Genomic DNA, 461,373 nt, shown 5'->3' on the forward strand with positions numbered 1-461,373 from the left:
TTTCGCAACACTAAGGTAAGTGAAAATTCTGACATGGCAAAATCCTGGGCAACTTTTTGTTGCTCAGGCACTTATAAATAATGTTAAACTATAGTGTTGCGGAATTAAGGGTATAAAGCAAGGGACATTGCAATTTTTATATGTAGCACAAGACAAAGGCAACAATGTCTCAAAATCTTTTGAGAATCTTACAAAATTATTAATTTGAAAGTTCATCATTTGTGGATAAAACATCATTGTCTTTTCACATTTTGTAGTCACATCCAACATCAGCATAAAACCATCCTTAGACAGTCTTTTACTTAAAAAACTTACCAAGTATTCATAACTTTGTTCATTAATCCCATGCGATATAAATTCACAACAGACCTTGTCACACAATTCTATGTCAAAAGAACAAGACGGAATATCTAATTTTTCAACATCATCCCATTTTTTTATTTCTTTGTGAATAGACAAGAAGCTATATTTATGCTTGGATAGAATAGCAGCCTTATTTATTATCTTATGTAGATAATCTAATGCTTTCTCATTTCCATCACAAACAACTATATTTATTATTTTTTCATCGTGGAAAAACTTATCAAGAACTATCATTAATCCAATGAGTTCCCCACCTGTTCCACAACAAAAATCAAAAATATTTATCTCCTTTTTGTTTTTATAGGCTTGACAAATAGAATTATTTTGAAACATATTGTCAAAAATACAAAAAACCTCAGCATAGCTACGTGGAAAATATGTTCCCAAGTAAACCTTTAACTCGTTTTCGTCCAAGTCAAGATTATATTCATATCTTGTATGTTCTGGAGCATAGTTGGCCCCCAGTTCTTCAAACAAGAATTTATCCAACCACAATGGTAATACTGTTTTCGACTTACGAAAAGCAACTTTTTTATTAGATTCACCACTATCAATATCCTTGGATATTTGATCGTTTACTCCTTCTGAAGAAGCTGCATTAACGTATTTTCCTTCAGCCAAGCAAATCAAATTTTGATTGACTACAAAAACTCTCTTGTTTATGAATTTCTCGACTTTAACAACCTGTTCGAGCACATTTTTTGCTTCAATCAGCACATATAGTTGGTATGGTTCCAAAGCTTTAACACTTTCTTTCAACTCTACAGCTTCTTGTTCATCAGCAGAAATCACTCTAATCTTATACTCATAACCTTTTAAACACACACTCATCACTTGTTTGACAAATAAAGTCAAACTTCTTTTTTCATCAGTTAAAGTTTCTTCTGACAGAATTCTTTCTGAATGTTCTATACTACAATGTGAATGAGGTGATAGTACCATCTTTAAAACATTAAAAGCTGGCTACTACGGCTTATAGATTATTGTTGCAGTTGATACATAAGAAAAAGCGTAGAGCCATTCTGACACTCGTTCTACAATCGATAGTTCTTCGCTTTGCCCTGTAGTAGAAACGAGCAATGCTAAAGCCCCACGCCAGTGTTATTATATAATTCCACCCTTACTTTAATAACGAACGTATAACACATCCGAAGGCTATGAGATTTATATATCATACACCTTATGGGGCGCTCTGCATTATTTTGTTTTTGACTTACAGTTGAATTTTGCGAAGTTCATCAATCGCCAAAACCAAAGCGTACAAAAAACGCCTTATACCATATGTATGTCTGCCCAACCTCTGCCCATCGGGGGGCTGGTATTGGGATAGACGTTACAAAGATAACACTTTTACGCACAAAACTGCTTTATTTGGCTGACAAAACTTGATTTTGTGGTACAATTTAACTTTATTAAATACAAATATGTCAAAGGAATCCACTTTTTCGTTATTTTTAGCAGAAAAATAGTTTTTCCATTCTTCAAGAGACTGGTTCTTTTTAAATAAGATTTCACCAGCAACAACAGCATTTATATCTGCTATATCTGCGCTCCCTCTTTGCCGATGTCAGCAAGAACCTGAGAGTAACATTGCTTGGTTCTGAAAAAGTCATTAAGAATCGCAGCAAGATAGGCTTTTGTATTTGGAATGTTGCGCATTAGCAAACATTGTAACTTAGACAGAACATAATAAGACTTTTCTTCCTCATACAGAATATACAAAACCGTATTATGCACTAAATGATTAGTACGATTAACTGCCTTTTTCATATTCTCTACATCTTGGATATTCTCCGAATCCACCATATCCCAATGAAGATCCCAAATTGTAATAAAGGCTGAGTCGTTTGAAGCCTCTATCATAAACTTCTCATTTTGATACGTGAAGTAAATGTCATCATGCTCTATACGAACTTCACAATTAAGCTGCCTGAGCAACTCAAGACACAAGTCTCTAGTACCAATATTCTCATTGCTATCATTAGATGGCGAGATAGAACTAACGATCTCATCCATCTCTTTTTCTGCTCTTTTCTGGCGGATGTAATACATCAAACTTATGCCAATCAATACTGAAATAATTGGTAACATCATAGTTATAACCTTTTTAAATTAATACTTTATGAGATGGCAAAGTTAGTTCTTTTTTTGTAAACAGATGTACAAACTCGGGAAAAACTTACCTCCACAAGCCTTGTGGAGCCTAAACATTTGCAGCATCTACCACCATTTATTATTTTTGCAGCCAAAATAACAATAAAAATAATAGGAATATGGAAAGACTCTTTTTTTTCGTGATTGCCGTTGCGTTAGCATTCGGCGTTGGTTGCCTGGGAAGAAACAGAAAGATTGGTTTCGGATGGGCTTTTGCTATCTCACTTATCAATGTAGTAATTGGTCTCATTGTCGTATTGTGCTCTAAGAAGAAAACGCCAAATGAGCTTGAAAAGAAGAACTAAGTTGAAGATTTGGGGATGGGCATGTATTCTGATTGGAGTAATTGGCTTTATCAGTATTATTATGCGTGGCAACCCAAACCTCGGACCGAGCGTTTGGGTTGCCATAGGAGTTTATTTGTTATACAGGAAGAATACCTAAGGAAATTCACTTCCACTCCACAAGCTTTCTATCCAATGGTATCTTTTTAGGTTCACCACGATTGCCATCAATGAAATAACTCCCGGCTAGACTTTCATCAAACTGGAGAGTGAAGGCTTGGCGGATACGGGCACATTTCTCATTGATAGAATTAGACAATGGATTCGTCAGGGCTTCAATGCTCTGGCGAATCTTCTCTTCTGAAAGATGAGCCCCGTTGTTGTTCGATTTCTTGCGAATATCCACATAGATAGCATATAGCTCTTCCCTATAATCCGACAGACATTTGAAAAGGATTCCCTCCTCATGACGCAAAAAGAGAATATACACCGCCTTTACCAATGGCTCCATCTTGATAGTCATATCATGATAGTCGGGCAATATGATATCGTAATTCTCCGTGATGGCCATTCTACTCAGATTCTTGGGTGGAAAGAGATACTGCTTCAGCACCCAATCGCTTACTCCGCCAAGGCGTAAGTCCTGCACCTGCCGGTACACCTCCTTCATCTTCTGCCTGATATCATAGCTGAATGTTTCATCTGCCGGAATCGGTGTCGGATCAAATATACTGTATGGGAAATCATCGACAGAGCTGAACATCACTTTGCAATCCGGCAACTTATCATACGCAGCCTGCATCAATGGCATAAAATCCTCATCTTCCTCTATAGACAAAGAATAGGAATTGACATAATATATGCCATCCTCCTCATGGTCTAGCTGTAAGATGCTAGGATGTAATTTCTCCTTATTCTTTTCTTCTACCAATTGCGACAACAGCAAATCGGAAGGAACAGAGATGTTCAAATCCTCTTTATTCATCGCAGGATAGCTGTAGAGAGCTGTCTTCCTGATATGAGGACCCAGAAATGGGAAATAATTAAAATGAATAGACTTGCTGATAAACAAGTTGTTGATATCCACGAGATGGTTGATGATGGAAAGGTTCAACTTTTCATCATACCCATTCTCTACAAAGAATACCTCGCCATGTAGGCGTGTTGGGAAGTCGCGAAACTTCAATACCTTTTTTCTTCCAATCTTTCCGGTCATTGCTTATCACTTGTTATATGGTTGATTACAGTATTGTACATGTCAGAGCTATCTTATGTATTTATCGAATAGTTAAACTCTGATCACTTCATTAACCGCTCTATCCATTCATTGAACAAAGGGCATTTCTCCCGAATCTTCTCTAAGCCAATGTCCATAGCAACACAAATGCCAACAACTACCTTATTATAATCAGGAATAGCAGCTATCAATCGTTTGGACGGAGCTGTCTCAGGACTATTGTTGATAAGCTCTGGTGATTGGAAAGCCTCTGCCGTGGCCTGCAACTCTGCATAATCAAACTCACTCTCCTCAAAACTGTTCAAGAATGCACTCACATCACTAAACAGCAATCCCTCAAACTCATGAAGTTGTATGTATGGAATGAAGCGGAAGCGATATTGCTCAGGAATATCATTCGCCATTCTATCTATCAAGAAATGAATACGCTCCGTCTTATCCACTATTTCCTTAGATTCTTCCCATCCAGGAAACCCGAACTGGTCTTTGATGCCATAGTAATCCACTAACATACTGACATAGACATCGCCTTCTTGGAGATGATTCAAGATTTGCTTTTTGATGGTAGCCCAAGGCACTATACCACCATGCGAGTGCTTGATGACAGGAGCTTCCACATAAATATCATGCTTAGCAAACTCCACTCCAAGCACTTCTGTACAAAACTCTTGTTCCGTAGGACCTTCACACACTATGATTAGTCGTTTCATCGTGGCTGACCTCCTTTCATAATATTTTGTTTCCACAAATCACCAAGTGTATAATCCTCAAGCCAATGTGCCAATTCTTCGCTATTCAGCCGATTGATAGTTGTACCATCTTCGTTCTGATTAACAGTCAAGACATCCTCTGGTTCAAAGTTACTGATTAGTTCAGCACTCTGAGTTGCAACGATAACTTGCGTGCCCTTTTGTGCCGCCATCTTAATCAAACCCGAAAGTTTTTCGATAGCCACAGGATGCAAACCAAGCTCTGGCTCATCAATGATGATAACTCGTGGTAACCATGGCTGCATAAAGAGCACGGTCAAGGCAATAAAGCGAATGGTTCCATCCGACAAGTCGGTCGGTCCGTAAATCATAGAGCTATACTTATCCTGCCATTGCAAGCGCACCATATCGGCTTCGGTTGGTTGGAAATAGAAATCCGAGAAATAGGGAGCCACACTCTGAATGACGCGGATAATGCGACGATAAGCCATCGGCTTCTCTCGCTGAATACGATAGAGGATAGCCGCCAGATTTTCACCATGCTCATACATACGATAAGCATCGTTCACGATATGGCTATCTGCCGTAAATGGAGAACGGCGACCAGTATCGTGGAAGTGAAACTTGCGGATTTGGGAGATATAGTTAGATAAATCTTCCTCTTTATGGTCTTTTAAACTCGACTCGCTTTGATACTCCGTTATAACATTTTTCCTCACTAAATCTAAAGGACAAACATCATCATAACAACCAACAACTTCTCTTTCTACGATGAGTTTACCATCAGATTCCAATAACACCAAGTCATATTCACTCTTAGCTATTAGCAAGTTTACAGCTATACGATCGGTAACTTTTCTGCCTTGATAAAGAAATTTATCTACTCCACCAACTTGAGCGACATACGCCCCTAATCTCTTCTCATAGATGTTGCCTAACATCTCGAAAAGAGACAAAAAGTTACTCTTACCAGCTCCATTGGCGCCAATCAAGATATTGATAGGATGCAGTTGAACTGATAACTTTTTAAAAGACTTATATCCAAATATTCTTATCGAGTCCATATTGTAGTTTCATTCAAATATAAAAGCAAAGGTACACTTTTTAAGTATATCTACCAAATTATTTATTCAAAACTTTTGTTTTACTCACAAAATTAAGCAATATTTTCTATTATAAATTAAAAAAGTAACTACTCTGTCATCTTCATGATACCGTAGCCCTAGATGCACCTTCAGATACAGTAAAAGATAAGATATCATTTATCCTATCACCCAATCCTCTATGCTGATCTGACTAAACTTGGATCAGTAAGGATTCGCTACGCGCATACGTATGAATATTTTTCTCGAAAAAAGTATCAAAGTCTCATTATTTATATAAAACCTAATGTTATATATCTAACATTCAGATGGTTTTTACAGAATGAGACTTCTCTAAAAATGAAGAGAGAAGTATCATAAATTAGCGAGAAGTATCATGATTTCTTGCTTGCATCGAAAAAAATGCTTTATGAAGTGATAATAATAGCATTTGCAAGGCAATAAACAGGATGCTTTTTCGTTTAGTAAAACAGAATGTTTTATTCTTAATGCTTAAGAAACATGGATGAAAAGGAATTACTGAAAAAGGCTTTCGAATACGGAAACGTTCCTAGCCTCATCACCTATTGTTTCACCGAACCATGTCCGATGAAAGACAAATGTATTCACTATCTATCCGGTCTCTACAAAAACGAGAAGACTGATAGAGGGGATGCCATTTTCCCAAATGCCCTGAAAAACAGAGAATGCAAGTACTTCGCTCCGCTGCGTGTCGTGAAAATGGCATGGGGATTCGACAAACTCTTTGCCGAAATGAAAGTGAAAGACGCTCCTGCACTGCGCGCCGAAATGAGAGACTACCTCGGCAGCAAAGGACAATACTACCGTTAGAAACTGGGACAACTGAAACTCCTGCCGGAACAACAGGTATATATCAAACAGCTCTTCGCCAGATACGGATATAAGGATGTTGAGTTCGAGCACTTCTCTGATGAGATTGACTTCACTAAAATCTAACCTTTCTAGAAGTGTCTAGTATTTCAGTTCTATAAAATGGAGAGTGTCTACTTTTCCAGTTTATAAAGTATGTCAATACAAACTAGGAATAAGGTAAAAAACTGACAAGTAGGACTAGGAATAATGACCATAAGGAGTTCTGTCACAGCCCGTTAAGCGGTCTATATTTAGTTGACTACATAGACTACATAGAGAAAGAGGGTGAATACCTGACTGCTGCCGAGATTTTCAACTATCTGAAAAAGCAGATAGGTTCATCGCTCAAGGTGAACAGTTTGATGGGATTCGGCAGAAAACTGGCGAATATGAGTGAGTTAAAACATAAGAGATTTGCAGATGGTATGAAGTATCTTGTAAAGAAAAAAGTGAAACAATGAGACTTCTATGAGACTTTAATGAGACTTCCCGGCACCAAAACCGAGAAGTCTCATTTTCTTCATCTTATTATCTATCAAGTCTTTAAGCCGGTATTTTCAATAGAAAATGAGACTTTGAGACTTTTTCTCAAAAAAAACTTTTTCACGTAAAAGAGAAAGCCTACCTTATAAGCAAGTTCAGAAGTTAAAGGAGTTAAAGAAGTTATCACTCCCTACGGTCGTTCGGGAAGTTAAGAGACAATAGTCTTCTAGCGTAAAACTTAGAACATTTGTCCCTCTAACTTCTCCCTAACTTCCTAACTTCCCTTAACTTCCCCATATACGAAAGTTCTGTCCTTTAGATAGCATAAAGGAAGGTGCGGATGAACCAGTAGCAAACGATACCTGCGATGTAACCTACGAAAGCAATCCAGGAGATGTGCTTCATATACCAGCCGAAGGTTATCTTCTCCAAGCCCATTACTACCACACCAGCGGCACTACCGATAATCAGCATTGAGCCTCCTACACCGGCACAGTAGGCCAGCAACTGCCAGAAGACGCCATCCACAGCCATATCACCAGCGGCTGCCACAGGATACATTCCCATACATCCGGCTACCAGAGGCACATTGTCAACAATACTTGAAAGCACACCGATGATACCAGTTACGAGGTAATGGTTGCCATCGAATACAACGTTCAAGCCCTGACCCAAAGCAGTCAACACACCAATCTCAGCCAGGCAGGATACTGCCATCAGGATACCGAGGAAGAAGAGGATGGTACTCATATCAACACGAGAAAGCAACTTGGTTACTCGCTTCTGAGTGCCCTCGGCATCAGCTCCACGATGCAAACCGCGATAGAAAACTTCGGTAGCTGTCCAGAGAACGCCCAATACCAGGAGGATTCCTACGAATGGAGGCAAGTGGGTGATACTCTTGAAGATAGGAACGAAGATCAAGCCGCCTACTCCCAACCAGAACACTGCCTTGCGCTGACCTTCGGTGAAATCGCTGACCGATGCATTCTGCTGGTCAGAAACCTCAGGCATCATGAGTTCGCCCTTCAACATGGTTTGAAGGATGAGGGCAGGAATCACCATGGAAACCACAGACGGGATGAAGATTTCGGCGATAACGCCGGCTGCAGTAATCAATCCCTTGTTCCAGAGCATGATGGTGGTAACGTCGCCGATTGGTGAGAAGGCACCACCCGAATTGGCTGCGATGATGACTAGGGATGCATAAACCATGCGGTCCTTGTGGTCGGTGACGAGCTTTCGGAGAATCATGATCATCACGATACTGGTGGTCAGATTGTCGAGGATAGCCGAGAGGATGAAGGTAAGGACAGCGATACGCCAGAGGAGCGCATGCTTCGACTTGGTCTTCATCACCTTGCGAACCCAGTTGAATCCGCCGTTCTGGTCAACTATTTCCACGATGGTCATTGCACCCATCAGGAAGAAGAGTGTTGTGGCAGTATCGCCCAGATGTTCCTGGATGATTCCGGTCACTTTCTCCACCATTCCAGCAGCGCCGCCTGTATAATCAGGGTGCATCAACTGGAGATACTGCATTGGATCCACCATGTAGAGGGTCCAACAACCTACCAACATCAACAGGGCAATTGCTGCCTTGTTTACCTTAGTCAAGCTTTCGGTAGCTATGAGTGCATAGCCGAGCACGAAAACGACAATAATAGAAATTGTAAGTGTAGTCATTACTTTTTATTTATTATTAGATATTCTTTCCTTTATGTATGATTTGGTACCCACAATTGCCAAACGGTTGCAAAGATACAAAAAGAAAAGCAATAACCACACGATTCCTTATTATAATTGTATGAAATCGCTTACTTACTTACAGTTTTAACCTAAATAATAACAGATTTCGCCCAATATGGTTGAGGCATTTCGTCGTTTAGCACATGCTTGTTGAATTTTGGGAATCCGAAAATGACATCAGTATAAGCAGTAAAAAGTTAATTTGTAATAAAGTTCCTACTAATATATCTCTTACCTAAAAGATTTTTACTACCTTTGCATTACATAAAACATGTAACACAAAACATGGAATAGATATAAAACATTATGGAACAGCTGAATAATCCATTTGTTATCTACGGATATAAGGGAGCAGAATACTTCTGCGACCGCAAGAAAGAGACGGAAGTCATCATGAAGGCTTTGCAGAATGAGCGCAACATCGTCCTCATCTCTCCTCGACGCATTGGAAAGACGGGACTCATACACCATGTCTTTGAGAACATCAGCAAGCAGGAGCCTGAGACGCATTGTTTCTATCTCGACATCAATGCCACAAGAAATCTGAGCCAATTCATCCAATTATTGGCAAAGACGGTTATCGGGAAGGTTGATACTTTCTCGCAAACTGCCATGCGCAAGATTACCACTTTCTTTGCCGGCTACAAACCTACGATGTCGTTTGATGAGATGACGGGAATCCCTACGTTCTCGATTACGGTTTCACCAAGCCAGAGCGAGGATTCTCTCAAACATATCTTCGAGTATCTGAAACAATCGGAGAAACGAATCTATATTGCCATCGATGAGTTCCAGCAGATAGCCGAATATCCCGAAGATGGCACAGAGGCCCTGCTACGCTCCTATATCCAGTTTTTGCCGAATGTATATTTCATCTTTGCAGGCAGCAAGCAGCACATGATGACCGATATGTTCCTGTCGGCAAAGCGACCATTCTATCAGAGTTCGCAAATTCTCAATCTTCCCCTCATCAACCAGGATGAGTATCATCGTTTTGCCAACAGATGGATGGGAACCCGGAATCTGACCATGGATCATGATACCTTTGCCTATCTATATAATAAGGTGGATGGTCAAACCTGGTATATTCAGGATATTCTGAACCGACTCTATCAGAACGGAAAGGAAATTACGACAGCGGAAATTGATGATGTAACCCTGGAATTAGTGAACGAGCAGGAAGTGGCATTCGTGAATTACTACGATTCCCTTACAGACAATCAGGCTGCCCTTCTATCTGCCATTGCCCAGGATAAGGCTGTCACCTCCATTCTTTCGCAGGATTTCATCAGCCGCCACAACTTGCCTGCTGCCAGCAGCGTGAGTCTTGCTCTCAAGACGCTGATCAATAGAGAATTCATCTACAAGTACAATGGCAGCTATATCATCTACGACCGCTTCTTCGGGATGTGGTTGAGGAAGAACTGCGTTGGAAATTAATCATTGCAAAAAATCCGAAACAGATAACTGCCAATGCTTCTGTTTCGGATTATCTTTTCGTTTTCTTTTCTTATTCTTCCTTAAAATAGATGGTTGGCTTCCATCCATTTCTGGAAGACCACATTTCCCCAATGGTCAGGCAGAGATTCACCTGCACAACATTATCTTTCATGTCTTACCCTTTCCTTCTTTTCATTCATTTTCTTCACTTGGCTAGGCAGCATTGGCAGCGGCGGCAAGAGTTTTTCAGCTTCCTGCAGGAATCCAATGCTCCTCAACAGAGAAAGAATAGTGCCAAAGCCTATGTTCTTAGCTTCGCCTTTTTCAAACTGGCTAATGGTGAAAATGCTCACACCAGCCTTTACAGCCACCTCTTTCTGAGTGAGATTGCTGAACAGACGATATTGCTTGAATCGTCCTCCCAATTCTGATATAATCTTAGAATTAGACTTTGCCTCTATACCATATTCCGTAATCATGTTGCAAATATAGTAATTTCTATATTTATCTCAAAACATCAGGTTAAATGTTTAAACTTTTTTAGTTGTTGCAACCGTAACACCATTGTCACAGCTTCGTCAATGCCTTTCAACTTCATTGCAATCGCGATGTAATAATACCGCCGTACCTTTGCAACCGAAATCAAACGATATAGGTTATGAATGCTAAAAGGGGAATTATTGTATTAGGATTGCTCTCGGCGGCTAGCATGCCAACGTGGGCGCAACAGATTAAGGGTGTGGTTATCGACCAGAAATCGAAAGAGACACTCATCGGTGCAGTCGTCACTGTGGATGGAACCAACGTGAAGGCTATCACCAACATCGACGGAAACTTCCAGATCGATGGATTGAATAAAGACAAGAAATATACACTATATATCAACTATGTAGGATATAAGACTCAAAAAATTGACGGGGTTCAGGCGAAGGACGCAGACCAGGTAATCGCGCTGCAACCTGATGAACAGCAGCTGAAAGAGGTGACCGTTACCGCAGTGGAAAGGCGTAATACGGATGCGGCAATGATACAGGTGGCCAAAAACAGTCCCGTCATCGTGAGCAATGTTTCGGCACAGGAAATATCCAGAACTCAAGATACGAATGCGGGTGAGGTGATACGCCGAGTGCCAGGCGTGAGCCTCATCGACGATAAATTCGTGATGGTTCGTGGCTTGTCGCAGCGTTATAACAATGTATGGGTGAACGGAGGAGCAGTGCCTAGCTCTGAGGCTGATTCCAGGGCATTCTCCTTCGATATCATCCCAAGTTCGCAGATTGACAACCTTACCATCGTGAAGTCGCCAACGGCTGAATATCCCGCAGATTACTCAGGCGGTTTCATCATCGTCAACACCAAGGAGATTCCGGCAGAAAACAGTTTCAACATCGCCGTAGGCGGAAACTGGAATACATCTTCTGCCTTCAAGGACTTTTCTTACTCAAAAGGTTCCGGAACCGATTTCCTAGGGTTCGACAATGGACTGAGAAACCTGAATGGGGGCATCCATGCTGACTTGAATCCACAGCTCGATGCCAACGGAAAACCGGTGGGCGATTATGCTACTTCGCTCCTGGGCAACGGATTCAACAATGATTGGCTCATCAAGAACAAGAAGCCTTTGGGCGACTTGAAACTGGCAGCTAGCCTGAACCAGCGCTGGATGCTGGGCGGAAGAACACTCGGCATGCTCGCCGCCCTGAACTATACCAACGAATACCGCACCTACGAGAACATGGAGAACAACCTCTATGGCATCTATGATGCGGCTAACGACAAGCCGAACTATCTTCGTCACTCTGTTGACGACCAGTATAATAATAATGTGAGACTCGGAGCGATGCTCAACTTCACCTTCCTTTCCAAGGACGGCAATCACAAGTATCAGCTCAAGAACATCTTCAACCAGTTGGCTACCAGCCGATATACCTGGCGTGATGGCGTGAGCGCCCAGTCGAACCTGGAGCGAAGCGCAGAGTATTACTACCGCAGTCGAACTACATATAACGGTCAGCTTACCGGCAAGCACACCTTCACTAGCGATGCCCTTGACTGGAGCATCGGGTATGCGTATGCCAACCGCCATTTGCCTGACCGTCGTAGATACCTCATCGACGATGCTCTTGAATCGGGCGTTTATGCCCTGAGCACCGGCAACGACATATCCCGCGAGTGGACTCAACTCGACGAACACATTCTCTCTCTTGGGGTAAATGACAAGCACCACTTCAAGTTTGGCAACTTTGAGCCAAACTTACAGGTGGGTGCCTATGGGGAGTATCGCAGCCGAGAATACCAGACCCGCAACTTCATCTACAACTGGAATGTTTCAGCTAACAACATGCCATCCGACTTCCGCCACAGCGACATCCCAACCCTGCTCTCCAGCGAGGCAAACATGGGTTACGACAAGCTGTATCTTCTGGAGGAAAAGCAGATGCGCAATAACTACCGCGGACACAACACCTTAGGCGCCGGGTACCTGGCGATGTCTCTCCCCTTTGGCAAACTCGGCATCCACGCCGGTGTCCGCTTCGAGCATAATGATATGGAACTCATCTCCAATTCCCGTGACTACGAGAAGAGTGAATCGAGCCGTCATTACAAGACCGATGATGTTTTTTCATCTCTCAATACAACATATAAGATCAGCGACCAGCACCAGGTGCGACTGTCGTATGGCCGCAGTATTAACCGCCCAGAATTCCGTGAAGTATCGTCGTCGGTGTATTACGACTTCGACCTTGCCAGCAATGTGCAGGGAAACACTGAGTTGAAGAACTGTTATGTCGATAACCTCGACCTGCGATATGAGTGGTATCCATCCCGTGGAGAGCTCATTTCTCTGGCAGTCTTCTACAAGCACTTCGATTCTCCTATCGAGTGGACCTATACGGTGGCTGGTGGCACTGACTTGATTTACTCTTACAAGAATGCAAAGAGTGCCAACAACTATGGTGTGGAGCTGGATATCAGAAAGAATCTCGGATTCATAGGATTGAAGGATTTCAGCTGGTCGTTTAACGGTGCCTTGATTAAGAGCAAGGTGCAGTTTGAGAAGGGTTCGAAAGAGGAAGACAGACCGATGCAGGGTCAGTCGCCATACCTTATCAACACCGGCATCTTCTATAAGAATGAGCCATTAAAGATGGATATCGCCCTGCTCTACAACCGCATAGGCAAGCGAATCATCGGTGTGGGCAGAAGCGAGGGGAGCACAGGCGATGACTCCAATTCCCGAGTGCCTCACAGCTACGAGATGCCCCGCAACACCATCGATTTCTCGCTGGCTAAGAAATTCGGCGAGCATCTGGAACTGAAGCTCAACGTAAGAGATCTTCTTGCTGAAAAGATATATTACAAGCAGTTTGCTGATGTAACGTATAGCGACGGAAGCAAGAAGGAAGTAGAAGAAATAGCAAGATGCTACAAGCCGGGTAGAAACATCGGTTTGCAGGCAATCTATAAATTTTAGAGACTATCCGTAGAATTTCAAGAAAGATAATAATAGATGTTTGTTTAATAAAACAGGAAACAATGATGAACAAGATGTATTTTTTAGGATGCATGGGCATCCTCGCAGCATCTGCCATGTTGAGCAGCTGCAGCAGTGACAATGACGATCCAACTCCTTCTCCAAATCCTGGATCAGAAGTAGTTTACAAGTGGACAACCAATGGCGGCTTGAAGGCTTGCGACCACATCCTCTTCGGAACAGATGACAAGGAAAACGCCAACGGAACACAGATTGGCAACGGCGACCAGGAATTCGTCTTCACAGGCAAGCAGACTTTGAAGAAAGGCACTTATCTCCTCAAGGGATGGGTATATATTGCAGATGGTGCAGAGCTTACCATCGAACCGGGAACGATTATCAAGGGCGACAAGCAAACCAAGGCGGCACTCATCGCAGAGCGTGGCGGCAAGCTCATCGCCAAGGGTACAGCCACAGAGCCTATCGTCTTTACATCTGAAGAGGCTGCCGGCAGCAGAAAGCCTGGCGACTGGGGTGGCATCATTCTCTGCGGCAAGGCTAAGAACAACCAGACAGAACAGCAGATAGAGGGTGGTCCTCGTACCAAGCATGGTGGTGCAGATGATGCTGACAACTCAGGAGCCTTGAGTTATGTACGCATCGAGTTTGCCGGTTATCCATTCCAGAAGGATAAGGAGATTAATGGTTTGACTCTCGGTTCCGTAGGTTCAGGCACAGAGATTGACCACGTTCAGGTATCTTATTCCAATGATGATTCCTTCGAATGGTTTGGCGGTACAGTAAACTGCAAGTATCTCGTAGCCTACAAGGGCTGGGATGATGATTTCGATACAGATAACGGTTTCTCAGGAAAGGTGCAGTATGGTCTTTCTCTGCGCGACAGCAAGATAGCCGACACCTCTCAGAGCAACGGTTTCGAGAGCGACAACTGCGCCGATGGTGCTACCGTGGATCCTCGTACCAAGGCAACCTTCTCTAACATCACCTTTGTAGGTCCTAAGGTATTGGATGATAAGTTCCAGAACACCACAGATTATATCAATGCCGGTGCCTACAATCCGAACAATGGTTCAGCCCTTGGCAAGTTCCAGTCAGCCATGCAGATTCGTCGTTCTTCTAACCTCAACTGCATCAACTCAGTAGCCTTAGGCTGGCCTATCGGTTTGATTGTTGATGGTGAGAAGGGTGAAACCGTGAAGGATGCCAAGGATGGCAAGTTCAAGCTTCAGAATGTATTTTTCGCTGGTATGGATGCCGTTGGCACAGATGCCAACAAGCAGTATGAGGATTACCTCTACGATGCTGCCCAGAAGAAGGACATCGACAAGAATCAGAAGTCATACAGCAACACCTTCTTCTTTGCAGAGCAGAGCAACAAGTATTTTGATTCATGGACCTCATTGGTTGGTGCAGATGGCTATACTCCTATTGCAGGAAGCCCATTGCTCGGTGCCGCAAGTTTCGCCGGCTGGACAGGTTTCGACACCGTAACCTACATCGGAGCCTTCGATGGCAGCAACAACTGGATGAGCGGTTGGACCAACTTTGATCCTCAGAATGCAAAGTACTAGAAAAGATTAGTACCGGAAAAGAATTAGAATAGCTAATTTCTATTTTGACTATAAGGGTTTCTTTTATTGGGGCATGGCGCAGTGATTTGCGCCATGCTTTTTTTGTTGTTAGATTATGGAGGAAAATGAGGTTATTGCATTTTTTGCAACAACCACAAAACGCAACTGGTGCATATTTTGTAACAGTTCAGATGCCTGTCAATACCCATGTACGGCGTTTCACCGTATCAAGTCTGCCTAAGACAGCATATTTTGCCCATTTACAATGTTATTTTTAGTAATTTCACCTTATAAAACAAAAAGAAAGCCGTTTGCTTAAAAATAAAGATGCATTTATTCCACCTTTTCATTTTTTTATTGTACCTTTGCACTGGAATTTCGCCTTTCACGGCATTTTTCCAAGACATTGTGGGTAAAAATTACGCATTCGCTATTATTTCGCGTTTAGCCAAGAGCCTCGGAAACTCTAATTGGAATAAAAAGCACGAAAATAATATGTGACAGGTGGCTCGTATTGTAGCTTCTGGAATACCAACAGCGATGCACACGCCATAGGCGTGATGCATTCTTATTAGGTATTCCGGGGCTCCATTCCGAGGCCGCCCCGTACTAAACGCGATAAGAGGCATCACGCCTTTCTTATACCCTATTGCGTTTTGCGGATTGATAGTTGGGTGCAATTAGCAAACTATCAATCAAAGATACTGTATGCGCTACATAGGAAGTAAGATCTTGATGTTGTCCAACATCAAAAATGTCATCGACCAAAACACCGAGAATGTTCAGACCATTGCTGATGTATTTTCGGGGACAGGAGTCGTGTCACAATTCTTTAAGCAAAACGGATACTCCGTTTACTCTAACGACAGTTTATATATGTCGTACGTATTGAGCAAAGGAATGTTGGAAATGGACAATCCTATAAGTCCAAAGTTGAAAGAAACTATCAATCACCTCAACACTCTAACCATCGAAAATGCCAAATGGTTCGACATCAATACAGCTTTTATCTACCAGAACTATTCTCCAAACGAGAATAGTAAAAGGATGTATTTCCAAAATAAAAATGCCATAAAGATAGACTTGATAAGGCAAGAGATAGAACGATTGAAACCACAAATTACTGAAAGTGAATATTTTTATCTTTTAGCTTTGCTTATCAATGCCGTACCATATGTGTCCAACATAACTGGCACTTATGGAGCATACTTGAAATTCTGGGACAAAAGGACTTACAATTCTTTAGTTCTCCAAGAAATAGAAATTTTGCACAGTAACGTTGATTGCAAATGCTACAATATGAACGCCACTGATTTTGCTCAGCAAGTAGTAAGCGATTTGGCCTATCTCGACCCTCCCTATAATGGCAGGCAATATATGCCAAACTATCATATACTCGAAACTATTGCAAGATACGATTACCCACAGATAAAAGGTATAACTGGCATGCGTATCGATCCCGAAAAGATGTCGGATTTCTGCAAGAAGAGCAAAGCAGAACAAGCGTTTCGGGAATTACTGACAAATCTCAACTGTAGATACATCTTATTATCATACAACAACGAAAGTTTGCTGTCCACAGACGTGATGTCTCAAATCATTCAAGAAGCAGGAATCAGACAAACATTCAGATTGTTCGAATATGACTACAGAAGATATAAAAACAAAATTCCAAACAATGCCGCAGGCTTAAAGGAACAACTTTATTTTATCGAAAAAAAACTATGATGAAGTCTCCTCTCAATTACATCGGCGGGAAGTACAGGCTATTGCCCCAAATACTTCCTTTGTTTCCAAAACAGATAAATACCTTTGTCGATTTATTTGCTGGAGGACTTGACGTGTCTATCAATGTAGATGCCCAACGCATAATCTGTAACGACATCAACAATTACGTCATCAGTCTTTTTAAATATTTCAAAGAAACCAGCATAGATGATTTAACAAAGCAAATTCAACTGGTTATCGAAGAATATCAACTAAGCAAACAAAACAGAGACGGATATAATTCTCTACGCAAAGAATACAATCGGACACACCAACCGCTTCACCTATTCATGCTTGTTTGCTACGGCTTCAACCACCAGTTCAGATTCAACAATAAAGGAGAGTTCAACAATCCATTCGGCATAAACAGGAGCTCATACAATGCCAACATCGAGCACAATCTCAAACAAATGCATAACATCCTAAAAAACATAGAATTTCATGTTTGCAATTTCAGAGAGTTCGACCTTACGTTTATGAGAACAGGAGACTTTCTATATGCAGACCCACCTTATTTAATATCCTGTGGTTCGTATAATGATGGCAAAAGAGGATTTGCAGGTTGGAGCGAACAAGACGACCTGCTTCTCTTCAAAAAACTGGATGACCTCAACGAGCGTGGAATCAGCTTTGCTTTGTCGAATGTTATCGAGCACAAAGGTATGAACAACGAGACCTTGGCAAGATGGGCCAACAGATATAACATCCATTATCTGAAAGCTGATTATTCCAACTCCAACTATCAGGCTGCGGTTAGCAACACAAAAGAAGTATTAATTACAAACTATTGAGAATATGGCAACAAGAACTTTCGGTTGGATTCAAAATCCTTCATCCACGGACACTCTAAAAGACATTCTCGGGCTTTTTGTCCAAGGCTCGAAATTCCATACCTATATGACAGAAGAAAGATTGCCTCTGTTGGCTAGCGCAGGACTATTCCAAACACCCAATCTTTACTTGGAGTTTCAAAAAATTCTCAGAGCGAACAAACCTATTGCATATAATGTCCTTAAAGGAAAAGGAGCTGGAGGTGGAAGCAGAAAAAACGCCAAATGCTCTGGACTTGCCCAAGCTGCGGTAACAGGACAACAATGCCAAACATATACCATTGACAACAAAATTGTAAAAATAAAGAAACCATATACTGACGACTGGACAGCAGATGGTTTTATAAGATGGGCAGTATCTCTCGGCTTTCTCAACTACAACTATTCAGATGATACTTGCAGTATAACACCATTAGGCATAGACTTTGTCAATGCAGAAAACACAAAAGAGAAGAACGACATATTAGGCCGAGCTTTTTTGTCGTATCCACCTGTATGCAGAGTCATGGGATTATTATGCAAATACCAACACATGACCAAGTTTGAAATTGGAGCGAAACTTGGATTCACCGACGAAGCTGGTTTCACCTCTTTTCCACAGAACATTTGGGTTCAGGCCTACGAGGAAGCTACAGATGCTAACGAAAAGAAGAAACTACGCTCTGACACCGAAGGCTCTTCAGATAAGTATGCCCGCATGATTTGCAACTGGCTTGAATCCATCGGTTGGGTAAGCAAGAAACCGAAAACCGTAAAGGAAACTTTTGGCTCGAAAACATACGAATGCGAGATTACATCTGCATTTGAAATAACCGCAATGGGCATCATCAATTACAGGAAAGCCATAGGTATGTCGAAAAGTCCAAGAATCCCGAAAATTGTGTATAGAGAGATGTTGGCAAGCAGAGCATCTGATGCCAATTATCTGCGAATGCGCAGAACTTTAATCATAGAATTTCTAAGTAAGCACAAAGCCAAAACTATAGAAGAGATTGTATCCTTCCTTGCCACCAAGGGCATTCTAGAAAAAGCCACGACCATCAGAGACGACATGACGGGGCTCATTAATATCGGCTTGGACATTGAGAACGAAGGCGATACCTTCAAACTCAGAGACATCATTACGAAACTAAGGTTCTACGAGGAAAATATAACGAAAGAAACAACAGATGCCGTTGTCGTAAAAGACAGAGCAAGAGTTAGATTGCATAATATCAATCACAAATATCTCACGCTCATTGATTACGCATTTTCGGGCAAGAACAATTGCACTGAATTTGAAATTTACACCATAGACTTGCTTGTCAACGAACTTGCATTCAATGGAATTCATCTTGGGGGTACAAGAAAACCTGATGGTATTTTCGATTATAATCAACAAGGCATTATCATTGACAATAAAGCATACTCTAAAGGATTTACCATAACCAGAAGTATGGCTGACGAAATGGTAAGATACGTACAAGAGAACAACGACAGAAACCCAGAACGAAACAAAACCCAATGGTGGTTAAACTTTGGCGACAATGTCAATCACTTTAATTTCGTCTTCATCTCTTCAATGTTCAAAGGCGAGGTAAGACACATGCTCAACAACATCAAACAGAGTACAGGAGTTGACGGTTGCGTACTTACAGCAGAAAACTTATTGTATTTTGCCGATGCCATCAAAGGTGGTACCGTAAAACGAACGGACTTCATAAACTTGTTTGGAAAGAATGACGAACTGGTATATCCATACAATTAAAAAAAAGAAAATGGAAGAATTTATATTAAGAAAAGGAGATTGTATGCAAGAGCTATCTCTTATAGACCAAACAATAGACATGGTATTCGCTGACCCTCCCTATTTTTTATCTACAGGAAATGGGACTGTAAAAATTGGCAATAGATATGTCAGCTTCGACAAGGGAGAGTGGGACCACATTCGCTCCAAGGAAGAGATATATCAATTCAATTACAAATGGCTTTCACTTTGCAGAAAAGTACTGAAAGATTCTGGAACAATCTGGGTTTGTGGTACTTACCACAATATTTACGAAGTAGCAAACTGCATGAAAGACTTAGGATTCAAGATTCTAAATATGATAGTATGGCAAAAGGCTGACCCTCCCAAAACGCTCACAGAACAGCGCTTTAATTTCTCAGCCGAATACATTATTTGGGCAAGAAAATGCGAGAAAGTTCCTCACTATTTCAATTACCAACTGATGGAAGCCATGAATAATGGTGTCCATATGCCAGATGTGTGGAAACTGCCCGCACCAGGAACATGGGAAAAGGTTTATGGCAAACATCCAACCCAAAAGCCTTTACGACTCCTGTACCGTATCATTTTGGCTTCAACACGAACTGGAGAAACCATCTTAGACCCATTCGCCGGGAGCTGTACGACAGGCATAGCTGCAAACTTACTGGGCAGAAACTTTATTGGCATTGAACAAGAAGAGAAATACATAAGATTAGGACTAAAGCGAAAAGCAGAAATCGAGGAGAAAGCAAAAGCCGAGCAAATCTTCAAGCATATGTCTGAGAATCCAAATGAAGTACAAGTTCTTGTAAATCATGTCAGAGCCAGCCTCTTACCAACAATGATAGAAAAAGGAATTACCTATATGCGAGCAGGAGACTCCAAAGGCTCAATATTGGTTACCCCAGGATTTGAGCGGATGGGGTATATATTGTTACATACAGGTGGAGAAAATTGTCATTTATTCAAACTAAGGCAGCAAGGCTGTTTTCAAATTTGGACAAAAGAAACTTTGGAGGCACAAGGATTTCATCCCGAACATGCTTCTTATTATATGGTTCTTCATTTTGACAACCATAAAGAAATTCCTTTTTCTACTTTGCCCAAGCTTAGACAAGGAATCAACACATATCGTTCTAAGATAAGACCACTAAGTGATTTTATTGGAACAAAATAATAATACATAACAAAACAATTCATCACATGTATAAAAAACAGACTTTACCTTTTCCTTCAGCCGGAGATTATTGGTTCTGGACAAGAGGTAATCTTGTTATCGCACTTTTTCTGGCAACAACCACGAAACGTAACCGTTGCATATTTTGCAACGGTTCAAAAAGCACATAATCCGCTCTCGTTGACAAAGATCAACTTATACCAGTGCTTTGCTGCTATTCCATCCTTCCTTATACCAGTCACTACCCATACGTCGTGTTTCACGACACAAGGGTAGTAACAGGCAAGAATAAGGATGGAACTGCAGCATAACGTTTCCAACAGATGCTGTTTATCCTCTTCTCGCTCTTGACAACTTATGTGGTAGATGTAGAAGTGCACAGTTCGAAACATCTTAGTATAGTCTTCAAAAGAGCTAATTGAAGTTGTCAGAAGAGTTACAATCTGTTTTTAGAAGATATAGCTCCTAAGACCGCACATCAGCTGTTGTGCGGTTGCACATCAACTGTTGTGCACATGTCGCCCAGCTGTTATGCATGCGTGTTTCAGCTGATGTGCGTTCTCTTTTTACAAGAGGCTAACTAACCATATCATTTCTCTTCAATTATCCAATCCTCAATATTTCCCTGGGTAGAATCAAAGTTGATGCCCACTTTCACAATTGGTTTGCCACAAAGCGCAAAGCGCTGGGCATAGTTCTTGAGGTTGATTTGCTGCAAAGCCGTCTGGGCTTCCCTGTTCAGCTTCAGCTCTATGATATAGAGACGGATGTCGGTCAACAGCACGATATCTACCCTTCCATTAGGAGTGTGCACTTCTACATCTACCACATAGCCAGTCAAAAGCGAGAAGATGATAAACAGCATCTGCTGGTAATGACCTTCATGGTTGGTGACATTGCAATATGGCACAGTTCCCAGAAAGGTCTGGAGCAGCTGTAATGCTCCGTCCATATCATTCTGACGGATAAGCACAGACATCTGAGCGATGGTGACATCTCCATTCTGGGCAAACATTCCTTCCAGATAGTTAGGAAGAAGACTCTCGAACAATCCAACTTTGATTTCCTTGTTCGGCAAATCAAGAGTATAGAGCTTGCTGGTCTTGTCATAATCTTTGATGGTAAGATAGCCACTTTGGTATAGCAAAGGGGTTATGGCCGTCATGTTCTCTGTCGGGGCATCAAAGGCTGATGATTTGGCATACATTTTTCCAAGAGTTGCCGGCAAGACATGAAACTTCCGCATCATGTTAATCAGGTAGGTTGGAGTGCCGGAAGCGAACCAGTATGAACCGAAATCCTGATTGGCAAAGCAGTTGAGCAGACTGAACGGATTGAATATATCTGACGATTGGGCAGAGAAACGATAACCATCATAGTTCATTTTCAGTTCTTCGATGGCAGTTTCTCTTGTGGAGCCTAGCGATTTTGCCAATTCATCAATGTCGTCCGACATCTGGGTGAGCAGCTCCTCCTTGGTGATTCCACATATTCCCGCATATTCCCTGTTCATCGAAATATTGGTGATATTATTCAGTTCGCTGAAGATGCTGAGTTGCGAAAACCTGGTGATACCGGTGAGGAAGACAAAGCGGAGATATGGGTCGCAATCCTTCAATGGACTATAGAAATTACGCATGATATTGCGAAGATCCTTGAGATTGTCATCCTCGTGTGCCACATCAAGAAGAGGAGCATCGTATTCATCGATGAGCACGACCACCTTCTTTCCCGTTCGTCTGTACACATTCATAATCAGGTTTGCCAATCTCACATTCGGATCAACAGCATCATTTTCTATACCAAACTTCTTTTCATTCAAGCCGATGATATAGAGCAGGTATCTTTCCAGTTGCTCCTTCTCCATGTGTTTGCCCATAGCCATACTGAAATGGAGTACAGGATATTCTGTCCATTCCTGCTCCAGCTTTTCAATGGCAAGTCCCTTAAAGAGTTCTTTCTTTCCTTCGAAATAACTCTGTAACGTAGATACAAGCAAAGACTTTCCGAAACGGCGGGGGCGTCCCAGAAATATATAGTTGCTGTCAGAATGTGTCATGCGGTAAACATATTCTGTCTTGTCGATATAGAGCCGGTCTTCCGTGCGAATCTTATCGAAGGTTTGTATTCCTATAGGATATCTTTTTCTTGCCATAATTCTACGCTTGATGATATTACAACTGCTTATCTTGCATAAAGCCACTGCAAAGATACGAAGTTTTTTTGGAAACTCTATTAAAAAAGAAGAAATATTGGGTTATCATTTTCAACAATAACTCTCGGGAAGATATTTATCTCATTTTTCCCAAAACAAAAAAGGACTTGAAGAAGATGTTTCATATTTTGACTATAAGGTTTTCTTTTATTGGGACATGGCGCAGTGATTTGCGCCATGCTTTTTTGTTGGGTTATGGAAGAGAATGCGGTATACCCCATTCAATAGGGTTCAACATACCTAAAATGTACAAACGGCAGTCTGCTAACAAAGTTCCTCTGTCAAATAACGAGAGGCCAAAGCTTCTATGTCTATCTTGTCTGATTTTTGAATTTCTTCAATGACAGCGTCTGTGCAATCATCATTCATTACCACACCTACAGCTTCGCTTGGAGTAAGGTTACATTCTTTTGCTATATAACAAGCAATTTCACCTAATACATTTTCATAATTATACTTATTTCCCATATTCTCAATCTTTAATGAGTTCATTAATAGCCTTTTGTGTACAAAAGCAATATTGTATATAGCTAAGTCCAAATTGGGATATTCTGGAAACCAGAATACTCAAGTTACTTTCATCAAGATAAGCTTCCCCACATTGGCGTATATAGTTTTTTATTTCTTGATCAATGAAGGCATCTGCTACGGGCCAATAACAATATCGTAGTCATGCTTGAATCCGCTTTCTTCCCTGTTCTGGAGAATGAACTTTGCCCATTCTGTTGTAAATCCTTCAAAGATTTTAATTTGAAGTCCTTTTTTCTCACCTATATTAGGATAAAACAGAAACGCATTGACTGTAATTTTTCCTCCATGAAGAAAAGTGCTGCGTTTGCCCATTTGCCAAGCTCTTTTCCAATTTGGAGTGAGATAGAATCCTTTGCCAAAATCGTTTTTCCCTTTGCATTTTGGTGAGATTAGGAGTAAGAATCTCTGTATAACTTCCATGCAGCAATCTCATGACGCCATTACCCTCCTTTCCTTTTTCTTAGCTTTTGCAATATGGTTATTGCAGATACGAGTCAAATCCTCAATGATCTGTTCCCTTGGCTGAGTCTGCTCTATTTCCCAATTCTCCTCCAAAAATCTGATGCCTTGATTTTTTTGGAGGAAGTTGAAAGCTTTCTGCTTGGTAATTTTCTTATCTTCTGCAAACCAGCAAGCTGCAACTGTGACAAAGATTGTTACCTTCATCATGGTCTCTGCTGACGGATACTGACTGTCTATATACACACTCAGTTTCTCGCCCATAGCTTCCAGGAGGACAGAAGCATCATCTATAGAGATATTGGTCTTGCCACTCTCAATTTTACTGATGCTGCTTTTGCCCAATCCCACATATTTTCCAAGAGCCTCTTGCGATAGCCCTTTTTCCTGACGAACTTTTTTCACTATGCCTCCCAGGATATTATCCGTATTATCGAATTTCTTTTTCATATCTGTTCTTTTTGGAGCAAAAATAGCCAAAGTTTCCCAAACGAGCAACTTTTTTAACTTAAAGTTGTATAAAAAAGACTTGAAGAAGATATTTCATATTTTGCCTACATGTTTCAAAAAGATATATGTCTATCTTCAGACGCTGATGTCCTGAAACAGGATATAAATCGCATTGCACAATATGCCATGCATGCATATTGCATTTTCGCATTGTTTTCGCTGGCATTTTCTGTTTGCGGACAAGCGGGCTTATCCTTCAGAACAACGGACAGATTACCCAAATGGCTTCCATACTCACCTGGACAGAAAGCACGATGGGCCTGATTTCCTTCATCGCCTCCCTGGTAGCCGGCTGTCATCTGTGCAGCAAACACAGGGACAACATGCGCAAACTGGGCATAGCCCTTGTCCTGGTTTTCATCGCATGGCTGCTATGCTCGAATCTCCTCCCTGCGGCAGTGTTTTATCTGGCAGACAACACCCGGCAGACAGCCTTCATCAGCGTGAACATCATCAGTATGATAACAACGACATCGGCTTATATATACGCATACTATAGGATGTTTCGGGCGATAAAAACGATAGGATGTTTCGGGCAATAAAACTAAATAAATACAAATTCTCGGATATACAGATTATAGAAAGGTTATCAGTTCTACAGAAAGAAATTTGCAATGCACTGCAAATTTCACCAAGAAACACAAGAAATTTGCAATACACTGCAAATTTCCCGAAAAAGTTTCGTATATTTGCAGCGCATTTCATTTTTAGCAATCAAGATAGAATGCAAAAGGAATAGCAAAGTGAATAAATAGAACATAAAGAGAATATGATAGAGCGTAAAGAATACATGAATCTCCTGGAGAAATGGAGAGACAAGAAGGCCATCAAGGTAGTAACAGGCATACGACGCTGTGGCAAGTCATCGCTGCTGAGGATGTTTAGGGAGAAACTTCTCTCGGACGGAGTATCCGAAGAACAAGTACAGAACCTCAACTTCGAGGATCTCGACAACGAACCGTTCCTCGACTATAAATTTTTGTACGCGCACGTAAAGCAGAACCTGTGCCCAGACAAGATGAACTATCTTTTCTTTGACGAGATACAGATGGTGGAAAATTTCCAGAAAGTGATAGACAGCCTGTTCCTGCTAGACAACGTAGACATTTACGTTACTGGCAGCAATGCCTACCTGCTCTCTGGCGAAATAGCCACCCTGCTCACCGGAAGATACATCGAAATCAAACTCTTCCCTTTCTCCTTCCGAGAATTCATGCAGACGCAGCCTGCCCATACTTCCCGAGAGCTTGCCTATCGCCAATACATCGAACTGGGTTCCTTCCCATACATTCCCCAAATCAGCCAAGACCGAGAGATGGTGCGTGAATACCTGTCAGGTCTCTACAACACCATCGTACTGAAAGATGTGGTGAGCCGCAAAAAGATAACCGATGTGATGATGTTGCAAAGTGTGGTAAGATTCCTTGCTGACAATATAGGCAACATATCCGTAATCAAGCGCATCAGCGATACCATGACCTCGCTGGGCAGAAAGACTACATCTCATACGATAGAAAACTACGTCTCTGCCCTCACCGACAGCTATATCTTCTACCCAGTGCAGAGATATGATGCCAAGGGTAAGCAGCTATTGAAGACTGGACAGAAACTTTATCTTGCCGACGTAGGTCTGCGCCAAGTCATCAATGGCACCAAAGGTGGCGACTTGGGGCACGTACTGGAGAACATCGTGTATCTGGAACTAGCACGACGAGGCGGAGAAATCTATGTAGGCAAAGCCGGTGATGCAGAGATAGACTTCGTGGTAATCATTGGTGAGCACAAGGAATACTATCAGGTATCGCTCAGCGTAAGGGATGAGACCACGATGCAGAGAGAATTGGCACCCCTAAAGTCCATCTCCGACAATTTTCCAAAACATCTGCTCACCCTGGACAACGACCCCGTCCTGTTTCATGATGGAATCAAGCAAGAATATGTGCTCGACTGGCTTATGGAATGCTATGATTCGCCTAAAAAATAAGACTCACATAGAAAAGCAATGATGGAAAAGAATCAGATTTTTGAAAATATTATGAGCCGTACATCGGTGAGAAGTTATACAGACATGCCACCACTCGCCATCGTGGTTTGCGGATGCCTTGACAAGACGCTGGAAGGCACAGAGCAGGAGTTCTGGATTCAAGACTGTTCGGCAGCCACGGAGAACATCCTGCTGATGGCTCACGGCCTGGGACTTGGCGGAGTATGGACAGCCCTCTACCCCCTAAAAGAACGATACAAGGGAATGCAGCAACTACTGCATCTGCCCAAGACGATGATTCCGCTCAACACCCTCATCATCGGATATCCGAAGAATCAGGTAGCAGCAAAGGATAAGTGGAAAGAGGAGAATATTTCCTATAATTATTATCAGAAATAATCTCCATCAGGAATCATATCCCTATCATCTTATATACCCCTCCTGCTCATATCCCCTGCGATAATGATGAATCATATTGACCAGCGGCTGAAGGCGGACATCCGTTACTGCCATATTCCTGAATCTGGCATATTGCTGATTGTAAAGCGCGGCATTGCCTTCGGCCAATCTTTCCTCGATATCAGATGGCACCAGGAAGGAAGACCGATTACCCAGATAGGCATAAAACTCTGAAAGATAGATATGAACTCCTGCCAAATCAAAATCGCCGAAATGAATGTAATGATTGGGAATACGGAGAAGCCATGACCTGAGATGCTCCAGGTTTTTCTGTGGATAACGGCAGACAAACAGGAGTTGCCTACCAGGAAACAGGGCATCGAAAAGCCAATGCTGCAACCGAATCTGCATGAAATTCTCAGCATTCTCCATACCCACAACTATCACGTCTTCCGGTATCTCGAAACGATCCGGCTGATTGATGAAAACGGAACTGCCCTCCATCGGATGAAGTATGAATGGCTTTCCATCAAGCATAGCATCTATCTGAACATAGCAATCTACCAGAAAGCCACGAAATGTATTCACCTTCTTAGCCTTTGAATCACCTACCATCCTAACCATATCTGCCCTCGTCTGCATAGAGGAAGAAGCAGAAATCCATTCTTCTAAAGAACATTTCAAGCCAAACTCCTGCGATAACAGGGTACGGCAACTCTCTCGCATGGCCTCGACAATACGATATTTACATCTACTCCCATTGCTCTTTAACATCAACAATCCTTCCTGCATCAGCAAAGCCGTCATACGAGGAGACAGCTTCGACGAAGCAATCTCCTCACCCTTCAACATCGCTAATATCTGTCGGGCATCGCCCAATCCTAACTTTTCCATATCATCAAGTATTTCATATCATCAAATGTTTCATATCATCCGATATTTCTACACGCAAGAGGTTTTATAATCTCTTAATCAATTGAGTCACCTTAGTATAAGCCCTATTGTCTTTACTGAGCAGATAGGTATATTTATAATCCTCCACATTATAGGTAGTTGGCGAACTGTTCACCAGCAGGATGTTGCGGCGATTGGCAAAGTCGAGGATTCCCTTCACGTTGTTAGGATGCAACTTGCCTATCTCGTCCATCATGCAATGAATCTTGAAATCGCCCGATTTCTTCGATGCTTTCTCCTTAAACACATTGATGAGCATGATATTAACCATCGCCTTCACCAAAATGTCGGTGCCATCAGAACCCACATTCGCTATCTTCTCTACCCATCCCGTATCATTGTCATTTTCTTTGATGCGGAACTCCAACTTGAAGGTGTCAGCCACCTGCAACTGCTTGCGGTTAGGCTCATCCAGAAGTCCCTTCATAAAGGCAAGCAGATATTTCACCGCCTTGGCATTCACATCCTGTCGTGACTCAGTGGCAAAGAGATCCATCTCTCCCATATTGAATTGATTTTCTTCTGCAAAGTCTCTGATACGCAAGAGGAGAAGCATCAACTGGTCGTTGGTCTTCAACGGGCGCAAGGCGATTTCCCTGATAACACCTGCGAAATTCCGCTCCTCGAAATCGTGGTTGATATCGTTGATGGTCTTGCCGATATCGCCTTCCCGACGGGTCAGATCGCCCACTTCCTTGGAGATTCGGAAGATGATATCGGTATATCTTCCACTGATGCGCTTCTGATACTCCGAGATTTTATCATTCTCCACAAACTCGCAGAGATTGGATGCGAAAGCGATGAACTCCTCTTCCGTTACCGGACTTACATTGAAATGGAAGGTGTTGTGAGCAGAGAACATACCTAAGAATTGCTGAGATTGCTTCTTGAAGTTGTCGAGCGAACGACCATCCTCATAGATTTGGCGCTTCAATTCTTCCACGATAGTCAGACAATCCTTGGTAGTGATTTTCTCCTCTATTTCATTACTTTCCAATGGGCACAAGGTTTCGTCACGTCTAAAACTCCTCACTGCATTCAATCCTGCATCCAGCTTTTTCAAAGCAGTCTGCTGCTTAGTCAGTTGACTCTGTGCCTCAGATAATTGCAATTGAAGGCGTCCACTGCGCTGCCTGAATTTATCCTCGAGCATAGTCTTAGCCTCAGCCTTGTTTTTTCGATTCTTTCTTACGGCAGGTTCTTGGTCAAAAAGTTCTATCTTTTCATTCCTGTAAACCGCCACCACATCACGATTCTTTCTGATATATGTCAACTCAGCATCCAGTTCTGCTATGCGCTTGTTGTAAGCATCCAAAGTCTGGGTATCCATACCCTTACCATGCAGTTCATCGCGCTGGGCTTTCAGGAGTTCCTGCTTGCGAGCATCCACCTGGTTCTGCTTCTCTTCTATCTGCGCCTGAATATCGTTGGCAAAGACTTCAAAAGTCTGTGTTTCCTGCTTAACCTGTCTGTTGTATTCCGCTTGGAGAGCTTTTAGCTTGCGCTGCAAATCCGTCTCCAGTTGGTGTTTATTCTCTTCCTTCTTCACCTTATCGGCAACCAGTGCATTCTGCTTATCTTCCAATTCAGCCAGCTGTTGGCTGCGCCATTTTTCCAAACGTTTTTCCAACTCCAGCGCTTGCATTTTGAGTTTTTTTTCCGTCTGAGGCAGCAGTTGCATTTCTGCCTTTTTAGCATGAAGCGATTCATTCAGCTTTCTTATCTGAAGCAGATATTTTCCCTTCAAGGTTTTATGATTCTCCTCATGCTGGTTCAGCAAATCATTCAGCTGCTTGATAATGTCAGCACGAAGCTGTTCCTTTTCAGCGAGTTGCTCCTTCAATTCCTTGGGAGTTCTGAATTTTCGCTCTACGGCAGTCAGATTGATATTTACGCCATAGAGAGAAGCCGCTGATGAAGATGATGACAATGCAGATGAATCAGCAACCAATTGCGGATTCAATACATCATTATATAGTATCGTTTCTTCATCCACCACTTTTCCGATATTCTCCTGCCATCCCTTCCTGTTTTGATCGAGCCATTCAGAAAACGAACCTTTGCTCTTGTCCAGAAGATTCTGAATTTTCCGGATTTCATCCTCCACATCAGTTTTCTGCTTTTTGGGAGCATCGAGCGATGCCTGATATTTCAGTTCAGCTATTTCCAATTCCTTCTCGGCTTCCTGACGCAAGGTTTCAATGCGCAGTTCCACTTCCCTTTTCTCGGTTTCTACCTGAATTTGTCTGGCTGTAAATTCAGCAAACTCCTTTTCGTTCGTCTCCATCTCCTGGGCAAAAGGATTCTCGTGAGCCACCTTCGCCTTCTGTATCTTCAAAGCAGTTTCATCATGCACCAGTTGCGCAATCATCTCATCCACAGACGAAGTTTTTTCCCTGAACACCTCACGGGTTTCCATTTCTGCCTTTCTCAATTCTTGCAACAGCGTTTCCTTCTGGGTCACCAAGGCAGCCTGATGCTCATTGAGCAAAGTGGCCTTGTTGTTTCTGAAGGCACGCAAATCCATATCAAGCTGTTCGAGCAGAGCCCTATACTTATCCACCACATTCTGATAAGATTTCTCCAGTTCCGCCTTCATTGCAACCTGCCGCTTGCGCTCTTCTTCGATGATGGTTTCCTGCTCTACTCGCTGCAAGATATCTTCTATATGAATTTCCTCATAATACTTGCGTTTGGCGGCGGTTGTCTTCAGTTTATCATCAAGCACTCCCAATTCACGAGAGAGTTTATCACGCTCCTTTCCATATTTTTCCTGTTCCTCACTTATCAGGCGATTAACCCGATTACACTCCGCTTCACTTTCTTGAATATCAAGACGATATTGTGGCAGGAGTTCCTGTGCCACACGCTCTGCATAATTGAGTTCCTTACGTCCCTCACTAATCCTTCGCCGATTATTCAGTAAGGTGCGATAAGCATCTATTACCTTATCAGCCATCCTGCGAACCTGCACCTCGCCATTCTTCTCCTTCTTTGTCCAAAGGCTTACGTCCTTATATTCCTGTTCAAACTCCTTGATCTGTTCACGATAAAAGTTGAGATCAATGCAGTTATCCTCATCACTCATCGAGCGGATAATGGTATTCTTGATGAAATCGGCATCCAATTTGGTATTGAGGAAGACATTCTGGATAGTGCGAGGGATATTCTGATACTTGGCACTCTCGACAATGGCATACTTGCGAAAAGGCTGAAGTTCCAGGCGACGATTGTTGCCGAAGATGATGTCACGATACATCTCATAACTGCTTACGAGCGAAGATATATCATGTTTCTTATTACCCACCTGCTCACGTATCTGGTTCCACTCGCCATACACCTGTTTATGCTCATCGATAAACCATTTGCTATCAAACGGGGCATCGATGAAACGGAACATCACTCGTCCCTGATTCTTCAAGGCAAGAACACAATAAGCCCCATTCTCACGCATCACCTCATAGACAATGTATGAATTGGGATTAGGAAAATAAAAGGCATCAAACGATTTCTTCTCCTTCGGGATACCCAAGTGCAACCTATCAGCATTATAGAAAAACAGCAGCGCACGGAGCAAGGTACTCTTGCCCACACCCTGAGTACCGATGAAATGGACATTTCCATCGAGTTTCACCTCAGCGTATGGGATATGGGCACTATTCAGAAAAATGATTTTATTCAGATATCTCATGGCTGTTCCTCCTCTTCTTTTTCTTCAGTATCATCGGTAATAGATATGCAATCTATCAACTCCTCGATATAATGGAATGAAGCCAATACCTTCCAGGTTTTCTCCACTTCATCCTGCTGCTCAACGAATCCCATTCTCTCCAATTCGCTAATCAGTTTTTCCACTATCTCATCATATGATTTTTTCTCGCTGAAGAGTTTTCCTGCCAATTCCTTCAGTTCCATATCGCAATTGATTCTCACCACGATATCTGCCGCAGAGAATACCAAACCTGATCCGAAGGCAGAATTATAAGTCTTCAGAAAGGTGAGATAATCTATCCACTTGCTCACCGCTTCCAACTTGCGCTGCAAATCCACTTTCGTTTCCTTGCGAGTGAAAAAGAAATAACCATCACCCGCTTCCAGATGAAAACCGATACCATTGAAATATTCATCATATTCAGTCTGTTGCTCATCTATGGCATCATAATATCGCTTAATTTTCGTCTGAACACTATTGTTGGAAATAAATCCGCCTCTGCTCAGAATATTAAAGATTTCTTCTGTATAGTTCAATTTATTCATTGTTCTGTCTTCTTTTATCGTAGAAAGAATCGTATTTTTATCTCGGAAGTATCACAGGATATTCCACTCCGTCAGCCTCTGCATAATTGCCTGTAAATTTCAACTTATCCACATATTGCGAAGCTATCTGGCAAAAATACACGAGCTTATCTTCCCGGCTTTGTTTTTTATCATATTGATAATTCAGCACGAAGGCGAAGAGATGGGTACTCGATGCCGAAAAGGCATTATAGATTTCCTGCAGATTCACAGCCTCCAACTTCTGTTTGTTACCTTTAAGATAATCATCTGGGATAGGTTCTGCAAGATGATCCAGCCGTCGTCCCTTTCTCTTTTTTAGCTTTTCAGAAAGAATATTGATACATTGCAAAGCCTCATCGGATGTACGAAGATTATCTATCGACAACTTGATGTAATACTTAGGTTGCGGTTCCATCCAGACAGCATTTCGACCAGCAACGACCTGTCTTACATCCGTGGCTTCCTCCCACCTAAACTGATCTTTCAGATATTTCAGTTTCTTCACCTTTTCGAAGATGCGATTCTGATAATCTATCCTATTGAGGTACTGGATAATCTGGCGTTCTATCTCCAGCAGATTATGATAAGACTCGTTGAGCTGCAGGCGCACATCATTCACCACGTTTTTCATCCGCACATCCATCGCTATGGAGAAGAAGACGGGCTGATCGGTATCTATCACCCGTTCGCTCTCGGTGATGAGCTGAGATATGTTCTTCAACTTCTCGCTCAGTCGCTGGAGTTTCGTTTTCTTGATTTCGTAATTAGGCTCATTCTTATAAGTATTATCCATATTACGCTTCAAATCCAACACATTTCGAACGGTGGCAAGGGCTATGGTCTTCAGGCACCGGCGCACCTCCTTGAGATACTTATATTTTCGGGATTCGTTATTTTCCTTGAGATAATAGTCGATATTCTCATTCAACACAGAGATGTAATCACGCACTGAAGAAACGTTGATTTCCTCGTTTACTTCCAGCACATCCTCGAAGAATTTCTGATACACATCCTCCATCTCAAGGCAGTCGCCCGTATCACGAATCACTCCATTTTCTATCAAATATCGGATACGCTCCTCCTTATATTCGGTCATTTCCAAAGCATAGTCATAACGAAACTGAAGGGAATGTCGCTTGGCAAACATCTCCTTCAGCAAAACCTTTTCCCGGTCAAGAGTTTTTAGCAATTCATCTATAGAATGGAAAGTACCCATTGGCTTGTCATTTAAATAGCTATTTTTTATTTCGGTGCTAAATTACTTATTTTTTATAGAACAGCCAAATTTTCATAGCTCTTTTTACTGCCAAGGGGTCATAAAAGCAAGATTCCTATCACGAATATAAGTATAAAAGACTTAAAATGAGAGAATTTATTTTGGAAATCTAGTTTTTATCCCTAATTTTGCACATCAAAAAAAGAAAAAGTATGAGTATCAAGGAGAATTATCAACAATATGTAAGCCGATATGCTTCTGAGGTGGCAGCCTTGAAGCGTAAGAATACGGGATTTATAACGGGCGAACTGCTGGCTTTTGGCGGCATCATCGCCTTCCTGATCTGCTATTTCGCATTGGATGGAGATACGCAGAACTATCTGTTGGGGGCGGCGCTGTGCCTGATTGCATATCTGGGAATCAGACGACTTGACGACAAAAATAAGGAGAAGATAGAACATCTTTCGGCTTTGCTCAAGGTTTATCAGGATGAAATCAAGGCTTTGGAGGGCGATTTCTCGCCTTTCGAAACGGGCGATTGCTATCAGAATCCGCAGCATCCTTATTCCTTCGACCTCGATGTCTTCGGCAAGAGTTCGCTGTTCAACCGCATCTGCCGAACCATCACATCGGGCGGTTCGGAGGCACTCGCCAGGAATCTTACCCGGGAAACGCCTTTGAATATGGAAGATATCAAAAGAAGAAGGGATTTGCAGAAGGAACTGGCTGGAGAAGGCGAAAACTGGCGAATGGAATTCCTGGCACTTGGCGAAAAGAACAGAAGCCAAACTTCGGATGGCAAAATGGTGAATGGCAAGATGAAGAAGATTGATTCTGCTGCGGTGGTGGATGCGATGCAGAAGGTTTCGAAGATGGAGGTGCCGGCATGGTTTGGATCTCCGATTTCGCTCGTTATCGGATGGATGATGATTATCGGAGTCATCGGTTCCGTGATTTTATCGATATGCGATATGGTTTCGGTGGATTTCACCCTGTGGTGGGTGTTGGTTCAATACATGGTGGTATTCTTCGTCTGCAAGCAGACACTTGACAAGATAGACAGCAATGGCGGCAAGCTTCGCCATCAGCTCATCGCCTATGCTCAGATACTTCAGCTTATCAACAGGCGCAATTTCCATAGCGAATCAGGCAAGGAGATGCAGGATTCCCTAGCAGATGCCCTGCCTTCCTTTGCCCAACTGGAAAAGATATTGAAGGGGTATGACAGAAGAGGCAACAAACTCGCTAATTTCTTCACCGATGCCTTCATGCTGAGCGATTTCTTCCTGGTTCGCAGTTTCCTGAAATGGAAGAATACCTATATGGTGAAGATGGAGGAATGGATGCATATCATCAGCGAGATGGATGCAATGGTTTCGATGGCGGATTTCAGATATAATCATCCGGAGGCTGAAGAGGCGGAATTTGTTTCGGGAAGTCCGGAAGCAGATACTGAAAGCGATGTTTCTGAAAATGCAGGAATCGGAAGTCCGGAAATCGTGTTCGAGGGTAAGAATCTCTATCATCCTTTCCTGGGTGCCAAGGCGGTGAAGAACGATTTCACCATCAAGGACGACAACTATTATATCATCACCGGAGCCAACATGGCGGGAAAGAGTACCTTCCTGCGTTCGCTGGGCGTGAACTATATCCTGGCAATGGCGGGTATGCCGGTGTTTGCGGATCAGCTGAAGATTTCCCGTTTCAGATTGTTCTCGAGCATGAGAACCACCGATGATTTGACGCATGGCATCTCTTACTTTAATGCTGAGCTGATAAGACTGGAGGAGCTGCTGAAGTTCTGCAGGGAAAGTGCAGAGGGAAAGTGCTGCAAGGAAAGTGGAGAAGACAATAAGGAGCCACTCCGAACGCTGATTATTCTGGATGAGATTCTGAAGGGAACGAATTCATTGGATAAGCTGAATGGTTCGAGAAAGTTCCTCGAAGCCATCGCCAAGCAGCCGGTGAGCGGTATCATCGCTACCCACGATTTGGAACTCTCCAAGATGGAGAATGATGCATCAGGGAAATTCCACAACTATTGTTTCGAGATAGATTTGGGCACGGATGTTACCTATACTTATAAGATACAGAAGGGCGTAGCAAGAAACCAGAATGCCACCTTCTTACTGAATAAGATTCTGGAGAAATATTAGAATAAAAAGAGAAGAGGGTGTGTCATAAAGCCTGCCCTCTGCTGTTTTTAGGCACGGATTACACGGATTACACGGATTTTTCATGAGGCTATAATCGTATTATTTACATTAGCGGCATAAATCCGTGTAATCCGTGCCTTATCTATACCCTAGGCAAGATACTTATGACACACCCTCTTTCCTTTTAAATAATACATGATAGCTCTACACTATCCAGTTATAACTCAACGCTATCCAGGCGGAATTTCAGCAAGCCGGCTGGCACCTTTACCATTACCTCATCACCTGCCTTCTTACCCAGAAGGGCCTTGGCGATAGGCGACTTGATAGAGATTTTTCCACTATGCAAATCAGCCTCGTGAGGATTTACGATAACATAACTCATGCTGCACTTGTTGGCGAGATTGGTAATCTTAATCTTGCTCAGCAAGCCAACGGTATCACTCTTCAACCGAGACTTGTCAATGACACGGGCATTCTCCAAAACCTTCTGTTTGAAGCTGATACGGCTCAACAGTTTGCCCTGCTCACGTTTGGCAGCATGATACTCGAAATTCTCGCTGAGGTCACCCTTATCACGAGCCTCAGCAATCGCATCACGAACGGCTGGCAACTCTACGTTAACCATGTGTTGAAGTTCGGCCACGAGCTCATCGTAGCCTTCTTGAGACATATATTCCATTTTTCCTTGTTTTCTAGTTTCTTTTTGTTCTTGATGAATGATGATTTTTAATTTCGGGGTGCAAAGTTACTAGTAAATCACGAAATCACCAAACTTTTTTAGTGAAAAAGTGATGAAACTAAAGATTAGAAAAAAACAGAGGCATCCTAAATCATTATTTTTGGGTATTGCAGAATTCCATAAATCTTCTTACCTTTGCACTCCAATTATAGAATTACAAAAATGAGAGATAAAAAGAAGAAACATTTTACTTGGAAGAAATACCATCGTTGGTTCGGACTTGTACTGTCAGTATTCATGTTGGTATTCTGCGTATCAGGCATTATTCTGAATCATCGCCAGCTTTTCGCCGGTTGTGAGGTAAGCAGAAGTCTAATGCCATCGGCTTATCATATCAAGAATTTCAACAACGGCATCATCAAGGGTTCTATCAAGACATCTGATGATTCCATTCTGGCGTATGGTTATGGTGGCGTATGGCTTACCGATGCAGAGATGAAAACCTGGAAAGACTTTAATAAGGGATTACCCAAGAACGTGGATGGCAGGAATATCCGCAACATGGTACAGACGAAAAACGGAGAAATCTGGTGTGCAGCCATGATGGATGTATATCGCTTTGATGGAAAAGAATGGAAGATGTTTCCGCTCGCAGATAATGAAGAGCGAATCGCTGACATTACATTGACCAAAGACAGCACAAGCATCATCGCCATAACCCGTTCTGCCGTTTATGAAATATCTGGTAAGAAGACGGATGCAACCAACGAAAAGAGGGATGCGATCAGCAAAAAGACGAATATTACCCGCAAAATCATCGGTCAACCGGAAGGTTTTGTTCCGGAAGTTACCCTTTTCAAGACCGTTTGGAACCTGCATAGCGGTGCTTTCTTCGGATTAGCCGGAAGATTGGTGGTGGATGCCATCGCCATCGTACTTATCATCCTTTCGATAACGGGCATCATCCTTTTCATTCTTCCTTACCGTATCCGCCGACAGAAGAGATTACAGGCAAGAGAAAAGATGCAGAAGCTTGGCAAACAGATGGTTTTCCATGCCAAATGGCATAATAAAGTAGGATACACGACTATCATCCTTACGCTTTGGCTGTCAATAACAGGTATGTGTCTCCGTCCACCATTGATGATACCTCTGGCGATGAACAAAACCACAGAAAAGGTGAAGGATGGAAATGTCTGGCACGATAAACTTCGCGCTATCCGATGGGATGCAGCAGAAGACAACTGGCTTGTTTCTACCTCAGAAGGATTTCTGAGAGTGGATGAGCATTTCCAGCATAAACCTATCTTATTAAATAAGGAGAAGGCACCAAAGGTAAGTCCGATGGGAGTAAATGTTTTCGAGAGTGACGGCAAGGGTGGCTGGCTGATAGGATCATTCAGCGGCATGTTCCGTTGGAATCCGGAAAAGAATCTGATAGTAGATTATTTTACGGGGAAAGCAAACCAAGGAAAATCGATGATTCCGATTTCCAGTTCTTTGGTCAGCGGTTATTCCAAGGACTTCTTTGGAGGAAAAGAAGTGATTTTCGATTATAGCAAAGGGGCGAGCTTAGGTGAAACAGCATCTACCCCAGAGTTGCTTTCTGCCACCCCCATGTCGCTTTGGAATGTGGCTTTAGAACTCCATGTGGGTAGATGCTATTCTCCATTCTTAGGGCCTCTTTCCGACCTTTTCGTCTTCATCTCCGGCTTGCTGATTACGCTGGTTTTGCTTTCCGGCTATATCTTATTAAAAAGGAGGAAGAAGAAAGGGCAAAAGCATTTATAATTCATTGGTATATAAAGCTTTTGCCCTTACTGGGCGACATTCTTGCTTATGCGTAACCCAGGGCGCTGCCCTGGGCTAGGAGCTTCTGCCCTTTACCTTTCCTTTCGGCCGGTGACCGTTGGTTCAGGGCGTGTAGGGCTAACTTACAAAAGCTCAGGGTGTGTAGAGTTTTAATAATACCTTTTATTCTCCCCAAACTTCCTCAGAAATCTCTCTAACCAGATCTATTTTTGCCCATTGCTCAGCATCGGTCAGTTTATTGCCAATCTCACAAGAGGCAAAACCGCATTGAGGACTGAGGCTTAAGCGATTGAGAGAAATATACTTGGCAGCTTCGTGGATTCTGGCGATGACCGTAGCCTTATCCTCCAACACAGGAGATTTAGAGGTTACCAAACCCAGAACCACCTTCTTGCCATCTGCCACATATTTCAATGGTTCGAAACCGCCCGAACGCTCATCGTCATACTCCAGATAGAAGGTATCTACATCTTCATGAGCGAAGAGATAAGGAGCCACGGCATCATAGGCACCCTTGGTGGCATAGCAGGAATGATAATTGCCACGGCATACGTGGGTGTTGATAGTCAATCCTTCCGGTTTGCCCTCGATGGCAAGGTTGTTCACCTTCAGATATTGCAGGGCTTCCTGTTCAAGGGTGAAGCCGTTGCTAACCTTTGCTTTCCAGTAATCGCTATCCACAATCATTCCCCAGGTGCAATCATCCAGCTGGATGGTGCGGCAACCGGCTGCATAGATTTCCTGGAAGAAGGTGCGATAAGCCTGGGCAATATCCTCAATCAGCTGGGTGGTATTAGGATAGAACTTGCGGGTATTCTCGGCATTCTTGCCACGAAACAGTTCCGCAAGAAACTGTGCAGGAGCCGGAACCGTCTGCTTTGCCTCGAAGATATACTCACCCTCGGCATCCAACTCCTCAAACTGCTTCACAAACAGAAAATCCTTGATAAAAGGATGATTCTCGCCGGTAATCTTGCCGGTCAGCTGAATAGACCCCTTGGTTGTCTCCTCGCCATGAAACTGATAGCCATGCTCCAGTTCGATATGTTCCACACCATTGAATCCCCACATAAAGTCGAGATGCCAATAGCTGCGGCGGAACTCGCCATCGGTGATATAAGGCAGATGATGCGCCTTCTGCTGCTTGACGACCTCTGTTATCAGACGGTCTTCGATGCTGCGAAGGTCGGTGGCAGAAATCTTGCCATCAGCAAACTTGGCTCTTGCTTCCTTCAACTCTGCAGGGCGCAAATAGCTGCCCACTGCCTCAAAATGTATATTTCTTGCGTTGCTCATTATTTTATCTCCTATATTTTTTAATGATGAATGACTCTTAATTTGCCATTATGAACGATTCTTAATTAGTCATTATCGGATGATGAACGGCTCTTTGCATCCGGAATTGCGAGTGCAAAGGTAAGAAGAAGAATTTTATCTGCCAAATATTCTCCGTAATTCAGAAAAATATACTATCTTTGCAGCGAATTAAGTAAATCAGCAGAATATTATTCTGCAAAAATGAATAAAATCAGTAATAAAGAAACAATGGCTACAGAAGAAAATCTCGACGAAATCGACATTAAAATACTGAAGTTATTGCAGCAGAACTCCCGACTCACCGTCAAGGAACTTGCCGCAAGAGTACACCTCTCCCCTTCTCCCACCTTCGAACGACAGAAGCGATTGGAGCGTGAGGGATACATCCAGCGATATGGAGCGATAGTAGATCATCACAAGATGGGACACAACGTGATTGTGCTCTGTAATATCCGATTGAAACAACACACCCATGATTTGATTCAGCAATTCATGGATACCGTGCAAACCATCGACCAGATTACGGAATGCTACAACACCACCGGTGATTACGATTTCCAGATCAAGGTGTATGCCCGCGACATGAAAGCCTATCAGGACTTCATGCTCAACACCCTGGGAAATATCGACTGCATCGGAAGTCTCCATAGCATCATCGTGATTGGAGAAATCAAGGATTCGCATTATATTCCCGTAGCAAAATAAGGAGAAACGTTATGACTGCAAAAAGGATTTTAATAATATGCCTGTTTATTTCCATGCTTTTCTGCCTTCCATCCAAGGCACAGAAACCAGGAGATATCGTCAGCGAACAAACCATCAGAAAACTGGGAGAGAAGCATTTCTTCTCCATTTCCCCTATTCCTGATGAAATTTTCTACCTGATGCAAGGGAAGACATACAAGAAGAACTGTACCATGGCAAGAAGTGAACTGAGATACCTGCGATGCCTCCACGTGGATAAAGACGGCAGGAAGATAGTGGGCGAAATGGTGGTGAACAAGGCGATAGCGACAGATGTGCTCGCTATTCTCAAAAGACTCTACGAGGCTCAATATCCGATAGAGCGGATGAGACTCATCGACTATTGGGATGCAGACGACGAAAGGGCGATGAGAGCCAACAACTCCTCCAGTTTCAACTTCCGTTTCATCTCGCATACCCATACCGTATCGAAGCATGGAAAAGGACTTGCCATCGACATCAACACTCTCTATAACCCCTACCACAAACGACTGAAAAACGGCAAGGATGTGGTGGAGCCAGCCACTGGCCGTCCCTATCTGGACCGCAGCAAGCATCATGTTTATATGATCAAGAAAGGCGACCTCTGCTACCGCCTCTTCAAGGCGAAAGGATTCCGATGGGGAGGTGATTGGAAACATAGCAAGGATTACCAGCACTTCGAGAAATAAGAATTCCCAATAAGATTTTGAGAAAAGACATAAAGAAGATACTAAAAAGAAGACATAAAAAAGGCTATGCCCACGTTGTATCCCCTAAATAACAACTATTGGCATAGCCTTTAATTATCCTTCATTATCTTTTTTATTTTTATAATGAAATACAATTCAATCTTTTCTAACCTAATATAGAGAATTTTTTAGTTATACCAAATTGAATTATAATCTCTACGTTCATCTTCCTCATTATAGAGGTTTTCGTACTCAAGGTTTTTTGCCTCAAAGGCTTCACGTGTTTGTTTCATAATAATACCTCCTATCTTCTTATTTATAAACTCATTATAGTTTTCATTAGCAAAAATAGTAAAAAAACAAATAGGTCATGTCAATATTTCAGAAAACTTTTGTAATTTTGCACAGTGGGAGCAAAAAGTGCAAAACTCTCGCTCCATCATACCATATTTTACATCTTTAAAAAGAAGCGTCATGAAGATATTGCCTGTCTTACGGATTCATAAAATCAAGTGGCGACATTGGTTACTTTTAGCATTGTTCCTCCTCGTCACCCTTACCAAGATGATTCCTCTTTGGGGATTCCTCTATACCACTCGCATCTATCCGGTTATCGGAAAGCTACTCTCTCCCGTTTCCGGAATCTTTCCTTTTGCTGTAGGCGATATTTTCATCGCTCTCAGTATCGCATGGGTTATTCTCTATCCGATATACGAGATAGGATGGAGAAAGAAAAAGGGTGTTTTCGGAAAAGTGATAGAGTATCTGCTTTGGGTATACGTATGGTTTTATATGGCTTGGGGATTGAACTATTCTCAGCCGAACATCTATAATAGAATAGGTATGAAGCCCGTAGAAGTAAGCGAAACCAAATTCAAGGCATTTGCCTACCAATATGCTGATACGCTCAACCGGTTAAGTGAAGAACGAAGAGTGAAGAGTGAAAAAATCAATAGTATTGTGGATAATGATTTGAAGAATCGGGTGAAAGATGCGATACTGACAGAATATAATAAAATAGGATATCAGGAAGGTATCAACCCACCTTTTAACCAGAACCCGCATGTGAAGACGATGGTATTCACCCCACTCAGTTCTATGGCAGGCGTCACCGGAAGCATGGGTCCTTTCTTCTGCGAATTTACGCTGAACGGAGATATTCGCTCTCATGACTATCCAGCCACATACGCTCACGAATTTGCCCATTTCCTGGGAGTGGCAAACGAAGGAGAGGCGAATTTCTACAGTTATATCGTATGCACCGCATCAGAAGATAAAGCGGTGAGATTCAGCGGATACTACCACATTTTCTTCCATGTATTAAATAATGTATTCAATATTCTTGGTGAAAAGGAGGGCGAAAAATTCCTAAAGCACATCCGACCGGAGATTATCCAATTGGCAAGAAGCGACCGCCAGTATTGGATCAGCAAGCGATGCAAGGCGTTGGATTCCGCTCAGGATTTCATCTTCGACCTCTACCTCAAGGGCAATCATGTGACAGAAGGCAGAAAGAGCTATTCGGGGGTCATCGGATTGATTCTTGCCTGGGAAGAAAAGAAAGCAATTCTGAATTATCAACAAGATAAAAAATAGGAAAAAGACGGTTGATGCATATTCCTGCACCAACCGCCATTCGCATATACCTGAATAGAAAGTAATTTCTTTTAAAAATTTCTTCTAGGTCTTGGCTTGCCGTCCTTTCCCATTCCTTTGCGAAGACCTTTCTGAGCAAAGCGTTTCATCATCTGGCGCTCTATCTCATAAACCCGCTGAATCTGCTGCTGGGTCAGGAACTGGGAATACTTCTTGTAATACTTCTGACGGATGTTGAGAATCTTCTCGCTCATCTCGAAGCGCTGTTTAATCTCCTGTTCTGTCTGAGCATCTGTCTTTACTTCGCCTTTCTTATGATGAAGGCGAGGTCCTAAAGCCCAAACTTCTTTCTGACACTCGGCATAGGTGTCAATAAACTTAGAACTGGTCTTGTCATCAAGCCCCAAATCGTGAGCAATATATCGTGCCTGCTTTTCAGCCAACTGTTCACGAGAAAGGCGCTGCTTCTGATTAGGCGCCTGTGCACATACATTTGTTGTAACAGTCATCATAGCGATGACCATCATCAAAATACCTAAAATCTTTTTCATAATTCACCTTTTTATATATTATAGAATCTATTTATTATATATTACTGAGTCCGTTTATTCATCAAGAAAGACATCCTCCTGATAAACATTGAGCAAATAAGCCTGATCAGCAGAAGATAACTGAGCGAAAGCCTGATCAACCGCCTGCATCTCATTATCTGCCTGAGATGGCAGAGAAGAATGAGGCGCCATGAAATCGATGTTGAGTACCAGGAGTACTGCCACCGATGCTGCCACAGCCATTGCAGCCGTCCATATCACCTTCATCAGAGGTCGCTTCTTCGGCTGTCTCCTGACAGGTACTTGTTTGTCATCCTTCACCTGTTCCAGGATATTGGCTTCCATCTCCTTGAAGAATCCTTCTGGCGTTGAGTAAGGCATCCGCTTACCCACCTGGTCGAAGTCAAACTTCCCGGTTTTGTTGAAATCAAAATTTGTATCCATATTCTTTTCCATTTTGAATAACCATTTAAAAACTCACAGAACTCTCACTTAATCGTTCGAATTCATGTACTTGATAATTTTCTCCTTGGCAACATGATAGCTTGCCTTGATACTGGTTGGCGTGGAATCCGCAACCTTCGCTATTTCGTCGAACCCGAGTTCATCGTAATATCTCATATTGAATGCCAGCTGCTGCTTAGGCGGAAGCGAGAGAATCGCTTTCTGCAGTTTTACTGCCACCTTATCATCGAAGTCGATATAATTATCGGCTGGGATGAGACTGACGCCCGTTGAATCTGATTCCAGAGAAACTTCTTTCTGTTTCCGTTTGCTGATGAGCCGCAAAGCTTCGTTGGTAGCGATGCGGTAAATCCAACTTCTCAGTGAGCAGTCGCCCCGATATTGATTGAACGAGCGATAGATTCTCACAAAAGTTTCCTGCAATGCATCCTGTGCATCATCATGCGAAACCACCAATCGGCGTATGTGCCAGTAAACCGGTTCCTGATACTTCATCATCAGTATTCTGAATCCGTTCTCCGGGCATTTCTTCAGCGTATCCACTATGCCTTTGTCATTTACACTCATATTCGTTTATTTTCATGAACGTTACGATTATATGACCTGCAGAAAAGGGAAAAGTAAAAAGCGGGATGTATTTTTTCGATACCAGCTTAATTTTTACTTCTCTTTTCTCTTTTAATATCATAGAGAAGAGAAAAAAGGGAGCTATTCTTCCTGTTTCTCAAAGAAAAAGTATATATTTGCAAACGGATTGCGGATATCAAAAAGATATATCGATATGAAGAAAGAAAAGAATTTTTCAGAAACTGATGTTCAGAAGAAGACATTGGAAAGCTTATCGGATGATGAGATTCTGCAGGGCTTCAAGGATGCCGATGCGAGAATCGTAAGGGAGTATTACTACGGATACTGCCGGGTGGCTTATTGCATCTACGATAAGCGATATGACCTGCAGCACAAGCCGGGCATGGACTTCTTCTCGCTGGCCCACGAATATTATCTCTATCTCTGCGAACACGACTTCAAGCCTTTGGAAGACCGGAAGCCGAGCATGTCGCTCAAAACCTGGATGGTGAATGGTTTCCGCTTCCTGCTGCTGGATAAACTGAAGGAAGTGGTAAAGGAGCATCGCTTCGAGAGTTTCGAAGCAAGGCAGGAAAGCCGCAAGATGCAGTTTGACGTGACCGACAACCAGTTTGAGCACGATCTTTATCAGACGATAGAGGACATCGGCAATTTCTATTATGGCAGAGACAGCAAGAACAGCATCATTCTGAAGATGCTCTATATAGAGGGATTCAGGGGCAAGGACGTAGCCGCACAGTTGGGCATTTCCCATTCAGCCGTCACCCAGCGTTGCCAGAAGATGATGCACGATGTGGTGATTCCTTATTTCAAGAGATACTTCGATGCATCGGAATACGGAAGCTATCTGTCGTTCGGCGACGAAGACGCATGTATCGAAAGTGCTCCGAAGATGTCGATGCCGAGAATGATGTCCGAATGCAAGTGCTGCGAGGAATCGGCAGATAATAGCAATAACATATTTAATAATAAGAATAATATGGAAGATATGAAGAAGGGAAGAATCACTCCTAGCTGGATTGATTCATTGAAGGAGAACGAGATTTTTGTGTTTGGCAGCAATCTGGCTGGCATGCATGGTGGTGGTGCAGCCCGTATAGCCCGATTACATTTCGGTGCCGTCATGGGCAAGGGTGTAGGCTTGCAGGGCCAGAGTTATGCCATCCCTACAATGCAGGGCGGCGTGGAAACCATCCGTCCATACGTGGAGGAATTCATTATCTTTGCCCATCAGCATCCCGATCTTCATTTCCTAGTAACCCCAATAGGTTGCGGCATCGCCGGCTTCGAAGCCGAAGACATCGCCCCATTGTTCGAGAAGGCAAAGGAGATGAAGAACATCTGCCTGCCTGAGAGTTTCTGGGAGGTGATAGAGTAAAGTTATAGATAATTAGCAGTTTATGTTAGGAGCAATAATAGGAGATATTGCTGGCTCAAAATATGAGTTCAACAATACGTTTGATTATGATTTCGAGATGTTCGGCGAGGGATGCGACTTCACCGATGATACCATCTGTACGGTAACGGTAGCCGATGCGATACTGAACGGACGAAGCTATCAGGAAAGCCTGCTGGATTGGTGCCGCCGCTATCCTTCTCCAAAAGGAGCGTATGGCGGAAGATTTGCGGGGTGGATTCATTCTCTTGATCCGCAGCCATATAATAGTTTTGGCAATGGTTCGGCAATGCGAGTATCACCGGTAGCTTGGCTATTCGATGACCTGTCGCAGGTTTTGGAAGAGGCAGAGAAAACGGCTCTTCCTACCCATAACCATCCCGAAGGAATCAAGGGAGCCAAAGCCGTGGCTCATGCCATCTGGCATTTCCGCAAGAGCAGATTCTCAGAAGAATCTAAGGAGTGTAAAGATAAGAATTCTAAAGAATCTGATGATAAGGCAATGAAAGCCTTCAAGGATATCGCCCGCAGCTATTACGAGGATTTCGATACCCGAGATTATCCAAAAGGCAAGTTCGATGAAACCTGCATGGATGCCGTACCATTATCTTTCTATCTCCTCTCGCAAGCCTCATCCTTCGAAGATGCTATCCGCCTAGCCATATCTCATGGCGGCGATAGCGATACCATCGGAGCCATCGTTGGCTCCATCGCCGAAGCACGATTCGGTATTCCACAAGAGATTAAGAACAGAGCTATGGAATATCTGCCGGATGAGATGCAAGATGTATTGAAACAATTTGCAGGGAAATGCGAAATAAAGCCCAAATAATTTGGTGTTATCGAAGAAAAGTCTTAACTTTGCCCCATACATATTAAAAAAGTAAGATTATGCAAGAATATCAATTGGATTTCGTAACCTATTGCGTTGGCAACTTAGCCGACCGATTGAACATGAGTGCCAGTAAGGTATATAAGATGTTACGGTCAACAGATATCTTAAATGGCTATATGATACCCTGCTATGATGTACTCCATACTTTCGGCAAGGAGTATATCATGGACGATTTGATTAACTTGTTAAAGAAACGGGGAGCATTGAAATAAGTCAGATGAAATAATATAAGGAGGACTCTTTATGGAAGCAAACAAGACTATACTTCAAATGAAATATGCTCGCATAGTATCTATCTTTGCAGAGCAAACAGGCATTACATTGGAAGATGCCCTAGATTTCTTTTATACTTCTTCTATTTATCAGATGATGAATGAAGGCATTGCAGACATGCATTGCAGAAGCGATGGATATTTGGCAGAATTAATCAAAGAAGAGTGGAAAAAGAAAGACAAGACAGCATCGTTCAATATCTGCTCCGACAATTTCAGCAATTCTACAGAAAGGATCACAAACGTTCTTAAGCCTAAAAATATTTAGCCTTAAGGGAAAATAATCACCATCAACTTTTCACGGAAATTCCTTTCAAACTCCAAGGCTTCGCAGGAATAGGCAGAGGATTCACATGTCACACAAAAAATGTAACATGCAAAATAATGCCACAAAAATTTGGTGTTATCGAAGAAAAACCGTATTTTTGTGGCAATTAAAACAAGCAGATATGACGAATCATGATTTTTGGATGTCCATCAGCGACATAATCAATGAAGGATTTACATCTGAAGGTCTAGCAAAATTAGATGATTATGCAGAACAATTCAGTACTGGAAAGATCTTATATAAACGATTTTCACCGTCAGAACAGTATGGGTGCCGTGAAGGAGGTAGAATCCATGTTATTGCATCCTTACTCGCGGGAGCAGAAGTTGGCACAGATCAACTCTCTGCGCCAGAAGGCAGTTTCAAAAGAGAGCAGCAACTCGGAAAGATCCAAGAGAAGAGAATAGAAGATTGGGCGAAAGCTGCTGGATTTTGGATAAGCAACACAGATGAAACTTATAAACAAACTTTGGGCGAGAGAATTGCTCAAGGGGGAGAAGCCATTGTGTTTGACAATGGCAATAAAGTTCTAAAAACCATTGGATTAGATTATTTCATTCTGCCTATTTTTGCCTTAGATAGAATCTCTTTACACAATGCTTATTTTGAAGAAACGGAAATGAATGTATTGGGATTTGGCAGAAATACCAACAATGATTTTATGGTGATAGTAGAACAACCTTTTATTCACGGCAAGATGATGGCAGATTCAGAGATTGCAACTTTCGTGGAACAAATGGGTTTTAAATCTATCAATCCTAAAAATTGGACCTTTGCAAATAAGGATATTTATCTTAGCGACATGCATGATGAGAATGTTCTTCTTTCTCCTAATGGGCATATTTGTGTAATAGATTGCGATATACGTATTAATATCCCAGAACTCAGGACAGGAGGAACTCGTATTTTAACCAACGAAGTAGAAATTCAATAAGCCTAATTATGAGGGCTTAAATTACGTCATGCCTGATTAAGAACTTACTTGAGAGTAGGCAGAACGTCTTGGAAACTGCATCGGGATGTAGTAGACTGTACGTCGGGACGTATCCATTATTACGCCGGGACGTATCAGATGCTACGTCGGGACGTAATTTCTTCTACGTCGTCAGTCAAAATTGCAAAAAAGCGATTGAAAACGCCCAGCATTGAACCGGGGAAAAGTTTTTTTGTTCAATGCTTTCTTATTTTTAGTCCCAAAATTCCTCTAAAACACCTATATTTCGCTGATTTTATGGCAATATATGGCAGATTATGGCAATTCTTGAAAAAAACAATTATAATACAGCAGATAGAAAAACACTAATCCTTTTCAATATTCCATCTGTTGCAAAAACAAAAAGGGTGCGCCATTGCCTTATAACACACCCCTCATATTATAATTTAGTTTACTCGCTTGCAGGTAATTCTCTGCTTATACTGAGGTCCATCCTTTATTTCTCCTCAAAGTAACTGCCTGCTTCCATCTTGCAATCCATCGCACGGCACTTGTTGTAGCGCTCTCGGGCTCTGTTTTCTCTGGCAAACATCGCCTTGGTGCCAGCCTCATCTTCTGAGAACTGCAAGTGGTTGTCGATGCCCATACCATGAGCAATATTCTCCACATCAAGATCATCGGTGCCGATGAAGGTAAAGGTCCAGTTCTGCTTCTTCAGCTTCTCTATGAGGTTCTTGATCATCTTCAGATCATACTCCTCGCTGCAGTTCTCCTCACCATCCGTAATGATGGTTACCAATACGCTGTCATCCTCGGTGGTCAGGGCGTTGATCTTGGCGATGCCCATGCCGATGGCATCATAAAGAGGGGTGCCGCCACATGGGTTGTAATCCCTTGATTTCAAAGGCTTAGTATGATGAGCAGACACATTATCATAAAACAGATTCTTGTGGGTGCTGTCGAAGGTGATGAGCGTAACCCGCTGCTCCATGTCCTTATGCGTCTTCTGCATTTTCTGAATCGTGGTCAGGGTCTCGTTGATACCCACCAGTGCCTGGCGCTCGATAATACTCATGCTGCCACTCTCATCCACTACCAAAAGATTGAATACTCGTTTCATAACTTGTTTCTCCTATTAATATTAATTGTTCAACATAATCTTATCTGTAAGAAGAGGAATCTTCCCTGCTTCTATTTATCCCTTTAAAGAAAGATTAGAGGGAAAAATTAAGAAAAGGTACATAAAAAATTTGCTTGTATCGTTATTTTTTGTAATTTTGCAGAAAATAAGAAACAAGAGTATGGGCAATATGAAATATCCGATAGGCATACAGAGCTTTGAGAAAATCATCACAGAAGGATATCTTTATATAGATAAGACTCAGATGATTTATGATATGGTAGAAAATGGCAAGATTTACTTTCTGAGTCGTCCCAGACGATTTGGAAAGTCACTTCTCGTTTCTACACTGGAATGCTATTTCCAAGGAAGAAAAGAACTGTTCAAGGGCCTAGCCATTGATCATCTGGAAACCGACTGGAAACAATATGCGGTATTCCACCTTGATTTCAACGGCAAGGATTTCACACAAGCAGGTCAGCTGGAGAAGACGCTGATTGATTTCGTTGAATCGCAGGAAGCCATCTACGGCAAAGCCCCCTTTGCTTCCACCCTCGGCGACAGATTCATTGGCGTACTGAGAAATGCCCACGAAAAAACAGGACTTCGCGCCGTTGTCCTTATTGATGAATACGACAAGCCTCTGCTAGACGTATTGGATTCTACACTGAAAACAACCGATGCAGATGGCAACGAGCGGCTGTTGGAAGATAGGCATCGGGAAATTCTGAAAGGCTTCTACAGTGTATTCAAGGCTGCCGACAAAGACTTGCATTTCGTTCTGCTTACGGGAGTTACCAAGTTTTCGCAAGTAAGCGTATTCAGCGGTTTCAACCAACCCGAAGACATCAGCCTTTCTGCCCACTTCGATACGCTTCTCGGCATCACTGAAGACGAGTTGCAATCAACCTTTGCGCAGCAAATCACAGAAATGGCCGAGGAATATGATGTTTCAAAGGAAGATATGCTGATAAAACTGAAACGCCAGTTTGATGGTTACCATTTCAGCCGCAGGATGCGAGGCGTATATAATCCTTTCAGTATCTTGCGCGCCTTCAAGGAAATGCTCATCGATGACTATTGGTTCAAAACGGGTTCGCCCACCTATCTGGTTCGCCTGCTAGCTCATAGCGATGAAAACATCAACGAACTGGTGGGGAAATATTATCCCACCAAGGATTTCGACGATTACAAGGCCACCGTAGAGCGTCCTTTGCCAATGATATATCAAAACGGATATCTGACTATCAAGGGATGGTCAAGGAATACCAATTCCTATCTGTTGGATTTTCCGAACGATGAAGTAAGAAGGGGATTCATCAGTTTGCTGGCTGCAGATTATCTGAAGCCAAAGGTTTCACCAGATTCCTGGGTTCTACAGGTAATCGAAGCATTGGGAAAGGGAGAATGCAAAAAGCTGCATCAGCTGATGGTTTCTTTCTTTGCCAGCATCCCTTATTCCCAACGAAGAAAAGATGATGAACGTGAGAAGGAGCGTTATTTCCAATATACATTCTATCTGGTATTGAGGATGATCAGCTCCTATACCATCTTCATTGAAAAAGAACAGAGCGAAGGAAGAGTAGATTGCATCATAGAAACTCCTCTATACATTTATATATTTGAGTTTAAGAGGGATGGAAGCGCAAGAGAAGCACTCCAGCAAATCGAAGATATGGGATATGCTCGGGAATATTTATCAGATAAGAGAAAGATATTCAAGATAGGATGCAGTTTCTCATCAAAAACAGGAACAATAGATGATTGGGGAGAGAACTGAATCTCTCTCCGATTGCATTTTATAAATCACCTATTTATTATATAAGGAGATAAGGAGATGAAAGAAGTATTGATAGTAAGCATTGGCAGCTTCTTCGGAGGCGGCATGAGATATTGGGTATCGAAGATGGTGCAATCCTGCACGGTGATTGCCTTTCCGTTCGGAACCATGGCGGTGAATGTGGCAGGATGCCTCATCATCGGGTTTCTCTCAGGATTGAACTGGAGGGAAGGGGGATGGATGTCGCCATCTGCCAAACTGCTGCTCACCACGGGGTTCTGCGGAGGATTCACTACCTTCTCTACCTTTATGAACGAGGGAGCAGGACTGATGAAAGAAGAGAATTATGTCTATATGATGCTCTATCTCTTCGGAAGCCTGGCGCTGGGACTTATCGCCGTTCTCGCCGGACATTATCTGGCGAAGATTATCGCATAAAAGACTTCGGAGAGCAGAAAGAAGAAGAGCCCGGATTGCCGAGAAAGAAGACCGGAGAATAAAAAGAAGAAGAGCCTCGGATTATCACATAAAATACAGAAGATAGTATTCCATCAAATGAAGAAATGATGAAAATACTATCTTTTTTATTATTTTATATTTTCAAAATGCCTTAATTACGAAATTTATTCGTAAATTTGCAGAAATAATCTGCACTCGACAATTTGAAAGCAAGCTTTCATCATGCTCGTTTGCTTAATTTTTGCACCAATGAATACATTAGATACAAACAATATAAAATGGAGCGAGAATGTAATCATAGCTGACGCCGATTATATCGACCGAGTGGCTTTCGACCTGATAGTCAACTTCGAACGAATGATTAACCGTCGCATCCAACCAGCCGATATGGCACAATGGGCAGTATGCATTGCCCTTGATGGAGGTCTGAGAGAGGGCGAGCACGAGACACAGGTTGTGCTTATCCACGACAAGCAGTCGATGGCGATGAAGAACTTCCGCCCTTCCAACTATGAGAAGGATCTGAACGCTCAGGCTTTCAAGGATGATAAGCTCGGAGAATTCATCATCTCTTCTTATCCTACAGAGGAGAAGATGGTAGGCAAGGATGACTTCCTCGTAGATGTGGCACGCACCGTATGCAACGCCAAGGAAGTGAAGCGAGTGATGGTAATCCCAAATTCTGAGGATGGAGATGCTTACGACCGACTCCGCGAGATACTCCGTAAGGTAGATGACGATGACAGGCGCATCACCCTCTTTGCCATGCAGCCCATGCCAGGCGGCAACTTCAGACAGGAGATTCTCGGTTATTCGCTCATGAATGCCCTGGGAATTTCGGCAAATGAGATAAAGTAAACATTAAACACTTAACATTAAAGATAAAAAATGAGTAGAGTACTTATGATTGGCGCAGGTGGCGTGGCTACCGTAGCTGCCTTCAAGATCGTCCAGAACCAGGACGTTTTCACCGAGTTTATGATTGCTAGCCGTCGCAAGGAAAAGTGCGATAAGCTAGTTAAGGATATCCACGCAAAAGGCTACAAGATGGATATTCAGACAGCTGAGGTGGATGCCGACGACGTTGAGCAGTTGAAGGCTCTCTTCAATAGCTACAAGCCTGAACTTGTCATCAACCTCGCTTTGCCTTATCAGGATCTTACTATCATGGATGCCTGTCTGGCTTGCGGTTGCAACTATATGGATACCGCTAACTATGAGCCTAAGGACGAGGCTCACTTCGAGTACTCATGGCAGTGGGCATACAAGGATAAGTTCGAGCAGGCAGGTCTCTGCGCTATCCTCGGCTGCGGTTTCGACCCAGGTGTTTCCGGCATCTTCACCGCATACGCTGCCAAGCATCACTTCGATGAGATTGAGGTGCTCGACATCGTGGATTGCAATGCCGGTAACCATCACAAGGCTTTCGCAACCAACTTCAACCCTGAAATCAATATCCGCGAGATTACCCAGAAGGGACTCTGGTATAAGGATGGCGAATGGATTGAAACCGACCCACTCTCTATCCACAAGCCTCTCACCTACCCTAACATCGGCCCTCGCGAGAGCTATCTGATGCACCACGAAGAGTTGGAGAGCCTGGTAAAGAACTACCCTACCATCAAGGAGGCACGCTTCTGGATGACCTTCGGTCAGCAGTATCTCACCTACCTCGACTGCATCCAGAACCTCGGCATGAGCCGCATCGACGAAATCGAGTACGAGGCTCCATTGGCAGACGGTTCCGGCAAGACAGCCAAGGTGAAGATTGTTCCATTGCAGTTCCTCAAGGCCGTATTGCCTAACCCACAGGATCTCGGCGAGAACTATGATGGCGAAACATCTATCGGTTGCCGCATCCGTGGTAAGAAGGATGGCAAGGAGCGCACCTACTACGTTTATAACAACTGCAAGCACCAGGAAGCTTACAACGAAACCGGTATGCAGGGCGTTAGCTACACCACCGGTGTACCAGCCATGATTGGTGCCATGATGTTCCTCAAGGGCATCTGGAAGAAGCCAGGCGTCTGGAACGTAGAGGAGTTCGACCCAGATCCATTCATGGAACAGTTGAACAAGCAGGGATTACCATGGCACGAAGTGTTTGATGGCGATTTGGAAATTGACTAAACTTTAAACTAAATAAGATATGGCAAAAGAAATGCAAGAGGGAAAATTGAATCCCAATGAAGGCAAGCTGAAAGCCCTTCAGGCAGCCATGGCAAAGATAGAAAAGGACTTCGGTAAGGGCTCTATCATGAAACTCGGCGATGAGCACGTTGAGAATATCGAAGTTATCCCTACAGGTAGTATCGCTCTCGACAATGCACTGGGCGTAGGCGGTTATCCTAAGGGACGTATCATCGAAATTTATGGTCCGGAATCTTCCGGTAAAACAACATTGGCTATCCATGCCATCGCAGAGGCTCAGAAGGCTGGCGGTATCGCTGCTTTCATTGATGCTGAGCACGCTTTCGACCGTTTCTATGCGGCTAAATTGGGCGTTGATGTTGATAACCTGTGGATTTCACAACCAGATAACGGTGAGCAGGCGTTGCAGATTGCCGACCAGCTGATCAGTTCTGCTGCTGTAGACATCGTAGTTGTTGACTCTGTAGCCGCCTTGACTCCTAAGAAGGAAATCGAAGGCGATATGGGTGACAATGTGGTTGGTCTCCAGGCTCGATTGATGAGTCAGGCTCTCCGCAAGCTCACTTCTACCATCAGCAAGACCAACACTACCTGCATCTTCATCAACCAGTTGCGCGAGAAGATTGGTGTTATGTTCGGCAACCCTGAAACAACAACAGGTGGTAACGCTTTGAAATTCTATGCATCTGTTCGCCTGGACATTCGCAAGGCAACAGCTATCAAGGATGGCGATGAGGTAGTAGGTAATCAGGTTCGCGTAAAGGTTGTGAAGAACAAGGTGGCTCCTCCTTTCCGCAAGGCTGAGTTCGACATCATGTTTGGCGAAGGCATCAGCCGTGCCGGTGAGGTATTCGGTCTGGCAGTAGCCAACGACATCATCGAAAAGAGCGGCAGCTGGTATAGCTATGGCGGTTCTAAACTCGGACAGGGTGCCGATGCCTGCAAGGCATTGCTCAAGGATAACCCTGAACTTCTCGATGAACTGGAAGCTAAGGTTCGCGAAGCACTTTCTGCCAAGGAGCAGAAATAAAGTAAGATAAGGTTTTACACCTTATTATATATAGGAGTTTTATCTGAAAAGAAAGATTTCTCAATCATATTACAGGAATCAAGATAGGGAGAATGCGACATTTTATCGCCTCCTATATCTTGATTCCTTTTATTTTGTCAGCATCATCTGACACCTTGTCAGCCACCTTGAACTAAAATTCCCTTGGCACATGCTTTGTTATTAAGGAAAGCGTGAACGCTGAGTTCAGGAGGTTCCCGACAGATGCATATCTTCGGCAGACTTCCCCGAAGGCAGCGATTCATGAGATAAATAACATATTAATAACGAAAAAATAAAAAAAAGATATAATCATGGGAAAAGTAATTGGAATTGACTTGGGTACCACAAACAGTTGTGTTGCCGTTTTCGAAGGTAGCGAACCAGTTGTAATCGCTAACAGTGAAGGTAAGCGTACTACTCCATCAGTAGTAGGTTTCGTTAAGGATGGTGACCGCAAGGTAGGTGATCCTGCTAAGCGTCAGGCCATCACAAACCCTAAGAACACAGTATATTCTATCAAGCGTTTCATGGGTGAGACATACGCTCAGAGCCAGAAAGAGGCTGAGGCAATGCCTTATACAGTAGTAAACGAGGGTGGTTATCCACGTGTTGAAATCGAGGGTCGCAAGTATACTCCACAGGAGATTTCTGCAATGGTTCTCCAGAAGATGAAGAAGACTGCAGAGGATTATCTCGGACAGGAGGTTACAGATGCTGTTATCACAGTTCCTGCTTACTTCTCTGACTCACAGCGTCAGGCTACTAAGGAGGCAGGTCAGATTGCAGGTTTGAACGTTCAGCGTATCGTAAATGAGCCTACAGCCGCAGCTTTGGCTTACGGTGTTGACAAGGCCAACAAGGATATGAAGATTGCCGTATTCGACTTGGGTGGTGGTACATTCGATATCTCTATCCTGGAGTTCGGTGGCGGCGTATTCGAGGTACTGTCTACCAATGGTGATACTCACCTGGGTGGTGATGACTTCGACCAGGTAATCATCAACTGGTTGGCTGATGGCTTCAAGGCTGAGGAAGGCGTAGATCTCCGCAAGGACCCTATGGCTATGCAGCGCTTGAAGGAGGCAGCTGAGAAGGCTAAGATTGAGTTGTCTAGCTCTACATCTACAGAAATCAACTTGCCATACATCACAGCCGTTGACGGTATGCCAAAGCACTTGGTTAAGACTTTGACCCGTGCACAGTTCGAGCAGTTGGCTCACAACCTGATTCAGGCTTGCTTGGTACCTTGCCAGAATGCCGTTCGTGACGCTAAGCTCTCTACATCAGATATCGACGAGGTTATCCTGGTGGGTGGTTCAAGCCGTATCCCAGCCGTTCAGACACTCGTTAAGAACTACTTCGGCAAGGAGCCTTCTAAGGGCGTTAACCCAGATGAGGTTGTTGCAGTAGGTGCAGCTATCCAGGGTGCCATCCTGAACAAGGAAGAGGGTGTTGGTGACATCGTATTGCTCGACGTTACTCCATTGACTCTCGGTATCGAGACCATGGGTGGTGTAATGACCAAGCTCATCGATGCTAACTCTACCATCCCTTGCAAGAAGAGCGAGGTATTCTCTACAGCAGCTGATAACCAGACAGAGGTTACCATCCACGTATTGCAGGGTGAGCGTCCAATGGCAGCTCAGAACAAGAGCATCGGCCAGTTCAACCTGACAGGTATTGCTCCAGCTCGTCGTGGTGTTCCTCAGATTGAGGTTACCTTCGATATCGATGCCAACGGTATCTTGAACGTATCAGCTAAGGATAAGGCTACAGGCAAGGAGCAGAGCATCCGCATCGAGGCTTCATCTGGCTTGAGCGAGGACGAGATCAACCGCATGAAGGCTGAGGCAGAGCAGAACGCTGCTGCTGATAAGGCTGAGCGCGAGAAGATTGACAAGATGAACCAGGCTGACAGCATGATCTTCACCACCGAGAACTTCCTGAAGGATAACGGTGATAAGATTCCTGCAGACAAGAAGCCAGGCATCGAGCAGGCATTGCAGCAGTTGAAGGATGCTCACAAGGCAGGTGATGTTGCAGCCATCGATTCAGCTATCAACAACTTGAACACCGTCATGCAGGCTGCTTCTCAGCAGATGTATCAGGGCGGTCAGCAGGCAGGTCCTCAGGGTGCTCAGGGCGGTCAGCAGGCACAAGGCGGCAACAATGGCGCCCAGGATGTTCAGGACGCTGACTTCGAGGAGGTTAAGTAAAGTCAATAAAATGACATAGAAACAAAATAAATATTATCGGGAAAGCCGTGTAACTCAATGAGTTGCACGGCTTTTTCTGTTTCTTAACAATTCTAAAGTTTTTTGGTTGTCTCAGAAAAATTACCAATAGTTGCCACTATGCGAAGTTCATAAAAAAATACATGATTCAAAAATAAGAAAGTTAGTATTATGGCAACAGTAAAAGTAAAATTCAGAGCATCCTCGGTGCCAGGAAAGGAAGGCACATTGTATTATCACCTCATCCAGTCACAGATAGATTGGAAGATGAAGCAGATGCAGTGCATTGGTACCAGAAATAACTACACCAATGCCGCCAAACGAGCCATTACTGTAAAGGATATTCGCAAGATAGAAAAGTTGGACTTGCCAAGAGGATCATCCCTTGACAAGGCACGAGACCTGTTCCTGCTCAGCTTCTATCTCCGAGGCATGGCATTCGTGGATATGGCATTCCTGAAGAAGACAGACCTGAAATGTGGTTTGGTGAGTTATAACCGCCGCAAGACCCACCAGAATATCAATATCGAGTGGATGAAACCGATGCAAGCCATCATCGACAAATCGGAAAGATGATAGGCTTGAAGATACCATTGAAGTGTATACCTTTGTAAAGGAACTATCATAAATTCACCCGCAAAACCACTTTGTGGAAATGTTTAGCAAACTTCGCCCTTCTTATTAGGAATGAGCAAAGCATTCGGAAACAAACGAAAATCCGCAATTTAGAGGAAGCATATAATGCCGATTAGCTAAACATTTGTAGTATATTTTGGGAGTTATATACAAAAAAATAATTAAATTTGACAGATAATTCAGGGGAAATTAGTATTTTTGCATTTAGTTATATCATTCCTAATAAGAATGAGCAACGAATGTAAAAAAATAAGCATGTGCAAGATTATATCGGCTAATGCTCATAAGATATTAAGATTATGCATAATAATATAAAAGAAGCCAGGCTTCCTCAATCATCATGTATGGTTGTAGCCAAGAACATAAAGTAGAACGAGAATATGACGCAGGATTGCTTGAATTCACCTTCTACAGCCGACGTAAGCAAGCGCTTACCAAAGGGCATCAACATTACTGGGGCTGATAAAAAATCGGATCCAGGTATAGAAGGAATGCCTTGGGGTTATCTGTTTATCCATAACAAGACAGCCCAGGTTTTTGAAAAAGAAATGGAAACCTATAATAAGAAAAATCCCAATTCTTCCCATGCTTGTTTTATCCATCGTTCTTACACATACAGACAAAAGAACGAGAACGGAGGAGTAAAGAAAGAATTGAAGCCAACCATTAGCGGACTTGTCTTCTTACAGGGCGAAACTGGCGACCTGCAAGATTTTCTAAGAGCATATTACCCACAATACCATTTAGTAAATGACAGATGCAAGGGTGAGCCTGCATCTATTAGCAATCAGGTGATGCAACCTTTCATGACTGTCTTGAAAGACAATCCTGAGAGAGTGACCTTTCTTAGAGACCCATTCGAGAAATTTGCCAAAGACCATGTAAAACTACGTGTGAAAACAGGCATTTTCAAAGGATGCGAGGGATACATCGTCCGTATCGACCGTGACCGTCAGCTCGTCTTTGACTTCGGAGGCTACGCTGTAGCCATTCGTGGATTATACAAAGAGGACTTTGCAGTGGTGGAAGAATAAGGCATGGACTTGATGATAACGTATATCACCAAGTCCACGAACACTAATCACAACTCTTCTATCCACCCGAATACGGCATGGGTATCAAGACAAGGACATTCCTTAGGTGTAGCACCCGGCAAGTCACGATGCCCCACAATCTTCGCTTTTGGGAAAAGCTGATGGAGATTGATGAGCAAATCAGCGATTCGCTCCTCCTGCTCTTTGGTGAGCGTATTGGCAGGTTTGCCATGCTCGTCCAGTCCACCCTCATAGCAGATGCCGATACTGCATCTATTATAAGGTACACAATGAGCACCCACTTCCAGCAACATTCTGTGCTGCGTCTTCTTACCATCCTTTCGGATATAGAAGTGATAGCCAATGCCACGGAAGTGGCGAGCCAGATGGTCACGGAGCAACATTTCCTCCGTATAGTCTCGGTCACATCTCGTAGCCGAGCAGTGAATAACGAGGTATTTCACCTCCTCTTCCGTCATCATTTGAAGTCTTCTCATGATATTTATACATTATAAATTATACATTGTACATTATAAATTATCCATTATAAAATGTTTGCGCACGAGCTTACTCCAAGTGCCGTCAAGGCAGCGATGATAGCTTGAACGACAGCATTCACGATTTGAATCCAAGAAATCTTCTTGATTCCCGAATTTTGATTTTCATTGAGATTGATCATAATAGTAAATGAAATTAAAGATGAAACATCAGTTAGATAGCAAAGAGGTGGCTGCACCCAGCCCTAAGCTGGGCACAGCCGATGGATTACTCCTACATTCCTACATCCTCTCCGTCAGGGTTGCTGCCGCCACCAGAAGTGTTGCCGCCACCAGAAGTGTTGTCGCCACCAGGGTTTGGTGTATCACCACCATCACCAGATGGCTTGTTGCCACCGTCACCCTCGTCCTTGGTAGGCTTCTTCTTCGCAGCCTCCAGGTCAACGGTACTCTCGTTCGCCTTTTCAGCCTTAAGCAAGGCAGCTTGACCAGCACGGCTTGCCACGAGTTTGAACTCAGCTTTATCAACAAGGTTCTCAAAGTCCACACCAGGGTTGAACTTGATGTTCACCGACTTGATGTTTTCCTCGGTAAACTTCTCCAGCGACTCCGCACCCTCACAGTTGATGGAGATGCTAAAGACACCAAACTCACCGAGTTTAATCTTGTTGCCGTTGAGCAGTTGCTCTACAATGCAGTCGCACATGTCCGACAGGATAGCTTTCACCATACCTCGGCTGTAGCCAGCGTTGTGTGAAGCAATGTGCTTGCAAAACTTGTTCAAGTCCCAGATCTCACGAACTTGGTTCTTGGCATAAGCCTTTTGAGGCTCCTCTGGTTTGATAGGATTACCCATCATGTAAATAGAATACTCAATCATAATCGATTCCTTTCTTTTAAATTGTTAATACTAAGTGAAGATAGACTTTGCGCATCATCTATGTGTATCAAGGGATTTGTAATCCCGTCTGATTTACGGTTGCAAAGATACAACATCCGCAGTCCGAAAACAATTCCGTTGAAAGGCATTGAAAAACGTTGAATATCTATTGAAAAAGGTTAAGAAAATCATTAAGAAATCATAGCCAGCAAGTCATTTTTTACCCTTTTACCTTTTTACCTTTTTACCTTTATCCGATGTCAGATGTAACTTTCAACATATACGGAGGCAATAACCAAATCCTCCCCAACGCTACAAAGGCAGAGCAAAACTTCTATGGCGACCAGTTCGCAGAGAAGACGCTTGCCAAGGATGGCGAAGCACCTCAACCTCTCACCGAGGAAGAACAGGCTTTGTCTATATATATAAATAAGGTGGAATCCTTGCGAGGCTACATCACCCTCCTTCGTTCCTGTAAGACAGCGAGAGACCTGGGCGAGGTGGTGGCAACCATGCGACAGCAAGAGCCATCCCTCACCGATGAGCTGATAGTGAAGCAGAGTTTCATTTCCCTTCTCCTTCCCTTCGTTCCGAAATGGGAGAAAGGACAGACCATCGACAACATCCGGGTGGCAATCAATACAGCCTGGACGGCGCGCAAAAAGACTATCCGTCAAGCAGGTCGCTAAAACACCCCCAAAAAAGTATCTTAAGATACATGGGCAAGTATCCTAAGATACTTCGCCAAGTATCCTAAGATACTTTGGAAAGTATCCTAACCCTCTTTCTAACATTCAAATTTTGAAAATGGCAGATACATCATTTGATATCAACAACGGAGCCAATCAAATTGCTCCCAAGGCAAAGACTCAGAACCAATATTTCTTTGGTGAGGAATTCGCTCGCAAAATATTGGGAAGCAAGGATAAGCCACTTAGTCTGGTAGTGCTCGGTGCAGGAGTGGATGCCACAATTGGCTTGCCGACATCAGCCGACCTTATACCTCGCATTGTCGATTTCTTGGAAACCGATGAAGGCAAGACGCTCGATGCCATTTTGCGCAAGGCAATAGGCAGAGTACATTTCCATTTCGACAAGTTTGTGAGTACAGCCATCGACCGTTTGGCAAAGGACTTGGACAGGGAGATTGTTTCCATTTGCCATAATATCAACGACGAACTTGCCAACAACGCAAGCCTTGATGAGTCACAACGCAAGTTGGGTATGCTTATCGTTCGCCTTTTCAAAAAGGTGTTGGACTTCAAGAAAGGAGCAGAGATTGATGCCGAAACGATGAACTTGATAGAAGAGGTTTTTAATACGGTTGTAAAAGATGACAGCATCATAGATTTAAGCCATCTCAACTATACCGACACATTCAAGAACATCATCGTGGAGATACTTCAGAAGAGCATCCATGAGTCGAACAATCCCATCTTGCGCCATATCTATAAGAATATGCTCGATATAGAGCAATTGCTCGCAGGGTATTTCTATGGATTTTATACGGGGCAAAACAGTTATATCCGCGACTATCTATACATATCCTGGATTCTATGGGCATACTTGGTAAGCGAGGAGCAGCGAAAGGCGCAAGAGAATGTGGCTGTAAAGAACAAAGAAAACCACACTATTTACGACCAATTGGAAGGAAAAGACTGCCAAGTCATCACGTTCAACTATACATCGTATGCTTCCCAAGCCTCTCCGACTGCTCTCTATTTCCATGGCTCACTCAAAGAGTATGTAGATGTAGAGAACAAGAACGATTTTCTGCATGATGATTTAACGACCATTGATTTAGAAGATTTCTTCAAGAATCAACTTGCAGCCGAGATAAGTTTTGATCCAGACCACAAGTCTATACCCATCCCATCATTCTTGCCACCATTAAAGTTGCGCCCTGTCATATCCAAGCATTACATTGATACATGGTATCATGCTTCTCAGATGGTGCTGCGTGCAAGTAAGATCATCATTCTTGGCTATTCATTCTCTTCAGCCGACAACTATTTCTGTGATATGTTGCGAGAGAACCACGATGCACAAATCATCATTATCGACAAGAACATGGAAATAGCAAGTCGCAATGTGTGTCGTTGCCTCCAGTTGGATGCCAATCGCTACACCAAGCAAATAAAGGATGGGCATGAGATACGTAAATACAACAATCGAGTGACGGTTATTGGAGCAGACTTGTCGGATGTGAATTTGGATGATGTGGAACTTTAGAATAACCTCCTCATTCGAGTGACGACTAGTGCAGAGCGATACTGCAATGAGGAACAAAATAAAATTAAACACCATCGTATTCCGCACAACTCAAAAGATCTGCGTCATCAGCGAAATCCGCGTGCCCTTAATCCCCCAGAACGCACAGGTCTAAGAAATCTGTGTAATCTGTGCAATCTGTGGGACATTAGAGCACAAAGCAAAAACTCCCCTAAAAATTTGGTAGTTTCAAAGAAAACCCTTATATTTGCAGGAAAAAAGGAGATACAATAATGAAGACAATAGATCAGATTTTGAAAATAAAGGCAGTAGTGCTTTACATACTGAAAGCATTCCCTGAAGGAGTTGATTATATTCATCTCTTTAAGGTAATGTATTTTGCGCAGCAAGATCTGTTGAAAGAGTATGGATTGCCAATCATTTACGATACCTTTGTAGCAAGAAAGCATGGTCCTGTACCAGCTTTAACCTATAAGGTGTTGCGTGGTATTGAAGGCAAGGCAGACCTTTCTTCGCCAGAATTGAAGGATTTTGCAAATTCATTGAATATAGCTATCTCTCAGGATGGTCATCAGCTTGTTCTTGCTTCCAAAAATGCTGAATGCGATATGGATGAACTATCTGTAGCTGATGTGAAGATGTTGGATAAATGGATAGAAAAGTGCAAGGATGTAGAATCCTTTGACCTATCTGATAAGTCCCATGAAGACAGAGCTTGGAAACGTGCAAAACGTCAGGCGGACAAGACAGGTGAGGACACCAAGATAACCATGTATGATATGGCAGCTGCGGCAGGAGCAAGCAAAGATATGCTATGTGTAATTCGTGACCGCCAATCAGTTCAAAAAGCATTATCATGGATTTAAGGGAGTTGCAGAAATCCTATCTTGATAATCTTCGTAAGGTTACCGAAGATAAATTAGAAATAGGTTCGTTGGTACGAACAGTTATTTCAATAGAAGAAGGCTTGGTCTTCAAGGATGGAAGGAAGCAGAAACCAAAGAAGTTAGTAATTATCGGAGTAGATAAAGTGAAAAAAGTATGTTATGGTTCAGTATTGGTTAATACAAAAATGAGTCCTAAGGCAGCTTATTCCGATTCTTTTCTTTCAGCCCAATATGTTCTTCATCAAACAGATTACCCTGAATTTTTGAAGTATGATAGTTTTGTTGATTGTGGTATGCTCTTTTCTATCCCATTAAAGAAATTGATGGAAGGAGAGTATTTTGGAACTTTGACCTCCCAAGATCTCCAAGGAATCTTTGAAGTTCTTAAAACAACCGAAACTCTTACTAATAAGGAAAAGAAGAGATTTGGAATCATTTGAAGAAGTTAGTTCCATTTTGGAACATACTGCCTCTGATGGGTACCTCCCCAGATGTAATCCTATCAAAAGTAGAATAAAACAATATTCCTCATTCGAGCGACGACCAGTGCAGAGCGATACTGCAATGAGGAACAAAAATAGTAGTCCCACCAAGCAAGCTATAGTAAGGCGGTCCCATCCCGCATAACATGGCGAGGGCTTTGATGCCCCGCCAACCATAAAGCGAAGCGGTTCCGAGCACAGGAGGGCGGTTACATCCCTAATCCCTATGGTAGGGATTTAGGGCTTGGGTATTGGGTAAGGACCCCCTCTTCGCAAGAGGGGGACAGGGGAGTCGAAGCAATACAATAATTAATAAGAAGCTTACGTTATGAACATAGAAGAAAAAAAAGCAGATTTTATGCGTCGCTTCAAGGCTTCTAGAGAGCGGAAGGCAGAATACATAGCACAAATGGAAAAGCGAATGCGTGATGACTATCGCCGCAGAACCGGTAAGGAAGCAGAATCATTTTGTGTATTGTAATGTTTAGCCATAAGCCAAGTATAGGTTAATAAATGCATTTTTTCTCTTAATTCCTTGGTGATTACGAAATTAAATCGTACTTTTGTCGCTATATTAGCAATAAAAATGTATGATTATGGCAAACGACAATAATATACAGCCTATGGCTGATGATTCTCAGATAGTGCTCTATCAACCAGATGAAAGCATTTCTCTTCAAGTAAAAATAGAAGAAGATACGGTATGGCTTACGCAAGCTCAAATGGTTGAACTTTTTGGTTCTAGTAAAGCTAATATTAGTGAGCACATTACTAATATTTATCAGCAAGGAGAATTGGTGCAGTCGGCAACTGTTCGGAAATTCCGAACAGTTAGAAAAGAAGGCAATCGTATGGTTACACGTAATATGGATTACTATAATCTTGATATGATTATATCAGTCGGCTTTCGTGTAAATAGTCATCAAGGTATTCGCTTTCGTCAATGGGCAAATAATGTTTTGAAGGAATATCTTCTTCGTGGATATGCTGTACATCAGCAGATGCTACAAATGGAGCAACGTATTGACAGCAAACTTATGTTGCAGCATGATGAGATGCAACGAATAAAGGATACCCAGGTTAAGCAACAACAGCAGCTTGATTTCTTTATTCGGACTTCGACCCCTCCTGCTGAGATGGTCTTCTTCGAAGGTGATTTCTATACTGCAAGAGTTGCTTTGGAGAACCTTGTTCGTTCTGCCAATCATCGAGTAATCATCATAGATGGCTATGTTTCATCGCTAACTCTTCCCCAACAATCATATAGATATTAGAAAATGGCGTAACGAGTCTCATGACCGCTGGCTTATCATAGATGACAGCCTCTATCATTGTGGTCATTCATTAAACGCCAATGGCGGTCATAAGATTTCCGCCATAACTCTGATGGGCACCTCCCCAGATGTAATCCTATCAAAAGTAGAATAAAACAATATTCCTCATTCGAGCGACGACCAGTGCAGAGCGATACTGCAATGAGGAACAAAATATAAAATCATGAAATCCTTTTTATCAATCAAACCAGGAGCAACCTTTTTCTTAGGTAGCTCCCAGACTCTCGTCTATCATAAAGATAGCATCGAGATTATTTACCGTTACCAGTCTGGTAAGAAAAGCTTCTACACTCATGTTTACATGTACATTGTAGATGATACCAAAGTAACCCTTTATGCCGATTGGGGTGATTACTTCCTCCATTTGGATTCAATAACCCAAATCGACCATTTCGACGGCATCATGAAGCGTCCTTGTCCAACTTTCGTAGAAATCCTGACCAACGATGATTTCGAGAAAGCAGGCATCATGTCGATGAATGGTAAGGAGACAATGGGCTTAGGCATGGATGTAAAGGTAGACTGGAATGGCAAAATCAAGCCAGCCGCTCTCCCATATTATCCATCAGTAGCCGATGGCATTGTCAAGTTAACAGAGAAGAGCCTCAAGCTCTATACCGAGATCTCCAAGAATTGCCCTCTGAAACTCTGGAAAGACCGCCTGGTAGCCGTTTGGGGTGAAGAAACAAAATAAATTATGGCTTCAGAAAAGATGAAATACATTCTTCGTAGAGCTGAGCAATCAGCCTTACGAACCGATATAGAGTTATCTCCTTTGAAAAGAGAGATAGAGTCAATCTTTAATCCTCGTAATATAGACATGGATTGTAATATGATATCCAATCTCCTCTTGCCATACGAGAAAATGATCAAGAAAGATATGTCGAAAGGCAACCATCGTAAAGCCTTCGAGACATTCTTGGAAATCTTAGAATCCCTTTCTTATCACTTCGTGAAAGATGAGCACTTCTGTTATTTCGATGACATGTATTGTCCCGACTATACCTGCTCCGACATCTTGAAGTCCATCATAGTAGAAATCAAGTCAGGCAAAGTTGCTATCGAAGATGTAGCTTACCTCGATGCTGGCATGTCAAAGATATCCCACATGGAGTCCTACGAAGATTACGGCAACCCCTTCTGCGTGATGGATTGGGAAAGATATAAAGGATAGCCAATCCTTCACCCTAAAGATAATGCTAATGAGCGCAATGAAAGCTGCCTCTCCAATTCCGAGTGCAGCTTATCTTCTACAAAACGATACAAAATAACTTTTTTCAAAACAGATTGCTGTACCTGCTTGTAATATTTTGAGGACGCTATATTGGTGATATACAATGTACACACTGATTATGAATCTGTGTTGTTCTCAATTGGAGGCTAAGCAATCGCTTAAAAATTATATTATGTTGAAATTATTTATAAGTTATAGTCATACGGACGAAAGTAAAGTCTGTAACTTTATTACATATATGACACCTCTAACTACAGGAGAAAACAACCTGCTTGACATATGGTATGACAGAAATATCAAAGCAGGTGATGATTTCTGGGATGAGATAGAGTCTCATTTGGCAGATAGAGATATAGTGTGTCTCTTTTTATCTAAGGATTATATTGCTTCTGGTGCCTGCAGGCATGAGATGGAAAAGGCTTTAGAGATGCGCCAACGATATGGTATCATGGTGATTCCTGTGATTCTTTCAAAATGCAGATGGCTGGAAGTTAATCCTAATTTGAAAAAGCTGCTGGCTGCAACTAAAGATGCAAAGGAAATCAATTCTTACCCAACGGAAGACGAGGGATGGGATGATGTTTATGAACATTTAAAAGATGCGGCAGAAAGTTATAGTAGCATCAAGAAACTATCCTTGACAGATGATTTCAAGGATTTTTTGAACGATGCAGCTTTGCTAGCTAAGGCTCATTCCGAGAAAGCTAAATTGACTTTAGATGATATATATGTCAATCAAGAATTGACGATAGTTGATAGTAAACACCAAGAGAAGAAAACAACTGTCGAATCTGTTATCTCTGATTTTGACCAAGGATATAAGGTATCAATAATGGGCGATGACCAATCTGGCAAGTCTTCCATCTTGAAAATGTTCTTTAGGGAATTAAAAAAGCGTCACTTTGTACCTATATATATAAAGGATACCGAGGTCTTGATGCAAGGAAAAATAAAAAACCGCATGGAAGAAGAGTTCAAAAGACAATATATTACCAGTCTAAATCTGAAGGATGTCAATCCCTCTATGGTGGTACCTTTGATAGATGATTTCCATAAAGCTAAAAATAAAGAAAAGATATTACAAGAGCTGCAAGACTATAAAAGTTGTGTGTTGATTGTTGATGATATATTTAGTTTGGATATCACCAATGAACAACTAATCATAGATTTTAAGCGCTATAGAATTCGGGAGTTAAAAGCTTCTTTGCGTAATAAGTTAATAAAGAATTGGCTGACCATTCGTGAAGGAGAAAATTTGCCACCATTCAGCAATGCGGATTTAGCAAGAATCGATGAGATGACCAATATCGTAGAGCAGTCTCTAGGCAAGGCTTTTGGAAAAGGCATCATGCCAGCGCACCCATTTTTTATATTATATGTACTCAGTACATACGATTTCGAAATACAGCCTGGTGGTAACCATAATATCACTTCGCAGGGGCATTGCTATCAAGCATTGATTTATTTTTTCCTAAGATCTCATGGTGTAGATAACGATAATGTAGATGGATATGTGAATTTCTTTACAGAGTTTGCGCAAGCCATTTATTTGAATAAGGGGAATGACTTAAATCCAGAACAATACGACGATTTCTTAAAAACGTATAGCAACGTATATAATTTTATAGAACCTAAGAATGAGTTTCTGAGAAAAGTTTATGCTTCAGGTATTATTGCGGTATCATCATTCAACACTTATTCTTTTGGTTATCCTTATCTCTATTATTTCTTTGCAGGCAAGTTTTTCTCCGAGAATTGGAATGATGTAGATTCCAAGGGGCATGAATGGTGTGTGGAAGAAGTAAAAAACATTATACAAAACTTACATAAGACATCCAATGCTTATATCGCTATTTTCATTGCGCATCATACTAAAAATTTGTCGCTGTTGAAATTGATAGTGAATGTAGCTGATGATATTTTTTCAAAATATCCGCCAGCCACATTTGATAAACATTGTTTGTCTGTCTTTCAAAAACAATCATTTTCTATGCCTCAGCCATCATTACCTTCACGAAATAATGTTGAGGTTAACCGTGCAAATGCCTTGAAAATTCAAGATGAGATAGAGGACATTCCTAATGAAGACAATATTGATGAAGAGGAGGTTGCGGATGAATTGTCAATAGAATTAAGAAGAAGTGCAAAGACAGTTGAAGTAATAGGAGCAATTGTTAAGAACCGTGCAGGTTCGTTAGGAAATGAACTGCTAAAGAACTTGTTCTTAACAGGAGTGAATGTTCATCTTCGCCAGACATCCAGCTTTTTGGCATTAATAGAGAAGATGACCGAAGAAAACAACTATTCAGATTTTCTTGTTGAAAGAATTCGAGATAATTATCCAAATGAAAGTGAGGAAAAATTAAAGCAAATAGCCAACCGATTCTTTTGGAGTGCTAATTTCGGTTTCATTTTCACTAACATACGCAAAATATCAAAATCATTAGGTTCTAATAAGCTCACCAATATTGTGAAAGAAGTTTGCGATAGTATGAATACGCCAGCGTCTTTTATGATTAAGCATACGATATTGATGTGGAGCAATAAAAATCTAAGAATTAAAGAGTTAGTGAAGATGGATAAAATTTTAGATTGCCCTATCTCGAAAAGTGTAATGACGTGGATTATCACAGAATACTGTTCAATGCATAGAATTGATTATAAGGATTCTTCTAAATTAGAGCAATTGGGTATCAAAGCTAAGAATCTTTTATCAAAATCAAAAAACGAATAAAATGTCTCAAATATCAGATAACAACTAGCGAATACGAAGAATATGTTGCTTCTTTATTTTCGAATGCTGTCCTTGATGGTTGTATCGTAGTTTATGATGCGATGTTTATAGCAAGGATGTTGAAATAACAGAGTATATTATGACCGAACAACAATACACCGAATTGTTGAAAGCCTACACAAAGGAGGCTTTGGCAAGCATGATAAAGGCAGATATACGCACCAGGTTCCCTGAGCCTTATGCCAGTATGTATTGCCAGCAGTTTGATAATTTCAAGAATGTTGCAGATTTCTTTGAATTTGCAGCAAAGTTAATGAGAAGATAAAATCATATTTATAACTAGTCTTTGCTTTTTGCTGATTCAAGTAAATAAGTCTTAAGATTATGTATAGAAAGCTTTGCATCAAGGCGGTCCCATCCCGCACAATATGGCGTAGACCTTTGATGGTCCGCCAACCTTATAGCGTAGCGGTTCTGAGCACCGGAGGGCGGTTACATCCTCTCGTTCCTGAGGAAAGAGAGGCTTGGTGAGAAAAGTGGAGCCTTCCTTAACGGTAAGGAAGGACGGGTAGGTTTTCGAAATCTTTATTATTTAAAGAACAAGATTTATGCACAACATACAAATCATAATCATGGCCGGCGGCGTAGGCAGCCGCTTCTGGCCAATATCAACCCCCGATTACCCAAAATCGATTCATAGATGTGATGGGTGTGGGCCGTTCCCTCATTCAATATTTAATTTAAAAAGTAAATAAAACAATAAACATAAAATATCATGTTTAATCTCAGTAAATTCATTGGTCAGTATGTGACCAAGCGTGAAACAAGTATGTTTGCTCAGGATATCGAGGCAAACAAGGAGAAACTTTCTGCTGAAATCAAAGGCAAGAAAGTTTGTGTAATTGGTGGAGCCGGTTCCATCGGTTCTTCATTCATCAAGGCAGTACTTCGCTTTGAACCACAGAGCGTAGTCGTTGTTGACTTGAATGAGAACGGATTGGCAGAATTGGTTCGTGACGTGCGAAGCACAGAAGGACTTTATGTACCTGATGAGTTCCGTTGCTATACCCTCAACTTTGCAGATCCAATCTTCGAACGTATTTTCCGTGAGGAGAAGGGTTTTGACATTGTAGCCAATTTCTCAGCCCATAAGCATGTTCGTTCTGAGAAAGATAAGTATAGTGTTCAGGCACTCATTGAGAATAATGACATCAAGGCAAAGAAACTGATGGATTTGCTTTGCGTGTACCCACCAAAGCATTTCTTCTGCGTTTCTACAGATAAGGCTGCTAACCCAGTTAATATCATGGGTGCCAGCAAGCGTATTATGGAAGACCTGGTGATGGCTTATAATGAGCACTTCAAGGTAACTACAGCTCGTTTTGCCAATGTTGCTTTCTCCAATGGTTCTTTACCTGATGGTTGGATTCATCGTTTGCAGAAGAAGCAGCCATTGGCAGCACCATCTGATGTGAAGCGCTATTTTGTATCTCCAGAGGAGTCTGGCCAGATTTGTATGTTGGCTTGTATCCTTGGTAATGGCGGTGAGGTGTTCTTCCCTAAGTTGGGTGAGGAGCAGATGCTTACCTTCTCATCTATCTGCGATGACTTCGTAAAGGCAGAGGGTTTCAAGAAGGTGGAGTGCAAGAATGATCCAGAGGCAAAGAAGTATGCTGCAGATATGGATTACGAGAGTGATAACTATCCTGTTGTTTACTTCAAGAGTGATACTACTGGCGAGAAAGCTTACGAGGAATTCTATGTTCCTGGTGAGAAAATCAATATGACTCGATTCTCTGCACTTGGTGTAGTTGAGGAGACGAGTCGTCGTCCGATGCCAGAGATTAACCAGTTCTTTGATGAGTTGGAGGGCATCTTTGCAGAGCCTGACTTCACCAAGGCTGAAATCGTGACATCAATCAAGAAGTTTATACCTAACTTCGAGCATGAGGAAAAAGGTAAGAACTTGGATCAAAAAATGTAATTTTCAATAAAATGGCAGATTTTAAGAAAACAATAGACTTTATCAAGTCAGTTTATGGCAACCAGGAGTTTACTCCTCTGGCTGTTCCTGTTTTTGCAGGTAATGAAAAGAAATATCTCAACGAGTGTATTGACACAACCTTCGTTTCATCCGTAGGTAAGTTTGTGGATCGCTTCGAGGAGGATATGGCAAAATACACAGGTGCCAAGAAGGCTGTGGTATGTGTTAGTGGTACCAATGCCCTTCACATGAGCTTGTTGCTCGTTGGTGTAAAGCAAGATGACGAAGTATTGACTCAGGCTCTTACTTTCATTGCAACCTGTAATGCATTGAGCTATATTGGAGCTCATGCGGTATTCATCGATGTGGATCGTTCAACAATGGGGCTTTCTCCAGATTCTTTGAAGGCATGGCTTGAGAAGAATGCAGAGGTTCGCAAGAACGCTCACAAGGGAGAACTTCCAGAAAGCAAGGATTTCGCTTTCGAAGAGGACGACTTGGCTTGCTATAACAAGAATACCGGTCGTCGTGTCAAGGCATGCGTTCCAATGCACTCATTCGGTCATCCTGTCCGCATTGATGAGATTGCTGCTATCTGTAAAGAGTGGCATATCGAACTTGTAGAGGATGCGGCAGAGAGTATTGGTTCTACATTCAAGGGACAGCATACAGGTACATTTGGTAAGATTGGTGCTATTAGCTTCAATGGTAACAAGACTATCACTACTGGTGGTGGTGGTATGATGCTCTTCAATAATGAGGAGTTGGGAGCATACGCAAAGCATATCACCACACAGGCGAAGATTCCACATCGTTGGGAGTTCCGTCACGACCATGTAGGTTACAACTATCGTATGCCAAATATCAATGCAGCTATGGGATGCGCCCAGTTGGAGAACATTGACAAGTATGTTGCAAGCAAGCGTAAGGTTGCTGCTGAATATGAGGAGTACTTCAAGAATGTACCAGATATCGAGTTCTTCGTAGATTCTCCAAATACAGTTTCCAACTATTGGCTCAATGCAGTCATCTTGAAAGATAAGGAGGCACAGATTGACTTCCTTACCCAGACTAATGACAATGGCGTAATGACTCGCCCAATCTGGGAGTTGATGAATCGCCTGCCAATGTTTGAGAATTGTGAGAACGATGGCCTTGCCAATACCATTTGGTTTGCTGATCGTGTAGTAAATATTCCTAGTTCTGTAAGAATTGAAGATCTTTAATGAAAAAATATTATGAGTAATTTTAGTGACGAAATAGTAGATAAGGTTTGGCGCAAAGGTCGTACCTTAGATGGATGGAATTCAGATGAGTATAGATTAGATGCCGCAGGAGCTATTATGGTAAAAAGTCATAGAGGTACTGACGATATCTATGATTGGGAGATAGATCATGTTCTTCCTAAAGCAAAAATGCAAGAGTTTGGTATACCTGAAGAAAAGTGGGATGACATTGAGAATTTGAGACCTTTCAATGCAAAGAATAACAATCGAAAATCAGATGATTATCCTGAGTATACACGTGCATTAGTTTTTGATGAAGCACAAAGAAGAAATGTAGAATCAGAAATTGGCAAAGTTGTGAATGAGGATGTACAACGCCAAATCAATAGTCATTATGGATTGAGGTTGAGGGTTGTTTTAGGAGACCATTCATTAGATTGATATGACAAAGAATCTAATTCTCGTTGGCGGTGGCGGTCATTGCAAGTCTGTGATTGAGGCTGCCGAATCTGCTGGCTACAACATCTTGGGAGTGATCGACACTCCTGAGAATGTCGGCAAGCAGGTGTTGGCATACTCTGTCATAGGAACCGATGATGACATTCCTCAGTATGTTGATAAAGCAGAATTTGTCATTACTGTAGGATTTATCAAGAATCCTGCTATCCGTATTAAACTATATAATAAGGTGAAAGAGGCAGGAGGCAAATTGGCAACTGTTATTGCATCTACTGCTCACGTATCAAAGTATTCTACCATAGGTGAAGGTACAGTAGTCATGCATCAGGCATTCGTCAATGCCGGTGCTCATATTGGAGCTAACTGCATCATCAACACCTTCTGCAATATCGAACATGATGCACAAATAGGTAATCAATGCCACATTTCAACAGGAACTATGGTGAATGGTGAATGTAAGATTGGAGAGAATTGTTTTATCGGCTCTCAATCCGTTTGTGCCAACTGTATCGAAATCGCTTCTGATATTATCGTGGGAGCTGGTTCTGTAGTCCGTAAGTCTATAAGTGTGAAGGGAATTTATGCAGGAAATCCTGCAATCCTTAAAATTAAAGCAAAATAGCATGAGCAACCATACATTAATAATTGCAGAAGCTGGTGTCAATCATAATGGTTCCTTGGATATAGCCAAGCAACTTATAGATGCAGCTGTTGATGCAGGAGTTGATATAATCAAGTTTCAAACCTTCAAGGCAGATAAACTTGTATCAAAAGATGCCAAGAAAGCTGAATATCAGAAGAAGAATATAGGTGATGGTGATGATTCTCAGTATCAGATGCTCAAGAAATTAGAACTGTCTGATGCTGATCATCAAGAACTTGTTGCCTATTGTCATCAGAAAGGTATCCGTTTCTGGTCTACAGCTTTTGATTTGGAAAGTATTGATTGCTTGCATTCTCTTGGTTTGGGACTTTGGAAAATTCCTTCTGGTGAAATTACTAACTATCCATTCATCAAAAAGATTGCTCTTCTTCATGAGCCGGTCATCATGTCCACCGGAATGTGCGATGAAGAAGATATCAGGAATGCGATGGAAGTATTGTTGAAGAATGGTTTGACAAAAGAGCAAATTACAATCTTGCATTGTAATACCCAATATCCTACACCTATGAAGGATGTCAACTTGAAGGCAATGCTAACCATCAAACAGGATTTTGGAACTATTGTTGGTTATTCTGACCATACCCAAGGAATAGAAGTTCCTATTGCTGCAGTAGCTCTTGGCGCACAGGTCATTGAAAAGCATTTCACTCTTGATAGAAATATGGTTGGTCCTGATCACAAAGCCTCTTTGGAGCCACAAGAACTGAAAGCTATGGTTCACGCTATCCGTAATATAGAGCAGGCTCTGGGAACCGGTATAAAACAGGTTTCAGATTCAGAACGTGCCAACATAGCTGTAGCTCGCAAGAGTATTGTGGCAAGTACCTTTATAAAAAAGGGTGAAACATTATCCGATGAAAACTTAGCAGTTAAGCGTCCTGGCACTGGTATTACACCTATGCGTTGGGAAGAAATTGTAGGTACAAAGGCTATTAAAGATTATCAACCAGACGAACAAATACAATTATGAGAAAGATTTGTTTTGTAACTGGCACTCGTGCTGAATATGGCTTGTTGAGTCGATTGATGAGATTAGTCAAAGAGGATAAAGATTTACGACTCCAAGTCATAGTCACCAATATGCACCTGATGCCAGAATATGGAGAAACCTATAAAGAGATAGAGAAAGATGGATTTACTATAGATAAAAAAGTCTATATGCATAAACCATCTGATGATGCCCATGGAATTATTTCATCAATGGCAGAAGAGATGCAAGGTATGAATGATGCCTTGTCAGAGCTGAAACCTGATATTCTCGTACTCTTAGGTGATAGATATGAGATTCTTGTTGCTGCTCAGGTAGCGTTGATTCATCGTATTCCTATTGCTCATATTCATGGTGGAGAAGTTACTGAAGGTGCATTCGATGATGCCATCCGTCATTCAGTGACAAAGATGTCATCTTTACATTTTACTTCTTGTGAAGAATATCGCCATCGAGTTATTCAGATGGGTGAACAACCATCTAGAGTTTTTGATGTAGGTTCTTTAGGGGTAGAAAACATCAAGGCTGTTCCTTTGATGACGAAAGAAGAACTTGAAGCATCCTTGGATTTCAAGATAGATACACAAACAATTCTTGTTACTTATCATCCTGTTACCCTTGGTGGTGATCCTGCTAAAGACATTCGTGAGTTTTTGGATGCTTTAGATCAGTTCAAAGATCTGAAAGTAATCTTCACTATGCCAAACTCTGATACAGGAAGGGATGCTATCGCTTTGGCTGTAGAGAATTATGTGGAGAAGCATTCTAATAGTGCAAAGGCTTATACTTCTTTAGGGTTAAAACGTTATCTTTCAACCCTTCAGTTTGTAAAGGCTGCAGTTGGCAACTCCTCTAGTGGAATCATTGAAGTTCCTTCATTTGGTATTCCAACCCTAAATATTGGAGATAGACAGAAGGGAAGACTTGCCTCTAAGAGTGTTGTTAATTGTGGTACTTCAAAGGATGAGGTAATAGCAGGTCTTAAGCTTTGTTTATCTGAAGAGATGCAAAAGGCAGCAAAGACTTATGAAAATCCGTATGCCAAACCAGATACAGCTAACTTGATATATCAAGAACTCAAAAATGTTGTGTTGGCAGGTTTGAATTTGAAAACTTTTTATGACTTATAATATATGAAGGTAATAGTAATTGGACTTGGGTCAATGGGCAAACGTAGAATTCGTTTGTTGAGTGAGCACAAGGATGTTGAGATTTATGGAATAGATACTCAAGAACAACGTTGCAAGGAAGTTGAAGATAAATTTGGTATCAAATGCTTTGCTAGTATCGATGAAGTTTGTAAGGTAGAACCTGTCGAGGCCGCCATTATCAGTACTTCACCACTTTCACATGCCGCCATTATTAATGACTGTCTGAATCATAATCTTCATGTCTTTACAGAAATCAATTTGGTTCAGGATGGCTATGATGAGAATATAGCTTTGGCAAAGAAGAAAGGTAAGGTTCTTTTTCTCTCTTCCACATTCTTATACAGAAAAGAAACACAGACCATCATAGAGAAAGTACATGAGGCAAAATGTCCTGTTAATTATATCTATCATGTTGGTCAATATCTTCCAGATTGGCATCCTTGGGAGAGCTATAACAACTTTTTTATAGGTAATCCACGTACTAATGGCTGTCGAGAGATTATGGCAATTGATTTGCCTTGGATAGTTACGGCATTTGGTCCTATAAAAAATGTTTGTTCGATGAAGAGTAAAAATACTCAACTCAATATTGATTATGACGATAATTATCTCATCATGTTGGAGCATGAGACTGGCGCAAAGGGTGTCTTTGCTGTTGACGTAGTTTCTCGTAAGCCATATCGCCATATAGATGTTTATGGAGAAGAGCTGCAATTATCTTGGAATGGTACAGCCGATTCTCTGAATGAGTATCATATTGAGACGAAGAAAGAGGAGAATATTACATTTGACGATGCATCAGAGCATGTAGATGGTTATGCTGCATTTATCACAGAAAATCCTTATCGAGAGGAGATTAATGCCTATTTAAAGCAGATTGCAGACTCTAATTATAAACCTGCATGGAACTTTGAGAAAGATAAGGATTTGCTGGATTGGATAGATGTTATAGAAAAATAGCTCACGTCTTTTAAAGCTTTAAAATATGAGACAATATAAAATAGCTTTTATAGGTCTAGGTTCAATTGGTAAGCGACATTTCAATAATGTATACACTTTCCTTGAAGAACGAGGTGATTGCTATGAGATAGATTTGTATCGTAGTAACTTATTACATGAGTTACCACAGGAAATTGTTGAGAAAGCACATCAGCAAATCTTATATGAAGAACCGGTTGCAGAAGGTTTGGTGTATGATGTGGTATTCATTACCAATCCAACTTCCATGCATTATGATACAATCAGAAAGTTTATAGGTCATTCTAAATCGTTCTTTATTGAAAAGCCTATCTTTGATTCTACTGATGTAGATGAAAGCATACTTGATAGCTTGAAGGGTATTCCTGCATATGTAGCTTGCCCATTACGTTATAATCCGGTTCTTCAATATGTGAAGAATCATATTGATTATAGTAAGGCGATTGCTGTAAGAGCTATATCTTCAAGTTATCTTCCTGATTGGAGACCTGGTCAGGATTACAGAAAATGCTATAGTGCTCATCGAGAAATGGGTGGAGGAGTTGGGATAGATCTGATTCATGAATGGGATTATCTTACTCACTTCTTCGGAATGCCTAGCAAAGTATTTTCTATCCAGGCTCAGATTTCTTCATTGGAAATAAATAGCGACGATATAGCTATCTATATAGCAAAGACCAAGACTGCAACCATAGAGCTGCATCTTGATTACTTCGGTAGAAAGACTTTGCGTTCCTTGGATTTATTCCTCCCAGAAGAAACGATTCATTGTGATATTGCAGAAGGTACTATTCATTATCTAAAAGAAGAAAAAGAAATCGTTCTGAATGCTGAAAGAAATTCATTTCAACTGGCAGAGATCAAACATTTCTTTAATATCATTGATGGAAAGATAGAGAATGATAGTGATGTACGTCATGCTTATCAGGTACTGAAATTAACAAGAGGTATTATTTAAAGAAGATATAATATGGATATTTTATTTACACTCTGCGGCAGAGCAGGCTCAAAAGGAGTAAAAGGTAAGAATGCCAGAGACTTTCTTGACATTCCTTTAGTATGGTATTCAATGGCAGGTATTTGCTTGTATATCAAGAAATACATAAAGCCTGAAGATCATGTTGATATTGTTTTAAATACCGACAGCAAGGATTTGATGGCATTGGTAAAGCAAGTCAATGCACTCAACGTTAGTGTGTTTGAACGTGATGAGAGCTTGGCTGGTGACCGTGTTCCTAAGGTTGCTGTTATTTTAGATTGTTTAAAGCGAGCAAAGAATTTATTTCATAAAGAATATGATATTGTTGTAGATTTGGATATAACTTCTCCGCTTCGCACTGTACAAGACATTAAGAATGCTATAGACAAGAAGGCTTCTCGTAATGATGTTGACGTTGTTTATTCTGTAGCTCCATCTCGTCGTAACCCATATTTCAATATGGTGAAAGAAGAGAATGGATTCTTTTGTAAGGCTATAGCTTCTAATTTCACAACTCGTCAGGAAGCTCCTGCATTCTATGATATGAATGCTTCAATTTATGCTTATTCTCCAAATGCACTGGAAACTAAGGAACAGGCGACTTTCTTCAATTCCAATTGTGATGCAGTGGTAATGGCAGATACTGGTATTCTTGATATTGATTCAGAGGAGGATTATGAGTTGATGCAGGTGATAGCCAATTATCTCTTTGAGAAAAAGGAAGAATATAAAGAAGTAATTGAATTAGCCAATAGTTGGAAATAGATTTTGATTCATAAAAACATAAAAATATGGCTTGGAAAACAAAACATATCATCAGTAAACAACAAACGCTATTGTCTGCGCTTAAGGTTTTAAATACATTGATGCCTGACCCTTTGGTTTTATTTATAGTTGATGAAAATAACCAAATGGTAGGAACCTTAACAGATGGGGATTCAAGAAGAGCCTTGGTTGCAGGTTCTTCTATTGAAGTTCCTTTGGAGTCTGTAATGCATAAAGACTTTAAATTCGTAGAATTGGGTAAGAATGATGATGTAAAATCATTACAACGTTATAAGCATAGTGGATTAACACTTTTACCTGTCCTTAATGAAAAACATAACATTGTTGATATCATCAATTTCGAAAGATATAATACAATTCTTCCAATCGATGCAGTCCTCATGGCTGGAGGTAAGGGCGTTCGTCTTCGACCATTGACAGAGACGACTCCAAAACCTCTCCTTCCGGTTGGTGGTAAGTCAATTATCGATTATAATATTGACAGTTTGATGAAGAATGGAATCAAGCATATCTCTGTTACTGTCAACTATCTGCATGAACAGTTGGAGAATCATTTTGCAGAACCGGTAAATGGTGTGAAGATTGATTGCATTAAGGAACCACAATTTCTTGGAACAATGGGAGCAACTCAGTTTGTTACCAAGTTCTATAATGATGTGGTACTTGTTATGAACTCCGATCTCTTTACCAATATAGATTATGAGGATTTCTATCTTCACTTTAAGGAACATGATGCGGACATGTCTGTTGCAGCAGTGCCATATTCTATTTCTGTACCTTATGGTATTTTCGAATTGGAAGGAAGAAATATTAAGGGAGTAAAGGAGAAACCTGTATATAATTACTTCGCAAATGCAGGTATCTATCTTATCAAGCGAGAGCTTTTGGAGAATATGCCAAAGAATACCTTCTATAATGCCACAGACTTGATGAATGATGCAGTAGCAGCAGGTAAGACTGTCATCCGTTATCCGATTACCGGTTATTGGCTTGACATCGGTAGTCATGAGGAATATAAGAAGGCTAATGAGTTAGTAAAACATATTAAGAAATAACAATATATAATCAGCTTATTACATAAAATAATTTTTAGATAATGAAAACGATTTTAATAGCAGGTGCGGGGCAATTAGGTTCTCGTCATTTACAGGGAGTAAAAACCTCCAAAAATGAGTTAGATATTTGGGTGTATGATCTCAGTAGAGAATCTTTAAAAGTGGCAGAGGAGCGCTATAATCAAGTAGAGTCAGAGAATAAAACTGCCCATTTCGTTGATTCGCTCGAAGATGTTCCTAATAATATTGATGTCCTAATAGTAGCTTCTAGTTCTAAACCTCGTGCAATCATTGTTAAGCAGGTTTTAGCTTCCAAAAAAGTTAAATACATGGTGTTAGAGAAATTTCTTTTCACTAGAATGTCTGAATATGAGGAAATTAAGCAACTCATCGATGAGAAAGGAGTAAAAACATGGGTGAATTGTCCTCGCAGAATGTGGGATGGCTATTCTCTTATTTCTCAGAATATAGATTCAAACAAACCTGTTTTCTTTGATTATGAGAATACCGATTGGGGGCTTTGCTGTAATACAGTACATTATATAGACATATTTATGTTGTTGTCTGGAAGTAAGTCTTTTGCGGTTAATCTTGATAGAGTTGAACCTGAAGTTGTTGATAGTAAACGTGTTGGATATGTAGAACTTCATGGAGAAGAGGTGTTTACTACAGATAACGGAAGTGAACTTCGTCTACTATCCACAATGAAAGCCGTTGAAGATGCTAAAGTAGTAATTAAAAATGGTAGCAATACGATATTATATTATGAAGGAACTGGCAAGGTTTTCATTAATGGGGAAGAACATGATGTGAAAGTACATTATCAAAGTGGTCTTTCTGGTATTCTTGTAGATGAATTACTGGAAAAAGGTACTTGTCGATTGGCTACTTATGCCGAATCTTCATATTATCATAAGACATATTTGAGTACTATAGCTCCATTTATAAATAAAATTAAGGGTTGGACATCTGATGCTTGTCCTATAACATAATTATTTAAGAAGTTTTATTATGAAAAAGATTTGGTTAATTGGTGCTGGTGGCATCGCTGAAGAATATGCTAAAGTATTAAAAGCTTTAGGCAAAGATTTTATTGTTATTGGTAGAGGAGAGAAGAGTGCCTCTGTCTTTAAGGAACATGTTGGAGAAACTGTTATTACTGGTGGCTTGACAAAATTTCTAAGTTCGTCGCCTACTGTTGCCGACTATGCGATTATTGCAACTCCTCTTTGTGAGCTGGCCTCAAATACAAAGGAACTTTTGAAATATGGTGTAAAAAACGTATTTTGTGAAAAGCCTGGTTTCTTGTATCCAGGTGAATTGAATGACGTTGTTGTAATGGCTAAGCAAAAGGAAGCAAATGTCTTCTATGCATATAATAGACGTTATTTTGCATCAGTATTGAAAGCACAAGAGATTATAGCAGAAGATGGTGGCGTAAAATCTTTTAATTTTGAGTTTACAGAATGGGGACACGTAATAGAGAAAAGTGGCCATTCGGCTGAAGATCTTTCCAACTGGTTCTATGCAAATTCCTCACATGTTGTAGACTTGGCATTTTTCTTAGGTGGAACCCCTACTCAAATGAATTGTGTAACTGCCGGTGAACTGACCTGGCATAAGCCTGCAGTTTTTGCAGGTTCAGGTATAACTGATAAAGGTGCGTTGTTCAACTATGCTGCTAACTGGGCTGCTCCTGGTCGTTGGGGTGTAGAAGTTCTTACATCAAAACATCGTCTGTATTTGCGCCCTATGGAAAAACTTCAGATTCAAGAAATAGGTAGTGTAGCTATTAATCCTATGGAGATTGATGATCATCTTGATGTAGAGTTTAAGCCTGGTTTTTATCTTGAGACAAAGGCGTTTTTGGAAGGTGATAATTCTCGACTATGTTCTGTTGAAGAGCAGAAAGAGCATGTAGAGAAGGTTTATAAGAAGATAATGGCATAGATATGAAGAAAGTCTTGTGTATAGGAGATTCTTTAGGGTTACCTCGTGATGGAGTCCCCTATGAAGCAACGTGGTTTTATAAATTAAAGAAAGCTTTTCCGGATTTTGATTTTATAGATAAATTTCAGAGAGGACAATTGATAAATATGGCATTACGGAAATTTGATTCAGATTATAAAGTTTATGCCCCTAATATTGTGATTCTCGAAATTGGAATTTGTGATTGTGCGCCACGATATATTAATGATAATGCTATTGGTTGGAAAGTGATTTTAAAGTTGCTCAATAAAATGGGGATTGAATCTTTATTTTGGCTTTTTCTTAAAAAAGCTTTTAAAAGATCAGCTAATACTGTATATACAAAGCCTCATTTTTTTGAGAAAGGTTTATTTTCATTGGTAAATTCTTTTTTTGAAATTGGTGTAGATTATATTTTTATCATACAAATACCACATGTATCTGGTAGAGCTATGGAGAAAAGTCCATTTTTTAATGCTAACATAGAAAAATATAATTCCATTTTTTCAAAGTTACAAATGTCATTTGAAGATAAAATCAAACTGATTGATCCTTTACATGATCCCTTAGATGAGTATTATCTCTCTGATGGTTATCATTGTAAGGAAGAAGGTATGAATAAGGTTTATGCTTCTTTATTTAAGCTTTTTTGTGATGTGGGCGATATGTCATTAAACAATAATACTAATAGTCATGTCTAATTATAAAGCTTTACTAAAGCATTCATTAAACTATTTGTTTGCGCAAGTAGCTACCAAGGCACTGGCATTTATATCTATACCTGTATATACTCGTATATTGAGTGTTGAAGAATTTGGTGTGGTTCAAGTGTTTCTTGCAACAGTTGGTATTGCATCCGTTCTTTTGACACTCAATACAGAAGTTGGTATTAGTCGTTATTATTACGACAGAAAGAGTGATGATGACTTTAAGAAATTTGTAGGTACTACAATTGTTATCATGTCTTCAGTGATGGCGGGTATGTCATTAGTAGGTATACTGTTATTGCCTTGGTTGTCAAAAGAGTTGTCTTTTAGTTATGTGTTGACTCTGGCCCTTCTGCCTGTGGCAATCTATAATGTGAGTAACTCAGTCTTCACCCAAATATATAGTGTTCTGTTGGAAAGCAAGAAAATCGCGATTGTATCATCCGTTCAAACCTACTTGGCTTTTATTCTTTCTGTAGTAGCAATATTGTTACTCCCTAAGGATAAATATTACGGACAAGTAATCGGTACAATTGCAGCAATGGTTGTCTTGTGGCAATATTTGATCAGACAGATAAAACCTTATTGTATCTTTCATGTTAAGAAGGAACATGTTAAATATTTGTTATCATATAGCCTGCCTTACCTCCCATATACATTAAGTGGTATCATTATCGCACAATTGGGGCGAATTGTGATTAGTCAATATGGAGGATTCGGACTGGCTGGTCAATATAGTTTTGCAACAAATATCGCTTTGATTATGTTGGTATTTATAGGTATTGTTCATTCTGCATGGAATCCTTATTACTTTCAATATATGACTGATGGCGATTATAAAAGTGTAGACAACGACTATAAGCTGATATGGGCTGTGACTTTGAGTTTAGGATTAGCTTTGATTTTATTCGGAAAGGAATTAGCCTTCATCTTGGGTAAAGAAGAATATTTCTCTTCGGTTAAATATATTCCTGTATTGGTAATTGGCTATGTCTTTTATCAATGGTCCTATGTCTATATGAGGAATACGGGGTTTGCCAAACGTGTTATATGGAATGCGCTAAGCGTCGTGTCAGGTGGCGTTGCTAATATGGCTATTTGTTATTTAAGCATTTATAAATATGGGGCATGGGGCGTTGTATTTGCTTTTGCCATATCATATTTCGTTATGCTTGTCACGTCCTGGTCAATAAATAGGTGGGTGATCAAAGAGTATGCTCCAAGATGCACTTCTTTCCTTATGCCGTTTATTGTATGGGGAGTGTTTGTTGCAGGATATTTCTTTTTATTTAATGTGTATCAATTCAATTCTATATGGATTATGATACTAAAGTTTGTTATTATGGTTAGTTTCTTATCAGTAGAAATTTATCCTTATCGTTCCACATTTAACAAAATAATTAGACGATGGAAATAAATTATTTCATGGTTAGTAAGCCAATTCGTTATCTAAATATTCGTAATATACCTGGTTTTGATAAAATTCCCAATAAAAGATTAATCGTAGTTGGAAATTTTAATAGATCAGAGAATTTCTGTGAGAATATTAGACGATTTGATAATGTCTGGGATAAAATTTATTATGTAGAAAATGAGCATCAAGCCTATTTTCATTTATTATCTCATAAAGTTAGTACAATTTATACACAGGTAGATTGCTCCTTATTTATGGGATTACTCCATTTTGTTAAACGCATTTCAGTTATTCTTGTTGAAGAAGGTTGTGTGACATATGGCGGTAGTGCAGAAAATAAGCATTCTTTGATAAGAACATTATTAGGTGTTGGGACAACATTGGGAAGTTCGAAGTTTACGAAAAAAATATTTGTATATAGTCCTTATGCCTTTAATAAATTATTGTCTCCTTCTTGCAAAGCTTATCCATTTTTACTTTCTTTACCAGATTTTGTAACTAAAAATAAAAAAACATTTTATAAATTGTTTGATTATCAAAACAATTTAGAGTTTCCTTCAGGGAAGAAAATTTTATTTTATGTTACAGAATGGAGTATTAATAATGATATTATTGCGTATATCAATGAGCATTCGAATAATTATGACTACATTTATATAAAACCTCATCCGCATATAAAAAATATTAGTTATAAATTTCCTGATAATTGGATAATTATTCCGGGGAACATGATGGTTGAATTTATTTTTAGTGAATTGTTAGAACGCTCTAATCACGTAACGGTCATTCATAATGGATCTGCATCTATGTTGTATTTTACTAATTTTATGAATGAAATTTTGTTTGATAGTAAAGAGCTTGATAAACAATGGATAGAGCAGTATAAAGAAATCGTAAGATTAATTAAAAATGAGAAGTAGCTTTATTTATTGGTTTATACTTTTGTATATTCCGTTTGGGTGTATTCTTTATTATTTGGACTTAGGTTTTCTAAGACTTCAATATTATGATGAAATTTGCACTCTGCTGTTATTATTATACACTTTGCTCCAAAGGAGTAATAAATTATGTTTTTCTAAAGAATTTTCTATATTTCTATGTGTAGTTCTTTTTTATTTTTTATATTCAATAATTTGGAGAGGTATAGGACTTAATGTTGTTTTATATGATTTACAGCAACAGGTTAAACCTTATATTATTTTTTATTGTATTTGGAAAATAAAACCATACTTTAGTTTGCGTCAATGTAAGATTCTTAAAAAAGTAGCAATTTTCTCTACTCTATTTTTAGTATTATCATTCTTATTAACAGGCGCAAAGATTGAGTCTACGTATTTATTTGATATGCGGGGACAAGAATTTGCTACTACATCATTAAGTTGCGGGATGTTATTCTATTCTATGTCTCGTAAAAAAAATAATGATAAAGTTATTTTTGCAGTGATGTTAGGTGTTGGTCTTCTTGGTGGAAAAAGTAAAATGTTTGCAGAGGCATTTGTAATCCTACTTATTTTGTTTTTTGTCAAAGAGAAGATGAAGTTGTATTCAATAAAGTCTTTTTTTATTTGTTTGGTATTACTTGTCGGAGCAATATTTGTAGCTTGGGTTAAGTTTGACCAATATTATGTTACTGGTATTAGTGATGAAAGCTTGGCTCGTCCAATGATGTACAAAACTGGATTTCTCATTTTTCTTGATTATTTCCCTTTTGGATCAGGTTTTGGTACATTTGCTACAGAAGCGTCTAGAGTCTATTATTCTTCATTGTATGGGAAATATGGTCTTTGGGGCATTTGGGGATTAGAAGAGGGCGGCGCATCTTTTGTTTCGGATACATTCTATCCTTCTATTGCTCAGTTTGGTATAGTTGGTCTTCTCATATTCATATCATTTTGGCGAAAGAGATTTCTTGAATTTTCTGCTGATTCATTAGAACGATACAAAATAGGTTTATTTGTGGCTATCGTCCTTTTAGGCGATGCTATAGCTGATTCTACTTATGTTTCAAATCGAGGTGTGATGATGTGGATTATTCTAGGTCTATTAATAAGCGGAAGTATAAAAAAGGTGGATGATATTAATAATAAAATACATCTGCTAAAATAAAAGTAACTAATTATAGTGAACTGTATTCGTTAGGAATTACAGACTATGTTCTTTTAATCTGATTATCAGACGGCCTAGACCTGCTTAAATACAGAACATAAGGAATAACACAAGCGAAATAATTGTGTATGAACAAAGACTATGTAATACCCGAAAATAGTTTAGTTTGTTGATGATAATTTAAAGGTATGCAAAAAGTTATTATTACATCACCTTCTCTTAATCCAGAAGAAAATGTGAGTGGTGTTTCAAGTGTTGTTAGGTTTATAATAGATAATAATCCTAATTGTAAATATCTTCATTTCGAATTAGGAAAAAAAGATAAAGAAAAAGGTGGTTGGCATCGAATTACAAAATTAATTGGTTCATTTTTTAAATGGACAAAATTTATTGATACAAATTCTGATGCGCTTATACACTATAATTTTCCACTTGATACAAAATCAATCATACGTGATGTACCATTTATGTATTATGCTTTGCATAAAAAACATAAGATGGTAGTCCATATTCATGGAGGATTGTTCTTGACTTCTCCTAAGATTCCTGCTATTTTAAAGGGTATTTTATCGAAGGTGTTTTCATGGAATATTCCTTTTATTGTCTTGAGTGATAGTGAGGTGAAAATTTTGAAAGAACGTTTTCATACTAAAAATGTTTATAGTCTTCCTAACTGTGTAGACTTAAAAGATGCTGAGCTTTATGCCAAAGAGCAAAACTTAAAATCAGAAAAGGCATTGAACTTAGGTTATCTTGGTCGCATAGAGCCTAATAAGGGAATGACGGAACTGTTGGTTGGTTGCATGAAATTAAAAGAAGCAGGAATCCCGTTTAAGTTAATTCTTGCAGGAAAAGAACAAACAGAAGGAGAGTTTTTGCCTAGATTTAAACAATCTTTAGGTGATAATTTTTCTTATGTAGGTTTAGTTTCCGGAAAAAGTAAGTGCGATTTTTTGCGAAGCCTTGATGTTTTAGTAATGCCTACTTATTTTGAAGGATTACCTATGTCTCTACTTGAATGTATGAGTTATGGCATTGTGCCTGTGATAACACCTGTAGGTTCTATTCCGGAAGTTGTTGTTGATGGTAATAATGGATTATTTATCAAAGTTAAGGACACTGATTGTATTGTAGAGGCTATCAGAAAAATAAATTCAGATAGAAACTTATTAAATAGGCTAAGTGTCAATGCACGGAATACGATCTTTAGTAAGTTCTCCACTCTGCAATATATCAGCCAGTTGAATCATATTTATCAGGAGGGGTAATAATGTTTGCTATTTTTAAAGAAAAGGTGCATATGTCCGTTTAATCCTACCTGAATTTTGCGATATTAAATTATTGTAGAATAAATTTATTCAAAAACTGATACGTTTAACTCACTGATATATAGTGGGGATGTTGTATTGGTTGTTTACCATAGAGATTATGAATATTAACCATGTGGACATCTTTTTAAAAGGGGCAAAAGATAAAGCAACCCCAAAGGAATTCTCGCTTTCTGTGATTCATATCTTCCCAGATTGTTCTCCTAATTTGAAAAAGGGACTGCGTGATGAGTTCTACAAGCTCAATGGGCGCTGCGAGATTTATCGCAACAAGGTTGAGCTCAGAGAGGAAAATCCATTGCTAGGATTCTATGGTAGTCGCATCAATGTAGAGGCTATCGTGGGGGTGAATGGTAGCGGTAAGTCTTCCTTGTTCGAAATCATCTATAGAGTAATCAACAACCTGAGTTGCTTGTTGAATAGGGGAAAACGTCGTAGAACGGCAGATGACCTCTATTATGTCAAGGACTTGTATGCCGAACTCTATTATGTAGTTAACGGACAGCTTGCCAGAATCTCTTGCCTGGGAGATAAGGTTGAATTCCAAATGGGCAAAGAGACTTCTGTTACCTTGACTGCTGTCAAGGACGGGATGGTAAGTTCAGAGAAGGTATTCATGGCTGATTTCGTGAAATGGGCTAAGGAAAACTTCTTCTATACGATAGTTACCAATTATAGTTTGCAGGCTTTTAACGCCAATGATTATAAAAGGGAACGTTGCTTGATTCTGAAAGATGGTCTGGATGATACCATGGCTGAAACTCAGGCAGAAGGTCATGTTTGGATGGATAGCTTGTTTCATAAGAATGATGGATATATGACTCCTATCGTATTGAATCCTTATCGTGACGAAGGTATCTTTGACCTGAACAAGGAGCATCATCTTACTCTTTACAGACTATCTGCCATCTTGATATATGCACAGGTACATGATAGGCCTTTCATGGAGGATTATTCTCTGGATGATATTCTCTATACTTTTGATGCAAGTTCTCTTCAAAAGAAGTACGTGGAGAAATATCAGATGGAGTTTAAAGTGTTTGATGGCTATAAGTTCTCGCCACTTGAACATAACGACATCGGTACAGAGATATTAAAATGTTATGGAGTTATGGATGGCTTGATTTTCGATGATACCCTGCAAAGAACAGCCGCCATGTATCTTATCTACAAGACCTTTGCGATTGCCAACAGTTATCCAGCCTATGAGGAGTTTTCTGGCTTGGGTGAGCTAGATAAATTTACCCAAGAAGTAGAACCAGAAACGATGGAATTGATATACAAGTTGGTGAAGACCATCAAGAGGGACAAGTCGCATATCTCACTTAAGATAAGACAGACCATACATTTCTTGAATGCATTGAAGAAGGGGACTATCGATTCTCAGAAATTCTTGACCCGTAAAATTTCTCACCGAGAATATTTTCTGTGTGTTGATGAGGGTAAAGATTTGAGGAGTATGAGAGATATCCAGGAATATTTGCCTCCTTCGTTCTTCCAAATAGAAATCTTAATGAATAGGTTTGAAAATGGTGAACGAGTGAATGATACTCCTATTCCGATTGAGCAGATGAGTGCTGGTGAGAGGCAATACCTCTATACTTTCAGCACATATATCTATCACGTGTTGAACCTATTGAGCATACAGGAATCGCATCGGGTAAGATATAGAAACATCAACCTGATACTTGATGAGGTGGAGATTTGTTTTCACCCTGAGTTCCAAAGGCGATTTGTTAATGAATTTCTGGGCTATATCAAGCGATTGTTCATGAACAGAAATGCATCCTTCAATATCCTGATAGCTACTCACTCTCCATTCATATTATCTGATATTCCTCAGAGTAATATCCTTTATCTGGAGGATGGAAAGATGGTAATGCCTGAAGGCATCAAGAATCCTTTTGCTGCCAATATCTGCGACATTCTCTATCAGAGTTTCTTTCTCAAACAGGGTTTTGTGGGGGAATATGCCAGAAAGAAAATTAAACACATAATAGAGCGTTTGCTTCCTGGCGGTTATTTTCTGGATGATAGTGAAGCGGAATATCATTTGCTGATGGAATTGATAGGCGATCCTTTCTTGAAGATGCAGCTGCAACAACTATATGAGGATAGGAGGAAGAGAAATGGTAAAGATTGAGATAGATGATGCGGTAAGAGACTATGCTCTTGATTATAGCCATCGAGTTATGGCTACATGTGCTGACGTGGAGGAAAAATTGGCGGAACTTGGGACATTCGTTGCTGATAACAATAATTGGAATGATAAAAGTGCTATAACGGATTACATCGATTTATTGATAGCTGACTATCCTAAGGTCTTGACATTGGAGCCTATAGAATGGAAACAATATATAGATAAGTATAACGAGGTGCTGAAACGTGAGCCTGATATGTTGAAGACCAAGGTGGCATATCGGAAGACGGAGACGAAAGTTTTTACTGGAAAACTTTATGAGCGAATCATCGATTGTCTTCAATATACCAAAGCCAGGGTAATACTGGGAAAGATTCATCAACAGATGGGATTGAAAACATGTGTATATTGTAATGCAATTCCTACGATGTCGAAGAATGGAGAGGTGTTTTATCAGATGGATCATTACCTGCCTCAAAGCTTATACCCATTTCTTGGTACATGCTTTTATAACTTGCAGCCATCGTGTGGCGTATGTAATGATCATAAAAAGACAAAAAACTGTGATTTTGGTCTTTATGTGAATAGTGAACAACATAAGGATTTGAGTCCTTTTCGTTTCGTGCCAAAAGTCAAGAATTTGGATGGTCCTTATCCTGAATGTGAGGATATTCAGTTCAGAGGGAAAGAGGCAAATGTAACCAAGGAGAGTACGGCGCATGAAGAAATGTTCCATATCAATAACTTGTATGCTGGGTATAAAGATGAAGTATCTGCTCTTTATACTGATGCCTATAAAATGAATCCGTCAATTGTAGAAATGAATGCTGCATGCTGGGGAATTCCTGCAACCAAAAAGGATGTGTTGGCTTATATGTCTGGGCATCTGTCCTTAGAAGAGAAGGATGTTCACAAAAAATCTTTAACCAAGTTGAAACAAGATACCATCAGGCAACTGAAAGAGGGTGGAGTTTTGTAACGACTTATTATATTTCTTTATATTATGACTATAGATTATTCTTTGGGATATGACAGCAATAAAGAATCAAATGATTTCTTGAGATGCTTTTGGGCTGCATTGCGTAAGGAGTTTGGTAAAGCGGCATGGAATCTTTTGCCACTACGTATTGAAAATAAGATTTATCTAGGACATTGTGACATAGGCTTGGAACATGTACTTGATATTTCCTTAAGTTACAAAATTAAAGGTTGTTTATCGGCTATTAGTATTTCTGTTGATGATTCGATATCTGATGCGCAATTGCAAAGGAGATTAAAAGGATGTATTACCCATGCTCGCAAAAACATAGATAAATTAGAAGTGTTTTATCTCACTTTGTCATTGGATAGTGCTATTTGCTTTGAGAAGTCAGATGCTAACTATCTTTCACTAGATGACAATCGACTGATGCTTAATGTTTATGGATATGATTTGGTTGATGCCAAGACTCTATCATCTTCATTGTTGAAAAATATCTGTGCTTGGCTGTCATTCGACCAGTTGAAATACATATCTATCGAAGGGTGTGCTTTCCAGGTATATTCTGATAGTGTTCGTTGGCAGTTCGGAAGACAAAGAAAATATAAATTGAAAGTTTCTGATAGTATCCAAAAGTATTTAGATGAATTTATAGGAAAACCTTATTCTTATGAAGATAATTTATCTGATATAGATAAGGCTGTATTCTTGTTTGGGCAAGGCTTGAAATATGATGAGTTATCGAAAATGACGATTTCTTCGTTGGAAGCCTATAATGAACAAGCAATTCTTTGCTATATGTCAGCACTGGAGGTTGTTACCTTAAAAGATATTGAACCGTCTAAATGTGAATGTTGTGGTCAACTAAGGTATTCTATAGCTAAACGAGTGGAAAACTTGGTTTATGAAGTATCACAAAGCAAGGCAATGAGGAAAATGATAACTGATTTTTATAAAAATCGTTCTCAATTTGTTCATTTAGGCACAATGCTTTCTGAGAATAATTATACAGGAATTTCTATACCTTTAATGAATAAAGGGTATGGTGATGGACTGATAATGCAATGTAACTTTAGAAGTGCAGATTTGGCTGATATTGTGAAAGAATGTATTATGTGGAAAATCAAGACGGCAAATGGTTGATATTCATATTTGCATGATGCACAACAGTATCTTCTCCCAAACTTCACTATCTAGCATGAAGTAGGGAATAGCTTTCTTGCTATCCTCTGCAAAATAGAAAAACAGATGTTTGATGCCTGGGGCATCTGAATATTCGTAGGCTTCGATTTTCACAATGTTGATGCTTTGCGACTGAAGAGCCGCAAGGAGTTGCTGACATTGCTTTTTCGTAAGCTGCTTATACTTCGTATATATAGTATTAATATCGTATGTCATAATCATTGTTTCTTGTTCATGAAATGATGGGATTCTGATGGAACCCGCTGTTTATGGCTGCGAAGATAACAAAATAATTTGAAATACAGTTATGTTTCGACTAAAAACATTAACAATTTTGGGTAGTAAGGCGGGATTAGCCTCATTACCAGAGGGCAAATTGCTCATTAACACAATAAATGCGCATTCTTTTAACACCGCAAAGAAGGATCAGCTCTTTGCTGATGCTCTGACAAATGGTGATGTGTTGATTCCGGATGGAGTGAGTATTGTGAAAGCGTGCAAGTGGATTAAGGCTAAGAGTCAGCCTAAAGAAAGAATAGCTGGCTGGGACTTGTTTTTCTTCGAAATGAACAAGCTGGAGAAAAAGGGCGGTACGGTGATGTTCATGGGTAGTTCGCAGAAGGTGCTCGACCTGATTGTGAAGCGTGCTGCCGTGGATTATCCTCACCTGAAGGTGGTGACTTATTCGCCTCCTTTTAAGCCTGAGTTCTCGGATGAGGACAACAAGGCTATCATTGATGCCATTAATGCAGCCAACCCTGATTTGCTTTGGATTGGCATGACGGCGCCTAAGCAGGAGAAATGGACGTACTCTCATTGGGATGAGTTGAACATCCATTGTCACGTAGGTACCATCGGTGCTGTCTTCGACTTCTTCGCTGGTACCGTGGAGCGTGCCCCTATCTGGTGGCAGGAGCATGGCCTGGAATGGCTCTATCGCTTGATCAAGGAGCCTAAGCGTATGTGGAGAAGATATATCATTGGTAATACCTTATTCCTCTGGAACATGGTGAAAGAATAGGGGAACTAAAATCATCCCGTCCTTCTTTACCATTAAAGAAGGCTCCACCTTTCTCACCATGCCTCTCTTCAATAGTCTTTACGACCCCTTCGATTCCCCTTCTAGGGGACAGAAACCCTCAGGGACGAGAGGATGTAACCGCCCTACTGGGTGCTCAAAACCGCTACGCTCTAAGGTTGGCGGACCATCAAAGGTCTTCGCCATGTTATGCGGGTTGGGACCGCATGGGGATGGGCTGGCGCTTTGCGAGTGTTTGTCGGCTGGCGCATTGCGTAATTTGCTGATAATTGCAGATTTTCGGCTTTTTTCTTGGTGGTTTCAATAAAAAAGCGTAACTTTGGCGGCAGTTATATAAACTAAAAATAGGAGACTAGATTATGACAGATACTGAATTTGAACAATTTTTACGCCAAATGAGCAAAGAGGAATTGGACGAATGGCTTAGGATTAAAGGACAGCCTTTTGATTCTTTTGCTAATGCGTTAGCTGGTGAATCAATAGCAAATTTAGCTCCTCCGTTTGATGAGTATGTTAATTATACTGGTAGCTTAATTGATTTCTATAAAGACTTTTTTCAACGATATCTCCAGTGTTTAGAAAATATAGATTCTAATACCTGGGAGTTTGTCAACATTAGTATGAGAGCATACATAAAACATAAAGGTGGGCCATTGGTCGATTTTGATTTGGTTGAAGAATGTAAAATGCTCATGGATTCAATTACAAAATCGCTAAGTGCATATTTTGATGGGTCTCCAAATATGGCTTATAGGATATTGGAGAATACCTTTGTTAGTAAGAATTTTCATTTATTGATGATTCTTCCTCAAATCCAATACCTAGGGCCTCTTTATCGTGTGCGTAGTGAACGAAATCTAAGTGCGCAGAAAGAATTGTTTCATACTCCTTTTGAGTTAAGAAACAGTTGTGGTAGTTATCGGTATAGCATCCTAGGATATCCTTCTTTATATTTGGCTGGTAGTATTGAAACTGCATTGGCGGAGAGCCGAATTGTTGATAAACAATATTCTGTGATGCTTTTCAGAAGCAATGAAATTTTGCAATGTATAGATTTGTCACTACCAAGCAGAGAGTTGCTCTTTTGGGAACGATATAGCCTAGTATTGTTTTATCCATTGATTTTTGCATGTGGTTTGAAAGTAAAAGAAGAAAGTAAACCGTTCAAGCCAGAATATGTCATTCCACAATTGTTTTTCCAAGTTGTCAGTGAGTGCTCAAATTTGATGGGCGTATCATATACCTCTACTCGAATGGAGAATCCTGATTATCGTAATGGTAAGCAACGAAACTTTGTGCTGAAGGTTCCTAAAGCAGATAAAGCTAAAGGCCAATCGCTTGAACTAGCAGGAAAGTTTAAATGTACTATGCCAGTAAGTCCATATGACAATGAAAATGCTCTGTCTGTTGAAAACAGACTAAGAGGAATGGAGTTATTTGAACTAAAATTAAACTAATTTTTTATAGAACATAGGATAAGAATATGAAACAATATGATTATTTAATAGTAGGCTCTGGCTTGTTTGGAGCAACCTTTGCTTATCTTGCTAAAAAACAAGGTAAGAAGTGCTTGGTGATTGACAAGCGTTCTCATTTAGGTGGTAACATCTACTGTGAGAATATCGAGGGAATCAACGTGCATAAGTATGGTGCACATATCTTCCATACCTCTAACAAAAAGGTGTGGGACTTTGTGAATTCTATCGTTGAGTTCAATCATTATACCAATTCACCTGTAGCAAACTATAAGGGTAAGCTTTATAATCGTAAGCAGTCACTTTAGGTCGTCTTGCGTACGTTAATAAAAATATATACCTTTGCCCCGAATTTTAAATTTGGGACTAAATGAATATAAACGAAGTAGGCAAGTACTATGCCTCAATGGTTCGTAAGTTTCGAACCGAGTACAAGAGCAAGAACCTTCATGGGGTCTGTAAAGAACACAAAGTAAACTATACCAAGATGCTTCATTGTTTGCGTAATGATTCTTATCGCAAGCCGAGTGCCACGCCTGTGAGTTTGTGATGTGTTCCGCAGGATCAAGAAAACGGCAAAGGACAAATTGGTAGACTTACTCGCTCATAGATGGCAGCTGGCTACTGTTACTGCTTGGGCATAAAATCAAATGATTTTTTCTTAAAAGATAATAAAAAAGCATTCATTTTATGGCTTAACGTACCTAAAGTGACCGCTTACTAATAGTTAGAATAGAGAGGCATATTCCTAGACATGTATCTGGGAATGTCAAGTTTGCGACTAATAGGTTAAATATTGTAATAAAGTAGCGTACTTTACAAAAAAAATCGTATTTTTGCATTCTTAAAAAATGAGAAGAAATGGCAGTAACGAGATTAAATAACATACGACCAGAAATGCTTGTTTGGGCATTTGAAAGAGCTGGCTTCAATGAAGAGAGGGCTGTGAAAGTTTTCCCTAAGTTGGCGTCTTGGCTCTCTGGAGAGAAACTGCCTACTGTAAACCAACTGCAACAATTTGCCAAGAGATTCTATATTCCTTTTGGATATCTGTTTTTGCAGAATAGACTAGAAGAAACGATTCCTTTCCCGATGTTCCGTGGTGAAGCAGGAAAAATGAATCGCTTTGATCTCAATGTTTACGATACAGTCACAACGATTCGTACTCGACAGGATTGGCTGGCAGATTATCTTGTAGAGAATGACATTGAGATATGCCAATTGGTGAACAGTATTACGCTGCAAACTCCAATAGGTGAAGCTGTCAATCTTCTCAGAAATGAATTGGCCTTGGAACCTCGATGGGCGTTCTGTCTTGCCAAAACAGATGTGGCGGTGGGGCTTCTGACAGAGCGATTGGAGCAGGTTGGCGTGTTCGTTGCCTATAATGGTGTCGTTGGGAATAATACGCAACGTACATTGAAGGTTAGCGAATGTCGTGGCTTTGCATTAGTTGATCGTGTTGCACCGTATGTTTTTGTGAACAGTGCCGACAGCAAGTCTGCCCAATTGTTTACCTTGATTCATGAGGTGGCACATATCATGTTAGGTGTAAGTGCTGGTCATGCTGGTGAGGACTTGGGTGCCCATGATACCTATGAGAGATATTGCGATGCGATGGCAGCAGAATTTCTTGTTCCTGCCCATGTGTTGCGTGAAACCTGGAATCATGACATCAAGAAGCAATCTCGTCAGTTTAAGGTGAGTGAAATAGTTGTAGCTCGTAGAGCCCATGACTTAGGACTATTGAGCGATCAGGCTTTTCGGAATTTCTGGATGGAATACAGCCATCGTCCTATAGCCGAGAAGAAAAAAAGTGGTGGCGGAGATTTCTATCTTACCAGTGTAAAAAGAGTAGGAAAACTATTTGCTATCCATGTGCGCAATGCCGTAAACAGCCGTCAGTTGGAATATACGGAGGCTTATCGTCTAACTGGTCTGTCTGGTAATACCTACCAGCATTTTATGACCCATAATATCTAAGGTCTATGGCATATATTTTTGATACCAACATATTCATTCGTTCAAAGCATGAGATGCCTATGGACTTGTGGCCCACTTTTTGGACTAAGATTGCTGGAATGATAAATTCTGGCAACGTGTTTTCTAACATTCAAGTGAAAGGAGAGATAGATAAAGGTGGTGATGAATTGACCGTCTGGATGAAGGACAATGTTCCTGCTGGATTTTATATCGAGAACAAGCTTGATGTAATGGTCAAGTATGGAGATGTTATGAATTGGGCTCAATCTAATGCAGTTTACAGACCAGAGGCTGTTTCTGAATTTGCAACAGTGGCAGATGCTTATCTTGTGGCTACAGCAGCTGCAAAGGGATATACGCTCGTAACGAATGAAACTGCAGATCCACAATGCAGACGCAGAGTGAAAATTCCAGATGCTTGTAATGCATTGGGGGTGAGATTTTGTGACTTGAATACGGTTTTGCGAGAACTGAATATTACGATTTAAGATACTTAACATAGGTTAGCAAGAATGTTTTTTCTCCTCTTGCTAACCCATCAATATTTTTTTAATTGGATTTTACTTGGACTATGGAGCAAAAGAATTTGTTCCTGTTATTGAAGTCCGCATTATGGAATGATGAGCTGTCGGCTCGTCCTGTTCATGATGTGGATTGGGGTGAATTGTATGGGCTTGCCAAGGAACAGTGCCACCTACTCAGTCTGCGCTTCTCCCTGAGTTTGTAACGAGAATGCGCATGGGTCCTTGAATGTGGGTTAGAGGCGATGGTCGCCTGGTCCTGGTCCGAGCTTGCGGTCTATGGCATCAAGAATTCGCCAAAGAAGGAGCCGGAGATATTGATAAAGATGTTTCATATATAACTTATAGTTCATTGCTTTTTGATAAAACGTAAATGAATGGAAAATTTTGTATAGGCATTCTTTACCTGTTCTTTATCCGCGTTATGCCATCGATTCTCGAAAGTTGCCGAAGGAACTCGGTTGGGAGCCATCTCTCCAGTTTGAGGAGGGTATCGAAGAAACAGTGAAGTGGTATCTCGATAACCAGGAATGGATGGATCATGTTACTCCTGGGGAGTATCAGAAGTATTATGAGGGGATGTATTGTTGATGCCCCACCTGTCCCTCCCCAGCGGGAGGGTCCTTACCCTATACCCAAGCCCTAAATCCCTACCATAGGGATTAGGGATGTAACCGCCCTCCGGTGCTCAGAACCGCTACGCTCTAAGGTTGGCGGACCATCAAAGGTCTACGCCATCTTGTGCGGGATGGGACCGCCTGGAAATAGCAGTTTATAGTTTACAGTTTTTTGTAGTAATTTGCTGATGAGTTGCAGATTTCTTTCGATTTTCTTGGTGGTTTCGAGAAAAAAGAGTAATTTTGGCGGCAAGATATATAAACTAAATAATAGGAGATAAGATTATGGCAATAGATATAAAGGTTATTCCGACTCTTCATGGTGATGAAGCTATTCGCTTTATCAACAATGCTGATGATGTTATGAAAAGTAAAGAACGTGTTGATTTTTCAGAGAAAATAGCTATAGCTCGTGCTATATTAAAAAAAGCAGGAATGTAATTATGGGATTTTTATTAGATAAGTGTAAACTTAAAAAGATGGACGACGAGATTCTTTCGACTTGCCATCCTTTTACTTGTGGAGATGAGGATTTGGATGATTTCTTTCTACATGATGCAATGCGTTATAAAGCAGAATTGCTTGGTAAAACTTATTGCTTTGTGCTGGATGATGATCCTAAAACCATTGTTTGTATGTTTACTTTGTCTAATGATAGTATCAGAGTGGATGTCATACCTAATAGTCGTGGTCGTAAACTTTCTCATGATATTCCTAGAGAGAAACGAATGCGTAGATATCCTGCTGTACTTATAGGAAGGCTTGGAATCAATGTTGACTTTCGTCATCAAGGTATAGGGTCAGAATTATTGGATTTCATAAAATCTTGGTTTATTGATGAAGAAAATAAAACTGGATGTCGTTTTTTGATAGTTGATGCCTATAACTGTATGGTTCCATTGGATTTTTATCAAAAGAATGAATTCTTGTTTTTGTTTTCGACGGAACAGCAAGAAGCAGAGAATCTGGGGTATGACATGACAAAGTCGTTGCATACGCGCCTCATGTATTATGATTTGAAGAAGTTAACTTCAAATTGAAAAACGTATTAATACTATGCGCCATTTGTATTATCACAAGTTTGACAAGAACCTGAGCTTTTTCTGTCTAGAGTTTTAAGGTGTCCTTCCTATTTATGTATTGGAGGGGAAGTGTCATGCCTTGATGACAGAAGCACTTTTAGTTAAAGCTGCTTTAAAAATCGAAAAAGTCTAATTAAGACATCCCAAGCCGTCGCTTGATTGTTAAATTTTAGAAAATCAAAACTTTATTCAAAAATACTGGTACGGCTAACCCGCTAATAAATTGTGGGGACGCTGTATTGGTGGTTTTACCCTAAATAAAGTTTCGTATCTTTGCACCATGATTTTAGTCTAAAAAAGAATAAAGAAAAATATGATGAAGCCATCCTTCTTCAGATACGAAGGGCATAACTATCTGGTGCCCTTCCTCATCATCAGCAGTCTCTTCTTCATGTGGGGCTTTGCCCATGGCATCCTAGAGGTGCTGAATCCGCATTTCCAGGAGTCGTTCCATATCAGCAAGGCGATGTCGGCCTTGACGCAGGCTGCTGTCTATGGTGCCTACTTTCTGATGGCGCTACCTGCCGGATGGATTATCCGGAAGTGGGGCTACAGGAGGGGTGTGATAACCGGACTGGTTCTCTTCGGTATCGGTGCCCTGCTGTTCATACCGGGAAGCAGGATCAACAGTTTTTACTTCTTCGTTCTGTCGCTGTTTGTGATAGGATGCGGACTGACCTGTCTGGAAACGAGTGCGAATCCTTATACTACGGTACTGGGACATCCTGACAAGGCGGAGAGCAGAATCAACCTGTCGCAGTCGCTCAATGGTATCGGATGGATTGTAGGACCGCTGGTTGGCGGACAGCTTCTGTTCTCGGGTGTCAACATCGCCATTCCTTATGCTCTGGTGGGTATCTTCGTGCTTTCTGTGGCGCTGGTCCTGTCAAGGATTAAGTTGCCGGACCCAAGGAGAGCGCATGAGGCGGATACGAATGAGAAGGTTGAGGAGAAGCCGATGCGAGTGATGGCATTCGGTTTCGGTATGCTGACCTTGTTTCTCTATGTGGCTGCCCAGACGGGTGTGAACAGTTTCTTCATCAACTATGCTGAGGAGAGTATTCATATAGAGAAGCAGACTGCCAGTCTGTATCTTGCCTTTGGCGGAATGGGTCTGTTCTTTATCGGCAGGTTGGCTGGTGGTGTCATCATGAATTATATCCAGCCAAGGCTGGTGCTGCTGGTCTGTGCTATCCTCACCTTTGTTGCCACATTGATTGTGGTGGTATGTAGCGGAACCATATCCCTCATAGCGTTCTTCGCCCTGTATCTGGGAGAGAGCATCATGTTTCCGACTATCTTCTCGCTGGCATTGAGGGATGCGGGTACAAAGACCAAGCTTGCCTCTTCCCTACTCATCATGACGATTGTGGGTGGAGCGGTTGCTCCTGTAATCATGGGGCATATTGCGGATACTACGGGCAGTATGGCGATTGCCTTTCTCATACCGCTAGTATGTTATGGGGTGATTGGAACGTATGCGTTATCGAAACCCTCCGTCTCCCTTTAGCCAAAGGGAGCTCCACATCCTAACCAAGCCACAATAGGCTTTACGACCCTTTCGGTTCCCCTCACAGGGGACAGAAACCCTTCTCAGACGGGAAGGATGTAACCGCCCTACAGTGCTATATTTGCCCCACCTGTCTTCAATAGTCTTTACGACCCTTTCGGTTCCCCTTGTAGGGGACAGAAACCCCTGCGGGAGGGTCCTTACCCTATACCCAAGCCCTAAATCCCTACCATAGGGATTAGGGATGTAACCGCCCTCCGGAGCTCGGAACCGCTACGCTCTAAGGTTGGCGGGGCATCAAAGCCCTGCGCCATTTTGTGCGGGATGGGACCGCCGGGGGTGGGAAGTTTATAATTTACAATTTATAATTAATAGTTTACTGTTTAGAGTTAATAGTTTATAGTTAATAGTTTACAACTTATATTCGGGGGATTTTGTTGATTTATTGTGAATTTCTTGGTGTTTTAGAATATGCTTATTGGCATAGCCCAATCAATGGGCTATGCTGATGAGTTTACTAGCTGGAGTTGTTATCATGGCACATTATCAAAGAGAATCCTCGATTCGTTTCATAATTTCCTTTGTCGGAAGGCGATGGTTGGACTCCAGCAAGGCTTTAAGCTTGGTTATATATTCTTCTTTCGATAGAATATCATGGTGAAGAAGTTCGTCTTGGTATCGCTGATTACTATTTCCATTAGGCAAGAACGAAATTATGTAACACTTCCTCTGTCGTTTTGTTGAGTAAGACGGCAGCCTTGGATTCTGTTATCAAGCCACTTGACAGGGCACGATAGATAAGGTTCTCGAATCTGGTGCTGTGCTCGTCATCAATGATGCTCTTCTCTACCTGGGATTTGAAATTGGAATCGAAATTTTTCTTCTTCCAATAAGTTGTATAGCGATTTTCTGATATGACATCTAGATATCTCGCCTTATACATCAAAGCATCAACAGATATTCCAAATTCTGATTGAAGGTTTTTCAACTCAACTAAAGCTATATCGTGGCGTTTTTCGCCAATAGACTGGAGGAAAGTCTGTCTTGGCATCAATACTTCATTGGCAAATATATTGCAGTATTGTTCTTCCATCTTTTCATCCATATCTTCTGAAAAATGAAGCAATGGAAAGCGTCAGAAGCTTCTACTTCTACCACAATGATACCATTGGTCTCTAAGATATTGATGACGTTTGTTATGGCGGCATTGCCAATATTCCAATCGGTGCGGAGTTTGGTTGCTGCGCAGAAAACATCATTTAAAGACTTTACTTGACAAGTAAAGGAGGAAGCATCAAAATGTCTTTCGATGCCACAAATGTCTTCTATTTCATTGATGCGTTCAATGGTATCTTCCACCATGAGATTAATGGATTTCTCTTCCTTAGCACTCAGGCGAGTTAGTTTGCGGTAATGGACATTATTGAGAGCTGAACGATTTTCACGAAACAGATAGTCGGGGGAAATGTTCAGGGCTTTACATAATGCGATGAGAATGGTACTCTCTGGCATACTCTCGCCTCGTTCGTATTTGGACACGGATTGTTTGGTGACAATATCATTCATCATCACACAGAGTTGTTGCATGGACAAGCCTCGCATCAGACGTGCGTTGCGCAGTCGCTTAGAAAATATATCTTTTAGTTCCATAATTAATCATTTTATCTTTTGGTTGACAACGATAATGAATTTATCTGGAGTAGTCAACCAATAAGGCGAAAATATAACAATATTTAATTATAATTTGAAAATATGAATGTAATCAAGCTTTTTGATTACCAAGAGGATATGAAGGAACGGATTGAGAAGGCGTTGCGCCTTCATCGGTCCGTGATGGCACAAATGCCAACGGGTACGGGAAAAACGGTTCTACTCGCTTCGGTCGTAGAATCGTTTTTGAGGGAACATTCCAATTGCAATGTTTGGATTGTTGCCCATAGAAGGGAGTTGGTGTCGCAGATAAAAGACACTTTGAATAAGTTTCTTTTGAATTTCAGTTTTTCGAATCATCCCGTCCCTCTTTCCAAAGAGGGCTCCACCTCCACCCCAAGCCCCTCCTCCTCAGAAGGAGGGAATGTAACCGCCCTCCGGTGCTCAGAACCGCTTCGCTCTAAGGTTGGCGGACCATCAAAGGTCTCGCCAGATTGTGCGGGATGGGACCGCCTGGGGATGAGTGGAGCATCAAAGATCTCGCCAGATTGTTTGTCGGCTAGCGCATTCAATGTTCCTATCAAGGCTGTGTCGATACAATGGTTGGCTAAACACTATGACGAGATAGAGGAAGAACCGGGAATGATCGTGATTGACGAGGCACACCATGCGCTTGCCAAGACCTATAAGGAGATGTGGGAGAGATTCCCGAAGGCTAAGTTCCTGGGACTGACGGCTACTCCTTGCCGATTGAACGGAAAGGGATTCACGGATTTGTTTGATGTCTTGGTGCAGTCATGGGATATTCCCGAGTTTATCAGCAAGGGAAGATTGGCAACATACGATTTCGTGAGCATCAAGTCGGATGGTGTGACGCAACGGCTCATCGACTCCTTGCAGAAGCGAGGAGCAGACGGTGACTACCAGAACAAGGAAATGGATATGCTGCTGAATAAAAAGCCGAGTATCGAAAGGCTCTATCGGAGCTTGGAAGAATTTGGTAAAGACAGAAAGGGCATCGTGTATGCTATCAATATTTCTCATGCCAATGCTATTGCCGAGTTCTATAGAGAACACGGCATAGCAGCTGTTGCCATTGATAGTAAAACGCCAAGTTCTTTACGAAAAGAACTAATTGAAAGGTTTAAATCTTCTAATACTTCTCAAAATTTTTCGAAAATCACCCCGTCTCTCTTTACCCTTAAAGAAGGAGATTTTTCGAATCACCCCGTCCCTCTTTCCAAAGAGGGCTCCACTTTCTCCCCAAGCCCCTCTTCCTCAGGAAGCGGGGATGTAACCGCTCCTCCTCGTCGCTCGGAACCGCTACGCTCTAAGGTTGGCGGACCATCAAAGGTCTCGCCAGATTGTGCGGGATGGGACCGCCTGGGGATGAGTGGAGCATCAAAGGTCTCGCCAGATTGTTTGTCGGCTAGCGCATCAAAGGATGTATCAGGTTATTCGCCAGATTGTTTGTGCGGTGTAAACCGAGTTGCTGATGAACTTGCTCCTATCCAAGTACTCGTGAATGTGGATATATTCTCGGAGGGATTTGACTGTCCGGATGTGGAGTTTGTACAGTTGGCTCGACCTACCTTGTCGCTTGCCAAGTATCTGCAGATGGTGGGACGTGGACTGCGAGTGGCTAAGGGGAAGAAGAACTGCGTGATTATAGATAATGTGGGACTGTATCGGGTGTTTGGATTGCCTTCGCAAGTATGGAACTGGAATGCTATGTTCGAGGGAAAGCTGAAAGTTGGCAAGAAAAAGGAGACTCCGAAAGAAAGAGATTTCTTCTTGATGTACGGAAAGCAAGAAACTATGCCTGTTGGTCAAGACTCTGAAATGATGATGGTGATGAGTCATGAGGAACTGATGCAGTCGCTAAAGTATCGGGAGTTTGTGGATTGCAATGATGATTTTGCCATCGTCAAGTTGAATGATGGAAAGATGACGGTGGTAAACCGGCAAGGCGAACAGGTGATAGAACCAGGCAACTTTTATGACATGAAGTTCTTGCAAGGTAATATCTTATCCTATCGACCTCGCAGAAAGACGGTATGTTACTACGACCTCTTGGCGAGAGTTGTCATAGACGAGGACATTCATGCGAAAGATGCTCCCGAGGTAATCACCATCAATAAATGGGAATTTATCGAATATAATGGTCTCTTCAGATCTCGTACCTACGAGTACTTTGCTTTACCTTTTCGCCCTTCCCAATATGACCTATGGAATTATGGATATTATTTGATATACAACTTTCAACGCTCTACAGCCAGTGGTTGTCAGGAATGGATATATAAAGTGGAGGATGGCGGCTCTATGCGTATGCATAAAGAAAACAGTGAAAAGGCTTGTTTTTTACGTGGCGACCATACTCATGTATATTGGCTGTGCGCCGACCTATACGACAGTGGCATAGTGGTCATGGACAGCCATGAGGATTATTACTTCGTTGACTCCAGCTTGAAAAAGACCTATATAGGTTGCAATCAACCCAAAACAGAAAGCGAGAATTTGATGGTTGCGATGCCTCGGCTTGGCAAACTGGTCTATGAGCGAGAAATGCAGCGCAGGAAAAAGCAAGAGGAACAGGAGTTATTGCTAATGCAAGAGAAGTCGGAGGCAGGGCATGTAGAATTGTATCAAGCAGGAAAGAAATGGGGTGTGAAGGTAGATGGCAAAGTTATCGTGCCACCTCTCTACCACAGTATAGCGCAACCTGTCGGTGCTTATTGCGCCTTTGAACAGATTCCCAGACATTGGGGTGTTATGACATTGAAAGGAAAAGTGATTGTTGATGCCAAATATGAGAAGGTGGAGATTCGAGACAATGGAATCGCCGTGGTAACAGGCATCACGGGAAAAACACAGACAATCAAACTTTTAAAGGTAAAAGAGTAAAAAGGTAAAAGAGTAAAAAGGTAAAAAAGTAAAAGGGTAAAAGGGATTTTTGCTTTTTACTCAATTTGATGGCGAGGACTTGAAAATGACCCAAGAAGGATTTCCTTATACACCACTTGTGATAAAAACGCATAAAAGAAGTAGGTGGTTATGACAAAAACAGACCGATGTGAACGAGAGTTCATGTCGGTCTGTTTTTACGTTATAACTATTTTAAGAAATTGCAAGAGATGTTTGTGATTCAGGAAAATTCTCTGTCAACTGTAGATACATATTGACTTCCTTTTCTGATATACAATCATGGAATGGAAGTTTCTGAATATCACCAAAACTTGATAACTTAACTTTGATATTATGGTTATCCAGTAATGGTTTCAAGAACTTAGTTTCAAACGTGTCTTTGCCAAGTTGTTGGGCTTGAGAAATACGAAGTCTGACACTATCTTCTTGATTTTTATCCTTGCAACACTTACAGGCTGTAATAAAGTGAACTTTTATTTCACTTAAGTTGTAATCCTTGCATAGTGATAGCCAAGCATGCATTTTGATAAACGACATTGTAATCTGATGGAAAGCACCTGTGATTTTTTGAACATCAAAGCCCGATTTTAATTCTGCAAACACAAGGTGTTCCTTCTTAGAATTGTCATTTAGAAAAGCGATACCATCACAATCTTTATCGTCCAATTTAGAAGACATCTTGGAAGTAGTGTCTTTTACTCCTTTAACCAAGCTCTGGTCAAATCCCAAAAACTTACCATCGGCTGTCACTTCCAAATGGGTCATTGTAGCACTTTGTCCATGTTCTTCAACGACCCATTTGTTATTATATTCATGAGCATGCCCATTACTTATGGCTTTATCGAATATTGTTGTAAATGTTTTACTCAGTGACATCTTGTAAATAATCTCCTAAAATATCTTGATAATTCATGTTGTCCAAAATCGCATCTCTAAATGCAGCAAATGGAATACCATTACTTATGTCTTGCTTTACAGCAATTGACGTGTTATCAGCTTGCTTTCGCAACAAATAAGCGCCTATAATAGACTCATCTATTGACATATCCTCAACAATATTCACTTTCTCTGAAAGAGTTCTAAGCTTATCTGGATCATCCGTAGTCTTTTTTGCTTTTGCAAACATTATCAACTCGTTCAATCTCCTTAGGAAATAATCACTATGAGTAGTTATTTGCATTATAGCCCCATTATGACTAAGAGCACCGATAATATCAGCCATCATACGTTGCTTGAGTGGATGAAGATGAGCTTCAGGTTCTTCCACTAAGATTGCACATCTGCTAACATCCTGTTTCTTTGCCAAAATTTGCAGTGGAGCTATTTCACGAATAGAAGCTGCTGCTGCAGACACAGGCATTGAAGCGTCATTTGTAGTATAAATGTAAGTTGTTTCTTCTTTGTCTACTTCTCCTTCCAAAATCGTTCTAAACAACTTCAAGACTATTTCTGATGCTGTATCAGGTCTTGGTTTTATACGATTGAGTCCAGCCATATCGTTAAGGAACTCTGAATACATACCTGTAGTAGGTATGATTTGTTCTGTCAAGATAGGACCACGTGATGGTGGCAAAACGAATGTACTATCCAACATTTGGTAATTGCCAAAGATGTAATCAATCAATACAAAACGCAACAGGAAAGCAAATGGAGACTCATCAAATTGTGTTTTTTCCTGAATTCTGAATCTCAGATTTCCCAGAGACAATATTGTATAAATCTCCTCTTTATCAACTAAACCTGTTAGCTCCTTTTTATAGGTAAAAGCCATTGTATCAGGAACACTTTCAGGAAGTGTTATCTCTATCTGACCAGAAATTCCATCATATCCCAGCATATAGCGGAGATAAAGAATAGCATCCTTTGCCATCCATGCTTCCAAATCCTGTTTTTTTATTTCCAGAGCAGTACCAGCATCTTTAAAATCCTTAGATAGAACATTAAAATCTATATTGTTATCTACAAAGAAATGATTAAGTCTGCTGGTATTAATCAACAATTCGAAAAAGTAATGGCACAATAAAGCCAAGTAACTTTTACCCAACCCTGATTCTCCAGAAAACACCATAAGAGGAGATACCAGGATTTCAGAATCCCGGATTCTTCCCAATTGGTCTATTCTAACCTTAATACATTTCATATTTTCCCATTTTTATAAGCAAAATATTGCTTTGATTAAACTTTTTTGGGCGTAAAATTACAAAAATCGTGGCAAATTTAAGAATTTATATTATTAATAATATATAAACCGACAATATTTACCAATTAAAACGCTATATTTATGCACGTTTATACATAAAATGAGCAACTAGCATACATTTATTCCATGTTTTTCTATTTCATAGAAAGTGCATATTCCCCTATCTTTTCAAGAAGGATTTTGGGGTTCAAATAAGCTTTTTTATACTTAACCGTTAGATGCAGATGCTCGCCTATAGCACGTCCTGTGGAGCCTGAACTACCAATAATGGTACCGGCAAAAACAAGAATTTGCCAGAGCGAGCATCGTAGAGGAATAAGGCGTGCAATGCTCAGAAATGGGTTTTGTACGCCTTTTTTGTTTCATTATGTTTTTTTATATCCCAATAGTTTGCTAATTCGCTGAAAATTATGTATATTTGCAAATTAAGGGAGAAAAACATCCCCCGAAAGAGATAGACAGTTTAGGGTAAATATAAAAGAAAGGAGAACGAGATATGGCAAAGAAGAGACCAAAGGTAGCACTGGTTTATGATTTCGACGGCACACTGTCGCCGGGCAATATGCAGGAGTTTGGATTCATACAGGCTACAGGCAAGACAAAAGACGAGTTCTGGGAGAAAAACAGAAAGTTTGCAGAGGGTAAGGATGCCAATGGCATTTTGACCTATATGTATCTGATGCTCGACGAAGCCAAGAAGAACAAAATCTCGCTCACCCGGGAATCTTTTCAGAAATTCGGCAAGGATGTGGAACTGTTCCGCGGCGTAAAACAATGGTTTTCGCTCGTGAATGAATATGGCAACAGTATCGGACTGGACGTAAAGCACTACATCAACTCCTCGGGACTGAAGGAGATGATAGAGGGCACACCTATCGCCCACGAATTTGAGAACATCTACGCCTGCTCCTTTCTCTACAACAAGGAGGGAATCGCCTACTGGCCAGCCGTAGCCGTAGACTATACTACCAAAACGCAATTCCTCTTCAAAATCAACAAAGGTATCAAACAGGTGAGCGACAACAGAAGAGTGAACCAGTATATCCCCGACGAAAAGCGCCCTATCCCTTTCCCCCGAATGATATACTTCGGAGATGGAGAAACCGATGTGCCTTGCATGAAGATGGTAAAGGAACATGGCGGTCACTCGATTGCTGTATATGATAACGAGGATAAACAGAAAACAGCCTGCCAGCTTGTCAAGGAGGGACGAGTAAACTTCATGTGCTCTGCCAACTACAGCAAAGGAAGCGTGATGAATATCATCGTAAAGAGAATATTGGATAAAATCAAAGCCGATTTTGAATTCGACCGTCTGATAGAGCTGAACCAGAAGAAGGCATGGAAGTGATTTAAAGGTAAAAAAGTAAAAAGGTAAAAAAGTAAAAGGGTAAAAAGGTAAAAGGGTAAAAAGGTAAAAGGGTAAAAAGGTAAAAGGGGAAAAAGGTAAAAGGGGAAAAAAGTAAAAAGGTAAAAGGGTAAAAAAGTAAAAAGGTAAAAGGATAAAGGGACTCTTTTGTGAATTCCTTAAAACTTTTCTTGGTTTTATCGAGGATTATGCTTAATTTTGCACACAGAAATAATAATATCAAATCATATTAATGGGAAGAAATAAATACTCAGCAGGAGAAATCAAAGAAATCGGCAAGTTGCTGCGACTCAAGAACGCAGGCAACCGTTTACAACAGAAAATGATACGCCACGACCTTCGCGTGGATTATGAATTCAATATCTCTGACTTCAATGAGCCTGGCAAGGCTTTCGGCGAGGAGGAACTGCAGGATGCCATCAAGCGTGGAGCTATCCAGATTCTCGACGATGCCACCATCGAGGCTATGAAGGCAAAACGTGCAAGAGACAAGGCTCGCGACGAGGCTGAGAGACAGAAGGAAGCTGTAGCCTGCGGTGAACAGACCGACTGGCAGGAGGCTATGAAGCAGTGGAATGAGTATTATGAAAAGTAAAAAGGTAAAAAAGTAAAAAGGTAAAAAAGTAAAAAGGTAAAAAGAACATACTGATTACGACATATACTGATTACGACATATACCGATTACGACATATACTGATTACGACATATACCGATTACAACATATACCGATTAATAAAATATACTGATTATAAATTATTATGGCTAAAGTATTGATAAAGACATCAGAGGGCGACATCAAGGTTCGCCTCTACGACGAGACACCTCAGCATCGTGACAACTTCATCAAGTTGGCAAAGGAGGGATATTTCGATGGCACACTCTTCCACCGTGTCATCAAGGATTTTATGATCCAGGGCGGTGACCCAGAGAGCAAGGGCGCTCCTAAAGGCAAAATGCTGGGCACGGGAGGACCTGATTACACCATCCCTGCCGAGTTCGTTTATCCACAACTTTTCCACAAGCGTGGTGCCTTGAGCGCTGCACGCCTTGGCGACGAGGTGAACCCTAACCGTGAGAGCAGCGGCAGCCAGTTTTATATTGTATGGGGAAAGACCTACAAGCAGAACGAACTGAAACAGATGGAGAAGCAGATGGGCATGCAGATGGAGCAGAATATCTTCAACCAGCTTGCCAAGGAGCATCATGATGAAATTATGAACTTCCGCCGCAACCGCGACCGCGATGGCTTAATGAAACTACAGGAAAAACTGGTGGATGAAACCAAGAAGCGCTGCAAGGAGCAGGGATACCCAAAGTTTACCGAGGAGCAGCAGAAGGCTTACACTGAAGTAGGCGGAACCCCATTCCTCGATAACCAATATACCGTATTTGGAGAGGTGGAAGAAGGCCTTGATGTCGTGGAGAAAATCCAGAACTGTGAAACTATGCGTGGTGATAGACCTAAGGAGGATATCAGCATGGATATCTCCGTTATAGAAGAATAAAAGGCATTTCTCGCAGTTCTTTCTACAAAACTGCGAGAAATCTTTATTCTGTATCTACAACTATTCATCCGTATTAAACAAAAACAAACAAATCAAAATGAAAAAGATTCATGGAAAAATGATGAAGGGCACCACGGCTAAGAGCCTGATGATGCTCCTGGCTTTAGCAGGTTCTAACTACTGCCATGCTCAGCAAGCCACTATCGTGGTAAGCAATCCTACTTCCGCATCACGCACAGAACTTATCTCCCTCAGCATGAACGAGGTGAAGGCGAAACTGGGCAATGCTGCCCCTAAAAAGGGAGAGGCTTACATCGTGAAGAACAAACGAGGACAGCAGATTGGCTCGCAGATTACCCACGATGGCCTTCTGCTCATAGATGCAAGCATACGCCCTCACGGCTCTGCCACTTACTACGTATCCATCGGCAAGCCTTACCAGCAGAAGGTTTATGCCACCGGCGCTCTCTATAAGATAAGAAAGGATGATATCGCATGGGAGAACGACCGATGCGCCTACCGCGTATATGGCCCTACCCTTCAGAAGACCGGCGAGCGTTCCTTCGGTACCGACATCTGGGTGAAGAATACTCCGGATACCGTGGTTTACGAGCGATACATCAAGGATATGAACGGCAATATCAAGGGCGACAAGATTGATGCCAGGGTAAGAACTATGCAAAAGCAGCAGAAGGCAGAGAAGAACACAGCAAAGGCTGCTGCTCTTGCCAAGCAAATCAAGGCTCTTCAGACAGAATCACGAGAGACGGATATCCTCACCTCCTTCCATCTCGACCATGGCAACGGATTGGATCCTTATCGTGTGGGCGCTACCCTGGGATTGGGTGCACCAAGCCTCATGGTGGGCAAGAACCAGGTTCTGCCTTACTGCTACAAGGATTACAGGATATTGGATAACGGTCCGCTCCGCTTCACCGTAGAACTGACTTACAACCCATCTGCCGTAGGCGATATGAAGAACGTGGTGGAGCACCGCATCATCTCGCTCGACAAGGGCAGCAACTTCAACCGGATGACCGTATGGTACGACGGCTTGACCACTCCTACCGATTTCGCCACCGGTTTCCCTATCCACGAGGAGGATACCGAGAGCAAGACCTTCGCCAAGGATTATGTAAGTTATGCCGATCCTACAGATAATATCGAAGTAAACAACTCACAGGTTTACGTAGGCATTCTCTTCCCTTATGGTGTTGACAATACCTACTACCAGCTCTTCGATAAGAAGCACGATGGTGCTACCGGTCATGCGCTCGGCTTGAAACGCGGCTTGAAGAATGGGGAGAAATACAGCTACTACTTCGGTGCAGCATGGAGCAAATATGATGTAAGAAGCTATGCCGAATGGCAAATCCGCATCAAGGATTATCTGGATGCATTGAAGAATCCGCTCCTTATTGAGGTGAAATAGGAAATATATTAAACCGCAAAAGCGATAAGCCAAGATATAAAAATCGAAACAAAAAGCCGCCCTCATATCATTAGAAGAGGACGGCTTTATTGTTTTTTAAATAAAGATTATATTACTTTGTCATCTCGAAACCTACACGCATACCATCATAATTGTTGGCGATACTGCCTACGGCGCTCAATGTAGAGCTGCCCTTGAAGGCACTGAGGGCCTTGATGAGATTGAGCAGCTTCTTCTGGTCGAAGAGAAGACTGATGCCATTGGTTGTCTTGGTGGCATAACCCGAAGCACTCAGCAGAAGGCCCTTCAGCTGGATGGCATGAGTCTTCTCATCAAAGGTATAGGTGCCATTCCATGCCTTGCCGTCAATCTTGGCAGAGAAAGTACCATCGGTATTAAAGGTGAAGTAGGTATTGGAACTGCTGAATCCAAACTTCTTGTAATAACCTTCCAGCTTATTCTCAACCTTGCTGGCAGCAATCTCGCCACCCGCCTTAGCCAGCAGGTTCTCTGAGGTGAAGGCGCACCCTGGCTTGCTGTATTTCCAGGTATGGCAGAGATCTGCCTGCTTGAATGTACCCGAACCGATTACATTGTTCAGGATTCCGTTGATTATACTTCCTGCATTACTGCTTGAGTTGCTGCCATTACCAGCATTACTACCACCCAGGATAGCGCCCAATACGCCTGCTACGGTTGCTGCAGAATTGACGGTAGCAGAAGTATTATTAGCGGTAGTAGTGGTTGCTGCAGATGCAGCAGAAGAAGAAGTAGTAGTAGGAGCTGCAGATGCTGTAGACGCAGAAGCAGTAGATTTCTTAGCTGTCGTCTTCTTGGAAGAAGTTTTTTTAGTAGTCTTCTTAGTTGACTTCTTAACCGGCATCAACTCAGAATTGGTAGCATTCAGCGCTGCTTCGTTCATAGCGCTAGCATTGCTGCCAGCTGTGCATGCAAGCACAAGGGCAGCGAAAAGAAATACCTTTTTCATTTTTACTTTCTATTTATTTGTTTAAATCTAATTCTCTTATATCATTCGCTTTCTTCACTTTCATATTTCCCATCATAAATGAGGAAAAACTATTATAATAGATGAAAAACAAGAGAAAAGGTTTAATTTGTTGCATAAATGTTTCATAAAACGAATGAAATGTGACGATTTTGTGTCAACGATTGCACATTTTTTTGACATAAATCAAAAAAGAACGAAAAATAGACATATTTTATCAAAAAGTATCCCCGAAAATGAACAGAATATCCTATCTTTGCAACGTTTTAAAAATCACAATAGGTTATGAATGATTTAATTAAGGTAAATTCAGAGAATCAGAATCAGGCAATCGACAGATGCCAGCAGATTCTTAATGAACGCCGCGAGGCGCTTGCCTCTAAGGCAAGAAGAAGAGATTAAGTCTTTTGATTTTTAGCGAACAAGAGACAAGATTCTTCTTAGAAAGAGATTATTTTCAGAATGACATTCGGTTGAGAGATTCTGCTGAATCTATTTTTCCCAACAAGGAGAAAGAATGATTCAGGGAAACGGAACCCCGAAAACTGAAAATGAGAGAGATTTTTCAGAACGACTCTTAAATTTTAAGAGGAACTGAAATTTTTGGGAAAAACAAAAGTTAAAATCCCGTTGTCGTCCATCTTGCATGGTACGTACAACGGGATTTTTTCATTTTCTATCTAATATCCAGATATCCAAATCAGAATTACTTGTTCTTCTCGCCCTTCATGATAACCTCTACATGATTGCCACTCTTCAAGATAACATTCTTGAGGAAGTCGGAAATCTGAGCGCCATCGATTGACTTCACGAGATTCTTATAGTTGCTGTAATTATCAACCTTGTGAAGGTCGAACATACCCAAGGTCTGAATCCAGTAACCGTTGGTCTTCTCATCCACGCCAGCCTGCTTCAAGAGAATCTCCTTTACTTTCTGCAAATCGTCAGCATCAACCTTGGCAATCACCTCGTCCATACCCTTGAAGAAGCATGGGATGGCAACATCTGCCTTCTCTGGATTCAGCTGAGCCATACCATTGATGGTAATCTGCACCTTGTTGTCTGCGTCAAAGAAAACGCCATAGATGGCACCTGCAGAATAAGCAGCACTCAACTCCTCGCGGATGCTGCGCAGATACTTCATCTCCAGGAGGCGTGCTGCCATATCTGCCAGCACACTGCTCTTCTGGGTATAAGGCATCTTGGCAAACCACATCTCGCGAGCCTGGCTCTGAGGATTCTCCATAGCTTTAGTGAATACATTGCTCACCTTGCCTGTAGCACAAGGCATTGGCTGGTTCTTGATCTTGATCTTCATGCCCTGGTTAGGGAGAGAGGCAATATACTGCTCGATGAGTGGGAGGAGCACCTTCTCATCATAGTTGCCTACAAAGTAGAAAGTGAAATCCTTGGCATTACTGTAGAGCTGATGCCACATTTCGAGACAGGCATCATAATCGATGCTCTGGATGTCGGAAGCCTCAGGAATGCGAGCCAGTTTGCTACCCAGGTAAAGGGTGCTCTGTACTGAGTCCTGATATACAAGCCTAGGGTTATTGCTCTTGTTGGCAAGAACTGTAGTATAGGTATTCTTCATGTTGTCGAATGCCTTCTGATCCTTAGTAACATTGGTCATATTGAGATAAACCAGCTGCATCATCGTCTCAAGATCCTTAGGAGTGGTAGTACCGCTCAAACCGTGACGGAAGGTAGAGAAAGAGAAATCTACACCACATTGCTTGCCGGCAAGTGCCTTCTCCAAATCATTGCTAGAGAATTCGCCCAAACCGCTCAATCCCCATACGGCACTGGCATTCTGCGCATTGATAGGGTCATTCTGATAAGCTGCATAACCGATGTTGGCAGAAGCAGCAAACTGAATCTCATCGTCCTTGAAGTCTGTCTTCTTGATAATTACTTTGGCTCCGTTGGAGAGGGTAAGCTTCTTGAAGCCCAACTGCTTGTTCTCCTCAGTCTTCTTGATTTTGCCTGCCTTAGGTGCCTGAGCCATCAGCGGCTCCTGCTTCACATTGTCCACATAAGCCTCAAGCTTCTCGCTGCGCACCTGCTTCACGATGTCGGCTAGTTCCTGTTCGGTAGGATAAACGGCACCCTCTGCCTCGTGCATGAACACCATGCTTACAAGGTTGGTATCGGTAGTACAGATCAACTGCTTCACGGCACTGTTAACCACATCTACAGAAAGGCGTGGCACTACCATCTTATAGATCTGAGTTTCATCCTCTACAGAAGGAATTGGCTCGTTAGAGATGAAATGGTCAACATACTGAGTGGTAAACTGCTCATTCTTCATCTTGGCACGGTTCTCGTAAGTCTTGTCAACATGACTCATGAATTCGTCCTTGGCACGCTGATATTCAGAAGCCGTAAAGCCGAAATCATGCACGCGCTTAGCTTCGCGCATCAAGGCAGCATATGCCTCCTTCACCTTGCCCGGCTTAGCCACGCCTACCACTGAGAAAGCATTCTTTGTACTGGAAACCAGATAGTTGCCAATATCACTACCTCCCTGCAGGAATGGACAATCTGCCTCACGGGCCATCTCAGAAAAACGAGCATTGAGCATAGAGGTTGCCACATTCTTCAAATAACCCTCAAGCAGATATGGCAAAGTACCTTTCAATGAATCAGGAGTTGTCTCGTTCTTCATCATGATGTTGATGATGTCATACTGCTGCTCCTTGTTCTTATCCACTACGTAGATGGCTGTATCGTTATCAGCTACAGGAACAGGAATCACCTTAGCAGCATCCTTAGGCACCTTAATGCCTGAGAAAAGCTCCTTGATCTTGCCCTCAATATGGTTAACGTCTACATCACCAACAACGATAATAGCCTGATTATCCGGGCGATACCACTTACGATAGTAAGCACGGAGAGTTTCAGGCTTACATCCGTCGATAACGCTCATCAAACCGATAGGCAGACGATAGCCATACTTCTCGCCTTGATAGAGTTTAGGGAGAGCACGCTCCAACATGAGCTGCTGACCTACCATACGCATGCGATACTCGTTGTGAACCACATCGCGCTCATCCTCGATGGCCTTGGTGGTAAGCGAGATGCCATTGCTCCAATCCTTCAGGATGAGCATACATGAATCTACGGCAGAAACACGGGCAGTAGGCACATCGGTGAAGTAATAAACAGTCTTGTCAACACTGGTATAAGCATTCAGATTACGACCATACTCCACACCGATGCTCTGCAGATAGTTCTGGAGGGTATTGTCCTTGAAGTGCTCAGTACCATTGAAGGCAAGGTGCTCAAGGAGGTGAGCCAAACCGCGCTGGTCATCGTTCTCATTAATAGAACCTACTTTCTGGGCGATATAGAAGCTGGCTACATGCTCAGGATAACTGTTGTGGCGAATGTAATAGGTCAATCCATTGTCAAGATGACCAATCTTCACATTCTTATCCACTGGGATAGGTGGCATCTGCTGCGCCATCGCTGTTCCCACAGAGAGCAGCAACAGTGCTGCTGCGAAAATTTTTCTTAATCTCATTCTTCTCTGTTTATTAATAAATATGTAATTATTAGCTATTTCTGCTGCAAAATTACATAAAAATTAAAAGATTTGCAAGCATTTGGAAGATTATCTTTCCAAATGCCTGCAATCTTAACATAAAACTAACATTGGAAGCTCTTCATCCATGAGCCACGGAAGAGGCGGATAAGAAAGAGGATGCCACGGAAGGTAAGCTCCGTAGCCATAGCTATCCAAACTCCCTCCAAGCCATAGCTTTTCGAAAGCCCATAAGCCAGGGTAAGGCGCACCAGCCACATCGTGCTCAAGTTGATGGCGGCAGGCTTCATCGTATCGCCCGCACCCACGCAAACGCTATAGGTCACGATACTCGCAGCAAAGAAAGGCTCTGCAAATGCCTCGATTCGGAGGCAGACTGTACCCAGTTCCCGAATACTCTCCACCGGTGACAGCACCCCTATCATCTCCGGCGCAAAGACATACATCACTACGCCCATCAATGCCATCACTCCCATGCCCAATCCTACCGTCATATAAGCAAAATTCTTGCAGAGATCCATGCGTCCGGCACCATGCGTCTGCCCCACAAGCGTAGATGCTGCGTCGCCGATACCGTAACCCGGCATATAACAAAGGCTCTCAGCAGTGATGGCAAACGAATGGGCAGCAATGGCAATATTGCCCAATGGTGCCACAATCATGGTGCTCACTATCTGCGCACCGCTCATCAGGATATTCTGTATGGCTATCGGGATACTTATCTTGCAGGCGTGCCTTACATATTCCTCTACCCATCTGAACGGTACCCTATCCTGACGGAAATTGAGCAGACGGTTTCTGAATGCCGAAAGATAGAGATTGGGCAAAGAGATGCTGATATATGCCAAAGCCGTACCCATCGCTGCTCCCACCACACCCATCTTCATAATATAAATGAAGAGATAATTGAAAGCCACGTCACACAGACATATCAATACAGCCATGATGCTGGGCGTATGCATATTGCCTGCCGACTTGAGCATCATCTCGGAAATATGATACAGGAACACAAACGGCAATACTAGACTGTAAATCAGGAAATAGCGAGAGGAATTGGGAGCGATGTCCTCACCTCCACCCAGCCAATAAGGCAGATGGGAATGAATGCCTACACCGATAAGCGTAACGAAGAGGCTGAAAGCCACTCCACATATCAGGGCATGACGATATACCTGGCGAGCCTTCACCAGGTCGTTGGCACCAATGAAATGAGCTACCTGCACCGAGAAACCGGTGGCTGCTGCACTCAGCAAGCTACCTATCAACCAGGTTGTTGACTCGATAAGTCCTATACTTGCCGAAGCCTCAGCGCCTAGATGCCCCACCATCGAAGCATCAATAAAAAACATCAGCACGGTAGAAATCTGTGCCAGCATGGAGGGTACACTCAAACCAGCGATGAGATTCAGCTTCTCACCGCCTGTCATCGGGCGCCCTAAGCGGATAGACTCCATCAGATAATCTGTCTTATTCTTGAATAGCATTTTTTCTTCTATTTATGAATTTACACAATCTATTTATGAGTAAAACGTAAAATCTATCAATTTATGATTTAAACGTCACCTATTTATAATTTAAACGCAAAAAAAGGCGACTCCAAAAAGGAATCGCCATTTTTATTTTTTTAATACATGTTTCGTACCTTTGTTTTTCCCAAAACTTATCTCCCACCGAAGCGGGACAGTACTGTCATTAACCTAGAATAAACAACCTATTTAACCTAACAAACTAAATACCTGTCGTCCTTGAATAAACAATCTTTCTTTACCTTAACTAACACCTAATATAAAAAAACTAACAACCTTAAACCTAAAAACTAAACCTATAAAATCTATTACCTAACTAAAAACCTAAAACTCATTTTTTCTGATGCAAAGGTACAACTATTTTTTGAAACTGCAATACTTTTTCCCATAAAAATGCATGAATCCAACATTTTTTGACGTAAATCAAAGATTTGTGTGCGAACACGAACACTTGTTAACACATCAGAAAGGTCTCTTAACACAAAAAAGAAACGTTCCTGAGAATGCCATATCATGCAATCTCAGGAACGCTCCTCTTTATTTCCCTATATAAAAAGGTATGAACTCCCATATATAATAGATATGAGCCCTATATATAAATAAGGTGTAATTTATGAAATCCTTACTCAGTAATCCAAGTACCCTGCTTCTTGCCTGCTTCTACTGCTCTCGAACCAGGTACTACCTGACCAATGCGGTAGTAGCTGTCCAATACTATCTCAAAGCGAAGCATTGAATAGGCAGGAATTGTGCTACTCGAACTCTGGGTTGTGCCATAAGCCAACTGATATGGCATGTAAACCATCCAGCGGTCGCCTATATGCATATTGAGCAATGCAGTGGTAAAACCATCCACAAGGCTATTTACCGCATAAGTTGCAACCTGAGCAGTCGTCTTATCGTATGTGCCATCAAAGGTCTTATCAAATACATAACCAGCAGGATAAGTATCTGTACCCAGCATTCTACCACGATAGCTCACCTTCACCGAATCGGTATACATCGGACAACCGCTACCCTTGCCCTTATCCAGAACATGAACAACGATATAATCAACATCCTTGTAAGTAAGAGAAACTGTATTACCGTTGGCATCCTTGTTAGGTGTCTGGTTTTGCAACGACCAGTTGAGTATCACCTTCCATTCATCGCTGCCGTTGGCTATCTGCTGACGGGCATACGCCAAAGTATCGGCAAAAGCCTTCTCGTTACGCTCCTGCCAGTTTGCATACTCATCTACGGTGTTGTCATCCTCGCTACATGATGACAGTGCGAATACTGCCATCATGAGCAAGAAGAGATATTTAGAAATTCTTAATTTCATTACCAAGTTTCTTTAATACGCTAGTAATACTTACGCGTTCCTCGATGATGCTGCGGAGATCAGAAATTGCAACACGCTCCTGCTCCATGGTATCACGATAACGGAGAGTTACCTTATGATCATTTGGAGTCTCGTGGTCAACGGTAATACAGAATGGAGTACCGATGGCATCCTGACGGCGATAACGCTTACCGATGGAATCCTTAGGATCGCCATAGTGAGTGTTGAAGTGGAACTTCAACTCGTCAACAATCTCATGTGCCAACTCTGGCAAACCATACTTCTTATCCAATGGGAACACAGCACACTTAACAGGTGCCAAAGCCTCTGGCAAACGCAAAACAACACGTGTCTCGCCATTCTCCAGTTTCTCCTCGCAGTAAGAGTGGCACATTACGCTGAGGAACATACGGTCTACACCGATAGATGTCTCTACATCGTAAGGCACATAGCTCTCGTTCTTCTCTGGATCGAAGTACTTGATAGAGCGGCCGCTGTACTTCTCGTGCTGAGAAAGGTCGAAATTGGTACGGCTGTGGATACCCTCCACTTCCTTGAAGCCGAATGGCATCTTGAACTCGATGTCGGTAGCAGCATTAGCATAGTGAGCCAGCTTCTCGTGATCATGATAACGGTAGTTCTCGTTACCCATGCCCAGTGCCTCATGCCAAGCCAGACGAACCTTCTTCCAATACTCAAACCACTTCATCTCAGTACCAGGCTGGCAGAAGAACTGCATCTCCATCTGCTCGAACTCACGCATACGGAATACGAACTGACGGGCAACAACCTCGTTACGGAAAGCCTTACCAATCTGGCAGATACCGAATGGCAACTTCATACGACCGGTCTTCTGAACGCTCAAGTAATCTACGAAGATACCCTGAGCTGTCTCAGGACGGAGATATACCTTGCTTGTAGCATCGCTGGCAGCACCCATCTGGGTAGAGAACATCAGGTTGAACTGGCGAACGTCTGTCCAGTTCTTGGTACCGCTGATAGGGCAAACGATACCCTCATCCTCGATAATCTGCTTCAGCATCTCCAGATTAGGCCCCTGCATAGCCTCAGTATAGCGGGCATGGAGATCATCAAACTTCTTCTGGTTCTCCAGAACGCGAGGATTAGTTGCACGGAACTGAGCCTCATCAAAGCTATCGCCGAAACGCTTCTGAGCCTTGGCAATCTCCTTGGCAATCTTCTCCTCATACTTAGCCATGTGATCCTCGATGAGCACATCGGCACGATAACGCTTCTTTGAATCGCGGTTATCAATCAATGGGTCGTTGAAAGCATCTACGTGTCCAGATGCCTTCCATACTGTAGGGTGCATGAAGATAGCTGCATCGAGACCAACAATGTTCTCGTGCAACAACACCATACTCTGCCACCAGTACTGCTTGATATTGTTCTTGAGCTCAACACCATTCTGACCATAGTCATAAACGGCAGCCAAGCCATCATAAATTTCACTACTTGGGAACACGAAGCCATATTCCTTGCAATGGCTTACAATTTTCTTAAAAACATCTTCCTGTGCCATGATTAAATCTTATTTTTTTCAAATTTTCGGCAAAGATACTCTTTTTTCTCGAAAAAATGTTGTATTTTTGCCATAAATTAATAAAATAAGTATTAAAAGCTACATATGAGCGACGAAATTAAAGATAAAAACGAGATAAATGAGGAAAATACGCCTCAAGAACACTCCGATTACAAACCGGTGAACCGTTTTGATGCTTCTGCCGTACATCACCTCAGCGGAATGTATCAGAACTGGTTCCTCGACTATGCATCGTATGTGATCCTGGAGCGAGCCGTACCTCATATCGAAGACGGATTGAAACCCGTACAGCGACGCATCCTCCACTCCATGAAGCGCATGGATGACGGAAGATACAACAAGGTGGCTAACATCGTGGGACATACGATGCAGTTCCACCCTCACGGAGATGCATCTATCGGAGATGCCCTCGTACAAATGGGACAGAAAGACCTGCTCATCGACACACAGGGTAACTGGGGCAATATCCTCACGGGCGACCGTGCAGCCGCTCCCCGATACATCGAGGCACGACTCTCTAAATTCGCCCTGGATGTAGTATTCAACCCTAAAACTACCGATTGGCAACTCTCCTACGACGGAAGAAACAAAGAACCTATCACCCTGCCAGCCAAATTTCCACTGCTTTTGGCACAAGGTGCCGAGGGTATCGCCGTGGGATTGAGCAGCAAGGTATTGCCGCATAACTTCAACGACCTTTGCGATGCAGCCATCCACTATCTCAAGGGAGAACCTTTCAGTATCTACCCCGATTTCCCTACTGGTGGTGCCATCGACGTAAGCAAATACAACGATGGGCAGAGAGGTGGTGTTCTGAAGGTAAGAGCCAAGATTGACAAACTCGACAACAAGACGCTCGTCATCAGCGAGATACCATACAGCAAAACCACGGTAAGCCTCATCGAAAGCATTACCAAGGCAGTAGAAAAGGGAAAAATCAAGGCTCGTAAGATAGAAGACGTCACATCGGCGAATGTAGAAATCCTCGTACATCTTACTCCTGGTACTTCTTCGGATAAGACGATGGATGCACTCTATGCCTTCAGCGATTGCGAAATCAACATTTCACCCAACTGCTGCGTCATTGAGGACAACAAACCAAAGTTCCTCACCGTGAGCGATGTACTCAGACATAGCGTTGACCGCACAATGGGATTGCTCCGCCGCGAATTGATGATACGTAAGGGTGAGCTGGAAGAGCAGCTCTTCTTCTCTTCGCTTGAACGCATCTTCATCGAGGAACGCATCTACAAGGAGCGCAAATTCGAGCAGAGCAAGAGTCAGGATGAGGTAGTGGCATTCATCGATTCAAAACTGGAGCCTTTCAAGGACCAGATCTTCACTGCAGAGGTTGATGGCAAGGGAAATGTGGAATACTCCTTCCACCGTGACATCACAAGGGAAGACATCCTCAAACTCCTGGAAATCAAAATGCAGCGCATCCTGAAATACAACAAGGATAAGGCTGATGAACTCCTGATGAAAATCAAGGCAGAATTGGCAGAAATCGAAAACGACCTCGCCCACATGACCGATGTTACCATCAACTGGTTTGAATATCTCAAGGGCAAGTACGGAAAGATGCATCCAAGAAGAACCGAAATCAGAAACTTCGATACCATAGAGGTAACCAAGGTGGTAGAAGCCAACCAGAAGCTCTACATCAACCGACAGGAAGGCTTCGTTGGTACAGGATTGAAGAAGGATGAATTCGTATGCAACTGCTCTGACCTCGACGACATCATCATCTTCTACAAGGATGGAAAATTCAAGGTAACCAAGGTTGCCGACAAGATATTCGTGGGCAAAAACATCCTCCACGTTCAGGTGTTCAAGAAGAACGACAAGCGAACCATCTACAACTGCGTATATCGTGATGGCAAGCAGGGCGACTACTTCATCAAGCGATTCAACGTAACCGCTATGACGCGCGACAAGCTCTACGACATCACGCAGGGAACTCCGGGAAGCCGCATTATCTACTTCACCGCCAATCCAAATGGCGAAGCAGAAATCATCAAGGTAACGATGGAACCGGATCTGAGCAAGAAACGCCAAAGTATCTTCCTGGAGAAAGATTTCTCTGAAATCCTCATCAAGGGACGTGCTGCCAAGGGCAACCTGCTCACCAAGCGCACCATCCGCCGCATCGGATTGAAGAGCCACGGACACAGCACCCTGGGAGGAAGGAAGGTATGGTTCGACCCTGATGTAAACCGCATCAATTATGATGAGAACGGCAGATTCCTGGGAGAATTCAACGATGATGACTCAATCCTTGTAGCATTAGACAATGGCGAATTCTACATCACCAACTTCGATGTGAACAACCATTACGAGGACAACATCCTGAGATTGGAGAAATGGGATGAGCACAAGATATGGACAGCCATCCTCTATGATGCCGACAATCAGGGTTATCCATACATCAAGCGATTTACGATGGATGCCACCAAGCGCCATCAGAATTTCATGGGTGAGAACCCTAACTGCAAGCTCATCCTCCTCACCGATACCCCATTCCCTCGTATCAAGGTCACCTATGGCGGTGTAGACGCCATTCGTCCTGCCGAGGAAATCGATGCCGAGCAATTCATCGCCCAGAAGAGCTTCAAGGCAAAGGGTAAGCGCCTGACGACATTCAAGCTGGAGAGCATAGAAGAACTGGAGCCGACAAGATTCCCGGAGCCATCACCAGCCGATGATGATTCATCGAATGATGACTCTAATGCATCTTCCTCTTCAGAAGTCTCAGAAGAAAATCTCGACCCTGATGCTGGCAAAAGCGAACAGCAGGTTATTGATGAGTTAACTGGTCAAACCAACCTCTTCTCCGAAAAGGATTTCGAAGAAGAAAAAAAAGACAAAGATTGGTTATCAAAGCAATAGAGACTCAAAAAAATTCCCGTAAAGGATTTCGATGTATAAAAAAAGGGAGCTTAAAGCATCAATTGCCTTAAGTTCCCCTTTTTCTTTATATATGATATATACGCTGCAGCAAAGAAAGCGCCTTTTACTTCTTATATTCCTGCAGCTTCCCCAGGCAATAAGCCTTGAAATCACTCCAGTGATAATAAGGTGCTATATCGCTCTTGATAGGAAGTGTTGCCTCATCCTCGCAAAGCAAAACCTTCACCAGCACATCGTTCGCCTTGTTGCGATAGAACACAAACTGAAGGTTAGTAGCCATCGGAGTAATCTTATAATCAAACCACTGGGTAGCCACCTTCTCCGGATCCTTGATCTCCTCGCCATATCCGTTCAGGTTCAGAAGACAAGTGAGCGGAGTGACCATCGTATCATGACCATATCTCAAGGTTGCACCCGGATGCTGAAGAGCAATACAGCTATCAGCCTTCTCGATGATATCCATGAGAAGATTACGCTGAGAGAATGGCTGAACATTGCCCGTATAAGGCGAATTGCCATAAGATACCTGCCATCCTAAATTGCTCTGCAACCAATTCTGATAAAGCTCCTCCTCTGTAAAGAGATCATAGAGAGATACCTTACCTCTCAACTCTGTACCCTGAATAGAGCTTGCCATCTCATAGAGACGCCAGTTAAGATCACTTTGGTCGATATTCTGCTTCACCCAAACAGGGTCGTTGAAAAGTTCCTGCATCACTCGGCTATAGCAGGCATGCTTTCGGGCAAAATCCTCTCTTACCACTCTTCTTCCCACACTATGCTTCAAGCTATCCAGATAACTATCGCCCTGATTCATGTAATACATGTCGTGATCGCTGGCATCATGGAAGATATGGAGTTTCGGATTCATGCGAAGCATCTGATGTAAACCGTTCTCCATAGAAAGGATGCATCGGATAACCAATGTGCTTCGAGCCTCAATATTCGCATTACCAGCAAAAATCTCAGGGAATCGCTCCATCATTCTTCGGGTAATACCCTGATGCTGCAAAGCACCAAGTGGAGTCAACTCGCCATCGCGTCCCTTCGCCTCTTCACGAATCATCTTCACCTTTGCTAATGTCTCCTCACCTTTGGCGGTCAATTTACCCTCCTGCTTCGCCTTCAACAGAGAGAAATAAGGCACATCATACGCCTTTTTGCCAATCATGAATCGGGAGCCATGACGGCCATAGTGGCTCAGATAGAAAGGTTTGTATCCTTTAGGAGCAGGAGTCAACTGCTTCTGAGGTCCGCGATAAGCCACATAGTTACTACCTGAGAGCGTAATGTCTCTCTTAAAATCCTCCTGAGGAGTCTGGGCCGTCATAGGCATCGCAAAAGCAAGAGATGCCCACAATAATAGATTCTTTGCGTTCATTGTTACTACTTAATTTTATCTGTTATTTTCCTTCTTACCAGTTCATCAAGTTCTTTAGGAATGGCAACAATTCCTTTGCCATCTTTTGATGCTGCAACTTGCTAGGATGCCAGCTGGCACCATATCCCAAGTCGCCTTTCTGAAAAGTGAAGTCAAAGCGATAAATCTCCTTATCCCCCAGCTTCTTCGCCTTCTTTATCTTGCCTTTTTTATCCACTACCGTCTTATTCACCAAAGTGAAACCGCTCTTGTTGGCATCTGCGCAGATTCTGTCAAGGGCAGCTCTCTGCTCGCTACTCTCCTTCTTCCCGAGCATAGGTCCTGTCAGGAGCACAATCTTGGCATCAGGATATTTACCTCTCACGGTAGTAAGGAACATGCGGTAATTCTTCTCATAAAGCTGAATATCATAATTATCCGTAGAAAGGTCATTGGTACCTAGGTTGATGCAAACCAGTTGTGGCTGATACTTGGCAAAATCCCATTTCTCATCATGCTTATTAAATAAGGTATATTCATACTGCCAAGGCATATTCTCTGCAGAACCTGTCTTAGGACCATCATAGTTGCGATATACACCGATACCACTGCGGGAGATCGAAGTATGCTGCGCCTTCAGGCTATCGCTTACGATATTGGCATAAGTCAGCCAATGGTTCTCCGTCTCATCCTCAAAAGGATCGCTCATCTCGATGCTCTCTACACCATATCCGCAAGTGATAGAATTACCGATGAACTCTATCTTTCGCTCAGACAAAGCTGGAGCCTCAACGAGTTTACAACCCTTATCCAACACGAATCCACGGAACTCTGGGTTGCGGAACAATCCCTCTATCACATACATCACCTTCACATGATGCACGCCCTTTGGCAAGGCTGTAGCCAGCGTAACCACCGAATCACGTTCTGCATTGAATCCTACCTTAAAAGGTTCACTGCCATCAACTTGTGCCATGAAATATCCCGTCATCGGACGGCACATCATCTTCAAGGAAGCCCCCTGGAAGTTTGCCTCAATGGTAGTACCTGGGAAATTGAAGCTAGCCACATCCGGATTCTTCCCGAAGCTCACACGTCCCATGTATTGAATCATGGGATGAGATGCCTTCACCACCTCTCCCTCGACAGGAAGCGTGGTAGAAGTCTTTCCATTACCAGCGAAGGCAGCAGCGCTCAGCATTATTGCCATCAATAACAAATTCATTTTTTTCATCATGATTATTTTTAGTTTGCCTGCAAAAGTACCATTATTTCTTGTAAAAAACGAACAAAACCGCTTTTTTCTGCTCATTTCTTCTTTTTATTCATTTTTTTGTTGTACCTTTGCACTCACGAATGCGCTTGTGGCGAAATTGGTAGACGCGCTAGACTTAGGATCTAGTGGTTCAGGCCGTGTAGGTTCGAGTCCTATCAGGCGCACCCAATAAAATGCTAAGTAGTTTATTATCAACTATTTAGCATTTTTCATTTACTAAAAATCCCCGTGAAAATCCCCGTGTTTGCTTTAATAACTCTCATTTCTGCCTCAGCAAAGGAACGAAAAAAGCGACCATCCATCACGGACAATCGCTTTAAATGTTCAATTAAAAAAAATAGCTGATTATAGCCATTCGAGTGCAAAGGTACAAAATAAAATTCATACATAGCACTCTAAACGTAACTTTTAATATAACAAGCCCTCTCTTTTCAAAACTTCTTCTTCTGAGGACGCACACGGAAAACCTGACGGAATCCCACATATCTCTAAATCCTCATTTATACCACTATCAGGCGGCAACAAAGTTTCCTTTATTATCTTCTTCGTTCCATCGGGTGCAACCTCAACATATCGGATATAATGCTTTATTGGCTGAGGCTGCCCACCTTTGGCATATTGCAATATTGCAGATACTTTGTTATTCTCCATCGCCCACCTCCTTTTCTCTTAAAGATTGAATCCGTTCCATTATCTGCTCTATAGCCTCATCAGGTGCAATCTTTAATAATTCCTCCAATTTGTGGTATTCGTAATCTAAAGATTGCTGCACATTTAAGGCTTGTTTCTTCGGGATAACATAACCTATCAATCCAGTTATCGCTTTAACACGTTCTACTGGCTGCAAAGATTCTAAATCTTTTTGCAGTTGCTTAGTGTTCTTATCTAATATTTGCCCGATACGCTTTACCAAATCGCTTGTAGCGTGATTTCTTGCGCCCTTTGGTCTACCATTCGGGTTTCCCGATTTTCCACTCTTAAACGCCATATTTTCTGTATTTTAATTGTTATTTACAACAAACCACTGTTACCCCCTCAAAGATTTACCCGTAAACGGGACAAACTTTGTGATTGCTCTCAGGCGGTCTATAGTTCTATCTCCATACTTTTGTTGCAACTCTGGGATATTTAGATTTGTGGAGATTACAAGCAAACGCCCTTTCTTTTCTGCCTCATCTACCAACTCAGGGAAAACCATTCTTTTGTTGCCATAGTTGTTTGCCATCCCCTCGTTTCCCACATCATCCAAACTTAGCAAATGATAGTTTAACAATTCGTCTGCTTTGTAATTCATATCCTTAGCATCACAGCAGTTTAGTATTTTGTGGTGTACCTGATTGATAAGACACGGCAAAATTCTAATTCCTATTAGCGACTTACCCAAACCACACGAACCTGTCATAAGCAAACCCTTACCCTCGTTATCTGCCATCCAGTCCACAATCGGGCGATAATTGCTTTCACTCCATATCGCTTTTGTGATACGCCCACCTGAGAAACGGGCTACCATAAAATCAAGCCCTCCACGCAAACGCTTTTCTGCATCAGGAATCTTTATTCTCACCATATTAGGCATAGACGGATAATTACCATCTTGCAAATTCTTAATAATCTTGCTTACACTCTCCATATTACCAACCTCCTTTTGAATAATCTTTGTTATTAGAATCTTGGAGCACTACCCCCATATCAGGCGTATTTGTTACCGCCCTATTGCTATTAAGCGGAAATACCCCCGAATAATTATTAGCCATAGATTGCTCTACTATTTTCAAAGCAACTTCGCCATTACCACCCGACAAATTACCTAGCCTTGTAATGAACGCCTTTAAACCAGTTGGCTTGTATGTCTGCCCACGTTCTTTTTTATACGCTAGCCATCTAGTTATTGCCTCATTCATTCGGGCATCATCAGAAAAAGAAATAGTTTTCTCTATTAAAGATTTATCTTTATTATCTTTTCTATTTTCTATTTTCTCTTTTCTATTTAGTGAACGTTCGTTCAACGTTCGTTCAACGTTCGTATTACGTTCGTATACGTTCGTATCTTTTCGTAAACGTTCGTTCTCCTTTCTAGCCTCATCACGTTCTTTTGCGATACGCTTATTTGTTTCGCATCGCTTAGAATACTTTGTATCGAAATACTCCATATCTTCCTGAATTGCCTGAAACAATATTGCAGATACTGGCGGCACATCATCAGGAACATTACCATTACTGGCATATTGCGCCATCATCTTTAAGACTTTTCCAGCCTCAGCATCGGACAATAAGCCAACCTTTTTTAATCGGTCTGTTTGAAAATTCACAAATTTCATACGCTGCCCTCCATTTCCTTTAGTGTAAACAAACTTAATTGCTGAGGCTTGCGCACCCACAAACTCGGATTTGCAGAATAATAATTAGCCTTATATCCAGTTGTTGCATCAGGTCGCTTGCAGATAGCTTGCAGCAATCCCATTGCCTCCAAATCACGCACATACCACGTTATGCTATTTCTCAGCATTCCCAAATCTAAAGCTGCATCCAGTGTGGTTGCAACCTTATATCGAAAATAGGCTAAAACTTTGGTTATGTCCTTAGAATTGCCTACCTTTGCAGTGTTGTTGTTCGGGCGGTCGTTATGGCTGCCCCTTACTTTTTCTTTCATCCTCTACCCTCCAATATTGATTTTACATCAGATAGCTTGTAGCGAGATTTGCGCCCTACCTTGATAGGAATCAGATATTTCTCTTTTTCCCATCGCCACAAAGTATTTTTTGATACGCCAACCATGTCGGCTACATCATCAGGCGTTAAATACTTTTCCTCTTTCTTCTCTGCCTCCTTGGCTGCCATTGCCTCAGCTACCACGTTCAAAGCAAACTCTTTAAGGTCTGCTACAGATACCACTACCGAAATATTAGCATCAGTGTTTATTAGTTCATTGATGTTCATAATCTATTTTTTTTTGTTTTTTGGCTCTCCGTGTCTGTTTGGGGATTCTCCCCCACTTCTGCCATTTTCGCCCACATCATCAAGAAACAGATACTTTGAATCCGTGTTTGAACGCTGCAAAGGTAGTGTGTAAAATAACGTCTTGCCAAGCAGTTGTCCAAATTGTCCTGATTGTTGTCCAAATTGTCCTGATTATCTTCTTATCGATTGCGTATACACACAAAAAAAGGTGGATTTCTCCACCCTTTAAAGTTTAGTTCTAAATGTTTTTACTGATAGTTTTATTATTCCATTTACTTTAAGTTCTTCCGCAAAACGTAACTTTAAGCCATTTTCAGGATTTTCAATTAAAGGTTTTCCCAGTTTATCCTTTTCTTTCGCCCAACCTTTAATCTTTCTTGCAATCTCATCATCCGACAAGCCCACTAATTCTGCTATCAAATACGTATTGTTGTGAAACAAATCCAACAAACCACGCGAATAGGAACGCTCTCCCTTTGCATCAGGTACAACGCTCAAAGATTCCTTATATTCCTCTAGCCATTTCATTTGCTGCCCATTTATGGCATACCTTGGGTATCTCTGCATTACACACAAAAGATTCTCTATATCATCAGCAGACAAAGCCCAACCTTTTAGATATCTAAGGAAATCAGACTTTAAAAGCCCTCTAAGGGTATTTGCATAACCTAACATCTTTCGTACTTCGGGCGGTCTGCTATCAGGGATTCTAACCTTTAGCATTCTCATTCCGTTATTTAATTCTACCCATTCACTCACCATTTTCTCGCCCTCCTATTGGTTTAACAATACATTTTCCCTCCATCGTTCTTTTCTCAGGAATTTCAGGATATAACGGAATCGGCATAGCGTTATCTTTGTAAAACTGGTTATTCTCCATATCGCTAGCCTTTACTATCTCTGTTATAAGCTGCTTTATTTGCCACTTATATTCGTTTATCTCCATCTTTAAGTTGTTAATCTCAATCTGCAATTCATTATTAGAGATACTGGCTTTAAGACTTTCTATTTTAGCGTTTGCCAACTCCTGAAAAACGGCAAAGTCCATTATTACTTTGCCATTCTCCAGTTTCTTACAATTTTCCTTTGTTATCATAACTTAGCCTCCTTATCCAATTTGGTTTATAACATCTAGCAAAGTCGAATCCTCTATTTTACGATAGCGAGAAAACGCCTTTGAACCCTCCACGTGTCCACTCATCTTGCCTATTATATTCGGGTCGCTCACCTTAAAGTAAGCATTGCCCACAAAGGTACGTCTTGCCAAATGGCTACTGGCTATTTCGTTTATCGGTCTTATCTCGTTTTCTCCAGTCTTGGGGTTTCTGATAACTACATTACGATTTATCCCAACTTCTGTAAAAATCTCCTTTATGGCATCATTGTACTTTTGTGGAGATATAAACGGGAACAATCTCCCTTTGGCATCCACGCCCTTGTATTTCTCAACCAGTGCCAACGCTTTAGGGTGCAAAGGTACACGTGCTTGCAAAGTTTGTTCGCCCTCATCCTTTGTTTTGTGTGGAGCATAAACTAGCATTCCGTCTATAATATTTTCACTTGTTAGCTTTACCAAATCGCCAACACGGCAACCAACAAAACATTGAAATACAAAAATATCTCTCTGAGCCTCCAAACGCTTGCTGCCTGATAAGTCGTACTCTGCAATCTCGTTACGTTCTGAGATAGAAATGTAGTAAGGCGTACCAAACTTTTCTGAACCTATCTTAATTCCATCAAAAGGGCGATTCTTAGTTTTATCTGATTCATAAAGCCATACAAAGAACGCTTTCAGTTTTTTTGTTAGCTTTACAATTGTGTTATCGCCACGTGTCACTAACTTTGTTTGCCCTTTCTTTACGCCAATCGGATATTGCCTTAACAACTTCTTAAATATTACGGGATATTCCTCTGATAATTCTTTTTCATTTCTCAGGTAGTCCAAAAAATCCTCTATATCAGAACGTGTTATTTTATCCACATCAAAGGAAAACTTCTTATCCTCTGTAGCCTTTCTGAATCCCTCATATCGTGCCACATCACGAACCAGTACACGAATCGCCTTGGTGTGGTCGTAAGAAAAACCTTTCTTTGTCAAATACTCCTCTGCCAACTCGTAAAAAGTCTTTTTAGCCTCAACCTTTGCAGTATACTTTTCAGGGTGATTATACTTATCTACAACCAACTTAAACCACTTAGTATTGATTACGCTTTTATCAGTTGTTTGTACCAAATTCAGAATATAAGTACAAAGCGCATCCATCTTTTGCGCTTGTTCTTCGTGATACTTTACATCATTGCCCACCTTGCGCCTATTCACCACAATCTCACCATTACGGAAATTATCAGCAGTAACAAAGATACCCGACTTTGCCATCAGGTCGTAATCTTTGCCATTGCGCAAACGAATCAGGATTTCCGCCATTCCCGTTTCTGTGCAAACTCTTTTAGATAATCTTTGATAAATCGTTGCCATAATCTTTATTTTTTAATTGAACGCTGCAAAGATAAGACTATTTTTTCAAACCACCAAATAAAACACGGGGATTTTTTGAATTTCCCCGTCAAATTCCCCGTGTTTATTCAAACTCAATATAATTTCACAAAAACAAACGCAAAAGATATTAATGTTTTAGTACTGAAATACAAGCAGTTACATTTTGCATTGATTTTCTTAGATTTTATTCACATCCCCGTATTGCGTGCCTATCAGGCGCACATAAGAAATTCCTAACTGCTTGATAATAAGCAGTTAGGATTTTCTGTTTCTAGAAATTGCCAACATTTTGCCAACATAATTCCAAACTAAATTGAATCGGTTGGCAAAAGCAAGGCTTCATTTTACATACTTTCACACTATTTCTTGCGATTACACACACCACTTTAGTTTATCCCCATACATAGAGCTTTTCGCCCAAAACTGAAAAAAATCACTAAGAAAATACATTTTCCTCCCAAAGATATGCCCTACTTTCAAAGAAAAATATTATCTTTGTATCAAAATAAACATTTTATTCATAATGGAGTATATTGATTTCAAAAGACTGATAGATGCTCTGACCGCCAAGCCAAAAGAGACGGAGTGGTTAGAGTTCAAACATAATTTTCATTCTAAGGAAGAGATTGGCGAAAGAATCTCTGCCCTGTCAAACAGTGCCTATTTGAGCAATATGCCGTTTGGTTACATAGTATTTGGCATTGATGACGAAAGCCATGACGTAATTGGCACAGACTTATATGGCAAACTGAAAATGGTAGGCAACGAAGAACTGGAATCCTGGTTGTCAACCCGTCTGAATCCTCGTATTGACTTCGAAATAATCGATGATTTTGATTATGAAGCTAACGGGCATGTCTGCATCTTCAAAATTCCAGCTACAACAAACCGACCTGTAAGTTTCCTGCATGAGTCTTATATCAGAGTGGGTACCATTACCCGAAAGTTGAAAGACTTTCCGGCTAAAGAAGCCAAGATATGGAAAGGTGGTCAGAAGCCATTGGAAAAGATAGTCTTGAAAAAGGGCTTGTCAGGACAGGATGTGTTTTCTTTTCTCAGTGCAGAAGTGTACTTTGACATGATGAACTTGCCACTTCCACAAGATATCAATGGTATCTTAGATCGATTCCTGTCAGAGAACCTGATTACCAAAGATGAAATCGGATATGGAATTACCGAACTTGGCGCAATTCTGTTTGCCAAGCGCCTTTCCGACTTCGATGGATTGAAAAGGAAAATGGTTCGAGTCATTGTCTATAAAGGCAAGGGAAAAATTGAAACATTTCGCGAAAAATCATTCGACAAAGGTTATGCCATTAGCTTCGAGGAAATGATTGCCTGGATAAACAGCCAACTTCCTGCCAACGAAGAAATTGGTCAAGCTCTAAGAAAGGATACGCGTATGTACCCAGAGATTGCGATACGTGAGCTAACTGCAAATATGATTATCCACCAGGATTTTGCAGAACAGGGATTTCCTATGATTGAAATATACTCCGACCGCATTGCGTTCTCCAATCCCGGGCAACCGCTTATCAGCGTAGAGCGTTTCATCGATGAGTACCAATCCCGAAACGACTCTCTCGCCGACATCATGCGCCGCATAGGTATCTGTGAAGAGAAGGGAAGCGGTATGGACAAGACTATCTTCTATGTAGAATTATACCAGTTACCTCCTATCCGCATCCAACTTCAAGAAACACGAACGGAAGCTACTGTATTTACCTACCGTAAGTTTGCCGATTTGGATAAGTCTGAAAGAGTAATGGCTTGCTATCAACACGCTTGCCTCAGGTATGTTTCAAACGAGAAGATGAACAACCAATCTCTCCGAGGCCGCTTGGGCATTGAAGACAAGAACTACCCAATGGCTTCCAGAATCATAAAGGATGCCTTGGAAGCAAAGATGATAAAAGAAGAAAACGCTGAGGGTAATAACCGACATAATTATATCCCGTATTGGGCATAACTCATGTAACCGGCATGTAACTGGCATGTAACTGGGCGACTCGAAACAGCCCTAAAACAGAGCAAAAGCCCTTTAAAACAGTGCTTGGCGCATGTAACTGGCATGTAACTGAATAAAAGAAGGCTCGTATGGACAATGCTAGTTTTCAAACAGAGTTTATACATAAAAAATAGATAAAATGAATTTATTAGAAATCTTAAAGAAAATATTTTCTTGTACCATGCCACAAGCTGCTTCAGAAGGAGATATGGATTCTATATCTCCCTCTGATAAAACTAATGATACCGCTTCTGCAGACGATGCAGAAGTAGAAGATATGGATTCTGTATCTCCCTCAGACAAAACTAATGATACTGCTTCTGCAGACGATGCAGAAGTAGAAGATATGGATTCTGTATCTCCCTCAGACAAAACTAATGATACTGCTTCTGCGGACAATGCAGAAGTAGAAGGTATTCAATCTGTTGTCTTAAAAAGAAGTAAAGCAGAAGTAATAGAAGGATATGGCCAAGTTCGGACAATGGCAGATATTCTTATAAGTATGAATGATCAATATCATTTTCATAGCAGTGAAGAAGCTGTTGCCGCTGTTATGAAATTTATTGGATCGCAAAGTCCATGTCATTTTGCAATCTCAGGGAAGGCGTTTCATTTTATAGCTGATGCACTTTATTCTTCTAAAGCATTTGTAGATAGAAGGTTAAATAAAGATGCCTTTTTGGATAACTTCACTATTTCTCAGTTTGAAAAGAACTGGGATAATGCAATGTATCGATACTATTACGCTAAAATATGGAAACTAATTTGCTATTTTGATGAGTTTAGAAGATATACATCTCCTGGGCAGATTTATAGGGATTTGAAAAAAACAATATCTCCGGAGTATTTTGGCTACAGAGGATACCCACAACATTTCTTTAGATGTGCTATAGAAGAGGCGTGGGAGAAAATAGCTCCAAATAATTCAATTGATCCGGTTTTGCTTGACAAGTATATGTTTAGAAATCATGAAGTAGCTATTCAAGCACTAGGCCTGGAAGCTACTATACGCAAAGATTTCGTTCAGGACTATTGTCACACCGATGTGTATTTTCCACAGAAAGTTGGTTCTGCTCCAGTTTATATTGAGAGAATTGTTGGAAATAGAAGAATGTTTTTAAAATCTTGTGGAGAAGGAAAAGGTCCTAACAATAATCCAGAGTTATTGGAATTCAATATTGCATGTAGATTGTTACTGGAGGACTCTAAGTACGATATTTGGGAAGATAAAAACCAATCAATGTTATTCGTCCCTAAAGAGGATATATCTTTACCTGCTTATTATTATTGCAGTTATTATTCCTGTGGAAAAATATTATTCGAGGACAATGACCATAAAAAGGAATTTCTAAAAGAAGGAATCAAAGGCTGGCAATTAATGAATAAGAATGGCAGAAAAGATCTCATAAAACACTTCAGTCATGAAAATATTCAATAGTGATATACTGATAAAAAAGACGAGCTGCAACTGTGCGGATTTGCCAGGGCATCAAATTCCCCCATCTGTCAACCTCTTTGTGAAGGTGACTAAAGGGTGCAATGCCCATTGTGCTTTTTGTAGTAATGCAGGATGCCAAAGTCCAACATCTTTGTTTGATATAGAAAAAATGATTCGCATCATATATGAACTAAAAAGCAAAGGAATCATTGTAAATCGAATGAATATTACCGGAGGGGAACCATCTGTGGTTTCCCCTTTGGTTGTTCGTATTCTTGATGCCATAGACAAAGAGCATTTTGATGATGTACACTTACATCTTAATACCAATGGGGTTACTGTGCAAGCACAAGACTTGATGCAACATCCTCGTTGGGATAGTATTTCCATGTCATTGCATCATTATGACGTCAATCGTTTGTCTGACTTATATGGATGTGAAATACCAGCACATTTGTTACATTTTACAGGTGTAGATAAGCAGAAGATAAACTTTAGCTGCAATCTTATAAAGGGATACATTGATAATAAGGAAGAAGTTCGAAAAATGCTGGATCTAACTTTAGATACAGGTATCCGTCGCATAGGATTTGTTGCCCTTATGCCAGTTAACAGCTTTTGCAAAGAACATTTCATTGATATTGATGATATTCCTTTTGCAGAAATACCGCATGTTTATTTTACCGGGGCAAAAGATAGGGGAGCGGATTGTAAATGCAGCAATTATCTTTACAACAAGAATCTCAGGATATTAGAGATTTATATGCGCAATTATGCAAATCCACAATATTGTGAATCATCTCTTGTCTATGATGGAGCGTATCTTCGCCAAGGTTTTTACAATAACAATATTATTTATTGACAGAATGGCTAATTTCACAGAAATATTTGAAACCAGAAAGAATGACTCTCGCTGGAATACCTCTTATCCACTTTCTCCGGTCGATTGGAATATATATCGGGTACCAGAAGAATTGTCATTTTCTGAAGAAGAAGAGTTGTCTTTCTATATTCATATTCCATTTTGCAAAAAGCTATGCTCTTTTTGTGAATATACAAGAATGCTTTGCCCTAGCGTGAAGCTGCAGGATCAATATGTAGATACATTAAAGCATGATGTTTTTACTTTTATGGAAAAATACCCGTCTATCAAGCTTTGCGGACTTGATGTAGGAGGGGGAACTCCAACTGTTCTGAGCGACAAATCGTTTGAGAATTTGATGAGTTTATGCAGCTCTGCCATGAGCGCTTTAACCATATCAGACAGTTTTACACCTAGTATTGAGGCTACATTTGAAACCTTGACAGCTCAAAAAGTTGATTTGTTGACATCTGCAGGTTTTAAGCGAGTATCACTTGGAATACAATCAACTTCTTCTGAAGTACTGTCATGCAATCATCGTGATTCACCGGATCTTGAATATATGAAAAAGTCAATCTCTATGTTGCATGATAAAGGTGTCTGCATTGTAAATTTAGATATGATGTATGGGTTGAAGGGACAGTCAATAGACAGTTTTCGCAAAGACATGCAAACTTTAAAATATCTACAGCCAGAGCAAGTTACAATTTATGAACTACGCACTAATATGATTAAAGAACAAGTTCACATGTCAAAAGACGAGTTATATGATGCATATTCTTTCTTATATCATAGTTTGCTTGATTTAGGCTATCATGCCCGCTTCGGACAGAATACTTTTTCTAAAAGTTCTAATGATATTGGTGTAAGTTCTTATTTGAGAGAAAGAATGATGAATGCTGGTTCCTATAAGGGATTTGGTATTTCAGCACAAAGCATGAGCCGCAACGGAATATCCTATAATGTTGGCAAACTCAAAACATCATTCAAGGATTTGTTAGAAAGCAAAACTTTTGCAGAAGAATATGTTTATCATCTTCCACCTAAAGAACTTGCGGCAAAATATATTGCTATTGGCGCTTATAATGGTTCTTTCTCTTTAAAAAGACTTAGCGAATTACTGGGGTGCGATGCCAGAACTTATTACTCCGGACAATTAGACTTCTGTCTTTCTCGAGGTTATATAGAGATTTTTGGTAATAGGGTTGCTGTCACTCCATCAGGTTTTAAGTATTACGGAGCTTTGTTCTCCTTATTTTACTCAACATAGCTATCAGGAAAAGAGCCACATTATTGTTTTACAGTTTCTATTTTTCATACACTCCGAATCTAGCTGACTTCAAAATATGTCAGCTAGATTCGGAGAGTATTATATTCATTTTCCTTGTGACTCTTGATATCCTCTCCCCCTCTATGAATAGATATTAGAGATTCGCTTGAGCGTTTATAATATTTGCAACACCAGTGATAACCTGATCAAGTTCCTTTCTATAAATCAAGCCCTCCTTATACTTTTCAGGTATGGCATCATATCCGAATTTAGCTCCCAGGATAGCACAGGCAACAGCTGCATTTGTATCAGCATCACCTCCTGCTCTCACTATAGCAAGCAAACCGTCCTCAAATGATCTTGCATGCCAATATGCCCATAATGCAGCAGACAGGCATCTCAAAGTATAGCCCATAGATTTCTGGTCTTGCAATTCTAAAGTTCTAATATCAGGAGACAAAGACAGGTCTATAAACCCTATGATGCGCTTGTCATATTTCATGGCTATATCAAAGATGTCATGATATGACAAGCCAAAATCTTTGTAGATTAGGCTATGAATCAGCTCTGATACTATCACGCATGAACCTACACAACGAGGATCATAATGAGTCAGCTTACATATATTCACAGCACACTCTTCTACAGCTTTTGGGAAAGTACCCACAATGGAAGTTCTCATGAGTGCTCCATTAGCAGCCCCTTTACGATAACTCATCTCCCATATTAGTTTGGAAACATCAAATGGCTTTTCTACATAATCTGCAAGATTTAAAACCTTGTAGGTCGTCTGACCAATACCCATAGGTTCCCCCATGGCCCAATCTTTAAAATTTTGAGCAATGGTTGTGAGATTGACGCCTTTATCTTTTATGACTGCATTTGCGATACACAGCATCATGTCCGTATCATCAGTCCAGTCACCAATTTTCCATCTTCTTCTATGACGGTCTTGAAATATATCACTATAGTGGGTAATACCATTAGGATATTTCTGGCTTATTTCCTCTTCCGCCATTCCTTCAGTAGCAAGACCAAGGGCATCTCCTATGGCTTGCCCATATATTGTTCCTTTAATTTTATCTATAATATTTGTCATAACTCATTCTTATATAATTGAATCATCTTGTTCATGTCCTTCGTATTCGCTCTTATATGAGTCCCTTTTCTTTTCATAGGCTTTATCTCGCCCCAAGATACTCGAGAAATCCATATTTTGCGAAAAGCCTCCTTTTACGACATTAGTAGATTTGCGTTCCTTGCCATAGAACGTCCATATTGCATCGTACTCTACAGGTAAGACTACCTCACCATTCTCGTCAATAAGTCCCCATTTGCTTTCGTTTATTCCATTTGTTACGCCTCCTGTTTTTACTCTTGCAAGTCCCTTGTCAAATCCATCAATCCAATTGTATTTACCAAATGGAACAACAACAGAACCATCCACACGTAACACCCCGTATTGGGATTCTTTATTCTGTACCGTATATAGCTCCTTATTTCCTATTGCAGGTATCAGATAACGAAAGGATGGTTCTAAAACGACCTCTCCTTTAGAATTTATAAGTCCATACAAGAGACGCCTATAACATGCTACATTACCACCACTTCTGACAAAGCCATAAACATCTTCAACAGCGACTCTGATTTTGTCTTCTTTGCTATAACAGTCACCATAATACATATCATATTGTGGCTCAACGATGATGACACCATTTTTATCAACAAAGCCAATTTTATTACCACTTGTAAATGGTATGAGTAATCTTGGGTCTTCTTCCAATTTATAGGAAGATGCCGGTACAAGTACCTTAGTGTACTGATTCACAGATAATATTGTTTTCTTTTCCATAACTTTTAAACAGATGATAATATAATGAATACATATTAACAGACAAACGATTGTAATCGATGTGGGAAAGATTATTTTGCTCCCTCTTCTTCATCGGTTACCTCCACACTTTCTTTTCTCTGATTAGTTGTACTAACTCTTATAGCCGGGAATTTGTAACGGAAACTTAAAAAGCTCATTACCAAAGTGAGATATTAAATTTTGTTCAAGTCTGTATGGCAAATTACATTTATAAAATGCACCTCTTCTAATGTTAGTCACACTATCAGGAATGACTATATTGGACAGAAAACGACAATTTGAGAATGCACCAATTCCAATACTAGTCACACTATCAGGGATGACAATATCAGACAGAGAACGACAACCACAAAATAAAAAATTTGCAATGTTAGTCACACAACTAGGGATGCCTATATTGGACAGAGAACGACAACCATAAAATGTACCATTTCCTATGCTGGTCACACTATTTGGGATGATGACGTTGGACAGAGAACTACAACTCCTAAATGCACCATTTCCAATGCTAGTCACACTATCAGGAACAACTACGTTGGACAGAGAACAACAACCCCAAAATGCACCACTTCCAATGCTAGTCATACTATCTGGAATGACTATATTGGACAGAGAACTAAACTTAAAAGCACCATCCCCAATACTAACCACACTATTCGAAATTACAATGCTAGTCAAAGAGCTACACTTTGAAAATGCATCATCACATATTATTCTTGTACCCACTTTAACAGAATAGTTCCCTTTTAATCCTTGTGGAGCTTTCAACAATTTTCTTCCATCTTTGCTATATTTCACTCCCCATTCATCTATAAAGGCTTCATTCAACTCATCTTCAGTTACTTCTGTTGATAAGTCTTCAATAGTTTGAGGTAGGAGAGGCTTTTCGCCAATAAACAACCTGAAAGAACATGCAGAAAGCTCCTTTCTTGCCAATGCAAGCACGAAAAGAGAGTAAAGTGTACAGAAATCCTTATCACACATCAATTCCTGCAAGGCAGATATGACCTTGCTATTTGATGGATTGCGATAATCATTTTCCGAGAAGAGAAGCCTGTCTGATGCACCATAGGTATCTAACAAAGTAGAATTCATAGATATTGCTTTCAATGACAAGGCGATGCTTGCCAAAGAAAAATCATCTATTGTTTCATCGAAATCATCCACAGTACGCAATGGATGACAGAAATCCTTGGTACCGATAGTTGGAGATTTGCAGCCTTTCATCGCAGGCACAAACATTCCATCATAATCCACCAATGTAAGAGAACCATCGGGACGAACAATGATATTGTCTGGCTTGACGTCACCATGAGCAAAAGATTGAGTACGGAGCCAAGCTGCCATTTTACCAAAGCGATAACAAAGCATTGACATAGCAGATTGATTGTGATAGTTTGCTGCGATGTAAGCTTCCATCGTTTCACCATCTACCCAATCCATCAACAATACAGGAAATTCATCCTCCTCGCATTGACTGTCCACGAAGAGTTCCTTCTCCATATACTTTCCTGATGTAATGTATGGAGAATCAACCATATCCAATTCATCTGCAATCTGGCGATAGGCTTCAACTCGCCCTTCCTGTTCTGCCGTAAAACATTTGAGGGCATAATATTTCCCGGTACTCTTGTCCTGCATCTTAAACACCACGGCCAAAGCACCACTACTGCGATATGGCTCTCCGTGATCATCCAGTACAGGAGTCAAGTGAGCCAACTCTTCAAGATTATCACCTGCATCTTGAATGGCCTTTACATATTCTGATATCAATGGATACTGCATATTGTATACTATTGTTTAATTCTTTATCTACAACTGTATTTCAGACTATATTGCAAAAATAATCATTTCAACCGAAGATGCCCAAACTTAAAAACATTTTAGCTATATTTGCTCCTAATACTTTAACAGTTCGTTAATAAATCAATAATGATTGGTATCTACCCAGCACCTCTATTGGCACGAATAGTAACCTCCTCTTCTTCATTAGTTATCTCCATACTTATTTTTCTCTGATTAATTGTACTAACTCTTTAAAAAGGCAGGAAAGTGTAATGGTAACTTAAACAGCTCATCACCAAAACGAGAAATTAATTCTTGTTTAAGATCGTATGACAAATTACTACAATTTACAAATGCCCAATCACCAATACGAGTCACACTATCAGGGATGTCCATGTTAACCAAGGAACTACACCCCCAAAATACACTAACACCAATGCTAGTCACACTATTAGGGATGACTATATTGGATAAGGAACGACATTTGCAAAATGCTTCATCACCAACGCAAGTTACACTATTTGGGATGACAACACTAGTTAAAGAGCTACATTGGTAAAATACGTCATCCCCAATGTTAGTCACACTGTCTGGAATAACTATATTAGACAGAGAAGTACAACTAGAAAAAGCACCTTCACCAATGCTAGTAACACTATTTGGAATAACTATGTTGGACAGAGAAGTACAATCAGAAAATGCCCAATCACCAATACTAGTCACACTATCTGGAATAACTATGCTGGACAGAGAAGTACAACTAGAAAATGCACCTTCACCAATGCTAGTAACACTATCTGGAATGACTATGCTGGACAGAGAAGTACAACTAGAAAATACACCATCTCCAATGCTAGTCACACTATCTGGAATGATATATGATTCTATTTTTTGATTTCTAAAAGAAATAATTTCACTTTTATTTATATTGAATAAAACATCATCCTCATAAATGAAGTTGGGTGACAAACATTCTAACTTACCTTTCCAGCCGCTAAACGGGTTTCCGTTTAAGCAAATTACGCTTTTTGGAATGGATATACATTCCAAAAAGCTACAACCATTAAATGCACCTTTTCCAATGCCAGTAACACTATCTGGAATAACTATGTTGGACAGAGAAGTACAATCAGAAAATGCCCAATCACCAATACTAGTCACACTATTAGGAATGACGATATTGGACAAAGAAGTGCAACCTTTAAATGCCCAATTCCCAATACTAGTCACACTACCAGGAATGACGATATTGGACAAAGAACAAGAATACCAAAACACCTCATCACAGATCATTCTTGTCCCCTCCTTGACGGAATAACATCCTTTTAGTTCTTGTGGGGCTTTCAATAATTTTCTTCCATCCTTGCTATATTTCACACCCCATTCATCAGTAAAAGCCTCCTTCAACTCTTCCTCTGTAGCTTTGGTTGATAAGTCTTCAATAATTTGAGGCAGAAGAGGCTTTTCGCCAACAAACAATCTAAAAGAACATGCTGAAAGCTCCTTTCTCGCCAATGCAAGCATGAAAAGAGAGTAAAGTGTACAGAAATCCTTATCACACATCAATTCCTGCAGAGCAGATATTACCTTACTATTTGAAGGATTGCGATAATCATTGTCTGAGAAGAGAAGTCTGTCTGAGGCACCATAGATATCTAACAAAGTAGATTTCATCGAGATAGCCTTTAAAGACAAGGCGATGCTTGCCAATGAAAAATCATCTATCGTTTCATCGAAATCATCCACAGTACGCAATGGATGACAGAAATCCCTGGTACCGATAGTTGGAGATTGGCTGCCCTTCATGGATGGCACAAACATCCCGTCATAATCCACCAATGTAAGAGAACCATCGGGACGGACTATGATATTGTCTGGCTTGACGTCTCCATGAGCAAAAGATTGAGTACGGAGCCAAGCAGCCATCTTTCCAAAACGATAACTCAGCATCAACATGGCTGACTGATTCCGGTAATTTGCCGCAATGTAAGCTTCCATCGTTTCTCCATCCACCCAATCCATCAACAATACAGGGAATTCATCCTCCTCGCATTGACTGTCCACGAAGAGTTCCTTCTCCATATACTTAACTGATGTAATGTATGGAGAATCTAACAAATCCAGTTCGTCTGCAATCTGACGATAGGCTTCGGCTCGCCCTTCCTGTTCTTCCGTAAAACACTTGAGGGCATAATATTTCCCGGTACTCTTGTCCAGCATCTTAAACACCACGGCAAAAGCACCACTACTGCGATATGGCTCTCCGTGATCATCTAATACGGGAGTCAGGTAAGACAATTTATCAAGATTATCGCCAGCATCTTGAATGGCTTTTACATATTCTGATATCAATGGGTACTGCATATTGTGTACTGTTATTTTATCTGCTTCTACAAATTTTAATGACAACAAATAGGGGCATAAAGAAGATTGACGTTAGCCTTTGAAATAAACCAGCGTAAAATCATCCATATCTAAGATTCCTTTCGAATTCAGTTCTTTCAAATATAGTTCAAACCGACTGTTAGATGATGTTGCATCTAACAAAGATTGGAGCACATCCTTCCAAAAATCAAACTTCATGGTCTCTGCTGTTTTCAAAAGTTGTGAATTGCCAGATGCTTTCAGATATTCTTCAGCAAGTTCCGCACCATACTCCTTACTTTTAGACAATTCATACATCATCATGATATAATGCGATAAGGCATCACTGGCAGCAAAGACTACCGAAGATTCATCCAAATCAAAGTCACCACATCTGAAACCTTCCTCTTCCAGGGGATCTTTACAGCTAACCAACCTGGGAGGATTGCTAAAATCAGACAATTTCGTAAAACTGTGTTCCAAGACACCAGTTTCTATGCAATAATGGAAGACTACGCTATCACCGTATGCCATCCATTTACATTTCTTTTCCCCTGTTATCCATGTCGCAGCAATTGTAGCACAAGACCCCTCATTATAATATTTATTCAAAAGAATGCCGTCGCCTTCCTTTGCTCTTTCCTCGTGCTCATTATAAAAGGGCTCCCAAATGCCATCTACCCATTCGTCAAGTTCTTTGAAGGAGACGACGGGTTTATCTTTCGGAAGATGTTTTACAAGATACTCCGACCACTCATTGGCAAACAAGCCACAGCCTCCTGCCCCATCGGATACAGCTATACAGGTATCCGATGAGTAGAAAGCATCTTCGTTTGCAACATGGTCATTGAACTTTGCTATACTTACACCTCTATTCATACCCTAAAAATATTATGGATTCTGATTGGCCAGCATTCTTGATAGCGTACCAATCTTCATCATTTTAACCAATCTCTCCATACCAGTATTTACTCCCATGGCACGATAACGAATATCTGCCTGCTTGTCTCCAAAAATATTGCGAATCTGCTCATTGTAGTTGAGAGGTAAGAGACTTGACATTTCATAGAGTTTTTTACCATATCCATTGCCGTTCAATTCATCAACAGTTGCAGGGAACACTACTGATTCTGCATGTTCTGGTACAACATGAATGTTGAATAACAAGACATTACCATCATTGGTAAACATTGATTTCAATTGATTGGCTATTTGTTGCATCTCATCATACGAAGTTCCATTATACTCACCATCAGTGATATTGATAATCGTTGGTGGATAACAATCCTTGTCATGATGCTCTTTCATCCAATTTTCAAGCAAACCTTCCGCACGTTTGAAAGCCTTATCCATGCGTGTCCAACTACCATCATGACGAGCTACCATCCATTGCTTGTTCTCAACTTCCTTGAAGACTATTCCTTTACGAGTACGCTTCTCTTCCTTCACCATTTTCTTTTGATAAGGATTATTACGAATCTCTTCCGGAGTAACAAAGTCTCGTCCTTCCAGATTGCCATTCCAGGCACTATAAGCCTCTGTGCCATAACCTATCATGGCAATATCAAAGTAATGGCGAGTTTCATTAATCTTCACACATCGCTCCACCAACTCGTTGATTTGGGCATTTACAATACGGGCAACAGCCTCAGATAAAGTCATATCCTCACCATTAAAGGTGGTAATTCTACGCATAGAAACACTTTGGTCCACCAGGAAGATGAATGCTGTAGGATGCTTACGGTCAACACAAGCGGTATATGCATTCTTGCTCTGCAATATCTGTGGCTGACTTGGAATTGGAATACCAAAGTTGCCGATGTTCTTAATATACTTCAGAGGAATACTATTCTTTACCAAAATCTCTGCCTGATAGAAAGGCTGTTCATCTATATCCAGGTCAAAATGTTTGTTTGCCTTGACTGTTTGAAAATGGATTTTCTTGAAATCTTCCAAGTTTCCACCAACGTTTGCGCCACTTCTTGTAGCATTTCTGTCTGAGAACTTTGTCTGTTCATCAAATATTACCTCTGTGTCTATTTCCAGAATGATAGGATTAGATATACGTTGCTCATTCATAGCTACGTACATCATTGGATGCTGTTTGGTAAAACTCACTCGCACATAATGCTCCAATCCATCTCGTTTGTCGAGCGACCAGGAAGTAGAACCTGGTCCACCACCTCCCGGCTTAGGAATAGTAATTCCTCGTTCCTCACAATCCTTCCAAGAAAAGAGGCCACCATTCTTGATGATGTTCTCTAAGTTATCACGATCTGTAAAGTGATATAACTTTGTGATATGATGCTGTTCAAGGATATTCTTAAAATCCTCCCAATTATTTCGTTTACTCATAATTTTTTATTTTTTAAATCAAAAAAGTTCTAACTTCTGTGGCTTGTCAACCTTTGATTTTGCCTCCGTATTCTGTTTATCCCCATAAGGATATATACCTTCTACGTATGCCTTGATCAAAAAGGCATGAGACAAAGGTTTACTTGGGTCATCTACATCACAGTTGATTTCATAATCCAACAAGATAATGGTTTTCGTTTTACTTGCCTCCTTCAATCGTTCAATGATTGTTGGCACTTTATTCTCCAATACCCATTGGTAAGTTGGAATATATATCTGCTTTCTAGCTTCTATGTATCCAAGAAGTTCCTTGCCATATATTCCTTTGCGATGTCCCAAAGGCTTACCATACTTGCGTACAGTTCGCTTGATATTCTTCATCGTATCATTCTGTAGCATCTGTACATCTACATCTGCTCCTTCAAACACCTTCAACCCCTGCCAAATAGCTTCTACACAAGTAGCTGTCACTCCATCGCTGAATGGAACTGGTATTCCACCATGTGGGTAGAATGGACTTAATTTGATTAAGCTATCTTTAGCATGGCTAGTTACATCCGCAATGATTGCATCGGGATGTTTCTTGAGAATATTCTCTAGCTTTTTACGTTTTGAGTCTATTAGTATCATAATTGCTTAAATATTTTATCTCCAAATCGAGAGATTAATTTTTGTCTAAGATCGCATGGGAAATCGCAATCTTCAAAAGCACCTTCTCCAATACTGGACACACTATCAGGAATGACTATATTGGACAGAGAAAAACAACGATTGAATGCATTAATTCCAATGCGAATTACGCCATTAGGAATGTCTATGTTATTCAAGGAAATACAACCAGCAAAAGCACCAATACCTATACTTTTCATACTATTTGGGATAATAATATCAGCCAAAGAGTTACAACAAAGGAATGCACCAAATCTAACATTCATCACACCATTAGGAATGGCATAAGATTTCTGGTTTTGATTTCTAAACGATATGATTTCGCTTTTATCCTTATTGAATAATACACCATGCTCGTAAATAAAGTTGGATGACAAACACTCTAGCTTACCGTTCCAACCATAAAATGGATTTCCATTTAAGTTCGTTACATTTGTGGGAATCACGATATTAATTAATGTTTCGCAATACGAGAATGCCCCATTTCCAATGCTAGTCACACTATCAGGGATAAAAATACTAATCAAAGATGTGCATTTAAAAAAAGCACCACCCCCAATACTTGCCACACTATTCGGAATGACAACTTCTGCCAAAGAACTGCACATTGAAAATGCTTCATCACATATTATCCGTGTACCCTCTTTGATAGAATAACATTCTTTTAGTTCTTGTGGTGCTTTCAACAATTTTCTTCCATCTTTGCTATATTTCACTCCCCATTCATCTATAAAGGCTTCATTCAACTCATCTTCAGTTACTTCTGTTGATAAGTCTTCAATAGTTTGAGGCAGGATAAGCTTTTCGCCAACAAACAATCTAAAAGAACATGCAGAAAGCTCCTTTCTCGCCAATGCTAGCATGAAAAGAGAGTAAAGTGTACAGAAATCCTTATCACACATCAATTCCTGCAGGGCAGATATAACCTTGCTATTTGAAGGATTGTGATAATCATTTTTTGAGAAGAGAAGTCTGTCTGAGGCACCATAGATATCTAACAAAGTAGATTTCATCGAGATAGCCTTCAATGACAAGGCGATGCTTGCCAAAGAAAAATCATCTATCGTTTCATCGAAATCATCCATAGTACGCAATGGGTGACTGAAATCCTTGGTACCGATAGTTGGAGATTTGCACCCTTTCATAGAAGACACAAACATTCCATCATAATCAACCAATGCAAGAGAACCATCGGGACGGACAATGATATTGTCTGGCTTGATATCGCCATGAGCAAAAGATTGAGTACGGAGCCAAGCAGCCATTTTGCCAAAGCGATAACAAAGCATTGACATGACAGATTGATTGTGATAGTTTGCCGCAATGTAAGCTTCCATCGTTTCTCCATCTACCCAATCCATCAACAATACAGGAAATTCATCCTCCTCGCATTGACTGTCCACGAAGAGTTCCTTCTCCATATACTTTACAGAAGTAATATATGGAGAATCAACCATATCCAATTCATCTGCAATCTGACGATAGGCATCAGCTCGCCCCTCCTGTTCTTCAGTAAAACATTTGAGAGCATAATATTTCCCGGTACTCTTGTCCAGCATCTTAAACACCACGGCAAAAGCACCACTACTACGATACGGCTCTCCGTGATTATCTAGTACGGGAGTCAAGTAAGCCAATTTATCAAGATTATCGTCAGCATCTTGAATGGCCTTTACATATTCCGATATCAATGGATACTGCATATTAAGCACTATATTTTTATATGTTCAAGAACAACAAAACGCTGCCCTATTTTTTGCCATATCAGAGATTATATTTGGCTCTGTTTTGATAACTATAAACGGCATGGCAAAATTACAAATAAAAGCTGAGAAACACACTTTTTTTGAAGTTTTTTTTCGAGAACAGAGCAAATTAAAGTTCTTTTGGCTTAAATATCGCTCACCATACAGCAATAAAACTATTTCCTTTCAAAGTCCAATCTTAATTTATACACTGAATTTAAGTCTGCACATTCCCTGTCAAGAGAACATGCAGACTTTTTTATACCCATCCTTTACGATGCAAATACCAAACAAGCCAATAAATTAGTATCTCTGCTCCGAATCCACCTCCAAGGACTATCCATAACACCCCAGAATGGATTTCTGTAATGTTCACAATGACCACTAGTACCAAAATCGAAAATGTAAAAATCAAAGTCAACATACATGCCGCAGCAACATCAAGAGGAAGCGAGATTCTACCTGATGCCTCATTTACATCATCAAGCACCGCTCGCACTTTCTTGCCAAAGGTATCAGCAACATCATCACCCATTTTTACTGCAACCTTCTCTATACTTGACTTAATTCTTTCATCCACTCGAACAGTATTAGCCTCCTTCAACATAGGAAGGAGTTTGCCAATCTTGGCTGTAGAGGCATCTACTTGCTCTGAAATAATCTTGTAATTACGGACACTTTGCTCAACTATACCTGATAATGCACGAAACGCATTGATGTATTGATTGAGCAAATCACGATCCATATCTCTCTGTTGTTCGGGCGAAAAGGTATCCAATTGCGCCCGAAGTTCATCAGTGTCGTTTTTTTCATTCTATTCTGTTTTAATTATTATACTGAGTCCATTTGAAAAAGTCCCGAATCATATATTTTGTCTTTGTAACTTATTGACAATCAATGGCACGTTTTCGTAAAAATGACTTTTTCAAGTGGACTCAGTAACTGGATAAAAAAAAGAGAGTGTGTCATAAGTCCATGACGCACCCTCATCAACTTAAATTAACGAGACTCTGTTTATCCTTCTCCTCAAGCAGAGAGATACCTACATCATCCCTTCCAGTTTTTCCTGCGCCTCGCGCATATCTTTTTCAAAATTCACATGGTCTAGAAGGAATTCCGTTCTGCCTTGAGAAAGAAGAAGATAGAGCTGAGGATTCATGCCCTCCACATATTGGGCGATGGCATACTCTATATCATCCCTCTGGGTAGGATTGGTTGAAAACTCAAAGACTCTAAGCTTCTGATGAATAAAGCAATATGCCGACTCTATGCAATCTCTGGTGATGCTCCCCAATAGGAGAGCATCACCATTATAATCTTGTTTCTGATTCATTCTGAATATTCTTTTTACTTTACTCCCTTCATGGAAAGGGCGATGCGCTTGCGCTTCAAATCTACTTCTGCCACACGCACCATCACATGCTCATGAAGCTTTACCACCTCACTTGGATCATTGATGTAGCGATTAGACATTTGGGAAACATGAACCAGACCGTCGTTGTGGACACCTATATCAACAAAGGCACCAAACTTGGTGATATTGGTGACGATGCCCGGCACAACCATGCCCACCTGCAAATCCTCTATCTCCTTGATGCTGGCATCAAACTCAAACTTCTCCACCTCACCACGAGGATCCAAGCCCGGTTTGTCAAGCTCGGTCATGATATCCATCAAAGTAGGCATACCTACCTCAGCAGTTACATATTTCTTGATATCAATCTTCTTCTGTAGAGATTTATCCTCAACCAATTGCTTCACTGTAACACCTTGATCCTTTGCCATCTGCTCTACCAGCGCATAACGCTCAGGATGCACGGCACTATTATCCAACGGATTCCTGGCACCAGGAATACGGAGGAAACCAGCACACTGCTCGAAGGCAGATGGCCCCAGACGAGGCACCTTCTTCAACTGAGCACGGGAAGCAAAAGCACCATTCTCGCGACGATATTCAACGATATTCTTGGCAAGAGTAGGTCCCAATCCACTCACATAGGTAAGGAGATGCTGGGATGCTGTATTCAGATTTACACCTACCGAATTCACACAACTCATCACCACGGCATCAAGACTCTTCTTAAGCTGTGTCTGATCCACATCATGCTGATACTGACCTACACCGATGCTCTTTGGGTCAATCTTTACCAATTCGGCAAGCGGGTCCATCAGTCGTCGACCGATGCTCACGGCACCACGAACGGTAACATCCTCATCAGGGAACTCATCTCTCGCAATCTTCGAAGCCGAATAGATAGAAGCACCATCCTCGCTCACCACATAGATATCCACAGGGTGTGGATAACTTATTTCGTGCAGCCAATCGCTGGTTTCACGACTTGCCGTACCATTACCCACAGCCATTGCCTCAACCTGATACATCTTCACCATGCGCTGGATGGCAGCGGTAGCCTCATTCTTCTTGTTACGTGGAGGATGAGGAAATACTATTTCGTGATGAATCAGATTACCCTGCGCATCGAGACAACAGGTTTTACAGCCATTGGCGAACCCCGGATCCACAGCCATCACACGCTTCTGTCCTAAAGGAGCAGCGAGCAAAAGCTGTCGCAGGTTTTCTGCGAATACTACAATAGCCTCCTCATCAGCCTTCTGCTTGCTGAGAGCAGCAAACTCAGTTTCAATACTAGGCTTCAGCAGACGCCTGAAAGCATCATCCACAGCCTCACCCACCAAAGTCTGGCATTCACCGAAACCATGTACATAATGACGCTTCAGTTTATCCTGACACTGCTCATCATCAGCTGAAATGCTGATACGGAGGAAACCAGCCGCTTCACCACGACGCATCGCCAGCAAGCGATGAGAAGAACATTTCTTTAAAGGTTCAGAGAAATCAAAGTAATCAGAGAAGCGCTGAGCCTCCTCTTCATCCTTTTTCTTAGCCACTACCTTTGAGGTGATGATGGCACCTCGACGGAACTCGCCGCGAATCTGATTGCGACTCTGCTCATTTTCGCTTACGGTTTCGGCGATGATATCCTTGGCTCCCTGAAGTGCAGCCTCCACATCCTTCACCTTATCACCCACAAACTTCCTGGCAGCCTGTTCCGGATTGCGCTCACGCTGGAAGAGGAGCAGTTGTGCCAGAGGCTCCAAGCCTGCCTCACGTGCTATCTGTGCACGGGTGCGGCGCTTAGGCTTATAAGGAAGATAGATGTCTTCCAGTTCGGTGGCATCCCAGCAGTTTGCGATACGCTCCTTGAGTGCATCGGTCAGCTTTCCCTGTTCTTCTATCGTCTTGAGAATGGTTTCCTTGCGCTTCGCCATCTCCTTCAACTTTTCATTAGCCTGGGCGATGGCTTCAATGTTTACCTCGTCCATATTACCGGTTTTCTCCTTGCGGTATCGCGAGATAAACGGAATGGTGCAGCCCTCTTCGAGCAGCGCCAGAGTATTTTCTACAGCCTGCTCCTTCAGATTGAGCTGGGCTGCTATCAGCTTTGTAAATTGATTCATTTATGATATTTATACAATAAAATTCAAACTGTTTGTTCATGCAAAGATAGAGAAAAAAGTTGGTTTGCCCAAATATTCCCTCATATTATTTGGCGGTTTCACTAAAAAATCGTAGCTTTGCAGCAGAAATAGCTTTAGATACATCCAGCACGCCCGATTTTCTTGATTTACATCAACAACCACGTAAACTTCATCACAAAGGTAGGTTTCCTCGGTTACAGAGGCTATTCTCCTGACCATGGTGACAACTCATCAACATTCGGACTTAACGTAGATGCGAGCAACATTTCATTTGGTGCTATCTACAAGTTCTAATCTTAGGGTGCTCATTTACTCATAAGCAATAATATCAGGGGGCGCAAGCGATTCCTTTCCTGGAAACAGCTTGCGCCCCATTTTTTATCTGCAAGCGAACACACTTTTACTCTTCACTCTTCACCTTTCCTTCGGAACCCCCAGTGTTTATCGGCATTCTGAGGGGGTGAAGAGTTTGCAGCGACTCTTCACCCACTCTTCACCACTCTTCACCGATTCCAAAGACCAACAGGCGTAAATTGCAGCGCAAGACCGCTAGATGTCAAGGAGAGAAGCAAGACCGCCAGGCGTCTCTAAGGAGGGTGTGCCATAAGTCTGAATAATAGTTGGCGCATAACAGTTGACCATCGCATGCACATCACCTGTTGTGCATGCGCATATCAGCTGTTATGCAAGCGCACAACAGCTGTTGTGCGACCGAAGATACTGGCTGTTTCAACAACATATCCTAACTCTTCCAACAACAAGAAGAGGGTGAATCATAAACTTATGACACACCCTCCACCGAACCAGCCAGGGTGAAGAGTGGTGAAGAGTGGGTGAAGAGTCGCTGCAAACTCTTCACCCCTCGAAACGCCCATAAACACTGGGGATTCCGAAGGAAAGGTGAAGAGTGAAGAGTATTTCCTTATCCCTTACTTACAACACTTTTACAGGCATTTACGCTGACTGTTGCAGTAGAACAGCCAGCTGGCGAGCGTACGGCTAGTCAGCTGTCTATCGTTCACCAGTACACTGTTTCCGATTAACAGATAGCCATATTTCTACTTTTTAAGCGTAAATTCAAACTTCAAGCCGCCTTCCTGCTGATTACTTACACGGATGGTTCCGCCATGCAGGAGAACGGCATTCTTGACGATGGCAAGACCCAAACCGGTGCCACCCATCTTGCGGCTGCGTCCCTTATCTACCCGATAGAAACGCTCGAAAAGACGGGAGAGATGATCGGCAGGAACTCCCTGACCATTATCACAGAAGATGAAATGCCACTTATTGCCCTGCTCCTTGGCACTCAACGTTATCTTACGCCCTTCGCCGGCATAAGCTATGGCATTGTCGGTTAGATTGCGGAACACACTATAGAGCAGACTGCGGTTACCCTTCACGATAATATGCTGGTCGGGAAGAAGATTCTCGAAAGTCATCTGGTGCGATTCTCTTTCCAGCGCCGTCTCACGGGCTATTTCACTCACCATCTGCGTAATGTCTACCGCCTCGAAATCTATCATATCCGAACCGTCATCCAACCGGTTCAGGGTAGAGATGTCGCGAAGCAGAGAGGTGAGACGCTCGCTCTGGGCATAACAGCGCAGCAGAAACTGCGACTTCATCTCTTCGTTGATATGCGGATTGTCGAGTATCGTTTCCAGATAACCCTGGATACTTGCTACAGGAGTCTTCAGCTCGTGGGCGATATTCTGGGTAAGCTGGCGCTTCAGTACATCCTGTTCACGTCGGGTGGTCTGTATGCGCTTATACATCTTGATAATTCGCTCGGCAATCTCACCCAACTCATCATTAGGGAATTTAGCCAGATCTTCCACCTCCAGGCTCTCATTATGATCCGCCTTATAAGCAAAGATACGGAGTTTGGATACATTCTTCGCCAATCTGTTTGTAAAACGGTATAGCACCAGGGTAAGTAGGATGATGGCTGCCAAGGCAAACCAGATATAATGCAGATCAGCCTGAAGCGACTTGGTCAAATCATCATTATATGGCAATGCTGTACGAACGATAAGATGACTCTTCGGGAAATAGGACGCTACATAGAAATAATCCTGCTTCAGCGTTTTCGACTGTCGCTCTACGCTCGTACCCATTCCCTCTTTCAATGCCTGTACTATCTCCGCACGCTGGGCATGATTGGCAAAGTGGCGATAATCCTTACTCATATTGTCAAAGATTACGGTTCCATCCTTCTTGACCAAAGTTACACGAAGGTCCTTACTCTCATGCGTCTGCACAAAATCTTCCAACTTTGCCTCTGCCACACGCACGCTATCCACCACTTCCACACTGTCAGAAAGGAGAATGCCACAAGTCTTGGACAATTCCAAATCCTCTGCCAGCAGTTCATTATAGTTGGCAAGTTTCAGAGTCAACGTACTAATCTTATACTGTTTCTCGCGTGTTTGCTGAAATACAATAAAACTGACAGCGAACACAAGGAACACCGCCAGTACGCTAAAATACAACTTCTTACCTACATTATTCAGTTTAAACATGATGATATCTGTTTATGCATCAAAATAATAACCAAATCCCAAACGGGTAACAATACACTTGGAAAATTTACCAATTTTCTTTCGCATACGGGTAATATTCACATCCACAGTACGGTCGAGCACCATCACATCCTTTGGCCATACACGGTCGATGAGTTCCTGACGAGAGAACACCTTCCCACGCTCTTCCAGCAGAAGGCGCAAGAGTTCAAACTCTGTCTTGGTAAATGGCACACACTCTCCATCCACAGTCACCGACTTCTTGTCCAGATTGAGCTGCAAACCCTGATAGTTAATCAGAGAAGGCTCGCTGCTGTTACCTCTCTGCTCCATTGTACGGCGCAGCACAGCACGCACTCGCACCATCACCTCCCGGATAGAGAAAGGCTTGGAGATATAATCATCTGCACCCAGATTGAATCCGGTCACAGTATCATTCTCCGTATCACGGGCTGTCAGGAAGATGATAGGCACATGAGCTGTCATCGGATTCTCCTTCAACTGTCTTGCCAGCTGAAATCCGCTCATTCCTCCCATCATCACATCAAGCAATAAAAGATCATAAGAGGCAATATCCATCGATATAGCTTCCTCACCCGAATTGGCAGTATCTGCCTGATACCCCTCTGTCTCTAAATTGAACTTCAAGATTTCACACAAGTCCTGCTCATCATCAACAACCAGGATTTTCTTCTTATTTGCTTCCATATTCCTATCATTTAAATTCTGCCTGCAAAATTACACTTTTTCTTTTGTAATACGCATTACATTCGATTACAATTCAATTACATTCACCAAATCAGCTTAAAAAAGACTAGTTTTATTACAATTTTAAAGAATTTTATGACACACTTTAACGCAATGTAACCAAATCCGCTACAAGTTTGTTCGCTATTTTAATACTATATTGGTAATTTTGCAACCGGATTTAGACAAGAAAATATAAAATCTTTAATAAGCAAAGAATTATGAACGATAAAGTTAATACTGTGGTCATAGGCAAACTCATCAAGGAAGAACTTCAACGGCAGGGTAAAACATCTGTATGGTTGGCAAACGAGCTTGGTTGCCATCGCACCAATATATATAAGGTATACGATCGCACTACCATAGATACGGGCATGCTGTTCCACATCAGTAAAATCTTGAAAGTTGACTTTTTCAAGTACTACTCAGATGCTCTTTCTTCCAAGCGTAAGAAGTAAAAGTTTCCGCTCTTTATATCAAAAAAGCCTTACCCAGTGTCATCTATTGGCTCCGGTAAGGCTTTTCCTTTGTTTATCTGATTTTTGGCTTATCCCAATCTCTTCTCCAAACGCTCACGAATAGCAGCGATGAAACCTGCAGAGTTCACGGCCTTAGCCTCAACTCCCTCCATCAGGTTGACGAGGTCTTTGGTAGCGATACCGTCATTCAAGGTATCGAAGCAAGCAGCCTCCAACTGGTCGCCAAAGTCCTGCAACTCCTTGATGCCATCCAGCTCACCACGCTTTCTCAATGCACCGCTCCATGCAAAGATGGTTGCCATTGGGTTGGTAGATGTATCCTCACCTTTCAAGTAGCGATAGTAGTGACGTGTTACTGTACCATGTGCTGCCTCATATTCATATTTTCCATCAGGAGAAACCAAGACAGAAGTCATCATTGCCAGAGAACCGAATGCGGTACTGAGCATATCGCTCATCACATCACCATCATAGTTCTTGCAAGCCCAGATGAAACCACCCTTGCTACGAATCACACGAGCCACGGCATCATCAATCAATGTATAGAAGTACTCGATGCCAAGCTCTGCAAACTTCTCCTTGTAGTCGCTCTCGTATACTTCCTCAAAAATCTTACGGAACTGAGCATCGTAAGTCTTGGAGATGGTATCCTTGGTAGCGAACCAGAGGTCCTGCTTGGTATCGATGGCAAACTTGAAGCAGCTGTGAGCAAAGCTGCGGATACTCTTGTCGGTATTGTGCATACCCTGAATAACGCCAGCGCCATCGAAGTTATGGATTTCAACCTCCTGCTTCTTGCCACTCTTACCCTCGAACACGAGTTTAGCTACTCCCGGTTCATCGGCACGAATCTCCACGCTCTTGTATACATCTCCATAAGCATGACGGGCGATAGTGATAGGCTTCTCCCAGTTCTTCACACATGGGTGAATGCTAGGAATGGTAATAGGAGCACGGAACACGGTACCGTCCATGATGCTACGGATTGTTCCGTTAGGACTTTTCCACATTTTGTGGAGCTTATACTCGTCCATACGCTGGGCATTAGGGGTAATGGTAGCACACTTCACGGCTACACCATATTTCTTGGCAGCCTCAGCAGAGTCAATGGTTACCTGGTCATTGGTCTGATCGCGATAAGGCAAACCCAAGTCATAATACTCAGACTTCAAGTCAACGAAAGGAAGAATCAGTTCGTCCTTGATCATCTTCCAAAGGATTCTTGTCATCTCATCACCGTCCATCTCTACCAATGGAGTCGTCATCTTAATCTTTTCCATAACAATTCATGTCTAATTAATAATTTGCCTGCAAAATTACAAAAAAGATTTGATAAAAGAAAGGGAATTAAGATATTTTCTATCAAAATGACAATAAAACACGCTTTTTCTAAGCCATCTTCTATAATTCATGCATATTTATACAAAAAAGGCACCAATGAGCATAAACCCATTGGTGCCTTCTATCATATACATCAGGACGCAATGATGTGCAAGCCCTGATTATTCATTCTTCATAATCTACCAAGATTACTTCTGAGAATCCTCTGGAGCCTTGTCGATCAAGTCCATGAACTGGTCGAGCTTAGGAGTGATGATAATCTGGGTACGACGGTTACGCTGCTTGCCAACCTCTGTATTGTTGGTTGTAACAGGGTTGTACTCACCACGACCACCAGCAGTCATACGCTTAGGATTAACACCGAAGTTGTCCTGGAGATATTGAACAACAGAAGCTGCACGGAGAGCAGAGAGGTCCCAGTTGTTACGGATGTTCTTCATCTTGGCACTTGTTGTGCTTACAGGCACGTTATCAGTGTTACCCTCAATGAGTACATCGTAATCCTTGTAGTCCTGGATAATCTTGGCAATCTTGCTCAAAGTCTCCTTAGCACGGCTGTTCACCTCATAGCTACCGCTCTGATAGAGCATGTTGTCAGCCAAAGAGATGTAAACCACACCCTTCAATACCTGAACGTCAACTTCCTTCATCTCCTCACGGCTGAGTGAGCGGGTCAGGTTATTGGTCAATACCATGTTCAGAGAATCGCTCTTGCTCTTCACCTCAACCAAATGACGGATGTACTGGTTGCTCTCATTGATCTGGTCAACGAGCTTCTCGATGCTAATGTTGTTCTGATTAGCATTTGTCAAACTCTTGTCAAGAGCACTCTGCAACTTAGCGTAGTCGCTCTTTGCAGTAGCAAGCTGCTGCTGAGCTGCAGCGAGACTAGCCTCTGTAGCAGCCAACTTCTCCTTTGTATCTTGGTAATTGGCAGTCAACTCTCTGTTTTCTGTCTGGCAATTCTGAAGATCCTTCTTACTAGCGCAACTTGTTGTCAACAAAGCTGCTGCCATCAAAACCATTGCAAAAATCTTAGTCTGTTTCATATTCCTTTATTTTTATTTTCAGTTATTAAAAACACATTTAAATGTTACACACGCTTTCACGGTGCAAAGTTACTTATTAGACCCGAATAACCATCATTTGTCAAAGCGTTTTAGACATTTTTAACCACAAAATCAATATTTTGTAGTTTTTTACAAGGGGAAAGCATTAACTAACTATAAAAATACGAGCAAAGGCTTTGTATTTCCAAAATTTAGCGCTATCTTTGCAACCGAAAGAAAAATAAATACATTAACATAATAAAAAGAGAAATAGTATGATTCTTTTTTTCAGAACTCCATCTAAGAGTGTGATTGCGACCGAGATTGATCACAAACCATCTCAGGACGAAATCAATGAACTTTGTTGGCTTTATGGTGACGCGACTTTAGAGGACGCCCAGCAGTTGCAGGGCTTCTATGTCGGTCCACGCCGTGAAATGATTACTCCTTGGAGTACGAATGCCGTTGAGATTACTCAGAACATGAGTCTTAACGGCATTTCGCGTATCGAGGAGTACTTCCCTGTGGATAGCGAAGACGCTGAGCACGACCCTATGCTCCAGCGTATGTACAACGGTATCGGTCAGGATGTGTTCACCGTGAACCACCAGCCAGAACCTATCAAGTACGTCGATGACCTCGAGAAGTATAACGAGGAAGAGGGTCTTGCCCTCAGCGAGGACGAAATGGCTTATCTCCACAAGCTGGAGAAAGAGAACGGACGCCCTCTCACCGACAGCGAAATCTTCGGTTTCGCACAGATCAACTCAGAGCACTGCCGCCACAAGATCTTCGGCGGCCAGTTTATCATCGACGGTAAGGAGATGGAGTCTTCTCTCTTCAGCATGATCAAGAAGACCACTCAGGAGAACCCTAACAAGATTCTCTCTGCCTATAAGGATAATGTGGCTTTCTCACAGGGGCCTGTCATCGAGCAGTTTGCTCCAGCCGATCAGACTACCAGCGGTTTCTTCCAGGTGAAGAATATCGAGAGTGTTATCTCTCTGAAGGCTGAGACTCACAACTTCCCTACTACCGTAGAGCCTTTCAATGGTGCTGCTACCGGTACAGGTGGTGAGATCCGCGACCGTATGGGTGGTGGTGTAGGTTCATGGCCTATCGCAGGTACTGCCTGCTACATGACTGCTTATCCTCGCTTGAAGGATGACAACGGCAAGAGCGATGCTGAGCGCGACTGGGAAGACATCATGCCTGTTCGTAAGTGGCTCTATCAGACTCCTGAACAGATTCTGATCAAGGCCTCCAACGGTGCATCAGACTTCGGTAACAAGTTCGGTCAGCCTCTCATCACCGGTTCTGTGCTTACATTCGAGCACGAGGAGAATGGTGAGAAGTATGCATACGATAAGGTAATCATGCTTGCTGGTGGTGTAGGCTACGGCAAGAAGCGTGACTATAAGAAGGGTGAGCCACAGAAGGGCAACAAGGTTGTCGTAGTAGGTGGTGACAACTATCGCATCGGTCTTGGTGGTGGTTCTGTTTCTTCTGTAGATACAGGCCGTTACAGCAACGGTATCGAGTTGAACGCTGTTCAGCGTGCCAACCCTGAGATGCAGAAACGTGCCTACAACCTGGTTCGTGCACTCGTTGAGAACGATGAGAACCCAGTAGTCAGCATCCACGACCACGGTTCAGCCGGTCACTTGAACTGTCTCTCTGAGTTGGTAGAAGAGTGCGGTGGCGAAATCGATATGTCTAAGTTGCCTATCGGCGACAAGACTTTGAGCGCTAAGGAAATCATCGCCAACGAGAGCCAGGAGCGCATGGGCTTGCTCATCGACGAGAAGTATATCAGCGAGGTTCAGAAGATTGCCGACCGTGAGCGTGCTCCAATGTACGTGGTTGGTGAGACTACTGGCGATGCTCACTTCAGCTTCAAGCAGGCAGACGGCGTGAAGCCATTCGACCTCGATGTAGCTCAGATGTTCGGTCATACTCCTAAGACTGTGATGGTGGATGAGACCGTAGAGCGTAAATATGAAGATGTAACTTATTCTGCAGATAACCTCGACGAGTACTTGAAGCGTGTTCTCCAGATGGAAGCTGTGGCTTGTAAGGATTGGTTGACCAATAAGGTGGACCGTTCCGTAACAGGTAAGATTGCCCGTCAGCAGGGTCAGGGTCAGATTCAGTTGCCACTCTCAGACTGTGGTGTCGTAGCACTCGACTACCGTGGCGAGAAGGGTATCGTAACTGCAATGGGTCATGCTCCTCAGGCTGGTCTTGCCGATCCTAAGGCAGGTTCAGTACTCTCTGTAGCAGAGTCATTGACTAATATCGTATGGGCTCCATTGGCAGATGGCATGGACAGCATCAGCCTCTCTGCTAACTGGATGTGGCCTTGCCGTAGCCAGAAGGGTGAGGATGCCCGTCTGTACGAGGGTGTGAAGGCATTGTCAGACTTCTGCTGCGCCATCCACGTGAACGTACCAACAGGTAAGGACTCTCTCTCATTGACCCAGCAGTATCCTAACGGCGAGAAGATTATCGCTCCAGGTACCGTTATCGTAAGTGCTGGTGGTGAGGTTTCAGATGTCAAGAAGGTGGTTAGCCCAGTTCTCGTTAACGACAAGAACTCTAGCCTCTATCATATCGACTTCAGCTTCGACGAGCAGCGCCTCGGTGGTTCAGCCTTCGCACAGAGCCTGGGCAAGGTGGGCAGCGATGTTCCTACCGTCAAGAACCCAGACTACTTCGTTGACTGTTTCAATGCCGTACAGGAACTCATCAACCGTGGTTGGGTAATGGCTGGTCACGATATCAGTGCCGGTGGTTTGATTACAACTCTCCTCGAAATGACATTCGCCAACGTAGAGGGCGGTATGAAGATCAACCTCCACGACATCGCAGATGCCGACATCATCAAGACTCTCTTCGCAGAGAACCCAGGTGTTGTCATCCAGGTAAGCGATGCTCACAAGGACGAGTTGAAGGCATTCTTCGATGAGAACGGTATCGGTTATGCCAAGATTGGTTATCCTGCTCCTGAGCTCCGCAAGATCATCATCAAGAAGGAAGGCTTCGAGCACGAGTTCGATATCGATGCATTGCGTGATGACTGGTATAAGACATCTTACCTCCTCGACCGCAAGCAGAGCATGAACGGTATGGCTAAGAAGCGTTACACCAATTATAAGAAGCAGCCTATCGAGATGAACTTCGGTTATGGCTTCAAGGGAACTCTCGCTAGCTACAGCCTAGACGCTAACCGTCGCAAGCCATCAGGCATCAAGGCAGCTATCATCCGTGAGAAGGGTACCAATGGTGAGCGTGAAATGGCATACTCTATGTATCTCGCCGGCTTCGATGTAAAGGATGTGATGATGACCGACTTGATTTCCGGTCGTGAGACCTTGGAGGATGTAAACTTCATCGTATTCTGCGGTGGTTTCTCTAACTCCGACGTTCTCGGTTCTGCCAAGGGTTGGGCTGGTGCATTCCTCTACAATCCTAAGGCTAAGGAGGCACTTGATAAGTTCTATGCCCGCGAGGACACCCTTTCACTCGGTATCTGTAACGGTTGTCAGCTGATGGTTGAGTTGAACCTCATCAATCCTGAGCACAAGCATCGTTCACACCTCTGCCACAACACATCCAAGAAGTTCGAGAGTACATTCCTCGGTTTGACTATTCCTCAGAACGACAGTGTGATGTTCGGTAGCTTGAGCGGTGATAAGCTCGGTATCTGGGTAGCTCACGGCGAGGGCCGTTTCTACCTGCCTGAGCCAGAGGATCACTACAACATCATAGCGAAGTACAACTACGCTGAGTATCCAGGTAATCCTAACGGCAGTGACTACAATGTAGCAGGTATCTGCTCTGCAGATGGTCGCCACTTGGCAATGATGCCACACTTGGAGCGTGCCATCTTCCCATGGCAGAACGCTTGGTATCCAGCTGGTCGCCGCAACGACGAGGTAACTCCTTGGATTGAGGCATTTGTCAATGCACGTCAGTGGATTGAAGAAAGAGTAAAGTAAATAAATGAAATATACAGATTTATTTAAGACATTCATGAAGATTGGCATAGTCACCTTTGGTGGTGGCTATGCCATGATTCCTATTATAGAATCCGAAGTCGTCGACAAGCATCATTGGATGACGAAGGAGGAATTTCTGGATGCCATCGCTACTACCCAGGTTTGTCCGGGGGCCTTGGCCATCAACATGAGTTCCCTGCTCGGATATAAGTTGGCAAAGACACCGGGAGCCATCGTCTGCACCCTCGGCGCTTCGTTGCCATCCTTCCTTATTATCCTGGCGATAGCCATGTTTTTCCATCAGTTTGAAGACAACAAGGTGATTGCTGCCATGTTTGCAGGCATCCGTCCTGCCGTCGTGGCATTGATCGCCGTACCTACATTCTCGCTTGCCAAGAGTGCCGGAATTTCGCTTGTCAACTGCTGGATTCCTATCCTGTCAGCCCTCCTGATATGGCTTCTGGGCGTCAACCCAATCTGGATTATTATCGCTGCTGCCGTAGGTGGATACATCTATGGACAGTTTATCCAGCCAACGGAGTAAAGTTTAATGTACAATGTATAATTAATAATGTATAGAAGCCTCCGAGGCAAAGGCGTAAGCCTCATTGTTAATTATCAATTATTAATTATTAATTGAAATGATATTTCTTCAGCTTTTCATCGTATTCCTTCAGATAGGCATCTTCGGATTCGGAGGTGGCTATTCCATGATTTCCCTGATCCAGGGACAGGTAGTTACGCAGTATCATTGGATGACGATGCAAGAGTTTACCGATGTGGTTGCCATCTCTCAGATGACACCGGGTCCTATCGGTATCAACGCCGCCACCTATTGTGGCTATACAGCAGTCCATAATGCCGGCATGAGTGGCATGATGGCTGTACTCGGAAGTGCCATGGCAACCTTTGCGTTGGTTCTCCCATCCTTGGTTTTGATGATTCTTATCAGCAAGATGCTGTACAAGTATATGAACACCTCAGCCGTCCAGAGCATCTTCATCGGTCTTCGCCCAGCCATCGTCGGTCTGGTAGGAGCCGCAGCCCTGCTTCTGATGAATGGCGAGAACTTCTCTACGCCAGCCAATCCCTGGCATTTCTACATCTCCATCGCCCTCTTCTTTGCCACCTTTATCGGCGTGAAGGTGATGAAGATCAATCCTATCCGCATGATACTCTACTCGGCTTTTGCCGGACTGGTATTACTATATTAAAACCGATTTTATTGACCAACAATAAACAAAAGGTGGATTTTCTGATGAAAATCCACCTTTTACACTATATTTCGCATTTTGTCCACCTGTTTCTTGTGCATTTTGTGTACTTTTGCAACTGTGTATTAATAGCCGCATGGATTCAGGCTAAGCTTGATTTCATGCCATCAACAAGAAATAAAATAAACAAACCTAAGAATAAAGAATAAACAAATGAATAAGAAAAGACAGATTTTACTTTCGGCTGTGCTCGCCTCAGCTTTGGCTGCCAACGCACAGGTTACCATCAATGTAGATGCCTCAAACCCAGGCATCAAGGTATCTCCTAACCTCTATGGTATCTTCTTCGAGGATATCAACCATGCTGCCGACGGCGGTCTCTATGCCGAACTCATCAGCAATCGCTCCTTCGAGGATGATGACAAGAATATTCCAACCTGGAAGACTGCCGCTCAGGAAGGTGCTAAGATCAATGCACAACTCATCAACAAGGGTTTGCTCAACAATGCACAGGGCAAGGCACTACAGCTTACCATCGCTGCCAAGCCTGCAGCTACAGCCTCTCTCATCAATGAGGGCTTCTGGGGCATCAACGCCTTCCAAGGCAGAACCTACAAACTCTCTTTCTGGGCGAAAGGCAGCTACAAGGGCGGATTGAAGGCTCGCCTCACCAACACCAAGGGCGATAAGGTGTATGCAGAAACATCCCTCAATGCCAAGGTAGGCAAGAAGTGGACCAAATATACAGCTGAACTTACAGCCAATGCCAACGATGCGAAAGCACAGTTTGAACTCGTAGCCGACGGAAAGGGTACCATCGTTCTGGATGTGGTAAGCCTCTTCCCTCCTACTTTCAAGAATCGCGAGAATGGCTTGCGCCCTGACCTGGCTCAGCTTCTTTATAACATCCATCCTAAGTTCGTCCGTTTCCCTGGCGGTTGCTACGTAGAGGGACAGGAGTCTCCTGAGAATGCATTCCACTGGGAGAAGACCATCGGTCCTATAGAGGAGCGTCCGGGACATAAGAACGTAAACTGGCGCTATCGCACCAGCGACGGTATGGGATTCGATGAATATCTGCAGCTTGCCGAAGATTTGAACGCCAAACCTCTCTATGTTGTGAATGTTGGTTTGTGGCACGGCGGTATGACTCCTGTTGATAGCATCCAGCCTTGGATTGATGAGTGCATGAATGCCCTGGAGTATGCCAATGGTCCTGTTACCTCCAAGTATGGTGCGCTGCGTGCCAAGAACGGTCATCCGGAACCATACAACATCGAATATCTGGAGATTGGTAATGAGAACAACCAGCCGGATCCTGCGGCTCAGAGCGACCACTACTACGAGCGCTTCAAGAAGTTCAAGGATGCCGTATTGGCGAAATATCCTAAGATGCACCTCATCGGTAACGTGGTAGCCTGGGGCGATGATAACCCTAAGTGGGAAAGCAACGAGAGCGTGGAATTACTCGATGAGCACTACTACAGAAACCCAGCCTGGTTTGCTGAGAACTTCAACAAGTATGATAACTACGACCGCAAGGGCAGCGAGATTTATGTAGGTGAATATGCCGTAACCCAGGGCTTCGGCAATATGGGTTCGCTCGATGCAGCACTCGGTGAGGCAGTCTATATGATGGGCATCGAAAACAATTCTGATATTGTGACCATGGCATCCTATGCTCCTATCTTCGCCAACCTCAACAACCGCATGTGGGCACCGGATATGATTCAGTATACATCAGATAAGGTATTCGGAACTCCATCCTACTATGTCCAGAACGTGATGGCGAACAACATCGGTACCCGTGTACTGAAGGTGAACCAGGAGAATCCATACAAATATGAGCAGACTCAGGTGAAGCCAGCCATCTGCCGTGTGGGAATGGGAACTTGGGGCACCCAGGTTTCTTTCGAGGACAAGGGCTACAGCGATGAGAACGGCAAGGCGCTGCCGATGACCTTGCAGGAGTTGCCTACCGACATCCGCGGTCAGTGGAAGACAGAAGGCAGCATCATCAAGCAGACCAGCAACGAAGAGAGCTGCATCCACTTGAACCCAGGTGAGATTACCAGCAACGGCTATATATATAAGGTACGCGCGAAGAAGGATGCCGGAAACGAAGGTTTCCTCATCATCTTCAACTACGTGGATAAGAACAACTACTGCTGGTTGAACCTTGGTGGCTGGAACAACACCCAGCACGGTGTGGAGTCTATCGTGAATGGTGCCAAGAGTCAGGTGGCTACCTGCCCAGGCAAGATTGAAACCGGCAAGTGGTACGATATCGAGCTGAAGGTAGTGGGCGACAGCATCTTCGCCAAGTTGGATGGCAAGGAGGTATTCGCTACCAAGTTGAAGGCAAACACCCTTCCTGGCATCTTCTCAACAGCAACGCTTGATGAGAAGACTGGCGAGGTAATCCTGAAGATTGCCAACACCAGCACCGAGCACACCACAGCGAAGATTAATCTTCAGGGCAAGGAGATCAAGAATGGCAAGCTCATCCGCCTTTCTGCCAAGAACGGTCTGGAGGAGAACACCATCGACAATCCTACCAACATCTATCCTGTAGAAAACTATGTAACTACAGAGAAGAATGGTGCTACGGTAGAGATTCCAGCCAGCTCGCTGAATATCATCCGTTTGAAGTAAACAAGCTACGTCTGGGGCGTCAAGCCCTAGACAACTCCATCATATGATCCATTTTGAATAGTTGATAAGATAGTTAGTTAAAAAGAGAAGGCGGCAACCTGCGTGATGCAGTTTGCCGCCTCGTTTTTTATGATTGTCTGATAGTATTGAATGGAAGACATCGTTATTCAAAGCTATTATAGCTGTATGTATCATTTATATCCTCAAATACTTTGAAAAAGTGTTTCTAAGGAAATAAAAACGTTCAAAATACCATAAAAGATACGGAGAATGGCTACACCCGTAGCCATTTTTTCGTACTTTTGCTAGCGTTATCGTTCTTTAGACGCCATTATGACAAATGAGCTATCGGATTATATATTAACATTACAAGACACTAGTGTCCCGTTAAAACGAGACGATCATTAAATAAGTTGTTAATACTCAAAAGTTTACGGACTTTTTAGTGTACTCGATTTGATTTTGTATCTTTGCACGCATATTTAAAATACGTGTGCGATGAACAAAGGCAAAACTATATTTTCTCAGATTATGTCACTTATACCAGAACGTGATTTCAAAAGTTGTGTAGACCGTGATAAGGGAAACTACAGAGCAAGAAACTTCTCTTGTAAAGACCAATTTCCAGTAATGAGCTATGCTCAATTAACAGGTCGTGATAGTCTTCGAGATATAGAAAACTGCCTTACGGCACTCTCCAGCAAACTTTACCATTGTGGTATTAGTTATGCTGTACCACGTAATACTCTAGCAAAAGCTAACGAGAAGCGAGATTGGCATATCTATAAAGATTTTGCAGACGTTCTTTTGAAAAAAGTACGTCCTCTTTATGCCAAAGACAAGTTCAGATTAGACCTTGACAACATGGTATATGCTTTTGATAGCAGTACTATAAGTCTGTGTCTCAAATTATGTCCTTGGGCAAAGTTTCGCAAAAACAAAGGTGGCATCAAGATGCACACATTAGTCGATTTGCGAGGAAATCTTCCAGTCTCAGTTTATTTGACATCAGCATCGGTTAATGATGTAAAAGCTCTTGATAATCTCTACATAGAACCTTCTGCTATCTATTTGATGGACAGAGGATATGTAGATTTTAACAGACTCTTCAAGTTGATAACTAAGAAGAATGCATTCTTTGTTACTAGGGCAAAAGATAACATGCTTTTTGAAGTTGTATCAGAAGCCGAAGTTGACAAGAGCACTGGTATCATTTCTGATGAACGTATCAAATTAACAGGACTACATACTGCCAAATGGTATCCTGAAGAACTTAGAATGGTAACCTATGAGGACTATGCAACCAATAAGGTGTATAGGTTTCTCACAAACAACATGGAATATGAACCGCTTACCATATCTGAATTATATAGGGAAAGATGGAACGTGGAACTTTACTTTAAATGAATTAAGCAACACCTTCACATCAAATCTTTTTACGGAACTTCCGAGAATGCCATATATCTGCAAATCTGGATTGCCATATGCACATACTTGCTTTTAGCTTATGCAAAGAAAGTGATGCACATAGATCAATCGCTACACACTATTTCAAAGAACGTGGGTCTATTCCTTACGGACAAGACTCCTTTAAATGAATTGTTTAACAAAGCTGTTCCAACAGAAGTGACGGCGGATTGGCTATATCCTAGCCTTTTCAGCCCCGACGATTTCTAAACGGGACAGCAGTGCTGTCACATAATATTTCATGAAATCAGCAATCTTTTCTTTAACGTGTTTTGAGAGTTATACAAACAAAGCTTTGTTATTGAACCTCCTATCAGCTAAACAAATCATCCAATGTAAGAGAAGAAGCAAACAAGTCGGAATACTCATTGCTAACTAAATCTGTAGCTCCAATATAAGTCAGATGGAAAGTCAATGCCGGAAACATCTTCTCCAAAGTTTGTAAACGAGTACCCAAAACTTGTGCATACGACTTCGTGATAGTAAATGGAGACTTATAGAACTTCATCTCACAAACATTCACTACATCATCAGCACGTTCTATCAAAAGATCAATTTGCATACCATCATTTTCAGTATCACCCTTCAACACTAAAGAAGACTCCTGCGAAGACACAGCACCAATATGAAGAGCATATTTTATCTGCGAAATATGCTGCAAACAAACCTCCTCGAAAGCAATGCCACGCCATGAGGCAATGTCGCTCTCCTTCAAATGCTGCTGCCAGTAGTCAGTTTGCTTTACTGCCTTCTTCTCCTTAAAATGAAGCCAGAACCAGCAAAAGGAATCGATAAGCTTGTAATACTCCTCTCGCTGACTGAAACCAAATGGAGTATATTTCACCACAAAATCACTGCCCAACAAGGCTTTCAGCATCTTGGTAAAATCACCATTCGGATTCAAACCGGTATGCTCCGCTATTTCCTTACGGGTGAAACCTGCATGCCGGGTTCCCAAAAAGCGCACAATCTTCATACAGTCTTCTGCATGATCAAACACAGAATTGAAGAGCCTGTCAAACTCATCCCCCAGCTTCGCCTGACGGTCAAAGAACAAGGCATCTATGTTCTGAGCCAGACTATAGGTTGGATTAAAGAAATTCATATAGAAAGGAATTCCCCCCATAATCATATAAGCCTGCGTAATATTATAACGGGACATCTTGATGCCACGACTCTGATAGAATTCCTCACATTCTTTCAAAGTAAACGGTGACAGTTTGATTTCTCCTGTCAAACGACCATATAATCCACCTTTATTACTGATTAGATTATCAAGCATCCAGGAGGTGGCAGAACCACAGACTACGAGCAAAAGATTATGGCGCATATTGCCCCAACCATTCCAGAAAGCCTCTAATGCGGTAAGAAAACCGGAACGTGCCGTATCCATCCAAGGCAACTCGTCGATAAATACCACCTGTCGGGAACCATTATCGCAAGTTTCCAAAAAACGTTCCAGCAAAAAGAAAGCCTCCATCCACGACTTAGGTTGCGCAATATCCTCCATGCCATGGCGAAGAAGCGAGAAATAGAAATTCTGCAACTGGTCTTTCAAAGTTATCTTACGACGACGGTCGTAAGGCGACAATCCTGTATGATGAAACACCATATCATCATGAAACACCTCATCAATCAAGAATGTTTTACCGACACGGCGACGACCATACACAGCCACAAACTCTGCCCTACTACTTGCGTAGTAACGCTTCAATTCTGCTATTTCCTTTTTTCTACCTATTATTTCACACATAATCATACTCAATTAGATGCTGCAAATATACGACAAATTTCGAAAATAGCGAAAGAAAATAGCGCTTATTTCGCTACGAAACCGATTTTTTACCGTTCGTAGCGGAATAAACGCTATTTTAACTCTATTTTAACAATAAGCTAATATATCTTATTCCAGCGTCAGCCACCCATCTTCCGTCCAGTTGATTCGCTTCTGGACCAGGATGCTGGCGCCATTCTTGGCGATACTGTAACCATGGCAGAAGAAGAAATCGCCATCAGGGAAGGAGTAGGCTGAACAATGGCCCATCGCCTCATATTCCTTCTTGTCACCTTCCAGCAGCAGGGTGCCACCACCCTCTCGCATATCCTTACCCGTCTTGTCCAGATAAGGACCGGAAACCTTCTTGCTTCTGCCTACGGCAACACGATAGGTACTCTTCATCCCTTGGCAGCAGTAATCCCAACTGACGAAGAGATAGTAATAACCACCATGCTTCATGATGAATGGAGCCTCGATGGCATTGGTGCCGGCATCCTTGGAAGTAGGATTGGTAGGCACATCAATCTGATTGAGTGCATAACGGCGGGCAATGGTCTGAGGCTTGGCGCCCTTCTTCACATGCATCGTCTTCTTGTCCAGCGGAATGAGCTGGATGCCATCCCAGAAAGAACCCCAAGTAAGCCAAGGCTTGCCCTTCTCATCTATCACGAAATTAGGATCGATGGCATTCCAATTCACTTTTCCACCCTTTGAGACAATGAGACAACCCTCGTCTTTCCAACCATCGGTATCGGCTAAAGAAACATTGCTGAGCAATCCGATGGCAGAGGTGTTCTTGCCGAAGGTAGAACAGGAATAAGCCATATACCACTTGTTCTTATACTTGATGACATCAGGTGCCCAGGTATGACTCTCATAACCCGGCACACTATCATGGGTCCAGGCAGGGAAAGCACCACGCGCCTCGTCTTTCAATACACCCTGCGGATTCAAGGTCCAATGCTTGTGGTCGGTAGAAGTCATCTGCGCAATGCCATGACCCGTGCAGTAGAGATAGTACTTGCCGTTTTCATAAGCCATCACGGGGTCGTGAACCATAGGAGTGTCTACCACGACAGGCTCCAGAGGAGCATTCTGTGCCATCATCTGGCAACCGCCTTTTACAGCAGGAGCAGCAATCATCATTGCTGCTCCCAATAGTATTTTAGATAAATTCATCTTCTTTGTATTATACCTTATTATAATATATAAGAGAATTACTTGTTCACAAACTTTCTTCCATTTACAATCACTACACCCTTGTAGCTCTTGTCCACCAGCTGACCTGCAAGATTGTACCACTTGCCGTCATTCTGCTTCTTCTGGATAATGATAGGAGCGATTCCGGTATCTACGAGGCTAGAGCCATCGATATAGGAACCCTCGTTTACGAAGAACAAGGTAATCTGGCTAGGTTTGCTGGCAATGGTGGTAGAGAACGAATAGTTGTATACCTTCTTGCTGGTAGTTGTGATTGTAGCAGTCATCTTGAAGGCTCCATTAGCGGCATACTCCACGTTCATGTCAACCAAAGACCCGTTCATATCATTCTTGAAGGTATCCCAAACGTAATTGCTTACACAGCCAGTGTTAGAAGCAGTAGTGTTGTTCCAATTATCGCAACGGATACCGAAATACTCGGCATAGCCAGTAGCACCATGTGTCACGTTGGCACCATACAAAGCCCAGTTGCACCAGTTGTTAGCAGCATTACTATAGTTATAGAACTTAAACTGAGCCTTCTTACCAGCCTGCAACTTATAATCTGCCGAGAAGTTGGTCCACCAAGCAGAAGTTGTATTCTTCAGTGCAGACACCGGATAATAAACCGGAGTTGTTTCCTCAGCCTCAGCATCGATATTCAGGGAATAATCCTTCACATACTCATACTCATCCTTGCTGATGGTCATGGTCATGGTTACCTTGCCCTTTCCCTTCACCTTGCCTTCATCGGTCAGGATAGAGGTATCGCTTGACTTCCATGAAATATTCGCACCCATCTTGCCCTGAGTAGGCAGAGAAGGAGCCGCATTCAGTGTGGCACCATCTGCAAATGGCAGAGTCAGATTATTGACGGTATACTTGATGGCTGCCTTGGCATCTGCCTTTACAGCCCAAACCTCCTGCTGATAGGTGAAGTTGTTCTGTCCCAGTGCCACGCTACCGCTTGATGAAGAGAGAGCAGAGATGGCGATGGCTGGGATATTGGTATAGTCGATGGTCTGCTTAACCAGTACGCCACGATATACGACATCATTGATAGTCAGGTGGATGTAATCAGTACCAGCCGTACGCTTCCAGGTTCCCTTCTCGGCACCAGTGATGGTTCCATCGGCATTGAGAGTAATGTTCACAGGAGTCTCGAAAGCCTTTGCCTTGGTGTTCTGACCATACTGATGACGCATGAACTGATAGTCGCCTGCAATGTCAGCATCTGCGATAGATGCCTTGGAAGCGATAGCTGCATCGGTGATGGTCTCGCCGTCAAACTCGAATGGAGCTGCCATCAACCACCCCTCGTCATTGAGGAAGAGCTGATGAACACGAACCTGATGACCCTCGCCACCATTGCTGAAACGGGTGTGGTAAACCACGAAAGAACGGTTCTGCTTGTCTACAAACGCAGAGTTGTGACCCTGTGCTATTTCAGCACCGCTCATTGCATCCCACTGGTAACCGCCAAAGAGCAATACGCCACGGTTGTCTTCTGTGGCAGAACTATAGTTCATCTTATAACTCTTGAAGAGTGCCGATGTGCCATAGCAATCCTTGTAAGGTCCATCTGGATTCTCAGAACGGAAGATGCGCATCTGGTAACCGCCATCGCTGGTCAAGCCACCATAGCTCATGAAGAGGAAGTAGTACTTGCCTATCTTCTGAATATAGCTTGCCTCACCCGATACGTAATATCCACCAGCAATCTTCTTGCCGAAGTAAGGATCGCTGGTACAGTTGGCACTGGCAGCACCCGGAGTGGTGACCTTGCCATTCACCTCGTAAGGGAAGGTATAGGTATAGTCGCGGAGACCGTTGGTCTTATCCAACTTAATCATAAAGATACCACCCGACCAGGAGCCGTAGCTCATCCAGAGGTTGTCGTTATCATCATAGAAGACGCATGGGTCGATACAGTTTGGCCAATAGGTTCCCCATTTATCGCCCACCTTATAACGGGAAGGAAGAGCGGTTTCGCCTGTGGCAATGGCAAAGTCGGTATGTTTCCAGTCATCCGCAGCAGCGTATGAATTGTGAGCGTATGTGCCCTGGAAACCGGAGAAAACTACTGGTCCCTGATAAGTCCAAGGTCCTTCGATATTATCTGAAACAAAGCATACGATGGAAGAGCACCAGTGGTCTCCATTCAGACTCATATACATACACCATTTCTTCATGGTCTTGTTGTATACGATGTCTGGTGCCCACTGATTGCCCTGCACATTATAGCCTTTATACTGCCAGCTGTGGGCATTGAAGTTGCCGAACTTCACCTTCTCACCCTTGCTGTTCTTCACTTCGGTGACAACATGCGACTGATAGGCAATGGAATAATTAACCAATGTGCCCTGCTTGTTGGCAAAGAGACTGTTCACATTGCCGGCAGCTTCCTCGCCCGCCTTGAACGGAGTCCATTCCTGGTAGTTGCTTGCCGCAGTGGTCTTGCCCCTACCCAGATGAGAACCATATATATAATAGGTAGGCGAGTTAGGGTTGGTGATGTCATCTACCACGATAGACGGGTCGTGGCAAACCACACGCTTATTATATGCTCTCGACGTATAAGCATTCGTCAGGTCGTTGTCGCTGACCTGTGTCTGGGCAGTAGCACCGATGGCAGCAAGCCCCAACATAGAGAGTAATAATTTCTTCATAACTTGATAGAGTTAAATTATTGATTTGTAAAAAGAAAACCAAGACTTCTGATATGATGCAAAAAGGCAGACCTATGTGGAAATGTGTTTTCACATAGGCCATGCCTTATCATATTATTTCAAAAATCTCTTATCTGCGATGAGCACGTGTATAGTGCTTGCGGGCAGCAAATGATGAATTTGCGAAAGGAAGGTCGAATACGAGATGAGCCTTCTCTATAGTGAGCTTGAATGCCAGATCATTAGCATCGATGTTGTTGATGCCATTATAGGTCTGGGTGTAGGTTACACCATTGTTGCCTATCATGCTAGCCTTGATATTGGCTGTACCATCACCTACATTGGTTACAGAGAGCTGAACCTTGGCACCATCCATGGCTGTAAGCCAAGCACCCCAGTCTTCCCATGAGCAGTCATGAGTACATGCATCATATCCTGTACCCCAACCGTAGTTGTCGGCACGAACTGCAGCATACTCCTTATCGTTTGCCTTGTTGACAAGAACTGCTACGAAGTTATGCCAGTTAGAACCACCAGCTGTGTAGTTGACGAACTGAGTAGAAACTGTCTTGCCTGCAGGAACATCAAACAGATTAGAGAGTGCTCCGAAGAAAGCAGAAGTATTGTCCTCATTACCGATGACGGTATCAAACTCCAGGTGAGCCTTCTCAAGAGAGAGCTTGACGAAGAAGTCGTTAGGATCTACGCCAGAGATTCCAGTGTAGCCCATGTGATACTTATGTCCATTAGCTGCCAGGATATCGTACTTGATATCAACAGTGCCATCACCATTGTTGGTTGTATAGAGGGTAACCTTTGCACCATCCATGTCAGCGAGCCATGTTGCCCAATTTTCAGGAGCACCGAATGGAGTTGCCTTGCCGTCATAAGCAGCACCCCAACCGAAGCAGTCGGCACGGGTAACACCGTATTCTGTTCCAGCACCGTTTACCATTACAACGAGGAAGTTTTCCCAGTTATTACCACCATTGGTATAGTTGGTAAACTGCATCACCTGAGTCTCATGAGGAGCTACCTTTACTGGATCTGACAGAACACCGAAGAATGGAGTTGAGTTGTCGGTAGCACCCAGACTGTTGAACATCTTGTCAACAACGCTGAACTGAGCCTGACCTGTGATAGGAGAACTGCAGTTCTCGTTCTTGAATGTCTTGTTGTAGATAGCAACGAGTGTCTTCACACCTACCTGATCCATGTTAGGAACAGCCACAAATCCGAGTTCAGCAGCAGGAACCTCCTTGGTGATACCAGTCTCGAATGTGATGGTAGCAGAAACGTTGGCCATTGCATCCTCAAGAGATGTACCTACCAAAACCTTCTTAGGAACAGAGTGCAACTCCATAGAAAGAGGCTGCTTATCCTCTGCAGAAGTGAAACCACCGATTGGCTCGAGGTTAGACTGGAGGAAGTTGATGTAAGAACCTTCCGGTACAAGGAATGCACGGATGTTGGTATCGCTTGCATCCGGATTGAGATTTGGGAGAGGAGTAGCCTGCTTGTATGTCTTGGTTACAGTTCCGTTGGTAATCTTTACGCTGAAGGCATTAGGATCAGAACGGTCTACAGTAAGAATCACAGTACCACCAAGCTTCTGTACGCCTTCATCGGTATCAGTATCAAAAGTAAGAGTACTTACTACACCACTTCTGTCGATATAATCACCCCACTCAGAGTTACCGCTTGGCTGATTATCGAAACGGATAGCTCCATACTCCTTATAGTTAGCGCCACCACGATCATCATCACTAGCAAGGATGAGGGCGAAGTTCTTGTAGGTATTAGGAGCCGATGGGTTGATGTTCAGATTGAACACGGCATTCCAGGTCTTGCCATCAGGAATGACATAGTACTTGGAGAAGGCTGTCCACCAACCTGTAGAATAGTCAGTAGCACCGACTGTGTAAACATCCTCTTCACCTTCTGGCAATGCATTGTCATTGCCCTTAGCGGCATTGATGGAGTCTATCTTTTCTGAAATCCAATCAGGAGAGTTAACACTGAACATGTCACTTCCCTCGCATCCAGTCATCGCTGTCAATGCCATTGCAGCTACGCAGAAGACAGATGCTAATTTATTTAGGTGTTTCATATTATATTCTATATTATAAATATGTGAATTGTTTAGTTTTATCTCATGAGGCAGGTAATCCTGCCCCTTGAGATAATGAATATTGTTACTTGCTCAAGTCTACTACAGGATGAACTTTCCAACCTCTGCCGAAGAAATCAGATGAGTTATCCGTATTCGTATTAGCTGAGTTACCTGTCAGGTTAGGGTTATCATTCAACAAGCCCTGATAGATAGGCAGGAACTCATGACCTGGTACGTATGTATCGTAAGAGCTCTTCACCTCTGAATCAACACCTACCAAAGAGTAGCTTACCGGCTCCTTTGCCTTGTATGGAGAGCGACGGAAGGTTCCGTGCTCCTTCAACTGAGCCAAACGACCCTGATCATAGAAGAATCCCCAACGGATCAGGTCGTAACCACGACCGTACTCGCAACCGAACTCCTTAGGACGCTCTACATTGGCAATCTGCTCGAAGAGCTTATCCTTGCTATTGAAGTCTGAAAGCTTCAAGTCCTTCAGGTTGGCACGCTCACGAACCTGGTTAATCCAGTCGATAGCCTGCTGTGTAGGACCGTTCACCTCGTTCTCGCACTCTGCTGCACGGAGCAAAACGTCTGAGTAACGCATCATGCGGAGGTTGATACCGCAATGAAGACCAGTTGTCACCTTATCATAAAGGTTGGTACGGAAATTGGTCCACTTAGCGATAGGAAGACCACCATAGTTGTTGTTGGTTATGATGGTATCAGAAGCTGTCATCTCGGTCTTGTAAGCTACGTTGCCATTCTCAAAACCAACCCAGTCTGTCTCGTATGTACCGATGGTCCAGTAGAGACGTGGATCCAACTTACCTTCCTTGGTACGCTCCTGCTTGAAGAGGTTGTACAACCATGGAGAAGCTGAGAGGTCAGCCCATCCACCGAATCTACCTGGAGCGAAGTTAGACTCAATGGCATGTCCCTGTGTAGCGTTAGGGCTTGTATTGACTGGAGTCCACTCATCATCCACACCCTGTGAACCGTAGTCGAGATACTGAATCTCGAAGAGGCTCTCATCATTGTTCTCATAAGCAGAACCCTCACGGAAGTTGTCGCCATAGTTAGCCACCAGCTTGTAAGAGCCATACTTCTTGTTCATGATGTCCTTGAGTACGGCAAGAGCTTCGCTGTACTTATGACGCTGCATCAGAGTGCGGGCATAGTAACCGGCAGCAGCACCGCAGGTTGCACGACCCTTAGCCCACTGACCACCTGCATCGCGAGATGGGAGGAGAGTCATAGCCTCAGCAAAATCCTGCTCTACCTGATCGAGTACCTCGTCGTAGGTACTGTTCTTGCCATAGAGACCATCCAGAGAAGAATAGTTGGCGTAATCAGTAATCAAAGTAGGATTCTGATAGTATCCTGCCAATGTATAGTAAGAATAACCACGAAGGAAGAGAGCCTGTCCCTTGATCTTCTTCATGGTCTCTGAGAGCGAAGCATCATCGCCTGTGGTACGTGAGAGGATGAAGTTACATACATTAATAGTATAGTAAGCCTCACGCCAAGGCCAGAATGAGATTTCGTCTGTTACTGGGTCGTTCATGTCGTCGAATGGCATATACCATACCTGTGATGAGTTCCAAACCTCATCGCCACGTGTTACATCAAGGGTATAGCCTACACGAGCAGAAGAACCTTCCATACGGATATGGTTGTATGCTGCGATAACGCACTCCTCCAAATCATCTGCATTGAAACCGAAGGTTCCGGTGGTCTGCTGGTTTGGATTTGTTACCTCCAACTTGTCCTCACATGATGTAGTAGCCATTGCACCGAGGCCAAGGAAGAGAGCTAATGATAATTTATATAGTTTCATATCAAATGTTCTTTTAAATAATGATTCTTATACTTGTCTATTCTCATTATTAGAATGTGAAGTGGAGACCACACATGAATGTTCTTGCACTTGGGAAAGAGCAGAAGTTGTAACCTGGGGTAAAGGTACCGCCAGCATAGTCTACATTATATCCATGATAGCCTGTGAAGGTGTAGAGGTTCTGTGCTGATACATAGAGACGTACACCATTTACATATCCACCAAACCACTTGTCTGGGAAGTTGTAGCCCAACTCTACGTTGGCTATCTTCCAGTAAGCAGCATTCTGAATCTTGCGAGAGCTGAAGAGATCGTTCCATGCCAAGGTAGCGTTGTTGGCTGCATAGGTGCGTGGAACACTAGAGAGGTAGGTAGAACCATCCTCTGACCAGCGGTTGGCATCCAGCATTCCTACTTCCTTGTTGCCATAGCCGTAGCAAGAGTTCAAACTGTTATAGATATCATCTGATACGTGATAATTCAATACTCCGTATGTAGAGATGCTGAGGTCGAAACCCTTATACTCCAAGTGAGTGCTCAAACCGAAGTTTACTTTTGGAAGACCACTGCCCAATACGGTCTGGTCGTAAGCGTCGATTACGCCATCAGGAGTTCCGTCAGGACCTGAGATATCCTCATAGAGGCAGTCACCGACATTGGCACCCTGCTGAACAGCATTGTTGTCCAAGTCTTCCTGGGTACGGGCGATTCCCTTATAAACCCAACCATAGAACTTACCAATCTCCTGACCTACGTAAGTAGCGTATGCACCCGCAATGTATGAATCCTTACCGATACCCAGAGAGGTTACCTTGTTCTTCAGGGTACTTACGTTGGCGCTGATATCATACTTGAGGGCATGATCGCGGTTGCGGTAGGTAGCGCTGAACTCGAAGCCACTGTTCTCCATAGAGGCAGCGTTCATGGTTACAGAGGTGTTGGATACACCGGTCTGTGCTGGCACAGGAACTGAGTAAAGCAGGTCTTCTGACTTGTTCTTATACCACTCGGCAGTGAACTCCAAACGGTTGTTGAACATTGCCAGGTCGATACCCACATTGGTGGTCTTCTTCTTCTCCCAGGCGATGTCGTTGTTCACGAAGGTAGAAACGGCAGAACCGGTTACAGGACTGTTGCCGAAGCTGTAAGTCATGTTGTTACGGTTCATGGTAGCCATGTACTGGTACTCACCGATGTTCTCGTTACCGAGCTCACCGTAGCTGGCACGAATCTTGAACATGTTAACGATGTCGCGGCTGATAGGGAAGAACTTCTCCTTATCGAAACGCCAACCCAAAGATACAGATGGGAAGGTTGCCCAACGGATGTTCTTGCTCAAGCGAGAGCTACCATCACGACGTACTACTGCAGAAAGCAGATACTTCTCATCATAATTGTAGTTCAAACGACCTACGTAAGAAGCCAGACTATGCTTGAACTCGTATGACTCTGAGTAAGTGTTCTTGGCATTCTGGAGCTGGAGGAAGTATGGCTCTGTGAAGTTGATACCCCAACCAGTCAGGAGGTTGGTATTCTCTTCCTCGTAAGTCATACCGGCGAGCAGGTTGATGTTGTGCTTGCCGATTGTTCCATTGTAGGTAATGGTATTCTCAACCAAAGCATCGCTGTAGTTGCGTGAACCCTTGGTGAGGCGCTCATTCTCCTTGGCGAGATATACACGGTTGCTCTGAATCCAGGAAGGAATCCAGGTCTTATCCTTAGCCTCTGTCTTGCTGTAAGAGAGGTTTACATTATAGTGAAGACCATGGTTCTTGCTCTTGATGCCTACCATACCCAACAGGTCAACATCAGCAGAAGCCGTACCTACGAAGCGGTCAACCAATGTATTGCGCTGCAACATATTGTTAACCAACAACGGGTTAGAAGCAGAGATATCACCATGTACGCCATCATAGTAAACACCATAACCGTAAGCATCGTAGCGATAACCGTTGGCTGCACCCACCTTGTCATCGAGAACCCATGTAGAGTTATCGTAAGCCTTGATGGTAGGCTGCATCAGAAGTGTACCACGGAGCACGTTGGTTACATCACCGTAAAGACCCTGGACATACTCTGAGGCATTGGAAAGACCCATGTTGTCCTGGTTAGAGTGAGAGTAAACCATGCTGGTACGGAACTTTACGAACTTGGTGTCCATAGTGTTGTTGACACGGGCAGTATAACGCTCGTAGTTAGGGCCTGCACCTTCCAAGGTACCCTTCTGGTTATAGTAGTCGAGAGATACATTATAAGTACTGTGAGAGCTACCACCGCTGAGGGCTACGTTGTGGTTCTGGCGGATACCGGTCTTGAATACCTCGTCAAACCAATCTGTGTTGGTTTCGTCCTGGAAATGATACATTCCATCCTCGCCCATCTTGTAACCGCCAGGCAGAGGAGTGTTGGAATTCTTGCAAGCCTGACCCAGGTAGTTGCTATACTGGTCAGCGTTCATTACATCATATACATCGCCAGAAATCTGGTCAACACCAAAGTAACCAGAGTAGTTCACCTTCAGAGGCTGGTCTTTCTTACCATTCTTGGTAGTGATGATAACGACACCATTGGCAGCACGAGAACCGTAGATGGCACCCGCAGAAGCATCCTTCAGAATCTGGATGGTCTCGATATCATTAGGAGAGAAGTCACGGATAGTGGTACCCATTGGCACACCGTCGATGACATAAAGAGGAGCTGTGCTACCGAAAGAACCGATACCACGAATTCTCACACTAGGATCTGCACCAGGCTGACCGTCTGATGTAATCTGTACACCGGCAACCTTACCCTCAAGCATGGTAGAGATGTTGGAATTAGATACCTTCTTCATCTCCTCAGCATTGACGATAGATACGGAACCGGTAAGGTCTGCCTTCTTCTGGGTACCATAACCTACGACAACAACCTGGTCGAGTACATGGTCATCAGAAGAGAGCTGGATAGCATCAATAATGGCACGACCGCGTACTGCAATCTCACGCTCCTTGTAGCCAAGATAGCTTACAAAAAGAGTGGCGTTCGCCTTCACACGGATTTCAAAATTACCATCCAAGTCGGTAACTGCACCTGTCTTGGCATCCTTAGTCTTGACTGTTGCACCAATCAGAGGTTCACCCTGATCATCTACAACTTGTCCCTTGACTGTGATCACCTGGTCCTGTGCAACAGCAGCCATTGCGGGCATTGGGGCAACAAAAGAAGCGCCACCAACAGCACCAAGGCATAGCATCATAGAGAATAATTGTTTCCTCATTGCTTATCAATTTTTAGGTTTGTATTTTTGTTTATTCTAATTTTCTATAGTTTGTAGTTGCTTTCGTCCGTTTACTCTTTTTATGGGTTGCGGATGGAAGTTAGTAGTGCAGGGCAAAGCCATACACATCACAAATTTTCGGTGGCAAAAGTACAATTAATCAGTATATATAGGGTGGACAAATGAAAATTATAGGTGGACAAAACGCATAAACGGCTTGTTTTTAGTAGTTTTACGTACTTATCCACCCTCTGTGTACCCACACATACAAAAATAGGAATCACTTGACCTATATCAAGCGATTCCTATTTTCTGTGGTTCTATTCTCAAATTTACTGATTTGATTTTTGCTCTCTATCCGGTTTCTCGTCTGCCATCTTCTCCACTTTTTCATCTTCCCGGGCGTCCCTGAAAGATGTAGGTGAAACTCCATACTGCTTGGTAAAACAGCGGGTGAAATACTTCGGATCATTGAAACCTACCCTATAGGCTATCTCGGTAATGTTGCGATTGGCACCATTATCAACTATCATCCTCTTGGCAATATCCAGACGATAGTTACGAATGAACTGAGCCGTTGGCAAGCCCGTTTCTGCAGTCAACTTCTTGCTCAGTACGCTTCGGTTCAAGCCCATAGCATCAGAAAGTTCCTGAACTCCAAACTCGGAATTATCATAATTCTTCTCCATCACCTCCATGACACTTTCCATGAACGGATGCGTATTCTCTACGACCTGCTTCTTATCAGCTTCGATACTCTTCTTCTGACTTTCCTGATAACGCTGCTGATTTCGCAGAATCATCTGGATGCGACTCTGGAGCTTCTCCGGTTCATCACTGTCCTTGAGCGCAGCTTCGATAGGACGATACAGCGCCTCTACCTCTCGTTCACGCATCACATTAAGTCGACGTATATAGATATACTGTACCAAAGCGATGATGCCTATTACTAGAATGGTAATAAACCACCAGCTCTTCCAGAAATAAGGAGTAATCTGAACTTCTACAGAGATCACCTGCTCCTTGTCGGAATTGATAGATGGGATATATTTCACCTCAAACTTATAGTCTCCAGCTGGCAGAGTGGAATAACGCACACTATGCTGACCAGCCTTGAGTTGAACCCACTCATTCTCGTATCCCTTCATGCGATAAAGGTACACGCCCTGTGTCTCGCAGCCATAATTGAGTGCTGAGAAAAAGAGGGTGAACGACTTATCACTCTCATGGATACGCAACTTTCTGGCAATAGAAATGTCTTCTTTCAGATAATCGCTGCCGGCAAAGACAGGCTGGTTATCTACCAGAAGTTCGGTAAAGCACAACTTACCCGTCTGATGCACAGAACGGTTTATGCCCTTTACAGCCATCATACCCGCATCGGTGCCCAGGAATATTTCGCCCTTGGCATTGCGGATGGCACCATTGAAATAGAACTGCGAACTGATCAGACCATCTTCACGGGAGAAACTGCAGAATGCCTCGGTCTTCGGATTGAAGATAGAGAGTCCGTTATCGGTAGCTATCCACAACATACCCTGGTTATCCTCTACAATACCCTTCACGATATTGTTGGCAAGTCCGTTATTGGTGGTATACGACTTCACTTGAGTCTTTCCGTTTTTATCGCTGGTATAGCCATACAGACCGTAGCCGTTACTGCCCATCCATATCTTTCCATCCTTAGCCTGGCAGAAAGACAATATCTTATCGAAGACTCCACTCTTCGGATTGTCGAGTTTATACTGATGATACGTCACAGCGAAATCGCCCTTGCCATGAGGACGCGACTTGAGGTCGACCTCTACCATTCCCCGGACACAACCCATCAGGAGTTTGCCCTTTCGGGTTATCAGAGAACCAATGCAGCCGCGCACATTCTGGCATCCCCTGAAAGGTTCGATGAGTTGGCTGCGCTTCATATCATAGAAGAAGAGACCATCATTGGTTCCGAGCCACATACCATCATTGATAGGATCGTAAGCCAAGGAACCGGCAAAGTTAAGTAAATGCTGATGCTTAGCATCTATCACCAGAGGAATAATCTTGCCCGGCTGACTGAGATTCATCACAGCAAAGCCCCTTCCCCAGGTACCAATCCAGAGCTGATTGCGGTTATCGGCTGCAAGAACCGAGACGGTATTATGCGGCAAACCGGAATTTGCCACCGTATAATGAACAAAGTTCATGCTGCCTGGAGTCAAGGCATTGAGACCTCCCTCTACAGTTCCTACCCACAGGGTTCCGTCGGCTGCCGCATACATGGCATTGACTGCGTTGGGAGAGATGCTGCCTGGGTTGGCGGGGTCGTGACGGTAGAATTCCAAATTCAGCTGACGTGGAGCCAGCTTGATAACACCACCTGTCTCGGAACCTACCCATATCTGTCCGTTCTTAGAGAAAAGACTGTTGATAAAGTTGCTGCTCAGCGGATTCACAGCCGTAGCAGTGTTCCAATGTTCTATCTCTCCGGTATTATCATTGAAGATATCTACGCCACAGAGCGTTCCTACCAGAAGTTTGTCATCTGGAGAAACGGCAAGGCTCGTCACTACTTCGTGCTGGAGCGAATGGTCGGTAGCAGAGCAATGGAATTCCTGCTTTGCACTATTAAACAATCCGCGATTCGTACCCATCCATATCTTGCCATGATATGAGATGATGGCACAGGCATACCAGCCTTCGAGCGGAGGAAACAGGGATGAGATATTCTTTGTTACGAGCTGATTGTTCTTCACAGAAAACTCGCTCACCACTCCTTTGTTGCATAATACAACCGTTCCTCTGCGATAGACATCACAGATTCCGAGGTCGGGAGCATTATAAGGATAGGATGTAGACAAGACGCTGTTCACCTCGCCCTTTTCGTTAAAGCCGAAACAGGTAAGCTGGTTGAAAGAAAGCATCCATATATTGCCCTTTGCATCACAATATGTTCGGGTGCAAAAGTTCTTGAATACTTTGTTGAGTTGTGCCTCGACCAGGCTGTTCTCACAAGGTGGAACAACAGGCTGCATCGTTTTGAGGTCGAGCACCTGCGGACCTTCCTCGAAAGCTATCCAAAGGCGCTTGAAATGATCTTCATAGACATTGCGGCAGCTATTGCTTCGCAGACTGATACCGGATGAGCCCAGATTGAAGTTCATATAATTGAATCCGTCATAACGTACCAGTCCACCACCATGTGTACTGATCCAGACGAAGCCGTATGAATCCTGGAAAATATCATCCGCAAAATTATTAGGCATTCCTGCCGCCATATTGAGGTAGCTTACATTAAAGCGACTAGGAAGGCTGCCTTGCGCAAAACTGCTCAAGGTTATGAAAAAAATGCCTATTATGGAAAGAATGTATCTAATCACCATTTATTGCTCTTGTTGCTGATGCTTATCCTCCCATTTTGAATAGATTAAAGAACCAACAATAATTAAAGCCAGGAATATATACATTCCCAATAATCCGTAATCCATACTTATTTCTCCTGTCTTTTGCTATCAGACATATTAGAATAAATAACTAATCCTGTTGCGAACACAGCAAGGAAAATATACATTGCCAATAATCCATTACTCATTTTACTTCCCTTTCTTATTTTTATCTTTTCCTTTTTTAATTAAATAATATCCCAATGCAAACAATAGAACAGCCAATAAGACAGCACCAATAAATGACCACCAGGAATCATTATCTTTACCAAACATTTGCGATAAGATATAAGCAGTAATTATATACTTGGATATATCTAATAGCCATTTGCCTATTTCTTCATCCATTTTATTAAGTTTTTAACTCTCTGCTTGCAAAAGTACAAAGAATTATCGAAACAAAAGAATAAATACAAGAAAAAAGTGCCTATCAGTGTAAAATCACACCGTTAGGCACTTTCTTGAGTTTTTTCTAGAATTCAAGTATCATAGTCTGGCGAGGACGGAGCTTCACGTTCTTGTTGATGAGAACGGTGCGACCATTCGTTACATCCGTAGCCTTCTCAGCATTGCCGATAATCTCTGCATAGCGGGAAACATTCAGTTCGTTGGCTTCCTTCTTGCCATTGATGATGGTCATCACGCTCTTTCCGTTGTACTGACGGGCGATGACATACACACCCTTCTGAGGACAGAACTGGGTCTGCTTGCCCTTGGTAATGACCTCATTTCCCTGACGCCAATGCAACAGATTGCTGAGCCAGTTGAACATCTGGTTCTCTGCCTGTGTTCTTCCTTCGGCAGTAAAGGCATTGTGCTTGTCACCAGCCCAACCGCCAGGGAAGTCCTTGCGGACATTGCCATCGGTTACGCTCTTGGTACCATTCATCAACACCTCAGTTCCGTAATAGAGCTGCGGGGTGCGGTTTACGGTCAAGAGAAGTGCCAAGGCCTGCTTCAATGCCAGGGTATCCTTGCCTTCACCCAGGAAGCGGTCGGTATCGTGGTTCTCGACGAATGCCATCACGCTCTTTGGATTAGGATAGAGATAGTCGTAGCAGAACACATTGTAGATACGGTTCATACCGTTCCACCAGTCATCGGTCTCCTCGTTCTTCGCACTGTTGATACGGTCGAAGAAGGCGAAATCCATAACGGTTGGCAGATAGCTGTTCTTCTCTGACAACTTGCTGTCTTTCTGCCAAGCAGCGGTATAGGCTGGTTCGGTTACCCAGGTCTCACCCACGGTATTGAAGTGAGGATACTCTTCGCCAAGCACCTTCATCCAGTGTGCCATCGCATCACGGTCGGCGTATGGATAGGTATCCATGCGGATACCGTCGATACCTACAGTCTCTATCCACCACTCGCTGTTCTGAATGAGATATTTGATGACGTGCGGATTGCGCTGGTTCAAATCCGGCATAGATGGAACAAACCATCCATCCACGGTTTCTGTGAGATCAACCTTGCTGGCGTATGGGTCGAGTACAGGAGTCAGCTTATAATTGGTCTGGAGATACTTGTCATTTACCTTGGCAGCACCATCCATGGTTCCGATATTCTTCTGATGCTCTGGAGTCTGGTTTTCAGGAGCAAGCCACTCCGGAGTATTGAACCAATCCTTTGTTGGCATATCGGCTACCCAAGGATGATCGAAACCGCAGTGGTTGAAAATCATATCCATCACAATCTTCAGACCCTTCTTGTGAGCCTCATCAATGAGTTGCTTATACTCTGCATTGGTTCCGAAGCGTGGATCCACACGATAGTAGTTGGTGGTGGCATAACCATGATAGGTACTGTTCTTGCCATCATTAGGACTGTCGTTCTCCAAAACCGGAGTAAACCACAGGGCAGTTACGCCCAACTGGCTGAAATAATCCAGGTGCTGGCGGATTCCCTCCAGGTCGCCACCATGACGAAGACTAGGTGCTGTGCGGTCGCAGGTCTTGTCACGCATGTTCTTGAATGCATCGTTCTTCAGATTTCCTTTGGCAAAACGGTCAGGCATCAGCATGTAGAGCACATCCTCGTTAGAGAAGCCGATGCGCTTGTCTCCCGCCATCTCACGGTTCTTCAACACATACTTCACCTTCTTCGACTGCTTGCCCTGCTTGAAGTTGAGCGTCATCTCTCCTGCCTTGGCACCATCGAGATTGAGATACACCAGCAGGTAGTTAGGAGAATCGAGGCGGGCGATGCTATCCACCTTCACACCCGGATAATCCACCGTAACATCGGCATTCTTGATATCCTTTCCATACACCATCAGCTGGAGCGAGGCATCCTTCATGCCCACATACCAGTCGGTTGGTTCAATGCGGCTTACGTTGACCGCTGCGTTCATACTTATTGCGCTACCCATAAGCAATAATGAAGCTATTATCTTTTTCATAATTTACACCTTATTATATATATAGACTATTTCTGATAAAGAATCAAGGCAGACTGAGGGGCGACCTCTACTTCCTTGCTGGAGATAAAGCCCAGGCCTTCCTCGTTGATGACTCCGTTGCAGCAAGCCACGGTATAGTTGCCTTCAGGAATCTGCATCTTCTTAGTCTGCTTGTTGAAATTATAGATGACTACGATATGCTTCCAGGAATCAATACCTTCCAGGTTCTTGAGCTGGAAACCTACGAGGCAGCTCTGTTCCTTGCCGTTGGCATCCTGATTAGACAAAAACTCCAGATGCTCACGTACCTTATCGCCTGTAGAAAGACGGAAGGCTGGATGGTTCTTGCGGAGCTGGATCAGATTCTTATAGAAGGTGAATGCCTGTGGATACTTCTGCAGATTGGTCCAGGTAAACTGGTTGATGCTGTCTGGTGAATTGAAACTGTTGTGCACACCCTTCTTGTCGCGAAGCATCTCCTCGCCGGCAAGGATAAAAGGTACACCCTGGGAAGTGAAGACGCAGGTCTGTGCAAGCTGGTCGATGCGAAGCAACTCGGCAATACGCATCTCCTCCGGGATATTCTTATCTGTCAGGGATGGGATACTTGCCTTCAATCTATCTACCAGACACATATCGTCGTGGCAGCTTACATAACTGATCTGCTCGGTTGGGTTGTTGGTCCAAGGCTTCTTGTCATAGTTCACCTTGTTCATATCCACCTGCGAATGAGCGATGCCACCCACGATACCGAACTTCAGACTCTCCTCCTGTCCAGGAAGACCAGCCAGGAGCGCACCCTTATGGTCATCAGAGAAAGGACCACGGAGGGCATCACGCATATCATCGCTGAAGGCACCGATACCATTGAGCTGGTGGGTATTCGCCTTCATGGCAAGTTTCTCCGTAGGATAAGCACAGCTGCCTGCGCTCCATCCCTCACCATAGATATAGATGCTAGGATCAATACGGTTCACCATCTCACGGATAGCCTGCATGGTCTCGATATCATGCACACCCATCAGGTCAAAACGGAAACCGTCGATATGATATTCATCTATCCAATACTTCACGCTCTCCAGCATAAACTGGCGCATCAAAGCCTTTTCTGAAGCAGTCTCGTTTCCACAGCCGGAACCGTCAGAGTACTTGCCATCCTTGGTCTTGCGATAATAATAATCAGGATAAGTACGCTGGAAGTTGCTGCCGTTGATATCGAAAGTATGGTTGTATACGGCATCGAAAATCACTCGGATGCCTGCCTTGTGAAGCGCCATCACCATCTCTTTGAACTCCTTGATGCGGGTTCCCGGAGAATATGGGTCGGTACTGTAACTGCCTTCCGGCACATTATAATTCTTTGGATCATAACCCCAGTTGAACTGTGGCTTATTGAGCTGGGTCTCATCTACTGATGCGTAATCAAATACCGGCTGGAAATGGATGGCATTGATGCCGAGGTTCTTGAGATATTCGATGGCACCAGGCTCTGTGAGGGCAAGATACTTGCCCTTATACTTCAAATCAGATGTAGGAGAAATGGAGAAATCACGTACGTGGAGCTCGTAAATGACGAGATCGGCTGGTGATTTCAAGGCAGGACGCACATCCTTATCCCATCCAGACGGATCGGTATCGTACAAATCAACGATGGCGCCACGATTTCCGTTCACGCCTACTGCTTTGGCAAATGTACCCGGAGTTTCCCCCTTACCGATATCAAAGGTATAGAACTTTCCCTTGAGGTCGCCCTTCACGGTAGCCTCCCATCGCTCATCACCCATCTTCTTCATTTTCAACGTCTTATAAGCCTTCCCCTTTTGTCCGTCCTTATAAAGACGGATGGTAACAGAAGACTTTCCGGCTGTAGGGGCATTGAGTACAAACATGGTTTTCTCCTTGGAATACATCATCTCATTAAATGTCTGCTGGGCATTCAATGAAGTTGGTAATATCGATGCTGTCAGTGCTGCAATTATTAGTTTTTGGACTTTCATATTGTTAAGTTGCTATTATACAGGACATTAAAGTGAATAAAACTAGAATAAGTGTCCCAGATTATCTACACTCATTTTTAGCGTATTTCCGTCCAACCCGACAAGTTGGACGGAAATACGGAAATTATAGACTTATTTAGCGAGCAATGAGATGGCGAAACCACCACCACGTGCTTCTTTAATCTTCAAGACATCACCCTTCTTCACAGTCTTGTGAATGATCTGGTAAGATTTAGGATTCTTCTCGTAATCGGCATTCTTGCCGTCCTGATAGATAGCGCAAGCATACTTCTTGCCCTTATCCAGGAAGTCGAGCTTTACTACGGCTGTGCGGGCTGCATCAGTCTTACCACCAACAAACCAGTTGTCGGTTCCCTTTGCCTTGCGGGCTACGGTGATATACTTAGCAGGCTCAGCCTCCAGATACTTAGAGTCATCCCAGTCGCAAGCTACATCACGGATGAACTGGAAAGCATCATCATACTTCTCATAATGCTCTGGAAGATCGGCTGCCATCTGCAACGGACTGTACATCACGAGATAGAGAGAAAGCTGACCACAGAGAGTAGTATGAACATAACTCTTATTGTTGCTCCACTCAGAAAGCTTGGTCTCGAAGATACCAGGAGTGTAATCCATCGGACCACCCTGCAGACGGGTGAATGGCAACATCACGGTATGATAAGATACAGAACCGCCAAATGCTTCGTACTCTGTACCACGTGCACTCTCGTTACCAACCAGGTTAGGCCAGGTGCGGCAGATACCAGTAGGACGGGTTGCCTCATGAGCATTCACCATGATATGATGCTTGGCTGCAGTCTCGATGACACGCTGGTAGTGATTGTTCATCAACTGGCTGTAGTGATACTCACCTCTTGGGATGATATCGCCGACATAACCGGTCTTCACGGCATCATAACCATATTTGTTCATCAGGTTGAAGGCATCCTCCAGATGGCGCTCATAATTGAGTGCAGAAGAAGATGTCTCGTGGTGCATCATCAGCTTCACGCCCTTAGAATGAGCGTATTCATTGAGCATCTTGATATCGAAATCAGGATATGGAGTCACGAAATCGAAGACATCGAGTTTCTGATGACCGAACCAGTCTTCCCAACCTTCGTTCCAGCCTTCTACCAGAACCTCCTGCAAACCGTTCTTGGCTGCAAAGTCGATATAGCGCTTTACTTCCTCGTTGGTTGCACCATGAGTACCGTTAGGCTTGCACTTGCTGTAATCGGTTACACCGAGACGAACAGATGGCAGGTCGTTGGTATAGCTCCAGGTCTTGGTGCCTACAATCATGTTCCACCATACACCGCAGTACTTGGTTGGATGAATCCATGAAGTATCCTCAATCTTGCAAGGCTCGTTGAGGTTCAATGTCAACTTGCATGAAAGCATATCACGGGCATCATCACTAACGAGGACGGTACGCCAAGGTGTATTGAACGGAGTCTGGATGAATCCCTTTCTGCCTACGGCATCAGGAGTCAGCCAAGACTCAAAGGTCAATGTCTTTTCATCCAGGTTGAGGTGCATGGTTGGATAATCCAGGCAGGCAGCCTCGTGGATATTGATATAGAGACCATCCTTGGTCTTCATCTGGAGAGAGGTCTGAACACCGGTATCCGAGAAGACGGTGGTAGAAGAATTGCTCTTGTAAGCTTCGCGGTTCTTCGCAATAATTGGACGAATACCGGTCAATGGAGTAATCTGATATTCATACTCCTGAGTATCGTAATCGCCAGGAATCCAGTAAGCGGTATGATCGCCTGCCATGGCAAACTGGGTATGCTCCTCCTGAATGACGAAATAGTTCAGGCTTTCCTGCTGAGGGAACTCATAGCGCAAACCCATACCATAATCATATACACGGAAGCGGATGGTGATGTTGCGCTTGGATGAAGCCTGGTTCAGGTTTACCTCCATCTCGTTGTAGTTATTACGGATGGTAGCGGTCTCACCCCATACAGGCTTCCAGGTTTCATCGAAGGTCGATGTCTTGCTGCCTGTTTCTGTAAAACCATCCATCAGGCTGGTTTCCTCCATACCCTTAGAGGCATGCTTATCCTTCGCCAACTCCAATCCGAGATGGGATGGCTTACATACAGTCTTTCCCTTATAGCTCATCTCATAGGTAGGCTGTCCCTTTTCTGTCAAAGAGAAAGTTACTGAGACGTTGCCGTTAGGCGACTTAACGGTCTGGGCTGCTGCCAACATCGGGAGCAAGAGACCCATCACTAATAAATTCAGTTTCTTCATATTGTTCAGTTATTGCTTATTCTTGTTTTTTGTTTCCTTGCTAGTTCATCTTAATCATATTCAGTTTATTCTTAAGACAGTGCAAAGATACAAAAAACAAAAATACCCTCCGCAAATTGGGAGGGTATTTTTCTGTATATCAGGGTGCAAACGTTTGCACGCACATGCATTCTCTATTGCTTTTGCACTCACTTTTGCTATTACTTTCGCAAAACCTTAGATTCTTCCACCTTGAGCTATCAGCTCGGTGATGCTCTCCATAAACTCCTTGCTGGCAACCAATTCCTCCAGACTGAGGTGCATGCGATAGCGCCAGTAGTGCTTTGGATTGGCAGGGATGTTGATGCGCTCGGCATCGGCAGACGGCAGACGGAGTCTCTCATCGATGGCAAGCCAGTCCTGGACACTCAATATGCAGAGCATGGATGGAGAGGCCAGGTGACGGGCGATGATATCTCTTGCCAACCAACCTGGGAGCGGATGAGGAGCTGGTCCCTCACGATAGAGCATCGTGTTGTAATACTCCTGAGTACGGGAGATGTTCTCGTCCCACCACATACGCAAGGTTGGCATATCATGGCTGGTGATGGTGCAGACAGAGCGGTATGGGTTGCGGCTCAGATGACCGAACTTAACCGTAGGATCCTTTGGCATGCTCTGGAGCTCCAGGCTCAATATCTTCAACTCGTCCATCACCCATGGCACGCAATCAGGTACCATACCGAGGTCTTCGGCACAAACCAGCATACGGGTAGCCTGAACCAGCTTAGGAAGTTTCTTCATAGCCTCGCCATACCAGAACTGGTTGTGGCGGCGGTAGAAGTAGTCATTGTAAAGACGGTTGAACACAACCTTATCACTATCATAGAGCGACTCGTAGATGAAATCGAGCTGCGCAGAGATACGTGGATGGAAGAGTTCCGGATTCTTGCGGTCACGAACGAAGAGAACATCACTTATCAAGGCATACAAGCCGTCACGCAACCAGATTTCCTTCTCATCTGTTACATCAGCGAAGAGAGCTTCTACCTTGCGCTGGGTATCTACCTCTGGCTTCATCTGATAACGCTCATCGTCGAGACGGTCGAGATATTTCTCCTTCACCTCGTCAGCACGCTCATGGAACATGCGGTCCAAGACCCAGTCGGTGATGAACGGACGGGTAAAGCGATCCTCCTGGAAGTTCAAGCCGTAGCCCTGAATCTCCTCACGGGTCATGCCGAGGGATGGAGCAAACTGTCCGAGCAAACCATGTACGCTATCTACCGGAATTTCCCAGATACGGAAGAAGCCGAGCACGTGGTCGATGCGATAAGCATCAAAGTACTTAGACATATTCAGGAATCTGCGGGTCCACCACTGGCAACCGTCCTTCAACATCTCATCCCAGTTATAAGTAGGGAATCCCCAGTTCTGACCGTTCACAGAGAAGTCATCCGGTGGAGCACCTGCCTGACCGTTCATGTTGAAGTACTTAGGCTCCATCCAGACATCACAACTGTGACGATGCACACCGATAGGAATATCACCCTTCAGGATGACCCCCTTAGCCTTGGCATGCTCGTGTGCCTCCTGCATCTGCTTGTTCAGAATGAACTGCACGAAGTAGAAGAACTCCACGTTCTTGTACGCCTCGGTTTCAGGGTTGGTCAAATCCTTGCGCTCAGCCTCATCCCAGACATTATGGTCTGTCCACTGAGTGAAGTCGGCAGTACCATTCTTGTCGCGCAGGTAAGAATACTGTGCGTAAGGCACGAGCCACTGTTGTGTTTCCAGAATGAAAGCCTTGAAATCGGCTCCCGACATTATCTTTTTGCCTTCCTGTTCGAATATCTGGTGCAAGTAATTGATCTTGAAATCATTTACCTGTTCATAATCTATCTGGGACAAGCTGTTCAGCTGTTCACGTTTCTTCTCTGCCGCAGCACGAGCCTTGGCATCCTTCAACTCTGGAAGTGCATGAAGATCGGCATACATAGGATGGATGGCGAAGACGCTGATGCAGCTATATGGATAACTGTCCGTCCAGGTATGGGTGATGGTAGTATCATTGATTGGCAGAAGTTGAAGAACTTTCTGACCGGTAGATGCCACGAGATCAATCATAGTCTTGAGATCACCGAAATCGCCCACTCCGGCACTCTTCTTGCTGCGCAAGGAGAATACCGGCACCTGCGTTCCGGCAAGCTTGCGGTTGTAAAGGGCGAAGAATGCCTGGTCTAAATCATAGACTACGACTTCTCCTGCCTCCATCTCCGGCAAGTCAATGGTACGGTTCATTCCTGTCTCCCAAAGAACCTGTGACTTCTTCTTATCAACAGCCACAAACTTCAGTTCCAAATGAGAACTCTGCAACTGGGTAGCATCCAAATCTACTGCCCATTCATTATAGATATGCTGAGTCATTGGTACCACGTTCTGAAGATTCCAGTTACCCAATACCTGACCAGCGCCCAACAATCCGAGTCTCTCACCATCACGCAACTGAGGAGCACGAACAATAATACGGACTGTCTTAGCATAGTTACATGGCTTCATCTCCTGAGGAGCCTGGTGGTTGATGCAGTCAGTAAAGGCACTACTATACAAGTAGGAATCCTGAGGTATCACCTTCCAGTGATCGTAGAGCGTATATTCCGCAGCCTTCTTCGCTGTCATATCCAGGCGATGCTTCACCAGAAGCCATTCAGTCTTCAGAACAACGCCCTCACGTACTACACTATAAAAATAGGTGTAAGCCTGCTGAGTAGGTTCTACACACCAATCATACGACCAGCGCTCACCATCGAGCGTGGTCAAAGGAAACTTCACTTCCTCATTATCTTTCTGAATGTTGACGACAATCTGCTCGCCGAACATTGTCTTATACGAAATATGAAAATGTATAATCATAAGACCCAAAAAGGTTATTTTGTTATTATTTACGGTGCGAAATTAAGAAAAATATCCGTTATATTCAACTTTCATTTGCACAAAAGAACAAAAAAACGATGCAAACGTTTGCATTGGTTTCGGTTTCACACCTATTTCTTTAACTCTTTTGCATTCTTTTTCTGATGGTCCTTGATGATACTAACCGATAAAGCTCCACAGATAAGCAAAATACCAGCCACAATCATCATATCGCTCTGATGAGAACCTACCAGACTCAAGACGCCACCACCACAGATGGCTGCTACAATCTGAGGAATACAGATGGTTCCATTGAACAAGCCCAGATAAGCACCCATGTGACCATAGCCCTGCAAGGCATTGGTAACGAAGGTGAAAGGCATTGCCAACATGGCTGCCCAACCGGCACCAATCATCAGGAATGGGATAAACTGCAAGTACTGGTCGTGAAGGAATGGAATGAGAGCAAAGCCCACACCACCGATAATCAAGCTGACTGCGTATGCCATCTTGGTATTCTTGAACTGAGGAAGAACCACAGCCCAAAGCACACTACCTACTGCCTGAACAGCGAAGAGAATACCTACCCAGTTACCTGCCTCCTGGAACTCTGCCGATTTTGGATCGGTAGTATTCCAAACTGTCTCGGCGATGGCACCGGTAGAATAGTTCCAGAGATATAGGAAACCAGCCCAGCAGAAGAACTGAACCAGTCCCACCTTCCAGAAAGTAGAAGGTGCGTTTTTCAAGAGGGTAATCCAGTCTGCCTTGCCCTCTTCTTCCTTTTCTACCTCGCCAGCTACACCATTATAGGCAGCATACTGCTTAGGATTCCACTCTTTCACCTTCATCGTTGTATAGATGACGCAGAGAATGAGGATGGCAGCGCCCACATAGAACGACCAGATAACAGAATCCGGCACTACGCCCTGTTCAGCTACATTCTTGATTCCCAGGAAGGTAAAGAGGAATGGGAAGATATATCCAGCCACAGAGCCGGCATTGCAGAGGAAACTCTGGATAGAGTAAGCCTTTGCCTTCTGCTTCTCGTTCACCATGTCGCCCACCAGCATTTTGAATGGCTGCATTGCCATATTGATGCTCGTATCCAGGAACATCAAGGCAATCAGTCCGAAGAGCATCGCTCCACTCACGGTCAAGCCCAGCGAACCGGCATTCGGCAGCAGGCACATCACGAGGACGGCAATCGTGGCTCCCACGAAGAGATAAGGGATGCGGCGACCGAATCGGCACCAGGTCTTATCGCTCAGTGTTCCTACTATAGGCTGTACCAGGATTCCCATCAATGGAGGGAGAATCCAGAAATAACTCAAGTTGTGTGGGTCAGCACCCAACGTTGCAAAGATTCGGGAGATATTGGCGCTCTGAAGGGCGTAGGCAATCTGTACCCCGAAGAATCCGAAGCTCAAATTCCAGAGCTTCCAGAAACTTAAATCAGGTTTTTGTGTCATATTGTTATACTTTGAATTTTGAACATTGAATTTTGAACTTTATGATTACTCTTACTTTGATTTTGAACATTGAAATTCACAAAGGACATTAGGTTATTAGAGCTATTTATAAAGTTCAATGTTCAAAGCTCAAAGTTCAAAGTTATCTGGTAGTTCCTCTTACCACGAGTCGGGTTCTCACTACTCTTTTCTCTACATCATCTTTCGGGATGGAGCCTTCCACCTGACCGATAAGGATATTTGCCGCTTCCTCTCCTACAGCCACACCTCTCTGTTCCACAGTGGTAAGCATCGGATCGCTAGCCTTGGCACGGTCACCATTGGTAAAGCCACAGATGCTGATATCATCCGGCACACAGAATCCCATACGCTTAGCGGTATAGAGGATGCCGATTGCCGTATCATCGTTGATGGCAAAGAAAGCATCAGGAACATCATCCTGCTCCAGGATTTCAGGTGTGATAGCCTCAGCCTGCGCACGGTTGTCGCAAACCTTCACCCAACTTGGATTTTCCGTCAATCCATGCTTCACGAGGGCATCATGATAACCATTATACCGGTTCTTGGAAATCTCCATATTCATCGGCGAACCATAGAAGGCAATCTTCTTACAGCCCGTATCAATGAGATGAGTCACGGCGGTGAAGGCGCCCATGTAGTCATCCACCACCACTCTGGAGCAGTTGACGCCCGTACATATTCTATCATAGAAGACCAGCGGCACGCCATTGTTCATCAACTTCTCGAAGTGAGCATACTGCTTGGTGTCCTTTGCCTGCGAAACGATGATGCCGCACACCTTATTCTTATAGAAGTCATCGCAGATGGCAACCTCTCGGTCATATCTTTCACTGCTCTGTGCCACCATCACACGATATCCTCTGGCTCTCGCTTCCTCCTCAATACCCGAAAGAACGGACATAAAATAATAATGTACCAACTCCGGAATGATAACTCCTATCACCTTCATCGGCTGCACCTTGCTATGTCGCAAAGCCTCTCCGATGACGTTGGGATAGAAATTATGTTCCCGCGCATACGCCTGTATACGCTCCTTCTGGGCAGCACTGATTCTAGGGCTGTCCTTCAAAGCTCTGCTCACCGTGGCGATACTTACCCCCAGGTCGCGAGCTATATCTTTCATTGTTATAATATTATTTTCGTTCATGATATCTTTCCTCACGCTGCAAAATTAGACAAATATCCGTTAAGTTGCATCATTTCCATTGATTTAAATCAAGCAAAAGGTATGCAAACGATTGCGCATAAGAAATAACGGAATTAACTAAAAAATAGTACATCGTATTGAAAAAGACCTTAATTTTGCACCCAGAAAGAATAAACAGCGCAATTCCTCGACCTATTTTTATATATAAAACAAGGCCAGAGACTAAAAACGTGATATTCATCACAAAACAAGCAGAATATTCATAAAGAATAAACAATAAATATAAACATAAACTTAAAAATCAGACAAAATGATGAAGCAGGTAAAATTTAAATTGCCTCTCAGAGCGTTGACCCTAGCAAGTGGTCTGCTTCTGACAGCAAGTTCCTTTGCGCAGACTAATGCGATTAAGGGACACGTGAAGGATGCTTCCGGTGAGCCAGTCATGGGTGCTACCATTACAGTGAACGGTAAGGCAGTAGGTATTACCGACATGGATGGTAACTTCTCTGTTGACGCAGCTCCAGGTACCGATCTTACATTCACCTATCTGGGATTGACTCCACAGACTATCAAAGCCACATCTAACATGATGATTACCTTGGCAGATGACTCTAAGGCTTTGAACGAAGTCGTTGTCATCGGTTATGGTCGTGCTAAGAAGAACGACTTGACTGGTTCTGTTACAGCTATCAAGCCAGATGAGATGTCAAAGGGTATCACCAACAACGCATCAGATATGTTGGTAGGTAAGATTGCAGGTGTAGATGTACAGACTGCTGGTGGTACTCCTGGTGCAGGTGCCCAGATTCGTATCCGTGGTGGTGCTTCTCTCAGTGCATCCAACGACCCACTCTATGTAGTAGATGGTTTGGTTATCGATAATCAGACAGCTACCGGTATGAGTAATATCCTTGCGATGATTAATCCTACTGATATTGAGACATTCACCGTATTGAAGGATGCTTCTGCCACAGCTATCTATGGTAGCCGTGCTTCTAATGGTGTCATCATCATCACTACCAAGAAAGGTCGCAATGGTCAGAAGCCTTCTATTTCATACACAGGCGATGTAACAATTTCTACTATCCAGAAGAAATATGATGTACTGAACGCAGCTCAGTACAAGGAACTTGTCAGCTCAGTTAATGGTCTTGATGCATCAAAATTAGGCAATGCTGATACCAACTGGCAGGATGAGATTTTCCGCACAGCAGTATCTACCAACCATAACGTAAGCGTACAGGGTGGCTTGAAGAACATGCCATATCGTGCCAGTGTTGGTTTCAACAACTCAAACGGTATCGTGAAGACCAGTTGGATGAATCGTGTCAACGCTTCTCTCAACTTGGCTCCATCATTGCTCGACAAGCACTTGAACTTCAACATCACAAGTAAGTTCATGTATGAGAAAGACCGCTATGCAGATGCAGGCGGTGCTATCGGTGCAGCTTTGTCAATGAATCCAACACAGCCTGTTTTTGGGGAAGGTGACCAGTATGCAGTTACAGGCGGTTACTATCAGAACCTGATCAACAAGTCTGATGCTATAAAAGACCCTAACTGGAAGAATACGACCAACTCTAATGCAGCCCAGAACCCAGTGGCTCTTCTTAACCAGAAAGAGATTATGGCTCACGCCCGTGACTACAGTGGCAACTTCGAGGTAGATTACAAGATTCATGGTTTCGAGGATTTGCATCTGCATGCAAGCTTGGGTGCTCAGTACACTTCTACACAGCAAAGCGATGAGATTTCCAAGTACTCATACTCAAACAACTACTTCGGTTGGGCTGGTATGACTCACTATTGGAAATACAATATGATTGGTAATGCTTATGCACAGTATGCTCATAAGTTTGGTGTTCACGACATCGATGTAATGGCTGGTGCCGAGCAGAGCCATTACCACAGACATGGCTATAACCAGGGCTTTGGTACTGATGATTATCTGAAGGAGAACAATCCTATCCTCAACGAGGAGACAGGTTACTATAACTGGCAGCACAACCCTTCTAAGCGCAGCGAGCAGGAGTGGGCTAACCACAACTCTCTGGTATCATACTTCGGCCGTTTGAACTATAATCTTCTCGACCGCTACCTGATTACCGCCACATTCCGTGCCGATGGTTCTTCTCGTTTCAAAAAGGGACATAAGTGGGGCTACTTCCCATCAGCAGCCTTTGCATGGAAGATAAACCACGAGAGTTTCTTGAAAGACGTAAAGTGGCTCGATGACTTAAAACTTCGCTTAGGTTGGGGTAAGACTGGTCAGCAGAATGGTATTGACGACTTCTACTATACACCTCTCTATGTAGTAAGTAACTCTTATGCTCAGTATCCATTCGGTAACGACTATCACCAGACTGTACGTCCTAGCAAGTATAATGACAAGTTGACTTGGGAAAAGACTACTACTTGGAATGCAGGTATCGACTTCGCTGCTCTCAACAACCGTTTCTCTTTCAACATTGATGGTTACTATCGCAAGACAACCGATTTGTTATCAACCGTTGACGTACCTGCAGGTACAACTTTCGGTGATAACCTGTTGAAGAACGTAGGTTCCCTCAAGAACTATGGTGTTGAGTTGGCTTTCGACGTAAAGCCTATCGTAACCAAGGACTTTACATGGGATATTACCTATAATGTAGGCTGGAACCACAACGAGATTACTTCTCTTGATGCCGGTGCTCAGGACTGGGTATGGACAGGTGACAAGATTTCTCGCGGTAACAACACCAAGATTTTGAAGAACAAGGTGGGTGAAGCAGTCAACTCATTCTTCGTTTACCAGCAGGTATATGATGAAAATGGCAAACCTATCGAAGGTCTGTACGTAGATCGCAATGCCGATGGTCAGATTAACGACGCTGACCGTTACTATTACAAGAACCCAGCTGCAGATGTAATCATGGGTCTCACCACTAAGTTCCTCTATAAGAATTGGGACTTCAGTATGGCATTCCGTGCATCTTTGGGCAACTACGTATATTATGACTTCCTGGCAAACAGAGCATCCATCTCTCCATCAGGTCTTTACTCTAACAGTTCATTCAGCAACACCACTCCAGAGGCCGTTAAGCTCGGTTTCACAGGTTTGACAGTTGCCCAGAACTACTTGAGTGATTACTTTGTACGTAATGCTTCTTACTTGAAGTGTACCAATATTACATTGGGTTACAGCTTCCCTGCATTGATCAAGAATTCTTGCAGCGGACGTATCTACTTCACAGCACAGAACCCATTCATCATTACAAAATATAAGGGTATCGACCCAGAGGTAACCAGTGGTATCGACAGCAATCCATATCCACGTCCAATGAGTTTCCAGATTGGTTTGAACCTCAACTTCTAATATATAAAGGATTATAATTATGAGAAATATATTAATAAAGACTGCAGTTGCCGGTTTCCTCTGCTTGGGATTGGCTTCTTGCGCAGACGATTTGAATATCAGCTCAATTGATCCTCAGTCATCACCTAGTTATGATGCCGACGGTCTTTTGGCTAAACAATATGCCACACTTGGCTTGACCGGTCAGGCTGGTCCTGCCGGAAAAGGTGATATGAGCCAGGATGAGGGTGAAAGCGGTTTCTATCGTGTCATCTTCAATCTTCAGGAACTTTGCACCGATGAGGTTATCTGGGCTTGGCAGACTGATACAGATATCCCTTCCCTCACCAATATTGCATGGAACTCAAGTTCTGTACGTGCCAACTGGGCATACCAGCGCCTGGCATACAACATCACCCTTCACAACCAGTTCATCAGTGAACAGACAGGTAAGATGAGCGATGACGTCATTGCAGAGGTTCGTTTCCTCCGCTGCTTGAACTACTATTATTTCCTTGATCTCTTCCACAAGGCACCTTTCAAGGATACATTTGATAGCGAACTGCCAGTTGAGAAAACCGGTAAGGATCTCTACGACTGGATTGACAAGGAATTGACCGAGATTGAGCCACAACTGAAGGAAGTTGGTGCTTACAATGACGACAAGGGATTTGGTCGTGCCGATTGTGGTGTAGCTTACGCCCTCCATGCTCGTCTGGCTCTGAACTCTGCAGTTTACACAGATGGCCAGGTAAAGGATTTCGCCAAGGCAAAGGACTACTGTGACAAGATTCTCAATAGTGGAGCTTACGCATTGTCAACCGAGACAAAGAATGGATTCTCAGGCTATGAGCAGGTATTCATGGGCGACAACGACCAGAACACCCAGGCTATGAAGGAGATTATCTTCCCTATCCGCCAGGATGGCAAGAAGACTCAGGAATACTCAGGTTCTACATACCTCGTAGCATCTATGCGAACTTCAGGAATGCCAAATTCATTCACCAGCAACTATTGGAGCTGCAACTTCGCCCGCAAGGACTTGGTTGAGAAATTCTTCCCTAATGACAATATCCCTATGGCAGGTGAAAGCGATGCGCTGAAGGATGCCACCGAGGAGCAGGTTATCGCAAAGGATGAAGAATTGCACGTAACCACAAAGGATGTCATCAACAAAGCTGGTGATGACCGTGCCATGTTCTACATGGGTGTAGGTGGCGGCATCCGCACACTCAGCCCTGGCAAGCAGATTACAGGTTTCACAAATGGTGCTTCTATCGTAAAATGGCAGAATCGCCATGCAGACGGTTCCGACATCCACGATGGTACATTCATGGATACAGATATCCCATTGTTCCGCCTGGCAGAGATTTACCTGACACGTGCTGAGGCCAACTATCGTTTGGGAAATACCACTGATGCTCTCGCAGACATCCAGACTATTCAGAAGCGTGCTCATCGCAAGGAGATCTCTGGAGCTGTCGATGAACAGACTTTGATTGATGAGTGGTGCCGTGAGTTCTATGTAGAAGGCCGTCGTCGTTCTGATTTGATCCGCTTTGGTCTCTTCTCTGGTTCCAAGTATCTTTGGGACTTCAAGGGAGGTGTAGCAGGAGGTATCGGTATCGAGTCTAAGTTCAACGTATATCCTATCCCTGTTACCGACATTGCAGGTAATCCTAACATGACTCAGAACCCTAATTACTAATCTTAGTAAATCGGGGATTCTTCGGAATAAAGAACTATAATTGATTAAAGAATACAATTATGAAAAAGATATTTTTAAAATTGATGCTGTTGCCTGCAATGGTTTTGCCTTTGCTCTTCACTTCATGCTCTGACGACAATGACAGCAATCCTACATTGGATTTAAATCATGCTGCAGACGGATTTGTATTGAATACACCAGCATACGCAGAAAACAATACATACGACTTGGCAAGTGCCAACAACTTGACCTTGTCTTGTTCACAGCCAAACTATGGAGGTATTCCATACGTGGTTCGCTACTATGTGCAGGTTGCACTCGATCAGAAGTTCCTGACAGATACAACAGCTACACATAAAGAATTGTCAACCTCTTACACCACAGCCAAGATGGCTGTGGATGCAGCAGAGTTGAACTCTACACTCGTTGATATGTTCCAGGCAGCCAACCCAGACACAAGCGTGCCAGAAACAATGCCTGTATATGTAAGATTGCGTGCTGTCATAGATGGCACAGCCGACCCTTATCTTGGTCAGAGTTATTCCAACATCATAACCCTGCCTTCAGTGAAGGCTACTTACAAGGCTCCAGATGCTAAGTATCCAGAGAACCTGTTCGTAGTTGGTTCTTCTATCCAAGAGGCTTGGAGCAGCTGGAAGCCAGTGGCTCCTGTATATGGTATGGCAGGCAACTATTATACCATGGTTTATGTTCCTGATGGCGGTTCATTCAAGTGGGGTACATACGAGAATGACTGGCGTGGCTTTAGCCGTCTGGCTGCTGTCAACGATAATGCTGGTGCTGAATTCTCAGAGGATGGCGACGGAAACCTGAAGGTTGCTCATGGCGGCTGGTTCGTTCTCCACTTCGTTGGTGAAATGTCAGCAGACAAGAAGAACATCAACTACTCACTGAATGTTTATCCTGGTGCTGCTTACATCATCGGTGCTGCTGCTGGTGGCAATTGGGACGACGCTTCTGCCGCTTGGGCTATGACAGCTCCTGCAGACCAGACTGGCGAATGGGTATCTCCAGCCTTCGGTGGTGATGGCGAGCTCCGCACATATATCAAGATTCCAGGAATCGACTGGTGGCGTACAGAGTACACTATCTTCAAGGGCAACTGCTTCTGGAGAAACATGAACATTGTTAATTCTTGGTCTGAGGCTGGTGAAGGTTACTCTGTAACTTGCACAGCAGGACAGAAGCTCTATGTCAACTTCGACAAGAACACAGCAGAAGTTAAATAATTAAAAACATGAACACAATGAAAAAGACATTATTATATAGCTTAGCAGCAATGGCAAGTCTCGCACTTGCCAGCTGCGCTGGCGACTACGACGACTGGGCTAACCCACAGGCCAACGAGCAGGAAGCATCTGCTGCCAAGTATGGGGTAACCTTTGCCAATGGTTCTGAGGCAGAAGGCAGCATGGCTGATGAAGATGGTATCATCAATCTCGTAACAGTCAATTCTACAGATGCCAATGTCTCTGGTTTCACCCTCCAAGATTTCAAGGTGAACGGAGTAGCTGTCAATGGAACAATGGTTGGCAACAGCGTTCAAGTAAGTGCTTCTGAATTGGAGAAACTCGTTTGCGAGCAGAATAAGTCTCGTGCTTCTGTTGCTCGCGACCTGAAAGTGGAGACACAAGTTTCTATCAATCTCGCTTCTGGTGATGCGGTAAGCATTACTACCAAGGGCGAGACTACAGGTAAGTTTACTCCAACAGCAACACCTCAACTCGATGAGAAGGGCTACTACATGCTCGGTCAGGTAAACGGAAATGAGTGGGATGCAAAATCTCCTGTCTGGATGAACAAGATTAGCGATGGAGTTTATCAGTTGAAGGTTACAACTACTGCAGACAAAAACTGGTTTAAGTTCTATGCTGGAAGCAACTTCGTAAGTGAAGACTGGGATTCCATCAACAAGGGAGCCTTGGGCTGCAAGGAGAACGGTTCAGAAGACACATTCGGATACATTCTCTATGATGGCGATTCATGGGGTGAACTTCAGACTCCAGTAATCCCAGGCGCAGGTACATGGATTGTTACTCTTGATATGAACAACCTTACTTACACTGTAGGCAAGCCAGTACTTTATATGGCAGGTGATGCTAATGGATGGGCAACAAATGACTACCTCGCAGGTGAGGATGGTGTACACTTTACTGGTTTCATGTACTTGAACCAGAATGGTTTCAAGTTCTGTACTCAGCCAGAGTGGAAGGGCACCAACTATGGCGCAGACTTCAATACTGCTGCTGATGCAGCCAACATCACCATGACAGAAGAAGCCGGTTACTACAAAGTAGATGTTGATTTGGAAAGCAAGAGCTATGTTCTGACTCCTATCACAACTATTGGTATCATTGGTAGCGCATCCCCTAATGGTTGGGATTCAGACGTAGATATGACATACGTTCCTTACAATGCAGAAACAAAAGCACTTGGCTACTGGGAGGCAAAGGACATCACATTGGCTTCTGGTGAAATCAAGTTCCGTGCCAACGACGACTGGGCTATCAACTGGGGTGGCGATGTAAATGCTCTTACCCAAGGCGGTGGCAACATCTCTGTAGATGCTGGTACTTACGACATCAAGCTCTATGCATGGGCTAATGGCTATGCAAAGTGTGTAATGACAAAGAAGTAAGCATTTGCTTCATCAAATAAACTAAATATCAATAGGCGGCTCTCAATTCCGGGAGCCGCCTATTTTTTTTCTTTCTCCTCATCCTTTTCAAGTATTTTTTCCCTAAAACCTTGGAAGTTACGAGGAAAAGTCGTATCTTTGCACCGAATAAGTACAACATTTATATTTTTATGATTATGAGAACAGGCGACAAAGTATTAATATCTCCAGACTTGACACATGCCAAAGACTGGACACAGGGCGAAGTGATTGAAGTTGAGAACAATCCTTTCGTAGGAATTGTCATCTCCGCAAAAACCGCAGATGGGAACATATTCTTTGGATATAAGGACTTATTTGAACCAGCAAAGGAGGCAGTATGTACGCACTAGCATTTGATATGGTTATTTCCGATTTACAAAAATACTATGGCGAACCTTACAACAAGGCTTACTACGAAATAAAAGAGCTTCTAAAGAAGAATGGTTTCGAGTGGGTGCAAGGCAGTACATACATGACGATGAATGATGATTTGACTGCACTTGTAAAAACTGTTATGGAGCTTTCTAAAATAGAGTGGTTTAAGAAATCCGTCAGAGATCTAAGAGGATTCAAAGTTGAAAGTTGGTCGAACTTTACTGATTTAGTTAAAAATTCATAGAATAGGCGACTCTCCTCCAATCCGGGAGCCGCCTATTTTCTTTTTTGCGCTAACCCACAACATTTCCCCATAAACATTTGGTGGTTACGAGGAAAAATCGTATCTTTGCGGCAGCATTAAAAATAACATTAAAAGTAAAGCAATATGGATGTAGCTATAAATAATATAACAACAACTATAACTGTTCCGCAAGTTGACTTCAACTTATTAAAGGAACTGGCAAAGAAGTTTGGCTGGGTTATTCAAACCGAAAAGAAAAGTGGCATTGAAGAAGCCCTAGAAGATGTTAAAGCTGGAAGAGTATATCATGCAAAAGATGCTCACGACTTAATCAAACAGTGCTTAGAATGAAATACTCTATTGACTTTACAAACAAATTTAAAAAGTCTCTGCGAAAAGGAGTGAAACGTGGTCTAGATCCAACCCTCATTGAAAAAGCCGTAGAGAAACTAGCCAAAGAGGGGAAACTGCCACCATCATATAAATCGCATAAACTTCATGGAAACCTAGAAGGTATTTGGGAGTGTCACATAACCCCAGATTGGTTGATGCTGTGGGAACAAAACGATGAAAAACTAACCTTGCTGTTTCTCAACAATGGAACCCATAGCGATTTGTTTTAACAAAATAGCTTTACAAGTTAAATATGATGAAAATATCTCTTAAAGGAAAAAATAAATATCCTTAAGGGAAAATTTTCAATCTCTTCTTTCCCCATTTTCCGGAAGTTTCTCCTGGACTGTCTCTTTCTGGAATATTATTTACATACCGTAATCTATATGCCAGCAGAATTATGACTGGACTATAATGTGATTCCCCCTCTCACCAGCCATTTCGCAAAGAAGCGGTCGCTTACTAAATAGCCGTTTGGGGTCTTGCTTACCAGCTGCTTATCCACCAATGCCTTTAATGCCGTCTTCACGCTGCTCGTGGCAGGAAGATGGTGGGTGCTGATAAACTGCTGGCTCAATGGCGAAGATACCAGGCTCTCACTAGCTATAGCCAGCAACAGCTTCTGCTGGTTCTCCGTAAGCCAGGCACAATAATTCTGATAAACCATCGTTCAATGTTGCCATATTATTGCTTTAATCTTATTGTTTTCGTTACACTTGCAACCATTGCGCTTTTTACGCAACGCAAATTACGCAATAAAAAACGAGATAGCCAAATGTTTACTAGTTTTTTTATAATAATTATCTCCTAAAGCCGCCTCAAATGCACAGACAACGGAATAAACAAAAATACTTCACACTACACTACAGCGGAAAGGTTAAGGCAGAAGCTGCTAACCCTGGGCATAAAAAATCTGTGTAAATCTGTGAAATCCGTGGGACATAAAAAAACTCCCACAGATTCCACAGATTCACACAGATTCATTATCTTTAACCCAAGTTTTACATAGCCAAAAAAATATTTTTTTCATCAAATTATTGCCACATCTATCACTCTCACACTTAACTCATTGATTATAAACAAATAACGCGTGGCAATAAGGGGATATTTTATTGCCACCTTATTGCCACGCATTACCACGCTTACGCCCTGAACCAGATACGAAAATTCAGATAAGATACTTTTTTCGAATGAGGCTTACTTAAGGTTGAAGTAAGGCTTACGTAATGTTGGAGTAAAGCTTACGTAACATTTAACTAAGGCTCATTTGAACTTCAAATAAGGCTCACTTGAACTTCAACTGAGGCTTACTTGAACTTCAACTGAGGCTTACTAGATGGGAATCAGGATGCTTCTGAAATTACGTCCCGACGTATCTTGTACTACGTCGGGATGCATCTTTTACTGCGTCGGGACGTATCTGATGCTACGTCGGGATGCATCTTTTACTGCGTCGGGACGTATCCGATGCTACGTCGGGACGCAATTTCTACTGCATCGGGTGAGATTTTACGGAAAAAGAAATGAAATCGATAAATATGCAAACGTTTGCACAGATCATTTGCTTGATTTACATCCAATTTACGCATACATATCAGAATTAGTCGTAACTTTGCAACAAATAAACAAAACATCTTAATCCTTGAATATGAAGAAGATATACTCTACACTCGTTGCCCTACTGGCAACCGCAAATATGTTTGCCCAGGGTTGGCCAGCCAACCATAGCGGCGTGATGCTGCAGGGATTCTACTGGGATTCCTTCAGCGATTCCAAATGGACCAATCTCGAAGCACAGGCTCCTGAGCTGGGACAGTACTTCAATCTCGTATGGATTCCACAGAGTGCCAACTGTGGCGGCAAGTCAATGGGTTACGATGACCTCTACTGGTTTTCCAACTACGAAAGTTCTTTCGGAAGTGAAAGCGAACTCCGCTCTCTCATCAAAACCTTTAAGAATAACGGCATCGGAACCATCGCCGACGTGGTAATCAACCACCGTAAGAACGTATCAACCTGGTTTGACTTCCCGGTAGAAACCTACAAGGGAGTGACTTACGAGATGAAATCAACCGATATCTGTGCCAACGATGATGGCGGCAAAACCAAGAAAGAGGCAGATAAGCAGGGCGTAAAGCTCAGCAGCAACAATGATACCGGTGAAGACTGGGGCGGCATGCGCGACCTGGACCACAACAGCCAGAACGTGCAGACCATCGTGAAGGCTTATCTCGACATGCTCCTCAACGACTTCGGCTATGCCGGATTCCGCTATGATATGGTAAAGGGATACAGCGGCAAGTTTACAGGCATCTACAACGATGCAGCCAAGCCAACTTATTCCGTAGGAGAATACTGGAATGGAAATGTATCCGTAGTCAAGAACTGGCTTGAAGCTACCAAGGTTAATGATAAAATCACAAGTGCAGCCTTCGACTTCCCTATCCGCTACGTGGTGCGAGATGCCATCAAATCCAACTGGTCGACCGTAAAGACAGATGGTCTGGCTAACGACCCGGCTTACAAGCAGTATGCCATCACCTTCGTAGAGAATCACGATACAGAATACCGTTCAGCCGGCAAACAGCAGGACCCTATCCGCAAGGATACCCTGGCAGCCAATGCCTACATTCTGGCATCCTGCGGAACTCCATGCGTATTCTACAAGCACTGGATTGACTGCAAGCAGGATATCAAGGCGATGATCAATGCCCGCCAGCTGGCAGGTATCACCAACACCAGCAATACCACCTTCAATGCCTTCAGGGGAGAAGGATATAACGGCATCAGGACCGTAGGCGACAAGGCAACATTGATTGCCATCGTAGGTCCTAACGCCAAGAAGTATGCAGCACCAAACACATACGCCGAACTGCTGAACGGCTACCACTACCGCTATTTCATGCCTAAGAAGGCAAACGTGGCTTGGGTGGATTTGGCTTCCGGTGATTACGAAGGCACGATGAAAGCAAAGCTCGTGGCTGTAAGCAACGCAGACGATGCACAGTTGGTTTATACAACCGATGGCACAGAGCCAACAGCCAGCAGCAAGAAGGCTAAGAGCGGTGAGGAGCTGGAGATTCCTTTCGGCGAGACAACCCTGAAGGTGGGCTTGCTGATGAATGGTGCTGTCAGCGGTATTCTTACCCGTAACTATAAGGTAGAAAAGCCTACTGCTTTCGACCCATACGATATCACCGTATATGCCAACGCAGACCAGGTAGGATGGAAAGATGGCTTCAACTTCTGGGCATGGTGCGATTCTCCAAAGGAAAACCTGACCGTGAAGGGTGTTTGGCCTGGCGACAAGATGACCCAAAGCAAAGTGATTGAAGGCAAGAAATGGTATTATCAAACTTACAAGATCAAGAGCAAGAACTACATGGTTTCCTTCGTATTCAGCACCGGTACCGGTTCGCCACAGACCGTTGATTTCACGAATATCAACAAGGATACCTATCTGGAGGTTCTGAATGAGAAGAACAATGACGGTCTCTATAAGATCAAGGATGTTACGGCTGATATGCCAACTACAGGCATCACCGCAGCTCCTACCATTGACAATACGGCAAGTAAAGACAACGCATGGTATACCCTGAGTGGCATGAAGATGATGCAAAAGCCTAACCAGCCAGGCATCTATATCCACCAGGGCAAGAAACAGATTATTAAATAAAAGTATCAATCATACGATAAGTAATCAATCGAAAAAAGAGGACCTTAAGAGTCCTCTTTTTTTATTTTGTGATTACTTTATCTTTGTCTCTGGTCAGCACCCCACATCAGCTTCTCTCTCAATGTAGAGAAATATCTCTGGTTCCGCTGCTTTACTATTTTAATGGCATGTGGTGCCTTACGGATAATCAGGCGGGTCTGCTCGGTCATGCGTTCGCTTCGTCCGTCAATAGCCACGAGATAATTATGGCTGCGGCTCTCCACATCCAGCACGATCTCCGCCGTATCATTGATGACAATAGGACGGATATTCAGACTGTGAGGAGCAACGGGAGTCAGACAGAGACTACCACTCTGCGGAATGATGATAGGTCCGCCATTAGAGAGATTATATGCAGTAGAGCCCGTAGGAGTAGTCACGATAAGACCATCCGCCTGATAGGTGACCAGGAACTCCCCATCCACCTGGGTACGGATAGAAATCATCGAAGCATCATCCCTTTTCAATACCGCAATATCGTTCAAGGCGAAAGGATTTCCCGCCAAGACGCCGCCTTCAGCCTCTACCTGAATCACCGCATGGTCCTCTATCAGGCAATCACCAGCATACAGACTGTCCAGCGCCGTTTCTATCTCACTAGGCAACACATCGGCAAGGAAACCCAGACGGCCCATATTCACACCAAGAATAGGAGTTTCCTTTGCTCCCACCCTGCTCGCCGCCTTCAGGAAGGTACCATCACCGCCCATAGAGATGACATAGTCTACATCAAAGTTGTAGTCCTCGAATACGCCGGAAGCCTTTACCTCAAGATGCTCCATCTTGGTAAGAAAATCGTAGAAGAGGCTTTCAAAATAAACTTCAGCTTCCTTCTTTTCCAGATAAGAAAGGATTTTCTCTATCGAAGCACTCTTCTTGGCTTGATATTCATTGCCAAAAATTGCGAATTTCAAATGTTGTTGTCCCATTTATTTTGTTATTTCAATTATTATTCTTACTTTTGCAAAGGTAATAATATAATTCGAATAACAAAACAAAAAACGAATAAATTATGGCAAAGGTATATGAATTTCTTGCCAATGGCTTCGAGGAAATCGAAGGTTTGGCTCCAGTAGACATCCTCCGCAGAGGGGGTGTAGACATCAAGACCGTCAGTATTACAGGTAGTGAATGGGTAGAGACTTCTCATGGAGTCACCATCAAGGCTGACCTGAAGTTCGAGGATATCCAGAGCTTTGAGGATGCCGATATGTTGCTCCTTCCTGGTGGAATGCCGGGCAGCAGCCACCTCAATGAGCATGAAGGCGTTCGCCAGGCGCTCATCGCACAGCAGAAGGCTGGCAAACGGATCGGTGCCATCTGCGCAGCCCCTATGGTTCTGGCAAGCACTGGCATTCTCGAAGGCAAGAAGGCAACCTGCTATCCTGGCTTCGAGCAGTATTTCAGCGAGAATACAGAATATACAGCTACCCTCTTCCAGGAGGATGGCAATGTGATTACGGGCGAAGGTCCTGCCGCCACCCTTCCATACGCCTATAAGATATTGAGCTACTTCGCAGGCAAGGAAACCGTGGCAGCCCTGCAGGATGGCATGATGTACACCCACCTGATGGAGAGCAAATAATAATTATAAATTATTAATTATCAATTATAAATTCCATCATGGATTACGTAATCATAGTAGCCGGAGGCAAGGGCCTCCGCATGGGAAGTGAGATTCCGAAGCAGTTCTTGCCTGTAGCCGGCAAGCCTATCCTGATGAGAACCATTGAGCGTTTTCATGAATACAACCCTGAGCTGAGCATCATCCTGGTTCTCCCGGAGAGCCAGCAGGAATACTGGCATCAGCTCTGCGAAGAATATCATTTCGACATCAAGCACCAGATAGCCAACGGTGGCGACACCCGATTCCAGTCTTCCAAGAATGGACTTTCGCTCATTCCTGACAATGAGGATGGCGTAGTGGGTATTCACGATGGCGTCCGACCATTCGTTTCTACGGATGTGATTGAGGAATGTTTCGAGACGGCTCGCGAGGAATATGCAGCCATCCCGGTATATGCTGTAACCGATACCTTGCGCTACATCGACCAGCACGGCAGTGGCAAGAACGTGCTTCGCAGCGACTACCGTGTGGTGCAGACACCTCAGACCTTCGATATCGGTCTGGCGAAACAGGCTTTCAACCAGGAATACAAGGAGCAGTTTACTGACGATGCATCGGTCATAGAAAGTCTCGGTTGCCAGGTAGCAATGGTAGAAGGTAATCGCGAAAACATCAAGATTACCACCCCGTTTGACATCAAGATAGCAGAAGCTCTCCTGAAATAGATACCAATACTGCCGTTATCGCAAGTGAGGTCCCACACGCCCCAGAAAGTAAGGCCCCACACGCCCTGTTTTAGGGCAAAAGCTTTATTAATCATCTGGTTTGAAGGCTTTTGTCCTTACAGGGCGCAAAGGTGCATTCCGTTAATACTGCCCCTTCCCCTCGCAAACGCCATAGCAGTTTTTGGCAGGTCTAGCAACATCGCATTTTACGATGCCGCTAGACTTAATATGCAGTCTCACAGCGTTATCCGCTCTTTTATATCCCAGCACATCACACTTGACAGGGCGAGCAGCCTTGCTGCCCCCTTCACTTCGACCAGTGACCGTTGGTTCTGGGCGAAGATGGTTACAGTGGTTACGGTTACAGAAGTTACAGTTTTCAGCGGAGGGGGTATAAGGGATTTCGAGAACTTTCATATTGTAAGTAATAATAATAGATAATAATATATATATATTTATATATATATTATTATCTCCTTCTAAAGAAGGGAGAGGGAATTGGCTTAAGAAAAACTGTAACTTCTGTAACCGTAACCACTTTTGGGGGGAAAGCGGGGTAGATAGCGCAAAAGACTAACGTAGAGTTGGGATGCACAAAACATAGAGAAACCATTTACAAAATATAGTTTTCTCATCACAAAAACTATGACTTATTTTTATTAACAATATTCCCCGTAAATATTAAATCCATTTAACAGAACTCTGCAGGGCCGTTTCTTGCCTAACAATGATATTGCCGACAAGGACTCCTTCATGGACTTCTTGAACGAAATTATATAAAGCAGAAAGGAGGTTATTATGAGAACTGCTAATGAAATAGGTTCCAAACTAAAGGAGCATCAGTCTTTTTTGCATAGTTTTTAAGCAGCAAGACATACGTCTTAACTCCTTAACTTCCTTAACTCCTTTAACTTCCTGATATGCGAAAGCTCAGTTGTTTATAAGGTAAAGACGCAGAAATCCTTATTTTGTAACGCAATTATAAAAAAAATAAGTAAAACTTTTGGCAGTCTTGGCATAAAATAGTAATTTTGCAACAATATGAGTAGTATTTTAGATCAAGACATCATGTACCTGCCAGGCGTAGGTCCCAAGAAGAAAGAGATACTGAGCAAGGAACTCGGCATCAACTCTTACGGTGACCTGCTGGAATACTATCCATATAAGTATGTAGACCGCTCCAAGGTCTATCATATCAGCGAACTCACCTCTGAGATGCCTTACGTACAGATAAAAGGAAGGATTCTGAGCTACGAAGAAATAGATACCGGCAAGCGGAACAAGATGCTGGTGGCTCATTTCTCCGACGGCTTCGGCGTGGTAGACCTCACCTGGTTCCGTGGTGCACAATACATCATGAAAACCTATAAGGTGGGCACGGAATACCTCGTCTTCGGAAAGCCTACCGTCTTCAACGGCAGATTCCAGTTTACCCATCCCGACATGGACGATGCCACCCATCTTCAGATATCAGAGATGGGCATGCAGCCCTACTATTCGCTTACCGAAAACCTCAGGAAGCGCGGCTACAGCTCACGTTCCATCGAGAAGATGAGCAAACAGCTGGTCACCATCCTTCCTCCTCTTCCCGAAACACTGCCAAGCCATATCGTAGAGCGCCTGCATCTGGTTTCGCGAGATGCTGCCATCCGCATGATTCACTATCCGCATTCCCATCAGGAGATGCAGAAGGCTCAGGTGCGCCTCAAATTCGAGGAACTCTTCTATGTGCAGCTTAATATATTAAGGTATGCCAGCGACCAGCGACGCAAATACCGGGGCTATGTCTTCAACCGCATCGCCGACATCTTCAACGGCTTCTATGCCGACCATCTGCCCTTCGAACTGACGGGAGCGCAGAAACGGGTGATGCACGAAATCAGGGCCGACATGTGCAGCGGCAGACAGATGAACCGCCTCCTGCAGGGCGATGTAGGCTCGGGCAAGACGCTCGTGGCACTCATGACCATGCTCATCGCCCTGGACAACGGTTATCAGGCATGCATGATGGCACCTACAGAAATCCTTGCCGAGCAGCATCTCCAGACCATCCACTCTTTCCTGAAGGGCATGGACATCCGGGTAGAACTGCTGACGGGCATCGTGAAAGGAAAGAAAAGAGAAAAGATTCTTGCCGACCTCGCCACCGGCGATATCCAGATTCTGGTCGGCACCCATGCCGTACTGGAAGACCCCGTGGTGTTCCAGCGCCTGGGCATTGCCGTCATCGACGAGCAGCACCGCTTTGGTGTGGCACAGAGAGCGAAACTGTGGAGCAAGAGCGAGAATCCACCGCATATCCTCGTGATGACTGCCACCCCTATCCCGCGCACCCTCGCCATGACCATTTATGGCGACCTGGACGTGAGCGTCATCGACGAACTGCCACCGGGCAGAAAACCTATACAGACCCTGCATAAGTTTGATACCCAGCTCACCAGCCTCTACCAGAGCATCCGCCATCAGATTAATCTCGGCAGACAGGTATATATCGTCTTCCCGCTCATCAAGGAGAGCGAGAAGAGCGACCTGAAGAACCTGGAAGAAGGCTACGAGACGCTGAAACAGGCGTTTCCGGAATTCAAGCTGAGCAAGATTCATGGCAAGATGAAATCAGCCGAGAAGGAAGAGGAGATGGAGCTTTTCGTGAAGGGCGAGACGCAGATTCTCGTTGCCACCACCGTCATAGAGGTGGGCGTGAACGTGCCGAATGCCTCGGTGATGGTGATACTGGATGCCCAGCGCTTCGGTCTCTCCCAGCTGCATCAGCTGCGAGGCCGTGTGGGAAGAGGCTGCGACCAGAGTTACTGCATCCTCGTCACCAACTTCAAGCTTTCTGAGGAGACACGCAAGCGCATCGACATCATGTGTGATACCAACGACGGTTTCCGCATCGCCGAAGCCGATTTGAAGCTCCGTGGTCCCGGCGACCTGGAAGGTACGCAGCAGAGCGGCATGGCTTTCGACCTGAAGATAGCGAATATTGCCAGAGACGGCCAGCTGGTTCAGCTGGCACGCAATGAAGCCCAGGAAATCATCGACAACGACCCGCAATGCAATGCCCCTCAGAACGCCCTGCTCTGGAACCGCCTCAAGGAATTGAAGAAAACCCATATCAACTGGGCAGCCATCAGCTAAAGCGGCAATAAAAAAGGCGGTTTCAGCAATCACCCCCCGTTCCTGGCGATTCTATCGCCAGGCAAAAAACATTAAAAAACAAAAGCAATTATGGATAGAAGAAGAAAACCAGCCATCAGAGAACCTCGTCCGAAACTCACCATGGACGAGATGCGCGCTATCTTATCGGAATTGAAAGAAATAGAAAGCGTAACGGGCATCAGATACATTAAATTACATGTAACCGCCAAAATGATTATCGGCATCCGGGAATCATCGGGCAAGGAATTCACCATCAACCTGGATGACCTGTTCCGAGCCTATCAGGAATGCCTCAGATTTACCAGTCCGGAGGTAAAAAAGTATATTTTCATGGGACATTCCCCTGCCGTGGCATTGCTCAGAATCCTGCAAAAGCATGAAAACGAGCAGATTGACAATTAATTGCACCGAACCTTCATAACAAACGTTAAAAACTAGATTATCACGTTAAATATCGGGGAGTTGGCGTTAACAACCATTGTTTTTCGAGATTTTTTTGTTATATTTGCAACGTCTATATAACAAAATCGCAGATTAGGGTACTTGCCCTAGTGGTTTTTGCAGAATTTGGATTATGGATTCTGCGCTTATTGACATGGACCTAAAAAAGAAAATAGAAAAAGTAGTATGAGTTTTAAAAAAAGAATGAAAAAAATTTCGGTCGTTGCCTTGTTGGCGTTAACAGCTGTTCCCGTTTGCGGACAGGATCTGTTAGCAAGACAAGCTCCAGTAGACCACAGAATGAAAGCGCTTGACACGCTTGCTGTCTCGCACTATCGACTAGTGGAAGATAGAGAAAATCCTGCAGCAGAACTGTACGAGGACTTCTCTAACAAGTATGCCCATAAGGCAACAAAATTGCCAGAGCACTTCCGTATCGACCTTCGTCATTTCTGCATGCCAACTCCTAGTCGCGTTGTCACAAGTAACTTCGGTTACCGTGCTAGCTTTGGCCGCCAACATAAAGGTATGGACATCAAGGTTTATATTGGCGACTCAATCCGCTCAGCCTTTTCAGGCAGAGTTCGCATCGTAAGATATGAAGGTGGTGGTTACGGTCAGTACATCGTTATTCGTCACAACAACGGCTTGGAGACCATCTACGGGCACCTCTCAAAGCAGCTCGTTACTGAGGGCGAAGAAGTAAGAGCAGGAGATGTAATCGGCTTGGGTGGTAACACCGGTCGAAGCACAGGTTCTCACCTCCATTTCGAAACCCGTCTCTGTGGCGTGGCTTTGAACCCGGCACTCTTCTTCGATTTCCGCAACCAGGACGTCACTGGCGACTTCTACAATTTCAATCGCGATACCTACGAGAGCGAATATGCAGAGGCTAACGCTGCACGCGGCAAGATTGGAAACGGTGGATATACCAAGGAGCAGGTGAACGGTGGAGAGGTTGGAAGATATACCGCCAGTCCATCAGGAGAAAAGCTCTATCACAAGGTTAAGTATGGTGAAACGCTCATGAGCATCGCTGAGAAACGTGGTGTAAGCGTAGAGCAGATTTGCCGACTCAACGGTTACAAGAAGGATAAGAAGCTGACACCGGGACAGATTATCCGCTACTCATAATTAGGAAACTACAAGACACGAAATACGATAAATAGCAAACAAAATTTAAAATTAACAAAAACCGATTCATATAAAATACCAACAAAAAGGTCGCTACCGTCATGGCAGCGACCTTTATCTTTTCTATATTTTATCCACCTTAATTATATAAGGCATTTACATCAGGTGGAAGAATCTCAACACATCATTCAGGTTGGCTACAACGAGCAGGAGGAGGAGAATAGCGAAACCGACATACTCGGCACGCTCCATGAACTTATCGCCCGGCTTGCGGCCTGTAATGATTTCGTAAAGGAGGAAGAACACATGTCCGCCATCCAATGCCGGAATAGGAAGAATGTTCATGAACGCCAGAATAATGCTCAGGAAAGCGGTCATCATCCAGAAGGCGTGCCAATCCCACATAGAAGGGAACAAGCTGCCCAAGGCTCCGAAACCACCCAGACTCTTGGCACCTTCCTTGGTGAAGACATACTTCATATCGCCTACATAGCCCGACAATACATTCCAACCATACTTGATACCCGCAGGGAAACTCTGGAAGAAGCCGTAGCTGATATGGGTAACCTTGTAATCCAGGAGAACAGGATGATTATAGAAGCCAAACTTCACACCGTTCTCGGTAGACTGCAGCATGACATTGTTCTTCAATGTATCGCCAGACGCCTTGAGATAGGTTACCTGAGCTGTCAATGCCTTCACGCTGTCCTGATGAGAAGAGGTAGAGGCGAGAACATCATTGATGCGTCCCAGCTCCAACTGGAATTCATTGAAAGAATCCACCTTCTTGCCATTCAGAGCGAGAATCTTATCACCCTTTGCCAAACCCAGTTTGCTGGCAGGAGAATCCTTCATCACACTGTCAATCTGCAATGGCAGATAAACCTCTACGAAGCGAGGACTCTCCTTGATCATGCTGAGCATGTCGAGGTCGCCTGGCAGATTGAGACTCATCGGCTTGCCGCCACGGATGATATCTACACGAGTGGCTGTAGAAAGATCGCGATACATGTCGCCATCAAAGGTCTTGAAAGCTCCGAATTCAGTACCCACGAGAATATCATGGTCCTGGAAACCCAAAGCCTTTGCCTCGGTATTGAACTTCATTCCCTGAGTCATGTCCTTGGTAGCTACATAGTCTTCGCCCCAATGGAAAAGAATCATGGAATAGATGAAGAGAGCCAGTACGAAATTGACCAGCACACCGCCAATCATAATCAGCAGGCGCTGCCATGCCGGCTTGCTGCGGAATTCGAAAGGCTGCTCAGGCTGTTTCATCTGTTCAGTATCGAAACTCTCGTCTATCATACCCGAAATCTTACAATATCCTCCGAGAGGCAACCATCCCAAACCGTAAGTGGTATCCGAATTCTTTGGCTTGAACTCGAAGAGATGGAACCAAGGGTCGAAGAACAGATAGAACTTCTCTACTCTTACACCGAAGAGCTTGGAGAAGAAGAAGTGTCCGCCCTCGTGGAGCAACACCAAGATGGAAAGCGACAGCATCAGCTGCAACGCTTTGATCAAAAATACTTCCATTTATTTACTTTGAACTTTGAACTTGGAACTTTGAACTTTATGATGAGTCCTATATCCTGCGTTCATTTTAATTATTAATTATTAATTCTACATTATTAATTATTACTTGAGCATCAGCTCCGTTGCTATGCGGCGAGCCTCAGCATCCGTCTGCAGATAGACATCGAGATCTGGATTGCTGTCGAAGGTGGCCTTAGCCATCGTCTCCTCGATGATGTCTGCCATCTGGAGGAAGCCACATTCGCCTTTGCGGAAACCGGCATTCACAATCTCATTGGCTGCATTCACGATGCACGACATATTGCCACCCTTCCTGATAGCATCAAAGGCAAGCTGCAGGCACTTGAACTTCTTATAGTCAGGCTTGAAGAACTGCAAATCCTGCGTCTTGAAGAGGTCGAGACGCTCCCCATCGAGATGCAGACGCTGAGGGAACGAGAAGGCATACTGGATAGGCAGACGCATATCAGGCACGCCCAACTGAGCCTTCACGGCTCCATCGACAAACTGAACAGCACTATGAACAACACTCTGAGGATGGATGAGAACCTCTATCTTGTCGGCAGGAACGCCAAAAAGCCATTTCGCCTCCGTCACCTCGAAACCCTTGTTCATGAGCGAAGCCGAATCGATGGTAATCTTGGCTCCCATATCCCAGGTAGGATGCTTGAGGGCATCGGCTGCAGTAACCTTCTCCAACTGCTCGTGGGTATAATTACGGAACGGACCGCCCGAACAGGTCAGGAGAATCTTCTCTACCTCGTTGTCGCCCTCGCCCACCAGACTCTGGAAGATGGCGCTGTGTTCACTGTCTACCGGAAGGATAGGCACATGATATTCCTGGGCAAGATTACAAATCAACTCACCTGCCACCACGAGGGTTTCCTTGTTGGCAAGACAAATTTTCTTACGAGCCTTGATGGCATGGATAGTCGGCTCCAAGCCAGAAAAACCAACCATGGAAGCCAGCACCATATCGATAGGCTCTGCCTGTACTATGTCGCAAAGCGCCCGGGCACCTGCATAAACCTTGATATCTGGCTCATCGCTCAGCATATCCTGCAATTCCTCGTAGTGGTTCTCGTTGGCTATCACTACGGCAGCAGGGTGGAACTTATGTGCCTGCTCGGCAAGTTCCTTCACCCGGTTGTTGGCGGTAAGGCAATATACCTCGTAAAGGTCGCTATGCTGCTCGATGACATCGAGTGCCTGCGTGCCGATACTGCCGGTAGAACCGAGAATACATATCTGTTGTTTCTTCATCATTATATCATTTATAAGTCAAGCAATCCTTCCGGAATCGCCATTCTGATTTCCTTCTTTTCAGCATTCACCTCTTCGATGAGGTCGTTGCTGGCAGGGATGAGAATGTCATCACCTTCAGGAGTCGTCACTTCGAAAAGGAGGTTGAGGGTGGAATCATCAACACGATCCAGAGTACCTACCAACTTTCCGCTTACGGCATCTACCAGCTGAAAACCGATGATTTCTGCCCAGGTCATGTTCTCACCATCGCTATCTGAAAGGTGGCGTGGAAAGAAGACCTCGCGACCGGTATAGTTGCGAGCCTGCTCCTGGGTATCGATATCCTCAAATTTCACGAGTACATTCTCATCATTCTTGAAACGATACTCCTCTAAATAGAAAGGTACGAGGATGCCGTCGATGTCGAGCACCAGATACTCGGCATCCACACGGTCGAAAACATCATCGGTAATGGCAAAGGTTATCTCGCCCTTCACCCCATGAGGCTTTCCCAACTTACCTATCTTATATACTTCGTCACGTCTAATCATATTACTTGGAACTTTGAATTTTGAACACCTAGTCGCAGACACGGGTAATCTTGGCACCCAGCGCATTGAGGCGATGCTCGATATCCTCGTAACCACGGTCTATCTGAGCGATATTCTCGATACGGCTGGTACCGTTGGCACTCATGGCAGCAATCAGCAGGGCGATACCGGCACGAATATCCGGACTCGTCATCCTGCCAGCACGCAACTTGATTTTATGGTCATGACCTACCACCACGGCACGATGAGGATCGCAGAGGATAATCTGTGCACCCATATCTATCAGCTTATCTACGAAGAAGAGACGACTCTCGAACATCTTCTGATGGAAAAGCACACTGCCACGAGCCTGAGTAGCCACCACGAGGAGCACCGAAAGAAGGTCTGGCGTAAGTCCAGGCCATGGAGCATCGGCAAGCGTCATGATGGTACCGTCGATAAACGAATCTATCACATAATGCTTCTGCTCCGGAATGACAAGGTCATCGCCCTCTACCTTGATCTTCACACCGAGACGGCGGAAAGAATCAGGAATGATACCGAGATCCTTGACCGAAACGTCCTTGATGCGGATGCCGGCACCACACATGACAGCCATTCCGATAAACGAACCCACCTCGATCATATCGGGCAGGATGCGATGGCTGGCACCATGCAGCTTCTTGACGCCCACGATGGTAATCAGATTGCTGGCAATGCCACTGATCTGTGCTCCCATCGCATTGAGCAGATGGCAGAGCTGTTGGATATAAGGTTCGCAAGCCGCATTGTAAATGGTGGTGGTTCCCTCAGCAAGGACGGAAGCCATGATGATATTGGCTGTACCCGTCACGGAAGCCTCATCAAGCAACATATAGCAGCCCTTGAGCTTCTTTGCCTGAATCTGATACACATTGCGCTCCTCGTCATGGACGAAGGTTGCACCCAGATACTTGAAACCCAGGAAATGGGTATCGAGACGGCGACGACCAATCTTATCGCCACCCGGCTTGGCAATGGTAGCCTTGCCGCATCTTCCGAGCAGCGGACCAAACATGAGCACACTGCCACGAAGGGAAGAACATTTCTTCACAAACTCCAGACTTTCGAGATAGTCCAGATTCAGTTCGTCACTCTGGAAGGTATAGTCGTGACGGTTATGCTGAGTAACCTTTACACCTATTTCCTTGAGCAACTTGATGAGGTTGTTCACATCCAATATGTCCGGCACATTATTAATGCGCACAGGCTCATCGGTAAGGATGGTGGTACAGATTACCTCCAGCGCCTCGTTCTTGGCGCCCTGGGGATAGATGGTACCCTGGAGCGGATGTCCGCCCTCTATAATGAAAGACTCCATAGAATTCTATTTAATAATGTGTTACTTATTTTCTCTTTTTACCGTTATTATTATTGTAAGGCACATCACGGATAGGAGCAAACTTAAAGGTGCCCAGATCCAGCTGTATCTTACCATGAGTATAGCGGGCAAGGTCAGAAGCCACCTTCTCCTCATCAGCCGAGCCATGACTCCACTGCATCAGGTCGCGACGCATCTGATTGGCTGTCAATTCTACAAGCGCATCACGCTCTGCTCCCGGCTCCATATGCTCGAGTTGTTCAAACACACCGAACATCATGGCTCCGTAATGACGCACAGGAATGCGCTTCATCGGATAGTCCATAGGCTCTGGCTTCTTGGCAATCAGAGCAGCATGAGCTATATCGTAAGGATAGTCGATATCCAGCTGGAATCCGCTCATGATGGCAAGATGATCCCAGAACTTACGGTCTTTCTCTGCCTGCGTCATTCCCTCTGGGAACATACGTTTCATGATACTGATGATGGACTCAGCGCAACGCTGGCGCTCATTGCGGTCGGTGAGCGTCAGACAGTGATCCACCATCTTCTGGATTTCGCGGCCATATTCTGGCAGCACGAGTTTCTCCCGCTGTGTATTGTAATCTAATCCTTGTATATTCATATTCTTCTTCATCTAATTATTTTAATATAGTCAATGCGCTCATGGATGAGAGCCGCTTAAATTAATTTCTTCGGCATCTTGGCTACGAAGTCCTTGAGATAGAAAGGCACGAAATAGGCAACATCCTCAAACTTGCCTTCTACAAATCGCTTCTCAGCAAGCGGAGCCATGTTCTTTGCCAATGGTTCAATGCCCTCTACGAGGTGAGCGTTAGGATGATTGATGGTCTCCATACACTTGGCAGCACCATTGCCGAAGAAATACACATGATGCTGATCAAGGTATTCCTTGTAAGTATCAGCATCCACAATATCAGCCTGGATAGGGCGAACCACCTTCAAGGCGCGGTCGAGCACTTCGGCATATACCTCCATGCGACGGGCGTCGAGCATAGGTACGATGAGGGCGTCTTCATCTTCAGGATGTTCGCCTAGCAATACAGGCACAGCCATCAGTTCAAGGGTTGGAACTGCTATCAACTTCACGCCACGGCCATAGCAGATGCCCTTCGCCATACTCACGCCGATACGCAATCCGGTATAGGAGCCTGGACCACAACTTACAGCCACAGCCTCTAATGGAAGACCATGAGAATCGAGGAAATCCAAAGCCTCATCAACATACACACCCAACTTAACTGCATGGTTAGGACCTGAGTGATCTTCCTTGTTGAAAATCACCTGTCCACTATCACTAATTGCCACTGAGCACACGTCCGTACTCGTCTCAATATTCAAAATACACGACATAATTTAAAAATATATTCTTAAATAAGTTGCAAATATACGCATTTTCTCGCTTTTTTTTGTACTTTTGCAGAAATTTAACGCGAAAGATTATATGATACAGTCAATGACAGGCTTCGGAAAAGCTACCGCGGCCTACAAAACAAAGAAGATTAATGTAGAGATAAAGTCATTAAACAGCAAGACGCTTGACCTCTCTACACGTATAGCTCCGCTCTACAGAGAGAAGGAGATGGAAATTCGTCAGTACATCGCTAAGTCATTGGAAAGAGGAAAGATAGACTTCTCTATCTGGATAGAGAAGGATGCTGCCACCGATGCTACACCTATCAACGGTGCGCTTGTACAGAATTATTACCAGCAGATCAAGAAAATATCGGAAGAAACCGGTATTCCTGAGCCAACTGACTGGTACAACTGTCTGTTGCGTCTTCCTGATGTAACAACGAAGACAGAAGTCGAAGAATTGACAGAAGAGGAATGGGAGGTTGCCAAAAATGCAATTTGCGAGGCTGTGACCCATCTTCAGGACTTCCGCAAGCAGGAAGGAGCCGCTCTTCAGAAGAAATTTACCGAGAAAGTGGATAACATCCAGGCTCTCCTGGCTAGCATCGAACCATACGAGAAGGCTCGCGTGGAGAAGATCAGACAGAACATCGTTACCGGCTTGCAGCAGATTCCGAATGTAGATTATGACAAGAACCGACTGGAGCAGGAGCTTATCTACTATATCGAGAAGCTCGACATCAGCGAGGAGAAGCAGCGTCTTGCCAACCACCTGAAGTATTTCCGTGAGACCATGAACGAGGAAGGTCATGGCGTAGGAAAGAAACTCGGTTTCATCGCACAGGAAATGGGACGCGAAATCAACACCACCGGCTCCAAGAGCAACCAGGCAGAAATGCAGAACATCGTGGTGAAGATGAAGGACGAGCTGGAGCAGATCAAGGAACAGGTGCTGAATGCTCTCTAAAGAGAAAAGCTCTCCCCAAAAAGAGCCCCCCAAAAAGAGCCCCCAAAAAGAGCCCCCAAAAAAGAAAAGCTCTCCCCAAAAAGAGCTCCCAAAAAAGAGCCCCCGTTCCAGGCGATTCCATCGCCTGGCAAAAGAATGGCATATAAAAAGAAAAAGGAACAATGAAGAACGGATTATTAATTTTCAGTGCCCCATCGGGCAGTGGTAAGAGCACCATCGTCAACTGGTTGATGAAAGAACACCCAGAGTTGAAGTTGGCTTTCTCCATCAGTTGTACCTCTCGTGCTCCTCGTGGCACAGAGCAGAATGGTGTTGAATATTTCTTCCTCTCTCCTGAGGAGTTTAAGGCTAAGATAGAAGCTGATGAATTCCTGGAATACGAGGAGGTTTACCAGGACAGATTCTATGGCACCTTGAAGTCGCAGGTGGAAAACCAGCTTGCCAAGGGCGAGTCGGTAATCTTCGACGTTGACGTTAAAGGCGGTGTGAACATCAAAAATTTCTATGGCGACCGTGCCCTGAGCATCTTCGTACAGCCACCTTCGGTTGAGGAATTGCGCCGCCGCCTGGTGGGTCGTAATACTGATACCCCAGAGGTTATCGAACAGCGCCTTGCCAAAGCCAGCTATGAGCTGACCTTCGCTCCTCTGTTCGACCACGTCGTTGTCAACGATGACCTGGAGAAGGCTCAGCAAGAAGTTTATCAGCTCGTAAAAGCCTTTTTAGACGCAGAATAGCTAAAGCATAAGCAAAGAATAGCTAAAGCAAAAGCAAAGAATAGCTAAAGCAAAAGCAAAGAATAGCTAAAGCAAAGCCCGCTATCAGAAAGCAAAGCCCCCGTTCCAGGCGATTCCATCGCCTGTCCAAAAGGCAAATACAGCTCGCTTTGCTAATCATAAAGTTCAAAGTTCTATGTTCAAAGTTCAAAGTAAGAAAGTAGGAATCTTTGGCGGTAGCTTCAACCCCATCCATACCGGCCATATCGCATTGGCGAAAAGCCTGTGCGAGAAGGCGGGGCTGGACGAGGTGTGGTTTATGGTATCGCCTATGAACCCCTTTAAAAAGACGGCAACCGACTTGCTCGATGACCATCTGCGACTGGAAATGGTAGAGAAGGCACTGGAGAAGGAGCCTCAGCTCAAGACATGCGACTACGAGTTTCGCCTGCCCAAGCCATCCTATACCTGGCACACGCTTCAAGCCATCAGCCAGGAATTCACAGACATCGAGTTTACGCTGCTGATAGGTGGGGACAACTGGGCTGCCTTCGACAAGTGGTATCATCACGAAGATATCCTTGCCCACTACCCCATCGTTGTCTATCCCCGTCAGGGAAGCAGCGTGGGCGAAGTGCCTGAAGGCGTAACAATAGTAGCAACTCCATTGCTCAACATCAGCAGTACCGAGATACGGCAGCGCATCAAAGAAGGAAAGAGTATCAAGGGAATGGTACCGGAGAGCATCGAAGAACTGGTAAAAAGAAACTATAACACCCGATAAAAAAATAACATCCGGGTGTTTGGAAACTTCTGCCTTTTAAAAGCATATAACGTTTGCTTCAAAAAACTGTTTACAACATTTTAAACAACAATAGAAAGATATGAGTTGGAAAGAAATCATCAAGAAGTGTCTTAGTGTGGCATCTGCTCCTATTCGCAGAAATGCCAACTTCTTCGTGTTCATGTACTTACTGGGCACGATCAGTTCACTGGTGACCATACCGAAATATGGCTCATTGTACGACAATCTGTTTCTGGAACTCTTTGTCGACCTCTACCTCCTGTGTGCCATTCTTGCTATCTTCCCCAAGAAGGTACGCTTCTGTCTACGTATCGTGCTATACATTATATTATATAGCACCGCAGCCGCAGACACCTATTGCTTCGTGAATTTCGGTTCCACACTCAATCCTTCCATGCTGATGCTGGTGGGTGAAACCAACAGTGCAGAGGCGAGCAACTTCCTCTCAGCACTCATCTCTGCCGAAGTTCTCTTCAGCAGCGTAGGCTGGATCCTGCTCCTGGCTCTGATTCAGATACTCATCGCCATCTTCCGCAAGCCACTCATCAAGCTCTATGTCTTCCTCATCACCATACTCGAATTGGCTTCGCTCAAGAAACGGTTGATGGCCATTCCTCGTATGACCGCAGCCATGCCGGCAAGTTTCGGAATCCTCTGTATCGCTGTTTTCATCACCGGCTTGTGCACTTCATGGCACAACAAGACGGCTTTCCACAAGCTGATGTCGGGCAAAACCATCGGAGAGGTGGAGCACACCCTGACAGAGAAAGACCATGCCGTGCTCTATCTGCCTATCTACCGACTCGACTTCAGTATCTATGCCAACCAGCTGGCAGCGCATCAGATAACCCAGCTTATCCGTGCCGCACATACCGTAAAGGTGGACAGCTGCAGCTATCGCTCACCTAATATCGTGCTCATCATCGGCGAAAGCTACGGCAGACATCACTCGCAGCAATACGGCTATTTCATGGAGACGACTCCTAGACAGACAGCCCTGGAAAAGAGCCGGAAACTCACCAAATTCACCGATGTAGTAACCTGCTGGAACCTGACCAGCTTCGTATTCAAGAACATGCTCTCCACCCATGTGATAGGCAAGAAAGGAGAATGGTGCGACTATCCGCTCTTCCCGGAAGTGTTCAGAAAGGCTGGCTACAACGTTACCTTCATCACAAACGAATTCCTGCCGCAGGCTAAAGAAGCCGTCTATGACTTCAGCGGTGGCTTCTTCCTGAACAATCCGGAACTGAGCAAGCTGCAGTTTGACCATCGCAATACCCAGTTGCACGATCTTGACGACGGATTGCTGAAAGACTATGACGACAGTCTGAAGACATTCCAAAAGGAGCACAACCTCACCATCTTCCACCTGATGGGACAGCACGTGAACTACAAGCTGCGCTACCGCAAGGAACAAGCCAAGTTCTGGGCAAGCAGCTACGAGGAAAAGCGACCAGAGCTGACCACGGCACAGCGCAAGATGTTGAGCCATTACGACAATGCTACCCTCTACAACGACTCTATCGTGGCGCAGATCGTGAAACGATTCCAGAAGGAGGATGCCGTTGTCATCTATGTACCAGACCATGGCGAGGAATGCTATGAGGAGGACCGCGGCTTTATCTGCCGTAACCATTCAGCCAACATCGACTGGCCGCTGGCCCACTACGAATTCGAAATTCCTTTCTGGATATACTGTTCACCGAAGTATATCAGGAACCACCGCGACATCTACCGTCAGATACGCAAGGCAAAGGACAAGCGATTCATGACCGATGCCCTGCCTCACCTATTATTATATCTGGCTGGCATCGAGACGCCTACCTACAAGGAGGAATATAATATCCTGAGTCCGAAATACAACGAGATGCGACCACGTATCCTCAAGAATTCAGCCGACTACGACCAGCTGCGCGACGAGCATCTGGAAAAGGTAGAAAAGGAAAAAAGTAAAAAGGAAAAAAGCAAGAAAGGAGATAAGAAATGAAACAGTCGATATTAACAAGAGAAGCCTGCAATGCACTGAGAGGACTTGCCATCATCGGCATCTTCCTGCACAATTACTGTCATTGGCTAGGTCCTATCGTCAAGGAGAACGAATATCAGTATATCCAGCACAACGTAGACTGGCTGGCTCAGGTTATCGTCAATCCCGACTTTAACCTGCCTATCCACCTGCTCTCGTTCTTCGGTCATTACGGAGTGCCGGTATTCCTCTTCCTGAGTGCCTACGGACTGGTGATGAAATATGAGGCAAAACCCCACCTCTCAGCAGAACAGGAAGCACAGATATATCATATCTCTGGTGAGAAATCGGCTTGGCGCATCAACTGGCGCGAGCCGCTGCGCTTCGTGCGCTATCATTATCTGAAACTCTTCAAGATGATGATAACCGGTTTTGCAGCATTCACCATGCTCGACCTCATCACGCCGGGCTCTCATCACTATGCAGCGCTCGACATTGTGGCAATGCTGGGCATGTTCAACAATGTATTGCCAAACCCAGACAACATCATCTGGCCGGGACCATACTGGTTCTTCGGACTGATGCTGCAGCTCTACATCGTATACCGCCTCTTCATCTATCGCCGTCACTGGGGATGGACGGTGGCGCTGATGGCAATCTGCATCGGCATTCAGCTAGCCTTGGGATTCGACAATCCGGAGAGTGAAGCGATGAACCGCTACCGCTACAACTTCATGGGAGGCATGCTGCCATTCGGACTCGGCATCCTCTATGCACGTTATGGCGAGAAGATATTGATGACCTTCCATTCTCCAGTTACCAATTTCTTTGGCATCATCTTCAGCATCTCGCTCATCTACAGTCTGAGCGGAAGCATGCTGGGCTGGACCTTCGTTCCCTTCTTCATCTGTCTGCTGAGCGTACTGCTTGCTGAACTCCTGCAGGACATCAACTGGCTGAAGGGCACTTACAAGGTATTGGCATGGATGGGCAGCATCTCAGGTGCCCTCTTCGTCATTCATCCGGTAGCCCGCAAAATCTTCATCCCTATCAGTCGCCGTGGCGACATCTATGCCGGTCTGCTGCTCTACATCATAGCCAGCGTTTGTCTGGCATGGCTGTTTACCCAACTGATGAAGAAGATTCCAAATCCAAAGTATTGAGAGTGAAGAACGAAGAGTGAAGAGTGAAGAATTCAATAGCTATTGAAACTCACCCTTCGTTTTTCACCTCCATAACAAAAAACAAACAAGAAGACAAGAGAATTCTTCACTCTTCGTTCTTCACTCTTCACTTAGCTTATGAAGATAAAAGATATAGAACTGGCGAATATCAGCAGATTTCGTGGCGAACTGATGGGAGCGGCGATGCTCTTCATCATCCTGTTCCATGTAGCACTACCTAGAGAGGATGCCTTTTTCGGGCTTCGCAGAATGGGTAATGTGGGAGTAGATATGTTCTTATTCCTCAGCGGAATAGGACTGTGGTTCTCGTGGATGAAGACTCCTTCTGCAAGGCATTTCTTCATCCGCCGCTATCTGCGCATCTATCCCACCTGGCTCATCATCGCTTGTCTCTTCTATATTCCTGGCTTTCACGGCGGAAGCACCTGGAATTGGGTCAATCTCTTTGGCGAGATAACCATCAACTGGGGATTCTGGCTGCACGACGAGCTTAACTTCTGGTATATTCCTGCCACGATGATGCTCTATCTCTTTGCCCCAGCCTACATGGAACTCATCAAACGGCATCCTATCTACCGATGGCTGCCGGTGGTGATGATTATGTGGTGCATCCTGGTACAATATGTCACCCCGATACATCAGGCTGTGGGACATCTGGAGATATTCTGGAGCCGCGTGCCTATCTTCTTCATCGGCATCAATATGGGTGAGATGGTAAGACAGAAGCAGACACTCGACGGAGCCTCGATATGGATGATATGGCTGATGTTCCTGATGACGCTGCTGGCAAGTATCTTCCTGGAGCAGGAGAAACATGGCATGTTCCCGCTCTTCCTGGAGCGAATGCTCTATATCCCGCTCACCATCACGAGTATCCTGCTGCTCAACCGCATCTTCCGCCGTACGCCCCACTGGTTCAACCGCGGTTTCATGCTGGTAGGAGCACTGAGCCTGGAATGTTATCTCATCCACATCCACTTCGTACTCAAATATATAGAACCTTATCATCTGGGCTATTGGCCAACCTTCCTTGCCTGCATAGCAATCACCCTGCCTGCAGCATGGATATTGAGCAAGATAGCAGGATGGATTTCTAATGAATTAGCTAAGATTATCAAGTAAAAAGGAGTTTTTATGAACGAGAATAAAATGAAAGACAGCAAAGGAATGGCTGCCTTAATGCGACTGATTCGCCCAAAACAATGGATCAAGAACGGATTCATCTTCGTACCGCTGTTCTTTGGCGGTGCCCTGTTCCATATCGATGCTTTGCTGGCTGGACTGATTACCTTCTTCGCCTACAGCTTTGCTGCATCGAGCATCTACTGCTTCAACGACATCTTTGATGTAGAGGCCGACCGCCGTCACCCCGTGAAGTGCCACCGCCCGATTGCATCAGGAGCGGTAAGCATCAGGCAGGCATACGGTCTGATGTTTCTCATGCTGGCACTCTCCTTGGGTACATGCTGTCTGCTGGAATCATGGGAAATCATGGGCATCATCGCCTTCTATTGGCTCTTAAACCTCTGCTACTGCGCCAAGCTCAAGCAGTATGCCATCATCGATGTCTGTATCGTAGCCTTCGGTTTCGTACTCCGCCTGCTGGCAGGTGGTGTGGCTACCCATATCATGCTGAGTAAGTGGATTGTGCTGATGACCTTCCTCATCACCCTCTTCATGAGTTTTGCCAAGCGCCGCGACGATGTATTGCGCATGGAAAAGACGGGCGAGGCTCCCCGCAAGAACACCAGCCGCTATAACCTCACCTTCATCAACCAGGCAATTACCATTACCGCCTCGGTTACCCTGGTATGCTACATCATGTATACGGTGAGTCCTGAGGTTATCGAGAATTTCCATACTGATTATCTCTATCTTACCAGTGTATTCGTATTGGTGGGTTTGCTGAGATACATCCAGATAGCAGTGGTAGACCAGAAGAGCGGCGACCCTACGAAGATTATCCTGCGCGACAGGATTACCCAGTTTATCGTCCTTGCCTGGCTGCTCTCCTTCCTCATCCTTATCTATATCGTATAAGATTAATCCAAAAGAAGAACAAGAAATGAAGAAGAAAATATACTGTTTCGATTTCGACGGAACACTGACAACAAGCGATACCTTGCTGGAATTCATCAAGTATGCCAAGGGAACCAGCCGTTTCCTGATGGTTTTTCTGATGTACAGCCCGCTCCTGGTGCTGATGAAACTGCATCTCTTTCCCAACTGGAAGGCGAAGCAACTCATCTTTGCTCACCTCTTTGCCGGCATGCGCATCGAGAAGTTTGATGCGCTCTGCTGTGGCTTCGCTGAAGAAAGCCAGCATCTGCTTCGTCCTAAGGGCATCACCCTGGTACATGAAGCATTGGCGGCTGGGGCAAAGGTCTTCATCGTAAGTGCCAGCATCGACAACTGGGTGCGCCCCTTCTTTGAGATTCGGAATCTGAAAGGCGTTCAGGTGCTTGGTACACAGATAGAAGTTGTAGAAGGCAAACTGACGGGCCGCTTCAAGAGCAACAACTGTTATGGAGCAGAAAAAGTATGCCGAATCACGGAAGCCCTTTCTGCATCACAAACAGCAGATACCGGCGACAAGACAATTCTCGACCGTTCTCTCTATGAGATAGAAGCCTTCGGCGACAGCCGTGGCGATAAGGAGATGCTTGCCTTCGCAGACCAGGGGCACTACAAGCCTTTCAGAGAATAAACCATCCAGTGAATAAACCTTTCAGAGAATAATCACTCCCGGAAGAAGTCTTCCAGAAAGATAAGTCACAGATATAGAAACATATAAATCAGAAGGAACCAGATGAAAAGAAATACCGATCTCGATTTCATTCGAGCCATCCTCATTATCCTCATGATATTGATTCATATCGTGAGTTTCGGCAACGCATATCCCCAGCTCAAGGCAGGCATCCTGTCATTCATGATGCCTACCTTCCTCATCATCACGGGCTATCTCGTGAACATCGAGAAGACCGGCAGGCAGATGGGAAACTATCTGAAATGCCTCGCCCTGCCTTATGTCATCATGGTGACAGGATTCTCAGTCCTCTCCTATTATATGCCGGTGAGAGATGGCATCACAGAGCTCTCCCTCTCCCAGATATGCGAGAAAATCTTCGTCACTTCCATCGGTCCCTATTGGTTTATCCAGACCATGATTATCTGCGGAACGCTCTATTATTTCTGCTTCCGTGGAAGGAATTGGAATGATTTACGCAAGAATTATACGAAAAGAGATACCTATGCCAGCCTTTTCGTCTTCGCACTTACGCTGCTCCTGATATCAGAAACTCCAGCCCTATCGGCAAGTGCAGCAGCCTATTATTTCATCGGCGTGATCATCCGACAGAGCAAGACGGAGTGGAACAAGCTGTTCCGCCACGAGTCCTTCGCCATCATCCTGTGGATTTATCTGCTCAACCACGATGACTGGTACGACTGGGGCAACCTGGCCATCGTTTTCTCCTGCTGGTGCTGCATCAGCACCCTGCTGTTCCTGCAACACCTGCTCGATGCTCCCGAACGCTTCAAGGATTTCAGTCCAATGATAGAAAAAGCGGCAAAGGTGACCAACAGAATCAAGAACACCTTATTATATATAGGTCGCAACACGCTGCCTATCTACCTCTTCCACCCCATCTTTACGATGGCTGCGAAGTTCTACCATCCCCTCTTTGCCTGGGATCCGAGCGAGATTTCGTTTGCTCTCTTCACCGTGATACTCGCCATCCTGGGAAGTATCGCCATTGCCAGAATCATGGAAAAGACCAAACTGGCTTACCTCTTCGGAAAGGGAAAGATATTAAGATAAATCAATAAAAGGATAGAACCATGAATATCAAGAAAAAAATAAACGATATGGATGATGCCAAGCGGGAAAAGCTGGGCGAAGTAGTGCGCTTTGGCATTGTGGGCGGACTAGCCACCATACTGCAATACGTCATCTACCTTGCCATGATGCCAGCCCTGGCTCATTTCATTCCGCAGATAGGCGACCATACCCTGGCAACTACCGCCAATACCATCGCCTACCTGGTGAGTTTCATCTTCAACTTCATCGCCAGCACGCGCTATACCTTCAAGGTGAAAGCGAATGCCAAGCGGGGAGCAGGATTCACCTTGTCGCACATCGTCAACTATTCGATGCAGACCCTCTGCCTGAATGTCTTCGTAGGGCTGGGACTCGCCAAACAATGGGCAATGATTCCTACGCTCTGCATCTGCATCCCAGTCAACTTCCTCCTGGTGAGGTTCTTTCTCAAAAAGAAATAGAAATAAAAGATTTATCATAGCAAAACCAATATGAGAAAAGTTTTCGATATATTCAAGATTAGAAAAGAAGAAAGATGGCTGGCACTCGTCATTTTCCTGATGCTTGCCGTCCTCAACAGCTTCGTTATTGCCCGATACGCTGGGGCTTTCACACAGATAACCGATGATTACTACAAGAATTTCATCCGCCACTTCTGCGTATCAGGCTTCGACCCGCTGACTTACTGGGTATTGAGCGACTGGAGTGCGGCATATAATGTATACCGCCATCCATTGCTGGCAGCCTATATGTACGTTCCCTATCTGCTGAATATGGGACTGATGAAGCTGACAGGCTACAACTGTGCCCTCTTCATCGCCATCGCCATTCAGATATTCTGCGGCTTCTATGCCATGATATTCCTCTATCGTAGCTTCCGTGAGGTCGTAGAATTGGGACAGAAAGTTTCCCGGATGCTCACCCTGCTCTTCTTTTCCTTCGGATTCGTCATGGTCACCACCATCGTTCCCGACCACTTTGTCATCTCGATGATGCTGCTAATTCTGGCACTTTATATCTCCGGCAAGAGAATGAAGAGTCATCATCAGTTCAAGATCTGGCAGAGCATCCTCTACTTCCTGCTCACCGCAGGAACCTCGCTCAACAACGGTTTGAAGATTTTCCTCTCTTCCTTCTTCGTTAACGGCAAGGCGTTCTTCCGGCCTAAGCACCTTCTGCTGGCAGTCGTCTTACCCGCAGGACTGCTCTGGGGATTCTGTCAATGGGAATACCGCACACTGGTATGGCCGCAGGAAATGGCGAAGAAAGAGGCGAAAGCCAAGAAGTTGGCGGCAAGAAAGGAAAAACAGCAACGTGCAGCCAAACTGAAGCAGCTGACGGATTCGCTCGTTCAGGATTCCATCCAGCGAGGACTCAAGATTATCACGCCTGAGGAAATCGCACAGAAAGCCAAGAACGACAGCATACAGAAAGCAAAACAGCTGGCAAAGGAAGAGGCTAAGAAGAAAAAAGGACCAAAGAAGGGAGCACCGATGAAGAAGGTGGGATTTCTGAGCTGGACCGATGTCACTACCTCCAGAAGCCAGGCGCTCATCGAAAACTTCTTCGGTGAAAGCATCCAGTTGCACGAAGATTATCTGCTGGAAGATGAATTGAGAAACAACTGTGCCCGTCCGATGTTTGTACCTTATCGCCATTGGTGGAACTATGCAGCAGAAGCCATCCTGCTATTGCTGTTTGCCGGAGGTATCTGGGCTGGCAGAAAGCACAGGTTCCTGTGGCTTGCCCTTTCCTATTTTGCACTCGACCTGTTTCTGCACATCGGATTGGGATTCGGACTGAACGAAGTATATATCATGACGGCACATTGGATCTATGTCTTGCCAATAGCCATGGCATATCTCTGCAAGTCAGCCCAAGGCAGATTCCGCAAGGGCATCATCACCACCATCGGCATCCTGACCGTCTATCTCATCCTATACAATGGTTCTCTGATTTTCAGATATTTCTGTCTGTAAACAAGAAACGCCCTGTAAAGGCAAAAACTTTAAAACTAAACGTTAATGATGCTTTTGCTCTTACAGGGCGTTTTTTTATACTTTCATTTAAACATGCTTTTCCGTTCCCATCCATTTTCCCAACCGTTTCCGGATGGCTTTCAGGATGATGGAGAAATTGCCGTATCGCAGATTCAGGAAGAGTTCTTCCAGCGAACGGCCTATCTTAATCCACGGATGGCCCCAGCAATTAATTTTGTAGAGACGTTCCTTATACTCAACATCTTCCAGGATATAACGGGGATGCTTGAGCGGGAACTCCAATTCATGGCGCTTCATCATGAAAATCCTGCGATAAGCCTTCGGCGTGGTCTTCATGCTACCCGAAAAATGGGTAGACTCATCAGACAAGCCAAGATTATTAATCAGATTCTTTGCCGGCATAATCGCCATACCCGAACTCAGCAGCATGGCAGACCAGAACAGACTTTCGAAATACTGCTTGCCTGAGGCGCGATGGTCCTGCATCATCCGGATTAGATCAGAACGCAGCTTTCTGCTCTTGGCAAACGACTCCAGTTCCCGCATGGTATAAGCATCATCCAGGAAAGCATACTGCTCATCGCGCTTATCGAAAACACGACGCCACGAAGCCCAACCCCAGATGGCAAATACCGAAGTAAAGAAATAACTGTTGGGACAATAAGCGGTAATCTCGTCCTCATTGAATCCTGCAATCATGGAGATACGCTCATCGTGCTCATACCGGTCGAGCATTTCCTTGCAGAAAGGAAAAAACGACTGAGACGGTACACAGTCATCTTCCAGGACGATGCACTTGTCAACCATCGAGAAAGCCCATTTCTGCGAGAGATGTCCCGAAGGGTCACATCCCTGGTTCTTGGTCTGATAAGAACGATGCACCTCACATTCCCAGTCGATATTCTCATCCGACGCAATCTGGCGGCATGCCTCAATGCCAGGCACATCCCGCTCTCCCCTAGCTCCGTCCTGATAGAGGAACAGCTTGGCAGGACGAGCCTTCCTTACCTCGTCGAAAACTTTCTGGAAATGATCCGGGCGATTGAAGAACAGCATCAATACAGCCACATCTATCTTAGCAGGTTGTTTCATATATATTACTTGTTTACAAAATTAGCCAACTCTAGAAACTATATTCTCTGCAAAGATAACGCAAAAAGGAGACAATGCCAAATAAAACTGCCCCAAAAACAAGCCAAGATGCAATATTTCCCATTTTTTCTTCCTACAATCAATTTTTTACACTAACTTTGCAGGCAAATAAGAAAAGAAGAATGAAGAATATTTTTAAAATCAAGAAAGAAGAAAGGATACCGACCCTCGTGGCTTTACTGGTATTCGTACTGCTCAACGGGTTGTTCTTCTACAAATACGGCAACCTTTTCCTCAGAGCGCACCACGTCAGCTTCTGGCAGTTGTTCGCCAAGACCTTCCATGTATCCGGCTTTGATGCATGGTCGTACATCTTTATGTCGAATGGCAAACTCTATTTCGAGATTCCGCGCCATCCGCTCTTTGCTGTCATCCTTTATCCCTTCTATCTCATCAACAAGGAACTGATATCTTCGGGCGATACCAACTATGCGATGATATTCATGGCTATCCTGCTCATTGCAAGCGCCTTCTATTCCTTCATCTTCGTATATCGCATCTTCCGGGAAATCATAGAACTGAAGAAGAAAGACTGCATTCTTTTCTCCACCATGCTCTATTCCTTCGGTATGGTGATGGTTTCCATGCTGGTACCCGACCACTTCTGCTGGTCGCTCCTCATGCTGACCATGACGCTGTATCTGGCAGGCATGGCGATGAAGGAAAGACGCCAACTGTCTGCCTGGACCATCGGCATCCTCAGTTTCCTGACCGGAGGAGTCACCCTCAGCAACATTGCCAAGACCTATCTGGCAGCCTGGTTTACCAACGGCAGGAAGGTCTTCGCCCCTAAGAATCTCGTGGCTATGATTCTGCCAGCCATCCTGCTGGTAACTACAGCCTATCTTATCTATACAGAGGTAAGGGAACCTCAGTTTCATGTAGATAAGCAGATTGAGGTAAAGACACATGCGAAGGATCCGGAACAGCAGCGAAAGGATTCCATCCATCATGCATGGGTTCTGGCTCATACAGGAGAACCGATGAAGAAGGAAGGATTCTGGAAATGGACCGATACGTCAACTTCCAGGACAGATGCCCTGATTCACAACATGATGGGAGAATCCATCCAGCTCCACGACTCTTATCTCCTGGACGATATGTGCGTAAACCGACCTACCATCGTGAAGTATAACTACACATTCAATTATGTCATCGAAGCCATCATCTCGCTGCTGTTCCTCATCAGCATCGTGGTTGGCATCCGACATAAGTTCTTCCTCATGGTACTGAGTTGGCTGGGATTAGACATCGTCATCCACTTCGTTATGGGATTCGGACTAAACGAGATGTATATCATGGCTTGCCACTGGATATTCATCATTCCTATTGCCATCGCCTATCTGATGAAGTCACTCACACCGGGCAAACAGATTATCCTGAGATATTTCTGCTGGTTACTCACCCTGTATCTCTGGGCATGGAATGGCTACTGGCTGATCTCTTACATGTCAGACCAGGCAACCCAGATCATGAAATAAGCGGCTCTAAAAAGCCACATTCTTTATAATAACTCTCTAAAAAAGGAATCTTATGAACATAGCAGTCATCTTTGCAGGAGGCTCAGGCCTCAGAATGCACACCAAGTCAAGACCTAAGCAGTTCCTGGAACTGAACGGCAAACCTATCATCATCTATACTTTGGAATTGTTTGACAATCATCCGGAGATAGACGGAATCGTCGTAGCCTGCATCGAATCATGGATTCCTTTCCTGGAGAAGATGATACGCAAGTTCGAAATCAGCAAGGTAGTGAAGATTGTTCCTGGCGGCAACAGCGGACAGGACTCCATCTATCACGGACTCTGTGCTGCCGAGGAGTTTGCCGACGGCAAGGATGCCAACGTGCTCATTCATGACGGCGTACGCCCACTCATCACCGAGGAAACCATTACAGACAATATCCGAAAGGTGGAAGAATGCGGCTCCTGCATCACCTGTATACCAGCCACAGAGACTTTCATCGTAAAACAGGAAGACAACTCGCTGGAAATTCCGGAACGAGACAATTCTCTGATTGCCAGAGCACCACAGAGTTTCCGACTGAAAGATATCCTCTCTTCACACCGCAAGGCGATTGAAGAAGGCAGGCACAACTTTATTGATTCCTGTACGATGATGAGCCATTACGGCTATAAACTCGGTACCATCATCGGTCCGATGGAGAACATTAAGATTACAACGCCAACCGATTTCTTCGTGTTCCGTGCCATGGTAACAGTACACGAGAACCAGCAGATTTTCGGTTTCTGATAAAGATAGAGAAGAAATGAAACATAACGAAATAGAACTGGAAGACTGGAAAGACTTTGCCAAAAGCTTTCCGCTTTACGAACAACTGAGAAACAAGACCATCGGCATTACGGGAGCTACGGGCTTGCTGGGCTCCTGCATGGTTCATTGTCTGGAAGAACTAGACAGACAGCACGGACTAAACCTGACCATCGTCTGCTTCGTAAGAAACGAAGAAAAGGCGCAGCAGGTACTGGGTCATCCTCAGGAAGAAGCCCATTCAGGAGAAGCTCTGGGCAAGAGCATCATTATCCAGAAGCATGATTTCAGCAAGGCAGAGGAGATGCCACAGGAGATTCACATCGATTATCTGGTGCATTTTGCCAGTCCTACGGCTTCACAATACTTTGTCAGCAAACCGGTAGAAACCATGATGACCGATTTCGACGGCACGGCCCAGCTCCTGCGTTTCGCCCTCCGCCAGAACACCGGCTCTATCGTCAATGTTTCATCCCTGGAGGTATATGGAAGCATCTATGATGATTCCCATCCGCTCAGCGAGGAAGAGCAGGGATACATCCATCTTTCAGATACCCGCAGCAGCTATCCCGTAGCCAAGAGAGCAGCCGAATGTCTATGCCATGCCTATGCCCGCGAATATGGGGTGCACGTCAAGACAGCCCGCCTCGCCCAGACCTTCGGAGCAGGCGTTACGGCAGATGACAACCGCGTCTTCGCACAGTTTGCCCGCAACATCATTGCCGGAGAAGACATCGTTCTCCATACCACCGGTGAACTGAGCCGCTGCTATTGCTATACGATTGATGCTATCGAGGCGATCCTTTTCATCCTGCTGAAGGGTGAAGACGGTGAGGCCTACAATGTTGCCAACGAGTCAACCTACATTTCCATCATCGATATGGCGAAGTTCCTCTGCAAGACTTTCAATCCCGACATACAGCCGGTCATCCAGCTGAAGGAAGGCATGGGCTATTCTCCGATGACCCGGCTTCGTCTGTCCTGCAGCAAGGTGCATCAACTCGGCTGGACGCCAAGATACGACATGGAAACCATGTTCCAGCGTCTCATCAATTCCCTGAAAGCATCAGCAGCAGCTTCTCATTAAAACATCAAAAGCATCCATCAGAATCATGACATCCATTCTAAAGAGAATATACAAGAGTACATTGGGAATATACGAACGCAAGGACCTGTCGTCCTGGAGCCATACTCCTGCCTGTTCTACTCCCATCTACGGCATCTACCATATCTTCTGCGACGCCAACTGGAAAGAAATGGTAAGGGAACAGATGCAGCATCTTGCCGACAGCGGACTGCTCGAGGCAAGCAACCGCCTCTATATCAGCTGCATCGCCAGAAACGACGAAGACATCATGGAATTGGAAGATATCCTGGGACAATACTCTAAAGATAAGATAGAATTTGTTTCCAAGACCACCAATCCGCAGCGATTCGAGTTTCCGGCACTCGACTATATGTATGAGAAATCGCAGCACGAAGACTTCCTCTTCTACTATTTCCATACCAAGGGAATCACCTATCAGACTCCCCTGAATCAGGAAGACAAGGAATTCAGGGGGTTCGTGGAGAAGATTGTGGCATGGAGAAGAATGATGGAATATTTCCTGATGAACCAGTGGAAAGTGGCTGTCAACACCCTGGAAGCGGGATATGATACCTACGGAAGCTATCTCTTCCCCCCTTTCAAGAACAAGATGTATGCCGGCAACTTCTGGTGGGCAAAGGCTTCTTATTTCAGAACGCTCCCTGCCCTAGACGAAGATACCAAGCTGCACAACCGTTTCATGGCTGAGGAATGGCTGCTGAGTCTGCCGGGAGTAAAGGCTTTCTCGGCTTTCGATACGGTGGCAGACCTGTATTTTGTCAGGATTCCGCCAACCATCTATGAGGTGGGCAGACATTCCCTTTGGGATTCCCTCAAATACTGCACCATCTATACCTATAGAAAATATCAGCGCAAATGGTTCGGTTACAGCTATAAGCAGCACTGCCAACAAAAATTCCAGCAACTCAAGCAATCGCTTTAGTTGCTGGAATTTTCCATTTATAACTGGTTCATGATTTGAACTCCAACTTGCCGACATGCAGATTAACCTTGTCCAGATCCGGCAACTGCATATAGTTGCCATATTGATCTGTCAGCACCTTGTCGTAGTTTCCCGGTACAGGCAGCTGATGCCCCTCAAACTCCAGGGTGGTCAGCGGGAAGATGTCTTCCAGATGGCGCTCTACGACAAAAGGCACGCCGAAAGCATCCAGATAGGCGCCACCGGTCAGTTTGGCGATGCCCCTCATCACCGGATAAATCAGCCGTTCATTCAGATGCACCCAGCGCATCACCTTGCCCACGAGCACTTCATCCTGCAGATCCTTCCGCTTCAATATCTTGTAGGTGTGCCCGATGGTCTGTATCGATAGCCGCTGCAGCCATTTGGGATGCTTGTCGATAGGAAAGATATCTATATAGATGCCACGCTCCTTGAAAATCCTGTCATAGCCATTGTTCTCATCCAGCACAGAACGGCGGTCTCTCAGCTTGGCATACTGGAAGAAATAGTTTTCGTCCGTCTGCCTGCATTGCAGCGCCATCGTTTCATCCAGTTCGCGTGGCAGAATCTCAATCATCTTCAGATAATCCTCCCGAAGCATCTGCACATCCATATCATCATCCCAGGGAATAAAACCCTGATGGCGGGCTGCACCAATCAGTGTGCCGCCTATCAGCCAGTAACGGATGTGATGGCGCTTGCAGATGGCATCAAAAGCCAGCAGCAGCTCTACCATCCTTTGCTGATGCTTCCACAGCTGGGAACCTTCGGGATTGAACCGGGCTCTCAACTCCTCATTACTATATTGTCTTGTCTGATTTTCCATCATATTCATCTATTTTTTCTTTAATACAAAACGGATACACTCATCCAATATGGCAACCCGAGCCACTTTCATGACCACGAAATATAATACGGCTGCCATCACAACCCTAGCCAGAAGCAGACATGCCAGATTGGTAATGCTCATCGTTGCCAGATAGGTGAGGATCATCACGCCCAGAGCCGCCAGCAGGAACGGACAGGTATCTTTCAGAAAGTCCAGCGGACGGTAACTGATATAGCGGTAAGCCAGCGCATACCATACAAACATCCAGCCGATGGTCAATGCCACATAGACCGATACCATCAGATGGATGCCATAAGGCCAGAGAAACAGCATCAGCACGATCTGGGTAACGCTCAGCGATACCGTACACCAGAAATAGGCACCGGATTTACCCTTGCTGATCACCACATTGGAAAACAGCGTATAGAGTGGCATCACAGAACCGCCCACGCACAACATACGCAGCAGTTCTGCACTCGACTGCCATTTCTCGGTCAGCGTGATGATGATGAACTCATTGGAAACGAGTCCCAGTCCGAACAGCAGAGGGAAAGAAAGGAAGCAGATAAACCTGACCATCTTTCTGAAAGCCATCAGCTGGCGCTCCCTGTCGTCAGAGAGATTCACCAAGGTAGGCTGAATCACCGGATTCAGCATTCCCTGCAGCAGGAGATAACACTTCGAGTTCCACTGATAAGCCTGGTTGTAGCTACCCGTAATGGCATTGGTATAGAAACGGCCCAGCAGGATATTCATCACATTGTCGTTGATTTTGGTGGCGATGGTTGTGGCTGCTATCTTGAAACTGAACGGAAACATTGTCTTCACGGGCGTGAAATCTATCTTCAGCGAAGGTCGCCAGGTGGAATAATGCCATACCAGCAGGGTATTTAACCCCACATAAACCACTCCCTGGGCAGCCAATGACCAATAGGCAAAGCCATTCCATGCCATCAGAACGCCCACGCTACTCGACAGCAGCACTGCCGTGATACTCGCCTTTGCCTGCTGCTTCACCATCATGTTCTTGAAAAGGAATGCCGCCTGAGCCGTACCCAGGCTGGAAAAGAGAATGTTGATGAAAGCCAGTCTGCACAATGCAACCAGCCGTTCATCATGATAGAAATCGGCTATGAAAGGGGCACAGAAGAAAAGAATGGCATAAAGAGAACCACCCACAAGGATGTTAAACCAGAATACGGAGTTGTAATCATTGGCTGTAGGATTCTTCAGATTGCCGATGGCTGAAGCGAATCCACTGTTCTGAAGAGCAATCGCTATGAGCGGGAACACATTGATCATCGCCATCATTCCATAGTCTTCCTTCGACAACAGTCTGCCCAGGATGATGCCGAATACCAGTCCGATAACCTGCATCGCCCCATTGTTCATGGCTCCCCAGAAGAGCCCCTTCGCTGTTTTTTCCTTTAATGTTTCTGCCATTGATTTCTTAAATTTGCTGCAAAGATACAATAAAAACTGCAAACAGGCATGCATTTTCATAAAAAAAGAAAGCGCTAGTCATCACGACTGGCGCTTTCTTTCTTAAAATATGTAATCAGGTAATTTCTCACCTGATATATTTTAAATACCTGTTGAACCATAAATAAACCGAATTATACGGCTAAAATACCAAATTAAATATCAATTCTAGATAACACTAAACTTAAATTTCTTATGAAAAAATATCTTGAGTGTAAATGACATGTTTACGTGCCACCACACTGATCTGTCTTTATTTCGATTGCAAAGATAGTGGATTTTTGAATACGCAGGGTATAATAATTGTTTTTTAGGGTGTAAATTCTATTTTTATAGTGTAAATAAAACAACCTCAAATACTTCTTTTCTATTTTTTACCCCTATTCAAATTCCTTCTTTTTTATCGTTTCAGTACACCTCTTACCGCAAACCAGGCATGGACACAGAGGGTTGTAAGTAGACCATAATGGGTTTTCATCACCTGGAAACGCTCCTTCAGCGATGCCTTGTGATACTGACTGGTCATTCCGCCATCCAGGAAATTCGTCAGCACCGTATGCACATTGCGCAGCGGTAATCCTCTGCGAGCCGACTCCTTCATGATTCTGATGCACCAGTCTACATCTGCCGAATAACGGTAATGCAGGTCGTAATGAATCTGCTTGGCGATATCAGTACGGGCATAGAAAGACTGATGGCACACCAGCATGCCCCATTTAAAGGAACGCCAGGTCAGCTTCTTCGGTGGAGTCAACCGGCGATGGCGCAGGAATCGTCCTTCCATATTCACGATATCCGTATCGCCGTAGAGCACGCCCGGCAGGTCTTCACCTTCACCCACACATCCTTCTACCAGCTCCAGGGTATCATCCGACGGGAACACATCTCCGGCATTCATAAACACCAGGTAATCGCCTGTTGCCCGGTCGATACTCTTGTTCATCGCATCATAGAGTCCCTTGTCGGGTTCTGAAACCACCACTATCTGATGAGCATTCTCACCTGCTTCGGTCTTGTGCTCATAGGTCTTCACCATTGAGAGGGTCTTGTCCTTCGAACCGCCATCCATGATGATGTGTTCTATATTGCAATACGTCTGGCGCTGGATACTGTCCAGTGTACGCTGCAATACGGATGCCGCATTGTAGGTACAGGTAACAACTGTGAATTTGATCATATACGATAGTGTTTGAAAGCCATCGCCTGGTTATATACCTCAATATATTGCAAAGCAACAGCATGTTGTGAATAATTGTGCATCACCTTCTGGAGGCATGCGGTCTTGATATTCTCCTGGTCTGCCTCGAAGAGTACCCAGTGGATGCCGGCAGCCAGATTCTTGGCATCCCGGTAGTTGGCTACATAGCCATTCCTGCGGTGGTCTATCATCTCCGGAATGCCTCCCACCTTGAATCCTACGCTAGGCACTCCACATGCCATGGCTTCCATGATGGTATTCGGAAGATTCTCCGACAGGGAAGGCAGGACGAATACGTCTGCCGCATTATAAATGTCAACAATGCTCTTATCCTCGCTTACATAGCCCAGGGATATGGTCGGGAAAGGCAGTTTGCCTTCGAAATCCTCACCATGACCGCCAAGGATTGCCACGCAGGTATTGTCCCGCATCTCCGGATAGGTTTCGCTCATCAGCAGGCAGGCTTCTATCAGATAATCCATTCCCTTGTAAGGATTGGTCGCCTTTTGGGCAATGAACAATATGATGTGCTTGTCCGCTGGCAGATGAGTTCGCAGGCGCGCCTCCTTCTTGTCTTCCGGACGATAGAGATGCGTATCTATAGGATTCGGGATGGTTTCTATCCGCTGACCGGCAAGAAGTCCGCTGAGCTTTGCCTCGGAAGCCAGCCAGCGGCTGCAGGTTACGAACGAAATGCTTCCAGCGCTGTACACTTTCTGTTTTTTCTTCCAGATACGGGCCGATAAGTCGTTCTTGCCTCCTCCCTGAGGCAGATACTTACAGTTGCCGCATCCGTTATTATAGTGATGACATCCCAGGGTGAGGTGGCAGATGGAAGAAGCAGGCCAGATGTCGTGCATGGTCCAGACTACCGGCTTGCCGCTATTCAAGATTTTCCTGATACCTTTCAGCGACAGCATTCCCTGATTCACCCAATGCAGATGAATCACGTCAGCCTCCTTGAATTCGGGCAGGGAAGTGATATCGTTTCCGGCATTGGCTATATCTAGGGCAAAGAGATTCTTTTTGGAAAAATGCAAATGCCAGAAAATGCACCAGCGCTCCCAAAGGAAACTCCACTGTGACTTGAGCGAACGGGGCAGTCCCACAACCGTAATATCCTCGCTCACCTTATCGCGCACCAACATCTTGGCCTTAACACCATTGTTGTTAAGGGCGTCCATCAGGCGATTGGCTGCAACAGCAGCTCCTCCCGCCTTCTCACTTGTATTTACTATGAGTACTCGCATTGCTAATATATTTTACGATTGCAAAGGTAAGGAAAAAAATGTGCAAACAAAAGAAAAACAAGAAAAAACTCATGCAGATTGCGCAAATTACGCTGTTCCATACCTTTTTGACCCCTTGAACATGAGCACGGAAAACTATCCCCCAACCTACTTTCTCAAGCGGGTTGGGGAGTTTTGTTTCAGTATAGACAGATGACCGCACAACGGCCGAGCTACGGCTGCACAACACGTGGTGGACATGTGCACAACAGCTGATATGCGAGCGCACAACAGCTGTTGTGCGGCCAAGATACCTATATCTTACGGAAATATATCCTTATTCTTCCGACGACTTATAGTACTCTTTTAAGAGAGCTGTCAGACAACCATATCACCAAAAAGCACTAGGAAATGTCCTGAGGGAATTGGGAAAGAAGAAAAAGATTGCAAGAAACGCAAACTAAACGATTTCAGAAAGAAGAAATAAAAACAGAGGAATGCATAAAAAACATGCCACAACTCTCAACGAGCTGTGGCATGCAATATGTTTAACTTAAAAATTCTAATCAAAGATAGTCTCACGACCTTCATCAATTTTCTGTTAAACAATCTACCTTAAAACCTAATAACTAAAAACCTAAATCTATTACTACTAACCTAAACAATCTATTAACCTTTTGACGCTGCAAAGATACAATGATTTTTTCTATCCACCAAATGTTTTATCAAAAAAACACTCCTTTTATGAATATTTTTTTGATTTACATCAATCGAATTGCAATAATTCAATAGTTCTTAACAGCTATTAAGTGTAATTATGCCCTTTTTATCAACACTGTAGCATAAGCCGAGATACCCTCCATTCTTCCCGTAAAGCCAAGCTTTTCGGTGGTTGTAGCCTTGATGGAAATCTGGTCTTCGTCTACTCCCATCACTTCAGCCAGGCACGCCTTCATGGCAGGGACATGCGGATTGAGCTTAGGTCGCTCAGCACAGACGGTAGCATCAATATTGCCCAGGGAATAGCCCTTGGTAGCAATCAGGTCCATCGTCTTGCGGAGCAATATCTTGGAATCCACATTGAGCGTCTCGGCAGCCGTATCCGGGAAGTGATAACCAATATCACGCATATTGGCAGCCCCCAGCAAAGCATCGCAAATGGCATGTATCAATACATCGGCATCACTATGACCCAGCAATCCCAGTTCATAATCTATCTTGATGCCACCCAGCCACAAGTCTCGGTCTGCCACCAGCTTGTGGACATCATATCCAAATCCTACACGAATATTCATCATTATAAATTATACATTATAAATTATACATTATCTCTTAAAGAGGTCCTTGAGACCGTCCATATCAAAGGAGAGGGTGAAGCGGAGCGTCTGGTCGAGCGGATTACTCTTGGCTGTAGCCACCACATAGGCAGCATCCAGGGAGAACACGTTCATCTTGAAACCAGCACCCACGGTGAAATACTTGCGGTTGCCCTTGCTCTGACTCTCGTGATGATAACCGGCACGCAACGCAAACTTATCATTGTAAACATATTCGGCACCCAAGCCATAGTTGATTTCCTCCATCTCTTCCTTGAAGCCGCCCGGCGCATCGCTGAAACTCTTGAAAATACCGCTGATGGCAGAAACATCATTATATTCCCTGAGCACACGATCCTTATATTCAGCCGCATCCTCACCCTCTTCCTGCTGTGGAACCGTAGGAACGAGGAACTTGTTGGCATCGGCAGCCAGGGTAATACGGTTGTACTCATCGATAGGAATCATCAGGGAAGCTCCCAGACGGAGATTGGCAGGCAGGAACTCGCTATACTCCTCACCGCTGAAAGTAATCTTGCTACCGATATTGGAAATATTCAAACCCACACCCAGCTGGCATTCACGCTGACCGATAACCACATAGTTCTGATAATAGGCGGCAATATCGGCAGCAAAGGCAGAAGCCGGAGAACTGTCCTCCTTGTAATCGAAACGCATATCAGAATAAATCCAGCGGATGGCTGCTGCAAGCGAAAACTTCTCACTGAGCATCAGAGAATAAGCCACATCGAATGACATTTCGTATGGATTGATGGTCATGGCATTCGGATTGGCATTCGGATTGACACCCGGATCTTCGGTATATACCTCGCCCATATTAAAATAGCGCAAGGAGGCAGAGACGGCACTATAATCGCCAATGCGGTAATAACCAGACAGATAGGCAAGGTTCATGTCATTGACCAATGAACGCAGCCAAGGGGTGAAGTTCAGGGAGACACCTGCACGCGAAATATTGAACGGATACTTTGCCGGGTTCCAATACTGGGAGTTGACATCCGGGTCGGTAGCCGCACCCACATCACCCAAACCGCCACCACGGGCATCAGGCGCAATGGTCTGCGATATGACAGCGTAATTGACAGGATTGAACAACTTTTCCTTTGTATCATCATCATCTGCCGCCTTCACTCCCAAGGACAGACAGGAGAGGACTCCTACTATGATTATTCTGAAAGTCTGATTCATATTATGTTTATTTTTTATATTATCTATTTGATTACTATCAGTTTTTGGGTTTTCGATGCATAACTGCTACCCCCGGCAGCAATCCTTACCCGATAGAGGTAGAGACCTGTAGACAAAGGTCGCCCGCCATCAACCGTCAAGTCCCATTTCACGGTATAGGTCCCAGAAGCAGGAACTCCATTTTCTGCATGCCGCCATATCTGACGACCGGAAGTATCATAGAGTTCTATCACCACATCCATATTGCTCTCTGCCCTATCATGAGAGATGATGAAGGTAGTAGAATTACGGGCAGGATTCTCCGTCACGCCCACCTGGAAGAGATTAGGCGTAAGTCCCTTCACCACGTTGAAGTTCAGCCGGACCGTAGAACTGTTGTTCTGGATATCCCATGCACGGAACATCAGCTGATGCTTGCCCGGCTCCAACTCCGGAATGCTGTAATAAGTGGAACCACTGGTATAGCTTCCGAAATCATACGTGAAATGATCGTTGAGCACATAGGTCTTCGACATATCTCCATCTATCACGAGCTGCAGGTCATGTCCGATACCGCTACCAGACACATTCACTCCGTCCTTATCCGTAATCTGTGCCACGAAATAAGGAGTGGCATTCACCCTTCCGCCATCCGTGAAAGAAGGAGAATTGAGATAGCAATAGATGGAAGGACCGATGGAATCGTTCTGCATCTCCTCACTGCCTCCCACCAGGAAACGGTCGGAAGCCCCCTGCACCGGCTGGTTCTTGCTGCCGTTGATGGCAAAGAGATTCACCAGACCCGCACTATCCGAATAATTAATATCCTTAGGAACAGCAAAGGAGAGGACAAACTGACCATTTCTTACACTATCAGAACCATTGAAGAGGGTTTTCTGACGGTCATAGAACCTGAAAGCCTCAGAAGCTCCATCATCAGAAGTATCGTTCAACTTACAGGTAATCTGATTTCTGGAATCGCGAACCGTAGCAGTCACCACACCCTGATAATCCTCTGCCCCTTCAATATGTCCGGCAATTCGGGCAATAGAACCTGCCTTCAGTTTCGCCACCGCATCTGTCTGTCGGCAATCCACCCCATTGATGGAGTCTACCACCACCTTCATCTGAGGCAGATTGAGCGAGAGGGCAGGATCTCCCAGCAGCGAAAACTGGAGATGATTCTCGGAATTATCCTTTTCTCCCTGGACCACAGCGCCCATCATGATGTCATTCTGAGCCAGACGATGTGCCTCGCCCAACGTTATCGGCTTGCCGTCTACCCTACTCAGTACCCTGCGCATGAAAGCACGGTTGATATACTTGTTTTCCAGGGCATAAACCGTACGGGTTGTACCATAGAAAGCCACAGCACCGCCGCCAGCATTGAGCACCGCCTCTTCGCCGATATTGGAAGTCACTCCGTCAAACGGCATAATATCGCAGCAGGCAGTAACCCACAGAGGCAGATTGACATTTCGGAACTCCCTGAAATCAGCTATCTTCAGCACGCCCTCATGAGAGAGCTGCGTTTCGCTGGCATGTCCGGCATAATCCATGATTAATGCTCCAGCGGTCTGCTGCTGCTTGATAATCTTGGTAGCTTCGGGATAGGTATTTCCGGTAGAAGAGGTGACACGGTTATAAGCATCCCACATCACCTTCCTGACGAGATAGCCCGAATAGAGGGAAGAGATGAAATCAGCCACCTCGTTGGCATCCTTCATGTGGAGATTGTTGTTGCCATCATCACCCATGAACATCAAGGTGTTCTGCCAGGCACCAGCATTCTGGTTGTTGGCATAGTTGATGGTCTTGTCTACCATAATCCTAGCCTCGTCGACGGTGGTTACCGGGAATCTTCCCACACCCACATCCTGCAGTTCGGTTCTCGGATCCGTTCCCTTTCCTTCGCCCAGGATGCCCAGCCAGCTGTCGCTCACGAAGCAATGCACCTTGCAGAAAGACTCCTCGCTCTCATAGCAAAGCAGATAGTCGTCAGGATTCAGCGTCTTACAGCTTGCCGTCAGCATTCGGTTGTCCCAGACGCAATCGCCAAACATCAGCAGATACTTAGGCATATCCGCCTCGGTCTGAGCCTTGTCGTAGAGCATTCTCAGATAGCGGCGATAGGCATTGGCATCAGGGGTTCCGCTGGCAAACTCGTTATAGAGTTCATCAGCCGGCACTATCGTAACTCTCAACCCGTCATGGGTTTCATGAAATTCTTTCAGTCTTTTAGCTTGTTTCAGTAATTTCTGGGAGGTAGGGATGATGATGACCATATCAGCCGCCCCGTCAGCATGATGGTCCTGATTGGTGATGCCATAAACATACTGTGCTGCAGGCACCATGCCTGTGAATCCAGGGAAAGGGACAGGCTTCTCCCAAGTCATCGCCACATAGTCGAGATGCATCGGACCTCCCGTCTTCGGCAGCAGGGTGATGGTATCCTTTTCTGATAAATCCTTTAGTGGATAGGTGGCAAAGCTCTCTACTGCCATCTGGTAGGAAGCATCAGAGGTCACCGACTTCTGCAGGGTGATGGTTCCCAGATAAACGCCATTCTTCTGAACTTCTACCGAACCATTGACACCCATCGTAACCCCAACGGTCAACTTTCCGTTACTGCTTCCGGTCTGATTGACGATGGCTACCTGCTGTTTGCCTCCCAACGGTACTTCGGTAGGGTCGAAGAGATTCCTTCCTCCAGGGAACCAGCTGTATCCATCCTTCTCATAGAGCGAATGATAGTCTTCTGCCTGGGGAAAATAGGTAGATATAAAGGTGGCAGAATCCATCCGTGCAGGCTCTTCCCCAGTCTGGGTAATGAAATAATATCCGTAATCAGAATAAGGATTCCGGATGCGCTGGATAGAAGTCTTGTCCTCCCAGCTTACAGGTCCCTTGGCATAGAAATAGTGCTTGCCATCAACAATACATTGCGGCACTTCCTGCAAATCATCAAGCTTCTTCAGTTCACCGGCTATAAGCGCCTCATTCTGCAGATTTCCGCCATAGCCATAAATCTTCACCTTATTTATATTAGAGAATCCGGCTTGGCGCACCACGGCATCCGTCAATTGATGAATGCCCGATTGGCTCACTCTAATCTTAGCCCATGCTCCCGATGCCAGGACAGAATGGTCAGCATAGAGCGAAGCCGATTTGCCCGCAGCACGGCTTTTCATCAGGTTTTCCTTGCCGGCTTCCTGCTGTGCCCGCTTCAAGGGCTGCGCCTTGACATCGAGCATAAAGCTCACCAGCGCCTGATATCTGTTCTGCCTAAAGAGGAGCGGAGAAAGAGAAATCATCAGGACTCCCTTCTTGCGGCATTCCATCACCTTCTGGTTTACCACCACCTGACCAGGCAGAATGGCACCGGAAAGATGATTATAATGCGCAATATCATCAGCCGACATATCGATATATTCCGGATATTTCAGCTCTACGGTATAAATGGAATCCTGATAATCACCCTGCAAGGGATAGGAATAGATGAATTGCGGCAAGACAGAGTCTACCTTCACTTCATCCGAAGTGAGGTTAAAGAACTTCTGTGCCGAAACGGGCAATGCCATGAAGAGAAGGCACAACCCTATCCACCATATCCGAAAAGTCTTACTCATATTCATATATTCCTACCTAGAATTCTATCTTTTGATTATTTACACATAAAATCGAGCACCTTTCTGTCTTCCAGATAGCCCTCCAGATGGTCGTCAATCTTCACCGGACCGCAACCAGTAGGACAGCCCGTATAGAGCAGGTCGCCCGTCTTCAGCGTGAAGTACTGGCTGATGTAGGAGATAATCTCATCCACCTTGTAGAGCATATCGCTGGAACAGCCCTCCTGCACGTTCTCACCGTTGATGTTGAGATGGAAATGGATGGCCTGGATGTCACGGAACTTCTGGATGTCTACCCATTCTCCGATGGCAGCCGAACCGTCGAATCCCTTGGCAAGTTCCCATGGCTGTCCAGCCTCTCTCAGCTTCTTCTGCATCTCGCGGGCGGTAAAGTCGATGCCCACGGTCACCGCATCATAATAGCGGTGGGCGAAACGCTGCGGAATGGTCTTTCCCAACTTACAGATTCTCACCACCAATTCAGTCTCATATTCAATTCTTCCCAGATGGTCTGGAATGAAGAAAGGCTTGCCGTTGTTGAGCAGCGCCGAGTCTGCCTTGGTAAAGATAACAGGACGCTCTGGTTTAGATAACGTACCATGGAGCGATTTATTGTGTTCGGTATAGTTCATACCGATAGCAAATATCTTCATAACTCAAAAATATTTATAAAAAAGAAATGGGAGTTAGAAGCAAAGCAAAGCTTTAACTCCATAACTCCCGGATATTCTAATTTAACTATAAGTCAAATTAACAGTTGCTTCCGAATAATGATTACTCAGCAGCAAGAGTAAAACGCTGGTAAGCAACAATCTTGAGATCCTTGCTCTGAGAAGCGAGGTACTGAGCAACTGTCTGCTTGTCGCCATCACCGAACTGGAACTCCTGGTCAACGAGGCAGTTCTCCTTGAAGAACTTAGCCAGACGACCGTTAGCGATGTTCTGGATCATAGTTGGGTTCAAAGAAGCAGCCTTCTCCTCACCTACAGTCTTCTTGATGTTGCGAGCCTCTTCAGCCTGCTCAGGTGTCAACCAACCCTTCTTGGTGTTGCTCTCAATGTGATCCTCAGAGTCAACGTGAGCTGGGTTGATGCCAGCCTTCTTCAAAGCTGCGTTAACAGCCTTCTCTACGAGCTCTTCCTTAGTCTTGGCAACAGCAACCTCGAGCTCAGTCTTCTTAGTCTCCTCAGAAACAGAAGACTCGTCGAGAGCTACAGGGCGCATAGCAGCTACCTGCATAGCTATCTTGTGACCAGCCTCTTCGTTGTTCTCGTTAAGCTGAACCATAGTACACAAAGTGTGCTTGTTCATGTGGTCGTAAACCTCGATGTTGTCACCCTCGAGAACGCAGTAGCCGTCGAGCTCCATCTTCTCACCGGTGATACCAGAACGCTGTGTAACAGCAGCCTGAGCATCAGACTCGCCAACCTTCAAAGCCTTCACCTCGTCGAGAGTATGAGCCTTTGCAGCGATAGCAGCGTCGAGGATGTCAGATGTCAACTTGATGAAGTCTGCACCGTTAGCAACGAAGTCTGTCTCACACTTGAGAGCGATGATAGCAGCGAAATCGTTAACCTTCTTAACGAGAACGCAACCGTTAGAAGTCTCACGGTCAGAACGCTTAGCAGCGATAGCGAGACCACGCTCACGGAGCAACTCCTTTGCCTTATCGAAATCACCTTCAGCCTCTGTGAGTGCCTTCTTAACGTCAGCAAGACCAGCACCAGTCATAGCGCGAAGTTTCTTGATATCTTCAATTGAAACAGCCATAATATTTTTTAATATTAAAAGTTAATAATAATCTTTGCTTTAAAAGTACTAAAGCCATCGAATCATAAAACAGAATCAATGGCTCCAGTATATTTTTGTTTGCCTAATTACTCAGCCTCGTCCTTGCGAGCAGCCTTCTTCTTAGGCTGATCCTTCTGCTCAGCAGCAGCCTTGTCGTCAGCCTTCTCAGCCTTACGCTCCTCGATACCCTCAGCGATAGCACCGCAAACAGCAGTGAGGATAGCCTCTACTGAGTCCTTAGCGTCATCATTAGCTGGGATAACGTAGTCGATATTCTTAGGATCTGAGTTTGTATCAACGATACCGAAAACTGGAATACCAAGACGGTTAGCCTCCTTAACAGCGATGTGCTCCTTCATTACGTCGATAACGAAGAGTGCGCTAGGGAGACGGCTCAAGTCAGCGATAGAACCGAGGTTCTTCTCCAACTTAGCGCGCTGGCGGCTGATCTGCAGCAACTCACGCTTAGAGAGGTTAGAGAATGTACCATCGTTCATCAACTTGTCTATGTTTGTCATTTTCTTAACTGCCTTACGGATTGTAGGGAAGTTGGTAAGCATACCACCAGCCCAACGCTCGTTAACGTATGGCATATTTACAGAAGCTGCCTTCTCGGCAACTACATCCTTAGCTTGTTTTTTAGTAGCGACAAACAGGATTTTCTTACCTGTCTTGGCGATTTCCTTGAGGGCCTCAGCAGCCTCGTCAACCTTAGCAACAGTCTTGTTGAGGTCGATAATATGAATACCGTTACGCTCCATGAAGATGTAAGGAGCCATTGCTGGGTTCCACTTGCGACGGAGGTGTCCGAAGTGGCAACCTGCCTGAAGTAACTGGTCAAAATTTGTTCTTGACATTGTCTTTTCTTTTTAAATTGTGTTTACTTTCTTTTGAATTCTAGCTAGAATCAGTCGATGAGTAGTCCCCGATTAATGGAATCTCACCGATTTAGATACTAAACTTTTTAGCTCAGCTATAATAATCTGAATATATAATAAAATATATGTATAAGATTAACGCTTGCTGAACTGGAAGCGACGACGAGCCTTTGGCTGACCTGGCTTCTTACGCTCTACAGCACGTGAGTCACGTGTCATGAAGCCTGCATCCTTCAATGCCTTCTTATCGTTAGCGTCGATCTTAACGAGAGCGCGAGCGATAGCGAGGCGGAGAGCCTGGCTCTGACCGGTGAAACCACCACCGTCGAGGTTTGCCTTAATATCATACTTACCCTCAGCTTCGAGCAACTGCAATGGCTGCTTTACTACATAGCGAAGGATTGCTGATGGGAAATATGTTTCAATATCTTTCTTGTTGATTGTGATCTTACCTGTACCCTCTGTGAGGTATACGCGAGCTACAGCGCTCTTACGGCGACCAATTGCATTAATTACTTCCATTCTACCTTAATTATTTATACTGGTTAATATCAATTGCCTTTGGCTGCTGAGCCTCATGCTTGTGCTCTGTGCCATCGTAAATGAAGAGGTTGTCCATCAAAGAGCGACCGAGAGGGCCCTTTGGCAACATACCCTTAATTGCATGACGGAGGATCTTGTCCATTCCATCAGGACGCTTGCGCAACTCAGCTGGAGTATTGAAGCGCTGACCACCAGGGTAACCAGTGTAACGTGTGTAAACCTTATCAGTCTCCTTCTTGCCAGAGAATACAACCTTAGCTGCATTGATAATGATTACGTTGTCACCACAATCTACGTGTGGAGTGAAAGTTGGCTTGTACTTACCGCGAAGCAACTTAGCAACCTTTGAGCAAAGGCGACCTACTACCTGGTCTGTTGCGTCGATTACAACCCACTCTTTCTTAGCTGTCTCCTTATTAACAGAGATAGTCTTGAAACTTAATGTGTCCATTTTAAAATTTAAATTTACTACTAAAAAACGTTTTTAATCTTTTCTTACTCACTTATGTTTCGGATAGGTGATTCACTAACCGCAAATCCCGGCCACAGGAAGTGCTATTAACACACCATACCCAGGGGACTCTAAGTGTATCCCCGAAATAATCGGACTGCAAAATTACACATTTTTATTTGATTATGTGTAGGTTACGAGTTTTAACCCTAAACTTTTATGAATATTTAACTTAGTTTGCGCTTTTCTGCTCAGGATAAGCAAAAAAAAAGCTCCCTCAGCACAAAGACCGAGGAAGCCGAAATGAAGTCTATTTAAAGCCCTACTTCGTGGGCTCGAGAGAAGATATATAACTTACTTTAAAATCACCTTCTTGCCATTGATAATAACAAGACCCTTGGCAGACTTGCTTATGCGCTTGCCGTCGATAGAGTAAACCTTGCCTGCCTTGACAGCCTGCTGACAGTGATGCCGCTGATGCCGGTTGCAACCTTCTCAGCCTCTTTAGCCTCATCTACAATCTTCTGAGCCTCAGCCAGGATAGCGTCAATTCTAGCCAACATCGCGTTGAACTGCTCCTGAGTCAAGTCTTCCTGATAAAGCTTCATGAACATCTGGCTCATCTCTACATTGAGGTCATCCAGCTTGGTTAAGTACTCATCCTTTACTGTTGGACACTCTGATTCAAGGGTAGAGATGTATTCATCCATCTTCTGAGAAGCTGGAGTATTTATTATTTCACGATTTTATATACCTTGTTTCCCTGCTTCACGATATAAATGCCATGACGCATCTCCTTGGCAGAAACCCTGCGGCCATTAAGATCGTAGAATCTCTTCTGTCCATTACGTGACGGGGTGGCTGTGACAGAACTGATACCCGTAGAACTTGCCGGTGTCACGATGAGTTCCTTGGAACTGTAAGAAAGTTCACCCTTCTTGCTGGCGTTTACTACCAGCGCATAGGTAGCATCTGTTTCCAGACCTGAGAATGCGAACTCAGTCTTGCCATGGGTAGAAACCTTCTGGTAGGCTGCCACTGGTTCGTGAATCAATGCATTGCATCCCAAAAGCACATCATCGATATAGAAAGCACCGGAAGTACGCTGGATGACATTCAGTCTTACAGAATCAGCCAACTCCGGCAAATCATAGCTATAGGTATCTCCCGAAGCCATGTCTGCACCGCCCTGCAAAGTAGCTATCTGCTTCCATTCTCCATTCTGATAAGCCTCTACTGCCAAGGTTGCCTGGGTTGAAGAAGATGACTTGGCGAAGAACTTGACAGAAGATATACGGTTGCCGGCAGATGCCATCTTCAGATAGGTATCTATCTTGTTGAGACGGAGGCAAGGTGATTCCTCGCCATAATTGTTCATGCTCAGGTTACCATTGGTTTTCCAAAGCGATGGCATACCCTCGAGTTCTTTGCTGAAATCATAGCCCTTCTGAGTTGCCTCTGTTGCATAAACCATCTTATGCAGGGTGACTACGTAATCATCTGCTGCTTCCATACCTTTCCATGAAGCCGTGAAGCCTGTTTTACCGACTGCGGTAGCCTTTACATCAGTCACATAATACTTGCTGAAAGGAATAGCAGCAGTAGTGAACTGCTGGATGTAGACATCAGAAGTATAAGAGCCACGGTTAGCCTGCAAGGTAATCTCATAGGTTGTTTCAGGACTCAAGCGCTCAACATGAAGAGAAGGCTGTGCTGCTGTATATACCTTATTATTATAGAGCGGCAGAAATTCTTTCTTTCCATTCACCACTGAGCTGATGTTCAGAACATATTGCTTGGCAACAGGCACATCTGTCCATCCTACCACAATACTGCTATCCTGGACCTCAGTAACCTTCACGTCAGGAGTATTCAGTTTCAGATTAAGTCCGCCGAGCATGAGATTGATGACGCCATCCTTCTCCTCGATATCATCCAGTGACATCACCTTGCCACCAGCCCAGGAAGTCAGATTACATTGAGTCACATTCGATGTTCCAGGGAACGGATCTCCCGCACGGGTATTATCGGTAAGCTTGTTATCAGCCTCAACGATATCCACACGCTGATGAGTGCCAGTGATGTTCAACTCATTTTTCTCCCAAGCCTTGGCATCATAATCGATATGCCAAAGCAACATGCCATGGCCCGGAATGAACGCATCCCAGCCTTTCTGCTGGCGGTTCTCCATGATGAAGTATTCCTGATCATTGGTTCCTCCCACAGGCACCATGTATGCCTTATTGCTGACGTTCAGGTCAGGCAGGACATTGAGGGTATCTATCCCATTCTTCAACACAGTCAGGTCGAGCCATCCCAGACAGGCACGCTCATAGGCAGAGAATGCCGCAGGCGTATTGCCATTGTTGTTGTAAGAAGCCTGTGCCATGGTATCGAAAGAACCAGGGGCGAAGGTTGTTATGCCATAATTTACATCATAATGATCGGCAAGACCCAGCACATGACCGAATTCATGTACAAAGGTACCGATGCCCGCAGGCTGAGGTGTGATGAGGGTACCATTGATTTCGTTGCTGCAGGTATAGTTGCCTACCTCTACTCCATTCAGTTTCAGCGAAGTTTGGGCAGCTCCTGCCTGCGTAGCGATATCCGAATAATAGGCAGAATGTGGCCAGAGGGCATTGCCATCGCCTGAATCTGCCTCACCCTTTCCGGCATAGAAAAAATAGATGTTGTCAATGTAGCCATCCTGGTTATGGTCATATTGGGAGAAATCAACCGATGGGGCAGCAAGTGTACAAACCTCTCTCACAAATTCCTCCAGACGGACAGGATTATCTACGGAAGAGCCTTTGTTGGCTCCATAATAAGAATATTTCTCAGGTAATGTTACAGGACCGATGACATCAAACTGAGGTTGGAATCTGCCATTGGAACTGTTCAGATAGAAATCTCTCGCACTTCCATTGGCACCATTGCTGTAAGTAAATCCAGGTTCATTGAGCATGTTGTTGAAGAACTGATGTGCATCGCTACCTACGGTAGAGAATTTGGTATCAGCAAACTGCACCAAGATGACCAATGAGTGAACCTCACCAATGGTTGGAAAATTGTTCAATTTCTCTTTCTGAGGATTGCTGCCGGCTTTCAGAGAAGCATTCCTGCGAGACGAAAGGGTTTGCTGCAGCTGCTGCAGACGGGCACGCTTGAAAGATTCCAAGATGGCAGACTTGTCCTGGCTTTCGATGAACTTCTTGACCTGAGCACTTCTGTCAGAAGCCTCTGTAGCCTTGATGCCGCTAACCTGCACCTCACCATTCTTCCAGTCGGCATACTCGTAGTTTCGCAGCTGGGCATTGAACACGAGCGGAATACCGTCGGAAGTCATCACATAATGGCCATGCTCATCACCATACATCTGGATGGTGATCCAGGAGCCATCAGCCTGCTTCACCTTCAAAGGTTTCGGATAAGCAGGAATAGCAAAGGTGGCCTGCACAAAGCAGACCACCAATAAACTGAATATAATTAATTGTTTCATACTTACTTGATAACAAACTTGGCTGTAGCCTTATGACCAGCCTTATCAGTTGCCTTTACGATGTAGAGACCAGAGGTCAAACCTGCTGTGCTGAAAGCAGCACCAGAAGTCTTGCCTACCAGCTTGCCGTTTACGCTGTAAACATAGATAGCGTCAGCACCCTCGGCAGAAATCTGAGCGTCAGCTGCCTTGATAACCAAAGCTGCAGCATCCTCTACGTTCTCGATACCGCTTACATAGTTCTTGAGAACTGTTACATTGATTGTAGCAGAGAACTCACCGAAGCTAACGGTAACCTCACCGATACCCGTCTTCGTACCCTTGATAACCAGGTCGATGCTGTTGCCATGAGCCTCACCAAGAGTAGCAGTAGCATTACCACTAGCAGTAACTTCCAGGTCAGACTCCAGGTCTGCGTTCTCCATACCATATACAGAAACCTGAACTACAACAGCGCCCTCATCGTCAGTACCTACAGTTACATCATCTGCGCTAACAGCGAGAGCCTTTGCGATATTGTTGAAATAAAGAGTAGGAACCTTGCTTCCATCCTCCTTCCAAGGCTCAGCGAGAGTGCTTCCGTAAGCATACTCCAAACCTGCGAAGAAGTCCTTGTTCATCTCCTTGGCTGCCTTGAAGGCACCCTCAACGCTGGCAGCATCTGTGTTACCCACATTGTTGGCAGTATAGTTGTTAGAAAGACGAGTCTCTGCCTCAGCATAGTCCTCATCAGCGATAGTTCTACCGGCAATCTGATGAGTAGTAGCAGGGTTGCTTACCTCTTCACCATTCTCGAAAGCCTTGATAGAGCCGTCGAAGATGCAGTTCTTTACATAACCATCGCCTTCAGTCCAGGAGCTTTCCATCATACCAACGATACCACCTGCAGCATATCCGTTCCAGACAGACTTGCTGGTTGCTACGATATCAGCATGGCTGATCACATTAGAGATTTCGTTGAAGTAATTGTCACCAACGAATCCACCTACAGCATTCTCAGCTGTCAACTGACCGCGAACCTCGCAGTTGGTGAACTTACAGTAATCATGAGGAGTACCTGCAATACCGACAATACCACCCAAAACAGTCTTGGCTGTGGCATTGACATTTGCATAACATGCGTTCACGCTAGAGCCTGTACGAGTCTGACCAACGATACCACCCACATTCTCAGAGTTAGGCAAAGTAATCTCACCCTGGAAAGAACAGTTATTGATCTTGGTCTTAAGATTAGCGCTACCAACGAGACCGCCCGCAGCCATAAACGACTGATCATCACCTGCAATCTTGGCACCATAAACAAAAATGCTATCTACATTAGTAGCCTGGCCCTTACCATCATAAGTATAATTGGTCTCACCTGCCAACACACCGGCAAACTGGTTGGTATTGGTCACCTCTACAGTAGGGTTCACGAAGATCAGGTTCTTGGCAATACCATTGAGGTCGAGGGTACCAAACAAACCTGTATGGTCCTCTGTTGTCTTCACACCAAGATTATAGATAGTATGACCATCACCATCCAGAGAACCAGTGAAGTTCTTGACAGGAGTCCACCACTGTGCAGCCTTAGACATATCAATATCAGCTACCATCTTGTAGTTCTTGGTTGGCTCCAGAGCCAGCTGCTGGAAGTCACCAGTAGTAGCAATCAGGTATGGATCCTCTACAGTACCAGTACCACCCTGTTCAAACTTGGTGAAAGGAAGGTCGTAGAAGTTCATGTCATACTTATTATTCGCTCTATCCTCGAACACGACAAACATCTGGCGCTTGCCCAAATCGTTCATAACAGGGAAACTTGCCTGTGAGAAGACATAGTTATCATCACCACGCCATGACTTGATAACGGTACCATCAAGCTTGGAAACTTCCAATACGTTGTCAATCTTGTTGCTGCCATCCTCGCGGCGCTTCTTGGCAATATATACATACTCCATATCATCATCGGTATTGAAGAGATATGGGTTGAGTGAGGTGCTGTTGATCAATGGAGCGAAGTTCTCTGCCTTCAGACCCAAGTTAAGTCTGTCAACATGATCGATGGTGCAATCAGGGTTCACCCAAGCGATAGGAGCAAGAACCTCGCCTGCCTCATTAGACTGTGCATGTGACAAAGCAATGACATACTGGTAGCCCTGCGCATTGGCAGCAGTTGGGTAACGGTCGAAATTAGAAGAGATGGCATTGCCATCAATGCTCTGTGGCAACACACCAACCTTCTCGCAAGAAGGAACATCAACCAGCTGAATCTGCTGTCCTGAACCTTCGCTTGTACCCATGGTCTGCAAGAACCACATCTGTTCTGACTTACCATGGATGGTATTCAGCAAACCTCTCTTGTTGCTTGTTACCTTGTCGCAGATATCCTTCAACTTACCATTCTCTGAGTCGTAAACGGCATAAGAAATCAAGTCTCCATCCAAAGCAGGAGCATAATCGTAAAGTCCTACCACATAGTTCAATTTGCCGCTGTTGCTGAAGTAGCCCTTAGACAAATCATGGTTACCGAAGAGACCGAAAGCAGCAGAACGGTATGGAGTGCCCTCTGGTGCATCGATAGATACACGGATGCTATCTACCTTATCAAAATTTTTATCTAAAGTTCTCAATACCAGAAAGTTGCCTGGTTCCTGCTTAATATCCGAGGAACCATCACCTGCCTCGGTATTTGTAAATGGCTTATCATACTCTGCCAGAACATAGTAAGGAGTACCATCCACATTCATACAGTTGAAGCAAGAACCCTGCAGATAGTTGATTCGGTTGTCAATATCAAAGTTGAAAGTATACTCCACATAACATTTATCCTTTCCCCAGGTAGGAGGGGCTATCACATCGATACTATACTTCTCATCAGACTCGTGAGTCATGATCAGACGCTGGTAGCTGTTCCAGCCCTTAGATGCATCGAATACCAGACCGGTACCCTCCATCTCGAACTTGATTTCACCGGTATTGACATCGTAGGCACGAGTCAGATACTTATCCGCACCGTTGAAGGCATCGTGGAACTCCACCAGGATTTCGTCAGACTTCTCGTCCTTATCGAAAAGCTTCTTGGTGATAGGACCGTATGGAGTAATACCTGTCACATGCTTCCATCCTTCAGGAACCGTGATATTGATAGAGCCCACCTGCTTGTGGTTGTTATCGAACAGTGTGATTTCTGAAGACTCATGGAAGTGAGCTGTATAATACTCGCTGTAAACAGAGTCTCTTGAAGTAATGTTCTGGGTGAAATACCAGTTGCCACCATCAGAACCTGTAACCCATCCGTAAGCCTCGCCCGAAGCCGAATTGGTAGGAGTATCGCCTACGCGTGTAGGAGCATTGCACACTGTGGCAAAGCCAGCCTGGCGCATCTGGTAAGCACTGTTGCTGCAATTCACCATGCCTGGCACAGAAACCAGGCGATGGATATCGGCATTCTTAAACTTCTTGGCAAACGATGCCTTGCTGGAGGCCATCGCCGCAGTGCCGCTTGCTCCCAGGAGCAAAGTGAGGCAAAGTGTAGATAATAATTTCATGATTACTTACTTTTTAAGTTTATTTAATGATAGAAGATTTACGATACGACTGCCATACTGCAAGCTTGGCTGCCATACTGCTGGCAGATGGACCCATCTGGCGAGCCAGGGCTGGAGCCTGACGCTTGGCAGAAGATGCATCACCGCCCTTTGGTATATCCATGAGGAATGGTTGTACCATCAAACCCTGATCGAGCAAGTAGTTAGACATGGAAGGACTCTTCGCCTTGAACACCTGCAGAATCATAGCCAGGAAGTTGCCCGACTCATTATTGACATTATAGGCAGTACCGCCAAAGAATCCGTAAGTGCCATACTCCTCACTATACTTGAATGTGGCAGAAATAACTCCAGACTCTGTACCCATGTAGTAAGCGCCATCCTCGTCGAGGAAGGTATCATAGATAAAGTACTTACCCACCTTACCCAGGCACTGGCTGCTGCGAGTCTCCACGCTACCTGTTTTCTCATTCACAGAGATAGGGAATACCAGGCCCAGTTTAGGAATAGAAAGCTCGGTGCGGCTCAATGTAGCATGCACCGTCTGCAGTTCCAGCTTGTCATCCTCGTTGAAATCGTAGTAAGAATAAACATACTCTCCGGCAATATCCTTGTCGAAGTCAAACTGCTTCACCACGAAAGAGTCGGTAACGGCTGCCACCTGAAACTTGATATAGTCGGCACGGAGATGACCTGTAGTATTCTCGCTGAGCGATACCTTCAATTCCTTGCTCACGGCATCAACCGAAGCCTTTGCCCACTCAGGAGCATAGGTAATCTTGACATCAGAATTAGAACTGTATGCCTTCACGAACTCCGTAGCCTCGTCGCTGCTGAAAATCATATCAGCCTTGTTCATCTCGAACACCAGGCCATACTGGGAAACATTGATTATCACAGAGTCGGCCTCTGTCTTCTTGATAACTAGCTTGGCGTTGCGCGACTGGCGAGAGTCGTTGGCAAGAGCAGCCAGCTTCACGGTGCTGCCCTCTATGCTGGCACTGAGCCATGAAGGTTCGTCGGTGTAAGCCTTGGCAGGAGTACAGTCCACGGTTACTTCACCCTCGCTGGCATTAGGTCCGAGCGAAGTCTGGGCAGAAAGCACGTTGATAGTGCTCTCGGCCACAGCCTGATAATCGCTGTCGCTGCTGCATGAGGCCATCAGCCCCATGGCAGCCATACCTATTATATATATAGATTTCTTCATCTTACTTGTTTATTTGTTTGGAGTCAAATTAGAAAGATAATACCATTCGATGACAAACACATACCGACCATTCTCCGTGATAGGCTCTCCCTGTGTGGTACAAGCCAGGGCGACAAATGAATCTGAGGCATAGCCTTCTGAGGCAAGAGTGCCATCGTCCTCGAAGTCACCTTCCTGAGATACGCCGTGCCATACCACGTTCATACCACCCTGTCCGAGCAATGTTCCCTGATTCAGGTCGGCGTTCATCAGCCACAGGGCAGGATATCTGCCGCTAGGGTCTTCAATCAGCTGAGAAGGCAGGTTGAGGGCACCCGTCTCCGGGTTGAAGCTCAATCCGATATTATAGGTATATCCGCCAGCGGTAAATGTACCCTTCAGCATGTTCTCCTGGTCTTCCACCTTCGAGATGGTCATATCGCAGGAACCCTGCATGGCTGAGAGTGTCCACTCGCCTACCCAGGTATCGATGCCAGGAGCATAGGAATTCAAGGTCAGATCCTCGTTGTCCTTTGCTGTCATCACACCTGCCTTGCTTACCAGGAAGTCCTGTGCCTTATCCTCACCCAGAGCCACAGGCTCGTTAACGGCATGGATACCGGTAGAAGTAACATAGAAAGGCTGCTCTACCATCTGTCCGTCGGCAGTGCGCGAAAGAATGCGTCGTGTGGCGGAATTAATCTCCACCATCTTGCTGGCATCCGAAGAATTGCCCACGCTGTAGTTCACGCCCAGGCGCTTCTGCACGTCGGCGATGCTGTCCAGATAGGAAGTCCAGTCTACGCCGTCAGCCATGCGGGTGAATACCATCTCGTTCTCCCACTTCTTTCCTTTTACGAAGATGCTGTCTTCTGTAAGCTTGGTAATCACGAACTCCCAGTCGCCCTGCTCACCTTCTATATTGCCGTATGTAGGCTCTCCCAGGAAATGGAAGATGTCGTTATAGGTGTTGAAAGAGAGCACAGGTCCCATGCTGCGGTCAACGGTATAACTGGATGTGGCACGCTCGGTAGGTGCAGCAACGGCTGTATCGCCAGCCACGGTCACCTTGCCATTGGCAAACTTCATGAGGAAGGTGTAGCCGCCACCGGTCATTCCCTTGCCTGTGAAATAGTGAAGCTGCCATCCGTTCTCAGAAGATTCCAGAATCTTCTGGGTATTCTCAACGGTGCTCTCGATGCGGTTGGCAGCCGACTCGTCGAAGAATTCCTTGTCATCGTGCAGACACGACTGCAAGCTCATGCTGCCCAACAAGCAAACGATAGCTATAAATATATGTTTCATAAATCTATTCTATTTTAAATGTTCCAAATCCAAAGAACTCAACTCACTGCCTCTACGCAGGATGGCTGCACGCAACACATCGATATCCACGTTCCATGAATCCTGCATGTAGTTTCTCACGATGTTAAGCTTCTGGTTCAATGCAGCTACAGCCTCGTCGCCACCTACCTTCTGGGCATCGTCGAGGATAGCCTGCCACTGCTCAGGAGTATAAGTGATATAGGTAGAAAGCATCTCGGCAAAGTCCTCCAAACCCTCAGACATGGCGTATGGGGTAACAAAGCCCTTGCCGTGAGCCTCAGAATCCTGAATCTGATACCAGTTACCACTCACGTAGCCCGACTCGGTAATCTTGTTATAAGATGTGTCGTAAGGCTTCTTCTGGTTCAGGATGTGGGTGAACTCGTGGTGCATGGTGTGGAAGTAATACTGAGTCATCGATGCATAGCTCTCAAGCATGGCATCGGTCAGGTTGTTCACCATGTAGAGTGTTACCTTCAAACCGCCCTCGGCAGTACCCAGAACCATGGTTCCGTTGCTGTTGTAAGCCGGACTACCAATCAGGTGGATTACTCTTGGCACATTGTGCTTCACGAAATCAGGACCCAGCACCTCGGCGTATGAATCGAGCCAGAGATACTTGATGATGATAGCCAGCTTGGCAGACTTTGCCGAGTCGGCTGGAGTCAGGGTATAAGTATAGTCAGACTCGATGTCCTCCATCTTATACTTGAAATCGATGTTGTAAGGACTGGTATAGTTCTTCTGCAACCACAAGTCCAGGCTGTCTCTCTGTGGAGAGGTGACAGGGAAGATAGTTGGATCGTCCGGGTCATTGTCTGAGCAAGACACGAAGCCCAGGCCCATCACCAATGCCAACATCAACATATATATATTATGTTTCATTTCTTACTATTACTTTATGTTTTTTTACTTATTACGAGGGTTTGGTGTAACACCTGCAATGATTACATCCTGTGGCAACTGGATGGCGAGACGTGGGTCGCGTGCCTCCATGGTGTCGGTGATGTCTGTAATCTTGTAGTTGCTCTTCACGTCACGGCGATAGATGGTGATGCCGTAGCGCTTCACATCCTGCATGCGCAAGCCCTCATGAACGGTCATGATTCGGCGCAGGTGAAGGATGCACTGCAGCATAGGCTCCTCTGTATCCTTGTCGATGGCGAAGGCGGTGTGGAATGCCTTGCGTGGAGTTGGCTTCTCAGGAGTGTAATAAGCGGTAACTGCATCGCTGTAGAACTTCTTCACGTCATCCAGGGTAAGCTGCACGCCCGTCTTTGAGAAGGCAGCCAACTCGGTGTTCAAATCGTTCAGAGCCTCTGCATAATGACCGAGCAATGCCTGTGCCTCTGCTCTTACGAGCAGGGTCTCATCGGCTGTAAACTCTGCATATACTGCGTGAGGAGTACCGATACCTGCCTGGATATCACTATACTCGAAATCGTAAGGAACCTTACGTACGATATACTTTGAAAGCGATGCATTAGAGAACACGGTGTAGTTGAACACCTTGTCGCTGAAGCCCCAAGGACCTTCTGACTGAACGGTTTCCTTGGCTGCTACGATGGCACTGTGTGCATACTTGTCACCATACTGGAACGGACCTCCGATGACTCCCCATTCAGAAACAACCACCTGCAGCAGCAGGTTTGCCTTCACAGATGAGTTGATGTAGGCATTAGGCTGAATCTGCTTGTTGGCAGAAAGAGCACCCCAGGTGTTCCAGTCTCTCAGCATACCCTTGGCGTTGCTGCCCAATACCTTGTTGGCATACTCCACAGCCTTGTCATACTTCTGGTAATAGAGGTAGAAACGGGCTGCGAAAGCGGCAGCAGAAGTAGATGTGAAGTGGAACTTAGGCTTGTCGTAGGTAGAACCTACCAGCTTCAAGCCTTCCTGCAAATCCTTGTCAATCTTGGCATAGAGTTCGGCAAGGGTACCACGGTCGTACTTCACGTGTACATTGGTTTCAACCACCTCTGGGTAAGGAAGGCCCAGGTCTGTGGCTGCTGTGGTCTCGTCGTAAGCCATGCAGAATACGTTAGCCAACTGGAACATGGCATAGGCACGGCACAGGAGAGCCTCACCCTTCTGGGCAGAATAAGAGCTCTGATCTTTCTGACTGTTGATGTGTTCCAAAGCGATATTGGCTGTGGTAATGGCATCATAATAGGTAGACCAGTAAGTAGCAGGAGCCTCGTAAGCACTGGTCTCAGTGATGTCGGCCCATTCGTATGCCTGCTGCTGAAAGCGGTCGGCAGCATCCCAACCGGTGTTCAGGTTACAATCGGTATTGTCAGAATACATCTCCAGCAGATAGGCTGGATGCACCTGTGGGTAGGCATTAACCAGGAGCTTCGACACATCGGTAGGGCTCTGCAGGTCCAGACGGCTATCTGGCTGCTTGTCCAGATAATCGTTGCAGGAAGTCATGCCAGCCGACAGTGCCAACGCTACAATGGCGATATATAATTTCTTTATTTTCATTTTTATTTTCTACAATAATTAAAGTCCAAGTTTCAATGTAAGAGTAAACTGCTTTGGCATTGGCGAAGCCACACCACCCGCATTCATGAACTCAGGATCCTGACCGTTCAGCTTCTTGTCTGCATAGAGCAGCATGAGGTTGGTAGCCTGAAGCTTCAATGAGATGTTGTTCACTGGTGAGTTCTCCAACCAGCGGTGTGGGAAGTCGTATGCCAGTGAAATCTCCTTCAGGCGGATGAAGTCACCCTTGGCTGTACGAACAGAAGTATAGTTGTAAGCATTGTAGGCAGTGTTCAGCAATGTACGGTTCTGCTCATACTCATAACGGCTCACTACACCAGGCACATTGGTAACATTCTCATCACCAGGCTGCATCCAGCGGTTCTTGAAATCGTGGGTCATTGATGTCAAGTCGTTATACTTGGCTTTGAAAACCGGGTCAAGGCGCACCACGTTGCCGAAGGCGTATGTAAGGAACAGGTTCAGATGGAAACCCTTATAGTTAAAGGTATTACCCAGGGAACCATTGTAGATAGGGTCTGTAGAGCCCTCGTAAATCAGATAGTCCGTATTGTTACGCTCCTGGAAGTTGAGGTCACCCACGGTAGCCTGGCCCTTCTCGTTGATGCATACAGGATTGCCCTTCTCGTTGATGCCCACGAATGGGATTGAGAACAAGGCACGCGCTGGATAACCCTGCTTCGCAAAACCGTTACCCTGAACCAGGTCGATGACGCGACCCTGATTGTAGAGGTTGGTAATCTCTGTGCGGTTGTGAGAGTAGATCAGACTGGTCTGCCAGCTGAAATCGTTGGTCTTCACGTTGGTAGAAGAGATGCTCAACTCCTCACCCCATGACTTCATGGAACCTACGTTGGCATAGGCTGTGCCATAGAGCTGGGTAACGGTAGGAGCAATCTCATCGAAGTTGCGACGCTGATATACATCGAAGGTCACGTTCAGACGGTTGTTGAAGAAACCTGCATCCACACCGAAGTTGAACTCGTGCTTCTTCTCGTAGGTAAGCTCGTCGTTACCGAGTGCTGCTACCACGAATCCCAACTCCTTGTCGGTAGTAGTAGGACGGTAAGGAGTATTCATAGAGAGCTTGGTGAGCGCATTGCAGTAAGATGCATCAGGAGGAGTACCTGTCAAACTGTAAGACACACGGAAGGTGAGGCTTGACAATGGCTTGAGCTTAGGGAAGAAGCTCTCCTCGTGTACGTTCCAGGCACCGGATACGTTCCATGTAGGCATCCAGCGTGCCTTGGTGGTACGGCCCATCTGGTTAGAACCCTCGTAGCGGAATGTTCCGTTCACTACATACTTTCCGTTGAACGAATAAGTGGCATTGGCATAGAATGCGGCACTGCGTGAATCGGTGTTGCGCAGGCTGTAGTAGTTGGAGTTCTCCTGATCCAACTTCTTGAAATAGAGATACTCAAAGTAAGCAGTCTCGCCACGGTAGTTCATGCCCCAGCCGTTAAACCAGCTGCGGTTACGGCTGATGCTGGTAGTCTCGAGGCCACCGAAGAGGTTGACGATGTGCTTATGCGCAAAAGTATGGTTATAGTTGGCTGTGGCACGGAAGTCATAGTCCAACATACGGTTCTCTGTGCGCTGATAGATACCACCCTGCTTCAATACGGATACTGGCAGGGCATAGAGGTCGTCCTTGTCAGTGAAGAGCAGCTTGTTGGCATCGCGAATCAGCGAGTTGTCCATGGCGCGGTAAGCCAACGCCTGGTTTGAATCCTCCAGGATGTTGTGCTCCTGCGAAGAAGTGCTATACTTGATGGCACCCAGTGTAGAGAGTTCCAGATCCTTGAAAGGCTTCCACTTCAGCTCCATCTGGAACTTGGCATCAGCCACGTTCAGGTCGATGTAGTTGCTCTCCAGCTCATGCAGGATGTTGAATGCTGCATAGTTGGCATGATAATAAGTATAAGGATCCAGCGCACGTGATGTGTTCAGGGCGTAAGAATATGGGTTGATATCGAAGTCACGCTTCACCTGACCTGATACCACATCCACATCCTGTCCCAGAGTACCTGGAGCTCTCTGCTTACGGTAAGAACCGCCACCAATCAGGTTGACAGAGAGATTATCCAGAATATGATGGGTCATATTCATGCTCACGGTATAACGATTCACCTTGCTATCCTTGTACCATCCCGGGTCAACCATGGCAGAAAGTGAAGCGTAGTAGTTACTCTTCTCGGTACCGCCGCTCAAGCTAACAGAGTGGTTCTGCATGATGGCAGAAGAGAAAAGCTGCTTAAACCAGTTGGTATTGCGATACTCTGCCTGCTGCAGGTAAGCATTCTGAGCCTCCTGGGTGTTGGCGAGACCAAACATACCAGTGGTGCTGTTGTAGGTGTTGATCATCTCATACATCTTTCCGTATACACCATAGTCGCTGCCATTGAGGATATCAGAAAGATTGAGCCATCCCTTATCCTTCAGCTCCTTGTAGATGGCCATCTGGTCCTGAGAGTTGAGAATATCGAAATTGCCATAAGATGGAATGAGGCGGGTGGTAAACTCACCGGTGTAGTTCAAGTGAGCCTGTCCCTGCTTACCCTTCTTGGTAGTAACGACGATGACACCTGCCATCGCGCGCGCACCATAGATAGATGTAGCGGAACCGTCCTTCAGAATCTGGAAGCTTTCGATATCATCAGAGTTCAATCCTGCGATGGCAGAAGAAATCAGGGTCTCCGGGTCACCGGAAGCCAAGTCGTCTGCACTCACGTCGGAAACATCCTCCATGATAACGCCATCCACTACCCAAAGAGGCTTGGAAGAACCGTAGATAGATGTTGCACCACGCACACGGATCTTCGGAGCAGAACCAAAGGTACCACTCACGTTCTGCACGGATACACCGGCAGCACGACCCTCAAGAGAGCGGCTGATGTCGGCAACACCATTCAATTTAGCTTCCTCGGCGTTTACTCGGTCGGTAGCACCGGTAAATAAGCGTCGGTCTGTTTTCTGTAAACCAGTAACAACTACCTCCTGCAACTGTGCTTCTGGATGAAGCACCACCTTCATGTGGGCAGAGGCAAGTACTGTCTGACTTTTCATTCCCACGTAACTAAACACGAGTTTAGTTCCATTAGGAACATTCAGTTTAAAGTTACCGTCAACATCTGTGACTGTACCCTTAGTGGCTGCCCTCCCAGAAATTAAAACAGAGGCACCAATAATCGGTTCGTTGTCATCTGCAGATATTACGGTTCCAGATACGTCAATCTGGGCAAACGCTGCTCCGATGCTCATCAAGAGACAAACAAAGAAGAGCGAGAGTCTTTTTTCCATAATTTCTCGTCTTTTTTTAAATTATTATAGAATAATGTGATATCGGCTGCAAAATTACAACAAAAATATGAAATATTATCTTTTTTTTGCATAAAATCTTTAAAAACATTCTATTTTTAGTAAGATAAATCGAGAAATTAATAAAAAATAGATAGCATAAAACCGCAATAGGGCAACAAAGTATCATCTTGTCATTATACATTCGTCAAAAGCAAAAAGTATGCTTTTCGACCGCAATAAACTGCTGACAGATTACGTTCCTATCGTTCTGCAATCTGAAAAAACTTATTCTGTAAAAGTGCCGACTATAATGATGAGGTAACATCAGGTTCTTCCGTGATAAAAAAAGGGCAACACGCATGTTGAAATCCATTTTCTCACTGCTAGATTACCCCAAACCAAGGAAGCTAATTATGGATATAAATATTTACAACACCCTAGTTTTTTTGAATAACCATACTATTAAACGTATCCCTGTATTTTAATTGAAGTGGGAAAAATGTGGAGTTTTACACATTTTTGATACCTCTTTTGTGTAATTCTCCACATTTTCCACACTTGAATCCATAATTATGGGGCAAAAGAACTAAAAAACAAGCAAGGAAACAAACTTCCTCACGTTCTTTATATTACTTTTAACCAACTTTACCATATTCCCGGAATCTAAAAGGGTGCGTCATAAGATAATTATTCACCCTCTTCTTGTTGTTGGAAAAGACAGGATAAGTTGTTGGAAGAGATAGGATATGTTGTTGGAAGAGATAGGATATGTTGTTGAGGTAGTCAGTATCTCCGGTCGCACAACAGCTGTTGTGCGCTTGCATAACAGCTGATATACGCATGCACAACAGCTGTTGTGCATGCGGTAATCAACTGTTATGCGCCAACTATTATCTAGACTTATGACACACCCTCTTTTTAATTAGGCAAAGTGTTAAATCTTGGAAAAACGGACAAAAAGCACGAAGATAGACAGATATTTTGCCAACTTTTTTAACGCTGACAAAAAAGCGTTGATGTTGACTGGAGCAAGGTGATAAAAAAAAAGAGTGCACTGTAACAAACAATGCACTCTTTTTTATTATCTTAATTCCTAATCCTGGAAATATTATCTGATGAACAGCAGCTCACGATACTTAGGCAATGTCCAAAGTTCATCGGCTACGAGAAGCTCGAGCTTGTCTATCTGATAACGGATTTCCTCCATCTTTGGAGCTACCGTGTCGTGATATGCTACTGCCTTCTCGCGCTCACTCTCTATCTTGTTGGCTACCTTGCGGGCTTCTACCAATGCCTCTACACCACGCTCTATTGCCTCGGTGCGCTCGGCTATCTCACGGATAATCTTCACGTTGCGGGCTGTCAGTTTCTTGCCTTCCTCGCCACCGAAGATGTGAATCATGCCCTCTACATTCTTTGCCAGACGGCTCTGATAGTGGGTTGCCACTGGGATGATGTGGTTCATGCTCAGGTCGCCCATCACACGAGCCTCAATCTGAATCTTCTTGGTATAGGTCTCCCACTTCACCTCATTGCGCGCCTTCAGCTCGCTCTCGCTCATCACGTTGGTCTTGGCAAACATCTCGATGCTTTCCTTGTCCAGATAACGGTCGAAGACTACCGGACAGGATGCCTCGCAGTCCAGACCTCGCTTCTGAGCCTCTTCCTTCCACTCATCTGAATAGCCGTTGCCGTCGAAGCGGATAGGCTTGCAGGTCTTGATATCCTCGCGTACAATATCTATAATAGCCGATGTCTGGTCCTCACCCTTTGCTATCAAGGCATCTACACGAGTCTTGAAGTCTTCAAGAGCCTCAGCTACGGCAGCATTCAATACGATGAGGGATGAAGCACAGTTGGCCTCTGAACCTACAGCACGGAACTCGAAACGGTTACCGGTGAAGGCAAATGGAGAGGTACGGTTGCGGTCGGTATTATCAATCATCAGCTCTGGAATCTCAGGGATATCCAGCTCCATACCCTTCTTGCCAGCCAGAGCAAAGAGTTCTTCCTTGTCTGCCTTCTCGATATGGTCGAGCAGGTCGGTCAACTGCTTTCCGAGGAATGAAGAGATGATGGCTGGTGGTGCCTCGTTGGCTCCCAGACGATGCGCATTGGTAGCACTCATGATAGAAGCCTTCAGCAGTCCGTTGTGCTTGTAAACGCCCATCAGGGTCTCTACGATGAAGACTACGAAGCGGAGGTTGTCCTCCGGTGTCTTGCCTGCTGCATGGAGCAGTACGCCGGTATCGGTGCAGAGACTCCAGTTGTTGTGCTTGCCCGAACCATTCACACCGGCAAATGGCTTCTCGTGAAGGAGCACACGGAAACCGTGCTTGTGAGCCACACGCTTCATCAGACTCATCAGGAGCATATTATGGTCTACGGCAAGATTGCATTCCTCATAGATTGGTGCCAGCTCAAACTGGTTTGGTGCCACCTCGTTATGACGGGTCTTGCAAGGGATGCCGAGTTCGAGCGCCTGTACTTCCAAATCCTTCATGAAAGCCTGCACACGCTCAGGGATGGTTCCGAAATAATGGTCGTCCATCTGCTGGTTCTTTGCAGAGTCGTGTCCCATCAGGGTACGACCCGTGAGCATCAGGTCAGGACGAGCCGAGTAAAGGCTCTCGTCTACCAGGAAGTACTCCTGCTCCCAACCGAGATTGGTCTGCACCTTCTTCACCTGAGGGTAAAAATAGTGGCACACCTCGGTAGCCGCCTCACTCAGGGTATGGAGCGAGCGGAGCAATGGAGCCTTGTAGTCCAAAGCCTCACCGGTATAAGATATAAAGATGGTAGGGATACAGAGGGTATCGTCGATGATAAACACAGGCGATGTTGGATCCCATGCAGAATAGCCACGAGCCTCGAAGGTGTTGCGGATACCGCCGTTAGGGAATGAGCTGGCATCAGGTTCCTGCTGTACGAGCAGCTTGCCAGAGAATTCTTCTATCATACCCCCCTTTCCATCGTGCTCCACGAAGGCATCATGCTTCTCGGCAGTACCTTCTGTCAATGGCTGGAACCAGTGAGTATAATGTGTTACCCCGTTTTCCTCAGCCCAGAGCTTCATGCCGGCAGCCACGGCATCAGCGATGGAACGGTCCAGACGAGTACCATTATCAATCACATCGATGAGTTTCTCGTACACATCAGATGGCAGATACTTGTACATCTTCTGACGGTTGAATACATACTTGGCAAAGTACTCCGAAGGGCGCACCTTGGGAGCCTCTACCTCTACAGGTCTTTTCTTAAAGGCCTCGGCTACAACCTCAAATCTCAAATTAGCCATTCTTCTTTTATTATTTATAAGTTTGCGGGTGCAAAGTTACGAAAAAATGAGCAGATTGCTAGCGTTTGAGCGTATTTTTTATGCAAAATTCAAACTTTTCTTGTACATAGCCTGCAAAAGTTCACCGTTCCATGCACCTGCCAACTATTTTTCCCCATCTTGGCAACCTTAGAAGATTCTGCCTACAATCTGCAATTTGAGCACCGGATAGTACTTCCAGTCTTCGATAAACTTGGAGATGTCGTCAGCATCATCGCCCATCGTATCGTCCAACACCTTGTTGATTTCCACCTTCTCATCGTTCTGGTAAACCTTCAGGGTTCCCATAAACTGGCATCCCAGTTCCACACGTACACCTACGCGCTTCTTGGGAACCAGTCTGCCGAAGCCCAGACCCAGATAAGGACGGAAGGAATTGCAGCGGATGTCGCCATGGATATCAAAGTTATCGTCCAGCTTCACGTTATAATCAGCCAGTCCCACGCTGACCAGGTCAAGGATTTCCTGCTTGTAAGCTGGATACTGGTTGGCGAATCTCTCAATCTCGTCACTATGGCCGCTCAGTTTGGCGATTTTAGGATTGCCGAATGAGAAACCACCGGTAAGGAAGAACTTGCTGTTTCCTCCAAAAGGATAGAGATGTGCCTTGACGTTGAAGGTAGTACGAGCGATATCTACCTCGGTATTCACCGTAGCATCTGGGATTCTCACCGCCACTCCCTGCACGTTGAGCGATACATTCGAGTGCAAGTCAACATCGGCATTAGCCTTGATGCTTGGCATGAGACTGACTCCCGCCTCCAGCTCAAGATAATTGGTGAGAGGAGCAGCCACACCCACGTTGATACCCTCAGTACCAGCACCCACATTCAAACCAACATGGTTGAATATTGATCTCTGAAACTGTGCGAAACCACTTGTCACAAACACCAGGCTAAGAACAGCCATCAGAAAGATTCGTCTTTTCATACTCATCTAATTTTAAATTGTTATTATTTCAGTTCTCAATAAAGTCATGATTACTTATTGTTTGCAAAGATACGACTTTTTTCTGATACCACCAAAAATGCCCTGCAGAAATGTGTTAGTAACTTCTGTAACCGCAACCACTGTAACCACCTCTGGGAGGTGTGCAAACTTTGGGACAAAGATTGATTCACGCATATTATTTCTCGGATTTGAGTATTTTATCGCCGATTATTTCTCGGATTTGAGTATTTTAACGCAATTTATTTCTCGGATTTGAGTATTTTCGCTATATTTGCGCCTGTTATTCAAAGAGTTACGATTATGACAGAATATATACATAGAAACATAGACTCAGAACTCATCGCCTGGAAGGAAGATTCCATGCGGAAACCCTTGCTGCTTCGTGGTGCCCGACAGGTTGGAAAATCATCAGCAGTTAAAAACTTTGGAAAGCAATTCGAGTATTTCGCCGAGGTAAACTTCGAACGTAACAAGGCAATCAAAACCTTCTTCCAGGGGGATATTGACGTACGATTGATTGCTAAAAAAATCAGCAGCTATATCAATGTCCCTATAGAAGCAGGTAAGACGCTTCTCTTTCTCGACGAAATCCAGGAATGCCCTGAAGCCATCATGGCACTACGCTTCTTCAAGGAAGATTATCCTGAGCTGCATGTCATAGCCGCAGGATCACTTCTGGAATTTACGCTTCAGGAACTCCCTACTTTTGGAGTAGGAAGGATTCACTCGCTCTTCATGTATCCGATGACTTTCGATGAATTTCTGTATGCCAATCACGAAGAAGGGCTCATCCTTCTCCGAAATGAAGCATACGGAAACCAGTCTTTAGATCAAGCCTTCCATGATAAACTCGTGGAATACTTCCGCACCTACCTGCTTGTTGGAGGCATGCCGGAATCTGTTCTGGCATGGACCAAGACACACGATTTCAACCGATGCAGAAACATCCAGGAAGACATCATACTGACATACGAAGATGATTTCAGCAAGTATAAAAAGAGAGTCAACCCAGATTTACTGCGCACAACGATGCGTGGTATCTGTCATCAGGCAGGAGAGAAGTTGACATACAAGCAAATATCTGCAGATTATCAGAGTTCACAAATCAGAGAAGCCCTCCGTCTGTTGACACTTGCAGGAATCGTTACTCCTGTGGTCGCTACCTCGGGCAATGGTATTCCGCTGGATGCGGAAGCTGACGAGAAAAGCATGAAGGTTCTCTTTCTGGACCCAGGATTACTGTTAGCTGTGCTTCAACTGGAAGGCGACCTGTCTCAGCAGCTCATAGAACTTATTTTAGCCGGCACCCCTCAGGAACTTGTCAATAAGGGAGGTGTAACAGAAATGGTTGCCGGACTCGAGATGATGCGTTACAAACCATGCATCCAGCGCCAGAAGATGTTTTATTGGGAGCAGAAGGGGAAGAGTGTTGCCGAGATAGACTATCTGGAAATCCACAACATGAAAATTACCCCTATCGAAATCAAATCGGGCACCCAGGGCGGCATGAAGAGTCTCTGGCTATTCATGAGAGAGAAAAAACTCACCGAAGCCTTCCGTTGTTCCTTAGAGAATTTTGGAGCATTCGATTACATTGACAAGCAGGACGATGACGCCATAAGGCATGTCACCATACTGCCTCTCTATGCATTATCCCTATTGAGAAGCCGTTAATAGTCTGCAGAAATACTCAGACCGTATTATGGGCATCGGGTGCCCAAAGTAAGAGCCTGGATTTGGGCATCATCTAAAATTACGTCCCGACGTAGACTTTACCACATGGCAACGTAACCATTCATACGTCCCGACACAGAGATTCCTGCGTCGCCATGTAATTTCAAGGGCATCGGGAGAAAAAAACAATCCCTTGCGGCATCGCTGCCGCAAGGGATTCTCATCATCTTTTTACCTTATACAGAAAACTTGCGTTAAAAAACGCACCAACTCTTAGAATTTATATACCACAAAACTATTTGCCTTCATCTTGACATTCAGGACGTTACCGTTAGCCAGAGCATCAGATACTACAGGAACAACCACGTTCTTGTTGTCAATCTTGTTCTCTGCCTGGATATCATCAGCATGGAGAACAGTCATCTTGCCAGGATTCAGCTTCTTGATGCCATTGAAGGTGACGTTGATTTCCTTCTCCTCGTTAGAGGTGTTGGCAATCTTCACGATGTAGCTCTTGGTAGCCTTGTCGAAACAAGCAGAGGCATAGAGACCATTCTCGCCTGCTACCGCCTTGCCGTTCTCGGTAAGTTTCAACACATTGGTACCCTTGTTCTCGCCGTAGAGCTGCTGAACATAGTAGTTGGCAGAACGGACAGAGCTGAGGTTATCGAACCAGATGAGGTCCGGACGCCACTGCCATCCCTCTACATGAGCGAAGAGAGGTGCATAGGTAGCCTGATAAACCACATCGGCATTACGCTCCAAACCCGTCATGAAAGCTGCCTCAGAAAGCGCAGCCTCCCAAGAGTTAGGATCGTGCTCGGCATGGGCAGCATACTCGCCGGCAAATACCTTAGGACCCTTGCGGTCGTACTTGTCGTAACGGCTGGCATTGTTGCGGAACCACTCAGGGCTCTTGTAGTAATGCTCATCTACCATATCTACGCCCAACTTGCGCATCTGCTCCCAACCATAGTCGAAATCCTTGCCATCAGCAGATGGACCTGATGAACCGCAGATTTTGATCTTAGGATACTTGGCATGAATCTGCTCCATGAACTTCTGCAGACGCTCAGGGTACATAGGTCCCCACTGCTCGTTACCGATACCAATCTGCTTCAGGTTGAATGGAGCAGGATGCCCCATATCGGCACGGAGCTTACCCCACTTAGAGGTAACAGGACCATTGGCAAACTCGATGAGATCGAGTGCATCGTCGATATAGCTCTGGAGATCCTTGACTGCCACATGCGCATTAGGATCCTTATCATCATTCTGATACTGGCAAGCCAGACCTACAGAGAGAATTGGCAATGGCTCAGCACCAATCTTCTCAGAAAGGAGGAAGTACTCGTAGAAGCCCAAGCCCAATGACTGATAGTAGTTAGGGAAAAGGCGATGTGGGAAGGTATCTCTCCAGCGGTTCTCGTTCAGAGGACGGTTCTCAGGAGCACCCACAGAGTTCTTCCACTCATAACGGGTATCGAGGTCGGTTCCCTCTACGATACATCCGCCAGGGAAACGGAAGATGCCTGGCTTCAAGTCAGCCAAATCCTGTACGAGGTCGGCACGGAGACCATTCCAGTTGTCCTCTGGGAAGAGAGAGAGATGGTCGAGGTCTACGCTCTCAGAACCCTTCTCCAGATATACTCGCATCAATCCCTTAGGATCGGTCTGAGGAGAAGTAAGGGTAGCAGTAAGCTTCTGCCATTTATTATTGGTGATGTTGATGACCTGCTTGGCAATGACATCATTCTTTGAATTGACGAGTTCTACGCGAATCTTGCCCTGCTTGCCATCGATGAGATGAAGACGGCCATATACGGTGAAATCGTACTTCATATCCTTCTTCAAGCCCATGCCGAAGAAGCCACGGTTCTCAAGACCAGTCTGCTTCTCACGCGCGCCTGCGCTCTCAAGTGTTACATAATGAGGATTGCGGTCGAAGGCAGGTTTTACGTCGCTGAGGGTTACATTTCCGAATGTATTCCATCCCATCAGACGCTGTGGAAATTCGAAGGAACGGTTCTCTACCATCTCTGCATAAAGACCACCATCGGCACCGAAGTTGATATCCTCGAAGAAGATACCGTACATGGTAGGCTGGATTTCTGCTCCAGGCTTGTTAGCCTGAACAGTAAACTGATGCTGTGCGAAAGCTCCGAGTGAAGACATCGCCAGCAATGCTGCTGCGAAAATTTTTGCTTTTCTCATATTGTTCGTTATTGTTTATTTTTAGGCTGTACCTACACTTTTCCGTGATAGGTGGTGCAAAGATAAAAAAATCCACCCCAAATGAGGTGGATTTTCTGTTTAAATATATTGGATTTTTATCCAAATCCCTGTTTTTCTACTATTTATCTAATGGAATGAGCACGAAAGTGAAGTTCTTATCGCCATAATGGAGGCGATATTTCTCCAAAGGCCATGCACCCCAAGAGTTCTCACCAGCCACACCAGAATGCTCTGCATCGAGGAAGAGATTGGTGAATTTTGACTTCTTCAGGTTGAAACTGTGACGCTGATCCTTGTCATCACCATCATCCAGTTCTTCTGTATCGAAGTGGATAGCGGAAGCATAGAATGGCTTGCAGCTCTTCACCTTGAATCCGAAGCCGGAAGCATCGGTCTGGTTCCACCAGCGCATATCGCCCTTGGTTCCACTCTCCTGTGGACGGATGTATGGGAAGTACTGGTTGTCGGCATCAGCGCTGTAGATTCCGATACGCATGCAGTCCTCACGGTCTGAATAGTTCTCGATAGGACCACGACCGTAATACTGGCTCTTGTCCATATCGTATGGCAACTGCATCAGCATACCGAAACGGAACAGATCGCTGACCTTGGCATCATCAGAAGCATCAAACTCCTGGCTTACCTTCATCGCACCGGTGTTAGGCATGATGAGATATTCGATTTCCAGCTCGCCCTTCACTTCTGGCATCTCATAGGTTGCACAGATATTGATGGTGTTTGTCTTCTTATCCTTTTCAACAGCTACACCCTTCAGGTTCATGACAGGGTTCTTCCAAACCTTGAACATCTTCTGCAGACCTGCACCGAAATCATTATCGGTAGGAGCACGCCAGAAGTTTGGCTTCAGGGTACCGCCCTCGCCGAGGAGCGACTTGCCACGATAGGTATATTCAGAGATGAGACCGGTGGTACGGTTCACCTTCACGGTCAGATCAGGAGTAGTAACGGTGATATCCTGCTCGCCCTTCTTGTCGACGAGCTTAGCCTTCACCTTCTTGCCGTCCTGAACTTTAGCCATGTTGTCTGCACAATGACCGCAGCACTTCTTCTCCTTCACTGCCAGCTGGGCATAAGCCACAATCTGACCAGCCTCCATCAGAGGTTCAGCCTTCTTCAGACGGAAGTCGATGTTGAGGAACACCTCCTTGCCCTTTACCTTAGAAAGGTCGTAAGGGATGGTGAAGTTCTTGGTCTGCTGGGCAGCCACTTCGATATCAGCGATGGTACCGTTCTGAGTCTCCACGCCATCCTCAATGAGGCTCCATGCCAAGGCATAGTTGCCTAAATCGCGGAAGAAGTTCTCATTGTGTACACTTACTTCGCCCTTCTCGGCATTCACCATCTTAGCCCAGATGTTCTGATACTGGTAGGCTACCTCGTAGGCATGAGGATTGAGCTGACGGTCTGGACCGATGATACCATTGCAGTTGAAGTTGTTGTCGCTAGGGTCGTAATTGTTGTAATCGCCACCGTAGCAATATTCTATCTTGCGGAGCTCTTCATTGCTCATCTTCTCAGGATTCTTGATGGTCATCGGCTTCAATACCTTGCGGTGCAAGCCCTGGTCAACGAAATCCCAGTCGAAACCACCCTGGAGGATAGGATACTTGCGAATCAGATTCCAGTAATCCTTCAGGTTACCGCCTGAGTTACCCATGGTATGGTTGTACTCGCACTGGATGAGCGGCATCGGACTGTTAGGGTCCTTCGCATACTTTTCACAAGCACTTACAGGATAGTACATAGGGCAGAAGATATCGGTACCCTCGCCTCTGCGAGCCTGCTCATACTGAACCGGACGGCTCTGGTCCTGGCTCTTGATCCACTTGTAAGCCTGCAGGAAGTTATCGCCCATCACAGTCTCATTACCCATACTCCAAGTTACGACACTAGGATGATTGAAGTACATGGAAACATTGTGCTGGTTGCGCTCCAGAATCTGCTTGGCAAACATCGGCTTCTTGGCAGCTGCATCATCGCCATACTGGAAACCGTGACTCTCCTGGTTAGCCTCAGCTACCACATAGATACCATACTCATCGCAGAGCTCGTACCAGCGTGGATCATCAGGATAGTGGCAAGTACGGACAGCGTTGATATTCAGGCGCTTCATAATCTTGATATCCTGAATCATGCGCTCCATGCTCAATACGTAACCTCCGTCAGGGTCCATCTCATGACGGTTGGCACCCTTGATGAGCACAGGCTGACCATTGACAAGGAACTGCTTGTTCTTGATTTCCACCTTGCGGAAACCTACCTTGACAGGAGTCATGCTAGCCGCCTTCATAGCGTCCTTCTTCTGAGTACCAATCAGGGAAACCTGCAGTGTATATAAATAAGGTGTCTCGGCACTCCACTTCTGAGGATTAGCTACCTGCAGAGAGAAATTGGCAGTACCGTTCTTAGCCACACCGGTGGTGGTTGCTACCTGCTTGCCGTCCTTATCGAAGAGGGTGAAGACGAGCTTGCCGTTACCCTTTACCTTGGTAGAGATATTGAGCACACCATCCTTGTAGTTGTTTACAAGGTCAGGAGTAACACGGATATCCTCCAAATGCAACTTGGCATCGCGGGCAAAGAGATAGCTTTCACGAGCCACACCGCTCAAGCGCCAGAAGTCCTGATCCTCATCCCAGGAGCCATCGCACCAGCGGAAGGTCTGGAAGGCAATCAGATTCTTGCCCTTCTTCAGATAAGGAGTGATGTCAAACTCGGCAGCCACCTTGCTATCCTCTGCATATCCGGCAAACTTGCCGTTTACATAGAGATAGATGTTGGAAGTTACGCTACCGAAATGGGCTACAACCTGCTTGCCATCCCAGTTGGCAGGGATGTCGATGATACGGCGGTAAGAACCTACATGGTTGTCCTTGGTAGGAACTGCTGGTGGCTGCTGGTCAAAATGTCCGCGCCAGCCAAAGCCTACGTTCACGTATTCTGGATCACCGAATCCATTCATCTCCCAGTTGCCAGGAACATTCATGGTCTTCCATTTGGAATCATCAAGATCTTCCTTGTAGAAGTCGGTAGGACGCTGGTCGGCATTAGCCACCCAGTTGAACTTCCAGGTTCCGTCGAGCGAAAGGAAATACTTGCTTTCCGTCTTGTTCATGTGCAGGATATCATTGCTCACAATCTTACCGTCTTTCTCAGAAACCCAGTCATCTGCCGGATAGGTGAAGAAATTAGTGTGCAACGGAAAACGATTAATGGCATTCACCTGAAGGTCGTGCCATTCTGTGTAAGTTGGCTGCTGGACGGTCGCCTTATTCAACGACTTAATGGCAGCCTTCGGTTTGGTTGCACCGAAGGTTGCCATAGCCAATCCTGCCAAACTTAATGTAACGAACAGTCTCTGTTTCATGTTTGTCAGTTGTTATTAATACTATTTTAAATTGATATATACCTTATTATATATAAGCATCTTACTTGATGGCAAGATACTTATCATATTCGCAGGCAGTGAGAAGCATGGCTCCCACACCGAAGTTTGCCTGAGAGTTGGCATCAACAGTCTGACCAGGGATGGCTCTCTCGCCGATAGGCTGAACATATCCCACCTTGCCATCAGGCTGAACGGCAGTCTCTGTCAGATAAGTCCAGGCACGGTCGATGACCTTCTTGTACTCCTTCTTGTTGAGATAACCATTGTTGACACCCCAAAGCATACCGTAGGTGAAGAAGGCTGTACCGCTGGTCTCAGGACCTGGAGCGTGCTCTGGGTCCATCATCGAACGGGTCCAGTAGCCCTCCGGCTGCTGGATTTCAGCTACCGCCTTAGCCAGTTTCTGGAACTTGTCTACGAAGAACTGATAGTGCTGGTAGTCCTTTGGCATATCCTGAAGCACCTTAGCCAAACCTGCGAGAACCCAGCCATCACCACGAGCCCAGAAATCCTTCTTGCCGTTGGCACTCTTGTGCTTTGGATAAACGTACTTGCCATCACGGAAATAGAGGTTGGTCTCCTTGTCGAGCATAATCTCATCGGTGGTGAGGAGATTATCGTAGAGTTTGTCGAGATACTTGGTATCGCCGGTCAGCTTATACATCTTGGTCATCACAGGCATCACCATGTAGAGGGCATCGCTCCACCACCAGTAATCTGTTGGCTGAGAGTAAGCCTCGTAGTGCATCACCTCCTTGGCACGCTTCACCATATATTCTGATGCTGCGGCATTTCCCTTGGCTGCCTCGATGTTATAGAGGTCGATGTAGGTCTGGAAACAAATCTGCCAGTCGCCGAAGAGAACGTGATTTTTTCCCTCGCCGTATGGCTTATACTTCCACTTGGCTGGGTTTGCCTCTGTAGCACCGGTCCAATCGTTGTGTTCAGCCCAACGGATAGAGTAGTCGAGCATTTTCTGGTCCTTGAGCATCTTATATACCTCCATGTTGCCGGTATGATAAGCGGCATTGTCCCAGAAGGCACGCACCTCAGGCTTGTTATTGACCTGCCAGTAATTATTCACCTTGGTGATGAGTTCCACCACCTGCTCATGATCCCATTTCCTGGAAGCCTTCACTTCCTTCTTATTCTGTTTCTTGACCTTAGCGGTCTTCTTGGATGGCTGCGCTGCACTCAAAGGCAAAGCCAAGGCTGCAGCTGCCAACATCATCAATATCTTGCGCATGATTAATTATCAATTATCAATTATAAATTACCACTTGTCCTTGGTAACAATCTCGTCCTTCCAGTGATGGTCCTTAGGGAACTGCTGATTGTTCCATGCCTTCACCTGGGTCCAAGGCTGTGCTGCATCTGTCCAGAACGGATGATCGGCAGGCAGACCGAGAGGCATGAAGGCAAGGGTGGTCATATAGAGCGAACCGTTGTTGGTATACCAGTCAGCAACGTTCTTCTGGCTGTTTCCGCAGAAACCGATAGAGAGATAACCCTTCTCATTGAAGTTGTTCTCCTGGTCGAACATGCGATGCAGCACCTTGGTCAGGGCTGCACGAACCTGACCATTGCTCAAATCCTTAGGCAACTTCTGATACCATGCCATCAGAGCAAGCGGCTGCATGGTTGCCATGCGGTAAGGAATGCTTCTGCCGAAAGCCGGGAAGGTTCCTTCCGGAGAGATGAATCTCTCGAGGATGATGCTGTACTTCTGGCAGCGCTTCAACTCCCGGTCGTAGTACTTCTGATAGTCGAGGCGGGAATTCACCTTGGCATCCACCATCGCCTGGAGTGTTTCCAGATACATCGGATGGAACACATAGCTGCTGTAGTAATCGAAAGCGAACGAAGGACCGTCAGCATACCAGCCATCACCTACATACCACTCCTCTACCTTGCGGCAGGCAGAATTGACGCGATATTCATCGAAATCGCCACCCGCCTTTGCCATGAAGCTCTCGATGGTAGAAGAGAAGAGAAGCCAGTTGGTATAAGGAGGATCGATGTGGCGGAGCTTGGCAAACTCCTTCAGGTATCGCTGCTTGGTCACCTCGTCCAAAGGCTTCCAGAGTGTATCGTAAGCCCGGAGGAAACTCTCGGCGATATAGGCTGCATCAACCAGGTTCTGACCGCCGATGCCCCAGCAGAGATAGTCAGGGTTCTGAGGATCTACGGCATTCTTGTAAGAAGCCAAAGCCCATTCACGCAGCTGCTTGCGCTGCTTACCTTCGGCTGTAGCATCATCAGGAAGGGTGAGCCAAGGAGCCACACCAGCCATCAGTCTGCCGAAGCACTCCATATAGAGCACCTTCCTGTTGCGGTTGTCGAAGCTTGGACTGAACTCCGTCTGCATGTTCTTCTGCAGCTCGCCCTTAGCCATGTTCTCCAGAACAGGCTGGGCCATCTTGTAGGCAAGCGAGCACCAGTATTGGCGGTCGCTCTGCTGTACTGTTTTTTTCTTGGCAGAAATTCCCATGAAAGGAAGCAGCGCCAAGACAAGGGTCATCATGATACTCTTAAATATATAATTCATAGATAGTTGTATATTGTTTGTTGTTATTAATAATTGTAAGTTGAAAGTTGCCAGTAGCCTCAGCTAAGCAACTGCAAAGATATGTATAATTAATTAGAAACAAGCAGAGCGACCGTATTTTTTATTGTTTTTTCAACACTGGTGTACCGTTTTCCCAAGAAATAGGCACCCAGAGGTGACGACTGTCGCTCAAATGCTTCGGATTCCACATATCTGCCATGAATACATAGTCGGCGCCATGGAACATCTTCTTCTGTGCTGCAGTTTCCACCTTATATATATAGGTACCCTGTGCGCCAAAGGTCTTGTCGGCACCCTCACCACGGCAAGGATTAGGCAACTGCTCCCAAGGACCATAGATATTCTTAGCCTTGAACATGCGGGCAGCATTTGGAGCCCATCCGGTACATCCGCTGGTAATCATCCAGTAGATGCCATCCTGCTTGAAGATGGTTGGAGCCTCGTTCTGTCCGCCGGCAGCTACTCGTACGTAGCTGCCGTTGTGCTGCATGTAATCATCTGTCAACTGTGCGATTTGGAGCGTTAAATTTTCCTCTGAAGAATAGATATGGTAAGCCTTGCCATCATCGTCGATGAAGATGGTCATATCTCTAGACATCTGTCCTCCCTCAAAGTCTCTCATCCAGAACATACCGCGCTCTATCTGCTTGCGCCATTCCGGAGTCCACCAGCTCTTCAATTCCGGGAAGAGAAGCTGATGCTTGAGGTCGGTAGTATCTGGCTTGGCGAACCCTACAGGATAGATACCCGGATTCACTCTTCCAGAACGGATGAACTTGAAAGGTCCGAAAGGAGTATCGCTGGTAGCCACACCATAGCGGGCTGCAGCATATCCCTGCCCTTTCAATTCGAGATGGAACCACATGACGAACTTCCTGGTCTTCTGATTATAGAGAACCTTAGGGCGCTCGATGATGCAACCACCCTCGATGTCGCTACCTGGTTCATTAGAAAATGTGTACCAAACCTGTTAATTATAAGTAATAAAAACAAAAAACTATCGTTTTTGTTACTTATACGAAACAAAAAGAGTATCTTTGCGGAAAGTTTTACTCGTATGAAACAAAAAATATTAGAAAGACTAGGGTATTCCAATCGTATCGAACGCATGTTTGGACGTGGAATGATGATTGCGTTGACGGGCCAGAGGCGTGTCGGCAAGAGTTGTGTGATGCGGCGAATTTATAATCACATCGCTGAGAATGAAGAAAATCACGTTATCTATATAGATAAGGAGAAAACCTCATTTGATATGATAGCCAACTATCAGAATCTGGAGGCTTATGTAGCAGCCAACATCGTTGAGGGTAAGGAAAACTATCTGTTTATCGATGAGGTGCAGGAAATTTCTGATTTCGAGAAAGCGCTCCTCAGTATCCAATCGGATGATACCTGCCAGATTATGATTACCGGCAGCAATGCCAAGATGCTGTCGGGCGAACTGGCAACTCGCTTGAGAGGCAGATATATAGCTTATCGCATTCGAGGACTCTGCTATGAAGAGTTCCTGACGTTCCATGAACTGAAGGATGATGATGCTTCCTTGAACCTGTATCTGCAGTATGGCGGGCTCCCTCAGTTGCGCAATTTAGGGTTGGAAAATACTGATTTGGTAGAAGATTATCTTGACAATGTGTATAATACAATAGTGCTTCGTGATATCATAGAGCGAGAAAACATCAGAAATATACCATTGCTGCGAACGCTGCTGAAGTTTGTGAGCGATAATATCGGTAAACAATTCTCTGCAACGAGTATTGTAAAATTACTGAAGAGCCAAAACACCGAAACGTCTGCCAAGATGATTCTCACGTATTTGGAGCATTTAAACAATGCTTTTATTATCGATCGAGTCAACAGATACGACATTCATGGCAAGCGACTTTTCGAGTTAGGCGACAAGTTCTATTTCGAAGACCTGGGAATCAGGAATCATATTATAGGTGGCAACAGGCGTTTTGATATAGAAAAGGTGATGGAGAACGCTGTATATATCCATTTGTGCAGGATGGGTTATAAAGTATATGTTGGTCAGATGTATAAGGCTGAGATTGATTTTGTAGCCGAGAAAGCGGATAGTGTGGCGTATGTGCAAGTTACCTATCTGCTGGCTTCTGAGGAAACGGTAGAGCGTGAATTCGGCAATTTGAAATTGATAAAAGACAGTCATCCCAAATACGTGATTTCTATGGATAGGCTTTACAGTCAAACCAATATTGATGGCATTAAGCACATTCATCTGCGAGATTTTTTGAAAATGACGACTTTGGTTTGATGCCAGGTAGATTACGAATATCACCATATAATCAAGAGTCTATACGCCACCTGTTCATCGTGGCATATAGACCCTTGACTTTTCCTGATTTCAGTAGACACTTTTTTACTTTATAAACTAGAAAGGTAGACACTTTCAATTTAATAAAACTGAAATAGTAGACAACATCAATAAAAGGATAAAAGCGAGATGCTTTGTAAAGAAAAGCTGAAAATCATGATACTTTGATGATACTTTTTGTAAAGTAATCCCAAAAATACCATTCTCTTATACAGCTATAAATCAAGTACATACAATATATTCTCAACCAAAGAATAAGACTTTGAGACTTTTTCTCACGAAAAAACTTTTTTCGCGAGAAAAAGACAAGTAAGAGAGTGGGGCATAAACTTTACCTCGTTCCTACGAACCGGTATTTCACTTTTGCCATCGGATAGTTATCGTTCAGTCGCAGAATGATGCGATAGACGTTATCCTTCCACTGCGTCTTCATGATGCCATCCGTCATCTGTACCTTTTCAACAGATGCCGAAAGATACTGCGCATCATATTCCAGACGAACCATACCGCCCTGAAAGAGGATTCTGCCAGTCTTCTGAACCACCGGCTTGCCATACGCCATCAGGATAATCTGATTATCAAAGACCTGACCATTCAGTCGGTCCTTCTCTATCTGCAGGGAATCGAGCTTGTACTGTTCGGTTACTTCTACCCAGTTATATTCTCTATCCAGGGCAATGGTACGCTGCCATTTATCCACATGCGCTCCCTCGGTATAAGCCTTTTCGAGATTCAACGACAGGGAAGAAACACCATCTGCAAAGACATGATTTACCTTCTCGGCACGATACTTCCTGCCATCCTTCTGCTCCAGACCATTGATGATAGGAACGTTGTGATAAGCCGAACGGCAGTTCATCAGCTCAAAGCGCTGGTTGCTAAACGACTTCGAGGTATAGGTATCACGTCCCAGGTCGATAACCACCGGCTGATTGTTGTGATAAACAATAAAGTTGCCGATATCGTTGTGGTTATGGCTTTCGGCATTGTTACCGCCTTTCGCCGCCACAAACCAGTTCTTGTTGCTCGCCACCATAATCTGGGAATTTACCAAATAGGCATCTTCCGTCTTAGGCTCTACAGACGCTGTTGCCTGATACTTCGGCAGCATGGAGAGGAGCATCAGTTCCCTGCCCAGCTTCGGATAGTTGCCCGATTTCAGGAAGAGCGTTGTAGGCTTGAGGGTATATTGATATTTCTTGCCCACATAAGCTGCCAACTGCATCATCTGCAGGTTCTGGAGATAGGCTCCATAAGGAAAGAGGATGTTGATGTTCGGAACGTTCTGAGCCTGGGCATCCGAGAAATTCACAAAGGTAAGGTCGTTGATATACATCGTAGTGATGAACCTACCCATATTCTCCACCTTCTTCTTCTGAGCTTCATTCAATGTCAGAACCGCCTGCTTGGGAGCAAACTGCATGAAATAGAGCGACTCGAAGAACGAGGCGCCGGCACAGTCCCAATAGCTGACGCCTTCCTCGCAACCGCCATCATCGGGATAACCCTTCAGAAAGGTTCGCAGACATTGCTGCACTCCCTTGAAGGCAGCATCTCGCTGCTTGGCATCTGATTCGCAAATCAAAACAGTTTCCAACCAGTTGCTCGTAATCCAGGTATTCCAGTTGTTGGCATTGTTCTTCCAGCCCTGCGGCTGGTTCAACACTGGTTGCAGGAATCGGCGTTCTATCTCGTTTCTCACCTGATTGCAGAGTCCCTTTTCCTTCCTGTTGATTTCATCTTCCAGCATATAGAGGGTCCATGCAAGCATGCCTGCCGTCTCAGCATTGAAAAGATCAACCGGCTGGATATCCTTTTCAGGATGGTCTTGCGGATAATGTGCCGGGATTCCCCACCAGGGTTCCTTCTCTATAAAATAATGTAAGCCCTTGCGGATAGAAGACAGGAACCGTCCCCTGCCCTGCATGATTTCTGCCATCACCAGACAGACAAACTGTTTTCTGATACCAAAGCTAGCTTCCTCGTATCGGGTACGGTTACCATTGGTTCGGAACTCGGCAAAAGTTTCAGCAGGGATGGCATTCCAAGGTTTCTTCTGATAGAGATTGCCCAACCGGATATAATCGTTGCGCATCGCCACCGGCACCTGCTTCTGCCAATACTTGTCACCAGCCTTCGGGAAAGGCACAAAAAAAGCCTGGGCTTTCATCAACATGGATGAAAGCACCAAGCCTAATATCATTATCAATTTCTTAGTCATATCGTTTACTTTTTGCGTACAAAGTTACGAAATAATAACAAGACCTAAGTCTAGAAAAAGATAATTTTAGAGAAAATATCGCTTTAAAGCGGTATTTTACGAGAGAGAATTTCACTTTTTCCTCAGTTTATACCTCCAGGACTAACTACTTCCTCAAAGAATTGGCTGTCAATTCCAGAAGGCTCTGCAGATATTCATCGTCTGTATCCTTCTTCATCTTATTCAGCGAAGTGGCGCAGAATTTCTTCTCATCGGCATTCAGCAACTTGCCATATCCCTTACAAAGCTTGACTATCTTGTTGGCTACACCCGTCTGGAGGGTACGTCGAGTTACCTGATTTCCCAAATAAGCGTATTGGTCACTGGCATTCTTAAAGGCAGCACGGAGCATGTTGAGTTGCACCATAAACTCAGCCGCATCCTTTGGCGGAGTCATCTCCAAGTCATAACTGCGAGCCAGATTCCTGTTATACTTGACGTTGCCCAGGTAAACAAGAGAATCCAAACCTTGAACAGCATTCATCTTATAAGATAATGACATCTTATAAGCTTGCGGATCCTTGGAGTAGAACTTATATACACTGCCCTTTACCGAACGATCCATTCCCTGATACCATACCAAGGCATAAACATATCGCATGGTAGAATCTTTGCTGTCACGGAAATACTGCAGGTTATAGTTGCGGTCTTTGTGAGTACCAAACTCGTAAGTCATGGAATTATCCTTGCCATACCCCACCCGATTCGTTTCAAGACTGAGAGAGCCCGCTTTCTTGGTAAAACTAATATAAGCGAGGCGACTATTGCTCAATAAAGCCTTTTGAAAGGTATCCACCATTTTCTGCTTTCTCTCAGGAATAGCGAACTCAAATCCCTTCATCATACCTATATTGTAGGTATTCATCGTGGAAGAAGTAACGAGGTCGTCTTGCAATAAATCCTGTACGAATTTATCAAAAGCCTGGTCGATAGCCGGTATAGGCTTCTGGGCATGGCAAGCCGAAGAGAGCACCATCAGGCAAGCCACAAATGCTAATTTAAAAGTTGTTTTCATATTCTTCTTCTTTTTAATTGTTTCTTGTTAATAAACCTCCTGGTCATCACTCACATGGTCCTCATCATGCACATTCTCCTCGCCTTCGAACGAGGCACTGGCAATATCGGCATTGAGCGACTGGGTCTGAAGAGCATCGACGAGATAGAGTTTGAAGAACATTTCGTTCTGCTGTGCCTCCATCTCCCGGAGATGCTCATCGGCAAGCTTTTCCGGCTCTGCCAACAAAGAATCGGTAGCAATATTCTGAGCTATCCAAAGCTTTGGAGGAGCAGGAGCAAACAGATGCTGACGATATTTCCTCTGCTTGTGCTTCCTCGTTTTGGGAGATACGGAATCACCCGACTTTTTTATCTTTTCAGGCATGGAGAGATCGGCATTTGTCGATTTTTCCTCGTGGACAACAGCAGAATCTGTATCCTCCGGAGTCGTTCTGCCATCGAGTTGAGCCATCTTCGATTCATCCTGATGCCCTGTCTGTTGTCCTATCCAAGGAATAGCAAAACCTATCAGTAGGGCGATGGATGCAGCCAAACTAAGCGGCAACCATAGGCGGCGCATTCGTGCTTTAGCCTTTGGATGAGCATTTTCTACATGCTCATCCGCTTCATGGTCGAGGGGCATGCCCTCGTCGAAATATCCAAACATCATCTGGTATTCCTTCAGGTCATCGCTCACATCGGAATGCTGCCGAAACCACTCCCCTAACAGAGTCTCCTCTTCCAGAGAAGTCTCACCAGCCATAAACCGGTCGAGCAACAAACGTATATCTTTTTCGTTCATATCATTTTTTCCTCCTTTATTGATTATACCTATTATATATATAAGGGCTATCGACATCTTTTTCTGATTTCCTGCAACATCTGCTTTCTTGCCCTCGAAAGCAACACGGATACAGATTCTGTGGTGATGCCCACGATTTGCGCTATTTCCTCAGAGCTTTTCTTCTCTACCTGTCGCAGATAAAGCACCTGATATTGGTTGGAGGGCAGCGCCTTGAGGCGTTTTTGGAGCCACTGTTCGTTCTCCGAGTTTTCCACTTCCACATCGGGCGGCGCATAGGGGCTAGGCGACTTATCGAAAGGCTGGGCATCTATCGAAATCATCTTCCGCTTGCGAAAGAGGTCGATGCAAAGATGCTTGGCTATGCAGCCCATCGAACCTTTGGCATGAGCAGCAGACTGAATATCATCCTTGATGGCCCAGAGCTTGAGCATCGCATCCTGTGCGATGTCCTCAGCCTCTTCGCAGCCAACACCATAACCTTGACTGCTCTGCAAGGCTATCTGCCGCAACTGCGGAACGATATGGATGAATTCATTCTCTGTCATTTGCCCTTTTTTGTTTTATTTGTTCAAAACTACAACATAAACGGAAAAGAAGTGTTTTTCTTAATGGGATTAACCTATATTAACAAGAAAGCCTGGCAAACACCCTTGCCAAGCTTTCTTGATTTAAAAAACTATTTATTACTTATCCATAAACGACAAGCCCTGATAGAACCAGACATTCATCTGGTTGGCGCCACGATGATTCCAAGCATAGTAAGGAATCAGGGTGAGCTTCTGGTTCTTGACAGAAACGGTGCCATCAGCAGCCTGGTCGAGCACCTGAGAAGAGGTCTGGATAGCCTTTACCGAGAAGGCTGGAGCACCCTTGGTCTCTGTGTTCTCGATGCTGTAGTTATCTACCAGCGAGAAGGCAGGCTTCTTGACCATAACGGCACGGAGCACTGGCTCGTTCTGATTATCCACAGCCTCAGCGCAATATACCAATGGTCCACGCTCTACGGCAACCTTACCCTTATCATCTGCCACCTTAACGTTGGCAACTACTGTACGAACCGGCATATCGAAGTGGATGCGGATGACATCGCCCTTCTTGATGTTCTTGACAGGGAGATAACCCTTGTTGGCATCGAGGTCAGCCTCTACAGCCTTGCCATTCACGGTTACACTATAAGCAGGCTTCTCGGCATCGCTATACTTGTAAAGATCGCTAGGCAACACCTGGTTGCGAACCCATCCAGGAATACGGACCAGGAGGTTGGCATTCTTTACGCCGCTCTTCTTCACAGCAATCTTGATATCGCCGTTCCAAGGATACTCGGTAGTCTCCTCCAGAACCACATCCTTGCCATTCACCTTGATGGTAGATGTATTGCCGGCAAAGAGATTCACATAGATATTGTTGTCCTTCACGCCATAGAGATAACCTGGAACAGAAGGGATGAAGCGGCACAAGTTACTCGGGCAGCAGGCACATCCGAACCAAGGCTGGCGGGTGGTGTTGCCATCGGCATTAAACTTATACTTGCCATCGCTTGACAATGGGTTTGGATAGAAGAATCTGCCGCCATCCATGCTCATACCAGAGATGACACCATTATATAAGGTACGCTCCATGCAGTCGATATACTTGCTCTCGCCGTGAAGCAGGAACATGCGCTCAAAGAGATAAACCATAGAAATGGCAGCACAGGTCTCGTTATAGGCAGTCATGTTTGGCAACTCATAGTTATCACCGAATGCCTCACCGGCATGGCGGGCACCTACACCACCAGTAAGATAGTACTTCTTACCAACGATGTTTTCGAAAATACGGTCAATCACCTTCATATAGGCAGAATCCTTGGTCAGGGCTGCCACATCGGCAATACCGGCATACATATATCCGGCACGCACCGCATGACCTACCGCCTCATTCTGCTCCAGGATAGGAGCCTGACTCTGAGAATATGGGTTGCGGATATGAGTCTTGCCACGATAGTCAAGCAGATACTTAGCCTCATCCAGATACTTCTTCTCACCGGTCAAGGTATAGAGACGAGCCAAAGCCATCTCTGCAATCTGATGACCAGGAACGATGGTAACCTGTCCTGGATTAGGTCCCACTTCCTTTACCACACAATCGGCATAGCGCTTGGCGATGTTCAGGAACTTGGTGCTTCCGGTAGCCTGATAGTGAGCACAGGCTGCATCTACCATGTGACCGAGGTTGTAAAGCTCGTGGCTCGCCTCCTCGTCCTTGACCCAACGCTTATTTCCCGACCACCCGTGTGGATGCTTTGGGTTGATGGTACGGGCGGTATAGAGATAGCCATCTGGCTCCTGTGCCGCAGCTACCACATCGAGCACGCTGTCGATGTAAGCCTTCAACTTCTTGTTCGGATAAGTCTGGAGGATGTAGCTGGCACCTTCGATGGTCTTATACACATCGGTATCATCGAAAGAGAAGCCCATGAACTTGCTTACATCCCACTCCTTGGTATCCAACCCCGGGTGGTTAGGATGCTGCAGGGTATAGGCAGCCATCTCGAAGTTCTTGTAACGGTGCTCGCTCTCACACTTGCTGAAAGCCAATGGCACGGTTACCTCTCGGGCAGCCTTCAGACGGGCACCCCAGAAAGTATTCTGTGAAATCTTCACACTGGTGAATGGTACTTGAGTGAATGGATAGCCATTGCTCAATGTCTTTGCATTCTTCTGCGCCATCGTAGGCATTGCCACGGCTACAGAGAGCAATACTGCAGAAACTAATCTCTTCATATTGATAGGTTTAAAATTTATTATTGTTATATGTTTTGCGGTGCAAAGATAATAATAATTTTCGAATATAGTGTAAATCAGACAATAAAAGATGGGTACTTATCGTTAAAAAGTAACGAAAGCTCCCATCTTTCACCTTATTTCTGGATTTTACCTCTTTACTTTTAAAAAGCCCTGTTTACTATTTTAGCTTTTTACTTTTTTACCTTTCCAAGATCAGTCCACCCTTAGGCTGCATTTCCACCTTCAGGTTTCCCTTCTTATCCACCTTCACGTTCTTCATCTGCGATACAGGCCAGAGTGCCTTCTTGTCCTTGCTGGCTGTTTCATGATAATAGGTAACACTCTTGCCGGCAAGCATTGGCAGATTCAGGGTGAGTTTCATCACCTGGTCGGTGCCGTTCAAACCTGCCACATACCATTTATCACCATGGCGACGTGCCACAACCGCATATTTTCCAGGATAACCGGCGATGAACTTGGTCTCATCCCAGGTAGTAGGAACGCTCTTCAGGAAATCAATCTCATGCTGAGGAAGCTCAGAAAGATTATTCGGATAGATGGCGATGCACTGGATAGCTGCCTGATTCATGATAGCCGAAGCCATCTCGAAAACATCGGTGGTATAACGGCGATGACGGCTCTTGTTATCCTTAGAGAGATACTTGTTCATGATGGTACCACCCCAATCCATCGCTCCCACAGCATTACGGCAGAATGGATGCATGGTGAGTTCGAAAGCCTCCTGCTTGGCATGATAATCAGAGAAGAATACATTCTCTGAAGCCAGTACAGCCTCGCTCGATACATAGTTAGGATACATGCGCTCCCAACCTCTTGGCAAAGTACAGCCATGGAAGATAACCTGAATGCCATAATCGTTGGCATCGCTGAGGATGTCTTCATACTGCTGCATGGTATGCTGCTTGTCACCACCAAAGAAATCCACCTTGATACCCTTGATGCCGATGCTCTTCATCCAAGCCATTTCCTTCTTGCGGGTCACGATGTTATCCATAATGCCACGAGGTCCCTGAGGTGCATCGTTTGCCACGCCATTGGAATTATACCAGAGCATCAGACTTACATTCTTGCTCTGCGCATACTTGCTCAATTCGGCAATCTTGTCTCTTCCAATTTGAGTATCCCAGAGTGCATCAACCAGCACATATTCAAATCCCATGGTAGCAGCCAGGTCGATGAACAGCTTCTGGTCGTTATAGTTGCAGGAACCATCCTGCCAGATGAGCCAGCTCCAGGCATACTTGCCTGTTCCGTATTTCTGGGAAGCCTCGAATCTTGGCTCCACTACATCGTATGGAATAGTGGTCTCTACCAATGGCTTCAAATCAGAACCCACGGTGATGGTTCGCCAAGGAGTGGACCCCGGAAAGATGAAGGCGCCCGATGTAGAACCTATGCCATCTGCCTCTTTCTCCATCGGGAAGGCTATCTGATAACCCTTTGCTGCATCGTAATCGCTGATATGACAACCCGGATAGTTGCCGTGAGTACCCGTCTCGCTGACCAATACCCAGCCATCGCCGCCTACCTTGAAGAGGCATGGGAAGGTATAGCCATGACCATAGCCGGATTTTGCCGTTAAAGGCTGATCTACCTTGTAATCCTCCTCATAGCTTGGTTTGGTTCGGGCAAAACCAATGAGCGGATCCGACTGTGGACAGAGGTAAGTGGTGGTTACCTTTGGAAGATTGAAGGCTGTCTTCTCTTCGTTTACGATGATATGCTGAGCCTTCAGTTGATCAAAAGTATAACGGAAAGCCACATCGTTGTTGCTCACGTTGAAGGTAACCGTCATCGGCTGCTTTTTGCCGTTCAGATAAGTCACGTTGAGCTGGTTGGCATGATAATCTACATGCGATACCTTGGCGGTACGGAGATCATAACTCTTCTCCACCTTTGCTTCTTTCTTATTCTGATAGGTCAAGCCCTGACTGAAATCGCCCACATTGGCAAGGAGTCCGAGCTGCGATTCCTCCATCATTCGCTTGCCTGCATAGTCGATGGAATAATAGAGTTTGCCATCGCGGTCTTCCACCACGACATTCAACTTACCATCAGGAGAAGTGATGGTATTCTTTTCGGCATAGGCGCCGATGCCAGCCATCAATGCCAGCGCTACTGCTAAAACGTTTTTCTTCATTTCCGATTGCGTATAGTTTAGTTATGATTATATTTTTGTGATTGCAAAGATACAGAATTTAAACGATTATCATGTCCTCAAATCGATAGAAAAAGTATATAATTCATCATTTTGGCACAAATCATAAAGTTTATGTTACAATACAGACAATCCTTTTGAGAAAACTTTGGTGCGGTCAATTTTTTATATTAACTTTGCAGCATAATAGCAAAATAAGACAATGGAAAAAACAAAACAGATTCCTTACCGTGCCATCGCCTTAGACTTGGATGGCACCTTGACAAACCACGAGAAGGTGGTCACCCCAAAGACTCGTGAAGCTCTCCTGCAGGCATCAGCCAAGGGAGCAGTAATCATCCTTGCTTCCGGTCGACCTACCTACGGTATCGAACCGGTGGCAGAATGCCTGGAGCTGAACAAGCAGGGAGGATACATTCTTTCCTATAATGGCGGCAATATCGTGAATGCCAAAACTGGCGAAAAACTCTTCTCGCAGTTCCTGCCAGATGAAGTGATACCAGAATTATATGCGTATGCCGAGGAGAACGGTCATGCCCTGCTGGGATATGCCGGCAACGAAATCATCACCGAGATGCCGGATGACCAGTATGTCAAGGAAGAATCACGCATCAACAAGATGAACATTCGAAAGGTAGAGAACCTATTTGAAGCCCTGGAGCCTCATCCAACCAAACTCCTCATGACCGGAGATCCATCGGATATGCTCAAGGCAGAGGAGGAATTAGTGGAAAAGCTGGGAGACAGAATGGATATCTTCCGCTCGGCTCCTTTCTTCCTGGAACTGGTTCCTAAGGGTATCGACAAGGCTAAGTCGCTGAGTCGTCTCTTAACGAAAATCAACCTCACCCCTGCCGATATGATAGCCTTTGGCGATGGCTACAACGACCTCAGCATGCTGAAGCTTGCAGGCATGGGAGTGGCTATGGAGAATGCTGCACCAGAGGTTAGAGCCGAGGCCGACTACGTAACTTTATCGAATGAAGAAGACGGTGTGGCAGCTGCTCTCGAACACTTCAACATGTAAATTCTACCACTTCTTCACTCATAAAGTTCGAATCATTCATATTTCAAGAAATCCCCCTACTTTGGGGGATTTTTTGTTATTCTCTATTGGAAAATTCGTTACTATCAGGTATTTTTTCGCTATTATCCAGCATTTTTATAGATTTTCGAAAAACAATTATATAAAATCGAAACACATCCCAATGGAAAAGCCCTACCTTTGCTAGGTCAAATCATTTTAGCATGCAGAATATGTGTTCTGCATAAGATGAATTTGAGTGCCAAAAATAAATATCAATGACACAAACAAGACATAGGCAATCCAAAAAAAGATGCGAAAACGCTGGAACTCGCTTGGCGAGACATACTCAAGCAATTGAGCCTATAGGTATTCACTCGGCGAAACACCGAACTGCTTCTTAAAAGCTACAGAGAAATGAGCCGCAGTACTAAAACCAGTCAACACGGCTATTTCAGAAATACTGTACTTGCCTTCACGCAGCCAAGCTGCTGCTTTGTTGAGCTTATACTTACGGAAGAAGATACCAGGTGTCTCGCCAGTGAGTTCCTTTATCTTGTAATTAAACTTCGCCGGACTGATCAGCATGTCGCGACACACGGTAGCCACATTCAAATCCTGCGAATCAGCCAGCTGGTAATAGCGCTTGAAAACATCCTGCATCCTATCCTCAGCCATCAATTTGCCACTATTGAAGACAGATACCTTCAGAATATCATCGTCAACATGGGCACTTATTCTGATTACACCGCCTGGCGAAGTATGCTTCAAGGCATTGGTAAAAAGATTGCCCATGATTTTCTCCACCTTATCACCATCCAGCCACATCAGGTAGTTACCTTGCTTGATGACCAGTTCCAGTTTAATGCCTTTCACCCTGGCAGATTCTTCAAAGGAAGCTACCTGCTGGCACAACTCTTTCGCAGCATCAACCTCTACAACCCTGAGGCGTAGCTCATTGGTCTCCAGCTGGTTAAAGTCGAGCATCTGGTCGATGAGCCTCAGCATTCTATTCACACTTATACAGACATGATTCAGGATGCGATGCACCGAATCGGGCAAAGCCTTGTCGGCATTCAGCATCATCAGCGGACCGGCAATGATGGTGAGAGGGTTACGAAATTCGTGCGAGATATTGGCAAAGAATTTCATATTCATCTCCTTGGCACACTTCTCGCGCTCTGTTTCACGCTGTTCTTGCAGAAGACGAAGATGATTGGTACGGGCCTTCAGATATAGCCTGTTGAAAGTATAGAGCACGAAAACGATGATACCAAAATAGAGCAACCATGCCGCTGACGACCACCAAGGAGCCGGCTTGATGATAATCTCTATCTTACGCTCTGCCAATGCAGGACGGTTCATGGAAGAAATCAATCGCAGATGGAAGGTGTATTTACCTGGTGCCAGATTGGAATAATGAGCCACACATTCGTAAGTAGGTGCCTGCCAATCCTTATCATAGCCCTCTAACCGATACTGACACATCAATGCCGAGCGACGACTGAAGGAAGGATAATAGAAACTAAACTTCAAGTCGTTCTCATCATAAGTAAAAGTATAACGGCTCAAACGCGAAACTTCATCGGTAACGGCAAGCACCTTACCTTCTTGATTCTTCACCTCCAAACCAAAGATATTGAGCATCTTGCTGGCATGGGTACCAACATAGGTTCGCAGGAAATCAGTATTCATAGCCTGAGGAGGCATGAACTTACAACCGTCAGAACTGCCAAACACAACACTACCGTCAGGAGAAAGACAAACAGAATTGGCATAGAACTGCCAGTCATCCTGATCCTGGCTAGCCGATAGAAGACTGCTCATCAGGAAGGTTTTGTTGGCATGCGTCAAGAAGAAGGCATTTCTCATCGTGGTAACTCAGACCTGCCGGTCGGCATCTTCTAACATCGCTTCTATATGCTCATCGCTCAACAATAGATTCACACGGCGCATATACTGCTTCTTCATATCCATGAAATAAAGTCCATCCCGCATCGTGCCCAACCACAGATAGCCATACGAATCCAGCCTTACAAAAGCAGGGTCCTTATTGCCATTATGAGGCATTCCCGCCACCTTCAGCTCCTTCAGCTTACCGGTCTTGGGAGAGAAGATTGCCAGATGCATACCCGCCATAAACAGCATGATATCGCCATTACTTTATAATGGTTTTCTTTATCATGGCGACAAAATTACACATTATTATCGCATAAACAAAAATTAAATCAATTTATTTTGTGATTTCTTCAAATTAAAGTATCTTTGCAGAAATAATCAGACAGGATGACAAATCCTGTTGTAACAACAGACACAAAAGCATATCAGCAGTTATGTTACAACTAGATAATTTCTATAAGGCTCGCTTCGTGCTGAGCCAAGTGATCAGAAAAACTGAGCTGGTTCGTACACCAAGAATCAACCCAGAGAGTGATGTATATCTGAAGCCGGAATGCCTTCAGAAGACGGGTTCGTTTAAAATACGTGGTGCCTACTATAAGATTTCACAACTCACCGAAGAAGAGAAGGCGAAGGGAGTGATAGCTTGTTCGGCTGGCAACCATGCGCAAGGTGTGGCACTCGGGGCTACCGCTATGGGAGTAAAGAGCCTCATCTGTCTGCCAGAAGGTGCTCCTATCTCGAAGGTAGAAGCTACCAAGCGACTGGGTGCCGAGGTTTGCCTGGTGCCTGGAGTCTATGATGACGCATACCAGAAGGCATTGGAACTGAAAGATGAATGTGGCTACACCTTCGTTCATCCGTTCGATGATGAACATGTGATTGCCGGTCAGGGAACCATCGGACTGGAACTTCTCGACCAGTTACCTGATGTAGATGCTGTAGTTGTACCTGTTGGTGGTGGCGGTTTGATTTCTGGTATCGCCTTTGCCATCAAGTCATTAAATCCTAATGTCAAGGTTTATGGTGTTCAGGCAGAGGGAGCAGCCAGTATGATTCAGAGTCTCCACGACCACAAGCAGGAAAGATTACCATCCGTAGCTACCGTAGCCGATGGCATTGCCGTAAAGGAACCGGGAAAACTCACCTTCGAGACCTGCTCCAACTACGTGGACGAAATTGTTACCGTGAGCGAGGATGAGATCTGTGCAGCCATCCTGAAACTCATAGAGAGTGAGAAGATGGTAGCCGAAGGCGCTGGTGCAGCTAGCGTGGCAGCCGTGATGTACAACAAGGTACCAGTCAAGGGAAAGAAAACCATCTGCGTGGTGAGCGGCGGTAACATCGACGTAACCATCCTGAACCGTGTCATCAACCGTGGATTGGTGAAGAGCGGACGTCTCTGTACCATCGAGATGGAGCTGGACGACAAGCCGGGCGAATTGGTTGAGGTAGCATCCGTCATCGCAAGCCTGGGCGGCAACATCACGGGAGTTCATCACGACCGTTCTGCCAATCGCAACAAGGTGAATGCCTGCGTACTCCGACTCACCATGGAGACCCGCGACGAGGAACACGTCAAGGAAATCAAGAGTGCCCTGGAACAGAAGGGCTTCCATCTCTGGATTATATAAGAGAAGAGACTTTTAGAAATATCCATAAAATATAAAAAGAGGGTGCGCCGTCAGTTGATAGCGCACCCTCTTTTTATATCTTATTAAACTCTTTATTACCATCAAGCTCTTTTATTATTGAGCTTTATCTTTGATAGAACTACTTTACTTCCTTGAGCAAGCAAGGGCGAACCTTCTCGGTTACCCCAGCTTCCTCAGTAATCACGGTGGTGAGAGGCTTGAGATCAGCAGCATTCTTTGCCACCATCACCTTATAATCACCAGCCTCAACCTGCCACTGACTATCAATCTCATTGAAAGAAGCCAAATTCTTGTATGGGATATCGATAGAAACTGTCTCCGACTCACCAGGCTGCAAATTCTTAGTCTTGGCGAAACCACGAAGTTCCCTTGCAGGTTTATCCATATCCTTGCCAGGAGCTGCCACATATACCTGAACCACTTCCTTACCAGCTACCTTACCAGCATTCTTCACAGTCACCAGGACCTTGATATTGCCCTGTGCATCCTTCGTTACCACAGGTTTGCCATACTTAAAGGTAGTATAGCTCATACCATAACCAAAAGGAAAAGATACAGGCACATTCTTAGTCTGGTAATAACGATAACCTACATAAACACCATCATTATACTCGGTGTAATCCACATTCTTCACGTCACCCTTGCTACCGATGCCCTTGCCCATAAACATACCAAGTACATCGTCAACCTTGACAGTCTCAGGGTTAGGGAAATCAGACTTAGAAGGAACATCGTTATAACTTACAGGCCATGTCATAGGAAGACGACCAGAAGGATTCTCCTTACCCGCCAAGATGTCAGCAACACAGTTACCACCCTCCTGACCAGGCAACCAAGACAACAATACAGCATCAGGACCACCAATCCAACTCTTGGTCTCAACAACGCCACATACATTCAAGATGACAACCACCTTCTTACCTGCCTTATGGAAAGCGTTGCAAACGCCAGAAATCATATCCTTCTCCTCCTTGGTGAGATTGAAGCTATCAGAAATCTTTCGATCCAAGAACTCACCAGACGACTTACCAATAGTGATGATTGCCATATCGTTGTTTTTGACGGCAGCAGACATATTCAATTCAGCAAGGCTCATCTCAGGGATGAAGTGACCAGGCAAGAAAGCCTCCAAAGGATTCTTTGGCTTTGGCAAGTTCGCCTTTGCCTTTGGAGCATACTCTATGTATGACTTATGGATATCGCCATCCACCTGATAGCCAGCATTCTTCAAACCATCCAACAAACTTACCACATAAGCATGGTTAACATTGCCAGAACCAGTACCACCAGCTATGAAATCATAAGAAGTATTGCCGAAGAGAGCGATGTTCTTAATCTTCTGATCGAGTGGCAATACATTCTTGTTATTCTTCAATAACACCATTCCCTCGGTAGCGGCATTGCGAGCCACCAAAGCATGTCCCTTCAAATCAGGGTTATTGTCGGCAACATACTGCTTGAAACGAGGAGTCTGCATGATATACTCCAAGATATGGCGTACATTGCGGTCGAGGATTTCCATAGACAGGCGACCATTGAGCACAGCCTTGCGAATCTCCTTCACCTGGTCTGCCTTACCAGGCATCAACAGGTCGTTACCCGCTTCCATCTGGGCAGCTGCGCTAATACCACCAAACCAGTCGGTCATCACCATACCCTTGAATCCCCACTCATGGCGAAGAATCTCTGTTATCAAGTCACAACGCTCACTAGACATCGTACCATTGATGAGATTGTAAGAAGTCATCACTGTCCAAGGCTGAGCCTCCTTGATAACGATTTCGAAAGGTTTCAAGTAAATCTCACGGAAAGTACGTGGATTACCGATAACATTGTTACGAGTACGATTGGTCTCCTGGTTGTTCAGTGCGAAGTGCTTCAACGAAGTACCGACATCGTTGCTCTCGATACCATTCACCATAGCAGCACAAATGGTACCAGCCAACAATGGATCTTCTGAATAATACTCAAAGTTACGACCACAAAGAGGATTACGCATAATATTGGTAGCAGGTGCCAACAAGACATCTACGCCATAATGCTTCACCTCGTCTCCCATAGAGGTACCTACGGAATACACCAAGTCTTTGTTCCAGGTAGAGCTCATCACAGTAGCCACAGGGAAGTGGGTACAGTAGAATGTCTTGTCGGTATTCTTGCGCTTAGGGTCGATGCGAAGACCAGCAGGACCATCGGCTACAACCGTAGCAGGAATGCCCAGACGCTCAATACCATTCACCTGACCTGCGGCACCCTGTACCAACTGACCTTGGTTACCAATGGTAGCCTCCATCTGGCTCTCATACTTACCCGTAGAACCTACCACCAACTGAATCTTCTCATCGAGAGTCATCGCATTGATGACATCCTGAATAGGAGACACACCCAACTTCGGATTCTGTGCTTGCACTACGAAAGTCGCAGAAAAAAGCACACATGAAGAAACTAAAATTTGTTTTATCATTGTCTATACCTTATTTTTTAAATGTTTTGTAAAACTATTACTTAAAAAAATTATTTTATCATTTGAAAATCTTCTGTGAGAACTCTGTAAGATACACACGCCAATTACGCCAGATGTGTCCACCCTCCGTCTCCAAATAGGTATATTTATACCCCTTCTCATCGAAGTAGCGACGCAAGTCTGCACTGCTCTTGTAGAGGAAATCGGTCTTGCCCATACCAATCCAATATAACTTTGGCTTGTTCTTAAACAGAGTAGCCAACTGTGTCTTAGCCTCCTCATTCCCCTGCAACTGCTTGTAGAAGTCATTACGGAAATCGCCAGTAGTACCCACATGCAAACCTGCAGAGAAGAGTCCGATGTAATCAAACTTGGTAGGGAAACGACGAGAGATATCGAAAGAATGACCACCGCCCATAGAGAGTCCACAGATGGCACGATGAGCCTTGTCCTTAGCAACTTTATAGTGGCTCTCCACATAATTCATCACATCAGGGAAACTCTCATCCATGGTGGCAGCTGGCTTGGCACCTTGATAGCCATAGAAAGAAGGAATGTATTGACCTGCCGACCACTCACCTGGAGCAGCCTGGCAATTAGGATTGCCATTGGTCATCACCACAACCATAGGCTTAGCCTTACCTGTGGCAATCAAATTATCAAGAATATGCTGTGCACGTCCTAAAGTAGTCCAGGCATCCTCATCACCACCAGCGCCATGGAGCAGATAGAGTACAGGATAATCCTTACCCTTGTCATAACCTGCTGGAGTATAGACCGTCATGCGGCGCTGCATCTTGAGTGTAGGACTATCATACCATACCTTAGACACATTTCCGTGAGGCACTTCGTTAACGGTATAGAGGTCACCACAATCACCTTTCTTGTCTGAAAGAATGAATATATTAGTTTCTGAGGTAATATCACGAGTGATATACACACTTCCCGGGTCAACGATCTTCACTCCATCCAAAAGGAGATTGTAAGAATACAACTCAGGGGAAAGCGTTTGACTGGTAAAAGTCCAAACACCCTTTTCATCTTTTGTCATATCAGCTACTCCCGGAGCATCATACTTTCCCATTGGTGTATCAATGGTTTTCGGTGCCAGGAAATCACCAGTAACCTGCACCTTCTGGGCATTAGGAGCCTTCAAGCGGAAAGTTACGGTATGGTTGGCGTTCACCTCTGGTGAGATAACAGGAACATTGTCAAACAATGCCTGTTGGGCAAAACTGCCAAGACTCATCAGCAAGGCAGTTGCCAAGAATGTAATTTTCTTCATTGTTATCAATTTTTAATAATTGTTAGTCTCATTCCATAGAAGGTCTCCTAAGATTTAGAAGACCTTCCTGGTAATTATTAGAATATTTTTTGTACAAATTCAGCGAGATAGATTCTCCAATTTCGCCAAATATGTCCCCCATCTGTTTCCATATAGGTATATTTGTATCCCTTGCTATCCAGTTTCTTTCGCAAAGCGACGTTGTCCTTGTAGAGGAAATCGGAATTACCTATGCCTATCCAGTAGAGCTTTGGCTTGGCTGCAAAGAGGTTAGCCAACTTATCATCCACATTGTCGTAGATATACTCATTGGCGCCACCGCTCCTCTGCTCCTTGCCGATGGCTGCGGAGAACAAACCTACATAACCAAAGGTCTTAGGATTGTTGATAGAAATATAGAACGAGTGGAAACCACCCATCGAAAGACCTGCTATGGCACGACCTTGAGTATTGGCGATGGTACGATAGCGACTATCCACGAACTTCACTACCTCAGGGAAAGATGCCTCGAAAGAGCCCTCCATGGTCTTAGGCAATCCCAATGCAGGGACTATCAGATTATCCGATGTCTGTCCAGGAGCTGCCTCCTGAGAGATATTACCATTGGTCATGACGACGATCATTGGCTTCGCCTTGCCTTGTGCAATGAGGTTATCGAGAATTTGCGAAGCACGTCCCAAATCCATCCACGCTTCCTCGTCGCCACCGATGCCATGCAAGAGATAAAGCACAGGATATTTCTGCTTGCTGGTCTCGTAACCTGCAGGAGTATATACTGTCATACGGCGAGTAAGGCCAGCTTTGGCATCATCATACCAGACCTTTGATACGGTTCCATGCGCAACCTTGTTGACCTTGTAGAGATCTGCCTTCCCTCCGCCTACCAAGAAATAGTTGGAAACGTTGGCGATGTCACGCACGGTATAGACGTTGAGATGGTCGGTAACACTGGCGCCATCCACCATCATTGTATAGCTATAAAGCTCTGGTGCCAAAGGAGCAGTGGTAGTAAAAGACCACACCCCCTTCTCATCCTTCTTCAAATCGGCTACTCCAGGCATATCATACTTACCCATCGGGGTATCTATTTTCTTGGTTGGCAAGAAATCACCTGTTATCTGTACTTTTTGAGCCCCGGGTGCCATGCAGCGGAAAGTAACGGTCTTGTCTGCATGAATTTCAGGAGAGAGAGGCATCTGCCCTCCGAACAAGGCTTGCTGTCCGAAGGCAGAGCCACAAATAGCACACAATGTAATTGCTAATATCGAAAATCTTTTCATTGAATATAACGTTTTATTTTTTAATTTATTACTTGGCGATGGCAGCAAACTTAATCTTAAATGATCCTTTGCCAGCCGATCCATCCACACCGCTCTGGGTCTCAAGGTCAGCGCCCTCGAATGAGAATAAGTCCTGTCCCTCTGCATCCTTAGCGGTAGAGATGATGATCTTACCTGCCGTGATGTATTGTGCGACACCAGCCTCATCCACGAAGAAGCTACCACCCATGAAACCGTATTGAGGGAAAGCATAACCATTGCCCATCAACCAAGGCTCTGAAGCATTCCCTTGAATGGTATATTCACCAGCCAAGTCTGTATGACCGAGCTGATTGGCATTCACGGCTTCCAGATAAGCAGCAGGCTGACCTGCAGGATTGTTGATAGAGATGATATACTTGGTAGCATTAGGATTCACGATGACAGGAGCACCTGTTGACCAATCGACAATCTGAGTTGGAGCGATAGTAAGAGTATAGCCCGATGCTTCTGGGTCATCCTGTCCCACAACGAAAGCAAGCTCTCCTACATAATTCAACTTCACTCGCTGACCAGCGGCATTGGCAAACAAACCGTTCAGGTAATACTTGCCCCCGATAAGAGATACGTCGATGTCGCCACTCTTCATTGCCTCACCATTCACCTTGACCACACAGGTTTTGTTAGCCACGGTCTCAGCTACGGCATAAGAGGCAGCAGGAAGAATCCACTCGGTACTGCCAAAACTAATCTGAATGGCAGTTCCCTTTACATCTTTTATATCTACATTGAGCGCCTTCACGCCTTTCTTTAACTTAGTGGTAGGCTGCACGGTAGCCTCTTGCGATGTATAACTCTGCATATCTGCATATACCCCCTGCATACCATCAAGAGCATCGTTATCGCAGGCTGTGAAACACAGCCCTGCAATAAACAGACTTAATATTGAACCTATATATTTTTTCATATCAATATCTTTTAAATATCAGTTAATTAGAAGATTACCATCCCGTATTCTGCTGGATATTAGGATTCAATTCTCTTTCCTTCAAAGGAATAGGAAGCAACATGTGCTTGTCTTGGAATCCGAAAGTAGAATTGGAGAAATCCCAACTTACGCCCTTGGAAGAGTAGTTAGGGATTTCCTTGCCCTGTGAAGCCAAGGCATTCTTGGCATCACCCCAACGTACCAAGTCCTGGAATCGGGTACTTTCCAGACAGAGTTCCAAGCGCTTCTCCGTCTTGATGTCGTCCAAGGTAACGCTAGTCAATGGAGTTTCCTTGGCACGGATACGAATCTCATTGATATCTTTCAGCGCTACGTCTGTGTTGCCAGCCTCCAAGTTTGCCTCGGCAGCCAGGAGAAGAACTTCGGCATAACGCATAATCTTTCGGTCGGTATATTGAAATCCCTGGAAGTATGAGGCATCCATGATGTTGTCACTCTTCAATATGCGGTTCTTGAAGAAGAGGTAGCCTTCACATCCATAGATGTTCTGACCAGGATTCAACTTCACGCCGTATGCTGCCATCTGATCACTGTTGAGCAGGGTCTTCTGCAAACGGTATCCATTCTCGCCCTCTGCTTTTACAAAAGCCTCATAGAGAGACTTGCGAGGATTCAAGAAGCCGTAGGTTCCCTGAGCCACTTCTTCGGCAGCCTTGCCTTCGAGCGTCATATTGCCGGTACGCCATCCTTGCATCAGGAAGGTCATATCAAACTGACTCCAAGTCTGCTCCTGGTCGTTACGCCACTGCAATTCGAGCATAGACTCACAGTTGTTGTTGTTGACGGCATGAAACTGCATGTCATAGTCGCCACGGAAGAGGTCGTACTTCTTGGAATCCACCACCTCATTGAGTGCGGATGCTGCCTCCTGATACTTTTTCTGGAAGAGATAAGCTTTACCCAGATAAGCCTTTGCCACTTCCTGGGTAACACGCATACCCGTCTCCTGATCGTCCTTGTTCTTCTTGGAAGGCAAGGCATTCATGCCGATAGCCTCTTTCAAGTCTGCCTCCACAGCAGCCCAAAGTGCCTCTGGAGTACTGTTTGGCTGACGGTACTCACCTGTAGCCAAGAGATGATCTACCAATGGAGCTGTGCCCCAAAGGGTAACCAGCTCGAAGTTAGCCCAGGCACGGAAGAAATAAGCCTCGGCTATGGCACGCTTCTTGACTTCCGTATCATTAGCCACCTTCTCTATGACGAGGTTTGACTGATAGATGACACCATAGAGACCCGAGAACAGGCCCTCGATATTACTGTTGCTAGAATCGAAGGTATATTCATTCAACTGCTCGTGTGAGTTGTTGTCGCCTCGATTACCACCGCCACACCAAGCATCATCCGAAAGCAGATTCTTGGTAAAGAACCAAGTAAAATACAATCCCTTCACACGGCTATACATGGCAGCCACCGCCTGCTCGGTCTGCTCATTGGTCTTGTAGAAATCATCCTGACCACCCATATTGCCATGCTTTGCTATATCGAGTCTGTCTTCACAACCGGCAAATAACACTGCCACAACGAGAAGCAGACTATATATGATATTCTTTTTCATAATTTCCTAATGTTATTATATATTATGTATAGTGTTAGTTATATGAACCTCCAGACCTTAGAACTCCAAGTTGAAGCCCATCACTACCTTCCTTGAGGTTGGATAACCGCCTTTGTCGATACCCATACCCACTACATCATTGGTAGAAACCTCAGGGTCGAATCCTGGGTACTTGGTGATGGTGAAGAAGTCATCGAGAGATACATAGAGACGCAAGTTACTGATTGCCACCTTCTTGAGAAGGGTCTTCGGCAAGCTGTAGCCCAACTGGATCTGCTTAATCTTGAAATAAGATCCATCATATACCATTGCACTGGATGTAGCATACTTGTCCATATTGTTGGCACCAGCACGTGGCTTGCTACCATTAGGATTGCTCTCCGTCCAACGGTCGTCATAGAAGAGTTCCTTCATCTTGTTGACCATAGGGTAGTCGGTACGGTTGATGCAGTTGAATATCTTGTTGCCTGATGCACCAGAACCAAATACTGCCAAGTCGAAGCCTTTGTAAGCTGCGGTCAAGGTGATACCATAGGTGAAGTCTGGAATGGCACTGCCCAAGTCCATCTTGTCATCATCGGTCAGATCACCACTATCGTTCAGGTCGGCAAAAGTTGGATCACCTGTCTTTGGGTCTATGCCTGTAAACTGATAGCCGCGGAAGTAATACACAGGATAACCCTTTTCGAAGTATGTGAGAGGCACATTCATAAAGGTAGTACCCTGCAAACGGGTCAAGGATGGGTCGAGATAAGTAACCTCATTCTTCAAGGTAGCGAGGTTGCCGCGTACGCTGTAGCTGAAATCACCGATGTTGTCTCTCCAACCGAGTTCAAACTCAAATCCCTTGTTGCTTACGTTACCAGCATTGATAGGAGATGTGGTGCCGCCGATAACCAGAGATGGAGTGGTGCCGCTTACGAGCAAGTCCTTGGTCTTCTTCACGAAATAGTCCATGCTGAAGTTCATTCTGCCAGCGAAGAGGAGCGCATCGATACCCAAGTCGGTCTGCTCAGATGTTTCCCACTTCAGCTTATCGTTACCCATACTAGATGGACTGACAGACGTTGTATAATTATTACCAGGAACTAACGGATAAAAGCTACCCTGCGCCATATCGGTGCTGTAGGCATAGCCACTCAAGGCAGCCAAGCTACCATTCTGGCCCCAGCTGGCACGCAACTTCAAGCTAGCCACAACATCTCTTAAAGGCTCGAAGAACTTTTCCTCAGAAATGGTCCAACCTCCAGACACAGCTGGGAAATATCCCCAACGATTGGTAGCCGGAAGCTTAGACAAGTCGGCAGCATCTGCACGGAGGGAAGCCTGCAGATAATAACGGTTTTTATAATCGTAGCTCAAACGACCAAAGTAAGAATACTTGGCTGAGCGGGTTTTCTCACCACCCACAGACTTGGTAGCAGAAGCGGATGCGAAATTCAGATAATAGAACAATGGATTGTTCTTCTTGACAGCATCTTCACCATTAGCCTGCAAACCACCCTGCACGAAATCGTAGGTAGATTCCTGGAAAGACATACCAACCATGGCATTCACGGTATGGTCGCCGAGTTTCTTCATATAGTTGGCAAAGTTTTCCCACTGATAATAGATAGAGGTAGAAGAAGATGCACTCTGATCTACATAATCACGGCTTTGCGTTGCATTTCCATAGAAAGGAAGTGAAGTGGAAGAACTGCGGGTACCCGACAAGCGATAACCGAAGCGAGAAGTAATCACAAGATCCTTGATAGGCTTGAAATCTGCATAGATGGAACCATTCACATTGAATCCACTGTTGCGGGATATGCTATTGTCACGCATCACGAATGGGTTGAACTGCTCACCTGCATAGAAAGCAGACACACCATAGTAGTTACCAGCCGCATTGGTCAGGAGATGCTTTCCGCTTGCCAAGGCATTAGCAATATGAGCAGGCAAGTTTCCACCCTCGTATGCAACAGGGGTCAATGGATCCATAGAAAGCACAGCTGCCATCATAGAACCATACTCAGAACCCTCTGACACAGAACGGGCGTTATATTTTTCAATCTGGTTAGTAGTGCCCACCTTCAACCATGACTTGATCTGATATTCAGCATTGATGGTAGCGGTGAGACGACGATAGAGGTCATTACAACCTTTTACCATACCATCATTATCAAGATAAGTAAGCGAAAGATAGTAGTTGCCATTTTGGTTACCACCCGTAAAGCCCAGGTTGTGCTTCTGCATCTTACCCTTGCCATAGATGGCATCTACCCAAGAGGTATTGGTTGTACCATCCCAATTTTTCAAGAGATAATCCTCTGTAAAGGTCTTACCTTCTTTCATATATTGGATATATTCTTCAGCATTGAGCAACTTAGGCTTTTTAGCAAGCGATTCGATGGCATATTGGAAATCATATGTTATCTTTCCATTACCCACAGAACCCTTCTTCGTAGTAATGAGAACCACGCCATTACCAGCCTCTGCACCATATATGGCAGCAGAAGCGGCATCCTTCAACACTTCCATAGATGCTATGTCATTAGGATCGATACCACTAATATCGCTTAGGCGTACACCATCTACTACGTAGAGAGGGTCGGAAGAACCATTGGAAGAGAAACCACGGATACGAACGGTTGGTGATGCACCCGGACGAGCCGAAGAAGAAACAATCTGCACACCTGCGGTCTTACCCTGAAGAGCAGACTTGGCATTGGTGATGGTTCGATTCTCCATATCCTCTTTCTTCACCTGAGAGATGGCACCTGTTACAGAACTCTTCTTCTGAACGCCATAGCCTACAACCACCACATCGTCGAGTACCTTGTTGTCTTCCTGCAATGTAATCTTGAGCTTGGAAGAGTTGGCTAATACCTCTTTATTCTTATAGCCAAGATAAGAGAAGACAAGGGTCTTACCTTTTTGCACCTGGATTGTAAAGTTACCATCCATATCAGTTACTGTACCACCCTTGTTGTCTCCCTGCACACGCACGGTAACACCAATCAAAGGGTCGGCATTTTGGTCAACTACGAGACCAGCGACTTTCATCAGTTCCTGCGCCAAGGCAGCAGAACCGGAAATCATCAATAAGAACACGAAGGTTAGGAATCTTCTGTAATCATTCATTTTTCTCATAGATTTTTCTCATTAAGATAATACTTTATTGATTAAGCTTATATTCTTGTAAATCTGTTAATTGTTTATGGTTGCAAAGGTAGTACTTTTTATCATACACCTTTTTCTAACTTGTTTTCTTGTGTTACATTTTTGTTCAAAATGGGGTTTTCTATATGTTCAAAAACTTGCTTATTTGTTTAAAAAGTCTTATAAACCTTGTATATATCAGGGTTTTATAGTACTTTTGCAGCTACAATCAAAACCATCTATTATGAAACGAACAAAGGTATTTTATGACGCACTCATTCTCTTGGCAACCCTTCTTCTTACTGCTTGCCAGGACCAGAAAGACATTCCCGAAGTCTCTTCACCCGAGAAGAACCTCGTCCTGTCTGAACATATCTCCAACCAAAAGGTGAAGAGCATCTGCGAAGACAAATACGGACAAATCTGGATAGGTACCTTCCGTGGTCTCAACAAGTATGATGGCAACCAGTATCACCAATACTACTGCGTGGACGATTCACTGGGATTGCCCGACAACAATATTACCGACATTTATCGTGACTCCCACAACCGACTCTGGGTAGCCACCGTCAATGGCGTATGCCTATACCAGGCCAATGGCAATTTCAAACGAGTTAGTATCAACAGCGCAAACAAGAACATCGAAAAAATCCTGGAAGACAAGGAGGGAAGAATCTTCTTCTTCACGATAACAGACCTGTATCAATATGACGAAAAAAACAACAAAGCCATCACCAGGCTCTCCAAGATGGTGGAGAAGAACTGCTATAACTTCTCTTGCCATATAGACCGGAAAGATGTGTTGTGGATTGTTACCTCTTACTCTGTCAAGGGATATCGCACCCGAGATCTCAAACTTATCGCCCCAAACCCGGTACAGAGTTATCCCATCGCCTCTTTTCTCCTCGATGGGCATCAGCTCTACATCTCTGGCTACAATGGAATGCAACTCTTTGATACGGACACCCGGAAATGGCAGCAGCTCCCTGCAGCCTTGCAAGGCTTGCAAATCCCCAACGATATGGTCAGCGGCATCCATCCGTATGGTGAAAAAGGCAATCTTCTGCTTAGCACCACCAAGCACGGATTACTCTATTTCAATGCCCAGGAGGAAACTATCCTGCCACAAAGCGACAAGAATTTCCCATTCGAAGTGCCAGATATGCAAGTCAACAAGATGTTAACCGATTCCAAGGGCAACCTTTGGCTCGGTTCTGAAGACGATGGCGTAAAAACCATCTACAGATACAAGGATATGTTTAATAGCATGCCTGCCCTTCAACGTGCCATCGGCAAACAGCCCGTACTCTCCGTAGCCACCGACAGGAATCATCACCTTTGGATTTCTACCAAGAAGAACGGACTCTATATGTATGACTTGCAAACCCAGCAACTCAAGGACATACCGATGGTTTCCTACAGCAACGGCAACAGGAAGAATGCCGCCACCAACATCTTTGTGGATAGCAGCAATCATCTATGGCTAGCCAATGGCGACCATGTGGCAAAATGCCAATACGATGGCAACCATCTCAACAAGGTAGCCTCCTACCCTTGCTTCATGCCTATGGACATCAGCCAGGATGCAAAGGGTAACATCTGGGTATCCACGGCATCCGTCAACATCTACTGCATTTCAGCACAAAGTGGAGAGATGACCAAAAAACAACTCTTCCCTACCACTTTCTGCTTCATTCCCAGCATCATGCGCTTACAGAATGGCAACATGCTCATATCTGCCTTCTACAAACCTATCCTGGAAATGAATGGAAACAACTTCGATGTCCAAGAGTTTAAGGTGAATCCGGATGACTGGAAGAAGTGCATCAAGCGAAGTGTGTATATCCCTACCAAGAACTATCAAGACCGCAAGGGCAACATCTGGTTGGGTACAGTCACCAACGGACTCTTGAAGTATGAAGCAAAGAGCCACAAGCTGACCACCATAGCAGGAATCTCCTGCTCCGACATTTCCAGCATCGAGGAAGATAGAGATGGAAACATTTGGGTTAGTACGATGTATGGACTCAACAAGATAGATGGAAAAACAGAAAAGGTAACCACCTACAACGAGGCTGACGGTGTGAAAGGCTTCCAATTCTACGATAGGGCATCGTGCAAGCTATCAGATGGAACTCTCATCTTCGGCGGTACCCAGGGACTTACCATCTTCAATCCACAAGACATAAACACGAACCAGCAGATAAGTCTGCTTTTCGAAACACTCAAGGTACATAATGAGATTATGCTTCCTGGCAAGAATGGATGTATCAAGGAGAGTATGGAAGAATCACCCCATATCCACCTCAGCTACAAACAAAACAGCTTCAGCATCGCCTTTTCTGCCATCGACTACAGCGACTACAAGCGCATCCATTACTTCTACCAAATGGCTGGATTCGACAATACATGGATTGATGCCGGCAATAACAACGAGGCGTACTACTCTAACCTGCCTGCCGGCAACTATACCTTCAAGGTAAAGATGGTAGGCAATGGATCCGACAATATCATCGCCGAAAAAAGCATACTGGTAAGCATCGCCCCTGAGCCTTGGAACTCTTGGTGGGCATGGTGCCTATACCTTATTATAATAGGGGGCGTCGGCTTCGTAATCTATCGGCAGAAGATGCGCATCAGCATCGAGAAGAACATGGTTCAAAAGGCTAAGGATGAGAAGGAGCAGGAACAGCGCATCAACAAGATGAACATGAGTTTCTTCGCCAACATATCGCATGAGTTCCGAACACCACTCACCATGATTTCTGGACCAGTGGAACAACTCTGCGAAAGTGAAAGCATCAACAAGCACGACAAGTTGCTGTTGAACATCATCAGCCGAAGCGTGGATAGAATGCTGAGACTCGTCAACCAGTTGCTCGACTTCAACAAGCTGGAGAACGACACACTCCGCTTGCACGTCAAGCAAACCGACATTATCTCCGAGATGAAGCGCATCATGGACCTCTTCATCGTGAATACCGAGGAGAAAGGAATCACCTTGAACTGTCACGGACTGGAAGGTTCCTACCTGATGCTTCTGGATTCCGACAAACTGGAAAAGATTATCAACAACCTGATGTCCAACGCCATGAAGTTTACCCCTCGTGGCGGTAAGATAGATGTATCTTTCGACACCGGTACCACTAACAAGGGAGAACAGATTATCACCATCACGGTGGCTGATACAGGCAAGGGAATCCCACAGAATGAGGTGGAGAATATCTTCAAGCGATATTATCAGTTGAACAACCAATCCACAGGCACCATCAACTGGGGTACTGGCATCGGACTCTACTATGCCCGCAGCCTAGCCGTCCTTCACCATGGCGATTTAAAGGCGGGCAACCGCAAGGACTGCCAGGGAGCCATCTTCACCGTTACCCTGCCTACCGAGGAGAGCCTCTATGCCGCCAACGAGAAAGCCCCTTTGGAGCAAGACCAGAAGATGGCTTTTCCACTGCACGACAGTCAGAAAGTGGCAGACAAGGTAAGTCAAGATAACAGTACAGACAACCGTCCGAAAATACTCATCGTAGATGACGACACCGAAGTGGTACATTATCTTCGTACCCTCCTGGCATCATCCTATCGCATCATCTATCGTTTCGATGCCGAGAGTGCCTTGAAGGCGACAAGGGAGGAAGAACCTAGCCTCATCCTCAGCGATGTGGTGATGCCGGGAATGAGCGGCTATGATCTCTGCAAGGAAATCAAGCAAGACATCCAACTCTGCCATATCCCAGTCATCCTGGTAACGGCAAAGACCACCACCGAAAACCAAGTGGAGGGTCTGAACAGTGGAGCAGATGCCTACGTTACCAAACCATTCACCCCCAAGGTTCTCCTGGCAATGATCAACTCGCAACTCACCAACCGTGAGAAGACCAAGACCATCCTAACCAACGCCACGGAGACCGACAAGAACGTGGAAGAAGTACTGTCGCCACAAGACAAACTCTTCATGGACGAACTCTATCATATGATGGAGCAGGAACTAGCCAACTCGGAATTGGATGTCAACAAGGTAACGAAACTGATGCACATCTCCCGCACAAAGCTCTACTACAAGGTCAAGGGACTCACAGGAGAGAATCCAAGCGTCTTCTTCAAGACCTATAAGCTCAATCGTGCCGCCACCCTCATCGTGGAAGGCAAGTACAACATCTCGGAGATTGCCTATATGACGGGATTCAACACCCTGTCTCACTTCTCTACCAGCTTCAAGAAGCAATTTGGATGTACACCGAGCGAATATAGTAAGAAAACTTATTAAATTTCGATGCGAAATAGGTCAGTTTTGGGGAAAAATGCTTATCTTTGCATCCAGATTGATTTAATAAATAGAAAAAGGAAATTAATTATGAACGCAATTCACACAGACAATGCGCCTGCAGCTATCGGTCCATATAGCCAGGCTATCGAAGTAAACGGTTTCGTATTTGCATCAGGTCAGATTCCTATCGACCCAGCAACAGGCAATTTCGTAGAGGGTGGCATCAAGGAGCAGACCCGTCAGAGTCTTACCAATGCCCAGAACATCCTGAAGGCAGCCGGTACCGACCTTTCTCACGTAGTGAAGACTACTGTATATCTGAACAGCATGGACGATTTCGCAGCCATGAACGAGGTTTATGCCGAGTTCTTCAGCCAGCCATACCCAGCTCGTTCAGCCGTAGCCGTAGAGAAGTTGCCTAAGGGTGCATTGGTTGAGGTAGAAGTATTGGCTGCCAAGTAAATCTCCGCTTCGACAGTATAAACATTTCGAAGAAAGAAGATTTTGATGGGAACTACAATCACATTCAAGAATCTAACGATAGGCTATCGCTCGAAGCATCAGCTCAGAGCGGTAGCCTCATCTATTCATGCCTCACTCCAGGAAGACAAACTGACCTGTCTCATCGGAGCCAACGGAGTGGGCAAATCTACCTTGCTCCGCACCTTATCTGGATTCCAGCCACCCCTTGATGGAGAAATCCTGATTCAAGACAAACCTCTATCCGATTATTCAGCCCGCGAACTCGCCCAGGAAATAGGTGTAGTTCTCACTAACCGTATGGATACTCCCCAACTATCCGTTCAGGAAATCATCGGCATCGGCCGTTCTCCCTATACCGGCTTCTGGGGAACCTTATCCTCGGCAGATCAAAAGATAGTAGATGAAGCCATCCGGCAGACAGGCATCCAGCACTTAGCCTCCCGTTCTATCACAGAGTTAAGCGATGGCGAGCGCCAGAAGGTGATGATTGCCAAAGCGCTGGCTCAGCAAACCAGCCTCATCATCCTGGATGAGCCTACCGCCTTCCTCGACTTTCCGAGCAAGGTGGCAACCCTCCAAATGCTCCGTCGCCTTGCCCACGAGCAGCATAAGTCTATCTTATTGTCAACCCATGATGTGGAACTGGCCCTGCAGATTGCCGATCAGCTCTGGCTGATGGAAGAAAACCATCTCTCCATCGGCACCCCAAAAGAGCTTGCAGAAGACGGCTCGTTATCCAGATTCATCGACCGGGATGGCATCAGATTTGATGTAGAGAAGATGAGAGTAGAATTATCTTCTACATTTTCATAGTGCAATTTCCTACCGCTTATTCTCTGTATCAAACCGCATAATCCCATCTCCCCGCATCATAGCCTCTATTAAGTAAATACGCATTTTGATATTTCGGAGTTTTTGACTATATTTGCATCAGAAATCCAACAGATTTCCATGACAGGAAAGTCTGAAACTAGAAATCTATCATACTAAATAAGAAAATCAGCCATCCAGCAACATTCCGTTGCCAATTGGCTGATTTTTCATTTTTTATCCGTTCGCTATCGAAATTCATCTATCGGGATGCCATCTGGGAAAGATTGGAAGCGAATACATTTTGAGATAATTATCTATCACCCATCACGATTTACACACATTACAGACTCTAACATACTCATATACAGATATTTAAATAGCGTGATAGATACTCCGAAAAGCGGAAGTATCCATTACGCTATCCATCACGATTTAGCGTTATCCATCACGATTTTCTCACTACCAGATACCGCATGCCGTCGTTGAAACGCTTGCGGTGAATGGATGGCATCTGAGAAAGTTTGCGGCCAAAGGTGATGAGATTGCTCAACTTCAACGATGAACCGATGTGACTCTTCAGTTCCTGGAAAATCTCGGCTGCCGTAAGATACTCACCCTGCTTGACATCATCGGTCAAGTCGAAATAGAGATTGAAATACTGGTCTACCGGAGAAACCACCTCAAACTTCCTGTTGTTCGCCATGATCAGCCGGGTCTGTTCCGCATCAAAATAAGTCTTCTCGCCTGCCCGTAATGCAGAAAGCGCCTGCGCATAAAGCTGTTCATAATTCGGACGCTGGCTCACATCGATAGGACCCGTGAGCTCCACACCCAGAAAACGGCGATTACCGGAAGGATCGGAGAGGATATCCTCCATATTGCTCGTGGCGATAAAAGACGCCATTCTCGGAAATTCCTGTACATGACTGCCATACGGAGGTTTTATCTTGACACTCGGCAACTGGATGATGTTCTTCAGGAATCCCTGCTGCACCTGAGGAGAAATCTGGTTGAACTCATCCAGGTTGATAACCAGCGACTGGCACATTGCCTGAAGCACCTGCCGTTTCTCTGACAATACGAGATTATCATTATACCCCCATTGCAACTCCGGCGGAACCAGAGACCGGCAGAAAGTACTCTTGTTGTAGCCCTGCTTGGAGATGAGAAGTGGTGCCACAGAGTTGCCGTATTTGCGATGACTGTAAGCACGCCACTGGTCAACCATCGCCAGGAACCAGGTATAGAACCAATCCTCCCAATAAGGATTATCAGTAGGCACCGTGCGCGCCAAGGCACGGATATGATCCTTACCGTCCCACTTCCCCTCACACTTGAACAGGAAGTTATCTACAGGATTATAGGTAGAAAGAAGATCCGACTCCAGATAATTGCGCACATCCTTGATGCTCACACGGATGTTGGCGAGCTGTACCTCCAGCGTCATACGCTTCTGCACACGGGCATCCACTGGCTGATAGCCCCAATAATCCTTTTCCTTTGGCCTATATTCTGTGCATTTCATTACCGAATTATAACGGAAATCATATTTCTTACACAGAAATCCGATCATACTCATGATATTGTCACTCAACTCCTTACGGTCGTTATCCACACCTCCGGAAGAGTGGTCAGCCTCCTTCTCATCAACGCTCTCCACAGGTTTTTCTGCGCCATGAAAGACTTCATTCAACGTCAGGGGCAAGGCATCTTCACGATAATAAGGAAAAGAATCTCTTGTCATCAGAAAATCGGAAAAGATAGAAGGCTCGGGCATCTGCATCTTTGCCTTTACTAGCGTCTGATAAAGCGGAGCAAAGGTCAGGAAGGCCTGCTTGTAAATCCTGTCGGCAGCAACCTCCTCATCAGGTAACGTCCCCTTTGCCAGCGCATATTTCGCCAGAACATGCAGACTGATGCCATCGGCTCCCACAAAGGCTGCAAGAGTAGAAGGCAGACTGGCTACTTTCTGCTTGATGGCATCCACACCTCCATCCTCATTTATATCAACAAACGTAAGCAGCAGAACGCCGTTGTTTTTCTTCATCTTCAGGAGTCCATTCTCCGATTTCTGAAATTCTGCCGCAGGGTGAACATGCATCCAGGTTGGCATATCCTTATACCCATCATAACCATTCATGAGATAAGGTACATATTCACGGAAGTTCTCCACGGTATTCCTGGCGTCATCGTTTACGATGCGCCCCAGGAAACGTTCCAGACTCTTGGTACTTACCAGGAGCTGGTTCTTTTTATTTCTATGTGTTATGGTAAATTTCATTATCTGTCATTTTAAAAAGTTTATCGACACGAGACACTTTGTTTCATACCATGAAACAGTTTGTTTCAAGCCTAGAAACACTCTGTTTCACCCTGTGAAACAAACCGATACGTTGCATTCCCGCTTTCGATACATCGGCAGGGGATTGTGCTTTATTCGTAAACGAATCCGATTTCTTCTGCATAATGATCATAGGCAGGTTCCCCATAACCATATTCAGCAAAGACTTTCTTCACCTGCTCCTGCATTTCCGGCGTAAGATGTTTCTCCCCCCGATGTACACGATAATAGGTAGTACGGTTGCCCAGAACATCCATGACGCGGTACTTGATGGTCTGCATTTCGACATGTTTTACCTGGTCGTAGAGATGGGAAAATCCCCATGCTGCCTTGAACTGGTACACACGCATGAAATGGGAACAAGATGCATGGAGGTTAGCATCGGGATAAACAGCATTTCCGGCAGTAACATCATCGGGTTTGAACTTTGCCGAGATGAATCGGATGCATTCTGCTGCCCGAGGACAATCGGCATTGAAGCAGTACATCCAATGATAATCTACCAGACTTTTGATAAACGCAGGATCATTAAGATTTAATTCCATAAAAAATAAATTTTTAATTAAACATTAGGTTTCGCAGTGGTTATTGCCATTGTGGAATCTGTGTTGTCAACACTCCGCAAAGATACAAAATTTTAAAGCCAAATGCAAGCTTTGTCCCGAAAACTTTCATCTTTGTCCCGAATCACGTGCATAAAAAAAGCACTTTCAGCAAGAAGATAAGCTGAAAGACGTGATGGATAAAGGCAATAAGTGATGGATAGCGTGATGGATTTTGTAAACATTTCGGCTATCTATCACGCCATACAAGAGAGACAACCACCTCATTATCAAATGATTAAAAATTCAAAAAGAGAAAATGTGAGGGATGTGAGGGATAAAAAGAGAAAAAACTATTTCCGTTTTTGTTGTTCTCTTATTATCCTGAACGCCAAATCGGTAAACTTTTTAAATTCTGCCTAAACCTGTCCTCTTCCAAAAGCCCAGAAAATGAGGGCGGCAGAGGCTGGTGCAGCATGTGTTCCTACATACTGGCGCATTTTGGGTAATAAAACTGAAGCCACTTACTCTCCATTAACGACCGCTTGTAATCTAAAACTTGCCCATTACCCCCAAACGCCGAAAATCCCATTTGCAACTTGTAGAAAAAATGGCTAAATTTGCAAGGAAACATTAATACATTTATAGAAAAAACAAGGTTACTAATTATTTAATAGATAAATACAATGAGAAGATTAGTTTATTTATTAGTGCTATTTGTTATGTTTATAACATCAGCCAGGGCAGAGATTTTTTATTCTACACTTAAAATTGGTGAACAAACCACACTAAATGCCTATGCTTCACCTTCCTCCAATCATTATATCAGCAAGTATGAATGGTGGTTTCCTTCAGTTTGTGTAACAGCCGCAGGAGGAGGCTCCAGGTTCGATAGCTATTGTACAATATTGGCAACGGGAGCAACCAAGTACGTTGCAGGTGGACGGGTAGAGGTAAAATGCCATGTCTACCAAAGGGAATATGGGCATTCAATAGACACGCCGTTGACAACTGTGACATTCGTAATAACGGTGAATGAAAATGGAGGCGGAGAGATAGAAGGGGGAACGGATATCAAGCTGGTCAGCTCCTCGCCAAAAGATGGAGACACGGATGTCGATGTAAACGTGAAACCTGTGCTACAATTCAATCAGGCGGTATCATATGTGAGCAACAAGCCTATATCCCAATGGATCAGGCTAGAAACAGACTATGGTTCAAAAATATACGTTGACAGCCATTTCGCAACCAATATAAAAGCCGATGGAACATCAGAAACCCAGGTAACCATCACACCTCAGAAGACACTTCAGGCTGGCACTCACTACACGCTGATTATACCAGCTGGTAGCCTTAAACTCAGGAATGGATCTCAAAACAGCAACGAACATAGGATAGGATTCACAACGAAGGATGTAAACACATCGATTGCCAACCCTGTCTTGAAAGAAAGCAAGAAAGGTCAGGTATACGACATGAGTGGCCGGCGCCTGAATGCTCCTAAAAAGGGCATCAACATCATCAATGGTAAGAAATATATCTGTAAGTAATAACGAATTTAAAGCTGAGCTATCGGCATGACGGGCACAAATCATGAAAAAAATACATTTTTCTTTAATGGCGTTTCTCATCGCCTTGTTGACAATGTTTTCTTTTACCGCTTGTTCTTCGTCTAGCGAGAATGAAGATGAAATTGAAGAAACAAAATCCGGTATTGAGGGATATTGGATTTGTTTAGAAAGCGTTCGTCAAAATGTAAAAAATGCCTATAATTACAATCCAAACGACTATACCGAAATTTTATATTTTGGAGCTTATTGGTCTGATGGCGTTTTATGGGGAGGTGGTGAAAGTTGTATTTATTTATGGCATTTTATTAATGCCAATACTGTTCAGCGCATTTGTTTTCAGATATACCAAAACAAAAATGATAATGCCTTTTATAAAGAAACAAATACTCAATATCCATTTTATCTTGCAGAATTTTCTGATAGGTATATATATACCTATGTTATTGCTAATAATAAAATTGTTTTATCAAATGGAGATTTGATTACTCTTTTGAATGGAAAACTTTATTGGGATGGGCAAATGAATGGATATGAAAGAGTGAATGGTATAAAAATAAAATAAGTGCCTTGAACCTTTCCTAGAGGAAGGTGACAGGTCTCGACAGGAAACTAGACAAGCAAGGAGGGGGATTACTGAATTTTAATGTTTTCCCCCACCTTGATTTTCTCTTCATAGAAACTGGAACCATATCCCAGCCAATAACCCAAAGCACCCTGAACATTCGACTTCAAATTGGAGTTGACAGGCATCAGGGGAATTCTGGACAAGGCTGCCATATCTTCGAAACTGCGCCAAAAGGCATAACCTTCCTCACCTAATGAAGAAAACTTTACCCTTACTATTTCATTCTCCTTAAAAAAAGGAGTAAAATCTTTCTGTAGATTATCCCTACCCCGTTTTACCGAAATTCTTCCCTCTTCTCCTATCATTCCATCGTCAAAAAGGCCTAATTCAGCAGAATACATTTCGTTCTGATTTCCTACAGTCTGCGTAAAAAGTTTGCATTTTCCTCGATAAGACGTATAGGCATAAAGTTGGAAAAGACTATCTACATCAGTAGGTTCTACACGAAAGGAATCAATTTTTGCAGACACCGGAATACGGGTCTTTGCTTCTGCCACCTTGCCATCCGAAGCCTCTACCCTCAAGACATACTCCCTTCCTTCCACGCCACGCATATCAAAAGTGGTATAGATAAAAGGTGGAAAATATCTTTTATCATACCTCCCCGCCAAGACCTCTGTTCTTTCACCATCAGAAATGGTAATTTTCGCCCATCTGTCCATATAGCGAGAAAGGCTGTCTAATGACAGTTCATCCTTACCCAAAGGAATCGTTTTAGTCAGTTTTACGATAGGAAAACCACCAGCATCAATCCACCCTTCAACTACCAATTGCGATTCATCTGACGTAGAAACATCCTGGCTACATCCTCCAAATATAAAGGATAAAGCCAAGACGATTATGACAAGACTATTGTGACTGATTTTCATAAGCAGATGTTTCAAAATTTACAATAATAATTGATAGAAGGCATAATAGGCATCAAGAACTTAAAACCATTATATCTCACATGATTATCATACACCTTGATACGATAGAACAAATCATTTCCGTGCATCATAACATTATAAAGCGAGAAATTTATTCCGCTACGAACGCTGCCCTTCGTTGCAAAATCATAACTTACCGACAAATCAAGACGCATATAAGGTTTTACCCTATCTCCATTATGAGGTCCATATTCCGTTACAAGATTGCCCGACATTAAATAAGCATAATTCACTTTAGTATAAGGGGTTCCGGAAGCCAGCACATAGGTTGAGCCTAAACTGACACGGCGATTTATACGATAAGTAGCTACGGCATTCAGCTCGTAAATACGTTCATGCCCGGCAGGATACCGTCCCTGATATTGTTCGCCATCAAACTTTCGCATGGCGCGCCCCAAGGAACCACTCAGCCATCCCGTCAGTTTTCCCCTTCGTTTTTCAAGGAGAAGATTTAATCCATAATTGTAACCCTTGCCATGCAACAAGGAGCCATCAAAAGAATAAGAAGAGAAAAGGATATCAAACATATTGCTATTGTTCTCTATCTGGTTCATCAACCATTTATAATAAGTTTCCACACTCAACCGGTATTCCTTTGCGGCAAACCAGAATTCACCTTGCAAGGCAGCATGATAGGCATATTGCGGACGATGATTCTGATCGGCAGCAAACCAGAATTCGGTGGGAAGTCCAGCCGAAGAAAAGCCAGTCTGAAAAAGATACTGGTTACGGATGCCCAAATTGAGATTCAGTTTGGCTGATTGCGACAGGTCGTAATTAAACTTAAGATGAGGTATAACCCGATAAAAAGATTTCTGACAATGATAACCAGAGACTCTAGCACCCAGTTCTATCAAGAGATTTTCTCCCAAAGGTTGACAATACTGCAGATAAGCACTTGCCTCCATCGACTGCTGATGCTGCGTATCAGTCTGATAATTAGCCAAGTTGCCAGAAATGCCAATATCTTGCGGCAAGAGCTGATGGCGAACCACCTCTGCTCCCATTCTCCATCTTCCACAAGAGAAATTTCCCTTATATCCTAAATCAAAGATGAAAGACCGCATTCCTACTTGAAAAGAATACTCATTTACATTCAACCGGTTGGCATAACGGGAATAATACACCATCTGCTCCATCTGCCAGTTCTTTCTCCTCTCATTTTCCCCATGCTTGGAGCGCGAATACCAATGGAGCGCTGCCATCGTATTGTTCCACTTGAGCTTTCCCTGCAAGCCATGACAGGCCTGTCCTATCTTCATTTTATCATAGCCCCAATATCCTTCAAATTTCAACACATTAGCATCATCCAACTGAGTGATATAAGACAGATTATAATCTGAGAAATCATACTTCACCTCATCACCATCTACCTCAAGCCATTTAGAGTATAATAGATTGAGATAGGCCGCACGAGCCGATAATAAAAGTAAGGAGCGTTTGCCAACCGGCAAGCATAACGTTCCTTGAGAAGACATCGGACCTACAGACAGTTCTCCATGAACACCCCCCATCCAAAGGTTATCTTCTGCCGCAAGCCAAGTAGGAGTCAACATATCTACCCTACCACCCAATCTGTTAGGAAAAGAAGCAGAAACAGGAGATGTCTGCAGACTCATCTCTGAGAAATGTCCCGCATTGAATATTGAGAAGAAGCCCAGCAGATGAGCCGCATTATAAATAGGTGCACCACCAAGGGAAACATAATTGTGAGAATTGTCACAGCCCTGGATATGCAAACCGGCATCATATTCGGAATTGGTTTGCACGCCAGGCAAAAGCTGAGCATAATGCAGAGGATCGGCATTGCCCAGAATATGAGGCATCTCATCCATGAGAGACATGCTGATAATGCTGGTCCCCTCTATTTCTCTCAATTGAGAACGAAGGTGCTTACCACGAATCTCAACTGCCTGAAGCCCATAATGATTGAGCGTGTCGGTCATTTCTGCCGACACGCCTTTCAATATACCAAATACTACATAAATAAATATGCAGAAAACTCTTTTCACTATCTGATATTTCCTTAGATAATTCTACTGTATTGTGTCGACTTATATTAGTCAAACATATTAATGAAATCATCTACGATGCTCCGCACCTTATCAACTACTGTCTTAAACGACTTCTCATTAAAGTAATCTGAGTAAGAATACTTCGAACCATCAGAGAATTCCAGCCACGGTTCAGCATCCCAATACTTATAGCTACCATAGCCATCCTCGATAGGTGCGAGATAAACCTTAGCACAACTCTTAGAGCTGTTATCGAGATAGAGCTTGGCATCAACAAGTTTATTGGCGTTATCAAGATACTGCTTGAACTGAGATTCATTTTCATCTGCTTTATCAAGATTCTGAATCAGCAGATCAACATCAGAGAATGTTGCAACAACCTTTGCTTTGCCCAAAATATCAACAGATGCAGAAACCTTGCCGTATGTACCTTCCAGATTGTTGTCGATATCCCCAGCAGCATTAGCTATAACCGTAATCAGCGTTTCGTTGCCCTTAGAGATTACAGCCTTTGCTTCTGCATTTTTTCCAGCCTTGAAAGCCGCTTTGTTTACCTCTACCTTGTAAGCGCCAACCTGAGTTACGGAAGAGAGTTCCACCTCGTCTTTGGCCAGGTCTATTTCACCTGCGGTCTTCACCTCAGTATTAATCGTTGTCATGGCTCTCACCTCGCCATTTCGGCTCAGCGTAAGTTCCATCTTCTTAGGCAAGATAAAACGGTATTCGTCTTTATACTCTTGCCACTTGTAGCCATCCCAATATTCACCTTCATCATCAAAGCAATCATGGTGAATCAGAGTTCCATCACTACTACCATTCAATGTAAGCACACAGTTCTTTCCATCCTTATCATTGAAGAAGAAAGAGAGATGATCACCACCCTTCTTCGTCTGTTTCCAAACGCCATTCTTGAGCGTAAACTCCCCTACGAAGTTAGAAGCTTTGATAAGATATTTCGTGCCTTCTTCGCTGTCTGAAACCGTGGAAGCATCGCCACATGCCTCAAACCATTCTGACACTTCACTACCATCTTCGTAATCAACACCATCTATCAAGGTCTTGAACTCCTGCAGATCATTCACATTCATCTTGCCCAGCAGCTCCTGTGCTGTAGCGTCTAATTTCTGTTTAGCTTGTGCAGCTGTCAATTCTGTATTTCCGCCAGGATTATCATTTCCTCCACCAGGAGTCTCTGTGCCACCTCCGGGAATTTCCGGAATGTTTTCAGGATCATCACTACTACTGCTGCAAGACGCTACAGAAAAAGTCATCGCCATCGCTAAAAAAGATACTAACAGAAAATTCTTTCTTTTCATACTAGTTAGTTCTATACTTGCCTATCCTCAAGAACAAGTTTTTAATGAATAGTCGGGTGATGAGGACATCATTCCACCTCTTATTATATTTTTTATTTATTATGCAAAAGTAAGTTTTTTCAGTAGAAAAACCAAGGAAAAATGCATTTTCTGATGTATGATGCTATGAAAAGATGAGATTGTATGCCTGCCACTCTATATGACACCCCTGCCATAAGTCAGAAAATCCATCATCCTCTTTAAAACTAAAGCCATATACCCCTTATAAACAACCGCTTGTAACCCGTAAGCCGCCACTTAACCCCAATCATCGAAAAACCCGTTTGCAATATATCGAAAAAATCGCTAAATTTGTAGGAAAATATTAATGCATTTAGCGTAATAAGAATATGAGCACATTGTCTAATGTGACACCAGGCAGAGACAAGTTTTTGTCTCAAAACGTTGGCCTTATCGCCAATGTCTCCTCCAGAGAATCACTTGATGGGGTGTCGGTAAGATACGCCCTAGACCCTAGTAAAAAATGGTTTGTACTGCGTGCCACTTACCACCGCGAATTGAAAGCCTATGATTATCTCATTAATTATGGTATCGAAGCATTTCTCCCACTCCACCGTACCCTTAAGTATGTGGATGGCAAGCGAAAGTTTGTCATCGAGTCTTATCTTCCCAACATGCTCTTTGTTTACGCAAGTCCGGAAACTGTAGAGAACTGCGTAAAACATACGCCCGATCTTCATTTTCTCAGCTATTATTACAATCACTTTGTGGCAACAGAAGGAGAAAAGAATCCGCCTCTCATCGTACCATACGATTCGATGATGAATTTCATCAGGGTATCTACCACCGACAACCGTCACGTCAAGGTGATGAGTCCCGAGAACTGCCATTTCAAGAGTGGCGACATGGTGAGGGTGACAGATGGAGAATTCAAGGGAGTAGAAGGCAGGGTGGCAAGAGTATCAGGCCAGCAGAGGGTTGTGGTAGAAGTAGAAGGAGTCTGCCTCATCAGCACCGCCTATATTCCTAGTGCATTTATAGAAAAGAAATAAAATGTTCAACTTTTAAACTCATCAATTATGAAAAAATTAGTTTTATTGATTCTTATGCCTTTCATTCTAGGCATATTGAACGTATCAGCTCAAAGTGAATTGAATAATTTTGAAGGAGAAACGACTGCAAAAATCTTCAATTCCCAGAAAATGAAAAGTGCTGTTTTAACAAAAAATCTCTTGGCTAAGATGATTGTAAAAGCAGTAACCAAAAAGTATCTGGACAATAATCCTGCACTTTATAATGGTGCCTATACTGCAACTACCATTATTAAGGGAGGTAAGATATGCGTGAAGTCAAGTAACCTCAACACTGTTACTATCACAATTCCAGAAGGAGGAAAGACCAAGACTATCTGCTATTTTCCTTATATCAAAAAAGGGTATTATACCTATAGTTCTGCAGATACAAAACAAGCTCAGCAGCAATTAGAGCAAATGCGCAAGGGAAATGTAGAAAAGACAGGCGAGACAATGAATATAATGGGACACAAATGTACCGTTTATAAAGTTAAATATGAGGCTTCAACTGATTCTGCTGGAATGAAAGTTAAAACCATCATAAATAACGAATATGCTATCAGCAATGATCCATCTTTGCCAGAAGTTAATAAAGAAATCATTCCTGGCGTACATGGAGCTCCATTAAAATTTGCAACCAACGTAGTTTCACAAACAAATTCCGACATGATAAATATGGATATCAGAATAGCTATTGCCAGTATTGTAACTTCCATCACGCCACGTACTGTAGCAGACTCAGAGTTTGAAGTTCCTGCCGACATAAAATTAATAAATATAGATGGGAACGAAAAAGAGTATTTCAAACTTTATTCCGAAAACACCAAATATTTGAAAAAGAACAAATTATGGGTTGACCCTGCTATAAACGAAGATAGAATTTACGATAATCTACAAGAAGAATGGGATTATTAATTCGTCTTATATGAGAAAAATTATATTCTTTTTGCTAACAATAGAATCTCTTGTTGCGGTTTCACAAACAAGAGATTCTGTATTTCTCTATCGAAGAGGGTCTATCTGTTCTTTCATGATAGGACATCGAGATTTGAGCTTTGCACAAGAAATCGAGAATGTCTTTAACGAAATGCCAGTTCCAGACAAATACAATGACCATTCAATCGGGAAAAAAGTCTTTTATACCGCAGATGGGAAATTGAAGATGAAGAATCTAGATTCACACATGGGATTTAAAATTAATGCATCTTCTGACAAAACCTTAATGAATGATTTTGATTTTTTCCTACAAAAACAAGCTATAGCAAGCCGCCTCATTGCCAAATGGTTTAATAGAAAAAAAGCAACGGGAATCTGTAATATGAACTTGGTACAGGAACGAGGTTACCAGAATGCTTCTGAAGTTGAAAAAAGACTTGCTGCTCTCTCTGTACGTAAAGACGCACTCCTAAAAGATGCAGGAGAAGAACTTATTGGTAACACTTTTGTTTTGATAAATGATATTAGATATATCGATCAAAGCAAAGGTTCTTCCATCATAGGAGGCGTGGTAAGTGCCGCTACCCAAATGGCCGGTGCCCTTAATGGAATAGAGGTGAGCGAAGAGAACAATTTAGGAACTATCATTTCTTCATACAAAGGCTTTAACGTAAAGATAAAAACATACTTGTACCAATTAATCTGGGACGATGAAATTTCTTCATACTTTTACAAAGACATATATTCAGAAAACAGTGATGACAAAAAGAAGGAGAATTTTGAAAACAACCGAGGGCGTTTTTCTTTACTATATTTAGGTATGCAAGAAAGTAGCGGTAAAAGTGTATCTTTTTTAGGAATAAACAAAGATAATCCGCAACAAATGGTAAGAAAAGCTTGCCAAAGGGCTTTGGATGAAAACATCGCAAGTTTACAAAAGAACTTTGATGTATTTAAAGTTAAGGCACCACTCTATGATATTCAACCTTTAACATGTGAAATCGGCATGAAAGAAGGCGTTACAGAGAACAGTCGCTATGAAGTATTAGAAACCGTAGAGGATTCCAAAGGTCACATAAATTATAAACGCATTGGAGTAATCCGTCCTATAAAAGGAAAAATATGGGACAATCGATATATGGCAGCAGAAGAAAAGGCAGAAGGGGCAAATCTAAAATTTACGACTTTTGAAAAAGTTAGCGGAGGACCCTTTTTTGCAGGAATGTTAGTAAGGGAAATTAAATAAATTAAAGACATATGAAAAGAGTATTGAGTTTGTTGTTCGTAATATTGACAATAGCACTTTCTGCATTAGCCAAAAGTAACAACATGCCGAAGTATGACATTACTGGAGCTGGATCTGGAAACGAAGGAATGGTCTTGGTGAAGGTTTTTGTCTATGCGAAGTCGGCTAATGATCAGGATTTGAAGCGAGCTGCCGTTCATGGCATCGTGTTCCGTGGTTGCACTGGCAACAATAGCGGTGCCAGGCAACCTGCGATGGCATCTGCAGAAACAGAGGCAAGCCATGCTGAATATTGCAGGGAATTCTTCGCTCCTACGGGAGAATGCCAGAACTATGCAAGCATCATCGCTGGTTCTTATGAAAGGGTAAAGACGGCAAAGGGTTATAAGTGTGGAGCTATCGTGCAGGTCAACAAGGCGACTTTGCGAAAGACCTTGGAAACTGCTGGAGTAGTGCGCTCTTTGTCATCGGGTTTCTAATTTTTAAAAGAATACGATTATGAGAACATGGATTTCAATATTATTTATGTTAGTCATAGCACTGATTCCTTCTGCAACAAATATAAAGGCACAGACTGCGGTTAACCGCACTTCTATCAAATGTATGGGAGTTGAACTTGATGGATCTCAAACCCTGAGAGTCATTGGTTATGGCAAAAACCGTGCTGATGCAAAGGAACAGGCCATGAAGAATGCTGTCTGGACGGTTATCTTCGATGGTATCCGCGAGGGGGTGGCAGGTTGCAACATGCGCCCTTTGGTAACAGAGGCGAATGCTCGTGAACGTTATGAAGACTATTTCAACACATTCTTTGCCGATGGTGGCGACTATAAAAAATACGTCTCATTGCGTGATACCAAGAAGGGATCGGCTGCAAGGGCAAAGGATAAGGTGGGCTACTCTTACGAGATGACCATCAGAATACTGCGTCCTCAACTGAAGGCTCGCCTGAAGGCCGACAATATAATAAGTAATGAACATTTATAAAGAAAAACTATGAACGTTAGACATATTTTAGCAGTTGCCTTGATGGTATTTTCCTTCACGGCAGTTTTCGGACAGGCTAAGAAGCCTACCCTGATGGTAATGCCAAGCGATGCCTGGTGTAATGAACATGGATATATGCTTACCATTGATAATCAGGGAACCCAGGAAAAAGTATCTGATTTTAAGACTGCGGTCGCTACGGATAAGCAACTCAATGCCGTTATCACAAAAATCGGCAATCTGATGGCTGACAGAGGCTTTACGCTTAAAGACTTGCAGCAGACTATCAAAAGTATCAGTCGTAATGCAGCCGAGGATGCGCTCATCACGAGCAAGGCAGGTTCTTCTATTGCCGAATCGCCTCTTGACCAATTGCGCAGACAGGCCAAGGCTGATATTCTTTTAAGATTAGACTGGACGGTGAACACCGTGGATCCCAAAAGTTCCATCACTTATAATCTCGCTGCTATTGATGCTTATTCTGATAAGCAGATTGCCGGCGCTGAGGGAACGGGAAAAGGTTCATTCTCTGCCGAAATACCGGTATTGTTAGAGGAAGCTGTTCAAGATCACATGGACGTTTTTTGTGAGCGCTTGCAAAGTCATTTTGATGATATGCTGACGAATGGTCGCGAAGTATCTCTCACCATGAAATGTTTCGATAATGGTAGTGGACTGGATTTCACCCAGGAATATGGCGATTTGGAACTGAATGAAGTGATTGATAATTGGCTGAGCGAGAATTGTGTAAACCATCGCTTCAACAAATCGGATGCTACAGATTTTACCTTGCAGTATGAGCAGGTGAGAATTCCTATCTACAATGATAAGGGACTGGCAATGGATACCCATGCTTTTGCCCGTAATATGGCTAGATATTTCAAGGCTGCCCCTTACAATATTCCGGTAAAGGTGGTAAATCAGGGACTTGGAAGATGTGTGTTAATTTTCGGTGAAAAATAAAACGAGTGAATTATGAAAAAGAATCTTTTAAAATATATACTTGCCTCTTGCTTGCTGTTCCCCGCTCAAGGAGTGATGGCACAAGATTGCAGTATTCCTATATCTGTGGTGATAGACAATGGCTTTGCCCATGTAACGGATGAAACTGCCTCTACGTTGAAGACGCAGTTGGAGAGATTGGTTACTCAGTCGAAACTGGATGTAGGATGGGATAATGCCAATTTTGCCGTTACGGCAAAGTTTGACCAGTTGGACAGACATGTGCAAGGTGGGGCTCCCGCTCAGATTGTGAATGTGTTTGGAGTCACCTTGTATCTTGTGGATATCTACCATCAGAAACTGTTCAGTTCTGCATACGTGGAGGTGAAGGGTGTGGGCACCAATGATACCAAGGCTTCCATGAATGCCGTCAGACAGTTGAATCGCGGAAACACCAAGATAACTTCTTTCCTTTCAGGACTGAAGCAGAGAATCATCAATTACTATGACTCTCAGCTTCCTATCATCATGAAGGAGGTGAAGTCGAAGGTGGCAATGAAGAATTATGGTGAGGCGTTGACTATGCTGGCGGTAGTTCCTACCTGCTGCAATGGCTATGATTCTGCCATGAAAGAAGCCATGAGGATATATGTGCTCTATCGGGATACTTATTTCCAGGCTCGTCTTAACAAGGCGAAGGCTTTATGGGCAGCCAATCCTACTCAGCAGGGTAGTGTTCCTGTAGTAGCGATTCTATCTTCTGTAGATCCTGAAGCCAAATGTTACAAGGATGCCATGTCTTTGCTTTCTGAGGTGGCAAAGGTTGTCAAGACTTATGTTGATTACGAAACAAAGAAGAAGTATGAGGATATGGTAGAGTTAGAGAAACTCCGCATCAATGCAATTGGCGAGATAGGCAAAGGCTATGCTGCCAATAGACCAAAGAATCTAATGTTTCTAGAACGTTTAAATCTAAAAGGTTCATAACAAATCATCCTAATATACAAGAAACTAAAAATATTAACATTTTAAAAAACAAGCTTTATGAAAACAATTAAATTTTTATCGTTATTGGCATTACTTTTATGCTTCCTTGGCAGTTGCAGCAGTGATGATTCCAGCAACAAAGACATGCCTAATCCTAATACAGGAATAGACAATTATTCAGATATTGCCGTAACTGGTGCAGCAAAAGAAACCGGCATGACTTATGTAGATGTTGTTGGCTATGTAAACTACCCTGAAGGTGAAGTATATGACTTGCCGGTCGGGATAGAGTATGGCGAAAAACCAGATGAGCTAACAACGAGGGCTTATGGTGAAAACAAAGGTAGAAACATCTACACTACCATACAATACTTAAAGCCTAACACAACATACTATTATAGGACATTCGTTGGACCTAGCGAATATTACTTTGTAGGAAAACAAATATGTAGTTTCAAGACCAAAGAGCTTTCTTACAACGGAAAAATGACAGCTAACTTGACCGACCAGACATTTCAAGAAGCAACCTTAAATTACGATATAGACACACAAGGTCTAAACAAAAAAGAAGATTTCAGAACCGCAATTGTATATTCAGAAAAGCCTATAGCCCTAAATGGTCCACAGCTTTTAGAGAAGTTCAACAATAGTTATTACGATGATAATAGCGATTTGCATTTTATTTCAGGATCAAACAGTACTCGTGTATATTGCAATCCAGAGGCAACGGTTTACTATTGCCCTTTCATAACAATAGGTCAAAATATTTTTGTTGGAGAAAAACAGAGTAGTTCCTTGAGAAAACTGCCCGACTATACTAATGACTTTATTGATTTGGGGTTAAGCTGCGAATGGGGTACGAAAAATTTAGGAGCCGCCAATCCTATGGAAGAAGGCGACGAAACCAGTTCCAATCGTTCTACAGCAAAGATTCAAGAGTTATATGGAAGCGACTGTAATTTACCAACAAAAGAACAGGTAGAAGAACTGGCACAATGCAAAATGGAAATCATTGATTATGGCTTGCTCATCACTGGTCCTAACGGAAAACAAATATATCTGCCAAGATTACATAAGGTTACCAATTACGGAACAGCTTCTACCGAATCCGTAGGGTTTGGTTCTGGAGCATATAGTTATTGGGATTACTACGAGATTGAATATAATTTCTATCAGAAACCTGCCGAGTTATATACAGAACGTTCCGCCATCCCTTATTATAGTTCAATATTACCAAACAGATACAATTATTCGACATGGGCTGTTAGAGCAATAAAAAATAAATAATAGGACTTTCAAGATGTACGGAGTTCACTATAGTCTTTTCTCTTATCAAGCATAGTTTTACATCTTTTTTTTAATTGCCAAAAACTTGCATGATTCAAAAAATAGCCGTATCTTTGCGGCTAAAGATAGGAATAGGAGAAATCGTTATGGCAAACAATGCATGCAGAAAGTTGCCGGTAGGCATACAATCTTTCAATAAAATCAGAGAAGAAGGTTATCTCTATATATAAGAGTGACATCATCTGGAAATTGGCGAACAATGGCAAACAGTATAATTACTTGAGTCGCCCTCGCCGATTCGGTAAATCTGTGCTTGTTGATACACTTCAGGCTTACTTCGAAGGAAGAAAAGATCTCTTCGAAGGACTGAAAATAATGGAGTTGGAGAAGGAATGGAAGCAGCACCCTGTGATTCGACTTGACATGAGCCGAGGGGGAGCCAATACTGCCACCCTACGTTCATACCTGAACCTGCGATTCAAGGAATACGAGGAAATGTATGCCATTATACCAGACCCTACAGCCAAACTTGCCGACAGATTCGATGCCATCATCACAAAGGCATACAAACAGACAGGGCTCAAGGTTGCCATTCTTATCGATGAGTACGACTCTCCTCTCCAACACTCGTGGAAAACTCCCGAGCATGAGGGTTGTACAGAAGTATATAGAAGCGTTTTTGCCATTCTGAAAGCCGATGATGCGTATCAGCGTCTCGTCTTCATTACGGGTATTACCAAGTTTACGCAGATTTCTCTTTTCTCGGTACTCAACAACCTGACCAATATCAGTTTCCTTCCAGAACATGCTGCAATTTGCGGTATTACAGAAGAAGAAATCGGAGAGAACTTCAAGCCAGAACTGAAAAGAATGGCAGAAGTGAACGGTTGGACCTTGCAGCAAACTCACGACAACCTGAAGGATTACTACGATGGCTACCATTTCAGTCGCAGAAATATGGTGGATGTCTACAATCCTTTCAGTCTCCTCAATGCGCTTGATACGCAAGACTTGAGTTGTTTCTGGGTTTCATCCGGAGCTACCTCCATGCTGCCGAAGTTTGTTGACAACATGGAATTGCGATTACGCAATTTTGAACATTGTCCGATTTTACGCAAGACTCTTGAGAGTTCTGATGTAATAAATGGTGGCGCTGAGCTCTTCCTCTATCAGACGGGATACCTTACCATCAAAAGCAGCGATGAATTTGGCTATTTCTTAGGTTTTCCAAACCAGGAAGTAAGACAGGCACTTTACGAGGTTGTGCTGCCAACCTTGACCATGCAATCAGAAAGCGATATCATCAGTCTGCAAAGTAGCCTGTTCCGCCAATTGGGTACGGGGCAGATTGCGGATGCCATGAAGACATTGAAAGCATTCGTTGCCGACGTACCATACAGCAATAAGAAGCTTGCCTCTATGGACATGGAAGAGCGCTATCGCCTCATCATCAGTACTATTTTGAATGCCATCGGACTGAAAGTAGAGATGGAGCACATGCTTGCCACTGGAAGAATCGACCTCATCGCACAAACTTCCCGCTACATCTACGTGATAGAGCTGAAGCTGAGAAACAATGGCGGCAAGAAGGCTGCCATCCAGCAGATTTTAGGAAACAAATATCTGGACCCATTTAAGGCTGACAATCGAAAGGTGATTGGTCTCGGCATTGAGCTTGACGAGGAAGGAAAAGGCTTGTTGGATTGGGGAATCACTGAATAACAAGAATTACAGAATCAAGAAATGGTCTAATAACAAAGTCCGCTGACAATCTTGCAGATTGCATGCGGACTTTATTCGTATAATATAAACTCTCGTACTGAATTCTATTCACTTTCATCAATAAACAATCATATCTTTACCCCCTGAATCATCACAGTATCTCCAGCTTCTCCTTCACCGCCTTATAGCAGCGGCGGGAAATGAAGGCTTCCTCCTGGTCGAAAGGAGGATAGAATGTACAGCGGAGGGTGTAATTCTCGATGCTTGCCAGATATTCAAGATTGATGATTCTGTCCTGACGTATCTGAGCAAAGTAGGGAGATATGCCCAGTATCATCTTCGCCGTGGTCTGCTTCTTCAGCTTATACTCAGTACCATCCACCATCCGCATATTCCAGAGATGACATTCTTCATCGAAATTGCAGGCAAACACATCTTCTGCCTTTACCAGCAACAGCTTCGAAACTGTCTGGATGGCAGTCCGTTTGGATGTTGCAGCCTGCATAGAAGTCAGCGCTGAGCGAAACTTCTGAATATACTGAGGGTCATTGCCTAGCACAATGACATTTAACTTTGCATCTTCCATATAATATTCTTATTAATTAATGCAAAGATAACATTTTTTCAACACAAAACAACCCCCATATTTCCGCAAAAATGCTTATCGGGCATTTAAGGCTAACAAGCGGTTGTTCTTGGGGGTTAAGAGGAACCTTTTCTTTTGAGAAGGTGATTTCGTTCTGAGTATGTACTGTACTTCCCCTAAAAGTCACATTGTACTTCCATGAAGGACACTAACTTTTACTAAAATATGTAAAATAAGGCATTCTGAAGACCCCAAAACTTGTAAAATAAGGTATTCTGAGTTTTTTAGTAGTAAATTGGAAGCAAAAGGTTTTATTCGCTACCACCGAATAAAAAATACTATTTGCAAGAATATTGGAGTAAAGATATTCTTGGATAAAGAAAACGACGAAACGCATTATCTGCATTTCGTCGCTTCCTTTTTATAAGTCTATCAGATTCCTAAAGAATCTAAAACATTAAAAATCACCAGGTCCTTTTCCCCTTCATTCCTCCACCATAATCCTCACTTCATAAAAGCTGGAGCCGTAGCCTTGCCAATAGCCCAGGGCACCATGCACATTCGACTTCAGATTGGTATTCACTGGCATCAGGGGGATTCTGGATAATGCCAGCATATCCTCGAAACTGCGCCAGAAGGCATACCCCTCATCGGTTAAGGTGGGAAATACTTTCTATCATATGATTACTTTCTATCATATCCTATATCTCTACAATATCTCCAGCTTCTCCTTCACCGCCTTATAGCAGCGGCGGGAAACGGTGATGTTCTCCTGGTCGAAAGGAGGAGAGAAGATGCAGCGAAGCGTGTAGTTCTCGATGCTGATGAGGTAGTCGAGATTGATGATGCAATCCTGACGGACCTGAACCAACGAAGGAGACAGGGAGAGAACAGACTTCGCCGTGGTCTGCTTCTTCAATTTATGAATCTGACCATTGACCAACCTTAGATGCCATAGGCGGGTATCCTCATCAAATGTACAGCAGAACACCTCGTCGGGCTTCACCATCAGCAACCCCGAAATGGTCTGAACGGCAAGACGCTTACCCGATGTTCCCAACAAACTATTCAAACCCAATAAATCCTGAGGATTCTGTTGGGATTCAGGAGAGGATGCAGTAGAACCAAGAGAAGAGGAAGCTCCCCCTTCCAACTTCTGACGAATACGTCCCACTATCAGTTCCAACTCTTCCTGCTGATATGGTTTCAGCAGGAAGTCGAAGGCTGAAGCACGCAGCGCATCTATCATATACTTATTAAAGGCGCTATAAAACACCACGATGAGATCCATCGGCATCTCATCTCTCAGAGATTGCAACACCTCGAAACCCGTCTGTCCAGGCATCTCTACATCGATGAACAGCACATCGGGCTGCATGCTCATCACCAAGGTCTTTGCCGACATCGCCGAAGAGGAAGTGGCTATCACCTCGAAATCTTCCAGGGCAGCCAGATCGTTCTCCAACCTCAGGATGCTCTGTGGCTCATCATCCACTATTACTACCTTGATTTTATCTTGATCCGTTTGCATATTATTTCATTTTTACATATTTATGAAAGGAGTCTCCCCCACAATCTACTGGCATACACTATAATCGTATTCGCATGGTACTCCGATACTTACACACGTTCCTTTCTGCCGGTCACTTCCGCCATCAGCAGCACCCGCACGGCTCTGCATCTTGAAATACAGTTTGCGTGCATTTCCGGCATTGAGCATCTCGATGGTACTGTTCAGGATTCTCAATCCCGTGCCCGTGCTTGCCGCAGCATTAGTCTTCCTTGTGCCCATGCCAGCCACGGCACCCACGCCGCCACAGCCATTGTCGATGACATCGATGCGGAGCATGCCGTCTTCCACCCAGATTTTCACATCGAGCAGCGGCTTCTCTCCCGATTCTTCCATTCCCACGAAAGCATGCTTCAGGGCATTCTCCACAGGAATCTGAATAATCATAGAAGGCAACATCAGCGACATGTCAACCTCCTTGGCAATATCAAACCGGGGCATCGGAAGCAACGGATTGGTTTCGTGGCGAAGAGAAGAATAGCTCATCACCATCTGCAACTCATCCTCCAGGCTTACTGCCACCTGATCGCAGGTAAGCAGATTGGCTCGGAGCACCTGTATCAGAAGGCGCAGCGGCTTCACGTTGACACCCTTTGGCAGATTAGAGATAAAGATGTTGAGCACGTTGAACACAAAGTGGGGCGAGAAGCGATTGCGCACGTTCTCCATCTTCAGCGCCATCATGCGGTTCATCTCCTCCCGATGCTGATGCTTGTGGCGCAACGACTTATAGCGATAGAACACCACCAGTGCCAACACGCCCACCACCAGCAAACCAATGACCAGGAGCAGGATTAACCGGGAAGACTTTGCCTCTGCCTGCGTACTTTGAAGAATCAGGTCGCGGCGCACGATGGCTGTATCCTGCTTGAATCGCAGCTCGTTCTCCTGCACATTCGATACCATCGTGGCGTTGCGCAGCGAGTCATCGTATTGCTTCATCAGTTTCTGATATTGCAATGCCTTGGCAAACTGTCCCTTTCGCTCATAAAGATCTGCCCATCCCTTGTGGTAGAGATAAAGGTAGTTGGGCGACATCTTCGATAGGTCGTATGGCTTGCCCAATATCGCCGAAGCCTTGTCCAGGCGGTTCAGCTTCAGCGCCAGGGCGGCATTCAAGCCATCAATATAGAATTGCAGGTCGTTCTGCATGTTGGGTTGCACGAAGAAGAACTTCGTGGTATTAGCCAGATATTTCTGGGCAGAATCCAGACGGTTGAGTTCCAGATAGGTCTGTCCCAGGTTGGCATCCACCACAGCCGTCATGAAAGGCTGTCCCATCTGCCGAGCTGCCTTCTGCGCCTTCAGAAAGCACTTCAATGCCTCGGCGGGCTTTTCCTGACTGCTATACACATTGCCCCAGCTGTTGTAGAAGAAATGGGCGTCCTTAGGATTCTTGGGCGGATACTGGCGCTCAGCCTTGCGGAAATAGAAATGTGCCAACTGATAGTTGCGAAGGTCGTTATACACCTGTCCCAATCCTGTCAGAATACTGTTCTGCGCCTCATGCAAATCCAGGGAATCTGCCAGAAAATTGGCACGGCGATACCATGAGGAAGCATCCGCCAGTTTGCCCAACTGTCGGGAAGCATCGGCGATATTGATGCAGATATCGATGGCATCATTATGGTTATCTAGCTTCATCAGTTCATGATAAGCCCTGATGTAATAAGTGCGGGCAGGTTCCCGCTTGCCCACAGCCTGCAGCAGCACGCCTTGAAGGTTATCTGCATACGACTGTATCTTGAAAGTGGTTTCCAAGTCAGGATTCTGACGGCAATAGCTGTTCACCGAGTCGATAAGCGCCTGGCATTCCGGGTCGGCGCCTTTCAGATAGCAGCATTTCGCAACAATCAGTCTTTTCCATTGCTCTACCAGTTCCGGCTTGCCTCCGCATTTCAAGTTTCTGATTTGCAGAATCATCGAGTCGGGCTGGCTTTGCATCATCTGCTGATGCTGGGTTACAAACTCATCGATGGGTCTGTACCAGGAGTCATCCTCCTTTTTCTCTGAGGAGCACGCTGCCAGCAGCATCATGCATCCCATCAGCCATAGCCAGGTATATTTTTTCAGTTCTGTCATAAGTCTGTTTGCTTTTAGGTAGGTTTTTCGGGAAGATTATGATTCTCCCCTCGTTTTCTTATCGGCAATATACATACCCATCAGGATGCAGGCAGCACCCACCAGGAAATAAGGGGTGATTTGCTCATCAAGTACCCACGAAGCGAAAATCATCGTTGTTATCGGATTGAAATACACCCAGTTGGTTGCCTTTACCGTTCCGAGCTTGGAGATGCACCAGTTCCACGTCAGGAAGCAGATCATGGAAGCCAGACAGCCCAGGAAGAGCAGATTGCCGATAACCTGCGGACGGGTAAAGACTTCCAGAGGAGGGAAGCCCGGGATGATGAGATAATAAGGCAAGATGGTGAGTACGCCATAGAAGAAAACCTTTCTCGTAATGAAAGCTGCACTATAATCGCCCGTTACCGACTTCATCAGGAGCGAATAGATAGCCCAGCACATGCAAGCCGTAAACGCCAGAGCATCACCTACCGGAGAGAGATGGAGCACAAACCTGCCGTTCAATACCACGATGATCATACCCACAAATGCCAGAAGAGAACCCAGCAGCTGGACGATATGAATGCGGTTGGAATCCTTATAGACCATACGCACCAGCAGGGTGGCGAAGAGCGGACAGGAACACACAATCAACGATGTATTGGTGGTAGTGGTGAAGTTCATCGCCTCGTTCTCGCTACAGAAATAGAGCGAACCGCCCGTAATGCCCAGTAACGCCATCTTTAACTCATCCTGCCATGAGTCGGCAAAAAACCGGCGATGGTTGAAAGCCAGCATCAGTATGTAGGCGATGCTGAAGCGCAGGGTAAAAATCTGGGCAGGCGACAGCCCGTTCAGCATCAATACCTTGGTAGATACGAATGTTGTTCCCCATATAGCCACAGTCAGGAAGGCGATCAGGTGATAGAATATGTTGCTATTTTGAGTATTCATCATAAATTTTCATTTTTATTTTGCAAAATTAAGACTTTTCTGTGGATAAACCAAGAGTTCTACTTGATTTTTTGTATCTTTGCAGCATGATTTTTCATTCCATAGACCAAGCCCTGCTATCAGGCATTGACTTTCCCGAGCGCATGAACAATCCGCTCGATTATCAGCCTCATCCTCTTTGCATCGCCGTATGCAAGGAGCTGCAAACCTATCTATCGGAGCGTGAAGACTGGCGAGAGGAGATAGATAAAGGAAAAATGTTTGGCGTACTCATCGTTGAGAATGCCCAACCTGCATCAGGTGCCCCAAAAATAGGCTATCTTGCCGCCTATAGCGGACAGATAGGAGGAAGAAGCGACTGGGACGACTTTGTGCCTGCCGTTTTTGACTATCTGCAGCCCGACGGATATTTCAAGACCCACGAGGCTGAAATATCCGGCATTAACCAGAGCATCAGGAAATTGGAAGCCAACACCCACATGAAGGAAGCCAAAGGTCTCATCCTGCAACTGCAGGAAGAGCGGAAGCATACCATCGCTGCCTATCAGGAAAAGATAAAGAAGGCGAAGGCAAAACGTGATGCCCGACGGGAAGCAGGAAGTCTCAATCCGGAGGAAGAGGCTGAAATGGTAAAGGAAAGCCAGTTTATGAAGGCAGAACTACGCCGACTCAAGAAATCGCTTTCCGAAAAGACCAGCCTTGAAACGGAATACGAAGCCTATCAGGCGGATATTCTTAGCCTGAAGCAACTGCGCAAGACATTATCTGATGCCTTGCAGCAATGGCTGTTTTCGCAGTTCCGCATGCAGAATCATGAAGGCGAGAGCAAAGACCTGCTGGAGATTTTCAGAGATGCAGCCCTCAGGGATTATCCGCAAGCCACTATTGCAACGAGCAGAATAGCAGCCCTGAAGATGGTGCCACCTGCCGGAAGTGGCGAATGCTGTGAGCCTAAGCTGCTGCAGTATGCTTATTCTCTTGGCTACAAACCCTTGCAGATGGCTATGTTCTGGTGGGGAGAGAGTCCGAAGGAGGAAATCCGTCATCATCTTCACTTCTACCCAGCCTGCAACGGCAAGTGCAAGCCGATATTGCAATGGATGCTGCCAGCTTCCACCTTCGAACCGGCTGCCGTAGACCTCTCTCTCTATAATAAGGTGGAAACGCTTTATGAGGATAGAGAAATTGCGGTCATCCATAAGCCCGAAGGATTGCTGTCTGTACCGGGAAAAGACGCAGCCCAGCCTTCCGTCTACGCCCTGATGCGCAGCAAATATCCGGAGGCTACCGGTCCGCTAATCGTTCATCGCCTGGACATGTCAACCAGCGGCGTGATGATGATAGCCAAGACAGAGTTTGCCTATCATCGGCTGCAGAAAGCGTTCCTGAATCATCAGATACAGAAGAAGTACGTTGCCATCATTTCGGGAAAGGTTATTCCTGAAAAGGGAATCATCTCGCTTCCTCTAATGCCCGATTATCTGGACCGTCCCCGTCAGATTGTAGACCATGAGCTGGGCAAGGAAGCCATCACGGAGTATGAAGTACTGGAACCTGTCGACGATTCCCATCTCCGAATAGCTCTCTATCCGAAAACCGGCAGAACCCACCAGCTCAGAGTGCATTGTGCCCATCAGGAAGGACTGAATGCGCCCATCCTCGGCGATCCGCTCTACGGCAACGAGAAGGCAGCCCGACTGCATCTCCATGCAGAAGAAATAACCTTCGAGCACCCATTGACTGGAAAGAAAATGACCATAACAAGAAAGGCTGATTTCTAAATCTGATTTAGGCACGGATTAAGCTGATTTAGGCACGGATTACACGGATTTATGGCGCTAATGTGAATAAAGCGTATTTATAGTATCATAAAAAAATCCGTGTAATCCGTGCCTAAAAAATTAAAAAGCCGTGCCTAAAAGTTTACCCCGTTTCCTTTCAGACAAAGAACATCACGATGACCTGGGCTATCACCACTCTGATGAACATGCCGAGCGGATAAACCGTAGCATAACTGATGCTAGGCGTATCGCCATCCAGCGTCTCGTTGGCATAAGTCAAAGCCATCGGATTCGCCATACTGCCACAGAGAATGCCGCAGATGCTTCCGAAGTCGTACTTCTTGGTCTTCAGGATGATAAGGCCCACAATAACTACAGGCACTACCGTGATGAGGAAGCCGATGCCTACCCACATCAAGCCTTCTGGACGAACCACCGTCTCGAAGAACTGTCCACCTGCCGACAAGCCCAGACAACCGAGATAGAGGGCAAGACCCAGTTCTCTCAGCATCAGGCCCGCACTACGGGTCATATAAGAGATGAAATGCACACGAGGTCCTAGCGCACCAATCAGAATACCCATCACGATAGGACCACCCGCAATACCCAGACGTACCGGAGCCGTCATTCCCGGAATGTCCAGAGGAATGGTTCCGATGGCAAGTCCGAGGATGATTCCAAGGAAGATGGCGCCCAGGTTAGGCTCGTTCAAGGTCTTCACGGCATTTCCCAGGAACTGCTCTACATGGTCGATACTCGTAGGATCGCCAACCACCGTCAGACGGTCGCCATACTGCAGACGGAGGTCATCAGTAGCCAGCAGACGGATATCACCACGCAGCACTCGGCTCACGTTGACGCCATAGGATTTTCTCATCTGCAGGCTTCCCAGTCGCTTGCCGTTCAGTCCCGGACGGGTCATCACGATGATGCGGCTTTCCACCTTTGCATCAATCGCATTCCAGTCTACCTTATCATTATTCCACTCCTTGTTCACCTTTTTTCCGAAGAGAATCTGCATCGCCGAAACCTCATCCTTATTGGTAACCACGAGCACATTATCATTGGTATGGAGAACCGTATCAGCCTGAGGCACAATCACCTGCTCTCCTCTCCATACACGTGAGATGATGAACTTGCGATGGGTCATCATCGAGATTTCGGCGATGGTATTGCCATTGAGTGCCGGGTTCACGATGACGTACTGTCCGATGGCTGTATGGTCGTCTTCATCGGCACGTCGGATTTCCAGGTCAGCCGGCTTGACGAAGAGCTTGCGCAGGAACATCATCGCCAGGATGACACCCACCACTCCCAAGGGATAAGTGACCGCACAGCCCAAAGCCGCTCCACCACTAGGCAATCCCAACTGCTGCAAGGCCTGCTGGGCAGCACCCAGAGCCGGCGTATTGGTAGTAGCACCACAGAGAATGCCCACCATATCAGGCAGGCTCACGGGCAGCACCAGGCACAGGGCGAGCGAGAAAACGGTTCCCACGGCGATGACAGCCAGGCTCCAGAGATTGAGCGAGATGCCCTCGTGGCGCATCGAACCGAAGAAGTTAGGACCCACATAGAGTCCCAGCACATACACGAACATGGTGAGTCCGAAACTCTCGGCAAACTCCAGCATGTTCTCATCGATGGTGAGTCCGAGATGACCCGCCACGATACCCACGAAAAATACGAAGGCTATGCCGAGGGAGATTCCCTTGACATGAATCTTGCCCAGGGCAAGACCCAAAGTACAAATCAATGAAAGAATGACGATGCCCTGCACCGCCGAATGCACGTTGATTAAATTATCAAACCACATAATATAGTCTAATCTATTCTCTAGATAATGTTCAAATTATTTAAATCCGGTGCAAAGGTACATTAAAATACGAATACCACCAAAAGAAATCCGGCTTTTTCTTCTAAATATTTGCCATAAAAGCAGAATTAAAAGAAAAAATTCTGAAATACTCAAAGTTTTTTTGTAACTTTGCAGTCGTTTTAAATAGAAAAAATGAAAGATATTTGTTGTATCGGTCACATTACCAAAGACAAGATTGTGACCCCGAATCGTACTGTATACATGGCAGGCGGAACTTCCTTTTACTTCGCCTACGCCATCAACCAGTTGCCCAAGGATGTGAGTTTCTCACTCATCACGGCAATGGACCCAACAGAGAAAGAACCTGTTGAGAAGATGCTCGAAGCCGGCATCGACGTTACGTTGAACCCTTCCCGCAACACGGTTTTCTTCGAAAACATCTACGAAGAAGACCAGAACAAGCGCAAGCAGCGTGTACTTGCCAAGGCTGATCCGTTCACCATCAGGCAGCTGGAGCATGTAGAGGCCAAGGTTTATCATCTGGGCAGTCTGCTGAGCGATGATTTCTCGCCAGAAGTAGTGGCTTATCTTGCCGGCAAGGGTAAGGTTTCCATCGATGTGCAGGGCTATCTGCGCGAGGTAAGAGACGAGAAAGTTTACGCCATCGACTGGAAGGAGAAGCTCGAGGTGCTGAAGAACACCTACTATCTGAAGGTGAACGAGACGGAGATGGAGACCATCACGGGGCTGAAGGAGCCACGCGAGGCCGCCAAGCTGATTCATTCCTGGGGCGTTACCGAGGTAATCATCACCCTGGGAAGCGAGGGTTCTCTGATTTATGTAGACGACACGTTCTACGAGATTCCAGCCTATGCTCCTCATGAGGTGGTGGATGCTACCGGATGCGGCGACACCTATTCTGCCGGTTATCTCTACAAGCGACTGCAGGGTGCCACTCCTACCGAGGCTGGCAAGTTTGCGGCTGCCATGTGCACCATCAAGCTGGAGCACAACGGTCCGTTCAACCGCACCATCCAGGACGTAGAACGCGTCATGAAATAAATTTTAGATAATTTATCCTATTATCTTCTTATTTTTGCCTGAATTGGTGTAACTTTGCATCCAATTATGGAACAGATTTCACCAATTCAGGCATTATTGCAACAACGCACCCTGCTCCAGCTGGAGTATTATACCGAGAAAGAAGCCTTCCGCAAGCTCACCGAACAGATGGGAATGCAGCGAAAGGTGAAACGAGGTGATGCCTGGTTCCCGCTCCAGGTGGGAAAAAGCTTTTATAATTCGCTGAACCAAACAGCCATTGAGGTCTTCCGTACCTCTGATCAGGATATCGAGCACAACTTTGAGTTCGGTCGCCCCGTCATGTTCTTTATGGTCAAGAAGATGGGCAAGAATGAGAACCAGGGCAGTACAGCCCTCCAGCAGTCAGAAAACCCTTCAGACGCTAATCATAAAGTTCAAAGTTCAAATCTCAAAGTTCAAAGTATCAAATATTTTTCCTTTACGGGAACCGTAAGCTATGTGGATGGCGACAGAATGGTGATTACCGTTCCCGATTCTGCCCCATTGCTCGACTTGCAGCAATCTACGGAGCCAATCGGCGTGCAGCTATCCTTTGACGAAACCAGCTACAAACTGATGTTCGAGGCCTTGGACCGCGTGATGAAGGCGAAGAACAACCGTCTGGCTTATCTCCGCGACTTATTCTATTCGCATCAGAAGGCAGGAAGATTCTCCTTCGAACCGATGAAGTTCCCATGGCTCAACCCTACCCAGGAAAGAGCTGTGAACGAGGTGCTTTGGGCGAAGGATGTGGCCATCGTTCACGGACCTCCGGGAACCGGAAAGACTACAACCCTGGTGGAAGCCATCAACGAAACCCTGATGCGAGAGACTCAGGTGCTGGTGTGTGCACAGAGCAACATGGCGGTGGATTGGATTTCTGAAAAACTGGTGGATAGAGGTGTGAATGTGCTCCGTATCGGAAACCCTACCCGTGTGAACGACAAGATGCTGGGCTTCACCTACGAGCGCCGTTTCGAGAGTCATCCCGACTATCCGCAGCTTTGGGCTATCCGCAAGGCTATCAGAGAATTAAGAAAAAACAGGAAGAAAGGAAGCGAGAACTATCATCAGAAAATGGAGAGGCTGAAGAGCCGTGCCGCCGAAATAGAAATCCGCATCAATAGCGAACTCTTTGGCGAGGCGCGTGTCATCGCCTGTACCCTGGTAGGTTCTGCCCACAGATTGCTGGAGGGAATGAAGTTCGGCACCCTCTTTATTGACGAGGCTGCGCAGGCTTTGGAAGCTGCCTGCTGGATTCCTATGCGAAGAGCCAGCCGGGTGATTCTGGCGGGCGACCATTGCCAGCTGCCGCCTACCGTAAAGAGTATTGCGGCATTAAGAGCCGGACTGGGCAAGACCCTGATGGAGCGCATCGCCGAAAACAAGCCCGAGGTTGTAACCCTACTGAAGATTCAGTACCGCATGAACGATGAAATCATGCGATTCTCCAGCGACTGGTTCTACGGGGGCAAGGTGGAAAGTGCGCCACAGATCAAATACCGAAGCGTATTGGATTACGACCATCCGATAACGTGGATTGATACTTCGAACGAGGAGAATCAGATAACGATAGAAGGAGAAGATGTTCCTGAGGATTCTGCTTCCACATCATCTTCTGTATCTGCAGCCAATCAGAATTCTGATTTGAACTTCAAGGAGCAGTTTGTGGGCGAGAGTTTCGGGCGTATCAACAAGGCAGAAGCCGAGCTTACCCTGCTCACCCTGGCGGAATACTTCACCAAGATAGGCAAGCAGCGGGTATTGAGCGAGAGCATCGATGTAGGCATTATTTCGCCTTACCGTGCCCAGGTACAATATCTCAAGAAGCTCATCAAGAAGTATGAGTTCTTCAAGCCTTACCGCCGCCTGATCAGCGTAAACACGGTGGATGGTTTCCAGGGGCAGGAAAGAGACGTGATACTCATCTCGCTGGTACGTTCCAACGACGAGGGACAGATCGGATTCCTGAAAGACCTCCGCCGCATGAACGTGGCGATGACGAGAGCCCGAATGAAGCTCATCATCCTGGGCAACAAGGACACGATGACGAAACATCCTTTCTACAAGAAACTGTGGGAGTATGTGGAAGCAATCAATAATTATGAATAAGATGGGAAAGCTGTTGTCATGAACGTAATAGAGGAAAGTTCGTGTAAAAAAGTGTATACATACGAGGAAAGTTCGTGTAAAAAAGTGTTGTAAACATTTGGAAGATCGTGTAAAAAAGTGTATCTTTGCAACCGACAGAGCTGTTTAAACATCATAACAGCAGGTTATTAACATCATTAACAACTTCAAAATGTATGTAAGGATGAAAAGAACGATCATAGAACAATTAAAAGCATGGAAAGAGAGCCTTTACAGAAAGCCCTTAATCTTATCAGGAGCAAGACAAGTAGGCAAGACTTATATCCTCCAGGAGTTTGGGAAACAGGAATATGACCACGTTGCCTACATCAACTGTGATGGAAACTCTGAGATTGCCAACATATTTGCAGAAGATTATGATATGAAGCGAGTCCTAATGGTTATCGGAGCCATTAGCAAACAGCCTATAATCCCTGGCAAAACGCTTATTATTCTGGATGAAATACAAGAACTTCACAAGGGACTTTCCTCGCTGAAGTATTTCTGTGAAAATGCACCAGAATACCATGTGGCTGTAGCAGGTTCACTTTTAGGCGTTGCCATGCACCAAGGAGAATCCGCTCCAGTGGGAAAGGTTGATATCATTCGACTCTACCCTATGTCTTTCGAAGAGTTTCTTATGGCAAAAGACGAAGAACAGTTGCTGAACATATTGAAAAGTAAAGACTGGAAGACCATCACATTACTTCATGATAAACTCATCAAGATATTAAGAGAATATTATTTTGTAGGAGGAATGCCTGAGGCTGTGAAAACTTATCTTGCAACTAACGATGCAAATCTCGTCAGACAGGTTCAGAACAACATTCTCACCATTTATCGTAGTGACATGTCGAAGCATGTCAGCCCAAATGAAGCCACTCGCATCAGCATGGTTTGGCAATCCATCCCTTCTCAGCTTGCTAAGGAAAACAAGAAGTTCATCTATGGAGCGGTGAGAAGCGGAGCACGAGCCAAGGATTTTGAGATGGCAATACAATGGCTGGTGGATGCAGGTCTCACCTATCGCATTTCCCGAGTAAGAGAAGTTGGAATGCCTTTGAAGTTTTACGAAGACCTCAATGCCTTCAAGCTGTTTCTCCTGGATGTCGGCCTCCTGGGTGCGCTAAGCGAGATGGAACCTGCCCAAATGCTCATCTCCAACAAAGCCATGACGGAGAGCAAGGGGGCGTTCACGGAAAACTACGTCCTTACCCAGCTATTATGTCAACAGGACATTTACACCTATTATTATAGTAGGGAAGACGCTCGCTTGGAGATAGACTTCCTTGCCCAGCACCAAGGGGTGATAACTCCGATAGAGGTAAAAGCGGAAGAGAACCTGCGTTCCAAGTCACTTCGCGCCTTCTTTGACGCCCATCCCGACTTGCGAGCCATCCGCTTCTCCATGTCGCCATACAAGGAGCAAGAGTGGATGAAGAATGTTCCATTGTACGGGGTAGAGGAGAGTTTCTAGGAACTCTTCTCACAATACTCCCTGAAATTTGCCTTAGTTATGGCAATACCAATGAGTCTATTAGATAACGCAACAATAACAACAAAATAAAAAAATATGCTACAACGTGACTACATACAGCGACTGATTCGCGAGTTTATGGCGGCACTCGAAAGAATGCTCGAAAAGAAAGAGGTGGAGGAGAGACGTGAGAAGATCAGGGAACTCTACAATCAATACGTGGGCCCTTATGCCTTCTACAGCATAGCCACCATCGAGGATGTGATGAAAGCGATGGCAGGAATTGCCGATGAGGAGAAGCGACTCTCCAAGATGGACATGCTTGCCGAACTCTACTATCACGAGGCAGATACCGTGGGGCAGCCTACAAGAGATGAACTCCTGAACAAGGCCTTCATGCTCTTCGATTATGTGGAAACCCACGGAGATACGTTCTCCATCGAACGCCGTAACAAAATGGCAGAAATCAAACAAAAGATTGGAGATGCGCTCAAATAAAGAGTGCATCCTCCTTTTTTATATTTCTAGGATAACAAAAACTAATCATAAAGTCCAATGGTCAAAACTCAAAGTTCAAATTTCGATGCTGAGTGGCGTAATGGAAATGATAGCGAGATGTGGCGTGAGTCTCTGATTTGCATTAAAAAATATTCTGCTAAGGGTTAGGAAAATGAAAATTCGATTGTAATATAGGCAAAAGAAAAGAAATAAAGTAATGCAAATAAACAAAGAAACGATAGAACAGCTCTTCCGGCAACATTATCTGAGGATGTACCAATTGGCCAGGGTACTTCTGAAGGATGATGCAGCCAGCAAGGATGTGGTGAGCGAAGTCTTTGCCGATGTGCTCGACGGAAAGACCCAACTGGGTCTTGATAACGAGACAATAGCCAGCAATTCGCCCCTGCCTTCCACTAACGGCGGGAGCTATCTTCTGGTGTGTGTGCGCCATAAATGCCTCAACCAGTTGAGCCGACAGAAGATGAAAGACCGGGTTCATCATCTTCTGAAAGCCGATACTTCGCCTTCGATAGCTCCCCTGGAAGCGACGATTGCCGAAATAGACAGGGAGACCGAAAAGTACGAGGCAATTCAGGCTTATATGGATGCTGAACTCACGCCACAAACCCGCAAGGTACTCGATTTCCGCTTTCGGCAGAAACTGAAATATCGGGAGATTGCTACGGAATTGGGCATCAGCGAAGTGGCAGTTTATAAGCATCTGGCGCAAGGCATCAGAAAATTAAAGCAAAAATTTAACCCTTAGCAGATTTATTATGGACAAGTTTGAAAAAATACTGGATATCATCGACCATCAGGAGAAGTATTCTGATGAGGAGATTCGTGAAATATTGCAGGATGAGGAATGCCGAAAACTCTATCAGACGATGGTGGAAGTGGATTCTGCCCTCCTTCAACAGAATTTAAACACTCAGGCTTCTATTTCTCATTCGCCTGATGATGCTCTTTCTTCTAACTCTTCTCTGGGTAACTCTTCTCCTAATATAGATGAGGAATGGGAGAAATTCAGCCAGAAACATCAACTTCAGGAAGTATCCCATCCTATAACTTCCTGGCGTAAACTGGCAGCATCCATCGCCGGTTTTGTCTTGATTTCGGGTATTGCCTTTGCCGCAATCCATACTTACATCAAGCGCAGCCAGGAAACAACCCAGGTAACCGCAGATACTCATCCGGAAGTCATAAAATCAGATTCCGCAAAGCAGGTAGCAGCAACGGATTCCCTGACTCATCCGAAACCAGAAAAGCCAGCCATTCACAAGATTTTCGAGAATGTGGCTTTCGAGCAGATGATTTCAGAGATTGCTTCTTATTATGATTTACAAGTGAAGTTTGAGAATAACGAGGACAAGACCCTCCGCCTCTATTACGAATGGAACAGTCATTCGAGCATCGAGGACATCGTAAAAGAACTGAACCAATTCGAGAATGTAAACATCGAATTGCAACAAAACGAGCTGATTGTAAAATAACAAGCTTATCAAAAGTAAGCATAATATTATCGACTCTCAAAGTAATCATAAAGTTCAAAGTTAAAAAGTATCATTATGAGAAGATTTTCAGCCATCATATTCCTGCTGTGCACGTTCGCCCTGGCGATGAGCGCACAGCACATCCAGCGCAACTATCACGACCGCAGCATGTCGGACGTCCTCATCGACCTCGACAAGGCTTCCAAGCGCTATAAAATCAGCTTCATCTACAACGAACTGGAAGACTTCACAGTTACCCAGAACGTGAAGACAGCCAATATTCCCGATGCCATCCGCAAGGTAATCGGCTTCTATCCGATGCAGATGACCGTGGGTGACAGCCTCATCACGGTAGAATGCATACGCAAGAGCGAGCGCAAGCTGATAGGCAGACTGATAGACAATCACAATCTTCCTGTAGAATTCGCCAACATCCAGCTGCTCAACCCGAAGGATTCCTCCTTTCTCTGTGGAGGCGTGAGCAACGCCAATGGCGATTTCGTCATCCCCTGCCAGCAGAAACAGGCCCTCATGAAGGTTTCTTTCGTGGGCTACAAGACGATTTGCAAGCTGGTACCTGTTGCCCGCATCGGAAATGTGAGGATGCAGGCGAATTCATACCTGTTGAAAGGGGTGACCGTTGAAGCCGCAAGGGTTGTAGAAAAAGTAGATAGACAAATCATCTTCCCTACAAAAGAGCAGGTGAAAACGGCTTCCAATGGTTATGATCTGTTGGACAACTTGTCTTTGCCTACCATTATCGTAAATCGAGCAGAACGCAAAGTTCTGTCATTAAAGGGCGGAGATGTGCAAATACGCATCAACGATGTCAAGGCTAGCATGCAAGATGTATTGGCTTTGCAGCCGGATGAAGTTACAAAGGTGGAATTCATTAATGTTCCAGGACTCAAATATGGAGACAGCAATCTGGATGCTGTCATCAACTACCAGGTCCGCCGACGCTATGCCGGTTATGTGAGTGGAGTTTCTACGATGCAAGGCACCAAGACAGGTTTCAATAATAGCGACGGTTATTTCAAATACAATGTGAAGAAATCGGAATTCAGCATCAACTACAGTTTCTCCTATCGCTCGGTAGAGGAACGAAGCTATGAGAGTCTCGGTACTTATCATCTGCCCACAGGAGAAACTCTACATCGCAATTATTTAGGTTATGATTCTCCGTTCCTATACACCACCAATAATGTACAGTTGGGTTATAATCTTAGTGAGCCAGACAAATATACATTGAATGTACGGTTGAATTTCTTCAATTACAACAGTCCTGTGAGAGGCATGAACCAGCTTTATCAGGAAAGCGGCAAGGCAAATCAATATCTGCAAAACAACAGAAAAATGCTGGAGCAGATTCCATCTCTGGACATTTATTATTCGCTCAACATGCCCCATGACCAGAACCTGGCTCTGAACCTGGTGGGTACTTACATCGGCACAGATTACCAGTATCGTATGAGGGAATATACGTTCAACAAATCGCCGGATGAATCTGTAAAGAACGCTCCGCTGACCGATTACAGTTATGATGCAACTGGTAGAAAGCGCTCTCTTATTGGTGAAGGAACATACAGCAAGAACTGGAAACAGATGGCTTTATCGGTAGGTGGACAATATAATATCAGCCACACAGATAACATATATGTGGGAAGCAGTAATGCTGATACGGAATTGAAGTACAGCAATCTCTATCTTTTCACCCAGCTACAGGGACAGCAGAAGTGGTTCAGTTATCAGGTGGGAGTTGGCGCAACCAGGTCTTCCATCCATCAGGGGGAGAACGGATACAGCAAATGGCTGTTTCGACCACAGGTAACTTTACAGGCAAAGGCTAGCGACCGTCTGAGTTTTAAATGGAGCAGCAAAATCACGTCAGACATCCCAAGCCTTTCCGACTTGAGCGAGTTGCGCCAATATTCCAACAGCTTTGAGGCGCGTGACGGCAATAGCGGTCTGAAGCCATTTACCGGCTACAACAATACCTTGTCGGCTTCCTGGAACATTCCGCTGATGTCTGTGTACCTGGAGGGAAACTGGACGTATTACGACAAGCCTATAGCTACTTCTATCTTGCCCGAAAAGCGGGAGGATGGCTCTTATCTCTTTGTGAGCAAACCGGAGAATCAGAAGAGTCATAATTACAAGCACCTGCTGTTGACTCCTGAAGTTCACCTCATCAAGGATCATCTGGATTTGAACCTTATGTGCGAGTATCAGAATGTCAAGACAAAGGGTTTGGATTATTCCCACGAGTTCAATTACTTCAGTTATGGAGCAGAAATTCGGTACATGACGGGCAATTGGAACATTGGCTATGGTGCCTATAAGGTGGAAAAGAGTTTTTGGGGAGAAAAGACAAACGGCGGAGAGCCAACCTCCAATCTTGCCGTAACCTACAGTTATAAGAACTGGCAGTTTGGCGTTCTCGGATTATTCGTATTCTATCCTCATGGCTGCGTGTATAAGGATGAACTTTTCAACAAGTATGTGCAGCAGAAGAACAAGGTACGCCTTGCTGACCAGGGCAACATGCTTGTCTTTGCTGCCAGCTTCAACTTCAGCCATGGCCGCAGATACCATACAGGCAGCCGTAAGCTGAACAATAGCGATAGAGATAATGGTATCAGATAGAATAGTTTTATATTTTCCTGAAATCACAAATAAGCAAAAGGCTGAACTTCCTCACCCGAAGTTCAGCCTTTTTGTCTGTTATCAGAATTCCAGCAGCCATTTCCATAGAGGGATTATCTCTATGCGGCAACCATCCTTCTCTACAATATCCTCCTCGTCCTTTGTCACAACAATCATCCGCTTAACATTCTGGACAGAAGAAAGCCTGATCAGCCCATCTGTCTCCCGCCGGAAAGTATCGGGATCTGCCATAGAGTAGGAAACCTGTATGGCCAATTCTTCTTCCGGAATCACAAAATCTACCTCGGCATTCCTGCTGTTCCAGAAATAGCTGCCGTCACCATATTTCCGCCTGAGCGTGACGGCAACTATGTTTTCCAGCAACGAAGTGTCTGCATCTACAAGAAAAAGATAAAGCAAACCATTGTCCGTAAAATAATACTTGCGGTTGGATTCCTTGTCCTGCAACTTTCCGAACAAATTCTCATACGGCAAAATGAGCCAGGTGTCAGCCATGTAGCCGACATAATCTATCGTGGCATCCGTACTGAGTTTTTTGCCGGTACTACTCACGATACTGGCTATTCTGCTGTAAGATAATGGCTGCTTCACGCTTTCTGCCATCTTGCGAATCATTACTCGCAGGGCATAGTCGTTACGAATCTTATATCGAGCCACCAAATCACCGAAGAAGATTTTGCTGAAGAGATTGCTCATCCACGACCTCGGCTCCTTCATCCCCACCGTCTCAGGCAAACCTCCATGCTGGAAATAGATATTAGAGAGTCTTACAATATCCTTAGCGTAAGCATAGAGGGCATTCTTTGCCTTTACATCAATACCGCTCGCCTTCAGATATTCGGCAAAGGAATAGGGATACACCTCATGTATCATGTACCTGCCACCGAGCGTTGTCGCTATCTCGCTGCTCAACATCTTGGCATTACTACCCGTGATGTAAACCTGATATTTCTGATCTGCTAACCTGCGGGCAAACTTTTCCCATCTATCTATCAGCTGAACCTCGTCGAGGAAGAAGATAGGTCGACTGTCATACATTTCTTCATAACAGGTTTTTATCAGGTCAAGGTCGGTCACATCCAAGGAGTCAATACGGTCATCCTCGAAGTTGAAGTACAGGATTTCCTCCCGCTTATGCCCCTCTTCCAGCAGCTGTGCTATGCGCTGATACATCAGATACGATTTTCCTGCGTGTCTCAATCCTACAAACACGTAATTCAGTCCATCCATGAGCTCTACGTCACGATGAACCAGTTCTACCTGAGTAACATAAGCCTGATACTCAATTATCAGTAATTTAATCAAATCCTTCGTCATAATTCCCTTTCTTTTTACTGAATCCGGTGCAAAGATACATATTTTATCGTTTATAGACGACAAAAGCAATAACTTTTTATCGTTTATAGACGATAAAAATGCATAGATTTTATCGTTTATAGACGACAAGCTTCATTTTTCAACGCAATCTACGTGTCATATACGTGAAAAAGTAGCTTTGGACTTTCCGTTTTGACCGATGACGATTGGTTCTGTCCGTTATAAAACTACTTGCAAAAAATAATCTTTCTAACTGGGAAAATATTTTTTTCCAGTTAGAAAGATGAAATTCTATTATTCAGTTTTTATTCGTTATGGAAAACCTTGTAGGGATCCATCTGCTGCATTTTTTCCTTGATTTTCTGCTCTATTCCCTCTGATGGTTCCGGAATTTCGGCACCCATTTCCTTGGCAGCAGCCTCATCCTCGGCAGCACCGGCACTATCACCCAGACTTCTGCGAACCTCGCTGCGCTCGCGATACGCATCAATAGAGAAAGGATTTACCTCCATCACCTTACCGTAGGTCTGTTCAGCCTCCTCCATCTTTCCCTGCGCCTTCTCTACACGAGCCTTCAGCAACAGCACATCCTCGTTGCCCGGAATATGCTCATAGAGGAAAGTTGCATCGAGTTCTGCCTCGGAAAGCTGAGCCTGATCCAACAGGATGCTGCCACGAAGCAATCGGGCGGCATAGAAATCCTCACGCTTGCCTATCGCCTCTGTCAGCATCGACACGGCACGGGGTGCATCGCCCAGTCCTCTGCAGGCTCTGGCATAGAAGAAATACGTCTCTACATTCTCTGCATCCAGCTGCAGAGCCTTATCGCACACATCCGTCATGGCGATATAATCCTCCATCATATACGCCACATCCGCCATACGCAGCAATACTGCTATGTTATCAGTCTGTGCCTCCGAGATTTTCTGCAACTGGGCGTAAGCCTTCTGCAAATCGCCCATAGAGATGTAAGCCTGCGAAAGATAGTCGCGGCATTCCAGATCTTCTGCATTGAGCTGCAGAGCTTGTTCCAGAAACTTGGCAGCAAGGTCGAATTGGTGCATTCTGAGAGCACGAACACCATCATATTTCACCTTGTCGAAGTCCTTTTCCTTCGTTTCTCTCACTTCTTCGGTAGTTTTTTGCCCACCAAATAGCTTTTTCAATATGTTCATATCCAATTGATTTTTTAGGTTTTGAATTGTTTGTTGTTGAAATCGTATCAAACGACAGGGCAAAAATACGAATAAAATCCCGAAAAACGCCCCTTTTTTGGAAGAAATATTTTCTTTTTCCTGATTACGAGAAGAAGGTGACAAACTTAGACGCACGAATACCATCCACATAAACATCTGCTTTATAGGGAGTTAGGATTATTTTTGATTTCAGCTAAAGGCATCAAAAATCTCAGTCTCAGTTGTCTCAGTTATTTTTCAAGTACCCCCTCTTTTTCTTTTATTCTTATATATATATTATATATTTATATATAATTAATTAATAATCAATAAGTTACAAAACAGAAGAAAGGAAAGGAAGAGAAAAAGGGGAAAATGATACCCCCTTATTTTTTAACTGAGACTCTGAGACTGAGACTCCTTCCAATTAATTGGAATGCCACTTTTTGTATTAACTATCTGATAATAAGCCTTCTAGAAGAAAGCAAATTAGAAAATCTTCCAAATTCCAAATCTTCCAATTAATTTTTCAGCATATCCCTCCTACCCTCCTTTTTATATATATTTATATATATTATATATATAATTAATTAATAATCAATATATTATATAATATAAAGAAGTAAAGAGAAAGGACAAGCGAAAGATGCATACCCTCTTAAAATTAATTGGAAGAACTGGAATCTGGAAGATTTAGCAGGGTAACTGGAACGCAGCCCCAGGAAAATCCCCTTTTCCCTAGAAGGCATTTCTCACTCCACGACCCAATCCGTGATGTTATGCGTAGCACTATCAAAATTCACCCCGACCTTGGTTATAGGAAGGCCCGACAAGGCAAAACGCTGGCGATAGTTCTTGAGATTGATCTGCTGCATCTCCACCTGGGCATTCTGGTTAAGTTTCAACTCTATCAGGTAAAGACGAGATTTCGTCATAACCACGATATCAACCCTGCCATTCGGAGTATGTACTTCTACATCTACCATCCAAGCCGTAAGAAGCGAGAAGATGACATAGAACATCTGCTGATAATGCCCCTCATAGTCCGTATTGGCACAATATGGAACCGTGCCCAGGAAAGACTGCAAATACTGCAAGGCCTGTCCCAGGTCTTCCTTATCGAAGGCACGAGCCATGTTGCGGGTCGTATTATTGGCATTCTGCGTGTTAGGCGTTACATAGTAAGGAATCAGCGCCTTGGTCAGCCCCAACCGCACTTCCCTGTTCGGAATACCCAAAGTATAGGAATCGTAAGCCTCTTCATAATCCTTGATGGTAATGTAGCCACTCTGATAGAGCAGAGGCGTAAGAGTTGTCATCGTTTCCGTAGGCGCATCAAAGTCTGAAACGCCCGCTTCCATGGATTCGGCGAAATCGCTGAAGTTGACCCCAAACTTCTTCATCATATTGATGAGATAGGTAGGAGTTCCCGTAGAAAACCAGAATGGCTCTACCCGCTTTAGCGAAAGACTGCTGAGCAAACTGAACGGATTGAAGATATCAGGCGATTCTGATGCAAAATGATAGCCGTCATAATAATCCTTGAGTCGGCTCAGCGTCTCATCCATCGTCCAGTTCTTTGCCTCGGCCAGTTCCTGTATTCCCTCTTTTAACCGGGTAAGCATCTCCTCCTTGGTAATACCACAAATGCCCGCATACTCGGGGAGCATGCTGATATTGGTGATGTTGTTCAACTCGCTGAAGATGCTGAGCTGCGAAAACTTGGTAATGCCCGTGAGGAATACAAAATGCAGCATGGAGTCAGAATCCTTCAAGGGACTGAAAAAATTGCGAAGAATCTGACGGAGAGCCACCAGCTGGTTTTCCTCGTGCACCACATCCAGGAGGGGCGCATCGTATTCGTCGATGAGAATGACCACCTGCTTGCCGGTTTGCTTATAAACTTGGCTGATGAGATTGAGCAATCTTACATTTGGGTCGGGCGCATCCGTCATAATTCCCCATTTCTCTTCATGCTGTTTCAGAATAAAGAGAAGATAGCGTATCAGCGCATCCTCCTGCATGTGCTTGCCACCCGACAGATCAAAATGCAAGACAGGATATTCCACCCAATCCTGTTCCAGCCTTTCCATCTCCAGCCCCTTGAAAAGTTCCTTCTTTCCTTCGAAGTAGCTTTGCAAGGTAGAGACAAGAAGCGACTTTCCGAATCGACGAGGGCGACTCAGAAAAAGATATTTCTTGCCGGAATGGGTCATCTGATGGATGTACCCGGTCTTGTCAACATAGAGATAATTCTTGGTGATAATCTCCGAGAATGTCTGAATGCCTACAGGATAGAATTTTGCTGCCATAATCTGCACCGTTTTGATTTTGGCACAAAGTTAAGCAAAATTTCTGAAAACAACAAGCAAATCGGAGTTAAAAATACAAGATTGGGATAAAGAAAGAATAAGCTTTCCTTTTGAAAAGGAAATAATTGCTGATTTCTTTCCTTTTTAGAAGGAAACTTTCTACGTTTGCAGCCGATTGTAGGAATCGACTTTGATGGAATAGGCATCTCGTTCTGCGCCGTGATGATTTCCTGCAAGTTTGCCCTGCGGGAGAAGCGGAAGTGGATGCGCTTATCCATATTCCCAAAGGAAAGCATAAAAATTCCTTAAATAAAGCAACTTTTAGAATTATTTCGAAGTATAGTTAGAAATATTTTCGTATTTTTGCAAAGTATACTTTAAAATATTTCTGTATAGACAAGCAAATTATTATAAATATCATCATAGACTGTAGATAAATGCAGAGGATAACGCATAAGAGAATCAGAATTTCCTGGCTGCTGCTATTGGTTTACCTGCCGATGCTGCTTGCCGTTACGTTTCACCACCATGGTGAAGCGCAGGGAACTCATGCTGATTTCTATTGTGCCGATTGTGCCCATCATGTTCATCACGACGGGCATCTGATAGCCCTGCAGCATACCATGCACGACTGTGTGCTTTGCCAATTGCAAAGCACTCCTTATCTGGCTCCATCCCTCGTGGTTTGGGTTGCCATCGCCGTGCTCCATCTCTCCCCTCGCCGTGCCTTCTGCTCTCCTTGCCTGTGCAGGGCGAAGGGGGTAAAATCTACCCGTGCTCCACCTTATTCTCTGTTTTTATAAATAATTGAATATTAACAGAATAAGGTAACAAATAGCATAATGAGAACAATATTGAAAGCAATATTACTGATGAGTCTGTGCTCATCGGCAACAGCCCCTGCTATGGCTATAAACAGAGCAAATCATGATAAGAAGGACGCAAACATTCATGAAGAAGAGGCAAACGATTCTACCAGACACCAGCCGCTGACGGAATCGAGCGTGAAACTGAACGAAGTGGTGGTAACAGGCTTGACGGGCAGCCAGAAACTGAAGCAATCGCCGGCACCTATCTCCTTTGTTTCTGCCCGCCAGCTCGAAATGCAGCCTTCTACCAACATCATCGACGCCATCGCCCACCAGCCAGGCGTTTCGCAGATTACCACGGGAAGCGGAATTTCAAAGCCCGTAATCCGTGGTCTGGGCTATAACCGCGTGGTAGTGGTAAACGATGGAATCAGACAGGAAGGGCAGCAATGGGGCGATGAACACGGAATAGAAATCGACCCCGCTTCGGTTCATTCCGTAGAGATTCTGAAAGGTCCGGCAAGTCTCATGTATGGATCGGATGCGATGGCAGGCGTTCTCATCTTCCACTCCGCTCCTACCCTTGCCAAGGGCGACATGAGAGCAAATTTCTCAACGGGTTATCAAACCAACAACGGACTTTTTGATTATTCGCTCAACTTTGCCGGCAACCAGGGCGGATTTGTATGGAACACCCGCTACAGCGGAAAGATGGCGCATGCCTACAAGAATAAATACGATGGTTATGTATTCGGTTCATCACTCAGAGAGCAGGCATTCTCGCAGCTTCTAGGCTGGAACTACCGCCAGGGGCATTCGCATCTCACACTCGATTATTATCATCTCACTCCGGGTATCGTAGAGGGAGAAAGAGATGAGAAAACGGGCGAACTGGAAATTCCAGAAGGCTACGATGCCAAGAGTTACGGCAAGCCGATGCCTTATCAGCAGATTCATCATTACAAGGCTGTACTTGATAATTCCTGGTTCCTGGGCGACGGCAATCTGAAGTTCCTCCTGGGTTATCAGCAGAACCGCCGTCAGGAGTTTGAGGAGGAAGAGAATCCGAAGGAATGCGGACTCGATTTCATGCTCCATACCATGAATTACGACCTGCATTATCTCTCGCCGGAAATGAATGGATGGAAGTTCTCTACGGGCATCAACGGCATGTGGCAGCAGTCGGTTAATAAAGGTTCTGAATTTCTGATTCCAGACTATCATCTCTTCGATTATGGTGTATTTGCCACGGTGAGCAAGGAGATAGGCAAACTGAACCTGAGCGGCGGCATCAGATACGATCATCGCCATCTGCACAGCGAGGCTTTAAGAGAAGAGGATGATGCTGAATCGAATGATTCTTTCCGCTTCCAGGCCTTTAAGCGCAGCTTTGAGGGAGTAACCGGAAGCATCGGATTGGCTTATGAAATCCTGCCCGATTTCAATCTGAAGCTGAACCTGGCAAGAGGATTCCGTGCTCCAAACATCAGCGAATTATCATCGAATGGTGTGCACGAGGGAACCCTGCGATACGAATTGGGAAATACCAGTCTGAAGCCGGAAAACAGCTGGCAATTCGACCTTGGTCTGTATTATTCTTCGCCTATCATTTCGGCAGAGCTCTCGCTGTTTGCCAATCGCATCAACCATTACATCTATAGCGAGAAGTTGGCAGATGAGAACAATCAGCCTGTCCTCATCGACGGCACACCAGCCTATCAGTTTACTTCAGGCGACGCCCGCATTCTGGGTGGAGAGGCGAGCATCGACATCCACCCTGTGGAGCATCTGCATATCGGCAACACCTTCTCGTATGTCAACTCGGTTCAGTTGCATCAGCCATCCGAATCAAAGTATCTGCCATTCACCCCAGCCCCTCGCTGGGTTTCGGATGTAAGATATGAGTTTGTCTGCGACGGCAAGACTTTCGACCATCTCTTCGTAAAGCTACAGATGGATTGCAATCTCCGCCAGAACCATTATTTCGCAGCCAACGATACGGAGACCGCTACGCCATCGTACACCTTATTAAATATGTATGCCGGTACCGACGTGAAGCTCCATGGCAAGCGCCTTCTCTCGCTCTATCTTTCGGGCGAGAACCTTACCAACCGTGCTTACCAGAACCACCTGAGCCGTCTGAAGTATCTTGACGTAAACCAGGTTACAGGCAGAAGAGGCGTTTACAATATGGGCCGCAACTTCAGCATAAAGATAGTGGTTCCGATAGTTTAGAGTTGAAGCAATTAACAAGCAAGGAAGCTGCGGTAAAGGCAACTCCTACCCCTACCACACCCGGCCATCCATAATGTTGCCAGAATAGACCTGAAACAAATGTACCGGTAGAACCTCCCAAGAAGTAAATGGTCATATAAACGGTATTGACCCGGTTGATGGCGGATGCATCAAGAGCGACCACGCTGGTCTGATTTGACAGATGGACGCTTTGCATTCCGGCATCAATCAAGAGGATGGCGATTATCATCCACAAGTAACTGTCATTTCCCCAAAATGCCAACAACCATGCAAACAGGATGACGCATCCTCCGACAATAGAGAAGAATCTTGCGCCATACTTTTGGATATATCCGCTGATGAAAACCACCGTGGATGCACCTGCCAATCCGCACAAACCGAGTGCTCCGATAATATCGTCGCTTGCAAAGAAAGGCTCTTGCTTCATTCGGAAAGCAAGGCAACTCCACAAGGCAAAGAACGAGCCATAAGCCAATGCCGCCCTCAACGACGCGATACGCAAGTACGGGTATTTGGAAAGTAGGCGCAACAAGGATTTCCACAGCCCTGCATAACTTTCTCGTGAACGGGCAGGCAACACGGGCAGCATTTTGTGAATCATCAGAAAACACCCGAGCATAAACACGCAAGCCACAAAATAGACAGTACGCCATCCCCATATATCGGCGAGAAAACCACTGAATACCCGTGACCCAAGAATGCCTATGAGCAAACAGGACTGTATAATCCCCACGTTGCGCACCTTGTGGTCCGGAGCTGAATTATACGACACCAACGGAATGAAGAACTGCGGCATGACCGAAGATGCCCCGGCAAGCAAGGATGCGCCCCACACCCAGTAGATGTTCGGGGCGAGTGCTATGGCAAGCAAGGCGCACGAAGAAACGATGTAATTGGTCAATATCAGTCTCTTTCGTGAAACCAGGTCGCCAAGCGGAATGACAAATACAAGCCCTGCTACATAGCCTATCTGGGTCAATGTCGCCACCATGCTGGCGGAAAAATCGCTTACCGCGAAATCCTTAGCCATGCTGCCCAACAGAGGCTGGTTATAATAGCAGTTGGCAACGGAAAGCCCGGTAGCGACTGCCATCAGCGCCAGCAGAGGCGCCGAAATGCCTTGGTTCTCCCTCAATTCATACTTCATCTTCTGCCTCCTTTCAATATGACACGATTTTCAATCCTATCAGGGAAGCAATGAGCGTGAACAGGAAGAAAAGACGGATGGGAGAGGCCGGCTCCTTGAAGACGAATATCCCTATCAAGACCGTGCCGACCGCCCCGATACCCGTCCAAATGGCGTATGCCGTTCCCAAAGGTAAAGTCTGAACCGCCTTGGCAAGCAGGGTCATGCTCAATACTGTGGAAGCCAAGAAGCCGCTACCCCACAGATAAAAAACAAGTCCTGACGCAGCTCTCGCTTTACCCAAGCAGAATGTAAGGCTCACCTCAAACAATCCTGCCAATAATAAGATTATCCAATTCATAACTATGATTTATTAAATTCAGGTGCAAAAGTAAGTAAATAATCTCTAATTGCTTTTTTCATTTGGTAAAAACTGATTTTACATTTGCAAAAAAACAGCCGTTCATTTCCGTTTTTATGTGCAATTTTATAATTTTGCACACCAAATACAACAATGAGTTATGGATATAAAGGAAATCATCAATCAAAGATATGCCATGCCGGATGCGTCTTTGGATAGATTGCGGCAATGCCTGAGTGAGGTTTCGTACCCCAAAGGATTCCGCGTGTTGGAAAACGGCAAGATAGAAAAGGATATCTTTTTTATCAAGAACGGCATTGTCCGCGCTTACACTTCGGTGGACGGGAAAGAAATCACCTTTTGGGTTGGCAAGGAAGGAGCGACCCTTGTTTCCATGAAAGGATACGTGAACGATGAGCCGGGATATGAGACGATGGAGCTGATGGAAGATTCAGTCTTATACGTATTGAAGAAGAAAAAGCTGAAAGAATTGTTTACGGAAGACTTGCATATTGCCAATTGGGGACGGCGTTATGCGGAGATGGAATTGCTTGCCACCGAGGAACGGCTGATTTCCATGTTGTCCGCCATTGCTTCGGAACGGTACAAAGAGTTGTTAGAGAAAGAACCCGATTTGTTGCAACGGTTGCCGTTGGGAAACATAGCTACCTATTTAGGCATAACACAAGCAAGTCTGAGCCGGATCAGGGCACAGATAAAGTGACGTAATTCGGCGGATATTCCATAGTTTTTTAATATTACTCAAAGCTCAAAGCCATGAGCAAAATTACAAATGTTCCCTCAGAAATGCGAAACTTGAATTAAAAATACAAGATTGGGATAAAGAAAGAACAAACTTTCCTTTTGAAAAGGAAATAATTGCCGATTTCTTTCCTTTTTAGAAGGAAAGTTTGTATCTTTGCAACCGAGTGTAGGTAGCTACATATTAACAATAAAATAATCAGTAATAAAGAAGGTACACAAATGGAACTACGCAGCACATTTCAGTCAATCATTTCCTTGCACCAAGAGGAATTACCTTTTGCCTTGCAAGAGAGAAGCACCCAACTTCCGTTGGATGGAAACCGCATCGTGACTGTTACTGGCATTCGCCGTTGCGGAAAGTCATCATTATTGGGACTTACGATTAATCGCCTGCTACAACAAGGAACTCCAAAAGAGCGCATCCTCTATGTAGGCTTCGACGATGAACGTTTTCTTTCTATGTCGCCCGAAAATTTCGATGAATTGCTGCAAGCTTATCGTGAAATGTATCCTGACACATCGCTTAAGGATGTTTATATGTTTTTTGATGAGATACAACTCATAGAGGGCTGGGAACTCTTTGTTCTCCGGGTGTATAAGAATTATTGCAAGCATATCTATATAACAGGTAGCACAGCCAAGATGCTTTCAGAAGAAATGGCTTCCGCTTTGCGAGGATGGCCTGACGAATATCGCGAGTATCCTTTGAGTTTCAAGGAATATTTGGCGTTCAAAGGCACCAAGGCAAATCCATTTAGCGAAGCTGGAAAGGCAAAGTTGGCAGTTTCCTTCCGAGGATATTGCGAGGAGGGCGGTTTTCCAGAGGTTGTTCTCGAAAAAAGCAAGATGGAAAAAGTCAAAATCCTGCAGTCTTACTTCAACACCATGCTCTTCAGGGATATGGTGGAGCATTATCATATCGGAGCTTCTCCTTCGGTGGTGCGTTATTTCTTAAAGCGTGTGATGAACAATCTCACGAAGCCGACTAGCGTGAACAATATTTATAACGACTTGAAATCGCAAGGCTTAAAGGTCTCCAAGGATTCCCTCTATCTGTGGCTCGACTATGCTTGCAACATTTTCATGTTTCGCAAAGTGGAAAAATACGATAAGTCGATGGTAAAACAGCGTTCTGCTCCTGCCAAATATTATGTGGCAGACATTGCCCTGCGCAATGCCGTATTATTGCCTGAGAGCGAAGATGCAGGCAAGGCTTTGGAGAATATTGTTTATCTCAACTTGGAGAGAACGCTTGGAGAAGAGGACGGGATATTCTACTTCTATGAATCGAAGGAATGCGACTTCGTTGTGAAAAAGGGCGAGCGTGTAGCTGAGCTGATACAAGTCTGCTGGACATTGAATGATGATAACGTAGAACGAGAGATAGGAGGCTTGATAGCTGCCTCCTCCGTTACAGGCTGCAAACAGGGTAAAATCATCACTTTCTCCCAACGGGAGACCTTCGAACGAGACGGGATAAGGATTGAGGTTATGCCAATATGGGAGATGGAATAGGAAAAGGGGCAAGACCATGGCTTAAAGCACCATGATCTTGCCCTTTTCCATTCTGACTTTTGCCACACCCATCTCGTTCAGCGCCGTGATGATTTCCTGCAGGCTTGCCCTGCGGGAGAAGCGGAAGTGGATGAGCTTATCCATATTCGCCTGGGACTGGAAGACTACGGTCTTGTTGTACCAGGCTCCGATGTCGCTCATCGCCTCTGCCAGCGTAACCTGATCCATATCGAAATCGCCTTCCAGCCAATCGGAGACTGAAGAGGAAGCCCTAGACACCACTATCTTATCCGACTGGAGCGTAGCTGTCTGCCCCGGGCGCATCTCTACCTCCGTATCGGCATTGCTCACCTTCACCTTGCCTTCCATCAAGGTTACCTTTGGGGCATCCTTGCGATAGGCTTTCACATCGAATACGGTACCTAATACCTGCGTCTGCATCTCTCCTGCCTTTACCACGAAAGGCCGATGAGGATTCTTGGTTACCTCAAAATGAGCCTCGCCCTTCAGACGGACTTCCCGGACTTCTGCATCATCGAAAGATACAGGATATTCGAGCTTAGAATTGGCGTTGAGCATCACCCTGGTGCCATCGCTCAGCGTTACCAATGTGGTGGTTGCTGCCGGGGTAGAAACCATGCAATAGCCATCGCTCAGGGTCTGCTCCACCTGCTTGGGAGAAGAGACCTCCGAGAAAAGCTCCATGGAGAACTCCGTAGGCTGAGAAATCTCCTGGGATGAACGGAAAATAAAAAGAAAGAGGCTTGCCGCTACTGCAACAGATGCCGTAATCCAAGTCAGGATTCGGGCTTTATCTATCTTTTTCTCAGACAATTCATCTTCTGCCTTCTGTAGATGTTCCTCCTCAGAAGAAATATGCTTCTGCTCGAAGGCTTCCCAAGCTGCCAGCGTTTCTTCCTTCGAAGGCTCATCGCCCAAGGCTTCCCCGAATATCTGGGAAAGCCGGGCATCAGAAACATTTTCTGAAACTTTCTCAGAAGCATTCTCAGAAACATTTTCTGATACAGAATCCATTCTATAATCCAGTTCTTGATCTTGATTCTTATTCATGATTTTTCCTCCTAATTCTCTATGTTTGTATGCTTCATTCGCTCGCGCAAGATGGCGAGTGCCTTGGAAATATGCTTCTTCACGGTGTTGGGACTGATGCCCAGCCTGTCGGCTGCCTGCTGATAGGTGAGATGCTCGAAATAGCAGAGGCGGAGAATCGTGCAGGTGGGTTCCTTCAGCTCCCTCGCTATCTGCTCCGCCTGTTGCAGCAGGCGCTCGTGCTCCTCATACCGGGTACTCATATCATACTGGGTGGCCTCTATCAGCGCCTCTACGTTGGTCTGTTCCACCTGCTGGTGCTTGAGCCAGTTGAGGCAGGCATTTCTCACCGATGCATAGAGCCAGCTCCTCCTTGTTTCCATCTGCAAGGAGGAGAATTGGTTCCACGCCTTCTCGAAAACATCTCCCACAACGTCCCGGGCCTCGTTGCCGTCTCCCAAAAGGGACACGGCATAACGCACCAATCGAGGATACATTTCCAGGAATAGCTGCTTAAAGTCGTTGTCTTTCGCTCTGTCCTGCGCCACTACCTTTATATTTATTTCTTGTTGCGTTGAATGTGTATCTCACATTCATGAGAATTTTCTGATTATCTGCATATCGGGTTAACGTGCGATGCGACTGCGTGCCGTTTGCCTCGGAATAATAATATCCTGTATGCAAGAGGTCTTGCACAACAAACATCACCTTGAGGGCATCATTCTTCATGAAGTTCTTGGAAACCCGGAACTGCATATTGCCCGTACATTTTCTCCTTCCGATTCCCATCTCTGCCTTCGTGCTGATGTTGCCCGAAAGATTCATGAACCACCGGTGAGGAAGCCTCAGATTGTTGTTCATGCTGAATGTAAACTGAGGCTGGTTTTTGCCAAACTCGGGGATATTGAGATGATCTACATTATCATGACCGTAGAAGACACTCGCCGTGAGGTTAGGATACCAGATTCCAAACGAAGGCGCCACACGGATATTGGCTCCACAATAGTAGGAATGAGGCACCGAAGCCATCGTCTCCAAAAGCACACTCGGATGGTTCACCTCGTCGTAAGGCTTGTACCAGGTCATGTACATATCAAGTACATAGTTGTAGTAAGCCATGAACGACAGCCACTTGTAATTGCCCGACAGGTTGAAACTGTGCTGCTTCTGAGGCTTGAGATGAGGGTCACCTGAATAGTACTCGTACTTGCTGTCGTAGTCGATGCTGCTCTGAAGCATGACGTAGATAGGACTGTACTTGTTCAGACGATAGGAGAAGGCAAGATTCAGATTACTCTTGCTGTAGCCGATGGATGCAAATGGAATCCAATCCCTGTAGCTGGGACTCTGTTCCGCCTGCAGCACATCCTTCTCGTAATAATCGGTCTTCTGGTATTCGTATCGCAAACCGGCTCCATAGTTCATGTGTCCGATGTTCAGATAATACTCCAGGAATCCGGCATAGATAGACTGGCGGATGTGGTTGAAGGCATCGGCAGAAAAGCCGCTTTGGGTGAAGTCGTTGCGGCGGTTGGTAAACATCTCTTCCGTTCCGAAGGAAAGCCTACCCTTCCACAAAGGTCCCGACACCACCAGCTTGGCAGCATAGAGATTACTCTTCACCTTGCTCTCTGATTCCGCATCCAGCTGTCCGTCGTTTATCGCCGTCTGGGACCTCTGACTCACCTTGTTATAGAAGTCGCCATTGAAATTGATGTTCCATTTGCCGAAATCGCCATTATAATAGGCGTTCACGCTATGCGACCAATGGGGCTTGCGTTTCGAAAACAGATCTACGCCCATGCTTTCCGTCAGTTTGCCATCCTCCCACACATCGGTTGCTCCCCAGCTGTGGGTGTAGTTGTTACCTATTATATTGGTTGTCTCATAGCGCATACCCAGCGATTACTTCTCGGAAATCTCATAGTTGAAACCTGCGTTCATAAGAATCTCTCCACCAAGGGTTTTCGTGGTTCTGCGGCTGTTGAATTCCCAGTCGCTGGTGGTATGGAGCTGGGTTTCGGAATGGGCGGTGGTGTGCGAGCGATTCAATCCCACTCCCACTTCGCCGAAGATATCGAGTCCGCCCGTACGATAGTTCAACTGCACATCATCAAAAGTATGAGGCGAATAACGGCCCTGCATATATTCAGAATAAAGGCTTCCGCTCAAGCCTTGTCCGCGCTTGCGAACGGCACGCAGACGGATTACGGCATTGGTCTTGGAACTATACTGCGCTCCGGGAACGGTAACGATTTCTGCCTTCAGAATATCCTTGGCGCTCAATCGCTTGAGTTCGTTCAGATTCTCCAGTTTCCTGCCGTTGAGATAAATCTCGGGCGCTCCACGACCGATAATTTCCCAACTCCCTGCTTCGCCCGAAACAAAGGGCAACTGACTGATCATATCTTCGGCAGAGCCCAGTTCGCCCAGGATGGTACCTGATACCAAGGTGGTGAAGGCACCGTCCTTGTACACCACATTGGGGCGGGTACTCTTGATGGTTACCGCCTTCAGCTGCTGGGTGTCGGGATGCAGACCGATGTGCATGGTAGGCTTGCAGGCCAGGGTCTGCGACTTATAGCCCACAAACGAAACCTTCAGCATCACATCCTTATCGGCATAAGGAAGCACGAAGCTTCCATCCTCTGCCGTTACACAACCGGCCACATAAGCCTTGCTGACGGAGGAAATCAACACCACGTTGGCGAAAGGCAGAGGCTTCTGGTGCTCATTCACTACGCGGCCCTTGATCTGTTCCACCCGGGTTGTCTTGCCCGTATATTGAACGGCAAAATAGGTGTTGTGCTCTACGAAGGAGAAAGGTTTCCCTTGCAGCACCATCTCCAGGGCTTCCTTCTGGCGCTTAGCCTGGATATTGGCAGTAACGCGATATTGGTCGGTAGCCTGATAGGCAAAGAGGATATTCTTCTCGCCCGCCTTTTCAATCTTCTTCAACACGGAAGTAAGCGTTTCGTTATGCACCTGAAAGGTCATACCTCTGCTTTGAGCAAATAGGGAAATGCTCAAGACAAGACTCAGTATAAGGGAAGTCGTTCTTTTCATCATTTTTCTTGTTTTTATGATTCTACTTTGTTCATAATACAACATCCCCCTGGAATCGGGTACGCCTATTAAAAAAATAATGTTGCAAAAGTACAAAAATAATCGGGAAACTTGCCATTTGTTTTCACCAAAAAATATTCTTCCTGCCACTTTTGGCGCCTTTATCGGCTTTTTTTCGTCTAATTATTAGACAATCATTACCCATTTCCGATGATATTTCGTAACTTTGCACCATGATTAAGAAACAAGGAACGATATTGATTGTTGATGACAACCGCAACATTCTTACTACAGTAAGGATGCTGCTGGAACCCATATTCGATGGCATCATCACCATCGCCAACCCTAACTCCATCCCAGCCAAGCTGAGAGAGGAGCATCCTGACGTGGTGCTGCTCGACATGAACTTCTCCAGCGGAATCAATTCGGGAAACGAGGGACTGTACTGGCTCAGGGAAATCAAGAGCCTCAGCCCGAAAACCGAAGTGGTGCTCTTTACCGCCTATGCCGACATCCAACTTGCCGTAACAGGCATCAAGGAAGGTGCCGCCGACTTCATCGTGAAGCCTTTTGAAAACGAGAAGATGATACGTACGCTGGTAGAGGCTAGGGATAAGAATAGGGCTGTGGATAACATTATCAACAGGAATGGTGGAAAACCTGGTGGAAAAGATGCGCAAAGCGCTATGTATTGGGGAGATAGCGAAGTTATGAACAATTTGAGAAGTATTGTGGAAAAAGTTGCCGCAACCGATGCAAATATCCTCATTACGGGCGAAAACGGAACAGGTAAAGAGGTGTTAGCCAACGAGATACATCGTTTATCCACAAGATGTGGAAAAAAGATGCTGCCTGTGGATATGGGAGCCATTACGGAAACCCTTTTCGAGAGCGAACTCTTCGGTCATGTGAAGGGTGCTTTTACTGATGCCAAGGTGGATAAACCGGGCAAGTTTGAGCTTGCCGACGGCAGTACCATCTTCCTGGATGAGATAGGAAACCTATCCTACGGTCTTCAGGCAAAACTCCTTACCGCCCTGCAACGCAGAAGCATCGTAAGAGTGGGCGGAAGTACGCAGATTCCCATCAACGTACGACTGGTTTGCGCCACCAACCGCAATCTGCAGCAGATGGTAAACGATGGCGAATTCAGAGAGGATCTGCTCTACCGCATCAACACCATCCATCTGGAATTGCCTGCCCTGAGACAGAGAAAATCAGACATCGTTCCGCTGGCAGAAAGATTCCTCCGTCAATATGGCGATTTATATAATAAGTTGAATCTCCGTTTTTCGGAAGAGGCTGAGAAAAAACTTACCAGTTTGCCTTGGTACGGCAACATCCGTGAACTTCAGCACGCCATCGAGAAAGCCGTGATTCTGTCTGATGGCGGAATGATTTCTGCCGAAGATATTGACGGCGGAAACCAGCAGAAAAGAGAGAAGCCCCTGGAAGAGGTTCAGACGCTCGACGAGATGGAGAGCCGAATGATAGAGAAAACCATCAGGGAATGTGAGGGAAACCTGTCGGTGGTAGCCGCAAGACTGGGCATTTCCCGCCAGACGCTTTATAATAAGATTAAGCGATACGGGTTATGAATTTAGGCACGGATTACACGGATTACACGGATTTTTAGTTATCAGATGAATAGTCAGTTAGCAATCATCGTTTTATTGGTGATTTTGGTAGTTCTAGTAGCAGTCAACATCTGGCTCTACCGCCACTATCGCCGGAACATCAAGAAGGTAACCTTCCTTTTTGATGCGATAGATAATGGGGATTTCTCCTTCAACTTTCCTACGGAGAAGGGGTTTAAGGAGGATAAGATTCTGCATCAATCCCTCAACCGCATCAAGCTCTTCCTGCAACATACGAGAGAGGAGCAGATGGATCGGGAGAAATATTACGAGCAGATTCTGAATGCGGTGGATACGGGCATCCTGGTGGTGGATAGTCACGACAACATCCTGCAACATAATCAGGCAGCCCTCCGGTTGCTCGATACGGATGTGCTTACCCACATGAACCAGGTAAAAGAGAAACTGAAGGATGAACACTTGGCAAAGCATGAGACGCAAGCCATGCTGAAAGACAAGCACGTGCGTATCATCGCCCTGAGCGACGTGAGCCACGAGCTGAGCAATCAGGAGGTGGATTCTTGGATCAAACTGATTCGTGTGCTGACCCATGAAATCATGAATACCATCACGCCGGTTACTTCATTGAGCGAAACTCTGCTGAAAGAATTGGGCAGCAAGGAGTTGCTGATTGCAGATAACGAATCTGATGATTTACATTCTCCAGGCAAATTGATAAAGGTTTCAGAGAAGCCACAATCTGCTGAGCAAGCGAAGCTGAAGCAAGGCTTGAAAACCATCCACAAAACAGGAACCGAGCTGTTGGCTTTCGTCAACAACTATCGCCGCTTCACCCATGTTCCCCAGCCTCAGCCTGCTCTCTTCTATGTGGAACCATTCCTGGAAAGAATGGCGTTACTTTGCAACCACGAAGTAGAGATAGAAGTTTCTCCCAAGGATTTGCTGGCTTATGCCGATGAGAGTCTCCTCTCTCACGTGGTAACGAATCTTCTGAAGAATGCCGTAGAAGCTTTCAAGGAAAAGGGAAAGTTATCTGCAGAAAGAAACAAGCAAGATGGAAATAAGCAGGGTAGGAACAAGCAGGATTGCCGCTCCGCGGATTTGCAATCCGCGGCAAGCAAGAAGGCATTTATCCGTCTCAAAGCCTACGCCAACGCCCAGGAATCCATCATCATCGACGTGAGCAACAACGCCGGTCTCATCCCCGAAGATGTAGCCTCCCACATCTTCATCCCGTTCTTCACCACGAAGCCGGAAGGAAGCGGAATCGGTCTCTCCCTCTCCCGCCAGATCATGCGAGTAAGCGGCGGCAGCCTCTCGCTCTATCAGGACAAGGCGCAGGGAATCACCACCTTCCGCATCATCATCCCATAAAAAAGTATAATTTTGGGGAAGAAAGTTTGGCGCTTTCGCTTTTTTACCATATCTTTGCCATTATAAAAGATTAAGCTTATGTCAACAGACGATAAGACCATATTAAAGATAAAAGATATAGCTAAATCTGCTATTCCTTCAGGAAGCAAGGCTATATTGTATGGATCAAGAGCGAGAGGTGATGCTCGCAACGATTCAGACTGGGACATTCTTATCCTTTTAGACAAAGACAAGCTGGAACAAACGGACTACGACAGAGTAAGTTACCCGTTTGTCTTGTTAGGTTGCGACCTCGGCACAGAAATCAATCCCATTCTTTACACAAAGAAAGAATGGGAATCGTATAACTTCACCCCTTTTTACGAGAATGTAAATCGAGACGGCATTAGTTTAATATAAAAGTTATGGATCAAGTAAAAAACATATTAAAGTTAGTCAAATAATTACTTACAGAAGATTATGGCATTCGAAAAGGAAATCAAGGAATACGAGGATTTGAGAGGAAAATATCAAACCCTTATCATCAATAAAATGGATAGAGAAGAGTACATCAAATATAATGAAGTACTCTTCTCTACCCATTCGTGCGCCATTGAAGGCAATTCATTCTCCGTAGATGATACCCGGGAACTGAAGGAGAAAGGTCTGGGGATGATTCCTGCCGGAAAGACTCTCTTCGAGGCTTTCGAAATGCTTGACCACTTCGAAGCCTTTGAGTACATGATGCAAAACACGCAGCATCCACTCGACGAGAATCTTCTGAAAGAAATCAACAGGCGGGTTACCTGCCATACGCTTTCCTACCGTTCTCCAGAAGCCATTCCGGGCGAATACACCACCACAGACATGGCTGCAGGCGATACGGTATTTGGCGACCACGAAGAACTCATCGCCAGAGTTCCCAAGCTGTTGGAATCTACCGAAAAAGCCATCGTTTCGGCAGCCGTTCATCCCATGATTCTTGCCGCCCGCTTCCATGGCTTCTACGAATATCTCCATCCCTTCCGTGATGGGAATGGAAGAACAGGACGACTCATCAGCAACTACATTCTCTTAAGATTGAATCATCCTCTCCTCATCATCCCATCCGAAGCCCGACAGGAATACATTTCTGCCCTCCGCATGATTCGTACGGAAGCTACGGACGAACACCTCATCCGTTTCTTCTTCAAGATGGCAATACAGAGAATGGAAGAAGAGCTGAAGCAGAAAGAGGCCAATACCAAGCGATTTATGACTTTTCTCTTCTAATATGGTCAAACATTTTACGGATTTCGGCATATTCGCACTAAAACATTTTGCGGATTTCGGCAAAAGTCTTATTCGACTACACGTAAATCACTAATTATAAGCGAAATACGTTTTCTTTGAAATTTTACTCATCCACTATCTGTCCATCAAACAGGCGGATGGTGCGATGGGCTATCTTGGCATCATGCTCATTATGCGTTACCATGACGATAGTGGTGCCCTCGTGGTTCAGCTCGGTAAGCAGATGCATCACCTCGGCACCATTCTTGGAATCGAGGTTACCCGTAGGCTCATCGGCAAGGATGAGCTTCGGACCGAAGACCACGGCACGGGCGATGGCTACTCGCTGTTGCTGACCACCTGATAGCTGGTGAGGGAAATGCTTGGCACGATGGCTGATGGCCATTCGCTTCATAATCGCCTGCACCTTTGCCTTGCGCTCTGCCTTCGGAATATTGAGGTAAGTAAGAGGAAGCTCGATGTTCTCCTCTACATTCAATTCATCTATCAGGTTGAAGCTCTGGAACACAAAACCAATTTCTCCCTTTCTCACATCCGTACGCTCCTTTTCCTTCAGGTTTGCCACCTCGTAATTACCCAGGAAATATTTTCCTGAAGTAGGGTTGTCGAGCAAACCGAGAATGTTGAGCAAGGTGGATTTGCCGCAACCGGATGGTCCCATAATGGCAACAAACTCGCCGTCTTCTACTGTGAAAGATACATTATTTAAAGCAATCGTCTCCACATCTTCTGTGCGGAATGACTTGCAAAGATTCTCTATTTTAAGCATTTTCTTATCTTTTTACTTTTTTACCTTTTTACTTTTTTACTTTTAATTTTATTCATCCTTGAGATATTTCACCGGATTACTATTCGCCACCTTGTAGCAGTTGATGATGACGGAAAGCCCGATGATGACGAGCAAGATGATGGTAACGCCGATAAACAGCAAAGGCGTCATCGTAATCTTCTCGCTGAACGACATGAGCCATTGTCTGGCTATCAGCCAAGCCCCCAAGTCGCCCACGATGATGCAAGGCAAGGCAATCTTCATAATGTCCTTCAGGAAGATGCGAAGAATATCCTTCACCTTCGCTCCGTTCACCTTCCTTATCGCAATCTCCTTGCGGCGGCGGTTCACCTCATCACTCGTATAACCCACCAATCCGAAGAGGGCGATAATCATCGTCACGATGCCGGCAACCAAGATTCCGTTGCGGAAATTGAGCTGGGAAGCGTACTGGTTAGCCAATTCTGAAGCATAACTCTTCACGATGACCTTATTGTTCGGATACATCGCCTGCACCTTCGATTGCAACTCCGACAACGATTCATCCCTTAGTTCATTAAACTTAACCAACATATAGTAAGCCGTCTTGGCAGAATAGAAATACAAGTCAGGAAATCCATTCATTCCATCACCACCAGTTTCCGCAGCCCCCCAGCGAATATTCTTGCTCACGCCACAAATGGTAAAGATATTATCATCATGTCCCGTACAGGTAATTTGCTTGCCAACTACGCCATCCTTCCAATGCCACGTCTTGATGAGTTTCTCAGCACCTCGTTCATCAATAATAACCTGACGGCAACTGTCATTTCTTTCCGTAAAGAAAGAGCCCTGAACGATAGGAATATTCATCATCTTGAAGAAATTATCGTCCACTCCCGACATCTCCATGATATTAAAGGTATTTTTATCGTCGCCAGGTACTCCTACCATATTTCCACTACGATCATACCCATCGAGCGGAACATTAAAAGTCGAACTGCATTCCTTGACATTCGGTATTCGCCTGATTTCTGCCAGACATTGATTGCGCTGGTCTCTATTGCTTGCATCTATCGAAACTATCGCTACATGATCATAATCATACCCAGGATTGAGCCCCAACATCAGCTGGTATTGACCATTCACGATGTAAAGCAAACTGAACAGCAAACCAGAGATAACGAACTGGATGCCCAGCAAACCAAGTTTCCATCGGTTGCGATTCTCATTATAACCACGGAAAGCGATGGCTACAGGAATCCTGTTGTAAAGCCAACCTGGCAGCAAGCCGCCAACCAGCAGTACCAGAATACAGATAGCCACCAATATCCAACTGCCACGATTAAGCACCAACGTGCTTACCGGAGCAGAGAGGAAGTTTTCGATGGTTCCCTTGCAAAGGAATACAAGACCTGCAGCAAGAACAACCGCCAGCCCCACATGCACCAAAGCCTCAGAGAAAATGATGGCATGAATGTTCTTCGATTCGGCACCATAACACTTACGGACAGCCATTTCGCGAGAACGACCCACAAGATTTCCCACGATGATAAGCAGATAGTTCATCACAGAAGTAAAGAGGAGGACAAAAGCGATAATTCCCATAATCCATCCCATCTTCTTGACATAAGGATCTTGGGTGTAAACATCGCTCAATACCGTGAAATCATAGTTCAGTTCTATTCCCATATTCTTCATCTCCTTCAAAGGAAAATGATCCTCTCGCATCTTATTCACGTAAGGCTTGAGTTCTTTTGCCTCATGCCCCTTTGCCAACCGGATGTAGGATCTATAACAATCATTTCCCACCCATTGGCCTCTGCCATCGTAGGAATATACGTATGGCACACTACACCTCGACAGAATCATCTGCGTACCATGAAAGGAAGAACCCCAAGGAAACGCTTCGAAAACACCATAGATGGTAAAAGTGGTTCCCGGATATTTAGAAAGCGTGAAATGCTTACCAACAACATTACCACCTATCTTTGCTGCCGTTTCTGAATCGATGAGACAGGATAAGGGTTGGGATAAAATCTGTTTAGCCTTGCCTATCAATATCTTCTGTGGAAAGACATCGAAGAAACTACTGTCTGCCATCCAGATATTGGCAGAAACGATGTTCTGGTCTTCCATCTTGCATTGGGCATCATCATAAAAATAGCAAGTACTTGTTGCAGCTTCCACCATAGGCGCATATTGCTTTACACCTTGGGCGGTGGCTCCTGAAGTATTGGTAAACTCCATGGTTTCGCCATGGTTAGTACCCACTTCCGAAATCAGATACGTCCTCCCCCATCCAGGAAAGTACGTATCGTAAGTCTGCTCGAAATAAATCTCGGCAATAATTACCGAACTGATTGCCAAGCCGAGCGCCAGACACAAAATCTTCACAAAATTGTGCTGGCCTCTTCGAGGCAGATTCTTGAATGCGTTAATAATATGATTCATAAGATATATTATTGTAAGGGCGTATGCCCCAATTTAACATTTAACATTTCTAATTTAACATTAGAATTTCATTATCCTTATATGCCTCATAGCCGCTAACGATAACCTGCTCACCCGGCTCCAAACCTTCAATCACCTCATAATACTGAGGATTCTGGCGACCGATGGTGATCTTTCGGCGATAAGCTTTTTTGCCACTCTTGTCTAATACAAAAATCCATTGACCGCCCGTTACACTATAAAACGTGCCTTTAGGGATAATTATTGCCTGCTTAGACTGACCGAGCTGCAAATCTACATAATAGGTCTGACCGGTTCGGATGTTGTCAGGACGAACGCCCTTGAAGACGAAGTCGATACGGAACCTGCCGTCTCTTACCTCGGGATAAACCTTGCGGACCTGCAGGAGATAATGCTTGCCGTTCTGGTCGAAAGTGGCAGTAAGTCCCGGTTTTACCCGGTCGATGTAATGCTCATCCACCTGCGCCTGCACCTTGAAATCGCTGAGGTCGTTGATGACTCCTATCTTCTGTCCGGCAGAAATGCTCTGTCCCAGCTCCACATCTAGCAAGCCGATTTCGCCCGAAATGGTGCTGCGGATGTTCAGCTTCTCCTTGCGCTGGCGAACCAGCTGCACATTCTTCTGCATGGCTTCCAGATTATCGCCCATCTGATCCATCTGCGAACGGCGGAGCTGTGCATCCTTCTTCAATCGCTTGCTGATGAGCGCATGCTTCTTGACGGCAAGGTCGTAATCTTCCTTAGCCTTCAGATACTCCTCGCGCGAATTGAGTTCTTCCTTGTGCAACGCCTCCTGATGCTGATAGGAACGGCGCTTGGTAATGACATCCTGCGAAAGCGACAGTTCCTCGTTGCTGTTGTTCAGACGGTCCTGCTCCATCGAAATCTGGGTGTTGCGAAGCATGTCCTGCTTTTCGGCAAGTTCGCTTTCGGCATTCAGAATCTCCAGGTCGAGATTCGAATTGCTCAGTTTCACGATTACATCGCCCTTGTTCACGTGGGCACCTTCATCCACCACTTTCTCCAGAACAATACCGCCTTCCTCGGAACTGATTTGCACCACGGAGATTGGAACCACCTGTCCATCCACCGAAACATAATCGTTGAACTGCGCCTTCTCCACGGTTCCGATGCTCAATCCCTTTCTATCCACCTTCAGGGTGGAAGAGAAATTGCCCAATCCCAACCAAATGAGGACTGCGATCAAAACCGCTCCTCCGCCAATCCATGCCCAGTACTTGCGAGGCACGAGATATTTTTTCTTTTCTATCTTTATATCCATAATTTATCTTATTAAATTTTCTCCCTGATAATAAGCAACTAACCTTTGTTTGATGATGAGCAGCATCTGCATCTGGAGTTCCTTGATTCTGCTTTCCAGAAGCGTCTGGGCTGCGGTATGAAGATCGAAGGTGGAAAGCATTCCTTCCTCAAACTTCCGGCTCGACATGTGATAGGCGAGCGAATCAGAGACCACCTTCTTCTGCATCTGATGCAACTCCTTGGCGTAACCCTCTGCATCCATTACCGCCTGGGCTATCTGGTCGTGAAGCTTGCGACGGGTTTCCTCCAGGTTCACCTGCGCCAGTTGCCAGTCGTTGCGTGCCTTCTTCACGCTGTGCCATCGGTCGCTATTATAAATAGGTATGGAAAGGGTCAATGCGAGGTATTCGCCCTGGTTGTTGCGAAACTGCGAGGCAAACCCATCGTATTGCCCTTTCTGAGAGAGATTCTTGTAATAGTTGGTAGAAATGCCGCCACCGAGAGAGAGTGATGGCAGCAATCTGCCTTTTGCTATCTTGTAATCATACCGTGCCCGCTCCACTTCGTATTCTGCCGACTTCAAATCGGGAGAAATATTCTGGAAGCCCTGGTAAACGGTTTCGTAGTTTACAGGTAAGATTGACGTTTCTATTTTGTCAGTCCCCAGATTCTCTACCCCATTTGGTTCTACGCTCTGACTACCAGCTTCTTTCTCGCTTTCTTTCAGCATTCCTGATTCCAGGCTTTTCTTCTGAGTCTTCGTCAGAGCCGCCAATTTCAGCTCTTCATCCACCGGAAAATTCATCGCGGATTTCAAGGCGAGCAGACTCTGTTTTGCCACATTCTCCTGATGCGTAAGATTGTATTCATCTTCTGCCACCTGCGATTCCATCTGCACCACATCCGGTCGGCCTTTCTCGCCCAGTTCATACAGGCGCTTCATCTTAGCCAGCATCCGCTTGCTTTCGTTCAGTTTCTCGCTTGCTATCCGAATGCTTGCCTCAGCATAGGCAGCATCCACATATTTCTGCATCACGTCGATGGCGCGGTCGTCCTGAATCTTCTGCATCGCCGTGGCAGAATAATCCCGGCTCAGCTTAGCCTGCTTCAAGGCGTTGATGGTGGCGAAACCGTCGAAGACATTCAGTTCGGCATAAAGCTGATAGTAGTTGTTGAATGTCGTTACATTATTATAAGTATTGGTTTCCGGGTCGATGTTTCGTCCCCAGGCATACTGTCCCTGCACGCCACCCGTTAGGGAAGGCAGGAATCCAGCCACAGCATGCTGGTAATCCTGCTTGCGCTGGCGGGCATTCACCACCTCCCGCTTCACCTCCGTGGCGTGCTCCACGGCGTATTTCATACAGTCGTCAAGGCTCCAGCTCTGTGCTGAAGCGCCAGCCGCCCAGACCAACCATCCTATCAATATTCCTATTCTTTTCATAATCTTCTTCATTTTGGCATGATAAGGACAAGAGCCGTGCCAAAACAGCATTTCTCCTGATAATCAAGCCATTAAATAAAAACCCTCATTAAACAAACTGTCCAACAATTAGACACCACCGTCTAATTGTTGGACAGTAAACCGCAGATCAAAGCTAATCATTCGAAACCAAAGATCAAAGCTGATCATTCATCGCATCCACCACTTGTCCATCAAACAGATTGATGATGCGACTGGCGTAGGTAGCATCGTGCTTGGAGTGCGTAACCATCACGATGGTGGTTCCCTCTTCGTTCAGCTCGCTGAGCAACTGCATCACCTCCATACCATTCTTGGAATCGAGGTTACCCGTAGGCTCATCGGCAAGGATGATGCTAGGCTTGCCCACCACGGCACGGGCGATGGCAACCCTCTGCTGCTGACCGCCCGAAAGCTGATGAGGATAATGCTTGGCACGATGGCTCAGCTTCACCTTTCTCAGAATTTCGAGCACGCGCTCCTTGCGCTCCGCCTTCCCCACTCCGAGGTATTTCAGCTGCAAATCCACATTTTCCTCAACGGTAAGTTCGTCGATAAGATTGAAGTTCTGGAACACGAAGCCGATGCGACCCTTGCGATAGGCGGTACGCTCACGCTCCTTCAGATGACCCACTTCCTCGTTATTCAACCAATACTTGCCTTCCGTAGGACTATCCAGCAAGCCCAGGATGTTCAGCAAGGTTGACTTGCCGCATCCCGAAGGCCCCATGATGGCGATAAACTCACCATCCTCTACTTCTATGTTTACGCCGTTCAGGGCGATGGTTTCCACCTCTTCCGTGCGGAATATTCTAGTTAAATTTTCTGTTCGTATCATCGTTAGAAATCTTTTTAAAGTTTATGACTCATTATTCAGCCTTGATGCTGTCTATCGGATTCGACATTGCCGTACGCAGGGTGCAGCCGATAACCGAAACAAAGGCTATCAATAAAGTAAAGATGGCACCAGCCAGCAACACCCACCAAGGGAAGGAGATGCGATGGACGAAATCCATGAGATAAGTCTGCATCAGCTTCACGCAGATAGGGATGGCGATGACCACAGCCACCAGCGAACTGACGAGGAATCTCCTAGCCAGTTGCCAAGCCGCATCCCCAATCGAAGCGCCCATCACCTTGCGGAGGGCAATCTGCCGCTTCTGCTGGTTGCCGTAATAAACCGACATTCCGAAGAGACCCAGGGCAGAAATCAGGATAGAGATGCTCATGAATGTGATGATGAGCACCATCATATTATGCTTGTCCTTGAGGTTATTCTTCAAAGTATCATCCATATACTCCACATCCATTTCCGTAGGAACACCCATCAGTTCCTTAGCCACCTGCTTGCAGGTATTCCTGATTGCCTGCAGCGCCTGGGCATGATCGCCACGGGTTTTCACCAGAACAGCCCATCCACCCTGCTGCGGGGTAATGACTCCAATGGCATTATGCTCCGTTTTCTCATTCTCGCTCAGCGCATCTCCACTATGATAATCGGCAATCACGCCGCACACCTCATATTCATGTTTACCATCCTTCATTCTCATTCCGAACCAAGGCTTGTGGGCAGAAACGCCATAGGCACGCTTCGCCTCTTCCGTTACCCAAATCTTGCCATAGGCTGGTTCGCAATACTGTTCAATCACCTTGAATCCCAACATCTTCATCGCCGTGGAATCTGCCATGAACATACGGAGCATTCCTATTACTTTTTCATTGTCATCATGCACGCCATTTCCCCAGCTTACAATAGGATTGGCGTTGCCGTAAGTGGCCTCTTCCACCTCAGGAAGCGCTTTCAGACGGTTCCTGAGGATAGCCATCTTCTCCGGCGAACCATCCAAAGAAGAATAGATGTAAACAATATCCTTCGTCTGATAACCCAAGGGCAAATCGGCAAGATGCTTCATCTGGAGCATCATCGTTATCGCCATGACTACCAGCGTGATGCTGATGACGTTCTGGGCTACGATAAATATCTTGCTGAACCACATCTTGCTGCGCATGCGGATGGTTCCCTTCACCACATCTATCGGATTGAAACGGGAAACCACGATAGCAGGAAGGATTCCCGCAAAGATGGAAATGATGACGTAAGCCAACGGCAGGAACCACAGAAGGTCGAAGGAATGGAACAGGTCGATTTTCGTATCCAACATAGAATTGAACAACGGGATGAATGCCCAGGAAATCAACAAGCCCAACAGGAAGCAGACTGCCGTGAAGAGCGCCGACTCCTTGAGATAGCGCAGCATCACGCCCTCTACCGATTCGCCCAGCAGCCTTCGGGTAGCCATCTCCTTCGCACGGTTGCCAATCTGAGCCACCGTAAGATTGATGTAATTAAACAAGGCTGAGAGCAGCAGGACCAGCGCCACGACCAGGAGGATATTCACGAGAGTACGATTGCCATGCTTGAAAATATCGACACTATCAGTTGTAAAATGAATCTGGTCCCATCTCATAAACTGGCAGCCCCACATGAAGTTGACTCCATCCGATTCCTTTTTCCAATCTTTCCAATAGTTCATATATTTGCCGAGCAAGGTCTTTCTCACCTTTTCGGGGTCAGCATTCTTTGCCAGTTGTGCCACCGTGAAGGTTGAGCCAAATTGATCCATCGGCTGAGCCTCAGCTTCTATCAGTTTCATCGACACGAAAATATCGTATGGGTTAAAAAGGTCTTCACGGCCGAAATCCTCCATGATTCCCACCACCTTGAATTGCAGTTTACCGCATTGGATGGTGCGGCCGATAGGATTGGCGCTGCCGAAGGCTTTCTTGGCGAATGATTCCGAAACCATCGCCTGATGAGTATCCGAAAGGAGATGATCCGGCGCACAACCACGGCATTGATAACCCATGAACTGGCAAAAGTTCGGGTCTATAGCCAGACATTTTGCCTCATAATACTGTCCATCTATCAGGGCTCCCTGCGGAGCATAATATTCACCAAATCTTGTCCATCCCTTGATTTCCGGGATGGAAGGAAAGAATTCCTTGGCTGTGCCCCAGGTCATTCCGAGATAATCGCCGGAACCTGCAACATAGAGTTCCTTCGCCAGTTTCTGATTCGTTCCCACACGATACTCTGCAGTAGCGTAGGAAACGAGAATCAGCACAAAAGCCAGTGCCACCGAGAGACCCAAGGCCTCTATGGTGGCATAAAGCTTGTTGCGTGATAAGAATTTCACATAACTTTTCATCATATACTCATTTATTTTTTGTTTCACTAAAATCAAACGATAAAGGAAGAATACCATCTCCCTGTTTTCGTTAGCTGCTGCAAAGGTAGGGCTTCTCCCGTTTTCTGCCAAGATTTCCGGCAGCCCGGAAGGTGGATTGTATGAAATTCATACACTCTATTGTATGATTATCACACAACAGCCCCATTTTTGTTTGTCGTTTCGGGAAAAAAGCGTACTTTTGCAAACAAAAAAATAAAAGAAATGAAATACGGAACCCTTCTTGTCATCGACGATAATCCGTCGATACTCACGGCGCTGAAGATCTGTCTGAGCAATACGTTCGAACGGATCCTCACCCTTTCTCGCCCCGATACCGCCCCCACGCTGCTGCAACAGGAGCAGGTAGATCTCATCCTACTCGACATGAACTTCTCGCTCGGCGTAAACAGCGGACAGGACGGTTTGCTCTGGCTCCGCACCTTCCGCCGGCTCCACGCCCACATCCCCGTGGTGCTCATCACCGCCTTTGCCGACGTGCAGCTTGCCATCAAGGGATTGAAAAGCGGAGCCGCCGATTTCGTCACCAAACCCTGGGATAATGACGAACTCATCAGAACCCTAAAAGATGCCATCGACAACAATACGGAAGTGGCAACCTTGGAAAATTTCGAGAACGATTACATCCGGAAGGTCGTGGATAAATGCCACGGCAACATCTCGCATGCAGCCGAAATGCTCGGCATTACCCGACAAACCCTCTATGCAAAACTGAAGAGATGACTTTTGGAAAGGGAAGTTAAAGAAGTTAAGAGAAGTTAGGGAGAAGTTAAGAGACAAATGTATTAGAGCAATTTTATGGTTATTATCAAGATTATATATTTAATAGGTGGAATCTGCCTCATCCTGGGCGGCCTCATCTATCTGTTCTTTCGCCATCAGCGAAGGCTGAAGGCTCGTGCCTTCCTGATGCGTGAGGCTGTAAGAAATGGCGATTACGCCTTCCGCCTACCCACTTCGGGCTTGCTTCCAGGCGAAAGAGCTTTGCAGCAGGCACTCAACGACATGCAGGGCGATATTGCCCGCCTCGTAGCCAGACACGAAGTGGAATCCTGGCAAAAGCTGACCCGTGTACTCACCCACGAAATCATGAACGCCACGGCTCCCATCTCCAGCATCTGCCAGGCTTATCTCAGCAACCCGCAGATCAAGGGAAGCGAATACGAGGAAGGCATTCAGGCGATTCACGACACCAGCAAGTCGCTCACCAACTTCGTGGATAGCTACCGCAAGCTCACCCAGCTTCAGGCTCCCGTCGTAGAACCCCTTCCGCTCGCCTCTTTCCTGGAGAGCATCAAGGCGCTCTATCCCGACCTCAGCTGGCACCTTTCCCTCCCTCAGAATGCCACGCTGGAGGCCGACCGCAACATGCTGCGACAGGTATTCATCAATCTTACCAAGAATGCCATCGAAGCCCATGCCACCGACATCGACGTCCGCATGAGCAGGAACGACCACCCTATCCTGCTGTTCAGCAACAATGGTGCCCCCATCCCTGCCGATGTGGCACGGGAAATCTTCATTCCATTCTTCACCACCAAATCATCCGGAACGGGAATCGGACTATCTCTCTCCCGCCAGATGCTGATGATGCAGAACATCGAACTGGGACTATCCGACAACAGTCTCTCCGGCTACCATGTTACATTCTATCTGGAAAAGCAAGACAACAGCTAACGCTCCTGCCGTTTCACATTTCAAATACGTGAAAATTTAAAACTTTTCTATATTCTCCGAAAGAAAATGACAAAAAGTTTGGAGTTTTCGAAAAAAAACATTACCTTTGTCACCATCAAAAAGACAAAATGAACAACGAAACAACATAAAAATTATGATGACAATCGAAGAATACAGAGCAGCCATCTTTCAAGCACTGCTCGATGCAAAGAACGAGGACGGAACTCAGCTTCTCAGCGAAAAGGAAGCCAGAGAAGCCCTCAACGGCTTTACCGACGATGAGTTGCAGGACGGCATCTTATGGAATACGCCTGAGGATGTGGCGGGAATCATACTGGAAGGTTAGAGCTCTTTAGAGTTCTAACCTTTTTATTTCTTTCTCATAAACATTTTTTTAGTAAGAGACACACTGTTTGTCCAAATAAGACTTTTTTTCATCATGCCATACAAAAAAATGCCTAAAAATTTGCAAAAAACGCATATTTTTATTATTTTTGCAACGGTATTCGATTGTAAGCGACAACGATTAGATACTACAAATAATGAAATTCTATTAATTTAAAACTAAGAAAGTATGAAAAAAGTATTATTATTAGCCATCTTGGCGAGTGTAACGCTCTCAATTTCTGCAAAAAAGAAATTGGCTATTACTATGACAGGAGAAAACCTGGCGACATTAACACAAGTTACAGACAACCAAGAACCATGCTTGGATCCTTTTGGTGGAGACAATGGTTCCCCTTTATATTTCTCAGTAAGAGAAAATAAAAAATATTATAACATCTATAAAAAGGAGAATCCTTTTTCTGCAGCAATGGCACAGAAAACTAGCGGCAAGAACTTCAATCGCCAGCCAAATTTCAATCCTGTAACTGGCAAGATTGCCTTTAGTTGCCAACAAGACGGAGCTGGAACATCCGACATATACACCATGTTTGACGATAAGGGCAAGGCATTGTCACAAATTACAGAAAGTAGTGATGCATACGAGGAATATCCAAGTTTTAGCAAAGATGGCAACTTGCTAGTATATGCAAGAACCCAACTCAGCTATTACCGCAAGGCTAATTGGTCAACATTCTTCTTCGGCTTTGGTGGTACAACCATTGTCGTAGAAAACAGTGAGATTTGGATGAAAAATCTTAAAACTGGAGAAACAACATTGCTTGGCAATGGATACCAACCATGTTTTTCACCTGACGGCAAACAAATTGCATACGTAAAGTATTCTAGTGATGCAAAGAGTACAAGTATTTGGATTATGAACATTGATGGAAGCGACCAAGTGCAGGTCACTGACGCCAAAAAGGGATTTGCACTCACACCTCGTTGGAGTCCAGACGGCAAACGCCTCATCTTCCAAGCATCCAAAAAAGACAAAAAAGATGCAGACCTTTACGTCATCGACGTAGATGGAAACAACCTTACACAGCTGACTATCAACAAGTCATATGACGGTCAACCATATTGGACGACAGATGGTTATATTTATTTCGTTTCCGACCGAGGCAATGACGCCGGCAACTATCAGATTTGGAGATTTAAATATGAATAATCATCAGAAGAAGATTCTCTCTTTAACGCCAAGGAAAGAGAGAATCTTTTTTTTGAAAAAAATCTATCAAAATTTTCCTTTTTCTTTGCACAATCCAAATATTATTTGTAATTTTGCACCGCTAACGTTGGGGACTTTCAAAAGTCTCAAACTGAGAGCATCTAAGAAAAAAGATATTTACCGGTAAAAAAGATACATTTAAGATAATGAAGATAGAAAACGAAATCATCAGCTCTGTCATCGCGGCGGTGAAGGAGCTTTATGGTCAGGACGTACCTGAAAAGATGGTAGCCCTGCAGAAGACCAAGAGTAATTTCGAAGGTAACCTTACCCTCGTCGTATTCCCATTCCTCAAAATGTCAAAGAAGACTCCTGAGAGAACTGCACTCGAGATTGGTGACTACCTGAAGGAGAACTGCGCTAACGTCATCGCAGACTTCAATGTAGTAAAGGGTTTCCTCAACCTTTCTATCGCTCCTGCCGCTTGGGTAGGACTCTTGAACACCATCAACGCTGACCCTAAGTTCGGCGAGAAGCCTGTTACAGAGAATAGCCCGCTCGTCATGATCGAGTACTCTTCTCCTAACACCAACAAGCCTCTCCACCTCGGTCACGTGCGCAACAACCTCCTCGGCTGGTCTCTGGCTCAGATCATGGAGGCTAACGGCAACAAGGTAATCAAGACAAACATCGTTAACGACCGTGGTATCCACATCTGTAAGTCAATGCTCGCTTGGCTCAAGTGGGGCAATGGTGAAACTCCTGAAACTTCCGGCAAGAAGGGCGACCACCTCATCGGCGACTACTATGTAGCCTTCGACAAGCACTATCGTGAGGAAATCGCAGAGCTCAAGGCTCAGTACATGAAGGAGGGTATGGACGAGGAAGCTGCCACAGAGAAGGCAAAGGCAGAGGCTCCGCTGATTAAGGAGGCTCACGAGATGCTCGTGAAGTGGGAGAACAACGACCCAGAGGTCCGTGCACTTTGGCAGAAGATGAACAGCTGGGTTTACGCTGGCTTCGATGAGACTTACAAGATGATGGGTGTAAGTTTCGACAAGATATATTATGAATCAAATACTTACCTCGAGGGTAAGAAGAAGGTAGAGGAAGGATTGGAGAAGGGTCTCTTCTTCCGCAAGGACGACAACTCTGTATGGGCAGACCTCACCAACGAGGGTCTCGACCAGAAGCTCCTGCTCCGTTCTGACGGCACTTCTGTCTACATGACTCAGGACATCGGTACTGCCGACCTCCGTTTCAAGGACTTCCCTATCGACAAGATGATTTACGTAGTAGGTAACGAGCAGAACTACCACTTCCAGGTACTCTCAATCCTGCTCGACCGCCTCGGCTTCAAATGGGGCAAGGACCTGGTTCACTTCTCTTACGGTATGGTAGAGTTGCCTAACGGTAAGATGAAGAGCCGCGAGGGAACCGTAGTAGATGCTGATGACCTGATGGCAGAGATGATCAAGGATGCTCGCCAGACAAGTGATGAGCTTGGCAAGTTCAAGGACATGAGCGAGGAAGAGCGCCAGGAGATTTCACGCATCGTGGGTCTTGGAGCGTTGAAGTACTTCATCCTCAAGGTAGATGCCCGCAAGAACATGCTCTTCAACCCAGAAGAGAGTATCGACTTCAACGGCAATACAGGTCCTTTCATCCAGTACACCTACGCTCGTATCCGCAGCATCATGCGCAAGGCTGCTGCCGAGGGTATCGAGTTTCCTGCAGAGTTGGGCGCAGATGCTCCTATCAACGAGAAGGAGATCGACCTCATCCAGAAGATGAATGACTTCGCTGTAGCCGTAGCTGATGCCGGCAACAACTATAACCCTGGCGGTATTGCCAACTACTGCTACGAGCTGACCAAGGAATTCAACCAGTTCTACCACGACTACAGCATCCTGAATGCTGAGAGCGAGGCTGAGAAGATTACCCGCCTGGTTCTCGCAGCCAATGTTGCCAAGATTCTGAAGAACGGTATGGCTCTGCTCGGCATCGAGGTTCCAGAAAGAATGTAATTTTTACATAAGATATTATAACCTACAATCGAATAATGACTATTGACAGATAATGAGCAGCCCCAGAGCCAGACTCTGGGGATTGCTCATTTCACATTTATAGAGGTTCGTATACTTCTATAGATATAAAAGTCCAAAAAATTTATTTATAAAGGCCATTATTCTCCAAAATTCATCAACCAAGCAACAAAAATCAGAAAAATATGAGTAATATGCCCGTCAATCCTCCTTCGTGGAGAAACGATACAGTTCTCCCTCTACCCAATGAAGTTACGGCGAATGCCTGGGCTGTAGATGCAGCCTGTTCCGGCAATCCGGGTCCGATGGAATACCAATGCATCGACCTTCAGACCGGCGCCCAGGTTTTCCACTATGGTCCTATCCACGGCACCAACAACATCGGCGAGTTCCTCGCCATCGTCCACGCCCTCGCCCTGATGGCACAGAAGGGCATTACCGACAAGGTAATCTATAGCGACAGCGTGAATGCCCAGCTCTGGGTAAGCAAGAAGCAATGCAAGACCAAACTGGAGCGCACTCCTCAGACCGAGCAGCTCTATCAGGTCATCGCCCGTGCCGAGAATTGGCTCCGCACCCACCCCGTCACCGTTCCTATCTTTAAATGGGAAACGAAGAAGTGGGGCGAGATTCCTGCCGATTTCGGAAGAAAAGGATAAAAACGCAATCTCAAATACACTCTTCACCCTTCACCTTTCATGCATAAGCCCCTATCACTCAATAGTTTCGGCGGGTGAAGAGTTACGCAGACCCTTCACCCACTCTTCACCTTCTAATTTTTCCAGTTTTTTCGCATAAAAGCAAAATTTTCCAAGGGTGAAGAGTGGGTGAAGGGTGGTGAAGAGTTAAGAGCACTCTTCACCCTCATAACATTCTAATTCACAACAAATTACACCCAAAAGGTGAAGGGTGAAGAGTAAAAGCGAGAGTAGAATTTTGACGACTGTGCTTGATTACCAAAGGCATCTTCTTCCTAAAAAAACGAGGCGATACATCGTTTCGTGCCTCGTCATGGCATAATGTTGCCCTGGTAGGGGGCAACATTATGCCATAGTCAGGCAATAAATGAAAAAAGGCTTAAATAAGCAGCAATGGAAGCCACTTTCCTCCTGACAAATAGCCATTTTTAATTCTCCCCCCAACAAAAGTGCTGTAATTATTTGGAGGTTTCAGGAATTAATCGTAAATTTGCACCAAATCTAAATAGATTCATAACTAGCTAACTTGTAATTATTAATAATTCAACCAGACAATGAAACAAAAACATTTATTTTGGGGAGCTGCGGTTGCATTGACCTTCCTCTTCAGCGCATCAGCTATTGCACAACCTAGACACACCAAGAAAAAAGTGAAGAAGGTGGTGGAGACCAAAGTTGACGTTTGTCCGTTTACAGACAAATGGGTAGAAGACGAAACTAAGTTTGAGGATCGCAAGGAAAAGGCGCACGCTACCTTCGTGCCTTATTCTTCTACTGCCACCATGCAGAAGGACGATTACTTCAAATTCCCATGGCTCACTCCTAAGCACGCCAACTACCTTCTGCTCAACGGAAAGTGGAAATTCCACTACACAGCCGACTGGAAGCAGGGCAAGCCGGAAAAGGATGATTTCTGGGCAGACAACGCCGACGTTTCTTCATGGAAGGAACTCCAGGTGCCTCTGAACTGGGAGATGGCTGGATACGATGTTCCGGTTTACAACAACGTAGGTTATCCTTTCGAGAACAAACCTCCGTTCATCACAGCCTTCAAGGATAATTTCGACAAGAATCCGGTAGGTTCCTATCGCCGTAACTTCAACCTTCCTGAGGGTTGGGAAACAGGCAAGCGAGTGTTCCTACACTTCGACGGTGCCTGCAGCGCCATCGTGGTTTGGGTAAACGGAAAATATGCCGGCTATTCACAGGGCGCCAATACCGATGCTGACTTCGATGTGACCAACCTCGTCCGCAAGGGCGACAACAACGTATCTGTACGCGTTTACCGCTGGAGCGACGGCTCTTACCTGGAGGGACAGGATATGTGGCACCTCGGTGGTATTCACCGCGATGTTTATCTCGTAGCGACTCCAAAGACCTTCGTAGCAGATCATTACATCACATCTGCCCTGAACAAGGATTACACATCAGGCAACCTGAATGTTGACCTGACCATCGATAATGCAGCCAAGGAGAAATCTGAGAAGACGCTGGAGATTGAACTCCTCGACCCACAGGGCAAGTCTGTTGCCAAGCAGTCTGCTCAGGTTGCCATGACTGCCAAGGATGCTCAGAAGAACTGTCGCCTTAGCATCGACAACCTCACCGGTCTGAAGGCCTGGACCTCAGAGCAGCCTAATCTCTATACCGTTATCGTTCGCCAGAAGGCAGGCGACCAGGAAGAGATGGTATTCTCTACCAAATACGGTTTCAGAGAGGTGACCATCAAGGATAAACTGGTTTATGTAAACGGCAAGCGAGTATTCTTCAAGGGTGTCAACACCCAGGATATTCATCCACTCTATGGTCACGCCATCGACGTGAAAACCATGCTTCGCGACGTGATTCTGATGAAACAGGCCAATGTGAACACCGTCCGTACCAGCCACTATCCTCGTCAGGCTAAGATGTATGCGATGTTCGACTACTACGGATTATACTGTATGGATGAGGCTGACGTAGAGTGCCACAACAACCAATCTCTCTCAAACAACCCTACATGGCGCGCAGCCTACGTTGATCGCACAGAACGCATGGTGTTGAGAGACCGCAACCATCCTAGCGTGGTATTCTGGTCGCTCGGTAACGAGTCGGGCGGTGGCGACAACTTCCAGGCTACCTACGATAAGGTGAAGGAACTCCTGCCTGGTCGCGATGCTTGGGTTCACTACGAGGGTTACAATCACGGCGCCAAGTACTCAGACTTCGGTTCAGACATGTATCCAAGAATCGAGGTGGTAAAGAAGCAGATGAACGGCCTCAACGACAAGCCTTACTTCATCTGTGAGTATGCTCACGCAATGGGTCAGGCTGTGGGTAACCTGCAGGAATACTGGGATCTCATCGAGGCAAGTACAGGTATTACCGGTGGCTGCATCTGGGACTGGGTTGACCAGGGAATCTACGATACACGCCGCATCCGCAAAGGTCTTCCTCTGAAGGATCCTAAGACCGGACTCCACTACTACACATCCGGTTACGACTATACCAAGATGAACAACGGTTACAGAGGATTCCAGGGCGACTTCATGAGTAACGGTATCATTACTCCAGGCAGAGAGTGGACAGCCAAGCTCACCGAGGTGAAGTATGTTTATAGAGACGTGAACTTCGAATCTTTCTACAGCCGCGTACTCACCTTGAAGAACAAGTGCGCATTCACCAACCTTGCCGACATCTATGATCTCAGCTACGAGGTGCTCCGCAACGGCGTTTCTGTAGAGAAGAACCAGATGGCTATCCCATCTGTATTGCCAGGCAAAACCTGCGACATCAACATCCCATACACCACCGCTGTAGATGACAAGGCTGAATACGTCATCACCTTCAGCCTCATCCTGAAGAAGGCTACTTCATGGAGCAAGCAGGGTTATGAGATGGCTCAGCAGCAGTTCAAGCTTTCTGCAGAGAATGTAGCAGGCACATCTGTTGCCGACCCTACCTTCGTACAGAAAGACCATGGCAAATTGCCAGCTATCCAGGAGAAGGGCAAGCTGAAGGTGAAGGATAACACCATCACCGGCAAGGATTTCAGCATCACATTCGCAGAGGATGGAACCCTCGCCAACTGGACTTATCGCAATACTCAGCTCGTTCAGCCTAATGCAGGTCCTGACTTCAACGGTTTCCGCCGCATCGCCAACGACAACGTAAACCTGGGTGCTACAGGTGGCGTTGCCGAGAACGAGAATAAGGAAGAGGGTGCACTCACCGGCAAGAAGATGATGGTGAAGGCTCCTAAGAAGCAGGGCAAGAACGTGGTTGTGGAAACTGCCGTTACCAACGGTAAGGATACTCACCAGATTGCTTACATCATTTATCCTAACGGAACCGTGGATATGAAGGTGACTACCAACAATTCTTCTGAGGAAACCCGAAGAATCGGTATTACCATGCAGTTTGCTCCTGGTTTCGAGAATGTTGAATATTACGCCAAGGGTCCTTGGAGCAACTACAACGACCGCCAGAGAGGTTCGCTGTTAGGTTTGTACAAGACCACCGTGGATGGCATGTTCGAAGAGCAGAGTGCTCCTCAGACCATGGGCGACCGCCAGGGCTTGCGCCAGTTGACATTGGACAATAACAGCACAAAGTTGCAGATTACCACCGAGGGCATGGTAGCCTTCTCGTTGTCTCACTTCGATGATGCCCAGTTCAACTACGACGTATTCTATGGTGGCAAGCATCCTTACGACCTGGTACGCTCTAACCAGATTTTCGCTCACTTCGATTTCTGGCAGCGTGGCATCGGTAACCGCAGTTGTGGTGGTGACTCTTGTCTGCCACAGTACATGACTCCAACAGGAGCTCATGAGTTCACCTTGCGTTTCACTCCAATGGCGAAATAAAGGAAATAAAGAATAAGATATAAAAAAGGTGGGTGTTATACGAATTGTTGTAGCACCCACCTTTTTTATATCTTGTCTTATGCCTGAATGTTTAGTAATCCTGGATGTAACCCTTGGTAAACATGTCATACGACAGGGCTTCCAGCTCGGCGAGCGTCATGTGCTCCACGGAATGCTCTATCTTGCGAATCAACTCATCTCTCTTGAAATCGTCATTATCGCTCAGGCGCGATGTAAATCTATTGCTCATTTCTTTACTTTGAACTTTGAATGTTGAACTTTGAACTTTATGATTAGCTTTGGGGCTTCTATGAAACTATTGGCGTTCATAGATATTGATGACGTTTCCATCATACGCCTCATGGCTCACTAACCGTATATTATGAGGAAGCTTGGGTGCTGCTGTTCCGGCAGTTACCACGTTTTCCACATCTGTGGATAAAGATGTTTCTACCCTGATTTCATCCCATAATCCGGCATCGAGGAAAGCCTGATGGGTGATGGCTCCACCTTCTACTATCAGCGACTGCACCTTATTATTATATAGGTACTGCATCATCTGCTTCAACACCTCTTCCTTACCCCTGGAGAAATCCAAGCCCTCGAAACAAGGATGATGGCGGTCGATGACCAGTCGCATCGGGTCCTTGCCGCTCCAGTCTCTTACGTTGAGCAGACTATGGTCACGCTCATCGGTGATTCTTCCCACCAGGATAGCATCATTCTCGGCACGAAGCTTGTGCGAAAGCATCTTGGTAAAAGGCGACGAAATCGCCATTCCCTGATAATTATTATCCAGAAAACCATTCGCAGTCTGCGCCCATTTCAGGATGATGTATGGTCGCTGATGGGTATTGAAAGTGATGAAACGCTTGTTGAGTTCGAGGCATTCCGCCTCCAGAACGCCTACTGTTACCTCGATTCCTGCCTCGCGAATCTTCTGGATTCCACGCCCCTGAACCTTGGCAAAAGGATCTACGCAGCCGCAGACGCATCTCTTCACGCCTTTCCTTACGACCAGGTCGGCACAAGGAGGCGTCTTGCCATAATGAGAACAGGGTTCGAGACTCACGTAGATGGTGGCATCCTTCAAAAGATGCTCATCTTCGGGCTTCACAGAAGCAAAGGCATTGACCTCTGCATGCCCCTCGCCACATCTTACATGATAGCCCTCGCCGATGATTCTTCCTTCTGCACTCACGATGACGGCGCCCACCATCGGATTAGGCTTCGCATTCTGCCTACCATTCTTAGCCAACTGCAGGCAGCGGCGCATGAACATTTCGTCAATCTCCTGCTGAGAGAGCGGCTCTCCCGTCTTCGGATTCTGAAAAGATACTTTATTTTGTTTCATAATTCAACTTTTCTTTGTTTTTCTTACTCATTTTCGATAAAATGTCGTACCTTTGCTCTCAAATCAAATTGCAAAACAATATCAAATCGCAACAAGCAATATCAAGATGAAAACTTATCAGCAACTTTGGCAATCCCTTACCCCACTCTATGATGCTGGCGAAGCGCAGGCTATCGTCCGCACCGTGCTTGATGTGGAATATGGAATGACTCTGACCGACATAATCTGCGGCAAAGTTAATGAATTATCCGCAGACGAAGGAAGAAATCTGGAAGAAATTATCACAAGACTGCAAAATGGCGAACCGGTGCAGTATGTTTTGGGCAAAGCCGACTTTGCTGGCCGGACTTACCATGTAGAGCCGGGCGTGCTCATCCCAAGACCTGAGACCGCCGAGCTTTGTCAATGGATTGTGGAAACACAGAAGGAGAACTGGGAAAATGTAGAGGAAATTATCAGAAAAGAATTTAACATCAGCCCTGACGTTGCCTTTGAGGACATAAACATATTTAAGGAAAAAGGATGGTTCAAACGCAAATATTCACGTTTGAGATTCCTCATCAAAATGTTACATAGTTATAAAAAAGCTAGACATTCTAAACTAGCCTCTCCTCGACCAAGAATCATAGATTTAGGTACCGGCTCTGGCTGCATTGCCATTACCCTGAGCCTTGACATTCCAGATTCAGAAGTATTAGGAATAGATATTTCCGACTCTGCCTGCAATGTTGCCACAAAGAATGCCAAGCAGTTAGCGTCCAGAGCTATCTTCAAAAATGTCGATATTTTTGACTTGCTTGAAATGTGTAAAACAAACAGAGAAGATCATTTTAAAGCAGACATCATCGTGAGCAATCCTCCTTATATCTGCGAAAAGGAGAAGGCAGATATGGAGAAAAACGTCCTTGATTACGAGCCCGATCTCGCCCTCTTTGTACCCGATGAAGATCCTCTGAAGTTCTATCGAGCCATCGCGGAGTTCGCCTCATTAGAATTGCGAAGCTGGGGCATGCTCTATTTCGAGATCAACCCTCTTTACGAAAAGGAGACAAGAGAAATGCTCGAAGGATTTGGCTTCAAGAACATCGAGACCAAGGAAGATGCTTTCGGAAAGAAGAGAATGATGCGAGCTATGAAATAGTCTATTAGATAAGCGGATTGCAAATCCGCAAAATAATAGGGTCGAACATTTTTTGACGCCGGATTGCAAATCCGGCGGAACGCCTAACGGAAGACTACGCCTAACGGAAGACTACGCCTAACGGAAGACTACGCCTAACGGAAGACTACGCCTAACGGAAGACTACGCCTAACGGAAGACTACGCCTAACGGAAGACTACGCCTAGCGATTCCAGAAAGTCCACCGCCAGACGTCCCTGCGGATTTGCAATCCGCAGTAAAAAAAGGTTCGTCCTATCAAAACCGGAGGATTTGTAATCCTCCCAATAAAACATAAATGCATTATGGAATATTATGACAACTCCAAGCGCCCCAAGAAGCCGATGACTGAGGAGCAGGCTCTCCTGAAACTCACCACCCTCTGCACGAAAGCCGAACATTGCTCGCAAGATATGCTTGACAAGATGAAGAAATGGGGACTGGAAGAGGAAGCCATCGCCCGAAACATGGAATTTCTGACTCAGAAGAAATTTATCGACGATGAGCGCTTTGCCCGCTTCTTTATCAACGACAAGATAAAATATAACAAGTGGGGACGAAGGAAGGTGGAGCAGGCTCTCTGGCTGAAACACATTCCCAAGGAAATCTCCGACCCCATCTTCGAGGAAATCGAGGACGATATGTACACGGAAACCCTCCTGCCCCTGATGAAAAGCAAATATAAGAGCATCAAGGCTAAAAACGATTATGAACGCTCCATGAAACTCATCCGTTTTGCCCTTGGCAGAGGATACAGCATGGATGTAATTCACAAATGCATCGACAAGATGAAAGAAGAAGCTTTGGGCGACATCGATTTCGAAGAAGACTTCTAGGGAAGAAAGTGAAGAACGAAGAGTGAAGAGTGAATAATTCAACGGCTTTACTAATCATAAAGTTCAATGTTCAAAATTCAAAGTTCAAAGTAAAGAAGTTCAAAGTAAAAAAGAAGTAATGCAAATCAGCCTATTAGGGAAAATACTAGACCTGTTATTTCCCCGCCACTGTCTGATGTGTGGTAGACGCCTTCATGGGCCGGAAGAAATGCTCTGCACATCCTGCCTCTCGACTTTGCCTCGTACAGATACCTGGGAAAATCCATACGAGAACGAGATGGCAAAGATTTTCTGGGCACATATTCCCATCGAGCGATGCGCCTCCTTGTTTTATTACCAGGGCCATTCGCCTGCCAGCCAGTCCGTCTATGCCCTGAAATATGGAGACAGACCGGATGCAGGCTTCTTCTTGGGAGAAATGATTGGCAAAGAAGGAATCGAGAGAAAATTCTTTGAAGGAATTGACGCCATCATCCCCATTCCACTGACACCCAAAAGGAAGGAGAAACGTGGCTATAATCAAAGCGAACAAATAGCCCTAGGCATCAGGAGGCAAACCCAGCTGCCCATCATCACCGATGCAGTAAGAAGGGAAGTCTTCACCGAAAGTCAAACCCACAAGAACAAACGGCAAAGACAGGAGAACGTGGAACATGCATTCCAGCTTGCTACATACTATCACGATGAGAAAGGCAGAAAGCACCCCATCACAGACCTGACGGGCAAACATCTTCTCATCGTAGACGACGTCTGCACCACGGGAGCCACCGTCAACGCCTGCTGCCAGGAACTCATGAAAGCCGGAAAAATGAAATTCAGCTTCACATCCGTAGGATGGACGAAGGAATAAAAAAAGAACTGAAGAATAGTCGAAAACAGCAGAAAAATGGGCTTGAGGTATAAAAAATATATAATAAATCGCATCTTTGTGGCAATAACTCACTTTTTTGTAGTACCTTTGCCAAAAATTAATTATTAATTCCTTATAATTATGGACAAACTGAAGAAAGAATTCGCATCTAAGTTATTGAAGGTTAAGGCTATCAAATTGCAGCCTAACGATCCTTTCACTTGGGCTTCTGGCTGGAAGTCTCCTTTCTATTGTGATAATCGCAAGACATTGTCTTTCCCTGAACTCCGCAACTATGTGAAGCTCGAGCTCGTACACGCCATCCTGGAGCAGTTCCCAGAGGCTGACGCTGTTGCCGGTGTGGCTACAGGTGCCATCGCACAGGGTGCCTTGGTTGCTGACGAGTTGCACTTGCCTTTCGTTTACGTCCGTTCTAAACCAAAGGATCACGGTATGCAGAACCTCATCGAAGGTGAGCTCGACCCTAAGGCTAAGGTTGTTGTTGTAGAAGATTTGATTTCTACAGGCGGGAGCTCACTCAAGGCTGTAGAGGCGCTCCGCAAGAACGGCAACGAGATTGTGGGTATGGTAGCTAGCTACACCTACGGTTTCCCTATAGCAGAGAAGGCTTTCGCTGATGCTAACGTGAAGCTGGTTACTCTGACTGACTACGAGCACGTAGTGGAAGAGGCTCTCGAGACTGGCTACATCAAGCAGGAAGACGTAGAGTTGCTCCACGAGTGGCGCAAGGACCCAGCTAACTGGAAGAAGTAATTTTTGACCCATCAATCAATGAGTACAAGTACATTCGAAAGTAATATCAAACAGATTCCTCACAAGCAGGAATCTGTTTTTAATACTTTGAGCGACCTCAACAACCTGCAGGTGCTCAAGGACCGCTTCGAGCAGGTGAAAGACCAGATTCCTGAGGACAAGAGAAAGGAAATGGAGAAACTCAAGGACCTGAGATTCGACAGCGACAGCATCACTATCAACGCTCCTATGGTGGGCGACCTGAAGATGCGCATCATCGACAGAGATTTTCCAAAAACCATCAAGTTCGAGACAGAAAACAGCCCTATCCCATTCAACTTCTGGATTCAGCTGCTCCCTACAGGAGAATTCTCATGCAAGATGAAGCTCACCATCAAGGCTGAGCTCAACATGTTTATCAAGGGTATGGTGAAGAAGCCATTGCAGGAAGGCATCGAGAAGATTGCCGACGCCCTGGCGATGATTCCTTACCAGGATTAAAAATAAAGAAATTATGGCACATAAACTTTGGGAAAAGAACTTTGAAGTAAACAAGGAAATCGAAAGATTCACCGTAGGCCGCGACCGTGAGCTCGACCTCTATCTCGCCAAGTACGATGTACTGGGAAGTATGGCGCACATCACCATGCTCGAAAGCATCGGACTCCTGGAGAAGGATGAACTGGCACAGCTCCTCGCAGAATTGAAGAATATCTACGCCATCGCTGACAAGGGCGAGTTCGTCATTGAAGACGGCGTGGAGGATGTTCATTCCCAAGTAGAACTGATGCTCACCCAGAAACTGGGCGACATGGGTAAAAAGATTCATTCGGGAAGATCACGAAACGATCAGGTTCTGGTAGACCTCAAACTCTTCACCCGTCATGAGTTGAAGGAGATTGTGGACGCAGTGAAGATTCTCTTCGACGAGCTGATTCAGAAGAGCAACCAGTACAAGGATGTTCTGATGCCGGGCTACACCCACCTGCAGGTGGCGATGCCTTCATCATTCGGACTCTGGTTTGGCGCTTATGCTGAGGGACTTGCCGACGACATGCTCTTCCTGCAGGCTGCTTACCGCATGACCAACCGCAACCCGTTGGGCAGCGCAGCAGGATACGGAAGTTCATTCCCATTGAACCGCACCATGACTACCGAGCTTCTCGGTTTCGACAGCATGGACTATAATGTGGTTTATGCCCAGATGGGCAGAGGAAAGATGGAGCGCAACGTAGCTTTCGCCATGGCTACCGTGGCAGGAACACTGGCAAAGATGGCTTTCGATGCCTGCATGTTCAACTGCCAGAACTTCGGCTTTGTGAAGTTGCCTAAGGAGTGCACCACCGGTTCCAGCATCATGCCTCACAAGAAGAACCCTGACGTATTCGAGCTGATTCGCGCCAAGAGCAACAAGCTGCAGAGCTTGCCTCAGCAGGTGATGCTCATCATGAACAACCTGCCGGTGGGTTACTTCCGCGACCTTCAGATTATCAAGGAAGTGTTCCTTCCTGCCTTCGACGAGTTGAAGGACTGCCTGCAGATGGCTGCTTACATCATCAACAAGATGGAGGTGAACGAGCATATTCTTGATGATTCTCGCTACGACCCAATGTTCTCTGTAGAGGAAGTGAACCAGCTTGCTGCCAACGGAATGCCTTTCCGTGACGCCTACAAGACTGTTGGACTGGAAATTGAAGCAGGTGAATTCAAGCCAAATAAGGACATTCATCATACTCACGAGGGAAGTATCGGCAATCTCTGCAACGACAAGATTCAGGAACTGATGGAGAAAACCCTCTCAGAATTCCACTTCGAACGCATGGAGAATGCAGAAAAGGAACTCTTGAAATAAAAACAGAAAAGGCTTCTGTATGAAGAATAGCATATATAATAAGGTATATATATATAATAAGGTGAAGAGCATGGCTGGAATAGCTATGCTCTTACTTTGTTCGTGCGATGCAGAAAACACCATCAGCACACAATACCTGTGCCAGTTTATCTTCAGAACCCAATATCATCTCGACTGCAGCATTGTTACTGCATTGAGTGGCGCAGGAACCTACACCATGGTTAGTGCCAAAAGGGTAAACGGAGTCTGGAACATCTACTCCACCCTGAACGACGGCAGGAATCATACGGAGACTATCATCCTCTCAACTGCCAAGGAAAATTACGCCAACTATAGCCACATGGGCGCTGGAAGCAATACAACCGACGCAACAAAAAACGGCTTTATCTTGGGAACAACCAACTTCAACGGTTACGCTGCGTGGGACCGTCAATGCCCTAACTGCATCCAGCAATATGGCGGGACCAACTATCCGCTGGAATGGACAGGAAACCGCCAATCAGTCGTTTGCAACAAATGCAAAAGAGTTTATAACCTGGAAAACGGCACGATAACAAGTGGCGGTCAAGGAAAAAACGACAAAACACTCATGAGATACAGAGTGGTTTATTCGGGCAACGGAAGCGTGCTGACAGTAGGTAATTAAGCGAAAATGCTACATTTTAAGCCATAAAACGAAAAAAATGAGGATTCTTCGTCTTAAAAAATGTAAATCTTTTGGTAGAATGAAGAAATAGCATTACCTTTGCAGTCGCAACAATGCGGAAATAGCTCAGTTGGTAGAGCACAACCTTGCCAAGGTTGGGGTCGCGGGTCCGAGTCCCGTTTTCCGCTCTAACTCTTAACGTTTACCATGCCGCAATGGTGGAATTGGTAGACACGAGGGACTTAAAATCCCTTGGCCAGTAATGGCTGTGCGGGTTCGAGTCCCGCTCGCGGCACCCCTTAAAGTTTTTCATTATGAAAAAATTTGCTTACATCATATATTTTATTTCAGTTTTAATACTTACCTCATGTGGGGCAAGAAGTGGTTATTTTCAAATTGAAGGCAAATTTCTTCACATGAACCAAGGTGAATTTTATGTTTATAGTCTGGATGGAGGCTTTGAAGGTATGGACACTATCAAAGTACAAGGTGGCCGTTTCTCTTTCGAAAAACCATGCAAGGAAAACTACACCATCATGATTGTATTCCCAAACTTCTCTGAACAGCCTATCTTTGCTGAATCAGGAAAGTCGGTAGATATCAAGGCGGACGCTTCTCACCTGAAGGAAATGGAAGTGAAGGGCACTAAGACCAATGAACTCATGACCAAGTTCCGTCAAAGCATCCTCAACGACACTCCTCCACAGGAGAAAAAACATGCTGAAGATTTCATCAAGGCAAACACAAAATCTGTTGTAAGCCTATACCTGATAAGAAAGTATTTCTTTGCCAATTCTTCACCCGACTACGACAAAGCACTTTCTCTCCTTGCACTTCTTGAAAAAGAACAGGGAAAGAATCCTCTATTCGGTAAAATGAAGACATGGGCAACCGATACCAGAAACAGCAGCGTAGGAAAACAGTTGCCAACATTTACAGCCTACGACCTGAATGGCAAAATGGTTTCATCTGCCGATTTGAGTAGCGCTCCAGTGGCTGTCATCTATACATGGGCATCATACAACTATGACAGTCAGGAACTTCAGAGAGAACTCAAGAGACGCCAGAAGAAAGCTAACGGAAGGCTCAAGCTGATGGGATTCTGCCTGGACGCCAGCAAATATGAATGCAAGCAGAACATCAAACGAGATTCCATCACTTCTCCAACTATCTGCAACGGAGAGATGATGGAAGACAAGACCCTGAACAAACTGGGACTCAAATCCCTGCCAAATATCATTCTGCTACAGAATGGAAAAATCATCGCCCGAGGCATGAAAAAGCAAGAGCTTTACAATAAGCTCGACGAATTGCTCAAGTAAAAACATCGAGCCATACCATAAACCTTTAAAACCAGTAGCCATATGTTAGTAAAAGCATATTGTGCAGCAGTTAATGGCTTGGAAGTCACTACTGTAACCGTAGAAGTAAGCCTGAACAAGGGTGTAATGTATCATCTTACCGGTCTGGGAGATGAGGCAGTAAGGGAAAGCCGTGACCGTATTGCGGCTGCCCTACAATATAGTGGCTTCAAATTCCCGATTGCGGATATTACCATCAATCTGGCTCCTGCCAATCTCAGAAAGGAAGGAAGCAGCTTCGACCTACCGTTGGCAATAGGCATCATGGGCGCAAACGGGAATATTCCAGAAGAGCACTTGAAAGAATACATGATGGTAGGAGAACTGAGCCTTGACGGCACCTTGCAACCCATAAAAGGCGCACTTCCTATCGCTATCAGAGCCAGAGCAGAACATTTCAAAGGACTTATCGTACCGGAACAGAATGCCCGGGAAGCAGCTGTCGTAAACAATCTTGTGGTTTACGGCATGAAAAATCTCTTTGAAGTAATCCAGTTTCTCAGCGACCAGTCTGCACCAGAACCAACCATCGTAGATACGCGGAAGGAATTCTACGAGAACCAGACTCATTGCGACTATGACTATGCAGATGTACGTGGACAGGAAAACGTAAAACGTGCACTGGAAGTGGCTGCTGCAGGCGGTCATAACCTTATCATGGTAGGCCCTCCGGGATCAGGCAAATCCATGATGGCAAAAAGACTGCCATCCATCCTTCCTCCTCTAACCTTATCAGAAAGCCTGGAAACAACCCAGATCCACTCTATTGCAGGAAAACTGGGCAAGAATGTCTCACTCATTTCCCAACGACCATTCAGAGCACCTCACCATACGATTTCACAAGTAGCCCTAGTCGGTGGAGGAACCAGTCCTCAGCCGGGCGAAATATCATTGGCGCACAACGGCGTGCTCTTCTGCGACGAACTTCCGGAATTCAACAAAACAACCCTTGAAGTACTGCGACAACCATTGGAAGATCGCCACATCAACATCAGCAGAGCAAAATATTCCATAGACTACCCATGCTCCTTCATGTTTGTAGCAAGCATGAACCCATGTCCATGCGGCTATTACGGTGACCCTACCCACAAATGCGTCTGCACACCAGGACAAATCCAACGATACATGAATAAAATATCAGGACCACTGCTTGACAGAATAGACATACAGTGCGAAATAAGTCCTGTACCGTTCAAGGACATCTCCAAAGCTGCGCCAGGCGAACCTAGCGCAAATATCAGGGAGAGAGTGATAAAAGCCAGGGAGATTCAAGCCAACAGATTCAAAGACTTCAAGGGCATTCATTGCAATGCTCAAATGACGGAACGGATGATTCACCAGTTTGCAGAACCGACAGAGGAAGGAATCAACCTCCTGCGCATGGCCATGGAGAAATTGTCTCTTTCTGCCAGGGCATATAATAGAATTCTGAAAGTGGCAAGAACAATAGCCGACCTGGCTGGTTGTGAAAACGTAGAGCCTCAACATCTTGCTGAAGCCATAGGTTACCGTACATTAGACAGAGGAGACTGGGCAGAAAGAGGACAATTGTGACAAAATGTTGGATAAAAAAACGCATTATCGCCCTCTTAATACTGCATAAATATAAAGAAAAAGATAACACAAGGGGAGTAATTTCTATCACAACAGAGGTAATAACTGTTGTTTTTTAACAATAAAGACACATTTTTACTCCAAAAACAAGAATAAATACCCTATACATTAACAAAAAAGCCCTAACTTTGCATTCGTAAACAAGATCATACGGCAACGTAGTGGTCAATTATTAACAACAAAAACTTTTAAGATCATGGATTGCATTTTTAAAATTACATCAGCAGTAAAGAAAATAGGTTTCGTAGTCTTGCTCGCAGAGTTAGCTGTCATTGCCTATATGAGTCTTTAAGACATTATAATAAGTATAAGGGAGGTTATCAATCAATTGCACCAGAAATATACATTCCTGGTTCAAAAAAGCCTTAGCGCACCTTTAAAGGGGTTCGTTAAGGCTTTTTTGTTGTACATAACAGACATCCCTCATTTTTACAACGCAAGAAATACAGATAAAAAACATCCATTCTGAAAACGGAGACGGAATTCATTTAGGGTAAATTTTACGCTTATCGTAGCAAAACCTATTGTTTTTACCCATATTCTAAACAATTCATACCCCAAAAAATCAATATTTACCCCACAGATAACAGAAAAACCACTACCTTTGCAACCGAAAAAAGAACCAAGCACATAAGTGTAAGGGGTAAATTACAAGCAACAAAACTATATAGAATATGAATTGCATTTTTAAAATTACAGAATTAGTTAAGAAGATTGGTTTCGTTATTCTTGTTGCAGAGTTGGCTGTTATCGCCTACATGAATGTAATGTAAGAATAATCCTATCATCATCAACATAAAAAGATGGATATTAGGATAACAAGACGAAATAGGGTAATAACTTCTTTATCATAGAGAAAAAAGAAAAAAAAACAGATAAAAATAGTAAATGATAATAAAAAAAAGACTCTAAGCTCAACTGCTTAGGGTCTTTTTTATTTTCGGACAACTCTACTTATTATTGCTATTTTAGCTCTTTTTATCCATTTTCCACACAAAATGCCACCTTATTATATAGATAAGTAAGAAAAAGGAGCGCCAATCCTTTCTACTTTCCAACATTTTTTTGTAATTTTGCAGGCAAATAACAAAAATATATTAGCTAATATGGAACAAAAGAATTTCAAACGTACCACCGTAACCGCAGCATTGCCTTACGCTAACGGTGGTGTGCATATCGGCCACCTGGCAGGTGTTTACGTGCCAGCCGATATCTATGTTCGCTATCTTCGCCTCAAGAAGCAAGACGTTGTTTTCATCGGCGGTAGCGACGAGCATGGTGTACCAGTAACCATCCGTGCCAAGAAGGAAGGTATTACAGTACAGGAGGTTGTTGACCGCTATCACAACCTCATCAAGAAGAGTTTCGAGGATTTCGGCATCTCTTTTGATATTTACAGCCGTACCACTTCGCCTACTCACAATAAGTTTGCTTCTGACTTCTTCCGCACTCTCTACGACAAGGGTGTATTGGAGGAAAAGGTAGAGGAGCAGTTCTGTGATGAGGTAACAGGCGAATTCCTTACCGACCGTAACATCGTGGGCACTTGCCCTCGCTGCGGTGCAGAAGGTGCCTATGGCGACCAGTGCGAGAAATGTGGTGCTACCCTCTCTCCTGAGGAACTTATCAACCCTACCAACAAGAACAACCCTGGTCATGGCCTCGTGAAGAAGCCTACCAAGAACTGGTATCTTCCATTGAACAAATATCAGGATTGGTTGAAAAAGTGGATTCTGGAAGGTCACAAGGAGTGGCGTACCAATGTTTACGGTCAGTGCAAGAGTTGGTTGGATATGGATCTTCAGCCACGTGCCATGACCCGTGACCTGGATTGGGGTATTCCGGTTCCTGTAGAGGGAGCAGAAGGCAAGGTGCTCTACGTTTGGTTCGATGCACCTATCGGCTACATCTCAAACACCAAGGAGCTTTGCGACGCTCATCCAGAAAAGTGGGGAACATGGCAGAAGTGGTGGCAGGATCCTGAAACACGTCTTGTTCACTTCATCGGCAAGGACAACATCGTGTTCCACTGCATCATCTTCCCTACCATGCTGAAGGCTCACGGCGACTATATCTTGCCAGACAACGTACCAGCCAACGAGTTCCTGAACCTGGAGGATGATAAGATTTCAACATCCCGCAACTGGGCTGTATGGTTGCACGAGTATCTCGTAGATTTGCCAGGCAAGCAGGATGTATTGCGCTATGTTCTGACAGCCAATGCGCCTGAGACCAAGGACAACAACTTTACATGGAAGGATTTCCAGGAGCGCAACAACTCTGAGTTGGTTGCCGTTTACGGTAACTTCGTAAATCGTGCCCTCCAGCTCACCAAGAAGTATTGGGGCGGCGTAGTTCCTGCCTGCGGTGAATTGCAGGAGGTAGACGAGAAGGCCATCGCTGAGTTCAAGGACGTGAAGGAGAAGGTTGAGCAATATCTCAACGTATTCAAGTTCCGTGAGGCTCAGAAAGAGGCTATGAACCTGGCTCGTATAGGTAACAGATACATCACAGAGTGTGAGCCTTGGAAGGTTTGGAAGACCGATCCTAAGCGTGTGGAGACCATCCTGAACATCTCCCTCCAGCTGGTAGCCAACCTCGCCATCGCCTTCGAGCCATTCTTGCCATTCTCTTCAGAGAAGCTCCGCAAGATGATCAATATGCCTAACTTCGAGTGGACTCAGCTCGGCAGCACAGATCTGCTCAAAGCTGGTACCCAGCTCGGTGAGCCTGAATTGCTCTTCGAGAAGATTGAGGATGAGGTAATAGAAAGACAGCTCCAGAAGCTTGCTGACACCAAGAAGGCCAACGAGGAGGCTTCTTACCAGGCAGCTCCTATCAAGCCAGAAGTTAGCTTTGATGATTTCGAGAAACTCGATATCCGCGTAGGTCACATCCTGAACTGCGAGAAGGTAAAGAAGTCTAAGAAGCTCCTTAAGTTCACTATCGACGATGGTTCTGGCGTAGAGCGCACCATCTGCTCAGGTATCGCAGCCTACTACGAGCCAGAGCAGCTGATCGGCAAGGACGTATTGTTCGTAGCCAACTTTGCTCCTCGCAAGATGATGGGCATCGAGAGCCAGGGTATGATTCTCTCTGCAGTCAACTTCGACGGCACTTTGAATGTTACTTCACTCCTTGGCAAGGTTAAGCCAGGAAGCCAGGTAGGTTAATCTTTGAGAAACAAAAGGCTAAAAGTCCTTTGAAATAAGAACAAAAGAAGCCTTTTTTAAATAAAAATCTAAAAAGCTCTATATCTTCAATACTGAGGATATAGAGCTTTTTCTTATTAAAGCGCAAAGCGATAGCCTATTGTAAAGGTGAATACCTTATTCTTGGAATCTCCGGCATCCTCCTTATTTACCTTGGTTAAACCTATATGATAGCGGGCATCCAGAATAACGTTCATATACTCATACGATAAACCCACAGGAATAGACACATTCACCTTCTTGGCAGCGTAAATACTCTCCACTTCCCGGCTTTCCTTGTAAAGAGTAGAACCAGTCTTATTATCCTTCTCCAACTCTGTTTCTTCCGACAACATCTTGCCATCACCGCACAAGAAACCCACCTGTGCACCAGCCATGATGGCAAACTGAGGAGCCACGTATGCTTTCAGCATCAAAGGAATCTGAACATAGTCAAGATTCAGATGATGATTCTTGACACCCGTATATTTCTTGATGCCATTATTAACAACGTTCCCATTTTCTGCCATCTCATAATCACCCCATCTGGCACCCTGACGGACATAACAAGCACCTAGAGAAACACTCAGATAGTCTGTGGCACGATACTCCACATCAAGTCCGCCCAAGAATCCAGTCTGATTCTTAGACTTCACCTCCCTGCCGTTTTCTGTTGTCAGATAAATGGAATTATCACTCAGATTTGCGATAGCCACACCGATACGAGGAATCACAGAAAATCTTCCTACAGGATTCTCCTCACCTTGTGCCATTGCTCCTATAGCAGAAAGCAACAACATCATCACGATAGCAATGTTCTTTTTCATTATATTCTTTCTTGAATTGACAATTTACACCTTATTATATATAAATAAACTCAAAAACAGGAAGAATATTGCATCTATAATATACAAGAAACAACTATTAAAACTAATCTAAGCACATATTCAAAAGGAAAAAGGTTACCCTTCAGCTGTATAATTAACAAATCAAGACTCTGCCAGGCTGTTATTCATATAGTTTAAAGTATGCATATCACACGCCGTGCACCGAGCGAAGCATGCTTGTGCGTCGTACGATGTGAGCATTTACGACGTTCGACGCATGTGCTCACACCGTTCGATGTGAGCCAAAAGACAAATAGGCAATACACCGCTTTCCCTGTAGGAAACAGCATGTATTGCCTATTATGAGTAGATGTGATGATGTGTAATACATCATTCTTTCCTTATTTTTTCAATTATCCGTAGATAACCTTCCCATTCTCATCCTCGTAAGGAGTCATATCCTTAGCATACTGGTTCATGGCGCGGAGGCTCATACCCATAGATGAGAAACCACCATCGTGGAAGAGGTTCTGCATAGTTACCTTGCGGGTGAAGTCAGAGAACATCATTACGCAATAGTTAGCGCAATCCTCTGCTACCGCATTTCCGAGTGGAGACATCTTGTCAGCAAAGTCCATCATATTCGCGATATCCTTGATACCCTTACCTGCTGTTGTAGCTGTAGGGCTCTGAGAGATGGTATTGATGCGGACATGCTTCTCACGACCATAGATGTAGCCGAAGCTGCGTGCGATGCTCTCGAGCATGCTCTTGGCATCAGCCATATCGTTGTAACCGAAGAAAGTACGCTGAGAAGCTACGTAAGTGAGAGCTACTACAGAACCCCACTCATTGATAGCATCCAACTTCTTGGCTACCTGCAACATCTTGTGGAAAGAGATAGCAGAAATATCCAAAGTCTTGTTCAAGAAATTGTAGTCGAGATCATCGTATGTACGATGCTTACGAACATTAGGGCTCATAGCAACAGAGTGGAGCACGAAGTCAATCTTGCCACCGAGCTTCTCCTGAGCCTCAGTGAATACCTTTTCCAAATCCTCAACGCTGGTCGCATCCGCTGCGATGACAGGAGCGTTGATCTGTTCAGCGAGCTTATCCAGCGTACCCATACGCAAAGCCATTGCTGTGTTACTGAGTGCGATGGTAGCACCCTCTTCAGCAGCCTTAACGGCTACTTTCCAAGCGATTGATTCCTCATTGAGTGCACCGAAGATGATGCCACGCTTGCCTTTTAACAAATTGTGAGTCATTGTTATCTTAATACTATATGTTTGTAAATCGTGCGCAAAATTACGAATTTTGTGCAATATATGCAAGCTTTTTCACAAAAAAGTGCATTTTACACCTTCTTTTTTGAGAAAAGTCAAGCAAATCATGCCTTATTTATCATCTATCAGAATCCGAGCCACTAATGGAAGATGATCACTGTAACCCCCTAAATACTTCGGACCCAAGTAGGTTCGATAAGGTTTTTTACCACCATATTTCTCATCATCTTCGAGCAAGAAAGGCAAATCTCCTATCCTGCTGACATTTTCCTGATGCTGCATCGATTCACTCAGCAGAATCTGGTCAAGACTTCTCCATTCACCATGCCAACGATAAGTAGCCTTAGCACCATTACTCCCTTTAGCTTTAGAAGAAATATTAATAAGATGATGCTGATAAAGATATTCAAGTGCAGGAGAGTCGTGATAATCATTGAAATCTCCTGCCACAATAATTTTGGCACTATCATTGATTGCATAGATAGAATCAACGGCAGCTGCCAGTTGATTGGCTACCTGCATACGATAAGGTCTGGATACCAATTCACCACCTCTACGACTCGGTGCATGAACCACAAATATATGTAAAGTATCATCACTCATGATCCGACCGGAAGCATATAATATATCTCTCGTAGGACGCGAATGGGGTAATCGCTTAATACGAATAGGCCAGGAATGAATCAAAGCAAAAGAAAAGGGATGATACATGAGAGCAACATCAATACCACGCTCATCAGGAGAATTCGTCATTACATACTCATAACCTGCCGTACGAAGAGCAGAGCGCTTGGTTAAATCAAACAACACGCTATCATTTTCCACTTCACAAAGAGCAACGAAATCCGGAAGTTTCCATTTTTTGCCAGAATCAGTCATCGAGTTGGCAACATGAGTTGCCATTTCTCCATTATTGCTTATATGCTTGACTGAGTAATCTTCATAGCCCAAAGCAACTATAGTTTGAGACAGAAGATTCAGTTTACGCCAATAGCGGACGGGAGTCCAATGATAGTTGCTTTCTGGAAGGAACTCAACATCATTTTTAAGCGAATCATGACTCGTATCGAAGAGATTTTCACAGTTTAACTCAACAAAAGTGAGGAAACTTGATAACAACAATGATAAAAACATAGTTAATAATTTTGTCGTGTCAATGATTTGATGTATCTTTGCAGTCAAATTGCAAAACGCAGAAAGATCTGACTGTTTTAGCAAGGGAAGGTCCCATAGTTTAATGGATAGAACGGAGGTTTCCTAAACCTTTGATCCGAGTTCGATTCTCGGTGGGACCACTTCTTCTACTACAAACCTTATTTACCGGAATCATCTGGTAAAAACCATAAAAGGTCGCTCCTAGAAACCAGGAAGCGACCTTTTGTTATTTATAGTATTTGCCGTTATCTATTTCCATCCAGTTTTCACCAGATGGAAATAAGATAAAACAACTTTTTACTTAACTTCTGCAACAGCAACCTCCTCAGCTGGCTCCTCCTTGATCTTGCGACCAAGAACGATGTAAGCCATAGGAGAAGCGATGAAGATAGAAGATAATGTACCGAATACAACACCCAGAATCATTGCGAATGAGAAGCTGCGGATACTGTCACCACCGAGGATGAAGATACAGAGCAACACAATCAATGTAGATGTTGATGTATTGATGGTACGAGCCAATGTCTCATTGATAGATGCATTGAAGATCTGCTGACGATCTCCCTTTGGATGCAACTTCAAGTTCTCACGGATACGGTCGAATACTACCACCTTATCGTTGATAGAGTAACCTACCACGGTCAGGATAGCACCGATGAAGGTCTGGTCGATCTCCAATGAGAATGGAACGAGCCCCCACAGGAGTGAGTAGAAACCGATTACTGTCAAGGCATCGAATGCCAACGCAATAGTAGAACCTACAGAGAAGGCCACGTTGCGGAAACGTACCAGGATGTAGAGGAAGATGGCAATCAGAGCGAAGAGCACACTATAGATAGCACCCATAGTGATATCCTTAGCTACTGAAGGACCTACCTTAGTACTACTGATAATAGAACCACCCTGACGAACGTCTGGGTTCTTGAATGCCTCAACACTCTTCTGAGATACCAGGTTAGCCTTCTTCAAGGCATTGTAGAGGATAGTCTCAGCCTCATCGTCAACAGTTGGACTGTTGCTCTCAATCATATAGTTGGTAGATACACGGATAGTCTTACCGTCTGTACCGATAGCGATAGCGCTGGTAGTAGCCTTGGTGCCGTCTGCATTGACGAATGCATCACCGAGAACGGTACGGATCTGCTCAGGCTCTACAGGGTTCTCGAACTGTACCACATAGTTACGACCACCAGTGAAGTCGATACTCTTACTCAAGCCACGAACAAAGAAGCTACCGATGAATACCACAGCAGCAATGATAGCTACGGTGAAGGTAGTCTTGTACATAGACATGAACTTGTACTTCTTACCCTGCATCAGGTTGTGAGAAACAGGAGTATCAAACTTGCAGTGCATCCACTTGTCGTGGTTCAACTTATAGTCGTAAACCAAACGAGTCAAGAATACAGCTGTGAAGAATGAAACAACGATACCGATGATCCAAGTTGTAGCGAAACCACGGATAGGACCTGTACCAGTTGTCAACAGAATAACACCAGTAATCAACGAAGTCAAGTTAGAGTCGAAGATAGCAGAGAAAGCATTACCATAACCGGCAGCTACAGCCTGCTTCATACCCTTGCCAGAGCGAAGCTCCTCTTTGATACGCTCATAGATAAGCACGTTAGCATCCACGGCAGTACCCAGAGACAAGACCATACCGGCAAGACCTGGCAATGTCAAGGCTGCCTGGAAGGACGTCAGAATACCGAGTGTGAAGAATACATTGACGAGCAATGCCAGGTTAGCCATCATACCAGGAATGATGTTGTACATCATAACCATGTAAACCATCAGGAGTACGAAAGCTACAACGAATGATACAATACCCATCTGGATAGACTGTGCACCGAGAGTAGGACCTACAACCTCCTCCTGAACGATACGTGCAGGAGCTGGCATACGGCCAGACTTCAATGTATTAGCCAAGTCCTTGGTCATTTCGATAGTGAAGTTACCGGAAATCTGTGAGTTACCACCATCAATCTCACCGTTTACACGAGGAGCAGAGTAAACTACGCCATCCAGAACGATAGCAATAGCCTTGCCCACGTTAGCCTTGGTCATCTGAGCCCACTTGCGGGCACCCTCAGTATTCATCTTCATGCTTACAACAGGAGAACCCATCTGGTCGAACTCATCCTTAGCGTCTGTGATGACATCACCCTCCAATGGAGCACGACCTGTAGTAGTTGTCACCTTCAAAGCGTGAAGCTCATAGATATTCTTCATCTTGATATTGTCAGCAGGCTGTGCACCCCAGAGCAAACGCAAGTCTGAAGGCAGCAGGCGCTTAGCCACTGCAGAATAGATAATCTTGTTGATAGCAGCTGTATCGCGAACGCTGGCATAACCAACAATACTCAAACCACCACCGAGCTGCAAACGAGCCAACAATGGGTGAGCCTTGATAGCAGCAGCATTCTGAGCATCCTCGCCTACCTTGGCAGCAGCATCGTCCTTCTTCTTGATAGAGAACTTAGCCTCAGCCTTCTTAGGCTCGGCCTTAGCTACTTTCTTCTTAGCGGCAGCAGAATCTGCAGCTACAGTATCATTCTTCTCCTCACCATTGTCACCATTAGCGATATGAGTATCGAGCTGCTGGAGATAAGGAGCGATTTCCTCTGAGTTATATGTCTCCCAGAACTCAAGGTTAGCACTACCCTGAAGCATCTTACGCATACGCTCTGGCTGGCTGATACCAGGCATTTCTACCATGATACGGCCCTGCTGACCTTCCAACTTCTGAATGTTAGGCTGAACAACACCGAACTTATCGATACGGGTGCGGACAACGTTGAAAGAGTTGTCGATAGCCTCCTGTACAGAAGCGCGGATAGCCTTCTCTACCTCTGCATCGCTGCTCTGAGGAGAAACCTTGCCCTGCAACTGCTGAGTTGCGAACACTTCTGCAAGTTTATGACCAGGTGCGCTCTTGTGATAAGCGTTAATGAAAAGTGACACGAAGTCACCACCGTTAGCTTCTTCCTGAGCTCTAGCTTCCTTCATGGCATTGGTAAAACCAGCGTCGGTCTTGTGATCGGCAAGGTTTTCAATTACATCAGGTACTGAAATCTCAAGGATTACATTCATACCGCCCTTAAGGTCAAGTCCAAGACCTATCTGAGTCTCCAAGCAGTTCTGATAAGAATAAACACCCAAGTACTTAACAGAATCCTTATAATCCTGCTGTGCAATAGGGTCTTTGATCTTTGCAGCCTCGCCGTCATAATAACGTGTGGCGAACGAGAATGACAAATAGAAGATACTTGCGAGTGTCAGTAAGACGGCTACACAAATTACAATTCCTTTGTTTTGCATTTCTATTTTATTGTTATTAATTTATTTATTTTCAGTCTTATTATTGTTGCTACATATATAATGACGTGCAAAAATACGCATTTTTTTTCGTAAATAAGAATAATTTGCGCTATTTTTGATGTTTAGCCCTCATTTTTAGCTTACAAATGATGGGATAGTGGTCAGAAACAGCGATTTTATCATCAACTTTACACTCGTAAGGTTCCCAATCATCTGAACATAAAATATTGTCAATGCGAACAAAAAATCCACTATGATGGTAACTAATCCCCAATCCGTTGCCACTGGAAACAAAGCAATCAGTCAATCCATTAGCTATCGTCCGATGTGCATAGGAAATAGGACCGTCATTAAAATCCCCACAAACTATTTTACTCATTTTCCCATAATGCTTCAGATAGCTGGCCACAGCCTCAGCTTCCGAGGCACGCTTTCGGGTAGCTTCAGCTAACTTCACAACTAAAAGCTTTGATGTATGTTCAGCAGTATCCACTTCCAGTTTTCCCACTACAAGTCTTTTAAACTGCTTTCTTTCTTCCAGACTTAAACCAGTCGTTTCCAGATGATTATTAACCAATAACACTTCTCGACCCCTGATATTTAAGCGATAAGCCACACTCATATTACCTTTAGACTGATAAGGAATAATTTCCTTTGATAATATCGGGAATTTACTCAAGAGCATCAGGCAATTTCCACCACCAGGATGCATGGTCGTATCTTGAAAAGCATATAGCGGTTTTAACAAACTATCTATCTGCTGAACATTTCTTGAGGTTGGCATCGCTTCCTGCAAACAAACAATATCTGCATCTTGTTCCTGAATATATGCTAAAGAAATATTAGTACCTTCAGAATCCTCTGTCTGGTCGCCAAAATTCCACGTATTATATGAAAGCACCTTGATACATTTAGAAGGAGTCTCACCATTTACATTAATGGGCATATACTTACGAACAGGAACAAAGCATACCAGAAATCCCACAAATGGTATTGTAGCATATTTTGGACGGAACAATAACCAAAAGAGGAGAAAACACAAGTTGATTGCCAAGAATAACGGAAAAGTAAGCCCAGCATTTGTAAAAATGCCAAGCTTCTCAGGTGACAAGACATCTGAGAAGCCTACCAAGAACATGATTACTATCGTAGCCACATTGGCACCAGCAATCATCCGATAAGTAAATTCCTTAAATCCTTTAAACATAAGTTTTCATCTACGATATTACTTGTTGCTCTGATCAAAGAGAGACTGTTTTTCCTCTTTGGTCAAACTATCATATCCACTTTTCCTTATCTTATCCAAGATACGGTCTATTTCCTCTTGAGAGACAACTTTCTCGTTGGTGGTACACTCTGCATCCTGCTCGTATTGAGAAGTATAAGAATCATTACGGGTATAGGTAAAGTTTCTCTTACCTGTATTACGTTTTCCGCCAAACATATTCTTTAACTTACCAAATGCATCAGCCGTATGAGAGCCGCCATAACCACCATCTACCTGCTTACGCCAATATCTAATCATAAAGAATCCAAATACCATACCTCCCAAATGGGCAATATGAGCAACACCATCACCTGTAGTTGCCAACGCAGAGAACAGTTCTATGGCTGCATAACCAATAACAAAATACTTAGCCTTGATAGGTATAGGCAACGGGAATATAAAAATACGCTCATTCGGATAAATCATACCAAAAGCCAACAAAATGGCATAGATTGCACCAGAAGCACCTACAGTAGTCCATTGATTAAGCACAGCAGAACTATTATGAGCAACTACAGTCAAATCAGAAAAAGACAACCCTGGCAACTGAGAAGAAGCTACGACATAGAACTGCACTGCCTGCGCAGCTTCCTGAAAAAGGCCCGCTCCCACGCCACATGCAATGTAATAAAAAAGGAATTTTTTCGGCCCCCATACTCGTTCTACAACACATCCAAACATCCACAAAGCAAACATATTAAAAATAATATGCTCAAAACCTCCATGCATAAACATGTAAGTAAACAACTGATAAATATGGAAATCAGATGCTAAAAAGAAATGAAGTCCCAGCAAATCATTGAGCACATAGCCGTCTGGTCCGTTCTTTCCCATCAAAAAACACATCAGAAAGGCAACAACATTCACTATCAGCAAATTCTTTGTAACTATTGGTATATTGCGCATAACTATAAACTTTCTTATTAATTAATTATCGAATATTTTTGTAATTTGGGGGCAAAATTACTAAAAATATCCGTGAAAACATCAAAAAATAAGCATATTACACTTAATTTTCGATAATTTCATCACTTTTCTGCTTTTTTTATTTGAACTTTCAAAGGAAAAAGCTATATTTGTAAGCAAAAAGGACAAAAAGGCAAAAATTACTAATCATTTAATAACGTAAAATTATGAACAAGACAGAATTGATTGACAAGATTGCAGCAGGTGCTGAGATTTCAAAGGAACAGGCTAAGGCAGCTCTCAATGCTACAACAAGCGCTTTGAAAGAAGCTCTCATCGCAGGTGACAAAATCCAGTTGGTAGGCTTCGGCACTTTCAGCGTAAACGAGCGTCCTGCACGTGAGGGTATCAACCCAGCAACTAAGGAGAAGATCCAGATTGCTGCCAAGAAGGTTGCAAAGTTCAAAGCTGGCGCTGAGTTGGCTGATGCACTCAATAAATAATTGTAAAGATTATTTTTAAACATAATAGGACTATCCTCACAGATAGCCTATTATTGTATATCATAAAAATCCCATCCTCGCAATTTGTGCAAGGATGGGATTTTTTATTTAACTAACCTTGTGATAGGGTCCTTATCTTATTTAGGCTGCTTGCCGATGTAAGCCAAGATACCACCATCCACATAAAGGATGTGACCATTGACAGCATTAGATGCTTCAGAAGCCAGGAACACAGCTGGACCTTCCAACTCCTCTGGTTCCAACCAGCGACCAGCTGGAGTCTTTGCACAGATGAAGCTGTCGAATGGATGACGGCTACCGTCTGCCTGACGCTCACGAAGAGGTGCTGTCTGTGGAGTTGCGATATAACCTGGGCCCAAGCCGTTACACTGGATATTGTACTCACCATACTCAGAGCAGATGTTACGAGTCAACATCTTCAAGCCACCCTTGGCTGCAGCGTATGCAGAAACGGTTTCACGACCCAGCTCGCTCATCATAGAGCAGATGTTGATAATCTTACCATGACCCTTCTTGATCATGCCTGGGATAACTGCCTTAGATACGATGAATGGTGCAGTGAGGTCAATGTCAATCACCTGCTTGAAGTCATCTACTGACATTTCTGTCATAGGAATGCGCTTGATGATACCAGCGTTGTTAACCAGGATGTCGATAACGCCGAGTTCCTTTTCGATGTCAGCAACCATGTTCTTCACCTGCTCCTCATCTGTTACATCGCAGATATAACCCTTGGCATCAATACCCTTAGCCTTATAATCAGCAAGAGCCTGATCCATGTGATGCTGGCTGCGGCAGTTGAAAGCAATTTTAGCACCTGCCTTGGCATAAGCCTCAGCAATAGCGAAACCGATACCGTATGCGGCACCTGTCACGAGGGCAACCTTACCCTCCAATGAGAATAGTTTGTTAAAGTCCATACTTTTATATATTTATCAATTGTTTGATTTGTTACGAGGGCAAAGATACAAAATTATTTTGAATCTCGCTCTTAATCAATACGAAAGATGCGACCTTTTTACTTATTTTCTCATTTTATTGACTACTTTTCATAAGTTAGTCCCTTTTTGCGATGCTTTATCCAACACTTATTGTATCTGAACACCCAATGTTTCTTCTATTACCTGGATAACCTGTGGGATGGAATCTGTTTCGAAATCACCCGTCAGACGCTTACTCTCATCAGAAGCTGTATATTTGACACCTGACAGTTCTGTCAATTTCTCCAATACTTCTGATAGTGGTGTATTGTCGAAATGCAGTCGATGCGTAGCCCATGCCACATCATTGATATCATAATCAGCCAACAACTCAGGCTGGACAGCCCCTTTCAACAGACGTGCCCGCTTGCCTTTAATCAGGCAGACACCTTCAGCAGAACTGCGAGCCGTGAAAAGCACCTTTCCACAGGTTACCATTACTTCGGGAACATCCGTTCTTTCATCCACCATAAACTGGGTACCGAGCACTCTTACATGTCCATGCTCTCCCATCACATCGAAAGGATGCTGTTCATTATGCTTCACCTGATAATAGATGCAGCCCTTCATCTTCACCTTTCTGCAATCATCTTCCTGATAGGAAAGAGAAGAATGAGGCATCAATGATACCCTCGTTCCATCAGGCAGATGATATGCCACTACTTCCGATTCGGCAGAAAGCGTCACCGTCTTTGGCTGCAAAAGCGTATAGGCTCCTATGGTGAAGAGCACCAGAATAGATGCAGCCACAGCTATCCAGCGGATACGACGCATGCGTAAAGATACAGTTACTGCATGCGAAACCTCTTCATCAGCAATGCCAACCCGAGCCTTCACCTTCTGCAAGGCCTTCCTGGTATCCAGCTTGCCCGGCTGAAAATACTTCAGCACAAAATCCTGTTCGTTCTTGTTGATCTTCATCATCGAATCCCTTTCTTCCTTCAAAATTGTCCAGTAATAGATGCAAAGAGCGTATTGGTATGCTTATACTTCTCGATGCCATTATATCGCTTACCCTTCGTATAGCGGATATTGTTTCTGCCATTTTCGATATTGAAGTCGCTTGTCAGCCATCCCAAAGACAGAAACACGTCGCCCGAACGGAAGGTCAAAGCCGACTTGATGCGCCAAGCCAGCCATTTTCCGCCATGATTCCTCACGGTTCGGGTAGTTACATTGCCATAAAGCTCATCTGTATAAGATGCAGGATGCCCCACACCTTGTGCGTCCTTGATTTCTGTAAACTTCACCTTATCATTGTAAAATGGTGTGATGCAGAGTCCAGGCTCGCAATGCAGCATCAAGCCCGCAGAACGACGCTTGCTCATCAGGAAGATTTCCCTGCATCGCTCGGGCAATTTTTCGATAGCCGTCCACAGTTCCGCCTCCCGGAAAGAACTTTCCTGCGCCTGATTATCAGAGATTGTGCCGCTCAAGTCAGAAGGAGAAATCTCCGTATCTATCGGAGACTGGCGGCGCAACCGGTCAATGCAGGCATTACGCACAGAGGTATATAAGAAAGCCTTGATGTTTTCCGGCATGATGCTCCTGCTTATCAATTTCACAAAACAATCCTGCACTACATCTTCAGCCTCATCGATATCATGCAGATAATGAGTGGCATAAAGACATAGTGGACGATAATGCTGCTGAAATATCAAGTCTATCTCTTGCATAAACCTTTTCTACCTAAACTAAACTCTTATATAACAAAATAACCCTCCAAATCCGCAAAGACTTGAAGGGTTATTTATGACCTGTTGTCCCAGGCGGATTCGAACCACCACTGACAGAACCAAAAACTGTAGTGCTACCATTACACCATAGGACAAGCAAATCGGCTACAAAGGTAGTGGAATTTTTCTCCACTACCAAATATTTTCAATACTTTTAACGATTACTTAACGGTAATCAAGAAGTAGTTCTTCTTACCTTTCTGAACCAAAAGATACTTGCCGTCAATCAGGTCATCAGCAGTGATTACCTGGTCGAAAGCTGCGAGTTTCTCCTTGTTGAGTGAAACGCCACCACCCTTAACGAGCTTGCGCATCTCGCTCTTACTTGGGAAGATCTGCATACCTTCCTGGTTGAAGAGGTCAACAGCTGTACCACCGAGCAAGTTCTTGTCGAGGTCGTAGTGAGGTACATTAGCGAAAACATCGTTCAATGTAGCCTCATCGAGCTGTGCCAAGTTCTCCTTGGTAGCCTTACCGAAGAGGATGTTGCTGGCTGCGATAGCCATATCCAAGTCCTCCTGAGAGTGAACCATCACGGTAACCTCCTCAGCCAGACGCTTCTGGAGTACACGGCGACCTGGATCCTGCTTGTGCTCCTCTACGAGGGCATCGATAGTCTCCTTATCAAGGTCGGTAAAGATCTTGATATACTTCTCTGCGTCGTCATCGCTTACGTTCAACCAGAACTGGTAGAAAGCATAAGGAGTAGTACGGTTTCGATCCAACCAGATGTTACCGCTCTCTGTCTTACCGAACTTCTTGCCGTCTGCCTTGGTAATCAATGGGCAAGTGAGGCAGAAGCACTCTGCATCGTTACCCAATGTACGGTGAATCAGCTCTGTACCGGTAGTCATGTTACCCCACTGGTCATTACCTCCCAACTGGAGGCGCACGCCATACTTCTCATACTGATAGAGGAAGTCGTAGCCCTGAAGCAACTGATAAGTGAACTCTGTGAAAGACAAACCGTCACGAGCCTCACCATTCAAACGCTTCTGCACGCTATCCTTCGCCATCATATAGTTAACAGTAATGTGCTTACCTACCACACGAGCGAAGTCGAGGAAGGTGAAGTCCTTCATCCAGTCGTAGTTGTTTACCAACTCAGCCTTGTTAGGCTCATTACCATCAAAATCAAGGAACTTAGCCACCTGTTTTTTGATAGCTTCCTGGTTATGATAGAGAGTCTCAGAGTCGAGAAGATTACGCTCCTGGCTTTTGCCAGAAGGGTCGCCAATCATACCTGTAGCACCTCCAACGAGGAGATAAGGTTTGTGACCACAACGCTGCAAGTGACGCAACATCATGATACCGCAAAGGTGACCGATGTGCAGAGAGTCTGCAGTAGGGTCTGTTCCGAGATAGGCAGACACCATGTGGGTGTTAAGGTATTCCTCAGTACCTGGCATAATCTGCGCCAGCATACCACGCCATTTCAATTCTTCAACAAAATTTTTTGCCATCGAATGTGATTTCTTTATATATTATATAATATGTATATGGGGCCCAACGATACAGTCGGAAACTTACGGCACGGGGTCATAGCCCGAACCACCCCAAGGGTTGCATCTCAAGATACGCCATATAGCCAAAGCAAGTCCTTTGAAAGGACCATGCTTCAGAATGGCTTGTCTCGCATATTCTGAGCAAGTGGGCTGAAAGCGGCACGATGGTGGCGTATAAGGGGTTATGCACTTCTGATAGAAGATGATTGGTAGCAACAATCCCCACATCAATGCTTTTTTAATACCAAGCATTAAAGAATGCAACAACTTTCTCATAAACCAGGCTCAGCACAAGATGATTTCTTCACTCCCGTTTCATTTTGCAATTTCTCAACCAATCGCTTCATCTGCTGATGCATCTTGGCATTGATTTCAGCCGATTCATGCAATTTTCCATCTTGCCAAATGAAAGCCACAAGCAATTGCTTACCAGACAGTTCCTTCATCTGTTCTTCCAAAGCCATCTTGTTATAGCGGAAAGCCTCACGAATTTGTCGCTTCACTCTATTACGTTTAACAGCTCGCTTAAAAAAGCGTTTGGAAACACTGATCAGTACCTGCACCGACTGCTCCTGCTCTTCCTTTTTGTCTACCAGTAAATATACCATTCGTATAGGCCATGCCGTCATAGCCTTGGCATGTCCCTTAAAGAGCAAATCTATCAGCAGATGCTTGCATAGATGCTCGTTTTTTCCGAATGTGTATATTCCTTGATCCGACATATTTACAATTCTCTAATAATCTATTTATTATGACGTTTCAGATAATCCTTCAGCGCTCCTGTCATAGAAGGGAATTCCTTGGTAGGAGCCTCCAAGTCAAGGCGGAGATTTTCATCTGCCACAGTCTTGGCTGTAGCTGGTCCAAAAGCAGCCAAGGCTATATTGCCCTGTTCAAACTTAGGGAAATTCTTCTTGAGGGCCTTTACACCTGTTGGACTGAAGAAAACCATCATGTCATAGTCGAAGTTCTTTATCTCCTCTTCTGTAAAATCATTACTTACAGTACGATACATCACACACTCTGTGTGCTTCAACTTCTTCTCATCAAGCAAGTCCTTGATATCATCATTATGAACGCAGCTCAATGGAACAAGATACTTTTCGGTCTTATGACGAGCCATCTGTGCCATCAAACCGTCAATCTTACCTGTATCGCCAAAGAAAACCTTGCGCTTACGATACTGCACGTACTTCTGGATGTAGAGCGCAATCGTCTCGATGACACAAAAGTATTTCATGTCTTCAGGGATGGTAATGCGCATTTCTTTTGCCAACTTAAAATAGTTGTCTACTGCATGGCGTGAAGTAAAAACCACGGCAGTATAGTCTAACAGATTAATCTTCTGCTGACGGAATTCCTTAGCTGTAAGTCCCTCAACCTTAAAGAATGGGCGGAAAACACATTCCACGCCGAATTCCTTTTCAATATCAAAATAAGGAGACTTCTCACTTGCTGGTTTGGGTTGAGAAACTAAAATCTTCTTTACCATTTTGTCTTAAAAGTTTATTTTCAGATAATGACTTATCAATACGAGTCCACCCCATAGGGCAAACAACGGTACCACTTCGAGGGCACAAAAGTACAAAAATATTTGCAAAAACACACCATTTCTTTTAAAAAAGATTAGATATGTCTTGTAAAACGATAATATTTTAACTATTCCTAGTACTACTAGCGTATAAATGACCGCCACCTGAAGCGAAAAATCAAAATACGACAGCAGCATCACCATAGGGAACAAAGCCACCCCTTCACAGGATATCAGAAAGAGGTAAGCTTTAAGCCATTGTACATTTTTTTTCTTATCAAAGAACACCCAACCCGATATGCTATAGAGGATTGCCTTCATTAGGAAATATCCTCCCACGCATCCCGCATATATACTTATCACCTGATATTGCTCGATGGTAAAAGTATCGCTGATAGAAGCCTTGGAATAGATGAAATATCCTATAGCTATCAGGAGACACGTCTGCAATACGAAGAAGAACTGGAATCTGATTTCATTACTTGTCTCCGATATCTCAGTTGTTCCCAACGATGGGGTACGGAAGAAAGTCTTTGCCTGCCGCAGAATGAGTTGCTTGGTTTTAGCGAATGCCACACAAGCCATCACAAAACAGAGCAACAAGAGCGAGGTAATGAAATTATCTCCTGCCACCGTATAGGGTACAGGATCTCCCGCAACACCTAATCGGCCACCTTTCAGTTCTGGGTGAAACAATGAATCCTTAGAAAAGAATGATTCGCGATAATACTGTGGTAAACTGACATCTCGAAAACTCTTTCCTGGTTTATGTCCTGGTAGATGCAACGTGTCGGGCATTTCGCTCCAGTGTATTTGACTAGGTTTAATGTGCGCGCGTATCATTGAATCTTGCTGAGCAGGGGTTGCATTCTTTGGCAGCCAACTCAGCACCTGTTTGGGTGTGAGTTGGCTGCCATGTTGCTTCTGCACCTGCTGCTGTTCTGCAGCCTCAAGTGCTGTTTCTGCTGTCAATATCGAATCTGCTTGTTGCACCATTCTTTATATTTATCCTTTCCTTATAGTCCGAATGCTTTCTTTATTTCGTTTACCTTGTCAAGTTTCTCCCATGTGAAAAGTTCAACCTTCATGGTCTTTGCCTCATGGTAACGGCTGGTGAAGGTCTTCTCTACTACTTCGTTCTTACGTCCCATGTGACCATAAGCAGCAGTCTCAAAGAACATTGGCTGGCGCAATTTCAATTGGCGCTCAATAGCCTTTGGACGGAGGTCGAACATCTCGGCAATCTTCTTGGCGATTTCACCATCTGTCATATTCACATGACTTCTGCCATAAGTGTTCACATAGATGCTTACAGGTTCTGCCACGCCGATAGCATAACTTACCTGTACCAACATTTCGTCTGCAACACCAGCTGCTACCATATTCTTGGCGATATAACGAGCTGCATAAGCAGCAGAACGGTCTACCTTACTAGAGTCCTTACCTGAGAAGGCACCACCACCATGAGCACCCTTACCGCCATAGGTATCTACGATAATCTTACGACCTGTAAGACCAGTATCTCCATGAGGACCACCAATAACGAACTTACCTGTTGGATTTACAAAGTATTTGATATCATCGTTGAAGAGAGCCAACACCTTATCGCTCAAGTGTGTCTTGACACGTGGAATCAAGATATTGAGCACATCCTCACGAATCTTAGCCAGCATAGCCTCATCGTCATCCTCACCATTTTCCTTCTTGATGAAATCATCATGCTGGGTAGAAACAACGATGGTATCGATGCGCTGTGGAATATTATCATCAGAGTACTCGATAGTAACCTGACTCTTGGAGTCTGGACGAAGATAAGTCATCACCTTGCCTTCCTTACGGATATCAGCAAGTACTCGCATGATGAGCTGTGCCAGGCCAAGTGATACAGGCATGTAGTTTTCGGTTTCATTAGTAGCATAACCGAACATCATACCCTGGTCACCAGCACCCTGATTCTCATCTTCCTCACGACATACGCCACGGTTGATGTCATCACTCTGCTCATGAATAGCAGTAAGAATACCGCAAGAATCACCATCGAACTGATATTCGCTCTTGGTATAACCAATCTTCTTGATGGTCTTGCGTGCTATAGTCTGCAAGTCTACGTATACATTAGAACGCACCTCGCCCATGATGACAACCTGACCAGTAGTACAAAAGGTCTCAATTGCACAGTGTGAATGGTCATCGTATGCCAGGAACTGGTCTAGCAATGCGTCTGAAATCTGATCAGATACTTTATCTGGATGCCCTTCAGAAACTGATTCTGATGAAAACAAATATGCCATATTTTCTCCTTTATTTTCTATTAATTATTGATATTCATTTATTTGCGGCTGCAAAGTTACGCATTTTTTTTCAGATTCTGCTATTTTCTATAGAAAAAACGAGCATTCTGAGGACCATGTGACTACATTTTCCTCAGAATGCCCGATTTACTTCTTGATATTACGTGGATGGTGTTTCAATATAGCTTCACGAAGGTCGGAAGTTTCTATATGAGTATAGACTTCTGTCGTTCCGATATCCTCATGTCCAAGCAAGTCCTGTATAACTCTGAGATCAGCCCCTCCCTTCAACAGAGCTGTGGCGAAACTGTGTCGCAGAGTATGCGGCGAAATCGTTTTTTTGATACCGGCATCCTGTGCTGTCTGCTTGATCATGACAAGGATCATGGTGCGTGTGAGATGGGCACCTCTACGGTTCAGGAACACATAGTCTTCTTCGCCAGGTTTTATCTTCATGAGATTCCGGTCAATATACCATAAGTTGATCTCCTTCAATGCCTTACCCGAGATAGGCACAAGTCGTTCCTTGCTTCCCTTTCCAAGAACACGGATAAACTTTTCTTCCTCAAACACATCACTTTTCTTGAGGTAAACCAACTCAGACACCCGAAGACCGCAAGAGAAGAGAGTTTCTATAATCGCCTTGTTGCGCTGTCCTTCCCATTTGGATAAGTCAATGGCACCTTCCAGGGCATCCACTTCTTCCACGGAAAGATACTCAGGCAAGTGCTGTCCTATCTGAGGAGAAGGCAAGAGTTCCGTAGGATCATCCTTTATATAACCGTCGAGTACCAGAAAGCGATAGAAAGAACGCACGCCACTCAGAATACGGGCTTGCGAACGGGCTCCTATCTTCTTATCATGCAAGCTGGCAGAAAAGGTTTCCAAATCTTCCAATCTCATTTCCAGAAGCGACTTGTCATTCTCTTCTCCATATTCTATCAGGAATTGCAGATCATGACGATATGCCTCAAGCGTATTGAGCGAGTAGCTGCGCTCCAACTTGAGGTACCTCATATAATTCCTGATAAAATCATTACCCATTTTCTTGTCTGTTTCCATTTTTATTCTTACCTTTGCATCTGAAAGCAGAGAATTGATGCTCTTTGTCTTTTCTTCATTCAAGACATCGAGTCTGCTCTCTGCCGCAAAGATACAAAAAAATATTGATTTAGAAAATAAAAATCGATTGTTTATGAAAATACAAATCATCAATGGTCCAAACCTGAACCTCTTAGGTGTTCGTGAACCAGGCATTTATGGCAGCAATTCTTTCGAGAGTTACTTACCTCAGTTAAAGGCTAAATATCCTGATGTTGAGATAGATTACTATCAGAGCAACATCGAGGGTGAGCTTATCAACAAATTACAGGAAGTGGGATTCTCTTACGATGGAGTAGTTCTCAATGCAGGTGCCTATACCCATACAAGTATTGCCTTGCAAGACTGCATCCGGAGTTTGAAATGTCCTTGCGTTGAGGTTCACATCTCCAACGTGCACAAACGTGAAGAGTTCCGCCATCATTCTTATATTTCCTGCGCTTGCCTCGGAGTCATCTGCGGTTTCGGTCTGGCTTCTTACGACCTTGCCATTGCAGGAATCATAGCCAATCAATAATATGACAGAGACAGAACTTATCGACAAATACATCTGCCAGCATATTGAGCCAGAAGGCGATTATCTATACCGTCTTTACCGGGCCACGAATATCCACACCATCCACGGCCGTATGGCAAGTGGTCACATTCAGGGTCGTCTGCTCAAGATGCTTGTACAGATGATACGTCCTGAAAATATTCTGGAAGTAGGCACTTTCAGCGGCTATAGCGCCATCTGTCTGGCGCAGGGGCTGCAGGAAGGCGGCAAGTTATACACTTTCGAAATCAACGACGAGATGGAAGATTTCACCCGTCCCTGGATAGAAGGTTCGGATGTTGCCGACAAAATAGACTTCCGCATCGGAGATGCCAATGTAGAAGCGCCCAAGCTGGGAGTGATGTTCGACATGGCTTTTGTGGATGGCGACAAGCGCACCTATATCGAGACATACGAAATGGTGATGAAGATTCTGAACCCTGGCGGATATATCCTTGCAGATAACACATTATGGGATGGACATGTTATTGACCCTGCCTACGACCGTGACCATCAGACCAAGGGCATCCGTGCCTTCAACGACCTGATTGCCAACGACCCCCGTGTAGAAGTGGTGATTCTGCCGCTGCGCGATGGTTTGACACTCATCAGAAAAAAATAAGAATAAAAAAGAAGAGGGGGTGTCATAAATATCTTGCTTAGGGTATAGATAAGGCACGGATTACATGGATTTATGCTGCTAATGTAAGTAAAGCGATTATCATCTCATAAAAAATCCGTGTAATCCGTGCCTAAAAACTGCAAAGGACAAAATTTCTTTCTATTAACTCAAAAGTCTTTTACTCAATGCCCGTACCGGATACCATACGGCAAGCCATCCCACGGCGATGACCGTAACAAAGATGATAGCCACATCTGTATAATGTACGCTGACCGGATAAGCATCCACGATAAACGAGCCTTCAGATTCACCCAGACGAACGAAACCATACTGCTGCTGTAAGAGACAAAGCAACAATCCCAATCCGATACCTATCACGGCACCAATCACGGCAATCATACGTCCTTCGAAAAGGAAGACTCTCGTAATCTGCTTATCATTGGCACCCAGATTCCTCAACGTCACCACATCATTCTTCTTGTCAATGATGAGCATCGACAACGAGCCGATGATATTGAAGCAAGCCACCACCAGGATAAAGGTCAGGAAGATATATGCCATCAATTTTTCGATTGACATAATCTTAAAAGTATCTTCCTGCTGTTCAAAGCGGTCGAGCACCTTATACTTGGTACCGGCTATCTTCTGCATCTCTGCCTTGACGGCATTCAAATCGCTTCCTTCCTTCAAACGGATTTCCAGATCGGAGAGCATTCCTTGCTGTCCGAAGAGATTGCGTGCGAAGGCTATGGAGGTTACGATGTAGTTCTTGTCATATTTCGACTGCCTTACCGAGAAAAGCACACCAGGCGAATTGAGCGAATCGGCAACAAAGCCCTCTCCAGGATTCGACAAATCCAACTGTCCTTCTTTCTTTGGAGCATAAATCTTGAGATAACCATCCCATTGAGCTCCGATACCCATGGTTTGCGCCAGCCTGATACCCAGGATACCATATTCCAGGTTTGCCGCATGAAGAGAGTAAGTGCCGTCTCCATACAAGATATCAGTAATGTGCGACAACTCTGAGAAGTTATCTTCCACACCCTTAATCTTAACCATAGCCTGCTTGCCCTGATAGATAGCCAACGCCTGATCCTCTACGGTTTCCGTAGCCACATCCACTTCTGGCAGCAAGCGAATCTGGGTTAGAATGGGATCATCAGAAGGGGCTGTCTTTCCCTCCACAGGCACAACCTTGAGCTGTGGATCAAAACTCGTAAAGAGCGATGCCACCAGGTCATGAAAACCGTTAAACACGCTCAATACGATAACCAAAGCCATCGTAGCCACAGCCACACCAATCACAGAGATAGAACTGATCACGTTGATAACGTGTGTGCTCTTCTTTGAGAAAAGATACCTACGAGCTATAAAGAATGGAAAATTCATTTGTCTTTTTACCTTTTTACTCCTTTACTCTTTTACTTTTTCAAGAGTTCGTCGATATGCTCCAGATAGTCCAGACTATCATCCAGAAAGAAACGGAGCTCAGGAATGATACGCAACTGGTTTCTCACCTTTCTACCCAAGTCGAAACGGATAGTCTTCTCGTTGGCATTGATATTCTTCAATATCTCCTCACCCTTCTCTGATGGGAACACACTGAGGTAAGCAGTACAGATGCTGAGATCCGGACTTACTCTTACCTTTGTAACACTTACCATCACACCGTGCATCATGCGGGTCTGTGACTGGAAAATAAGACTCAACTCCTTCTGGAGAAGTCTTGATATACGGTTTTGTCTTGTTTCTTGCATAATTCTTAACTATTAATTATAAATTATTCCAGGTCTACGTGGGTAGCATTTACCTGCTCATGCAGGAAGATCATCGCAGACTCTTTAAATTTTTCCTCACTTTCTGTAGTCAGATACTGGCAGGTTCCACCCTTCGTAACCATCTGTTCCATGTTTGGATGACGTTTCAGATAATCCTTCAGGCTGTTTGCTACATACTGTCCCTGCGGCACAACCCTCACCCCGTCAGGAATATTCTTCACGATGCTGCTCATGAGCAGCGGATAATGGGTACAACCCAGAATGATGGTATCAATATCAGCATCCTTGCGCATCAACTGATCGATACGTTTCTTGACGAAGTAATCAGCACCAGGGCTATCCGCTTCATTAGCTTCTACGATGGCAGCCCACAGAGGACAAGCCACACCATTTACCTCTATGTCTGGCCACAACTTACCTATTTCCATCTTGTAGCTCTCACTCTTGATGGTACCTTCCGTGGCAAGAATACCCACATGCCGGCTCTTGGTGAGTTCGCCAATCACCTCGGCAGTTGGTCGGATAATACCCAGCACGCGACGATCCGGATCCAATTCCGGAATATCCCTCTGCTGGATGGAACGCAGGGCTTTAGCCGATGCCGTATTGCAACCCAGGATAACCAGATGACAACCCATTGAGAACAGCTTGATAACCGCCTGGCGGGTAAATTTGTATACAACCTCGAAGGAACGGGAACCGTAAGGGGCACGGGCATTATCGCCCAAGTACATATAGTCATACTGTGGCAAGAGCTGGCGCAATCCATGCAGGATGGTAAGACCGCCATAGCCCGAATCGAAGATACCGATAGGTCCCGGATTAGATGGTAACATCATTTAATTTTCTCCTTTAGTGCTTCTGTAATATCCACACCCATCTCAGCACTCAGATAAGGAGTGGCATTGTTATCGGTATTGAGAATGAAAGCAAATCCGTTCTCCTTACCTATCTGCTGTAAGGCAGCATTCATCTTTGCCTTTAATGGAGCATAAGCCTCCTCCTCTGCCTTTTTCAGAAGACGGGCAGCCTCAGCCTTGAAGGCAATATTCTTCTCCATCAACTCACGCAGCTCAGCCTGTCTTTTCTCAAAGATAGACTTGGCATAAGAGCGCTGGCCATCAAGAAATTCCTCATACTTGCTGTTAAACTCGGTCTCAACACGCTTGGTTTCTTCATCGTATTTGCCACGGAGTTCGTCCATATTATGCTTGGCTATGGCATAGCCAGGCATGGTATGAAAAACCTGCTCAAAACTGAAGTAGCCAAATCGCAATACCGGCTGGGCAGCAGTAGTTGCCTGTTGTGCTCCCACCGCTGGATTCTGCTGGGCAGAAGCCGAGAGTGCAAAGAGAGCGAAAGCCAAAAATAAGAGATTCTTTTTCATGATGCGTGATACCTTATTATATTATATATGAATATACTGGATGATAAATAAGGGCAGGCACTTGTGCCTGCCCTCAGCTTACTATCGAATGAACCGATTGATTACTTAATCTTAGCCTGAACCTCCTTGGTTACATCAACCACGTTGGTACCTGTATAAACAGCAGAACCTTCCTCGAAGATGTAAGTATAGTTACCAGCCTTACCTACTGCCTCGATAGCAGTACGAACCTTAGCTACGATAGGCTGCATGAGTTCGCTGCTCTTCTTCTGCAACTCCTGCTGACCATCCTGGTAAGCCTGCTGAATCTTCTGCTGAAGACCCTGCAATTCAGTTTCCTTCTGCTGCTTAGCAGTAGCGTTCATGGTGCTGGCACCCTTCTGGTACTCGTCAGCCTTGCGCTGGAACTCGTCCTGCATAGCCTTGAGGTCGTTCTCCTTCTGCTTCTGGAGAGCTTCCATCTCGCCGTTAGCCTTAGCAACATCTGGCAAAGACTGCATGATCTGCTGTGTATTTACCTTGCCAAACTTCTGTGCCATCATTGTCATTGGTGCACAAAGCATCAACATTAAAATAAGCTTTTTCATTGTTTTATTTCTTTTTGATTATTAATTCTAATTCATGTTCCCATGCCGCCTTGCAAGCGCCATACGTTCACTATCGGCTGCAAATTTACAATTATTATTTGGAATAACCTAATTTTTGGAGCACTTCGTTGCTAATATCTACCTTTGGCGAAGCAAAAATGATACCATTGTTGCTGGCACGGTCTATTACCAGTGTATAACCACGCAAATCTGAGATTTCCTTGACGGCATTATAAATCTCTTCCTGGATAGGTCCCATCAATGCCTCACGCTTTTTATAGAGCTCGCCTTCAGCCCCGAAATATTTCTTTTTCAGGTCGCTTGCCTCTTTCTCTTTCTGCATTATGGCATCCTGCTTAGCCTTCTTCTGCTCCTGTGAGAGGAAGACCACTTCGTTCTGGTAGTTTTTGTACAGAGTGCTAGCCTCCGTATTCAGGGCTTCTACCTCAGCCTGCCAAAGAAGACTAGCCTGGTTCAACTGCTCGTTGGCACGCTCATAAGCTGGAATATTCTTCAGGATATATTCCATATCTACCAATGCGTATTTCTGCGCATGTGCTGAGATGGCTGCTACAGCCATCATCAGCATCAATACTATTTTCTTCATAAGATTTATCTTTAGAATTCCTGACCCAAGATGAAGTGGAACTGGCTTCCACCCTTCTTATACTGGCTTCCGTTCCAAACCTTGTCGAAACCGTATGCCCAGTCGATACCCATCAAACCTACCATTGGCAGGAAGATACGAACACCCACACCGGCACTACGCTTCATGCTGAATGGGTTGAAGTCCTTGGTATCATACCAGGCGTTACCAGCCTCAACAAAGGTCAAACCATAAATGGTGGTATTACCCAGGAGGAATGGATAACGGAGCTCCAGTGAGAAGCGGTCGTAGGCATAAGCATAGTAACCTGTGCTGCGGCCGTATGATACAGAACCGTTCTCATAACCACGGAGACCGATAGTTTCCTCACCATAATATGATGAATAACCGCTCATACCGTCACCACCCACATAATAGGTCTCGAATGGACTCTTCTTGTACTTGTTGTAAGCACCGAGCAAACCGAGTTCTACACGGGTCATCAATACGAAGCACTTCTGCCCCTCTGTGAGTGCTGTATAAGTCTTAGACTTGAACTTCCACTTGTGATACTCAATCCAGCGATACTTCTCCTGCTGCTCCATTGAATAGGTGGCAGACTGAGAGTTGTTTGCCAGATTCTTGTAGTCCTTGTTGTCGAACGCACTCCATGGTGGAGTAAGGTTGACGCTTGCCTCGAACTCAGAACCTGTACGTGGGAAGAGCTGGTTGTCGGTTGATGTACGGTTCAATGCGATGGTCAAGTTCAAGTTGTTCGCATTACCGTTGGTCATCAACATATAGCTCCAGTTCTTCATCATGTAGCGCTGGTAAGCCAACTGTACAGACAAGGTGAAGTAATCATCCGGCCAACGGAGGCGCTTACCCCAACCGAGGCTCACACCCACCATCTGGATGTACTTGTCTGGATCGTAATAGTTCTCGTAGTTATTATAGTAACTGGAACCATAACCATACATATAGCTGTAATAGTTGTTCATGTAAGCACTATTGTAATAGTTGCTTGACACGTCGGTACTCTTACTGTAGTATGCACCTACGCTGAACTGGATAGGACGCTTGCCACCAAACCAGTTGGTAGAGTAGCTTACGTTGTAGCTCTGATAGTAGGTACCGTTGGTCTGTGCACCGATACTCAGCACCTCACCATCACCGATAGGCATGATACCACGGTGCTCCTTGTTCTTGTTGAAGAGGTTTGCCATGGAGAAGTTGTTGAGCTTCAAGCCCACACGTCCGATGACACCCGTCTGACCCCAACCGAGCGAGAACTCAATCTGGTCGTTACTCTTCTGCTCCAGGTCCCAGTTTACATCCACCGTACCATCCTCAGGATTAGGCCTTACATCCGGGTTAACCTTCTCAGGATCAAAGTGTCCCATAGAAGCCAACTCACGTGCCGAACGCAGCAGGGCATCCTTAGAGAAAAGGTCACCTGGCTTGGTACGGAGCTCACGGCGTACTACGTTCTCATAGAGACGGGTATTACCGTTGATACGTACATGGCTCAGATAAGCCTGAGGTCCTTCTGTCACGCGCATCTCCAGGTCGATGGAATCTCCGTCGATATTGATTTCGGCAGGATTGATGTTAGAGAACACGTAACCATTGTTATAATAGAGGTTGGAAACCGCATCATCGTCCTCATTGAGTCGCTTTTTCAGCAACTTCTGGTTATATACATCACCCTTCTTCATACCCAGAATGCGATCCAGGTCGAAGGTATTGTATACGGTATTACCCGACCATGTGATATTTCTCAGATAATATCTCTTGCCTTCAGCCACCTTGACGTATACATTTACATGCTTGTCATCAAAGTTGCTCACGCTGTCTTCCAGAATCTGTGCATCGCGATAACCGTACTCGTAGTATTTCTCGATCAGTTTCTCCTTATCTTCCTTCCAACGCTCAGGTGTAAACTTCTTGGATTTGAAGAAAGTGGCAAACTTACCAGCCTCATGAGTCTTGGCAAAGGCACCCTTGGAGAAGAGTCCACCCTTGATCTTCCTGTCGCTCAGCTGCTCGTTACCGTCGATGGTAATCTCGTGTACCTTGATTTTTTCTTTCTTGTCTACTATCACATCAAGGATTACCTGTCCCTTGTTTGCCACGTCATCACGCTGGTTAATCTGGATGTCGGCGTTCTTGAAACCCTTGTCGTCGAAGTATTTCTTGGCAAGAATCTTGGCACGGTCCAGCATGTTAGGAGTAACCTGCGTACCCTTCACCATGCCGAGTTTCTGCTCCATGTCTTCACGTTCGCTCTTCTTCAAACCGATGTAATTGATGTTTGAGATACGAGGGCGAACAGCCAGATAGATGTGGAGATAGAGTTTCTCACCCACGATAGAGTCGGCAGCAATAGCAACCTTCGAGAAGAGTCCATGCTTCCAGTAACGCTTGACAGCAGTAGTGATGTCGTCTCCAGGTACAGTAATCTCGTCTCCTACTGTAAGTCCGGAGATACCAGTCAGCACATAGTCTTCGTATCCTTCCACACCTGATACATTGATGCCACCCAGTTTCAACGTACGGGGTGTACCAGCATAAGAGATGTCGGGATTAACGATCTTATCTTGTGCCTGAATCTGCATACTTGCCATAACGCCTAGCAGCAGGATGAAAATCTTTCTTAGCTTGTTCATTTATACCTTATTATATATAATGTATTTTCGTTTCTTATATTGGGGGGTGTTTTTTTACTTTTCTTCCTCTGCCTCTACCTGAGCCTCAGTCTTGCCAAAGCGACGCTGGCGAGCCTGGTAACTCGCAATAGCCTTGTGCAGGCACTCCTCGTTGAAGTCTGGCCAGTAAGTATCGCAGAAATACAACTCTGAATATGCAATCTGCCACAACAGATAGTTGCTGATACGCAACTCGCCACCTGTACGGATCAGGAGGTCTGGGTCTGGCATGAAGTTGGTCTCCAGATGCTTCTCAAAGTTCTCCTCGGTCAGCATCTTCTCCACTTCCTCATAGCTGATGCCCTTCTCCATGGCTTCCTTCACGGTTTCCTTCATCGCCTTCATGATTTCCCATCGTGAAGAATAGCTCAGGGCTACCACCATGGTCATGGCATCATTCTTGGCAGTATGATCCATTGTTTCCTGCAACTTATCCTGCACCGCCTGTGGCAATCGCTTCATATCGCCTATCACCTGGAAACGTACATTGTTCTTCATGAAGATTTCATCTTCCAGTGAAGACAGTACCAGTCCCATCAAGGCAGAAATCTCGTCGGCAGGACGGTTCCAGTTTTCGGTAGAGAAGGTATAGAGGGTAAGGAATTTCACACCCAAGCGAGTACATTCTGAGGTAATGCAACGCACTGCGTCCACTCCTGCCTGATGACCATAACTGCGGTTCTTGCCTCTTTCTGTTGCCCAGCGTCCATTGCCGTCCATGATGATGGCGATGTGCTCAGGTATTCTGTTCATATCCAAGTTGTCCATATTAATCTTCTTTATTACAAGTTCTACATTTTGCACTGAAACTATAGGTCAGCGACACCTGCAGCGTTGAGTAGCAGTCGGTATTCTTGAAAGCTCCGCTACTGCTTACCCAGTAAGGGTCTTTCACCCCATCCAGCTCATCGCTCAGCGAGAAATGGATGGTCCAATCCAGTCCTACGTTCAGTCGTTCACTTACTTTATATTTTGCGCCTATACCCAGGGGGATATTGGCGGTAAACACATTCTTTTCGCTTCCCGTCGCATAGGTGGCTCCCAGACCACCAAAGATGAACGGCACCAGCGGCTTGGCTCCCCGATAATCTCTACCCGTACCGTATGGCCAGAAGTTATACTCGAACACGAAGCTGGCATCTACCAGCGTATTGTTAAACGAGTAAGGCAGCCCGGCATAGTCAGGGAAATAAGAATCCACATTGTCAGAAGATCCTTTTATCTTGCCAAAGCCAATATTCAGCCGCAGATCTTTGTATGGGTCGATATTATATCGTCCCACAACGGCAGCCATCGGCTGCATATTCTTGAAAATGCTGCCATTAAAGTCGCCCTCATACGCTATAGTACCTATGCCCGCACCTATCTCCAATCGATATTGCGGGTCATCCTGCGCTTGCGCCTTCTGAACGGAAAGCAAGCTGATGAGAAGCAACAGGCTGCATAAGTTACGAATCATGACTACATTTCAGTTATTCAAAAATAGTCTGGTCCTTGCGCCAGCCATCACGATTGAAGCGGCCTTTCCAGACATTACCACCACGAATCAGCCAATAGTAATTGTTGGCATCACGACAGAAACCGATGCTGCTGTTAACGTTAAAGGTAAAGGCTGCAGGCAGAGTAACCAGAGAGTCAACCTTCCAGCTAATTCCGTTATCCTTGCTCTTATACCATTTGCCATTGCTGCCCACAGCAACAAAGCCTGTATCTGCTGCACAGGTCAATACCTGATCCATCATCGGCATCTTGTATGGCTGATGGCGGTCGAGTTCGAAGTAATTCCACTCATTGTCAGCAGCATCAGCATCATTGTCTACTACGTGGTTCCAGATAGTAGCGATAGAGTCGCCATAACTCTTGTCACGAGTACCCATCAGCATGAGATATTCCACGTTCTTGGCAGAGCGAATGCTGGTAGAGCACATAGAGAGATTATTTGTTGGCAGATAATCAACGCTCTTGTCAAGCGCCAAAGCAGTCCAGCTGGCACCCTGATTCTTTGAAACAGAGATACCGGCAGCAGTATAGGCATAAAGGTTCTTGCTGCTGGCGCCTACCATCAGTTTGAGAGAAGCATCGCTTCCCTTCTCCTGCCAGTTGCAGCCATCTGCAGAAGCATATACCTTTCCGTCTGACAAGATATAGAGGTTATTACCCATAGCCACCGCATTCTGATAGTCATCCGCACCGAAAGCGATATTGGCGGTAATCTCCTGCCATCCCATACCATCGGTATTGGCAGTCTTGTAAATCTTCAATCCCTCAGCATTCTTGCCGAATACATAGATATTGCTGCCCAGCGAAACCATCTTCAGATGGCTGAGCTGAGAGAGCACAGTATTCTGCTGAGCCTTCTCCTGCCAGTTGAACACATCACCCTTTTCCTGATGGATGTTTACCTTCACGGTATATGTAGCATAGGCAGTAAAGTCGTTGTTGTAAACACGGATGAGTCTTGGCTTGGAGAAATTGATAGAGTCTGTGCTGGAATAAGTGATAAGCGAATCAGTCTTATCAATATCCTGCAACACGACAAGGCTACTATTCTTGCTTGTAATAGTAGCCAGCATAGCCGAATCCCTCACACCGCATGGTAAGGAATCGACATTATAGATCTGGCGTGTAGCCTGATCAATATAAAATTTATAATTAGCGCCTGCCACAACAGCTTTATACAAGGAATCCTTGGTACCATCCTTGGTCTTGCCCCACTGATCGAGTAATCCCAGAGAAAACGCCGTAATAGCAGTATCATGTGTATATTCTACATTTAAATCATCGTCGCTGCTCAAACATGAAGAGAGCGATAAAGTAGCTGCCAGCAGCACTACGAAAGCTAAAAACTTCCTTTTCATTCTATCCAATTTTTCTTTTTAGCTGCAAATTTACAGAGAATTCTTCAAAAACTCGCCCTTTTCTCCTTATTATTATGCAAATTATTCATTTTAGGCGCATTTTTTAAGTTTTTTAGTGATTTAGAAGATTAAAAACGAAGAAATCCCGCTTCTCTTGCGAGAAAACGGGATTCCATATTGAGTATGAATTCGAAGAGTCGAATTAGAGCTGTGGACCAGCAGCAACGAGAGCCTTACCAGCCTCATTGTTTGTATACTTAGCGAAGTTCTTGATGAAACGAGCAGCCAAATCCTTAGCCTTCTCCTCCCACTGAGAAGCCTCAGCGTATGTATCGCGTGGATCCAAAATCTCAGTAGCTACACCTGGCAACTCTGTTGGAACCTTGAAGTCGAACATAGGGATCTGCTTTGTTGGAGCCTTGTCGATGTCACCGTTCAAGATAGCGTCGATGATACCACGTGTATCGCGGATAGAGATACGCTTGCCAGTACCATTCCAACCTGTGTTAACAAGGTATGCCTTAGCATTGTTCTTGTTCATCTTCTTAACCAACTCCTGAGCGTACTTTGTTGGGTGCAACTCCAAGAATGCCTGACCGAAGCAAGCAGAGAATGTTGGAGTAGGCTCTGTGATACCGCGCTCTGTACCAGCCAACTTAGCTGTGAAACCAGAGAGGAAGTAGTACTGTGTCTGCTCTGGAGTCAGGATAGATACTGGTGGCAATACACCGAAAGCATCAGCTGAAAGGAAGATAACCTGCTTAGCAGCTGGAGCAGAAGAACCTGGCTGGATGTTGTTGATGTGGAAGATTGGGTAAGAAACACGAGTGTTCTCTGTTACGCTCTTATCAGCGAAGTCAATCTTACCATTAGCATCTACAGTTACGTTCTCGAGGAGAGCGTTGCGCTTGATAGCGTTGTAGATATCTGGCTCAGACTCCTTGTCAAGGTTGATAACCTTAGCGTAGCAACCACCTTCGAAGTTGAATACACCATTGTCATCCCATCCGTGCTCATCGTCACCGATCAACTTACGCTTAGGGTCTGTTGACAATGTAGTCTTACCTGTACCAGAAAGACCGAAGAAGATAGCTGTATTCTCACCGTTCATATCGCAGTTAGCAGAGCAGTGCATAGAAGCCATACCCTTCAATGGCAAGAAGTAGTTCATCATAGAGAACATACCCTTCTTCATCTCACCACCATACCATGTGTTGATGATAACCTGCTCCTTAGATGTTACGTTGAAAGCAACGCAAGTCTCAGAGTTCAAGCCGAGCTCCTTGTAGTTCTCTACCTTAGCCTTAGAAGCGTTGTAAACAACGAAGTCTGGCTCGAAAGCCTCAAGCTCCTCAGCTGTAGGACGGATGAACATGTTTGTTACGAAGTGAGCCTGCCAAGCAACCTCAACGATGAAACGAACAGCCATACGTGTATCCTTGTTAGCACCGCAGAAACCATCTACTACATAGAGGTTCTTGTTGCAGAGCTCCTTAACAGCGAGATCCTTAACAGTACCCCAAACCTGCTCTGACATTGGGTGGTTATCGTTCTTGTACTCATCAGTTGTCCACCATACAGTGTCCTTAGAGTTCTCGTCCATTACGATGTACTTATCCTTAGGTGAGCGACCAGTGTAGATACCTGTCATAACGTTAACTGCACCTAACTCTGTCTGCTGACCTACCTCGTAACCCTCGAGACCAGCCTTTGTCTCCTCCTCGAACAACTGCTCGTAAGAAGGATTGTGAGCAATTACTGTAGCACCAGTAATGCCGTACTTTGTCAAATCTAACTTTGCCATTTTTTAAATGTATTTAAGTTGTGAAATATTTATTCTGAAACTTATCCTTTTTTTATTTTGGATTCTCTAACGAACCCCTTTTTCCTAAAACCGCCGCAAAGTTACGAAAAATATGTTTTATAACAAAGATTCTCGCATATAAATAATGTATTTTAAAATCTTTTTTGGTTAAAGAAATTAAAATCGCTCCATTTCGTCTATAATTTGCCACGTTGACTTTGCAAATATTCGTTGCTGTTCAGCATCCAGAATCCCCATCTTTTTGTGCCAACCCACCTATTTAATATATATAGCTTCAGAAAACGAGGAAAAAAGTTGCCCAAACATTTTGTAGTTTCCATGATTTGCATTATCTTTGCATAAGATAAAAACAACAGAATAAAAATACTACAACTTATGAAAATAAATAATCTGAGCGAGCACAATTGCATCATCAACCGCTATCTGGCAGAGATGCGCGACTGTGATTATCAAAAGAACCGACTCCTCTTCCGCAACAACATCAAGAGAATCGGTGAGTATGAGGCTTTCGAGATTTCAAAGACTCTGAATTACGAGAACAGAGACGTGACTACCCCGCTCGGTGTAGCCCAGGTTAATTTCCCTACAGACAAGATTGTCATCGGTACTATCTTCCGTGCCGGACTTCCTTTCCACGAGGGTTTCCTCAACATCTTCGACCATTCAGGCAATGCCTTTGTGAGCGCCTACCGCGAATATACCAACAAGGAGCATACTGAGGTAGGCGTACATATCGAATACCTCGCCACACCTGATCTTACGGATAAGGTGCTCATCATCGCCGACCCTATGCTGGCTACAGGCATCAGCATGGAGTTGGGCATGAAGGCGTTCCTTACCAAGGGAAATCCTAAGCATATCCACGTGGCTTGCGTCCTTGCCGCTCCAGAAGGAATCGAGCATGTCAAGAAGACCTTCCCTGAGGATAAGACAACCATCTGGTGTGCATCTATCGATGAGGGACTGAACGAGCATAAATACATCGTACCAGGCTTCGGTGATGCGGGCGACCTCTGCTACGGAAGCAAGCTCTAAAGCGAAAAGTGGCTGTATAGAAAGCCACTTTCCTTTTTACTCTTCACTCTTCACATCTCGGCGTTAACCCATTAAATATCAACACATTAAACAGGTGAAGAGTCAGATTTCACTCTTCACCACTCTTCACCACTCTTCACCTTATGCAAGGTATAAACGCGGAGCCGCTTACTTATCACGAAGCTCAGCCATCATTGAAGACAGATATTGGTCATCATAGATGACTAAACATAGTTTAAATAAAAGGGGTTACACCCTCAAAAAGAATCAGGTGAAGAGTGGTGAAAAGTGGTGAAGAGTCGGGTTTGCCTCTTCACGCACAATACCCATTGTATATCAACCACTTACGCCCAAGATGTGAAGAGTGAAGAGTAAAAGCGAAAGTAGCGTTTTATTCGCAGGAATACGATGCGGCAACGCTTGCCTTCAAAATTTCCTCACGACATAAAAAATTACGCCCGGCAATGGCACAATATTGCCCCAGCCGAGGGCAATATTGTGCCATAACCAGGCAAAATGTGGAATGAGGCTTACTTCATTTCCAAAGAACGCCTTTTTCTTTCTCCAACCGCCTAATAATGGAAAGAACTTCCGCCTAGAAATTCTCGCAATAGGGAAGTTGGAGGAAGATTATTGTAAGGGATTCCCTTGAAATACTTCAGGAATTTCAGCAGTCTGTAAGCTTCCGCATATTCCTCGCAGTTTTCCGGAACCTGCTGCAGCAATGGTTCTACCTGCATCTTGAGCACGGACAGTTCATAGAGCATCGCCGTATTCAGCATCGCATCGGCATTCTCCTGGAACGGGAATATCCATTTGTTCTCGCCAGCTCTTACCGATGGCCAGCGGTGAATGGTCTCCTGAGCCGATACACCTCTATATTTATAGTCGCGGATGATGCGGCGCAGCAGACGGTTGTCGGTTGTCGGAATATAATTATGATTATCCAGCAGGATGGTAGTCAATGCCGAAGCATACACGCGGTAAATCTGCTCTTCCGGAATATGCGCCGTCAGCTCTGGGTTCAGGGCGTGGATTCCCTCTACCACCAGCACATTGCTAGGCTCCAGCTTCAGTTTCTTTCCGCTCTTGATGCTCTTGCCCGAAGGAAAATCATATTTCGGCAAATCCACCTCCTCACCACGGAAGAGGGCATTGAACTGGTCGTTGAGCAAATCGAGATTCAACGCATAGATGCTCTCAAAATCATATTCTCCATTCTCATCCTTCGGAGTCTTATCCCTGTCCACGAAATAATCATCGAGCGAAATCTGCAACGGTTTCAGTCCGTTTACGGCAAGCTGAATGCTCAGGCGCTTGCAGGATGTTGTCTTACCGGAAGACGAAGGACCGGCAAGAAGCACGAGCTTCACACCCTTGCGCTGGGCAATATCCTCAGCAATCTTAGCCAGCTTCTTCTCCTGCAGTGCCTCGCTGATATTGATGATGTCGGTAGCATGACCGGCTTCGATAGCCTGATTGAAGTCGCCCACGGTTCTGATACCCAGGATTTCCTGCCAGCGATGATGCTCCTTGAAGATGTCGAACATCTTGTCCTGCCGGGTCATCTCGCCCAGCTCGTCCGGATTCTTGAGCGAAGGAATGCGCAGGAGCATGCCGTCATAATACTTCTCCAAGCCGAAGAGATAGAGCTGGGAGGTATTGGTGAGCAATGTTCCGTAATAATAATCCACGTATTCACCTATTTTATAATAGGTAGTATAGATAGAGCCCGAAGTCTTGAGCAGTTTTACTTTTTCCACATCTCCCTTTTCCTGAAACAGGGTGATGGCATCTTCCGTAGGAACGGTGAACCGGCGAATAGGCATCCGGGCATCGATAATCTCCTGCATGCGGCAGCGGATGATATTCACATCCTCATCCACAACCGGCCGACCGAGACGGATATCCACATAAAAGCCGTTGGAAACCGGAATATCAATCACCACATCTGTAGCCGGATAGATATCCTGCACCGCCTTGCAGAGTACGAAGAAGAGGGTGCGGGTATAGGCACGGGAACCTGACGCAGTTGTCATATCCAGAAATTCTACATCCTTACTGTTATATACACGATAATGCATGCCCTCAACCTTATTATTTACCCTTGCAGACACCGGTCCGTGGGTCATTTTGAGGTCAAATGAAGAAAAAACATCAAAAAGTGTGCTTCCAATTTCGACTTTCTGAGTTTTTTTATTATTTTTGCAACGGATTTGAATTACTTGTTTCATTTGCATTAAAAAGATGTTACAAAGTTACACAATCTACTGCCCGTCCAGCCCTTCCTGAAGACTGTTCCGGGTCATCAACCTACTCCCCGGAGAGGAGCACGCTTACAGAGCGTAAAGTTACGAAGAAATTCGGATACTTCTTGTTTTTGACAACATTAATTAAGTTATAATATGTCTATTTGGATATTTTTCAGGCTTATTGGAGCACTCGCCCTACTTATGTTTGGTATGAAGACCATGAGCGACAGTTTGCAGAAGATGGCTGGACCTCAGCTCCGCCATGTGTTAGGAACGATGACCACCAATCGTGTGACGGGCATCCTCTCGGGTACGCTCATCACAGCTGCGGTGCAGTCTTCTACGGCTACAACGGTGATGACGGTATCATTCGTCAACGCAGGTCTCCTTACCCTCGCCCAGGCTATTTCGGTCATCATGGGTGCCAATATCGGAACCACGCTTACCGCCTGGATCATGAGTGCCGGCTTCTCGTTCAACATCACCGACTTTGTATGGCCTGCATTCTTCATTGCCATTATCCTGATTTACAGTAAGAAGCGCAAGATTATCGGCGACTTCATCTTTGGTATATCCTTTATGTTCCTTGGTTTGGGTACTCTTCGCCAAACCGGTATTGATATGGACCTGGCTCATAACCAGCCAGTTCTGGAGTTCTTCTCCAGCTTCGACCCTCACAGCTTCCAGACCACCATCACCTTCCTGCTCATAGGTAGTATCCTGACCATGTGTGTGCAGAGTTCGGCTGCCGTCATGGCGATTACGATGATTCTCTGTTCCACCGGCGTACTGCCTATCTATCAAGGTATTGCGCTCGTAATGGGTGAGAATATCGGTACCACCGTAACTTCCAACGTGGCAGCACTCACCGCCAACACGCAGGCACGAAGAGCGGCGATGGCGCACATGGTGTTCAACATCTTCGGTGTGCTGTGGATACTCTGCGTGTTCCGTCCGTTCATCCACCTGGTTTGCGGTTGGGTAGGTTTCGACGATGCCATGGAGAAGAGCGATCCTCATTTCGTTGCCAACGCAGCCAAGCTCTCCTTCGTGCTTGCCGCCTTCCATACCACGTTCAATCTCTCCAACACCTTTATCCTGGTATGGTTTGTCCCACAGATAGAGAAGCTGGTATGCAAGATTATCCGTCCTAAGAAGAATGCCGAAGAGGACGACTTCCGTCTGCGCTTCATCCAGAGTGGTATCATGAAGACTCCGGAAATCTCCGTTCTGGAGGCTCAGAAGGAAATCCACAGTTTTGCCGAGCGCATCCAGCGCATGTTCGGCATGGTGAAGGAGCTCCTGGGAGAAACCAATGAAGACAAGTTCGTAAAACTCTACACCCGCATCGAGAAATACGAGGGTATCTCTGACAACATGGAGATTGAGATTGCCAAGTATCTCGACCAGGTGAGCGATTCTCATCTTTCTGACGAGACCAAGGCAAAGATTCGTGCCATGCTCCGTGAGATTTCTGAAATCGAGAGTATCGGTGACAGCTGTTTCAACATCGCCCGCACGCTCAACCGCCGTTTCAAAGGCAAGGAAGACTTCATCACTTCGCAGTATGAGCACATGCACCAGATGATGGAGCTTACCGACAACGCCCTCACCCAGATGAACATCACTCTCGTAGGTCACAAGGGGGACAACGATGCCAACCTCTCTTTCAACATCGAGAATGAGATCAACAACTATCGCAACCAGTTGAAGAGCCAGAACATCAACGATGTAAACAACCATCTCTACACCTACGCCATCGGTACGATGTATATGGACATCATCCAGGAATGCGAGAAGCTCGGCGACTACGTGGTGAACGTAGTGGAGGCCCGCATGGGTGTAAGACAGCATGAGGCATAACACCTCTTTATATATATCAGAAAAAGAGGGTGTGTCATAAGTCTATGATACACCCTTTTTTACTTCTGTATAGTTCCCCGCACTTCACGGAAAACGACAAGGGTCTATATGCCACGATGAAAAGGTGGCGTATAGACCCTTGATTATATATGGTGAAAGAACCGTACAGTTTATCCTTCAAGAACTTTCCACTTGATGCCTCCATTCTGTCCTGCCACATAGTTGCAGAGAGGAATGCCGGGATGGGTCAGGTTGGAAAGATAAAGAGGCTCATCAGCCACAAACTGGTGGCAGGTAAACGTATCCCCTGCAGCCAGTTTGCTGTTCAGCGATTCCATCACCTTGAAATTGTCATTTCCCAGATACTTGATGGTAAGAATACGGCCGGGCTGCCAGGTCAGTCTAACCAGATCATTTACGACAAGAGCATCAGCAATCAGCTTGCTCTTGATAAAGAATCGGCTGGAAGCAACAGCATCCTTACTCTCTACGAACGCATTCCAGCTGGGATATCCCACCATGCGGGAGAGCAATTCCAGATTGAACCTGCTCGGATTGCAGGAACATGCCACATATCCCCACAGACGCTTCAGCGTGCTCACCGAAACCGTTTCCTGGGTATAACCCTCTATCTGTCGGGAAAGGAAATCAAAATCCCTTGGTGAAACAATCTTTCGTCCCACCAGCGTTTCGACCTCATTCTTGAGTCTATCAAAATCTTCTTTTTTATAATCTTCCATATTATATATTCATCTATTTGCTTTTTACAGATTGCAAAGATAAGCAATATTTGCCGTTTTTCCCACAAAAAATGTACCTTTTATTGCAATAAACTGAAATTGAACCGTTTTGAACCAATCCACTTTCGTTCTTTTTATGTATTTTTGCAACCAGAAAGTAAAGATTGATTTGGGAGATAAAATAAAATCTGAAAGCGTATTTATAGTCATTTGAATCATTTTCTATGAACCCAGGATATTAGAGCAGGACAGATATAACATCCCTGCGGTCTGAGATTCTATATGAATCTCAAACCATATCCTTTTAACAAAGAAATGGCATCCCCTCAAAACCAGGGAGTGCCATTTTTAATTTGATCGTTGTCATTTCTCAAACTCCACAATATAAGTAAAGCGCCCCCACGGTGAACGGCAATAAGCATCTTTGCTACCCTTAGGAACATAGAGAACAATCTTCCTAAAACTAAGAGCCTCAAAGATATCATCCATCGTCACCTTCCAAAGTGCATTTCCCAACCTAGGTGGCGTCTTGCTACGGAAATATATACTCTCCAGATTAGGACTGCCAGCAAAGATATGTTTCATCACGTGCAACTTGGGATTATCTGGCATCACGACCCGCTTCAGGAAAGGATGCACAGCAAAAGCACTATCCTCCAACTCATCTACACGATAACTCACACCCTGATATTTCACGGTAGCAGGAATCTCGATGACAGAATCCCGGTCATTGGCAGCACTTACTGTAACCAAACCGCCACCCCACGACTTATATTCCAGGTTGCCAACAGTAAACTGAGCAACCACATCGTATAGTATCTCTGGCTTTACCACCTTATTATATAAAACAATACCTGATGTACCCAAAACTAAAAAAGCGAGAAGACAGTTTAAAGCTATTAGGCGACGATGAAGCGACTGAATATGCATCCTTAAAGCTAACACATTAGGATACCGATACTCTAAAGGAAGAAAACATCTCTTGACAGCCCAACGGCAAGACCATCCCAGCCGCATCTCCTTCAAGATGACTCCCAGACTGTAGATATCATTGCGCACATCAGGCACACTCTCTTCCTGCTGCTCAGGCGAAACATACCCTTCGGTACCGGCAGGGCTTTTCAGAATGGTATAGCTGTCGGCATCAGAGAGCCCGAAATCAATCAACTTGATCGTACCTCCGTTACGGGCTATCATGATATTGGCAGGTTTCAGGTCGCGATGCACAATCTGCTGATCGTGCACATACTCCATCACCAGCAAAAGCTGGTGGGCAATCTGCCGGCGCTCCAAACCGGAATGCTTCTGGGCAAGCCACTCATCAAGCGTCACGCCATCTATCCATTCCATCACGATACACCTGCCGTATCCCTCAACTTCTTCCAACCCCTCCACCTTCACAATACCGGGATGGTCAAGACGGGCAAGGATGTCATATTCCTTCTGCTGAAGCTGCAGGAAGGTAGAATCATGACACACATCAGGCTTCAACGATTTCAATATCCACCACTGACCGTTGCGCTTGGCACGAAGCAGGACATTAAAACCGCTGGTAGAGAGCTCGGAGATTTCCGTGAATCTATCCGAAACTGCATCTACAGGAGACAATATAAAACCTGATACTTGCGTCATAAGTGCAAAGATAATACTTTTTGTGAAGAAACAGAAGAATTTAAAATAATTTTAGCATAACATGGCGGATAACTCATGAAAAAATAGTATCTTTGCACCCAAAATTGCAATTTTATTAATAATTAATGAAGATTCTAGTAACGGGTGCGTCGGGTTTTATCGGCAGTTACATCGTGGAAGAAGCCTTGCGACAAGGCATGGAAACCTGGGCGGCAGTACGCCCTACCAGCAGCAGGAAGTATCTGCAAGACGAACGCATCCATTTCATCAATCTCAACCTTTCTTCAGAGGAAGAGTTGGAGAAAGAACTCGCCCCGCATGAGTTCGACTATATAGTGCATGCAGCCGGTGCTACCAAGTGCCTGCATGCAGAAGATTTTCATAGGGTTAACACAGAAGGAACCAAACACCTGGTGAATGCCATCCTGCATCTTGGAATGCCTATCAAGCGATTTGTCTTCGTCAGTTCGCTCAGCATCTTCGGAGCCATCCGTGAGGAGAAGCCTTATCAGGAAATCTGTGAGAATGATGTGCCTAGACCAAACACGGCATACGGCAAGAGCAAGCTGGAGGCAGAACGCTATCTTGACAGCATCGGCAACAACTTCCCCTATATCATCCTGCGACCTACTGGCGTGTATGGTCCTAGAGAAAAAGACTATTTCCTGATGGCAAAGAGCATCAAGCAGCATATTGACTTTGCTGTAGGATACAAGCGTCAGGACATCACCTTCGTGTATGTTCAGGATGTGGTGCAGGCTGTTTTCCTTGCCCTAGACCATGGTATGAACGGCAGGAAATACTTCCTCAGCGATGGCGAGGTATATCAGTCGGCTGCCTTCAGCGACCTGATTCACAAGGAATTGGGTAATCCGTGGATGCTGCGCATCAAGGCTCCTATCTGGGTGCTGCGCATTGTCACCTTCTTCGGTGAATATATCGGAAGGTTAACAGGAAAGATGTCGGCTCTGAACAATGACAAGTACAACATCCTGAAACAGCGCAACTGGCGATGTGACATCGAGCCAGCCATGGACGAACTGGGCTACCACCCTCACTATCCATTGGAAAGAGGCGTGAAACTCGCCATCAAGTGGTACAAGGATAACGGATGGCTGTAAAACATATCATAAAGTTCAATGTTCAAATCTCAAAGTTCAAAGTAACACCGTGATAAAAGATTATTTTAAGATAGAAAAGAACCCCAAGAAGGGGCTCCTACCACTGGAATGGGTGATGCTGGGATATATGGCTGTTACTGTCATTACCATGCTCTTTACCTATACCAAGCTGGTTAACCCGGAAGAAATGCTTTGGGGACGACTGAGGGTTCTCGCCATGACTGCAGCCCTATGGGCAGTTTACAGAATGGCACCTTGCAGGATAACCAAGATGGTAAGAATCATGGCACAGATAGCTCTGCTTGCCTGGTGGTATCCAGACACTTACGAAATCAACCGGATGTTCCCCAACCTGGACCATCTTTTCGCCGGCTGGGAACAGGACCTCTTCGGATGTCAGCCTGCCCTGCTCTTTGCCAAGGCAATGCCATGGGCAGTAGTGAGCGAACTGATGTCGATGGGCTACTTCATGTACTATCCGATGATAGCAGTTATCGTACTCTACTATTTTTTCTGCAGATACTATGAGGCTGAGCGTGCATCTTTTGTGGTGCTGGCTAGCTTCTTCATCTATTATGTCATCTACATCTTCGTACCGGTAGTAGGACCGACGTTCTATTTTGATGCCGTGGGAGCCAGAGACATCGCGCAGGGAATCTTCCCGGCAATGGGCGATTACTTCAACAGCCACAGCAACTGTCTGCCAACACCAGGCTATACTGATGGTATATTCTATCAACTCGTAGAAGATGCCAAGGCTGCTGGCGAACGTCCTACGGCAGCCTTCCCTAGTTCGCATGTAGGTGTAAGTACCGTCATCATGCTGTTGGGCTGGCATACGGGCAAGCACAAACTGGTTTATACGATGTTGCCATTCTACATTTTCCTGTGTCTGGCCACCGTTTATATCCAGGCACATTATCTCATTGATGCTGTGGCAGGACTCGTTTCGGGCGTTGTTCTCTACTTCGCCCTGATGGCAGTATCCAAGCACATGATAGAAAACAACTCATCATCCCGATTGAGATTCAGATAAAGACAGATACATATATATAATAACAACATTAATTTGAATAGAATTCATCTAGAACAATGAAGAAACTATTTATTGAGACTTATGGCTGCCAGATGAACGTGGCAGACAGCGAGGTAGTTGCCTCTGTGATGCAGATGGCAGGCTACGAGATTTGTGAGAAAGAAGAAGAGGCTGATGCCATCTTCCTGAACACCTGCAGTATCCGCGAGAATGCGGAAAACAAGATTTATCATCGCCTCAACACCCTCCATGCAGAGCAGAAGAAGGGCAGAAAGGTGATTCTCGGCGTATTGGGCTGCATGGCTGAGCGCGTGAAGGATGACCTCATCCAGAACCACTATGCCAACCTGGTCTGTGGACCAGACAGCTATCTCAACCTGCCGGATATGATTGCGCAGTGCGAGATGGGAACCAACGCCATCAACATCGAACTTTCCAAGACCGAGACCTACCGTGACATCGTGCCTCAGCGCATCGGTGGCAACAGAGTGAGCGGTTTCGTAAGCATCATGCGTGGTTGCAACAACTTCTGCCACTACTGCATCGTTCCTTATACCCGTGGACGTGAGCGCAGCCGTGATGCCGAGAGCATCCTGCGAGAGGTGCGCGACCTGCACGACCGTGGTTTCAAGGAGGTTACCCTTCTGGGACAGAACGTAAACAGCTATGGTCTCTCTCCATCGGGCAAGCGTGAGGAAGGCAGTCTTTCCTTCGCCGAACTCCTGCACATGGTAGCCCAGGCTGTACCCAACATGCGTGTACGCTTCACCACCTCTAACCCAGAGGATATGACCGAGGACATTCTCCACGCCATCGCCGATGAGCCAAATCTCTGCAAGCACATCCACTTCCCTGCACAGAGCGGAAGCAACAAGATATTGAAGCTGATGAACCGCAAATACACCCGTGAGGAATATCTGCAGCGCATCGCCGATATCAAGCGCATCATCCCTGGCTGCGGCATCACCACCGACATCTTCGTGGGTTATCACGACGAAACCGAGGAAGACCATCAGGAAACCCTCTCGCTGGTGAAGGAAGTAGGCTTCGACAGCGCCTTCATGTTCAAGTATTCAGAGCGCCCTGGCACCTACGCAGCCAAGCACCTGCCAGACAACGTTTCTGAGGAAACCAAGATAGCCCGCCTCAACGAGCTCATCAAACTGCAGACCGAGGTGAGCGCTGAGCAGAACAAGAAGGATGAGGGCAAGGAATTCACCATCCTCATCGAGAACTTCAGCAAGCGTAGCCGCGAACAGATGATGGGCCGAACCGAGCAGAACAAGGCGGTAGTCATCGACAAGGGCAACCACCACATCGGAGAGTTTGTAAAGGTCCGCATCACCGGCTCTACTTCTGCTACCCTCTTCGGAGAGGAAGTAAAAGAGTAAGAATACTCCCTCTAAAAGAGCTAAGAATGCTTCTTCAGAAAAAGAAGCGAAAATATACCCAATCGCTCTTTGAAGAAGAAAAAACAAAGAAAACCAAAAGAAAACCGCTAAAAATTTGGCGGTTTTCTTAAAAAGCACTATATTTGCACCTATGAAGGAATTTTTGCAAATCTTACGCCGATTCGTCCCTCCATACAAGAAGTATCTGGGGCTCTCTGTTCTGTTCAATATCCTGTCTGCGGTATTGAACATATTTTCGTTTGCAGCCTTGATACCAATCCTGCAGATTCTGTTCCAGGTAGACGGTGGTATCCGTGCCAATGACTACATGGAATGGGATGGAAGTTTTGATACCGTCAAGGAGGTAGCTACCAACAACCTGTATTACTATATCCAGGAGTTTATCGTGGCACATAGTGCCTCCTTAGCCCTTCTGGTCATCGGCTTGTTCCTTGCTTTCATGACTTTCCTCAAGACGGGAGCCTACTTCCTGTCTTCAGCCACCATCATCCCTATCCGTACAGGTATCGTCCGCGATATCCGCAACCAGCTCTATCAGAAGATCACCTCGCTTTCTCTTGGTTTCTTCAGCGAGGAGCGCAAGGGAGATATCATCGCCCGAATGAGCGGTGACGTGCAGGAGGTGGAGAACAGCATCATGTCTTCACTCGACATGCTCTTCAAGAATCCTATCCTGATTCTCTTCTATTTCATCACGCTGATCTGCATCAGCTGGCAGCTCACCCTCTTCACCATCATCTTTGTACCACCATTCGGCTGGTTCATGGGATTCGTGGGCAAGAAGCTGAAGGCAAAAAGTACAGAAGCACAGGCTCTCTGGAGCGATACGATGAGTATGGTGGAAGAAACCCTGGGCGGATTGCGCATCATCAAGGCTTTCTGCGCAGAGGATAAGATGAACTGGCGCTTCAACCAGGTGAACAGCAGCTATCGCGACAACATCATGCGCGTGAACATCCGTCAGCAGATGGCTCACCCGATGAGCGAATTCCTGGGAACCATCCTTATCGTAGTGGTATTATGGTTTGGCGGTATTCTGGTATTGGACTATGGAAGAATCGATGGTCCTACCATCATCTTCTATCTCGTGATGCTCTACAGCATCATCAACCCATTGAAGGAATTCTCCAAGGCGAGCTATAATATCCCGAAGGGATTGGCAAGCATGGAGCGTATCGACAAGATTCTTCAGGCAGAGGTAGAAATCAAGGACAAGGAGAACCCTGACCATATCGCCAGCTTTGAGCACCAGATAGAGTTCCGCCATGTATCCTTTGCCTATACCGACCATCAGAACGATGAACTGGTTTATGTATTGAAGGATATCAACCTCGTGATTCCTAAGGGAAAGACCATCGCACTGGTGGGACAGAGCGGTAGCGGAAAGAGTACGATGCTCGACTTGATACCTCGTTACTACGATGTACAGGAGGGCGAAGTGCTCATCGACGGCATCAATGTGAAAGACCTTGCCGTGCACGACCTCCGCCAGCTGATAGGTAATGTGAACCAGGAGGCAATCCTCTTCAATGCCAGCTTCAAGGACAACATCCGCTTCGGCAAGACCGATGCTACCGATGAAGATATCGCCAATGCGGCAAAGATAGCCAATGCCTACGAGTTCATTACCAAGTCGGAACATGGTTTCGATACCGGAATCGGTGATCGTGGCGGCAGACTCTCCGGTGGTCAGCGCCAGCGTGTAAGCATCGCCCGTGCCATCCTCAAGAATCCTCCTATCCTCATCCTCGACGAAGCAACATCGGCTCTGGATACCGAAAGCGAGCGTCTGGTTCAGGATGCCTTGGAGAAACTGATGAAGACCCGTACCACCGTGGCTGTAGCCCACCGACTGAGTACCATCAAACATGCAGACGAGATTTGCGTACTGCATGAGGGAAGGATTGTGGAGCGTGGTACACACGACGAGCTGATTGGAAAAGACGGATATTACAAGAAGTTGCACGATATGCAGCAGGTGTAATATAACTGAGAATTAATAATTAACAATAAATAGTTTTGTTGATGGTTAAGATTGTTTATGCATTCTTTTATGCAATATCGCTGCTGCCTTTCAGGCTACTCTATTGCATCGCCGATTTCGAGTACTTCATGATGTATCGCGTCATCAAGTACCGCAGGGGTATTGTACGTAAGAATCTCACCAGCTCTTTTCCTGAGAAATCAGAAGAAGAGATTATCGACATCGAGAAGAAGTTCTATCGCTGGTTCAGCGATTACTTCTTCGAGGCTGTCAAACTGCTCAGCATCAGTGACAAGGAGTTGCGCCAGCGATTCCAGGTCATCAACAGCGAGGAAGTGGAGCAATGTTTCCTGGAAGGTCAGAACGTGGCAGCTATCCTGGGCCATTATTGCAACTGGGAGTGGCTCTCATGCGTGGGTATCGAACTGCCCAAGTCACGCAAGATAGGTCTCATCTATCATCCACTGCGCAACCAAGCCTTCGACGAACTCTTCAAGCGCATCCGTTCTCACGAGGAGAATGGCGTGGTGGTTCCCAAGAAAGACATCCTCCGCTACTTGGTGGATTACAAGCGCAAGGGCATCTTGAGCATCTTCGGCTACATCAGCGACCAGGGACCTAAGTGGGAGAACATCCACCTGTGGCTTCCTTTCCTCAATCATCCCGAAACCCCGGTGTTTACGGGTGGCGAAAGAATCATGAGGAAGATGAACAATGCCGTGTTCTATGTAGAAATGTCGCGCCCGAAGCGAGGCTATTATACTACCACTTACAAGCTTATCACCCGTGAACCCAACTCATTGCCGGAGCACGAGATTACCCGCCGCTTCTTCCAGATGCTGGAAGAAACCATCCGCAAGAATCCACCTTATTATTTATGGACGCATAACAGATGGAAGCGAACCCGGGAGGAGTTTGACAAGCGATATGAAATCAAAAACGGTAAAGTAATTCCTAAAGAATCATGAGAATAGTTCTTTTCTGTGAAAACAAGTATGCCATAGACATACTTAATCCGATACAAGAACATGTGACAAAGCAGCATTTGCCACACGAGATATTGTGGTATATCCACAAACCAAAGATAGACAGTTTTCCATACGCCGGCCAGGTGAAATGGACCAACTCTATTCAGGAAGTCTATGACTTCCTGCCAGAGGCTATCTATGTGCCAGGCAACATTGTGCCTTACTATCTGCCAGGCGTCAAGATACAGGTATTTCACGGCTATGCCGCAGAGAAGAAAGACCATTGGATTATCCGCCGTTACTTCGATACCTATTTTACCCAAGGTCCTTACTTCACCTCCCACTTCGAGGCTCTGGCTAAGAAATATGGCGATTTCGAGGTGTTGGAAACGGGATGGCCTAAGCAGGATTGGATCAAGGAAAACCTGCATAAATATGATGCCGACCGAGAGAAACTTCTTAAGGAAAGCGGCAAGGAGACGCTGATACTCTACGCCCCAACCTTCTCGCCAAAACTCACTTCGCTTCCTTACATCAAGGAAGAACTGAGCAAACTGGCAAAGGAACGCAATGCCTTGGTAGTAATGAAGTTCCATCCGCTTACCCGCCAGGAATGGGTAGATGAATACCGTGAATGGGCAGCAAACAAGAAGGATGTTCTCTTCATCGACAAGGGAGAAAACGTGACGAAATATCAGCTGATGGCAGATACGCTCATCAGCGATACCTCTTCCACCATCTATGAGTTCCTGCTGCTCTCTCGTCCAGTCATCACCCTCGGCACCATTTCCAAGGATATCTATTGGGAGAACATCACGGAACCTGGTCAGCTGATTGCCGCCTACGACCATGCCCTCACAGATCCTGAGGCGATAGCCAAGCGACAGTGGATAGTAGACAACTACGACCCATATCTGGACGGCAACGTATGCCAGCGCATGCTCGACGGCGCTGAAGACTACATTCGCCGCCATGGAGTGCCGAAGAAGAGAAAGCTGAATCTCTGGCGTAAATATACCAGCATCAAGACATTTGGAAGAATCAAGAAAGGATAAATAAGATATGCTTAATTTTACAGTAGGACCTGTGATGGCAAGCGATGAGGTTAGAGCCATCGGTGCTGAGCAGGTGCCTTATTTCAGAACAGCAGAGTTCTCCGCCATCATGAAGGAGAACGAACAATTGATGAAGCAGTTTGCCAAGGCTTCAGACGATGCCCGCACAGTTTTCATCACAGGTTCGGGCACAGCCTCTATGGAAGCTGTGGTCATGAATGTGTTCACTCCTGCCGACAAGGTACTGGTAGTGAATGGAGGTAGCTTCGGTCACCGTTTCGTACAACTCTGTGAAATTCATGAGATACCACATACAGAAATCAAACTTGAGATGGGGACTCCACTCACGGCAGAAGACCTCAAACCCTACGAGGGACAAGGCTACACCGGCTTCCTCGTCAACCTGCATGAGACTTCTACCGGCGTACTCTACGACATCCAGATGATCAGCGACTTCTGTCATCGCAACCATATTTTCCTGGCCGTAGATTCCATCAGTTCATTCCTTGCGGACCCATTCAACATGAAGGAACTCGGCGTGAACGTAATGATTACGGGTTCACAGAAGGCACTGGCATGTCCTCCAGGCATCTCTGTCATCATTCTCGATACAGAGGCAATCAAGCGAGTAGAGGCAAACAAGGTTAAGTCGATGTATTTCGACCTGAAGGATGCCTTGAAGAATGGTGAGCGTGGACAGACTCCTTTCACCCCAGCCGTAGGAACCTTACTGCAGATTCATGCCCGCCTGAAGGAGATAGAACGAAATGGCGGCGTGGAGAGCGAGAACAAGCGCATGAAAATGCTTGCAGAAGATTTCAGAAGCAAGATCAAGGACCTGCCATTCACCATCGTATCTAAGTCGATGTCGAATGCCGTTACTCCTCTGCATCCACTGAACGCCTCTGCCTACGACATCTTCCTGAAGTTGAAAGATGAATATAGCATCTGGGTATGTCCTAATGGTGGCGATATGGCAGAAAAGGTATTCCGTGTAGGTCATCTCGGCAACCTGAGTCCGGAAGACAATACAACACTCGTTGATGCACTGAAGGATATGCAGGCTAAGGGACTGCTATAAAGGGGCAGCTATAATATATATAATAAGGTATAGAGAACTTTCAAGATAGAGAAACTTATGGTTAAAGTTATCACATACGGTACTTACGACCTGCTTCATTATGGTCACATCCGTCTCCTGGAGCGCGCCAAGGCTCTGGGCGACTACCTCATCGTGGGCGTAACCTCGGATACCTTCGACCGTGAGCGAGGCAAAATCAATGTACAGCAGTCACTTATGGAACGTGTGGAAGCCGTACGTGCCACCGGCATTGCCGATGAAATCATCATCGAGGAATACGAGGGACAGAAAATTGATGACATCAAGCGACTGGACGTAGATATCTTTACCGTAGGTTCTGACTGGAGAGGCAAGTTTGACTATCTCAACGCCTATTGCAAGGTGGTTTATCTAGACCGCACTCAGGGCGTATCGAGCACGGAGATCAGAAGCGAGCAGCAGGTGGTTCGCCTCGGACTGGTGGGCGAATCGCCTATCCTCAACAAGATAGAGCGGGAAAGCCAATATGTCAATGGATTTGAGGCAGGAAAGGTATTCTGTCTCAACGACCAATATCTCTCAGAGAATCTGCAGGCAGAGGAAAAGCAGGCAGCCAGTTTCCAGGAACTCCTGGACGAAAGCGATGCGCTCTATGTCATCTCTGCCCCAAGCAAGCACTATACTCAGATAAAGGAGGCATTAGAAGCTGGCAAACACGTATTGTGCGAATCGCCTATCACCCTTCAGCCTCAGCAATGGGAAGAACTCAAGGCAATAGCAAAAGATAAGAAGGTAGTCTTGATGGACTCTATCAAAACCGCCTATTCCGTAGCTTATTACCGACTCTTACTCTTGGCAAAGGGCGGTATCATCGGCGATATCATGTCGGTGGATGCCACCTGTACCAGTCTCGTAGACTTCGACCCGACCCAGGATTCCCAGAAGAGTCTTTACGAATGGAACAGTATCTGCGCCTGGGGCCCGACAGCGCTCCTGCCTATCTTCCAGCTTCTGGGCACAGAATACAGCAGCAAGCAGATAGCCACCCACTTCCTGGACGAGGCAAAGCGCTATGATGCCTTCACCAGGATATCCTTCCTCTACCCTCATGCCGTAGCTTCACTGAAAGTAGGACAAGGCGTAAAATCGGAAGGCGAATTGATTATCTCAGGTACCAAGGGCTATATCTACGTACCAGCCCCATGGTGGAAAACCGATTACTTCGAGGTGAGATACGAGAATCCGCAGAACAACAAGCGCTACTTCTACCAGCTGGATGGAGAAGGCTTGCGCTATATGCTCCTCTCCTTCCTCAAGGCAATCCGAACCGGCAAGGACTTCTCTTACGTATCCAATGATATCTCAGAAGAAATCGTCAGGACTATCGCAGATTTTGAAGCAAGAAAGGAAATGGTCATCATATAGGGTTTTCCTACATGATGACCATTTCTTTTATATTAGCAATAAGCCACTCTTAAAGCAATGCCATTCTGACACCAATTCAGCTGGTGGAGCTTAACCTGCTGTAAAACCTTCACATGATATTGTTCATTGGCCTTAGAAGCTTCCCGGTGATACAGATGATACATGATGCCACCCATCTTGAGGGCTTTCTTCCTGATACCCGCAAAGTGCAGGCGATAGGCAAATTCACCATCCTCATGCCCCCATTGCTTCAAATCCTCATTATATCCATTGACAAGAAGAGCATCAGCCTTCCAGTATGCCATATTGCAACCTCTCAGATGATCGATGCGGCGGGCATAACGAAAGGCGAGATAATTTCTCAGCATACGGGAACGGATGCTGTTCAGCATATAAGGCAACGGCATGTTCCAAAGCTTTAAACGGGCATGCTTATCCTGAAGCAAACGTTTCGAAACAGAAGCCTCCAGTCTCACTCTACTGCCACAGACAAAGCAACCCTCTTGGGCAACCTCCAGATGATCAGCAACAAAGTGAGAATCCAATATCACGTCACCATCTACCTGGATGATATAATCGCCCGTAGCCTTAGCTATCGCCTTATTCAGAATGACAGTACGGCGGAATCCCTTATCTTCCTGCCATACATGCACAACCGGTACAGGCGAAGACTTTGCATAACTATCAATAAGCTGCTTCGTTTCCGCTGTAGATCCATCATCGCCAATAACAATTTCGTCTGGCATTTTACTCTGATGCATGGCACTTTCCAAAACCATCCTTAAGGCTTCTGGCCAATTATACGTAATAATGAGCAATGTTACCTTCATACCTAAACTTTTATTACAATTTACCTTTATCTATCTTTCCTTTAAACACTCTTATGACGCAAATCTTGCATGATCCCCCTATTAATTTTACCGACATTCATATAATTTAACAGCTGTTTATGCAAGAAGACACAAGATTCTCTGTTATTATCTATGTAAAAAGAAAGAAATAAGTAAAAAACAACACGATGAATCAGAAATTGTTGAAAAGCCAGACGATATTGGCTATTTGTATTCTAATCTTATCTATCATCCCTATCGTGGCAATAGGTCCTTACCTACATCAGTTTGCGGATGACTATGTATTCGGAGCTCCAGTCTACAAGGCTTGGACCGCCACCCATTCATTAGGAGCATGCATTCAGGCTGCATGGGATGAATCCATGCATATCTACCAGACATGGCAGGGTACTTACTCTGCATGTTTCCTGATGGCATTGCAACCGGGCATCTTTGGCAAATACTGGCTTGTACCTATTATTCTATTGGGAGGTTTGGTTCTTTCCACCTATTCCCTGGGTTATACAGTATTACGCAGGTTGCTACATATCAGCAAGCTGGAGTACGCTTTCGTTTCTACGCTGTTCGTATTGATGACCGTACAGTTCGTATGGTCGTTCTACGATGCATTCTTCTGGTATAACGGAGCGATGTACTATACCTTATATTATAGTCTTTCGCTGTTTCTAGCCTCCCTGCTCATCGAATTCCATCTTACGGAATCCATCATGGCGAAAATCATCATCACGCTGGTTTCCGCAGCACTCGCCATATTCATAGCCGGCGGCAACTTTGTTACCGGTCTGGGTATGCCTGCCATTCTCTTTATGGCTATCGTATGGATGTGGGTGGAGAGGAAGAAGACTCCTTTCTTCCTGATTTCTATCCTTATGGTTTATGCCAGCGCCTTTGCTTTCAGCGTATTTGCACCAGGCAATGCAGTCCGCCAAGCCACAGTTACCGATCAGCCGAATGTGGTTGCTGCCTTCTTTATGGCAATAGGAAAGAGCGTGGAATTTCTTGCTGATGCCATTGGAATCATGGAGGTACTCATGTTTACCATTCTTATTCCATTCCTGGCAAGATTAGCCAAGGCATCCCGTTTCAAGTTTTCTCATCCATGGCTTTATCTGCTCATCTCTTTCCTGCTCTACAGCGCCTTCTTTTTCCCAAACAGCTATGCCATGGGATCCAGAGGAGCTGACAGAGTACAGAATGTATACTTCTATGTGCATCTGTGGATGTTCTGCTTCAATATCTTCTATCTCTCAGGTGCCCTCCAGCGCAGAGCGGCTACTCAGGAACCGGTAAGCGTTGCCATAATGAACCTGATTGACGCCATCAAACAGAAATACGATAGATACTTCAAGTGGACACCGGTATACTACTGGCTGGTATTGGTACTGTCTATCTCTGCCAAGCCAACTACTACCAACAGAACTATCACCCTGCTGCGTAAGGGAACAGCGCAGAAGTTTGACCAACAGATGCGGCAGCGTGAAATTGAAGTAAAGAAAAGCAAGGCAGACCATCTGGTTCTGAATCCGCTCACCGTAAAGATGCCATCCGATGCATTCCACGACATCACCATCTATCCAGGGTACTGGATTAACCGAGGTATGGCAAACTATTATGACAAGAAAACGGTAGTAGCATTACCTTTCGATGATGCCGACGAATCACCAGCCCAACTCCTGGAACGCTGCCGGGAGGAAGTAGGACCAGGCGGAATGACCTTTATCGAAGGAAAATAAATAAGAAATTAACAATATCATTCGTCAAACAAAAAAGGTAAGTAGCCTAAGCAACTACTTTCCTTTTTTATTTTTCATACGATTTTCAATTATCTTACTGACAGCAACAAACTGATAGATTCCTTCATAGCAGGCACAGATAAATCCTTCCTTACCATCCCGGAATCCACCCTTCTGTATATAAGCACGGAAGAAACGCACAAACGGACGATAGAACAAGGCAGCCATTCCATAATTGCGATCTTTCTTCTTTTCTATTTCATTCGCTGTATACTGGTTGATCTTTCCCATCCTGCTGGCGATACTGTCATCTGCCAGATGAACAAGTGCCATATCAGCATGAGCCGCTGGTATCTTTTCTATCCTGCCCTTGATAACAGGATCGGCATGAATGATGGCTGGCCATACGGTATCCTTCCTGATAAAGAAACGCAACTGGTAATCAGGATAGAAACAATGCATGAATCTTCCCATAAAGCGACTCTTGCGTGGAACATACAACCCCTGTGGAGCATCCTTCTTCTCTATCAGGGAATAAAGATAATGCTTCAGTTCCGGGGTTACCAATTCGTCTGCATCAACCACCAATACCCACTTGCAGGAAGCGGCATCAATGGCAGTCTGCCTTGCCGGTTCACAAATCTGATAATTGCCTCTAGGGAAGATAACAATCTTGCAACCATATTTACGGGCAATATCCAATGTATTATCCGTACTCTCCATATCGCAGATTACTACCTCATCGAAGTTTTTTACTGTTTCCAAAACCTCTGCCAAATGCAGCGAGGCGTTATAGGTATTAATAACGACAGAAATGCCGCGCTCTATATTTATTTGACGATTCTCTTCTTTCATAATTTTACAAGTATTTGTCTATTCCGTTATTGCAACGGGTTATATGCTCTTTTTCAACCTTTTCTAAGGCAATATTATGGGTTTCCTCATTAGCCCTGGAAGATTCCTTATGATATAGATGATAAACAATACCACCCATTTTGAGCACTTTTTTCTGAACGCCAGAATAGTACAGTCGATAAGCTATCTCTGTATCTTCATGCCCCCATTGTGTCAAATCTTCATTATACCCATTTACCCGGATAAGGTCGCTCTTCCAAAACGCCATATTACAGCCTCTCAGATGCGCCAATCTACGGGCATAACGGAATGCGAAATAATTTCTGAGCAGTCTTGAACGGAAACTATTACAAACAAAACTGATAGGCATATTCCATGGTTTTATGACAAACTTATTGTTTGCCAATATACTCATGGTTTCCTTCTGAGATATCTTAACTCTACTTCCACAAACAAAACTGCCTTCTTGAGCCATTTCAATATGGTCGGCAATAAAGTGAGAATTTAAGACTACATCTCCATCTATCTGGATAATATAATCGCCCGTAGCTTTAGCTATAGCCTTGTTTAAAATGGCTGTTTTGCGAAAGCCTAAATCTTTTTGCCATACATGGATAACTGGGTGGGGAAAGTTGGCTGCAAAATGTTCTATCAGCATTTTGGTTTCTTCTGTAGAACCATCATCTGCTATCACTATTTCATCAGGCAAGACCGTTTGACGACTCACACTAGCGAGTACCATCCCCAATGCTTGAGGCCAATTATATGTAGTCATCAATAATGTTGTCTTCATAACTTTACTTTTTTCTAAAACAATGCGTTATATTTTTTCTTTTCTTCCATCGCCAATCATGTTCTGCCTTACCATCCATAAAGTTCTGAACCTGAGACTCTTCCAATCCTCTAGCCTTGACATATTCACGGGCTACAAGCTCGAAGACATCCATTCTGCCGGTGAATCTCGTCAGGTTTTCCACACATTCCTTCATCGGTGGATAACCTGTGTAAAACTTCATGCGGTTGATGTCGATAAGAGAGAAGGTATAATGGCCATCAGCCTGAGGCTGATACAGTACATTACCACTGTTCAGGTCGATATCGATGATACCTTTCTGATGCAGGCGATTCACAAAGCGGGCAAAATCACCAGCCATAACCTTGTTGAATTCCTTCGGATCGTTCAACTGCCCCGTAATAGGCAAACTGTTATCTACATCAGAGATAAAATAGCAATAGTCGATAAGTCCATTCACTCTTGTCTCAACATATCCAAAGCCTTCAGGGGTAGCAAAGCCATCCTCCTGCAGTTTGACAGCATTCTCATAAGCCCGGCAAGCCTTGGTAGAGCGGAAGAAACTATATCCTATCTTCTGAACGAAGTTAGGGCGCTTGTATCTTTTCACCACCACTTCCTTGTCTTTTCCATCAAGCTTCACAAGAAAAGCCTTGATTACATTCCGTCCCTGAAAGATGCAACGTCCCTCCTGCTCGAACACATCCGGGATGCGCTCGATGAAACTTCTCATCTCTTCGTATTTTGGATTTATCTTTATCTTCATTTGTTTTCTATACTTTTATATTATCATTGTCCAAGATACTTGGGTACATTTATGATTCCTTCCACACTCTTCTCTTGAGCCACAACGCCAAGATGGGGTCACTCATTTCCAGATGCTTAGGAACAGGAATCGTAATCAGATCTTTTACCATCAAGGATTTCTTAAGGCGGGTTACATTGGCGGCAGTACCCAGGCGATAAGTTTCCAATATTGCCGTCTGGGTGAAACCAGTATGTACTCCATTGATAATGGCATGCAGGAAATTCATCTGATAGGCAGAAAGGTCTTCGGTCTGCTGAATAAACAAAGGCTCACAGGCATCCAGCAACCTGTCTATTCCATATTTCAAGTCCTCTTCTGTAGCTGCAGAATCATCCTGTACACGCAACCATACAAACCATGCCAACTGCTGTACATAAGAAGAATACCTATCTGTTACCTGACAGATTTCTCGAGCCAGCTCTTCCGAGATATGCTTGCCGGTAGATTCGAAACGCTGACAGATATACTCCACCCAGTCTTTCTCGCTTATCTTGTTCAGATAGAAGAAATCTCCAAAGCGATAGAATGGGTAACTGGCATTCTGGAACATCTGTTCCATCATGTGTTTCTTGCTTCCATAAAGGCAGTAAGAAACATGGCTCTGCAATTGCCATACGCTACGGAGCTTCTTCTGGAAGGTCAATGAATCTGGGAAATCGCCTATCTGCTGAAATTCATCGATGCAGACTACGATATGACAACCTTTAGACCGAGCTATCATTTCCGGAAGTCTCAAAACCTCTTCTGTTGTATTGTTACCTGCATTATACTCCAAAGTCAAAGAGAAATCAGTCAAAGCATCTTGTCCTATACTGATTTTCGGAACGAAACGGCTCAAGAACACCTTGGCATTCTCCATCCATTCTTCCCCTTTTGAAGAAGTAGCCCGAACCACAGCTGTGGCAAAAGCATTGATAAAATCATTCTCAGAGCGACAGCCAAAGGCATCTATACGAGCTATCCTGATGTCTTCGCTCTCTACAAGCGAACACACCTTATCCACCAAAGAAGTCTTACCCATACGACGAGGCGCAATCAATATCGTATTCACTCCATACGTAAAGTTCGCCTTCAGGCGTTCTGTTTCCTCTCTACGGTCGGTAAAGGAATCTCCCTCCACACGAACACCGAACACAAACGGAGCTTCTTTACTTTTTCTCATAATTACTACCTTATTTTATACTATACAGCTTTTCTTCTGCAAAGAAATTGCAAACGAGCGCAATGAAAGCTGGCTTTCAAATTGCCGAGTGCAGCTTTTCTTCTGCAAAGAAATTGCAAACGAGCGCAATGAAAGCTGCGCTTTCAAATTGCCGAGTGCAGCTTTTCTTCTGCAAAGATAGCCAAAAAAAACAAATTAAACAAGGTTGTTTTAAACAAAGTTGTTTAAAACCATCTTTTTTTTGCAGAAACAGCGATTCTTCGTCTGATAAAAATATAGTTTCATAAATTATACCCTAGGGTATAATACCTTTGGGTATAATTTTGTAACTTTGCAGAGAATAAAACTTCAAGCCCTGAAGGATAGAAAAACTATATGAACAGTCAATCCCCCATCACGCAGCCAAAGCGTGGTGGGGGATTACTGTTTCTGATAATATTTTTTTTATTGCTGATGTCGCTCAATATACTCCGCTGCCTGGATATTCGAGAAGACATAATTCTTCAAATCCCGGAACTTAGACTCTTGCTTGGTTTCCTTCAGATTGCCATTCGGCAACACATCATAGCAGAAACTGCGGTTCATCGACGGATTATAGACGAAGCAACGCTGATGATCTCTTGCCACAATCTGGTTATCTGCCGAATAGAATACCATCGGGCGCTGCTGCTTCAGCAGATCCACGCCGAAGCCCTCGTACTCATAATTCAGATTCATCAAGCCGAAAAGCGTAGGCATCACATCCACCTGCATGCCCAAGCCCGCATACTGCTGCTGCGGAACACCAGGACCGAAGATGATGAGCGGAATGTGGTTGTAAGACTGAGGCAACTCGCCCTCGCTCTTACCCACCAGCTTGCCATGGTCTGCCTGAATCACGAATATCGTGTTCTTATACCAAGGCTCCCGGCTTGCTTTCTTCAGAAAATCGCCTATCGCCCAGTCGGCATACTCCACTATCTGCGTTTCCTTCTCCTTGGTCTTCGGCTTGAAGAAATCTGGAATGATATATGGCGGATGATTGCTCACGGTGAGGATGGTAGCCATGAAAGGCTTGCCCGTCTTCGCCTTCTGGTTGATGGTGCTGAGGGCATAGCCCATCTCGAAATGGTCACTCACACCAAAGCTGTTCACCACCTCGCTCTTAGGATAGTTCTCCTGAGAGAAGATGTCATCGTAGCCATTGGTCTGAAAAAAAGCCTTCATGTTGTCATACTGCGCCTCGTGGGTCATGAAGAACATGTTCTCGTAGCCATACTGCTTCAATACCGTGGCGATACCCTTGCGGCGCGGAGTTACCGTTCCCTTCATCAGGTTGCGGAACATGAGGGCAGGGAAACTGTAGAGCGTAGCCGTCATGCCATGGTTGGTATGGATACCGGCACTATAGAAATGGGTGAACGCCAGGGAATGATGATAGAGCGAATCGAGCGTTGGGGTGAGCGGCTGCTGATTGCCGAAAGTGCCCAGCAGGTTTGCCGACATCGACTCCATCAATATCACCACTACGTTAGGATGATTCTTCTTCATCATCAGGGAATCGTTCACCACCTCACGCTTCAGAATATTCGTGCTATCCACCTTTCCCGTAATACCGAGCCACTGGCGGGTATTCGTGATAGCCTCAGCGTACGGCATGAGATGCAGTTCCTTGTTCTCCTTGCGCATATCGTCGAGCGCCGAAGTAAGGAGATTGAAGGCAGGATTGATGCCAAGCTGGTTGAGAAAGGAATCCTCGCAATAGTAAGCCTGACTCACCTTGATTGGGTTATAGCCCATTCTGCCACGGATGCCAAAGAGGCAGGCGCCTATCATCACCGCAGAAATAAGGAAACGACTTGCCACCAGCACTAGGTGCATATTGTCCTTTGGCAACAGGAAAAGCCCCTCGAAGTAGCGGCGCAGGCGGATAAGCGCATAGATAAATGCCCCCGTAAACACGAAATAGAGGGCGATATAGAGCCAGTAGGAAGACTCCTGCAAGAGCATGCCCGATGTGGTAGCAACATAGCCGAACCAACCGAAGATGCTGGAATTGATGTTCTTGAAGAAATACTGGAAATAAGGGGTATTGGCTGCCGAAGGCATGAAGGCGATGGCAAACCATGCCGCATACCAGATGTTGATGCCACGCAGCAAACGGCGATGACACCACCCCAGGCTGGCAGCAACAAGGAGCACAGCCACAGGCAATACCGAAATATAACAAGCGATGACATTGTCAAACCATACACCCTTGACAAACGCCATCACCCTACTCGCCCCTGCATCCACTATCATGCCATGCAGGGCGATGAATTCCACCAATCTGAACAGAGTCATCACCAGCAATGCCAATACATGCACCGAAAGGAGATAACCCAAAGCCTTAAAATATCGTTTCATCTTTATTCTACTTTAGAAATCGGGTGCAAAGTTAATAATTATATCCCAATAAAAGCAAAATTCCCACCTTATTCTGTCTATAAACAAATAATTATATGTAACTTTGCAGACAAAATAACATTATAAGACTTCGATAAGACATGAACATCAAGTACAACAAAGCCCTGTGGCTTATCACTATTCTAGCCATCGTGATGCTGATTCCATTCCTCGGACTCTCTGATTTCAATACCAAGGGAGAACCTCGCGAGGCAGTAGTTGCCTACACCATGCTGGAACATGGCAACTGGATATTGCCTATCAACAATGGAGGCGACATCCCTTACAAGCCACCTTTCTTCCACTGGTGCATCGCTTTCTTCAGCCTTTTCATCGGCTACGTGAATGAGTTCTCCTCCCGTCTGCCATCCGCAGTATCGCTGGTATTGATGACCATCGGCGGCTTCGTGTTCTATGCCAAGCGCAAGGATACCCAGATCAGCCTCATCGCAGCCATCCTCACACTTACCGCTTTCGAAGTGCATCGTGCGGGAATCAACTGTCGTGTGGATATGGTGAACACCGCCTTCATGGTGGGAGCCATGTATCTGCTCTATCGCTGGTGGGAGAAAGGAAAGCACCAGCTGCCTTGGCTTGCCATCCTCTGCATGAGCGGTGCCACGCTGACCAAGGGTCCTGTGGGCATCATCCTGCCATGCTTCGTGATGGGTGTATTCATGCTTACCCAACGGGAGAACTACTGGGGCATCGTATGGCGCATGGCGCTAACCGCCCTGCTCTCGCTCATTATCCCATTCTGCTGGTACTATGCAGCCTATCAGCAAGGCGGCGACGAGTTCCTGCGTCTGGTGAAGGAAGAGAACATCGACCGATTCATGGGCAAGATGGCATACGAATCGCATGAGAACCCGGCGTGGTACAATCTGCTTACACTCGTGATGGGTTGGGCTCCTTATACCTTATTATTACTGTTCTCGCTCTTCATCCTGCCATGGAAAAAGTTCTCAAAGACCCGATTCCTGGAGAATGCGAAGAAGGCTACTCCGCTGCAAGTGTTCACCTGGCTCGCCTTCCTCCTGGTGCTTTTCTTCTACTGCATCCCAAAGAGCAAGCGCAGCGTCTATCTGCTGCCATGCTATCCGTTCATGGCTTATCTCATCGCCGAATACATCGTTTGGATGATGAAGGAAAAGATGGGAGCCATCAAGGTATATGCCGGCGTGATTGCCTCGCTGGCAGTTATCCTTGTGATTGCTACGCTTGTTATACGAGCAGGCGGCATACCAGATACCATTTTCCATGGCAAGCATGCAGCCGACAACATCGCCATGCTCCATGCAATAGGGGAATCTACTCATGGTATCCTATTCTACGTATGCTATATGTTTCTTATAATAGGGGCTTATCATATATTCAAGGCACTCAAGAAAAAAGAGACAAGCCAAATGATGAAATATACATTGGTGATGATTATCGCAATTTTCATCACACTCGACTCCACCCTGCAGCCTGCCGTGCTCAACACGAAGGCAGACAAGCATCTGGCGCCGGTTATTGAAAAGAAGTTTGATACCAGCAAGCTCTACTCTTATATGTCAGTAGATATGCTGCATTTCTTCAGCCTCAACTTCTATCTGGGCGATAAGATCCAGCAGTTTGACAAGGTGCTGCCACAGGATGGCGTGCTGATGATTCCAGAGGAAGACATGCCAGATTTCAAAGAGAAATTCGGCAAGGACTATACCTTCCAGAAGGTTTGGGAAGTAAGGAGGCTCGTAGAATGGCACCATCCGGTAGGCTTCTATCAGTTTGTAAAGACAAGTGCCAACATCGCACAGAAGAAATAATCAATAATCAGATACAAAAAATAGCATCGGGATTCATCAACCCGATGCTATTTTTGTATCTATCAAATTTATAGTCTTCTTATTTTCTTTCTTCTATAAGATTATACTCTTTCTTCGATAAAGTATCGAGGACGGCGCTTCACCTCGGTA

373 protein-coding genes, 5 tRNA genes and 4 pseudogenes (1 of these 382 only partly in view) are annotated in these 461,373 nt (G+C 44.6%); 190 read left to right on the forward strand and 192 right to left on the reverse strand.

The features are described 5' to 3' along the window. Window positions 1–63: 63 nt before the first annotated feature. A complete protein-coding gene (locus ACTQ16_RS00005; RefSeq protein ID WP_441935426.1) occupies window positions 64–1,305 on the reverse strand; it encodes a hypothetical protein in 1,242 nt (413 codons plus the stop codon). A 597-nt stretch (window positions 1,306–1,902) separates the two neighbouring features. Further along, complete coding sequence (locus ACTQ16_RS00010) at window positions 1,903–2,457, reverse strand: hypothetical protein (protein ID WP_441935428.1); 555 nt, start codon at window positions 2,455–2,457, stop codon at window positions 1,903–1,905. A 179-nt stretch (window positions 2,458–2,636) separates the two neighbouring features. Here ACTQ16_RS00010 and ACTQ16_RS00015 point away from each other — a divergent pair, with 179 nt between their 5' ends. Further along, a complete protein-coding gene (locus ACTQ16_RS00015; RefSeq protein WP_295309478.1) occupies window positions 2,637–2,822 on the forward strand; it encodes a hypothetical protein in 186 nt (61 codons plus the stop codon). 145 nt (window positions 2,823–2,967) lie between these two features. Here the strand turns inward: ACTQ16_RS00015 and ACTQ16_RS00020 are convergent, their stop codons facing one another. The 3 genes from ACTQ16_RS00020 to ACTQ16_RS00030 all read right to left on the reverse strand — a co-directional run bounded on the left by ACTQ16_RS00020 (window position 2,968) and on the right by ACTQ16_RS00030 (window position 5,812). Then, entirely contained in the window at window positions 2,968–4,017 is a 1,050-nt protein-coding gene (locus tag ACTQ16_RS00020; protein ID WP_441935430.1) for a hypothetical protein, read from the reverse strand. Window positions 4,018–4,100: 83 nt separating this feature from the next. Next, window positions 4,101–4,748: a DUF4276 family protein gene (locus ACTQ16_RS00025; protein ID WP_441935432.1), complete on the reverse strand. Its 648-nt coding sequence runs from the start codon at window positions 4,746–4,748 to the stop codon at window positions 4,101–4,103. Beyond that, complete coding sequence (locus ACTQ16_RS00030) at window positions 4,745–5,812, reverse strand: AAA family ATPase (RefSeq protein WP_441935434.1); 1,068 nt, start codon at window positions 5,810–5,812, stop codon at window positions 4,745–4,747. The genes ACTQ16_RS00025 and ACTQ16_RS00030 overlap by 4 nt, the downstream gene beginning before the upstream one ends. Window positions 5,813–6,352: 540 nt before the next feature. Here ACTQ16_RS00030 and ACTQ16_RS00035 point away from each other — a divergent pair. Together ACTQ16_RS00035 and ACTQ16_RS00040 are read left to right on the forward strand one after the other, a co-directional pair. Continuing rightward, complete coding sequence (locus tag ACTQ16_RS00035; protein ID WP_441935436.1) at window positions 6,353–6,682, forward strand: DUF6078 family protein; 330 nt, start codon at window positions 6,353–6,355, stop codon at window positions 6,680–6,682. 314 nt (window positions 6,683–6,996) lie between these two features. Then, the gene (locus ACTQ16_RS00040) at window positions 6,997–7,185 is read left to right on the forward strand and encodes a DUF3874 domain-containing protein (protein WP_441932857.1); all 189 of its coding nucleotides are present in this window, start codon (window positions 6,997–6,999) and stop codon (window positions 7,183–7,185) included. Window positions 7,186–7,522: 337 nt separating this feature from the next. Here ACTQ16_RS00040 and nhaD read toward each other — a convergent pair whose 3' ends face one another. After that, window positions 7,523–8,893 carry a sodium:proton antiporter NhaD gene (gene nhaD / locus ACTQ16_RS00045; RefSeq protein WP_441932828.1) on the reverse strand — a complete coding sequence of 457 codons (1,371 nt, stop codon included), beginning with the start codon at window positions 8,891–8,893 and terminating at the stop codon, window positions 7,523–7,525. 369 nt (window positions 8,894–9,262) lie between these two features. Between nhaD and ACTQ16_RS00050 the strand changes: the two genes are divergently transcribed. Further along, complete coding sequence (locus tag ACTQ16_RS00050) at window positions 9,263–10,396, forward strand: AAA family ATPase (protein WP_427866544.1); 1,134 nt, start codon at window positions 9,263–9,265, stop codon at window positions 10,394–10,396. A 161-nt stretch (window positions 10,397–10,557) separates the two neighbouring features. Here ACTQ16_RS00050 and ACTQ16_RS00055 read toward each other — a convergent pair whose 3' ends face one another. Next, on the reverse strand, window positions 10,558–10,875 hold the full coding sequence (locus ACTQ16_RS00055) for a helix-turn-helix domain-containing protein (protein WP_441935438.1): 318 nt from the start codon (window positions 10,873–10,875) through the stop codon (window positions 10,558–10,560). 179 nt (window positions 10,876–11,054) lie between these two features. Here ACTQ16_RS00055 and ACTQ16_RS00060 point away from each other — a divergent pair, with 179 nt between their 5' ends. The 6 genes from ACTQ16_RS00060 to ACTQ16_RS00085 all read left to right on the forward strand — a co-directional run bounded on the left by ACTQ16_RS00060 (window position 11,055) and on the right by ACTQ16_RS00085 (window position 20,987). Then, window positions 11,055–13,871, forward strand: a complete 2,817-nt coding sequence (locus tag ACTQ16_RS00060; RefSeq protein WP_441200122.1) for a TonB-dependent receptor domain-containing protein — start codon at window positions 11,055–11,057, stop codon at window positions 13,869–13,871. 62 nt (window positions 13,872–13,933) lie between these two features. Then, window positions 13,934–15,463 carry a hypothetical protein gene (locus ACTQ16_RS00065; RefSeq protein WP_441935441.1) on the forward strand — a complete coding sequence of 510 codons (1,530 nt, stop codon included), beginning with the start codon at window positions 13,934–13,936 and terminating at the stop codon, window positions 15,461–15,463. A gap of 708 nt (window positions 15,464–16,171) precedes the next feature. Continuing rightward, window positions 16,172–17,191, forward strand: a complete 1,020-nt coding sequence (locus ACTQ16_RS00070) for a DNA adenine methylase (protein ID WP_288232180.1) — start codon at window positions 16,172–16,174, stop codon at window positions 17,189–17,191. After that, the gene (locus tag ACTQ16_RS00075) at window positions 17,188–18,021 is read left to right on the forward strand and encodes a DNA adenine methylase (RefSeq protein ID WP_427866541.1); all 834 of its coding nucleotides are present in this window, start codon (window positions 17,188–17,190) and stop codon (window positions 18,019–18,021) included. The genes ACTQ16_RS00070 and ACTQ16_RS00075 overlap by 4 nt, the downstream gene beginning before the upstream one ends. 4 nt (window positions 18,022–18,025) lie before the next feature. Continuing rightward, window positions 18,026–19,807: a restriction endonuclease FokI C-terminal domain-containing protein gene (locus tag ACTQ16_RS00080; RefSeq protein ID WP_441935443.1), complete on the forward strand. Its 1,782-nt coding sequence runs from the start codon at window positions 18,026–18,028 to the stop codon at window positions 19,805–19,807. A gap of 10 nt (window positions 19,808–19,817) precedes the next feature. Beyond that, window positions 19,818–20,987 carry a DNA-methyltransferase gene (locus ACTQ16_RS00085; protein WP_441935445.1) on the forward strand — a complete coding sequence of 390 codons (1,170 nt, stop codon included), beginning with the start codon at window positions 19,818–19,820 and terminating at the stop codon, window positions 20,985–20,987. A 589-nt stretch (window positions 20,988–21,576) separates the two neighbouring features. Here the strand turns inward: ACTQ16_RS00085 and ACTQ16_RS00090 are convergent. The 4 genes from ACTQ16_RS00090 to ACTQ16_RS00105 all read right to left on the reverse strand — a co-directional run bounded on the left by ACTQ16_RS00090 (window position 21,577) and on the right by ACTQ16_RS00105 (window position 24,642). Further along, complete coding sequence (locus ACTQ16_RS00090) at window positions 21,577–23,142, reverse strand: ATP-binding protein (protein ID WP_441935447.1); 1,566 nt, start codon at window positions 23,140–23,142, stop codon at window positions 21,577–21,579. A 324-nt stretch (window positions 23,143–23,466) separates the two neighbouring features. Next, window positions 23,467–23,670, reverse strand: a complete 204-nt coding sequence (locus tag ACTQ16_RS00095; RefSeq protein WP_118117227.1) for a hypothetical protein — start codon at window positions 23,668–23,670, stop codon at window positions 23,467–23,469. Between the two features lie 177 nt (window positions 23,671–23,847). After that, window positions 23,848–24,153: a DUF3990 domain-containing protein gene (locus tag ACTQ16_RS00100; RefSeq protein ID WP_441935449.1), complete on the reverse strand. Its 306-nt coding sequence runs from the start codon at window positions 24,151–24,153 to the stop codon at window positions 23,848–23,850. A gap of 9 nt (window positions 24,154–24,162) precedes the next feature. Then, window positions 24,163–24,642 (reverse strand): helix-turn-helix domain-containing protein, encoded by a 480-nt coding sequence (locus tag ACTQ16_RS00105; protein ID WP_441935451.1) that lies wholly within the window; start codon window positions 24,640–24,642, stop codon window positions 24,163–24,165. Window positions 24,643–24,923: 281 nt separating this feature from the next. Here ACTQ16_RS00105 and ACTQ16_RS00110 point away from each other — a divergent pair, with 281 nt between their 5' ends. The 3 genes from ACTQ16_RS00110 to ACTQ16_RS00120 all read left to right on the forward strand — a co-directional run bounded on the left by ACTQ16_RS00110 (window position 24,924) and on the right by ACTQ16_RS00120 (window position 27,085). Then, entirely contained in the window at window positions 24,924–25,244 is a 321-nt protein-coding gene (locus tag ACTQ16_RS00110) for a hypothetical protein (protein WP_441935453.1), read from the forward strand. A gap of 227 nt (window positions 25,245–25,471) precedes the next feature. Next, window positions 25,472–26,686, forward strand: a complete 1,215-nt coding sequence (locus tag ACTQ16_RS00115) for an ATP-binding protein (protein ID WP_441935455.1) — start codon at window positions 25,472–25,474, stop codon at window positions 26,684–26,686. 18 nt (window positions 26,687–26,704) lie between these two features. Then, window positions 26,705–27,085, forward strand: a complete 381-nt coding sequence (locus ACTQ16_RS00120; RefSeq protein WP_441935457.1) for a nitroreductase family protein — start codon at window positions 26,705–26,707, stop codon at window positions 27,083–27,085. A gap of 24 nt (window positions 27,086–27,109) precedes the next feature. Here the strand turns inward: ACTQ16_RS00120 and ACTQ16_RS00125 are convergent, their stop codons facing one another. The 4 genes from ACTQ16_RS00125 to ACTQ16_RS00140 form a co-directional block, all read right to left on the reverse strand. Further along, window positions 27,110–27,979, reverse strand: a complete 870-nt coding sequence (locus ACTQ16_RS00125; protein WP_441935459.1) for a DUF7281 domain-containing protein — start codon at window positions 27,977–27,979, stop codon at window positions 27,110–27,112. 64 nt (window positions 27,980–28,043) lie between these two features. Further along, the gene (locus tag ACTQ16_RS00130) at window positions 28,044–31,730 is read right to left on the reverse strand and encodes an ATP-binding protein (RefSeq protein ID WP_441935461.1); all 3,687 of its coding nucleotides are present in this window, start codon (window positions 31,728–31,730) and stop codon (window positions 28,044–28,046) included. Then, on the reverse strand, window positions 31,727–32,287 hold the full coding sequence (locus ACTQ16_RS00135) for a condensin complex protein MksE (RefSeq protein WP_441935854.1): 561 nt from the start codon (window positions 32,285–32,287) through the stop codon (window positions 31,727–31,729). The genes ACTQ16_RS00130 and ACTQ16_RS00135 overlap by 4 nt, the downstream gene beginning before the upstream one ends. Before the next feature lie 46 nt (window positions 32,288–32,333). Beyond that, complete coding sequence (locus ACTQ16_RS00140; RefSeq protein WP_441935463.1) at window positions 32,334–33,533, reverse strand: hypothetical protein; 1,200 nt, start codon at window positions 33,531–33,533, stop codon at window positions 32,334–32,336. Window positions 33,534–33,745: 212 nt separating this feature from the next. Here ACTQ16_RS00140 and ACTQ16_RS00145 point away from each other — a divergent pair, with 212 nt between their 5' ends. Next, window positions 33,746–35,689: a MutS-related protein gene (locus tag ACTQ16_RS00145; RefSeq protein ID WP_441935465.1), complete on the forward strand. Its 1,944-nt coding sequence runs from the start codon at window positions 33,746–33,748 to the stop codon at window positions 35,687–35,689. Window positions 35,690–35,906: 217 nt separating this feature from the next. Here ACTQ16_RS00145 and greA read toward each other — a convergent pair whose 3' ends face one another. Beyond that, window positions 35,907–36,371, reverse strand: coding sequence for a transcription elongation factor GreA (greA, locus tag ACTQ16_RS00150; protein ID WP_089544955.1), 465 nt, complete (start codon window positions 36,369–36,371; stop codon window positions 35,907–35,909). A gap of 222 nt (window positions 36,372–36,593) precedes the next feature. Between greA and ACTQ16_RS00155 the strand changes: the two genes are divergently transcribed. Further along, window positions 36,594–38,162, forward strand: coding sequence for a PepSY domain-containing protein (locus tag ACTQ16_RS00155; protein ID WP_441935467.1), 1,569 nt, complete (start codon window positions 36,594–36,596; stop codon window positions 38,160–38,162). Window positions 38,163–38,345: 183 nt separating this feature from the next. Here the strand turns inward: ACTQ16_RS00155 and ACTQ16_RS00160 are convergent, their stop codons facing one another. Then, window positions 38,346–39,479, reverse strand: a complete 1,134-nt coding sequence (locus tag ACTQ16_RS00160; RefSeq protein WP_441935469.1) for a 5-methyltetrahydropteroyltriglutamate--homocysteine S-methyltransferase — start codon at window positions 39,477–39,479, stop codon at window positions 38,346–38,348. 249 nt (window positions 39,480–39,728) lie between these two features. On the opposite strand from ACTQ16_RS00160, the gene ACTQ16_RS00165 reads away from it, so the two are divergent. The 3 genes from ACTQ16_RS00165 to ACTQ16_RS00175 all read left to right on the forward strand — a co-directional run bounded on the left by ACTQ16_RS00165 (window position 39,729) and on the right by ACTQ16_RS00175 (window position 42,511). Continuing rightward, on the forward strand, window positions 39,729–40,205 hold the full coding sequence (locus tag ACTQ16_RS00165; protein WP_118141730.1) for an Lrp/AsnC family transcriptional regulator: 477 nt from the start codon (window positions 39,729–39,731) through the stop codon (window positions 40,203–40,205). Between the two features lie 11 nt (window positions 40,206–40,216). Next, the gene (locus ACTQ16_RS00170) at window positions 40,217–40,915 is read left to right on the forward strand and encodes a M15 family metallopeptidase (protein ID WP_441192244.1); all 699 of its coding nucleotides are present in this window, start codon (window positions 40,217–40,219) and stop codon (window positions 40,913–40,915) included. Between the two features lie 474 nt (window positions 40,916–41,389). Next, entirely contained in the window at window positions 41,390–42,511 is a 1,122-nt protein-coding gene (locus ACTQ16_RS00175; protein WP_441935471.1) for a DUF3810 domain-containing protein, read from the forward strand. A 71-nt stretch (window positions 42,512–42,582) separates the two neighbouring features. On the opposite strand, the gene ACTQ16_RS00180 is transcribed toward ACTQ16_RS00175, so the two are convergent. Genes ACTQ16_RS00180 through ACTQ16_RS00190 form a run of 3 tightly spaced genes read right to left on the reverse strand, consistent with a single transcriptional unit; the run spans window position 42,583 to window position 44,094 of the window. Next, a complete protein-coding gene (locus tag ACTQ16_RS00180) occupies window positions 42,583–43,062 on the reverse strand; it encodes a hypothetical protein (RefSeq protein ID WP_441932844.1) in 480 nt (159 codons plus the stop codon). Window positions 43,063–43,116: 54 nt separating this feature from the next. Further along, window positions 43,117–43,506, reverse strand: coding sequence for a hypothetical protein (locus ACTQ16_RS00185; RefSeq protein ID WP_441935473.1), 390 nt, complete (start codon window positions 43,504–43,506; stop codon window positions 43,117–43,119). Window positions 43,507–43,554: 48 nt separating this feature from the next. Continuing rightward, entirely contained in the window at window positions 43,555–44,094 is a 540-nt protein-coding gene (locus ACTQ16_RS00190; RefSeq protein ID WP_441935475.1) for an RNA polymerase sigma factor, read from the reverse strand. A 1,009-nt stretch (window positions 44,095–45,103) separates the two neighbouring features. Between ACTQ16_RS00190 and ACTQ16_RS00195 the strand changes: the two genes are divergently transcribed. From ACTQ16_RS00195 to ACTQ16_RS00215, 5 genes are all read left to right on the forward strand, one after another. Continuing rightward, window positions 45,104–45,493 carry an A1S_2505 family phage non-structural protein gene (locus ACTQ16_RS00195; RefSeq protein WP_441935856.1) on the forward strand — a complete coding sequence of 130 codons (390 nt, stop codon included), beginning with the start codon at window positions 45,104–45,106 and terminating at the stop codon, window positions 45,491–45,493. 22 nt (window positions 45,494–45,515) lie between these two features. Continuing rightward, on the forward strand, window positions 45,516–46,343 hold the full coding sequence (locus tag ACTQ16_RS00200; RefSeq protein ID WP_441935477.1) for an ADP-ribosylglycohydrolase family protein: 828 nt from the start codon (window positions 45,516–45,518) through the stop codon (window positions 46,341–46,343). A gap of 59 nt (window positions 46,344–46,402) precedes the next feature. Further along, entirely contained in the window at window positions 46,403–46,618 is a 216-nt protein-coding gene (locus tag ACTQ16_RS00205; protein ID WP_153082927.1) for a DUF3791 domain-containing protein, read from the forward strand. 31 nt (window positions 46,619–46,649) lie between these two features. Continuing rightward, a complete protein-coding gene (locus tag ACTQ16_RS00210) occupies window positions 46,650–46,946 on the forward strand; it encodes a DUF3791 domain-containing protein (RefSeq protein ID WP_441935479.1) in 297 nt (98 codons plus the stop codon). Between the two features lie 106 nt (window positions 46,947–47,052). Then, complete coding sequence (locus ACTQ16_RS00215; RefSeq protein WP_441935481.1) at window positions 47,053–47,940, forward strand: hypothetical protein; 888 nt, start codon at window positions 47,053–47,055, stop codon at window positions 47,938–47,940. Window positions 47,941–48,436: 496 nt separating this feature from the next. Here ACTQ16_RS00215 and ACTQ16_RS00220 read toward each other — a convergent pair whose 3' ends face one another. Continuing rightward, complete coding sequence (locus tag ACTQ16_RS00220; protein ID WP_218417003.1) at window positions 48,437–49,060, reverse strand: vWA domain-containing protein; 624 nt, start codon at window positions 49,058–49,060, stop codon at window positions 48,437–48,439. A gap of 190 nt (window positions 49,061–49,250) precedes the next feature. On the opposite strand from ACTQ16_RS00220, the gene ACTQ16_RS00225 reads away from it, so the two are divergent. The 8 genes from ACTQ16_RS00225 (at window position 49,251) to ACTQ16_RS00260 (ending at window position 58,405) form a co-directional block, all read left to right on the forward strand. Then, the gene (locus ACTQ16_RS00225) at window positions 49,251–50,840 is read left to right on the forward strand and encodes an AAA family ATPase (RefSeq protein ID WP_441935857.1); all 1,590 of its coding nucleotides are present in this window, start codon (window positions 49,251–49,253) and stop codon (window positions 50,838–50,840) included. A 57-nt stretch (window positions 50,841–50,897) separates the two neighbouring features. Continuing rightward, the gene (gene crcB, locus ACTQ16_RS00230) at window positions 50,898–51,278 is read left to right on the forward strand and encodes a fluoride efflux transporter CrcB (protein WP_117586400.1); all 381 of its coding nucleotides are present in this window, start codon (window positions 50,898–50,900) and stop codon (window positions 51,276–51,278) included. Window positions 51,279–51,548: 270 nt separating this feature from the next. Further along, window positions 51,549–52,157, forward strand: a complete 609-nt coding sequence (locus ACTQ16_RS00235; protein WP_441935483.1) for a DUF6621 family protein — start codon at window positions 51,549–51,551, stop codon at window positions 52,155–52,157. Between the two features lie 30 nt (window positions 52,158–52,187). Further along, window positions 52,188–53,429, forward strand: coding sequence for a saccharopine dehydrogenase family protein (locus ACTQ16_RS00240; protein WP_006848470.1), 1,242 nt, complete (start codon window positions 52,188–52,190; stop codon window positions 53,427–53,429). 19 nt (window positions 53,430–53,448) lie between these two features. Continuing rightward, window positions 53,449–54,480, forward strand: coding sequence for a recombinase RecA (gene recA, locus ACTQ16_RS00245; protein WP_294970343.1), 1,032 nt, complete (start codon window positions 53,449–53,451; stop codon window positions 54,478–54,480). A 332-nt stretch (window positions 54,481–54,812) separates the two neighbouring features. After that, window positions 54,813–56,717, forward strand: a complete 1,905-nt coding sequence (gene dnaK / locus ACTQ16_RS00250; protein ID WP_294970346.1) for a molecular chaperone DnaK — start codon at window positions 54,813–54,815, stop codon at window positions 56,715–56,717. A gap of 189 nt (window positions 56,718–56,906) precedes the next feature. Next, window positions 56,907–57,311: a hypothetical protein gene (locus tag ACTQ16_RS00255; protein ID WP_441935486.1), complete on the forward strand. Its 405-nt coding sequence runs from the start codon at window positions 56,907–56,909 to the stop codon at window positions 57,309–57,311. Window positions 57,312–57,751: 440 nt separating this feature from the next. Continuing rightward, complete coding sequence (locus tag ACTQ16_RS00260) at window positions 57,752–58,405, forward strand: hypothetical protein (RefSeq protein WP_295347601.1); 654 nt, start codon at window positions 57,752–57,754, stop codon at window positions 58,403–58,405. 47 nt (window positions 58,406–58,452) lie between these two features. Here the strand turns inward: ACTQ16_RS00260 and ACTQ16_RS00265 are convergent, their stop codons facing one another. The 3 genes from ACTQ16_RS00265 to ACTQ16_RS00275 form a co-directional block, all read right to left on the reverse strand. Continuing rightward, window positions 58,453–58,902, reverse strand: coding sequence for an N-acetylmuramoyl-L-alanine amidase (locus ACTQ16_RS00265; protein WP_441935488.1), 450 nt, complete (start codon window positions 58,900–58,902; stop codon window positions 58,453–58,455). 47 nt (window positions 58,903–58,949) lie between these two features. After that, window positions 58,950–59,084 (reverse strand): smalltalk protein, encoded by a 135-nt coding sequence (locus ACTQ16_RS00270; protein ID WP_295347597.1) that lies wholly within the window; start codon window positions 59,082–59,084, stop codon window positions 58,950–58,952. A gap of 92 nt (window positions 59,085–59,176) precedes the next feature. Beyond that, on the reverse strand, window positions 59,177–59,782 hold the full coding sequence (locus ACTQ16_RS00275; protein WP_295347595.1) for an HU family DNA-binding protein: 606 nt from the start codon (window positions 59,780–59,782) through the stop codon (window positions 59,177–59,179). A gap of 257 nt (window positions 59,783–60,039) precedes the next feature. On the opposite strand from ACTQ16_RS00275, the gene ACTQ16_RS00280 reads away from it, so the two are divergent. The 32 genes and pseudogenes from ACTQ16_RS00280 to ACTQ16_RS00435 all read left to right on the forward strand — a co-directional run bounded on the left by ACTQ16_RS00280 (window position 60,040) and on the right by ACTQ16_RS00435 (window position 90,740). Further along, window positions 60,040–60,471 (forward strand): hypothetical protein, encoded by a 432-nt coding sequence (locus tag ACTQ16_RS00280; protein ID WP_317604561.1) that lies wholly within the window; start codon window positions 60,040–60,042, stop codon window positions 60,469–60,471. A 118-nt stretch (window positions 60,472–60,589) separates the two neighbouring features. Then, entirely contained in the window at window positions 60,590–62,014 is a 1,425-nt protein-coding gene (locus ACTQ16_RS00285; RefSeq protein ID WP_441935491.1) for a hypothetical protein, read from the forward strand. A 272-nt stretch (window positions 62,015–62,286) separates the two neighbouring features. Continuing rightward, the gene (locus ACTQ16_RS00290) at window positions 62,287–62,880 is read left to right on the forward strand and encodes a Panacea domain-containing protein (protein ID WP_295347590.1); all 594 of its coding nucleotides are present in this window, start codon (window positions 62,287–62,289) and stop codon (window positions 62,878–62,880) included. Beyond that, window positions 62,871–63,341 carry a hypothetical protein gene (locus ACTQ16_RS00295; RefSeq protein WP_441935493.1) on the forward strand — a complete coding sequence of 157 codons (471 nt, stop codon included), beginning with the start codon at window positions 62,871–62,873 and terminating at the stop codon, window positions 63,339–63,341. Before ACTQ16_RS00290 ends, ACTQ16_RS00295 begins: the two co-directional genes overlap by 10 nt. A 370-nt stretch (window positions 63,342–63,711) precedes the next feature. Further along, window positions 63,712–63,864: an ABC transporter ATP-binding protein gene (locus ACTQ16_RS00300; protein WP_089542799.1), complete on the forward strand. Its 153-nt coding sequence runs from the start codon at window positions 63,712–63,714 to the stop codon at window positions 63,862–63,864. 115 nt (window positions 63,865–63,979) lie between these two features. Continuing rightward, complete coding sequence (locus ACTQ16_RS00305) at window positions 63,980–64,657, forward strand: virulence RhuM family protein (RefSeq protein ID WP_441935495.1); 678 nt, start codon at window positions 63,980–63,982, stop codon at window positions 64,655–64,657. Between the two features lie 223 nt (window positions 64,658–64,880). Continuing rightward, window positions 64,881–65,411, forward strand: a complete 531-nt coding sequence (locus ACTQ16_RS00310) for a hypothetical protein (protein WP_118220375.1) — start codon at window positions 64,881–64,883, stop codon at window positions 65,409–65,411. A 3-nt stretch (window positions 65,412–65,414) separates the two neighbouring features. Continuing rightward, window positions 65,415–65,891, forward strand: coding sequence for a hypothetical protein (locus ACTQ16_RS00315; RefSeq protein ID WP_441935498.1), 477 nt, complete (start codon window positions 65,415–65,417; stop codon window positions 65,889–65,891). A 232-nt stretch (window positions 65,892–66,123) separates the two neighbouring features. After that, window positions 66,124–68,685 (forward strand): TIR domain-containing protein, encoded by a 2,562-nt coding sequence (locus ACTQ16_RS00320; protein WP_441935500.1) that lies wholly within the window; start codon window positions 66,124–66,126, stop codon window positions 68,683–68,685. Between the two features lie 139 nt (window positions 68,686–68,824). After that, the gene (locus ACTQ16_RS00325) at window positions 68,825–69,010 is read left to right on the forward strand and encodes a hypothetical protein (RefSeq protein WP_441935502.1); all 186 of its coding nucleotides are present in this window, start codon (window positions 68,825–68,827) and stop codon (window positions 69,008–69,010) included. A gap of 59 nt (window positions 69,011–69,069) precedes the next feature. Continuing rightward, window positions 69,070–69,216, forward strand: a complete 147-nt coding sequence (locus tag ACTQ16_RS00330; RefSeq protein WP_441935503.1) for a hypothetical protein — start codon at window positions 69,070–69,072, stop codon at window positions 69,214–69,216. A gap of 77 nt (window positions 69,217–69,293) precedes the next feature. Further along, window positions 69,294–69,417: pseudogene (locus ACTQ16_RS00335) on the forward strand (sugar phosphate nucleotidyltransferase); the annotation flags it as partial. Between the two features lie 43 nt (window positions 69,418–69,460). Beyond that, window positions 69,461–70,669, forward strand: coding sequence for a polysaccharide biosynthesis protein (locus tag ACTQ16_RS00340; protein WP_441935505.1), 1,209 nt, complete (start codon window positions 69,461–69,463; stop codon window positions 70,667–70,669). An 11-nt stretch (window positions 70,670–70,680) separates the two neighbouring features. Then, the gene (locus ACTQ16_RS00345) at window positions 70,681–71,895 is read left to right on the forward strand and encodes a LegC family aminotransferase (protein ID WP_441935507.1); all 1,215 of its coding nucleotides are present in this window, start codon (window positions 70,681–70,683) and stop codon (window positions 71,893–71,895) included. Window positions 71,896–71,907: 12 nt separating this feature from the next. Continuing rightward, window positions 71,908–72,336, forward strand: a complete 429-nt coding sequence (locus tag ACTQ16_RS00350) for a hypothetical protein (protein ID WP_118201617.1) — start codon at window positions 71,908–71,910, stop codon at window positions 72,334–72,336. Window position 72,337: 1 nt separating this feature from the next. After that, on the forward strand, window positions 72,338–72,976 hold the full coding sequence (locus tag ACTQ16_RS00355; protein ID WP_441935509.1) for an acetyltransferase: 639 nt from the start codon (window positions 72,338–72,340) through the stop codon (window positions 72,974–72,976). 1 nt (window position 72,977) lies between these two features. Continuing rightward, window positions 72,978–73,988 carry an N-acetylneuraminate synthase gene (gene neuB / locus ACTQ16_RS00360; RefSeq protein WP_441935511.1) on the forward strand — a complete coding sequence of 337 codons (1,011 nt, stop codon included), beginning with the start codon at window positions 72,978–72,980 and terminating at the stop codon, window positions 73,986–73,988. Then, window positions 73,985–75,136, forward strand: a complete 1,152-nt coding sequence (gene neuC / locus ACTQ16_RS00365) for a UDP-N-acetylglucosamine 2-epimerase (protein WP_441935513.1) — start codon at window positions 73,985–73,987, stop codon at window positions 75,134–75,136. Before neuB ends, neuC begins: the two co-directional genes overlap by 4 nt. 3 nt (window positions 75,137–75,139) lie before the next feature. Then, on the forward strand, window positions 75,140–76,117 hold the full coding sequence (locus ACTQ16_RS00370) for a Gfo/Idh/MocA family protein (protein WP_441935515.1): 978 nt from the start codon (window positions 75,140–75,142) through the stop codon (window positions 76,115–76,117). 25 nt (window positions 76,118–76,142) lie between these two features. Next, complete coding sequence (locus ACTQ16_RS00375) at window positions 76,143–77,093, forward strand: Gfo/Idh/MocA family protein (protein ID WP_441935517.1); 951 nt, start codon at window positions 76,143–76,145, stop codon at window positions 77,091–77,093. A gap of 12 nt (window positions 77,094–77,105) precedes the next feature. Further along, window positions 77,106–77,879 (forward strand): acylneuraminate cytidylyltransferase family protein, encoded by a 774-nt coding sequence (locus ACTQ16_RS00380; protein ID WP_441935519.1) that lies wholly within the window; start codon window positions 77,106–77,108, stop codon window positions 77,877–77,879. Window positions 77,880–77,905: 26 nt separating this feature from the next. Continuing rightward, the gene (locus tag ACTQ16_RS00385; protein WP_441935521.1) at window positions 77,906–78,955 is read left to right on the forward strand and encodes a nucleotidyltransferase family protein; all 1,050 of its coding nucleotides are present in this window, start codon (window positions 77,906–77,908) and stop codon (window positions 78,953–78,955) included. Between the two features lie 41 nt (window positions 78,956–78,996). Beyond that, window positions 78,997–79,947: a Gfo/Idh/MocA family oxidoreductase gene (locus ACTQ16_RS00390; RefSeq protein WP_441935523.1), complete on the forward strand. Its 951-nt coding sequence runs from the start codon at window positions 78,997–78,999 to the stop codon at window positions 79,945–79,947. 19 nt (window positions 79,948–79,966) lie between these two features. Further along, a complete protein-coding gene (locus tag ACTQ16_RS00395) occupies window positions 79,967–80,905 on the forward strand; it encodes a Gfo/Idh/MocA family protein (protein ID WP_441935525.1) in 939 nt (312 codons plus the stop codon). A gap of 2 nt (window positions 80,906–80,907) precedes the next feature. Beyond that, the gene (locus ACTQ16_RS00400) at window positions 80,908–81,624 is read left to right on the forward strand and encodes a hypothetical protein (RefSeq protein ID WP_441935527.1); all 717 of its coding nucleotides are present in this window, start codon (window positions 80,908–80,910) and stop codon (window positions 81,622–81,624) included. Continuing rightward, window positions 81,617–83,047 (forward strand): lipopolysaccharide biosynthesis protein, encoded by a 1,431-nt coding sequence (locus tag ACTQ16_RS00405; RefSeq protein ID WP_441935529.1) that lies wholly within the window; start codon window positions 81,617–81,619, stop codon window positions 83,045–83,047. Before ACTQ16_RS00400 ends, ACTQ16_RS00405 begins: the two co-directional genes overlap by 8 nt. Further along, window positions 83,038–83,964 carry a hypothetical protein gene (locus ACTQ16_RS00410; protein WP_441935531.1) on the forward strand — a complete coding sequence of 309 codons (927 nt, stop codon included), beginning with the start codon at window positions 83,038–83,040 and terminating at the stop codon, window positions 83,962–83,964. Before ACTQ16_RS00405 ends, ACTQ16_RS00410 begins: the two co-directional genes overlap by 10 nt. After that, entirely contained in the window at window positions 83,954–85,150 is a 1,197-nt protein-coding gene (locus ACTQ16_RS00415) for a hypothetical protein (RefSeq protein ID WP_441935533.1), read from the forward strand. Before ACTQ16_RS00410 ends, ACTQ16_RS00415 begins: the two co-directional genes overlap by 11 nt. 188 nt (window positions 85,151–85,338) lie before the next feature. After that, window positions 85,339–86,418: a glycosyltransferase family 4 protein gene (locus ACTQ16_RS00420; protein WP_441935535.1), complete on the forward strand. Its 1,080-nt coding sequence runs from the start codon at window positions 85,339–85,341 to the stop codon at window positions 86,416–86,418. 160 nt (window positions 86,419–86,578) lie between these two features. Continuing rightward, window positions 86,579–88,621 (forward strand): AAA family ATPase, encoded by a 2,043-nt coding sequence (locus tag ACTQ16_RS00425; RefSeq protein WP_441935537.1) that lies wholly within the window; start codon window positions 86,579–86,581, stop codon window positions 88,619–88,621. Continuing rightward, on the forward strand, window positions 88,608–89,597 hold the full coding sequence (locus ACTQ16_RS00430; RefSeq protein WP_441935539.1) for an HNH endonuclease: 990 nt from the start codon (window positions 88,608–88,610) through the stop codon (window positions 89,595–89,597). The genes ACTQ16_RS00425 and ACTQ16_RS00430 overlap by 14 nt, the downstream gene beginning before the upstream one ends. 24 nt (window positions 89,598–89,621) lie before the next feature. Then, window positions 89,622–90,740, forward strand: coding sequence for a hypothetical protein (locus tag ACTQ16_RS00435; RefSeq protein ID WP_441935541.1), 1,119 nt, complete (start codon window positions 89,622–89,624; stop codon window positions 90,738–90,740). A gap of 3 nt (window positions 90,741–90,743) precedes the next feature. On the opposite strand, the gene ACTQ16_RS00440 is transcribed toward ACTQ16_RS00435, so the two are convergent. Next, window positions 90,744–90,995, reverse strand: a complete 252-nt coding sequence (locus tag ACTQ16_RS00440) for a hypothetical protein (protein WP_441935543.1) — start codon at window positions 90,993–90,995, stop codon at window positions 90,744–90,746. A 91-nt stretch (window positions 90,996–91,086) separates the two neighbouring features. Between ACTQ16_RS00440 and ACTQ16_RS00445 the strand changes: the two genes are divergently transcribed. The 11 genes and pseudogenes from ACTQ16_RS00445 (at window position 91,087) to ACTQ16_RS00495 (ending at window position 99,006) form a co-directional block, all read left to right on the forward strand. Further along, window positions 91,087–91,800, forward strand: a complete 714-nt coding sequence (locus tag ACTQ16_RS00445; protein ID WP_441935545.1) for a WecB/TagA/CpsF family glycosyltransferase — start codon at window positions 91,087–91,089, stop codon at window positions 91,798–91,800. A 377-nt stretch (window positions 91,801–92,177) separates the two neighbouring features. Further along, window positions 92,178–93,275: a hypothetical protein gene (locus tag ACTQ16_RS00450; protein WP_441935547.1), complete on the forward strand. Its 1,098-nt coding sequence runs from the start codon at window positions 92,178–92,180 to the stop codon at window positions 93,273–93,275. A 26-nt stretch (window positions 93,276–93,301) separates the two neighbouring features. Then, window positions 93,302–93,583, forward strand: a pseudogene (locus ACTQ16_RS00455) (NAD(P)-binding protein); the annotation flags it as partial. Window positions 93,584–93,663: 80 nt separating this feature from the next. Then, window positions 93,664–93,843, forward strand: a complete 180-nt coding sequence (locus tag ACTQ16_RS00460) for a hypothetical protein (protein WP_441935549.1) — start codon at window positions 93,664–93,666, stop codon at window positions 93,841–93,843. Window positions 93,844–94,154: 311 nt separating this feature from the next. Further along, the gene (locus ACTQ16_RS00465; RefSeq protein ID WP_441935551.1) at window positions 94,155–95,276 is read left to right on the forward strand and encodes an ImmA/IrrE family metallo-endopeptidase; all 1,122 of its coding nucleotides are present in this window, start codon (window positions 94,155–94,157) and stop codon (window positions 95,274–95,276) included. Between the two features lie 5 nt (window positions 95,277–95,281). Beyond that, window positions 95,282–95,764: a DUF4411 family protein gene (locus ACTQ16_RS00470; protein WP_441935553.1), complete on the forward strand. Its 483-nt coding sequence runs from the start codon at window positions 95,282–95,284 to the stop codon at window positions 95,762–95,764. Window positions 95,765–95,847: 83 nt separating this feature from the next. Further along, window positions 95,848–96,003, forward strand: a complete 156-nt coding sequence (locus ACTQ16_RS00475; protein ID WP_441935555.1) for a hypothetical protein — start codon at window positions 95,848–95,850, stop codon at window positions 96,001–96,003. 214 nt (window positions 96,004–96,217) lie between these two features. Beyond that, a pseudogene (locus ACTQ16_RS00480) lies at window positions 96,218–96,388 on the forward strand (dTDP-glucose 4,6-dehydratase); the annotation flags it as partial. Window positions 96,389–96,699: 311 nt separating this feature from the next. Next, window positions 96,700–96,855, forward strand: a complete 156-nt coding sequence (locus tag ACTQ16_RS00485) for a hypothetical protein (RefSeq protein ID WP_218417773.1) — start codon at window positions 96,700–96,702, stop codon at window positions 96,853–96,855. A gap of 38 nt (window positions 96,856–96,893) precedes the next feature. Then, window positions 96,894–97,454 (forward strand): GNAT family N-acetyltransferase, encoded by a 561-nt coding sequence (locus tag ACTQ16_RS00490; RefSeq protein ID WP_256621126.1) that lies wholly within the window; start codon window positions 96,894–96,896, stop codon window positions 97,452–97,454. Between the two features lie 355 nt (window positions 97,455–97,809). Next, the gene (locus tag ACTQ16_RS00495) at window positions 97,810–99,006 is read left to right on the forward strand and encodes a sugar MFS transporter (RefSeq protein WP_441935558.1); all 1,197 of its coding nucleotides are present in this window, start codon (window positions 97,810–97,812) and stop codon (window positions 99,004–99,006) included. 697 nt (window positions 99,007–99,703) lie between these two features. Here ACTQ16_RS00495 and ACTQ16_RS00500 read toward each other — a convergent pair. After that, window positions 99,704–100,099: an ImmA/IrrE family metallo-endopeptidase gene (locus tag ACTQ16_RS00500; protein WP_441935560.1), complete on the reverse strand. Its 396-nt coding sequence runs from the start codon at window positions 100,097–100,099 to the stop codon at window positions 99,704–99,706. Then, window positions 100,057–100,656, reverse strand: a complete 600-nt coding sequence (locus ACTQ16_RS00505) for a helix-turn-helix domain-containing protein (protein WP_441935562.1) — start codon at window positions 100,654–100,656, stop codon at window positions 100,057–100,059. Before ACTQ16_RS00505 ends, ACTQ16_RS00500 begins: the two co-directional genes overlap by 43 nt. A gap of 102 nt (window positions 100,657–100,758) precedes the next feature. Between ACTQ16_RS00505 and ACTQ16_RS00510 the strand changes: the two genes are divergently transcribed. Further along, entirely contained in the window at window positions 100,759–103,560 is a 2,802-nt protein-coding gene (locus ACTQ16_RS00510; RefSeq protein ID WP_441935564.1) for a DEAD/DEAH box helicase, read from the forward strand. 213 nt (window positions 103,561–103,773) lie between these two features. Here ACTQ16_RS00510 and ACTQ16_RS00515 read toward each other — a convergent pair whose 3' ends face one another. Then, window positions 103,774–104,457 (reverse strand): hypothetical protein, encoded by a 684-nt coding sequence (locus ACTQ16_RS00515; RefSeq protein WP_441935566.1) that lies wholly within the window; start codon window positions 104,455–104,457, stop codon window positions 103,774–103,776. Continuing rightward, window positions 104,444–105,721: an AAA family ATPase gene (locus ACTQ16_RS00520; RefSeq protein WP_441935568.1), complete on the reverse strand. Its 1,278-nt coding sequence runs from the start codon at window positions 105,719–105,721 to the stop codon at window positions 104,444–104,446. Before ACTQ16_RS00520 ends, ACTQ16_RS00515 begins: the two co-directional genes overlap by 14 nt. Window positions 105,722–106,277: 556 nt before the next feature. Between ACTQ16_RS00520 and ACTQ16_RS00525 the strand changes: the two genes are divergently transcribed. The 4 genes from ACTQ16_RS00525 (at window position 106,278) to ACTQ16_RS00540 (ending at window position 110,087) form a co-directional block, all read left to right on the forward strand. Beyond that, window positions 106,278–107,132 (forward strand): HAD family hydrolase, encoded by an 855-nt coding sequence (locus ACTQ16_RS00525; protein ID WP_441935570.1) that lies wholly within the window; start codon window positions 106,278–106,280, stop codon window positions 107,130–107,132. Window positions 107,133–107,382: 250 nt separating this feature from the next. Further along, a complete protein-coding gene (locus ACTQ16_RS00530; protein WP_294970965.1) occupies window positions 107,383–107,745 on the forward strand; it encodes a hypothetical protein in 363 nt (120 codons plus the stop codon). 163 nt (window positions 107,746–107,908) lie between these two features. Then, window positions 107,909–108,655 (forward strand): peptidylprolyl isomerase, encoded by a 747-nt coding sequence (locus tag ACTQ16_RS00535; protein ID WP_441935572.1) that lies wholly within the window; start codon window positions 107,909–107,911, stop codon window positions 108,653–108,655. Window positions 108,656–108,752: 97 nt separating this feature from the next. Then, window positions 108,753–110,087 (forward strand): DUF4861 domain-containing protein, encoded by a 1,335-nt coding sequence (locus ACTQ16_RS00540; protein ID WP_441935574.1) that lies wholly within the window; start codon window positions 108,753–108,755, stop codon window positions 110,085–110,087. Between the two features lie 112 nt (window positions 110,088–110,199). Here the strand turns inward: ACTQ16_RS00540 and ACTQ16_RS00545 are convergent, their stop codons facing one another. The 5 genes from ACTQ16_RS00545 to ACTQ16_RS00565 all read right to left on the reverse strand — a co-directional run bounded on the left by ACTQ16_RS00545 (window position 110,200) and on the right by ACTQ16_RS00565 (window position 119,036). Continuing rightward, window positions 110,200–111,075: a DUF4923 family protein gene (locus ACTQ16_RS00545; protein WP_441935576.1), complete on the reverse strand. Its 876-nt coding sequence runs from the start codon at window positions 111,073–111,075 to the stop codon at window positions 110,200–110,202. 724 nt (window positions 111,076–111,799) lie between these two features. After that, window positions 111,800–114,622 carry an insulinase family protein gene (locus tag ACTQ16_RS00550; protein ID WP_295347064.1) on the reverse strand — a complete coding sequence of 941 codons (2,823 nt, stop codon included), beginning with the start codon at window positions 114,620–114,622 and terminating at the stop codon, window positions 111,800–111,802. Window positions 114,623–114,747: 125 nt separating this feature from the next. Beyond that, window positions 114,748–116,127, reverse strand: a complete 1,380-nt coding sequence (locus ACTQ16_RS00555; protein WP_441935578.1) for an MATE family efflux transporter — start codon at window positions 116,125–116,127, stop codon at window positions 114,748–114,750. Between the two features lie 664 nt (window positions 116,128–116,791). Beyond that, window positions 116,792–117,493 carry an FKBP-type peptidyl-prolyl cis-trans isomerase gene (locus ACTQ16_RS00560; RefSeq protein WP_294970955.1) on the reverse strand — a complete coding sequence of 234 codons (702 nt, stop codon included), beginning with the start codon at window positions 117,491–117,493 and terminating at the stop codon, window positions 116,792–116,794. Then, window positions 117,474–119,036, reverse strand: coding sequence for a glycine--tRNA ligase (locus ACTQ16_RS00565; protein ID WP_294970953.1), 1,563 nt, complete (start codon window positions 119,034–119,036; stop codon window positions 117,474–117,476). The genes ACTQ16_RS00560 and ACTQ16_RS00565 overlap by 20 nt, the downstream gene beginning before the upstream one ends. A 105-nt stretch (window positions 119,037–119,141) precedes the next feature. Here ACTQ16_RS00565 and ACTQ16_RS00570 point away from each other — a divergent pair, with 105 nt between their 5' ends. After that, complete coding sequence (locus ACTQ16_RS00570) at window positions 119,142–121,946, forward strand: DNA gyrase/topoisomerase IV subunit A (RefSeq protein ID WP_441935581.1); 2,805 nt, start codon at window positions 119,142–119,144, stop codon at window positions 121,944–121,946. Window positions 121,947–122,070: 124 nt separating this feature from the next. On the opposite strand, the gene ACTQ16_RS00575 is transcribed toward ACTQ16_RS00570, so the two are convergent. After that, complete coding sequence (locus ACTQ16_RS00575) at window positions 122,071–123,348, reverse strand: histidine-type phosphatase (RefSeq protein ID WP_441935583.1); 1,278 nt, start codon at window positions 123,346–123,348, stop codon at window positions 122,071–122,073. A gap of 34 nt (window positions 123,349–123,382) precedes the next feature. Beyond that, window positions 123,383–124,552, reverse strand: coding sequence for an SGNH/GDSL hydrolase family protein (locus tag ACTQ16_RS00580; RefSeq protein ID WP_441935585.1), 1,170 nt, complete (start codon window positions 124,550–124,552; stop codon window positions 123,383–123,385). 133 nt (window positions 124,553–124,685) lie between these two features. Between ACTQ16_RS00580 and ACTQ16_RS00585 the strand changes: the two genes are divergently transcribed. Further along, window positions 124,686–124,767, forward strand: a tRNA-Leu gene (locus tag ACTQ16_RS00585). A gap of 244 nt (window positions 124,768–125,011) precedes the next feature. Here the strand turns inward: ACTQ16_RS00585 and ACTQ16_RS00590 are convergent. The 9 genes from ACTQ16_RS00590 to ACTQ16_RS00630 form a co-directional block, all read right to left on the reverse strand. Further along, window positions 125,012–125,254 (reverse strand): hypothetical protein, encoded by a 243-nt coding sequence (locus tag ACTQ16_RS00590; RefSeq protein ID WP_441935587.1) that lies wholly within the window; start codon window positions 125,252–125,254, stop codon window positions 125,012–125,014. After that, window positions 125,244–125,591, reverse strand: a complete 348-nt coding sequence (locus ACTQ16_RS00595; protein ID WP_118200167.1) for a DUF5681 domain-containing protein — start codon at window positions 125,589–125,591, stop codon at window positions 125,244–125,246. Before ACTQ16_RS00595 ends, ACTQ16_RS00590 begins: the two co-directional genes overlap by 11 nt. Window positions 125,592–125,630: 39 nt before the next feature. After that, window positions 125,631–126,233, reverse strand: coding sequence for a hypothetical protein (locus ACTQ16_RS00600; RefSeq protein WP_441935589.1), 603 nt, complete (start codon window positions 126,231–126,233; stop codon window positions 125,631–125,633). A gap of 1 nt (window position 126,234) precedes the next feature. After that, window positions 126,235–126,921, reverse strand: a complete 687-nt coding sequence (locus tag ACTQ16_RS00605; protein WP_441935590.1) for a DUF6291 domain-containing protein — start codon at window positions 126,919–126,921, stop codon at window positions 126,235–126,237. Beyond that, window positions 126,918–127,253, reverse strand: coding sequence for a hypothetical protein (locus tag ACTQ16_RS00610; RefSeq protein WP_441935591.1), 336 nt, complete (start codon window positions 127,251–127,253; stop codon window positions 126,918–126,920). Before ACTQ16_RS00610 ends, ACTQ16_RS00605 begins: the two co-directional genes overlap by 4 nt. Next, entirely contained in the window at window positions 127,250–127,540 is a 291-nt protein-coding gene (locus ACTQ16_RS00615) for a helix-turn-helix domain-containing protein (RefSeq protein WP_441935592.1), read from the reverse strand. The genes ACTQ16_RS00610 and ACTQ16_RS00615 overlap by 4 nt, the downstream gene beginning before the upstream one ends. A gap of 246 nt (window positions 127,541–127,786) precedes the next feature. Beyond that, complete coding sequence (locus tag ACTQ16_RS00620; RefSeq protein WP_441935593.1) at window positions 127,787–128,236, reverse strand: hypothetical protein; 450 nt, start codon at window positions 128,234–128,236, stop codon at window positions 127,787–127,789. A gap of 76 nt (window positions 128,237–128,312) precedes the next feature. After that, window positions 128,313–128,657 carry a hypothetical protein gene (locus ACTQ16_RS00625; RefSeq protein ID WP_441935594.1) on the reverse strand — a complete coding sequence of 115 codons (345 nt, stop codon included), beginning with the start codon at window positions 128,655–128,657 and terminating at the stop codon, window positions 128,313–128,315. A gap of 12 nt (window positions 128,658–128,669) precedes the next feature. Next, complete coding sequence (locus ACTQ16_RS00630; RefSeq protein ID WP_441935596.1) at window positions 128,670–130,037, reverse strand: site-specific integrase; 1,368 nt, start codon at window positions 130,035–130,037, stop codon at window positions 128,670–128,672. Between the two features lie 544 nt (window positions 130,038–130,581). On the opposite strand from ACTQ16_RS00630, the gene ACTQ16_RS00635 reads away from it, so the two are divergent. The 4 genes from ACTQ16_RS00635 to ACTQ16_RS00650 all read left to right on the forward strand — a co-directional run bounded on the left by ACTQ16_RS00635 (window position 130,582) and on the right by ACTQ16_RS00650 (window position 135,636). Beyond that, complete coding sequence (locus tag ACTQ16_RS00635; RefSeq protein WP_441935597.1) at window positions 130,582–132,027, forward strand: RNA-binding domain-containing protein; 1,446 nt, start codon at window positions 130,582–130,584, stop codon at window positions 132,025–132,027. A 178-nt stretch (window positions 132,028–132,205) separates the two neighbouring features. Continuing rightward, entirely contained in the window at window positions 132,206–133,504 is a 1,299-nt protein-coding gene (locus ACTQ16_RS00640) for a hypothetical protein (RefSeq protein WP_441935599.1), read from the forward strand. Then, the gene (locus ACTQ16_RS00645) at window positions 133,488–134,366 is read left to right on the forward strand and encodes a radical SAM protein (protein ID WP_441935600.1); all 879 of its coding nucleotides are present in this window, start codon (window positions 133,488–133,490) and stop codon (window positions 134,364–134,366) included. Before ACTQ16_RS00640 ends, ACTQ16_RS00645 begins: the two co-directional genes overlap by 17 nt. 4 nt (window positions 134,367–134,370) lie before the next feature. Next, the gene (locus ACTQ16_RS00650; RefSeq protein WP_441935602.1) at window positions 134,371–135,636 is read left to right on the forward strand and encodes a radical SAM protein; all 1,266 of its coding nucleotides are present in this window, start codon (window positions 134,371–134,373) and stop codon (window positions 135,634–135,636) included. A 154-nt stretch (window positions 135,637–135,790) separates the two neighbouring features. On the opposite strand, the gene ACTQ16_RS00655 is transcribed toward ACTQ16_RS00650, so the two are convergent. The 11 genes from ACTQ16_RS00655 to ACTQ16_RS00705 all read right to left on the reverse strand — a co-directional run bounded on the left by ACTQ16_RS00655 (window position 135,791) and on the right by ACTQ16_RS00705 (window position 149,907). Beyond that, the gene (locus tag ACTQ16_RS00655; protein ID WP_441935603.1) at window positions 135,791–136,735 is read right to left on the reverse strand and encodes an ADP-ribosylglycohydrolase family protein; all 945 of its coding nucleotides are present in this window, start codon (window positions 136,733–136,735) and stop codon (window positions 135,791–135,793) included. Between the two features lie 9 nt (window positions 136,736–136,744). After that, the gene (locus ACTQ16_RS00660) at window positions 136,745–137,488 is read right to left on the reverse strand and encodes a WG repeat-containing protein (protein ID WP_441935604.1); all 744 of its coding nucleotides are present in this window, start codon (window positions 137,486–137,488) and stop codon (window positions 136,745–136,747) included. Window positions 137,489–137,620: 132 nt separating this feature from the next. Then, the gene (locus ACTQ16_RS00665) at window positions 137,621–139,294 is read right to left on the reverse strand and encodes a leucine-rich repeat protein (protein ID WP_441935606.1); all 1,674 of its coding nucleotides are present in this window, start codon (window positions 139,292–139,294) and stop codon (window positions 137,621–137,623) included. Window positions 139,295–139,537: 243 nt separating this feature from the next. After that, window positions 139,538–141,658, reverse strand: a complete 2,121-nt coding sequence (locus tag ACTQ16_RS00670) for a leucine-rich repeat protein (RefSeq protein WP_441935607.1) — start codon at window positions 141,656–141,658, stop codon at window positions 139,538–139,540. Window positions 141,659–141,730: 72 nt separating this feature from the next. Further along, complete coding sequence (locus ACTQ16_RS00675) at window positions 141,731–142,537, reverse strand: hypothetical protein (RefSeq protein ID WP_441935609.1); 807 nt, start codon at window positions 142,535–142,537, stop codon at window positions 141,731–141,733. A 12-nt stretch (window positions 142,538–142,549) separates the two neighbouring features. Beyond that, complete coding sequence (locus ACTQ16_RS00680; protein ID WP_441935610.1) at window positions 142,550–144,013, reverse strand: DUF4433 domain-containing protein; 1,464 nt, start codon at window positions 144,011–144,013, stop codon at window positions 142,550–142,552. A gap of 18 nt (window positions 144,014–144,031) precedes the next feature. Further along, on the reverse strand, window positions 144,032–144,643 hold the full coding sequence (locus ACTQ16_RS00685) for a DUF6939 family protein (protein ID WP_441935612.1): 612 nt from the start codon (window positions 144,641–144,643) through the stop codon (window positions 144,032–144,034). Further along, on the reverse strand, window positions 144,640–146,385 hold the full coding sequence (locus ACTQ16_RS00690; protein ID WP_441935614.1) for a leucine-rich repeat protein: 1,746 nt from the start codon (window positions 146,383–146,385) through the stop codon (window positions 144,640–144,642). The genes ACTQ16_RS00685 and ACTQ16_RS00690 overlap by 4 nt, the downstream gene beginning before the upstream one ends. 301 nt (window positions 146,386–146,686) lie before the next feature. Further along, window positions 146,687–147,172 carry a hypothetical protein gene (locus tag ACTQ16_RS00695; protein ID WP_441935616.1) on the reverse strand — a complete coding sequence of 162 codons (486 nt, stop codon included), beginning with the start codon at window positions 147,170–147,172 and terminating at the stop codon, window positions 146,687–146,689. Between the two features lie 297 nt (window positions 147,173–147,469). Next, complete coding sequence (locus ACTQ16_RS00700; RefSeq protein ID WP_441932802.1) at window positions 147,470–147,760, reverse strand: hypothetical protein; 291 nt, start codon at window positions 147,758–147,760, stop codon at window positions 147,470–147,472. A gap of 14 nt (window positions 147,761–147,774) precedes the next feature. Beyond that, a complete protein-coding gene (locus tag ACTQ16_RS00705; protein ID WP_441935617.1) occupies window positions 147,775–149,907 on the reverse strand; it encodes a Tex family protein in 2,133 nt (710 codons plus the stop codon). A gap of 162 nt (window positions 149,908–150,069) precedes the next feature. Here ACTQ16_RS00705 and ACTQ16_RS00710 point away from each other — a divergent pair, with 162 nt between their 5' ends. Continuing rightward, window positions 150,070–150,222: a hypothetical protein gene (locus ACTQ16_RS00710; protein WP_441932800.1), complete on the forward strand. Its 153-nt coding sequence runs from the start codon at window positions 150,070–150,072 to the stop codon at window positions 150,220–150,222. Between the two features lie 764 nt (window positions 150,223–150,986). Here ACTQ16_RS00710 and ACTQ16_RS00715 read toward each other — a convergent pair. Both ACTQ16_RS00715 and ACTQ16_RS00720 read right to left on the reverse strand, forming a co-directional pair. Then, the gene (locus ACTQ16_RS00715; RefSeq protein WP_441935619.1) at window positions 150,987–152,450 is read right to left on the reverse strand and encodes a sensor histidine kinase; all 1,464 of its coding nucleotides are present in this window, start codon (window positions 152,448–152,450) and stop codon (window positions 150,987–150,989) included. 12 nt (window positions 152,451–152,462) lie between these two features. Next, on the reverse strand, window positions 152,463–153,158 hold the full coding sequence (locus ACTQ16_RS00720) for a response regulator transcription factor (protein ID WP_153123719.1): 696 nt from the start codon (window positions 153,156–153,158) through the stop codon (window positions 152,463–152,465). Window positions 153,159–153,418: 260 nt separating this feature from the next. Between ACTQ16_RS00720 and ACTQ16_RS00725 the strand changes: the two genes are divergently transcribed. Further along, entirely contained in the window at window positions 153,419–153,655 is a 237-nt protein-coding gene (locus ACTQ16_RS00725; protein WP_217761325.1) for an XRE family transcriptional regulator, read from the forward strand. Window positions 153,656–153,744: 89 nt separating this feature from the next. On the opposite strand, the gene ACTQ16_RS00730 is transcribed toward ACTQ16_RS00725, so the two are convergent. Further along, window positions 153,745–154,956, reverse strand: a complete 1,212-nt coding sequence (locus ACTQ16_RS00730) for an NADP-dependent isocitrate dehydrogenase (RefSeq protein ID WP_217761323.1) — start codon at window positions 154,954–154,956, stop codon at window positions 153,745–153,747. A 249-nt stretch (window positions 154,957–155,205) separates the two neighbouring features. Continuing rightward, window positions 155,206–156,066 (reverse strand): OmpA family protein, encoded by an 861-nt coding sequence (locus ACTQ16_RS00735; protein WP_293630084.1) that lies wholly within the window; start codon window positions 156,064–156,066, stop codon window positions 155,206–155,208. Between the two features lie 275 nt (window positions 156,067–156,341). On the opposite strand from ACTQ16_RS00735, the gene purL reads away from it, so the two are divergent. The 5 genes from purL to ACTQ16_RS00760 all read left to right on the forward strand — a co-directional run bounded on the left by purL (window position 156,342) and on the right by ACTQ16_RS00760 (window position 165,343). Continuing rightward, window positions 156,342–160,067, forward strand: a complete 3,726-nt coding sequence (gene purL, locus ACTQ16_RS00740; RefSeq protein ID WP_441935621.1) for a phosphoribosylformylglycinamidine synthase — start codon at window positions 156,342–156,344, stop codon at window positions 160,065–160,067. 4 nt (window positions 160,068–160,071) lie between these two features. Further along, a complete protein-coding gene (locus tag ACTQ16_RS00745; RefSeq protein WP_153123710.1) occupies window positions 160,072–160,611 on the forward strand; it encodes a chromate transporter in 540 nt (179 codons plus the stop codon). A 97-nt stretch (window positions 160,612–160,708) separates the two neighbouring features. Next, window positions 160,709–161,281 carry a chromate transporter gene (locus ACTQ16_RS00750; RefSeq protein WP_441935623.1) on the forward strand — a complete coding sequence of 191 codons (573 nt, stop codon included), beginning with the start codon at window positions 160,709–160,711 and terminating at the stop codon, window positions 161,279–161,281. Window positions 161,282–161,494: 213 nt separating this feature from the next. Beyond that, complete coding sequence (locus tag ACTQ16_RS00755; RefSeq protein WP_441935625.1) at window positions 161,495–163,936, forward strand: alpha-L-arabinofuranosidase C-terminal domain-containing protein; 2,442 nt, start codon at window positions 161,495–161,497, stop codon at window positions 163,934–163,936. Between the two features lie 498 nt (window positions 163,937–164,434). Next, a complete protein-coding gene (locus ACTQ16_RS00760) occupies window positions 164,435–165,343 on the forward strand; it encodes an IS4 family transposase (protein ID WP_441935626.1) in 909 nt (302 codons plus the stop codon). Window positions 165,344–165,716: 373 nt separating this feature from the next. Here the strand turns inward: ACTQ16_RS00760 and ACTQ16_RS00765 are convergent, their stop codons facing one another. From ACTQ16_RS00765 to ACTQ16_RS00830, 14 genes and pseudogenes are all read right to left on the reverse strand, one after another. Beyond that, window positions 165,717–167,156 carry an AAA family ATPase gene (locus ACTQ16_RS00765; RefSeq protein WP_441935627.1) on the reverse strand — a complete coding sequence of 480 codons (1,440 nt, stop codon included), beginning with the start codon at window positions 167,154–167,156 and terminating at the stop codon, window positions 165,717–165,719. Window positions 167,157–167,306: 150 nt separating this feature from the next. Next, complete coding sequence (locus ACTQ16_RS00770; RefSeq protein ID WP_441935858.1) at window positions 167,307–168,287, reverse strand: family 43 glycosylhydrolase; 981 nt, start codon at window positions 168,285–168,287, stop codon at window positions 167,307–167,309. Window positions 168,288–168,397: 110 nt separating this feature from the next. After that, window positions 168,398–171,049: a lipocalin-like domain-containing protein gene (locus tag ACTQ16_RS00775; RefSeq protein ID WP_441935628.1), complete on the reverse strand. Its 2,652-nt coding sequence runs from the start codon at window positions 171,047–171,049 to the stop codon at window positions 168,398–168,400. 667 nt (window positions 171,050–171,716) lie between these two features. After that, window positions 171,717–173,159: pseudogene (locus tag ACTQ16_RS00780) on the reverse strand (hypothetical protein); the annotation flags it as partial. Between the two features lie 85 nt (window positions 173,160–173,244). Continuing rightward, window positions 173,245–175,002 carry a RagB/SusD family nutrient uptake outer membrane protein gene (locus ACTQ16_RS00785; RefSeq protein WP_337946599.1) on the reverse strand — a complete coding sequence of 586 codons (1,758 nt, stop codon included), beginning with the start codon at window positions 175,000–175,002 and terminating at the stop codon, window positions 173,245–173,247. Between the two features lie 49 nt (window positions 175,003–175,051). Next, complete coding sequence (locus ACTQ16_RS00790; RefSeq protein ID WP_441935631.1) at window positions 175,052–178,258, reverse strand: SusC/RagA family TonB-linked outer membrane protein; 3,207 nt, start codon at window positions 178,256–178,258, stop codon at window positions 175,052–175,054. Between the two features lie 332 nt (window positions 178,259–178,590). Then, window positions 178,591–181,518 carry a ligand-binding sensor domain-containing protein gene (locus tag ACTQ16_RS00795; protein ID WP_441935633.1) on the reverse strand — a complete coding sequence of 976 codons (2,928 nt, stop codon included), beginning with the start codon at window positions 181,516–181,518 and terminating at the stop codon, window positions 178,591–178,593. Window positions 181,519–181,833: 315 nt separating this feature from the next. Beyond that, the gene (locus ACTQ16_RS00800; protein ID WP_118066256.1) at window positions 181,834–182,031 is read right to left on the reverse strand and encodes a DUF6722 family protein; all 198 of its coding nucleotides are present in this window, start codon (window positions 182,029–182,031) and stop codon (window positions 181,834–181,836) included. A 124-nt stretch (window positions 182,032–182,155) separates the two neighbouring features. Further along, window positions 182,156–184,081, reverse strand: coding sequence for a glycoside hydrolase family 13 protein (locus tag ACTQ16_RS00805; protein WP_441935635.1), 1,926 nt, complete (start codon window positions 184,079–184,081; stop codon window positions 182,156–182,158). A 26-nt stretch (window positions 184,082–184,107) separates the two neighbouring features. Next, the gene (pulA, locus tag ACTQ16_RS00810) at window positions 184,108–186,078 is read right to left on the reverse strand and encodes a type I pullulanase (RefSeq protein ID WP_441935637.1); all 1,971 of its coding nucleotides are present in this window, start codon (window positions 186,076–186,078) and stop codon (window positions 184,108–184,110) included. A gap of 132 nt (window positions 186,079–186,210) precedes the next feature. Next, entirely contained in the window at window positions 186,211–188,346 is a 2,136-nt protein-coding gene (locus tag ACTQ16_RS00815; protein WP_217761968.1) for a glycoside hydrolase family 97 protein, read from the reverse strand. A 216-nt stretch (window positions 188,347–188,562) separates the two neighbouring features. Beyond that, the gene (locus ACTQ16_RS00820; RefSeq protein ID WP_441935639.1) at window positions 188,563–191,238 is read right to left on the reverse strand and encodes a 4-alpha-glucanotransferase; all 2,676 of its coding nucleotides are present in this window, start codon (window positions 191,236–191,238) and stop codon (window positions 188,563–188,565) included. 131 nt (window positions 191,239–191,369) lie between these two features. Continuing rightward, window positions 191,370–192,710 carry an MFS transporter gene (locus tag ACTQ16_RS00825; RefSeq protein ID WP_294968517.1) on the reverse strand — a complete coding sequence of 447 codons (1,341 nt, stop codon included), beginning with the start codon at window positions 192,708–192,710 and terminating at the stop codon, window positions 191,370–191,372. A 142-nt stretch (window positions 192,711–192,852) separates the two neighbouring features. Further along, window positions 192,853–193,878, reverse strand: coding sequence for a LacI family DNA-binding transcriptional regulator (locus tag ACTQ16_RS00830; protein WP_441935641.1), 1,026 nt, complete (start codon window positions 193,876–193,878; stop codon window positions 192,853–192,855). Between the two features lie 313 nt (window positions 193,879–194,191). Between ACTQ16_RS00830 and ACTQ16_RS00835 the strand changes: the two genes are divergently transcribed. The 8 genes from ACTQ16_RS00835 (at window position 194,192) to ACTQ16_RS00870 (ending at window position 202,845) form a co-directional block, all read left to right on the forward strand. Continuing rightward, complete coding sequence (locus tag ACTQ16_RS00835; RefSeq protein WP_441935643.1) at window positions 194,192–197,236, forward strand: SusC/RagA family TonB-linked outer membrane protein; 3,045 nt, start codon at window positions 194,192–194,194, stop codon at window positions 197,234–197,236. A 19-nt stretch (window positions 197,237–197,255) separates the two neighbouring features. After that, window positions 197,256–198,923, forward strand: a complete 1,668-nt coding sequence (susD, locus tag ACTQ16_RS00840; RefSeq protein ID WP_441218587.1) for a starch-binding outer membrane lipoprotein SusD — start codon at window positions 197,256–197,258, stop codon at window positions 198,921–198,923. A gap of 59 nt (window positions 198,924–198,982) precedes the next feature. Then, entirely contained in the window at window positions 198,983–200,173 is a 1,191-nt protein-coding gene (locus ACTQ16_RS00845; protein WP_287593219.1) for a SusF/SusE family outer membrane protein, read from the forward strand. A gap of 8 nt (window positions 200,174–200,181) precedes the next feature. Next, window positions 200,182–201,582 (forward strand): Outer membrane protein SusF domain-containing protein, encoded by a 1,401-nt coding sequence (locus ACTQ16_RS00850; protein ID WP_441935645.1) that lies wholly within the window; start codon window positions 200,182–200,184, stop codon window positions 201,580–201,582. A gap of 176 nt (window positions 201,583–201,758) precedes the next feature. Further along, window positions 201,759–201,953 (forward strand): transcriptional regulator, encoded by a 195-nt coding sequence (locus ACTQ16_RS00855; protein ID WP_117662311.1) that lies wholly within the window; start codon window positions 201,759–201,761, stop codon window positions 201,951–201,953. After that, window positions 201,941–202,222: a virulence associated protein D gene (locus tag ACTQ16_RS00860; protein ID WP_022120086.1), complete on the forward strand. Its 282-nt coding sequence runs from the start codon at window positions 201,941–201,943 to the stop codon at window positions 202,220–202,222. Before ACTQ16_RS00855 ends, ACTQ16_RS00860 begins: the two co-directional genes overlap by 13 nt. A gap of 144 nt (window positions 202,223–202,366) precedes the next feature. After that, window positions 202,367–202,573 carry a hypothetical protein gene (locus ACTQ16_RS00865; RefSeq protein WP_153123669.1) on the forward strand — a complete coding sequence of 69 codons (207 nt, stop codon included), beginning with the start codon at window positions 202,367–202,369 and terminating at the stop codon, window positions 202,571–202,573. Further along, on the forward strand, window positions 202,570–202,845 hold the full coding sequence (locus tag ACTQ16_RS00870; protein WP_217762717.1) for a type II toxin-antitoxin system RelE/ParE family toxin: 276 nt from the start codon (window positions 202,570–202,572) through the stop codon (window positions 202,843–202,845). The genes ACTQ16_RS00865 and ACTQ16_RS00870 overlap by 4 nt, the downstream gene beginning before the upstream one ends. A gap of 179 nt (window positions 202,846–203,024) precedes the next feature. Here ACTQ16_RS00870 and ACTQ16_RS00875 read toward each other — a convergent pair whose 3' ends face one another. Further along, the gene (locus ACTQ16_RS00875; RefSeq protein WP_441935647.1) at window positions 203,025–203,282 is read right to left on the reverse strand and encodes a hypothetical protein; all 258 of its coding nucleotides are present in this window, start codon (window positions 203,280–203,282) and stop codon (window positions 203,025–203,027) included. 981 nt (window positions 203,283–204,263) lie between these two features. Between ACTQ16_RS00875 and ACTQ16_RS00880 the strand changes: the two genes are divergently transcribed. Further along, window positions 204,264–206,291: an alpha-amylase family glycosyl hydrolase gene (locus ACTQ16_RS00880; RefSeq protein ID WP_441935649.1), complete on the forward strand. Its 2,028-nt coding sequence runs from the start codon at window positions 204,264–204,266 to the stop codon at window positions 206,289–206,291. Between the two features lie 77 nt (window positions 206,292–206,368). Here ACTQ16_RS00880 and ACTQ16_RS00885 read toward each other — a convergent pair whose 3' ends face one another. Beyond that, window positions 206,369–207,259 carry an NAD kinase gene (locus ACTQ16_RS00885; RefSeq protein ID WP_294972474.1) on the reverse strand — a complete coding sequence of 297 codons (891 nt, stop codon included), beginning with the start codon at window positions 207,257–207,259 and terminating at the stop codon, window positions 206,369–206,371. 83 nt (window positions 207,260–207,342) lie between these two features. Here ACTQ16_RS00885 and ACTQ16_RS00890 point away from each other — a divergent pair, with 83 nt between their 5' ends. Together ACTQ16_RS00890 and ACTQ16_RS00895 are read left to right on the forward strand one after the other, a co-directional pair. Then, entirely contained in the window at window positions 207,343–207,915 is a 573-nt protein-coding gene (locus ACTQ16_RS00890; protein WP_441935651.1) for a DJ-1 family glyoxalase III, read from the forward strand. A 38-nt stretch (window positions 207,916–207,953) separates the two neighbouring features. Beyond that, the gene (locus ACTQ16_RS00895; protein ID WP_441935652.1) at window positions 207,954–208,622 is read left to right on the forward strand and encodes a 2-C-methyl-D-erythritol 4-phosphate cytidylyltransferase; all 669 of its coding nucleotides are present in this window, start codon (window positions 207,954–207,956) and stop codon (window positions 208,620–208,622) included. Window positions 208,623–208,763: 141 nt separating this feature from the next. Here the strand turns inward: ACTQ16_RS00895 and ACTQ16_RS00900 are convergent, their stop codons facing one another. Continuing rightward, complete coding sequence (locus ACTQ16_RS00900; protein ID WP_441935654.1) at window positions 208,764–209,039, reverse strand: hypothetical protein; 276 nt, start codon at window positions 209,037–209,039, stop codon at window positions 208,764–208,766. Window positions 209,040–209,663: 624 nt separating this feature from the next. On the opposite strand from ACTQ16_RS00900, the gene recG reads away from it, so the two are divergent. From recG to ACTQ16_RS00915, 3 genes are all read left to right on the forward strand, one after another. Next, window positions 209,664–211,760 (forward strand): ATP-dependent DNA helicase RecG, encoded by a 2,097-nt coding sequence (gene recG, locus ACTQ16_RS00905; protein WP_294969239.1) that lies wholly within the window; start codon window positions 209,664–209,666, stop codon window positions 211,758–211,760. A 90-nt stretch (window positions 211,761–211,850) separates the two neighbouring features. Beyond that, window positions 211,851–212,183 (forward strand): hypothetical protein, encoded by a 333-nt coding sequence (locus ACTQ16_RS00910; protein WP_441935655.1) that lies wholly within the window; start codon window positions 211,851–211,853, stop codon window positions 212,181–212,183. A gap of 225 nt (window positions 212,184–212,408) precedes the next feature. Next, entirely contained in the window at window positions 212,409–213,356 is a 948-nt protein-coding gene (locus ACTQ16_RS00915; RefSeq protein ID WP_294969236.1) for a M23 family metallopeptidase, read from the forward strand. A 156-nt stretch (window positions 213,357–213,512) separates the two neighbouring features. Here ACTQ16_RS00915 and rseP read toward each other — a convergent pair whose 3' ends face one another. From rseP to tsaB, 6 genes are all read right to left on the reverse strand, one after another. Further along, complete coding sequence (gene rseP, locus ACTQ16_RS00920; protein WP_295347030.1) at window positions 213,513–214,895, reverse strand: RIP metalloprotease RseP; 1,383 nt, start codon at window positions 214,893–214,895, stop codon at window positions 213,513–213,515. 102 nt (window positions 214,896–214,997) lie between these two features. After that, window positions 214,998–216,158, reverse strand: coding sequence for a 1-deoxy-D-xylulose-5-phosphate reductoisomerase (locus ACTQ16_RS00925; RefSeq protein WP_441935860.1), 1,161 nt, complete (start codon window positions 216,156–216,158; stop codon window positions 214,998–215,000). Between the two features lie 11 nt (window positions 216,159–216,169). Beyond that, a complete protein-coding gene (rimM, locus tag ACTQ16_RS00930) occupies window positions 216,170–216,691 on the reverse strand; it encodes a ribosome maturation factor RimM (protein WP_294699896.1) in 522 nt (173 codons plus the stop codon). Window positions 216,692–216,719: 28 nt separating this feature from the next. Continuing rightward, on the reverse strand, window positions 216,720–218,030 hold the full coding sequence (gene murA / locus ACTQ16_RS00935) for a UDP-N-acetylglucosamine 1-carboxyvinyltransferase (RefSeq protein WP_295347029.1): 1,311 nt from the start codon (window positions 218,028–218,030) through the stop codon (window positions 216,720–216,722). Between the two features lie 25 nt (window positions 218,031–218,055). Continuing rightward, entirely contained in the window at window positions 218,056–218,655 is a 600-nt protein-coding gene (locus ACTQ16_RS00940) for a DUF4290 domain-containing protein (protein ID WP_294969230.1), read from the reverse strand. Window positions 218,656–218,711: 56 nt separating this feature from the next. Then, on the reverse strand, window positions 218,712–219,404 hold the full coding sequence (gene tsaB / locus ACTQ16_RS00945; protein WP_153125618.1) for a tRNA (adenosine(37)-N6)-threonylcarbamoyltransferase complex dimerization subunit type 1 TsaB: 693 nt from the start codon (window positions 219,402–219,404) through the stop codon (window positions 218,712–218,714). A 91-nt stretch (window positions 219,405–219,495) separates the two neighbouring features. Here tsaB and ACTQ16_RS00950 point away from each other — a divergent pair, with 91 nt between their 5' ends. From ACTQ16_RS00950 to ACTQ16_RS01000, 11 genes are all read left to right on the forward strand, one after another. Then, on the forward strand, window positions 219,496–220,374 hold the full coding sequence (locus tag ACTQ16_RS00950) for a YicC/YloC family endoribonuclease (protein ID WP_217760504.1): 879 nt from the start codon (window positions 219,496–219,498) through the stop codon (window positions 220,372–220,374). Window positions 220,375–220,535: 161 nt separating this feature from the next. Next, on the forward strand, window positions 220,536–221,111 hold the full coding sequence (gmk, locus tag ACTQ16_RS00955; protein ID WP_441935657.1) for a guanylate kinase: 576 nt from the start codon (window positions 220,536–220,538) through the stop codon (window positions 221,109–221,111). 175 nt (window positions 221,112–221,286) lie between these two features. Then, window positions 221,287–221,874 carry a nicotinate (nicotinamide) nucleotide adenylyltransferase gene (gene nadD, locus ACTQ16_RS00960; RefSeq protein WP_294969222.1) on the forward strand — a complete coding sequence of 196 codons (588 nt, stop codon included), beginning with the start codon at window positions 221,287–221,289 and terminating at the stop codon, window positions 221,872–221,874. Between the two features lie 100 nt (window positions 221,875–221,974). Continuing rightward, complete coding sequence (locus ACTQ16_RS00965; protein WP_441935658.1) at window positions 221,975–223,885, forward strand: sulfatase-like hydrolase/transferase; 1,911 nt, start codon at window positions 221,975–221,977, stop codon at window positions 223,883–223,885. Next, a complete protein-coding gene (locus ACTQ16_RS00970) occupies window positions 223,882–225,027 on the forward strand; it encodes an acyltransferase family protein (RefSeq protein ID WP_294969216.1) in 1,146 nt (381 codons plus the stop codon). The genes ACTQ16_RS00965 and ACTQ16_RS00970 overlap by 4 nt, the downstream gene beginning before the upstream one ends. A 138-nt stretch (window positions 225,028–225,165) precedes the next feature. Then, window positions 225,166–226,170 carry an acyltransferase family protein gene (locus ACTQ16_RS00975; RefSeq protein WP_441935660.1) on the forward strand — a complete coding sequence of 335 codons (1,005 nt, stop codon included), beginning with the start codon at window positions 225,166–225,168 and terminating at the stop codon, window positions 226,168–226,170. A 45-nt stretch (window positions 226,171–226,215) separates the two neighbouring features. Beyond that, entirely contained in the window at window positions 226,216–227,088 is an 873-nt protein-coding gene (locus ACTQ16_RS00980; RefSeq protein WP_441935862.1) for a decaprenyl-phosphate phosphoribosyltransferase, read from the forward strand. 25 nt (window positions 227,089–227,113) lie between these two features. Beyond that, entirely contained in the window at window positions 227,114–227,755 is a 642-nt protein-coding gene (locus ACTQ16_RS00985) for an HAD family hydrolase (protein ID WP_441935662.1), read from the forward strand. Window positions 227,756–227,857: 102 nt separating this feature from the next. After that, a complete protein-coding gene (locus ACTQ16_RS00990) occupies window positions 227,858–228,868 on the forward strand; it encodes an acyltransferase family protein (RefSeq protein WP_441935664.1) in 1,011 nt (336 codons plus the stop codon). Window positions 228,869–228,888: 20 nt separating this feature from the next. Then, window positions 228,889–229,329, forward strand: coding sequence for a GtrA family protein (locus ACTQ16_RS00995; RefSeq protein WP_153125635.1), 441 nt, complete (start codon window positions 228,889–228,891; stop codon window positions 229,327–229,329). Between the two features lie 30 nt (window positions 229,330–229,359). Further along, window positions 229,360–230,847, forward strand: a complete 1,488-nt coding sequence (locus ACTQ16_RS01000; RefSeq protein WP_441935666.1) for a DUF6080 domain-containing protein — start codon at window positions 229,360–229,362, stop codon at window positions 230,845–230,847. Window positions 230,848–230,934: 87 nt separating this feature from the next. Here the strand turns inward: ACTQ16_RS01000 and ACTQ16_RS01005 are convergent, their stop codons facing one another. Beyond that, window positions 230,935–231,960, reverse strand: a complete 1,026-nt coding sequence (locus tag ACTQ16_RS01005) for a hemolysin activation protein (protein ID WP_294969199.1) — start codon at window positions 231,958–231,960, stop codon at window positions 230,935–230,937. 182 nt (window positions 231,961–232,142) lie between these two features. On the opposite strand from ACTQ16_RS01005, the gene ACTQ16_RS01010 reads away from it, so the two are divergent. From ACTQ16_RS01010 to ACTQ16_RS01025, 4 genes are read left to right on the forward strand one after another with little or no spacing between them, the layout of a single operon-like run. Continuing rightward, window positions 232,143–233,501: a DUF6080 domain-containing protein gene (locus tag ACTQ16_RS01010; protein ID WP_441935668.1), complete on the forward strand. Its 1,359-nt coding sequence runs from the start codon at window positions 232,143–232,145 to the stop codon at window positions 233,499–233,501. A 52-nt stretch (window positions 233,502–233,553) separates the two neighbouring features. Next, window positions 233,554–234,273, forward strand: coding sequence for an IspD/TarI family cytidylyltransferase (locus ACTQ16_RS01015; RefSeq protein WP_117662268.1), 720 nt, complete (start codon window positions 233,554–233,556; stop codon window positions 234,271–234,273). A 16-nt stretch (window positions 234,274–234,289) separates the two neighbouring features. Next, window positions 234,290–235,378 (forward strand): NAD-dependent epimerase/dehydratase family protein, encoded by a 1,089-nt coding sequence (locus ACTQ16_RS01020; protein WP_441935671.1) that lies wholly within the window; start codon window positions 234,290–234,292, stop codon window positions 235,376–235,378. Window positions 235,379–235,403: 25 nt separating this feature from the next. Further along, window positions 235,404–236,321 (forward strand): hypothetical protein, encoded by a 918-nt coding sequence (locus ACTQ16_RS01025; protein WP_441935673.1) that lies wholly within the window; start codon window positions 235,404–235,406, stop codon window positions 236,319–236,321. A 28-nt stretch (window positions 236,322–236,349) separates the two neighbouring features. On the opposite strand, the gene ACTQ16_RS01030 is transcribed toward ACTQ16_RS01025, so the two are convergent. From ACTQ16_RS01030 to ACTQ16_RS01135, 22 genes are all read right to left on the reverse strand, one after another. After that, window positions 236,350–237,171 carry a LicD family protein gene (locus ACTQ16_RS01030; RefSeq protein WP_441935675.1) on the reverse strand — a complete coding sequence of 274 codons (822 nt, stop codon included), beginning with the start codon at window positions 237,169–237,171 and terminating at the stop codon, window positions 236,350–236,352. Window positions 237,172–237,177: 6 nt separating this feature from the next. Further along, complete coding sequence (locus ACTQ16_RS01035; protein ID WP_294969184.1) at window positions 237,178–238,614, reverse strand: lipopolysaccharide biosynthesis protein; 1,437 nt, start codon at window positions 238,612–238,614, stop codon at window positions 237,178–237,180. 439 nt (window positions 238,615–239,053) lie between these two features. After that, window positions 239,054–239,830 carry a glycosyltransferase family 2 protein gene (locus tag ACTQ16_RS01040; protein WP_264951227.1) on the reverse strand — a complete coding sequence of 259 codons (777 nt, stop codon included), beginning with the start codon at window positions 239,828–239,830 and terminating at the stop codon, window positions 239,054–239,056. Continuing rightward, entirely contained in the window at window positions 239,827–241,101 is a 1,275-nt protein-coding gene (locus ACTQ16_RS01045; protein WP_441935677.1) for a glycosyltransferase family 4 protein, read from the reverse strand. The genes ACTQ16_RS01040 and ACTQ16_RS01045 overlap by 4 nt, the downstream gene beginning before the upstream one ends. 794 nt (window positions 241,102–241,895) lie before the next feature. Continuing rightward, on the reverse strand, window positions 241,896–242,375 hold the full coding sequence (gene ispF / locus ACTQ16_RS01050; RefSeq protein ID WP_441935863.1) for a 2-C-methyl-D-erythritol 2,4-cyclodiphosphate synthase: 480 nt from the start codon (window positions 242,373–242,375) through the stop codon (window positions 241,896–241,898). Window positions 242,376–242,405: 30 nt separating this feature from the next. Then, the gene (gene porV / locus ACTQ16_RS01055; RefSeq protein ID WP_441935679.1) at window positions 242,406–243,605 is read right to left on the reverse strand and encodes a type IX secretion system outer membrane channel protein PorV; all 1,200 of its coding nucleotides are present in this window, start codon (window positions 243,603–243,605) and stop codon (window positions 242,406–242,408) included. Between the two features lie 23 nt (window positions 243,606–243,628). Further along, the gene (porU, locus tag ACTQ16_RS01060; RefSeq protein ID WP_441935681.1) at window positions 243,629–247,213 is read right to left on the reverse strand and encodes a type IX secretion system sortase PorU; all 3,585 of its coding nucleotides are present in this window, start codon (window positions 247,211–247,213) and stop codon (window positions 243,629–243,631) included. A 35-nt stretch (window positions 247,214–247,248) separates the two neighbouring features. Beyond that, complete coding sequence (locus tag ACTQ16_RS01065; RefSeq protein WP_089544418.1) at window positions 247,249–247,866, reverse strand: fumarylacetoacetate hydrolase family protein; 618 nt, start codon at window positions 247,864–247,866, stop codon at window positions 247,249–247,251. Between the two features lie 121 nt (window positions 247,867–247,987). Continuing rightward, window positions 247,988–248,983, reverse strand: a complete 996-nt coding sequence (gene tsf / locus ACTQ16_RS01070; RefSeq protein WP_294969169.1) for a translation elongation factor Ts — start codon at window positions 248,981–248,983, stop codon at window positions 247,988–247,990. Between the two features lie 107 nt (window positions 248,984–249,090). After that, window positions 249,091–249,861: a 30S ribosomal protein S2 gene (gene rpsB, locus ACTQ16_RS01075; RefSeq protein ID WP_153125662.1), complete on the reverse strand. Its 771-nt coding sequence runs from the start codon at window positions 249,859–249,861 to the stop codon at window positions 249,091–249,093. Window positions 249,862–250,017: 156 nt separating this feature from the next. After that, window positions 250,018–250,404: a 30S ribosomal protein S9 gene (rpsI, locus tag ACTQ16_RS01080; RefSeq protein WP_006848006.1), complete on the reverse strand. Its 387-nt coding sequence runs from the start codon at window positions 250,402–250,404 to the stop codon at window positions 250,018–250,020. Window positions 250,405–250,414: 10 nt separating this feature from the next. Beyond that, the gene (gene rplM / locus ACTQ16_RS01085; RefSeq protein ID WP_153125664.1) at window positions 250,415–250,876 is read right to left on the reverse strand and encodes a 50S ribosomal protein L13; all 462 of its coding nucleotides are present in this window, start codon (window positions 250,874–250,876) and stop codon (window positions 250,415–250,417) included. Between the two features lie 410 nt (window positions 250,877–251,286). Then, entirely contained in the window at window positions 251,287–251,586 is a 300-nt protein-coding gene (locus ACTQ16_RS01090; protein WP_441935684.1) for a hypothetical protein, read from the reverse strand. A 23-nt stretch (window positions 251,587–251,609) separates the two neighbouring features. Continuing rightward, window positions 251,610–254,378 carry a M6 family metalloprotease domain-containing protein gene (locus ACTQ16_RS01095; protein ID WP_441935686.1) on the reverse strand — a complete coding sequence of 923 codons (2,769 nt, stop codon included), beginning with the start codon at window positions 254,376–254,378 and terminating at the stop codon, window positions 251,610–251,612. Between the two features lie 2 nt (window positions 254,379–254,380). Beyond that, complete coding sequence (locus ACTQ16_RS01100) at window positions 254,381–257,908, reverse strand: T9SS type A sorting domain-containing protein (protein WP_441935688.1); 3,528 nt, start codon at window positions 257,906–257,908, stop codon at window positions 254,381–254,383. A gap of 19 nt (window positions 257,909–257,927) precedes the next feature. Further along, entirely contained in the window at window positions 257,928–259,115 is a 1,188-nt protein-coding gene (locus ACTQ16_RS01105; protein ID WP_441935690.1) for a BACON domain-containing protein, read from the reverse strand. A gap of 9 nt (window positions 259,116–259,124) precedes the next feature. Next, window positions 259,125–260,399, reverse strand: coding sequence for a DUF4302 domain-containing protein (locus ACTQ16_RS01110; RefSeq protein WP_288769722.1), 1,275 nt, complete (start codon window positions 260,397–260,399; stop codon window positions 259,125–259,127). Between the two features lie 9 nt (window positions 260,400–260,408). Next, window positions 260,409–261,305 carry a zinc-binding metallopeptidase gene (locus tag ACTQ16_RS01115; RefSeq protein ID WP_441935692.1) on the reverse strand — a complete coding sequence of 299 codons (897 nt, stop codon included), beginning with the start codon at window positions 261,303–261,305 and terminating at the stop codon, window positions 260,409–260,411. A gap of 24 nt (window positions 261,306–261,329) precedes the next feature. Continuing rightward, a complete protein-coding gene (locus ACTQ16_RS01120; protein WP_288769720.1) occupies window positions 261,330–262,907 on the reverse strand; it encodes a RagB/SusD family nutrient uptake outer membrane protein in 1,578 nt (525 codons plus the stop codon). 18 nt (window positions 262,908–262,925) lie between these two features. Then, window positions 262,926–266,231, reverse strand: coding sequence for a SusC/RagA family TonB-linked outer membrane protein (locus tag ACTQ16_RS01125; protein WP_441935695.1), 3,306 nt, complete (start codon window positions 266,229–266,231; stop codon window positions 262,926–262,928). 1,108 nt (window positions 266,232–267,339) lie between these two features. Continuing rightward, window positions 267,340–269,529 carry a glutamine synthetase III family protein gene (locus ACTQ16_RS01130; RefSeq protein ID WP_441935697.1) on the reverse strand — a complete coding sequence of 730 codons (2,190 nt, stop codon included), beginning with the start codon at window positions 269,527–269,529 and terminating at the stop codon, window positions 267,340–267,342. A gap of 168 nt (window positions 269,530–269,697) precedes the next feature. Further along, window positions 269,698–270,498 carry a hypothetical protein gene (locus ACTQ16_RS01135; protein ID WP_295347011.1) on the reverse strand — a complete coding sequence of 267 codons (801 nt, stop codon included), beginning with the start codon at window positions 270,496–270,498 and terminating at the stop codon, window positions 269,698–269,700. A 321-nt stretch (window positions 270,499–270,819) separates the two neighbouring features. On the opposite strand from ACTQ16_RS01135, the gene ACTQ16_RS01140 reads away from it, so the two are divergent. Then, complete coding sequence (locus ACTQ16_RS01140) at window positions 270,820–272,193, forward strand: ATP-binding protein (RefSeq protein WP_441935699.1); 1,374 nt, start codon at window positions 270,820–270,822, stop codon at window positions 272,191–272,193. Window positions 272,194–272,466: 273 nt separating this feature from the next. Here the strand turns inward: ACTQ16_RS01140 and ACTQ16_RS01145 are convergent, their stop codons facing one another. From ACTQ16_RS01145 to ACTQ16_RS01165, 5 genes are all read right to left on the reverse strand, one after another. After that, complete coding sequence (locus tag ACTQ16_RS01145) at window positions 272,467–274,407, reverse strand: alpha-L-arabinofuranosidase C-terminal domain-containing protein (protein WP_441935701.1); 1,941 nt, start codon at window positions 274,405–274,407, stop codon at window positions 272,467–272,469. Between the two features lie 139 nt (window positions 274,408–274,546). After that, on the reverse strand, window positions 274,547–277,816 hold the full coding sequence (locus ACTQ16_RS01150; protein ID WP_441935703.1) for a glycoside hydrolase family 2 TIM barrel-domain containing protein: 3,270 nt from the start codon (window positions 277,814–277,816) through the stop codon (window positions 274,547–274,549). Between the two features lie 61 nt (window positions 277,817–277,877). Beyond that, entirely contained in the window at window positions 277,878–279,083 is a 1,206-nt protein-coding gene (locus tag ACTQ16_RS01155; RefSeq protein ID WP_441935705.1) for a glycoside hydrolase family 88/105 protein, read from the reverse strand. A gap of 27 nt (window positions 279,084–279,110) precedes the next feature. After that, a complete protein-coding gene (locus ACTQ16_RS01160; protein ID WP_441933038.1) occupies window positions 279,111–280,361 on the reverse strand; it encodes a DUF2264 domain-containing protein in 1,251 nt (416 codons plus the stop codon). Between the two features lie 145 nt (window positions 280,362–280,506). Then, window positions 280,507–281,271 (reverse strand): family 43 glycosylhydrolase, encoded by a 765-nt coding sequence (locus ACTQ16_RS01165; RefSeq protein WP_441935707.1) that lies wholly within the window; start codon window positions 281,269–281,271, stop codon window positions 280,507–280,509. 192 nt (window positions 281,272–281,463) lie between these two features. On the opposite strand from ACTQ16_RS01165, the gene ACTQ16_RS01170 reads away from it, so the two are divergent. Next, window positions 281,464–282,681: an ATP-binding protein gene (locus tag ACTQ16_RS01170; protein WP_441935709.1), complete on the forward strand. Its 1,218-nt coding sequence runs from the start codon at window positions 281,464–281,466 to the stop codon at window positions 282,679–282,681. 391 nt (window positions 282,682–283,072) lie between these two features. Here the strand turns inward: ACTQ16_RS01170 and ACTQ16_RS01175 are convergent, their stop codons facing one another. From ACTQ16_RS01175 to ACTQ16_RS01200, 6 genes are all read right to left on the reverse strand, one after another. After that, entirely contained in the window at window positions 283,073–284,962 is a 1,890-nt protein-coding gene (locus tag ACTQ16_RS01175; protein ID WP_441935710.1) for a heparinase II/III domain-containing protein, read from the reverse strand. 145 nt (window positions 284,963–285,107) lie between these two features. After that, entirely contained in the window at window positions 285,108–286,016 is a 909-nt protein-coding gene (locus ACTQ16_RS01180) for a hypothetical protein (protein ID WP_441935711.1), read from the reverse strand. 27 nt (window positions 286,017–286,043) lie between these two features. Beyond that, complete coding sequence (locus ACTQ16_RS01185; RefSeq protein WP_441935712.1) at window positions 286,044–286,799, reverse strand: hypothetical protein; 756 nt, start codon at window positions 286,797–286,799, stop codon at window positions 286,044–286,046. 47 nt (window positions 286,800–286,846) lie between these two features. Beyond that, on the reverse strand, window positions 286,847–287,347 hold the full coding sequence (locus ACTQ16_RS01190; RefSeq protein ID WP_441935713.1) for an RNA polymerase sigma factor: 501 nt from the start codon (window positions 287,345–287,347) through the stop codon (window positions 286,847–286,849). A 138-nt stretch (window positions 287,348–287,485) separates the two neighbouring features. Further along, entirely contained in the window at window positions 287,486–289,564 is a 2,079-nt protein-coding gene (locus tag ACTQ16_RS01195; protein WP_441935715.1) for a glycoside hydrolase family 127 protein, read from the reverse strand. Between the two features lie 202 nt (window positions 289,565–289,766). Next, complete coding sequence (locus ACTQ16_RS01200; protein WP_441935716.1) at window positions 289,767–291,728, reverse strand: glycoside hydrolase family 97 protein; 1,962 nt, start codon at window positions 291,726–291,728, stop codon at window positions 289,767–289,769. Window positions 291,729–291,966: 238 nt separating this feature from the next. On the opposite strand from ACTQ16_RS01200, the gene ACTQ16_RS01205 reads away from it, so the two are divergent. Next, a complete protein-coding gene (locus ACTQ16_RS01205) occupies window positions 291,967–292,773 on the forward strand; it encodes a Cof-type HAD-IIB family hydrolase (protein ID WP_295347072.1) in 807 nt (268 codons plus the stop codon). Between the two features lie 360 nt (window positions 292,774–293,133). Here ACTQ16_RS01205 and ACTQ16_RS01210 read toward each other — a convergent pair whose 3' ends face one another. Both ACTQ16_RS01210 and ACTQ16_RS01215 read right to left on the reverse strand, forming a co-directional pair. After that, window positions 293,134–294,642 (reverse strand): helix-turn-helix domain-containing protein, encoded by a 1,509-nt coding sequence (locus ACTQ16_RS01210; RefSeq protein ID WP_441935718.1) that lies wholly within the window; start codon window positions 294,640–294,642, stop codon window positions 293,134–293,136. A 9-nt stretch (window positions 294,643–294,651) separates the two neighbouring features. After that, entirely contained in the window at window positions 294,652–294,918 is a 267-nt protein-coding gene (locus ACTQ16_RS01215; protein WP_441935720.1) for a hypothetical protein, read from the reverse strand. 185 nt (window positions 294,919–295,103) lie between these two features. On the opposite strand from ACTQ16_RS01215, the gene ilvA reads away from it, so the two are divergent. Then, window positions 295,104–296,303: a threonine ammonia-lyase gene (gene ilvA, locus ACTQ16_RS01220; RefSeq protein WP_441935722.1), complete on the forward strand. Its 1,200-nt coding sequence runs from the start codon at window positions 295,104–295,106 to the stop codon at window positions 296,301–296,303. 139 nt (window positions 296,304–296,442) lie between these two features. Here the strand turns inward: ilvA and ACTQ16_RS01225 are convergent, their stop codons facing one another. From ACTQ16_RS01225 to ACTQ16_RS01250, 6 genes are all read right to left on the reverse strand, one after another. Next, on the reverse strand, window positions 296,443–298,785 hold the full coding sequence (locus tag ACTQ16_RS01225) for a glycoside hydrolase family 3 C-terminal domain-containing protein (RefSeq protein WP_441935864.1): 2,343 nt from the start codon (window positions 298,783–298,785) through the stop codon (window positions 296,443–296,445). Between the two features lie 61 nt (window positions 298,786–298,846). Beyond that, a complete protein-coding gene (locus ACTQ16_RS01230) occupies window positions 298,847–300,073 on the reverse strand; it encodes an esterase (RefSeq protein WP_441935724.1) in 1,227 nt (408 codons plus the stop codon). 77 nt (window positions 300,074–300,150) lie between these two features. After that, window positions 300,151–301,353 carry an esterase gene (locus ACTQ16_RS01235; RefSeq protein WP_294971056.1) on the reverse strand — a complete coding sequence of 401 codons (1,203 nt, stop codon included), beginning with the start codon at window positions 301,351–301,353 and terminating at the stop codon, window positions 300,151–300,153. A 28-nt stretch (window positions 301,354–301,381) separates the two neighbouring features. Then, on the reverse strand, window positions 301,382–302,299 hold the full coding sequence (locus ACTQ16_RS01240) for a hypothetical protein (RefSeq protein WP_294971059.1): 918 nt from the start codon (window positions 302,297–302,299) through the stop codon (window positions 301,382–301,384). A 34-nt stretch (window positions 302,300–302,333) separates the two neighbouring features. After that, a complete protein-coding gene (locus ACTQ16_RS01245) occupies window positions 302,334–303,896 on the reverse strand; it encodes a RagB/SusD family nutrient uptake outer membrane protein (RefSeq protein ID WP_294971062.1) in 1,563 nt (520 codons plus the stop codon). Between the two features lie 57 nt (window positions 303,897–303,953). Next, window positions 303,954–307,028 (reverse strand): SusC/RagA family TonB-linked outer membrane protein, encoded by a 3,075-nt coding sequence (locus ACTQ16_RS01250; protein ID WP_441935726.1) that lies wholly within the window; start codon window positions 307,026–307,028, stop codon window positions 303,954–303,956. Window positions 307,029–307,281: 253 nt separating this feature from the next. Between ACTQ16_RS01250 and ACTQ16_RS01255 the strand changes: the two genes are divergently transcribed. The 3 genes from ACTQ16_RS01255 (at window position 307,282) to ACTQ16_RS01265 (ending at window position 312,609) form a co-directional block, all read left to right on the forward strand. Beyond that, window positions 307,282–311,313 (forward strand): two-component regulator propeller domain-containing protein, encoded by a 4,032-nt coding sequence (locus tag ACTQ16_RS01255; RefSeq protein WP_441935728.1) that lies wholly within the window; start codon window positions 307,282–307,284, stop codon window positions 311,311–311,313. A gap of 87 nt (window positions 311,314–311,400) precedes the next feature. Then, entirely contained in the window at window positions 311,401–311,775 is a 375-nt protein-coding gene (locus ACTQ16_RS01260; RefSeq protein WP_006848032.1) for a RidA family protein, read from the forward strand. A gap of 45 nt (window positions 311,776–311,820) precedes the next feature. Continuing rightward, entirely contained in the window at window positions 311,821–312,609 is a 789-nt protein-coding gene (locus ACTQ16_RS01265; protein WP_441935730.1) for an ABC transporter ATP-binding protein, read from the forward strand. A 445-nt stretch (window positions 312,610–313,054) separates the two neighbouring features. On the opposite strand, the gene ACTQ16_RS01270 is transcribed toward ACTQ16_RS01265, so the two are convergent. Together ACTQ16_RS01270 and ACTQ16_RS01275 are read right to left on the reverse strand one after the other, a co-directional pair. Continuing rightward, on the reverse strand, window positions 313,055–314,890 hold the full coding sequence (locus tag ACTQ16_RS01270) for a VapE domain-containing protein (protein ID WP_441935732.1): 1,836 nt from the start codon (window positions 314,888–314,890) through the stop codon (window positions 313,055–313,057). A 152-nt stretch (window positions 314,891–315,042) separates the two neighbouring features. Next, entirely contained in the window at window positions 315,043–315,495 is a 453-nt protein-coding gene (locus ACTQ16_RS01275) for a DUF6078 family protein (RefSeq protein WP_118151447.1), read from the reverse strand. Window positions 315,496–316,505: 1,010 nt separating this feature from the next. On the opposite strand from ACTQ16_RS01275, the gene ACTQ16_RS01280 reads away from it, so the two are divergent. Together ACTQ16_RS01280 and ACTQ16_RS01285 are read left to right on the forward strand one after the other, a co-directional pair. Beyond that, on the forward strand, window positions 316,506–317,042 hold the full coding sequence (locus tag ACTQ16_RS01280; protein WP_441935734.1) for an Ig-like domain-containing protein: 537 nt from the start codon (window positions 316,506–316,508) through the stop codon (window positions 317,040–317,042). Window positions 317,043–317,085: 43 nt separating this feature from the next. Continuing rightward, window positions 317,086–317,625 (forward strand): hypothetical protein, encoded by a 540-nt coding sequence (locus ACTQ16_RS01285; RefSeq protein ID WP_294971600.1) that lies wholly within the window; start codon window positions 317,086–317,088, stop codon window positions 317,623–317,625. A 68-nt stretch (window positions 317,626–317,693) separates the two neighbouring features. Here the strand turns inward: ACTQ16_RS01285 and ACTQ16_RS01290 are convergent, their stop codons facing one another. From ACTQ16_RS01290 to ACTQ16_RS01300, 3 genes are all read right to left on the reverse strand, one after another. Continuing rightward, window positions 317,694–318,557 carry a DUF4249 family protein gene (locus ACTQ16_RS01290; protein ID WP_441935736.1) on the reverse strand — a complete coding sequence of 288 codons (864 nt, stop codon included), beginning with the start codon at window positions 318,555–318,557 and terminating at the stop codon, window positions 317,694–317,696. A gap of 11 nt (window positions 318,558–318,568) precedes the next feature. Continuing rightward, entirely contained in the window at window positions 318,569–320,575 is a 2,007-nt protein-coding gene (locus tag ACTQ16_RS01295) for a TonB-dependent receptor plug domain-containing protein (protein ID WP_441935738.1), read from the reverse strand. Window positions 320,576–320,676: 101 nt separating this feature from the next. Further along, the gene (locus ACTQ16_RS01300; protein WP_441935740.1) at window positions 320,677–321,948 is read right to left on the reverse strand and encodes a hypothetical protein; all 1,272 of its coding nucleotides are present in this window, start codon (window positions 321,946–321,948) and stop codon (window positions 320,677–320,679) included. Between the two features lie 389 nt (window positions 321,949–322,337). Between ACTQ16_RS01300 and ACTQ16_RS01305 the strand changes: the two genes are divergently transcribed. The 9 genes from ACTQ16_RS01305 to ACTQ16_RS01345 all read left to right on the forward strand — a co-directional run bounded on the left by ACTQ16_RS01305 (window position 322,338) and on the right by ACTQ16_RS01345 (window position 331,128). Beyond that, window positions 322,338–323,000: a UpxY family transcription antiterminator gene (locus tag ACTQ16_RS01305; RefSeq protein ID WP_441935741.1), complete on the forward strand. Its 663-nt coding sequence runs from the start codon at window positions 322,338–322,340 to the stop codon at window positions 322,998–323,000. Between the two features lie 27 nt (window positions 323,001–323,027). After that, window positions 323,028–323,936: a hypothetical protein gene (locus ACTQ16_RS01310; protein ID WP_441935743.1), complete on the forward strand. Its 909-nt coding sequence runs from the start codon at window positions 323,028–323,030 to the stop codon at window positions 323,934–323,936. Window positions 323,937–323,946: 10 nt separating this feature from the next. Further along, on the forward strand, window positions 323,947–325,203 hold the full coding sequence (locus ACTQ16_RS01315) for a hypothetical protein (protein WP_441935745.1): 1,257 nt from the start codon (window positions 323,947–323,949) through the stop codon (window positions 325,201–325,203). Between the two features lie 11 nt (window positions 325,204–325,214). Then, window positions 325,215–325,682 carry a hypothetical protein gene (locus ACTQ16_RS01320; RefSeq protein WP_441935747.1) on the forward strand — a complete coding sequence of 156 codons (468 nt, stop codon included), beginning with the start codon at window positions 325,215–325,217 and terminating at the stop codon, window positions 325,680–325,682. Between the two features lie 46 nt (window positions 325,683–325,728). Beyond that, complete coding sequence (locus ACTQ16_RS01325; RefSeq protein ID WP_441935749.1) at window positions 325,729–326,190, forward strand: hypothetical protein; 462 nt, start codon at window positions 325,729–325,731, stop codon at window positions 326,188–326,190. Window positions 326,191–326,199: 9 nt separating this feature from the next. Next, window positions 326,200–327,153 (forward strand): DUF6175 family protein, encoded by a 954-nt coding sequence (locus tag ACTQ16_RS01330; protein WP_441935751.1) that lies wholly within the window; start codon window positions 326,200–326,202, stop codon window positions 327,151–327,153. A gap of 75 nt (window positions 327,154–327,228) precedes the next feature. Beyond that, entirely contained in the window at window positions 327,229–328,119 is an 891-nt protein-coding gene (locus tag ACTQ16_RS01335) for a hypothetical protein (RefSeq protein ID WP_441935753.1), read from the forward strand. Window positions 328,120–328,176: 57 nt separating this feature from the next. Then, window positions 328,177–329,406 carry a hypothetical protein gene (locus tag ACTQ16_RS01340; RefSeq protein ID WP_441935755.1) on the forward strand — a complete coding sequence of 410 codons (1,230 nt, stop codon included), beginning with the start codon at window positions 328,177–328,179 and terminating at the stop codon, window positions 329,404–329,406. A 249-nt stretch (window positions 329,407–329,655) separates the two neighbouring features. Next, the gene (locus ACTQ16_RS01345) at window positions 329,656–331,128 is read left to right on the forward strand and encodes an AAA family ATPase (protein ID WP_441935756.1); all 1,473 of its coding nucleotides are present in this window, start codon (window positions 329,656–329,658) and stop codon (window positions 331,126–331,128) included. Between the two features lie 151 nt (window positions 331,129–331,279). Here the strand turns inward: ACTQ16_RS01345 and ACTQ16_RS01350 are convergent, their stop codons facing one another. The 5 genes from ACTQ16_RS01350 to ACTQ16_RS01370 all read right to left on the reverse strand — a co-directional run bounded on the left by ACTQ16_RS01350 (window position 331,280) and on the right by ACTQ16_RS01370 (window position 336,302). Then, window positions 331,280–331,714: a LytTR family transcriptional regulator DNA-binding domain-containing protein gene (locus tag ACTQ16_RS01350; RefSeq protein ID WP_441935758.1), complete on the reverse strand. Its 435-nt coding sequence runs from the start codon at window positions 331,712–331,714 to the stop codon at window positions 331,280–331,282. A gap of 484 nt (window positions 331,715–332,198) precedes the next feature. Beyond that, the gene (locus tag ACTQ16_RS01355; protein WP_441935759.1) at window positions 332,199–332,330 is read right to left on the reverse strand and encodes a hypothetical protein; all 132 of its coding nucleotides are present in this window, start codon (window positions 332,328–332,330) and stop codon (window positions 332,199–332,201) included. A gap of 93 nt (window positions 332,331–332,423) precedes the next feature. Continuing rightward, window positions 332,424–333,245: a LytR/AlgR family response regulator transcription factor gene (locus ACTQ16_RS01360; protein WP_441935761.1), complete on the reverse strand. Its 822-nt coding sequence runs from the start codon at window positions 333,243–333,245 to the stop codon at window positions 332,424–332,426. Between the two features lie 45 nt (window positions 333,246–333,290). Further along, window positions 333,291–335,366, reverse strand: a complete 2,076-nt coding sequence (locus ACTQ16_RS01365; protein ID WP_441935763.1) for a histidine kinase — start codon at window positions 335,364–335,366, stop codon at window positions 333,291–333,293. Window positions 335,367–335,402: 36 nt separating this feature from the next. Beyond that, complete coding sequence (locus ACTQ16_RS01370) at window positions 335,403–336,302, reverse strand: DMT family transporter (protein WP_294971618.1); 900 nt, start codon at window positions 336,300–336,302, stop codon at window positions 335,403–335,405. Between the two features lie 86 nt (window positions 336,303–336,388). Between ACTQ16_RS01370 and ACTQ16_RS01375 the strand changes: the two genes are divergently transcribed. After that, window positions 336,389–338,083: a pseudouridine synthase gene (locus tag ACTQ16_RS01375; protein ID WP_441935765.1), complete on the forward strand. Its 1,695-nt coding sequence runs from the start codon at window positions 336,389–336,391 to the stop codon at window positions 338,081–338,083. A 157-nt stretch (window positions 338,084–338,240) separates the two neighbouring features. Here the strand turns inward: ACTQ16_RS01375 and ACTQ16_RS01380 are convergent, their stop codons facing one another. Next, the gene (locus ACTQ16_RS01380; RefSeq protein ID WP_154480517.1) at window positions 338,241–339,899 is read right to left on the reverse strand and encodes a putative transporter; all 1,659 of its coding nucleotides are present in this window, start codon (window positions 339,897–339,899) and stop codon (window positions 338,241–338,243) included. Window positions 339,900–340,094: 195 nt separating this feature from the next. On the opposite strand from ACTQ16_RS01380, the gene ACTQ16_RS01385 reads away from it, so the two are divergent. The 7 genes from ACTQ16_RS01385 to ACTQ16_RS01415 all read left to right on the forward strand — a co-directional run bounded on the left by ACTQ16_RS01385 (window position 340,095) and on the right by ACTQ16_RS01415 (window position 349,232). After that, the gene (locus ACTQ16_RS01385) at window positions 340,095–340,964 is read left to right on the forward strand and encodes a PfkB family carbohydrate kinase (RefSeq protein WP_441935766.1); all 870 of its coding nucleotides are present in this window, start codon (window positions 340,095–340,097) and stop codon (window positions 340,962–340,964) included. 66 nt (window positions 340,965–341,030) lie between these two features. Next, a complete protein-coding gene (locus ACTQ16_RS01390; RefSeq protein ID WP_441935768.1) occupies window positions 341,031–343,097 on the forward strand; it encodes an AAA domain-containing protein in 2,067 nt (688 codons plus the stop codon). A gap of 202 nt (window positions 343,098–343,299) precedes the next feature. Continuing rightward, window positions 343,300–344,592: an ATP-binding protein gene (locus tag ACTQ16_RS01395; protein ID WP_089543334.1), complete on the forward strand. Its 1,293-nt coding sequence runs from the start codon at window positions 343,300–343,302 to the stop codon at window positions 344,590–344,592. 96 nt (window positions 344,593–344,688) lie between these two features. Next, window positions 344,689–345,090 carry a hypothetical protein gene (locus ACTQ16_RS01400; protein ID WP_295346983.1) on the forward strand — a complete coding sequence of 134 codons (402 nt, stop codon included), beginning with the start codon at window positions 344,689–344,691 and terminating at the stop codon, window positions 345,088–345,090. A 217-nt stretch (window positions 345,091–345,307) separates the two neighbouring features. After that, window positions 345,308–345,859: a sigma-70 family RNA polymerase sigma factor gene (locus tag ACTQ16_RS01405; RefSeq protein ID WP_441935770.1), complete on the forward strand. Its 552-nt coding sequence runs from the start codon at window positions 345,308–345,310 to the stop codon at window positions 345,857–345,859. A gap of 10 nt (window positions 345,860–345,869) precedes the next feature. After that, window positions 345,870–346,586 (forward strand): DUF4974 domain-containing protein, encoded by a 717-nt coding sequence (locus ACTQ16_RS01410; protein ID WP_441935771.1) that lies wholly within the window; start codon window positions 345,870–345,872, stop codon window positions 346,584–346,586. A 75-nt stretch (window positions 346,587–346,661) separates the two neighbouring features. Beyond that, the gene (locus ACTQ16_RS01415) at window positions 346,662–349,232 is read left to right on the forward strand and encodes a hypothetical protein (protein ID WP_441935773.1); all 2,571 of its coding nucleotides are present in this window, start codon (window positions 346,662–346,664) and stop codon (window positions 349,230–349,232) included. An 81-nt stretch (window positions 349,233–349,313) separates the two neighbouring features. Here the strand turns inward: ACTQ16_RS01415 and ACTQ16_RS01420 are convergent, their stop codons facing one another. The 4 genes from ACTQ16_RS01420 to ACTQ16_RS01435 all read right to left on the reverse strand — a co-directional run bounded on the left by ACTQ16_RS01420 (window position 349,314) and on the right by ACTQ16_RS01435 (window position 354,335). Continuing rightward, a complete protein-coding gene (locus ACTQ16_RS01420; protein ID WP_441935775.1) occupies window positions 349,314–350,570 on the reverse strand; it encodes an ATP-binding protein in 1,257 nt (418 codons plus the stop codon). Window positions 350,571–350,875: 305 nt separating this feature from the next. Next, complete coding sequence (locus tag ACTQ16_RS01425; RefSeq protein ID WP_441192434.1) at window positions 350,876–351,745, reverse strand: tetratricopeptide repeat protein; 870 nt, start codon at window positions 351,743–351,745, stop codon at window positions 350,876–350,878. Between the two features lie 752 nt (window positions 351,746–352,497). Further along, a complete protein-coding gene (locus ACTQ16_RS01430) occupies window positions 352,498–354,057 on the reverse strand; it encodes an AAA family ATPase (RefSeq protein WP_441935777.1) in 1,560 nt (519 codons plus the stop codon). After that, complete coding sequence (locus tag ACTQ16_RS01435) at window positions 354,033–354,335, reverse strand: hypothetical protein (protein WP_294971441.1); 303 nt, start codon at window positions 354,333–354,335, stop codon at window positions 354,033–354,035. Before ACTQ16_RS01435 ends, ACTQ16_RS01430 begins: the two co-directional genes overlap by 25 nt. 159 nt (window positions 354,336–354,494) lie before the next feature. Here ACTQ16_RS01435 and ACTQ16_RS01440 point away from each other — a divergent pair, with 159 nt between their 5' ends. Continuing rightward, window positions 354,495–354,860: a hypothetical protein gene (locus tag ACTQ16_RS01440; RefSeq protein ID WP_151200627.1), complete on the forward strand. Its 366-nt coding sequence runs from the start codon at window positions 354,495–354,497 to the stop codon at window positions 354,858–354,860. Between the two features lie 39 nt (window positions 354,861–354,899). Continuing rightward, window positions 354,900–357,101, forward strand: coding sequence for a TonB-dependent receptor (locus ACTQ16_RS01445; protein ID WP_441935779.1), 2,202 nt, complete (start codon window positions 354,900–354,902; stop codon window positions 357,099–357,101). On the opposite strand, the gene ACTQ16_RS01450 is transcribed toward ACTQ16_RS01445, so the two are convergent. Both ACTQ16_RS01450 and ACTQ16_RS01455 read right to left on the reverse strand, forming a co-directional pair. Beyond that, window positions 357,070–358,269, reverse strand: a complete 1,200-nt coding sequence (locus ACTQ16_RS01450) for an MFS transporter (RefSeq protein ID WP_441935781.1) — start codon at window positions 358,267–358,269, stop codon at window positions 357,070–357,072. The genes ACTQ16_RS01445 and ACTQ16_RS01450 overlap by 32 nt on opposite strands. A 13-nt stretch (window positions 358,270–358,282) precedes the next feature. After that, window positions 358,283–358,609 carry a DMT family transporter gene (locus tag ACTQ16_RS01455; protein ID WP_117664025.1) on the reverse strand — a complete coding sequence of 109 codons (327 nt, stop codon included), beginning with the start codon at window positions 358,607–358,609 and terminating at the stop codon, window positions 358,283–358,285. A gap of 160 nt (window positions 358,610–358,769) precedes the next feature. On the opposite strand from ACTQ16_RS01455, the gene ACTQ16_RS01460 reads away from it, so the two are divergent. Continuing rightward, window positions 358,770–359,333, forward strand: coding sequence for a Crp/Fnr family transcriptional regulator (locus ACTQ16_RS01460; protein ID WP_294935647.1), 564 nt, complete (start codon window positions 358,770–358,772; stop codon window positions 359,331–359,333). A 260-nt stretch (window positions 359,334–359,593) separates the two neighbouring features. Then, window positions 359,594–360,889, forward strand: a complete 1,296-nt coding sequence (locus tag ACTQ16_RS01465; RefSeq protein ID WP_441935784.1) for an ATP-binding protein — start codon at window positions 359,594–359,596, stop codon at window positions 360,887–360,889. Window positions 360,890–360,910: 21 nt separating this feature from the next. Here the strand turns inward: ACTQ16_RS01465 and ACTQ16_RS01470 are convergent, their stop codons facing one another. The 4 genes from ACTQ16_RS01470 to ACTQ16_RS01485 are packed head-to-tail and all read right to left on the reverse strand — an operon-like array spanning window position 360,911 to window position 365,008. Then, on the reverse strand, window positions 360,911–361,960 hold the full coding sequence (locus ACTQ16_RS01470; RefSeq protein ID WP_441935786.1) for a FecR family protein: 1,050 nt from the start codon (window positions 361,958–361,960) through the stop codon (window positions 360,911–360,913). An 11-nt stretch (window positions 361,961–361,971) separates the two neighbouring features. Then, window positions 361,972–362,436 carry a sigma-70 family RNA polymerase sigma factor gene (locus ACTQ16_RS01475; protein WP_441935866.1) on the reverse strand — a complete coding sequence of 155 codons (465 nt, stop codon included), beginning with the start codon at window positions 362,434–362,436 and terminating at the stop codon, window positions 361,972–361,974. A 16-nt stretch (window positions 362,437–362,452) separates the two neighbouring features. Beyond that, on the reverse strand, window positions 362,453–363,835 hold the full coding sequence (locus ACTQ16_RS01480) for an outer membrane beta-barrel family protein (protein WP_441935788.1): 1,383 nt from the start codon (window positions 363,833–363,835) through the stop codon (window positions 362,453–362,455). A gap of 9 nt (window positions 363,836–363,844) precedes the next feature. Beyond that, the gene (locus ACTQ16_RS01485; protein WP_441935789.1) at window positions 363,845–365,008 is read right to left on the reverse strand and encodes a carboxypeptidase-like regulatory domain-containing protein; all 1,164 of its coding nucleotides are present in this window, start codon (window positions 365,006–365,008) and stop codon (window positions 363,845–363,847) included. 230 nt (window positions 365,009–365,238) lie between these two features. Here ACTQ16_RS01485 and ACTQ16_RS01490 point away from each other — a divergent pair, with 230 nt between their 5' ends. From ACTQ16_RS01490 to ACTQ16_RS01505, 4 genes are all read left to right on the forward strand, one after another. Continuing rightward, window positions 365,239–366,603, forward strand: a complete 1,365-nt coding sequence (locus ACTQ16_RS01490; protein ID WP_441935790.1) for a sigma-54-dependent transcriptional regulator — start codon at window positions 365,239–365,241, stop codon at window positions 366,601–366,603. Window positions 366,604–366,648: 45 nt separating this feature from the next. Next, entirely contained in the window at window positions 366,649–367,977 is a 1,329-nt protein-coding gene (locus ACTQ16_RS01495; RefSeq protein ID WP_441935792.1) for a sensor histidine kinase, read from the forward strand. A 78-nt stretch (window positions 367,978–368,055) separates the two neighbouring features. Next, window positions 368,056–368,376, forward strand: coding sequence for a nucleotidyltransferase domain-containing protein (locus ACTQ16_RS01500; RefSeq protein ID WP_153091455.1), 321 nt, complete (start codon window positions 368,056–368,058; stop codon window positions 368,374–368,376). A 60-nt stretch (window positions 368,377–368,436) separates the two neighbouring features. Further along, complete coding sequence (locus tag ACTQ16_RS01505; RefSeq protein WP_234564746.1) at window positions 368,437–369,228, forward strand: Fic family protein; 792 nt, start codon at window positions 368,437–368,439, stop codon at window positions 369,226–369,228. Window positions 369,229–369,352: 124 nt separating this feature from the next. Here ACTQ16_RS01505 and ACTQ16_RS01510 read toward each other — a convergent pair whose 3' ends face one another. The 6 genes from ACTQ16_RS01510 to ACTQ16_RS01535 form a co-directional block, all read right to left on the reverse strand. Then, a complete protein-coding gene (locus tag ACTQ16_RS01510) occupies window positions 369,353–370,018 on the reverse strand; it encodes an ABC transporter ATP-binding protein (RefSeq protein ID WP_441932989.1) in 666 nt (221 codons plus the stop codon). A gap of 48 nt (window positions 370,019–370,066) precedes the next feature. Then, on the reverse strand, window positions 370,067–372,451 hold the full coding sequence (locus ACTQ16_RS01515; RefSeq protein WP_441935794.1) for an ABC transporter permease: 2,385 nt from the start codon (window positions 372,449–372,451) through the stop codon (window positions 370,067–370,069). A 49-nt stretch (window positions 372,452–372,500) separates the two neighbouring features. Further along, on the reverse strand, window positions 372,501–373,754 hold the full coding sequence (locus ACTQ16_RS01520) for an efflux RND transporter periplasmic adaptor subunit (RefSeq protein WP_441935796.1): 1,254 nt from the start codon (window positions 373,752–373,754) through the stop codon (window positions 372,501–372,503). A gap of 3 nt (window positions 373,755–373,757) precedes the next feature. Then, entirely contained in the window at window positions 373,758–375,179 is a 1,422-nt protein-coding gene (locus tag ACTQ16_RS01525) for a TolC family protein (RefSeq protein ID WP_296971824.1), read from the reverse strand. Between the two features lie 175 nt (window positions 375,180–375,354). Then, window positions 375,355–376,035 (reverse strand): ABC transporter ATP-binding protein, encoded by a 681-nt coding sequence (locus ACTQ16_RS01530; RefSeq protein WP_118311189.1) that lies wholly within the window; start codon window positions 376,033–376,035, stop codon window positions 375,355–375,357. Window positions 376,036–376,066: 31 nt separating this feature from the next. Next, window positions 376,067–378,409: an ABC transporter permease gene (locus tag ACTQ16_RS01535; protein ID WP_441935798.1), complete on the reverse strand. Its 2,343-nt coding sequence runs from the start codon at window positions 378,407–378,409 to the stop codon at window positions 376,067–376,069. Between the two features lie 186 nt (window positions 378,410–378,595). Here ACTQ16_RS01535 and ACTQ16_RS01540 point away from each other — a divergent pair, with 186 nt between their 5' ends. The 7 genes from ACTQ16_RS01540 to ACTQ16_RS01570 all read left to right on the forward strand — a co-directional run bounded on the left by ACTQ16_RS01540 (window position 378,596) and on the right by ACTQ16_RS01570 (window position 388,268). After that, window positions 378,596–379,168: a response regulator gene (locus tag ACTQ16_RS01540; protein WP_441935799.1), complete on the forward strand. Its 573-nt coding sequence runs from the start codon at window positions 378,596–378,598 to the stop codon at window positions 379,166–379,168. Between the two features lie 75 nt (window positions 379,169–379,243). After that, window positions 379,244–380,122 carry a sensor histidine kinase gene (locus ACTQ16_RS01545; protein WP_441935801.1) on the forward strand — a complete coding sequence of 293 codons (879 nt, stop codon included), beginning with the start codon at window positions 379,244–379,246 and terminating at the stop codon, window positions 380,120–380,122. Between the two features lie 154 nt (window positions 380,123–380,276). Further along, entirely contained in the window at window positions 380,277–380,468 is a 192-nt protein-coding gene (locus ACTQ16_RS01550) for a hypothetical protein (protein WP_294970802.1), read from the forward strand. Between the two features lie 228 nt (window positions 380,469–380,696). Then, the gene (locus ACTQ16_RS01555; protein WP_441935803.1) at window positions 380,697–381,677 is read left to right on the forward strand and encodes a TolB family protein; all 981 of its coding nucleotides are present in this window, start codon (window positions 380,697–380,699) and stop codon (window positions 381,675–381,677) included. A 206-nt stretch (window positions 381,678–381,883) separates the two neighbouring features. Next, on the forward strand, window positions 381,884–383,704 hold the full coding sequence (argS, locus tag ACTQ16_RS01560) for an arginine--tRNA ligase (RefSeq protein ID WP_441932982.1): 1,821 nt from the start codon (window positions 381,884–381,886) through the stop codon (window positions 383,702–383,704). Between the two features lie 203 nt (window positions 383,705–383,907). Continuing rightward, window positions 383,908–384,381, forward strand: coding sequence for an RNase H family protein (locus tag ACTQ16_RS01565; RefSeq protein WP_295346960.1), 474 nt, complete (start codon window positions 383,908–383,910; stop codon window positions 384,379–384,381). 593 nt (window positions 384,382–384,974) lie between these two features. Continuing rightward, window positions 384,975–388,268, forward strand: coding sequence for a glycoside hydrolase family 2 TIM barrel-domain containing protein (locus tag ACTQ16_RS01570; protein WP_441935804.1), 3,294 nt, complete (start codon window positions 384,975–384,977; stop codon window positions 388,266–388,268). A 91-nt stretch (window positions 388,269–388,359) separates the two neighbouring features. On the opposite strand, the gene ACTQ16_RS01575 is transcribed toward ACTQ16_RS01570, so the two are convergent. Then, a complete protein-coding gene (locus tag ACTQ16_RS01575; RefSeq protein ID WP_176425501.1) occupies window positions 388,360–388,518 on the reverse strand; it encodes a hypothetical protein in 159 nt (52 codons plus the stop codon). Between the two features lie 66 nt (window positions 388,519–388,584). Further along, window positions 388,585–389,622, reverse strand: coding sequence for a bifunctional diaminohydroxyphosphoribosylaminopyrimidine deaminase/5-amino-6-(5-phosphoribosylamino)uracil reductase RibD (gene ribD, locus ACTQ16_RS01580; protein WP_441935805.1), 1,038 nt, complete (start codon window positions 389,620–389,622; stop codon window positions 388,585–388,587). Window positions 389,623–389,728: 106 nt separating this feature from the next. Between ribD and ACTQ16_RS01585 the strand changes: the two genes are divergently transcribed. The 12 genes from ACTQ16_RS01585 (at window position 389,729) to metG (ending at window position 401,866) form a co-directional block, all read left to right on the forward strand. Further along, window positions 389,729–390,763, forward strand: coding sequence for a N5-glutamine methyltransferase family protein (locus ACTQ16_RS01585; protein ID WP_441935807.1), 1,035 nt, complete (start codon window positions 389,729–389,731; stop codon window positions 390,761–390,763). 323 nt (window positions 390,764–391,086) lie between these two features. Then, window positions 391,087–391,617, forward strand: a complete 531-nt coding sequence (locus ACTQ16_RS01590) for a regulatory protein RecX (protein WP_441935808.1) — start codon at window positions 391,087–391,089, stop codon at window positions 391,615–391,617. Window positions 391,618–391,735: 118 nt separating this feature from the next. Continuing rightward, window positions 391,736–392,467: a double zinc ribbon domain-containing protein gene (locus ACTQ16_RS01595; RefSeq protein ID WP_294971157.1), complete on the forward strand. Its 732-nt coding sequence runs from the start codon at window positions 391,736–391,738 to the stop codon at window positions 392,465–392,467. Between the two features lie 141 nt (window positions 392,468–392,608). After that, window positions 392,609–393,241 (forward strand): orotate phosphoribosyltransferase, encoded by a 633-nt coding sequence (gene pyrE, locus ACTQ16_RS01600; protein ID WP_153122021.1) that lies wholly within the window; start codon window positions 392,609–392,611, stop codon window positions 393,239–393,241. Between the two features lie 18 nt (window positions 393,242–393,259). Continuing rightward, window positions 393,260–393,721, forward strand: coding sequence for a polyketide cyclase (locus ACTQ16_RS01605; protein WP_089543321.1), 462 nt, complete (start codon window positions 393,260–393,262; stop codon window positions 393,719–393,721). A gap of 13 nt (window positions 393,722–393,734) precedes the next feature. Next, a complete protein-coding gene (argH, locus tag ACTQ16_RS01610; protein ID WP_294971162.1) occupies window positions 393,735–395,072 on the forward strand; it encodes an argininosuccinate lyase in 1,338 nt (445 codons plus the stop codon). Window positions 395,073–395,091: 19 nt separating this feature from the next. Beyond that, window positions 395,092–395,718 (forward strand): hypothetical protein, encoded by a 627-nt coding sequence (locus tag ACTQ16_RS01615; protein ID WP_441935810.1) that lies wholly within the window; start codon window positions 395,092–395,094, stop codon window positions 395,716–395,718. A 115-nt stretch (window positions 395,719–395,833) separates the two neighbouring features. Further along, window positions 395,834–395,906: transfer RNA gene (locus tag ACTQ16_RS01620), tRNA-Gly, on the forward strand. Between the two features lie 21 nt (window positions 395,907–395,927). Beyond that, a tRNA-Leu gene (locus tag ACTQ16_RS01625) sits at window positions 395,928–396,013 on the forward strand. A 19-nt stretch (window positions 396,014–396,032) separates the two neighbouring features. Further along, window positions 396,033–397,040, forward strand: coding sequence for a DUF4369 domain-containing protein (locus ACTQ16_RS01630; RefSeq protein ID WP_294971167.1), 1,008 nt, complete (start codon window positions 396,033–396,035; stop codon window positions 397,038–397,040). Window positions 397,041–397,082: 42 nt separating this feature from the next. Next, complete coding sequence (locus tag ACTQ16_RS01635) at window positions 397,083–398,633, forward strand: YifB family Mg chelatase-like AAA ATPase (RefSeq protein ID WP_153122017.1); 1,551 nt, start codon at window positions 397,083–397,085, stop codon at window positions 398,631–398,633. A gap of 1,166 nt (window positions 398,634–399,799) precedes the next feature. Next, window positions 399,800–401,866 (forward strand): methionine--tRNA ligase, encoded by a 2,067-nt coding sequence (gene metG / locus ACTQ16_RS01640; protein ID WP_264951163.1) that lies wholly within the window; start codon window positions 399,800–399,802, stop codon window positions 401,864–401,866. 116 nt (window positions 401,867–401,982) lie between these two features. On the opposite strand, the gene ACTQ16_RS01645 is transcribed toward metG, so the two are convergent. From ACTQ16_RS01645 to ACTQ16_RS01655, 3 genes are all read right to left on the reverse strand, one after another. Continuing rightward, window positions 401,983–402,711: a porin family protein gene (locus tag ACTQ16_RS01645; RefSeq protein ID WP_295346955.1), complete on the reverse strand. Its 729-nt coding sequence runs from the start codon at window positions 402,709–402,711 to the stop codon at window positions 401,983–401,985. A gap of 413 nt (window positions 402,712–403,124) precedes the next feature. Further along, complete coding sequence (locus ACTQ16_RS01650) at window positions 403,125–403,982, reverse strand: enoyl-ACP reductase FabI (protein WP_441935811.1); 858 nt, start codon at window positions 403,980–403,982, stop codon at window positions 403,125–403,127. A 129-nt stretch (window positions 403,983–404,111) separates the two neighbouring features. Further along, the gene (locus ACTQ16_RS01655; RefSeq protein ID WP_441935868.1) at window positions 404,112–405,134 is read right to left on the reverse strand and encodes an endonuclease/exonuclease/phosphatase family protein; all 1,023 of its coding nucleotides are present in this window, start codon (window positions 405,132–405,134) and stop codon (window positions 404,112–404,114) included. Between the two features lie 89 nt (window positions 405,135–405,223). On the opposite strand from ACTQ16_RS01655, the gene ACTQ16_RS01660 reads away from it, so the two are divergent. Continuing rightward, a tRNA-Arg gene (locus ACTQ16_RS01660) sits at window positions 405,224–405,295 on the forward strand. A 157-nt stretch (window positions 405,296–405,452) separates the two neighbouring features. Here ACTQ16_RS01660 and secDF read toward each other — a convergent pair. From secDF to ACTQ16_RS01675, 3 genes are all read right to left on the reverse strand, one after another. Further along, the gene (gene secDF / locus ACTQ16_RS01665; RefSeq protein ID WP_441935812.1) at window positions 405,453–408,476 is read right to left on the reverse strand and encodes a protein translocase subunit SecDF; all 3,024 of its coding nucleotides are present in this window, start codon (window positions 408,474–408,476) and stop codon (window positions 405,453–405,455) included. A gap of 109 nt (window positions 408,477–408,585) precedes the next feature. Further along, window positions 408,586–409,683 (reverse strand): endonuclease/exonuclease/phosphatase family protein, encoded by a 1,098-nt coding sequence (locus ACTQ16_RS01670; protein ID WP_441932975.1) that lies wholly within the window; start codon window positions 409,681–409,683, stop codon window positions 408,586–408,588. 18 nt (window positions 409,684–409,701) lie between these two features. Then, window positions 409,702–410,649, reverse strand: a complete 948-nt coding sequence (locus ACTQ16_RS01675) for a rhomboid family intramembrane serine protease (protein WP_441935813.1) — start codon at window positions 410,647–410,649, stop codon at window positions 409,702–409,704. A gap of 227 nt (window positions 410,650–410,876) precedes the next feature. Here ACTQ16_RS01675 and ACTQ16_RS01680 point away from each other — a divergent pair, with 227 nt between their 5' ends. After that, entirely contained in the window at window positions 410,877–411,152 is a 276-nt protein-coding gene (locus ACTQ16_RS01680; protein WP_153122011.1) for an HU family DNA-binding protein, read from the forward strand. Window positions 411,153–411,289: 137 nt separating this feature from the next. Here ACTQ16_RS01680 and ACTQ16_RS01685 read toward each other — a convergent pair whose 3' ends face one another. The 11 genes from ACTQ16_RS01685 to xerA all read right to left on the reverse strand — a co-directional run bounded on the left by ACTQ16_RS01685 (window position 411,290) and on the right by xerA (window position 420,278). Then, window positions 411,290–412,093 carry a gluconate 5-dehydrogenase gene (locus tag ACTQ16_RS01685; RefSeq protein WP_153089633.1) on the reverse strand — a complete coding sequence of 268 codons (804 nt, stop codon included), beginning with the start codon at window positions 412,091–412,093 and terminating at the stop codon, window positions 411,290–411,292. 168 nt (window positions 412,094–412,261) lie between these two features. Further along, window positions 412,262–413,077, reverse strand: a complete 816-nt coding sequence (locus ACTQ16_RS01690; protein WP_441935815.1) for a FecR family protein — start codon at window positions 413,075–413,077, stop codon at window positions 412,262–412,264. 17 nt (window positions 413,078–413,094) lie between these two features. Continuing rightward, a complete protein-coding gene (locus tag ACTQ16_RS01695) occupies window positions 413,095–413,829 on the reverse strand; it encodes a sigma-70 family RNA polymerase sigma factor (protein ID WP_441935816.1) in 735 nt (244 codons plus the stop codon). Window positions 413,830–413,913: 84 nt separating this feature from the next. Beyond that, window positions 413,914–413,984 (reverse strand) — tRNA-Gln (locus ACTQ16_RS01700). Between the two features lie 66 nt (window positions 413,985–414,050). After that, entirely contained in the window at window positions 414,051–415,352 is a 1,302-nt protein-coding gene (gene tyrS, locus ACTQ16_RS01705) for a tyrosine--tRNA ligase (protein WP_294971331.1), read from the reverse strand. A 63-nt stretch (window positions 415,353–415,415) separates the two neighbouring features. Continuing rightward, complete coding sequence (gene yidD, locus ACTQ16_RS01710; RefSeq protein WP_153122004.1) at window positions 415,416–415,670, reverse strand: membrane protein insertion efficiency factor YidD; 255 nt, start codon at window positions 415,668–415,670, stop codon at window positions 415,416–415,418. Beyond that, entirely contained in the window at window positions 415,667–416,116 is a 450-nt protein-coding gene (rnpA, locus tag ACTQ16_RS01715) for a ribonuclease P protein component (protein ID WP_153122003.1), read from the reverse strand. The genes yidD and rnpA overlap by 4 nt, the downstream gene beginning before the upstream one ends. Before the next feature lie 20 nt (window positions 416,117–416,136). After that, window positions 416,137–416,886 carry a uroporphyrinogen-III synthase gene (locus tag ACTQ16_RS01720; protein ID WP_153122002.1) on the reverse strand — a complete coding sequence of 250 codons (750 nt, stop codon included), beginning with the start codon at window positions 416,884–416,886 and terminating at the stop codon, window positions 416,137–416,139. 6 nt (window positions 416,887–416,892) lie between these two features. After that, window positions 416,893–417,921 (reverse strand): DUF4271 domain-containing protein, encoded by a 1,029-nt coding sequence (locus ACTQ16_RS01725; protein ID WP_294971339.1) that lies wholly within the window; start codon window positions 417,919–417,921, stop codon window positions 416,893–416,895. Window positions 417,922–417,941: 20 nt separating this feature from the next. Then, window positions 417,942–419,216 carry a methionine adenosyltransferase gene (metK, locus tag ACTQ16_RS01730; protein WP_294971342.1) on the reverse strand — a complete coding sequence of 425 codons (1,275 nt, stop codon included), beginning with the start codon at window positions 419,214–419,216 and terminating at the stop codon, window positions 417,942–417,944. 147 nt (window positions 419,217–419,363) lie between these two features. Then, window positions 419,364–420,278, reverse strand: coding sequence for a site-specific tyrosine recombinase/integron integrase (xerA, locus tag ACTQ16_RS01735; protein ID WP_295346942.1), 915 nt, complete (start codon window positions 420,276–420,278; stop codon window positions 419,364–419,366). A 133-nt stretch (window positions 420,279–420,411) separates the two neighbouring features. Here xerA and aroQ point away from each other — a divergent pair, with 133 nt between their 5' ends. Together aroQ and ACTQ16_RS01745 are read left to right on the forward strand one after the other, a co-directional pair. Next, the gene (gene aroQ / locus ACTQ16_RS01740) at window positions 420,412–420,834 is read left to right on the forward strand and encodes a type II 3-dehydroquinate dehydratase (RefSeq protein WP_153121998.1); all 423 of its coding nucleotides are present in this window, start codon (window positions 420,412–420,414) and stop codon (window positions 420,832–420,834) included. A 1-nt stretch (window position 420,835) separates the two neighbouring features. Further along, window positions 420,836–421,474: an O-methyltransferase gene (locus ACTQ16_RS01745; protein WP_153121997.1), complete on the forward strand. Its 639-nt coding sequence runs from the start codon at window positions 420,836–420,838 to the stop codon at window positions 421,472–421,474. Between the two features lie 162 nt (window positions 421,475–421,636). Here the strand turns inward: ACTQ16_RS01745 and ACTQ16_RS01750 are convergent, their stop codons facing one another. The 11 genes from ACTQ16_RS01750 to pckA all read right to left on the reverse strand — a co-directional run bounded on the left by ACTQ16_RS01750 (window position 421,637) and on the right by pckA (window position 433,185). Then, window positions 421,637–422,866, reverse strand: a complete 1,230-nt coding sequence (locus tag ACTQ16_RS01750; protein ID WP_294971350.1) for an FtsX-like permease family protein — start codon at window positions 422,864–422,866, stop codon at window positions 421,637–421,639. 32 nt (window positions 422,867–422,898) lie between these two features. After that, complete coding sequence (gene rbfA, locus ACTQ16_RS01755; RefSeq protein ID WP_153121995.1) at window positions 422,899–423,234, reverse strand: 30S ribosome-binding factor RbfA; 336 nt, start codon at window positions 423,232–423,234, stop codon at window positions 422,899–422,901. Window positions 423,235–423,257: 23 nt separating this feature from the next. Beyond that, entirely contained in the window at window positions 423,258–424,094 is an 837-nt protein-coding gene (murI, locus tag ACTQ16_RS01760; RefSeq protein ID WP_217760621.1) for a glutamate racemase, read from the reverse strand. Beyond that, window positions 424,091–424,642, reverse strand: a complete 552-nt coding sequence (locus tag ACTQ16_RS01765) for an OmpH family outer membrane protein (RefSeq protein ID WP_294971354.1) — start codon at window positions 424,640–424,642, stop codon at window positions 424,091–424,093. The genes murI and ACTQ16_RS01765 overlap by 4 nt, the downstream gene beginning before the upstream one ends. A 101-nt stretch (window positions 424,643–424,743) precedes the next feature. Further along, window positions 424,744–425,229 carry an OmpH family outer membrane protein gene (locus ACTQ16_RS01770; protein ID WP_153121992.1) on the reverse strand — a complete coding sequence of 162 codons (486 nt, stop codon included), beginning with the start codon at window positions 425,227–425,229 and terminating at the stop codon, window positions 424,744–424,746. 94 nt (window positions 425,230–425,323) lie between these two features. After that, entirely contained in the window at window positions 425,324–425,836 is a 513-nt protein-coding gene (locus tag ACTQ16_RS01775; protein ID WP_153121991.1) for an OmpH family outer membrane protein, read from the reverse strand. An 11-nt stretch (window positions 425,837–425,847) separates the two neighbouring features. Further along, window positions 425,848–428,484 (reverse strand): POTRA domain-containing protein, encoded by a 2,637-nt coding sequence (locus ACTQ16_RS01780; RefSeq protein WP_294971358.1) that lies wholly within the window; start codon window positions 428,482–428,484, stop codon window positions 425,848–425,850. 54 nt (window positions 428,485–428,538) lie between these two features. After that, complete coding sequence (locus ACTQ16_RS01785; protein ID WP_441935818.1) at window positions 428,539–429,291, reverse strand: isoprenyl transferase; 753 nt, start codon at window positions 429,289–429,291, stop codon at window positions 428,539–428,541. 1 nt (window position 429,292) lies between these two features. After that, window positions 429,293–429,982 (reverse strand): DUF6089 family protein, encoded by a 690-nt coding sequence (locus ACTQ16_RS01790; protein ID WP_441935820.1) that lies wholly within the window; start codon window positions 429,980–429,982, stop codon window positions 429,293–429,295. A 13-nt stretch (window positions 429,983–429,995) separates the two neighbouring features. Next, a complete protein-coding gene (locus ACTQ16_RS01795) occupies window positions 429,996–431,381 on the reverse strand; it encodes a DUF6242 domain-containing protein (RefSeq protein ID WP_441935822.1) in 1,386 nt (461 codons plus the stop codon). A 202-nt stretch (window positions 431,382–431,583) separates the two neighbouring features. Then, window positions 431,584–433,185 (reverse strand): phosphoenolpyruvate carboxykinase (ATP), encoded by a 1,602-nt coding sequence (gene pckA / locus ACTQ16_RS01800; protein WP_295346937.1) that lies wholly within the window; start codon window positions 433,183–433,185, stop codon window positions 431,584–431,586. A gap of 396 nt (window positions 433,186–433,581) precedes the next feature. Here pckA and upp point away from each other — a divergent pair, with 396 nt between their 5' ends. Continuing rightward, the gene (gene upp / locus ACTQ16_RS01805) at window positions 433,582–434,241 is read left to right on the forward strand and encodes a uracil phosphoribosyltransferase (RefSeq protein ID WP_294969339.1); all 660 of its coding nucleotides are present in this window, start codon (window positions 433,582–433,584) and stop codon (window positions 434,239–434,241) included. Between the two features lie 572 nt (window positions 434,242–434,813). Here the strand turns inward: upp and ACTQ16_RS01810 are convergent. Further along, on the reverse strand, window positions 434,814–436,475 hold the full coding sequence (locus tag ACTQ16_RS01810; protein ID WP_294969342.1) for a nucleoside kinase: 1,662 nt from the start codon (window positions 436,473–436,475) through the stop codon (window positions 434,814–434,816). A gap of 171 nt (window positions 436,476–436,646) precedes the next feature. Between ACTQ16_RS01810 and ACTQ16_RS01815 the strand changes: the two genes are divergently transcribed. After that, window positions 436,647–438,356 carry a Na/Pi cotransporter family protein gene (locus ACTQ16_RS01815; RefSeq protein ID WP_294969345.1) on the forward strand — a complete coding sequence of 570 codons (1,710 nt, stop codon included), beginning with the start codon at window positions 436,647–436,649 and terminating at the stop codon, window positions 438,354–438,356. A 170-nt stretch (window positions 438,357–438,526) separates the two neighbouring features. On the opposite strand, the gene ACTQ16_RS01820 is transcribed toward ACTQ16_RS01815, so the two are convergent. Both ACTQ16_RS01820 and ACTQ16_RS01825 read right to left on the reverse strand, forming a co-directional pair. After that, complete coding sequence (locus tag ACTQ16_RS01820; protein ID WP_294969348.1) at window positions 438,527–439,096, reverse strand: hypothetical protein; 570 nt, start codon at window positions 439,094–439,096, stop codon at window positions 438,527–438,529. Between the two features lie 363 nt (window positions 439,097–439,459). Further along, window positions 439,460–440,728 carry a serine/threonine-protein kinase gene (locus tag ACTQ16_RS01825; protein ID WP_295346934.1) on the reverse strand — a complete coding sequence of 423 codons (1,269 nt, stop codon included), beginning with the start codon at window positions 440,726–440,728 and terminating at the stop codon, window positions 439,460–439,462. A gap of 125 nt (window positions 440,729–440,853) precedes the next feature. On the opposite strand from ACTQ16_RS01825, the gene ACTQ16_RS01830 reads away from it, so the two are divergent. The 8 genes from ACTQ16_RS01830 (at window position 440,854) to ACTQ16_RS01865 (ending at window position 450,789) form a co-directional block, all read left to right on the forward strand. Then, window positions 440,854–441,849 (forward strand): NAD-dependent epimerase/dehydratase family protein, encoded by a 996-nt coding sequence (locus tag ACTQ16_RS01830; protein ID WP_441935824.1) that lies wholly within the window; start codon window positions 440,854–440,856, stop codon window positions 441,847–441,849. Window positions 441,850–441,898: 49 nt separating this feature from the next. Further along, complete coding sequence (locus ACTQ16_RS01835; protein ID WP_294969356.1) at window positions 441,899–442,885, forward strand: phosphatase PAP2 family protein; 987 nt, start codon at window positions 441,899–441,901, stop codon at window positions 442,883–442,885. Between the two features lie 56 nt (window positions 442,886–442,941). Further along, window positions 442,942–444,276, forward strand: a complete 1,335-nt coding sequence (miaB, locus tag ACTQ16_RS01840) for a tRNA (N6-isopentenyl adenosine(37)-C2)-methylthiotransferase MiaB (RefSeq protein WP_441935825.1) — start codon at window positions 442,942–442,944, stop codon at window positions 444,274–444,276. Between the two features lie 151 nt (window positions 444,277–444,427). Then, on the forward strand, window positions 444,428–446,281 hold the full coding sequence (locus ACTQ16_RS01845) for an ABC transporter ATP-binding protein (protein ID WP_295346931.1): 1,854 nt from the start codon (window positions 444,428–444,430) through the stop codon (window positions 446,279–446,281). Window positions 446,282–446,322: 41 nt separating this feature from the next. Continuing rightward, window positions 446,323–447,249 (forward strand): lysophospholipid acyltransferase family protein, encoded by a 927-nt coding sequence (locus ACTQ16_RS01850; protein ID WP_441935826.1) that lies wholly within the window; start codon window positions 446,323–446,325, stop codon window positions 447,247–447,249. Further along, window positions 447,246–448,304 carry a CDP-glycerol glycerophosphotransferase family protein gene (locus tag ACTQ16_RS01855; protein WP_441935827.1) on the forward strand — a complete coding sequence of 353 codons (1,059 nt, stop codon included), beginning with the start codon at window positions 447,246–447,248 and terminating at the stop codon, window positions 448,302–448,304. The genes ACTQ16_RS01850 and ACTQ16_RS01855 overlap by 4 nt, the downstream gene beginning before the upstream one ends. 7 nt (window positions 448,305–448,311) lie before the next feature. Then, window positions 448,312–449,385 (forward strand): pyridoxal-phosphate-dependent aminotransferase family protein, encoded by a 1,074-nt coding sequence (locus tag ACTQ16_RS01860; protein WP_441935828.1) that lies wholly within the window; start codon window positions 448,312–448,314, stop codon window positions 449,383–449,385. Window positions 449,386–449,442: 57 nt separating this feature from the next. Continuing rightward, on the forward strand, window positions 449,443–450,789 hold the full coding sequence (locus ACTQ16_RS01865; protein WP_441935830.1) for an adenylyltransferase/cytidyltransferase family protein: 1,347 nt from the start codon (window positions 449,443–449,445) through the stop codon (window positions 450,787–450,789). A 32-nt stretch (window positions 450,790–450,821) separates the two neighbouring features. Here ACTQ16_RS01865 and ACTQ16_RS01870 read toward each other — a convergent pair whose 3' ends face one another. Then, window positions 450,822–451,619 (reverse strand): glycosyltransferase family 2 protein, encoded by a 798-nt coding sequence (locus tag ACTQ16_RS01870; protein WP_441933318.1) that lies wholly within the window; start codon window positions 451,617–451,619, stop codon window positions 450,822–450,824. 188 nt (window positions 451,620–451,807) lie between these two features. Between ACTQ16_RS01870 and ACTQ16_RS01875 the strand changes: the two genes are divergently transcribed. Next, on the forward strand, window positions 451,808–453,373 hold the full coding sequence (locus ACTQ16_RS01875; protein ID WP_441935832.1) for a DUF6056 family protein: 1,566 nt from the start codon (window positions 451,808–451,810) through the stop codon (window positions 453,371–453,373). Window positions 453,374–453,427: 54 nt separating this feature from the next. Here ACTQ16_RS01875 and ACTQ16_RS01880 read toward each other — a convergent pair whose 3' ends face one another. From ACTQ16_RS01880 to ACTQ16_RS01900, 5 genes are all read right to left on the reverse strand, one after another. Then, window positions 453,428–454,228, reverse strand: coding sequence for a glycosyltransferase family 2 protein (locus ACTQ16_RS01880; RefSeq protein WP_441935833.1), 801 nt, complete (start codon window positions 454,226–454,228; stop codon window positions 453,428–453,430). Between the two features lie 4 nt (window positions 454,229–454,232). Further along, the gene (locus tag ACTQ16_RS01885; protein ID WP_441935835.1) at window positions 454,233–455,021 is read right to left on the reverse strand and encodes a glycosyltransferase family 2 protein; all 789 of its coding nucleotides are present in this window, start codon (window positions 455,019–455,021) and stop codon (window positions 454,233–454,235) included. A 4-nt stretch (window positions 455,022–455,025) separates the two neighbouring features. Next, entirely contained in the window at window positions 455,026–455,787 is a 762-nt protein-coding gene (locus tag ACTQ16_RS01890; RefSeq protein ID WP_295346924.1) for a lipopolysaccharide kinase InaA family protein, read from the reverse strand. A 49-nt stretch (window positions 455,788–455,836) separates the two neighbouring features. After that, window positions 455,837–456,991, reverse strand: coding sequence for an AAA family ATPase (locus tag ACTQ16_RS01895; RefSeq protein ID WP_441935837.1), 1,155 nt, complete (start codon window positions 456,989–456,991; stop codon window positions 455,837–455,839). A gap of 444 nt (window positions 456,992–457,435) precedes the next feature. Further along, complete coding sequence (locus ACTQ16_RS01900) at window positions 457,436–459,376, reverse strand: LTA synthase family protein (RefSeq protein WP_295346921.1); 1,941 nt, start codon at window positions 459,374–459,376, stop codon at window positions 457,436–457,438. A 140-nt stretch (window positions 459,377–459,516) separates the two neighbouring features. Here ACTQ16_RS01900 and ACTQ16_RS01905 point away from each other — a divergent pair, with 140 nt between their 5' ends. Further along, window positions 459,517–461,223: an ArnT family glycosyltransferase gene (locus tag ACTQ16_RS01905; RefSeq protein ID WP_441935838.1), complete on the forward strand. Its 1,707-nt coding sequence runs from the start codon at window positions 459,517–459,519 to the stop codon at window positions 461,221–461,223. A 101-nt stretch (window positions 461,224–461,324) separates the two neighbouring features. Here ACTQ16_RS01905 and ACTQ16_RS01910 read toward each other — a convergent pair whose 3' ends face one another. Continuing rightward, window positions 461,325–461,373: the 3' end of a glycosyltransferase family 2 protein gene (locus ACTQ16_RS01910; RefSeq protein ID WP_441935840.1), read on the reverse strand. 881 nt of this gene lie beyond the right edge of the window; only the last 49 of its 930 coding nucleotides appear in the window; its start codon lies off the right edge, out of view; its stop codon occupies window positions 461,325–461,327.

It is taken from the genome of Prevotella sp. LCP21S3_D2 (assembly GCF_052118345.1).
Taxonomy (GTDB): domain Bacteria; phylum Bacteroidota; class Bacteroidia; order Bacteroidales; family Bacteroidaceae; genus Prevotella.

Bases quoted from the DNA above. Each gene is read 5' to 3' on its own strand.
- ACTQ16_RS00005 (WP_441935426.1), bottom strand. From the start codon at position 1,305: ATGGTACTATCACCTCATTCACATTGTAGTATAGAACATTCAGAAAGA.
- ACTQ16_RS00010 (WP_441935428.1), bottom strand. From the start codon at position 2,457: ATGATGTTACCAATTATTTCAGTATTGATTGGCATAAGTTTGATGTAT.
- ACTQ16_RS00015 (WP_295309478.1), top strand. From the start codon at position 2,637: ATGGAAAGACTCTTTTTTTTCGTGATTGCCGTTGCGTTAGCATTCGGC.
- ACTQ16_RS00020 (WP_441935430.1), bottom strand. From the start codon at position 4,017: ATGACCGGAAAGATTGGAAGAAAAAAGGTATTGAAGTTTCGCGACTTC.
- ACTQ16_RS00025 (WP_441935432.1), bottom strand. From the start codon at position 4,748: ATGAAACGACTAATCATAGTGTGTGAAGGTCCTACGGAACAAGAGTTT.
- ACTQ16_RS00030 (WP_441935434.1), bottom strand. From the start codon at position 5,812: ATGGACTCGATAAGAATATTTGGATATAAGTCTTTTAAAAAGTTATCA.
- ACTQ16_RS00035 (WP_441935436.1), top strand. From the start codon at position 6,353: ATGGATGAAAAGGAATTACTGAAAAAGGCTTTCGAATACGGAAACGTT.
- nhaD (WP_441932828.1), bottom strand. From the start codon at position 8,893: ATGACTACACTTACAATTTCTATTATTGTCGTTTTCGTGCTCGGCTAT.
- ACTQ16_RS00050 (WP_427866544.1), top strand. From the start codon at position 9,263: ATGGAACAGCTGAATAATCCATTTGTTATCTACGGATATAAGGGAGCA.
- ACTQ16_RS00055 (WP_441935438.1), bottom strand. From the start codon at position 10,875: ATGATTACGGAATATGGTATAGAGGCAAAGTCTAATTCTAAGATTATA.
- ACTQ16_RS00060 (WP_441200122.1), top strand. From the start codon at position 11,055: ATGAATGCTAAAAGGGGAATTATTGTATTAGGATTGCTCTCGGCGGCT.
- ACTQ16_RS00065 (WP_441935441.1), top strand. From the start codon at position 13,934: ATGATGAACAAGATGTATTTTTTAGGATGCATGGGCATCCTCGCAGCA.
- ACTQ16_RS00070 (WP_288232180.1), top strand. From the start codon at position 16,172: ATGCGCTACATAGGAAGTAAGATCTTGATGTTGTCCAACATCAAAAAT.
- ACTQ16_RS00075 (WP_427866541.1), top strand. From the start codon at position 17,188: ATGATGAAGTCTCCTCTCAATTACATCGGCGGGAAGTACAGGCTATTG.
- ACTQ16_RS00080 (WP_441935443.1), top strand. From the start codon at position 18,026: ATGGCAACAAGAACTTTCGGTTGGATTCAAAATCCTTCATCCACGGAC.
- ACTQ16_RS00085 (WP_441935445.1), top strand. From the start codon at position 19,818: ATGGAAGAATTTATATTAAGAAAAGGAGATTGTATGCAAGAGCTATCT.
- ACTQ16_RS00090 (WP_441935447.1), bottom strand. From the start codon at position 23,142: ATGGCAAGAAAAAGATATCCTATAGGAATACAAACCTTCGATAAGATT.
- ACTQ16_RS00095 (WP_118117227.1), bottom strand. From the start codon at position 23,670: ATGGGAAATAAGTATAATTATGAAAATGTATTAGGTGAAATTGCTTGT.
- ACTQ16_RS00100 (WP_441935449.1), bottom strand. From the start codon at position 24,153: ATGGAAGTTATACAGAGATTCTTACTCCTAATCTCACCAAAATGCAAA.
- ACTQ16_RS00105 (WP_441935451.1), bottom strand. From the start codon at position 24,642: ATGAAAAAGAAATTCGATAATACGGATAATATCCTGGGAGGCATAGTG.
- ACTQ16_RS00110 (WP_441935453.1), top strand. From the start codon at position 24,924: ATGGCTTCCATACTCACCTGGACAGAAAGCACGATGGGCCTGATTTCC.
- ACTQ16_RS00115 (WP_441935455.1), top strand. From the start codon at position 25,472: ATGATAGAGCGTAAAGAATACATGAATCTCCTGGAGAAATGGAGAGAC.
- ACTQ16_RS00120 (WP_441935457.1), top strand. From the start codon at position 26,705: ATGATGGAAAAGAATCAGATTTTTGAAAATATTATGAGCCGTACATCG.
- ACTQ16_RS00125 (WP_441935459.1), bottom strand. From the start codon at position 27,979: ATGGAAAAGTTAGGATTGGGCGATGCCCGACAGATATTAGCGATGTTG.
- ACTQ16_RS00130 (WP_441935461.1), bottom strand. From the start codon at position 31,730: ATGAGATATCTGAATAAAATCATTTTTCTGAATAGTGCCCATATCCCA.
- ACTQ16_RS00140 (WP_441935463.1), bottom strand. From the start codon at position 33,533: ATGGGTACTTTCCATTCTATAGATGAATTGCTAAAAACTCTTGACCGG.
- ACTQ16_RS00145 (WP_441935465.1), top strand. From the start codon at position 33,746: ATGAGTATCAAGGAGAATTATCAACAATATGTAAGCCGATATGCTTCT.
- greA (WP_089544955.1), bottom strand. From the start codon at position 36,371: ATGGAATATATGTCTCAAGAAGGCTACGATGAGCTCGTGGCCGAACTT.
- ACTQ16_RS00155 (WP_441935467.1), top strand. From the start codon at position 36,594: ATGAGAGATAAAAAGAAGAAACATTTTACTTGGAAGAAATACCATCGT.
- ACTQ16_RS00160 (WP_441935469.1), bottom strand. From the start codon at position 39,479: ATGAGCAACGCAAGAAATATACATTTTGAGGCAGTGGGCAGCTATTTG.
- ACTQ16_RS00165 (WP_118141730.1), top strand. From the start codon at position 39,729: ATGGCTACAGAAGAAAATCTCGACGAAATCGACATTAAAATACTGAAG.
- ACTQ16_RS00170 (WP_441192244.1), top strand. From the start codon at position 40,217: ATGACTGCAAAAAGGATTTTAATAATATGCCTGTTTATTTCCATGCTT.
- ACTQ16_RS00175 (WP_441935471.1), top strand. From the start codon at position 41,390: ATGAAGATATTGCCTGTCTTACGGATTCATAAAATCAAGTGGCGACAT.
- ACTQ16_RS00180 (WP_441932844.1), bottom strand. From the start codon at position 43,062: ATGAAAAAGATTTTAGGTATTTTGATGATGGTCATCGCTATGATGACT.
- ACTQ16_RS00185 (WP_441935473.1), bottom strand. From the start codon at position 43,506: ATGGATACAAATTTTGATTTCAACAAAACCGGGAAGTTTGACTTCGAC.
- ACTQ16_RS00190 (WP_441935475.1), bottom strand. From the start codon at position 44,094: ATGAGTGTAAATGACAAAGGCATAGTGGATACGCTGAAGAAATGCCCG.
- ACTQ16_RS00195 (WP_441935856.1), top strand. From the start codon at position 45,104: ATGAAGAAGGGAAGAATCACTCCTAGCTGGATTGATTCATTGAAGGAG.
- ACTQ16_RS00200 (WP_441935477.1), top strand. From the start codon at position 45,516: ATGTTAGGAGCAATAATAGGAGATATTGCTGGCTCAAAATATGAGTTC.
- ACTQ16_RS00205 (WP_153082927.1), top strand. From the start codon at position 46,403: ATGCAAGAATATCAATTGGATTTCGTAACCTATTGCGTTGGCAACTTA.
- ACTQ16_RS00210 (WP_441935479.1), top strand. From the start codon at position 46,650: ATGGAAGCAAACAAGACTATACTTCAAATGAAATATGCTCGCATAGTA.
- ACTQ16_RS00215 (WP_441935481.1), top strand. From the start codon at position 47,053: ATGCAAAATAATGCCACAAAAATTTGGTGTTATCGAAGAAAAACCGTA.
- ACTQ16_RS00220 (WP_218417003.1), bottom strand. From the start codon at position 49,060: ATGAAACGAGTATTCAATCTTTTGGTAGTGGATGAGAGTGGCAGCATG.
- ACTQ16_RS00225 (WP_441935857.1), top strand. From the start codon at position 49,251: ATGAAATATCCGATAGGCATACAGAGCTTTGAGAAAATCATCACAGAA.
- crcB (WP_117586400.1), top strand. From the start codon at position 50,898: ATGAAAGAAGTATTGATAGTAAGCATTGGCAGCTTCTTCGGAGGCGGC.
- ACTQ16_RS00235 (WP_441935483.1), top strand. From the start codon at position 51,549: ATGAATACATTAGATACAAACAATATAAAATGGAGCGAGAATGTAATC.
- ACTQ16_RS00240 (WP_006848470.1), top strand. From the start codon at position 52,188: ATGAGTAGAGTACTTATGATTGGCGCAGGTGGCGTGGCTACCGTAGCT.
- recA (WP_294970343.1), top strand. From the start codon at position 53,449: ATGGCAAAAGAAATGCAAGAGGGAAAATTGAATCCCAATGAAGGCAAG.
- dnaK (WP_294970346.1), top strand. From the start codon at position 54,813: ATGGGAAAAGTAATTGGAATTGACTTGGGTACCACAAACAGTTGTGTT.
- ACTQ16_RS00255 (WP_441935486.1), top strand. From the start codon at position 56,907: ATGGCAACAGTAAAAGTAAAATTCAGAGCATCCTCGGTGCCAGGAAAG.
- ACTQ16_RS00260 (WP_295347601.1), top strand. From the start codon at position 57,752: ATGACGCAGGATTGCTTGAATTCACCTTCTACAGCCGACGTAAGCAAG.
- ACTQ16_RS00265 (WP_441935488.1), bottom strand. From the start codon at position 58,902: ATGAGAAGACTTCAAATGATGACGGAAGAGGAGGTGAAATACCTCGTT.
- ACTQ16_RS00270 (WP_295347597.1), bottom strand. From the start codon at position 59,084: ATGATCAATCTCAATGAAAATCAAAATTCGGGAATCAAGAAGATTTCT.
- ACTQ16_RS00275 (WP_295347595.1), bottom strand. From the start codon at position 59,782: ATGATTGAGTATTCTATTTACATGATGGGTAATCCTATCAAACCAGAG.
- ACTQ16_RS00280 (WP_317604561.1), top strand. From the start codon at position 60,040: ATGTCAGATGTAACTTTCAACATATACGGAGGCAATAACCAAATCCTC.
- ACTQ16_RS00285 (WP_441935491.1), top strand. From the start codon at position 60,590: ATGGCAGATACATCATTTGATATCAACAACGGAGCCAATCAAATTGCT.
- ACTQ16_RS00290 (WP_295347590.1), top strand. From the start codon at position 62,287: ATGAAGACAATAGATCAGATTTTGAAAATAAAGGCAGTAGTGCTTTAC.
- ACTQ16_RS00295 (WP_441935493.1), top strand. From the start codon at position 62,871: ATGGATTTAAGGGAGTTGCAGAAATCCTATCTTGATAATCTTCGTAAG.
- ACTQ16_RS00300 (WP_089542799.1), top strand. From the start codon at position 63,712: ATGAACATAGAAGAAAAAAAAGCAGATTTTATGCGTCGCTTCAAGGCT.
- ACTQ16_RS00305 (WP_441935495.1), top strand. From the start codon at position 63,980: ATGGCAAACGACAATAATATACAGCCTATGGCTGATGATTCTCAGATA.
- ACTQ16_RS00310 (WP_118220375.1), top strand. From the start codon at position 64,881: ATGAAATCCTTTTTATCAATCAAACCAGGAGCAACCTTTTTCTTAGGT.
- ACTQ16_RS00315 (WP_441935498.1), top strand. From the start codon at position 65,415: ATGGCTTCAGAAAAGATGAAATACATTCTTCGTAGAGCTGAGCAATCA.
- ACTQ16_RS00320 (WP_441935500.1), top strand. From the start codon at position 66,124: ATGTTGAAATTATTTATAAGTTATAGTCATACGGACGAAAGTAAAGTC.
- ACTQ16_RS00325 (WP_441935502.1), top strand. From the start codon at position 68,825: ATGACCGAACAACAATACACCGAATTGTTGAAAGCCTACACAAAGGAG.
- ACTQ16_RS00330 (WP_441935503.1), top strand. From the start codon at position 69,070: ATGTATAGAAAGCTTTGCATCAAGGCGGTCCCATCCCGCACAATATGG.
- ACTQ16_RS00340 (WP_441935505.1), top strand. From the start codon at position 69,461: ATGTTTAATCTCAGTAAATTCATTGGTCAGTATGTGACCAAGCGTGAA.
- ACTQ16_RS00345 (WP_441935507.1), top strand. From the start codon at position 70,681: ATGGCAGATTTTAAGAAAACAATAGACTTTATCAAGTCAGTTTATGGC.
- ACTQ16_RS00350 (WP_118201617.1), top strand. From the start codon at position 71,908: ATGAGTAATTTTAGTGACGAAATAGTAGATAAGGTTTGGCGCAAAGGT.
- ACTQ16_RS00355 (WP_441935509.1), top strand. From the start codon at position 72,338: ATGACAAAGAATCTAATTCTCGTTGGCGGTGGCGGTCATTGCAAGTCT.
- neuB (WP_441935511.1), top strand. From the start codon at position 72,978: ATGAGCAACCATACATTAATAATTGCAGAAGCTGGTGTCAATCATAAT.
- neuC (WP_441935513.1), top strand. From the start codon at position 73,985: ATGAGAAAGATTTGTTTTGTAACTGGCACTCGTGCTGAATATGGCTTG.
- ACTQ16_RS00370 (WP_441935515.1), top strand. From the start codon at position 75,140: ATGAAGGTAATAGTAATTGGACTTGGGTCAATGGGCAAACGTAGAATT.
- ACTQ16_RS00375 (WP_441935517.1), top strand. From the start codon at position 76,143: ATGAGACAATATAAAATAGCTTTTATAGGTCTAGGTTCAATTGGTAAG.
- ACTQ16_RS00380 (WP_441935519.1), top strand. From the start codon at position 77,106: ATGGATATTTTATTTACACTCTGCGGCAGAGCAGGCTCAAAAGGAGTA.
- ACTQ16_RS00385 (WP_441935521.1), top strand. From the start codon at position 77,906: ATGGCTTGGAAAACAAAACATATCATCAGTAAACAACAAACGCTATTG.
- ACTQ16_RS00390 (WP_441935523.1), top strand. From the start codon at position 78,997: ATGAAAACGATTTTAATAGCAGGTGCGGGGCAATTAGGTTCTCGTCAT.
- ACTQ16_RS00395 (WP_441935525.1), top strand. From the start codon at position 79,967: ATGAAAAAGATTTGGTTAATTGGTGCTGGTGGCATCGCTGAAGAATAT.
- ACTQ16_RS00400 (WP_441935527.1), top strand. From the start codon at position 80,908: ATGAAGAAAGTCTTGTGTATAGGAGATTCTTTAGGGTTACCTCGTGAT.
- ACTQ16_RS00405 (WP_441935529.1), top strand. From the start codon at position 81,617: ATGTCTAATTATAAAGCTTTACTAAAGCATTCATTAAACTATTTGTTT.
- ACTQ16_RS00410 (WP_441935531.1), top strand. From the start codon at position 83,038: ATGGAAATAAATTATTTCATGGTTAGTAAGCCAATTCGTTATCTAAAT.
- ACTQ16_RS00415 (WP_441935533.1), top strand. From the start codon at position 83,954: ATGAGAAGTAGCTTTATTTATTGGTTTATACTTTTGTATATTCCGTTT.
- ACTQ16_RS00420 (WP_441935535.1), top strand. From the start codon at position 85,339: ATGCAAAAAGTTATTATTACATCACCTTCTCTTAATCCAGAAGAAAAT.
- ACTQ16_RS00425 (WP_441935537.1), top strand. From the start codon at position 86,579: ATGAATATTAACCATGTGGACATCTTTTTAAAAGGGGCAAAAGATAAA.
- ACTQ16_RS00430 (WP_441935539.1), top strand. From the start codon at position 88,608: ATGGTAAAGATTGAGATAGATGATGCGGTAAGAGACTATGCTCTTGAT.
- ACTQ16_RS00435 (WP_441935541.1), top strand. From the start codon at position 89,622: ATGACTATAGATTATTCTTTGGGATATGACAGCAATAAAGAATCAAAT.
- ACTQ16_RS00440 (WP_441935543.1), bottom strand. From the start codon at position 90,995: ATGACATACGATATTAATACTATATATACGAAGTATAAGCAGCTTACG.
- ACTQ16_RS00445 (WP_441935545.1), top strand. From the start codon at position 91,087: ATGTTTCGACTAAAAACATTAACAATTTTGGGTAGTAAGGCGGGATTA.
- ACTQ16_RS00450 (WP_441935547.1), top strand. From the start codon at position 92,178: ATGACAGATACTGAATTTGAACAATTTTTACGCCAAATGAGCAAAGAG.
- ACTQ16_RS00460 (WP_441935549.1), top strand. From the start codon at position 93,664: ATGAATATAAACGAAGTAGGCAAGTACTATGCCTCAATGGTTCGTAAG.
- ACTQ16_RS00465 (WP_441935551.1), top strand. From the start codon at position 94,155: ATGGCAGTAACGAGATTAAATAACATACGACCAGAAATGCTTGTTTGG.
- ACTQ16_RS00470 (WP_441935553.1), top strand. From the start codon at position 95,282: ATGGCATATATTTTTGATACCAACATATTCATTCGTTCAAAGCATGAG.
- ACTQ16_RS00475 (WP_441935555.1), top strand. From the start codon at position 95,848: ATGGAGCAAAAGAATTTGTTCCTGTTATTGAAGTCCGCATTATGGAAT.
- ACTQ16_RS00485 (WP_218417773.1), top strand. From the start codon at position 96,700: ATGGCAATAGATATAAAGGTTATTCCGACTCTTCATGGTGATGAAGCT.
- ACTQ16_RS00490 (WP_256621126.1), top strand. From the start codon at position 96,894: ATGGACGACGAGATTCTTTCGACTTGCCATCCTTTTACTTGTGGAGAT.
- ACTQ16_RS00495 (WP_441935558.1), top strand. From the start codon at position 97,810: ATGATGAAGCCATCCTTCTTCAGATACGAAGGGCATAACTATCTGGTG.
- ACTQ16_RS00500 (WP_441935560.1), bottom strand. From the start codon at position 100,099: ATGGAAGAACAATACTGCAATATATTTGCCAATGAAGTATTGATGCCA.
- ACTQ16_RS00505 (WP_441935562.1), bottom strand. From the start codon at position 100,656: ATGGAACTAAAAGATATATTTTCTAAGCGACTGCGCAACGCACGTCTG.
- ACTQ16_RS00510 (WP_441935564.1), top strand. From the start codon at position 100,759: ATGAATGTAATCAAGCTTTTTGATTACCAAGAGGATATGAAGGAACGG.
- ACTQ16_RS00515 (WP_441935566.1), bottom strand. From the start codon at position 104,457: ATGTCACTGAGTAAAACATTTACAACAATATTCGATAAAGCCATAAGT.
- ACTQ16_RS00520 (WP_441935568.1), bottom strand. From the start codon at position 105,721: ATGAAATGTATTAAGGTTAGAATAGACCAATTGGGAAGAATCCGGGAT.
- ACTQ16_RS00525 (WP_441935570.1), top strand. From the start codon at position 106,278: ATGGCAAAGAAGAGACCAAAGGTAGCACTGGTTTATGATTTCGACGGC.
- ACTQ16_RS00530 (WP_294970965.1), top strand. From the start codon at position 107,383: ATGGGAAGAAATAAATACTCAGCAGGAGAAATCAAAGAAATCGGCAAG.
- ACTQ16_RS00535 (WP_441935572.1), top strand. From the start codon at position 107,909: ATGGCTAAAGTATTGATAAAGACATCAGAGGGCGACATCAAGGTTCGC.
- ACTQ16_RS00540 (WP_441935574.1), top strand. From the start codon at position 108,753: ATGAAAAAGATTCATGGAAAAATGATGAAGGGCACCACGGCTAAGAGC.
- ACTQ16_RS00545 (WP_441935576.1), bottom strand. From the start codon at position 111,075: ATGAAAAAGGTATTTCTTTTCGCTGCCCTTGTGCTTGCATGCACAGCT.
- ACTQ16_RS00550 (WP_295347064.1), bottom strand. From the start codon at position 114,622: ATGAGATTAAGAAAAATTTTCGCAGCAGCACTGTTGCTGCTCTCTGTG.
- ACTQ16_RS00555 (WP_441935578.1), bottom strand. From the start codon at position 116,127: ATGCTATTCAAGAATAAGACAGATTATCTGATGGAGTCTATCCGCTTA.
- ACTQ16_RS00560 (WP_294970955.1), bottom strand. From the start codon at position 117,493: ATGAAATTAAGAATTTCTAAATATCTCTTCTTGCTCATGATGGCAGTA.
- ACTQ16_RS00565 (WP_294970953.1), bottom strand. From the start codon at position 119,036: ATGGCACAGGAAGATGTTTTTAAGAAAATTGTAAGCCATTGCAAGGAA.
- ACTQ16_RS00570 (WP_441935581.1), top strand. From the start codon at position 119,142: ATGAGCGACGAAATTAAAGATAAAAACGAGATAAATGAGGAAAATACG.
- ACTQ16_RS00575 (WP_441935583.1), bottom strand. From the start codon at position 123,348: ATGAACGCAAAGAATCTATTATTGTGGGCATCTCTTGCTTTTGCGATG.
- ACTQ16_RS00580 (WP_441935585.1), bottom strand. From the start codon at position 124,552: ATGAATTTGTTATTGATGGCAATAATGCTGAGCGCTGCTGCCTTCGCT.
- ACTQ16_RS00590 (WP_441935587.1), bottom strand. From the start codon at position 125,254: ATGGAGAATAACAAAGTATCTGCAATATTGCAATATGCCAAAGGTGGG.
- ACTQ16_RS00595 (WP_118200167.1), bottom strand. From the start codon at position 125,591: ATGGCGTTTAAGAGTGGAAAATCGGGAAACCCGAATGGTAGACCAAAG.
- ACTQ16_RS00600 (WP_441935589.1), bottom strand. From the start codon at position 126,233: ATGGAGAGTGTAAGCAAGATTATTAAGAATTTGCAAGATGGTAATTAT.
- ACTQ16_RS00605 (WP_441935590.1), bottom strand. From the start codon at position 126,921: ATGAAATTTGTGAATTTTCAAACAGACCGATTAAAAAAGGTTGGCTTA.
- ACTQ16_RS00610 (WP_441935591.1), bottom strand. From the start codon at position 127,253: ATGAAAGAAAAAGTAAGGGGCAGCCATAACGACCGCCCGAACAACAAC.
- ACTQ16_RS00615 (WP_441935592.1), bottom strand. From the start codon at position 127,540: ATGAACATCAATGAACTAATAAACACTGATGCTAATATTTCGGTAGTG.
- ACTQ16_RS00620 (WP_441935593.1), bottom strand. From the start codon at position 128,236: ATGTTAGGTTATGCAAATACCCTTAGAGGGCTTTTAAAGTCTGATTTC.
- ACTQ16_RS00625 (WP_441935594.1), bottom strand. From the start codon at position 128,657: ATGATAACAAAGGAAAATTGTAAGAAACTGGAGAATGGCAAAGTAATA.
- ACTQ16_RS00630 (WP_441935596.1), bottom strand. From the start codon at position 130,037: ATGGCAACGATTTATCAAAGATTATCTAAAAGAGTTTGCACAGAAACG.
- ACTQ16_RS00635 (WP_441935597.1), top strand. From the start codon at position 130,582: ATGGAGTATATTGATTTCAAAAGACTGATAGATGCTCTGACCGCCAAG.
- ACTQ16_RS00640 (WP_441935599.1), top strand. From the start codon at position 132,206: ATGAATTTATTAGAAATCTTAAAGAAAATATTTTCTTGTACCATGCCA.
- ACTQ16_RS00645 (WP_441935600.1), top strand. From the start codon at position 133,488: ATGAAAATATTCAATAGTGATATACTGATAAAAAAGACGAGCTGCAAC.
- ACTQ16_RS00650 (WP_441935602.1), top strand. From the start codon at position 134,371: ATGGCTAATTTCACAGAAATATTTGAAACCAGAAAGAATGACTCTCGC.
- ACTQ16_RS00655 (WP_441935603.1), bottom strand. From the start codon at position 136,735: ATGACAAATATTATAGATAAAATTAAAGGAACAATATATGGGCAAGCC.
- ACTQ16_RS00660 (WP_441935604.1), bottom strand. From the start codon at position 137,488: ATGGAAAAGAAAACAATATTATCTGTGAATCAGTACACTAAGGTACTT.
- ACTQ16_RS00665 (WP_441935606.1), bottom strand. From the start codon at position 139,294: ATGCAGTATCCATTGATATCAGAATATGTAAAGGCCATTCAAGATGCA.
- ACTQ16_RS00670 (WP_441935607.1), bottom strand. From the start codon at position 141,658: ATGCAGTACCCATTGATATCAGAATATGTAAAAGCCATTCAAGATGCT.
- ACTQ16_RS00675 (WP_441935609.1), bottom strand. From the start codon at position 142,537: ATGAATAGAGGTGTAAGTATAGCAAAGTTCAATGACCATGTTGCAAAC.
- ACTQ16_RS00680 (WP_441935610.1), bottom strand. From the start codon at position 144,013: ATGAGTAAACGAAATAATTGGGAGGATTTTAAGAATATCCTTGAACAG.
- ACTQ16_RS00685 (WP_441935612.1), bottom strand. From the start codon at position 144,643: ATGATACTAATAGACTCAAAACGTAAAAAGCTAGAGAATATTCTCAAG.
- ACTQ16_RS00690 (WP_441935614.1), bottom strand. From the start codon at position 146,385: ATGCAGTATCCATTGATATCGGAATATGTAAAGGCCATTCAAGATGCT.
- ACTQ16_RS00695 (WP_441935616.1), bottom strand. From the start codon at position 147,172: ATGGATCGTGATTTGCTCAATCAATACATCAATGCGTTTCGTGCATTA.
- ACTQ16_RS00700 (WP_441932802.1), bottom strand. From the start codon at position 147,760: ATGAATCAGAAACAAGATTATAATGGTGATGCTCTCCTATTGGGGAGC.
- ACTQ16_RS00705 (WP_441935617.1), bottom strand. From the start codon at position 149,907: ATGAATCAATTTACAAAGCTGATAGCAGCCCAGCTCAATCTGAAGGAG.
- ACTQ16_RS00715 (WP_441935619.1), bottom strand. From the start codon at position 152,450: ATGTTTAAACTGAATAATGTAGGTAAGAAGTTGTATTTTAGCGTACTG.
- ACTQ16_RS00720 (WP_153123719.1), bottom strand. From the start codon at position 153,158: ATGGAAGCAAATAAGAAGAAAATCCTGGTTGTTGATGATGAGCAGGAC.
- ACTQ16_RS00725 (WP_217761325.1), top strand. From the start codon at position 153,419: ATGAACGATAAAGTTAATACTGTGGTCATAGGCAAACTCATCAAGGAA.
- ACTQ16_RS00730 (WP_217761323.1), bottom strand. From the start codon at position 154,956: ATGGAAAAGATTAAGATGACGACTCCATTGGTAGAGATGGACGGTGAT.
- ACTQ16_RS00735 (WP_293630084.1), bottom strand. From the start codon at position 156,066: ATGAAACAGACTAAGATTTTTGCAATGGTTTTGATGGCAGCAGCTTTG.
- purL (WP_441935621.1), top strand. From the start codon at position 156,342: ATGATTCTTTTTTTCAGAACTCCATCTAAGAGTGTGATTGCGACCGAG.
- ACTQ16_RS00745 (WP_153123710.1), top strand. From the start codon at position 160,072: ATGAAATATACAGATTTATTTAAGACATTCATGAAGATTGGCATAGTC.
- ACTQ16_RS00750 (WP_441935623.1), top strand. From the start codon at position 160,709: ATGATATTTCTTCAGCTTTTCATCGTATTCCTTCAGATAGGCATCTTC.
- ACTQ16_RS00755 (WP_441935625.1), top strand. From the start codon at position 161,495: ATGAATAAGAAAAGACAGATTTTACTTTCGGCTGTGCTCGCCTCAGCT.
- ACTQ16_RS00760 (WP_441935626.1), top strand. From the start codon at position 164,435: ATGAACAAAGGCAAAACTATATTTTCTCAGATTATGTCACTTATACCA.
- ACTQ16_RS00765 (WP_441935627.1), bottom strand. From the start codon at position 167,156: ATGTGTGAAATAATAGGTAGAAAAAAGGAAATAGCAGAATTGAAGCGT.
- ACTQ16_RS00770 (WP_441935858.1), bottom strand. From the start codon at position 168,287: ATGATGGCACAGAATGCTCCTCTGGAGCCTGTCGTGGTAGACACTCCT.
- ACTQ16_RS00775 (WP_441935628.1), bottom strand. From the start codon at position 171,049: ATGAAGAAATTATTACTCTCTATGTTGGGGCTTGCTGCCATCGGTGCT.
- ACTQ16_RS00785 (WP_337946599.1), bottom strand. From the start codon at position 175,002: ATGAAACTATATAAATTATCATTAGCTCTCTTCCTTGGCCTCGGTGCA.
- ACTQ16_RS00790 (WP_441935631.1), bottom strand. From the start codon at position 178,258: ATGAGGAAACAATTATTCTCTATGATGCTATGCCTTGGTGCTGTTGGT.
- ACTQ16_RS00795 (WP_441935633.1), bottom strand. From the start codon at position 181,518: ATGGCGGCAGGAATGCCTAATAATTTTGCGGATGATATTTTCCAGGAT.
- ACTQ16_RS00800 (WP_118066256.1), bottom strand. From the start codon at position 182,031: ATGGATGAAGAAATAGGCAAATGGCTATTAGATATATCCAAGTATATA.
- ACTQ16_RS00805 (WP_441935635.1), bottom strand. From the start codon at position 184,081: ATGAAAAAGATAATAGCTTCATTATTGCTTATGGGTAGCGCAATAAGT.
- pulA (WP_441935637.1), bottom strand. From the start codon at position 186,078: ATGAAAGTCCAAAAACTAATAATTGCAGCACTGACAGCATCGATATTA.
- ACTQ16_RS00815 (WP_217761968.1), bottom strand. From the start codon at position 188,346: ATGAAGAAACTGAATTTATTAGTGATGGGTCTCTTGCTCCCGATGTTG.
- ACTQ16_RS00820 (WP_441935639.1), bottom strand. From the start codon at position 191,238: ATGATTATACATTTTCATATTTCGTATAAGACAATGTTCGGCGAGCAG.
- ACTQ16_RS00825 (WP_294968517.1), bottom strand. From the start codon at position 192,710: ATGACACAAAAACCTGATTTAAGTTTCTGGAAGCTCTGGAATTTGAGC.
- ACTQ16_RS00830 (WP_441935641.1), bottom strand. From the start codon at position 193,878: ATGAACGAAAATAATATTATAACAATGAAAGATATAGCTCGCGACCTG.
- ACTQ16_RS00835 (WP_441935643.1), top strand. From the start codon at position 194,192: ATGAAGCAGGTAAAATTTAAATTGCCTCTCAGAGCGTTGACCCTAGCA.
- susD (WP_441218587.1), top strand. From the start codon at position 197,256: ATGAGAAATATATTAATAAAGACTGCAGTTGCCGGTTTCCTCTGCTTG.
- ACTQ16_RS00845 (WP_287593219.1), top strand. From the start codon at position 198,983: ATGAAAAAGATATTTTTAAAATTGATGCTGTTGCCTGCAATGGTTTTG.
- ACTQ16_RS00850 (WP_441935645.1), top strand. From the start codon at position 200,182: ATGAACACAATGAAAAAGACATTATTATATAGCTTAGCAGCAATGGCA.
- ACTQ16_RS00855 (WP_117662311.1), top strand. From the start codon at position 201,759: ATGAGAACAGGCGACAAAGTATTAATATCTCCAGACTTGACACATGCC.
- ACTQ16_RS00860 (WP_022120086.1), top strand. From the start codon at position 201,941: ATGTACGCACTAGCATTTGATATGGTTATTTCCGATTTACAAAAATAC.
- ACTQ16_RS00865 (WP_153123669.1), top strand. From the start codon at position 202,367: ATGGATGTAGCTATAAATAATATAACAACAACTATAACTGTTCCGCAA.
- ACTQ16_RS00870 (WP_217762717.1), top strand. From the start codon at position 202,570: ATGAAATACTCTATTGACTTTACAAACAAATTTAAAAAGTCTCTGCGA.
- ACTQ16_RS00875 (WP_441935647.1), bottom strand. From the start codon at position 203,282: ATGGTTTATCAGAATTATTGTGCCTGGCTTACGGAGAACCAGCAGAAG.
- ACTQ16_RS00880 (WP_441935649.1), top strand. From the start codon at position 204,264: ATGAAGAAGATATACTCTACACTCGTTGCCCTACTGGCAACCGCAAAT.
- ACTQ16_RS00885 (WP_294972474.1), bottom strand. From the start codon at position 207,259: ATGGGACAACAACATTTGAAATTCGCAATTTTTGGCAATGAATATCAA.
- ACTQ16_RS00890 (WP_441935651.1), top strand. From the start codon at position 207,343: ATGGCAAAGGTATATGAATTTCTTGCCAATGGCTTCGAGGAAATCGAA.
- ACTQ16_RS00895 (WP_441935652.1), top strand. From the start codon at position 207,954: ATGGATTACGTAATCATAGTAGCCGGAGGCAAGGGCCTCCGCATGGGA.
- ACTQ16_RS00900 (WP_441935654.1), bottom strand. From the start codon at position 209,039: ATGAAAGTTCTCGAAATCCCTTATACCCCCTCCGCTGAAAACTGTAAC.
- recG (WP_294969239.1), top strand. From the start codon at position 209,664: ATGAGTAGTATTTTAGATCAAGACATCATGTACCTGCCAGGCGTAGGT.
- ACTQ16_RS00910 (WP_441935655.1), top strand. From the start codon at position 211,851: ATGGATAGAAGAAGAAAACCAGCCATCAGAGAACCTCGTCCGAAACTC.
- ACTQ16_RS00915 (WP_294969236.1), top strand. From the start codon at position 212,409: ATGAGTTTTAAAAAAAGAATGAAAAAAATTTCGGTCGTTGCCTTGTTG.
- rseP (WP_295347030.1), bottom strand. From the start codon at position 214,895: ATGGAAGTATTTTTGATCAAAGCGTTGCAGCTGATGCTGTCGCTTTCC.
- ACTQ16_RS00925 (WP_441935860.1), bottom strand. From the start codon at position 216,158: ATGAAGAAACAACAGATATGTATTCTCGGTTCTACCGGCAGTATCGGC.
- rimM (WP_294699896.1), bottom strand. From the start codon at position 216,691: ATGATTAGACGTGACGAAGTATATAAGATAGGTAAGTTGGGAAAGCCT.
- murA (WP_295347029.1), bottom strand. From the start codon at position 218,030: ATGGAGTCTTTCATTATAGAGGGCGGACATCCGCTCCAGGGTACCATC.
- ACTQ16_RS00940 (WP_294969230.1), bottom strand. From the start codon at position 218,655: ATGAATATACAAGGATTAGATTACAATACACAGCGGGAGAAACTCGTG.
- tsaB (WP_153125618.1), bottom strand. From the start codon at position 219,404: ATGTCGTGTATTTTGAATATTGAGACGAGTACGGACGTGTGCTCAGTG.
- ACTQ16_RS00950 (WP_217760504.1), top strand. From the start codon at position 219,496: ATGATACAGTCAATGACAGGCTTCGGAAAAGCTACCGCGGCCTACAAA.
- gmk (WP_441935657.1), top strand. From the start codon at position 220,536: ATGAAGAACGGATTATTAATTTTCAGTGCCCCATCGGGCAGTGGTAAG.
- nadD (WP_294969222.1), top strand. From the start codon at position 221,287: ATGTTCAAAGTTCAAAGTAAGAAAGTAGGAATCTTTGGCGGTAGCTTC.
- ACTQ16_RS00965 (WP_441935658.1), top strand. From the start codon at position 221,975: ATGAGTTGGAAAGAAATCATCAAGAAGTGTCTTAGTGTGGCATCTGCT.
- ACTQ16_RS00970 (WP_294969216.1), top strand. From the start codon at position 223,882: ATGAAACAGTCGATATTAACAAGAGAAGCCTGCAATGCACTGAGAGGA.
- ACTQ16_RS00975 (WP_441935660.1), top strand. From the start codon at position 225,166: ATGAAGATAAAAGATATAGAACTGGCGAATATCAGCAGATTTCGTGGC.
- ACTQ16_RS00980 (WP_441935862.1), top strand. From the start codon at position 226,216: ATGGCTGCCTTAATGCGACTGATTCGCCCAAAACAATGGATCAAGAAC.
- ACTQ16_RS00985 (WP_441935662.1), top strand. From the start codon at position 227,114: ATGAAGAAGAAAATATACTGTTTCGATTTCGACGGAACACTGACAACA.
- ACTQ16_RS00990 (WP_441935664.1), top strand. From the start codon at position 227,858: ATGAAAAGAAATACCGATCTCGATTTCATTCGAGCCATCCTCATTATC.
- ACTQ16_RS00995 (WP_153125635.1), top strand. From the start codon at position 228,889: ATGAATATCAAGAAAAAAATAAACGATATGGATGATGCCAAGCGGGAA.
- ACTQ16_RS01000 (WP_441935666.1), top strand. From the start codon at position 229,360: ATGAGAAAAGTTTTCGATATATTCAAGATTAGAAAAGAAGAAAGATGG.
- ACTQ16_RS01005 (WP_294969199.1), bottom strand. From the start codon at position 231,960: ATGAAACAACCTGCTAAGATAGATGTGGCTGTATTGATGCTGTTCTTC.
- ACTQ16_RS01010 (WP_441935668.1), top strand. From the start codon at position 232,143: ATGAAGAATATTTTTAAAATCAAGAAAGAAGAAAGGATACCGACCCTC.
- ACTQ16_RS01015 (WP_117662268.1), top strand. From the start codon at position 233,554: ATGAACATAGCAGTCATCTTTGCAGGAGGCTCAGGCCTCAGAATGCAC.
- ACTQ16_RS01020 (WP_441935671.1), top strand. From the start codon at position 234,290: ATGAAACATAACGAAATAGAACTGGAAGACTGGAAAGACTTTGCCAAA.
- ACTQ16_RS01025 (WP_441935673.1), top strand. From the start codon at position 235,404: ATGACATCCATTCTAAAGAGAATATACAAGAGTACATTGGGAATATAC.
- ACTQ16_RS01030 (WP_441935675.1), bottom strand. From the start codon at position 237,171: ATGATGGAAAATCAGACAAGACAATATAGTAATGAGGAGTTGAGAGCC.
- ACTQ16_RS01035 (WP_294969184.1), bottom strand. From the start codon at position 238,614: ATGGCAGAAACATTAAAGGAAAAAACAGCGAAGGGGCTCTTCTGGGGA.
- ACTQ16_RS01040 (WP_264951227.1), bottom strand. From the start codon at position 239,830: ATGATCAAATTCACAGTTGTTACCTGTACCTACAATGCGGCATCCGTA.
- ACTQ16_RS01045 (WP_441935677.1), bottom strand. From the start codon at position 241,101: ATGCGAGTACTCATAGTAAATACAAGTGAGAAGGCGGGAGGAGCTGCT.
- ispF (WP_441935863.1), bottom strand. From the start codon at position 242,375: ATGAATATTCGTGTAGGATTTGGATATGATGTCCACAAGCTGGTGGCA.
- porV (WP_441935679.1), bottom strand. From the start codon at position 243,605: ATGAATCAGACTTTCAGAATAATCATAGTAGGAGTCCTCTCCTGTCTG.
- porU (WP_441935681.1), bottom strand. From the start codon at position 247,213: ATGAGTAAGACTTTTCGGATATGGTGGATAGGGTTGTGCCTTCTCTTC.
- ACTQ16_RS01065 (WP_089544418.1), bottom strand. From the start codon at position 247,866: ATGAAGATATTTGCTATCGGTATGAACTATACCGAACACAATAAATCG.
- tsf (WP_294969169.1), bottom strand. From the start codon at position 248,983: ATGGCTGTTTCAATTGAAGATATCAAGAAACTTCGCGCTATGACTGGT.
- rpsB (WP_153125662.1), bottom strand. From the start codon at position 249,861: ATGTCAAGAACAAATTTTGACCAGTTACTTCAGGCAGGTTGCCACTTC.
- rpsI (WP_006848006.1), bottom strand. From the start codon at position 250,404: ATGGAAGTAATTAATGCAATTGGTCGCCGTAAGAGCGCTGTAGCTCGC.
- rplM (WP_153125664.1), bottom strand. From the start codon at position 250,876: ATGGACACATTAAGTTTCAAGACTATCTCTGTTAATAAGGAGACAGCT.
- ACTQ16_RS01090 (WP_441935684.1), bottom strand. From the start codon at position 251,586: ATGGATGAATACATCTCTACCCTTGAATCAGAGTGTCCAACAGTAAAG.
- ACTQ16_RS01095 (WP_441935686.1), bottom strand. From the start codon at position 254,378: ATGAAACAATTAATTATATTCAGTTTATTGGTGGTCTGCTTTGTGCAG.
- ACTQ16_RS01100 (WP_441935688.1), bottom strand. From the start codon at position 257,908: ATGAAATTATTATCTACACTTTGCCTCACTTTGCTCCTGGGAGCAAGC.
- ACTQ16_RS01105 (WP_441935690.1), bottom strand. From the start codon at position 259,115: ATGAAGAAATCTATATATATAATAGGTATGGCTGCCATGGGGCTGATG.
- ACTQ16_RS01110 (WP_288769722.1), bottom strand. From the start codon at position 260,399: ATGAAACATATATTTATAGCTATCGTTTGCTTGTTGGGCAGCATGAGC.
- ACTQ16_RS01115 (WP_441935692.1), bottom strand. From the start codon at position 261,305: ATGAAACATAATATATATATGTTGATGTTGGCATTGGTGATGGGCCTG.
- ACTQ16_RS01120 (WP_288769720.1), bottom strand. From the start codon at position 262,907: ATGAAAATAAAGAAATTATATATCGCCATTGTAGCGTTGGCACTGTCG.
- ACTQ16_RS01125 (WP_441935695.1), bottom strand. From the start codon at position 266,231: ATGGAAAAAAGACTCTCGCTCTTCTTTGTTTGTCTCTTGATGAGCATC.
- ACTQ16_RS01130 (WP_441935697.1), bottom strand. From the start codon at position 269,529: ATGGCTAATTTGAGATTTGAGGTTGTAGCCGAGGCCTTTAAGAAAAGA.
- ACTQ16_RS01135 (WP_295347011.1), bottom strand. From the start codon at position 270,498: ATGAAAAGACGAATCTTTCTGATGGCTGTTCTTAGCCTGGTGTTTGTG.
- ACTQ16_RS01140 (WP_441935699.1), top strand. From the start codon at position 270,820: ATGACAGAATATATACATAGAAACATAGACTCAGAACTCATCGCCTGG.
- ACTQ16_RS01145 (WP_441935701.1), bottom strand. From the start codon at position 274,407: ATGAGAAAAGCAAAAATTTTCGCAGCAGCATTGCTGGCGATGTCTTCA.
- ACTQ16_RS01150 (WP_441935703.1), bottom strand. From the start codon at position 277,816: ATGAAACAGAGACTGTTCGTTACATTAAGTTTGGCAGGATTGGCTATG.
- ACTQ16_RS01155 (WP_441935705.1), bottom strand. From the start codon at position 279,083: ATGCGCAAGATATTGATGATGTTGGCAGCTGCAGCCTTGGCTTTGCCT.
- ACTQ16_RS01160 (WP_441933038.1), bottom strand. From the start codon at position 280,361: ATGATGACCCTTGTCTTGGCGCTGCTTCCTTTCATGGGAATTTCTGCC.
- ACTQ16_RS01165 (WP_441935707.1), bottom strand. From the start codon at position 281,271: ATGTGGTTCCATCTCGAATTGAAAGGGCAGGGATATGCTGCAGCCCGC.
- ACTQ16_RS01170 (WP_441935709.1), top strand. From the start codon at position 281,464: ATGAAACAAAAAATATTAGAAAGACTAGGGTATTCCAATCGTATCGAA.
- ACTQ16_RS01175 (WP_441935710.1), bottom strand. From the start codon at position 284,962: ATGACTAAGAAATTGATAATGATATTAGGCTTGGTGCTTTCATCCATG.
- ACTQ16_RS01180 (WP_441935711.1), bottom strand. From the start codon at position 286,016: ATGAAAACAACTTTTAAATTAGCATTTGTGGCTTGCCTGATGGTGCTC.
- ACTQ16_RS01185 (WP_441935712.1), bottom strand. From the start codon at position 286,799: ATGAACGAAAAAGATATACGTTTGTTGCTCGACCGGTTTATGGCTGGT.
- ACTQ16_RS01190 (WP_441935713.1), bottom strand. From the start codon at position 287,347: ATGACAGAGAATGAATTCATCCATATCGTTCCGCAGTTGCGGCAGATA.
- ACTQ16_RS01195 (WP_441935715.1), bottom strand. From the start codon at position 289,564: ATGAAGAGATTAGTTTCTGCAGTATTGCTCTCTGTAGCCGTGGCAATG.
- ACTQ16_RS01200 (WP_441935716.1), bottom strand. From the start codon at position 291,728: ATGAAGAAAAACGTTTTAGCAGTAGCGCTGGCATTGATGGCTGGCATC.
- ACTQ16_RS01210 (WP_441935718.1), bottom strand. From the start codon at position 294,642: ATGAGAAATGCCTTCTTCTTGACGCATGCCAACAAAACCTTCCTGATG.
- ACTQ16_RS01215 (WP_441935720.1), bottom strand. From the start codon at position 294,918: ATGCTGTTTATGGCGGGTATGCATCTGGCAATCTTCTCTCCCAAGACC.
- ilvA (WP_441935722.1), top strand. From the start codon at position 295,104: ATGTTACAACTAGATAATTTCTATAAGGCTCGCTTCGTGCTGAGCCAA.
- ACTQ16_RS01230 (WP_441935724.1), bottom strand. From the start codon at position 300,073: ATGAAGAAAATTACATTCTTGGCAACTGCCTTGCTGATGAGTCTTGGC.
- ACTQ16_RS01235 (WP_294971056.1), bottom strand. From the start codon at position 301,353: ATGAAAAGATTTTCGATATTAGCAATTACATTGTGTGCTATTTGTGGC.
- ACTQ16_RS01240 (WP_294971059.1), bottom strand. From the start codon at position 302,299: ATGAAAAAATATATAGGTTCAATATTAAGTCTGTTTATTGCAGGGCTG.
- ACTQ16_RS01245 (WP_294971062.1), bottom strand. From the start codon at position 303,896: ATGAAAAAGAATATCATATATAGTCTGCTTCTCGTTGTGGCAGTGTTA.
- ACTQ16_RS01250 (WP_441935726.1), bottom strand. From the start codon at position 307,028: ATGAGAAAAATGAATGATTACAGAAGATTCCTAACCTTCGTGTTCTTA.
- ACTQ16_RS01255 (WP_441935728.1), top strand. From the start codon at position 307,282: ATGAAACGAACAAAGGTATTTTATGACGCACTCATTCTCTTGGCAACC.
- ACTQ16_RS01260 (WP_006848032.1), top strand. From the start codon at position 311,401: ATGAACGCAATTCACACAGACAATGCGCCTGCAGCTATCGGTCCATAT.
- ACTQ16_RS01265 (WP_441935730.1), top strand. From the start codon at position 311,821: ATGGGAACTACAATCACATTCAAGAATCTAACGATAGGCTATCGCTCG.
- ACTQ16_RS01270 (WP_441935732.1), bottom strand. From the start codon at position 314,890: ATGAAATTTACCATAACACATAGAAATAAAAAGAACCAGCTCCTGGTA.
- ACTQ16_RS01275 (WP_118151447.1), bottom strand. From the start codon at position 315,495: ATGGAATTAAATCTTAATGATCCTGCGTTTATCAAAAGTCTGGTAGAT.
- ACTQ16_RS01285 (WP_294971600.1), top strand. From the start codon at position 317,086: ATGAAAAAAATACATTTTTCTTTAATGGCGTTTCTCATCGCCTTGTTG.
- ACTQ16_RS01290 (WP_441935736.1), bottom strand. From the start codon at position 318,557: ATGAAAATCAGTCACAATAGTCTTGTCATAATCGTCTTGGCTTTATCC.
- ACTQ16_RS01300 (WP_441935740.1), bottom strand. From the start codon at position 321,948: ATGAAAAGAAAGAATTTTCTGTTAGTATCTTTTTTAGCGATGGCGATG.
- ACTQ16_RS01305 (WP_441935741.1), top strand. From the start codon at position 322,338: ATGAGCACATTGTCTAATGTGACACCAGGCAGAGACAAGTTTTTGTCT.
- ACTQ16_RS01310 (WP_441935743.1), top strand. From the start codon at position 323,028: ATGAAAAAATTAGTTTTATTGATTCTTATGCCTTTCATTCTAGGCATA.
- ACTQ16_RS01315 (WP_441935745.1), top strand. From the start codon at position 323,947: ATGAGAAAAATTATATTCTTTTTGCTAACAATAGAATCTCTTGTTGCG.
- ACTQ16_RS01320 (WP_441935747.1), top strand. From the start codon at position 325,215: ATGAAAAGAGTATTGAGTTTGTTGTTCGTAATATTGACAATAGCACTT.
- ACTQ16_RS01325 (WP_441935749.1), top strand. From the start codon at position 325,729: ATGTTAGTCATAGCACTGATTCCTTCTGCAACAAATATAAAGGCACAG.
- ACTQ16_RS01330 (WP_441935751.1), top strand. From the start codon at position 326,200: ATGAACGTTAGACATATTTTAGCAGTTGCCTTGATGGTATTTTCCTTC.
- ACTQ16_RS01335 (WP_441935753.1), top strand. From the start codon at position 327,229: ATGGCACAAGATTGCAGTATTCCTATATCTGTGGTGATAGACAATGGC.
- ACTQ16_RS01340 (WP_441935755.1), top strand. From the start codon at position 328,177: ATGAAAACAATTAAATTTTTATCGTTATTGGCATTACTTTTATGCTTC.
- ACTQ16_RS01350 (WP_441935758.1), bottom strand. From the start codon at position 331,714: ATGGAAGATGCAAAGTTAAATGTCATTGTGCTAGGCAATGACCCTCAG.
- ACTQ16_RS01355 (WP_441935759.1), bottom strand. From the start codon at position 332,330: ATGCTGGCATTATCCAGAATCCCCCTGATGCCAGTGAATACCAATCTG.
- ACTQ16_RS01360 (WP_441935761.1), bottom strand. From the start codon at position 333,245: ATGCAAACGGATCAAGATAAAATCAAGGTAGTAATAGTGGATGATGAG.
- ACTQ16_RS01365 (WP_441935763.1), bottom strand. From the start codon at position 335,366: ATGACAGAACTGAAAAAATATACCTGGCTATGGCTGATGGGATGCATG.
- ACTQ16_RS01370 (WP_294971618.1), bottom strand. From the start codon at position 336,302: ATGAATACTCAAAATAGCAACATATTCTATCACCTGATCGCCTTCCTG.
- ACTQ16_RS01375 (WP_441935765.1), top strand. From the start codon at position 336,389: ATGATTTTTCATTCCATAGACCAAGCCCTGCTATCAGGCATTGACTTT.
- ACTQ16_RS01380 (WP_154480517.1), bottom strand. From the start codon at position 339,899: ATGTGGTTTGATAATTTAATCAACGTGCATTCGGCGGTGCAGGGCATC.
- ACTQ16_RS01385 (WP_441935766.1), top strand. From the start codon at position 340,095: ATGAAAGATATTTGTTGTATCGGTCACATTACCAAAGACAAGATTGTG.
- ACTQ16_RS01390 (WP_441935768.1), top strand. From the start codon at position 341,031: ATGGAACAGATTTCACCAATTCAGGCATTATTGCAACAACGCACCCTG.
- ACTQ16_RS01395 (WP_089543334.1), top strand. From the start codon at position 343,300: ATGAAAAGAACGATCATAGAACAATTAAAAGCATGGAAAGAGAGCCTT.
- ACTQ16_RS01400 (WP_295346983.1), top strand. From the start codon at position 344,689: ATGCTACAACGTGACTACATACAGCGACTGATTCGCGAGTTTATGGCG.
- ACTQ16_RS01405 (WP_441935770.1), top strand. From the start codon at position 345,308: ATGCAAATAAACAAAGAAACGATAGAACAGCTCTTCCGGCAACATTAT.
- ACTQ16_RS01410 (WP_441935771.1), top strand. From the start codon at position 345,870: ATGGACAAGTTTGAAAAAATACTGGATATCATCGACCATCAGGAGAAG.
- ACTQ16_RS01415 (WP_441935773.1), top strand. From the start codon at position 346,662: ATGAGAAGATTTTCAGCCATCATATTCCTGCTGTGCACGTTCGCCCTG.
- ACTQ16_RS01420 (WP_441935775.1), bottom strand. From the start codon at position 350,570: ATGACGAAGGATTTGATTAAATTACTGATAATTGAGTATCAGGCTTAT.
- ACTQ16_RS01425 (WP_441192434.1), bottom strand. From the start codon at position 351,745: ATGAACATATTGAAAAAGCTATTTGGTGGGCAAAAAACTACCGAAGAA.
- ACTQ16_RS01430 (WP_441935777.1), bottom strand. From the start codon at position 354,057: ATGGCAGCAAAATTCTATCCTGTAGGCATTCAGACATTCTCGGAGATT.
- ACTQ16_RS01435 (WP_294971441.1), bottom strand. From the start codon at position 354,335: ATGGATAAGCGCATCCACTTCCGCTTCTCCCGCAGGGCAAACTTGCAG.
- ACTQ16_RS01440 (WP_151200627.1), top strand. From the start codon at position 354,495: ATGCAGAGGATAACGCATAAGAGAATCAGAATTTCCTGGCTGCTGCTA.
- ACTQ16_RS01445 (WP_441935779.1), top strand. From the start codon at position 354,900: ATGAGAACAATATTGAAAGCAATATTACTGATGAGTCTGTGCTCATCG.
- ACTQ16_RS01450 (WP_441935781.1), bottom strand. From the start codon at position 358,269: ATGAAGTATGAATTGAGGGAGAACCAAGGCATTTCGGCGCCTCTGCTG.
- ACTQ16_RS01455 (WP_117664025.1), bottom strand. From the start codon at position 358,609: ATGAATTGGATAATCTTATTATTGGCAGGATTGTTTGAGGTGAGCCTT.
- ACTQ16_RS01460 (WP_294935647.1), top strand. From the start codon at position 358,770: ATGGATATAAAGGAAATCATCAATCAAAGATATGCCATGCCGGATGCG.
- ACTQ16_RS01465 (WP_441935784.1), top strand. From the start codon at position 359,594: ATGGAACTACGCAGCACATTTCAGTCAATCATTTCCTTGCACCAAGAG.
- ACTQ16_RS01470 (WP_441935786.1), bottom strand. From the start codon at position 361,960: ATGAATAAGAATCAAGATCAAGAACTGGATTATAGAATGGATTCTGTA.
- ACTQ16_RS01475 (WP_441935866.1), bottom strand. From the start codon at position 362,436: ATGTATCCTCGATTGGTGCGTTATGCCGTGTCCCTTTTGGGAGACGGC.
- ACTQ16_RS01480 (WP_441935788.1), bottom strand. From the start codon at position 363,835: ATGCGCTATGAGACAACCAATATAATAGGTAACAACTACACCCACAGC.
- ACTQ16_RS01485 (WP_441935789.1), bottom strand. From the start codon at position 365,008: ATGATGAAAAGAACGACTTCCCTTATACTGAGTCTTGTCTTGAGCATT.
- ACTQ16_RS01490 (WP_441935790.1), top strand. From the start codon at position 365,239: ATGATTAAGAAACAAGGAACGATATTGATTGTTGATGACAACCGCAAC.
- ACTQ16_RS01495 (WP_441935792.1), top strand. From the start codon at position 366,649: ATGAATAGTCAGTTAGCAATCATCGTTTTATTGGTGATTTTGGTAGTT.
- ACTQ16_RS01500 (WP_153091455.1), top strand. From the start codon at position 368,056: ATGTCAACAGACGATAAGACCATATTAAAGATAAAAGATATAGCTAAA.
- ACTQ16_RS01505 (WP_234564746.1), top strand. From the start codon at position 368,437: ATGGCATTCGAAAAGGAAATCAAGGAATACGAGGATTTGAGAGGAAAA.
- ACTQ16_RS01510 (WP_441932989.1), bottom strand. From the start codon at position 370,018: ATGCTTAAAATAGAGAATCTTTGCAAGTCATTCCGCACAGAAGATGTG.
- ACTQ16_RS01515 (WP_441935794.1), bottom strand. From the start codon at position 372,451: ATGAATCATATTATTAACGCATTCAAGAATCTGCCTCGAAGAGGCCAG.
- ACTQ16_RS01520 (WP_441935796.1), bottom strand. From the start codon at position 373,754: ATGGATATAAAGATAGAAAAGAAAAAATATCTCGTGCCTCGCAAGTAC.
- ACTQ16_RS01525 (WP_296971824.1), bottom strand. From the start codon at position 375,179: ATGAAAAGAATAGGAATATTGATAGGATGGTTGGTCTGGGCGGCTGGC.
- ACTQ16_RS01530 (WP_118311189.1), bottom strand. From the start codon at position 376,035: ATGATACGAACAGAAAATTTAACTAGAATATTCCGCACGGAAGAGGTG.
- ACTQ16_RS01535 (WP_441935798.1), bottom strand. From the start codon at position 378,409: ATGATGAAAAGTTATGTGAAATTCTTATCACGCAACAAGCTTTATGCC.
- ACTQ16_RS01545 (WP_441935801.1), top strand. From the start codon at position 379,244: ATGGTTATTATCAAGATTATATATTTAATAGGTGGAATCTGCCTCATC.
- ACTQ16_RS01550 (WP_294970802.1), top strand. From the start codon at position 380,277: ATGATGACAATCGAAGAATACAGAGCAGCCATCTTTCAAGCACTGCTC.
- ACTQ16_RS01555 (WP_441935803.1), top strand. From the start codon at position 380,697: ATGAAAAAAGTATTATTATTAGCCATCTTGGCGAGTGTAACGCTCTCA.
- argS (WP_441932982.1), top strand. From the start codon at position 381,884: ATGAAGATAGAAAACGAAATCATCAGCTCTGTCATCGCGGCGGTGAAG.
- ACTQ16_RS01565 (WP_295346960.1), top strand. From the start codon at position 383,908: ATGAGTAATATGCCCGTCAATCCTCCTTCGTGGAGAAACGATACAGTT.
- ACTQ16_RS01570 (WP_441935804.1), top strand. From the start codon at position 384,975: ATGAAACAAAAACATTTATTTTGGGGAGCTGCGGTTGCATTGACCTTC.
- ACTQ16_RS01575 (WP_176425501.1), bottom strand. From the start codon at position 388,518: ATGAGCAATAGATTTACATCGCGCCTGAGCGATAATGACGATTTCAAG.
- ribD (WP_441935805.1), bottom strand. From the start codon at position 389,622: ATGAAACAAAATAAAGTATCTTTTCAGAATCCGAAGACGGGAGAGCCG.
- ACTQ16_RS01585 (WP_441935807.1), top strand. From the start codon at position 389,729: ATGAAAACTTATCAGCAACTTTGGCAATCCCTTACCCCACTCTATGAT.
- ACTQ16_RS01590 (WP_441935808.1), top strand. From the start codon at position 391,087: ATGGAATATTATGACAACTCCAAGCGCCCCAAGAAGCCGATGACTGAG.
- ACTQ16_RS01595 (WP_294971157.1), top strand. From the start codon at position 391,736: ATGCAAATCAGCCTATTAGGGAAAATACTAGACCTGTTATTTCCCCGC.
- pyrE (WP_153122021.1), top strand. From the start codon at position 392,609: ATGGACAAACTGAAGAAAGAATTCGCATCTAAGTTATTGAAGGTTAAG.
- ACTQ16_RS01605 (WP_089543321.1), top strand. From the start codon at position 393,260: ATGAGTACAAGTACATTCGAAAGTAATATCAAACAGATTCCTCACAAG.
- argH (WP_294971162.1), top strand. From the start codon at position 393,735: ATGGCACATAAACTTTGGGAAAAGAACTTTGAAGTAAACAAGGAAATC.
- ACTQ16_RS01615 (WP_441935810.1), top strand. From the start codon at position 395,092: ATGAAGAATAGCATATATAATAAGGTATATATATATAATAAGGTGAAG.
- ACTQ16_RS01630 (WP_294971167.1), top strand. From the start codon at position 396,033: ATGAAAAAATTTGCTTACATCATATATTTTATTTCAGTTTTAATACTT.
- ACTQ16_RS01635 (WP_153122017.1), top strand. From the start codon at position 397,083: ATGTTAGTAAAAGCATATTGTGCAGCAGTTAATGGCTTGGAAGTCACT.
- metG (WP_264951163.1), top strand. From the start codon at position 399,800: ATGGAACAAAAGAATTTCAAACGTACCACCGTAACCGCAGCATTGCCT.
- ACTQ16_RS01645 (WP_295346955.1), bottom strand. From the start codon at position 402,711: ATGAAAAAGAACATTGCTATCGTGATGATGTTGTTGCTTTCTGCTATA.
- ACTQ16_RS01650 (WP_441935811.1), bottom strand. From the start codon at position 403,982: ATGACTCACAATTTGTTAAAAGGCAAGCGTGGCATCATCTTCGGTGCA.
- ACTQ16_RS01655 (WP_441935868.1), bottom strand. From the start codon at position 405,134: ATGTTTTTATCATTGTTGTTATCAAGTTTCCTCACTTTTGTTGAGTTA.
- secDF (WP_441935812.1), bottom strand. From the start codon at position 408,476: ATGCAAAACAAAGGAATTGTAATTTGTGTAGCCGTCTTACTGACACTC.
- ACTQ16_RS01670 (WP_441932975.1), bottom strand. From the start codon at position 409,683: ATGTTTAAAGGATTTAAGGAATTTACTTATCGGATGATTGCTGGTGCC.
- ACTQ16_RS01675 (WP_441935813.1), bottom strand. From the start codon at position 410,649: ATGCGCAATATACCAATAGTTACAAAGAATTTGCTGATAGTGAATGTT.
- ACTQ16_RS01680 (WP_153122011.1), top strand. From the start codon at position 410,877: ATGAACAAGACAGAATTGATTGACAAGATTGCAGCAGGTGCTGAGATT.
- ACTQ16_RS01685 (WP_153089633.1), bottom strand. From the start codon at position 412,093: ATGGACTTTAACAAACTATTCTCATTGGAGGGTAAGGTTGCCCTCGTG.
- ACTQ16_RS01690 (WP_441935815.1), bottom strand. From the start codon at position 413,077: ATGATGAAGATCAACAAGAACGAACAGGATTTTGTGCTGAAGTATTTT.
- ACTQ16_RS01695 (WP_441935816.1), bottom strand. From the start codon at position 413,829: ATGCAAGAGATAGACTTGATATTTCAGCAGCATTATCGTCCACTATGT.
- tyrS (WP_294971331.1), bottom strand. From the start codon at position 415,352: ATGGCAAAAAATTTTGTTGAAGAATTGAAATGGCGTGGTATGCTGGCG.
- yidD (WP_153122004.1), bottom strand. From the start codon at position 415,670: ATGAGAAAGTTGTTGCATTCTTTAATGCTTGGTATTAAAAAAGCATTG.
- rnpA (WP_153122003.1), bottom strand. From the start codon at position 416,116: ATGTCGGATCAAGGAATATACACATTCGGAAAAAACGAGCATCTATGC.
- ACTQ16_RS01720 (WP_153122002.1), bottom strand. From the start codon at position 416,886: ATGGTAAAGAAGATTTTAGTTTCTCAACCCAAACCAGCAAGTGAGAAG.
- ACTQ16_RS01725 (WP_294971339.1), bottom strand. From the start codon at position 417,921: ATGGTGCAACAAGCAGATTCGATATTGACAGCAGAAACAGCACTTGAG.
- metK (WP_294971342.1), bottom strand. From the start codon at position 419,216: ATGGCATATTTGTTTTCATCAGAATCAGTTTCTGAAGGGCATCCAGAT.
- xerA (WP_295346942.1), bottom strand. From the start codon at position 420,278: ATGGAAACAGACAAGAAAATGGGTAATGATTTTATCAGGAATTATATG.
- aroQ (WP_153121998.1), top strand. From the start codon at position 420,412: ATGAAAATACAAATCATCAATGGTCCAAACCTGAACCTCTTAGGTGTT.
- ACTQ16_RS01745 (WP_153121997.1), top strand. From the start codon at position 420,836: ATGACAGAGACAGAACTTATCGACAAATACATCTGCCAGCATATTGAG.
- ACTQ16_RS01750 (WP_294971350.1), bottom strand. From the start codon at position 422,866: ATGAATTTTCCATTCTTTATAGCTCGTAGGTATCTTTTCTCAAAGAAG.
- rbfA (WP_153121995.1), bottom strand. From the start codon at position 423,234: ATGCAAGAAACAAGACAAAACCGTATATCAAGACTTCTCCAGAAGGAG.
- murI (WP_217760621.1), bottom strand. From the start codon at position 424,094: ATGATGTTACCATCTAATCCGGGACCTATCGGTATCTTCGATTCGGGC.
- ACTQ16_RS01765 (WP_294971354.1), bottom strand. From the start codon at position 424,642: ATGAAAAAGAATCTCTTATTTTTGGCTTTCGCTCTCTTTGCACTCTCG.
- ACTQ16_RS01770 (WP_153121992.1), bottom strand. From the start codon at position 425,229: ATGAAAAAGCTTATTTTAATGTTGATGCTTTGTGCACCAATGACAATG.
- ACTQ16_RS01775 (WP_153121991.1), bottom strand. From the start codon at position 425,836: ATGAAGAAAATAGTATTGATGCTGATGATGGCTGTAGCAGCCATCTCA.
- ACTQ16_RS01780 (WP_294971358.1), bottom strand. From the start codon at position 428,484: ATGAACAAGCTAAGAAAGATTTTCATCCTGCTGCTAGGCGTTATGGCA.
- ACTQ16_RS01785 (WP_441935818.1), bottom strand. From the start codon at position 429,291: ATGGACAACTTGGATATGAACAGAATACCTGAGCACATCGCCATCATC.
- ACTQ16_RS01790 (WP_441935820.1), bottom strand. From the start codon at position 429,982: ATGATTCGTAACTTATGCAGCCTGTTGCTTCTCATCAGCTTGCTTTCC.
- ACTQ16_RS01795 (WP_441935822.1), bottom strand. From the start codon at position 431,381: ATGAAAAGGAAGTTTTTAGCTTTCGTAGTGCTGCTGGCAGCTACTTTA.
- pckA (WP_295346937.1), bottom strand. From the start codon at position 433,185: ATGGCAAAGTTAGATTTGACAAAGTACGGCATTACTGGTGCTACAGTA.
- upp (WP_294969339.1), top strand. From the start codon at position 433,582: ATGAAAATAAATAATCTGAGCGAGCACAATTGCATCATCAACCGCTAT.
- ACTQ16_RS01810 (WP_294969342.1), bottom strand. From the start codon at position 436,475: ATGAAACAAGTAATTCAAATCCGTTGCAAAAATAATAAAAAAACTCAG.
- ACTQ16_RS01815 (WP_294969345.1), top strand. From the start codon at position 436,647: ATGTCTATTTGGATATTTTTCAGGCTTATTGGAGCACTCGCCCTACTT.
- ACTQ16_RS01820 (WP_294969348.1), bottom strand. From the start codon at position 439,096: ATGGAAGATTATAAAAAAGAAGATTTTGATAGACTCAAGAATGAGGTC.
- ACTQ16_RS01825 (WP_295346934.1), bottom strand. From the start codon at position 440,728: ATGACGCAAGTATCAGGTTTTATATTGTCTCCTGTAGATGCAGTTTCG.
- ACTQ16_RS01830 (WP_441935824.1), top strand. From the start codon at position 440,854: ATGAAGATTCTAGTAACGGGTGCGTCGGGTTTTATCGGCAGTTACATC.
- miaB (WP_441935825.1), top strand. From the start codon at position 442,942: ATGAAGAAACTATTTATTGAGACTTATGGCTGCCAGATGAACGTGGCA.
- ACTQ16_RS01845 (WP_295346931.1), top strand. From the start codon at position 444,428: ATGAAGGAATTTTTGCAAATCTTACGCCGATTCGTCCCTCCATACAAG.
- ACTQ16_RS01850 (WP_441935826.1), top strand. From the start codon at position 446,323: ATGGTTAAGATTGTTTATGCATTCTTTTATGCAATATCGCTGCTGCCT.
- ACTQ16_RS01855 (WP_441935827.1), top strand. From the start codon at position 447,246: ATGAGAATAGTTCTTTTCTGTGAAAACAAGTATGCCATAGACATACTT.
- ACTQ16_RS01860 (WP_441935828.1), top strand. From the start codon at position 448,312: ATGCTTAATTTTACAGTAGGACCTGTGATGGCAAGCGATGAGGTTAGA.
- ACTQ16_RS01865 (WP_441935830.1), top strand. From the start codon at position 449,443: ATGGTTAAAGTTATCACATACGGTACTTACGACCTGCTTCATTATGGT.
- ACTQ16_RS01870 (WP_441933318.1), bottom strand. From the start codon at position 451,619: ATGAAGGTAACATTGCTCATTATTACGTATAATTGGCCAGAAGCCTTA.
- ACTQ16_RS01875 (WP_441935832.1), top strand. From the start codon at position 451,808: ATGAATCAGAAATTGTTGAAAAGCCAGACGATATTGGCTATTTGTATT.
- ACTQ16_RS01880 (WP_441935833.1), bottom strand. From the start codon at position 454,228: ATGAAAGAAGAGAATCGTCAAATAAATATAGAGCGCGGCATTTCTGTC.
- ACTQ16_RS01885 (WP_441935835.1), bottom strand. From the start codon at position 455,021: ATGAAGACAACATTATTGATGACTACATATAATTGGCCTCAAGCATTG.
- ACTQ16_RS01890 (WP_295346924.1), bottom strand. From the start codon at position 455,787: ATGAAGATAAAGATAAATCCAAAATACGAAGAGATGAGAAGTTTCATC.
- ACTQ16_RS01895 (WP_441935837.1), bottom strand. From the start codon at position 456,991: ATGAGAAAAAGTAAAGAAGCTCCGTTTGTGTTCGGTGTTCGTGTGGAG.
- ACTQ16_RS01900 (WP_295346921.1), bottom strand. From the start codon at position 459,376: ATGAAACGATATTTTAAGGCTTTGGGTTATCTCCTTTCGGTGCATGTA.
- ACTQ16_RS01905 (WP_441935838.1), top strand. From the start codon at position 459,517: ATGAACATCAAGTACAACAAAGCCCTGTGGCTTATCACTATTCTAGCC.